Annotated in this window: 346 protein-coding genes, 3 tRNA genes, 20 pseudogenes and 1 riboswitch (2 of these 370 running past the window's edge); of the genes and pseudogenes, 201 read left to right on the top strand and 168 right to left on the bottom strand. The window is 70.8% G+C overall.

Features of this window, described 5'->3' with window-relative positions; all coding sequences use genetic code 11:
* The 3 genes from SSPS47_RS28975 to SSPS47_RS28985 form a co-directional block, all read left to right on the top strand.
* On the top strand, positions 1-892 hold the end of the coding sequence (locus SSPS47_RS28975) for a non-ribosomal peptide synthetase (protein ID WP_164253519.1). The gene continues 3,116 nt to the left of window position 1, outside the view; the window shows 892 of its 4,008 coding nt (coding positions 3,117-4,008); the start codon falls outside the window, past its left edge; its stop codon occupies positions 890-892.
* A complete protein-coding gene (locus SSPS47_RS28980; protein ID WP_164253520.1) occupies positions 889-1,104 on the top strand; it encodes an MbtH family protein in 216 nt (71 codons plus the stop codon). The genes SSPS47_RS28975 and SSPS47_RS28980 overlap by 4 nt, the downstream gene beginning before the upstream one ends.
* Before the next feature lie 111 nt (positions 1,105-1,215).
* Positions 1,216-2,457: a class I SAM-dependent methyltransferase gene (locus tag SSPS47_RS28985; protein WP_164253521.1), complete on the top strand. Its 1,242-nt coding sequence runs from the start codon at positions 1,216-1,218 to the stop codon at positions 2,455-2,457.
* Here SSPS47_RS28985 and SSPS47_RS28990 read toward each other — a convergent pair.
* Positions 2,375-3,793: a helix-turn-helix domain-containing protein gene (locus SSPS47_RS28990; protein WP_164253522.1), complete on the bottom strand. Its 1,419-nt coding sequence runs from the start codon at positions 3,791-3,793 to the stop codon at positions 2,375-2,377. The two genes, SSPS47_RS28985 and SSPS47_RS28990, sit on opposite strands and share 83 nt — an antisense overlap.
* 252 nt (positions 3,794-4,045) lie before the next feature.
* On the opposite strand from SSPS47_RS28990, the gene SSPS47_RS28995 reads away from it, so the two are divergent.
* Positions 4,046-5,284, top strand: a complete 1,239-nt coding sequence (locus SSPS47_RS28995; protein WP_164253523.1) for an MFS transporter — start codon at positions 4,046-4,048, stop codon at positions 5,282-5,284.
* 46 nt (positions 5,285-5,330) lie between these two features.
* On the opposite strand, the gene SSPS47_RS29000 is transcribed toward SSPS47_RS28995, so the two are convergent.
* From SSPS47_RS29000 to SSPS47_RS29010, 3 genes are all read right to left on the bottom strand, one after another.
* Complete coding sequence (locus SSPS47_RS29000; protein WP_164253524.1) at positions 5,331-6,614, bottom strand: Zn-dependent hydrolase; 1,284 nt, start codon at positions 6,612-6,614, stop codon at positions 5,331-5,333.
* A gap of 185 nt (positions 6,615-6,799) precedes the next feature.
* The gene (locus SSPS47_RS29005; RefSeq protein WP_203557751.1) at positions 6,800-7,735 is read right to left on the bottom strand and encodes a transposase family protein; all 936 of its coding nucleotides are present in this window, start codon (positions 7,733-7,735) and stop codon (positions 6,800-6,802) included.
* Between the two features lie 114 nt (positions 7,736-7,849).
* Positions 7,850-8,620 carry a transposase gene (locus tag SSPS47_RS29010; RefSeq protein ID WP_164253525.1) on the bottom strand — a complete coding sequence of 257 codons (771 nt, stop codon included), beginning with the start codon at positions 8,618-8,620 and terminating at the stop codon, positions 7,850-7,852.
* Positions 8,621-8,724: 104 nt separating this feature from the next.
* Between SSPS47_RS29010 and SSPS47_RS29015 the strand changes: the two genes are divergently transcribed.
* The 3 genes from SSPS47_RS29015 (at position 8,725) to SSPS47_RS29025 (ending at position 11,855) form a co-directional block, all read left to right on the top strand.
* A complete protein-coding gene (locus tag SSPS47_RS29015) occupies positions 8,725-9,660 on the top strand; it encodes a transposase family protein (protein WP_203557751.1) in 936 nt (311 codons plus the stop codon).
* 107 nt (positions 9,661-9,767) lie between these two features.
* Entirely contained in the window at positions 9,768-11,306 is a 1,539-nt protein-coding gene (locus tag SSPS47_RS29020) for a tryptophan halogenase family protein (protein WP_164253526.1), read from the top strand.
* 33 nt (positions 11,307-11,339) lie between these two features.
* Positions 11,340-11,855 carry a flavin reductase family protein gene (locus tag SSPS47_RS29025; RefSeq protein ID WP_164253527.1) on the top strand — a complete coding sequence of 172 codons (516 nt, stop codon included), beginning with the start codon at positions 11,340-11,342 and terminating at the stop codon, positions 11,853-11,855.
* Here the strand turns inward: SSPS47_RS29025 and SSPS47_RS29030 are convergent.
* The gene (locus tag SSPS47_RS29030; protein ID WP_164253528.1) at positions 11,850-13,997 is read right to left on the bottom strand and encodes a BTAD domain-containing putative transcriptional regulator; all 2,148 of its coding nucleotides are present in this window, start codon (positions 13,995-13,997) and stop codon (positions 11,850-11,852) included. The two genes, SSPS47_RS29025 and SSPS47_RS29030, sit on opposite strands and share 6 nt — an antisense overlap.
* Positions 13,998-14,614: 617 nt before the next feature.
* Between SSPS47_RS29030 and SSPS47_RS29035 the strand changes: the two genes are divergently transcribed.
* Positions 14,615-15,448 (top strand): hypothetical protein, encoded by an 834-nt coding sequence (locus SSPS47_RS29035; protein ID WP_164253529.1) that lies wholly within the window; start codon positions 14,615-14,617, stop codon positions 15,446-15,448.
* Positions 15,449-15,880: 432 nt separating this feature from the next.
* Here SSPS47_RS29035 and SSPS47_RS29040 read toward each other — a convergent pair whose 3' ends face one another.
* The 3 genes from SSPS47_RS29040 to SSPS47_RS36070 form a co-directional block, all read right to left on the bottom strand.
* Positions 15,881-16,336 (bottom strand): peptidoglycan-binding domain-containing protein, encoded by a 456-nt coding sequence (locus SSPS47_RS29040; protein ID WP_203557951.1) that lies wholly within the window; start codon positions 16,334-16,336, stop codon positions 15,881-15,883.
* A 399-nt stretch (positions 16,337-16,735) separates the two neighbouring features.
* Complete coding sequence (locus SSPS47_RS35685) at positions 16,736-16,846, bottom strand: DUF4158 domain-containing protein (protein ID WP_164253531.1); 111 nt, start codon at positions 16,844-16,846, stop codon at positions 16,736-16,738.
* Between the two features lie 202 nt (positions 16,847-17,048).
* Positions 17,049-17,183 carry a hypothetical protein gene (locus tag SSPS47_RS36070; RefSeq protein WP_275405177.1) on the bottom strand — a complete coding sequence of 45 codons (135 nt, stop codon included), beginning with the start codon at positions 17,181-17,183 and terminating at the stop codon, positions 17,049-17,051.
* A gap of 526 nt (positions 17,184-17,709) precedes the next feature.
* On the opposite strand from SSPS47_RS36070, the gene SSPS47_RS29050 reads away from it, so the two are divergent.
* The 5 genes from SSPS47_RS29050 to SSPS47_RS29070 all read left to right on the top strand — a co-directional run bounded on the left by SSPS47_RS29050 (position 17,710) and on the right by SSPS47_RS29070 (position 22,385).
* The gene (locus SSPS47_RS29050) at positions 17,710-17,931 is read left to right on the top strand and encodes a hypothetical protein (RefSeq protein ID WP_164253532.1); all 222 of its coding nucleotides are present in this window, start codon (positions 17,710-17,712) and stop codon (positions 17,929-17,931) included.
* A complete protein-coding gene (locus tag SSPS47_RS29055; protein ID WP_164253533.1) occupies positions 17,928-18,548 on the top strand; it encodes a helix-turn-helix transcriptional regulator in 621 nt (206 codons plus the stop codon). Before SSPS47_RS29050 ends, SSPS47_RS29055 begins: the two co-directional genes overlap by 4 nt.
* Before the next feature lie 127 nt (positions 18,549-18,675).
* Positions 18,676-20,211, top strand: a complete 1,536-nt coding sequence (gene istA / locus SSPS47_RS29060) for an IS21 family transposase (RefSeq protein ID WP_164253534.1) — start codon at positions 18,676-18,678, stop codon at positions 20,209-20,211.
* The gene (gene istB / locus SSPS47_RS29065) at positions 20,211-21,002 is read left to right on the top strand and encodes an IS21-like element helper ATPase IstB (RefSeq protein WP_164253535.1); all 792 of its coding nucleotides are present in this window, start codon (positions 20,211-20,213) and stop codon (positions 21,000-21,002) included. Before istA ends, istB begins: the two co-directional genes overlap by 1 nt.
* A gap of 672 nt (positions 21,003-21,674) precedes the next feature.
* Positions 21,675-22,385: a haloacid dehalogenase-like hydrolase gene (locus SSPS47_RS29070; protein WP_164253536.1), complete on the top strand. Its 711-nt coding sequence runs from the start codon at positions 21,675-21,677 to the stop codon at positions 22,383-22,385.
* A 53-nt stretch (positions 22,386-22,438) separates the two neighbouring features.
* Here SSPS47_RS29070 and SSPS47_RS29075 read toward each other — a convergent pair whose 3' ends face one another.
* From SSPS47_RS29075 to SSPS47_RS29085, 3 genes are all read right to left on the bottom strand, one after another.
* On the bottom strand, positions 22,439-22,990 hold the full coding sequence (locus SSPS47_RS29075; protein ID WP_164253537.1) for an N-acetyltransferase: 552 nt from the start codon (positions 22,988-22,990) through the stop codon (positions 22,439-22,441).
* A 10-nt stretch (positions 22,991-23,000) separates the two neighbouring features.
* Entirely contained in the window at positions 23,001-24,257 is a 1,257-nt protein-coding gene (locus SSPS47_RS29080) for a Tat pathway signal protein (protein ID WP_164253538.1), read from the bottom strand.
* A 115-nt stretch (positions 24,258-24,372) separates the two neighbouring features.
* Entirely contained in the window at positions 24,373-25,308 is a 936-nt protein-coding gene (locus SSPS47_RS29085; protein WP_203557751.1) for a transposase family protein, read from the bottom strand.
* Between the two features lie 428 nt (positions 25,309-25,736).
* Here SSPS47_RS29085 and SSPS47_RS29090 point away from each other — a divergent pair, with 428 nt between their 5' ends.
* The 7 genes from SSPS47_RS29090 to SSPS47_RS29120 all read left to right on the top strand — a co-directional run bounded on the left by SSPS47_RS29090 (position 25,737) and on the right by SSPS47_RS29120 (position 33,909).
* Positions 25,737-26,033 (top strand): helix-turn-helix domain-containing protein, encoded by a 297-nt coding sequence (locus SSPS47_RS29090; protein WP_164253539.1) that lies wholly within the window; start codon positions 25,737-25,739, stop codon positions 26,031-26,033.
* A gap of 25 nt (positions 26,034-26,058) precedes the next feature.
* Positions 26,059-27,360: a site-specific integrase gene (locus SSPS47_RS29095; protein WP_239065101.1), complete on the top strand. Its 1,302-nt coding sequence runs from the start codon at positions 26,059-26,061 to the stop codon at positions 27,358-27,360.
* A gap of 49 nt (positions 27,361-27,409) precedes the next feature.
* A complete protein-coding gene (locus tag SSPS47_RS29100; protein ID WP_164253540.1) occupies positions 27,410-29,221 on the top strand; it encodes a gamma-glutamyltransferase in 1,812 nt (603 codons plus the stop codon).
* 90 nt (positions 29,222-29,311) lie between these two features.
* A complete protein-coding gene (locus SSPS47_RS29105; RefSeq protein ID WP_164253541.1) occupies positions 29,312-30,178 on the top strand; it encodes an inositol monophosphatase family protein in 867 nt (288 codons plus the stop codon).
* A gap of 108 nt (positions 30,179-30,286) precedes the next feature.
* A complete protein-coding gene (locus SSPS47_RS29110; RefSeq protein ID WP_164253542.1) occupies positions 30,287-31,702 on the top strand; it encodes an NAD(P)/FAD-dependent oxidoreductase in 1,416 nt (471 codons plus the stop codon).
* Positions 31,703-31,889: 187 nt separating this feature from the next.
* A complete protein-coding gene (locus SSPS47_RS29115) occupies positions 31,890-33,374 on the top strand; it encodes an AlkA N-terminal domain-containing protein (RefSeq protein ID WP_164253543.1) in 1,485 nt (494 codons plus the stop codon).
* Between the two features lie 13 nt (positions 33,375-33,387).
* Positions 33,388-33,909, top strand: coding sequence for a methylated-DNA--[protein]-cysteine S-methyltransferase (locus tag SSPS47_RS29120; RefSeq protein WP_164253544.1), 522 nt, complete (start codon positions 33,388-33,390; stop codon positions 33,907-33,909).
* A 57-nt stretch (positions 33,910-33,966) separates the two neighbouring features.
* On the opposite strand, the gene SSPS47_RS29125 is transcribed toward SSPS47_RS29120, so the two are convergent.
* The 3 genes from SSPS47_RS29125 to SSPS47_RS29135 form a co-directional block, all read right to left on the bottom strand.
* Positions 33,967-34,692: a Sir2 family NAD-dependent protein deacetylase gene (locus tag SSPS47_RS29125; RefSeq protein ID WP_164253545.1), complete on the bottom strand. Its 726-nt coding sequence runs from the start codon at positions 34,690-34,692 to the stop codon at positions 33,967-33,969.
* A gap of 75 nt (positions 34,693-34,767) precedes the next feature.
* Positions 34,768-36,105, bottom strand: a complete 1,338-nt coding sequence (locus SSPS47_RS29130; RefSeq protein WP_239065102.1) for a hypothetical protein — start codon at positions 36,103-36,105, stop codon at positions 34,768-34,770.
* Between the two features lie 97 nt (positions 36,106-36,202).
* Entirely contained in the window at positions 36,203-36,703 is a 501-nt protein-coding gene (locus SSPS47_RS29135; RefSeq protein WP_164253546.1) for an NUDIX hydrolase, read from the bottom strand.
* 175 nt (positions 36,704-36,878) lie between these two features.
* Between SSPS47_RS29135 and SSPS47_RS29140 the strand changes: the two genes are divergently transcribed.
* Positions 36,879-38,033 (top strand): glycerate kinase, encoded by a 1,155-nt coding sequence (locus SSPS47_RS29140; protein WP_164253547.1) that lies wholly within the window; start codon positions 36,879-36,881, stop codon positions 38,031-38,033.
* 277 nt (positions 38,034-38,310) lie between these two features.
* Here the strand turns inward: SSPS47_RS29140 and SSPS47_RS29145 are convergent, their stop codons facing one another.
* Positions 38,311-39,510, bottom strand: a complete 1,200-nt coding sequence (locus SSPS47_RS29145) for a PucR family transcriptional regulator (protein ID WP_164253548.1) — start codon at positions 39,508-39,510, stop codon at positions 38,311-38,313.
* 253 nt (positions 39,511-39,763) lie between these two features.
* Here SSPS47_RS29145 and SSPS47_RS29150 point away from each other — a divergent pair, with 253 nt between their 5' ends.
* From SSPS47_RS29150 to SSPS47_RS29170, 5 genes are all read left to right on the top strand, one after another.
* On the top strand, positions 39,764-40,564 hold the full coding sequence (locus SSPS47_RS29150) for an ABC transporter ATP-binding protein (protein WP_147876463.1): 801 nt from the start codon (positions 39,764-39,766) through the stop codon (positions 40,562-40,564).
* Between the two features lie 122 nt (positions 40,565-40,686).
* Entirely contained in the window at positions 40,687-41,490 is an 804-nt protein-coding gene (locus tag SSPS47_RS29155) for an ABC transporter ATP-binding protein (protein WP_164255137.1), read from the top strand.
* Positions 41,487-42,377, top strand: coding sequence for a branched-chain amino acid ABC transporter permease (locus SSPS47_RS29160; protein ID WP_164253549.1), 891 nt, complete (start codon positions 41,487-41,489; stop codon positions 42,375-42,377). Before SSPS47_RS29155 ends, SSPS47_RS29160 begins: the two co-directional genes overlap by 4 nt.
* Before the next feature lie 34 nt (positions 42,378-42,411).
* On the top strand, positions 42,412-43,473 hold the full coding sequence (locus SSPS47_RS29165; protein ID WP_239065348.1) for a branched-chain amino acid ABC transporter permease: 1,062 nt from the start codon (positions 42,412-42,414) through the stop codon (positions 43,471-43,473).
* Positions 43,470-44,747, top strand: coding sequence for an ABC transporter substrate-binding protein (locus SSPS47_RS29170; RefSeq protein ID WP_164253551.1), 1,278 nt, complete (start codon positions 43,470-43,472; stop codon positions 44,745-44,747). Before SSPS47_RS29165 ends, SSPS47_RS29170 begins: the two co-directional genes overlap by 4 nt.
* Positions 44,748-44,819: 72 nt before the next feature.
* Here SSPS47_RS29170 and pssA read toward each other — a convergent pair whose 3' ends face one another.
* From pssA to SSPS47_RS29220, 10 genes are all read right to left on the bottom strand, one after another.
* Positions 44,820-45,674, bottom strand: coding sequence for a CDP-diacylglycerol--serine O-phosphatidyltransferase (gene pssA, locus SSPS47_RS29175; RefSeq protein ID WP_187280227.1), 855 nt, complete (start codon positions 45,672-45,674; stop codon positions 44,820-44,822).
* Positions 45,661-46,317, bottom strand: coding sequence for a phosphatidylserine decarboxylase (locus tag SSPS47_RS29180; protein ID WP_164253552.1), 657 nt, complete (start codon positions 46,315-46,317; stop codon positions 45,661-45,663). The genes pssA and SSPS47_RS29180 overlap by 14 nt, the downstream gene beginning before the upstream one ends.
* A 169-nt stretch (positions 46,318-46,486) precedes the next feature.
* On the bottom strand, positions 46,487-47,692 hold the full coding sequence (locus SSPS47_RS29185) for an acyl-CoA dehydrogenase family protein (RefSeq protein WP_164253553.1): 1,206 nt from the start codon (positions 47,690-47,692) through the stop codon (positions 46,487-46,489).
* A gap of 3 nt (positions 47,693-47,695) precedes the next feature.
* Entirely contained in the window at positions 47,696-48,208 is a 513-nt protein-coding gene (locus tag SSPS47_RS29190; protein WP_147876457.1) for a MaoC family dehydratase, read from the bottom strand.
* A gap of 3 nt (positions 48,209-48,211) precedes the next feature.
* On the bottom strand, positions 48,212-49,204 hold the full coding sequence (locus tag SSPS47_RS29195; RefSeq protein ID WP_164253554.1) for a CoA ester lyase: 993 nt from the start codon (positions 49,202-49,204) through the stop codon (positions 48,212-48,214).
* Positions 49,201-51,240, bottom strand: a complete 2,040-nt coding sequence (locus tag SSPS47_RS29200; protein WP_164253555.1) for a protein meaA — start codon at positions 51,238-51,240, stop codon at positions 49,201-49,203. The genes SSPS47_RS29195 and SSPS47_RS29200 overlap by 4 nt, the downstream gene beginning before the upstream one ends.
* A gap of 1 nt (position 51,241) precedes the next feature.
* Positions 51,242-52,579: a crotonyl-CoA carboxylase/reductase gene (ccrA, locus tag SSPS47_RS29205; RefSeq protein WP_164253556.1), complete on the bottom strand. Its 1,338-nt coding sequence runs from the start codon at positions 52,577-52,579 to the stop codon at positions 51,242-51,244.
* 363 nt (positions 52,580-52,942) lie between these two features.
* Positions 52,943-55,504 (bottom strand): hypothetical protein, encoded by a 2,562-nt coding sequence (locus SSPS47_RS29210; protein WP_164253557.1) that lies wholly within the window; start codon positions 55,502-55,504, stop codon positions 52,943-52,945.
* Positions 55,505-55,577: 73 nt separating this feature from the next.
* Positions 55,578-56,417, bottom strand: a complete 840-nt coding sequence (locus SSPS47_RS29215) for a TetR family transcriptional regulator (protein WP_164253558.1) — start codon at positions 56,415-56,417, stop codon at positions 55,578-55,580.
* A 166-nt stretch (positions 56,418-56,583) separates the two neighbouring features.
* Positions 56,584-58,374: a 3-hydroxyacyl-CoA dehydrogenase gene (locus SSPS47_RS29220; RefSeq protein WP_164253559.1), complete on the bottom strand. Its 1,791-nt coding sequence runs from the start codon at positions 58,372-58,374 to the stop codon at positions 56,584-56,586.
* 380 nt (positions 58,375-58,754) lie between these two features.
* Here SSPS47_RS29220 and SSPS47_RS29225 point away from each other — a divergent pair, with 380 nt between their 5' ends.
* Complete coding sequence (locus SSPS47_RS29225) at positions 58,755-59,438, top strand: adenylosuccinate lyase (RefSeq protein ID WP_239065103.1); 684 nt, start codon at positions 58,755-58,757, stop codon at positions 59,436-59,438.
* Between the two features lie 402 nt (positions 59,439-59,840).
* On the opposite strand, the gene SSPS47_RS29230 is transcribed toward SSPS47_RS29225, so the two are convergent.
* On the bottom strand, positions 59,841-60,872 hold the full coding sequence (locus SSPS47_RS29230; protein WP_164253560.1) for an Rv2578c family radical SAM protein: 1,032 nt from the start codon (positions 60,870-60,872) through the stop codon (positions 59,841-59,843).
* A gap of 130 nt (positions 60,873-61,002) precedes the next feature.
* Here SSPS47_RS29230 and SSPS47_RS29235 point away from each other — a divergent pair, with 130 nt between their 5' ends.
* The 8 genes from SSPS47_RS29235 to SSPS47_RS29270 all read left to right on the top strand — a co-directional run bounded on the left by SSPS47_RS29235 (position 61,003) and on the right by SSPS47_RS29270 (position 73,121).
* On the top strand, positions 61,003-61,461 hold the full coding sequence (locus tag SSPS47_RS29235; RefSeq protein ID WP_164255141.1) for an SRPBCC family protein: 459 nt from the start codon (positions 61,003-61,005) through the stop codon (positions 61,459-61,461).
* A gap of 269 nt (positions 61,462-61,730) precedes the next feature.
* On the top strand, positions 61,731-64,169 hold the full coding sequence (locus SSPS47_RS29240; protein ID WP_164253561.1) for an MFS transporter: 2,439 nt from the start codon (positions 61,731-61,733) through the stop codon (positions 64,167-64,169).
* Positions 64,170-64,339: 170 nt separating this feature from the next.
* A complete protein-coding gene (locus SSPS47_RS29245; RefSeq protein WP_164253562.1) occupies positions 64,340-66,808 on the top strand; it encodes a SpoIIE family protein phosphatase in 2,469 nt (822 codons plus the stop codon).
* Between the two features lie 50 nt (positions 66,809-66,858).
* A complete protein-coding gene (locus SSPS47_RS29250; protein WP_164253563.1) occupies positions 66,859-67,578 on the top strand; it encodes a class I SAM-dependent methyltransferase in 720 nt (239 codons plus the stop codon).
* A gap of 332 nt (positions 67,579-67,910) precedes the next feature.
* Positions 67,911-68,744: a M55 family metallopeptidase gene (locus SSPS47_RS29255; RefSeq protein ID WP_164253564.1), complete on the top strand. Its 834-nt coding sequence runs from the start codon at positions 67,911-67,913 to the stop codon at positions 68,742-68,744.
* Between the two features lie 82 nt (positions 68,745-68,826).
* Positions 68,827-70,134 carry a M20/M25/M40 family metallo-hydrolase gene (locus tag SSPS47_RS29260; RefSeq protein ID WP_203558118.1) on the top strand — a complete coding sequence of 436 codons (1,308 nt, stop codon included), beginning with the start codon at positions 68,827-68,829 and terminating at the stop codon, positions 70,132-70,134.
* 12 nt (positions 70,135-70,146) lie between these two features.
* Positions 70,147-72,159: a prolyl oligopeptidase family serine peptidase gene (locus SSPS47_RS29265; protein WP_164253565.1), complete on the top strand. Its 2,013-nt coding sequence runs from the start codon at positions 70,147-70,149 to the stop codon at positions 72,157-72,159.
* Positions 72,156-73,121 (top strand): LD-carboxypeptidase, encoded by a 966-nt coding sequence (locus tag SSPS47_RS29270; RefSeq protein WP_164253566.1) that lies wholly within the window; start codon positions 72,156-72,158, stop codon positions 73,119-73,121. Before SSPS47_RS29265 ends, SSPS47_RS29270 begins: the two co-directional genes overlap by 4 nt.
* A 379-nt stretch (positions 73,122-73,500) precedes the next feature.
* Here the strand turns inward: SSPS47_RS29270 and SSPS47_RS29275 are convergent, their stop codons facing one another.
* The gene (locus tag SSPS47_RS29275) at positions 73,501-73,848 is read right to left on the bottom strand and encodes a DUF6204 family protein (protein WP_164253567.1); all 348 of its coding nucleotides are present in this window, start codon (positions 73,846-73,848) and stop codon (positions 73,501-73,503) included.
* Between the two features lie 67 nt (positions 73,849-73,915).
* Between SSPS47_RS29275 and SSPS47_RS29280 the strand changes: the two genes are divergently transcribed.
* Together SSPS47_RS29280 and SSPS47_RS29285 are read left to right on the top strand one after the other, a co-directional pair.
* Complete coding sequence (locus SSPS47_RS29280; protein WP_164253568.1) at positions 73,916-74,812, top strand: arginase family protein; 897 nt, start codon at positions 73,916-73,918, stop codon at positions 74,810-74,812.
* Between the two features lie 107 nt (positions 74,813-74,919).
* Positions 74,920-76,905, top strand: a complete 1,986-nt coding sequence (locus tag SSPS47_RS29285) for a DUF5107 domain-containing protein (protein WP_164253569.1) — start codon at positions 74,920-74,922, stop codon at positions 76,903-76,905.
* 51 nt (positions 76,906-76,956) lie between these two features.
* On the opposite strand, the gene SSPS47_RS29290 is transcribed toward SSPS47_RS29285, so the two are convergent.
* The 5 genes from SSPS47_RS29290 to SSPS47_RS29310 all read right to left on the bottom strand — a co-directional run bounded on the left by SSPS47_RS29290 (position 76,957) and on the right by SSPS47_RS29310 (position 80,565).
* Entirely contained in the window at positions 76,957-77,316 is a 360-nt protein-coding gene (locus tag SSPS47_RS29290; RefSeq protein WP_164253570.1) for a VOC family protein, read from the bottom strand.
* A 58-nt stretch (positions 77,317-77,374) separates the two neighbouring features.
* Entirely contained in the window at positions 77,375-78,184 is an 810-nt protein-coding gene (locus SSPS47_RS29295; RefSeq protein ID WP_164253571.1) for a class I SAM-dependent methyltransferase, read from the bottom strand.
* Between the two features lie 100 nt (positions 78,185-78,284).
* On the bottom strand, positions 78,285-78,842 hold the full coding sequence (locus tag SSPS47_RS29300) for a GNAT family N-acetyltransferase (RefSeq protein ID WP_164253572.1): 558 nt from the start codon (positions 78,840-78,842) through the stop codon (positions 78,285-78,287).
* A 78-nt stretch (positions 78,843-78,920) separates the two neighbouring features.
* Positions 78,921-80,423 (bottom strand): bifunctional phosphatase PAP2/diacylglycerol kinase family protein, encoded by a 1,503-nt coding sequence (locus SSPS47_RS29305; protein WP_164253573.1) that lies wholly within the window; start codon positions 80,421-80,423, stop codon positions 78,921-78,923.
* On the bottom strand, positions 80,416-80,565 hold the full coding sequence (locus SSPS47_RS29310) for a hypothetical protein (RefSeq protein WP_164253574.1): 150 nt from the start codon (positions 80,563-80,565) through the stop codon (positions 80,416-80,418). Before SSPS47_RS29310 ends, SSPS47_RS29305 begins: the two co-directional genes overlap by 8 nt.
* Here SSPS47_RS29310 and SSPS47_RS29315 point away from each other — a divergent pair.
* Positions 80,564-81,151: a TIGR03086 family metal-binding protein gene (locus SSPS47_RS29315; protein ID WP_164253575.1), complete on the top strand. Its 588-nt coding sequence runs from the start codon at positions 80,564-80,566 to the stop codon at positions 81,149-81,151. The genes SSPS47_RS29310 and SSPS47_RS29315 overlap by 2 nt on opposite strands.
* Positions 81,152-81,205: 54 nt before the next feature.
* Positions 81,206-82,456, top strand: a complete 1,251-nt coding sequence (locus SSPS47_RS29320) for an aminotransferase class I/II-fold pyridoxal phosphate-dependent enzyme (protein ID WP_164253576.1) — start codon at positions 81,206-81,208, stop codon at positions 82,454-82,456.
* Between the two features lie 170 nt (positions 82,457-82,626).
* On the opposite strand, the gene SSPS47_RS29325 is transcribed toward SSPS47_RS29320, so the two are convergent.
* Complete coding sequence (locus SSPS47_RS29325; RefSeq protein WP_203558119.1) at positions 82,627-83,301, bottom strand: VTT domain-containing protein; 675 nt, start codon at positions 83,299-83,301, stop codon at positions 82,627-82,629.
* 11 nt (positions 83,302-83,312) lie between these two features.
* Complete coding sequence (locus tag SSPS47_RS29330) at positions 83,313-84,104, bottom strand: MBL fold metallo-hydrolase (RefSeq protein ID WP_164253578.1); 792 nt, start codon at positions 84,102-84,104, stop codon at positions 83,313-83,315.
* A 300-nt stretch (positions 84,105-84,404) separates the two neighbouring features.
* Between SSPS47_RS29330 and SSPS47_RS29335 the strand changes: the two genes are divergently transcribed.
* The 4 genes from SSPS47_RS29335 (at position 84,405) to SSPS47_RS29350 (ending at position 87,847) form a co-directional block, all read left to right on the top strand.
* Positions 84,405-84,809 carry a hypothetical protein gene (locus SSPS47_RS29335; RefSeq protein ID WP_147876432.1) on the top strand — a complete coding sequence of 135 codons (405 nt, stop codon included), beginning with the start codon at positions 84,405-84,407 and terminating at the stop codon, positions 84,807-84,809.
* 139 nt (positions 84,810-84,948) lie between these two features.
* A complete protein-coding gene (locus tag SSPS47_RS29340) occupies positions 84,949-87,075 on the top strand; it encodes a phage holin family protein (RefSeq protein WP_164253579.1) in 2,127 nt (708 codons plus the stop codon).
* Positions 87,076-87,230: 155 nt separating this feature from the next.
* On the top strand, positions 87,231-87,602 hold the full coding sequence (locus SSPS47_RS29345; protein ID WP_164253580.1) for a hypothetical protein: 372 nt from the start codon (positions 87,231-87,233) through the stop codon (positions 87,600-87,602).
* Positions 87,603-87,676: 74 nt separating this feature from the next.
* Positions 87,677-87,847, top strand: a complete 171-nt coding sequence (locus SSPS47_RS29350; RefSeq protein WP_164253581.1) for a hypothetical protein — start codon at positions 87,677-87,679, stop codon at positions 87,845-87,847.
* Positions 87,848-87,924: 77 nt separating this feature from the next.
* On the opposite strand, the gene SSPS47_RS29355 is transcribed toward SSPS47_RS29350, so the two are convergent.
* A complete protein-coding gene (locus SSPS47_RS29355) occupies positions 87,925-88,752 on the bottom strand; it encodes a helix-turn-helix transcriptional regulator (RefSeq protein WP_164253582.1) in 828 nt (275 codons plus the stop codon).
* Positions 88,753-88,954: 202 nt separating this feature from the next.
* On the opposite strand from SSPS47_RS29355, the gene SSPS47_RS29360 reads away from it, so the two are divergent.
* The 4 genes from SSPS47_RS29360 (at position 88,955) to SSPS47_RS29375 (ending at position 92,399) form a co-directional block, all read left to right on the top strand.
* Entirely contained in the window at positions 88,955-90,799 is a 1,845-nt protein-coding gene (locus SSPS47_RS29360; protein WP_164253583.1) for a transketolase, read from the top strand.
* Between the two features lie 78 nt (positions 90,800-90,877).
* Positions 90,878-91,411, top strand: coding sequence for a type 1 glutamine amidotransferase domain-containing protein (locus SSPS47_RS29365; RefSeq protein WP_164253584.1), 534 nt, complete (start codon positions 90,878-90,880; stop codon positions 91,409-91,411).
* A 124-nt stretch (positions 91,412-91,535) separates the two neighbouring features.
* Positions 91,536-91,808 carry a DUF5133 domain-containing protein gene (locus SSPS47_RS29370; protein ID WP_164253585.1) on the top strand — a complete coding sequence of 91 codons (273 nt, stop codon included), beginning with the start codon at positions 91,536-91,538 and terminating at the stop codon, positions 91,806-91,808.
* 45 nt (positions 91,809-91,853) lie between these two features.
* The gene (locus tag SSPS47_RS29375; RefSeq protein WP_147876425.1) at positions 91,854-92,399 is read left to right on the top strand and encodes a ferritin-like domain-containing protein; all 546 of its coding nucleotides are present in this window, start codon (positions 91,854-91,856) and stop codon (positions 92,397-92,399) included.
* 137 nt (positions 92,400-92,536) lie between these two features.
* Here the strand turns inward: SSPS47_RS29375 and SSPS47_RS29380 are convergent, their stop codons facing one another.
* Positions 92,537-93,157 (bottom strand): LAETG motif-containing sortase-dependent surface protein, encoded by a 621-nt coding sequence (locus SSPS47_RS29380; protein WP_147876424.1) that lies wholly within the window; start codon positions 93,155-93,157, stop codon positions 92,537-92,539.
* A gap of 272 nt (positions 93,158-93,429) precedes the next feature.
* Here SSPS47_RS29380 and SSPS47_RS29385 point away from each other — a divergent pair, with 272 nt between their 5' ends.
* From SSPS47_RS29385 to SSPS47_RS29410, 6 genes and pseudogenes are all read left to right on the top strand, one after another.
* Positions 93,430-94,887 carry a PQQ-dependent sugar dehydrogenase gene (locus SSPS47_RS29385; protein ID WP_164253586.1) on the top strand — a complete coding sequence of 486 codons (1,458 nt, stop codon included), beginning with the start codon at positions 93,430-93,432 and terminating at the stop codon, positions 94,885-94,887.
* Complete coding sequence (locus tag SSPS47_RS29390) at positions 94,877-95,830, top strand: LamG-like jellyroll fold domain-containing protein (protein WP_164253587.1); 954 nt, start codon at positions 94,877-94,879, stop codon at positions 95,828-95,830. The genes SSPS47_RS29385 and SSPS47_RS29390 overlap by 11 nt, the downstream gene beginning before the upstream one ends.
* 40 nt (positions 95,831-95,870) lie before the next feature.
* A complete protein-coding gene (locus tag SSPS47_RS29395) occupies positions 95,871-97,199 on the top strand; it encodes an NAD(P)/FAD-dependent oxidoreductase (protein WP_164253588.1) in 1,329 nt (442 codons plus the stop codon).
* Between the two features lie 4 nt (positions 97,200-97,203).
* Positions 97,204-97,506: a 4a-hydroxytetrahydrobiopterin dehydratase gene (locus SSPS47_RS29400; RefSeq protein WP_147876420.1), complete on the top strand. Its 303-nt coding sequence runs from the start codon at positions 97,204-97,206 to the stop codon at positions 97,504-97,506.
* A gap of 105 nt (positions 97,507-97,611) precedes the next feature.
* Positions 97,612-97,873: pseudogene (locus tag SSPS47_RS35690) on the top strand (cupin domain-containing protein); the annotation flags it as partial.
* 157 nt (positions 97,874-98,030) lie between these two features.
* Positions 98,031-98,801 (top strand): hypothetical protein, encoded by a 771-nt coding sequence (locus SSPS47_RS29410; protein WP_164253589.1) that lies wholly within the window; start codon positions 98,031-98,033, stop codon positions 98,799-98,801.
* Here SSPS47_RS29410 and SSPS47_RS29415 read toward each other — a convergent pair.
* From SSPS47_RS29415 to SSPS47_RS29425, 3 genes are all read right to left on the bottom strand, one after another.
* A complete protein-coding gene (locus SSPS47_RS29415) occupies positions 98,789-99,634 on the bottom strand; it encodes an aldo/keto reductase (protein ID WP_164253590.1) in 846 nt (281 codons plus the stop codon). The two genes, SSPS47_RS29410 and SSPS47_RS29415, sit on opposite strands and share 13 nt — an antisense overlap.
* A gap of 99 nt (positions 99,635-99,733) precedes the next feature.
* Positions 99,734-101,533, bottom strand: coding sequence for an AMP-dependent synthetase/ligase (locus SSPS47_RS29420; protein WP_164253591.1), 1,800 nt, complete (start codon positions 101,531-101,533; stop codon positions 99,734-99,736).
* Between the two features lie 334 nt (positions 101,534-101,867).
* Entirely contained in the window at positions 101,868-102,782 is a 915-nt protein-coding gene (locus SSPS47_RS29425) for a LysR substrate-binding domain-containing protein (RefSeq protein WP_203558120.1), read from the bottom strand.
* Between the two features lie 257 nt (positions 102,783-103,039).
* Here SSPS47_RS29425 and SSPS47_RS29430 point away from each other — a divergent pair.
* Positions 103,040-103,978 (top strand): annotated as a pseudogene (locus tag SSPS47_RS29430) (bile acid:sodium symporter family protein); the annotation flags it as partial.
* A gap of 510 nt (positions 103,979-104,488) precedes the next feature.
* Here SSPS47_RS29430 and fdhD read toward each other — a convergent pair.
* The 5 genes from fdhD to SSPS47_RS29455 all read right to left on the bottom strand — a co-directional run bounded on the left by fdhD (position 104,489) and on the right by SSPS47_RS29455 (position 111,446).
* Positions 104,489-105,328 carry a formate dehydrogenase accessory sulfurtransferase FdhD gene (fdhD, locus tag SSPS47_RS29435; RefSeq protein ID WP_164253594.1) on the bottom strand — a complete coding sequence of 280 codons (840 nt, stop codon included), beginning with the start codon at positions 105,326-105,328 and terminating at the stop codon, positions 104,489-104,491.
* A gap of 68 nt (positions 105,329-105,396) precedes the next feature.
* Positions 105,397-106,257 (bottom strand): 2Fe-2S iron-sulfur cluster-binding protein, encoded by an 861-nt coding sequence (locus SSPS47_RS29440; RefSeq protein WP_078074238.1) that lies wholly within the window; start codon positions 106,255-106,257, stop codon positions 105,397-105,399.
* Positions 106,254-108,317, bottom strand: coding sequence for an NAD(P)H-dependent oxidoreductase subunit E (locus SSPS47_RS29445; RefSeq protein WP_164253595.1), 2,064 nt, complete (start codon positions 108,315-108,317; stop codon positions 106,254-106,256). The genes SSPS47_RS29440 and SSPS47_RS29445 overlap by 4 nt, the downstream gene beginning before the upstream one ends.
* A gap of 6 nt (positions 108,318-108,323) precedes the next feature.
* The gene (locus tag SSPS47_RS29450) at positions 108,324-110,297 is read right to left on the bottom strand and encodes a molybdopterin-dependent oxidoreductase (protein WP_164253596.1); all 1,974 of its coding nucleotides are present in this window, start codon (positions 110,295-110,297) and stop codon (positions 108,324-108,326) included.
* Positions 110,298-110,474: 177 nt separating this feature from the next.
* Positions 110,475-111,446: a 2-dehydropantoate 2-reductase gene (locus SSPS47_RS29455; RefSeq protein ID WP_147876410.1), complete on the bottom strand. Its 972-nt coding sequence runs from the start codon at positions 111,444-111,446 to the stop codon at positions 110,475-110,477.
* A 187-nt stretch (positions 111,447-111,633) separates the two neighbouring features.
* Here SSPS47_RS29455 and SSPS47_RS29460 point away from each other — a divergent pair, with 187 nt between their 5' ends.
* From SSPS47_RS29460 to SSPS47_RS29550, 20 genes are all read left to right on the top strand, one after another.
* The gene (locus tag SSPS47_RS29460) at positions 111,634-113,037 is read left to right on the top strand and encodes an OFA family MFS transporter (protein WP_164253597.1); all 1,404 of its coding nucleotides are present in this window, start codon (positions 111,634-111,636) and stop codon (positions 113,035-113,037) included.
* Positions 113,034-113,180 carry a hypothetical protein gene (locus tag SSPS47_RS34950; RefSeq protein WP_187280225.1) on the top strand — a complete coding sequence of 49 codons (147 nt, stop codon included), beginning with the start codon at positions 113,034-113,036 and terminating at the stop codon, positions 113,178-113,180. The genes SSPS47_RS29460 and SSPS47_RS34950 overlap by 4 nt, the downstream gene beginning before the upstream one ends.
* A 137-nt stretch (positions 113,181-113,317) precedes the next feature.
* Positions 113,318-114,265 (top strand): beta-ketoacyl-ACP synthase III, encoded by a 948-nt coding sequence (locus tag SSPS47_RS29465; protein ID WP_164253598.1) that lies wholly within the window; start codon positions 113,318-113,320, stop codon positions 114,263-114,265.
* A gap of 78 nt (positions 114,266-114,343) precedes the next feature.
* Entirely contained in the window at positions 114,344-115,027 is a 684-nt protein-coding gene (locus SSPS47_RS29470) for a GntR family transcriptional regulator (RefSeq protein WP_078074232.1), read from the top strand.
* Between the two features lie 319 nt (positions 115,028-115,346).
* Positions 115,347-116,528 (top strand): ROK family transcriptional regulator, encoded by a 1,182-nt coding sequence (locus SSPS47_RS29475; RefSeq protein ID WP_147876407.1) that lies wholly within the window; start codon positions 115,347-115,349, stop codon positions 116,526-116,528.
* Between the two features lie 183 nt (positions 116,529-116,711).
* Positions 116,712-118,244 (top strand): sugar ABC transporter ATP-binding protein, encoded by a 1,533-nt coding sequence (locus SSPS47_RS29480; protein WP_164253599.1) that lies wholly within the window; start codon positions 116,712-116,714, stop codon positions 118,242-118,244.
* The gene (locus SSPS47_RS29485) at positions 118,241-119,314 is read left to right on the top strand and encodes an ABC transporter permease (RefSeq protein ID WP_164253600.1); all 1,074 of its coding nucleotides are present in this window, start codon (positions 118,241-118,243) and stop codon (positions 119,312-119,314) included. Before SSPS47_RS29480 ends, SSPS47_RS29485 begins: the two co-directional genes overlap by 4 nt.
* A gap of 93 nt (positions 119,315-119,407) precedes the next feature.
* The gene (locus SSPS47_RS29490) at positions 119,408-120,439 is read left to right on the top strand and encodes a substrate-binding domain-containing protein (RefSeq protein ID WP_147876404.1); all 1,032 of its coding nucleotides are present in this window, start codon (positions 119,408-119,410) and stop codon (positions 120,437-120,439) included.
* 52 nt (positions 120,440-120,491) lie between these two features.
* Positions 120,492-121,718, top strand: a complete 1,227-nt coding sequence (locus tag SSPS47_RS29495; RefSeq protein WP_164253601.1) for a Gfo/Idh/MocA family oxidoreductase — start codon at positions 120,492-120,494, stop codon at positions 121,716-121,718.
* A gap of 10 nt (positions 121,719-121,728) precedes the next feature.
* Positions 121,729-122,733 carry a sugar phosphate isomerase/epimerase family protein gene (locus SSPS47_RS29500; RefSeq protein WP_147876402.1) on the top strand — a complete coding sequence of 335 codons (1,005 nt, stop codon included), beginning with the start codon at positions 121,729-121,731 and terminating at the stop codon, positions 122,731-122,733.
* Positions 122,734-123,082: 349 nt separating this feature from the next.
* Positions 123,083-126,787, top strand: a complete 3,705-nt coding sequence (locus SSPS47_RS29505; RefSeq protein WP_164253602.1) for a ThuA domain-containing protein — start codon at positions 123,083-123,085, stop codon at positions 126,785-126,787.
* 274 nt (positions 126,788-127,061) lie between these two features.
* On the top strand, positions 127,062-130,739 hold the full coding sequence (locus SSPS47_RS29510) for a ThuA domain-containing protein (protein WP_164253603.1): 3,678 nt from the start codon (positions 127,062-127,064) through the stop codon (positions 130,737-130,739).
* Positions 130,740-130,869: 130 nt separating this feature from the next.
* Positions 130,870-131,997 carry an inositol-3-phosphate synthase gene (locus SSPS47_RS29515; protein WP_164253604.1) on the top strand — a complete coding sequence of 376 codons (1,128 nt, stop codon included), beginning with the start codon at positions 130,870-130,872 and terminating at the stop codon, positions 131,995-131,997.
* Positions 131,994-133,535 (top strand): UbiA family prenyltransferase, encoded by a 1,542-nt coding sequence (locus tag SSPS47_RS29520; RefSeq protein ID WP_239065104.1) that lies wholly within the window; start codon positions 131,994-131,996, stop codon positions 133,533-133,535. The genes SSPS47_RS29515 and SSPS47_RS29520 overlap by 4 nt, the downstream gene beginning before the upstream one ends.
* Positions 133,532-134,377: a sugar phosphate isomerase/epimerase family protein gene (locus tag SSPS47_RS29525; protein ID WP_164253605.1), complete on the top strand. Its 846-nt coding sequence runs from the start codon at positions 133,532-133,534 to the stop codon at positions 134,375-134,377. Before SSPS47_RS29520 ends, SSPS47_RS29525 begins: the two co-directional genes overlap by 4 nt.
* Positions 134,374-135,006: an EboA domain-containing protein gene (locus SSPS47_RS29530; protein ID WP_164253606.1), complete on the top strand. Its 633-nt coding sequence runs from the start codon at positions 134,374-134,376 to the stop codon at positions 135,004-135,006. The genes SSPS47_RS29525 and SSPS47_RS29530 overlap by 4 nt, the downstream gene beginning before the upstream one ends.
* On the top strand, positions 135,006-135,854 hold the full coding sequence (locus SSPS47_RS29535) for a TatD family hydrolase (protein ID WP_078074220.1): 849 nt from the start codon (positions 135,006-135,008) through the stop codon (positions 135,852-135,854). The genes SSPS47_RS29530 and SSPS47_RS29535 overlap by 1 nt, the downstream gene beginning before the upstream one ends.
* Before the next feature lie 4 nt (positions 135,855-135,858).
* Positions 135,859-137,028: a metabolite traffic protein EboE gene (gene eboE / locus SSPS47_RS29540; protein ID WP_147876396.1), complete on the top strand. Its 1,170-nt coding sequence runs from the start codon at positions 135,859-135,861 to the stop codon at positions 137,026-137,028.
* Entirely contained in the window at positions 137,025-138,446 is a 1,422-nt protein-coding gene (locus tag SSPS47_RS29545; RefSeq protein WP_164253607.1) for a nucleotide pyrophosphatase/phosphodiesterase family protein, read from the top strand. Before eboE ends, SSPS47_RS29545 begins: the two co-directional genes overlap by 4 nt.
* A 17-nt stretch (positions 138,447-138,463) precedes the next feature.
* Entirely contained in the window at positions 138,464-139,537 is a 1,074-nt protein-coding gene (locus tag SSPS47_RS29550; RefSeq protein WP_164253608.1) for a sugar phosphate isomerase/epimerase, read from the top strand.
* 78 nt (positions 139,538-139,615) lie between these two features.
* On the opposite strand, the gene SSPS47_RS29555 is transcribed toward SSPS47_RS29550, so the two are convergent.
* The 4 genes from SSPS47_RS29555 to SSPS47_RS29570 all read right to left on the bottom strand — a co-directional run bounded on the left by SSPS47_RS29555 (position 139,616) and on the right by SSPS47_RS29570 (position 146,356).
* On the bottom strand, positions 139,616-141,004 hold the full coding sequence (locus SSPS47_RS29555) for an OFA family MFS transporter (RefSeq protein ID WP_164253609.1): 1,389 nt from the start codon (positions 141,002-141,004) through the stop codon (positions 139,616-139,618).
* 239 nt (positions 141,005-141,243) lie between these two features.
* Positions 141,244-143,379 (bottom strand): acetate--CoA ligase family protein, encoded by a 2,136-nt coding sequence (locus SSPS47_RS29560; RefSeq protein ID WP_164255147.1) that lies wholly within the window; start codon positions 143,377-143,379, stop codon positions 141,244-141,246.
* 11 nt (positions 143,380-143,390) lie between these two features.
* Positions 143,391-144,662, bottom strand: coding sequence for a formyl-CoA transferase (gene frc, locus SSPS47_RS29565; protein WP_164253610.1), 1,272 nt, complete (start codon positions 144,660-144,662; stop codon positions 143,391-143,393).
* 11 nt (positions 144,663-144,673) lie between these two features.
* Complete coding sequence (locus SSPS47_RS29570) at positions 144,674-146,356, bottom strand: thiamine pyrophosphate-binding protein (RefSeq protein WP_164253611.1); 1,683 nt, start codon at positions 146,354-146,356, stop codon at positions 144,674-144,676.
* Between the two features lie 180 nt (positions 146,357-146,536).
* Here SSPS47_RS29570 and sucC point away from each other — a divergent pair, with 180 nt between their 5' ends.
* From sucC to SSPS47_RS29600, 6 genes are all read left to right on the top strand, one after another.
* The gene (sucC, locus tag SSPS47_RS29575; RefSeq protein WP_164253612.1) at positions 146,537-147,670 is read left to right on the top strand and encodes an ADP-forming succinate--CoA ligase subunit beta; all 1,134 of its coding nucleotides are present in this window, start codon (positions 146,537-146,539) and stop codon (positions 147,668-147,670) included.
* Positions 147,671-147,731: 61 nt separating this feature from the next.
* Positions 147,732-148,619 (top strand): succinate--CoA ligase subunit alpha, encoded by an 888-nt coding sequence (gene sucD, locus SSPS47_RS29580; protein WP_164253613.1) that lies wholly within the window; start codon positions 147,732-147,734, stop codon positions 148,617-148,619.
* 379 nt (positions 148,620-148,998) lie between these two features.
* Complete coding sequence (locus tag SSPS47_RS29585) at positions 148,999-150,540, top strand: aldehyde dehydrogenase family protein (RefSeq protein WP_164253614.1); 1,542 nt, start codon at positions 148,999-149,001, stop codon at positions 150,538-150,540.
* A gap of 153 nt (positions 150,541-150,693) precedes the next feature.
* Complete coding sequence (locus SSPS47_RS29590) at positions 150,694-151,134, top strand: helix-turn-helix transcriptional regulator (RefSeq protein WP_147876386.1); 441 nt, start codon at positions 150,694-150,696, stop codon at positions 151,132-151,134.
* A 10-nt stretch (positions 151,135-151,144) separates the two neighbouring features.
* Positions 151,145-151,555: a VOC family protein gene (locus tag SSPS47_RS29595; protein WP_147876385.1), complete on the top strand. Its 411-nt coding sequence runs from the start codon at positions 151,145-151,147 to the stop codon at positions 151,553-151,555.
* 140 nt (positions 151,556-151,695) lie between these two features.
* Positions 151,696-151,783 (top strand) — tRNA-Leu (locus tag SSPS47_RS29600).
* A gap of 219 nt (positions 151,784-152,002) precedes the next feature.
* Here the strand turns inward: SSPS47_RS29600 and SSPS47_RS35695 are convergent.
* The 10 genes and pseudogenes from SSPS47_RS35695 to SSPS47_RS29645 all read right to left on the bottom strand — a co-directional run bounded on the left by SSPS47_RS35695 (position 152,003) and on the right by SSPS47_RS29645 (position 166,074).
* Positions 152,003-152,224, bottom strand: coding sequence for a hypothetical protein (locus SSPS47_RS35695; protein WP_239065350.1), 222 nt, complete (start codon positions 152,222-152,224; stop codon positions 152,003-152,005).
* Positions 152,225-152,294: 70 nt separating this feature from the next.
* Positions 152,295-153,690: pseudogene (locus SSPS47_RS29605) on the bottom strand (discoidin domain-containing protein); the annotation flags it as partial.
* A 271-nt stretch (positions 153,691-153,961) separates the two neighbouring features.
* Entirely contained in the window at positions 153,962-156,256 is a 2,295-nt protein-coding gene (locus SSPS47_RS29610; protein WP_239065105.1) for a DEAD/DEAH box helicase, read from the bottom strand.
* 64 nt (positions 156,257-156,320) lie between these two features.
* Entirely contained in the window at positions 156,321-157,394 is a 1,074-nt protein-coding gene (locus SSPS47_RS36305) for a ricin-type beta-trefoil lectin domain protein (RefSeq protein ID WP_164255151.1), read from the bottom strand.
* Between the two features lie 299 nt (positions 157,395-157,693).
* Positions 157,694-158,989, bottom strand: a complete 1,296-nt coding sequence (locus SSPS47_RS29620) for a D-arabinono-1,4-lactone oxidase (protein ID WP_239065106.1) — start codon at positions 158,987-158,989, stop codon at positions 157,694-157,696.
* Between the two features lie 103 nt (positions 158,990-159,092).
* Positions 159,093-159,518: pseudogene (locus tag SSPS47_RS29625) on the bottom strand (membrane-associated oxidoreductase); the annotation flags it as partial.
* Positions 159,519-159,528: 10 nt separating this feature from the next.
* Complete coding sequence (locus tag SSPS47_RS29630) at positions 159,529-162,408, bottom strand: NHLP bacteriocin export ABC transporter permease/ATPase subunit (RefSeq protein WP_164255155.1); 2,880 nt, start codon at positions 162,406-162,408, stop codon at positions 159,529-159,531.
* Positions 162,409-162,505: 97 nt separating this feature from the next.
* Positions 162,506-164,626 carry an NHLP family bacteriocin export ABC transporter peptidase/permease/ATPase subunit gene (locus SSPS47_RS29635; protein WP_239065352.1) on the bottom strand — a complete coding sequence of 707 codons (2,121 nt, stop codon included), beginning with the start codon at positions 164,624-164,626 and terminating at the stop codon, positions 162,506-162,508.
* Between the two features lie 212 nt (positions 164,627-164,838).
* Complete coding sequence (locus SSPS47_RS29640; RefSeq protein ID WP_164253616.1) at positions 164,839-165,645, bottom strand: HlyD family efflux transporter periplasmic adaptor subunit; 807 nt, start codon at positions 165,643-165,645, stop codon at positions 164,839-164,841.
* 201 nt (positions 165,646-165,846) lie between these two features.
* Positions 165,847-166,074 carry a type A2 lantipeptide gene (locus tag SSPS47_RS29645; protein ID WP_147876380.1) on the bottom strand — a complete coding sequence of 76 codons (228 nt, stop codon included), beginning with the start codon at positions 166,072-166,074 and terminating at the stop codon, positions 165,847-165,849.
* Positions 166,075-166,106: 32 nt separating this feature from the next.
* Between SSPS47_RS29645 and SSPS47_RS29650 the strand changes: the two genes are divergently transcribed.
* The 5 genes from SSPS47_RS29650 (at position 166,107) to SSPS47_RS29665 (ending at position 172,072) form a co-directional block, all read left to right on the top strand.
* Positions 166,107-166,361, top strand: coding sequence for a hypothetical protein (locus SSPS47_RS29650; RefSeq protein WP_164253617.1), 255 nt, complete (start codon positions 166,107-166,109; stop codon positions 166,359-166,361).
* 667 nt (positions 166,362-167,028) lie between these two features.
* Positions 167,029-167,523, top strand: a complete 495-nt coding sequence (locus SSPS47_RS36310; RefSeq protein ID WP_343234908.1) for an antibiotic biosynthesis monooxygenase — start codon at positions 167,029-167,031, stop codon at positions 167,521-167,523.
* A 30-nt stretch (positions 167,524-167,553) separates the two neighbouring features.
* Positions 167,554-167,799, top strand: a complete 246-nt coding sequence (locus SSPS47_RS36315; protein ID WP_343234909.1) for a hypothetical protein — start codon at positions 167,554-167,556, stop codon at positions 167,797-167,799.
* Between the two features lie 116 nt (positions 167,800-167,915).
* Positions 167,916-169,235 (top strand): hypothetical protein, encoded by a 1,320-nt coding sequence (locus tag SSPS47_RS29660; RefSeq protein WP_164253618.1) that lies wholly within the window; start codon positions 167,916-167,918, stop codon positions 169,233-169,235.
* Between the two features lie 167 nt (positions 169,236-169,402).
* Positions 169,403-172,072 carry an AAA family ATPase gene (locus SSPS47_RS29665; RefSeq protein WP_164253619.1) on the top strand — a complete coding sequence of 890 codons (2,670 nt, stop codon included), beginning with the start codon at positions 169,403-169,405 and terminating at the stop codon, positions 172,070-172,072.
* 245 nt (positions 172,073-172,317) lie between these two features.
* On the opposite strand, the gene SSPS47_RS29670 is transcribed toward SSPS47_RS29665, so the two are convergent.
* A complete protein-coding gene (locus SSPS47_RS29670; protein WP_239065353.1) occupies positions 172,318-173,562 on the bottom strand; it encodes a serine hydrolase in 1,245 nt (414 codons plus the stop codon).
* 518 nt (positions 173,563-174,080) lie between these two features.
* Here SSPS47_RS29670 and SSPS47_RS29675 point away from each other — a divergent pair.
* The 8 genes and pseudogenes from SSPS47_RS29675 to SSPS47_RS29710 all read left to right on the top strand — a co-directional run bounded on the left by SSPS47_RS29675 (position 174,081) and on the right by SSPS47_RS29710 (position 181,336).
* Positions 174,081-175,871 carry a sensor histidine kinase gene (locus SSPS47_RS29675; protein ID WP_164253620.1) on the top strand — a complete coding sequence of 597 codons (1,791 nt, stop codon included), beginning with the start codon at positions 174,081-174,083 and terminating at the stop codon, positions 175,869-175,871.
* Entirely contained in the window at positions 175,868-176,275 is a 408-nt protein-coding gene (locus SSPS47_RS29680) for a roadblock/LC7 domain-containing protein (RefSeq protein WP_164253621.1), read from the top strand. The genes SSPS47_RS29675 and SSPS47_RS29680 overlap by 4 nt, the downstream gene beginning before the upstream one ends.
* Positions 176,272-176,643 carry a DUF742 domain-containing protein gene (locus SSPS47_RS29685; RefSeq protein ID WP_164253622.1) on the top strand — a complete coding sequence of 124 codons (372 nt, stop codon included), beginning with the start codon at positions 176,272-176,274 and terminating at the stop codon, positions 176,641-176,643. Before SSPS47_RS29680 ends, SSPS47_RS29685 begins: the two co-directional genes overlap by 4 nt.
* The gene (locus tag SSPS47_RS29690) at positions 176,624-177,235 is read left to right on the top strand and encodes an ATP/GTP-binding protein (RefSeq protein ID WP_164253623.1); all 612 of its coding nucleotides are present in this window, start codon (positions 176,624-176,626) and stop codon (positions 177,233-177,235) included. Before SSPS47_RS29685 ends, SSPS47_RS29690 begins: the two co-directional genes overlap by 20 nt.
* A gap of 74 nt (positions 177,236-177,309) precedes the next feature.
* Positions 177,310-178,152: pseudogene (locus SSPS47_RS29695) on the top strand (cytochrome P450); the annotation flags it as partial.
* A gap of 237 nt (positions 178,153-178,389) precedes the next feature.
* Entirely contained in the window at positions 178,390-179,508 is a 1,119-nt protein-coding gene (locus tag SSPS47_RS29700; protein WP_203557829.1) for a site-specific integrase, read from the top strand.
* Positions 179,508-179,843: a helix-turn-helix transcriptional regulator gene (locus tag SSPS47_RS29705; RefSeq protein ID WP_164251158.1), complete on the top strand. Its 336-nt coding sequence runs from the start codon at positions 179,508-179,510 to the stop codon at positions 179,841-179,843. The genes SSPS47_RS29700 and SSPS47_RS29705 overlap by 1 nt, the downstream gene beginning before the upstream one ends.
* Positions 179,844-180,034: 191 nt before the next feature.
* The gene (locus tag SSPS47_RS29710) at positions 180,035-181,336 is read left to right on the top strand and encodes a site-specific integrase (protein WP_239064878.1); all 1,302 of its coding nucleotides are present in this window, start codon (positions 180,035-180,037) and stop codon (positions 181,334-181,336) included.
* Between the two features lie 20 nt (positions 181,337-181,356).
* Here the strand turns inward: SSPS47_RS29710 and SSPS47_RS29715 are convergent, their stop codons facing one another.
* The gene (locus SSPS47_RS29715; protein WP_164254546.1) at positions 181,357-181,968 is read right to left on the bottom strand and encodes an amino acid transporter; all 612 of its coding nucleotides are present in this window, start codon (positions 181,966-181,968) and stop codon (positions 181,357-181,359) included.
* Between the two features lie 133 nt (positions 181,969-182,101).
* On the opposite strand from SSPS47_RS29715, the pseudogene SSPS47_RS29720 reads away from it, so the two are divergent.
* Positions 182,102-182,839: pseudogene (locus SSPS47_RS29720) on the top strand (cytochrome P450); the annotation flags it as partial.
* A gap of 58 nt (positions 182,840-182,897) precedes the next feature.
* On the opposite strand, the gene SSPS47_RS29725 reads toward SSPS47_RS29720, so the two are convergent.
* Both SSPS47_RS29725 and SSPS47_RS29730 read right to left on the bottom strand, forming a co-directional pair.
* Positions 182,898-183,980 carry a terpene synthase family protein gene (locus SSPS47_RS29725; protein ID WP_164253625.1) on the bottom strand — a complete coding sequence of 361 codons (1,083 nt, stop codon included), beginning with the start codon at positions 183,978-183,980 and terminating at the stop codon, positions 182,898-182,900.
* Between the two features lie 383 nt (positions 183,981-184,363).
* Positions 184,364-185,968, bottom strand: a complete 1,605-nt coding sequence (locus SSPS47_RS29730) for a CAP domain-containing protein (RefSeq protein WP_164253626.1) — start codon at positions 185,966-185,968, stop codon at positions 184,364-184,366.
* 304 nt (positions 185,969-186,272) lie between these two features.
* Here SSPS47_RS29730 and tdh point away from each other — a divergent pair, with 304 nt between their 5' ends.
* The 5 genes from tdh to SSPS47_RS29755 all read left to right on the top strand — a co-directional run bounded on the left by tdh (position 186,273) and on the right by SSPS47_RS29755 (position 191,972).
* A complete protein-coding gene (tdh, locus tag SSPS47_RS29735) occupies positions 186,273-187,304 on the top strand; it encodes an L-threonine 3-dehydrogenase (RefSeq protein ID WP_164253627.1) in 1,032 nt (343 codons plus the stop codon).
* A gap of 75 nt (positions 187,305-187,379) precedes the next feature.
* Complete coding sequence (locus tag SSPS47_RS29740) at positions 187,380-188,561, top strand: glycine C-acetyltransferase (protein ID WP_164253628.1); 1,182 nt, start codon at positions 187,380-187,382, stop codon at positions 188,559-188,561.
* Positions 188,562-188,651: 90 nt separating this feature from the next.
* Positions 188,652-189,566 (top strand): LysR family transcriptional regulator, encoded by a 915-nt coding sequence (locus SSPS47_RS29745; RefSeq protein WP_164253629.1) that lies wholly within the window; start codon positions 188,652-188,654, stop codon positions 189,564-189,566.
* Positions 189,567-189,892: 326 nt separating this feature from the next.
* Entirely contained in the window at positions 189,893-190,627 is a 735-nt protein-coding gene (locus tag SSPS47_RS29750; protein WP_239065107.1) for a D-Ala-D-Ala carboxypeptidase family metallohydrolase, read from the top strand.
* Positions 190,628-190,652: 25 nt separating this feature from the next.
* Entirely contained in the window at positions 190,653-191,972 is a 1,320-nt protein-coding gene (locus SSPS47_RS29755; RefSeq protein WP_164253630.1) for an ABC transporter substrate-binding protein, read from the top strand.
* 34 nt (positions 191,973-192,006) lie between these two features.
* On the opposite strand, the gene SSPS47_RS29760 is transcribed toward SSPS47_RS29755, so the two are convergent.
* A complete protein-coding gene (locus SSPS47_RS29760; RefSeq protein WP_164253631.1) occupies positions 192,007-193,125 on the bottom strand; it encodes a hypothetical protein in 1,119 nt (372 codons plus the stop codon).
* A 173-nt stretch (positions 193,126-193,298) separates the two neighbouring features.
* A complete protein-coding gene (gene xylB, locus SSPS47_RS29765; RefSeq protein WP_164253632.1) occupies positions 193,299-194,774 on the bottom strand; it encodes a xylulokinase in 1,476 nt (491 codons plus the stop codon).
* A 250-nt stretch (positions 194,775-195,024) separates the two neighbouring features.
* On the opposite strand from xylB, the gene xylA reads away from it, so the two are divergent.
* Positions 195,025-196,194, top strand: a complete 1,170-nt coding sequence (gene xylA / locus SSPS47_RS29770) for a xylose isomerase (protein WP_164253633.1) — start codon at positions 195,025-195,027, stop codon at positions 196,192-196,194.
* Between the two features lie 549 nt (positions 196,195-196,743).
* On the top strand, positions 196,744-197,214 hold the full coding sequence (locus tag SSPS47_RS29775) for a beta-propeller fold lactonase family protein (RefSeq protein ID WP_203557955.1): 471 nt from the start codon (positions 196,744-196,746) through the stop codon (positions 197,212-197,214).
* A 135-nt stretch (positions 197,215-197,349) separates the two neighbouring features.
* Here the strand turns inward: SSPS47_RS29775 and SSPS47_RS29780 are convergent, their stop codons facing one another.
* Positions 197,350-198,588, bottom strand: a complete 1,239-nt coding sequence (locus SSPS47_RS29780; RefSeq protein ID WP_164253635.1) for an ROK family protein — start codon at positions 198,586-198,588, stop codon at positions 197,350-197,352.
* 162 nt (positions 198,589-198,750) lie between these two features.
* Between SSPS47_RS29780 and SSPS47_RS29785 the strand changes: the two are divergent.
* From SSPS47_RS29785 to dgoD, 3 genes and pseudogenes are all read left to right on the top strand, one after another.
* A pseudogene (locus tag SSPS47_RS29785) lies at positions 198,751-200,254 on the top strand (glycoside hydrolase family 27 protein); the annotation flags it as partial.
* Between the two features lie 28 nt (positions 200,255-200,282).
* A pseudogene (locus SSPS47_RS29790) lies at positions 200,283-200,600 on the top strand (FCD domain-containing protein); the annotation flags it as partial.
* Entirely contained in the window at positions 200,597-201,742 is a 1,146-nt protein-coding gene (gene dgoD, locus SSPS47_RS29795) for a galactonate dehydratase (protein WP_164253636.1), read from the top strand. The pseudogene SSPS47_RS29790 and the gene dgoD, both read left to right, overlap by 4 nt.
* Before the next feature lie 226 nt (positions 201,743-201,968).
* Here dgoD and SSPS47_RS29800 read toward each other — a convergent pair whose 3' ends face one another.
* Positions 201,969-202,391, bottom strand: a complete 423-nt coding sequence (locus SSPS47_RS29800; RefSeq protein WP_239065108.1) for a hypothetical protein — start codon at positions 202,389-202,391, stop codon at positions 201,969-201,971.
* A complete protein-coding gene (locus SSPS47_RS29805; protein WP_164253637.1) occupies positions 202,391-202,852 on the bottom strand; it encodes an ATP-binding protein in 462 nt (153 codons plus the stop codon). The genes SSPS47_RS29800 and SSPS47_RS29805 overlap by 1 nt, the downstream gene beginning before the upstream one ends.
* 200 nt (positions 202,853-203,052) lie before the next feature.
* On the opposite strand from SSPS47_RS29805, the gene SSPS47_RS29810 reads away from it, so the two are divergent.
* The 4 genes from SSPS47_RS29810 (at position 203,053) to SSPS47_RS29825 (ending at position 205,798) form a co-directional block, all read left to right on the top strand.
* A complete protein-coding gene (locus SSPS47_RS29810; RefSeq protein WP_164253638.1) occupies positions 203,053-203,913 on the top strand; it encodes a helix-turn-helix transcriptional regulator in 861 nt (286 codons plus the stop codon).
* Positions 203,914-204,150 carry a DUF397 domain-containing protein gene (locus SSPS47_RS29815; protein ID WP_078074169.1) on the top strand — a complete coding sequence of 79 codons (237 nt, stop codon included), beginning with the start codon at positions 203,914-203,916 and terminating at the stop codon, positions 204,148-204,150. It begins immediately after the preceding gene.
* 183 nt (positions 204,151-204,333) lie between these two features.
* Positions 204,334-205,134 carry an SAM-dependent methyltransferase gene (locus SSPS47_RS29820; RefSeq protein ID WP_164253639.1) on the top strand — a complete coding sequence of 267 codons (801 nt, stop codon included), beginning with the start codon at positions 204,334-204,336 and terminating at the stop codon, positions 205,132-205,134.
* A gap of 205 nt (positions 205,135-205,339) precedes the next feature.
* A complete protein-coding gene (locus SSPS47_RS29825) occupies positions 205,340-205,798 on the top strand; it encodes a YchJ family metal-binding protein (protein ID WP_164253640.1) in 459 nt (152 codons plus the stop codon).
* Positions 205,799-205,812: 14 nt separating this feature from the next.
* On the opposite strand, the gene SSPS47_RS29830 is transcribed toward SSPS47_RS29825, so the two are convergent.
* Positions 205,813-206,877: an ATP-dependent DNA ligase gene (locus SSPS47_RS29830; protein WP_164253641.1), complete on the bottom strand. Its 1,065-nt coding sequence runs from the start codon at positions 206,875-206,877 to the stop codon at positions 205,813-205,815.
* A 75-nt stretch (positions 206,878-206,952) separates the two neighbouring features.
* On the opposite strand from SSPS47_RS29830, the gene ligD reads away from it, so the two are divergent.
* Positions 206,953-207,984, top strand: a complete 1,032-nt coding sequence (gene ligD / locus SSPS47_RS29835) for a non-homologous end-joining DNA ligase (protein ID WP_164253642.1) — start codon at positions 206,953-206,955, stop codon at positions 207,982-207,984.
* A 110-nt stretch (positions 207,985-208,094) separates the two neighbouring features.
* Here the strand turns inward: ligD and SSPS47_RS29840 are convergent, their stop codons facing one another.
* Both SSPS47_RS29840 and SSPS47_RS29845 read right to left on the bottom strand, forming a co-directional pair.
* Entirely contained in the window at positions 208,095-210,251 is a 2,157-nt protein-coding gene (locus SSPS47_RS29840; protein ID WP_164255162.1) for a family 16 glycoside hydrolase, read from the bottom strand.
* Positions 210,252-210,313: 62 nt separating this feature from the next.
* Positions 210,314-212,788, bottom strand: coding sequence for a ThuA domain-containing protein (locus SSPS47_RS29845; protein WP_164255164.1), 2,475 nt, complete (start codon positions 212,786-212,788; stop codon positions 210,314-210,316).
* A 203-nt stretch (positions 212,789-212,991) separates the two neighbouring features.
* Here SSPS47_RS29845 and SSPS47_RS29850 point away from each other — a divergent pair, with 203 nt between their 5' ends.
* The 3 genes from SSPS47_RS29850 to SSPS47_RS29860 all read left to right on the top strand — a co-directional run bounded on the left by SSPS47_RS29850 (position 212,992) and on the right by SSPS47_RS29860 (position 215,322).
* Positions 212,992-214,020: a multicopper oxidase domain-containing protein gene (locus SSPS47_RS29850; RefSeq protein WP_147876518.1), complete on the top strand. Its 1,029-nt coding sequence runs from the start codon at positions 212,992-212,994 to the stop codon at positions 214,018-214,020.
* 127 nt (positions 214,021-214,147) lie between these two features.
* A complete protein-coding gene (locus tag SSPS47_RS29855) occupies positions 214,148-214,945 on the top strand; it encodes a VOC family protein (RefSeq protein WP_164253643.1) in 798 nt (265 codons plus the stop codon).
* 80 nt (positions 214,946-215,025) lie between these two features.
* The gene (locus SSPS47_RS29860; RefSeq protein WP_275405178.1) at positions 215,026-215,322 is read left to right on the top strand and encodes a WhiB family transcriptional regulator; all 297 of its coding nucleotides are present in this window, start codon (positions 215,026-215,028) and stop codon (positions 215,320-215,322) included.
* 105 nt (positions 215,323-215,427) lie between these two features.
* Here the strand turns inward: SSPS47_RS29860 and SSPS47_RS29865 are convergent, their stop codons facing one another.
* The 8 genes and pseudogenes from SSPS47_RS29865 to SSPS47_RS29900 all read right to left on the bottom strand — a co-directional run.
* Positions 215,428-216,345 (bottom strand): chitosanase, encoded by a 918-nt coding sequence (locus SSPS47_RS29865; protein WP_239065109.1) that lies wholly within the window; start codon positions 216,343-216,345, stop codon positions 215,428-215,430.
* A 159-nt stretch (positions 216,346-216,504) separates the two neighbouring features.
* The gene (locus tag SSPS47_RS29870; protein WP_164253644.1) at positions 216,505-217,479 is read right to left on the bottom strand and encodes an acyl-ACP desaturase; all 975 of its coding nucleotides are present in this window, start codon (positions 217,477-217,479) and stop codon (positions 216,505-216,507) included.
* A gap of 114 nt (positions 217,480-217,593) precedes the next feature.
* Entirely contained in the window at positions 217,594-218,370 is a 777-nt protein-coding gene (gene ddaH / locus SSPS47_RS29875; RefSeq protein ID WP_164253645.1) for a dimethylargininase, read from the bottom strand.
* A gap of 141 nt (positions 218,371-218,511) precedes the next feature.
* The gene (locus tag SSPS47_RS29880; RefSeq protein WP_164253646.1) at positions 218,512-220,800 is read right to left on the bottom strand and encodes an excinuclease ABC subunit UvrA; all 2,289 of its coding nucleotides are present in this window, start codon (positions 220,798-220,800) and stop codon (positions 218,512-218,514) included.
* Positions 220,801-220,857: 57 nt separating this feature from the next.
* The gene (locus SSPS47_RS29885) at positions 220,858-222,492 is read right to left on the bottom strand and encodes an ATP-binding cassette domain-containing protein (RefSeq protein WP_203557956.1); all 1,635 of its coding nucleotides are present in this window, start codon (positions 222,490-222,492) and stop codon (positions 220,858-220,860) included.
* 264 nt (positions 222,493-222,756) lie between these two features.
* A complete protein-coding gene (locus SSPS47_RS29890) occupies positions 222,757-223,173 on the bottom strand; it encodes an SsgA family sporulation/cell division regulator (protein WP_147876340.1) in 417 nt (138 codons plus the stop codon).
* Positions 223,174-223,612: 439 nt separating this feature from the next.
* Positions 223,613-224,716 (bottom strand): annotated as a pseudogene (locus SSPS47_RS29895) (pectate lyase); the annotation flags it as partial.
* Between the two features lie 252 nt (positions 224,717-224,968).
* A pseudogene (locus SSPS47_RS29900) lies at positions 224,969-225,958 on the bottom strand (silent information regulator protein Sir2); the annotation flags it as partial.
* Between the two features lie 149 nt (positions 225,959-226,107).
* Between SSPS47_RS29900 and SSPS47_RS29905 the strand changes: the two are divergent.
* The gene (locus SSPS47_RS29905) at positions 226,108-226,803 is read left to right on the top strand and encodes an endonuclease V (protein ID WP_164253648.1); all 696 of its coding nucleotides are present in this window, start codon (positions 226,108-226,110) and stop codon (positions 226,801-226,803) included.
* A gap of 90 nt (positions 226,804-226,893) precedes the next feature.
* Here SSPS47_RS29905 and SSPS47_RS29910 read toward each other — a convergent pair whose 3' ends face one another.
* A complete protein-coding gene (locus SSPS47_RS29910) occupies positions 226,894-228,084 on the bottom strand; it encodes a saccharopine dehydrogenase NADP-binding domain-containing protein (protein WP_164253649.1) in 1,191 nt (396 codons plus the stop codon).
* A gap of 323 nt (positions 228,085-228,407) precedes the next feature.
* On the opposite strand from SSPS47_RS29910, the gene SSPS47_RS29915 reads away from it, so the two are divergent.
* From SSPS47_RS29915 to SSPS47_RS29925, 3 genes are read left to right on the top strand one after another with little or no spacing between them, the layout of a single operon-like run.
* Positions 228,408-229,580, top strand: coding sequence for a CaiB/BaiF CoA-transferase family protein (locus SSPS47_RS29915; RefSeq protein ID WP_203557957.1), 1,173 nt, complete (start codon positions 228,408-228,410; stop codon positions 229,578-229,580).
* The gene (locus SSPS47_RS29920; RefSeq protein WP_164253650.1) at positions 229,577-230,791 is read left to right on the top strand and encodes an acetyl-CoA C-acetyltransferase; all 1,215 of its coding nucleotides are present in this window, start codon (positions 229,577-229,579) and stop codon (positions 230,789-230,791) included. The genes SSPS47_RS29915 and SSPS47_RS29920 overlap by 4 nt, the downstream gene beginning before the upstream one ends.
* A 42-nt stretch (positions 230,792-230,833) precedes the next feature.
* Positions 230,834-233,011, top strand: a complete 2,178-nt coding sequence (locus SSPS47_RS29925; RefSeq protein WP_164253651.1) for a 3-hydroxyacyl-CoA dehydrogenase NAD-binding domain-containing protein — start codon at positions 230,834-230,836, stop codon at positions 233,009-233,011.
* 36 nt (positions 233,012-233,047) lie between these two features.
* Here the strand turns inward: SSPS47_RS29925 and SSPS47_RS29930 are convergent, their stop codons facing one another.
* The gene (locus SSPS47_RS29930; RefSeq protein ID WP_164253652.1) at positions 233,048-233,803 is read right to left on the bottom strand and encodes a MerR family transcriptional regulator; all 756 of its coding nucleotides are present in this window, start codon (positions 233,801-233,803) and stop codon (positions 233,048-233,050) included.
* A 245-nt stretch (positions 233,804-234,048) separates the two neighbouring features.
* Between SSPS47_RS29930 and SSPS47_RS29935 the strand changes: the two genes are divergently transcribed.
* Positions 234,049-234,909 (top strand): putative protein N(5)-glutamine methyltransferase, encoded by an 861-nt coding sequence (locus SSPS47_RS29935; protein WP_164253653.1) that lies wholly within the window; start codon positions 234,049-234,051, stop codon positions 234,907-234,909.
* On the opposite strand, the gene SSPS47_RS29940 is transcribed toward SSPS47_RS29935, so the two are convergent.
* The 4 genes from SSPS47_RS29940 to SSPS47_RS29955 form a co-directional block, all read right to left on the bottom strand.
* Complete coding sequence (locus tag SSPS47_RS29940) at positions 234,884-236,281, bottom strand: GH1 family beta-glucosidase (protein ID WP_164253654.1); 1,398 nt, start codon at positions 236,279-236,281, stop codon at positions 234,884-234,886. The two genes, SSPS47_RS29935 and SSPS47_RS29940, sit on opposite strands and share 26 nt — an antisense overlap.
* A 105-nt stretch (positions 236,282-236,386) precedes the next feature.
* A complete protein-coding gene (locus tag SSPS47_RS29945) occupies positions 236,387-237,292 on the bottom strand; it encodes a carbohydrate ABC transporter permease (RefSeq protein WP_164253655.1) in 906 nt (301 codons plus the stop codon).
* A complete protein-coding gene (locus SSPS47_RS29950; RefSeq protein ID WP_147876328.1) occupies positions 237,289-238,257 on the bottom strand; it encodes a sugar ABC transporter permease in 969 nt (322 codons plus the stop codon). Before SSPS47_RS29950 ends, SSPS47_RS29945 begins: the two co-directional genes overlap by 4 nt.
* A gap of 408 nt (positions 238,258-238,665) precedes the next feature.
* The gene (locus tag SSPS47_RS29955) at positions 238,666-239,988 is read right to left on the bottom strand and encodes an extracellular solute-binding protein (RefSeq protein WP_164253656.1); all 1,323 of its coding nucleotides are present in this window, start codon (positions 239,986-239,988) and stop codon (positions 238,666-238,668) included.
* Positions 239,989-240,235: 247 nt separating this feature from the next.
* Here SSPS47_RS29955 and SSPS47_RS29960 point away from each other — a divergent pair, with 247 nt between their 5' ends.
* The gene (locus SSPS47_RS29960; protein ID WP_164253657.1) at positions 240,236-242,497 is read left to right on the top strand and encodes a glycosyl hydrolase; all 2,262 of its coding nucleotides are present in this window, start codon (positions 240,236-240,238) and stop codon (positions 242,495-242,497) included.
* A 179-nt stretch (positions 242,498-242,676) separates the two neighbouring features.
* Here the strand turns inward: SSPS47_RS29960 and SSPS47_RS29965 are convergent, their stop codons facing one another.
* Positions 242,677-243,717, bottom strand: coding sequence for a LacI family DNA-binding transcriptional regulator (locus tag SSPS47_RS29965; protein ID WP_164253658.1), 1,041 nt, complete (start codon positions 243,715-243,717; stop codon positions 242,677-242,679).
* Positions 243,718-244,054: 337 nt separating this feature from the next.
* Between SSPS47_RS29965 and SSPS47_RS29970 the strand changes: the two genes are divergently transcribed.
* Both SSPS47_RS29970 and SSPS47_RS29975 read left to right on the top strand, forming a co-directional pair.
* On the top strand, positions 244,055-245,353 hold the full coding sequence (locus SSPS47_RS29970) for a M14 family metallocarboxypeptidase (RefSeq protein ID WP_164253659.1): 1,299 nt from the start codon (positions 244,055-244,057) through the stop codon (positions 245,351-245,353).
* Positions 245,354-245,541: 188 nt separating this feature from the next.
* Complete coding sequence (locus SSPS47_RS29975) at positions 245,542-247,233, top strand: BCCT family transporter (protein WP_239065354.1); 1,692 nt, start codon at positions 245,542-245,544, stop codon at positions 247,231-247,233.
* 43 nt (positions 247,234-247,276) lie between these two features.
* On the opposite strand, the gene SSPS47_RS29980 is transcribed toward SSPS47_RS29975, so the two are convergent.
* Entirely contained in the window at positions 247,277-248,227 is a 951-nt protein-coding gene (locus SSPS47_RS29980) for an FAD-dependent oxidoreductase (protein ID WP_164253661.1), read from the bottom strand.
* A gap of 154 nt (positions 248,228-248,381) precedes the next feature.
* Between SSPS47_RS29980 and SSPS47_RS29985 the strand changes: the two genes are divergently transcribed.
* Both SSPS47_RS29985 and SSPS47_RS29990 read left to right on the top strand, forming a co-directional pair.
* Positions 248,382-248,897 (top strand): TrmH family RNA methyltransferase, encoded by a 516-nt coding sequence (locus SSPS47_RS29985; RefSeq protein ID WP_164253662.1) that lies wholly within the window; start codon positions 248,382-248,384, stop codon positions 248,895-248,897.
* Positions 248,898-248,938: 41 nt separating this feature from the next.
* Positions 248,939-250,582, top strand: coding sequence for an ABC-F family ATP-binding cassette domain-containing protein (locus SSPS47_RS29990; protein WP_164253663.1), 1,644 nt, complete (start codon positions 248,939-248,941; stop codon positions 250,580-250,582).
* 355 nt (positions 250,583-250,937) lie between these two features.
* On the opposite strand, the gene SSPS47_RS29995 is transcribed toward SSPS47_RS29990, so the two are convergent.
* From SSPS47_RS29995 to SSPS47_RS30005, 4 genes are all read right to left on the bottom strand, one after another.
* A complete protein-coding gene (locus SSPS47_RS29995; RefSeq protein WP_164253664.1) occupies positions 250,938-253,346 on the bottom strand; it encodes a Tex family protein in 2,409 nt (802 codons plus the stop codon).
* 116 nt (positions 253,347-253,462) lie between these two features.
* Positions 253,463-253,594: an LPFR motif small protein gene (locus SSPS47_RS36075; RefSeq protein WP_275405179.1), complete on the bottom strand. Its 132-nt coding sequence runs from the start codon at positions 253,592-253,594 to the stop codon at positions 253,463-253,465.
* An 81-nt stretch (positions 253,595-253,675) separates the two neighbouring features.
* Complete coding sequence (locus SSPS47_RS30000; RefSeq protein ID WP_164253665.1) at positions 253,676-254,539, bottom strand: hypothetical protein; 864 nt, start codon at positions 254,537-254,539, stop codon at positions 253,676-253,678.
* A 133-nt stretch (positions 254,540-254,672) separates the two neighbouring features.
* On the bottom strand, positions 254,673-255,440 hold the full coding sequence (locus SSPS47_RS30005; protein WP_164253666.1) for an enoyl-CoA hydratase-related protein: 768 nt from the start codon (positions 255,438-255,440) through the stop codon (positions 254,673-254,675).
* Between the two features lie 235 nt (positions 255,441-255,675).
* On the opposite strand from SSPS47_RS30005, the gene SSPS47_RS30010 reads away from it, so the two are divergent.
* Positions 255,676-256,206, top strand: coding sequence for an ATP-binding protein (locus SSPS47_RS30010; protein WP_164255172.1), 531 nt, complete (start codon positions 255,676-255,678; stop codon positions 256,204-256,206).
* Here SSPS47_RS30010 and idi read toward each other — a convergent pair.
* The 4 genes and pseudogenes from idi to galE all read right to left on the bottom strand — a co-directional run bounded on the left by idi (position 256,181) and on the right by galE (position 259,977).
* Positions 256,181-256,774 carry an isopentenyl-diphosphate Delta-isomerase gene (gene idi, locus SSPS47_RS30015; RefSeq protein WP_164253667.1) on the bottom strand — a complete coding sequence of 198 codons (594 nt, stop codon included), beginning with the start codon at positions 256,772-256,774 and terminating at the stop codon, positions 256,181-256,183. The genes SSPS47_RS30010 and idi overlap by 26 nt on opposite strands.
* A gap of 144 nt (positions 256,775-256,918) precedes the next feature.
* Positions 256,919-257,674 (bottom strand): annotated as a pseudogene (locus SSPS47_RS30020) (class I SAM-dependent methyltransferase); the annotation flags it as partial.
* 230 nt (positions 257,675-257,904) lie between these two features.
* Positions 257,905-258,846, bottom strand: coding sequence for a cation diffusion facilitator family transporter (locus tag SSPS47_RS30025; RefSeq protein WP_164253669.1), 942 nt, complete (start codon positions 258,844-258,846; stop codon positions 257,905-257,907).
* A 147-nt stretch (positions 258,847-258,993) separates the two neighbouring features.
* Positions 258,994-259,977: a UDP-glucose 4-epimerase GalE gene (gene galE, locus SSPS47_RS30030; protein ID WP_147876315.1), complete on the bottom strand. Its 984-nt coding sequence runs from the start codon at positions 259,975-259,977 to the stop codon at positions 258,994-258,996.
* Between the two features lie 343 nt (positions 259,978-260,320).
* On the opposite strand from galE, the gene SSPS47_RS30035 reads away from it, so the two are divergent.
* From SSPS47_RS30035 to SSPS47_RS30065, 7 genes are all read left to right on the top strand, one after another.
* Positions 260,321-262,267 carry a DUF5941 domain-containing protein gene (locus SSPS47_RS30035; RefSeq protein WP_164255174.1) on the top strand — a complete coding sequence of 649 codons (1,947 nt, stop codon included), beginning with the start codon at positions 260,321-260,323 and terminating at the stop codon, positions 262,265-262,267.
* The gene (locus SSPS47_RS30040) at positions 262,264-263,001 is read left to right on the top strand and encodes a phosphocholine cytidylyltransferase family protein (protein ID WP_147876313.1); all 738 of its coding nucleotides are present in this window, start codon (positions 262,264-262,266) and stop codon (positions 262,999-263,001) included. The genes SSPS47_RS30035 and SSPS47_RS30040 overlap by 4 nt, the downstream gene beginning before the upstream one ends.
* Positions 262,989-264,050, top strand: a complete 1,062-nt coding sequence (locus SSPS47_RS30045; protein ID WP_164253670.1) for an iron-containing alcohol dehydrogenase family protein — start codon at positions 262,989-262,991, stop codon at positions 264,048-264,050. Before SSPS47_RS30040 ends, SSPS47_RS30045 begins: the two co-directional genes overlap by 13 nt.
* Positions 264,028-264,807 carry a CDP-alcohol phosphatidyltransferase family protein gene (locus SSPS47_RS30050; RefSeq protein ID WP_164253671.1) on the top strand — a complete coding sequence of 260 codons (780 nt, stop codon included), beginning with the start codon at positions 264,028-264,030 and terminating at the stop codon, positions 264,805-264,807. Before SSPS47_RS30045 ends, SSPS47_RS30050 begins: the two co-directional genes overlap by 23 nt.
* A 5-nt stretch (positions 264,808-264,812) precedes the next feature.
* Positions 264,813-265,685, top strand: a complete 873-nt coding sequence (locus SSPS47_RS30055) for a glycosyltransferase (protein ID WP_164255176.1) — start codon at positions 264,813-264,815, stop codon at positions 265,683-265,685.
* A 152-nt stretch (positions 265,686-265,837) separates the two neighbouring features.
* Positions 265,838-266,776, top strand: a complete 939-nt coding sequence (locus tag SSPS47_RS30060; RefSeq protein ID WP_147876310.1) for an ABC transporter permease — start codon at positions 265,838-265,840, stop codon at positions 266,774-266,776.
* The gene (locus tag SSPS47_RS30065) at positions 266,769-267,554 is read left to right on the top strand and encodes an ABC transporter ATP-binding protein (protein WP_147876309.1); all 786 of its coding nucleotides are present in this window, start codon (positions 266,769-266,771) and stop codon (positions 267,552-267,554) included. Before SSPS47_RS30060 ends, SSPS47_RS30065 begins: the two co-directional genes overlap by 8 nt.
* Positions 267,555-267,671: 117 nt before the next feature.
* On the opposite strand, the gene SSPS47_RS30070 is transcribed toward SSPS47_RS30065, so the two are convergent.
* Positions 267,672-269,891 (bottom strand): MMPL family transporter, encoded by a 2,220-nt coding sequence (locus tag SSPS47_RS30070; protein ID WP_164255178.1) that lies wholly within the window; start codon positions 269,889-269,891, stop codon positions 267,672-267,674.
* Between the two features lie 87 nt (positions 269,892-269,978).
* On the opposite strand from SSPS47_RS30070, the gene SSPS47_RS30075 reads away from it, so the two are divergent.
* The 11 genes from SSPS47_RS30075 to SSPS47_RS35710 all read left to right on the top strand — a co-directional run bounded on the left by SSPS47_RS30075 (position 269,979) and on the right by SSPS47_RS35710 (position 282,094).
* Positions 269,979-270,668, top strand: coding sequence for a TetR/AcrR family transcriptional regulator (locus SSPS47_RS30075; protein WP_164253672.1), 690 nt, complete (start codon positions 269,979-269,981; stop codon positions 270,666-270,668).
* Positions 270,669-271,114: 446 nt separating this feature from the next.
* A complete protein-coding gene (gene hpnC, locus SSPS47_RS30080; protein WP_164253673.1) occupies positions 271,115-272,035 on the top strand; it encodes a squalene synthase HpnC in 921 nt (306 codons plus the stop codon).
* Entirely contained in the window at positions 272,032-272,982 is a 951-nt protein-coding gene (gene hpnD, locus SSPS47_RS30085; RefSeq protein ID WP_164253674.1) for a presqualene diphosphate synthase HpnD, read from the top strand. The genes hpnC and hpnD overlap by 4 nt, the downstream gene beginning before the upstream one ends.
* Positions 272,983-273,103: 121 nt before the next feature.
* On the top strand, positions 273,104-274,492 hold the full coding sequence (hpnE, locus tag SSPS47_RS30090) for a hydroxysqualene dehydroxylase HpnE (RefSeq protein ID WP_164253675.1): 1,389 nt from the start codon (positions 273,104-273,106) through the stop codon (positions 274,490-274,492).
* A 62-nt stretch (positions 274,493-274,554) separates the two neighbouring features.
* Positions 274,555-275,649, top strand: a complete 1,095-nt coding sequence (locus tag SSPS47_RS30095) for a polyprenyl synthetase family protein (RefSeq protein WP_164253676.1) — start codon at positions 274,555-274,557, stop codon at positions 275,647-275,649.
* A 145-nt stretch (positions 275,650-275,794) separates the two neighbouring features.
* On the top strand, positions 275,795-277,882 hold the full coding sequence (gene shc / locus SSPS47_RS30100) for a squalene--hopene cyclase (RefSeq protein ID WP_164253677.1): 2,088 nt from the start codon (positions 275,795-275,797) through the stop codon (positions 277,880-277,882).
* A complete protein-coding gene (locus SSPS47_RS30105) occupies positions 277,882-278,577 on the top strand; it encodes a 1-hydroxy-2-methyl-2-butenyl 4-diphosphate reductase (RefSeq protein WP_164253678.1) in 696 nt (231 codons plus the stop codon). Before shc ends, SSPS47_RS30105 begins: the two co-directional genes overlap by 1 nt.
* A 5-nt stretch (positions 278,578-278,582) precedes the next feature.
* On the top strand, positions 278,583-279,602 hold the full coding sequence (gene hpnH, locus SSPS47_RS30110) for an adenosyl-hopene transferase HpnH (RefSeq protein WP_147876301.1): 1,020 nt from the start codon (positions 278,583-278,585) through the stop codon (positions 279,600-279,602).
* A gap of 106 nt (positions 279,603-279,708) precedes the next feature.
* Positions 279,709-281,169, top strand: a complete 1,461-nt coding sequence (locus tag SSPS47_RS30115; RefSeq protein ID WP_164253679.1) for an aspartate aminotransferase family protein — start codon at positions 279,709-279,711, stop codon at positions 281,167-281,169.
* Positions 281,170-281,230: 61 nt separating this feature from the next.
* Positions 281,231-281,857 (top strand): XRE family transcriptional regulator, encoded by a 627-nt coding sequence (locus SSPS47_RS30120; RefSeq protein ID WP_164253680.1) that lies wholly within the window; start codon positions 281,231-281,233, stop codon positions 281,855-281,857.
* Between the two features lie 39 nt (positions 281,858-281,896).
* Positions 281,897-282,094 carry a DUF6126 family protein gene (locus SSPS47_RS35710; protein ID WP_239065110.1) on the top strand — a complete coding sequence of 66 codons (198 nt, stop codon included), beginning with the start codon at positions 281,897-281,899 and terminating at the stop codon, positions 282,092-282,094.
* Positions 282,095-282,119: 25 nt separating this feature from the next.
* On the opposite strand, the gene SSPS47_RS30130 is transcribed toward SSPS47_RS35710, so the two are convergent.
* On the bottom strand, positions 282,120-282,923 hold the full coding sequence (locus SSPS47_RS30130; protein ID WP_164255180.1) for a tyrosine-protein phosphatase: 804 nt from the start codon (positions 282,921-282,923) through the stop codon (positions 282,120-282,122).
* A gap of 406 nt (positions 282,924-283,329) precedes the next feature.
* Positions 283,330-283,494, top strand: a riboswitch (cyclic di-AMP (ydaO/yuaA leader).
* A 4-nt stretch (positions 283,495-283,498) separates the two neighbouring features.
* On the opposite strand from SSPS47_RS30130, the gene SSPS47_RS30135 reads away from it, so the two are divergent.
* Both SSPS47_RS30135 and SSPS47_RS30140 read left to right on the top strand, forming a co-directional pair.
* Positions 283,499-284,425, top strand: coding sequence for a M23 family metallopeptidase (locus SSPS47_RS30135; RefSeq protein WP_164253681.1), 927 nt, complete (start codon positions 283,499-283,501; stop codon positions 284,423-284,425).
* 167 nt (positions 284,426-284,592) lie between these two features.
* Positions 284,593-285,420: an SGNH/GDSL hydrolase family protein gene (locus SSPS47_RS30140; RefSeq protein WP_164253682.1), complete on the top strand. Its 828-nt coding sequence runs from the start codon at positions 284,593-284,595 to the stop codon at positions 285,418-285,420.
* 21 nt (positions 285,421-285,441) lie between these two features.
* Here SSPS47_RS30140 and SSPS47_RS30145 read toward each other — a convergent pair whose 3' ends face one another.
* Genes SSPS47_RS30145 through SSPS47_RS30170 form a run of 6 tightly spaced genes read right to left on the bottom strand, consistent with a single transcriptional unit; the run spans position 285,442 to position 291,763 of the window.
* Entirely contained in the window at positions 285,442-286,287 is an 846-nt protein-coding gene (locus tag SSPS47_RS30145; RefSeq protein WP_164253683.1) for an STM4011 family radical SAM protein, read from the bottom strand.
* 7 nt (positions 286,288-286,294) lie between these two features.
* On the bottom strand, positions 286,295-287,683 hold the full coding sequence (locus SSPS47_RS30150; protein ID WP_164253684.1) for an STM4012 family radical SAM protein: 1,389 nt from the start codon (positions 287,681-287,683) through the stop codon (positions 286,295-286,297).
* A complete protein-coding gene (locus SSPS47_RS30155) occupies positions 287,683-288,492 on the bottom strand; it encodes an STM4013/SEN3800 family hydrolase (RefSeq protein WP_203558123.1) in 810 nt (269 codons plus the stop codon). Before SSPS47_RS30155 ends, SSPS47_RS30150 begins: the two co-directional genes overlap by 1 nt.
* A 43-nt stretch (positions 288,493-288,535) precedes the next feature.
* Entirely contained in the window at positions 288,536-289,855 is a 1,320-nt protein-coding gene (locus SSPS47_RS30160; protein ID WP_203557958.1) for an STM4014 family protein, read from the bottom strand.
* Positions 289,836-290,819 (bottom strand): STM4015 family protein, encoded by a 984-nt coding sequence (locus SSPS47_RS30165; protein WP_164253686.1) that lies wholly within the window; start codon positions 290,817-290,819, stop codon positions 289,836-289,838. Before SSPS47_RS30165 ends, SSPS47_RS30160 begins: the two co-directional genes overlap by 20 nt.
* On the bottom strand, positions 290,816-291,763 hold the full coding sequence (locus SSPS47_RS30170) for an STM4015 family protein (RefSeq protein ID WP_164253687.1): 948 nt from the start codon (positions 291,761-291,763) through the stop codon (positions 290,816-290,818). Before SSPS47_RS30170 ends, SSPS47_RS30165 begins: the two co-directional genes overlap by 4 nt.
* A gap of 168 nt (positions 291,764-291,931) precedes the next feature.
* On the opposite strand from SSPS47_RS30170, the gene SSPS47_RS30175 reads away from it, so the two are divergent.
* Positions 291,932-292,261 carry a hypothetical protein gene (locus tag SSPS47_RS30175; protein ID WP_164253688.1) on the top strand — a complete coding sequence of 110 codons (330 nt, stop codon included), beginning with the start codon at positions 291,932-291,934 and terminating at the stop codon, positions 292,259-292,261.
* A gap of 129 nt (positions 292,262-292,390) precedes the next feature.
* Positions 292,391-293,392, top strand: a complete 1,002-nt coding sequence (locus SSPS47_RS30180) for a DUF6745 domain-containing protein (protein ID WP_164253689.1) — start codon at positions 292,391-292,393, stop codon at positions 293,390-293,392.
* Here the strand turns inward: SSPS47_RS30180 and SSPS47_RS30185 are convergent.
* From SSPS47_RS30185 to SSPS47_RS30195, 3 genes are all read right to left on the bottom strand, one after another.
* Positions 293,379-294,272 (bottom strand): PfkB family carbohydrate kinase, encoded by an 894-nt coding sequence (locus tag SSPS47_RS30185; protein ID WP_164255182.1) that lies wholly within the window; start codon positions 294,270-294,272, stop codon positions 293,379-293,381. The genes SSPS47_RS30180 and SSPS47_RS30185 overlap by 14 nt on opposite strands.
* Positions 294,273-294,452: 180 nt before the next feature.
* Entirely contained in the window at positions 294,453-295,076 is a 624-nt protein-coding gene (locus SSPS47_RS30190; protein WP_164253690.1) for a TetR family transcriptional regulator C-terminal domain-containing protein, read from the bottom strand.
* A 72-nt stretch (positions 295,077-295,148) separates the two neighbouring features.
* The gene (locus tag SSPS47_RS30195; protein ID WP_164253691.1) at positions 295,149-296,330 is read right to left on the bottom strand and encodes a glutamate dehydrogenase; all 1,182 of its coding nucleotides are present in this window, start codon (positions 296,328-296,330) and stop codon (positions 295,149-295,151) included.
* 347 nt (positions 296,331-296,677) lie between these two features.
* Here SSPS47_RS30195 and SSPS47_RS30200 point away from each other — a divergent pair, with 347 nt between their 5' ends.
* Positions 296,678-297,973: an MBL fold metallo-hydrolase gene (locus SSPS47_RS30200; RefSeq protein WP_239065355.1), complete on the top strand. Its 1,296-nt coding sequence runs from the start codon at positions 296,678-296,680 to the stop codon at positions 297,971-297,973.
* 43 nt (positions 297,974-298,016) lie between these two features.
* Here SSPS47_RS30200 and SSPS47_RS30205 read toward each other — a convergent pair whose 3' ends face one another.
* Complete coding sequence (locus tag SSPS47_RS30205; RefSeq protein ID WP_164253692.1) at positions 298,017-298,808, bottom strand: DeoR/GlpR family DNA-binding transcription regulator; 792 nt, start codon at positions 298,806-298,808, stop codon at positions 298,017-298,019.
* Between the two features lie 146 nt (positions 298,809-298,954).
* Between SSPS47_RS30205 and SSPS47_RS30210 the strand changes: the two genes are divergently transcribed.
* The 6 genes from SSPS47_RS30210 (at position 298,955) to SSPS47_RS30235 (ending at position 304,086) form a co-directional block, all read left to right on the top strand.
* Positions 298,955-299,848, top strand: a complete 894-nt coding sequence (locus tag SSPS47_RS30210) for an SIS domain-containing protein (protein WP_164253693.1) — start codon at positions 298,955-298,957, stop codon at positions 299,846-299,848.
* A gap of 324 nt (positions 299,849-300,172) precedes the next feature.
* Positions 300,173-302,128: an ATP-binding protein gene (locus SSPS47_RS30215; protein WP_164253694.1), complete on the top strand. Its 1,956-nt coding sequence runs from the start codon at positions 300,173-300,175 to the stop codon at positions 302,126-302,128.
* A gap of 6 nt (positions 302,129-302,134) precedes the next feature.
* Positions 302,135-302,572: a roadblock/LC7 domain-containing protein gene (locus SSPS47_RS30220; RefSeq protein WP_164253695.1), complete on the top strand. Its 438-nt coding sequence runs from the start codon at positions 302,135-302,137 to the stop codon at positions 302,570-302,572.
* A gap of 2 nt (positions 302,573-302,574) precedes the next feature.
* Positions 302,575-302,946 (top strand): DUF742 domain-containing protein, encoded by a 372-nt coding sequence (locus SSPS47_RS30225; RefSeq protein ID WP_164253696.1) that lies wholly within the window; start codon positions 302,575-302,577, stop codon positions 302,944-302,946.
* Positions 302,924-303,550, top strand: coding sequence for an ATP/GTP-binding protein (locus SSPS47_RS30230; protein ID WP_164253697.1), 627 nt, complete (start codon positions 302,924-302,926; stop codon positions 303,548-303,550). The genes SSPS47_RS30225 and SSPS47_RS30230 overlap by 23 nt, the downstream gene beginning before the upstream one ends.
* A complete protein-coding gene (locus SSPS47_RS30235) occupies positions 303,547-304,086 on the top strand; it encodes a GAF domain-containing protein (protein ID WP_164253698.1) in 540 nt (179 codons plus the stop codon). The genes SSPS47_RS30230 and SSPS47_RS30235 overlap by 4 nt, the downstream gene beginning before the upstream one ends.
* Before the next feature lie 7 nt (positions 304,087-304,093).
* Here the strand turns inward: SSPS47_RS30235 and SSPS47_RS30240 are convergent, their stop codons facing one another.
* Together SSPS47_RS30240 and SSPS47_RS30245 are read right to left on the bottom strand one after the other, a co-directional pair.
* Entirely contained in the window at positions 304,094-305,254 is a 1,161-nt protein-coding gene (locus SSPS47_RS30240; protein ID WP_164253699.1) for an enolase C-terminal domain-like protein, read from the bottom strand.
* A 14-nt stretch (positions 305,255-305,268) separates the two neighbouring features.
* Entirely contained in the window at positions 305,269-306,327 is a 1,059-nt protein-coding gene (locus SSPS47_RS30245; protein ID WP_164255184.1) for a LacI family DNA-binding transcriptional regulator, read from the bottom strand.
* Positions 306,328-306,589: 262 nt separating this feature from the next.
* On the opposite strand from SSPS47_RS30245, the gene SSPS47_RS30250 reads away from it, so the two are divergent.
* The 4 genes from SSPS47_RS30250 to SSPS47_RS30265 all read left to right on the top strand — a co-directional run bounded on the left by SSPS47_RS30250 (position 306,590) and on the right by SSPS47_RS30265 (position 310,190).
* On the top strand, positions 306,590-307,438 hold the full coding sequence (locus SSPS47_RS30250; RefSeq protein WP_164255186.1) for an ABC transporter permease: 849 nt from the start codon (positions 306,590-306,592) through the stop codon (positions 307,436-307,438).
* Between the two features lie 89 nt (positions 307,439-307,527).
* The gene (locus SSPS47_RS30255) at positions 307,528-308,544 is read left to right on the top strand and encodes an ABC transporter substrate-binding protein (RefSeq protein WP_164253700.1); all 1,017 of its coding nucleotides are present in this window, start codon (positions 307,528-307,530) and stop codon (positions 308,542-308,544) included.
* Complete coding sequence (locus SSPS47_RS30260; RefSeq protein WP_164253701.1) at positions 308,541-309,410, top strand: ABC transporter ATP-binding protein; 870 nt, start codon at positions 308,541-308,543, stop codon at positions 309,408-309,410. Before SSPS47_RS30255 ends, SSPS47_RS30260 begins: the two co-directional genes overlap by 4 nt.
* 249 nt (positions 309,411-309,659) lie before the next feature.
* Complete coding sequence (locus SSPS47_RS30265; protein ID WP_164253702.1) at positions 309,660-310,190, top strand: GNAT family N-acetyltransferase; 531 nt, start codon at positions 309,660-309,662, stop codon at positions 310,188-310,190.
* A gap of 142 nt (positions 310,191-310,332) precedes the next feature.
* Here SSPS47_RS30265 and SSPS47_RS30270 read toward each other — a convergent pair whose 3' ends face one another.
* Together SSPS47_RS30270 and SSPS47_RS30275 are read right to left on the bottom strand one after the other, a co-directional pair.
* Entirely contained in the window at positions 310,333-311,211 is an 879-nt protein-coding gene (locus SSPS47_RS30270) for a sugar phosphate isomerase/epimerase (RefSeq protein WP_203557960.1), read from the bottom strand.
* Positions 311,212-311,279: 68 nt separating this feature from the next.
* Positions 311,280-314,750, bottom strand: a complete 3,471-nt coding sequence (locus tag SSPS47_RS30275) for a ThuA domain-containing protein (protein WP_164253703.1) — start codon at positions 314,748-314,750, stop codon at positions 311,280-311,282.
* 461 nt (positions 314,751-315,211) lie between these two features.
* On the opposite strand from SSPS47_RS30275, the gene SSPS47_RS30280 reads away from it, so the two are divergent.
* Together SSPS47_RS30280 and SSPS47_RS30290 are read left to right on the top strand one after the other, a co-directional pair.
* Positions 315,212-315,285 (top strand) — tRNA-Pro (locus tag SSPS47_RS30280).
* A 466-nt stretch (positions 315,286-315,751) separates the two neighbouring features.
* Positions 315,752-316,936 (top strand): zinc-dependent alcohol dehydrogenase, encoded by a 1,185-nt coding sequence (locus SSPS47_RS30290; protein ID WP_164253704.1) that lies wholly within the window; start codon positions 315,752-315,754, stop codon positions 316,934-316,936.
* Between the two features lie 151 nt (positions 316,937-317,087).
* Here SSPS47_RS30290 and SSPS47_RS30295 read toward each other — a convergent pair.
* Positions 317,088-317,243: pseudogene (locus SSPS47_RS30295) on the bottom strand (NAD(P)-dependent dehydrogenase); the annotation flags it as partial.
* Positions 317,244-317,674: 431 nt separating this feature from the next.
* Here SSPS47_RS30295 and SSPS47_RS30300 point away from each other — a divergent pair.
* The 5 genes from SSPS47_RS30300 to SSPS47_RS30320 all read left to right on the top strand — a co-directional run bounded on the left by SSPS47_RS30300 (position 317,675) and on the right by SSPS47_RS30320 (position 322,033).
* Positions 317,675-318,130, top strand: a complete 456-nt coding sequence (locus tag SSPS47_RS30300; RefSeq protein ID WP_164253705.1) for an SRPBCC family protein — start codon at positions 317,675-317,677, stop codon at positions 318,128-318,130.
* A gap of 75 nt (positions 318,131-318,205) precedes the next feature.
* Positions 318,206-319,867 (top strand): NAD(P)/FAD-dependent oxidoreductase, encoded by a 1,662-nt coding sequence (locus SSPS47_RS30305; RefSeq protein ID WP_164253706.1) that lies wholly within the window; start codon positions 318,206-318,208, stop codon positions 319,865-319,867.
* Positions 319,868-320,065: 198 nt separating this feature from the next.
* Positions 320,066-320,752 carry a HemK2/MTQ2 family protein methyltransferase gene (locus tag SSPS47_RS30310; protein WP_164253707.1) on the top strand — a complete coding sequence of 229 codons (687 nt, stop codon included), beginning with the start codon at positions 320,066-320,068 and terminating at the stop codon, positions 320,750-320,752.
* Entirely contained in the window at positions 320,733-321,014 is a 282-nt protein-coding gene (locus tag SSPS47_RS30315) for a CDGSH iron-sulfur domain-containing protein (RefSeq protein WP_203557961.1), read from the top strand. The genes SSPS47_RS30310 and SSPS47_RS30315 overlap by 20 nt, the downstream gene beginning before the upstream one ends.
* The gene (locus SSPS47_RS30320) at positions 321,011-322,033 is read left to right on the top strand and encodes an iron-containing redox enzyme family protein (RefSeq protein WP_239065112.1); all 1,023 of its coding nucleotides are present in this window, start codon (positions 321,011-321,013) and stop codon (positions 322,031-322,033) included. The genes SSPS47_RS30315 and SSPS47_RS30320 overlap by 4 nt, the downstream gene beginning before the upstream one ends.
* 795 nt (positions 322,034-322,828) lie before the next feature.
* Here SSPS47_RS30320 and SSPS47_RS30325 read toward each other — a convergent pair.
* The 6 genes and pseudogenes from SSPS47_RS30325 to SSPS47_RS30350 form a co-directional block, all read right to left on the bottom strand.
* Positions 322,829-323,698, bottom strand: a complete 870-nt coding sequence (locus SSPS47_RS30325; RefSeq protein ID WP_164253708.1) for an SDR family oxidoreductase — start codon at positions 323,696-323,698, stop codon at positions 322,829-322,831.
* Positions 323,699-323,747: 49 nt separating this feature from the next.
* Positions 323,748-323,927, bottom strand: a complete 180-nt coding sequence (locus tag SSPS47_RS30330) for a hypothetical protein (protein ID WP_164253709.1) — start codon at positions 323,925-323,927, stop codon at positions 323,748-323,750.
* Positions 323,924-325,012: pseudogene (locus SSPS47_RS30335) on the bottom strand (IS110 family transposase); the annotation flags it as partial. The pseudogene SSPS47_RS30335 and the gene SSPS47_RS30330, both read right to left, overlap by 4 nt.
* A 152-nt stretch (positions 325,013-325,164) precedes the next feature.
* Positions 325,165-326,196: a TerC family protein gene (locus SSPS47_RS30340; protein ID WP_147877776.1), complete on the bottom strand. Its 1,032-nt coding sequence runs from the start codon at positions 326,194-326,196 to the stop codon at positions 325,165-325,167.
* 144 nt (positions 326,197-326,340) lie between these two features.
* Positions 326,341-327,666, bottom strand: coding sequence for a geranylgeranyl reductase family protein (locus SSPS47_RS30345; RefSeq protein WP_239065113.1), 1,326 nt, complete (start codon positions 327,664-327,666; stop codon positions 326,341-326,343).
* A 184-nt stretch (positions 327,667-327,850) separates the two neighbouring features.
* Positions 327,851-328,888 (bottom strand): hypothetical protein, encoded by a 1,038-nt coding sequence (locus SSPS47_RS30350; RefSeq protein ID WP_164247439.1) that lies wholly within the window; start codon positions 328,886-328,888, stop codon positions 327,851-327,853.
* 47 nt (positions 328,889-328,935) lie between these two features.
* On the opposite strand from SSPS47_RS30350, the gene SSPS47_RS30355 reads away from it, so the two are divergent.
* From SSPS47_RS30355 to SSPS47_RS30370, 5 genes and pseudogenes are all read left to right on the top strand, one after another.
* Positions 328,936-329,127 carry a BBE domain-containing protein gene (locus SSPS47_RS30355; RefSeq protein WP_164253710.1) on the top strand — a complete coding sequence of 64 codons (192 nt, stop codon included), beginning with the start codon at positions 328,936-328,938 and terminating at the stop codon, positions 329,125-329,127.
* Positions 329,127-329,702: pseudogene (locus SSPS47_RS30360) on the top strand (class I SAM-dependent methyltransferase); the annotation flags it as partial. The gene SSPS47_RS30355 and the pseudogene SSPS47_RS30360, both read left to right, overlap by 1 nt.
* A 42-nt stretch (positions 329,703-329,744) precedes the next feature.
* Positions 329,745-330,184, top strand: a pseudogene (locus tag SSPS47_RS35715) (VOC family protein).
* Positions 330,185-330,301: 117 nt separating this feature from the next.
* Positions 330,302-331,183, top strand: a complete 882-nt coding sequence (locus SSPS47_RS30365) for a sigma-70 family RNA polymerase sigma factor (protein ID WP_164253711.1) — start codon at positions 330,302-330,304, stop codon at positions 331,181-331,183.
* A gap of 59 nt (positions 331,184-331,242) precedes the next feature.
* Entirely contained in the window at positions 331,243-331,851 is a 609-nt protein-coding gene (locus SSPS47_RS30370) for a TetR/AcrR family transcriptional regulator (protein WP_164253712.1), read from the top strand.
* Between the two features lie 24 nt (positions 331,852-331,875).
* Here SSPS47_RS30370 and SSPS47_RS30375 read toward each other — a convergent pair whose 3' ends face one another.
* From SSPS47_RS30375 to SSPS47_RS35725, 11 genes and pseudogenes are all read right to left on the bottom strand, one after another.
* A complete protein-coding gene (locus tag SSPS47_RS30375; RefSeq protein WP_164253713.1) occupies positions 331,876-332,457 on the bottom strand; it encodes a TMEM165/GDT1 family protein in 582 nt (193 codons plus the stop codon).
* Positions 332,458-332,792: 335 nt separating this feature from the next.
* Positions 332,793-333,794: a proline racemase family protein gene (locus SSPS47_RS30380; protein WP_164253714.1), complete on the bottom strand. Its 1,002-nt coding sequence runs from the start codon at positions 333,792-333,794 to the stop codon at positions 332,793-332,795.
* The gene (locus SSPS47_RS30385; RefSeq protein ID WP_164253715.1) at positions 333,794-334,744 is read right to left on the bottom strand and encodes a dihydrodipicolinate synthase family protein; all 951 of its coding nucleotides are present in this window, start codon (positions 334,742-334,744) and stop codon (positions 333,794-333,796) included. The genes SSPS47_RS30380 and SSPS47_RS30385 overlap by 1 nt, the downstream gene beginning before the upstream one ends.
* Complete coding sequence (locus tag SSPS47_RS30390; protein WP_164253716.1) at positions 334,741-336,288, bottom strand: NAD(P)/FAD-dependent oxidoreductase; 1,548 nt, start codon at positions 336,286-336,288, stop codon at positions 334,741-334,743. The genes SSPS47_RS30385 and SSPS47_RS30390 overlap by 4 nt, the downstream gene beginning before the upstream one ends.
* Positions 336,285-336,611 (bottom strand): (2Fe-2S)-binding protein, encoded by a 327-nt coding sequence (locus SSPS47_RS30395; RefSeq protein WP_164253717.1) that lies wholly within the window; start codon positions 336,609-336,611, stop codon positions 336,285-336,287. Before SSPS47_RS30395 ends, SSPS47_RS30390 begins: the two co-directional genes overlap by 4 nt.
* Positions 336,608-337,855, bottom strand: coding sequence for an FAD-binding oxidoreductase (locus tag SSPS47_RS30400; protein ID WP_164253718.1), 1,248 nt, complete (start codon positions 337,853-337,855; stop codon positions 336,608-336,610). Before SSPS47_RS30400 ends, SSPS47_RS30395 begins: the two co-directional genes overlap by 4 nt.
* 59 nt (positions 337,856-337,914) lie before the next feature.
* A complete protein-coding gene (locus tag SSPS47_RS30405; RefSeq protein WP_164253719.1) occupies positions 337,915-338,532 on the bottom strand; it encodes a cupin domain-containing protein in 618 nt (205 codons plus the stop codon).
* Positions 338,533-338,638: 106 nt separating this feature from the next.
* A complete protein-coding gene (locus SSPS47_RS30410; RefSeq protein ID WP_239065114.1) occupies positions 338,639-339,946 on the bottom strand; it encodes a DUF1266 domain-containing protein in 1,308 nt (435 codons plus the stop codon).
* Positions 339,947-340,054: 108 nt separating this feature from the next.
* Positions 340,055-340,360 (bottom strand): annotated as a pseudogene (locus SSPS47_RS30415) (SAM-dependent methyltransferase); the annotation flags it as partial.
* 7 nt (positions 340,361-340,367) lie between these two features.
* A pseudogene (locus SSPS47_RS35720) lies at positions 340,368-340,536 on the bottom strand (arsenical-resistance protein); the annotation flags it as partial.
* Positions 340,533-340,791: pseudogene (locus SSPS47_RS35725) on the bottom strand (hypothetical protein). The pseudogenes SSPS47_RS35725 and SSPS47_RS35720, both read right to left, overlap by 4 nt.
* A gap of 137 nt (positions 340,792-340,928) precedes the next feature.
* Here SSPS47_RS35725 and SSPS47_RS30425 point away from each other — a divergent pair.
* Together SSPS47_RS30425 and SSPS47_RS30430 are read left to right on the top strand one after the other, a co-directional pair.
* Entirely contained in the window at positions 340,929-341,369 is a 441-nt protein-coding gene (locus SSPS47_RS30425; RefSeq protein ID WP_164253720.1) for an ArsI/CadI family heavy metal resistance metalloenzyme, read from the top strand.
* A 71-nt stretch (positions 341,370-341,440) separates the two neighbouring features.
* Complete coding sequence (locus SSPS47_RS30430) at positions 341,441-341,707, top strand: hypothetical protein (protein WP_147877757.1); 267 nt, start codon at positions 341,441-341,443, stop codon at positions 341,705-341,707.
* Between the two features lie 55 nt (positions 341,708-341,762).
* Here SSPS47_RS30430 and SSPS47_RS30435 read toward each other — a convergent pair whose 3' ends face one another.
* Positions 341,763-342,743 carry an acetylxylan esterase gene (locus SSPS47_RS30435; RefSeq protein ID WP_164253721.1) on the bottom strand — a complete coding sequence of 327 codons (981 nt, stop codon included), beginning with the start codon at positions 342,741-342,743 and terminating at the stop codon, positions 341,763-341,765.
* A 96-nt stretch (positions 342,744-342,839) separates the two neighbouring features.
* On the opposite strand from SSPS47_RS30435, the gene SSPS47_RS30440 reads away from it, so the two are divergent.
* On the top strand, positions 342,840-343,412 hold the full coding sequence (locus tag SSPS47_RS30440) for a substrate-binding domain-containing protein (RefSeq protein ID WP_275405197.1): 573 nt from the start codon (positions 342,840-342,842) through the stop codon (positions 343,410-343,412).
* On the opposite strand, the gene SSPS47_RS30445 is transcribed toward SSPS47_RS30440, so the two are convergent.
* Positions 343,378-343,824 (bottom strand): hypothetical protein, encoded by a 447-nt coding sequence (locus SSPS47_RS30445; RefSeq protein ID WP_164253722.1) that lies wholly within the window; start codon positions 343,822-343,824, stop codon positions 343,378-343,380. The two genes, SSPS47_RS30440 and SSPS47_RS30445, sit on opposite strands and share 35 nt — an antisense overlap.
* A 335-nt stretch (positions 343,825-344,159) precedes the next feature.
* On the opposite strand from SSPS47_RS30445, the gene SSPS47_RS30450 reads away from it, so the two are divergent.
* Positions 344,160-344,873: a cupin gene (locus tag SSPS47_RS30450; RefSeq protein WP_164253723.1), complete on the top strand. Its 714-nt coding sequence runs from the start codon at positions 344,160-344,162 to the stop codon at positions 344,871-344,873.
* A 63-nt stretch (positions 344,874-344,936) separates the two neighbouring features.
* Here SSPS47_RS30450 and SSPS47_RS30455 read toward each other — a convergent pair whose 3' ends face one another.
* On the bottom strand, positions 344,937-347,303 hold the full coding sequence (locus SSPS47_RS30455; RefSeq protein WP_164253724.1) for a discoidin domain-containing protein: 2,367 nt from the start codon (positions 347,301-347,303) through the stop codon (positions 344,937-344,939).
* Between the two features lie 384 nt (positions 347,304-347,687).
* Between SSPS47_RS30455 and SSPS47_RS30460 the strand changes: the two genes are divergently transcribed.
* On the top strand, positions 347,688-350,951 hold the full coding sequence (locus tag SSPS47_RS30460) for a family 78 glycoside hydrolase catalytic domain (RefSeq protein ID WP_239065116.1): 3,264 nt from the start codon (positions 347,688-347,690) through the stop codon (positions 350,949-350,951).
* Positions 350,952-351,232: 281 nt separating this feature from the next.
* On the opposite strand, the gene SSPS47_RS30465 is transcribed toward SSPS47_RS30460, so the two are convergent.
* From SSPS47_RS30465 to SSPS47_RS30495, 7 genes are read right to left on the bottom strand one after another with little or no spacing between them, the layout of a single operon-like run.
* Complete coding sequence (locus SSPS47_RS30465; RefSeq protein WP_147877745.1) at positions 351,233-352,270, bottom strand: LacI family DNA-binding transcriptional regulator; 1,038 nt, start codon at positions 352,268-352,270, stop codon at positions 351,233-351,235.
* Positions 352,270-353,688 (bottom strand): L-fucose/L-arabinose isomerase family protein, encoded by a 1,419-nt coding sequence (locus SSPS47_RS30470; RefSeq protein ID WP_164253726.1) that lies wholly within the window; start codon positions 353,686-353,688, stop codon positions 352,270-352,272. Before SSPS47_RS30470 ends, SSPS47_RS30465 begins: the two co-directional genes overlap by 1 nt.
* Positions 353,689-353,738: 50 nt before the next feature.
* Positions 353,739-354,059 (bottom strand): L-rhamnose mutarotase, encoded by a 321-nt coding sequence (locus tag SSPS47_RS30475; protein ID WP_164253727.1) that lies wholly within the window; start codon positions 354,057-354,059, stop codon positions 353,739-353,741.
* Between the two features lie 7 nt (positions 354,060-354,066).
* A complete protein-coding gene (gene rhaS / locus SSPS47_RS30480) occupies positions 354,067-355,164 on the bottom strand; it encodes a rhamnose ABC transporter substrate-binding protein (protein WP_239065117.1) in 1,098 nt (365 codons plus the stop codon).
* A 35-nt stretch (positions 355,165-355,199) separates the two neighbouring features.
* Positions 355,200-356,207: an ABC transporter permease gene (locus tag SSPS47_RS30485; protein ID WP_147877742.1), complete on the bottom strand. Its 1,008-nt coding sequence runs from the start codon at positions 356,205-356,207 to the stop codon at positions 355,200-355,202.
* Complete coding sequence (locus SSPS47_RS30490; protein ID WP_164253728.1) at positions 356,204-357,244, bottom strand: ABC transporter permease; 1,041 nt, start codon at positions 357,242-357,244, stop codon at positions 356,204-356,206. The genes SSPS47_RS30485 and SSPS47_RS30490 overlap by 4 nt, the downstream gene beginning before the upstream one ends.
* Positions 357,241-358,869: a sugar ABC transporter ATP-binding protein gene (locus SSPS47_RS30495; RefSeq protein WP_164253729.1), complete on the bottom strand. Its 1,629-nt coding sequence runs from the start codon at positions 358,867-358,869 to the stop codon at positions 357,241-357,243. Before SSPS47_RS30495 ends, SSPS47_RS30490 begins: the two co-directional genes overlap by 4 nt.
* 253 nt (positions 358,870-359,122) lie before the next feature.
* Between SSPS47_RS30495 and rhaI the strand changes: the two genes are divergently transcribed.
* Entirely contained in the window at positions 359,123-360,292 is a 1,170-nt protein-coding gene (rhaI, locus tag SSPS47_RS30500; RefSeq protein WP_164253730.1) for an L-rhamnose isomerase, read from the top strand.
* A gap of 10 nt (positions 360,293-360,302) precedes the next feature.
* On the opposite strand, the gene SSPS47_RS30505 is transcribed toward rhaI, so the two are convergent.
* A complete protein-coding gene (locus tag SSPS47_RS30505) occupies positions 360,303-360,518 on the bottom strand; it encodes a trypco2 family protein (RefSeq protein WP_203557964.1) in 216 nt (71 codons plus the stop codon).
* Positions 360,467-362,449, bottom strand: a complete 1,983-nt coding sequence (locus SSPS47_RS30510; RefSeq protein ID WP_164253731.1) for an NACHT domain-containing protein — start codon at positions 362,447-362,449, stop codon at positions 360,467-360,469. The genes SSPS47_RS30505 and SSPS47_RS30510 overlap by 52 nt, the downstream gene beginning before the upstream one ends.
* A gap of 286 nt (positions 362,450-362,735) precedes the next feature.
* Between SSPS47_RS30510 and SSPS47_RS36080 the strand changes: the two genes are divergently transcribed.
* Positions 362,736-362,888 (top strand): hypothetical protein, encoded by a 153-nt coding sequence (locus tag SSPS47_RS36080; protein WP_164253732.1) that lies wholly within the window; start codon positions 362,736-362,738, stop codon positions 362,886-362,888.
* A 229-nt stretch (positions 362,889-363,117) separates the two neighbouring features.
* A complete protein-coding gene (locus SSPS47_RS30520; protein WP_164253733.1) occupies positions 363,118-363,897 on the top strand; it encodes a cobalt-precorrin-6A reductase in 780 nt (259 codons plus the stop codon).
* On the opposite strand, the gene cobF is transcribed toward SSPS47_RS30520, so the two are convergent.
* Positions 363,866-364,630, bottom strand: coding sequence for a precorrin-6A synthase (deacetylating) (cobF, locus tag SSPS47_RS30525; protein WP_164253734.1), 765 nt, complete (start codon positions 364,628-364,630; stop codon positions 363,866-363,868). The two genes, SSPS47_RS30520 and cobF, sit on opposite strands and share 32 nt — an antisense overlap.
* 107 nt (positions 364,631-364,737) lie before the next feature.
* Here cobF and SSPS47_RS30530 point away from each other — a divergent pair, with 107 nt between their 5' ends.
* The 3 genes from SSPS47_RS30530 to SSPS47_RS30540 are packed head-to-tail and all read left to right on the top strand — an operon-like array spanning position 364,738 to position 367,561.
* A complete protein-coding gene (locus SSPS47_RS30530; RefSeq protein ID WP_147877733.1) occupies positions 364,738-365,457 on the top strand; it encodes a (Fe-S)-binding protein in 720 nt (239 codons plus the stop codon).
* Positions 365,454-366,896, top strand: a complete 1,443-nt coding sequence (locus SSPS47_RS30535) for a LutB/LldF family L-lactate oxidation iron-sulfur protein (protein WP_164253735.1) — start codon at positions 365,454-365,456, stop codon at positions 366,894-366,896. The genes SSPS47_RS30530 and SSPS47_RS30535 overlap by 4 nt, the downstream gene beginning before the upstream one ends.
* On the top strand, positions 366,896-367,561 hold the full coding sequence (locus SSPS47_RS30540) for a lactate utilization protein C (protein ID WP_164253736.1): 666 nt from the start codon (positions 366,896-366,898) through the stop codon (positions 367,559-367,561). Before SSPS47_RS30535 ends, SSPS47_RS30540 begins: the two co-directional genes overlap by 1 nt.
* A 66-nt stretch (positions 367,562-367,627) precedes the next feature.
* Here the strand turns inward: SSPS47_RS30540 and SSPS47_RS30545 are convergent, their stop codons facing one another.
* A complete protein-coding gene (locus SSPS47_RS30545; RefSeq protein WP_147877730.1) occupies positions 367,628-368,113 on the bottom strand; it encodes a DUF309 domain-containing protein in 486 nt (161 codons plus the stop codon).
* Between the two features lie 101 nt (positions 368,114-368,214).
* On the opposite strand from SSPS47_RS30545, the gene SSPS47_RS30550 reads away from it, so the two are divergent.
* Positions 368,215-368,288: transfer RNA gene (locus tag SSPS47_RS30550), tRNA-Pro, on the top strand.
* 124 nt (positions 368,289-368,412) lie between these two features.
* Here SSPS47_RS30550 and SSPS47_RS30555 read toward each other — a convergent pair.
* From SSPS47_RS30555 to SSPS47_RS30570, 4 genes and pseudogenes are all read right to left on the bottom strand, one after another.
* A complete protein-coding gene (locus tag SSPS47_RS30555) occupies positions 368,413-368,742 on the bottom strand; it encodes an antibiotic biosynthesis monooxygenase (RefSeq protein ID WP_164253737.1) in 330 nt (109 codons plus the stop codon).
* Between the two features lie 676 nt (positions 368,743-369,418).
* Positions 369,419-369,640, bottom strand: a complete 222-nt coding sequence (locus SSPS47_RS30560) for a hypothetical protein (protein ID WP_147877719.1) — start codon at positions 369,638-369,640, stop codon at positions 369,419-369,421.
* Positions 369,641-369,828: 188 nt separating this feature from the next.
* Positions 369,829-370,581, bottom strand: a complete 753-nt coding sequence (locus SSPS47_RS30565) for an SDR family oxidoreductase (RefSeq protein WP_164253738.1) — start codon at positions 370,579-370,581, stop codon at positions 369,829-369,831.
* A 153-nt stretch (positions 370,582-370,734) separates the two neighbouring features.
* Positions 370,735-370,896: pseudogene (locus tag SSPS47_RS30570) on the bottom strand (ATP-binding protein); the annotation flags it as partial.
* Between the two features lies 1 nt (position 370,897).
* On the opposite strand from SSPS47_RS30570, the pseudogene SSPS47_RS30575 reads away from it, so the two are divergent.
* From SSPS47_RS30575 to SSPS47_RS30600, 6 genes and pseudogenes are all read left to right on the top strand, one after another.
* Positions 370,898-371,077, top strand: a pseudogene (locus tag SSPS47_RS30575) (ATP-binding protein); the annotation flags it as partial.
* On the top strand, positions 371,007-371,426 hold the full coding sequence (locus SSPS47_RS30580; RefSeq protein ID WP_239065118.1) for an oligopeptide/dipeptide ABC transporter ATP-binding protein: 420 nt from the start codon (positions 371,007-371,009) through the stop codon (positions 371,424-371,426). The pseudogene SSPS47_RS30575 and the gene SSPS47_RS30580, both read left to right, overlap by 71 nt.
* A complete protein-coding gene (locus tag SSPS47_RS30585; protein WP_239065119.1) occupies positions 371,423-372,559 on the top strand; it encodes an ABC transporter ATP-binding protein in 1,137 nt (378 codons plus the stop codon). The genes SSPS47_RS30580 and SSPS47_RS30585 overlap by 4 nt, the downstream gene beginning before the upstream one ends.
* Entirely contained in the window at positions 372,556-373,599 is a 1,044-nt protein-coding gene (locus SSPS47_RS30590; protein WP_239065120.1) for a LacI family DNA-binding transcriptional regulator, read from the top strand. The genes SSPS47_RS30585 and SSPS47_RS30590 overlap by 4 nt, the downstream gene beginning before the upstream one ends.
* A gap of 218 nt (positions 373,600-373,817) precedes the next feature.
* Entirely contained in the window at positions 373,818-375,419 is a 1,602-nt protein-coding gene (locus SSPS47_RS30595; RefSeq protein WP_203557965.1) for an FAD-dependent oxidoreductase, read from the top strand.
* A gap of 15 nt (positions 375,420-375,434) precedes the next feature.
* On the top strand, positions 375,435-377,606 hold the full coding sequence (locus SSPS47_RS30600; RefSeq protein ID WP_164253739.1) for a glycoside hydrolase family 3 N-terminal domain-containing protein: 2,172 nt from the start codon (positions 375,435-375,437) through the stop codon (positions 377,604-377,606).
* A gap of 278 nt (positions 377,607-377,884) precedes the next feature.
* Here SSPS47_RS30600 and SSPS47_RS34960 read toward each other — a convergent pair whose 3' ends face one another.
* Positions 377,885-378,082: a hypothetical protein gene (locus tag SSPS47_RS34960; RefSeq protein WP_203557966.1), complete on the bottom strand. Its 198-nt coding sequence runs from the start codon at positions 378,080-378,082 to the stop codon at positions 377,885-377,887.
* Between the two features lie 54 nt (positions 378,083-378,136).
* Complete coding sequence (locus SSPS47_RS34965; RefSeq protein ID WP_203557967.1) at positions 378,137-378,343, bottom strand: hypothetical protein; 207 nt, start codon at positions 378,341-378,343, stop codon at positions 378,137-378,139.
* A 47-nt stretch (positions 378,344-378,390) separates the two neighbouring features.
* Between SSPS47_RS34965 and SSPS47_RS30605 the strand changes: the two genes are divergently transcribed.
* Positions 378,391-379,491 carry a right-handed parallel beta-helix repeat-containing protein gene (locus SSPS47_RS30605; protein WP_203557968.1) on the top strand — a complete coding sequence of 367 codons (1,101 nt, stop codon included), beginning with the start codon at positions 378,391-378,393 and terminating at the stop codon, positions 379,489-379,491.
* Here the strand turns inward: SSPS47_RS30605 and SSPS47_RS36320 are convergent.
* The 3 genes from SSPS47_RS36320 to SSPS47_RS30620 are packed head-to-tail and all read right to left on the bottom strand — an operon-like array spanning position 379,376 to position 381,678.
* Entirely contained in the window at positions 379,376-379,921 is a 546-nt protein-coding gene (locus SSPS47_RS36320) for an SRPBCC family protein (protein WP_343234910.1), read from the bottom strand. The two genes, SSPS47_RS30605 and SSPS47_RS36320, sit on opposite strands and share 116 nt — an antisense overlap.
* Positions 379,922-379,951: 30 nt before the next feature.
* Positions 379,952-380,572, bottom strand: a complete 621-nt coding sequence (locus tag SSPS47_RS30615; protein ID WP_164253740.1) for a PAS domain-containing protein — start codon at positions 380,570-380,572, stop codon at positions 379,952-379,954.
* Positions 380,569-381,678 carry a threonine synthase gene (locus SSPS47_RS30620; protein WP_164253741.1) on the bottom strand — a complete coding sequence of 370 codons (1,110 nt, stop codon included), beginning with the start codon at positions 381,676-381,678 and terminating at the stop codon, positions 380,569-380,571. Before SSPS47_RS30620 ends, SSPS47_RS30615 begins: the two co-directional genes overlap by 4 nt.
* A 280-nt stretch (positions 381,679-381,958) precedes the next feature.
* Here SSPS47_RS30620 and SSPS47_RS30625 point away from each other — a divergent pair, with 280 nt between their 5' ends.
* Together SSPS47_RS30625 and SSPS47_RS30630 are read left to right on the top strand one after the other, a co-directional pair.
* Positions 381,959-382,705 carry a class I SAM-dependent methyltransferase gene (locus tag SSPS47_RS30625; protein ID WP_164253742.1) on the top strand — a complete coding sequence of 249 codons (747 nt, stop codon included), beginning with the start codon at positions 381,959-381,961 and terminating at the stop codon, positions 382,703-382,705.
* 750 nt (positions 382,706-383,455) lie between these two features.
* Positions 383,456-386,188: a LuxR family transcriptional regulator gene (locus SSPS47_RS30630; protein WP_239065121.1), complete on the top strand. Its 2,733-nt coding sequence runs from the start codon at positions 383,456-383,458 to the stop codon at positions 386,186-386,188.
* 49 nt (positions 386,189-386,237) lie between these two features.
* Here the strand turns inward: SSPS47_RS30630 and SSPS47_RS30635 are convergent, their stop codons facing one another.
* A complete protein-coding gene (locus tag SSPS47_RS30635) occupies positions 386,238-386,501 on the bottom strand; it encodes a hypothetical protein (RefSeq protein WP_147877704.1) in 264 nt (87 codons plus the stop codon).
* Between the two features lie 263 nt (positions 386,502-386,764).
* Here SSPS47_RS30635 and SSPS47_RS35735 point away from each other — a divergent pair, with 263 nt between their 5' ends.
* Together SSPS47_RS35735 and SSPS47_RS30640 are read left to right on the top strand one after the other, a co-directional pair.
* The gene (locus SSPS47_RS35735; RefSeq protein ID WP_239065122.1) at positions 386,765-387,859 is read left to right on the top strand and encodes an ABC transporter permease; all 1,095 of its coding nucleotides are present in this window, start codon (positions 386,765-386,767) and stop codon (positions 387,857-387,859) included.
* Positions 387,856-388,473 carry a TetR family transcriptional regulator gene (locus SSPS47_RS30640; RefSeq protein WP_239065123.1) on the top strand — a complete coding sequence of 206 codons (618 nt, stop codon included), beginning with the start codon at positions 387,856-387,858 and terminating at the stop codon, positions 388,471-388,473. Before SSPS47_RS35735 ends, SSPS47_RS30640 begins: the two co-directional genes overlap by 4 nt.
* Positions 388,474-388,502: 29 nt before the next feature.
* On the opposite strand, the gene SSPS47_RS30645 is transcribed toward SSPS47_RS30640, so the two are convergent.
* On the bottom strand, positions 388,503-390,254 hold the full coding sequence (locus tag SSPS47_RS30645) for a fatty acyl-AMP ligase (RefSeq protein WP_239065124.1): 1,752 nt from the start codon (positions 390,252-390,254) through the stop codon (positions 388,503-388,505).
* 328 nt (positions 390,255-390,582) lie between these two features.
* Between SSPS47_RS30645 and SSPS47_RS30650 the strand changes: the two genes are divergently transcribed.
* From SSPS47_RS30650 to SSPS47_RS30660, 3 genes are all read left to right on the top strand, one after another.
* A complete protein-coding gene (locus SSPS47_RS30650) occupies positions 390,583-398,052 on the top strand; it encodes a type I polyketide synthase (protein WP_275405181.1) in 7,470 nt (2,489 codons plus the stop codon).
* Between the two features lie 124 nt (positions 398,053-398,176).
* Complete coding sequence (locus SSPS47_RS30655) at positions 398,177-402,685, top strand: beta-ketoacyl synthase N-terminal-like domain-containing protein (protein ID WP_164253746.1); 4,509 nt, start codon at positions 398,177-398,179, stop codon at positions 402,683-402,685.
* A 40-nt stretch (positions 402,686-402,725) separates the two neighbouring features.
* Complete coding sequence (locus SSPS47_RS30660; RefSeq protein ID WP_164253747.1) at positions 402,726-403,493, top strand: alpha/beta fold hydrolase; 768 nt, start codon at positions 402,726-402,728, stop codon at positions 403,491-403,493.
* A gap of 61 nt (positions 403,494-403,554) precedes the next feature.
* Here SSPS47_RS30660 and SSPS47_RS30665 read toward each other — a convergent pair whose 3' ends face one another.
* The 7 genes from SSPS47_RS30665 to SSPS47_RS30695 form a co-directional block, all read right to left on the bottom strand.
* Positions 403,555-403,758 carry a ferredoxin gene (locus SSPS47_RS30665; protein WP_343234911.1) on the bottom strand — a complete coding sequence of 68 codons (204 nt, stop codon included), beginning with the start codon at positions 403,756-403,758 and terminating at the stop codon, positions 403,555-403,557.
* Positions 403,755-405,017, bottom strand: a complete 1,263-nt coding sequence (locus tag SSPS47_RS30670) for a cytochrome P450 (protein WP_164253748.1) — start codon at positions 405,015-405,017, stop codon at positions 403,755-403,757. Before SSPS47_RS30670 ends, SSPS47_RS30665 begins: the two co-directional genes overlap by 4 nt.
* 12 nt (positions 405,018-405,029) lie before the next feature.
* Entirely contained in the window at positions 405,030-406,592 is a 1,563-nt protein-coding gene (locus tag SSPS47_RS30675; RefSeq protein ID WP_164253749.1) for a long-chain-fatty-acid--CoA ligase, read from the bottom strand.
* The gene (locus SSPS47_RS30680) at positions 406,589-412,888 is read right to left on the bottom strand and encodes a type I polyketide synthase (protein WP_164253750.1); all 6,300 of its coding nucleotides are present in this window, start codon (positions 412,886-412,888) and stop codon (positions 406,589-406,591) included. The genes SSPS47_RS30675 and SSPS47_RS30680 overlap by 4 nt, the downstream gene beginning before the upstream one ends.
* A 73-nt stretch (positions 412,889-412,961) precedes the next feature.
* The gene (locus tag SSPS47_RS30685; RefSeq protein ID WP_164253751.1) at positions 412,962-413,504 is read right to left on the bottom strand and encodes an FcoT family thioesterase; all 543 of its coding nucleotides are present in this window, start codon (positions 413,502-413,504) and stop codon (positions 412,962-412,964) included.
* Between the two features lie 9 nt (positions 413,505-413,513).
* Positions 413,514-414,398: a TauD/TfdA family dioxygenase gene (locus SSPS47_RS30690; protein WP_203557969.1), complete on the bottom strand. Its 885-nt coding sequence runs from the start codon at positions 414,396-414,398 to the stop codon at positions 413,514-413,516.
* Between the two features lie 370 nt (positions 414,399-414,768).
* Positions 414,769-415,539, bottom strand: coding sequence for an AfsR/SARP family transcriptional regulator (locus SSPS47_RS30695; RefSeq protein ID WP_164253752.1), 771 nt, complete (start codon positions 415,537-415,539; stop codon positions 414,769-414,771).
* A gap of 510 nt (positions 415,540-416,049) precedes the next feature.
* Between SSPS47_RS30695 and SSPS47_RS30700 the strand changes: the two genes are divergently transcribed.
* The gene (locus tag SSPS47_RS30700) at positions 416,050-416,967 is read left to right on the top strand and encodes an ABC transporter ATP-binding protein (RefSeq protein WP_164253753.1); all 918 of its coding nucleotides are present in this window, start codon (positions 416,050-416,052) and stop codon (positions 416,965-416,967) included.
* Entirely contained in the window at positions 416,964-418,586 is a 1,623-nt protein-coding gene (locus SSPS47_RS30705) for an anibiotic ABC transporter (RefSeq protein WP_164253754.1), read from the top strand. Before SSPS47_RS30700 ends, SSPS47_RS30705 begins: the two co-directional genes overlap by 4 nt.
* Before the next feature lie 229 nt (positions 418,587-418,815).
* Here SSPS47_RS30705 and SSPS47_RS30710 read toward each other — a convergent pair whose 3' ends face one another.
* Positions 418,816-419,310: a MarR family transcriptional regulator gene (locus tag SSPS47_RS30710; RefSeq protein WP_239065125.1), complete on the bottom strand. Its 495-nt coding sequence runs from the start codon at positions 419,308-419,310 to the stop codon at positions 418,816-418,818.
* Positions 419,311-419,548: 238 nt separating this feature from the next.
* Between SSPS47_RS30710 and SSPS47_RS30715 the strand changes: the two genes are divergently transcribed.
* A complete protein-coding gene (locus SSPS47_RS30715; protein WP_164253756.1) occupies positions 419,549-434,611 on the top strand; it encodes a type I polyketide synthase in 15,063 nt (5,020 codons plus the stop codon).
* Between the two features lie 109 nt (positions 434,612-434,720).
* On the opposite strand, the gene SSPS47_RS30720 is transcribed toward SSPS47_RS30715, so the two are convergent.
* Both SSPS47_RS30720 and SSPS47_RS30725 read right to left on the bottom strand, forming a co-directional pair.
* Complete coding sequence (locus tag SSPS47_RS30720) at positions 434,721-435,341, bottom strand: hypothetical protein (RefSeq protein ID WP_147879045.1); 621 nt, start codon at positions 435,339-435,341, stop codon at positions 434,721-434,723.
* A 99-nt stretch (positions 435,342-435,440) separates the two neighbouring features.
* Positions 435,441-436,493 (bottom strand): 3-oxoacyl-ACP synthase III family protein, encoded by a 1,053-nt coding sequence (locus SSPS47_RS30725; RefSeq protein ID WP_164253757.1) that lies wholly within the window; start codon positions 436,491-436,493, stop codon positions 435,441-435,443.
* Positions 436,494-436,756: 263 nt separating this feature from the next.
* Between SSPS47_RS30725 and SSPS47_RS30730 the strand changes: the two genes are divergently transcribed.
* The 3 genes from SSPS47_RS30730 to SSPS47_RS30740 all read left to right on the top strand — a co-directional run bounded on the left by SSPS47_RS30730 (position 436,757) and on the right by SSPS47_RS30740 (position 444,326).
* Complete coding sequence (locus SSPS47_RS30730; RefSeq protein WP_164253758.1) at positions 436,757-437,941, top strand: cytochrome P450; 1,185 nt, start codon at positions 436,757-436,759, stop codon at positions 437,939-437,941.
* 204 nt (positions 437,942-438,145) lie between these two features.
* On the top strand, positions 438,146-442,807 hold the full coding sequence (locus SSPS47_RS30735) for a type I polyketide synthase (protein WP_164253759.1): 4,662 nt from the start codon (positions 438,146-438,148) through the stop codon (positions 442,805-442,807).
* Between the two features lie 43 nt (positions 442,808-442,850).
* The gene (locus tag SSPS47_RS30740; protein WP_164253760.1) at positions 442,851-444,326 is read left to right on the top strand and encodes an FAD-dependent monooxygenase; all 1,476 of its coding nucleotides are present in this window, start codon (positions 442,851-442,853) and stop codon (positions 444,324-444,326) included.
* 118 nt (positions 444,327-444,444) lie between these two features.
* Here the strand turns inward: SSPS47_RS30740 and SSPS47_RS30745 are convergent, their stop codons facing one another.
* Entirely contained in the window at positions 444,445-445,878 is a 1,434-nt protein-coding gene (locus SSPS47_RS30745) for an FAD-dependent monooxygenase (RefSeq protein ID WP_164253761.1), read from the bottom strand.
* Positions 445,875-446,900 carry a 3-oxoacyl-[acyl-carrier-protein] synthase III C-terminal domain-containing protein gene (locus SSPS47_RS30750; protein ID WP_147879039.1) on the bottom strand — a complete coding sequence of 342 codons (1,026 nt, stop codon included), beginning with the start codon at positions 446,898-446,900 and terminating at the stop codon, positions 445,875-445,877. The genes SSPS47_RS30745 and SSPS47_RS30750 overlap by 4 nt, the downstream gene beginning before the upstream one ends.
* 306 nt (positions 446,901-447,206) lie before the next feature.
* Between SSPS47_RS30750 and SSPS47_RS30755 the strand changes: the two genes are divergently transcribed.
* Complete coding sequence (locus tag SSPS47_RS30755) at positions 447,207-448,079, top strand: class I SAM-dependent methyltransferase (RefSeq protein ID WP_164253762.1); 873 nt, start codon at positions 447,207-447,209, stop codon at positions 448,077-448,079.
* 112 nt (positions 448,080-448,191) lie between these two features.
* Here SSPS47_RS30755 and SSPS47_RS30760 read toward each other — a convergent pair whose 3' ends face one another.
* The 3 genes in view from SSPS47_RS30760 to SSPS47_RS36085 are tightly spaced (each overlapping or abutting the next) and all read right to left on the bottom strand, a layout consistent with a single transcriptional unit that may run on beyond the window.
* Entirely contained in the window at positions 448,192-449,460 is a 1,269-nt protein-coding gene (locus tag SSPS47_RS30760; RefSeq protein ID WP_239065126.1) for an MFS transporter, read from the bottom strand.
* Positions 449,457-449,876, bottom strand: a complete 420-nt coding sequence (locus SSPS47_RS30765; protein ID WP_147879037.1) for a nuclear transport factor 2 family protein — start codon at positions 449,874-449,876, stop codon at positions 449,457-449,459. Before SSPS47_RS30765 ends, SSPS47_RS30760 begins: the two co-directional genes overlap by 4 nt.
* On the bottom strand, positions 449,869-461,373 hold the 3' portion of the coding sequence (locus tag SSPS47_RS36085; RefSeq protein WP_164253763.1) for a type I polyketide synthase. 6,600 nt of this gene lie beyond the right edge of the window; only the last 11,505 of its 18,105 coding nucleotides appear in the window; its start codon lies off the right edge, out of view; the stop codon is at positions 449,869-449,871. The genes SSPS47_RS30765 and SSPS47_RS36085 overlap by 8 nt, the downstream gene beginning before the upstream one ends.

Here is a 461,373-nt window from a genome sequence, read left to right on the forward strand (position 1 = left end):
ACCGCACGACGTGTACCAAGCGGTGGACGTCGCGGCACTGGCCGACCAGACCAGCCCGTCCGACAAAGCCGAAGGGGCCGCCTACCCGACGCTGCTGCCCATCAGGACGGACGGCACCGGACCTGCGCTGTTCTGCGTGCATCCGGCCAATGGTGTGGCGTGGGCGTACTTCGAGCTGGCGCGGGAGCTGCCGCCGGAGCAGCGCGTGTACGGCCTCCAGGCGCGTACCGACGAGCTTCCGGACTCCCTCGCGGACATGGCCGCCGACTATGTCCGCCAGATCCGTACGGTGCAGCCGGAAGGGCCGTACCGGCTTGCGGGGTGGTGCATCGGAGGGGTCATCGCGTTCGAGATCGCCCGCCAGCTCGAGCGCGCCGGCGAGCGGGTGGATCTGCTCTGCCTGATCGGGCCGCATCCCCTGGGGCTCCTGGACGCGATCGGCGATCTGCACGAGGAGCACACGTTCCGCAGGCTCGTCGAGGCGTTCACCGGTGAGGCCCCGCAGAACGCACCATCGCGGGCCGAGGTCATTGAGGTGCTGGAGCGGAACCCGTCGCTCCGGCAGAGTTTTCCCGAGTCCCATATTCCGGTCCTGGTCGACCTGTACGTGAACACGGACCGGCTGGAGTGGAACTACCGGCCGCGACAGGGGGAGTTCTCGGGGGACGTCCTGTTGTTCACGCCCGCCCAGGATCACGGCGGTGACACCGACCTCCTGGAGGACTCCTGGCGACCGTACCTGTCGGGTCGCCTCGTCAGTCACGTCGTCGACTGCGACACCGACAGTCTGCTCAGTGCCCCGCACACCGCGCGCGTCGGCGCCGTGCTCGGGGGTGAACTCAACCGTCCGGGCGGCCGTCCCGAACGCCAAGAAGAAGGAGTACGAGGATGACCAACCCGTTCGAAGACGAGGACGCCGAATACCTGGTCCTGGTCAACGAGGAGAACCAGCACTCCCTTTGGCCCGCCTTCGCGGCCGTGCCGGACGGCTGGCGTGTCGCCCACCCTGCGAGTTCCCGGGAGAGCTGCCTCGAGCACATCGAGCGGAACTGGACCGACATGCGGCCCAAGAGCCTGATCGACCGTATGGAGGCCCGTGCCTGAACCTGTCGCCACCTCCTGGGCGTCGCCGCCCAGGAGGTTCGCGGAGCGGCTCCACCGCGTACGCGCCGAATCGTCGGTACGCGCCTTATCGGCCTGGCACAGGAGACAGAAATGGCAGCTGGAGAAGCCAGGGAACATGAGGCTGAGGTCCTCGATTCCTTCTACGGCACCTTCCCCTACCCTTGGCGCCCCATGCGCCTGGACCGGCTCACCGACCCGGACCTGCACGCCGCGCTGGTCTGCCAGGACCTGGGTGACTACACGGCAACCCGGCTCCGGCCCGACGGCGACATCTGGGTGGCCGGCTGCGGAACCAACCAGGCTCTGATCACCGCCCTGCGGTTTCCGAACGCGCGGGTACTGGGCACCGATGCCTCCGCGGAGGTGCTCCGGGTGTGCGGCGAGAATGCTCGTCAGCTCGGTGTGACCAACCTTTCACTGCGGCAGGAAGGGCTGTCGCAGGCCGCTTACCACGCACAGTTCGACCTGGTCATCTGTACGGGCGTCATCCACCACAATCCCGACCCTCCGGCATGTCTGGCCCGGCTGGCCGAAGCGCTGCGGCCCGACGGCGTCCTGGAACTGATGGTCTACAACACCTTCCACCGTCAGGAGCCGATGGCGTTCCAAGGCGCGTTGCGCCTGCTGGGCAATGGCCGGGACACCCACGCGGCCCGTCTCGAGATGGCTCGCAGACTCGCCGACTCGATCCCACTCGGGAGCCTGCTGGCGCAGAGACTCGCCGCGTTTGACGGCCCGGTCGAGGCGTGGGCCGATATGTGGATCAATCCCTGTGAACACAGCTATACCGTGGACACGCTGTGGGATATGGCGTCGTCGTGCGGTCTGCATGTCGAGGCGCCCATCGCCGACACGTTCTCCGAGAGCGGCGAGGGGGGGCTGTGGCATCTGGACTTCGGCGACGCGGACTTGCAGGAGAGCTTCGATACCCTCGCCGACCGGGCCCGCTGGCAGGTCGTCAACCAACTCCTGCTGGATTGCTCGCCCATGCTCTGGTTCTACCTCACCCCGGAGTCCGGTCGCCGTGTGACCGAGGCCGAACGGAGTGAGGCGTTCCTGACCACGACCTTTGTTCGGACCGCCGCCACCCGGCAGGGGTTCATGGCCGTACCCGACGGGGGGTACCGGAAACTGGACCGGGTCAATCCGTTCCCCGTCGGGCGACCCTCCGAAGCGGTCAAGGACGTCTTCGAAGCGGTCGACGGAGTACGTACGATGGGGCATATCCTCGGCGCTCTCGGACGCGAGGTCAGCCCGGACTCGACACACCGGCTTCGAATGCAACTGGCCACGAGCCGGTTCCCCTTTCTTCGCACGGTCGAGAAGGCCTGAATCCGTTCGCGGCCGTCGCCGGGGTGAGGTCCTGGAGCGCACGGACGAGGTGGAGAATCTTGAACAGGGAGCGGCCGGGAGCGTCGACGCGCCGCAGCAGCCCATGCATGAGCATCGCGTAGACGTCCCTGGCCACCTCGGTGGGCGGCGCGCCGACGAGTGACGACAGGTCTTCGATCGACCAGGGCGCGTCAAGGCGGGCCACCACGCGCAGCATCTTCCTCTGCGGGGGAGTGAGCGACTCCCCCGCAGCGTTGAGGGACTCCAGTACGGCGCGGAACTCTCCGGTATTGGCCCCCGGGGTGAGGGCGAGCAGCATCTGGTCCTTCTCCGCCAGTTCGGCGAGCTGCTCGAGGCTCATCAGCGCGCTCCAGCGGGCCGCCAGCACGAGCGCGGCTGGCAGGCCGTCGAAGGCCCGGCAGAGGCGCGCCACCGCCGGCGCGGTGGACACGTTCAGTTCCAGCTCGGGCCGCACCTGGCGCAGGCAGGACATCATCAGCTGCACGGACGGGTTCTCGGTCAGCGCGGCCGGATCGTCGTCGAGCTCCTTGCCCGGCACCTGCAGCGGCAGCAACGTGAACGGTGGATCGGCCATAGCGGAGGCCGACGCCCAGCCGGTGCTCAGCACCTGGACGGTGGGTACGGTGCGCAGCAGGAGGAGCACCCGTGCCAGTGGCATCCACCGTTCGTTCTGGCCGTCGATGACGATCAGCGCACCCCGCCGGCCGATCAGCCCGCGCAGCCTGCCGACCCCGTGGTCGCCGTTGGCGAGCGACTCCTGGACCTGGGAATGGAGCAGCGCCGATGCCCCGGTCAGGTCGCCCACCGCGGTGCCGTGGCCGGGCTGCGCATCCGCCGACAGCCAGAAGACTGGGGTCCGGCCGTGGGCGTGCAGATGGCCCGCGACCTCCATGGCCATCGTGGTCTTGCCGACCCCGGCGATGCCGACGATGCGGACCAGGCGGTGCCGCTCATGGGTCAACAGCCTGACCACTCCCTCGAACTCGGCCTCCCGGCCGAGCATCGGGGTGACCGGGGCCGGCGGCGGGACGGTCGCGGACCTCATGATCGCCTGCAGCTCGCCGTCCGTCGGCCTGCCTCGTGCGGCGACCTCCAGCCGGACGCGCTGATCGGTGCCGAGCCTCAGCGCGTCGCCCAGCAGCCGGATGGTCTCGCGGCGAGGGTTGGCCGCGCGTCCGGACTCCAGGTCCCGAATCGCGCGCTCGCTCAGCCCGCTGAGATCCGCCAGCTGACGCTGCGTCAGTCCCGCGTCCCGCCGGTGCGCGTGCACCACGTCGCTGAGGCCCAGCACCGCTTCGTCACGATCGGCCATCATGGTCGTCTCCAAGTGGTTGCCAAGCCCGTCTCCGCAGCCGCCTGTGGCCGACGATGACATGCCTGTCCGGGCATTGTCCCGAGCACGATGAGCCATCTGGCTAGCGCCCTCTTAGCGAAGCCCTCAGCGTCGGGTACCTGCGGCGGGGACTGCGGCATCACCCCGGCAGGTTGGGGCGATCTCCTTGCCCGGCCTGTGGCTGCTCGGTTCTGATCGGGAGGACTCCACGTCCGCCGACGAGGGAAATGACGGATGCCGGCAATTCTGCGCCGCCGCAACTTCGTACTGCTCTGGCTGGCTGGCCTGATCTCCGAGACCGGCGACTGGCTGTTGATCACTGGCATGCCGATCTACGTGTACTACCTGACCGGCTCGCCGCTCATCACCTCCACGGTGTTCATCGTTGAGATGGTGCCGGTCGTGCTGCTCTCCTCGTTCGCCGGGGTGATGATCGACCGCTGGAACCGCGGCCGGGTGCTGCTGATCATTCCGCTGGCGCAGGCGGTGCTGCTGGGCCCGCTGCTGTTCGTGCACTCCTCCGCCGAACTGTGGGTGGTCTACCTGGTCGCGGCCGCGCAGGCGGTGCTGGGGCAGTTCGTCGAACCGGCCAGGACAGCGGTGCTGCCCGCCCTGGTCGAACCCGACCAACTCGGCACCGCTAACGGCCTGATGGGGGCGAGCTCCAATCTGGGGAGGCTGGTCGGCAGCTCGCTGGGCGGGCTGGCGCTGGTCGGCGGTTCGCTGGACACCATCGTGATCGCCGACGCGGCGACCTTCCTGCTCGCCGGAGGGCTGATCGCGGTCACCCGGTTCGGCACCGGGTCCGCGCCGGTCGAGCCGTCCCGCCCGGTCTCGGTCGTCCGGGCGTGGCGGGACGGGCTCTCGCTGATCGTCGGCCACCGGGGTATCTGCGGCACTTTCGTGAGCATGGCCCTCAGCTCCATGGCGCAGGGCCTGTTCCTCGTGCTGTTCATCGTCTTCGTGGACCGGCGGCTGCACGGAGGTTCGGCCGAGATGGGACTGCTCAGAGGCATTCAGGCGATCGGCGGGCTGGCCGGAGGGCTGCTGGTCGGTCTGGTGGGCGGGCGGCTGGGCGCCGACCGGGCCATCACGTTCGGCGCGCTCGGAGTCGGCGCCCTGTCGCTCGCCGTCTGGAACGGCCCGTACGCCACGACCGCGATCGCGCTCTACGTCGGGTTGTTCATCGCGATCGGCGTTCCGGGAATGTTCCACACGGCCGGCACCATGACCTACCTGCAGCTCCAGACACCGCCCGACAGTATGGGGCGGGTCGTGGGCGCGCTGCTGTCGGTGTACGGCGGCTTCCAGGTGCTGGGGATGCTCGCGGCGGGCGTGCTCGCGGACCGGCTGAGCGTCACGGTCATCCTCGAGTTCCAGGCGGGTCTCTACCTTCTCGCCGCGCTCGTCGCCCGCCTGACGGTGCGACTGGGCGACCAGGGACGGGGAGGAACCCGACCCCGGTGCTCGTGAGGCCGCTCCCGCCGTCTGGCAGGACCAAGTAGGACCTGCCGGGCGTTCAGCGGCTGTGGTCCCGGTCGTAGGCCAGGACGGTGTGCAGGAGCACGTTCGCGCCGTGGACGAGGTCCGTCGGAGCGGTCGCCTCGGCCGGCGCGTGGCTGATTCCGCCGATGCTCGGCACGAAGATCATGCCGATGGGCGCGGCCAGGCCGATGAGCTGGGCGTCGTGCCCCGCTCCGCTGGGCAGCGCGAGGTGCTCCAGCCCCAGTTCGGCGCAGGCCCCGGAGATCAGACCGGCCAGGTGGGGGGCGCAGTCCACCGGATCGACGACCTGGCTCACGGCCAGGTCGACCGTGACCCCGGATTCGGCGGCCACCTGCCCCGCGGTGTTCCGCAGTGAGTCCACCGCCTTGCACATAGCCGCGCCGGAGACGTCCCGGATGTCGGCGCGGAGCGTGACGCTCCCCGGCACCACGTTCCACGCGTTGGGTTCGACCACGCAGTGGCCGACCGTCGCGACGCGTACCGGCCCGGTCGGCTCGGCGAGACGCTGGACGGCGAGGATCAGCTGGGCCGCGGCGGCGAGCGCGTCCCTGCGGTCGAGCATCGGCGTCGTCCCCGCGTGGTTGGTCATGCCGGCGACGGTGATGTCGACGGAGGTGCGGCCGGTGATCGCCGTCACCAGACCGACCGGTACGCGTTCCCGCTCCAGCACCGGTCCCTGCTCGATGTGGAGCTCGAGGTAGGCGGCGATCGTCCCGGCCACCCAGGCGGCCTCCCGCACCCTTGCGGCGTCGCCGCCGACGGCGGCGAGACCGGTCGCGAGCACGCTTCCGGGCACCTGGTGGGCCGCGATCTGTGCCGGGTTCAGGACCCCCGCGAGCGCGGCGGACCCGCTCATGGCCGGAGTGCCCGGAGCGCCCTCCTCGTTCGCGAAGGCGACGGCGGCGATCGGCACCGCCGGCCGGATCCCCCGCTCGTGCAGGACCTGGAGCACCTCGACCACCGCGAGCACGCCGTACGCCCCGTCGAGTGCCCCGCCGTCGGGCACCGTGTCCAGGTGCGACCCGAGCACCAGCCAGTCCTTGCGGGGCGAGGGGCCGGGCAGGCGGCCGATGAGGTTGCCCGCCGTGTCGGTCTCGACCAGCAGGCCGGCCTCCGCCATCAGCCTGCTCGTGAAGTCCCGTGCCGCGCGGTCGGCGGCTCCAAAGGCCGGGCGGTCGACCCCGCCCGCGGGTGTCGCGCCGATCGCCCGGAGCCGGTCGAGGCGGCTCAGCAGCCGCTCACCCGCGATCCGCAGGTCGCAGAAGTTCATGGTGTTGGTGTTGGCGTTGGCCCTCATGTCTCGGCTCTCGGATCGGTCCGGCGCACGGCCGCCGGAGGCGCGGGACTTATCCGTCCCAGGCTGCCCACGCGCCTTAGCATGCGATTAGCGCAGGCGGGCAGCCGGGCGCGCGCGAGACCACGGCTAACGAGCTCGTGCATGGTTGGCGGTGAGACGTCGAGGACTTCGGTGGGGCCCGGGGGTCACATCTGCCGTGCCGATGTCAGGTCTGCGCCCTGCTGATGAGACAGCAGGCCGGCGATGGCCTGGACCGTGTCGCTCATGTGCTCGCGGCGGCCGAGGTGGCGTGCGAGTGCCCGCCAGTTCTTGAGATGTGCGATGCCGTGCTCGACCCGGATACGGCGTGAGGAGTGCGCCTTGCGCTGGCGCTCGTACATATCCTCGTACCAGTCCGGGGCGTTCTTCTTGAACTTGCGGTGCGGTGGCGTCACCACGCGTCCGCCGGTCTGTGCGCCGAGCCCCTGGTAGCCGGCATCGGCGAGGATCTCGACCGCAGGCCCACCGGCCAGGAGCTCCACCAGCCCCAACTGGCGTGCGTGGGTGATGTCCGCGCAACTCCCGGGCTTGGTCGGGCTGCACCACAGCATGCGTCCTTCGCCGTCCGTGACCACCATGGATTTGACGGCGTTCTGCTTGTTCTTGCCGGAGATGAACTTGTCCCGGTCCTTGCGTCCTTGGGCCGGCCGCCGGACCCGGATCTCGGTGCCGTCGATGATGCCGGTCTTCCCTGTCGCGCCGAGATGGTCGACGACTTCGGCCAGAGTCCGCAGCCGTACGTCGGGGCTGATGGTGCACCCTCGCTCGGCGAGCAGGGGCCGCACCTCGTTGATGGCCCGGGTGATGGTGGAGCGGTCCACGCCAAACCAGCAGGCCAGCACGTCGTGGGTAGTCCCGTGACGGAGATGGACGAGAGTGGCCAGCAGCCGGTCGACAAACACCAGCCGGTGCTTCGCGCCGGCGCCCATGGCCCGCTTGCGCGGCCGGGAGGCAAGCCTGGCCTGGTGGCGCTCGTGCCACAACGGCCCCACTTCGGCGACGAGTTCAGCGATCACATCGGCCGTCAGGCCCGTGATCCGCCGGTTGCTGATGACCAGTGCACGAGCCGAGTTCCCCACCACGCAACCATGATCAACGATCAAGGACTCGGCGTCTCACCGCCAACCATGCACGAGCTCGTAAGCGTTGTCCCGTAAATGATCTACGACGTGTTTGTTGACCTGCCTGCTTCTTCGTCAGCCGGCGAGGGTGAGGTTGTGCAGGCGGGCGATGCCGAGCATGGCGTGGTGGACGCCGTCGCCTTTGAGTCGGCAGTCGCGAAGGATCTTCCAGGTCTTCATCCGGGCGAAGGTGTGTTCGACGCGGGCACGGACCTTGCGGTGGGAGGTGTTGTGTTCCTCTTTCCAGGCGGGGAGTTCGGTCTGGCCGGGTTCGCGGCGGTGCGGGATTATCAGGCCGGTGCCCCTGTAGCCGCCGTCCGCGATCACCGTGGCGCGGCCGACGGCGTCCTTCGCGCCGGACAACTCCCATGCCTTGCAGTCGTTGCGGTTGCCCGGCAACGGCCGTCCGACCGCTACGACCAGCCGGGTATCGGCGTCGATGACGACCTGGTGGTTGGTCGAGTACCGATAGTTCTTCGACTGCTCTGCGACCGTGTGGTCGCGGGTGGGGACGAGGGTGCCGTCAACGATCAGCACGGCGTCACGGCGGAACCGTTTACGTGGCTGCAGTGTCAGTGCCGGGCCGAGGTGATTGACGATCCGGTCGGCCGCGGACTTGGACACCCCGAACAACGGCGCCAGTTGGCGCAGGGTCAGGTTGGTCCGCCAGTACGCGGCGACCAGCAGGACTCGGTCCTCCAGAGGCAGGCTCCACGGCCGGCCCTTGCGGACCGGATCGGTGCCTTCGCGCCGCAACGCTGTGATCAGCTTGCCGAACTGACGCGGGCTCAGCCCAGTGAACGGGGCTGTCCAGGACGGCTCCGACGCCGTGATCACACCAGACACGGCAAGATCATCTCACTCGTGACCGGCAGTTACGGGACAGCCCTTACGAGCTCGTGCATGGTTGGCGGTGAGACGCCGAGTCCTTGATCGTTGATCATGGTTGCGTGGTGGGGAACTCGGCTCGTGCACTGGTCATCAGCAACCGGCGGATCACGGGCCTGACGGCCGATGTGATCGCTGAACTCGTCGCCGAAGTGGGGCCGTTGTGGCACGAGCGCCACCAGGCCAGGCTTGCCTCCCGGCCGCGCAAGCGGGCCATGGGCGCCGGCGCGAAGCACCGGCTGGTGTTTGTCGACCGGCTGCTGGCCACTCTCGTCCATCTCCGTCACGGGACTACCCACGACGTGCTGGCCTGCTGGTTTGGCGTGGACCGCTCCACCATCACCCGGGCCATCAACGAGGTGCGGCCCCTGCTCGCCGAGCGAGGGTGCACCATCAGCCCCGACGTACGGCTGCGGACTCTGGCCGAAGTCGTCGACCATCTCGGCGCGACAGGGAAGACCGGCATCATCGACGGCACCGAGATCCGGGTCCGGCGGCCGGCCCAAGGACGCAAGGACCGGGACAAGTTCATCTCCGGCAAGAACAAGCAGAACGCCGTCAAATCCATGGTGGTCACGGACGGCGAAGGACGCATGCTGTGGTGCAGCCCGACCAAGCCCGGGAGTTGCGCGGACATCACCCACGCACGCCAGTTGGGGCTGGTGGAGCTCCTGGCCGGTGGGCCTGCGGTCGAGATCCTCGCCGATGCCGGCTACCAGGGGCTCGGCGCACAGACCGGCGGACGCGTGGTGACGCCACCGCACCGCAAGTTCAAGAAGAACGCCCCGGACTGGTACGAGGATATGTACGAGCGCCAGCGCAAGGCGCACTCCTCACGCCGTATCCGGGTCGAGCACGGCATCGCACATCTCAAGAACTGGCGGGCACTCGCACGCCACCTCGGCCGCCGCGAGCACATGAGCGACACGGTCCAGGCCATCGCCGGCCTGCTGTCTCATCAGCAGGGCGCAGACCTGACATCGGCACGGCAGATGTGACCCCCGGGCCCCACCGAAGTCCTCGACGTCTCACCGCCAACCATGCACGAGCTCGTTAGGCCCGTGCGGGACCGTGCAGGAAATCCGACGGACTCGAGGGAGCCGAAATGATCGACTCAGTGGTGATCGTGGGGGGCGGGACGGCCGGCTGGATGACCGCCACCTACCTCAAGGCCGCGTTCCAGGACCGGATCGACGTCACGGTGGTCGAGTCGGCGAACGTCGGCACGATCGGCGTGGGCGAGGCGACGTTCAGCACCGTCCGGCACTTCTTCGACTATCTCGGCCTGGATGAGCGGGAGTGGATGCCCCGCTGCTCGGCCAGCTACAAGCTCGCCATCCGCTTCGAGAACTGGCGGGAGCAGGGCCACCACTTCTACCACCCGTTCGAGCGGCTCAGGGTCGCCGAGGGCTTCAGCACGGCCGACTGGTGGCTGCAGCTCCAGGAAGAACTCGGCGAGTTCGACCGGAGCAGCTACATCACCCCGTGGCTCTGCGAGGCCCAGCGTTCCCCGCGCATGCTCGACGGCTCACTGTTCGCCGCCGGCCTCGACGGGTCCATGGGCAGGAGCACGCTGAGCGAGCAGCGCGCCCAGTTCCCCTACGCCTACCACTTCGACGCCGCCCTGATGGCCTCCTTCCTGGCCGAATACGGGCGCGCCCGAGGCGTGAAGCATGTGGTGGACGACGTGGTCGAAGTGAACCAGGACGAGCGCGGCTGGATCGAGAGCGTGACCACGCGCGAGAAGGGGACCGTCGCCGGAAGCCTGTTCGTCGACTGCACTGGCTTCCGTGGAATGTTGATCAACAAGACGCTGGGGGAGCGGTTCGAGTCGTTTCTGGACGTGCTGCCCAACAACCGCGCGGTGGCCCTGCGCGTGCCGCGTGACCCGGAGCGCGACGACATGCGCCCGTACACCACCGCGACGGCGATGGGCGCGGGCTGGATCTGGACCATTCCCCTGTACGGCCGCAACGGCACCGGCTACGTCTACTCCGACGAGTTCTGCACGCCCGAGGAGGCCGAACGCACGCTGCGGGAGTTCGCCGCGCCCGGCCAGGACGATCTCGAGGCCAACCACATCCGTATGCGCATCGGCCGCAACGAGCGGTCCTGGGTGAAGAACTGCGTCGCCGTCGGCCTGTCCAGCGCCTTCGTCGAGCCGCTGGAATCCACCGGGATCTTCTTCATCCAGCACGCGATCGAACAGCTCGTGAAGTACTTCCCGGACAAGAGCTGGAATCCCGCGCTCATCGCGGGCTACAACGACCGCATCGCTCATGCCATCGACGGAGTCAAGGAATTCCTGACCTTGCATTACCACGCCGCCGGCCGCTCGGACACGCCCTACTGGAAGGAGGCGAAGGTCCGAGCCCTCCCCGACGGGCTGGCCGAACGGCTCGCCACCTACGAATCGCGGCTGCTCGACGAGGAGACGATCTATCCGCACTACCACGGGTTCGAGGCGTACTCATGGAACACGATGCTGCTCGGCCTGGGCCGTGCGCCCGCGACCGCCCGCCCGGCGCTGGCCCACATGGACCAGGACGCCGGCCGGCGGGGCATCGCCGGGATTCGCAAGGACGCCGAGGCGCTCGTACGGAATCTGCCCAGCTGCCGCGAGTACCTGTCGACGATCAACTGAGGCCACGGTCTCCGGCCGGAGGAGAGGAGATCGATGGGAGCCCAGCCCGTGGACGCCGACGCCTACCGCCAGTTCATGAGTTCCTTCCCCACCGGAGTCGTGGTGGTCACCACCGTCGGCCCCGACGGGGCGCCGTGCGGCCTGACATGCTCCTCGATGACGAGCGTCAGCTTGGCTCCACCGGTCCTGTCGATCTGCCTGGGTGCGTGGAGCGGCACTCTCGCGGCGCTGCGCGCCCACGGCTGGTTCGCGGTGAATCTGCTGGACGCGGACGGTCGTTCGACGGCGGAACAGTTCGCCAAGCGCGGGGTCGACCATTTCCAGCAGGTGCGCTGGCAAGCCAGCGACGTCGGGGACACCCCGCGCCTCAGTGAGCACGTCATCGGCTTCGCCGCGTGCCGCGTGATGGCCATGCAGACCATCGGCGACCACACGGTGGTGTTCGGTGAGGTGGTCGCCTCCGATCACGCGGGACCGGGCCGACCGCTTCTCTACGGCCTCCGGCAGTTCACGGCCTGGCCCGTCTCCCTCCCCGTCGCGACTTCATAGGTTGCGGGTGGTGAACGTGATCGGCCACGGTGCCTGCACGCCGAACACGCCGAACAGCTGCCGGACGATGTCCCGGAGGTCCCGTGACTCCGGGCCGACGTCCTGTCGTTCGGCCTGTTCGGCGGCCGCGATCAGATTGGTGCGTTCCACGTCTAGCCAACGCAGGGCGTCGTCCTTCGCGGGGAAGACCGACGGCGTGTTCGGGAGCCCCCGCGGCCGGGTGGGTCCGTGCTGGCCAGGCTCGATCGCCTGTACGGCCATCCGGCAGGTCATCAGGTACCACGACAGGACTCGGCGTACCGCGTCCTGCCGGGCCGCCGTGCTGTCCTCCGTCCTGGCGCACTCGAGGGCGAAGGAACGCAGGAGCCGTTCATGCCGGTACCGGCCGTGCCCGTGAACACTGAGAAGGTGACAGTCCACGAGATATTCGAGGACCGGTTCCACCTGCGCGACCGGCATGCCGAGAAGGGCCGCCGCCGCGTTCGGTCCCAGGGCCGGTCCATCGAAGAGACTCAGCATGCGAAACGCCCTTCGCGGGCTCAGCGTGCCGTACACATGGGGCTGCAGACGCTCGTAAGCAGCCTGATACGTGGACCGGAGCGCCGTGCCGCCGATGCTGAACTCGTCGAGACCTCGGCTGGGGTTCGCCAGCTTTCGAGCGAACTTGGCGATCGACCAGTCCGGATGGGAGGTCACCCGCATGGCCGCGATCCGGATCGCCAACGGCAGCCCGCCGCAAGCCGTCAACAGATCGGCGACATCCGCGGCTTCATGTGCGAGGCGCTGGGGCCCGACCAGTTGTCCGAACAGCTCCAGCGATTCCTTCTCGCCCAGCAACCCCAACGTCAGTGTATGGACGGCATCGATTCCGATCAGACGGTCCCGGCTCGTCAGCAGCACCGCACAGCCGCTGGCGCCGGGCAGGAGATTTCTGACCTGGTCGGCGTTGTGTGCGTCGTCGAGCACAATGAGCATGTTCCTGCCTCTGAGCAGGCTCCGATAGCGGGTGGCTAGCTCGTTCTCGTCGAACTGGACGGGGGTGCCGTCCCCGTCCAGGTCCCGCAGGAAGCGGGCCAGCACCTTGATGGCTGGCACCGGGTTTCCGCTCGATCCATGCAGTTCCGCGTAGAGCTGTCCGTCGGGAAAGCAGGCGCTGACCAGATGGGCGGTGTGCACCGCGAGCGCCGTCTTGCCGACCCCGGGTGCTCCCACCACGGTCACCACCGGAATCTCCCCGGTTCGTCCACCGTCCAGCAGAACGCCACTCAGCCGTTCGGTCTGCGCCGTCAGCCCGGTCAGATGGTGCGGCTTCCTCGGCAGTTGCCAGACGGCGCGCCGTTGCATGGACTGCGCAGTCAATACCGGTCGGGCGGCTTCGCCGATCAGGATGCTGGGGTCACTCTCAAGGATCCGCTGGTGCAGATGCTGCAACTCCGGCCCGGGCTCGACACCGAGCGCTGACCGCAGTGCTGCGCGCACGCCCCGGAACGTCTCGAGGGCCTCGCCCTGCCGCCCGCTCTGATAGAGGGCCAGCATGCGCAGCCAGTGGAGCCGCTCACGGTACGGGTTCTCGGAGATGAATTCGGTCAGCGTCGACGTGACCCCGACGTACCGCCCGAGTCGGATCTCCGCTTCGATCCAGATCTCCAACGCGTCAAGACGGGCCTCCTGCAGACTGGGCATCGTTTCGAGCCACAGCATCTTGCACGGGATATCCACGAGAGGTTCGCCGCGCCAGAGGTCCAGGGCCTGCCGCGACCGGACCGAGGCGTGCTCCCATGCCTCCGCTTTCGCGGCACCGGTTGCCTTGTGGTGCAGCATCTCGAAGCGGTGGACGTCCAGTTCCTGGGGACCGAGTTCGATCCGGTACCCGGGTTCGACCGTGTGGATTCGCGACTCGCCGACGCTGCCGAACAACTTCCTCAGTCTGCTGATGTAGTTCTGCAACGTGACTCTCGCGGTGGTCGGCGGTACCTCGTCCCACAGTGCCGCGATGAGATCATCGGTGGCTACGACCTTATTGCCCCGCAGCAGCAGGACGGCGAGGACGGCTCTCTGCTTGGCGGCGGAGATCGGCAGTAATTGATGACCACTTGATACGGTCAAGGGACCCAGCAGCTGAATATCCAGGTTTCCGGTCACGGCATACCTTTCGAAGCCAGCTCACCGGCCTCGTTCCGTCTGGCACCGGCGATCTGCTCGAACTCTCCCGATGGGTCCATCCGGGAACCGGACACCGGACGTGCAGTGCGCTCCGTCGGGCGCCCGGCCATCCGCGCACGGGACGGACGGGTCTCTCCTTCGCGCTCGCTGGCCCACCGCCCCCGGCGGCGCAACCGACGATCAAGCAGGCGAAGAAAGCCGGGGACACAAGCAAGGAGCCGATTCCTCATTCGGTACACCCCCCCCGCCGACGAATACTGCCACTTCAGATGTTGAGCGCCGCTTGATCCCACTGCTGCCCGCCGAGGGGCTGCCTCCGGGATCGTAGACTCAACCCCAGCCGCTGACTTTGTCGTTGGTGCACAGAAGTTGGTCCGGCGTGCGCGACCCGGCCGGTGCGCGTTCCGTCGCCGCGCGGGATCACGTCCCTGGTCGGCCGCCTCCTGCGATTCCGTGAGCCCGGAGGCCGCACTGGACGGCAGCGCGAGGAGAGCTTCGCGAAGAAGACTCAGGCAGAGGCTCACGGTGTCAAAATGGAGGCCGATAAGGACCAGGGTGTCTACATCGACCCAAGCGCCGGATAGATCAGTCTGCGGGTGTACGCGGATGACTGGCTGGAGCGCCGTTCTGTCGGGGACGGGACGGTATCGAACTACCGGGGCTTCCTCGACAACCACCTCATACCGCACCTCGGCGCGAAGGCGCTCGTCTCGATATCGAAGCGGGACATCGAGCACTTCAAGGCGGCGATCCTCAAGGTGTTCGCGGAGAGCACGGTGCACGACCGTATGAAGATGGTGAAGCACATCTTCTGGTCGGCCAAAGAGGAGAAGCTGATCCAGGAGGACCCAACCAGGGGTGTCGACACCAAGCCGACCAATGTCGCTGTCGATGAGGACGAGATCCCCGTGCTGGATGAGGTCAACCTCATCCAGAAGCACATCTCGCCCCAGTACAAGCTGACGATCCCCCTCCAGGCGGGAGCCGGCCTGCGCATCAGCGAGGCGCTGGCGTTCCACACCGGCTGCCTGCGTGACGACTTCATCCGCGTTCGCTGGCAGGCCCGGCAGCACAAAGACCTGCTGAACAACCCCCACTTGCAAGTCTTCGACCACCCCCACGCCTTCCTCACCTGCAACTACGACCCGCGCAAGGCCCTGTGCAACCCGGACCGCACGACACCGGCCCCCTCCCGTACCCCCAGTCATGACCGCTGCCACAGGGCGTGCGCGAACATCGCGCGGACCGACCGGCACATGGATTTGGCACGGGCGGAATCCGATCTGCTCGCCGTAGAAATCAGTGACGACACCGTCCCGTTGCCGATCCGGCGGCGCCTCCAGCAGCGGCAGACCGCTCTTGTGTCGATCATCGCCGAGCACAAAACAACCAGCCGACCCACACCCCCACCACCGGTGAGCACCGCATGAGCATCCACCAGCCGTCAGCTCTTCCGGAAGAACTGGCTGCGGCGATCGGCGCCGTCCTCGCCGACATCTCCAGCTCCGCCGACGACAGAGCCGAAGTCCGACGCCATGATCCGCCTCCTGGCCGGAGCACCACTGCGCTCCGACGGAAAGCTGACCATCAGGTCCCTCGCCACCGAGGCCAACCTCTCCCACAACAAGCTCACCCACAAGCACACCGGCCTCAAGAACCTCTTCTACGCCTTGGTCACCTCGCAGGAAGGCCGTCCGGCCCTCACCGAACATTTGCGCGAGGAGAACGAAACGCTCCGCGCCGACCTGGCCCGGGTCAAAAAGGAGCGCGACCACTTCGAGACGCAGATGAAGCAATTTGCCCGCGTTGTTCAGGTCCTGGAAGCCGAGAACCACCTGCTTCGGCAGAGCGCCGACCAGCCCCTAGACGCAGGTGCCGGAGAACACATTGTCGACGGTCCGATACGCCGGGAAGCTCATGACGGCATAGGTATTGGGGCCGTACTCGCCGTCTGCCTTGATTCCGGCCCTCGTCTGAATAGTGCGTACCGCTGCCTTGGTGGCGTCCCCGTAGATGCCATCGGGCACAAGATTAGGGATGCTGTTGTGGCAATGGTTGATCGCCCCCTGAAGCGCTTTGACTCCGTCGCTGTCGGATCCTTTGGCCATCCAGCAGGAGTAGTTGGCGACCTCTCCGAGGTAGAACGCAGGCAGGTAGAGATACCGCCCGGGGATGTTTGCGGCGCGCGTCGAGACCATGGCGGTGTTGCACTGCTCGGTGGCGGCAGAGGCAGGGCTCGCGGTCAAACCAACCAGCAGCGTCGAGATCACGCCGGTGATGGCACTGATGGCGCCGACCTTGAAACGGTTTCTGTTCACGGTTCTCCAGTTCGTAGGTAACTGACAGGGGCGAGGCTCGACACCCACGCAGTCCTTAGTTGCGGTCAGCGGCGATGCCACAACGCTTGATGGTCGCGGGCCGTCCGCCGGCTCCCCCTTCGCTGGCCTCATCCACGGACTTTAGGATCATCGTGGGCTTCGGACTTTGTCATCCGTGCAGGGAACTTTGTCAGTCGTGCACCCGCCTCAAGCTGACGCGGCATCAGGCGAGGGTCGCCGTGCGGGTGAGGTCATGCGCGACCGCCATGGTCGGTGTCAGCCCCGTACGACGGGCACAGTAGCCTGGCCCGGTCGCTGAGTGTGCCGGTCGTTTGCCCCACAAGGAACAGCCCCCGCGCACACCGGAATACGGGCAAGGCGGCGGTCGAGACCGCTGGTTTACAGCCGCGGTACTCGTAGGCATCCCGGATCCCACGCGTGTTCGTACGCCGTCTTCGACCGCTCGGCGTACCGCTTCACCACCGACGGGTCCTCGATGCCGAGTTGCACCGCCAGGCCTCCTCAGAGACTCGGCAGCCGACAACACGCTCAGACTTGACACAGTAGCGTCGTACGAGACGCCAGACACCGGTCGCACGTGCTCCGGCGCTCTCGCCCACGCCCGGTACTCCGACGCATCCACGGCCCCGTCCCGGCTGTTGCTGTAGACCGACAGGCCCACCAAGTACGCCCGCTCGTCGTCCAGTTGGCGTCAGGACCAGAGCCGGGCGGTGAGCTCCTGGCCGTCCGGGAGGAGGACACGTACCGGGGCCGGCACGGAGGCGGCCTGGTCAAGGGGAGACGTCGTCATGACGACCACGGCGAGCAACCTCTGCGGCGAGGGCATGGCGGGCTGGCTCCGGCGGCGGGACTGCGCCGCTCCACGCGGAGCCTGGCGGGTGGTACGCAGGGCGCGGCGCGGGAGACGTGTGTCAGTGGGCTGGGCTACGGTCGGCGTGTCCTTATTGGACCGTGTCCCGCTCTCGCCTGGCCTCTTCGGTCGGCCAGGCGAGAGCGGTGTCGCCCGCCCCCTTGTTTCGGCACGGGGCAGGCCCTTCCGGATGGAAGGCCGACACCAGAGGTGCCTCTTCCATTGACGTATTTCGGGCGTGGGATTGCAAGGAAAACCGGGAACTTCACGCTGATGACGCACGGACCGTGCTGGGGTCGAACGGTCGTCCGCATACCCGGCACTGGTTCCGCACCGGGTGACGGGTCGTCATTGTTCCGTGAATGCATGATCACGTGGCGTAGCAACTGGGTCTCGCTGCATGCTGGTTGGCCCCCGGGCGGAGCGGCTTCGGCACCCGCTCTCCCGGGGAACCCGACGGGCTCCGGATGGACCGTCGGGCCACAGGCCGACAGGAGGTCCCATGGACCGTAAGCAGATATTGATCATCGCGGCGACGCTGACCGTGTTCGCCTGGAGCATCGTGATGGTCGCCATGGGGCAGGTCGCGGCGATCGCCGCGCTGGCCCCGGCTCTCGCCCTGACGGTGCAGCAGATCGCTCGCGCCGTACACCCGCTGACCGCACCGGCCTCCGGGCACCGCGTGACGTCCGTCCCCGACCATAAGGAGGACGGCTCGCCGTGACCACGCCCTCCGACCCGTCGGCAGCGCCGGAAGAGCGCGAGCCGTCCATCTCCCCGGCCTTCGGCATGCTGACGCCCCCGCCGGCGGGTTCTTCCCGCCGACGGGGGCGGCCCGGACGGCCGCTCGGCCAGATCACACCCGACTGCGGCAGCGCGCACCGCGCCTGGCTGGAGCCGCTGCGGGAGACGTACCTCGCGTCCGGGATGACCATGAGTCAGCTCGGCAGCCGTATCCCGCTGTCCAAATCGAAGGTCTCCGAGCTGATGAGCGGACGGATGTACCCGCGCTGGGAGATCCTCTACGCCTTCGCCGTCGTGCTCGGCCTGCCCGACGCACCCTTGTACCGGCTGTGGCGGCAGGCCGCGCTGGAGACCCAGAACAGGTCGAAGAACTGGGTCGACGGGTCCTCCGCGGGGGTGAAGGTAGCCACCACCTCGGCGTCGGCGCCGCCCATGGACCACGGCGCGTTCCGGTACCTCACCGAGGGCGGGTACCGCCTCTACACCAGCGTCTTCCTGCCCGACGAACGCCGCGAACTCGTCATCACCGACACCTTCGACCAGCTGTGGCTGTGCTGGCCCCGGGCCCTTTCGAGCCCGGACGCCCGCCGCTTCTGACGGCGGCCATGACAAGCTCCCCATAGGCGGCCATTTACCGCCCCACTGATGGCCACGGGATTCCCCGCGTACGGCCAGATTTCTCCCCGCTCGCCCCGACAGGTCCTGCTCGGCGAAGCTCGAGCGGGTGAAGAACAGCAGGGAGATCATGGAAATCCTTGAGGCATACGACCTCACGGGGAGTTACCGCGCGGCGGCCGAGCTGGCCGGGTGCGACCATCACACGGTGGCCCGTTATGTGAAGATGCGGGCCGCCGGGCAGAACCCCGGCCAGCACCGGCACCGGTCGCGGAAGATCGACGACTATCTGCCGAAGATCGAGGAACTGGTGGTCCGCTCGCAGGGCAAGGTCCGTGCGGACGTGGTCCACAAGCGGATCACCGCGATGGGCTTCACGGGCGGGGAACGCACCACCCGCCGCACCGTCGCCGAGGCGAAAGCCCAGTTCAGGGCCGGTCGCCGCCGTGTTTATCGGCCGTGGGTGACCGAGCCGGGACTCTGGCTTCAGTACGACTTCGGCGACGGCCCGGTGATCAACGGTCGCAAGACCACGCTGTTCTGCGCATGGGTGGCCTGGTCCCGTTTCCGCGTCGTGATCCCGATCTGGGACAAGACGCTGCCGACGGTCACCGCGGCCCTGGACGCCGCGTTCCGCAGGATCGGCGGAGTGCCGGCCTACGTCCTCACCGACAACGAGAAGACCGTGACCACCGACCATGTTGCCGGGATTGCCGTCCGCAACCCCGAGATCGTCGAGGTCGGCCGCCATTACGGCACGACGATACGGACCTGCGTGCCGGCGGACCCGGAAACCAAGGGCGGCTCGGAGTCCACGGTGAAGATCGCGAAGGCGGATCTGGTGCCCAGGGACGTGAATCTGCGCGAGCAGTACAAGTCCTTCGGTGATCTCGAAGCGGCCTGCCGCAGTTTCTGCGAGGAGGTCAACTCCCGTATTCACAGGGCGACTCGGAACAAGCCGGTCGATCGCCTCGCGGAAGAGCGACAGCGTCTTCACCCGCTGCCCAAGCGTCCGTTCACCGCCACTTTCGGAACCACCCGCCGGGTCACCTGGGAGTCGACGATCTCGGTCGAAGCGGTCCGCTACCCGGTCCCGCACGAGCTGATCGACGGCCGGGTCTGGGCCCGTTTCCACGGCGACGAGCTGATCGTCACCGCGGTCGACGAGGACGGCTCGGCCCGCGAGGTCGCCCGCCACTCGCGCGGCGAGCCTGGCTCGCCGGTGCTGGACGACGCCCACTATCCGCCGCGCGAGAACAAGGAAGGCGACCGCACCCCACGGGCCACCTCCGCCGAGGAGGCCGCGTTCCTGCTGCTCGGACCGGGTGCTGCGAGCTGGCTGATCGAGGCCGGGGCGACCGGGGTTCGCAGGGTCAAGGCGAAGATGGCCGAGGCCGTCGCGCTCTCAAAGCTCTACTCGGCAGCGGAAGTCGACCGCGCGCTCGGCACCGCCGCGGTCACCGCCCGCTTCGCGGACAAGGACCTGTTGTCGATCCTCGATTACCAGGCCGTCCACGGCCTGGCCGAGCCGGTTCGCCGCAGCGAGGACCACTCGCTGCAGCCCGGGACCTCCGCCTGGTCCGCCCTCGGCGCCGCCCCGAACACTTCTGATCTTTCCGAGTACGACGAAAGCGACCACGCCTGATGGCCACCCCGATCCGCACCGTTCTCGGCACGAACGGCGACCCGCTCGCCGAGGCCATCGAGCTCACCAAGAGGCTCAAACTCCCCCACATCCGCAGGTCGTTGACCGACATCATCCCCACCGCGAAGGCCCAACGCTGGGATCCAGCCGAGGTCGTCCGAGTCCTTCTCGCTGAGGAAGCCGCCGGCCGCGACCGCGCTAACCTGCACACCCGCCGCAAGCGGGCCGGGTTCCCCACCGGCAAGACCTTCGGCGACTGGCACGAAGGGAAGTCGTCCATACCCAGAGCCACCCAGGACGCCCTGAAGAGTCTGGAATGGGTCGGCCGCCGGGAGAATTTCTGCATCTGCGGGCCCTCGGGGACGGGAAAGTCGCACTTCACCGAGGCCCTCGGGCAGACCGCGGTCGAGGCCGGCCTGACCGTCGCCTGGTTCACCATCGAAGACCTCGGAGCCCTGGTCCGCCGCCACCGCGCGGACGACTCCATCGCCCGAGCCCTCTCGAAGATCGTCCGCTCTGACCTGATCATCGTCGACGACATCGGCCTGCTGCCCGTCTCGGAGGATGCCGCCGAGGGCTTCTATCGCCTGGTCGATGCCGCATATGAGCGTCGCTCGATCGCGGTTTCGAGCAACCTCCACCCGTCTGGATTCGACGAGATCATGCCCAAGACCTTGGCCACCGCGACCGTCGACCGGCTCCTCCACCATGCCCACGTCACGGTCACTCAGGGTGACTCATTCCGGTTCACCGAGGCCACCACCGGCAAGGGAGTGAAGCCTTTCAGCTGACCCACACCACCCGAGGGCGGGGAGATATCTGGCCGCCACCGGGGAATTTCCAGCGACCGTCAGTGGGGAGAACTACTGGCCGCCACTGGGGAGAACTACATGGCCGTTGACACCCGGGGCGGCGGTCTCAGCAGCGCGGACAGCTCGCCAAATCAGCAGAAACCGTGATGCGCCTTTCCTGCACGCCATGCTCCTCACACGCCAGGCTCGTGGCCACGCTCGCTTGAACGAGGGAGACCGGGCAATCGCAGCCCTCGACGAAGCGCAGCACCTTTGCGAGGAAGGCTCAGGCCAAGACGATCCCCCATGGCTGTACTGGATCAACGTGGGCGAAGTTCTTGGTCAACGGGGAAGCTGTTACCTTGACTTGGGCCGACCGGCTGAAGCTGCTGCAGCCTTCGCCGCAGCGCGAGGAGTCCTCAAACGCGATGAGACCCGCACCCACGCACAATTCCTCTCACGCGCAGCCATGGCCCAGATGCGGGCAGGTGATGCGGATGCTGGCTGTTCCACTGGTCAGGAGGTCCTCTCCCTGGTTGATGGGATCCACTCCGCCCGACTGGATGAGCACCTCCACCTCATGCTGCTGGAGGCCCGCCGGTTCGGTAGTACGGCATCCGCACGTTCGTTCCTGGAGCGCGGCAGGGAAATCATGAAGGAGCGTACCGAGTCATGATCCTGGTTTTGTGGGATATCGACCGCACACTGCTCTACGTTGGGGAAACTGACCGACTTGTCTACCGTGAAGTCTTCCAGCAAGTCGTTGGGCGCCCCCCGGCAGTACTTCCCGCACGAGGAACGGGCGTCACCATGCCCCTCGCTGTGCGAGAACTTCTTGCATCCAACGACGTGCCCAGCGAAGACATTGAACGTCTCACTGGCGACATCATTGAGCGGATGCCGGGACAATTGGCGAACCACCGTGAAGACCTGCTCACTCAAGGCCAACTCATGCCAGGGGCATTGGCAGCCCTTGTGGCTGTACGTCAGTCCGATCTTTTCATTCCATCTATCGTCACCGGAAACCTTCGGCGAAGCGCTGAGATCAAGCTCGACACTTTCGGATTGTCCAGCTATGTTGACAGCGGCGTGGGCGGATACGCCTCGGATAATTCACACAGGCCGGCGTTGGTGCGTATCGCACAGGAGAGGGCTGAGAAAGTATACGGAGAGCCATTCGATCGCAGTAATACGGTGATCGTAGGAGACTCTCTGCAAGATGTCATAACTGGTCGGGAAGGTGGCGCCCCAGTTATCGGCGTAGCCTCAGGTAAAACCCCGGCAGCAGAATTGACAAACTATGGAGCCGATCGAGTAATTCCAGATCTAACCGACGTGGTCGGACTGCTTCAATTGATCACAGATGTTGTCCGGAGTGAGTGATCGACCCTCCTTCCTTTTCGCTCGTATTCGGCCGCCTGGCCAGAGAATCTTAACTAGCCCAGACGGCGGACCATGGTGGCGTAGACCGGAGCATCAGGAAACGGTTGTTGATCACCGATGTTTTCGTACCCCCAATTCTCGTACAGAGCCTTCACCTTTGGATGAGTTGGTTCCACAAGCAGCGTCACTCGTTCCTCTGGGCGGCCGACCAAAAGCTCCTCATGGATTAGACGAGCGCTGCCGGTCTTACGCCATGGTGCGCGCACCAGGAGTTCGAAGAGCGCGAGCGTGCGTTGTCCTGTCTCGTACGTGACTTCCTCGGGAAGTGGTGTGAGCATTCCGGCCCACCACCGTGCTCGCTCCGGTAGGGGAGAGCCGTACGCGTATCCGACTGCTTGGTTGCCATCCCAGCCGATGACGGCTTCCCAGCCGGTCCGTGACACATGACTGTCGAGGCGTTCCTGGAACCGTTCCACGGAGAAGAAAGGATCGGACAGTCGGTCGGCATAAACCTCAGCGTACAAGTTAGTCAATGTCGGTCGTACGTTGTCGAAGTCCCCACTGTCGTAACGGCGTAGGGCGACGACGCCAGGCGCTGCTGTCACGAGAGTCCTTTCAGCTGGTGCGAGTGCGATCGTTCCAGGCGCGGGTGGCGCTTGCGCCGGGAGCGGCTTTGTTGAGGTGCTGGGTGAATGTACTAAGCAGGTGAGGGATGCGGCCGGTGGAGGTGTAACCGGGCGGCGGGATCACCTTGGCGGCGGTTGAGCATGCCTGGTCGAGATCTTTTTGTCCGAGTTGCGCGAAAGCGACGTGGAGGAGGTAGTAGGCCCGGTTGCGGTGCTGGTCTGGCCGCAGAGCCGCTAGACAGCGGTGGAAATGGAACTCGGCTTGCGCTGAGTCGCCCAGCCGCAGGTGTGTAACGCCGATTAGACCATCGAGTTCACCTCGGGTGTAGAAGTCCATCGACACTGGTCGTGCTGCGTCAGGATCAGCGCGGGCAAAAGCTTCGTTTGCATCAGTTATCGCACGTCGGGCGCGTGTGTGTTCGTTCAAGCCGGGTAGGGCAAGGGCCAGACGGGCGTGGCTGAGAGAGGCGTACAGCGGATCGATGCGGTGTGCCGAAGTAGCCATGGCAGCTTCCGCTGCGGCGGCTGCGTCTGCCCAATGCCCACGTTGCCCAGCGAGTGTTGAAGCGTAGCGCCAGATTTGGTGCTGTACCTGGCCGTCGTGGGAGAGGCCGGCGAGGGTGATTGCCTTCTCCATGTGCTGCTGTGCTCTGTCAAGGCGGCGAGAGTCGGTAGCCGCCCACATCGCGGTTGCTGTGAACGTCGCGGCCAGGGCGTAGAGGCGGCTCCGAATGCGGCTGGTGGCGGTGCCGGTTCGTTGAAGGTCCGTGGCGTACGCACTGAGCGTCACGGATCTTTCCTCCAGCTCGGGGCTGCCGCCGTTCTGATCGTCAAACAACCACAAGTCGTCCAGCCGGGCCCTGAGACGCTGCATATCGGCGCGGCCGACGGTCAGGCGGGTGGAAGAGGCTGTGGACAAGGCTGTGCCGGTGGTTGCGGCAATGAATGCACGGCGATGCACGGGGTCCTCCGACGTTCGTACTTCCAGCACGGGGGACTTGCCCCGGGGTACGAACCCTAAGTCCGTTGCTGACAGCCCGGTGATCATCTCCAATGCGGTGCGACTCGCAGACTTAGGCCACTTCACGCGTCCGGATTTCCAGCTACGGACCTGGGAGCCTTCCAGCCCGCCCGCCTTGCCGGTCAGCTCGCCGATCGCCTGATTGACCGCCTCCGCAAGGGTGTTGGAGCTCATCTCATGCTCACGCATCCAGGCGATGAGCGCTTCGTTCGGTGTGCTCGACACCACACCACCGTAGAAGGACGCGGTCCAGATCAAAGTAAATGAAAGGTCAAATCCCCCTAACGAGCTCGTGCATGGTTGGCGGTGAGACGTCGAGGACTTCGGTGGGGCCCGGGGGTCACATCTGCCGTGCCGATGTCAGGTCTGCGCCCTGCTGATGAGACAGCAGGCCGGCGATGGCCTGGACCGTGTCGCTCATGTGCTCGCGGCGGCCGAGGTGGCGTGCGAGTGCCCGCCAGTTCTTGAGATGTGCGATGCCGTGCTCGACCCGGATACGGCGTGAGGAGTGCGCCTTGCGCTGGCGCTCGTACATATCCTCGTACCAGTCCGGGGCGTTCTTCTTGAACTTGCGGTGCGGTGGCGTCACCACGCGTCCGCCGGTCTGTGCGCCGAGCCCCTGGTAGCCGGCATCGGCGAGGATCTCGACCGCAGGCCCACCGGCCAGGAGCTCCACCAGCCCCAACTGGCGTGCGTGGGTGATGTCCGCGCAACTCCCGGGCTTGGTCGGGCTGCACCACAGCATGCGTCCTTCGCCGTCCGTGACCACCATGGATTTGACGGCGTTCTGCTTGTTCTTGCCGGAGATGAACTTGTCCCGGTCCTTGCGTCCTTGGGCCGGCCGCCGGACCCGGATCTCGGTGCCGTCGATGATGCCGGTCTTCCCTGTCGCGCCGAGATGGTCGACGACTTCGGCCAGAGTCCGCAGCCGTACGTCGGGGCTGATGGTGCACCCTCGCTCGGCGAGCAGGGGCCGCACCTCGTTGATGGCCCGGGTGATGGTGGAGCGGTCCACGCCAAACCAGCAGGCCAGCACGTCGTGGGTAGTCCCGTGACGGAGATGGACGAGAGTGGCCAGCAGCCGGTCGACAAACACCAGCCGGTGCTTCGCGCCGGCGCCCATGGCCCGCTTGCGCGGCCGGGAGGCAAGCCTGGCCTGGTGGCGCTCGTGCCACAACGGCCCCACTTCGGCGACGAGTTCAGCGATCACATCGGCCGTCAGGCCCGTGATCCGCCGGTTGCTGATGACCAGTGCACGAGCCGAGTTCCCCACCACGCAACCATGATCAACGATCAAGGACTCGGCGTCTCACCGCCAACCATGCACGAGCTCGTTAGGCCGGTATGTTTCGGCTCTCCGTGACGCATGTATTGCGGCGTGGCTGAAGAACGGCGACCAGACAGCGGGGCACATCCTTGCGGTGGCCGAATGCGCCGGAATGAGCGCGCCGCGTCTCGCCGAACGCTTCGCGTACTGCCTTCGCAAGCCGACACGGGACGAAATCCCTTGGGATCGACTCGAAGCTTCCTTGACCCTTCCTGATCTGCCGAGCGAGCCGACTCCGACCGCAAGGCGTCCGTAGCGGCACTGCGAGTCGGGGCTTGTCCGCGATTCTTCCCTCCTTCACAACGGGCAACGGCTGGGCGGAGCACTGGATTCCGCCCAGCCGGGCTCCCCTCTCCCGCACCCACAGAGAACCTCCGATGCCTGCACGGCCCTTGCTCGCCCCCGCCGCTTCCTCCGCAGCCGTACGCGCGGCCTTCCTGACCGTGAAGGACGCCGCCGATTACCTCGGCCTCTCACCCCACACCCTTTACGTCTGGCGCCACCGCCGTCAGGGACCGCCGAGCTTCCGTATGGGCCCCCGCGGTCGCGTCATGTACCGGCGGGAAGCCCTCGACGCCTGGATCCGCGAACAGGAGCAGGCCGACTCCCGTTCCAACCTGGCCCTGAACCCGATGAGCGCAGATCCACAGCAACGCAGCCGCCCCAGCGCCTGACGTTCCGTTCGTCATTGAGCACCGTTTGTACCCTCGCGAAAAGGAGACTCCCCTGGCCGGCTACATCGAAGACCGCTGGATCAAGAAGAAGAAGGACCCGGTCACCGGGAAACGAGAGCGAACCGCCCGCTACGGCAAGGGCAAGCGATACAAGGTGGCTGGCATACCCGGAGTCCGGGACCGATCCTTTGACACCCTGGAGGACGCCAAGGCGTGGCTCCGGCGATCAAGTACCGACCAGGAGCGCGGCGAGTTCGTCGATCCACGGGACGGTTCCATAACGCTCGCTGAATACGTCGAGCGGTACTGGATGCCGGGTGTGCGTGGTGAAGCCAAGACGCGCAAGGGCATCGATGAGCGGATTCGGCTACACGTGATACCGCACCTGGGCGATGTATCGCTGAACAAGGTGTCTGCGGCCGAGCTTCGTGCCTACATAGTCAAGCTCGAATCCTCGTGCTCGCCGCAGTACGCCCGCAGCATCCTCTCGACGCTGTCGAGCGTCCTTGAGACAGCGCTTGATGACAAGCGTCTTGCTCGGAACCCGATGAGGTCCAAGTCGGTCCGATGGCCGAAGCTGCCCGATGAGCGTCGCGAGGCGTGGCCTGAGGCGCTAGCTCGGAGGGTGCGTGATGAGATCAGCCAGAGGCACCGTATAGCGGTAATTCTTGGGCTTGGGTGCGGTCTGCGTCAGGGTGAAGTCTTCGGCCTGAGCATGGAGGACGTCGACCACGCGCGCGGAGTCCTCCACGTCCGACGTCAGGTGCAAATAGTCAATGGCCGGAAGTACTTTACGCTTCCAAAGGGCGGCAAAACGCGCGTTGCAGACATGCCGCGTTCCGTGGCCGACGAACTGGTGAAGCATGCCAGGGCATACCCCGGCGACAAGGTCGAGCTTCCCTGGGGCGGTCCTGAATCGGACAGGGAGCGGAAGAAGTTCGGCCTCGTACTGACAACGAAGTACGGGAACGCGATCGCCGCCAACACGTGGAACACCGAGATCTGGAAGCCTGCCCTGGCCAGGGCAGGTGTCATCCCTCCGCGTGTCAAGGGGGCGAAACCTTGGCAGTGGCAAGCGGCACCGAAGGACGGGTTCCATGTGTTGAGGCACACGTACGCATCCCTCGTGCTGGAGGCAGGAGAGTCGGTCGTCACCCTCGCCAAGTGGTTGGGGCATTCATCGCCGACCATCACGCTCGATCACTACGCGCACTTCATGCCGGAGGCGGGGAAGAAGGGGCGCAGGGCGATCGATAGCCTGCTGGGGGAGCGGGCGGAGGAGAGTGCCGGTCCAAACTCCCCAGATTCTCCCCAGGCCCGATCCTGAGTGCAGATTCGACCGTCCGACGCGCGTAAACAGCGAGGTGAGAGCCCGTATGTTCACCACCCGCCCCACCCTCCAGGGCACCTTCGGCATGGTGTCCTCCACCCACTGGCTCGCCTCGCAGTCGGCGATGGCCGTCCTGGAGGACGGCGGCAACGCCTACGACGCCGCCGTGGCCGCCGGGTTCGTCCTGCACGTCGTGGAGCCTCACCTCAACGGGCCGGGCGGCGAGGTGCCGATCATCCTCGCCCCCGCCGACGGCGAGGTCCGGGTGCTCTGCGGCCAGGGACCCGCGCCCGCCGGGGCCACGGTCGGGCACTACCGCTCACTCGGTCTCGAACTCGTCCCCGGCACCGGACCGCTCGCCGCCGCCGTGCCCGGCGCCTTCGACGCGTGGATGGTGCTGCTGCGCGACCACGGCACCAAATCCCTCGCGCAGGTGCTGCGCTACGCCATCGGCTACGCCGAGGACGGCCACGCGCCCGTCGAGCGCGTCGGCCAGACCGTGGAGAGCGTCCGCGAGCTGTTCGAGACCGAGTGGACCTCGTCGGCCGACGTCTACCTGCCCGGCGGCCGGGCCCCCGCCCCCGGAGAGCTGTTGCGCAACCCCGCCCTGGCCGCGACCTGGCGACGGCTGACGGCCGAAGCCGAGGAGACGGGCGGCGAGGACCGCGTCGCGCAGATCGAGGCCGCGCGCTCGATCTGGCGCACGGGATTCATCGCCGACGCGCTGATACGCCAGTCCGACCGCCCCACCCTCGACACCAGCGGCTCCCGTCACACCGGCACCCTCACGGCCGCCGACCTGGCCGGCTGGTCCGCGACGTACGAGAGGCCGGCGACGTACGACTGGAACGGCTGGACCCTCTGCAAGGCCGCCGGCTGGAGCCAGGGCCCCGCCTTCCTCCAGCAACTCGCCCTCCTGCCGCCCGTGCCCGAGCTTCCGGCGTACGGCTCCGCGGAGTACGTCCACCTCCTCACGGAGGGCTGCAAGCTGGCCATGGCCGACCGCGAGGCCTGGTACGGCGACGCCGCCGAGGTACCGCTCGGCACACTGCTCTCGGAGCCGTACAACGCGGCACGCCGCGCCCTGGTCGGCGACAGGGCCTCCTACGAACTGCGCCCCGGCAGCCCCGACGGACGCACGCCCGTCCTCAGCGCCCACGCCGCCGCCGTCGCCGCCGGAGAGGCCGGCTTCGACGCCCTCGGCGTACCGGCGGCGGGCGCGGGCGAGCCGACCGTCGCCCAAAACGGCGCGACCCGCGGCGACACCTGCCACCTCGACGTCGTGGACCGCTGGGGCAACATGATCGCCGCGACACCGAGCGGCGGCTGGCTCCAGTCCAACCCCGTCGTGCCCGAACTCGGCTTCCCGCTCGGCACCCGCCTCCAGATGGCCTGGCTGGAGCCCGGACTGCCCAACTCCCTCACGCCGGGCCGCAGGCCGCGTACCACGCTCACACCGTCCGTCGCCCTGCGCGACGGCACCCCCGTCCTGGCCTTCGGCACCCCCGGCGGCGACCAGCAGGACCAGTGGCAGCTCCACTTCTTCCTGGCCGTCGCGCTGCGCCCGCGCGTACGCGGCGGACTCGACCTCCAGGGCGCGATCGACGCGCCCAACTGGCACAACGACAGCTTCCCCAGCTCCTTCTATCCGCGCGGGATGCGGCCGGGCAGTGTCACCGTGGAGGCCGCCACGGACGCGTCCGTCGTGGACGGACTGCGCGAGCGGGGCCACGACGTCACCGTCGGCGAACCCTGGTCCGAGGGGCGGCTCTGCGCGGTCGCCAGGGACCCGCGCACGGGAGTGCTACTCGCCGCGGCCAACCCGCGCGGTATGCAGGGGTACGCCGTGGGCCGGTGAATGCCGTGCGGTGGCCGGACGCCCGGCCGCCATCGAGCCGTCATCTCCGCTCCCACCTGCGTTGTCGCACCTCTGTGGTTCTCTTGAGGCATGATCGATGACTTCCTGAACGGTGACCTTTCCGCTGTCGAGGCGGCGATGCGCGCTGCCGCCGCCGCCGAGATCATGCCGCGCTACCGGCAGCTCGCCGCCCACGAGATCGTCGAGAAGTCCGGCCCCCACGACCTGGTGACCAGCGCCGACCGGGGTGCCGAGGAGCACCTGACCGCGGCCCTCACGGCGCTCCTGCCCGGCTCGGTGGTGGTGGGCGAGGAGGCGGTGCACGCCGACCCGGCCGTGTACGGGGCGCTGAGCGGCGAGGCGCCGGTGTGGATAGTCGACCCCGTCGACGGCACCCGCCAGTTCGTCCGGGGCGAGCCCGGTTTCTGCATGCTCGTCGCGCTCGCCCAGGGCGGCGAGGTGCTGGCCTCCTGGACGTACGCGCCCGCGACGGACGAGATGGCGACCGCCGTACGAGGCCGGGGCGCCCGGCTGGACGGTGTCCCGCTGAGCTGCGGCGCCCCCGCGCCCGACGCGGTGCTCGACGTCGCGACATCGCACCCGGACTACACGACGCCCGAGGAGAAGCGGGCGCTGCTGGGCGTCCGGAGCGCCGACGACATCGCCGCCCGGCCGTGCGGGTCTGCCGGGCTGGAGTATCTGGACATCGCGCGCGGCGCGCTCGACGCCGTCGCCTTCAGCTGGGAGCTGGCCTGGGACCACGCGGCGGGCCTGCTGCTGGTGACGGAGGCGGGCGGCGCGCAGACGACGCTCACGGGCGAGCCCTTCCGGATCACGGGAGGCAACGCGCTGCCGTTCACGGCGGCACGGGACGCGGTGACCGCGCGGCGGGTGCGGGAGCACCTGCTGGCGGGGGAACCGGCGGAGGCCGGGGCCGGGGCGGGTCCGGGCGACTGACGGAGCCGGTGGCTCGTGGACGGGCCGCATCCGTCGCCCCGCCGACGCCGTGTCGGGAGCCAGGAATATCCTGGTTCCTCTGCCATCGGCTGACGAAGGAGTCCGAAGGTGCCGTCGATGCTCGATGCCGTCGTCGTGGGGGCGGGCCCCAACGGGTTGACCGCCGCGGTCGAGCTGGCCCGGCGAGGATTCTCCGTCGCCGTGTTCGAGGCCTGTGACACCGTGGGCGGGGGAGCGAGGACCGAGGAGCTGACGCTGCCCGGCTTCCGTCACGACCCGTGTTCCGCCGTGCATCCGCTGGGCGTCGGATCGCCCGCGTTCAACGACATGCCCCTCGCGCGGTTCGGCCTGGAGTGGCTGCACCCCGAGCTGCCCATGGCCCACCCCTGGGACGACGGCACGGCCGCCGTGCTGTCCCGCTCCGTCGCCGAGACCGCCGCCTCCCTCGGCCCGCGCGACGCGGGAGCGTACCGCCGCCTCCTCGCCCCCTTCCTCGGCAAGTGGGACAGCTTCGCGCGGGACTTCATGGCACTGCCCCCCAGGGGCCTGCCGCACGACACCCTCACGCTCGCCCGCTTCGGGCTGGCCGGGATCCCGTCGTCGAACGTGCTGATGAGGCGCTTCAAGGACGAGAAGGCGAAGGGGCTGTTCGCCGGACTCGTCGCCCATGTCATCGCTCCGCTGAGCGGGATCGCGACCGGCGGGGTCGGGCTGATGTTCGCGCTCGCCGCGCACGAGAACGGCTGGCCGCTGCCGCGCGGCGGCTCCCAGTCCATCTCGGACGCGCTCGCCGCCTATCTGCGCGACCTCGGCGGCACGGTCCACACCGGATTCGAGGTCAAGCGGCTCGACGACCTGCCCCCCGCCCGTGCGTACGTCTTCGACACCACGCCGACCGCGCTCGCCCGTATCGCGGGCCTCGGCAGGGCGTACGACTCGTACAAGTACGGCCCAGCCGTGTTCAAGATCGACTACGCGCTGGACGGGCCCGTGCCCTGGACGGCGGAGGCCGCGCGCCGGGCCGGCACCGTCCAGGTGGGGCCCACGAAGGGGGAGATCAGCACCGCGCTGAATCTGGCGTACGGCGGCAGCGCTCCCGCCACACCGTTCCTGATCACCGCCCAGCCCAGCCTGGTGGACCCGTCCCGCGCCCCCGAGGGCAAGCATGTCTTCTGGGCGTACGGCCATGTGCCGCACGCCTGGGAGGGCGACCTGACCGACGCGATGGAGCGGCAGATCGAGCGCTTCGCGCCAGGCTTCCGGGACCGTGTCCTGGCCCGTGCGACCGCCGGCCCGCGAGAGCTGGCCGCCCGTAACGCCAATTACGTGGGCGGGGACATCGCGAGCGGCTCCGTCGCGGGTCTGCGGCTGCTGGTGCGTCCCAAGCTCTCCCTGTCGCCGTACAGCACCCCGCACCCGGCGGTCTTCATCTGCTCGTCCTCGACCCCGCCGGGGCCGGGCGTGCACGGCATGTCGGGCCAGAACGCGGCGAAGGCGGTGTGGCGCAGGCTCCGGGCGGGCTGAGTTTCAGGTCCGGGGGCACTGTCCCCGATCGCCGGACGGGCGGCGCATGCGGCCCGGCCGGCGATCGAGGACGAGCGCGGCACAAGCCGGGCGGCGCCATGACCCCTGGCAGATGACCTCTGGCAGCGTGAGGTTGATGTCGGATTCCCGCCAGCCCCGCCCACCCCGCGTGACCGATGCTTGACGCATGCACACCGACACCGAGCGCTGCCTGCGTGCCGTCCGGTCCAAGGACGCGCGATTCGACGGATGGTTCTTCACCGCCGTCCTGACCACCGGTATCTACTGCCGTCCCAGCTGCCCGGTCGTGCCCCCCAAGGCCGAGAACATGGTCTTCCACCCCAGCGCGGCCTCCTGCCAGCAGGCCGGATTCCGCGCCTGCAAGCGCTGCCGGCCCGACACCAGCCCCGGCTCGCCCGAGTGGAACGCCCGCGCCGACTCCGTCGCCCGCGCCATGCGGCTCATACATGACGGCATCGTCGACCGCGAAGGCGTCACCGGGCTCGCCGGGCGGCTCGGCTACTCGCAGCGGCAGATCGAGCGGCAACTGCTCGCCGAGCTCGGCGCCGGGCCGCTCGCCCTGGCGCGCGCCCAGCGGGCCCAGACCGCCCGGCTGCTCATCGAGACGACCGCGCTGCCGATGGCGGAGGTCGCCTTCGCCGCCGGCTTCTCCTCCGTCCGCGCCTTCAACGACACCGTCCGCGAGGTGTTCGCGCTCGCCCCCACCGAACTGCGCGCACGCGGCGCCCGGCGCCCGGACAACGCCGCCCCCGGACCCCGGACACCCGGCGTGATCAGCCTGCGGCTGCCCTTCCGCGCACCGCTGACCCCCGACAACCTCTTCGGTCACCTGGCGGCGACGGCGGTCCCGGGCGTCGAGGAGTGGCGGGACGGCGCGTACCGGCGCACGCTCCGCCTTCCGTACGGGCACGGCATCGTGGCCCTGACACCGCGCCCCGGCCACATCGCCTGCCGGCTCGCGCTGACCGACCCGCGCGATCTCACCGTCGCCATCAGCCGCTGCCGCCGCATGCTCGACCTGGACGCCGACCCGGTCGCCGTGGACGAGCAGTTGCGCACCGATCCGCTGCTGGCCCCGCTGGTCGACAAGGCGCCCGGTCGCCGGGTGCCGGGCACCGTCGACGCCGCCGAGTTCGCCGTACGCGCGGTGCTCGGCCAGCAGGTGTCGACCGCCGCCGCGCGCACGCACGCGGCCCGTCTCGTCACGGCGTACGGCACACCCGTGGACGACCCCGAGGGCGGGCTCACCCATCTCTTCCCCACGACGCAAGCGCTGGCGGCCCTGGACCCCGAATCCCTCGCGCTGCCGCGCAGCCGCCGCGCCACGCTCACGACCCTGGTCGCCGCGCTGGCCGACGGCACGCTCCCGCTGGGCACGGACAGCGACTGGGACGAGGCCAGGGCGCGGCTGCACGCGCTCCCCGGATTCGGTCCCTGGACCGTCGAGTTGATCGCGATGCGCGCGCTCGGCGACCCGGACGCCTTCCTGCCCGGCGACCTCGGTGTCCGGCGGTCCGCGCAGGCACTGGGGCTGCCGTCGACGCCCGCCGCGCTCACCGCACGCGCCGCCGCCTGGCGGCCCTGGCGCGCGTACGCCGTGCAGTACCTCTGGGCCACCGAGGACCACGCCATCAACGTCCTTCCCGCATAAAGGAGTTCACCGCATGACCAGATCACACACCGTGATCGACAGCCCGTACGGGCCGCTGACCCTGGTGGCGACCGAGGGGGTGCTGAGCGCCCTCTACATGACCGAGCAGCGCCACCGCCCGCCGCAGGAGACGTTCGGAGAGGTCGACGCACGCCCCTTCGGTGTCGTGATCGACCAGCTCGACCAGTACTTCGCCGGCGAGCGCACCGGGTTCGACGTGCCGCTGCGGCTGAACGGCACGCCGTTCCAGCGCAGCGTCTGGGAGCAACTGGTGGCGATCCCGTACGGCGAGACCCGGTCGTACGGCCAACTGGCCGACGCCCTGGGCAAGTCGGGGGCCTCACGCGCGGTCGGACTGGCCAACGGCAGGAACCCGGTGGGCATCATCGTGCCGTGCCACCGGGTGATCGGCTCGACGGGGAGTCTCACCGGATACGGCGGCGGACTGGACCGCAAACAGCGGCTGCTGGCCTTCGAGGGCGCGGCGCGGGTGGGTACGGGGCCGGGGGCGGACGGGGCGGGCACACTCTTCTGACCGAGGGCCCGTCCCCGCCCCGCTGCCGTATCCGCCCCGTCCCCGCCGCCGTTGCCCTCAGCCGGCGTGGAACCGCTTCAGCAGCGTGGGCAGCGCCGTGCCGATCGGCTCGCGAATGATCTCGTCGGCCCGGTCGTCGTACGGCGTCGGCTCGGCGTTCATCACGACGAGCCGTGCGCCGTGCTCGGCCGCGATCCCCGCCAGTGAGGCGGCGGGCTGCACCTGGAGGGTCGACCCCACGGCGATGAAGACGTCGCACGCCTTGGCGATCGACATGGCCTGCCCGAGGACGTGCGGGTCGAGCCGTTCGCCGAACATGACCGTCGCCGACTTCAGTACGGCGCCGCACACGGTGCACGGCGGATCGTCCTCGCCCGCCTCGACACGGGCCAGCGCCTCCTCCATGGAGGACCTTGCCCGGCACCCCGTGCAGACCACCGCCCTCGCCGTGCCGTGCAGTTCGAGCACCTTGCGGGCGGGGGTCCCGGCGAGCTGGTGAAGCCCGTCGACGTTCTGCGTGATCACCCGGACCGCGCCGTCGCCCACCCGGTCGAGCTCGGCGACGGCACGGTGGGCGACGTTCGGCTCGGCACGGAAGACCGGGCTGTCACGGCGCATCCGCCAGGAGCGTCGGCGGATCTCCGGGTCGTTCATGTACGAGTCGTACGTCACCAGCTTCTCGGCCGCGGGGTCACGCCGCCACACACCGTCCGGCCCCCGGTAGTCGGGAATGCCGGAGTCCGTGGAGATCCCGGCGCCGCTGAAAATCGCGACGAGAGTCATGCAGCGAGGGTATGCGGCGGAGCCGGGGACGGGCGACCCGATTGCTGCGACGGGCGGTGCCTTCTGTTCGTGCCTCTAACGGAGGTGGCCGAGGTGACCCGGGTGGGGCGCGTGGCCGGCGTAGTCGGAGGGGGCGGTCACGCTGTCGGAGGCGACGGCGGCGACCGGGGTGAAGGGGGTGGGCGTCCCGCCGGTCCAGTGGTTCATGACCGCCCTGCCCGTCTGCTTGGTGACGCCGTCCTCCACGACCGTGCCGGCCTCGGCGAGGTAGTAGCGCCCGTCGTCGAGCGACACGAGCCCGTACTGACCGGTCGACTCCCAGCCGTGGATGCCGGACGGCGGGTGGTGGAGCCCCCGCGCCAGGAGCGGCAGCAGCCGCCCCCGCTCCGGTACCGGCTGGCCGCTGACGGGGCCCGTGACCGGGTGCTGGGAGCCGTCGAGCACGAAGAGGGAGTAGCTGGGGAACTGCGTCTTGGTGCCCTTGTACGCGGCCATCAGCCAGTTGCCGGTGTGCGCGTCGTAGTCGAGGTTCTGGACGCCGTAGGTGGTGTTGCCGGTGTAGCTGAAGTACTTGCCGTCGGGCGATCCGGGGCCGCTGGTGTGCGGGTCGGCCTCGGTCAGCGGGCGCTCGAACTCCTTCCACCGCCGGATGTCGTACTGGAGCAGCACCTGGTTGTCGTTGTCCTGCCGGGTGGTGTTGGCGTAGACACCGTACGCGACCGTGAGCAGCTGCCTGCGCGCCTGGCCCCGCCCGTTGTCGCGCCGTTTGTCGTCGAAGGCGGGGCCGAACGCCACACCGTCGATGCCGCTGCATCCATAGCGGTGGTCGGCGGTCTTGGCGGTGTTGCCGTCGAAGACGCCGTCGCCGTCCATGTCGGCCGTGTAGTCGTCCACGACCTCCTGGAGATGGACGGTCGAGACGACATCGGTCGTCTGGGCGTCCATGTCCATCTCGGTGATGCGGTCACCGTCGAAGATCGCGATGTAGAAGGCCTCCGCCGCCTTGTACTCCAGGGAGCCGTAGACCCTGCCGTCCCTGGTGTTGAAGTCCAGGTCCCCGAGGTGCCCGGTGAAGCCGGTGACCGAGCCGACCGGCTTGCCCGCGAGGTCGGTCTTGACCAGGAGGTTGGTGAACGAGAAGTACATGAAGCCCTTGCGGCGGTCGACGGCCATGCCCTGGACATGGCCCGACTTCCAGGCGCCGCCGTCCACGGTCGCCGGGAGCGCGGGGGTCCTGGGCGCGCCCCGCCCGGAGCCGGTCCCCGCCGGCGCAGTGGGTGTCGCGTACGCCGTCTTCGCCGCTTCCGCCGCTTCCGCCGCTTCCGCCGTCCGCGCCGACGCGGTCACCGCGCCCGCCGCCACAACCGCCGTGGTGAGCACGGCTGTCAGCCAGCCGCGAATCTGCCGTCGCATGTTCCCTCCGGTGTCCTGGGCCTTGGGATTCTGGATCATGCAGGGCGCGCGTGCACGGCGAGCCAACGCGATGTGAACCGACGTCACCGCGAGAGGGTCACCCGACCCGCAGGCCGTTCTCCAACTCCACGGCTCCCGTGCCGGCTTCGAGCACGTCGAGCCCCGCCAGGATGCGGCCGCCGAGCGAGCCGATCATCAACTCGGGGATCCTGGCACGCTCCACGAGGCGCCAGGAGAGCAACTCCTCGTGCTGGAGCCGGATCTCACCGAGCCGCTCGTCATCCAGCACACCGCCGTCGTACAGATACGCGGCGATGGGCGGCCGGTCCGGTGCCTGACTCCAGTCCACCACCAACAGCCGCCCCAACTCGACGTCCAGCCCGATCTCTTCGAGCGTCTCGCGCCGCGCGGCCTGCCGGGGCGTCTCGCCCTCGTCCGACTCGATCGTCCCGCCGGGCAGCGCCCAGCCCGGCCGGTAGCCGGGCTCGACGATCAGCACCCGACCCTCCTTGTCCCGGCAGAGCGCGGCGGCACCGGCGAGCACACGGGGCAGCCCGGCGATGTAGGAGAGGTAGTCGGCATCGCGAGAGGTCGTCACGCGGAAAGCCTAGTTCAGAGGTCCCCTCACGGCCCCGTGACCGCACCCATGTCTATGGGCGGTTTGTCGGCCCTATCGGCGCTCCGGTGATGAGCGCCGCCCATGGGCAGGAGGCCGGGGGTCCGGATAGGGTCGGTGCGGCGCGACTGCCTGTTCGAAAGCAAAGGATGACAAGGTGACGGACGGAGCAGTAACCGAGGCCGCGCACGTGCTCGTCGCGGCGGACAAGTTCAAGGGCTCGCTCACGGCAGTGGAGGTCGCGGAGCGGGTGACGGCCGGGCTGCGCCGGGCCGCCCCCGACGTGACGGTCGAGGCACTGCCCGTCGCGGACGGCGGTGACGGCACCGTGGCCGCGGCGGTGGCGGCCGGGTTCGAACGGCGTGAGGTACGGGTCACCGGGCCGCTCGGCGACGAACTGACCGCGGCGTACGCGCTGCGCGACGGCACGGCCGTCGTGGAGATGGCCGAGGCATCGGGTCTCCAGCACCTCCCGAAGGGCGTTTTCGCACCGCTGACGGCCGGTACGTACGGCTCCGGCGAACTGCTGCGCGCCGCGCTCGACGCGGGCGCGCGCACCATCGTGTTCGGTGTCGGCGGCAGCGCCACGACGGACGGCGGCGCGGGCATGCTGGCCGCGCTCGGCGGACGCTTCCTGGACGCCGACGGGCAGCCGGTGGGACCGGGCGGCGGCGGGCTGCGTGATCTCGCGACGGTGGACCTGTCCGGGCTCGACCCCCGTATCGCCGCGACGGACATCGTCCTCGCCAGCGACGTCGACAACCCGCTGACCGGACCGAAAGGCGCCGCGGCGATCTACGGCCCGCAGAAAGGCGCGTCCCCCGAGGACGTCGACACGCTCGACGCGGCCCTCGCACACTACGCCCGCGTCCTGGAGAAGACCGCCGGGGCCGGGGTGGCCGAATCCGCGCTCTCACCCGGCGCCGGCGCCGCGGGCGGTATCGGCTACGGCGCCCTCGTCGGACTCGCCGCGAGTTTCCGGCCCGGCATCGAGGTCATGCTCGACGTGCTCGGCTTCGGCCCCGCGCTGGCCCGGGCCACGCTCGTCATCACCGGCGAGGGATCGCTGGACGAACAGACGCTGCACGGCAAGGCCCCGGCGGGCGTCGCGGCGGCGGCCCGCGCGCGGGGCATCGAGGTGATCGCGGTCTGTGGCCGACTGGCGCTGCCCGCGGAGGCCCTCGGCCGCGCGGGAATCCGCCGCGCGTACGCCCTGACGGACCTGGAGCCGGACCCGGCCCGCTGCATGGCGGAGGCGGGACCGCTGCTGGAGCGCATGTCGACGGGTATCGCGCGCGACTACCTGACCTGACGCGCGGGCCCGCCGCGGGCTGGGCCGTGTCCGGCGGATCTTCGGGGGCCCGGACGCCTGGCACGGCACCCCGCCGCGATTTCGGGGTCGGCCGGGTACGGCTGGTTCGTCCACCACGCCGGTCCTCAGTCTTGCGATGCACCGCGCCGGCCGCCGCGGGCCCCGCCCTGGGGGTGGACGGCGCTTCCTTCCGGGCCCGCCGCGGTCCTCGATCGCCGGGGGGCAGAACAAGCCCGTCCGGCGATCGAGGACACGACCGGCACCGGGCAGCCCTCCCTCACCCCGGCGTCAGCCGGAACGCGTCGAGCGCCAGGGTCATTTCGATCAGGTCCCGGGGGCGGGACAGGGAGCGCGACGTCAGTTGTTCCAGGCGGCGCAGGCGGTTGAAGACCGTGTTGCGGTGGCAGTACAGACGCGTCGCCGCGCGCCCCGCCGACCCCCCGTACTCCAGCCACGCGTCCAGCGTCTCCAGCAGGACCGCGCGGTCCGCCGGGTCCAGGTCCAGCAGCGGGCCGAACACGTCGGCGATCAGACGGGCCGCCAGTTCCGGCTGGCTGACCACCAGGGCCGTCGGAAGGCGTTCGTCCAGGCGGACGATCCGCTGCGCGTCCGGCGGGAGCGTACGCAGCGCCGTCTCGGCCAGTCGGCGCGCCTGGCCCAGGCCCGACAGGCTGTCCACGACCGGGCTGACACCGCCCGGCCCCTGGCAGGGCCGCACCAGCTCCGCCGTCAGCTCCGCGAGACCCGTCTCGCCGTCGAACGCGACGACCGCGATCTCGCAGTCCGTCCGCATCCGCCAGAAGAACCGCATCCCCTCCGCCACGGCCACCCGCCGGAACGGCTCCCGTCCGTCCCGCCGCTCCACCCGGACGACCACCACCGCGTAACGCCCCTGCTCGGGCAGGTCGAGACCGGCGGCGGCCCGCGCCGCGAGGCCGGGCGTCGAGCGGCCCTCCAGCAGCGCGTCGAGCAGCGCCTGCACCCGTTCGTCGCTGCGCCGTCGCATCGACTGCTCCGTACTGCGGTACGCCTCCGCGACCGCCGTCGCCTGCCGGTCGACGCCCGCCCACATCTGCGACGCCGTGTGCACGAGCATCGGTAAGTCGTCGGGATCCTCCTCGGTGACGATCCGCAGCAGTTCGTCCCACACCAGATAGCCCGCGTGCCGGTAGGCGTGCAGCAGCAGATCGAGCGCCAGACCCTGCTCCGCCCGCTGCCGCCCCAGCTGTTCCGCGTACGCCAGATCGCGGCGCGGCGCCGTACGCGGGGCCGCGATCGCCTCGATCCCGTACCGCATCGCCTCGTTGATCTGCCGCCAGTGCTCGTCACGCGGCACCGCCGCGTCGAACTGCTCGGAGTGGAGCGTGAGTTCGTCCATCAACTGGTCGGCCAGCGCCGGTACACGCTCCAGCAGCACCCGGGACGCGGTCACCAGGACCGACCACTCACGATCAGTGCGCGCTCTGCGGCCACCCATGACTGGTGAGAATGCCACCGGGAGGCGTGGTGCGACAGCCCTTGTGCGCGTGCACAATCCGGCCGCCGCACCGCTGGTCATCGGCAGCGATTCGGTCCCGCGCCGTGGACGGTGCCCCGGCCCGGTGCTGAGGTGTCCCTCCACGGCATGTCAGGACATCCGAATCAGGACATCCGAATCAGGACTGCCGAACCAGGACGGCCGAGTCCAGCGGCATCCGAAGAAACGCCCGGCAAAACGCAGAGGAGAATGCATGGCCGCGCTCGAAGTGCGTGCCCTGTCCGTCGGTTACGGTCCGGTACGCGCCCTGCACGAGGTGTCCCTCGACGTACCGTCCGGCGGGATCACCGCAGTGCTCGGAGGCAACGGCGCGGGCAAGTCCACGCTGCTGAGAGCCATTTCCCGCACCCTCGGCTTCCATCGGGGTACGGCGGGCGGCGGCACCGTCCACTTCGACGGCCGGCCCATCGGCCAACTGAGCGCCGCCGGTGTCGTCGCGGCCGGTGTCGTCCAAGTGCCCGAAGGGCGCCAGGTGTTCGCCCGTATGACGGTCGCCGACAACCTGCGGGCCGGCGCGCTCGGCGCGTCCGGCGGCCGCAAGCGGTACGCGGCGTCCCTCGCCGAGGTGCACGAACTGTTCCCCGTACTCGCGGACCGCGCGGGCCAGCGCGCCGGACTTCTCTCCGGCGGCGAACAGCAGATGCTCGCCCTCGGCCGGGGCCTGATGGCACGCCCCCGGCTGCTCCTCCTGGACGAACCGTCCCTCGGACTCGCCCCCCTCATGGCCGCCCGGATCGGCGAGACGATCCAGCAGATCAACGCCAGGGGCACGGCCGTCCTGCTGGTCGAGCAGAACGCGGCCATGGCGCTGCGGCTCGCGTCCCGCGCGTACGTCCTGGAGGTCGGCGAGGTCACGCTCGAAGGGGACGCGGCCGAACTGGCCTCCTCCGACGAGGTACGCCGCCGCTACCTCGGAGTCGTCGACGAGACGGCCGCCGAGGACGCGGGCCTGGCCCAGGACCGCGCGCCGGTGCTGCGGAGGTGGAGCGCGTGACGGACTCCGAGAAGAGGCCGGCCGCTCCGGCGGGCCGTACGTCGCCCGGACATCCCGAACGGACGGTCGGGCACGCCGCGGGCGGCACGGACGCCGACACGGCCCCGTACGGGGCCGGATCCGTGGAGAGCCCCGCCCTCACCGTCACCGACGTCACCGTCCGGTTCGCCGGACTCACCGCGCTCGACTCCGTCTCCTTCACGGTCGAACCCGGCAGCGTCCACGCCGTCATCGGCCCCAACGGCGCGGGCAAGTCCACCTGCTTCAACGTCCTGTCCGGCGTCTACCGCGCGACCTCCGGCAGCGTCCGCCTCGGCGCGGCCGAACTCACCGGGCTCCCCCCGCACCGTATCGCCGCGCTCGGCGTCGCCCGCACCTTCCAGAACCTCGCGCTCCCGCCGCACGCGACCGTCGCCGACAGCATGCTGCTCGGCCGCCACCGCCTCACCCGCGCCGGTTTCCTCGCCACCGGGCTCCGTCTGCCGTCCGCCGCCCGCGAGGCCCGCGAACACCGGGCCAGGGTCGGCGAGATCGCCGAGTTCGTGGGACTGGCCGGCGATCTGGACCGGCCGGCGGGATCCCTCCCGTACGGAAAACAGAAGCTCGTCGAGCTGGGCCGTGCCCTGTGCATGGAGCCCGCGGTGCTGCTCCTGGACGAACCCGTCGCCGGGATGACGGCCGACGAACGGCGCCGTACGGCGGCCGTCGTGGCCGGCGTACGCGACAGCCTCGGCATCTCGATCGTGCTGGTCGAACACGACATGGGGGTGGTGATGCGGCTCGCCGACGCCGTGACCGTACTCGACTTCGGACGGCGGATCGCCGGCGGTACGCCCGCCCAGGTGCAGAGCGATCCGGCCGTCGTCCGCGCCTACCTCGGCGAGAGCGCCGAGAACAGTGACACCAACGAGGAGGCCACGTCATGACCACCTTCGTCGAACTCCTCCTCGGCGGACTCTCCATGGGCTCCGTCTACGCCCTGATCGCCCTCGGCTTCGTCGTCATCTTCAAGGCCACCGAAGTGGTCAACTTCGCCCACGCCTCGCTCCTCCTCGCTGGCGGCTACGTCACCGCCGTGCTCCACGACGACATCGGCTTCTGGCCCGCACTCGCCGCCGGCATCGCGGGCGCCGCCGTCGTCGGGTCCGCCGTCGAGTACACCGTCATGCGCCGCTACCGGGGCGCCGACCACAGCGTCCTCGCCATCGTCACCATCGGCGTCGACATCCTCCTCACCACCGAACTCACCCGCCGCATCGGCACCGACGTCCTGGCGCTCGGCGACCCGTGGGGCGACGAACTCCTCACCATCGGCGACATCACCATCGCCCAGACCCGGGTCGCGGCGTTCGTCGCGGCGGCGCTGCTGATCACCGCGTTCCTGCTCGCCTTCCGCTACACGACCTGGGGCGTCGCGATGCGCGCGGCGGCGGAGAACCCGCAGACCGCCGCGCTCATGGGCGTACGCCTCGGCCGGGTCTCGCTCTCCGCCTGGGCGGTCGCGGGCTCGCTCGCCGCCGTCGCCGCCCTCTTCCTCACGGTCTTCCCGACCCCCGGCCTCGAACGCGCCACCTCCCTCGCCGCGCTCAAGGCCTTCCCGGCCGCGATTCTCGGCGGCCTCGACTCCACGACCGGGGCGCTCGCCGGGGGACTCATCGTCGGCGTCACCGAGTCCTTCGCCACCGGCTACCAGAGCGATCTGACCTTCCTCGGGCGCGGATTCGGCGACCTCGCGCCGTATCTCGTGATGGTCGCGGTGCTGCTGGTCCGGCCCGCCGGGCTCTTCGGTACGAAGGAGCTCGCCCGTGTCTGACACAAGGCAGGTCCCCGCCACGGCTCGCGCCCTCCTGCGCCACCCCCGCGCCTACGCCTGGCTCGCCGGCTCCCTCCTGCTCCTCGCCCTGCCCTTCTACCTCGACCGCTTCTGGCTCCAGGCCGGGCTCTTCGCGATGGCCGCCGCCATCGGCGCCATCGGCCTCAACCTCCTGACCGGCGCCACCGGACAGCTCTCCATGGGCCACTCCTTCTTCCTCGCCGTCGGCGCCTACGGCTACTGCGTCCTCGCGGGCGAGAGCGGCGAGGAGAACGGCCGGCAGCTCACCGGACTCGGTCTGCCGACCTGGCTCGCGGCCGTGCTCGCCGTACTCCTCGCGGGCGCGGCGGGCGGCCTGTTCAGCCCCATCGCCGGCCGGCTGCGCGGCGCCTATCTGGGCATCGCGACCCTGGCGCTGATCTTCATCGGGCAGCACGTCCTGTTCAACGCGGGAGGTCTGACCGGCGGGTTCAACGGCCGCGACGTCCCCGTGCTCTCCCTCTTCGGTTTCGCCTTCGACGACACCGAGGTCGTGATCGCCGCCGTCCCCTTCGGGGCGTCGGAGAAGCTCTGGTACGCGGGCCTGTTCGCCCTCCTGGTCGGCGGCCTCTTCGCACGCGGCGTGCTGCGCGGCAGGCCCGGCCGGGCCATGAACGCGATCCGCGACCACCGCATCGCCGCCGGGGTGATGGGCGTGCCGGTCGCCCGCTACCGGGGCGCCGTGTTCGTCCTGTCCTCCATGTACGCGGGGCTCGCCGGCGTACTGATCGCGCTGATCTTCCAGCGGACCGTGCCCGACTACTTCGGCATGATCCTCGCCCTCGAATATCTCGCCATGATCGTCATCGGCGGTCTGGGCACGGTCTCCGGCGCCGTCGTCGGCGCGGCCTTCGTCGCCCTGCTGCCGCAACTCCTCACCCACTACAGCGACTCGCTCCCGCTCGTCGCCGACCCGGGCTCGGGCGGCGTCACACCGGGCGAGGCGTCCCGCTATCTGTACGGCGCCGCGATCGTCGCGGTGGTCCTGTTCCTGCCCGGCGGACTCACCCGCCTGTCAGTTCCGACGGTTCGACGGCTCTCACGGGAGAAGACATGAAGCGACGCGCACGTCATACGAACGCACCGAGGGCCGGCGCGGCGCTGCTGGTCGTGCTGGCACTCGCGCTCGCCGGGTGCAGCGGCAAGGCCACCGAGGGCGACGGCAAGGACAAGGGTGCCGGGGGAGTGAGGACCGGGGAGGGCGTGAGCGACAAGACGATCTCGCTCGGTGTCCTCACCGACATGACCGGGGTCTACGCCTCGCTCGGCAAGAGCGTCACCCAGGCCCAGCAGCTGTGGGCGGACCAGACGAACAAGGCGGGCGGTATCTGCGGCCGTACGATCGAGCTGACCGTACGCGACCACGGCTACGACCCGCAGAAGGCCGTCGCCGCCTACACGGAGCTGGAGCCGGACGTGCTCGGCTTCGCGCAGTTCATCGGCTCGCCGTTCGTCGCCGCCGTCGAGAAGCGGATCGACGGCCAGGACAAGGGCCTGGTCCTGCCGCAGGCATGGTCGGCCAATCTGCTCGGCAGTCCTTACGTACGGGTCGTCGGCGCCACGTACGACATCGAGACCATCAACGCCATCGACTACCTCCTCAGCGAGAAGCGCATCACCAAGGGCGACAAGATCGGTCATGTCTACTTCGAGGGCGACTACGGCGAGAACGCGCTCGTCGGCTCCGAGTACGCGGCCGAGCAGGCGGGTCTCACGGTCGTCGAGCAGAAGATCAAGCCGACCGACAACGACATGTCCGCGCAGGTCGCCGCGCTCAAGAAGGCCGGTGTCAAGGCGATCGTGATCAGCGCCGGACCCCGCCAGGCGGCCTCACTGGTGGGTGTGGCCGCGGCGGGCGGATTCAATGTGCCGGTCGTCGGCAACAACTCGGCGTTCGCGCCGCAGCTGCTCGCCACGGCCGCCGGCCCGGCGCTGATGAAGGACTACTACATCGCCTCCTCCACCCTGCCCATCGGCTCGGACGAGGCGGCGCCGAAGAAGCTCGCCACCGAGTACGCGGCCGCCTACCCGGACGACGGCCTCGACAACGGCGTCGTGTCCGGCTACACGGCCGCGACGCTCTACGGCGAGCTGCTGAAGACCGCGTGCGAGAACAAGGACCTCACCAGGGCGGGCATCGACAAGGCGCTGCTCGGGCTCGACGCGTTCTCCACCGGTTTCGGGATCACGCACGACTTCTCCGACCCGGCGGCGCCCTCCACCCGGCAGTCCGTGATCATGAAGCCGGACTCGAAGGTGCCCGGCGGTCTGAAGGTCGTCCAGGAGGCGCAGGTGGCGGAGCCCGCGGAGTCGTTCACCTTCGGCGGGTAGCGGGTCGACCGGCACGGGGAGGGGCCCGGACGCTTCAAGCGTCCGGGCCCCTCCCCATGCCGTTGCCCGCCGTTACGGATGCTGCGCGGCCCGCGCCTCGCGGCGGTTGTCGCGGAAGGTGTTCACCCGTCGCGCCGTGGCGAAGAGCGGGATCACCGCGCCCGTCACCACCTGGAGCGCACAGCCGGTCTGGAGCAGTAGCTGTCCACCCGGCGCGTCGAACGCCCAGGCCGCCAGGAGCCCCATCGCGGCCACGATCCAGCTGAGCATCGCCACCGCGAGGACACCTCGTGGCTTCGGATACTCGACCCGGCTCACCATCAGCCACGCGACGCCGATGATGGCCAGGAGCGTGGGTACGAAGGGGAGCTCCAGGAGCACGATCGAGACGACCGTCAGCGCGCCGAAGGGGCTCGGCATGCCCTGGAACATGCCGTCCTTCAGCGTCACACAGGAGAATCTCGCGAGCCGCAGGACCACCGCCAGCAGCACCACGATCGCGGCCAGCGCCGACACCCGCTGATGCGCGTCGTCGGCGACCATGCCGTAGACGAGCACGAAGTACGCGGGCGCCAGACCGAAGCTGATCAGGTCGGAGAGGTTGTCCAGCTCCGCGCCCATCGGCGAGCTGCGCAGCTTGCGCGCCACGAGCCCGTCGAAGAGGTCGAAGACGGCGGCGCAGAGCATGAGGATCACGGCGGTGGCCGCGGAGTGCCGCGCCATGCCGGTCTCTTCGCTGCCCGTGAGGTGCGGGATCAGGATGCCGGTGGTGGTGAAGTAGACAGCCATGAAGCCGCAGGTCGCGTTGCCGAGAGTGAGGGTGTCGGCTATCGACAGCCGCATGGACAGCGGCATGTCTTCGGCTTCGTCCTCCTCCTCGGCCTCGGCGACCCAGCCGGCCGGTGTGTCGGGATCAATCACGGTCAATTCGAGTCACCCCTGCGGTCGTCGTCTGGCCGACCTCGACGGCTACCTCGACACCTTCCGGAAGGTAGATGTCGACGCGCGAGCCGAAACGGATCAGGCCGATGCGCTCGCCTTGCTCCAGTTTGGTCCCCTGCGGTACGTACGGCACGATCCGTCGGGCGACGGCGCCGGCGATCTGCACCATCTCGATGTCACCGAGCTCGGTGTCGAAGTGCCAGACGACGCGCTCGTTGTTCTCGCTCTCCTTGTTGAAAGCGGGAACGAAGCCGCCGGGGATGTGCTCCACGGACGTCACCGTGCCCGCGAGGGGGGCACGGTTCACATGCACGTTCAGCGGGCTCATGAAGATCGCGACGCGGGTGCGCCCGTCCTTCCACGGCATGATGCTCTGCACCACTCCGTCGGCCGGTGAGATGACCCGGCCCTGTGTGATCTCTCGCTCGGGGTCGCGGAAGAACCACAGCATGCCTGCCGCGAGAGCGGTGGCGGGCACAGCGACGGCGGCGGCACGCCTCGATCGGCGCGCACGGACCAGGCTGAGTGCTGCGGTGGCGACGGTCGGCAGAAGCCACGGCGATGCTCCGCGCGCGAGGCGTCCCTTGGGAATGAGGTCGCGTGGTGCGGAGGTTTGGCTGTGGGGCATGGATGACCTTCGTAGCGGATGGAGCCGCACGGGCAACGGGGGACGGCGGCTTTCCGTCGATGGTATCGGTTGCCGGGTGCAACTGGGCAATGCAGAAGCCGAGTCGACGGCCGGAAGACGATGACGCGGTGTGATGTTGTGGGCGGTCAAATGGGATCAAAGGCCGTGATCAGCCTTGGAATCGGTACTCCTCAAGCAATCGGCGGCCAATGATCATTTTCTGAATCTCGGCGGTACCCTCGCCGATCAGCAGCATCGGCGCCTCGCGGTAGAGGCGCTCGATCTCGTACTCCTTGGAGAAGCCGTAACCGCCGTGGATGCGGAAGGCGTCCTCGACGACTTCCTTGCAGTATTCGGAGGCGAGGTACTTCGCCATCCCCGCCTCCAGGTCGTTTCGTTCCCCGGAGTCCTTTTTGCGCGCCGCATTCACCATCATGGCATGGGCCGCTTCGACCTTGGTCGCCATTTCCGCCAGCTTGAACTGGATCGCCTGGTGCTGGGCGATCGGTTTGCCGAAAGTGTGGCGCTGCTGGGCGTACGAGACGCCGAGTTCAAAGGCACGCTGTGCGACGCCGCAGCCACGCGCGGCGACGTTCACGCGGCCCACTTCGACACCGTCCATCATTTGGTAAAACCCTCGTCCGGTGGTGCCGCCGAGGACCCTATTGGCCGGAATGCGCAGTCCGTCCATGATCAACTCGGTGGTGTCGACGCCCTTGTAGCCCATCTTGTCGATCTTGCCGGGGATGGTGAGACCGGGCCGCACCTCACCGAAGCCGGACTCCTTCTCGACCAGGAACGTGGTCATCGACCTGTGGGGGGCCGTGCCCTCGGGGTGGCCTTCGTCACTGCGGCACAGAACGGCGACGAGCGTGGACGTGCCGCCGTTCGTCAGCCACATCTTCTGGCCGTCCAGTACGTACTCGTCGCCGTCCCGCACACCCTTCGACGTGATCGCCGACACGTCGGAGCCGAGCCCCGGCTCGGACATCGAGAACGCGCCACGCACCTCGCCGGCCGCCATTCGCGGCAGGAAGGTGTCCTTCTGCTCCTCGGTCCCGTGCTGCTTGATCATGTACGCCACGATGAAATGCGTGTTGACGATGCCCGAGACGGACATCCAGCCGCGGGCGATCTCCTCCACGCAGAGCGCGTACGTGAGCAGGGACTCACCCAGACCCCCGTACTCCTCGGGGATCATCAGCCCGAACAGGCCGAGTTCCTTCAGTCCTTCGACGATCCGGGTCGGGTACTCGTCGCGGTGCTCCAGTTCGGTGGCCACCGGAAGGATCTCTTTGTCGACGAAGTCCCTTACCGTGGAGAGGATCTCCCGCTGAATGTCGGTCAGGTCCGCGGTCTGGGCGAGACGGCTCATGGGTCAGCTCTCCTGCGTCGTCGGCTCGGGGCGGCCGGGCTGTTCGCCGCCGCGCTTGTCGATGTAGGTCGCGGTCGGCACCATCACCTTGCGGCGGAACACACACACGACCGTGCCGTCCTGCTTGTAGCCCCTGGTCTCGACATATACGACTCCCCGGTCGTCCTTGGACCGTGACGGGGTCTTGTCCAGGACGGTCGTCTCGCCGTAAAGCGTGTCGCCGTGAAAGGTCGGCGCGATGTGCCGCAGCGACTCGACCTCCAGATTGGCGATGGCCTTTCCGGAGACGTCGGGCACCGACATACCGAGCAGCAGTGAGTAGATGTAATTGCCCACCACCACGTTCCTGCCGAAATCGGTGGTCTTCTCCGCGTAGTTGCTGTCGAGATGGAGCGGATGGTGGTTCATGGTGAGCAGACAGAACAGGTGGTCGTCGTACTCGGTGACGGTCTTTCCCGGCCAGTGCTTGTAGACGGCCCCGACCTCGAACTCCTCAAAGGTGCGTCCGAATCGCATCTCTCACGCCTCCGGGGCTTCGAACTTCGAGGTCCGCCGCAGACCCGCAGCCCGGCCCTTGCCGGAGACGACCAGCGCCATCTTGCGGCTCGCCTCGTCGATCATCTCGTCGCCGAGCATCGCCGACCCCTTCTTGCCGCCCGCCTCGGACGTCGCGTAGTCGTACGCGTCGAGGATCAGCTCCGCGTGGTCGTAGTCCTCCTGGGACGGCGAGAAGATCTCGTTCGCCGCGTCGATCTGGCCCGGGTGCAGAACCCACTTGCCGTCGAAGCCCAGCGCCGCGGCGCGGCCCGCGACCTCGCGGAACGCGTCCACGTCGCGGATCTGGAGGAACGGCCCGTCGATCGCCTGGAGATCGTGCGTACGCGCCGCCATCAGGATCCGCATCAGGATGTAGTGGTAGGCGTCCGCGCCGTAACCGGGCGGCTGCTGGCCGACCACCAGCGTCTTCATGTTGATCGACGCCATGAAGTCGGCGGGGCCGAACACGATGGTCTCCAGCCGCGGCGACGAGGCCGCGATCTCGTCCACGTTCACCAGGCCCCTGGCGTTCTCGATCTGCGCCTCGATACCGATCCTGCCGACCTCGAAGCCCATCGTCTTCTCGATCTGGGTGAGCAGCAGATCGAGCGTCACGACCTGCTGCGCGTCCTGGACCTTGGGCAGCATGAGGCAGTCCAGATTGTGGCCCGCGCCCTCCACGACCGTGATCACGTCGCGGTACGTCCAGTGCGTCGTCCAGTCGTTGACCCTCACGACCCTGGTCTTGCCCGTCCAGTCACCCTTGTTGAGCGCGTCCACCACGGTGTGCCGGGCGCCCTCCTTGGCGAGCGGCGCGCACGCGTCCTCCAGGTCGAGGAAGACCTGGTCCGCCGCCAGCCCCTGCGCCTTCTCCAGGAAGCGCGGGTTTGATCCGGGCACGGCCAGGCAGGAGCGCCGGGGACGGAGCCGGTCGGCGGGCGTGTCCGACGCGGCTGACTTGGGCGACGTGGTCATGCGGAGACCTCCAGGGGTTCGAGCTTGTTCGCGTGACGGATCTCGTCGACGATACGGCCGATGATCTCGGTGATCCCGAAGTCCTTCGGGGTGAAGACGGCGGCCACTCCGGCGGCCCGCAGCGCCTGGGCGTCGGCGCCCGGGATGATCCCGCCGACGACGACCGGGATGTCCCCGGCCCCCTCCTCCCGCAGCCTGCCGAGCACGTCCGGGACCAGCGCGGCGTGCGAACCGGAGAGGATCGACAGGCCCACGCAGTGCACGTCCTCGGCGACGGCGGCGCTCACGATCTGTTCGGGCGTCAGCCTGATGCCCTGGTAGACCACCTCGAACCCGGCGTCCCGCGCGCGTACGGCGATCTGCTCGGCCCCGTTGGAGTGCCCGTCCAGACCCGGCTTGCCCACCAGCAGCCGCAGCCGCCCCGAGCCCAGTTCGGCGGCCGTGCGGGACACCTTCTCCCGTACGGCGGCGAGCGGCGTCCCCGCCTCCGCGGCGACCGCGACCGGCGCCCCGCCCACCCCGGTCGGTGCCCGGAACTCGCCGAAGACCTCCCGCAGCGCCCAGGACCACTCACCGGTCGTCACACCGGCCCGCGCGCACTCCACGGTCGCCGCCATCAGATTGCCGGTGCCGGCCGCGGTCCGCTTCAGGGCGGCCAGCGACTCGTTCACCCGCGCGTCGTCCCGGCCCGCCCGCCACTCGTGCAGCGCGGCCACCACCCGTGCCTCGTTGGCCGGGTCGACCGTCATGATCGCGGTGTCCAGATCGGCGGTCAGCGGATTGGGCTCGGTCGCCTCGAAGCAGTTGACGCCGACGATCTTCTCCTCGCCCGACTCGATACGGGCCCGGCGCTCGGCGTGCGACGAGACCAGCCGCGACTTCAGATAGCCGGACTCGACGGCCGCCATCACGCCGCCCATCTCCTCGATGCGCGCCATCTCCGCCAGCGAGTCCTCGACGAGCAACGCGACCTTCGCCTCCACGACGTGCGACCCGGCGAAGATGTCCTCGTACTCCAAAAGATCGCTCTCCAGGGCGAGTACCTGCTGTATGCGCAGAGACCACTGCTGGTCCCAGGGCCGGGGGAGTCCCAACGCCTCGTTCCAGGCCGGGAGTTGCACGGCGCGGGCGCGGGCGTCCTTGGAGAGCGTGACGCCCAGCATCTCCAGCACGATGCGCTGGATGTTGTTCTCCGGCTGCGCCTCCGTCAGCCCCAGGGAGTTGACCTGGACGCCGTATCGGAAGCGTCGCTGCTTCTCGTCGCTCACGCCGTACCGCTCGCGGGTGATCCGGTCCCAGATGCGGCCGAAGGCCCGCATCTTGCACATCTCCTCGACGAAGCGGACCCCCGCGTTCACGAAGAACGAGATCCGGGCGACGACGTCACCGAACCGCTCGGCCGGCACCTGCCCGCTCTCGCGCACCGCGTCCAGCACGGCGACCGCCGTCGACATCGCGTACGCGATCTCCTGGACCGGGGTCGCCCCCGCCTCCTGGAGGTGATAGCTGCAGATGTTGATCGGGTTCCACCGGGGGATGTGCGCCACGGTGTACGTGATCATGTCGGTGGTCAGCCGCAGCGAGGGCACCGGCGGGAAGACGTGCGTCCCCCGCGACAGGTACTCCTTCACGATGTCGTTCTGTGTCGTCCCCTGGAGCAGGTCGCTGTCCGCGCCCTGCTCCTCGGCGACCACCTGGTAGAGCGCCAGCAGCCACATGGCGGTCGCGTTGATGGTCATCGAGGTGTTCATCCGGGCGAGCGGGATGTCCTTCAACAGCCGGCGCATGTCGCCCAGATGGGAGACGGGGACGCCGACCCGGCCCACCTCGCCGCGCGCCAGGACGTGGTCGGGGTCGTAACCCGTCTGTGTCGGCAGGTCGAAGGCGACGGAGAGCCCGGTCTGGCCCTTGGCCAGGTTGTTCCGGTACAGCTCGTTGGACGCCTCGGCGGTCGAATGGCCGGCGTACGTCCGCATGAGCCACGGCCGGTCCTTCGGGTGCCTGCCGCCGCCTGCTGCCCGTTCCGCTTCCGGCATGTCACACGTCCCGGAAGCGGTTGATGGCGTCGATGTGCTGTGCACGGGTCGCCGGGTCGCTTACCCCCAGCCCCTCGCGGGGTGCCAGCGCGAGGACTCCGACCTTGCCCTGGTGCCGGTTGCTGTGGACGTCGTACGCGGCCTGGCCGGTCTCCTCCAGGGCGTACACCCTCGACAGCGTCGGGTGGATCTTCCCCTTGCCGACCAGCCGGTTGGCCTCCCACGCCTCGCGATAGTTGGCGAAGTGCGAGCCCACGATCCGCTTCAGCGACATCCACAGATAGCGGTTGTCGTACTCGTGGGTGTATCCGGACGTCGACGCGCAGGTGACGATCGTGCCGCCCTTGCGCGTGACGTAGACACTGGCGCCGAAGGTCTCACGGCCCGGGTGCTCGAAGACGATGTCGACGTCCTCGCCGCCGGTGAGTTCACGGATGCGTTTGCCGAACCGCTTCCACTCGCGCGGGTTCTGGTGGTGCGGGTCCTCCCAGAACCGGTAGTCCTCGGCGGTGCGGTCGATGATCGCCTCGGCTCCCATGCGCCGGCAGATCTCGGCCTTGTGGTCGCTGGAGACCACACAGACGGGGTTGGCGCCGCCGGCGAGCGCGAACTGGGTGGCGTACGAGCCGAGTCCGCCGCTCGCCCCCCAGATCAGCACGTTGTCGCCCTGCTTCATCCCGGCACCGTTGCGCGACACCAACTGGCGGTACGCGGTGGAGTTGACCAGACCGGGGGCCGCCGCCTCCTCCCAGGTCAGATGCCTGGCCTTGGGCATCAGCTGGTTGGACTTGACGAGCGCGATCTCCGCCAGACCGCCGAAGTTGGTCTCGAAGCCCCAGATGCGCTGCTCGGGGTCGAGCATCGTGTCGTTGTGCCCGTCCGAACTCTCCAACTCGACGGAGAGACAGTGCGCGACGACCTCGTCGCCCGGCTGCCAGGTGTTCACTCCGGGGCCGGTGCGCAGCACGACCCCGGCGAGGTCGGAGCCGATGACGTGGTACGGCAGGTCATGGCGCCGGGACAGCTCGCTGAGCTTGCCGTAGCGCTCCAGGAAGCCGAAGGTCGACATCGGCTCGAAGATGGAGGTCCAGACGGAGTTGTAGTTGACCGAGCTGGCCATGACGGCCACCAGGGCCTCGCCGGGCCCGAGTTCGGGCACCGGCACGTCGTCGACGTGGAGCGACTTGCGCGGGTCCTTCTCGCGGGATTCGAGACCGGCGAACATCTCGGTCTCGTCCTTGTGCACGGTCACCGCCCGGTACGTCTCGGGCAGGGGCAGCGCGGCGAAGTCGGCGGACGTGCTGTCCGGCGACTGGATGGCGTCCAGGATGTCCTTCACGATGTGGCCTCCGGCGAAGCGTGTTGCGGGAACGCTGAACAGGTCCCTGAGGGATGGGACAACGGGTCGCGCTGTGCGCGTGGTGCGGTGGAGGTGTGCCGTCGGTTCGGCGCGTGGTGGTGCTCGGCGACGCCGGGTGGGCGCGTGGGATGCCTGTGACGCAGGCGTCCGGGCACACGGGCCGGGTGGCTCGCGGGGACAGCCGGAGTACGAGAGGTCTCGGTACGCCGGCTGCCCGGACATACACAACGTATGGCACGCCGTGTCATTGGACAAGGCACTGCGTGCCAACAATTTTTCTCAGTTGTCATCCGGTCAACACGCATGAGCGCCATGGGATCACGTGGGGTGAGGAGCGGCGACTCAGCGTGCGGTGTGGAGCCGGGACCGTACCCATTTGTACGGGCGCTTCATGAGAGGGCGCGGGCCCGACCAGATGAGCGCCATCTGAATCAACAGGAGACAGGCCGCCGTCACCGTCATGACCGCGGTCGCCTCCGGCTGGGACGTGGCGAGCGCGATGGCCCACAGGACGCCCATGGCGAGCATGGGGACGACCAATTGGGACGCGACGGCCAGCGAGTTGAGCTTTCCCGGCGCGATTCCGTGGTGCCAGTAACGCCGGGCCGCCCAGGCCCCGACAACCGTCAGCCCCAGATGGGCACCCCACAGTGCCGCCGGTCCGCTGCCGTCCACCGCCGCGCCGGCCACCAGGCACCCGGTGGCCCACAGAACACCCGCCGCCGGCCCGGCCAGTGTCCTGGCCCGGTCGCGGCGGGTCAGCGGCTGTGAGGGGAGCGGGGGCGGCGGCGGAACCCCGGGGGGCGCGTCCCGTGCCTCCCGGGCCTCGATGAGCGGCCGTATGAAGTCGAGGAGTTCCGAGGCCAGTGCCCTCTCGCCGCTCGCGAGGTGGAGCCTGACCAGCGCGAGCTGGCAGTTGGTCTCCTCCCCTCGCAACTGGTGCGCGCGCGCCAGCTCCAGGGCGTCACCCAGCAGGGGCGCCGCGGCACGGGGCGCGGATGCCAGCAGCTCCGTATCCGCGCGGGCCCGGACCGCCGTCACCGTGGCCCGCACATCTCCGGAGCGCACGGCGAACTCCTGCGCCGTGACACCGTGCGACCGGGCCGCGGCCCACTCCCCGCGATCGCCCGCGTCCTTCGCCAGCCGCCGGTGGGCCCGCGCCGCCCGGACCGGGTCGGTGGCCGACTCGGCGAGATCCGCGGCGTCCCGGTAGGCGCGCCGGGCCCGGTCGGGGTCATGGGCCTCGGTGAGGTGGTCGCCCAGCGCGATACGGGAGTCCACCTCCCGCCCGGTGTCCCCGTCCCACCGCCAATGGGAGACCGCCTTCCGCCGCCGCCTGATCGCGGCGGTGAGGTCGCCGTTCATCGCGGCCACGTCGGCGTTGACGTCGTGCCGGTCCCGCACCCGGACCGGATGGCGGACATTCACCAGGTTGGCGGCCTCGAAACACGTCATCTGATGCTCCCAGCAGGAGAGATCGCCGTAGCGCGACGCCATCTTGCCCAGCAGCTCGATCTGGCGCGCGAACTTCCTCTCCCGTTGGGCGGAGTCCACCAGATCCGTCAGCAGATGCAACGACTCCACCAGCTGCGCGCGCTTCGTCAGGAACTCCAGCAGCGGGTCCCCGATCGCCGCCACCCGCTCGTGGGCGTCCGCCGCGACGGCCATACCCACCGCCTTGGCCGCCGCCGCGGCGTGGTGTTCGAACCAGGGGCCGGGGTCCGCCGCGCCCGCCTCGTCGGCGTAGTGGTCCAGCAGCCGGCCCAGCGCCTCGGAACGGGCCCCGTCCGACTCGTCCGCGAGACGGGCCTGCGCGTACAGCCTGGTCAGGTCATGAAAGCGGTACTGCCCTGACGCGTCGCCCGGCAGCAGCAGATGGGCGTCGCGCAGCCGGTCCAGCGCCCGCCGCGTCCGGGCCGGGGACAGCCCGCTCAGCGCGGACGCCGACGCGGCGTCGAGGAGCGGGCCTGGGTGCAGCCCGAGCATCCGCAGGAGCCGGGCCGTCGGCTCGTCGAACTTGCGGTAGCTGAGATCGAAGGTGGCGTCCAGCCCCAGTTCGCCGAGCCGATCGCGTTGCGGACGCAGCGCGCTCAGCAGGGGGGCGGCATCGTGCTCCTCCCGGTCCAGGCGCGCCCGTACGACGCCGAGCGCGAGGGGCAGATGGCCGCACAGTGCGGCGAGTTCGTCCAGTTCCTCGTTCTCGCCGGGGTCGTGGGCCGCGCTCAGCAGGGCCCGCGAGTCCCGCGCGGTCAGGACGTGCAGCGGAAGTACGGCCATGTCCCGGGTCCCCGGCCGGGTGCGCGATGTGACCAGCAGTCGGTGCCGCGGGTCGGCCGGCAGCAGCGGCGTGAACTGGGTCTCGTCCGCGGCGTTGTCGAGCAGGACCAGTACCGCTCCGTACTGGTCGCCGTGCGTCTTCAGCTGGGACCGGAACATTGCTTCGAGACCGATACGGTGCGGCGGGAGTTCGCCGCCGGGGACCCCCAGCATGCGCAGAAAGGCGCTGAGCAGCTCCTCGGGCCCCGGCGGGCGGCCCGGCGGCAGGGTGCCCGCGTCCGCGTACAGCACTCCGCCCGGGAACCAGCCCCGCTCCAGGGCCTGATGGGCGGCGTCCAGCGCGAGCGACGTCTTGCCCACCCCGCCCTGGCCCGTGACCACGACACCGCGCGGACCGGTGGAGGAGGGGTCGGGGCGGTCGGGGCCGAGGAGGCCGAGCAGCGACCGGGTCGGTGCCTCGCGGCCCACCAGGGGGCCCGGCCGGGCAGGGAGCCCCGCGAGCGCCCGCCGGGGCGGGGCGGCGGCGTTCGCCCCGTACACGTTCACCAGGTCGGCGTGGCCCACCTGGAGGACGGTCTCCGCCGTGCCGCCGCTGAACTCGTTGCTGAACACCGGCTCCCCGGACACCAGCGTCCGCCCCCTCCCTCGGCTCCGGCATCGAACTGACTGCCTATCACGGAAGTCGCGGCGGGTGGTGGGGTCAGCGGTTTCCCAGTGCCTGCTTGATCGTGCGCATGACCTCGTCCAGCGGCGCGTCGGTACGGGCCACCGCCACCAGGACCTCGCCGCTCGTGCTCACCGTGGCGGCGGGACTCGCGCCGCCCCCCATGGTCCGGCCCGCGCCGATGCCCGAGCCGAAGGTGTCACGGACGATCGCGAAGGCGTGGTCGAGCTGGGTCTCCACATCGCCCTGGCCGTCGGCCCGCAGCCAGCGGCGCAGCACATGGTTGTGCGCGGTGACGACGGCGGACGCGGCCACCTCGGCCAGCAGCGGGTCGTCGTTGCCGTCGGGGTGCTCGTGCTCGTCGAAGTGGCCCAGCAGATAGCGGGTGAACAGCCGCTCGTAGCGCGCCACCGAGGCGATCTCGGCCTCGCGCAGCGTGGGCACCTCACGGGTGAGCTGGTAGCGCGCCACGGAGAGCGTCGGCGAAGCCGCGTACATCCGCATGACTTCCTTGATGCCCCGGCACACGGTGTCGAGGGGGTGCTCGTGCGCCGGCGCCGCGTTCAGGACCGCTTCCGCGCGGACGAGGGTGTCGTCGTGGTCCGGGAAGATCGCCTCTTCCTTGGAACGGAAGTGCCTGAAGAACGTCCGGCGCGCGACCCCGGCCGCCGCGGCGATCTCGTCGACGGTCGTCGCCTCGTACCCCTTGGTGGAGAACAGCTCCATCGCCGCCGCCGACAACTCCCGGCGCATCTTCAGCCGCTGCGCCGCCGCGCGGCCGCCCGCCGCGCTCTCCGGCGCGTCGGCAGCGGTGTGCGTACGGGCGGGCCGTCGGGCGGAGTCAGCGGGCTGAGCCATGACCCGAACGTACTGCATCCGCGCAGGAGGGCGCGCCCGTGGGGGCCGTGCCGGGGGCCCGTCCGACGTCCGGTTCGTCCTCGATCGCCGGACGGGCCGCGTGCTGTGTCCTCGATCGCCTCACGGGCTGGAGTTCAACCCGTGAGGCGAACGAGGACAGGGTGCGGTCCACGGGTCGCTCGCCCTACTTCCGCGCCGCGTACTCGCGGAAGCCGCGTCCCGTCTTGCGGCCCAGGCAACCCGCGGCCACCAGGTGTTCGAGCAATGGCGCCGGCGCCAGCCCGGGGTCGCGGAACTCCCGGTGCAGCACCTTCTCGATGGCCAGCGAGACATCGAGACCGACCACGTCCAGTAGCTCGAACGGCCCCATCGGATAGCCGCCGCCCAGCTTCATCGCGGCGTCGATGTCGTCCAGCGTGGCGTAGTGCTCCTGAACCATCTTCACCGCGTTGTTCAGATACGGGAACAGCAGCGCGTTCACGATGAAACCGGCCCGGTCACCGCAGTCCACCGGGTGCTTGCGGATCGTCGCGCACACCTCGCGGACCGTGGCGTGCGCCTCGTCGGACGTGAGGACGGTACGGACCACCTCGACCAGCTTCATCGCGGGGGCCGGGTTGAAGAAGTGCATGCCGATCACGTCGCGCGGACGTGTCGTGGCGCGGGCGCACGCGACGACAGGCAGCGACGACGTCGTGGTGGCCAGTACGGCGCCCGGCTTGCAGACCTTGTCGAGTGCCGCGAACAACTGCCGCTTGACCTCCAGGTCCTCGGCCACCGCCTCGACCGCGAGATCGACGTCGTCGAACGCGTCGAGCGAACCGGCCGGTGTGATCCGCGCCAGGGCGTCGTCGCGCGCCTCCCCGGTCAGCCGCCCCTTGTCGACGGAGCGGCCCAGGGACTTGGCGATCCGCGCCTTGGCCGCGTCCGCCTTCTCCTGGCTGCGGGCGGCGAGCACCACGACGTAACCCGCCTTGGCGAAGACCTCGGCGATCCCGCTCGCCATCGTTCCCGAGCCCGCGACACCGACCGACCGGACCGCCGGCCGCCCGCTCCCGCCGCCGCCCCCCACGTCCAGCGGGGTCAGCGCGTCGCGCACCACCGTGCCGCTGCCCGGCTCCTCGTACGTGTAGAAGCCGCGCCCCGACTTACGGCCGGTGAGCCCCGCCTCGCTGAGCTGCCGCAGGATCGGCGCCGGAGCGTGCAGCCGGTCGCGGGACGCCGCGTACATGGCCTCCAGGACCGTACGGGCGGTGTCGACGCCGATCAGGTCCAGCAGCGCGAGCGGGCCCATCGGCAGGCCGCAGCCGAGCCGCATCGCGGCGTCGATGTCCTCGCGCGAGGCGTACTTCGCCTCGTACATCGCGGCGGCCTGGTTCAGATAGCCGAAGAGCAGCCCGTCGGCGACGAAACCGGGCCGGTCGCCCACCGCGACGGGCTCCTTGCCCAGCTCACGAGCCAGCGCGGTGACGGCGGTGACGGCCGCCGGCGCGGTCAGCACCGACGACACGACCTCGACCAGCTTCATCGCGGGGGCCGGATTGAAGAAGTGCATGCCGAGCACGCGCTCCGGGTGCGCGGATTCGGCGGCGAGCCGGGTGACCGACAGCGCGTTGGTGCCGGTCGCCAGGATCGTGCCGGGGCCGACGATCCCGTCCAGCGCGCGGAAGACCTGCTGCTTGATCTCGTACGACTCGGGGACGACCTCGATGACGAGATCGGCGTCCGCGGCGGCCTGGAGGTCGGTGAACGTACGGAACCTGGCGAGCATCCCGCGCCGCTCCTCCTCGGTGACCCGCCCGCGCTCCACGGCACGGGCCGTGGACGCTTCGAGCGCGGCGACCGCGTGGGCGGTGGCGATCTCGTCGATGTCGATGCCGATGACCTCGCGGCCGGCGCGGGCGAGGACCTCGGAGATACCGGTCCCCATCGTGCCGAGGCCGACGACGGCGATGGTGGAGAGAGGGATGTCCATCACGGGACTCCAGGGGATGAGTGACGACTGAAGAGGGGGACGGGCGCGCTGCCGTTGCCGCTGCCGCGCGCGGGGTCCGCCGCACTGCTTGAGTGGGGCGCGCCGCGCGGGCGCTGTGGATGTAGGAGTGAGAGGTCGGCGGACCCTGTCCCGGAGTCGCGCCGTGCGTGTGCCGAACCGACGGGCACTCACGGTGGCTGCGTCACCAGGCCACCGGGAGCCGCGGGGGTTTCCCGCTCACTTGAGATTAACCGGCGGGTAACGAGCGCGCCAGCCCTGGGGAGATGTGCGGTGCGTCACCGGCGTAAACCGGCCGTTCGGGCACCGGGTGGTCACGCAGTGCATCCTGTCGGACACGGAGCGCGGATACCCTGCCCGGCATGAGCGAGCTGGAACGGCAGGCAGGGCCCTCGGATGCGGCGAGGGCGGGAGCGACCGAGGCGGTGGGGGTGATCGGGCCCCGTGCCCCGGTCACCGCCCGTGCGGAACGGGCCGTCAGCGACGAGGAATCGCGCGTACTCGCCGACCGGGTACGGGACGAGTCCGGCAACTCGGCCACGTACCGGCGACTGATGGCCACCGAGGACCACGAGGAACTGGCGGACGTGCTCGTCGCTCCCCAACACCCCCTGTGGGCGCGGGAGATCGCCGCCTTCCGGCTCGGCTGCGCGGGCGACCGGCGGGCGTTCGAGACGCTGGTGCTGCTCCTGAACCACCGCGACGCCCAGCGCTGCCTGTCCGCCTCCCGCGCGCTGGCCGTACTCGGCGACCCCCGTACACCGCGCGCCGCCGCCGCGCTCGCCACCAACGTGCTGCGCACCGCGTACGCGCTCCACCCGGTACGGCTGCTGGCCGAGTTGCGGGCGCCGGAGTCCGTACCCGCCCTGATCGCCACCCTGGAGCGGCTGCTCGCGCCGGACGAGCCCCACTGGCGGGTGGCGCTCGCGTGCGTGGAGGGCCTCGGGCGCCTGGGCGACCGCCGCGCGCTCCCCCTGCTCCGCAGCGCCCGCGCACACCCCCGGTTGTCGGCCGCCGCGTCGGAGGCGCTCAGGCGCCTGGGCTGATACGCCGCGGTGGCCCGCTCGGTGCCGGATCCGAATCCGGCCTTTTCCCGGAAGCGGCGGGCGGGCCCACGGATGCGGGTCCCCCCCGCGACGGGGTGTGTCCTCAATCGCCGGACGGGCTTGAAAAATCCGCCGACCGGGCTGGAAGGGGCCGCCGCGACGGGGTGTTGTCCTCAATCGCCGGACGGGCTTGAAGCGTCGGCCGGACGGGCTTGGAAGGGCCCGCCGGCGGGACGGAAGCGTCGGCCGGGGCGGCAACTTGAAGCCCGTCCGGCGATTGAGGACACGCGCGGGCCGCAGGCCGGGCGAACCGGGCCCGGCCGGCTACTCCGTCGCGACCGCCGCCGTCAGTCGCCCTGAACGGCCTCGATCACTGTCATCCCCGGATGATCGCACCAGGAACTACAACAGCGTCAGCTGCGTCGGCCCCGCCTCCGGGGCGGGCGTCTCCGGGACCGGCACGCGCCGTCGCGCCGCCCGCCCCGCCGGGCCGATCCCGAACTCGTCCGCCAGTTCGTGGACCTGGCGCGTGATGCGGCGCTGGTACCACTTCGGCGCGTACGCCCCCTCCGCGTACAGCCGCTCGTAGCGCGGCACCAGATGCGCGTGGTGCTCCCGCAGCCACCGCATGAACCACTCGCGCGCCCCCGGCCGCAGATGCAGTACCAGCGGGGTCACCGACGTCGCCCCGGACGCGGCTATCGCCCGCACCGTGGCCCGCAGTTGGTCCGCGCTGTCGCCGAGGAAGGGGATGACGGGGGCCATCAGGACCCCGCAGCCTATGCCGCTGTCCGTCAGGGCGCGGACGGCGTCGAGACGGCGCTGCGGTGAGGGTGTGCCCGGCTCGACCGTGCGCCACAGCTCCTGGTCGGTGAAGCCGACGGAGACGGACACGCCGACGTCCGTGACCTGCGCCGCCTCTCGCAGCAGCTCCAGATCACGCAGGATCAGCGTGCCCTTCGTCAGGATGGAGAAGGGGTTCGCGCGGTCGCGCAGCGCCGAGATGATGCCCGGCATCAGCCGGTAACGGCCCTCCGCCCGCTGGTAACAGTCGACGTTCGTCCCCATCGCGATGTGCGCGCCCTGCCACTGGCGGGAGGCGAGCTGCCTGCGCAGCAGCGCCGGCGCGTTGATCTTGACGACGATCTGCGAGTCGAAGCCGAGGCCGGTGTCGAGGTCCAGATAGCTGTGGGTCTTGCGGGCGAAGCAGTACACGCAGGCGTGTGAGCACCCCCGGTACGGATTGACCGTCCACTCGAACGGCATGCGCGACGCGCCCGGCACCCGGTTAACGATCGAACGGGCGCGGATCTCGTGGAACGTGATGCCGCGGAATTCGGGGGTGTCGAAGGTCCTGGTGGTCACCGCGTCCGTACCGAAGAGCGCGGCGTCGCGGGCCGACGTGGGGTTCTCGGCCAGATTGTCCCAGCGCATTTGCGCCTCCTCAGTTGTACTGACCACAGAATAGAACATGTGTTCCCATGATCGATGCAACCCCGGATTTGGGCGCGCCTCGCGGAGATGGTTGGCTGGCCGCCCGGAGAACCGAATGCTGGAGGAAGCCATGGCGCAGGTCGAAGCCACGACGGAGCGGATCATCGCGGCGGACGCGGAGACGGTGTTCGACGCGCTGGCGGACTACCAGGACGTCCGCCCGAAGGTGCTGCCCGCGCACTTCAGCGAGTACGAGGTCCGCGAGGGCGGCGACGGCGAGGGAACCCTCGTCCGCTGGAAGCTCCAGGCGACCAAGAAGCGCGTCCGTGACTGCCTCATCGAAGTCACCGAGCCCACGGACGGCCAGCTCGTGGAGAAGGACCGCAACTCCTCCATGGTGACCACCTGGGTCGTCACCCCGGCGGGCGAAGGCCGTTCGAAGACCGTCGTCACCACCGTCTGGGACGGCGCCGGCGGTATCGGCGGCTTCTTCGAGAGGACGTTCGCGCCCAAGGGCCTCGCCCGTATCCACGACGAGCTGCTCGCGAAGCTCGCGGCGGAGACGGAGAAGGCCACCGAGGCGTCCTGAACCGTCAAGTCCCCCCGGGCCGGGGCGTCCTGAACGTCGACGGACGACACCCCCGGCATCACTGATTCGAGTGGTTTCCCCCGCGACGCGTGACGTGCGCCCGCGCACCACGCGTCGCGGGAAAGCCGCTGATGAGCGCCCCCGCCCGCTCCTCACCACCTCCTGCCGCGGTGCGCCGTACTCCTTCCCGGTGAAGCGCCCGGCTTGCTCCCGCTCTGCGTGCAATGTGAAGAATTACGCCGCGCAGACGCGACGAAGGGGAGCAATTCGTGGGTGGGATCACGCTGGTGAAGGACGACGAGCAGGCCGCCGTGCCCGCTCCGGCCGCGACCGAACCGCCCCCACCCGCCACCGGCGCCGCCACCCCGGGCGGTGAACTCTCCCCGCGCCGCGTGCGGTTGGTCTTCACGGGGCTGATGCTCGCGCTGCTGCTCGCGGCGCTGGAGCAGATGATCGTGGCCACCGCCCTGCCGAAGATCGTCGGGGAGCTCCAGGGCCTGGACCGGATGCCCTGGGCCATCACCGCCTACTTGCTGACCTCCACGATCGGCCTGCCGATCTACGGCAAGCTCGGTGACCTCTTCGGCCGCAAGGGCGTCTTCCAGTTCGCCATCGTCGTGTTCGTCGTCGGATCGGCCCTGGCCGGCTGGTCCCGCACCATGAACGAGCTCATCGCCTTCCGCGCCCTCCAGGGCGTCGGCGCCGGCGGACTCATGATCGGCGTCCAGGCGATCATCGCCGACATCGTGCCGCCCCGTGAGCGCGGGCGCTACATGGGCCTCATCGGCGGCGCGTTCGGCCTCGCCTCGGTCGCCGGACCGCTGCTCGGCGGCTTCTTCACCGACCACGTCTCCTGGCGCTGGTGCTTCTACTTCAACGTGCCGTTCGGCCTCCTCACGCTCGCTGTCGTCACCGTCGTGCTCAGACTGCCCAAGCCCAGCGGCAGGGCGCGGCTCGACGTCATGGGCGCCGTGCTGCTCGCCGCCGCATCGACGTGCCTGGTCCTGCTGACCAGTTGGGGCGGTACGGAGTACGCGTGGGGCTCACGCGAGATCCTCGGCCTCGCCGCCGGCGCCGTCGTGACGGCCGTCCTGTTCGTGGTCGTCGAGCACTTCGCGCCCGAACCGATCATCCCGCTACGGCTGTTCCGCGACTCGATCTTCAACATCACCGGCCTCGTCGGCGCGGTCGTCGGCGTCGCGCTCTTCGGCGCCGCCAGCTATCTGCCGACCTTCCTCCAGATGGTCGACGGCGCCTCGGCCACCGAGTCCGGCCTGCTGATGCTGCCGATGATGGGCGGCATCGTCGCCGCCTCCGTCGTCTCCGGCCAGCTCATCAGCCGCACCGGCCACTACCGGATCTACCCGATCCTCGGCAGCGCCGTCTCCGCCGTCGGCATGTGGCTGCTGTCCCGGCTGGAGACCGACACCTCCCGGCTCGAATACAGCGTCTGGCAGGCCGTACTCGGCCTCGGCATCGGCCTCGTCATGCCGGTCCTGATCCTCGCCGTCCAGAACTCGGTGCGGCCCAGCGACCTCGGCACCGCCACCAGCGCCAACAACTACTTCCGGCAGATCGGCGGCAGCGTCGGCGCCGCCGTCTTCGGCACGCTCTTCGCCGACCGGCTCACCGACGCGCTCGTCGAACGCATCCCGTCCGGCGCCGGACTGCCCAGCGCGGAATCCATCACACCGCAGATGGTGCACGCGATGCCGCCCGAACTGCGGGACGGCTACATCCAGGCGTACGCGGACGCGATGCCGCGGATCTTCCTCTATCTCGTGCCGGTGCTTCTGCTCGGCCTGCTCATCGCCTGCTTCCTCAAGGAGAAACCGCTGGTGTCCCACAACGCCTCCGCCGCCGAGTCCACCGCCGTCCCGGGCGCCCGCACTCCCGGCCCCGCCGCCGCCCCCGCCTCCGCGAACGGCGTGGCCCCGCACGCGTACACGCCCGGTGTCCCCGTCTGCGGCACCGTCCAGCACCACGACGGCAGCACCGTCCCGCGCGCCGCGCTCACCCTCATCGACGTGCAGGGCACCCAGATCGGGCGCGGGGCCAGCGGCGAGGACGGGCGGTACGCGCTGAGCGTGCCGGGGGCCGGTTCGTACGTGATGATCGCCGCGGCCGGCGGACACCAGCCGCAGGCCGTCACCGTCACCGTCGGGGAGCGCCCGATCGAGCTCGACGTGGTCCTCGGCGGCGCCGGTCGCCTCGCCGGAACCGTACTGACCGCCGACGGCACACCCGTGCGCGACGCGGCCGTCACCCTCACCGACGTACGCGGGGACGTGGTCGCCTCCACCCGCAGCGGGCGCGAAGGCGGCTATGTGATCTCGGAGTTGGTGGCGGGGGAGTACACCCTTGCGGCCAGCGCGCCCGCCTTCCGGCCCGCCGCGCTCCTCGTCAGTGTCCAGGCCTCGCGCGAGACCCGGCAGGACATCGAACTGGCCGGCGGGGCGGTGCTGCGCGGCACCGTACGGGCCGGGGGCGGCCGTCCGGTCGAGGACGCGCGCGTCACCCTGCTCGACGCCGCGGGCAATGTCGTCGACACCCTCACGACGGGCGCGGACGGGACATTCCGCTTCGTCGATCTGTCGTCCGGCGAGTACACGGTCATCGCCGCGGGCTATCCGCCGGTGGCCACCGTCCTGCGGATGGCGGGCGGCGGACGCACCGAGAGAGACCTGCAGCTGGGCCACGCGGACTGACCGGACCGGCGAGTGGATCAAGAGGCCGGTCACTGACTGAATTTCAGTCAACCTTCCAGCGTACGCGGGCGCACGATCCAATAGTTCATTGCCCGGCGCATTCCGTGTGCGGAGCCGTACCGTGGGTGCACAGCCGCAGATCCCGGCGGCGGGGAAGGAGCCTTCCACCCATGCACAGTGGCACTCCGTCGCTCCGGTCACGGCGCGGGCGCGCCGCGACCGGCCGGATTCCGCTTGCCGTGGTCGTCGTGGACGCCGACGGCCTCGTGTCGCACTGGTCGAGCGGCGCACGGCGGCTTTTCGGCCATTCCAAAGAGGCCGCGGTCGGCCAGCCGGCCGGCGATCTGATGCCGGTCTCGGGTGCGCTCACCGAGGACCGCACGGGACGGGTCAACGGCCCGTACGACCTCTATGGCGCCGACGACGAACTGGGCCCGGAGCTGCACGGGCGCAGCTCCTACCCGACCGCCGGCCGGGCGAAGCTCTCCGACCCGGGACGCCCCCGGCTCGACGTGCTGTGGTGGGCCTACCCGCTGGCCGGGCCGGGCGCCGGCCGCCATCTCGTACTCGCCGCGGACGTCGACCAGTTCCGCGTCGGCGACGCCGACAGCGGCCGGATAGCTCCGAGCTTCTCGCACCACACCGAGTTCGCCGACTCCCAGTCGCTCGCCGGCCGGCTCCCGCACATCCTGCCGAACATGAGCGTCGCGGAGTCGGAGCGCATCGTCGCCCAGATTCTCGAACTCGGCTATCCCGTGCTGGAGTTCAGTCACCACGACCGGGTCCCCGTCACCCCCGACTGGGGTGTGCCGCGCCGGGTGGCGGGACGGCCGGCCGGGGCGCACGGTACGGCGGAGCCGGGGGCCGCGGGCGCCGGTACCTCGTACGGCCACCCCGCCGCCTTGCCGGTGCCCGCGCCCGACCCCGAACTCGACCTGGAGTACGCGGCGGTCCGCGAACGGCTGGAGTTCCTCAACGAGGTCAGCGGGCTGATCGGCTCATCCCTCGATCTCGCGCGCACCATCCGCGAGGTCACCAGCGTGGCCGTGCCCCGCTTCACCGACTTCGCGGGCACCCATCTGCGCGCCGCCGTCCTGGCGGGAGAGGGTTTCCCCACGGGGCGCCCCGACGTCACGACCATCTGGCACCGGGTCTGGGTCGAGCACAACGACGAACCGGGCCGCTGGGACGACACGGTGCCGGTCGGCGAGGCCATCGCCTTCCCCGAACACACCCCCTTCTTCCAGTGCATGGTCACCGGCGAACCGGTCCTCATCCCCCGGCTCAGCGAGGAGGACGGCGACCGGATCTCGGCGCAGTTCGAGAAGCGCGACCTGCGCCCGCTCATCAACAACCGCTCCATGCTGCTGGTGCCGCTCAAGGCGCGCGACGTGGTGCTCGGCTTCATGGTGCTGATGCGGCGTCAGGGGCGGCGGCCCTTCGACGACATGGACCGCACCACCGGCGCCGAACTGGCCGCCAGGGCCGGTCTCGTCCTCGACAACGCCCGGATGTACACGTATCAGGAGAACGTCGCCGACACCCTCCAGGACAGCATGCTGCCGCAGGTCGCCACGCGCATGGCGGGCTGCGACATCGCCACCCGCTATCTGCCCGGCGCGCGGCTCGGCCGGATCGGCGGCGACTGGTTCGACTCCGTCAAACTGCCCGGCTCACGCACCGCGCTCGTCGTGGGTGACGTCATGGGCCACGGCCTCAACTCGGCGGCGATGATGGGCCAGTTGCGGACGGCCGTCCAGACGATGGCGACGATGGAGATGCCGCCCGCCCAACTGCTTCGTAATCTGGACGACTTGGCGCAGCGGCTGGGTGAGAACTATCTGGCGACCTGTCTGTACGCGGTGTACGACCCCATCCGCTCCGAGCTGCAGATCGCCAACGCCGGACACATCCCGCCCGTCCTGGTCCGTGCCACCGACGGCCGCAGCGAACTGCTCGACCTGCCGACCGGTGCCCCCATCGGCGTCGGCGGCGTGCCCTTCGAGACCGCGACCGTACGGGTCGGCCCCGGCGACCGGCTGGTGCTGTGCACCGACGGCCTGGTCGAGGTGCGGGGCCAGGACATCGGCGCCGGTCTCGCGGCGCTCTGCGAGTCGGCCGCGCATCCGGCCGCCTCCATGGACGGCGCCTGCGACACGATCATCCGCGCGCTCAACACCCAGGGCGGACGCAAGGACGACGTGGCCCTGTTGATGGCCAGGCTGAACGGCATACCGGACGGTGACGTCGCCGAGTGGCAGCTCGCGCTCGACCCGCGCGAGGTGGCGCGGGCCCGGCGTCTGGTGCGCGGCAAGCTCTGCGACTGGGATCTGCCGGGCGCCGTGGAGAACGCGGAGCTGATGGTCGGCGAGCTGGTCACCAACGCCGTGCGGCACGCGCGCATCCGCCATGTCGAGCTGCGACTGGTCCGTACGGACGCCCTGCTCTGCGAGGTCACCGACGACGAACCGGCCCCCGCGAGCCTGCTGGGCGCGACGGCCGACGACGAGTTCGGGCGGGGTCTGCGGATCGTGAGCCGGCTGGCCCGCGGCTGGGGGAGCAGCAGTTCGGCGCAGGGCAAGACCGTGTGGTTCGAACAGTCCCTGGCGGGAGAAGGGGCGTCCCAAGCGCGGAAGTGACGCGCCGTCAGTTCGCATTTGCCGGGGCCGAGTTCGGGAGGTCGTCACAGATGGGCGTTGCGGAGCGCTACCGGGATTCATGGGAAGGCTACTGGCGCGAGACGTCCGACGCGCCGGGCGAGGCGATCTGGGACTCCGACCCCTCCCTGACCGCCGAACCGCACTGCGCCATACTGCTGCCGCACACCGACCCGTCGCTGCCCGTGGCCGACCTCGGCTGCGGCAACGGCACCCAGACCCGTTATCTCGCCACCCGTTTCCCCCGCGCCGTCGGCGTCGACCTCTCGCACGCGGCGATCGAGCACGCCCGGCGCGCCGACACCGAGAAAGTGGCCGAGTTCGAGCAGCTCAGCCTCGTCGACCACGAAGCGGTCCGGGCGCTGTCGGCGCGGCTCGGCGACACCCATGTCTATATGCGCGCCGTGATCCACCAGAGCGAACCGCGGGACCGGCCCGCCGTCGCCGCGTCGGTCGCCGCGCTGCTCGGTGAGCGCGGCAGGGCCTTCGTCGTGGAGCTGACCTCCGGGTCCAGGGCGCTGTTCCAGCGGGCGGCCGCGGATCCCGGCGGACCGCCCGCGAAGCTGCGGCGGGTCTTCGACCACGGACTGAGACCGGCCGGGGCCGCCGACGACGAAGTGCCGCGGCTGCTGGGCGAGGCGGGCCTGCGGATCATCGACAGCGGGGACACCACGCTGCCGCAGACGGAGTACCTGGCCGACGGCACCCGGATCGACCTGCCCGCCAGATGGTTCGTCCTGAGCGCTGCCTGACGGGCGTGGCGCTGGTCGGCGCGGCGGTGACGGGCCCGCGCCCGGTCACCAACACGCCGGCGGTCACCGGCGCGCCCGACAACCCGGGCGGCCGCCGCGTCCCTCGCCCTGTCGGCCCGGTTCTTCGGCGGAGCCGCGGCGGCGCCCGTCCGGCCGCCGGTGTACCACGCGTACGGGGACCTGGGGTTCGCCGCGGCGGGAGGCGCGCCCCCGGTGGCACCGGCCGTACTCGTCAGATCGGCGCGGAGCGCGTCCGGAACCGCTCGGACCGGTCCGCGACCTGTGTGAAAGATCCTTGGCCCCGGAATTCGGCGGCGGGTACCGTGGGCGAAATGAAGATCCTGATCAGCGCCGACATGGAAGGCGCCACCGGTGTGACCTGGCCGGCGGACGTCCTGCCGGGGACGCCGCAGTGGGAGCGCTGCCGCACCCTCTTCACCTCGGATGTGAACGCCGCCGTCCTCGGTTTCCTGGACGGCGGCGCCGACGACGTGCTGATCAACGAGGCGCACTGGTCCATGCGCAACCTGCTCCTCGAAGAGCTCGACGACCGGGCCCAGTTGCTCACCGGGCGGCACAAGACGCTGAGCATGGTCGAAGGCGTCCAGCACGGTGACGTCGACGCCATCGCCTTCATCGGCTACCACACGGGCGCGGGCACGGAGGGCGTCCTCGCGCACACGTACCTCGCCAACTCCGTCACCGGAGTCTGGCTGAACGGCGCGCGAGCGAGCGAGGGACTGCTCAACGCCCATGTCGTCGCCGAGTACGGCGTCCCCGTGGTCCTGGTCACCGGCGACGACCTGACCTGCCGGGACGCGGACGGCTACGCGCCCGGCGCCCGCAAGGTCGCGGTGAAGGACTACGTCTCCCGGTACGCGGCGGTCTGCCGCACCCCGGCGCGTACGGCGGCCGACATCCGCGCGGCGGCCCAGGAGGCGACCGCTCTGGCCGTACGGTACGAACCGGTCGACGGGGGCCCGTTCACCATCGAGCTGGAGTTCGACGCCGAGCATCTCGCCGGGGCCGCCACGGTCGTGCCCGGAGTGGTGGGCAGCGGCGAACGACGTGTCGCCTACACGACCGGGACGATGTACGACGGCATTCGCACCTTCAAGGCGGTCACCACGATCGTCTCGGCCGCGGTGGAGGAGCAGTATGGCTGACATGACGCCCGACAAGACGCCCGCCGGTTCGCCCGGCACGACGCCCGAGGACACTGGTCCCGACCGGGCCGACGCCATCGACATGGTGGCCCTGGACGAGGCGGTGTCCTTCACCTCCGAGCTCATCCGCATCGACACGACCAACCGGGGCAACGGCGACTGCTACGAGCGCCCCGCCGCCGAGTACGTCGCGGAGCGGCTGGCGGCGGCCGGACTGGAGCCCACGCTCCTCGAACGCACCCCCGGCCGCACCAACGTGGTCGCGCGCATCCCCGGCACCGACCCGGGCGCCGACGCGCTCCTGGTCCACGGCCATCTGGACGTGGTGCCCGCCGAGCCCGCCGACTGGTCCGTGCACCCCTTCTCCGGCGAGGTCAGGGACGGCGTCGTCTGGGGCCGCGGGGCCGTCGACATGAAGAACATGGACGCGATGGTCCTCTCGGTCGTCCGCGCCTGGGCCCGCTCCGGGGTCAGGCCGCGCCGCGACATCGTGCTCGCCTACACGGCCGACGAGGAGGCCAGCGCGATCGACGGCTCCGGCTTCCTCGCCGACCACCACCCGGAGCTGTTCGAGGGCTGTACGGAGGGCATCAGCGAGTCCGGGGCCTACACCTTCCACGCCGGACCCGGCATGGCGCTCTACCCCGTCGGGGCGGGCGAACGCGGCACCGGCTGGCTCAAACTCACCGCGCGCGGCAGGGCGGGCCACGGGTCGAAGGTGAACCGGGCCAACGCGGTCAGCAGGCTCGCCGCCGCCGTCGCCCGTATCGGCCAGCACGAGTGGCCGCTGAGGATCACCCCGACCGTCCGCGCCGCGCTGAAGGAAATCGCCGCGCTGCACGGCATCGACGCCGACGTCCACTGCGATCACTTCGACGCGGACGCCCTGCTCGCCAAGCTCGGCCCTGCCGCGGCCCTCGTCGAGGCGACCGTGCGCAACAGCGCCAACCCGACGGTCCTGGAGGCCGGTTACAAGGTCAACGTGATCCCCGGTCAGGCCGTCGCCTTCATCGACGGACGGATGCTGCCCGGCACCGAGGACGAATTCCGCGCCACCCTCGACCAGTTGACCGGCCCCGATGTCGACTGGGAGTTCCACCACCGCGAAGTCGCCCTCCAGGCACCGGTCGACTCCCCGACATTCGCCAGACTCCGCGCGGCCGTCGAGCGGTTCGACCCGGCCGGACACGTCGTGCCGTACTGCATGTCGGGCGGCACCGACGCCAAGCAGTTCTCCCGGCTCGGCATCACCGGCTACGGCTTCTCGCCGCTGAAGCTGCCCGTGGGCTTCGACTACCAGGCCCTCTTCCACGGCGTCGACGAACGCGTCCCGGTGGACGCCCTGCACTTCGGGGTCCGCGTTCTCGACCACTATCTCCAAACCGCGTAGAGGGAGTTGGGCATGGAGCAGCCGACGCCTTACGGCTCATGGCCGTCACCGATCGACGCGGCGCTCGCCGCCTCCCACGACGGGCGGCCCGAGTTCGTCGGCGCGGTCGGGGAGGAGGTGTGGTGGACCGAGCCGCGGCCGGCGGAGAACGGCCGGCGCGCACTCGTACGCGTCCGGTCCGACGGCCGCGAGGAATCTGTCCTGCCGCCCCCGTGGAACGTCCGCAGCAGGGTCATCGAGTACGGCGGCAGACCCTGGGACGGGACGGTCCGGGCTGACGGCTCCCCCCTCGTCGTCTTCGCGCACTTCCCCGACCAGCGCCTCTACGCGTACGAGCCGGACGGCGGCGGGTCTCCGCGCCCGCTCACTCCGGCCCCGCCGCCGGACGGCCGGGTAAGCGGCACACTGCGCTGGGCCGATCCCCAGATCCGCCCGGACAGCGGCGAAGTCTGGTGCGTACTGGAGGAGTTCACCGGGGAGGCGCCCACCGACGTGCGCCGGGTCGTCGCCGCCGTACCGCTGGACGGCTCCGCCGCCGACGACCGTTCGGCGGTGCGGGAGCTCTCCGACGACCGGCACCGCTTCGTCACCGGCCCCCGCGTCTCACCCGACGGCCGGCATGCCGCGTGGATCGCCTGGGACCACCCCCGAATGCCCTGGGACGGCACGGAGTTGCTGCTCGCCGACGTAACGGAGGCGGGCGTCTTCGAGCGGGTCCGCACCGTCGCCGGAGGCCCCCGCGAATCCGTCGCGCAGACCGACTGGGCCGTCGACGGCTCCCTGCTGTACGTCTCCGACCCCGGCGACTGGTGGCAGCTGCGGCGGCTGCGGCTTGACGCGTCACCGCTCGGCGTGGGCGCGCCGGCCCGGCTGAGCCCCGCCGTGGAGGAGGAGTTCGGCGGGCCGCTGTGGAAGATCGGCCTCCAGTGGTTCCGGCCGATGGAGGACGGCATGATCGCCGTCGTCCACGGCAAGGGCGCCACCGCCCTCGGCATACTCGACCCCGAGACCGGCCAACTCGCCGACGCCGCCGGGCCCTGGACCGAATGGGCCGCCACCCTCGCCGTCCGGGGCACCCGGGTGATCGGCGTCGGAGCCAGCCCGCGCAGCGCGTACGAGATCGTGGAACTGGACACGACGACCGGGCGGGCCCGGGTCATCGGCTCGGCACACGAGGACCCGGTCGACCCCGTCTACTACCCCGAGCCGCAGATCCGCACCTTCACCGGACCCGACGACCGCGAGATCCACGCCCACATCTACCCGCCGCACAGCCCCGACCACAGCTCACCCGGCGACGAACTCCCGCCGTACGTCGTGTGGGCGCACGGCGGGCCGACCAGCCACGCACCGCTCGTACTCGACCTGGAGATCGCCTACTTCACCTCACGCGGCATCGGCGTCGCCGAGGTCAACTACGGCGGCTCCACCGGCTACGGACGCGAGTACCGCGAACGGCTGCGCGAACAGTGGGGCGTCGTGGACGTCGAGGACTGCGCGGCCGTCGCCCGCGCCCTCGCCGGCGAAGGCACCGCCGACCCTGCGCGGCTCGCCGTACGGGGCGGCAGCGCGGGCGGCTGGACCAGCGCCGCGTCCCTCACCGGCACCGACGTCTACGCCTGCGGCACCGTCATCTATCCGATCCTCGACCTGTCCACCTGGGCCGAGGACGGGACCCACGACTTCGAGTCGCGTTATCTCGAATCGCTCGTCGGCCCCGTCGCCGAGGTCCCGGCCCGCTCCCGCGAACGCTCCCCGATCAACCACGTCGACCGGATCACCGCCCCGTTCCTGCTGCTCCAGGGCCTGGACGACGTGATCTGCCCGCCCGTCCAGTGCGAGCGCTTCCTCGAACGGCTGGCCGGGCGCGGCATCCCGCACGCGTACATCACCTTCGAGGGCGAGGGCCACGGCTTCCGCAGGACGGACACCATGGTCCGCGCGCTGGAGGCCGAACTGTCCCTGTACGCCCAGACCTTCGGGATCGACCGCCCCGACATCCCCGTCCTGGAGCTGAGGAAGTGACCCCCGAGCCCGGCCCGGCCGCCGCACCCCTGGCGCCCCTCGTACGCGCGCCCCGGCTGCGGCCCGGCGCGAAGGTCGCCGTGGTCGCGCCCAGCGGCCCGCTGCCCGCCGAACGGCTCGAAGCGGGCCTGGACATCCTGCGCGGCTGGGGCCTTGATCCCGTCGTGGCGCCCCATGTCCTGGACACGCACCGGGAGTTCGACTATCTCGCGGGGACGGACGAGGCACGCGCCCGTGACCTCCAGGACGCCTGGTGCGACCCGACGATCGAAGCCGTCCTGTGCGCACGGGGCGGCTACGGCGTCCAGCGCATGGTCGACCTGCTCGACTGGGACACCATGCGCGCCGCCGCCCCCAAGGCCTTCGTCGGCTACAGCGACATCACCGCGCTGCACGAGGCGTTCGCCGTACGGGCCGGCGTCTCCACGCTGCACGGCCCCATGGTCGCCGCGCTGACCATCCTCAAGGACCCCGCCACCCAGGAGTCCCTGCGCGCCACGCTCCTCGAACCCGAGACGGTCCGGGTCATCGGTCCGGGCACGGCACGCGGCCTCGTCCCCGGCCGGGCCCGCGGGATCACCCTCGGCGGCTGCGTCAGTCTCCTCGCCGCCGACCTCGGCACCCCGCACGCCCGCCGCCGCGCAGCGGGCGGGCTGCTGCTGATCGAGGACATCGAGGAGGAGCCGTACCGGCTGGACCGGATCCTCACCCAACTCCTGCGCTCCGGCTGGCTGGACGGGGTCGCCGGTGTCGCGCTCGGCTCCTGGGCGGGCTGCGGCCCGTACGACGACGTGCGGACCCTGATGCTCGACCGGCTCGGCGGCCTCGGCGTCCCGGTCGTCGAGGAACTCGGCTTCGGCCACGGCCCGACGAACCTGACCGTGCCACTGGGCGTCCCCGCCGTCCTGGAGGCGACGACCGACGGCGGCTCCCTCACGCTGGAGGTCCCGGCACTGACCTAGGTCCTGTCTTCACACCGGCGTCCGGCCTCTGGCTCACGGCTCCCGGCACGCACGCCGGCCGCGTTGTCGGACTCACCCGAGTACGCCCGGTACGGATGCGATCCTCCGTCTTGCGACCGCACGCACCGGACGCCTGAGCCCCGCCCTGCGGGCGGACGACGCCAGTTCGGAGACAGGACACAGCGCCCGCCCTCCGGCCCGCACGGGCCGGAGGCCGATGTCCGGCTGCCGGCACTGCGGCGTCCGCGCCCGTGCGTCGCGCGGGCTCCGGCCACGAGGGCCACTCGTCGGACTTCCTGCCCATCGACGGGGCCCGGCGCGCCCGCGAACTCCGGGCGATCACCGCGGACCCCAACCCCGACACCCCGCCGGGAGGACCTCAGCGGCCCTTGCGGTTGATCTTCATCGTGTCCATGTCCGTCACCGACGACCGCAGCTCCCCGAAGCCGACGCCCGCACCGCCGCCGAGGGCCCTCAGCGCCGTCTCCGCCCGGTCCTCGGCGAGCGCCGCCGCCATCTCCTCGCCGTCGTCGGCGTCGGACACCACCACGAAGCGGAACGAGAAGTGCCGCAGCCCCCGGTCGTAGGTCAGCGACCCCTCGGGCGTGAACCGCATCTGACCCAGACCGTGCTCCTCGACCTCGTCGAGCAACCGCGCCCGCGCCCCGTCCGCCAGGTTATGGAAAGTCCCGCGTACGATCACCCGATACGTGTGCTGCGTGGTCATGGACGTGCCGCCCTCTCACCGAGTAACCAGATTGAAGAACGAGCGTACGACGCCGAGGATGGATCGCATGCGGAATATCGTGGTGATCGACGTTCCCTCCAACCTCGGCCTCCGGCCACCCGCCCCCGGTACCGTGCCCGGCTGTTACAAGCTCGCCGGCGCCATGCGCGAGCAGCGGATCGTGCAGCGGCTCGGCGCCTTCGAGGGCGGGGTCGTCGTACCGCCGCGCTACGACCGGGGCGACTGGAAGGAGGGCGACGGGGTCTTCAACGCCGCCGCGATCGCCGCGTACACGCCCAGACTGGCCGACCGGATCGAGCGCCACGTACGGGCCGGCGACTTCCCGCTCGTCCTCGGGGGCGACTGCTCCATCCAGCTCGGCGCCTCCCTCGCGCTGCGCAGGATCGGGAGGTACGGCATCGCCGCGATCGACGGCTCCGCCGACTTCCGGCACACCGGCAACTCCCCGTCCGTCGGCGCGGCGGGCGGCGAGGAACTGGCCATCGCCACCGGGCGCGGCCAGAGCGACCTCAGCGACATCGAGGGGCTGCGCCCCTACATCCGCGACGAGGACGTGCGGCTCTTCGGCATCCGCGACCACGACGAGGACCGTGCGGAGCTGGCCCGGCTGAGGATCCCCACCGTGTCCGTCGGTGAATTCCGCCGGTGGGGCGTCGCCGACCTCGCGGGCGCCGTGCTCCAGACGCTCGAGACCCCCGTCACCGACGGCTTCTGGGTGCATCTCGATGCGGACGTCCTCGACCCCGAGGTGATGCCGGCCGTCGACGCTCCCGACCCCGGCGGACTGCTCCTTGACGAGCTGCGAACGCTGCTGACGATCCTGGTGCGCTCAGACCGCTGCGTCGGGCTCAACCTGACCATCTACGACCCCGACCTCGACCCCGAGGGCACCGCCGGAGCGCTCCTCGCGGACATCGTTGTGGCGGCCCTCACCCAAGACTGATCTCCAGGTCCTCTGTTCGGCGCGCACTCGACCGTGTTCCATGGTCATCGGGTGCGCGCCGGCCAACCGAGCCCCGGCGGCCCCAGCGAGCGAAGCGAGGTTTGCCTGTGGCCACGAGCGTGCGACGTGCCGTACTGACCCTGCCTGCCGCCCCTTTGGGGCCGGAGAACCCTCTGCCCGCGCTGCGGCCGCTCGACGAGACGCACTCCATAGACGAACGCGCCAAGCGGGACCTGCCCCGCGACATGGCACGGCAGATCGGTTACGAGCCGCTGCGCACCCTGCTGCCGGTCCGCGTCCTCGACGGCTACGGACGCGACCGCGAGCCCACCGACTTCGACACGATCGTCATCGAGAACGACCGGCTGCGGGCCACCGTCCTGCCGGGCCTCGGCGGCCGGATCCACTCCCTGCACCACAAGCCCACCGGACGCGAACTGCTCTACCGCAACCCGGTGTTCCAGCCGGCCGACTTCGCGCTCAACGGCGCCTGGTTCTCCGGCGGCATCGAGTGGAACATCGGCGCCACCGGCCACACCACGCTCTCCTGCGCGCCCGTGCACGCCGCGCTCGTCCCCGCGCCCGACGGCGGCGAGATGGTCCGGCTCTGGGAGTGGGAGCCCCTGCGGGGACTGCCGTTCCAGGTCGATCTCTGGCTGCCCGACGACTCCGACTTCCTGCACGTCGGCGTCCGCATACGCAACCCGCACCAGGGACCGGCGCCCGTCTACTGGTGGTCCAACATCGCCGTACCCGAGGACGAGCACACCCGCGTCCTCGCACCCGCCGATGAGGCGTGGCACTTCGGGTACGAACGGAGCCTGCGCCGGGTCCCGGTGCCCGAGTACGACGGCACCGACCGCACGTACCCGCTGCGGTCCGAATTCCCCGCGGACTACTTCTACGAGGTCCCCCTCGACTCCCGGAAGTGGATCACCTCGCTCGACGCGGACGGCCACGGACTCGTCCAGACCTCCACGGACACCCTGCGCGGGCGCAAGCTCTTCCTCTGGGGCGCCGGGCGCGGCGGGCGGCGCTGGCAGCGGTGGCTCACCGAACCGGGCACGCCCGGCTACGCCGAGATCCAGGCCGGGCTCGCCCGTACCCAGCTCGAACACGTCAAGCTCGAAGGCCACGACGACTTCAGCTGGCTGGAGTCGTACGGCCCGCTCGAAGCCGACCCCGCCGCGGTGCACGGCGCCGACTGGGACGCGGCCCGCGCGGAGGTCGCAGACCGTCTCGAACTCGCCCTGCCCCGCGCCGATGTCGACGCCGCGTACGAGGCGTGGCTGCCGTACGCGGACGAGGAGCCCGGCGAACGGCTCGCCACCGGCTCGGGCTGGGGCGCGCTCGAAGTCCTGCGCGGCGAGATGCGCGGCGGGTACCGACTGCATGGCACACCGTTCGACGAGTCCATGCTCGGCGAGCAACAGGCGCCGTGGGTGGAGCTGTTCACCCAGGGCACGCTCCCGAAGCCCGGTGAGATCGTGCCGCCGGGCCCGACCCTCGTCGCGCCGCACTGGCGCGACATGCTGGAGACGGCCCCCGCCGAGCCGCTGACGGAGTATCACCTCGGCGTCACCCAGTGGCACGCGGGAGACCTGGCCCAGGCGGTGCGGAGTTGGGAACGCGGCCTCAAACTCGCCCCGTCCCGCTGGCCGTTGCTCCGCTGCCTGGCCGTCGCCGATTGCGAGGGCGGCAATCCGGAACGGGCCGCCGACCAGTACGCGGAGGCCTTCGACGACCTCTGCCGCGAGCGCGTCGACGAGGGCGAGTCCTGGACCGCGGCCACGGCGTCCCTGGCGCGCGAGGCGATCGCCGCGTTGCTCGCCGTCGACCGCGCGCAGGAGGCGCGCCGCGTCTGGGACCGGCTCTCCGAGGAGACCCGCCGACGGGGCACGTTCCGGCTGATCGAGGCCCAACTGCTCCTCGCCGAGGGCGAGAAGGCCGCCGCCCGCGCCCTGTTCGACGCGGGCTTCGAGGTGGCGGACCTCCGGGAGGGCGCCGAGACACTGAACGAGGTGTGGTCGTCCCTGACGGACGACCCGCTGCCGGAGGCGTACGACTACCGGATGCGGCCCGCGGCGGACTGACGCCCGAGTCCTCGGACGGGCCGCACGCACGGCGGCCCGTCCGACGCCACGTCAGCCGCCTGTGACCGGGTTGCGGTCCGCGTACTCGAAGACCGAGCCGTCCGGGTGCAGGGCGATCAGGTTGCGGCCGGCCGGTGTGGGGACCGGGCCCGCGAGGACCTGGGCGCCGACGCCCGTGAGCGCGGTGTACGCCTCGTCGACGTCCTTGACGGCGATCGTGGCGGTGACCTTGCGCAGCACCTCGATCTCCTCGGCAGGACCGCTCATCAACAGGAAGCAACTGACGGCGGCGACGGAGACCCCGCCGCGCTCGAAACGGAGCGCGGGGCTACCGGTCAGTCGTTCGTAGAACGCGACCGAGGTCTCCAGGTCGTCGACGCAGATGCGCAGCGTGGTTCCCAGGATTTCCATACGGGTGAGGGTAGCGAAGCACCCTCACCCGCGACCATGATCTCGAAGGACCCGACCCTCAGACCCGGCACAGGACTTCGCCGTGCGGGACCATGAACCACGCGTCGGGGTCGGCGCCCCACGCGCGCCACGCCGCCGCGATGCCGGTGAGGCGCTCGTCGGTCGCGTGGCCGCCGCGCACCGCGAGCTCGGCGTAGACCGACGCCGTCGTCCGCTCCGCCCACAGGCCGCTCCACCACGCGCGTTCCTCCGGGGTGGCGAAGCACCATGCCGCCGCCGTGGACGTGATGTCGGTGAAGCCCGCGTGGCGGGCCCAGGAGCGGAGCCGGCGGCCCGCGTCCGGTTCGCCGCCGTTGGCGCGGGCGACCCGGCGGTACAGCTCCTGCCAGCCCTCCAGCTCCGGCGACACGGGGAACCAGGTGAACGCGCCGTAGTCGCTGTCGCGCGCCGCGACAACGCCTCCCGGCCTGCACACACGGCGCATCTCGCGCAGCGCCTGCACGGGGTCCCCGACGTGCTGGAGCACCTGGTGGGCGTGGACGACGTCGAAGGAGTCGTCCGGGAAGTCCAGCGCGTGGACGTCGGCGACCGCGAAGCGGACATTGGCCAGTTCGCGCGCCGCGACCGTCTCCGCGGCCCGCTCCAGCACGTCCGCCACCGCGTCCACCGCGGTCACGGTGCCGGGCGTCACCAGCTCCGCCAGATCGGCCGTGATGGTGCCGGGACCGCAGCCCACGTCCAACACCTCCAGTCCGGAACGGAGTTCGGGAAGCAGATACGCCGCCGAGTTCTCCGCCGTCCGCCAGCGGTGCGAGCGCAGGACCGACTCGTGGTGACCATGGGTGTAGACGGCGGTCTCTCGTGCCATGACCGGGCTCCCTCTCGTGAAGTGGTCCCGTCACGGTACGCCGCGATGTCGGAATATGAGACCCATGTCTCGCGATGTGGTCGGCCGGTCGGGCGGGGGCTCACTCACCGGCGGCGCGTCGCCAATCCTCGCGTGTGAGCGCGTACTCCACATCCCCCTGCTCCGAGCCGTCGATGACCTCCGGCCATTCCTCGAAGTACGTACGGAGATACCTCAGCCCGGCCTTCTCCAGCACCCGCCGGGACCCGGTGTTGACCGTCATCGTGTTCGCCGTGATCCGCTCCGTGCCCAGCTCGGTGAACGCCTTGTGTACGAGCGCGCGCGCCCCCTCCGTCGCGTACCCCCGGCCCCACACCGCCCGGTGGAGCCGGTAGCCGAGCTCCACCACCTCCCGGCCGGTGTCGTTGAGCGGGCGCAGTTCGAACCAGCCGAGCCACTCGCCGGTGGACGGCTCCTCCGCCGCCCAGAAGCCGCGGCCGAGCAGCCGGGGCAGGGCCTCGGACCGGAACGTCTCGGGCGCGGCTGGCACGCCGCCGTCGATGAAGCGCTTCACACCGGGGTCGTTGTCCAGGGCGAGGAGACGGTCGAGGTCGGCCTCGACGCAGTCGCGCAGGCGCAGCCGCGGGGTCTGGAGAAAGGGCGGGGTCTCGGAGTCCATGTCCCGGATCCTCGGCCGACACCCCCGGGCCGCGCCACGGATTTCGGCCGGGCGGGACTTCGCGGACAGGAACCGGAGTCACTGGAAGGCGCGCGGGCGGTAGACCGTCAGCCCCTCGTTCGCCTTGTCGATCGTCAACTCGGCCGGTGCCTCCGCCACTTCGCCGTCGAAGGCCAGCGGCGTACCCGGCGCGATCCCCTTGATCCGCACCCGCCGCATCCGCTCCGCCGCGTGCACCGGCGAGCGGCTCAGCGGACCGGCCGCCGCCGCGGCCAGCAGCCGCAGGCTCGGGAAGCTGCCGCCGTGCACGACGCGCACGTCCAGCAGACCGTCGGCCAGGTCGAGCCGGTGGCCGGGCGTGAACCCGAAACGCTGGTAGATGCCGTTCCCGGCGAACAGCATCCACAGGGACCGCTGCCGGCCCTCGAACTCCGCCTCCAGCTGATGCTGGCCGCGCAGCACCTTGACCGCCGCCAGCACCCCGGCGGGCCAGCCGCCGATCCGCGGCCCCCAGTGCTCCCGCACACGCACCAGCTCCGGATACACACCCAGGCTGAAGGTGTTGAGGAAATGCCCGCTGACCCCGTCGGGACCGGTGAACCGACCGAGGTCCACGCGGACCGCGTCACCCTCCGCCATCGCGCGGCACGTGTCGTGGAAGTCCTCGATCCCGAGGTCGTACGCGAAGTGGTTCAGCGTGCCGCCGGGGAACACCGCCAGCGGCAGCCCGTGCCGGGCGGCGACCACCGCGGCCCGGTTGACCGTGCCGTCACCGCCGACGATGCCCAGCGCGCGGCAGCGCTCCGCCGCCTTCTCCAGCTCCGTGTTCACCTGCTCGGGGTCGCACTCCACGAACTCCGCCAGCGGCAGCGCGTCGTGCAGCGCCCCCGCCGCGTCCGACGAGCCCGATGCCCGGTTGACGACGATCACCATGTCCTCGCCGCCCGGCATGACCGGTGCCTGCGCGTGGGGCCGGCCCGGCGACGGCAGCTGCGAGCGGGTCGGCACGATGCCCCGAACCGCGTACGCCGCGCCCACCCCGAGCGCGGCGCCCACCAGCACGTCGCTCGGGTAGTGCACGCCGGTGTAGACGCGGGACGCCGCGACGGAGAACGCGATCGGCGCCACCACCGCCCCCCAGCCCTTCGACTCCAGGGCGACCCCCGTGGCGAAGGCGGCGGCCGACGCCGCGTGCCCGGACGGGAAGGAGGTGGTGATCGGCTGCCGCTTCAGCTGCCTGATGACCGGTACGGCGTCCAGGACGGGCCGCCGGCGGCGTACCGACCGCTTGCCGACGGTGTTGATGGCCGCCGAAGCGACGGCCAGCGAGGCCACCCCGCGCAGGGCGGCGCGGCGGGAGCGCTGCCCGCGCCCGATGAGGGCGATTCCGGCGGCGGCGCCGAACCAGAGGAGACCGTGGTTGGCCGAGCGGCTGAGCCGGGGCAGCACAGGGCCGGCGCCCGGCCAGTGCCGGTCCGCCGCCGAGCTGAAGACCCGCTGGTCCCAGCCGGTGAGCAGGGCGGCGATCCGGCTCCGGGTGCCGGGATCGACCGGGGTGCGTCCCGCGTAGATGTCAGACATGGAACGCGGGTACCCCGTACGACGTGACGCCACGCAGTGACCTGGGCCGGTCGCGTCGGGCCGCCTCGTATCCGGCCGCGTGTTCGGTCGCGCGTTCGGCCGGCTCGCGTTCCGCCGGGCGGCCGGGGAGAGTGGGGGACATGGACGATCCACTGCTGGACCGGCACGGTGAGGCGCTCGACCTCTTCACGGACCGGGTGCACGCCGTCGACGCCGACCAGTGGCGGGAGGGGACGCCCTGTACCGAGTGGTCCGTGCGCGACCTGGTCAACCATCTGACGTCCGAGCAGCTCTGGGTGCCCCCGCTGGTGAGCGAGGGCCGGAGCATGGCCGAGGTGGGCGACGCCTTCGACGGCGACGTACTGGGAGAGGACCCGGTCGCCACATGGGACCGCGCCGCGGCGGCGGCGCGCGCCGCGTTCGCCGAGCGGGGAGCGCTGGAGCGCACCGTTCAGCTCTCGTACGGCGTGACCCCCGTCGCCGCCTACTGCTCGCAGATGGTGCTCGACGCCGTGGTCCACACCTGGGACCTGTCGCGTGGGATCGGTGTGAACGAGCGGCTGCCGCGTCCGCTGGTGGACTTCGCGCTGAAGGAGGTCGAGCCGTACGCGGGCAGCCTCTCGGGCAGCGGTCTGTTCGACGCCCCGCTGGAGCCACCGCCCGGCGCGGACGCGCAGACCCGCCTGCTGGCGATGCTGGGCCGCGAAACCGGCCCGTCCGCCGACTGAGCACAGCGGGCCCGACGGCCGGATCGTGGCCGGTGAGCGCGGGAGGAGACGGGCATGGCGACGGCGGGAACGGCGGGGACTCCTGGGCCGGTCCACGAGGGACGCGGTCCCGTACGGTACGGGCCACTGGCCCCGGACGTCGGCCTGCCGGCGCTGCCCGAACTCGTCGCCGTACTCGCGGACGCGGCGGACCGTACGTCGCCGGAGCCGCCCGGTGGCGGGCCCGTCCTGCGCGAGGCCGCCTGCGGCTACTGGTCGAGACGCGGCCTGCCCACGCACCCCCAGGAGGCCGCGGTGGCGGCGGGCCCGCAGCCGCTGCTCCTCGCGCTCCTCGCCGCCCACGGCGGCGACATCCTGATGCCCCGCCCTCACCCGGCCTCCTGGGCGCCGCAGGCCAGACTCCTGGGGCGGCCCGTCTTCCAGGTGCCGACACCCGCGGAGTGCGGCGGCGTACCCGATCCCTACGCCCTCCTGGAGACGGTGCGCCGGGTACGGGCCGAGGGCGGCACACCACGGCTCCTGCTGCTCTCGATCGCCGACGACCCGACCGGCACCGTCGCCCCGCCCGAGCTTCTCAGGGAGGCGTGCGAGGCCGCCGTCGGTGAGAGCATGCACATCATCAGCGACGAGACGTGGCGCGACACCCTGCACCGGCCGCACGAGAGCGTGCCGCTCAGCCCCGCCGAGATGTGGCCCGACGACGTCACGGTCTTCTTCGACCTGGCGGGCGCGTTCACCCCGGCGTCGTGGCCCGCCGCCGTCGCGCGCTTCCCCGCCACGTCCGGCGGCGCCGTGCGCAGGGCCAGGACGCTGGACCGTCTCACCGCGCTGGGCGCGCTCGTCGCGGGGCCGGTCGCCGCCGCCGCGGCCCACGCGCTGGACGAGCCGCCGGCCGTGACCGGGCGGGTCGCCGCCGCGACGGCGCTGCACGCGCGCGTGGCGGGCGCCGTGCACCACGCCGTGCTCACCGCCGGAGCGCTGACCAGACCGCCACAGGCGGGCCGCCACCTCTACGCGGACCTCGGGCCCGCGCGCCGGGGTCTCGCCGCACGCGGGGTCGGCGACTCCATGGAACTCGAAGAGTTCCTGGGCGAACGGCTGGGCATCCAGGTCCCCGGCGGCCACCGGTTCGGCGACGAACTGGGCGCGCTGCGGGTGCGGCTCGCCACCGGACCGCTGCTCGGGTCGACCCCGGAGGAGCGAACGGAGTCCCTCACCGCGGCGGACCCGCTGGAACTGCCGCACGTGGCCGAAGCACTGAGGGTCCTGACGACGGTTCTGGCAGAGGCGCTCGAACCGCGCTGAACGGGATTTCCACGACGGAACCGGGCCGGGACCGGGAGACGACACGCACCGCCGGAGAGCCCGCCGGGTGGTCGTCAACCGGCACGGTGCCGCATACCTCCGCCTCGCGGCCGCGGCCGACACGGACATCAGCCGCTGTGCGGCGGACGCTCCCGCGCACCCTGCGCCTGTCAGCCGTCCCGCTCCGCCGGACCGTCGGCGACCGGGCGACCGCCCGTCGTCGGGCCGCCCTTTCCGTCCGAGCCCTTGCCGCTTCCCCGCAGCCTTCGCCACAGCGCCGGGCCACCGCTGATCAGCACCGTCAGCGCCACCGCCGCCACCACACCCTCCCAGGGCTCCGCGAACAGCGACCCGCCGAGGATCCCGATCAGCTGGTACGTCGCCGCCCACGCCAGGCACGCCGGCAGCGCGCCCTTGGTGAACCGCGTCGTCGGCCACCGGCTGACCAGACACGCCAGCATCACCGGTATCCGCCCCGCCGGCACCAGCCGCGACAGCACCAGCACCGTCACGCCGTGCTCCCGCAGCTTGCGCTGTGCCTCCTCGAGCGTGTCGTCCGCGACCCGCCGCTCCAGCGCCGCCAGCCAGCGCGAGCCGTTCTTCGAGTTGACCCCGCGCCGTCCCAGCCAGTAGAGCGCGATGTCGCCGAGGAACGCCGCGAACGAGGCGACGACGAATATGTACAGCAGCGCGAGCGGCGCCGTCTGGTGGAAGGCGACCACGGCCGCCGAACTCACCACGGCGCCCGTCGGTACCACCGGCACCAGGGCGCCCAGCGCCACCAGCAGGAACAGCGACGGATAGGTCACCGCCTGCTGCGCAGACTCCGACGGCAACTGGCTCATGAGCTGGTCGATCACAGGGTGGCTCCCGGCCGCACACTCTCGCCGTGCTGAAGCCGGTGCACGGCGACTGAGGGCGCGCGCCGGGCCGCGAGGCGGACGAACTCATCGCCCGGCGAATGGAATTCGTGCGGTCTGACCCCGTCCAGGCCGATCGGCCAGAACGTGCCGTAGTGCACCGGCACCGCCGCGCCCGGAGCGAGGCGGCGCAGTGCCTCGGCCGCCCGGTCGGCGTTCAGATGACCGTGGCCCAGATGCGGCCCCCAGCCGCCCACCGGCAGCAACGCCACGTCGACCGTGCCCACGACGTCCGCCATCTCGTCGAAGAGGCCGGTGTCGCCCGCGAAGTACGTCCGGCGCTCACCGGTGATCACATAGCCGAGCGCGGGGGAGCGCTGCGGCCCCACCGGCAGCCGGCGCCCGTCGTGGTACGCGGGCACCGCCCGTACCCACAGCGGTCCGATCTCCACCTCGTCGCCCGCCCCGACCTCGGTGATCCGCAGACCGCCCGTCCGTCTGACGGCGTCCAGCCGCCGCAGTCCGGGAACCGCCCGCCGCGCGCCCCGCGGCACGATCAGCCGGGTGCCCGGCGCGAGCTTCGCCAGCGACGGCAGGTGCAGATGGTCGGAGTGCAGATGCGAGACCAGCACGGCGTCGGCCACGGCGGCCTCCGGCGGCGGCACGTCACCGCGCCGGCGGCGCAGATGCGCCAGCCGGCGTGCGAAGAGGGGGTCGGTCAGCACCCGGACCCCGGAGTCCTCGACGGTGCAGGTGGCATGACCCCACCAGGTGATGACATTTCCCAAAGCGGGACCTCAGCTCCGTCCGTATCAGGTCTTCAGCGTACGGCGGACGCACGGCGAAGCGGCGTCATACCGGGGTCGTACGGGCGGGGGACGGCTCGCGGCCCCCGACCCCGCGCCCCTGACCTGCGCGGCTGACCCCGCACGCCTGAGGGCGTGCGCCTGTGGCACATCCATGCGCCCACCCGTGCCCGGTACGCGCCTCCTTAAGCAGGCCCGATCGGAGTAGTGTCGTCGAACACCGGGGGACAGGGGGCGGCTTCGGGGGAGCGGTCGGGTGCAGCTGAGCGGGGGGCCGGATACATGGGCGATTTACGAGTGGCGGCGATAGCCAGCCTCACCCCGCTCGAAGAACTCGACCGCGAGCCGTTCCTGGTGGACATCCGCGGCCAGCAGGCGATGTGCGCACGCTGGGCCGCCGACAAGGGATACGTCGTCACACGGCAGTTGCTCCTCTACGGGATGCGCTCCGACCACCACGCGCTCTGGGTCGACGTCGAGGCCGGTCTGATCGACGCGTTCGTCGTCCCCAACGAGCGGGTGCTCGACCGGGCGTTGGCCTCCGTCCCGGCCTTCTACGCCGAGTGCGAGCGGCGCGGCGTCCCCGTGGAGACCGTGGGAACGGACGAACCTCTTTACGACGCCACGTCAAAGGCCAAGGTCCACCGCAGGCTCTCCATGCCCACCGCCGGGTACGACGGCTGCTGAACGCGCCCGCCCGCCGCTCGCTGCCACGTCCCTCGCCCGCCTGCGCCTCCTGAAGAAGACCGGCCCCGCCGCGCGCTGTGTCAGGCTGTGGAGCGAGCCCGTGAACGTGTGCGGGCCCTGGACGTGAGGTGAAGACGCGGTGTTCAAGGGGCGAGGGCGGACGGCCGGCAGGGCCCTGGTGCGAGTGGTCGTCGTATGGGCGGTCTCCACCCTGACCATGCTGGCGCTCGCCGGCATCCTGCCCGACTTCCAGCTCCAGGGCGCCGACGACAGCCTCACCAGGACCGCGCTCACCGCCGCCTGGGGAGCGGGCGCCTTCGGCCTGCTCAGCGCGCTCGTCTGGCCGTTCCTGGTCCGCGCCCTGCTGCTCGTCCCCGCCCTGCTGCTCGGGCTGCTGGTCTTCTTCCTCAACGGCTCCCTGCTGCTGGTCGCGCTCAAATCCACCCCCGACGGCGGGGGCGCCGCCGACCCCGAGAACGCGATCGTGGTCGCCGCCGTCATGTCCGCCGTCGCGTCGGCCACCTCCACCGCCCTCGCCGTACGCGACGACAACGCCTACCGCCGCAGGCTCTCGCGCCTCGCCGAACGCCGCCGGCGCCGCAGCGGCGAGGACAGCGCCCGCCGCGGCTACACGGCGTCGCCCGGCACCCTCTTCCTCCAACTCGACGGCGTCGGACACCAGGTGCTGCTCGACGCCGTCGCCGACGGCCACATGCCCACCGTCGCCGGCTGGCTCGGCGAGCGCCCCACCCACCGGCTCACCCCCTGGCGCACCGACTGGTCCAGCCAGACCGGCGCCAGCCAGCTCGGCATCCTGCACGGCAGCAACCACGACGTCCCCGCCTTCCGCTGGTACGAGAAGGAGAGCGGGCGGAGCATGGTCAGCAACCGGCCCGCGAGTGCCGCCGAACTCCAGCGCCGGGCCGTCGAGCACACCCGCGACGCCGGGCTCCTCACCCTCGACGGCGCCAGCCGCGGCAACCTCTTCAGCGGCGGCGCCGACCAGCTCGCGCTCGTCCTGTCGATGGCCGCGCGGCGCGGCAGGGCGACCCGCTCACGGGCCGGGTACTTCGCGTACTTCACCGACCCGGCCAACGCCGTCCGCACCGCCGTCTCCTTCGTCGCCGAGGTCTGCCGCGAGATAGGCCAGTCGACGCACGCGAGGATCCGCGGCGACCGGCCGCGGGTGAGCCGGGGCGGCCTCTACCCCTTCATCCGCGCCTTCGCGACCGTCGTCGAGCGGGACGTCGTGGTCGCGGCGGTGATAGGGGACATGCTGGCCGGCCGCGCCGCCGTCTACGCCGACCTCGTCGCGTACGACGAGGTCGCCCACCACTCGGGACCGCACAGCCGCGACGCCACCCGCGTCCTGGAGCGGCTGGACCGCTCGATCGCGCTGCTGGCCAAGGTCGCCGACCACGCGCCGCGCTCGTACCGGCTCGTGCTCCTCTCCGACCACGGCCAGAGCCCCGGTGAGACCTTCCTGGGCGGGTACGGGCTCACGCTCCGCGATCTCGTACGGGCCGGCTGCGGACTGCCCGTACCGCGCCGCGCGGTGCGCACCAAGAGCGGCGCCGAGGCGCGCGACGCCGCCCGTGACGCCGTACGGACGGCGCTCCACCGCCCCGTCGAGGAGGGCGAGGAGGGCGACGAGAAGCGGTCGGCGCGGGGCTCCGACCCGATCGTGCTCGCCTCCGGGAATCTGGGGCTGATCTCCTTCCCGGACGTCCCGGAGCGGATGAGCCGCGAACAGATCGACGAACGTCACCCCGCGCTGCTGCGGACCCTCGCCAACCATCCGGGCATCGGCTTCCTCCTCGTACGGAGCGAGGCGAACGGTTCCGTGGTGCTCGGCCCCGCCGGGGCGGAGATCCCGGTCGCCAAGCTGGACGACACGGGGCTGCTGGCCACGATGGGGCCGGGCGCCGCCGACGCGGTCCGGCGCACCGACACCTTCCCGCATGTCGCGGACATCATGGTCAACTCGATGTACGACCCGGCGACGGGCCGGGTGCACGCGTTCGAGGAGCAGATCGGCTCCCACGGAGGGCTCGGCGGCGAGCAGTCGAACGCCTTCCTGCTGTCGCCCCTGACCCTGCCCCCGCCCGTGCCCGGCGGCGGCGAGCTGGTGGGCGCGGAGCAGGTCCACACGGTGCTGAAGCGCTGGCTGTACGACGGTCTGGGACCGCAGGTCCCCCTCGGTCTGACGCCGTCCACGGCGGTCGTGCCCCGCGAGGAGACGGAGCCGAGCCCCGAGGGAACCTGAGCCAGGCGGGGGAGCACCGGGACCCGCTCCCGCGCCTGGGGGCGGCCCTGCCCGGGTCGGCGTAACCCGCGTCCGCCAGGAGAGCGTTTCTCGCCCCTCCGGCGCGCACGGCGGCGTCCACGGGCACAGGATGCACGATCAGGAGGTCGTGCCGAGTGAACAGCGCCCTGGAACCGCGCAGCCCCCGGCCCGCCACGGCGGGCCGTCCCCCCGCCCGCGCCGTTGTGCTGCTGCTGGTGCTGCTCGCCCTCCTCGGGATGTCGCTCGACCCGTGCGCGTCGGCCGCGCGCGGCGCGGAACCCCGGCCGGCCGCCTCGACGCCGCCCGAGCCCGCTGGAGAGGGACACCACGACACGGCGATGGCGGCGCAGCCCGCCTCGGCCAGGGCCGGCAGCCGGGCGGCGGGCCCACGCGCCGGGAGGGACCGCAGGCCGTCGCGGCCTCCGTACGGAGGTTCCGCCGCCGCCTCGTCGAGGACCGGGCCGGTCGCGGCGCCGCCCGTCCGCCGTGTGGTGCTGCGCTGCTGAGAGGTCCGGCACGCCCGCGTGCCCGTCGACCCCATCCAGCCGGTCAACCCCCATCGCACCGCGAGGACACAGCCATGCCCATCGACCCCTTCGCCGTACTCAACGCCCTGCTGCGCGCCGAGGCCGCGCGCTCCGCCGAGCACGGGACCGAGGCCCCGGCGCCCACACCCGCCGCGCCCCCGGCCGCCCCCGACGACCTGATCACCGAGCCGCGCCCGCACCGGGACGGACACGACAGGTCCTAGGGGGCGTCTTGTCGGCTCGCGGATCGGACGTCCCGGCATCGGACCCTCTCCGGTGCCGGGGGCCGGGCCCGGCGTGCTCAGCCCAAGGCGGACATGAGGTACTTCGCCGTCGCGGGATCGGCCGGCAGGAACGTCTCGATCGCCAGCTCGGCGACCGTCACGTCCATCGGTGTGTTGAACGTCGAGATGGACGACAGGAAGGTCAGCACCTGCCCCCCGTGCTCGATCCGCAGCGGCAGGGCGAACGTCCCCAGCGCGAACGCCGCCGCGTCCTGGGCGTCCTCGGCCCCCTCCGGCCCGTCGCCGACCCCCTCGGGCGGCGGATACGCGGCGACCTCCTCGTACAGCGCCCGCAGTTCCTCGGAGCGGGCCAGCGCGATCTGCCGCTCCATCTGGTGCAGCAGATGGAGCCGCCACTGCCGGAGATTGCGGATACGCGGCGCGGCCCCCTCCGGGTGCAGGATGGCCCGCATCGCGTTCACCGGCGGCACCAGCAGATGCTCGGGCACGCCCTCCATCAGCAGGGCGAGGCCCCGATTGGCCGCCACCAGCGTGTACGTTCCGTCCACGACGAGGGCCGGATACGGCTCGTACCCCCGCAGCAGCCGCTCCAGCCCCTCCCGCACCACCGCCATCGACGGGTCGTCCATCGCCGTCTCGGTGAACCGTGGCGCGTAACCGGCCGCCAGCAGCAGGGTGTTGCGCTCCCGCACCGGTACGTCCAGATGCTCCGAGAGCCGAAGGATCATCGCCTCGCTCGGCCGGGACCTGCCCGTCTCGACGAAGCTGATGTGACGGGCTGACGAGTCGGCGCGCAGGGCCAGCTCCAGCTGGCTGATCCGGCGCTGTTCACGCCAGCCCCTGAGGAGTGGACCGACCTCCGTACCCGACGCGCGAGATGTCATACCCGGACGGTAGCCGGGTCCGGGACGGAGCCGCCCCGGACCCGGTGTTCTGCGGGCTCCTCCCAGGTGGGGCAATCTGGTTGTCAAGGGGCGAAACCAGGAGTGACTCCCGTTTGCCGCCGCACTCCCCGGGCACCAGGGCAGCCGGGAAGCCACCGTCCGCCCGTCCGGCCGCACCCGGTCGTATCCGGTGAGGAGTGACATGCGTACCGAACTTCTGACAGAACTGGCGCAGCAGCTCAGGGTGGACTCGGTCCGGGTCGCCGACATGGCGGGTTCCGGTCATCCGACCTCGTCCATGTCCGCGGCCGACCTCGCCGCCGTACTGCTGGCCAATCACCTCACGTACGACTTCGACCGGCCCGACCACCCGGGGAACGACCGGCTGATCTTCTCCAAGGGGCACGCGTCACCCCTGCTGTACTCCATGTACCTCGCGGCCGGTGCCGTGGACGAGTCGGAGTTCCGCACCTACCGCAGGCAGGGCAGCAGGCTCGAAGGCCACCCCACGCCCCGGCTCCCCTGGGTGGACGTGGCGACCGGCTCGCTCGGGCAGGGCCTGCCGGTGGGCGTCGGAATGGCGCTCGCCGGGCAGCGGCTGGGCAAGGTCCCGTACCGGGTCTGGGTGCTCTGCGGAGACAGCGAGATGGCCGAGGGCTCGATCTGGGAGGCCGCCGAGCACGCCGGATACCAGCATCTCGACTCGCTGACGATGATCCTCGACGTGAACCGGCTCGGCCAGCGCGGTCCCACCCGCCACGAGCACGACCTCGGCGCCTACACCCGCAGGCTGCACGCCTTCGGCTGGCACACCATCGAGGTCGACGGCCATGACATCGACGCGATCGACGCGGCCTGCAACGAGGCCCGCTCGACGGTCGGGGAGCCGACGGCGATCATCGCCGCCACCAGGAAGGGCCGGGGAGTCGCCGCCGTCGAGGACAAGGAGGGCAAGCACGGCAAGCCCCTGCCGGACGCGGCGGGCGCCATCGAGGAGCTGGGCGGCCGGCGGAACCTGCGGGTCGAGGTGCGCAAGCCCGACGCGGCGGCCACCGACCCCCGCACCGAGGTCGGCCATCTGAACCTGCCGCGCTTCGACGTGGGTGACGAGATCGCCACCCGTGACGCCTACGGGCAGGCCCTGACCGCGCTCGGCTCCGCACGCGGCGACATCGTCGCGCTCGACGGCGAGGTCGGTGACTCGACCCGTACCGAGTTCTTCTCGAAGGAGCACCCCGAGCGGTACTTCGAGCTCTACATCGCCGAGCAGCAGCTGGTGGCCGCCGCCGTCGGCATGCAGGCGTGCGGGCAGATCCCGTACGCCTCCACCTTCGCGGCCTTCCTCACCCGCGCCCACGACTTCCTGCGGATGGCCACGGTCAGTCGTGCGTCGATCAGCGTCGTCGGCTCGCACGCCGGGGTCTCCATCGGCCAGGACGGGCCCTCCCAGATGGGCCTCGAAGACCTCGCCATGTTCCGTGTCCTGCACGGCACTACGGTGCTCCAGCCGTGCGACGCGAACCAGACGACCCGGCTCGTCGCCGCGATGGCCGAACTGGAGGGCGTCTGCTATCTGCGCACACTGCGCGGGAAGACACCGGTCGTCTACGGCCCCGACGAGCAGTTCCCCGTCGGCGGCAGCAAGGTGCTCCGCCACTCCATCGACGACCGGATGACGCTCGTCGGCTCCGGGATCACCGTCCATGAGTGCCTCAAGGCGGCCGATCTGCTGGCCGCCGAGAGCATCGCCGTGCGGGTCGTCGACATGTACTCGATCAAACCGGCCGACGAGGTCACCCTCCAGGCCGCCGCCGCCGACACCGGATGTCTGATCACGGTGGAGGACCACCACCCGCAGGGTGGCCTCGGCGACGCCGTCGCGGAGGTCTTCTCCGACGGCAGGCCGGCGCCCCGCCTGGTGCGGCTCGGTGTACGGAACATGCCGGGCTCCGCGACCCCGGCCGAGCAGCTGCGCGGTGCGGGCATCGACGCCGACTCGATCGCCGCCGCCGTGAAGCTGCTGACGGGGACCGCCGTGGTGCGCTGACGGCGGCGCACGCGAGCGCCGGCCCGACCGGGATCGCGCAAGAGAGTCGAACACAGAGCACAGAAGGAGTGAGTCCCCATGCGCGTCGCGTTTCTGATGGCCCCCGAGGGCATCGAGCAGGTCGAGCTGACCGAGCCCTGGCAGACGGTGGTCGACGCCGGTGGTGAGCCCGTCCTCGTCTCGACCCGGGCGGGCCGGGTGCAGGCCTTCAATCACCTGGACAAGGCCGACACCTTCCCGGTGGACGCGACGGTGGCCGACAGCACGGTCGACGGCTTCGACGGACTCGTCCTGCCCGGCGGCGTGGCCAACCCGGACGCCCTGCGGACGGACGATGGGGCGGTCGCCTTCGTCAGGGGATTCTTCGACGCGGGCAAGCCGGTGGCGGCGATCTGCCACGCCCCCTGGACGCTGGTCGAGGCGGACGTGGTGCGCGGCAGGACCCTGACCTCCTGGCCGAGTCTGCGGACGGACATCCGCAACGCGGGCGGTACCTGGGTGGACGAGCAGGTCCAGATCTGCACCGACGGGCCGAACACCCTCGTCACCAGCCGCAGGCCCGACGATCTGAAGGCGTTCGACTCGGTCTTCATCGACGTCTTCGACGCCTGAGGATTTGTTACACAACGCGCCCGTTTGCGTACGCCGTGCGATCGGCGCAATGTGGACGAGCCGGACAACGTCTGTCGGGCGTCCGCCCGGGCAGCCGGGCCGACCTCGGGATCGGGAGACGAGCATGCTTCTGCCGGACAAGGCCCGGCTCGCCCAGCTTCTGCGCCGCTACCGGATCTGGGAGCGGCTGGTCCTCCAGGAGCCGCACAACTCGGTGCGCAGGCGGCGGCTGGACGACGCCGCCTACACCCTGTGCGTGCTGATGGGACACCGCACCGCGCACGAGGCGATCCGGGCGGCGGAGTCGTATCTCGGCAGAGGCCATCGGGGAGTGCGGGCGCGTAAAGCGGCCCAGGCGCGCAGGGCGACCGAAATCTCCGGGGCCGGCGAATTCTGAGGCCCGGCGGACAGCGGCAGCCGGAAAGAAGGGGCGTGAACGGGCATGGCCGAATTCCTCACCGACATCCGGACGATTCGCGAACGCGCGCGCAAGGAGATCGAGAAAGGACCGGTGACGGATGCCTACGGGGCGGATCTCGGCCGCGTCATCCAGGTCCTGAACGAGGCGCTCGCCACCGAGATCGTCTGCACCCTGCGCTACAAGCGGCACTACTACACGGCGACGGGACTGTACGCGGAGCCGGTCGCCGCGGAATTCCTGGAGCACGCGGGGGAGGAGCAGCAGCACGCCGACAGGCTGGCCGAGCGGATCGTACAGCTCGGTGGTGAGCCCGACTTCAACCCGGACACACTGACCAAGCGCTCGCACGCGGAGTACGACGCGAGCCTGGACCTGATCGAGATGATCAAGGAGGACCTGGTCGCCGAGCGGGTCGCCATCGCGGCCTACACGGAGATCGCGCAGTGGCTCGGGGACGGTGACCCCACCACGCGCCGTATCTTCGAGGATCTCCTCGCGCAGGAGGAGGAGCACGCGGACGACCTGCGCGGACTGCTGGAGCGACTGCCGGCCGGTGCCAAGTCCTGACCGGGGGTGCGCCGCCGGCAACGACACCGCCGCCGGCCGACGGGCACTCAAGTGCCCGTCGGCCGACGGCGGTTCTGCGTCCGTCGGCGGTGGTTCGGCCTTCGGTCGGCAGTCGTCGGCGGTGGCCGCGCGGTGGGTCAGTTACCCACGGTGCGGCGCTTGCGCGCGGCCCACGTGATGCCCGCACCGGCGACGAGTATGACGGCCGCGGCGCCCGCGATCAGCGGGGTGGTGCTGGAGGAACCCGTCTCGGCGAGGTCGTCACCGGCGGGGCTCGGCTGCGACGACGGCACGGCGGCGCCGGTCGTCTTGCTCGGCTCCGGCTCCGGCTTCGGCTCCTCCGCGGGCGGCGTGGGCTCGTCCGGAGGCGTCGTCGACGGCTCGGGCTCGGGCTCGGTGCCTTCGCAGACCGGCGCGGTCTTGGTGTCGTTGAGCGAACCGTCGTTGCCCGAACCGTCCACCACCACGAGGTGGAGCTTCAGTTCCTTCGTGTGCTCGGGCAGTTCGATCTTCTTGTGGAACTCGCCACCGAACTTCTCGGTGGGCAGCAGCTCCTTGCCGTCGACGGTCAGGGTCACCGTGTTCTCGGCGTCGGCGGTGTAGTTGACGAGATCGACGCTCACCTCCGAGCAGGTCACGGCCCAGGCCGGGGTGTGCGCCACCGCCGGGCCGGCGAAGAGGCCGACGCCGAGCGCACTCGCCGCCGCGACCGTCACGAGCGCCCCGGGGCGTCGCCACGATCTGTTGAATACAGTCACTGAAATCCTCCGCGGGAACTGCGCCGGCCGGGATGGCGGCGCGCGCGCACAGTACCGCCATTCGGGACCCACTTCGCACGCACCCCTGCCGACTTGACCGTCCCATGGGGCTGTTGTGCCCGAAATCGATGCCCACGCCACTTTGCTCGCTCCCGGCCCCTTGCCGTGCCCTTGTCTCGTTTGTAACTTGGCGCAGATGCTTTGCGGGAAGCGCTTTCTGCGCGGTCCGGGATCATACGGACCGCGCCGTCCGAGCCGATGAGGTGAGCGGGATGCCCAAGCCCGGAACAACAGGCAGAAGCCGACTGGCCATCGCGGCGGGGGTGTTGCTGATGGCGCTTTTCGTGCCACCGGCCGTGGCGCGGGAGGACGGGCCGATCGCCGATCCGCTGCCCGATCCGACGCTCTCCGAAATTGGCCTGGTTCTTGACGAGTTCTCGACCCTCCCCAAGTCCGAACCGGTACCACCGCCGACCGACGACCGGCTGAAGCGCTGGGCGCGGATCAACTTCGTCGGTGAAGTCCCGGACGGCTCGGGCCGGTTGTACGTGCCCGACCTCAACGGCAAGCTGCATCTGCTGGACGACGCGGGCACCCCCACCGAGTATCTGGACGTCGGCGCGGCCTTCGGTCCCGACTTCTGGTCCCACCAGGGACTCGGCAGCGGCTTCGGATTCGTCGCGTTCCACCCGGAGTTCGGGGACAACGGCAAGTTCTACACCGTCCACACCGAGGCCAGGGACGCGCTCAAGAAGCGTCCCGACCTGCCCTCCGGCGGAGTCACGGTCGTCCACAGCGTGGTCACGGAGTGGACGGCCGACGACCCGGCCGCCGCGACCTTCGACGGCTCGCGCCGCGAGGTGATGCGGCTCGGTTTCCAGAGCACGATCCACGACATCCAGGAGATCGACTTCAACCCCAACGCCGGGCCCGGCGACGAGGATTACGGGCTGCTCTACATCGCGGCCGGCGACGGCGGAGCGGGCTGGCGCAGTTCCGTACCGCAGGATCTTTACGTACCGCAGGGCAAGATCCTGCGCATCGACCCGAGCGGCCACAACGGCCCCGGCGGCAAGTACGGCATCCCGCCGTCCAACCCCTTCACGCACCGGCAGTACGTGCTCGGCGAGATCTACGCGTACGGCTTCCGCGACCCGCACCGCTTCAGCTGGGACTCGGCGGGCGACGGACAGCTGTTCGTCGGGAACATCGGGGAGCACCGCATCGAGTCCGTCTACGACGTCAGGGCCGGTGACAACCTCGGCTGGAGCGACCGCGAGGGGCCCTTCGAGTACCGCAAGGAGGGCAACCCGACCTGCGGTGTCTACCAACTCCCCGACAACGACGAGCAGTACGGCTACACCTATCCGGTCGCGGCCTTCGACCACGTGCCGCCGCCGGCCACACCGTGCGCCGACAGCGGCAACGCGCTGATCGGTGGCTTCGTCTACCGGGGCGCGGAGATCCCGCAGTTGCGGGGCAAGTACGTGTACGGCGAGGGCGTCGGCGGCCGGATCCTCTACTCCGAGGTGGCCGACATGCGCCGCGGCGGGCCGCTCGCCGAAGTGCACCAGTTCAAGGTCGTCGACGCGGCGGGCGCGACGACCTCCATGGCGGAACTGGCGGGGGACGACCGGGTCGACCTCCGGTTCGGCACGGACCGCGCGGGTGAGCTGTACGTGCTCGCCAAGGCCAACGGAAAGATCTGGAAGGTGACCGATGCGCGCTGACCCAGCGGGGCGCGGCAGGCTCGCCCTCGCCGTCGCCCTCACCACGACACTCCTGGTCACGGGGTTCGCCCCGGCGGACGCACCCGCCGGCCGGAGCACGGGCGGACCCGCACACGTGCCTCGCCCGGTCGCCGCGTACGACTTCGAGCACCCCGTCCCCGGTGACCCGGCCCGCGAGCGGGACCGGGGCCGGTCGGGCACCACACTGGAACTCGTCAACGGCGGCGCCCAGTCCCGGGTGAGGGACGACGAGCGGCCCGGCCGGGTCCTGCGCACGCGACAGGTCTCGCCGGAGACCGCCGGGAGCGACGACTGGAAGGCGGGCGTGTACGGCCCGCAGGGGGTGCCGACCCTGCGCGCCTTCAGCGGCGCGCGGGAGACCACCGTCATGGGCTGGTTCAGGATGACCGCCGGCAATCCCGCGCCGAACTCCAACACCGCTGATCCGGGCGACCGTTACAACGCGATCGGCCTCGCCGGGATCCTCTCCGGCACCTCGCAGGGCCACGATGTGCGCGCCCTGCTCGAACTCATCACGGTGGAAGGGGAGATGAAGGTCGTCGCGCTCGGCCGCCGGGTGGACAACGGGAGTTCGCAGACGTTTGCCGCCGACGCCGACTGGCGGGAGATCCTGCCGCCCGACACGTGGGTGTCACTCGCGGCGACGTTCGACTTCGACACCGGCACGATGGCGCTGTACCGCGACGGCCGCCCGCTGCCCGGCCGGCATGTCGTGGCCGGTGACCCCTGGGCGGTGGAGGGGGCACCGGAGCCCGACGCCGCGTCGCCCACCGATCCGCGCGGAATCAAGATCGGCGGCAGTTATCCGCAGAACACCCAGGAGGGCAATCCCTGCGACTGCCGGATGGACGACCTGATGTTCTTCGACCGGGTGCTCACACCCGACGAGATCATGTCGCAGTACCGGCGCACGCGAGGATAATGGGACGGACGGGGCAGACAGCCACAGTTCGGAGTCGAACGTGAGCCGTGCAAACCGTCCGCGTGTCGTTGTCGTGGGAGCCGGATTCGCCGGGTTCGAGGCCGCCCGTACGCTCTGCCGGAGCGTACGGGACAAGGCCGAGGTCGTCCTGCTCAACCCGACCGACTACTTCCTCTACCTCCCGCTCCTGCCGCAGGTGGCCGCCGGGATCCTGGAGCCCCGCCGGGTGACCGTCTCCCTGCCGGGGGCGCTGCCCCGGGTACGGGTCGTACTCGGCGAGGCGGACCACGTCGACCTGACGGAACGGGTCGTTCGGTACTCCGGCCCCGAGGGCGAGACCGGCGAGCTGACCTACGACCGGCTCGTCCTCGCCGTCGGCAGCGTCAACAAACTGCTGCCGGTCCCCGGCGTCGCCGAGTACGCCCACGGCTTCCGGGGCCTGCCCGAGGCCCTCTACCTGCGCGACCACGTCACCCGCCAGATAGAACTCGCCGCCGCCGACGACAGCGCCGTGAGCAGGGCGCGCACCACCTTCGTCGTGGTCGGCGCGGGCTACACCGGCACCGAGGTCGCCGCCCACGGCAAGCTCTACACCGACGCCCTGGTCCGCAAACAGCCCGGCCGCGAGCGGCGGCCCGCCCCACGCTGGCTGCTCGTCGACATCGCGCCCAGGATCCTGCCCGAACTGGACCACAGGCTCTCCGAGACCGCCCACCGCGTACTGCGCGGGCGGGGCGTGGACATCCGCACCGGCACGTCCGTCACGGAGGCCACACCGAGGGGTGTCCAGCTCGACGACGGGGAGTTCGTGGAGACACGGACCCTCGTCTGGTGCGTCGGCGTGCGGCCCGACCCGCTGGTCAGCGAGGTCGGACTGCCCGTCGAACGCGGCAGGCTGCGGGTCGACCCGCGGCTGGGCGTCCCCGGTCACCCCGAGGTCTTCGCGTGCGGCGACGCCGCCGCCGTACCCGATCTGACCAGGCCGGGCCAGTGCACCCCGATGACCGCGCAGCACGCGTCCCGCCAGGGCAGGGTGGCGGGCCACAACGTGGCCGCGTCCCTCGGCCACGGGGAGACGCGCACGTACTCCCACCACGACCTCGGCTTCCTCGTCGATCTCGGCGGGGTCAAGGCCGCCGCCAACCCGCTCGGCGTGCCGCTCTCCGGCCCGCTCGCGGGAGCGGTCACCCGCGGCTACCATCTGGCGGCCATGCCGGGGAACCGGGTCCGCGTCGCGGCGGACTGGATACTGGACGCGGTACTGCCCCGGCAGGGCGTGCAACTCGGACTCGTACGCTCCTACACCGTGCCGCTCGACACCGCGTCCCCCGAACTGGCGAGGGTCCCCGGCGGACCTCGTAAGGAGTGACCCCATGGCGAAGGACTCCCTGACGTCCCAGGAGATCGAGGACCGGCTCAAGGCGCTGCCCGAGTGGTCCGTCGAGGACGGCAAGATCGCCCGGAGCTACCGGCTCGCCGACCACTTCGCGGCGGCGGCGATGGTCCTGCACGTCGCGCGGATCCAGGAGGAGCTGAACCACCACTCCGATCTCACCCTCGGCTACAACACCGTCGACCTGGCCGTGAACTCGCACGACGTCGGCGGGATCACGGACCGCGACTTCGACCTGGCCGCCCGGGTCGAGGAGATCGCGCCCACGCACGGCGCGAGCTGAGACACGGTCTCCGGCCGTTCACAAGGCGCCTCTGATCTGGCCGGTACGGACGCACTCGCCGGACTTCTCGACGGACCCCGGGCGCGAGGGGCCTTCCTGCCGCGCATGGTGATGGAACCGCCGTGGTCCGGACGGATCGAGGACCGCGCCCCGATCTGTCTGATGTGCGTCACACGCGGCGAGGCATGGCTCGTCCACGACTCGGGCACCGAGCCCGTCGTCCCGCGCCCCGGCGACATCCGGATCGTGCGGGGCCCGGAGGCGTACACCGTCACCGACGTCCCCGGCCGTACGCCGCACGCCCTGATCGGTCCCGGCGCCCGGCGGCACCTGCCACACCCTGCGCGGCGAACCGCTCGCCCAGTCCACGAAGCTCGGCGAGCGCGGCCTTCAAGCGGGTACGGGGCATCAGCCCGCAGGAACACCGCACGGGGAAACCGGAGTCGGCGACCGGGGGAAAGCCCTAGGGGCGTTCGGGTGCCGCCCCGAGTGACGTGACATCGGGCCGCCGGGAACGTTCGAGCATGAACCTGACGAACACCAAGCGCCCGGGTACCAGTGTGCTGTTCGCGGCGGCGCCCGCGCTCTTCCTCGGCGGCTGGCTGCTGATGCGGCCGATCGACGGCCGGTCCGAGCCGGGCGGCTGGTGGACGGCCGCCCACGCGGTGTGGCTGGCGGGGTTCGTCCTCTTCGCCGCGATGAGCCTGCGCTTCCGTGAGATCAGCGGGGCGCGGACCACGGGGCAGCGGATCGCGCTGGCCGCGAGCGTCGGGATCGTGCTGCTCAGCGCGCTGGCGAACATCGTCCAGCTCGCCATCGACCTCGTCGGCGGCTTCACCTCGGCGAACAGCGCCGAACTCAAGGACGCCTTCGCCGGGGTGAAGGACATTCCCGGCGCCGAGACGGTCGTCTACGGCATCGGTGCGCAGGTGATCTTCGTCGGCCTCGTCGTCTTCGCGGTCCTGGCCGCGGTGGTACGGCGCGGTACGCCCGCGTCGGCCGCGCTGGTGACCGCCGGGACGGTGGTGATGGCGGTCGGCATGGGCTTCGGCCGCAACCACTGGAGCGTGCCCGCGGGCATGATCTGCCTCCTCGTGGGGCTGACGCTGCTCGGGCGTGAGCTGGATGGGCACGGGGGGAGCGTGGCGCGCGGGTCGCGCCTGTCCTCGGTCGCCGGACGGACCGCGAACGCGGCCTGTCCGGCGACCGAGGTCGGACCGGCCGCCGGACGGACCGCGAAGAACCACCGGGTCCGTCCGGCGGCTGAGGACAACGCGGGTGCTCAGCCGTCGTAGGTGTCCGGGTCGAAGCCCAGGCGGGTGCCGGAGTCCAGCGCCGCGAGCGCCGCCAGGTCCTCCGCGTCCAGTTCGAAGCCGGACAGCTCGAAGTTCTCCTTGATCCGGGACGGCGTCACGGACTTCGGGATCACCACGTTGCCCAGCTGAAGGTGCCAGCGCAGCACGATCTGCGCCGCCGTCCGCCCGTGCTTGTGGGCGATCGCCAGCACCGTGGGGACTTCGAGCAGTCCCTTGCCGGAGCCGAGCGGCGACCACGCTTCCGTCACGATGCCGTGTTCCGCGTTGACCGCGCGGACCTCGTCCTGCTGGAACAGCGGGTGCAGCTCAACCTGGTTGACCGCGGGTACCACCGACGTCTCGTCCAGCAGCCGCCGCAGGTGCGCGGGCTGGAAGTTGGACACACCGATCGCCCTGGCCCGGCCGGTCGCGGCGATCTCCTCGAACGCGCGCCAGATCGTGAGGTAGTCGTCGCGCACGGCGCGCGGCCAGTGGATCAGATACAGGTCGACATGGTCGAGACCGAGCTTCGACAGGGACGTGTCGAACGCGCGCAGGACACCGTCCCGCGTCCAGGTCTCCTGCTTGCCGTTCCACAACTTGGTGGTGACGAAGAGGTCTTCGCGGGCGATCCCGCAGGCGCCGATCGCCTTGCCCGTGCCCTCTTCGTTCCCGTAGATCGCCGCTGTGTCGATGCTGCGGTAGCCGGCCTCCAGGGCCGTACCGACCGACCGTGTCGCCTCGTCGTCGGGGACCTGCCAGACACCGAACCCCAGTTGGGGCATTTCGACGCCGTTGTTGAGGGTGAGGGTGAGGGTGGGGACCTTACTCACGTGCGGTCGATCCTTACGTCGTCGGTTGCTTCTCAGGGGCCCCAACGAACAGGGGCGCGCCCGCATTCCCGCGTTCCCACTCGTCGGCCGTTCCACTCGTCAGCGGTAGAGCGCGTCCACCTCGATCGTGTACGCCGTCTCGATCGCCTTGCGCTTCAGCTTCAGCGACGGTGTCAGCAGCCCGTGCTCCTCGCTGAAGGGATGCGCCAGGATCCGGAACGTACGGATCGACTCGGCCTGTGACACGAGCGTGTTGGCCGCCACCACCGCGCGCCGGACCTCCAGCTCCAGATCCGGGTCGCGCACCAGGTCCACCGGCCGCAGCGGCGGCTTGCCCCGCATCGCGAGCCAGTGGTCCACGGCCTCCTGGTCGACGGTGACCAGCGCGGCGATGTACGGACGGTCGTTGCCGACCACGATGCACTGCGCGACCAGCGGGTGGGCCCGTACGCGTTCCTCCAGGCCGGCCGGCGACACGCTCTTGCCGCCCGACGTCACCAGGATCTCCTTCTTCCGCCCGGTGATGGTCAGATAGCCGTCCTCGTCGAGCGCTCCGAGGTCGCCCGTGGCGAGCCAGCCGTCCCGCAGGACGGCGTCGGTGGCCTTCGGGTCGTTCAGATAGCCGGCGAAGACGTGCTCGCCGTGCAGCCACACCTCGCCGTCCTTCGCGATGTGCACCGTCGTCCCCGGAATGGGCTGGCCGACCGTCCCGTACCGGGTCCGCTCCGGCGGGTTGGCCGTGGCCGCCGCGCTGGACTCCGTCAGGCCGTACCCCTCGAAGACCGTGACGCCGGCGCCCTCGAAGAACAGGCCGAGCTGCCGGTCCATGCCCGAGCCGCCCGACATCGCGTGCCGCACCCGGCCGCCCATCGCGGCGCGCACCTTGGAGTACACGGCCTTCTCGAAGAACTGGTGCTGGATCCGCAGCGCCGCCGACGGGCCCGGGCCGATCCCGAACGCCTTGTGCTCCATCGCCTCCGCGTGCTTGACCGCCACGTCAACGGCCTTGTCGAAGGCGCCCGTCCTCCCCTCGCGCTCCGCCTTGCGGCGTGCGGCGTGGAAGATCTTCTCGAAGATGTAGGGCACGGCGAGGATGAAGCTCGGCCGGAACGCGGCCAGATCCGGCAGCAGTTCGTTCGCCCGCATCACCGGCTGGTGGCCGAGCTTGACCCGGCCCCGGATCGCGGCGACCTCGACCATGCGGCCGAAGACGTGCGCGAGGGGCAGGAAGAGGAGTGTCGACGCCTCGTCACCGCGCTTGGAGTGGAAGACCGGCTCCCAGCGGGCGATCATCGTGTCCGTCTCGAACACGAAGTTCGCGTGCGTGATCACACAGCCCTTGGGGCGGCCGGTGGTGCCCGAGGTGTAGATGACGGTGGCCGTCGAGTCGGGTGTCACCGCGCGGCGGTGCCGGTGCACCACGTCGTCGTCGATGTCGGCGCCGGCGGCGTTCAGTTCGGCGACCGCGCCCGCGTCGAGCTGCCACAGCCGCTTGAGCCGGGGGAGCCGGTCGATCACCGAGCCGACGGTCATCGCGTGGTCCTCGTGCTCGACCACGCAGGCGGACACCTCGGCGTCGTACAGCATCCAGAAGACCTGCTCGGCGGATGACGTCGGATAGACCGGCACGGAGTGGGCGCCGACCGACCACAGCGCGAAGTCGAAGACCGTCCACTCGTACCGGGTGCGGCACATGATCGCGACACGGTCACCGAACCGGACGCCGTGTGCCAGCAATCCCTTCGCCAGGGCCAGCACCTCGTCGCGGAACTCGGCCGAACTCACGTCCCGCCAGATGTCGTCGGGGCCCTTGCGGCCGAGCGCGACACGGTCGGGATCGGCCAGGGCGTGATCGAATACGGCGTCCGCCAGCCCGCCCACATGGGGCGCAGACGCCATGGGTCGGACAGTGAACTCGCGCAATGACCTGCTCCTTGTGGCGCTCCGCACGGCGCCGTGACGGTACCCCAAGGGGAGGTTCGGCGGGAGGGAGCGGACGGAAGTGGTGTCTTGCCGTATCGCACCAGGTCAGAGGCGTGGAAGGGGTTCCGGGGAGAGTTGCCGGGCGAGCTTCTGACCGTAGAGTAAGTGCGCTTGGGGGGAATCTCCACCGAATCTGTACGGTGCGCTTACGGTCCCCTCCGGGCGGGGCGGACTTGGCCTGTACCAGCGCCTCGGCGTGGCGGGTTCTCGCCGGTCGCGGATGTGGTGCGTGAGCCGTGAGTGGCGCGCGTCAGCGCGCGCCGGCGGGGCGGTGCAGCCGGTCGCCGCCCGCCAGGATGGCGGCGGCGAGCGCCTCCGCCGGGCTCCGGTCGGCCCCTCCCGGGGCGCCCGCCCGCCGCCCGTGCCCGCGCCTTCCGTGCAGCAGCACGAAGTCCACATCGCCCAGCTCCGGCAGCCCCGCGCGGGCCGGCACCGGCACCAGACCCGGCGGGATCAGACCACGGGTGTGGGCCATCACGCCGAGCCCCGCGCGGGCCGCCGCGACCAGCCCGCTCAGGCTCGCGCTCGTACAGGCGATGCGCCACGCCCGGCCGTCCGCCTCCAGCACCTCCAGCGCGCGGGCGCGCGTGATGCCGGGCGCGGGGAACAGGATCAGCGGCACCGGACGCTCGGGGTCGATCCGCAGCCGCGGCGCCCCGATCCAGGTCAGCGTGGACTGCCACACCAGCTCGCCGTGCGTGTCGCCGCCCCGGCGCTTGGCCAGCACCAGATCCAGCTCGCCGGCCGCCAGCCGCTCGTGGAGCGTGCCGGAGAGTTCGACGGTCAGCTCCAGATCGACCTCGGGGTGGTCGGTGCGGAACGACTCCAGGATCTCGGGCAGCCGCGTCAGGACGAAGTCCTCGGACGCGCCGAAGCGGAGCCTGCCCCGCAGCCGGGTCCCGGAGAAGTACGCCGCCGCCCGCTCGTGGGCCGCGAGGATCGTACGGGCGAAGCCGAGCATGGCCTCGCCGTCCTCGGTCAGCTCCACGCTGTGCGTGTCCCGCGTGAAGAGCTGCCGGTCCCCGGCCGCCGCCTCCAGCCGCCGTACGTGCTGGCTGACCGTCGACTGCCGTACGTCCAGCCGCCGGGCGGCCTGCGTGAAGCTCAGGGTCTGTGCCACGGCCAGAAAGGTGCGGAGCTGGGCGGGGTCGTACATGCGGACCAGGGTAGCTCCCGTCATCGCGGAACGTGATGACAGTCAGAGCCGTATGCGGGATTCCCGATCAAGCTCGGAGCCTGGACGATGGAGAGCGCGCGATCCGTCCCGGAACCCGGACAAGATCCAGAGCACGGCAAGAACCAGTGGAGCACATGAACCGCCGCACACCGTCCCCCCGTCCGCGCCCCTTCCGCCGTCGCCGGGCCCCTTCCCCGTCCCCGGCCGCGCCGTCCCCCCGTTCGGGGTGGCGCAGGTTCGCGCGTCTGCCGGTCGACCCGTACATCCTCGCCCTCCTCGGCACGGTCGCCCTCGCGGCGCTGCTGCCCGCGTCAGGTACCACGGCGGACGTGGCCGGCGGGGCGACGACCGGCGCGGTCGCGCTTCTGTTCTTCCTGTACGGCGCCCGGCTCTCCACCCGTGAGGCGCTGGACGGTCTCAAGAGCTGGCGGCTCCATCTGACCGTCCTGGCCTGCACGTTCCTGGTGTTTCCGCTGCTGGGGCTGGCCGCGCGCGGGCTCGTGCCCTTCGCCCTGACACCGGAGCTCTACAGCGGGCTGCTCTTCCTGTGCCTGGTGCCCTCGACGATCCAGTCGTCCATCGCCTTCACCTCCATGGCACGCGGCAATGTGCCGGCGGCGATCTGCGCGGGGTCCTTCTCCAGCATCGCGGGCATCGTGGTGACACCGCTGCTCGCCGCCCTGCTGCTCGGCGGCGGCGCCAACGGGTTCTCGCCCGACTCACTGCTGCGGATCGTGGCGCAGCTGCTGCTGCCCTTCGTGGCGGGGCAGTTGCTGCGCCGCTGGGTCGGCGGATTCCTCACCCGGCACCGCACGCTGCTGGGCCGGGTGGACCGCGGATCGATCCTGCTGGTCGTCTACACGGCCTTCAGCCAGGGCATGGTGGCCGGTGTCTGGAACCGCGTGACTCCGGGGCGGCTCGGCGCGCTGTTCGCGGTCGAGGTAGTGCTGCTCGCGACGATGCTGACGGTCAGCTGGTACGGGGCGCGCCGACTGGGCTTCGACAGGGCGGACCGGGTGGCGATCCAGTTCGCCGGGTCGAAGAAGAGCCTCGCGGCCGGTCTGCCGATGGCGAGCGTGCTGTTCGGCGCGCAGGCCAGCCTCGCGGTGCTGCCGCTGATGCTGTTCCACATGCTGCAACTGGTGGTCTGCGCGATGATCGCGAAGCGCCGCTCACGCGACCCCCTGCCCGCCGAAACCCTGTCCGACGCCCCATCCACGGACCGGCCTACCCCCGTGCGGGCGTCGACACCGACTCAGAGCGCCCCGGAGGCGAACCGAGCTGAACGTGCGGGCCTGAACAGCGGGCGAAGACTGCGGCGAGTGAGCCGAAGGGGCGCGGCGGTGTCGAGAGGGAGAGCGCGCGGAGGCCCCGAGGGACGAGGGGGTGAGCACGGTCGACCGTCGATGTCGGCTTGAGGCGTCTTCGAGGTGAACCGAGCTGAACGTGCGGGCCTGAACAGCGGGCGAAGACTGCGGCGAGTGAGCCGAAGGGGCGCGGCGGTGTCGAGAGGGAGAGCGCGCGGAGGCCCCGAGGGACGAGGGGGTGAGCACGGTCGACCGTCGACACCGACTCAGAGCGCCCCGGAGGCGAACCGAGCCCAAAAACAAAAGGGGGAGGGACCCCGGCCGGCGCAGGGGGCGCTCCCCGCCGGCCGGGGCCTTGTCCCGTGTATCCCGTGCCGCGGCAGCGCGTCACACTTCGCTGTGGAGAGCGACGCGCTCGTCGCCGGCATACACGTTCATGGAGGGGCCGCGGAGGAAGCCGACCAGGGTCAGCCCGGCCTCCGCGGCGAGGTCGACGGCGAGTGACGACGGTGCGGAGACCGCCGCCAGGACCGGGATACCGGCCATCACCGCCTTCTGGGCGAGTTCGAAGGACGCTCTGCCCGACACGAGCAGGATCACCCGTGACAGGGGCAGCAGACCCTGCTGGAGTGCCCGGCCGACGAGTTTGTCGACCGCGTTGTGGCGGCCCACGTCCTCCCGGATGTCGAGGAGTTCTCCGTCCTCGGAGAACAGGGCCGCCGCGTGCAGACCCCCGGTCCGGTCGAAGACCCGCTGTGCCTCCCGCAACCGGTCGGGGAGGACGGAAAGCAGAGCCGGTTCGACGCGGACCGGGGGAGTGTCGGCGATCGGGAAGCGCGCCGTGGTGCGTACGGCGTCGAGGCTGGCCTTGCCGCACAGGCCGCACGAGGACGTGGTGTAGACGTTGCGTTCCAGCGTGATGTCCGGCACCGGGACACCGGGTGCGAGCTGGACGTCCACCACGTTGTACGTGTTCCTGCCGTCGTCCGTCGCTCCCGCGCAGTACACGATCGACCGGACGTCGTCGGCCGAGCCGAGTACGCCCTCGCTGACCAGGAATCCGGCGGCGAGCGCGAAGTCGTCGCCCGGGGTGCGCATGGTGATGGCGAGCGGCTTGCCGTTCAGCCGGATCTCCATCGGCTCCTCGGCGACCAGGGTGTCCGGGCGGGTGGTGACAGCCCCGTCCCTGATGCGGATGGTGCGGCGGCGCTCGGTGACGCGTCCCACGGTGATCCTCCCCTTCCTCGCTCGATCCGACTCCGCCGGTGCCGGTGCCGGTGCTCGTCCCGGTGCCGTTACCCGCGCTGTTGCGCGTGCTGGTAACCGAAGCGGCCCTTGATGCACAGGTTGCCGTGGGTCACCGGGTTGTCGTGCGGTGAGGTGACCTTGACGATCTCATTCTCCTGCACGTGCAGGGTGAGGTTGCAGCCGACGCCGCAGTACGCGCAGATCGTCGTGGTCTCCGTCTGCGCCGACTCGTCCCAGGTGCCCGCCTCGCGCATGTCGAACTCGGACTTGAAGCTGAGCGCGCCCGTCGGACAGACCTCGATGCAGTTGCCGCAGTAGACACACGCCGACTCGGGCAGCGCCACGGCGTGCTCGGTGGAGATACGGGCGTCGAAGCCGCGCCCGGCGACGGAGATGGCGAAGGTGTTCTGCCACTGGTCGCCGCACGCGTCCACACACTTGTAGCAGAGGATGCATTTGTCGAGGTCCCGGACGTAGAGATCGTTGTCGATCTTCGGCGTCTCGTTGACACGGGCCGCGTCGGGCCCGAACCGGTCGGGCTTGGCCTCGTACTCCTTGATCCACTCGGCCGCGCGGGGTGTCGTGGACAGGTCGGTCGACGACGCGAGCAGTTCCAGGACCACCTTGCGGCTGGTCCGGGCGCGCTCGGAGTCCGTGCTGACCTTCATCCCCGCCTCCGCCCGGCGTGAGCACGCGGGCGCCAGCGTACGGGCGCCCTCGACCTCCACGACGCAGACCCGGCACGCGTTCTTCGGCGTGAGCGTGTCGCCCTCGCAGAGCGTCGGGATGTCCTTGCCGGCGGCCCGGCAGGCGTCCAGGATCGTGGAGCCCTCGGGGACCCGGGTGGGCTCGCCGTCGAGTGTGAACTCCAGCAGACGGCGCGGCAGTTGAAGAGGAACAACGGTCACTTGAAAGCCCCCAGACGGTCGATGGCGGATTCGACGGCGTTCCACGCGGTCTGTCCGAGACCGCAGATGGAGGCGTCGCGCATGGTCTGACCGACTTCGCGCAGCAGCGCGACGTCGTCCGAGGCCGCGGCGCCCGTACGGTCCTTGATGCGGTGCAGCGCCTCCTCCTGGCGGACGGTGCCGACCCGGCAGGGCACGCACTGACCGCAGGACTCGTCGCGGAAGAACTCGGCGATGCGCAGCAGCGTCCTGGGCAGGCCGACGGTGTCGTCCATGACCAGGACCACGCCGGAGCCGAGGGTGGTGCCGGCGGCCCTGGTCCCCTCGAAGGTGAGCGGGATGTCCCGTTCGTCGGGCCGTACGAAACCGCCGGCCGCGCCGCCGAGCAGGATCGCCCTGATCTCGGTCGGTGTGCCCGCGAGATCGAGCAGTTCGCCGAGTGTGGCGCCGAACGGCAGCTCGTAGATGCCGGGCCGCTCGACGTTGCCCGAGACGCAGAAGAGTTTCGGCCCGGTGGAGTTCTCGGTGCCGATCGCCGCGTACGCCTCGGCGCCCGTCGTCAGGATGGGCAGCACGTTGATCAGTGTCTCGACGTTGTTGGCGGCCGTCGGCTTGCCGAACAGCCCCTTCTCCACCGGGAACGGCGGCTTGGAGCGCGGTTCGCCGCGGAAGCCCTCGATCGAGTTGAAGAGGGCCGTCTCCTCGCCGCAGATGTACGCGCCGGCGCCCCGGCGGATCTCGATGTCGAAGGCGTAACCCTGGCCGAGGACGTCGTCGCCCAGGAACCCGAGCAGCCGGGCCTGGGTGAGGGCGTTCTCCAGACGGTGCAGGGCGCGCGGGTACTCGCCGCGCAGATAGAGGTAGCCGACATGGGCGCCGGTGGCGTAACCGGCGATCGTCATGGCCTCGATCAGGGCGAACGGGTCGCCCTCCATGATCACCCGGTCCTTGAAGGTGCCGGGCTCCGATTCGTCGGCGTTGCAGACCAGATAGTGCGGCCGGTCGGGCTGGGACGCGGTGGCCTGCCATTTGCGCCCGGTGGGGAAGGCCGCGCCGCCCCGGCCGAGCAGTCCGGAGTCGGTGACCTCCCGGATCACCCCGGCCGGGCCGATGTCGAACGCCCGCCGCAGCGCGGCGTATCCGCCGTGCGACCGGTAGTCGTCGATGCTGAGCGGGTCGACGACCCCGACCCGTTGGAGCAGCAGCAGCCCCTCCTGCCCGGCCTGCGGCACCGCCAGGGCGGCCGACGGCTCCTCGGGGGCGTCCTCGGGAGCCGTGGCGGCGTCGACCAGCGTGTCGACCGTGGCGGGCGCGATGACGGCGAACGCCTGCCGCCGGGGGGCGGATTCGGCCGATGAGCCGTTGGCGTGCGCCCGCAGGGGCGTGACCACCGCCCCGTTCGGCGCGTCCGCCGTGCCGGGATCCGCCCGGACGGGGGTGACTCCGGCGTCGCCCGCCGTCCGGTCGGGCCCGGCCGGCTCGTTGGGACCGCCCGTCCGCGCCGGGGTACCGGCGTGCTTCAGCCGGGGGTCCCGCTGCGCGGGCACGGCGTCGGACGGGGTGCCCGCCTGCAACAGCAGCGCCGCCGGGGCCCGTTCGCACAGCCCGAGACAGGGGCTCGACTGCCATGTGACGCCGTCGGAGACCGAGCCCGCCGCCCCCATCCGTTCCTCCAGGTCCGCGCAGAGCTTCGCGGACCCGTTCCCCGCGCACGCCAGGTCGGTGCAGACGTGCAGCACCTTGGCGGGGCGGGGCTTGAGCGCGAACATCGCGTAGAACGTGGCCACGCCGTACGCCTCCGCCGGCGGCACCGTGAGCCGCCGGCACAGGTAGGCGAGCGCGCCCTCGCTGATCCAGCCCACGCGGTCGTTGACGGCGTGCAACCCCGGCAACAGCAGGTCGCGCCGCTCGCGTGCCTCGCGACCACCGCGGGCCCAGCGCAGATCCACGTCCGAGCGGTCCGCCGCGCCTTCCCACGCCGACGTCGCGGGACCGAGCAGCGAGTCGACCGCCGCGCGCTCCTCGTCCGTCGGTTCGCTGTCACCGAAGTGCAGGTCCACTGATTCTCAGCCCCTCACTGCTGTCGACGACATCTCTGTCACGTTGTCGGGCAACTTCTCGATCCGGATGGCCGAGGCCTTGAACTCGGCGGTGCCGGCGATCGGGCAGTTCGCCTCGATCGTCAGCTGGTTGGTGTCCACCTCGTCCGGGAAGTGCATGGTCATGAAGGCCAGTCCGGGACGCAGTCCGCGGTCGATCCACACCGGCGCCCGCACCGTGCCGCGTCGTGAGGAGATCTGGACCTCCTCGCCGACCTCGACCCCGTACATCCGCGCGTCCTCCGGGCACAGCTCCAGGTACTCGCCGCGGCGCAGCGGGGAGGCGAAACTCCCGCTCTGCACACCGGTGTTGTACGAGTCGAGCCGGCGCCCGGTGGTGAGCCTGATCGGGTACTGATCGTCCGTCAGGTCCACCGGCGGGTCGTGCTTCACGATGCCGAACGGGGCGAGCCTGCCGCGCTTGGCGGGGTCCGCGTCCCACAACCTGCCGTGCAGATAGGTGGGTTCGATCCGCTCGGTGTCGGGGCACGGCCACTGGATGCCCTGGTGCTCGGCCAGCCGGTCATACGTCATCCCGAAGTGGTCGGGGGACAGCGCGCGCAGCTCGTTCCAGACGGTCTCCGCGTCCGCGAACTTCCAGCTGTGCCCGAGGCGGCCCGCGATCTCGCAGATGATCCCGATGTCCTCGCGCGCCTCGCCCGGCGGGTCGAGCGCCTTGCGTACGCGCTGGACCCGGCGCTCGCTGTTGGTGGTGGTGCCGTCGGTCTCGCACCAGGCCGCGGTGGCGGGCAGGACCACGTCCGCCAGCTCGGCCGTCCTGGTGAGGAAGATGTCCTGCACCACGAGGAAGTCGAGCGCCTTCATCCTTGTCACGGCCTGCTCGCTGTCGGCCTCGGACTGCGCCGGGTTCTCACCGATGCAGTAGACGGCCCTGAGGTCGCCGGTCTCCATCGCCTCGAACATGTCGGTCAGGTTGAGGCCGTAGTGGGGCTGGACCACGGTGTCCCACGCGGTCTCGAACTTCTGCCGCACAGTCGGCTCCAGGATGTCCTGGAAGCCCGGCAGCCGGTTGGGGATGGCCCCCATGTCGCCGCCGCCCTGCACGTTGTTCTGGCCGCGCAGGGGCTGGACCCCGGAGCCGTACCGTCCGACGTGCCCGGTGAGCAGCGACAGGTTGATCAGCGCCCGGACGTTGTCCGTGCCGTTGTGGTGCTCGGTGATGCCGAGCGTCCAGCACAACTGGGCCCGCTCGGCGCGGGCGTAGGCGTGGGCGAGGTCGCGGATCGCCTCGGCGGGTACGCCCGTCACCTTCTCGGCCACGGTGAGGGTCCACGGCTCGACCTCGGCCGCGTACTCCTCGAAACCGGTGGTCGCCTGCTCGATGAACTGCTTGTTGTGCAGGCCCGCGTGGATGATCTCGCGGGCGACGGCGTGGGCGAGCGGGATGTCCGTGCCGACGTTGAGGCCCATCCAGCTCTCGGCCCATTCGGCCGTGCTGGTGCGGCGCGGGTCGACGGCGTACATCCGCGCGCCGTTCCTGATGCCGCGCAGGACGTGCTGGAAGAAGATCGGGTGCGCGAAGCGGGCGTTGGAGCCCCACATCACGATCAGATCGGTGTGCTCGACCTCCTCGTACGAGGAGGTGCCGCCGCCGGAACCGAAGGCCGCCGAGAGTCCGGCGACGCTCGGCGCGTGACAGGTCCGGTTGCAGGAGTCGACGTTGTTGGTGCCCATCACCACTCGCGCGAACTTCTGCGCGACGTAGTTCATCTCGTTCGTGGCACGGGCGCACGAGAACATGCCGAACGCGCCGCGTGCGGCGCCCAGTCCCTCGGCCGCCCGGTCAAGTGCCTCTTCCCAGGTCGCCCGCCGGAACGGGCCGCCCTTCTCGTCCCGCACCAGCGGGTATTCGAGCCTGGCATAGGTCTTCGGCGTGCGATCCCGCCTTCTTGCGCTGCTTTTCACGCTGCGCTCCCTCATGAGTCATGGCTTGTGGCCGCGCCATTGCATACAGTATCCCGATGGGCCGTGGGAAGTGGAAGCCTTGCGCATGGGTTTTGTGTGGGCCGGAAGTGCCAAGTCCCCCCGGCGGGCCGGTTCGTCCCCGGTCGCCGGACGGGCTCGATCGAGCCCGTCCGGCGACCGGGACTCCTGGATCTACGCGGCCGCGCCGCGGGCCAGCAGGTCGGAGATGGCGTCGACCGTGCGGAGCGTCGGCACCTCGATGTCGCACATGGCGGCCAGTTCGACGACCGCCGCGAGCAGCACGTCCAGCTCCATCGGCTTCCCCTTCTCCAGGTCCTGGAGGGTGGAGGTCCGGTGGTCGCCGACCCGTTCGGCGCCGGCCAGCCGGCGTTCGACGGAGATGTCGGGGTGGCAGCCGAGCGCCTCGGCGACCCGCAGCGTCTCCCTCATCATCAGTTCGATGACTTCCCGGGTGGTTCGGTGCAGACACATCTCCCGCATCGTGGCGCGGGTCAGCGCGCTGATCGGGTTGAAGGAGATGTTGCCGAGGAGTTTGATCCAGATCTCCTCGCGCAGTTCGGCCTCGACCGGACACTTGAGTCCGCCCGCCCGCATGGCCTCCCCGAACTCCTTGGTGCGTGGCGAGAGCGATCTGTCCGGCTCCCCGATGGAGAACCGGGTGCCTTCCAAGTGCCGTACGACGCCCGGCCCTTCCAGCTCCGTCGCCGCGTAGACGACACAGCCGATGGCGCGCTCCGGCGGCAGGACGGCGCTGACCGAGCCGCCGGGATCGACGCTCTCTATACGACGGCCGTCGTGCGGGCCGCCGTGCCGGTGGAAGTACCACCAGGGGATCCCGTTCTGGGCGGCGATGACCGCCGTGTGGTCCTGGAGCAGAGGCGCGATCAGCGGCCCGCACGCCGCGTACGAATTCGCCTTCAGGCCCAGGAACACATAGTCGACCGGCCCGATGTCGGCCGGCTGATCGGTGGCGTGCACCCGCGCGGTCCAATCGCCGCGCGGGCTGTACACCCGGACTCCGTGCTGCCTCATGGCCGCCAGATGCGGTCCACGGGCGATGAGATGGACTTCGGCGCCTGCGCGATCGAGCGCGGCACCGACATAGGCGCCGATCGCACCGGCACCGACGACTGCGACTTTCACCGTGGGGCTCTCCGTTCGCTTTGAGGGTGTTGAGAGAAGCGCGGAAAGGAGCACACTTTGCCGACGATATATTGTCTACAGTATGGAATAACTGCCGACAAGACTTCTGTCGTCGGCATACGGTCGACGTGAACAGCGGGTCAAAGATCTTCCCAAACGGTCGGGACGGTTCCTAGAGTTCGCGACCATGACCCCACCACTCGCCCCGGTCGGCTGGAGCCGCTGGCTGGTGCCCCCCGCAGCGCTCTCGGTGCACCTCTCGATCGGACAGGCCTACGCCTGGAGCGTGTTCAAGCCGCCCCTGGAATCCGCTCTCGGTCTCTCCGGAACCCAGAGCGCCCTCCCCTTCCAGCTGGGCATCGTGATGCTCGGACTGTCCGCCGCCTTCGGCGGCACCCTCGTCGAACGCAACGGCCCGCGCTGGGCGATGACCGTCGCACTCGTCTGCTTCTCGTCCGGCTTCCTGCTCTCCGCGCTCGGCGCCGCGACCGAGCAGTTCTGGCTGATCGTCTTCGGCTACGGCTTCGTCGGCGGCATCGGACTCGGCATCGGCTACATCTCGCCGGTCTCGACGCTGATCAAATGGTTCCCCGACCGGCCGGGCATGGCGACCGGCATCGCGATCATGGGCTTCGGCGGCGGCGCGCTCATCGCCTCGCCGTGGTCCGCGCAGATGCTGGAGTCGTTCGGCTCCACGAACGACGGCATCGCCAAGGCGTTCCTCGTACACGGCCTGGTCTACGCGGTGTTCATGCTGCTCGGTGTCCTGCTGATCCGCGTACCGCGCCCGGACGCGGCGCCGAAGGCGGCGGCGGCCCCCGCGTCGGCCCTGATCACCACCGCGCAGGTCTCCGCCAAGTCGGCCGTCCGCACACCGCAGTTCTGGCTGCTGTGGATCGTCCTCTGTATGAACGTCACCGCGGGCATCGGCATTCTTGAGAAGGCCGCCCCGATGATCACCGACTTCTTCGCCGACACCGACACGCCGGTCTCCGTCTCGGCCGCGGCCGGCTTCGTCGCGCTGCTCTCGGCGGCCAACATGGCGGGCCGTATCGGCTGGTCGTCCACCTCCGACCTGATCGGCCGGAAGAACACCTACCGCCTCTACCTGGGCGTCGGCGCCCTGATGTACCTGCTGATCGCGCAGTTCGGCGACGCGTCCAAACCGCTCTTCATCATCTGCGCGCTGGTCATCCTCTCGTTCTACGGAGGAGGCTTCGCCACCGTCCCCGCGTATCTCAAGGACCTGTTCGGCACCTACCAGGTGGGCGCGATCCACGGACGGCTGCTCACCGCGTGGTCGGCGGCCGGTGTCCTCGGCCCGCTCATCGTCAACCGGGTCGCCGACAGCCAGGAGGAGGCGGGCAAGAGCGGGCCCGGTCTGTACGGGCTCTCACTGACCATCATGATCGGGCTGCTCGTCGTCGGGTTCGTGGCCAACGAACTGGTCCGGCCCGTACACCCGCGCCACCACCGGCCCGCGGACTCCACCGCGTCCGCGACCGTCCCCGCGCCCGCGTCGGCGCCCGCGAACACCGCCGCCACGAAGCCGGAAGCACCGTCAGCAAGCACCGAAGGAGGCCCCCGATGACCACAGCACCGGAGAGCGGGAACGCGGTGCCCGGGTCCCGGCGGACCGCGCTGATCGTCTTCGCCTGGCTCTGGGTGGGCGTCCCCCTCGCGTACGGTCTGTATGAACTGGTCCGTAAGGCCACCCAGCTGTTCACCGGGTGATCCCTCCGGACGCCGCCGGATGATCCGGAGTCTCCAAGAGGAGGCGGGGAATCCTGTTGGGTCGCCTGCCCCCTTACTCGTGAGTCGCTGACGAGACTGGGGATCTCCTGACGTCGACCGAAGAGGGGGTCCCTGGCATGACCGGCACTCGTATCGCCGCGCTCGGGCACTATCAGCCCGCCAAGGTGCTCACCAACGACGACCTGGCGGGCATGGTCGACACCAGTGATGAGTGGATCAGGAGCCGTGTCGGCATCAAGACCCGGCACGTGGGCGGCCCCGACGAGCCCGTGGACGAGATGGCGGCGCACGCGGCGGCGAAGGCGCTCGCCGCCGCCGGTCTGACCCCCGCCGACATCGACCTGGTGCTGGTCGCCACGTCCACGGCGATCGACCGGTCGCCGAACATGGCGGCGCGCGTCGCCGCCCGGCTCTCCATGGGCTCACCGGCCGTGATGGACCTCAACGTGGTCTGCGCCGGCTTCACCCACGCGCTCGCCACGGCCGATCACGCCGTACGGGCGGGTGCGGCGACCCGCGCGCTGGTCATCGGCGCCGACAAGATGGCCGACATCGCCGACTGGACCGACCGCTCGACCTGCGTCCTCCTCGGTGACGGCGCCGGCGCGGCGGTCGTCGAGGCCGTCCGGCCGGGCGAGGAGGCGGCTATCGGCCCGGTGCTGTGGGGCTCGGTGCCCGAGATGGGCAACGCCGTACGGATCGAGGGAACCCCGCCGCGCTTCGCGCAGGAGGGCCAGTCCGTCTACCGGTGGGCCACCACCCAACTGCCGCCGATCGCCCGCAAGGTCTGTGAAAAGGCCGGTATCGCGCCCGAGGACCTGGCCGCCGTCGTACTGCACCAGGCGAACCTGCGCATCATCGAGCCCGTCGCCCAGAAGATCGGCGCGGTCAACGCGGTCATCGCCCGCGACGTCGTGGACTCCGGCAACACCTCGGCCGCGTCCATCCCGATGGCGCTGTCCAAGCTGGTGGAGCGCGGCGAGGTGGAATCCGGCGCTCCGGCGCTGCTTTTCGGCTTTGGCGGAAATCTCTCCTACGCCGGGCAGGTCATCCGCTGCCCCTGACCGCTACGGTTCTCGGTAGACTGTAGACGATAGCCAATCGTCGTGCCGTTGCCGTAGCCGGCCAGGATGGGGGACCGCATGTTGTCCGCAGGACTGCCACAGGGCTCCGTGCCCAAGCTCGAACGCCCCGGCCCGCTGCGCGAGCGCGTCTACGAGGCGCTGCTCGAACTGATCACCGTGCGCTCTCTGAGGCCCGGACAGCATCTGGTCGAGAGTGAACTCGCCGGTCATCTCGGGGTCTCCCGACAGCCGGTACGGGAGGCGCTCCAGCGCCTGAACACCGAGGGCTGGGTCGATCTCAGGCCCGCCCAGGGCGCGTTCGTCCACGAGCCGACCGAGGCGGAGGCGGACCAGCTGCTCTCGGTCCGTACGCTCCTGGAGGCCGAGGCCGCGAGGCTCGCCGCGGCGAACTCGGGCTCGGCGGGGATCGCGGCGCTGGAGGCGCTCTGCGCCAAGGGTGAGCAGTCGGTGGCCGACGACGACGTGGAGCTCACGGTCGCGACGAACGCGGCTTTCCACGCGAAGGTGATGGAACTGGCGGGCAACGTCGTCCTGGCGGAGCTGGCGGCCCAGGTGGACCGGCGGGTGCGCTGGTACTACGCGCCGGTGGCGCGGCAGCGCGGCAAGCAGTCCTGGATCGAGCACCGGGCCCTGATCGCGGCGATCTCCGCGCGGGACGAAGAGGCCGCGACGGCGGTCATGCGCTCCCACACGGAGCAGACGCGCACCACCTACCACCACCGCGGGGACGCCGCGGTCTGACCACTTCGCACGGGCGAGGGCGAGCCCGTACGATCAGTGACGAGGCGCCTCCGGCAGGACGCGGGGGCGCCTTCGTCATGCGCCGAGCGGGATGATCCACCAGCCTCCGAACCGCCCCCGGCGCCCTCGTCGAAGCCCCGTCCCCGCGGACGGTGAAACGTCTTTGTCCTGACTGTGGAGAAAGTTAGGAGCGATTCCTGCGCAACTTCTTCCCACTCGGGGAAAGCGCTGCTACGTTCCCCTCGAAAGCCTGTCGAAACGACAACCGACGTAGCGACGTAACACAGAGCCGAGAGGCGGGGAGGGGCGCGTGAGACGTATGACCGCACGACCCGCGAACGCTCATCAGGCGCGACTGCTCCGGCTCTTGCGTGACGGTGGTCCCAACTCCCGTGCCCAGCTCGGTGACCAGGTCGACCTCTCCCGCTCCAAGCTCGCCGTGGAAGTCGACCGGCTGCTGGAGACCGGGCTCGTCGTCGCCGACGGACTCGCCGCCTCGCGCGGTGGCCGCCGCTCCCACAACATCCGGCTCGCGCCCGCCCTCCGCTTCCTCGGGGTGGACATCGGCGCCACGTCCATAGACGTCGCCGTCACCAACGCCGAGCTCGAAGTCCTCGGCCACGTCAACCACCCGATGGACGTCCGCGAGGGCCCGGTCGCCGTCTTCGAGCAGGTGCTCGCGATGGCCGCCAAGCTCAAGGCCAGCGGACTCGCGGACGGCTACGACGGCGCCGGCATCGGCGTTCCGGGACCGGTCCGCTTCCCCGAGGGCGTGCCGGTCGCGCCGCCGATCATGCCCGGCTGGGACGGCTTCCCCGTGCGCGAGGCGCTCAGCCAGGACCTCGGCTGCCCCGTCATGGTCGACAACGACGTGAACCTGATGGCGATGGGGGAGCAGCACGCGGGCGTCGCACGCTCCGTGGGCGACTTCCTCTGCGTCAAGATCGGCACCGGTATCGGCTGCGGCATCGTCGTCGGCGGCGAGGTCTACCGCGGCACGACCGGCAGCGCGGGCGACATCGGCCACATCCGGGTCGAGCCCGACGGACGCGCCTGTGTCTGCGGCAACAGGGGTTGCCTGGAAGCCCACTTCAGCGGCGCCGCGCTGGCCAGGGACGCCGAGGACGCCGCCCGTACGGGCCGTTCCGCCGAACTCGCCTCGCGACTGGAGGCCGCCGGCCGGCTCACCGCCGCCGACGTCGCCGTGGCCGCCGCCGCCGGTGACCCCACCGCCCTCCACCTCATCCGCGAAGGCGGCAACCGGGTCGGCCAGGTCATCGCCGGGCTCGTCAGCTTCTTCAACCCGGGCCTCGTCGTGATCGGCGGCGGGGTGACCGGACTCGGCCACACCCTGCTGGCCAGCGTCCGCACCCAGGTCTACCGCCAGTCACTTCCGCTGGCCACCGGCAATCTCCCCATCGTTCTCGGGGAGTTGGGGCCGACCGCCGGAGTCACCGGCGCGGCCCGGCTCATCAGCGACCACCTCTTCTCCCCGGCCTGACACCGGCACCCCCGACGTCGGGCCGTACGGCACACGCTTCACCCGCACTACCGAAATAACAGCAAAAAAACCAACAAGAGCACCAACAAAGCATCACCGTTCACCGCACCACCCGCATCGCACCGCCCTGTTCCGCACGCCCGCACGCCCGCTCACCGGCCGCATCCGCCGAGGGGATACGCCATGGCACCAGCACCACCCGAAGGCAGCCTGCTCACCATGTCCGGCATCACCAAGCTGTTCCCGGGCGTCCGCGCCCTGGACGGCGTGGACCTGGAGGTCCAGGCAGGCGAAGTCCACTGTCTGCTCGGCCAGAACGGGGCCGGCAAATCCACACTCATCAAGGTGCTCGCCGGCGCGCACCAGCCCGACGACGGTGTCATCACCTGGCGCGGCGAAGAGGTCCAGCTGGGGTCACCCATCGCGGCGATGAAGCTCGGCATCGCGACCATCTACCAGGAACTCGACCTCGTCGAGGGCCTGTCGGTCGCCGAGAACATCTTCCTCGGCCACGAACCGACCACCGCCGGATTCATCGTCAAGGGCGGCGAGGCCAGGACCGCGGCCACCGCGCTGCTCGGGCGCCTCGGCCACCCCGAGATCCCGGCGGGCCGCCCCGTCGGTGAACTCTCCGCCGCGCACCAGCAGATCGTCTCCATGGCCCGCGCGCTCTCCCACGACGTACGCCTCATCGTGATGGACGAGCCGTCCGCGGCGCTCGACCCGGACGAGGTCGACAACCTCTTCCGTATCGTCGACACCCTCACCGCCGACGGGGTCGCCGTCATCTACATCTCCCACCGCCTGGAGGAGATCCGCCGGATCGGCGACCGCGTGACCGTCATCAAGGACGGCCGCACCGTCGCCGTGGGTCTGCCCGCGAAGGAGACCCCCACCAGCGAGGTCGTCTCGCTGATGACCGGCCGCGAGGTCGCGTACGTCTTCCCCGACCGCCCGTCGGTCGCCGACGCCCCGCACGGCGAGCCCGTGCTGCGGACCGAAGGACTCACCAGGGAAGGCGAGTTCGAACCCGTCGACCTCGAACTGCGCCCCGGCGAGATCGTCGGCCTCGCGGGTCTCGTCGGCTCCGGACGCTCCGAGATCCTGGAGACCGTCTTCGGCGCCCGCAAGCCCACCGGCGGCCGGGTACTGGTCGACGGCAAGGAGCTCAAGCCCGGCAGCGTCCGCGCCGCCGTACGCGCCGGACTCGGCCTCGCCCCCGAGGAGCGCAAGGCCCAGGCCCTGCTGCTCATCGAATCGGTCACCCGCAACGTGTCGGTGTCCTCGATGTCCCGCTTCTCGCGCGGCGGCTGGCTCGACAGCGCCGCCGAGCGCAAGGCGTCCAGGGCCGCGACCCAGGAACTCTCCCTGCGCCCCGACAACCCCGACGCGGTCATCCGCACCCTGTCGGGCGGCAACCAGCAGAAGGTCGTCCTGGCCCGCTGGCTGCTGCGCGGCTGCCGGGTGCTGCTCCTCGACGAACCCACCCGCGGTGTGGACGTCGGCGCCCGCGCCGAGCTCTACGCCGTGATCCGCCGGCTGGCCGACGACGGCCTCGCCGTACTTCTCGTCTCCAGCGAGGTCCCCGAGGTCCTTGGCCTCGCCGACCGGGTGCTGGTGCTCCGGGAGGGCCGTGTCGTCCATACGTCACCGGCCCAGGAGCTTGACGAGCACCGTGTACTCGACCTTGTGATGGAAGGGAGCCCGACGCCATGAACCAGCCTGCCTCTGAGGCGCAGCAGGGCGGGCCCGAGGCCGCACCCGCCGCCGACGCCGCAGCCGTGCCGCTGACCAAGCCCGCCGGAAAGACCCCGGGAGGTTCCGGGGGCCGGCCGCCGCTCGGACTGCGTCTGGATTTCCGTACGCTCTCGCTGCTCGGCGTGCTCGCCGCACTGATAGTCGTCGGCGGCATCACCAAGCCCGATCAGTTCCTGGACACCAGCAATCTCCAACTGGTGCTCACCCAGGCGTCGATCATCGGTGTCGTCACCGTCGGCATGACGTTCGTCATCACCAGCGGCGGCATCGACCTGTCGGTCGGCGCGATCGTGGCCCTGGCCTCCGTGTGGGCGACCACCCTGGCCACCCAGGAGTACGGCTTCGCCGGCATCCTGTTCACCGCGATCATCGTGGGTCTGGCCTGCGGTCTCGTCAACGGCGTACTGATCGCGTACGGCGGCATGGCGCCCTTCATCGCGACCCTCGCGATCATGGCGTCCGCCCGTGGTCTGGCCCTCCAGATCACCGACGGCAACACCCAGGTCGTCACGTTGAAGTCGGTCCTCGACCTCGGCTCCCGCGACTCCTACATCCTCGGTGTCCCGCCGCTCGTCATCATCTTCGCCGCGGTGACGGTCATCGGCTGGCTGCTGCTCAACCGCACCACCTTCGGCCGGCGCACCGTCGCGGTCGGCGGCAACGCCGAGGCGACCCGCCTCGCCGGCATCGACGTGCGCAGGCAGCGGCTCTACCTCTACCTGCTCTCCGGACTGTGCTGCGGTATCGCGGCCTTCATGCTGATCGTGCTGTCCGGCTCGGGTCAGAACACGAACGGAAACCTCTACGAACTCGACGCCATCGCGGCGGCGATCATCGGCGGCACGCTGCTCAGCGGCGGTCGCGGCACGATCGTCGGCTCCGTGCTCGGTGTCCTGATCTTCACCACCATCACCAACATCTTCGCTCTCAACAACCTGCAGAGCGACGTCCAGCAGATTGCCAAGGGCGCGATCATCGTCGCCGCCGTACTGGTCCAGCGCCGCACGGCGCGCAACGGTGAGGGCTGACCTCGTATCCCCGAGGCCCGATCTCGTACCGCTCTTCGAAGCACCACTTCCGACGCACCGCAGCATCCGCTCTTCCGAAGGGGACGAACCGTCATGCCAGAAACGAGCCGCAGAGGTCTTCTGTTCGGCACCGCCGCCATTTCGGCGGGTGCCCTCCTCACCGCCTGCACCAGCAATGAGAAGAAGGACGAGCCCGCAGCCAACGAGCAGCCGGTCGACGACAAGCCGGGCAAGGCCGTCACCATCGGCTTCGCCGGCCCCCAGGCCGACCACGGCTGGCTGGCCGCGATCAACGCGAACGCCAGGGCCCAGGCCAAGAAGTACTCGGACGTCACGCTCGACATCACCGAGGGCTCGAACGACACCGCCGCGCAGATCGGCCAGATCGACTCGCTGATCAACAAGAAGGTCGACGTCCTGGTGATCCTGCCGGCCGACGGCAAGGCCCTCACCCAGGCCGGTCTCAAGGCGATGCGCGCGGGCATCCCCGTCATCAACCTGGACCGGATCTTCGCCGACCCGCAGGCGTTCCGCTGCTACGTCGGCGGCGACAACTACGGCATGGGCGTCAACGCGGGCAAGTACATCGGCGAGAAGCTGAAGGACAAGCCCAACGCCACCGTCATCGAACTGTCGGGCCCCGACAGCCTGGAGCTGACCAAGCAGCGCACCCAGGGCTTCGACGACGCGCTCAAGAACTACCCCAACATCAAGAAGGTCGCCCGCCAGGCGGCCGACTTCACCGTCGAGTCCGGCCAGGCCAAGATGGCCCAGCTGCTCCAGGCGCAGTCCAAGTTCGACGCCCTGTGGAACCACGACGACGACCAGGGTGTCGGCGCGCTGCGCGCCATCGACCAGGCCGGCCGTGACGGGTTCCTGATGGTCGGCGGCGCCGGCGCCAAGTCGGCGATGGACGCCATCAAGGCCGACAACAGCGTCCTGAAGGCGACCGTGCTGTACCCGCCGATCATGGCTTCGACGGCCATCGACCTCGCCCGTGCGCTGGGCCAGGGCAAGGGCGTGAGCGGCATGGCCGGCCTGGAGATCCCGGCCCAGGTCACGCTGTTCTCGGCGGTCGTCGACAAGGACAACGTCGACGAGTACCTGCCTCAGGGATTCAGCTGACCGGCTCCGCCGGTCTGCCCCCACACGTGCGAGAGACGAGGAGTAATCCCTTATGACCAGCAGGGAAGCGTCGGAGAAGGAAGCCGGCGCACCGCCGCCACTCGGTATCGGCATGATCGGATACTCGTTCATGGGTGCCGCCCACTCCCAGGGCTGGCGCACGGCGGGACATGTCTTCGATCTGCCGATGCGGCCGCACCTCGCCGCCATCTGCGGGCGGGACGAGACGGCCGTCCGTACGGCAGCCGGAAAACTCGGCTGGGCCGCCGCGGAGACCGACTGGCGGGACCTCATCGCACGTGACGACGTGCAGCTGGTCGACATCTGTACGCCTGGGGACAGCCACGCGGAGATAGCGATCGCCGCGCTGGAGGCGGGCAAGCACGTCCTGTGCGAGAAGCCGCTCGCCAACTCGGTCGCCGAGGCCGAGGCCATGGTCCGGGCCGCCGAGGCGGCCAGGTCCCGCGGCCAGTTGGCCATGGTGGGCTTCAACTACCGGCGGGTGCCCGCCATCAGCTACGCCCGGAAGCTGATCGAGGAGGGACGGCTCGGCGCGCTGCGGCACGTACGGGTCACCTACCTCCAGGACTGGCTGGTGGACGCCGAGTTCCCCCTCACCTGGCGGCTCAAGCGTGAGCACGCGGGATCGGGGGCGCTCGGCGACCTGGGCGCGCACATCGTGGACCTCGCGCAGTTCCTGGCGGGGGAGCCGCTGGTGGGGGTCTCGGCGATGACCGAGACGTTCGTACGGGAGAGGCCGCTGCTGTCGGGGGCGTCGGCCGGACTCTCGGCGACCGCCGGCGCGGAGACGGGCCCGGTCACGGTGGACGACGCCGCCCTGTTCACGGGGCGGCTCGCCTCGGGGGCGCTGGCGTCCTTCGAGGCCACCCGGATGGCGGCGGGACGCAAGAACGCGCTGCGGCTGGAGATCAACGGCGAGCACGGTTCGCTCGCCTTCGATCTGGAGCGGCTCAACGAGCTGTCGTTCCACGACCAGTCGGAGCCCGCGGTCACCGCCGGCTTCCGGCGGATCCTCGTCACCGAGTCCGAGCACCCGTACCTCGACGCCTGGTGGCCGCCGGGCCACGGCCTCGGCTACGAGCACACCTTCGTGCACCAGGCCAAGGATCTGGTCGAGGCGATCGCCGCCGGAACCGATCCCGCGCCCTCCTTCGTCGACGGTCTCCAGGTGCAGCGGGTCCTCGCCGCGGTCGAGGAGAGCGCGGAGAAGAACGCCATCTACACACCCGTCCCGGCCCCGTCCGGAATCGAGTCCTAGGAAGGTCCGTATGCCACGCCCGTTCACGCTCTTCACCGGCCAGTGGGCCGATCTGCCCCTGGAAGAGGTCTGCCGGCTCGCCCGTGACTTCGGTTACGACGGTCTGGAACTGGCCTGCTGGGGCGACCACTTCGAGGTCGACAAGGCGCTCACCGATCCGGGCTATCTGGAGAGCCGTCACCAGCTGCTCGACAAGTACGGCCTCAAGTGCTGGGCGATCTCCAACCATCTCGTCGGCCAGGCGGTCTGCGACAGCATCATCGACGAGCGCCACCAGGGCATCCTGCCGGCCCGTATCTGGGGCGACGGGGAGGCCGAGGGCGTACGGCAGCGGGCCGCCGCGGAGATCAAGGACACCGCCAGGGCCGCCGCCGCGTTCGGGGTCAACACGGTGATCGGCTTCACCGGTTCGTCCATCTGGCATCTGCTGGCGATGTTCCCGCCGGTGCCGCCCGGCATGATCGAGCGGGGCTACGAGGACTTCGCCGAGCGGTGGAACCCGATCCTCGACGTCTTCGACACCGAGGGAGTGCGCTTCGCCCACGAGGTCCACCCGGGCGAGATCGCGTACGACTACTGGACGACGAAGCAGGCGCTCGAAGCGGTCGACCACCGGCCCGCGTTCGGGCTGAACTTCGACCCGAGCCACTTCGTCTGGCAGGACCTGGACCCGACCGGATTCCTCTACGACTTCCGGGACCGGATCTACCACGTCGACTGCAAGGAGGCGCGCAAGCGTCTCGACGGCCGTAACGGCAGGCTCGGTTCGCATCTGCCCTGGGGCGACCCGCGGCGCGGCTGGGACTTCGTCTCGGCCGGGCACGGCGACGTGCCGTGGGAGGACGTCTTCCGCATGCTGCGGTCGATCAACTACGAGGGCCCGATCTCGGTGGAGTGGGAGGACGCCGGTATGGACCGGCTCTCCGGCGCCCCCGAGGCGCTCGCCGATCTGAAGCGGTTCGACTTCGACCCGCCCACCGCGTCCTTCGACGCGGCCTTCGGCGGCGGCGAGTAGCCGACCCCCAAGTCACAGCCCAACACGAGCCCGGCGGTGGAAAGTTCACCGCCGGGCCGTCCGGCATGCCCGGAACGTTCTTTGTCCTGAGACGGGAAAAAGTCGAACTTCACCGCTGCGCAAGGGCTTTCCGTCTCGGACGAACAGCGTTACGGTCACTGAGATGCACAGGACATGTTGATCTCCGGTGCGACGGCGCGCTCCGGCGAGACAGCAGACCGAGAGCAACAGATGCGGGATCACGGGTGCTTGGACGAGCACTCCCCCCCATCCCCCCACCCGAGGTGAGCCCCCATGCTCCTTGTCGCCTCGGACCCGCAGGTACGACAGGCACTACCGGAGGACTCTCGTGCACAGTCAACGACGTCCCAGAGGCCGCTCCCTTCTCGCACTGCTGACCGGCGCCCTGCTCGCGGGGTCGACCCTCAGCGCCGTGCCGGCCAACGCCGCCGACCCCGGAAAACAGGCCGCCGCCCCCACGTTTCAGCAGGTGACCCTGGCCAAGGGCGCCGAAGAAGCCGGTGAGCCCATGACTTTGGCGGTGCTTCCCGACCGCCAGGTCCTGCACACCTCGCGCGACGGCACACTGCGTATCACCGACGAGGGCGGCACCACCAAGGTGTCCGGCACCCTCGATGTCTACAGCCACGACGAGGAAGGACTCCAAGGAGTCGGCGTCGACCCCGGCTTCGCCCAGAACCGGGCCATCTACCTCTACTACGCGCCCAAACTCGACACCCCCTCCGGCGACGCGCCCGAAACGGGTACCGCCGCCGACTTCGCCCCCTTCGACGGGGTCAACCGGCTCTCGCGCTTCACGCTGAACGAGGACGGCACCCTCGACGAGGCGAGCGAGAAGAAGGTCCTCGACGTGCCCGCCTCACGCGGCACCTGCTGCCACGTCGGCGGTGACATCGCCTTCGACGCGGACGGCAACCTCTACCTGTCGACGGGTGACGACACCAACCCCTTCGCCTCCGACGGCTACACGCCGATCGACGACCGCTCGAACCGCAACCCCGCGTTCGACGCCCGGCGTTCCTCCGGCAACACCAACGACCTGCGCGGCAAGGTCCTGCGGATCAAGGTCGCCGACGACGGCTCGTACACCGTGCCGGACGGCAACCTGTTCGCCCCCGGCACGGAGAAGACGAAGCCCGAGATCTACGCCATGGGCTTCCGCAACCCGTTCCGGATCTCCGTCGACAAGGAGACGGGCATCGTCTACGTGGGTGACTACGGTCCCGACGCGGGCGCGGCCGACCCGGACCGCGGTCCGGCCGGACAGGTCGAGTTCGCACGTGTCACCGAGGCGGGCAACTTCGGCTGGCCGTACTGCACGGGCGACAACGAGCCCTTCAAGGACTACGACTTCGGCACCGGCGAGTCCGGTGCGGCCTTCGACTGCGCGGCGCCCAAGAACGACTCGCCGCACAACACCGGCCTCACCGAACTGCCGCCGTCCCAGGCCGCCTGGATCCCCTACGACGGGAACAGCGTGCCGGAGTTCGGCGACGGCTCCGAGTCCCCGATGGGCGGTCCCGTCTACAACTACGACGCGGACCTCGACTCCCCGGTCAAGTTCCCCGAGGAGTACGACGGGAACTTCTTCGCCGGTGAGTTCGGCCGCAAGTGGATCAAGCGCATCGACCAGGGCGCCGACGGCACGGTCAATACGATCAACGACTTCCCGTGGTCCGGCACCCAGGTCATGGACCAGGAGTTCGGTCCCGACGGCGCGCTCTACGTCCTCGACTACGGCACCGGCTACTTCGGCGGCGACGAGAACTCGGCGCTCTACCGCATCGAGAACGCCACCGAGGGCTACTCGCCGGTCCCCGTCGCCAAGGCGGACAAGACGTCCGGCACCGGACCGCTGGAGGTGGCCTTCTCCTCGGAGGGCACCGAGGACGCGGACGGTGACGAGCTGACGTACGCCTGGGACTTCGGCGACGGCGGGACCTCCACCGAGCCGAACCCGACCCACACCTTCGAGGAGAACGGCACCTACGCGGCGACCGTCACCGCGAAGGACCCCGGAGGGCTCACCGGCACCGCTTCCGTCCAGGTCGTCGTCGGCAACACCGCACCCGAGGTGAAGCTCGAACTGCCCGCGCCGGGCACGCTGTTCAGCTTCGGTGACGAGCTGCCGTTCGAGGTCACCGTGACCGACCCCGAAGACGGAGAGGACATCGACTGCTCCAAGGTCACCGTCCGCTACATCCTCGGCCACGACAGCCACGGTCACCCGATCACCTCGAAGACCGGCTGCGAGGGCACCATCACGGCGCCCGCCGACGCCGAACACGATCCCAACGCCAATATCTTCGGAGTGATCGACGCCGAGTACACCGACGGCGGAGGCGGCGGCCAGGCCTCGCTCACCGGTCACGGCCAGTCCGAGATCCAGCCGAGGCACCGTCAGGCGGAGCACGCCAACGACTCGTCCGGCACCACCGTGACGGACCGTGAGGGAGCAGGCGGCGGCAAGACCGTCGGCGGTATCTCGAACGGCGACTGGATCTCCTTCGAGCCCTACCACCTGGCGGGGGCCGCCGAGCTCACCGCGCGCGTCTCCTCCGGCGGCGCCGGAGGCACCCTCGAAGTGCGGGCGGGCGCGGCCGACGGCGAGGTCCTCGGCTCGGCCGAGGTGCCCGTCACCGGCGGCTGGACCACGTTCGAGGACGTCGAGGTGGCCCTGACCGGAGCCCCGGCGGAGACGACCGATCTCGTCCTGACCTTCAAGGGCGGCGACGGCGACCTCTTCGAGGTGGACGACTTCGAGATCACCGGGGAGGCGCCCGCCGCGGCCGGCGAGCGTGTCCTGGTCTTCTCCAAGACGGCGGGCTTCCGCCACGACTCCATCGAGGCCGGCACCGAGGCCCTGAAGGAGCTGGGGGAGTCCACCGAGATCACGGTCGAGTCCACGGAGGACGCGGGCACGTTCACCGCGGACAATCTCGCGGACTACGACGCGGTGGCGTTCCTCTCCACCACCGGTGACGTGCTGAACGCCGAGCAGCAGACGGCGTTCGAGGAGTACGTGGCCGGGGGAGGCGGCTATCTGGGAATCCACGCCGCCGCCGACACCGAGTACGAGTGGGAGTTCTACGGCGGTCTGGTGGGGGCCTACTTCGACTCCCACCCGGCGATCCAGCCCGCCACCCTGAAGGTCGAGGACCACGAGCACCCGGCCACGGCCCATCTGGAGGACACCTGGGACCGTACGGACGAGTGGTACAACTACCGCACCAACCCCCGTGAGCAGGCCCGCGTACTCGCCTCGCTGGACGAGTCGAGCTACGAGGGCGGCAACATGTCGGGCGACCACCCGATCGCCTGGTGCCAGACCTACGAGGGTGGCCGGTCCTTCTACACCGGCGGCGGCCACACCAAGGAGTCGTACGCCGAACCGGCCTTCCGTGACCATCTGCTCGGCGGACTGAAGTACGCCACCGGCCAGGTCGAGGCAGACTGCACGCCGGCGGGCGGCACCGACCCGGACCCCGGGTACACGGACATCTTCGACGGCAGGACCCTGGACGGCTGGAAGCAGGCCGGACCGGGCCAGTTCGACATCGTCGACGGTGAACTGCGTTCCCAGGGTGGCATGGGCCTGCTCTGGTACGAGGCCAAGGAACTCTCCTCGTACTCGCTCAAGCTCGACTGGAAGATGGAGGGCGACGACAACTCCGGTGTCTTCGTGGGCTTCCCGGCCTCCGACGACGTCAACTCGGCCGTGATCAACGGCTACGAGGTCCAGATCGACGCCACCGACGCCGACGACCGCACCACGGGATCGGTGTACGGGTTCCAGGCCGCCGACATCGAGGCGAGGGACAAGGCCCTCAAGCCGCCGGGTGAGTGGAACAGCTACGAACTCAGGGTCGACGGGGAGCGCCTCCAGGTGTTCCTCAACGGGGTCGAGATCAACGACTTCACCAACACCGACCCCGTCCGCAGCCTGAAGGACGGCCACATCGGCCTTCAGAACCACGGCGCGGACGACCAGGTCTCCTTCCGGAACATCCAGCTCAAGGAGGGGCCTGCTTAGTAGGCGCGGTGAGGTGACCGGGATGTGCCCGGCGGTGGCCAGCAGCCACCGCCGGGCCGTCCGGTCTGCCATTTCTCCCTTTGTCCACAACGGGGAAAAAGTTGAACCCAATTGCTGCGCAAGGTCTTTCCGGCACGGACCAACCGGGCTAACGTCCAGCGAGATGTAGGGGGGCACGTTGCTCGCACCGGACGTGTTCCAGCATGTCGAGGGCGACGCTTCGGCGTCCCTCGGCACCCGCACGTACGAACAGCCCCACCCCCGGAGGACTTTCGTGCCCAGAAGACGTCATAGATCCAGATCCCTCCTCGCACTCGTGGCCGGCGCACTTATCGCCGGCACCATCTCCGCCGTCCCCGCCGCCGCGCACCCGGACGATCCCCACCCGACGGACGACAACTTCCAGCAGGTCGCCCTCGCCAAGGGAGCCGACGAGGTCGGCGAGCCGATGTCGCTCGCCGTCCTGCCGGACCGCCAGGTCCTGCACACCTCGCGCGACGGCACGCTCCGCATCACCGACGCGGCGGGCGACACCAAGGTCGCGGGCAAGCTCGACGTGTACACGCACGACGAGGAAGGCCTCCAAGGCGTCGGTATCGACCCCGACTTCGCCCAGAACCGCGCGGTCTACCTCTACTACTCCCCGGTGCTCGACACCCCCGCCGGTGACGCACCCGAGACGGGCACGGCTGCCGACTTCGCCCCCTTCGACGGGTACAACCGGCTCTCGCGCTTCACGCTGAAGGAGGACGGCACCCTCGACGAGGCCAGCGAGAAGAAGGTCCTCGACATCGAGACCAACCGCGGCCTGTGCTGTCACGTCGGCGGCGACATCGCCTTCGACGCGGACGGCAACCTCTACCTGTCGACGGGTGACGACACCAACCCCTTCGCCTCCGACGGCTACACGCCGATCGACGAACGCTCCAACCGCAACCCGGCCTTCGACGCCCGGCGCACCTCCGGCAACACCAACGACCTGCGCGGCAAGGTCCTGCGGATCAAGGTCGCCGACGACGGTTCGTACACCATCCCCGAGGGCAACCTCTTCGCCCCCGGCACCGCCAAGACGCGCCCCGAGATCTACGGCATGGGTTTCCGCAACCCCTTCCGGATCAACGTCGACCAGAAGACCGGCATCGTATACGTCGGTGAGTACGGCCCCGACGCGGGCGCCGCGTCCGAGAACCGCGGCCCCGCCGGCCAGGTCGAGTTCGCCCGCATGACGGAGGCCGGCAACTTCGGCTGGCCCTACTGCACCGGCGACAACGACGCCTACCGCGACTACGACTTCGCGACCGGCACCTCCGGCCCCGCGTTCGACTGCGCCGCGCCGAAGAACGACTCGCCGCACAACACGGGTCTCACCGACCTGCCGCCCTCCCAGGCCGCCTGGATCCCCTACAACGGGAACAGCGTGCCGGAGTTCGGGGACGGCTCCGAGTCCCCGATGGGCGGCCCGGTCTACAACTTCGACCCGGACCTGGAGTCCGCGGCGAAGTTCCCCGAGGAGTACGACGGGGACTTCTTCGCCGGCGAGTTCGGCCGCGAGTGGATCAAGCGCATCGAGAAGGACGCGGACGGCACCGTCAACAGCATCCACGACTTCCCGTGGACCGGCACCCAGGTCATGGACATGGAGTTCGGCCCCGACGGCGCGCTCTACGTCCTCGACTACGGCCGCGCCTGGTTCGGCGGCGACGAGAACTCGGCCGTCTACCGGATCGAGAACATAGCCGACGGCAGGGCCCCGGTAGCCGTGGCCACCTCCAACAAGACGTCGGGAACGGCTCCGCTGCGGGCGAACTTCTCCTCCGCGGGCACCGTGGACCCGGACGGCGACGAGATCACCTACGCCTGGGACTTCGGCGACGGGCAGACGTCCACCGAGCCCAACCCCAGCCACGTGTACAAGAAGAACGGCACCTACACCGCGACGCTGACCGCCACCGACCCCAAGGGCCACACCGGCAACTCGGCCGTCAAGGTCGTGGTCGGCAACACCGCGCCCAAGGTGAAGCTCACCGTGCCCGCCGACGGCGCCCTCTTCAAGTTCGGCGACAAGCTGCCCTTCAAGGTCACGGTCACCGATCCTGAAGACGGTCCGATCGACTGCTCCAAGGTCACCGTCAACTACATCCTGGGCCACGACAGCCACGGCCACCCGATCACCTCGGCCAAGGGCTGTGAAGGCACCATCACCGCACCGGCGGACGGCGAGCACGACCCCAACGCCGACATATTCGGAGTCATCGACGCCGAGTACACCGACGGCGGAGGCGGCGGCCAGGCCGCGCTGACCACGCACGACCAGGTCCAGCTCCAGCCCCGCCACCGCCAGGCCGAACACTTCTCCCACGCGTCGGGCATCCAGACGTACGACAAGGCGTCGGCCAACGGCGGCAAGACCGTCGGAGACATCAACAACGACGACTGGATCTCCTTCACGCCGTACAACCTGACCGGGTCCAAGACCCTCACCGCCCGGGTGTCCTCCGGCGGCGCGGGCGGATTCCTCGAGGTGCGTACGGGCTCCGCCACCGGCAAGCTCCTCGGCTCCGCGCCGATCCCGGTGACCGGCAGCTGGGACACCTTCCAGGACATCGACGTACCACTGCGCTCGGTGCCCAAGGCCACCACGGAGCTGTTCCTCGTCTTCAAGGGCGGTGAGGGCGCGCTCTACGACCTCGACGACTTCGAGATCAGCGACCAGGCCGCCGGCAAGACCGAGAAGCGGGTCCTCGTCTTCTCCAAGACCGCCGGGTTCCGGCACGACGCCATCCCGGACGGGATCGCGGCCCTCAAGGAACTGGGCAAGACCAGCAACATCACCATCGACTCCACCGAGACCGCGGCGCAGTTCACCACCAACAACCTCGCCCGGTACGACGCGGTGGTCTTCCTCTCCACCACCGGTGACGTCCTGGGCCCCGAGCAGCAGAAGGCCTTCGAGTACTACATCTCCACCGGCGGCGCCTACATGGGCGTGCACGCCGCGTCGGACACCGAGTACGACTGGGCCTACTACGGCAAGCTGGTCGGTGCCTACTTCTCCGGGCACCCGCAGATCCAGGAAGCCACCGTGCGGGTCGAGGACCACGACCACCCCTCCACCGGACACCTGGACGACGAGTGGCAGCGCACGGACGAGTGGTACAACTACCGTGACAACCCCCGCTCGAACGTGAAGGTCCTCGCCACCCTCGACGAGACCACCTACCAGGGCGGCACGATGAAGGGCGACCACCCGATCGCCTGGTGCCAGACGTTCGAAGGCGGCCGGTCCTTCTACACCGGTGGCGGCCACACCAAGGCGTCGTACGCCGAACCGGCGTTCCGTGAGCACCTGCTCGGCGGTCTGCGGTACGCGGCCGGCCAGGTCAAGGCCGACTGCAAGCCCAACACCGGCTACCGGGACATCTTCAACGGCAAGACCCTGGAAGGCTGGAAGCAGGCGGGCCCGGGCAAGTTCAACATCGGTGGCGGCGAGCTGCACACCGAGGGCGGCATGGGCATGCTCTGGTACCAGGCCAAGGAGCTCGGCTCGTACTCGCTGAAGATGGAGTGGAAGATGGACGGGGACGACAACTCCGGTGTCTTCATCGGCTTCCCGGCCTCCGACGACCCCTGGTCGGCCGTCAACAACGGCTACGAGATCCAGATCGACGCCACGGACGCGGCCGACCGCACCACCGGCGCGATCTACACCTTCAAGTCGGCCAACATCAAGGCCAGGGACCAGGTTCTGCGGCCTCCGGGCCAGTGGAACAACTACGAGATCAAGGTGCAGGGTGAGCGGGTCCAGGTCATCCTCAACGGAGTCAAGATCAACGACTTCACCAACAAGGACCCGGCACGCAGCCTGAAGGACGGCCACATCGGCATCCAGAACCACGGTGCCGACGATCAGGTCGCGTTCCGCAACATCCAACTGAAGGAACTGGCCTCCTAGTACCTCGGAGGACCACCCGGCCTCCTGGCGAACCCACCAGGAGGCCGGCCGCCAGCCGGCGGCGGGCGGGGAGGCGCCGTACCCCCCGCCCGCCGTCCACCAACACACCCACCCGGCAGGGAGGCAGCCCGTGACCACCAACGATTCGACTGCAGGACGTACCGGAGTCTGGTTCGTAGGAGCACGCGGCTCCGTCGCGACGACAGCCGTCGCCGGCTGCGCGGCGGTCACCGCGGGGCTCCATCCCGCGACCGGCATGGTCGCCGAGACCCCGCCCTTCGCGGGCGCGGGCCTCCCGGCACTGTCCTCGCTGGTCTTCGGCGGACACGACACCGCGAGCTGCCCCCTGCCGAAGCGGGCCGAGGCGCTCACCGCCGCGGGTGTCCTCCCGCACGGCCTGCCCAACACGATCGCCGCCGAACTCGAAGCGGCCGACGCGCAGATCCGCATCGGCGGACCGATGCCCGGCGACACCCGGGACGACGACGAACTGATAGCCGCGTTCGCCGACGACATCACCGCCTTCATCCGCCGCACCGGCGTCGTGCGCGCCGTCGTCGTCAACGTCTCCTCCACCGAGCCCGAGCCCGCCGCCGACGACCCGCGGCTGCCGGCCAGCTCCCTCTACGCCGCCGCCGCGCTCAGGGCGGGCTGCTCCTACGTGAACTTCACTCCGTCGACCGGGCTGCGGAGCGCGGCCCTCGCGGACGCCGTCGAGGCCGGCGGACTTCCCCACGCGGGCCGCGACGGCAAGACAGGCCAGACGCTGCTCCGTTCCGTGCTCGCCCCGATGTTCGTCCAGCGCGCCCTCGACGTCAGGGCCTGGTCGGGCACCAATCTGCTGGGCGGCGGGGACGGAGCGGCGCTGGCCGACCCGGCGGCCGCCGCCGCCAAGAACGCGGGCAAGGAGCGGGTCCTCGCCGACACGCTCGGCATCGCGCCCGAGGGCGAGGTGCACATCGATGACGTGCCCGCGCTCGGCGAGTGGAAGACCGCCTGGGACCACATCGCCTTCGACGGGTTCCTCGGCTCCCGCATGATCCTCCAGACCATCTGGCAGGGCTGCGACTCGGCGCTCGCCGCGCCGCTCGTCCTGGACCTGGCCCGGCTGGTCGCCCGCGCCCACGAGGCCGGGATGAGCGGGCCGCTGCCCGAGCTGGGCTTCTACTTCAAGGACCCGGACGGCGGACCCGCCGCGCTCGCCGAACAGTTCGACGCGCTCCTCTCCTTCGCCGAGCGCCTGAAGGAGAGCAAGTGAGCTTGCGCGCCTGGGCCGAACTCCTGCGGGTGTCCGCGCTGTTCACGGTCCCGGGCGACGCCCTGGCCGGCGCGGCGTCCGCCGGGGTCCGGCCCAACCGCGGTACCGCGCTCGCCGTCGGGGCGTCGCTGTGCCTGTACGAGGCGGGGATGGCGCTCAACGACTGGGCGGACCGTGACGAGGACGCCGTCGAGCGCCCGCACCGGCCGATCCCGTCGGGGCGCATCACCCCGAACGCCGCACTGGCGGCGGCGGGCGGCCTGACGGCCACCGGCCTGTTGCTGGCCTCCCGCGCGGGCCGCCCGGCCCTGGCTCTGAGCACGGCCCTCGCGGCCACCGTCTGGGCGTACGACCTCCGCCTCAAACACACGGCGGCGGGCCCGGTGGCCATGGGCGCGGCGAGAACACTGGACGTACTGCTGGGAGCGACGGCCACACGCGCGGCGTCGCCCCACGGCTCGAAGACCGGCCCGGTGGCGGGGGCCGCCACCTCGTCGCCCGCGCGGCGGGGTGTACTGGCGCGTCTGTCGGTGTGGGCCGGGCCCGGCCGGACTCCGCTGGACGGCCCGGCGAACGGGCTCACCGGCTCGGTCTCCCGCCCGCCGTCCGACGCCTCCGCGTCGACGGCCCGCTTCTCGTCGCCCGTGGCCCCCGGTGTGCTGTCGGGTCTGTCGGCGTGGGCGAGCGGCCCGGTGCCCGGGGCCGCGACCTCGTCGCCCGCGCGGCGGGGCGTACTGGCGCGTCTGTCGGCATGGGCGGGTGAGCCCACCGACGGGACCGGCCGCAGTGCGGTGCAGGGTCTGGCGAGCAGGCTCACCGGCTCGACCGTCCGTCCCGCGACCGAGGCCGGCGCGTCGACGGCCCGCCTCTCGCCGTCCGGCCGCTCGAAGGCCGGTTCGGGCCGGACCCCGGTCGTCCGGCGGCCGGACGGACCGGCCCCCCGCGGCCGTACGGCCGTCCGGGCCGGCGGCCCCGTCGAGCTCCTGGCCTCCAAGAGCGCCGTACCGGCGGCCGGTTCCGGTGTGTGGCAGGCGGCGACGGCGTCGCTCGACGCCGTCCTGGCAGCCGCGGCGACCGCCGCGGCCGTCACCGGCGCCGGCCCGGCGGCCGGACACCACGCCGTACCCCGAGCCGCACTCGTCCCCGCCGCACTCCTCGGCGCGCACACCGTCGCCGTCACCACCGTCTCGCGCCGGGAGGTGTACGGCGGTTCCGTCGGGGCGCCGCTGGCCGCGCTCGCCGTCACCGGGGTGCTCGGTGCCGTGGTCGGCCTGAGCCGTACCGACACCGGGCCACCGGGGCTCGTCACCCCCGCGCTCGCCGCGGCCTTCGTCGTCACCGCCGGGCAGGCGTTCCTGCACGCCGCGCTCAATCCGTCACCGCAGCTCACCCAGCGCGCGGTCGGCGGTGGCATCCGGGCGATGATCCCGTTCCAGGCCGCGCTCGCGGCGCGCGGCGGGGCCCCCGGGATCGGACTCGTCGTCATGGGCCTCGTGCCGCTGGCCAGGAAGCTCGCGAAGAGGGTGAGTGTGACATGACCATCCGCTACGGATACGGCACCAACGGGCTCACCGATCTGCGCCTGGACGACGCCCTCGCGCTGCTCGCCGACCTCGGTTACGACGGGGTCGGGCTGACCCTCGACCACATGCACCTCGACCCGCTCGCCCCCGAACTCGCCGCCCGCACGGGCAAGGTGGCCGCCCGGCTGACCGAACTCGGCCTGGGCGTCACCGTCGAGACGGGCGCACGCTACGTACTCGACCCGCGCCGCAAGCACGGGCCCACCCTGCTCGACGCCGACCCCGAGGCGCGCGCCGCCCGCACCGGACTGCTCGTCACCGCCGTCCGGGTGGCCGCCGACCTCGGCGCCCACGCCGTGCACTGCTTCAGCGGCATCACCCCCGGGGGCACCGACCCGGACACCGCCTGGAAGCGGCTGGAGGAGTCGATCACCCCGGTCATCGACGCCGCCGGGGCCGCCGGTGTCCCCGTCGCCATCGAGCCCGAACCCGGCCATCTCCTTGCCGACATCGCCGGCTTCCACCGCCTCAGAACGCTCCTCGGCGACCCCGAACCCCTCGGTCTGACGCTCGACATCGGCCACTGCCAGTGTCTGGAGCCCGCCCCGCCCGCCGACTGCGTCCGGGACGCCGGTCCCTGGCTGCGCCACGTACAGATCGAGGACATGCGGCGCGGCGTGCACGAGCACCTCCCGTTCGGGGACGGCGAGATCGACTTCCCGCCCGTGCTGGCCGCGCTCGACGCCACCGGCTACCAGGGCCTGACCGTCGTGGAGTTGCCGCGCCACTCGCACGCCGGCCCCGAAATGGCCCGCACCTCCCTGGACTTCCTGCGCTCGAAGGGAGCATCGGCATGAACCGCCAACCCACCGAGGGACCCGCCGGACCCGACGGATTCGACGGGCGGCTCGACGCGAAGGCCGTCACCTGGCTCGACCAGGCACTGGCCGAAGCGGCCGAGTGGGCGGAACCGGGCAGTGGGCCCGACAACGTTGCCGTCCCCCGCTGGGAACTCCGCTTCGCCGCCGCCGGCCGCCACTGCGGCCAGGAGAACGCCGACGCCGTACGCACCCTGCTGCTGCGCCGGGCCGCCGCCGACACCGGCACCCTCACCCGCATCTACCAGCGCGGCACCGCGGGCGAGCGCCGCGCCGTACTGCTGGCGCTGCCGCACCTCGTCCCCGGCCCCGAGGCCCTGCCGCTCGTCGAGGACGCCCTGCGCACCAACGACACCACGCTCGTCGAGGCGGCCGTCGGCCCGTACGCGGCCGACCACCTCGACCCGCACGCCTGGCGGCACGCCGTACTGAAGTGCCTTTTCACCGGCGTGCCCGTGGCCGCGGTCGCCGACGCGGCACGCCGCGCCGACGGCGACACCGAACTCGCCCGGATGCTCAACCACTTCGCGTCCGAGCGCACCGCGGCGGGCCGGTCGGTACCCGCCGACCTGCACCGCGTACTGAACATGACCGGCGAGGAGTCCTGATGCGCATCTTCGACCCCCACATCCACATGACCTCCCGCACCACGGACGACTACCAGGCCATGTACGCCTCCGGAGTCCGTGCGCTCGTCGAGCCGTCCTTCTGGCTCGGCCAGCCCCGCACCTCGCCCGCCAGTTTCTACGACTACTTCGACGCGCTGCTCGGCTGGGAGCCGTTCCGCGCCGCGCAGTACGGCATCGCGCACCACTGCACGCTCGCCCTCAACCCCAAAGAGGCGAACGACCCCCGCTGCACCCCCGTCCTGGAGGAGCTGCCGCGCTATCTCGTCAAGGACGGCGTCGTCGCCGTCGGCGAGATCGGCTACGACTCCATGACCCCCGCCGAGGACATCGCGCTCGCCACCCAGCTCCAGCTCGCCGCCGAGTACGCGCTGCCCGCGATGGTCCACACCCCGCACCGCGACAAGCTGACCGGACTGCGCCGCACCATCGACGTGGTACGCGAGTCGAATCTCGACCCCGAGCACGTCCTCCTCGACCACCTCAACGAGACCACCGTCAAGGACGCGGCGGACAGCGGCAGTTGGCTCGGCTTCTCCATCTACCCCGACACCAAGATGGACGAGGACCGGATGGTCTCCGTGCTCCGCTCCCACGGCACCGACCGCGTCCTGGTCAACTCCGCCGCCGACTGGGGCAAGAGCGACCCGCTCAAGACCCGCAAGGTCGGTGACGCGATGCTCGCCGCCGGTTTCTCCGACGACGACGTCGACAAGGTGCTGTGGCGCAACCCCGTCGCGTTCTACGGCCTCAGCGGCAGACTCCAGCTCGACGTCCCCGCGCCGGAGGCCCTGCACGAGGGCAACTCCATCCTCCGCGGCGGGGAGTGAGCCCATGCGCTTCCGCCACCCCGACGGGTCCACCGTCCACCTCTCGTACTGCACCAACGTCCACCCCGCCGAGAACCTCGAAGGCGTACTGGCCCAACTGCGCGACCACTGCGAGCCGGTACGCAGACGCCTCGGCCGCGACCGCCTCGGCATAGGTCTGTGGCTCGCCAAGGGCGCGGCCCGCTCCCTCATCAACGACCCCGCCCAACTGCGCGGGCTGAAGGGTGAGTTGGAGCGGCGCGGGCTGGAGGTCGTCACCCTCAACGGATTCCCCTACGAAGGCTTCGGCGCCGAAGAGGTCAAGTACCGCGTCTACAAGCCGGACTGGGCCGATCCCGAGCGGCTGGCCCACACCACCGATCTCGCCCGACTCCTCGCCTCGCTGCTGCCCGACGACGTCACCGAGGGCTCCGTATCCACTCTGCCCCTCGCCTGGCGCACCGCCTTCGACGACGCCGCGGCCCGCACCGCGCACGCCGCGCTCACCACCCTCGCCGAACGGCTCGACGCGCTGGAGGAGTTGACCGGCAAATCCATCCGGATCGCGCTGGAGCCCGAGCCCGGCTGCACCGTCGAGACCACCGCCGACGCGATCGGGCCGCTCACCGACGTCGCCAGCGCCCGCATCGGCATCTGCGTCGACACCTGCCACCTCGCCACCTCCTTCGAGGACCCGGCGACCGCGCTGGGCGCCCTCGCCGAGGCCGGTGTCACCATCCCCAAGGCCCAGCTCTCCGCCGCGCTGCACGCCGAACACCCCCACCTCCCCGAGGTACGCGACGCGCTCGCCGCCTTCGCCGAACCCCGCTTCCTGCACCAGACCCGCACCCGCACGGCGGCAGGCCTGCGCGGCACCGACGACCTCGAAGAGGCCCTGGCCGGTGAGGCGCTGCCCGACGGCGCCCCCTGGCGCTCGCACTTCCACGTCCCGCTGCACGCACCGCCCGCCCCGCCCCTGACCTCGACACTCCCCGTGCTCCAGGACACCCTCGCCCGGCTCGTCGGCGGCCCCGAACCGCTGACCCGCCACCTGGAGGTCGAGACGTACACCTGGCAGGCGCTCCCGCCCGAGCTGCGCCCCCGCTCACGCGGCCGGCTCGCCGAGGGCATCGCCGCCGAACTCACGCTGGCCCGCGACCTCCTGGTCGATCTGGGTCTCAAGGAGCTGCCATGACCGCCGACCCCACACCCGAGCCGTCCGCCGAGCCGGCCGCGACGGGCCCCACACCCCTGCTGGTCCTGGACGTGGTCGGACTCACGCCCCAGCTCCTCGCGCACATGCCGAATCTCAAGAAGCTGGCCGCCGCGGGCTCGCAGGGCCCGCTGACCACCGTGCTGCCCGCCGTCACGTGCAGCGCCCAGTCCACCTTTCTCACCGGCACCCTGCCGTCGGAGCACGGCATCGTCGGCAACGGCTGGTACTTCCGCGAACTGGGCGACGTGCTCCTGTGGCGCCAGCACAACGGACTGGTCTCCGGCGACAAGCTCTGGGACGCCGCCCGCCGCGCCCACCCCGGCTACACCGTCGCCAACATCTGCTGGTGGTACGCGATGGGCGCCGACACCGACTACACGGTCACACCCCGCCCGGTGTACTACGCCGACGGCCGCAAGGAACCCGACTGCTACACCCGGCCGCCGGCCCTGCACGACGAACTGCACGGCAAGCTCGGCACGTTCCCCCTCTTCCACTTCTGGGGCCCCGGCGCCGATCTCGTCTCCTCGCAGTGGATCATCGACGCCACCCGGCACATCATCGAGACCCGCCGCCCCGACCTGGCGCTGTGCTACCTGCCGCACCTGGACTACGACCTCCAGCGCTACGGCCCCGACGACCCCCGCTCCCACCGGGCGGCACGCGACCTCGACGCGGCGATGGGCCCGCTGCTGGACGACGCGCGCGCCGAAGGCCGTACCGTCGTCGCCCTGTCCGAGTACGGCATCACCAACGTCTCGCGGCCCGTCGACATCAACCGGGCCCTGCGCCGTGCCGGACTGCTGGAGGTCCACACCCAGGACGGCATGGAGTATCTGGACCCGATGGCGTCGCGCGCCTTCGCCGTCTCCGACCACCAGATCTCGCACATCTACGTGCGCCGCCCCGAGGACCTGGCGGCGACCCGCGAGGCGCTGAAGGACCTCAAGGGCATCGAGGAGATCCTCGACGAGCAGGGCAAGAAGAACTACGGCCTGGACCACCCGCGCTCCGGCGAACTGGTCGCCGTCGCCGAACCCGACGCCTGGTTCACGTACTACTACTGGCTCGACGACGCCAAGGCGCCCGACTTCGCGCAGCTCGTCGAGATCCACCGGAAGCCCGGCTACGACCCCGTCGAGCTGTTCATGGACCCCCTCGACCCGTACGTGAAGGTCAAGGCGGCGAAGGCCATCGCCCGCAAGAAGCTCGGCATGCGCTACCGGCTCGCCGTCGTCCCCCTGGACCCCTCACCGATCCGCGGCAGCCACGGACGCCTCCCGACGAGCGACGAAGAAGGTCCGCTCATCCTCTGCTCCACCCCCGAAGCCGTCACCGGCCGCACCGAGGCCACCGACGTGAAATCCCTGCTCCTCAATCTCGCAGGACTGCACTGATCTAAGGAGTTCCACGCATGAGCCGCAAGAAGTCAGTCGACCCGGAGCTCGCAGCCAAGCTCAGCCGCCGCAACATGCTGGGTGTGGCCGCGGGCACCGGCGCGGCCGCCATTCTCGGTCTCTCGGCCGCCACCCCGGCCGCCGCGGGCGACAGGGGACGCGGTCACGGCCATGGACACGGGCACGGGCACGGCAAGGGCGAACCCGTCCTCACTCCGGGCCACCTCGGCATCCAGCTCTACTCGCTGCGTGACAAGGTCAACTCGCTCGGCTTCGCCAAGGTCTTCGCGGAACTGGAGCGCTTCGGCTACGACGAGATCGAGTACGCGGGCTACAGCCAGGGCGCCGCCGGCGACATCACCATCCCCCAGCTCCGCAAGCTGGCCAGGAACCACGGTCTGCGCCCGATCGGCAGCCACGTCAACTACGCCGACGACAGCAACCCGAACGCCTACAGCTTCGCCCAGAACCTGGAGAAGGTGCTGGACGACGCCCAGGCGCTCGGCCTCGACCACATCGGCACCGCGTCGGGCCCCTGGCGCCACGGCGACACCGTCGACGCCTGGAAGCGGGCGGCCGAGGACTTCAACACCTACGGCGCCGCCGCCCGCAAGCGCGGCATGAAGTTCTACCAGCACAACCACGCCGAGGAGTTCTCCTTCGCCAGCGACCAGCCGGGCGTCCGCCTCTACGACGTCCTGCTCGCGGAGACCGACCCGAAGCTCGTCTATCTGGAGATGGACATCTACTGGGCGTTCGCCGCCGTGCACCGCTTCAGCCAGACCGGCGACGGCAAGCCCGCGCCCTTCGACCCGCTGAGTTACGTGCTCAAGCAGCCCAACCGCTACCCGCTCTTCCACGTCAAGGACGGCGTGAAGAACGAGGAGGCGCGCGACGGCTACGACATGGTCGACGTCGGTGACGGCGACATCGACTACAAGAGGTTCATCTCGGCCGTGAACAAGACCCACAACGGCCGCAGGGACCACCACTGGCAGGCCGAGCACGACAACCCGGTCGACTCGATCCTGTTCGCCGAGAAGTCGGCGGACCACCTCCACTCCCTGCGTGAGAAGCGCGGCCACCACTAGTCCAGTACGAACGGCGGCTCACCGTACGGCCGTTGGCCGTACGGTGAGCCGCCTCACGTGCGCTCTGCGGTGGTTCGCTCAGGCGTCCTCCCGCCCGATCGGGTTCGGATTCGCCTGGATCTTCTTGATGTCCGGCCTGCCTGGCGCCTTCAGGAAGACCGCGAGGCACGCCGAGAAGAGTCCGACACTGCCCGCGATGGCGAACGCGGCTCCGTAGCCCCAGCTGCTCACCACGACTCCACCCACACCGGCACCGACCAGGCCGGAGATGAGCTTGGAGCTGTAGACCATGCCGTAGTTCGACGCGTTGTTGTTCTCGCCGAAGTAGTCCGCCGTCATGGCCGCGAACAGCGGGAAGATCGCGCCACCGCCGAAGCCGGAGATCATCGAGCAGACCAGGAAGAGCGGCATGACGCCGATCGAACCGGAGAACCACACGCCGAACTGCGACAGGCCCAGCACCACACAGACGAAGATCAGAGTCTGGCGGCGTCCGTACTTGTCGGAAATCCAGCCGATGACGCCGCGCCCCGTACCGTTCACGATGGCCTTCAGCGACATGGCCGTGGCCACGATCCCGCCCGCGAAGCCCATCTCCTTGCCGAACGGCACCTGCATGGCGATACCGAAGATGTTGATGCCGGCCGTGCAGAGCAGGCAGAACCACATCATCCACAGAACGGGGACCCGCGCCGCTTCCTTCGGTGTGTACTGCCGGACGGCCGGCGGGTTCTTCTCAAGCGCGCGACGGATCCTCGGGTCGTCGGAGACCTTCAGCGGGTCCGCGCCCGCGGGCCACCAGAACTTCGGCGGGTCCTTGAAGAACCAGCCCGCCACCGCGACCATCACACAGCAGATGACGCCCACGAAGACGAGCACGCCCTGGTAGTTGCCGAGGTCCATGTACGTGCTGAACAGGAACACGAAGGGCACCGAGCCGTAGGCGAAACCGCCGTTGACGAGGCCGGTCTTGCCTCCCTTGCGCTCCGGATACCACTTGCCGACCATGTTGACGCAGGTCGCGTAGACGAGACCGGCGCCGATACCGCTGAACATACCGAAGCCCATGTACGCCACGATCACGTGCGGCGCGTAGGCCAGGGAGAGGTAGCCCAGCAGAGTGCCCAGTGCGCCGAGCATCATCGCGTAGCGGGCGGGCAGCCTGCCGCTCTCACGGAGCTGCCCCGCGGGGAAGGCCACGGCCGCCTGGAAGAAGATCCAGACACCCATCAGCCAGAAGATGTGCCCGCTGTTCCACGCGTGTGCCGTGTGGAGTGTGTCCTCGGCCGCGGTGAACGCGTACTCCGAGGAGCTGATGCCCATCATCCCGATCCACGGGAAGAGGACCATCGTCCACCGCGGCCGGCCCATGATCTGCCGGTCGGACTGCCCGATCCGGTAGATACGGCCGTTCCGGTCCGTCACCTCCTGGTAGGGGACAGATGCGGAGATGTCAGTTGTCGCCATTGTCGATCGAACCCCTTGCGTCGAAGAAGTCAGGCCAGCGCCCCCTGTCCGTTCTCTTCGTGCGGGGGGCCTGCGATGAGCGGAATCCACAGGCCCCCTGGGTCGCGCCGTCAGCTCATCCGGCGCCTCCCCACAGCTGCGCGGCGCTCACAGGAGCCCCGCCGCCCGCGCCCAGCGGCTGTGTCGCCCCGGGGGCAACCCCCGGACCCCCGGCCGTCGTCGTGGCTGCTGTCCGTTCCTCACAGGAGCCCCGCCGCCCGCGCCCAGCGATACTTCGCGCCGAGCACTTCGACCGGCTTCTCGGTGGTGTACGGATACGCCACCACGCCCCGTTCGTAGAGGTACTGGCACGCGGCCTCCACCTGCACGTCGCCGGCGAGCGACGCCACCACCGGCTTCTCGATACCGCGCTCCCTGAACTCGGCCACCACCCGCGCCGTCAACTCGGCGAAGACCATCGGCGGGGTGACGATCGTGTGCCAGTAGCCCAGGACGAGGGAGTGGATCCGGGGATCCTCCAACCCGAGCCGGATCGTGGCCTCGTAGGTCGACGGCGGTTCGCCGCCCGTGATGTCCACCGGGTTGCCCGCGGCCCCGAAGGGCGGGATGAAGGCGCGGAACGCCTCGTCCAGGTCCGGCGGGATCTCCATCAGCGACAGGCCGTTGTCGACGATCGCGTCCGACAGCAGCACACCCGATCCGCCGGCGCCCGTGATGATCACGACGTTGTCGCCCTTGGGGGTGGGGAGTACGGGCAGCCCGCGCGCGTACTCCAGCATGTCGCTCAGCCCCGGCGCCCTGATGACGCCGGACTGCCGCAGGATGTCCTCGTACACCGCGTCGTCGCCCGCCAGCGCCCCGGTGTGCGAGCCCGCCGCCTTGGCACCGGCCGCAGTACGGCCGGCCTTGAGGACCACCACGGGCTTCTTCGGTACGGTCGCGCGCGCCGCCTCGACGAAGGCGCGGCCGTCCTTGAGGTCCTCCAGATGCATCGCGATGCAGTCGGTGTTGTCGTCCTCACCGAACCAGGTCAGCAGATCGTCCTCGTCGAGGTCCGACTTGTTGCCGAGCCCGACGATGGCCGACACACCCGTCCTGGTGGTCCTCGCGAAGCCGAGGATCGCCATCCCGATACCGCCGGACTGCGAGGTCAGTGCCACGCCGCCCTTGACGTCGTACGGGGTGCAGAAGGTGGCGCAGAGGTCCTGCCAGGTGGAGTAGTAGCCGTAGATGTTCGGCCCGAGCAGCCGGATCCCGTTCTCCTCGGCGATCGTCACGATCTCCTGCTGGAGTTCGTGCTCGCCGGTCTCCGCGAAACCGGAGGGGATCAGCACCGCGTTGGGGATGTTCTTGCGTCCCACCTCTGCGAGCGCGGAGGCGACGAACTTCGCGGGAATCGCGAATATCGCCACGTCAGGCTCACCAGGAACATCCATCACGCTCTTGTACGCCTTACGGCCGAGTATGTCATCGGCTTTGGGGTTGACCGGATAGATCTCGCCCGCGAAACCTCCGTCGATGAGGTTGCGCATGACCGAATTGCCGATCTTGCCGTCCTCGTTGGAGGCACCGATCACCGCCACCGAACGCGGCTCCATGAGCCGGCGCATGGAGATCAGGATCTCCTCGCGCGAGTACCGGCGCCTTTCGACCGGCACCTCGTCGGTCAGCAGGATCCGTACGTCGGCCGCCATGACCCCGCTCGCCGAGGCGAAGACCGGGTTGAGGTCCACCTCCGCGATACCGGGGAAGTCGCCGGCCAGCTGCGAGACCCGGACGACGAGGTCGGCCAGCGCGTCACGGTCGATGCCCTCGGCGCCGCGTACCCCGCGCAGGATCTCGGCGGCCCGGATGCCGTCCAGCATGGACAGCGCGTCGTCCTTGGTGGCCGGCGCGAGCCGGAAGGTGACGTCCTTCAGCACCTCCACCAGGACCCCGCCGAGGCCGAAGGCCACGATCTTGCCGAAGGTGGGGTCGGTGACCGTACCGATCAGGATCTCGGTGCCCGCGGGCACCATCTGCTGTACCTGGACGCCGAGGATCCGCGCCTTCGGGTCGTACGCCCTCGCGTTGGACACGATCGTGGTGAACGCGGAGCGCACCTCGGCCGCCGACCTGACGCCGATCTGCACGCCGCCGGCGTCCGTCTTGTGCAGGATCTCCGGCGAGACGATCTTCATCGCCACCGGGAACCCGAGCCGCGCCGCCACGGCCACGGCGTCGTCGGCCGACTCCGCGAGCGCTTCACCCGGTGTCGGGATGCCGTAGGCGTCCGTGACCGCCTTGCCCTCGGGTGCGGTGAGGGAGGTACGTCCCTGAGCCAGGGCGGCCTCGATGATCGCTCCGACGGCATCCTTGTCGGGCTTGAACGCGATGCTGTCCGCCACTAGATGACTCCGTTCGTCTTCAACAGGCGCAGTTCCTCGTCGCCGAGACCGAGCTCGCCGACGTACACCTCCGCGTTGTGCTCACCGAGCAGCGGAGATGCCGTGATGTGGACAGGTGAGTCGGAGAGCTTCAGCGGGCTTCCGACGGTGGTGAAGGTCCCGCGCTGCGGGTGCGCGACCTCGACGACCATGTCGTTGGCCGCGAGCGACTCGTCCTCGATGATCTCCTTGGTGGAGAGGATCGGGCCGCACGGGATGTTGTGGGCGTTGAGCTTCTCCAGCACCTTCCACTTGGGGAGCGTCGAGGTCCACTCCTCGATGAGCTGGAACATCTTGCCCAGCTTGGTGAGGCGGGCCTCGGGAGTCGCCCAGTCTGGGTCCGCGGCCAGTTCGGGCCGGCCGATCAGCTCGCTGACGGGCTTCCAGCCGACCGGCTGCACGATCACGTACACATAGTCGTTGGGGCCGCCCGGCGCGCACTTGACCGCCCAGCCGGGCTGACCGCCGCCGCTGGCGTTGCCCGAGCGCGGGACCGCGTCGCCGAAGTCCTCGTTCGGGTACTCGGCCAGCGGGCCGTGCGCGAGACGCTGCTGGTCGCGGAGCTTGACCCGGCAGAGGTTGAGCACGGCGTGCTGCATCGCGACGTTCACGCGCTGCCCGCGCCCGGTGGCGGTCCGCTGGTAGAGCGCGGCCAGGATGGCGGCCACCGCGTGCATGCCGGTGCCGGAGTCGCCGATCTGCGAGCCCGTGGCCAGCGGCGGCCCGTCCTCGAAGCCGGTGGTCGACATCGAGCCGCCCATGGCCTGCGCGACGACCTCGTACGCCTTGAAGTTGGTGTACGGGCCTTCGCCGAAGCCCTTGATCGAGGCGTACACGATCTTCGGGTTGATCTCCTGGATCTTCTCCCAGGTGAATCCCATCCGGTCGACCGCGCCGGGGCCGAAGTTCTCGACCATCACATCCGAGCGGCGGATGAGTTCGGTGAGGATCTCCTTGCCGCGCTCGGTCTTGGTGTTGAGGGTGACACTGCGCTTGTTGCAGTTGAGCATCGTGAAGTACAGCGAGTCGACATCGGGGATGTCGCGCAGCTGCTTACGGGTGATGTCTCCCGTCGGTGCCTCCACCTTCACCACGTCCGCGCCGAGCCAGGCGAGGATCTGGGTGGCCGAGGGACCGGACTGCACATGCGTCATGTCGAGGACACGGACGCCGCTCAGTGCCTGGGGGGTGGTGTCGGGGGAGTTCTCCGGGGCTGCTGGAGCCTGGGTCATCATGGCCTCCCTTACTTGTACATGGTCTGGTTCATGGTTCCGGGGGCGTACGCGTCGGGGTCGACCCAGACGTTGATCAGCGAGGGCAGTCCGGACTCGCGGGCCCGCCGGAGCGCGGGCGCGATGTCGGCCGGGTCCCTGACCTCTTCGCCGTAACCGCCCAGCATCTGGGCGAACTTGTCGTAGTGGACGTCGCCGAGGGTGTTGCCGACCCGCTCGCGTTCGTCGCCGTACTTGGCCTTCTGGCCGTAACGGATCTGGTTCATCGACGAGTTGTTGCCGATGATGCCGACGAACGGCAGGTTGTAGCGCACCAGCGTCTCGAAGTCCCAGCCCGTCAGGGAGAAGGCTCCGTCGCCGAAGAGCGCCACGACCTCCTTGTCGGGCCGTGCCTTCTTCGCCGCGAGGACGAAGGGGACGCCGACGCCGAGCGTGCCGAGCGGGCCCGGGTCCATCCAGTGGCCCGGCGACTTGGGCTGTACGACCTGGCCGGAGAAGGTGACGATGTCGCCGCCGTCGCCGATGTAGATCGAGTCCTCGGTGAGGAAGTCGTTGATCTCGCTGACCAGGCGGTAGGGGTGGATCGGCGAGCTGTCCTTGCGCAGGTTCGGCAGCCGCTTCTCGACGGCGGTCTGCTCGGCGGCACGCAGCTCCTCCAGCCATGCCTTGCGCTTGACGGAGCCGCCGTTGATCCGGCCGCTCGCCGCCTCGGTGACCGACTTCAGGATCAGACCGGCGTCACCGACGATGCCGAGGTCGATGTCGCGGTTCTTGCCGACCGTCCGGTAGTCGAGGTCGATCTGGACCACCGTGGCGTCCGGCGAGAGCCGCTTGCCGTATCCCATCCGGAAGTCGAAGGGGGTGCCGACGATGATGATGAGGTCGGCGTTGGTGAAGGCGTAGCGCCGGGAGAGCTGGAAGTGGTGCGGGTCGCCGGGAGGCAGCGTGCCTCGCCCCGCGCCGTTCATGTAGGCGGGGACGTTCAGCGTCCGTACGAGCTCGATGGCGTCGTCCGTGGCCCGCGTCGTCCACACCTGACTGCCGAGCAGGATCGCCGGCTTCTCGGCGTGGACGAGCAGATCGGCGAGCTTCTCGATGGCCACGGGGTCACCGGCCGAACGGGTCGAGGCCCGGTACTGGCCGGCCTTGGGTACGCGTGCTTTGTCGGCCGGGACCTTCGCGTCGAGGACATCGCGCGGAATCTCCAGGAAGGACGGGCCGGGAGCGCCGTTGTAGCACTCACGGAAGGCCATGGAGACCATGTCGGCCGCGCGGGCCGTGTCGGGGACGGTCGCCGCGAATTTGGTGATCGGCGTCATCATGTCCACGTGCGGCAGGTCCTGGAGCGAACCCATCTTGTGCTGGGTGAGCGCGCCCTGGCCGCCGATGAGCAGCATGGGTGACTCGGCACGGAACGCGTTGGCGACACCGGTGACGGCATCGGTCGTGCCCGGTCCGGCGGTGACGACGGCGCAGCCGGGCTTGCCGGTGATGCGCGCGTAACCGTCGGCCGCGTGAGCGGCGACCTGCTCGTGGCGTACGTCGACGACTTCGATGCCCTCGTCGACGCAGCCGTCGTAGATGTCGATGATGTGGCCGCCGCAGAGGGTGTAGATGACCTCGACACCTTCTGCCTTGAGTGCCTTGGCGACCAGATGACCACCGGAGATGAGTTCCTGGCTGTCGTCGGGCATGAGGTTGTCCTGTCCCTTCGTAGGGGAGGTCGGGGGCTCTTGGGGGTGCTCCCGAGTGCTCCCGCGATGGATTGCATACAGTCGACGAATACTGTATGAAGATTGTTATCCCGCATCCGGTGGGTGGTGTCCAGGGGGCGTGCGGCACTTTCATTCCTTTCTGTTGCAGTGGGAGCCGGCATGGATCTGTACGAGCACCAAGCCAGGGACCTGTTCGCGGAGTACGGCATCGCCGTGCCGGAGGCCGAAACAGTCGAGTTCGCGAGGCAGGCCGCGCTCGCGGCGGAACGGCTCGGCGGCCGGGTCGTCGTCAAGGCACAGGTGAAGACCGGAGGCCGGGGCAAGGCCGGCGGGGTGAAGCTCGCGGCCGATCCGGCCGCGGCGGAGCTGACCGCTCGCCAGATCCTCGGGATGGACATCAAGGGCCACACCGTCGCCAAGGTGATGCTGGCCCAACCGGTCGACATCGAGACCGAGTTCTACGTCAGCTATGTGCTCGACCGCGCCGCGGGGACCTTCCTCGCGATCGCGTCCGCCGAGGGCGGCATGGACATCGAGGAGGTGGCCGCCACCCGCCCCGAGGCGGTGGCACGGATCCCCGTCGACCCGGCGGAGGGCGTCACCGCGGCCAAGGCCGCGGAGATCGCGGCGGCGGCGTCGCTGCCGGCCGGGACCGCCCCCGTACTCGAATCCCTCTGGCAGGTCCTGATCAGGGAGGACGCCCTGCTGGTCGAGGTCAACCCCCTCGTCAGGACCACGGACGGCCGCATCCTCGCCCTCGACGGGAAGGTGACCCTGGACGACAACGCCCGGTTCCGCCAGAGTCGTTGGGGCGACGAACAGCAGGACCCGGGCGCCGACCCGCTGGAGGCCGCGGCGGCGGCCAAGGGCCTCAACTACGTCAAGCTCGACGGCGAGGTCGGCATCATCGGCAACGGCGCGGGGCTCGTCATGTCGACCCTCGACGTCGTCGCCGGCTGCGGCGCCCGGCCCGCCAACTTCCTCGACATCGGGGGCGGCGCCTCGGCCCAGGTCATGGCCGACGGACTCTCCGTCATCCTGTCCGACCCCGACGTGAAGTCCGTGTTCGTCAACGTCTTCGGTGGGATCACCGCCTGCGACGCCGTCGCCGACGGCATCGTCCAGGCCCTGGAGACCGTCCGGTTGACCAAACCGCTCGTCGTACGCCTCGACGGCAACAACGCCGCCCGGGGCCGCGCCATCCTCGCCGACCGCGCGCATCCGCTCGTGGAGCAGGTCACGACCATGGACGGCGCCGCGCGCCAGTCCGCCGTACTCGTGAACGCCGGATAGCCACGGACAGCCACGGACAGCGACGGACAACGCGGACAACGGAGAAGAGGGAGAAGAGACCATGGCGATTTTCCTGACCAAGGAGAGCAAGGTCCTCGTCCAGGGCATGACCGGTGCCGAGGGCATGAAGCACACCCGCCGGATGCTGGAGGCGGGCACCGATGTCGTCGGCGGCGTCAACCCGCGCAAGGCCGGCAAGAGCGTCGACTTCGACGGCCGGGCGGTCCCCGTCTTCGGCTCCGTGGCCGACGGCATCGCGGCGACCGGCGCGGACGTCACCGTCGTCTTCGTGCCGCCGCCGTTCGCGAAGGCCGCGGTCGTGGAGGCCGTCGACGCGGGCATCGGCCTCGCCGTCGTGATCACCGAGGGCATCCCCGTCCATGACGCGGTCGTCTTCCAGGCGTACGCTGAGAAGAGCGAGACCCGGATCATCGGGCCCAACTGCCCCGGGCTCATCAGTCCCGGACAGTCGAACGCCGGAATCATCCCGGCCGACATCGCGACCAAGCCCGGCAGGATCGGGCTGGTCTCCAAGTCGGGCACGCTGACGTACCAGTTGATGTACGAGCTGCGCGAGATCGGCTTCTCTTCGGCGGTCGGCATCGGGGGCGACCCCGTCGTCGGTACGACGCACATCGACTGTCTCGCCGCCTTCGAGGCCGACCCGGACACCGAACTCATCGTCCTCATCGGCGAGATCGGCGGCGACGCGGAGGAGCGCGCGGCGGCGTACATCGCCGACCACGTGACCAAACCGGTCGTCGGCTACATCGCCGGCTTCACCGCGCCCGAGGGCAAGACGATGGGCCACGCCGGGGCGATCGTCTCGGGCTCGTCGGGCACCGCGGAGGCGAAGAAGAAGGCGCTCGAAGCGGCGGGCGTACGTGTCGGCTCGACGCCGTCGGAGACGGCGCGTCTGGTGCTCGACCGCGTCGCGGTCACGGCCTGACGCGACACCGGCCTGACGCGACACCGGCCTCCGGCCGCCGGCCGGGGTGATCTCGGTGGTCGGGCGGGACGAGGGGCGTCTCTCGTCCCCGCCCCCCCGGGGGCCGGGGACGGGAGCATCCCGTCCCCGGCCCCCCGGGGGAAGCCGTCGCGGCGACCACCCCAGGCCCGTCCGGCGACCACTCCCAACCCGTCCGGCGTTCGAGGACACGCGCCGGGCGGGCGGAATCCAGCCCGTCCGGCGTCCGAGGACGAAGCGGCCACCGGGCGGGCCCGGTGAAGACAACACGCACCACCACGCCGTACCCGGACGACACCCGTGCACGTCGTCCGGCAAACGCGCTCACGCGCCCCGCCCCCTTTCGAGCGGAGTACCCACCATGGCACCCACCCTCATCCCGAAGCCGGGCACAGCCTGGTCCGACGCCTGGCAGCACTCTCTCGCCGTCGCGCCCGAAGCCTTCCGGGACGACCACGTCCTCAACCTCTGGGGCGCCTCCTGGCAGTCCGGCGGCCGTACCCTCCCCGCCTACAGCCCGGTCGACGGCAGCCCGATCGCCGGGCCGCCCCGGCTCGACGCCGAGAGCGCCCAGCGTGCCGTCCGCGCCTCGCTCGACCAGCACCGGGCCTGGCGGCACGTCCCGCTGTCCGAGCGCCGCGCCCGCGTCTTGGCCACCCTCGACGCCCTGACCGAGCACCGCGAACTGCTCGCCCTTCTCCTCGTCTGGGAGATCGGCAAGCCCTGGCGCCTCGCCCAGGCCGACGTCGACCGCGCGATCGACGGCGTGCGCTGGTACGTGGACGGCGTCGAACCCATGCTGGAGGGGCGCGGCCCGCTGCCGGGCCCGGTCTCCAACATCGCCAGCTGGAACTACCCGATGTCCGTCCTCGTCCACGCCATGCTCGTCCAGGCGCTGGCCGGCAACGCGGTCATCGCGAAGGCGCCCACCGACGGCGGCGTCGCCTGTCTCACCCTGGCCTCCGCCCTCGCCGTCCGCGAGGGACTGCCGATCACGCTGGTCAGCGGCAGCGGCGGCGAGCTGTCCGAGGCTCTCGTCCGCTCCCCGGAGATCGGCTGCGTCTCCTTCGTAGGAGGCCGCGACACCGGCGCCCGGATCGCCACCACCGTCGCCGACCTCGGCAAGCGCCACATCCTCGAACAGGAGGGCCTCAACACCTGGGGTATCTGGAACCACACCGACTGGGACGCGCTCACCGCCGTCATCCCCAAGCTGTTCGACTACGGAAAGCAACGGTGCACCGCGTACCCGCGCTTCGTCGTCCAGCGCTCGCTGTTCGCGGACTTCCTCGGGGCCTATCTGCCCGCCGTACGCTCCATCCGGCTGGGTCACCCGCTGGCCGTCGAGCACCCCGACGACCCGCTGCCCGAACTGGACTTCGGCCCGCTCATCAACGCGGCCAAGGCCAAGGAACTGGGCGACCAGGTGGCCGAGGCCATCGACCGCGGCGCCGTCCCCCTCCACCACGGATCGCTCGACGACGGGCGCTTCCTGCCCGGTCAGGACACCTCCGCCTACTTCGCGCCGGTCACACTGCTGGGCCCGCCGCCGTCCTCGCCGCTGCACCACGCGGAGCCCTTCGGCCCGGTCGACACGATCGTCCTGGTCGACACCGAGGCGGAACTCCTCGCGGCCATGAACGCCTCCAACGGGGCGCTGGTCGCGACGCTGGCGACCGACGACCAGGAGACCTACGCGCGCCTCTCACCCCAGATCCGCGCGTTCAAGGTCGGCAACGGCCGACCGCGCTCGCGCGGCGACCGCGAGGAGCTGTTCGGCGGCTTCGGCTCCTCCTGGCGGGGCGCCTTCGTCGGCGGCGAACTGCTCGTCAAGGCGGTCACGAACGGACCGGACGGGGAGCGCCCGCCGGGCAACTTCCCGGAGTACCACCTGATGCCGTGACGGCGGACCCGGCACGGCCCTGAACCGGAATCGGCTGAGGCGTCCGGACCCCTCCTCAGCCGATTCCTCCGGGCCGCTGGGCCACCCGCCCGGCGGATCGGGCGTCCTCGCAGGTCAGCACGGCTGTCAGTGGGCCGGTGTAGCGTCGTGTCCATGAACTCGAACGATCTCGCCAACCTCGCGCACCTCCGGCGAGCCCGAGATCTGATCGACCGAGAGTACGCGCGCCCGCTCGACGTGCCCACGATGGCCCGCCACGCGCTGATGTCCCCCGCCCACTTCTCCCGGCAGTTCCGCGCGGCCTACGGCGAGACGCCGTACAGCTACCTCATGACCCGCCGTATCGAGCGGGCCATGGCGCTGCTGCGCGCGGGCACGAGCGTGACCGACGCGTGCATGGCGGTGGGCTGTACGTCGCTCGGCTCGTTCAGCTCGCGCTTCACCGAGATCCTGGGCGAGACGCCGAGCGCGTACGCCGCCCGCGAGCACGGCGCCGTCATGGCGATGCCCGAGTGCGTGGCGAGGGTGCGCACCCGGCCGACCAGGGAGGCACCGAGCAGGATTCGAGAAGCGGGCGGCAAGGCCGCGGCCTAGCGTTGACGGCATGACCATCGCACTCCAGTACTGCCACATCACCGTCAATGATCCCGACGAGGCGCTCGCCTTCTACCGCGACGCGCTCGGCTTCGAGATGCGCAACGACGTCTCCTCGGGCGACTTCCGCTGGGTCACCCTCGGCAGCCCGACCCAGCCCGGCCTTGAGCTGGTCCTCTCGGAACCGCACGCCGGCCGCTCCCAGGCCGACGGCGACGCCCTCCAGGAACTGCTCACCAAGGGCGTCCTGACCCAGCTCATCTTCCGCACCGACGACCTCGACGCGATCTTCGAGAAGCTGCGGGCGTCGGGCGCCGAGGTGCTCCAGGAGCCCATGGACCAGCCGTGGGGCCCCCGGGACTGCGCGTTCCGCGACCCCTCGGGCAACCTGGTGCGGATCTCCCAGGAACCGAAGGCGTAGCCGTGGCGAGCCGGGCCGCACGGACCGGCGAGACTCCGTCCGTGCGCCCCGGACCACGGGATATGCGGGTGAAGAGCACTCCCGAGCCCTGGTATCGTTCATTACGTCAGCCCGGCGGAAACGCCGAGGTTCGACCACTCGTCCGGGTGGCGGAATGGCAGACGCGCTAGCTTGAGGTGCTAGTGCCCTTTATCGGGCGTGGGGGTTCAAGTCCCCCCTCGGACACCATGGGTAGTTCAGGCAACTACGCAGGTCGGCTTCCCAGAACTCCCAGCACGGATTCGTCCGGGCCGGGAGTTCTTTTTTGTCGACGCTCAACGGGTGCGTACGGCACAGCTCCTGGTGGACGCGGTCGGTGCCGCGGAGCCGGCCACCCGCCGCCATCGGTAACGGAACAGGTGCGGATCGGGGACGACCCCGATCCGCACCTGTCGCCCTACGGCATGGTTACCTTCGGCCACCTCCCGTCACTTTGCCCGACGCCGGCGCCGCCGGGCCGCCCGTGATCACGAAGCCCGAGCCCGGCTGGGTGACGACATGGCCGTCCGCCGAGTTGGTGATGGTCGCGTTGGACAGTGTCGCGCTGCCGCGGGCGCCGCTCATGGCCAGGATGCCGGCGCCGTTGTTGGACTTGTCGATCTTGACGTTGTCGATCACCACGCCGGGCATGGTGCCGCCGCCCGTCTTGAACTGGATGCCGTCGTACGTCGAGTCGTAGATGTCGGTGTCCCTCCACCGCCACCCGGGTCACGGTGGTGGCGCCGGTCGCGGTGGTGCCGCGGTTCTGCACCGCCACGGTGAACTGGACCGAGGCCCCGACGGCGGGGTTCTGCGGTGTGGAGCCGATGCTCAGCACCTGGAGGTCCGGGCCGGGAGCGTGTCCCACGACCAGCGAACCGGCCGCGGTGAAGCTGTTGTTGTCGTTGTCCTGCTCGACGACGGTGTCGGTCGGGTCCACCACCGCCGTCACCTTGTAACTGCCCTCGGCGCGCCTGCCGGCCGCGACCTGGACGATCGTCGAGGCACCCGCGTTGAGGGCGGGCACGGAGGCGCTGCCCGCGACCGTCCCGCCGATGCTGACGTTGACGGTCGTCGGGCCGGCCGCGGCCGTGCCGACGTTGCGCACCGTCGCGCTCACCGTGGTCGCGTCGGTCTCCACCGGGGAGGTGGGGGACCACGAGAGCGCGGTGACGGTGAGGTCCGGGTTGGGCGCGGGCCGCCCGATGACCTGGAACTCGGCGACCTGGCAGCCCTGCGCACCGGTGTTGGAGAAGATCTGGAGCTGTACGTCGGCGACCCGGCCGGTGACCGGGATCCGTACCGAGTTCTGGTTGGTCGCCGGGTCGAAGCCGTACTCCGCGCGGGCCTTCAGCGAGGTGAAGCCGGTCGCGCCCTGGGCACGGCCGAGCACCTGGATGCTCTGGGTCCGGGCTCCCCACGCCGAGTCGGGGTTGAGCTTGACCACCACGGAGGTGATGTCCGCCTCGGCCCCGAGTTTGACCGTCAGGTTCGACGGGTGCCCGGTGGACTCCCAGTAGGTGTTGAGCTTGTCGTCGTTGGCGTTGGCCGCGACGAAGGTGTGGATCGTGGACGACGCCTCGATCGGCTTGCCGCGCGCCAGGTCGGTGCCGTCGTCACCGGGGTCGGGGTCGCCCGGATCGCCGGCCGCGGGGCCGTGGATCCCGAACTCGGAGATCTGCGCCGCCGGCCAGCCCGTGTTGCCGGTGATGTTCAGCCGTACGTGACGCACGGCGGTGGAGGGGAAGTCGATGGTGACGGTGTTGGCCGAGGACGGGGTGAACAGCCGTCGCTGAGAGGCGGAGAGGGTGCTGTAGCTGTTCCCGTCGGTGCTGCCCTGGACGCTGAGGGCCTGGGTACGGGCCTCCCAGGTGGTGGGGAGCTTGAGCACCACCTGGTCGACGGCGGCGCTCTCGCCGAGGTCGATCCGCAGCGTCTGCGGGAACGCGTTGTTCGGTCCCTCCCAGTACGAAGCCTGGTTGCCGTCGGTGACGTTGGAGGCCGGATGGTTCCCCTCGGACCCGCTCGCCGACACGCTCTTGCCGATCGACTGGTCGGGGCGCTCGGCCGCGCCGGCCGAGAGGGGGGGTGAGTCCGACGACGATCAGTCCGGCCATGACGATGCCGGTGATCAGCCGCCGGCCGAGCCGCGCGGGTCTGAGCCGCGCGGGCCGAGTGGGTCTGAACTGCTTCCGTCTCATATGGTCCTCTGTCCGGTTGGAACGAGGTGCGGGGGAGGCGATGCGATGAAGTTGCGAGATGAGACTTATAAATTTGAGTCACTTGCTTACTTTTTTGCGATTCACAGGGTGCAATCGTGCCCGCGGGTTGTCAACGGTTTTCGCACAGGTAACAAGTACGCGCCTGCCGCGGGTGGGCGGCGGTCCGTCAGACAGCGGGCGACGCGGGGCCCTGGGCGAGCGCCATCCGCTCCTGCTCCTCCGCGACGATCAGCCGCGCCAGCGACTGCTCCGAGATGTCGACCGCCTCGGGCGTGGACTCCGCGACCTCGCTGTGGCGGGCGTACGCGTCGAAGAGGCGCTTCTTGGTGCCGAGCAGCTGGAGCATGCGCTGGTCGACACTGTCCGCCGTCAGCAGCCGGTGGACCTGGACATGGCGGAGCTGGCCCATCCGGTGGGCACGTGCGACGGCCTGGGTCTCCAGCGTGGGCTTTACCTGCGGCTCGCACAGGATGACCACGGACGCCGCCTGCAAGTTGAGACCGGTCCCGCCCGACTGGATCTGGCTGAGCAGCACCGCGTGCCCGGGAGCGTCGGCGAAGCCGTCCACCAACTCCTGCCGCCGCGCCGCCGGCAGCCGGCCGGTGAGCGGACCGAAGACGGTGGGTGAGCCGGTTGCCGGGCCCGAGCCGGGCTTCGGGCCGAGTGTCTCCTCCGCCGCCGTCAGCACATCGCGGAAGAAGGAGAAGACGACGACCTTCAGCCCGTTCGACGCCGCGTCGGCGACGAGTTCACGCAGCCGCCGGAGCTTGGCCGACGTGGCGGGGTCGGCGTACGCGGCACGGCGCATCGCCATGAAGTTCCCCGCCTCGACGGCCTGTCGGTAGGCGGCCCGCGCGGCCGGGCTGAACTCCTCCCACTCGTCCACCTGTTGCAGCTCGGGCAGCTCCGTGAGGACGTCCTGCTGGTTACGGCGCAAATACGCGGGCGCGACGGCCTTGCGGAAACCCTCCGAGCCGATGGTCGCGTCGTGGAACCGGATGCCGGGAAGGAGCGCCGGCTGGAGATGGCGCACCAGGCTGCGGAACTCGCCGACCCGGTTCTCCATGGGTGTCCCGGTCAGGAACAGGACGTGATCGGTCTGCGCGGCCCACCTGTTGACGGTACGCGAGCGCCGGGTCCCGGGATTCTTGACGTAGTGCGCCTCGTCCACGACGAGCATGCCGAGCGTCGAACCGCCGGGGACGGGGAGGGTGCCGAGGACGTCGTACGTGGTGACCGCGACGTCCCCGTGCCGGGTCCACTGCGCGAGCGCGACGGCGCGGTCCTGACCGTGCACCCGGTACGCGCGCAGCGTGCTGCGGGACTCGATCTCCCGGATCCAGTTGATGACCACGCTGGCCGGACAGACCACCAGGAAGTGCGTCCGGCCCTCCGCCTTGAGGTGGGCGAGGGCGGCGACGGCCTGGATGGTCTTGCCCAGCCCCATCTCGTCGCCCAGGATCACCCGGCGCTGGGCCAGCGCGAACCGGGCTCCGAACGCCTGGTAACCGCGCAGCGACACCCGCCGATGGGTGTCGTCCAGCCGCTGCGCGCGGACCCGTTCGGAGATGTCGCCGGGCAGGAACCCCTCGGCGGCGTCCAGGTCCGGGGACAGCTCGGAGAGTTCGGCGAGCAGGACCAGATAGTCCGCGGGCCGCACCTGGAAGTCGAGCCACGCCTCGTCCGCCGGGGCGACGGGCCGCAGCAGATCCGTGGCCGCCTGCGCGAGGAGGAGCGGGACCTCGCTTTCGGCGGCGCCCGCGAGGAACGCGTCGACCGACTGGACGGCCCGATGGGCCTGTTGTCGGCGCCGCTTGCCGGTGAGCAGCATGCGCAGCCGGTCGCCGGCCGGGCGGGCGGGTGGCAGCAGCGGGGCGAGTTCGGCATCGATCCGCTTCGCGGTGGCCACCGCGCGGGGGATGTCGGGACCGGCGTTCACCATCCGGTTCAACGCGACCACCAGCGCCGTGGAGTGGGGATCGGCGTCGGCGGCGTCGTCCGCGTCCAGGCGGACGACGACATGTTCCGCCATCGCCTCCGCGAGCCGGCGCGCGGCGACGATCGCCTGTCCGGCGCTCTGCGTGCCGATGCCGGGGACGTGGCACAGCTCGTACGCCGAGGAGTCGAGCACCCTGCGTACGTTCGTGTACCCGGCCTGTTCGAGCGCGCCGAGCCGGAGCCTGCCCTCGGTGACATCGGCGAGCCGTGAGACGGGGACGCCCTCCAACTCCTGGCGGACCAGGGCGTCGCGCAGCGGAGTGATGGCCTTCAGGACCCCGTTCCGTACGTCGGCGTGGTCGCCGGCCACCCGGCGCGCGGCGGCGAGGAGGCGGTCGGCGCGGTCGAGTACGGCGCGGGCACCGCTGCCCAGCGGCACCTGCACCCGGACCGGCTTCGGCCCGGTCCCTGCCCCGTCGTCCATGACGCCTCTCGTGGTCCACCACATCCGGTCGAGCGACATGATTCCACGGGGGTACGACATCGCCGGGCGGCCGAATCCGGCGCGCCCGGCGAATCGTTGTGGATTACGCGGCCATGGTCCAGCGCTGGCCCGCGTCACCCGTGCAGGTGCGCAGCTCCAGCTTCGTACCGTTCGCCGTACCGCCCGCCGCGGGCGTCAGGCACTTGCCGGAGGCGACGCCGACGACGGAGCCGTCGGCGTTGACGCGCCACTGCTGATTGGCCGTGCCGCGGCAGTCCCAGATGATGACGGGCGTGCCGTCGGCCGTGGCGGCGCCGCGCGCGTCCAGGCAGCGGTCGCCGTACACGCGCAGTTCGTCGGTGGCCGTGCGGGCCCACCGCTGGTTCGTCCCGCGGTGGCAGTCGTGGACGATCGTCCGCGCGCCCGTCGTCGTCACGGCGCCCTCGACGTCGAGGCAGCGGCCCGATCCCGCGTTGACGAGTGCGCCCCGACCGGGCGCGTCGAGCGGTACGAGACTTGCGGGCACCGAGCGCAGCGCGTTGTACCAGACGGTCGCCATCTTGGCGTAGCCCGCGGCGTTGGGGTGGACGCCGTCGGCGAGGTCGGCGACCGTCAATGCCTTGTGCATGTCAACCAGGTGGACGTGCGGGCCCTTGCCGCTGACGATGCCGGGCAGCGCCGCGTTGAACGTCTTGACCCGGGCCTCCAGGTCGGGGCTCGACTCCGGGGTGATGGTCGCCACGAACAGCTCGATCCGCGGCTTCTGTTGGAGGATCCGGTCGATGAGGTCGGAGAGCCGGGCCGGGGCGTTCGCCAGGTCGTAGTTCTGGTTCACGTCGTTCGTACCGATCTGGAGCGTGATCGTGCGCGGGTCACTGGCGGCGAGCCAGCCGTCGATGTTCGAACGGAGCTGGTCGATGCGCCAGCCCGAGTGACCCTGGTGGTCGTGGTCGCCCAGCTCCGGCGGGCCGTTGAACTGCGAGCCGACGAAGTCGACCGTGTAGCCGCCGCCGGCGAGGTGCTGCCAGAGGTTGATCCGGTAGCCGCCGGGGATGTTGTGCCCGTGGGTGATCGAGTCGCCGAGAGGCATGATCCTGACCCCGCCGTTGGACTCGGCGGGTGCGGCCGGAGCGGCGGTCGCGGCGAACTGGGTGAGCGTCAGCAGGGCCGCCGTCATGGCGAACACCAGGAGACTGAGGAGAGCTTGCGCACGGCGTGAGGCGTTTCTTCGCAAGGCGGGGCCTTCCCTCTGGGCCGCCGGGGAATGGGGGGGGTGCGCGTGGTGCGTCCGGTGGTGCGTCCGCGCGTGGAGAGAGGTGCGGGGGGTGAGTGGCGGCCATGTTGTAGATACCACCGGTCGATCCCTTCGGCGAGGGATTGCGCAACGGTGTTGGCAAATTGGCGTCGTTCCGGCCAACGGCCGATGACCTTCCGGCCGGGAACGAACGTAAAGGGCCGGAGAGCGGACGGCCGCGATCAGTCCTCGAACAGCAGCCGGCGCAGAAAGTTGTTGATGAACTTGCCCGCCGGATCCAGGGAGCCGCGCAGCGCAAGGAAGTCCGTCATGTGCGCGTAGCGACCGCGCAGTTCCGCGGGCGCCGTCGTGAACACCTTGCCCCAGTGCGGCCGTGCGTCGAGACCCTCCAGCGCCGCCTCCAGACGCCTGATCACCGGCACCACGGCGGCGGTGTCCTTGATCCAGGTGAAGTGCAGTGCGACGGTGTCCCGCCCTTCGGCCGGGCTCAGCCACAGCCCGTCGGCCGCCACGGTGCGCACCTCACAGACCTGGAGCACCGGGGCCATCACCGTCCCCAGCGCGGCCACCGCCCGCAGCGCCGCGACGCCGTGGTGGCGGGGGACCAGATACTCGGACTGGAGCTCCGAACCGTTGCTGGGGGTGAACTCGGCGCGGAAATGCGGCAGTCGGGCGTGCCACGGCCCCGGCACCCCGTGCTGCTCGGTGCAGTGCGTCGCGGGCATCCCGGGCACGGGGTGCATGGCCTCGCCCGCCCGCGCGGCCCACGGGAAGTCCGGTTCCTGCGAGTCCGGAGCGGCACCGGCGAGCCGCTTCAGCCAGACCTGACCGAAGCGCGGGGCCCGCCAGTCGGTGAACAGGCTCACGCTGTACGCCGCCGAGGTGATCGCGTCGAAGTGCTCCTCCAGCACGGCGAGCGGCAGCCCGGTACGGACGGACTGCCGCATCTCGAAGGCCGGGACCAGGTCCAGGGTGAGTGAGGTGACCACGCCGAGGGCGCCGAGCGCCACGACACAGCCGGCGAAGCGCTCGCCGTCCTTCTCGCGGTCCAGCGTCAGCGAGTCACCGTCCGCCGTGAGCAGTTCCACGGCCCGTACGGCGGTCGCGAGCGACCCGGAGCCGTCACCGGAACCGTGCGTACCGGTGGCGACCGACCCGGCCACCGAGATGTGCGGCAGGGACGCCATGTTGTGCAGGGCGAGCCCCCGGGCGTGCACCTTCCGGGCGAGTTCGGCGTACCGTACGCCGCCCCCGACCCGGACCGTACCGGCCACCGTGTCGATGTCGACCGTCCGGGGCAGCCCGGCGAGCGAGACCAGGGCGCCGTCGGTGTCCGCGATGCGGTTGAAGGAGTGCCCGCTGCCCAGGGCCCGTACGCGGGGGCTGCCCGCGACGATCGCGCGCAGCGCGTCGAGCGTGCCCGGCCGGTGCACCCGGTCGGCCGAGAAGACGATGTTCCCGGCCCAGTTGGACCCCGCGCCGCCGGCCGCCGCCCCGCCGGCCACTGCCTCCGTCAACTGTCCGCCCTCTTCCGGTCCCGGCCCGCTCCGAGCTTGGAGTATGCGCCGATGGTGCGATGATCTCCAACAGTTCTCGGTCCCCGGCGCACGGCGTCCGCGCTCACGGCCGGCTGACCGCGCGTGTCACACCGGCGATGATCGTCGTGGCCAGGATCCACCCGGTGATGATCAGGACGTACGACAGCCCCTGGTGCCGGCCCCCCTCCGGGGTGAAGGCCCGCTCCTGGCGGAAGTCGATGATCGGCAGCAGCAGATCGAGACTGTAGAAGACCGGGCTGAAGTCGGGGGACTCGTCGGCCTTCAAAGCGCGCGGACGGCGCACGGCGTACGCGGCCGAGGCCACGGCCGGCAGCGACAGCATCCAGGTCACGGCGCGCATGGGCCGGAATCCGTAGCCGACCGTGACGTCCTGGACATGGCCCCACAGCCGCGCGTACCAGGCCAGTCCCCGGCGCTGCCGGCGCTGCTTCGCGAGCTGTACGGTGCGGGCCGCCGCGTCGTCGCCGATCCCGCGGTACGAGGCGGTGGCCGCTGACTCACGCGAGCTGACGGCGGACCAGTTCGTGCAGCCTGCCGCCCGCGTCCGCCAACAGGGCCGCCGGCGGGCCCTGTTCGACGATCCGGCCCGCTTCCATGACCAGCACACGGTCCGCGTCGAGCACCGTGGAGAGCCGGTGGGCGATGACCAGGCGGCCCGCGTTCAGGTTGCGGGTGCTCTCGATCACGATGCGCTGGGTCTCGTTGTCCAGCGCGCTGGTGGCCTCGTCCAGGAAGAGCAGCCGCGGGCGCCGGACCAGCGCCTGGGCGATCATCAGCCGCTGACGCTGGCCCCCGGAGATGGCGCCGCCTCCCGCGATCATGGTGTGCACCCCCATCGGCATCCGCTTGATGTCCTCCGCGAGCCCCGCCATCCCGACGGCCTCCCACACCTCCTCCTGCGAGAACGTCTCGGCGCCGCAGACGCAGTCCCAGATGGAGCCGGTGAGCGGCTGCGCGTTCTGCAGGACGACACCGCACTGGCGCCGCACGGCCGCGCGGTCGAGCGCGGCCAGGTCCTGGCCGTCGTAGAGCACGCTGCCGGTGACCGGCCGGTCGAAGCCGATCAGCAGCCGCAGCAGTGTCGACTTGCCGCAGCCGCTCGGGCCGACGACCGCCACGAACTCACCCGGTTCCATCCGCAGCGACACGTCGTCGAGCACCAGCGGCCCGTCGTCGGAGTAGCGGAAGGAGAGCTTGCGGGCCTCGATCGCACCGGTCAGTACTCCGGGCTGGGCCCCCGTGTCGCCGACCTCGGGCGCCTCGTCCAGGACCGGCTTGATCTGCTCGAACATGGGCAGCGCCGCGGCGACCGACACCAGCGCGCCGGTCAGCTGGGTGACGGAGGTCAGCAGCATGGTCACGGCGGTGTTGAACGTCAGGAACTCACCCGCCGACATCGTGCCCCGGGCCGGTCCGGCCAGCAGCATGAACATCGCGAGGGAGCAGAACGGCAGATAGACCGCGTCCAGCACCGTCGTCAGGTTCTTGATCCGGCCCGCCCGCTGCTGGAGTTCGCGCGAGCGGGCGAAACCGCGCGCCCACGCCGCGTACGCGAAGCCCTCGGCGGCGGCGACCCGCAGCTTCGGGAGCCCGCGCAAGGTCTGGAACGCCTGGTTGTTGAGCTTGTTGCCGAGTTCGACCAACTGCCGTTGCCAGCGCAGCTGCCACAGCCCCATCCCGAGGAACACGGCCGCGATGACGGCCAGCATCCCCATCGCCGCCAGCGCGAGCGGAACACTGTGCGCGAACAGCAGCACGAGGCTCATCGCACCGACCGCCGCCGACTGCACGATCACCGGGCCGACGCCCGACAGCACCCGGCGGATGCCGCTGACGCCCATCGCCGCGCTGGCCAGCTCACCGGTGGAGCGTTCGGCGAAGAACGCCGTCGGCAGCCGCAACAACCGGTCCCACACGGCGGGTTGCAGCGAGCTCTCGATACGGCCCTCCATCCGCAGGATGGTCAGGCTCTGCATCAGCATGAAGGAGGCCGACACGATGCCGGTGATCATGACGGCGAGTGACACCTGCACGATCGGACCGGTCTGCGCGCTCGGTACGTAGTCGCCCAGCACCCGCCCCGTGGCGATCGGCACCAGCGCGCCGAGCCCCACGGTGACGAGCGTGGTCAGCAGGAGGTTGCGCAGGTCGGTCCGGTTGCCGCGCAGCCCGAAGCGCAGCAACCGCCAAGGCGTCAGGGGCTCTTCGGGCAGCGGGCGGTAGAACATCACGGCGCGCGGCTCGAAGTCGTCGGCGTTCCGCTCGCCCACACGCAGCCGCGCCCCGGTGGCCGGGTTGACCGCCTCGTAACGGCCGCGCCGCCACAGCAGCGCCACCGGGGCGCCGGACTTGGCCCGGTGGCCGACCAACGGTCCGGAGTCGGTCCGCCACCAGTGGGCGTCGAGCCGGACGGCGCGGGTACGGACCCGGGAGGCGATCGCGATCCGCTCGACCGGTTCGACACGGTCGTCGAGCGGGGTACCCGCGCCACGGGAGTGGTCGGAGAGGGCGATACCGGAGGCCGCGGCGACCAGACGGCAGACGGCGAACGTGGCGTCGCGGGCGGCGTCGTCCGTCACCGCGTCGGCCGTGCCCCCGGCGCGGCCCGTGCCGCCGGTCCCTGCCCCCGGGCGGCCGATGGACGCCACCAGCGCCTCGTCCGCGCGTGCCCGGACCGCTTCCCCGGCCTTGATACCGGCGGCGGTGCGGTCCTCGTGCGCGCGCTCCTGCCGCTCGATCCAGTGGTCCACGGCCGACAGCAGCCGGTGCTGCTGATTGACCATCCGCTGCCACATGGCCCCGTCGACCAGCAGGTCACCCGCCGCGTCCGCGCTGTACGAGGCGCCGTACCGCACACTGCCGGGGGACACCGGCATCCACAGCACGTCGTCGTCGGACACGGCGCCGTCGGCGTGCGGGCGGGTGTCGAGCGGGGTCTGGAAGAGCGCGCCGAGCCCGCGGGCGGCGCCGAGGGCGAAGGCGTGCTCCAGGGGCGTCGGGACCGGGGGAGAGGGCGGCGAGGTGTGGTCGCTGCCGTACGGGTCGCCGTACGCGTCCCCGTACTGGGGCGAGTAAGGATCCGGGTACGCGGGCGCGTACAGCTCCCGCAACGCGATCCGCCGCAGCGCACAGTCCTGCGAAGGCCTGCTCAGCAAGGTGTGCCGGGGGCCCTCGACCGGACCGAGGAGCAGCGTTCCCGCTTCGAGGCGGCCGAGGAAGTGCCACTGGCCGCGCTGCGCGGCGTCGACGGCGAACAGGTCGAGCGCGCCCCAGACGACGAGCCACAGCACATGCGGGCCCTCCAGCGGCACGTTGCGCAGACCGGCGCAGTCGACCGGGGTACCGAGCGCGCCGAGGGCGTGGACGACCGGATCCATGCCGGGCGCCGGGCCCGCCGCCGTCCCACCGGTGGCTCCGGCCGTCGCGTCGCCCGCCGTCCCGGGGCCGGCCGGTGGTGGCTGCGTGGAGGCCACGTCAGTACTCCTTGACCAGTTGGGCGTACGGACCACCGGCGGCGACCAGGTCCTCGTGCCTGCCGCGCTCCACGACCGCGCCGTGGTCGAGCACCACGATCTCGTCGCTGTCGCGCACCGTGCTCAGCCGGTGCGCGATCACCACGCACGCGCAGCCGCGCCGCCGCAGGTTGTCGATGATCAGGCGCTCCGTCTCCGCGTCCAGCGCGCTCGTCACCTCGTCGAGGACCAGGATGCTCGGCCGCCTGACCAACGCGCGCGCGATCTCCAGCCGTTGGCGCTGGCCGCCGGAGAAGTTGCGGCCGTCCTGCTCGACCCTGCCGTGGATCCCGTCGGGGCGGCGCGCGATCACGTCGTCGTACAGCGCGGCGTCCCTGAGCGCGGTGACGACGGCGTCGTCCGATATCGAGGGGTCCCACAGCGCGACGTTGTCCCGGACCGTGCCCTCGAAGAGGAAGACGTCCTGGTCGACGAAGGACACCGAGGAGGCGAGCGCGCTGCGCGAGATGTCCTCCAGACGCCGGCCGTCGATGCGGATCGTCCCCTCCCACGGGCTGTAGAGACCCGAAATCAGCCTGGAAACGGTGGACTTGCCGCTCCCCGAACCGCCGACCAGCGCGACCTGCTGCCCCGGACCCACCGTCAGCGAGAAGCCGTTCAGCAGCGGCGCGTCCAGCGGGCTGTAGCCGAACACGACGCTCTCCAGCTCCACATGGCCCGTCAGCCGGCGGGTACCGGCGTCCGGCCGGCTGTGCGAGTAGAGCGGGTCGACGGGGAAGCTCTCGACGTCCTTCAGCCGGGCCACGTCCGCGGCGAAGTCCTGGATCCGGCCCGCCACCCCGTTCAGCCGGGTGATCGGCGCGGTGAACCGCACCACCAGCGCCTGGAACGCGACGAGCAGACCGATCGAGATGGCCCCCTCCACCGCCCGCAGCCCGCCGATCCACAGAATCAGCGCGCTGTTGAGCGTGGCGAGAGTCGGCGCCACCACCGCCAGCGCCGCGCTGGGCACACCGAGCTTCTGCTGCTCCTCCAGAGTCGTCGCGTGCTGCCCGGCCCACCGGCGGAAGTACCCGTTCTCGCCGCCGGTCGCCTTCATCGTCTCGATCAGCTGAAGGCCGGTGTACGAGGTGTTGGTCAGCCGCGCGCTGTCCGCCCGGAGTTTGCGTGTACCGGTGGAGCGCAGATGGATCACGATCCGCATCGCGATCACGTTGAGCAGCGCCATCAGTACGCCGACGACGGTGAGTTGGGGGTCGTAGGACCACAGCAGCGCGGCGTACAGGATCACCACGACCCCGTCCACACCGGCCGCCGCCAGGTCCCGCGCCAGTGTCTCGGCCACCGCGTCGTTGGACTGGAGCCGCTGGACGAGATCGGCGGGGCTTCGCTGGGCGAAGAACGTGACCGGCAACCGCAGCAGATGCCGCATGAACCGGGCGCCGCCGAGGGTGGAGGAGATGATGCGCCCGCGCAGCAGGTTCGCCTGCTGGAGCCCGGTCAGTACGGCGGTGAGCGCGAGCATCACGGCCATCGACGCGAACAGCGGTCCCAGCAGCGATGTCTGACCGCCGATCAGGAACATGTCGATGTACGTACGGCTCAGCGCGGGCACCGCCGCGCCCACCGCCACCAGCAGCAGGCTGGCGAGCAGCGCGGCCAGCAAGGTGGCGGCCGTGCCGCGCATCCGCGCGGGCATGGCGCTCATGACGCCGGGCCTACGGCCGCCCCGGCGGAAGTCGTCGGTGGGCTCGAAGACGAGGACCACACCCGTGAAGCTGGTGTCGAAGTCCTCGATCGGCACGAATCGCCGGCCCTTGTCGGGGTCGTTGATGTGCACGCCCCGGCCGGCCGGGCGGCGGCCCATGCCGTCGTAGACGACGTAGTGGTTGAACTCCCAGAACAGGATCGCGGGCGCGCGGACATCGGCCAGTGCCTCGGTCTCCATCTGCATGCCCTTGGCCTGGAGACCGTAACCGCGCGCCGCTTTGAGGACGTTGGAGGCGCGCGAGCCGTCGCGTGAGACACCGCACGCGATGCGCAGCTCCTCCAGGGGAACGTGGCGGCCGTAGTGGGCGAGCACCATGGCGAGGGAGGCCGCGCCGCACTCCAGGGCCTCCATCTGGAGGACGGTGGGGGTGCGGACGGTCCTGGGCCCCGGGGCTCCGGCGGCGGGCCGGCCGCGTTTGGCGGCTCGGCGCCCTCCGCCGCCGGTGCCCGTGCCCGTACGCGAGGCGTCGCCGGGTGTCTCGTCGGGCCGGTGCCCGCGGCGCCCTGCGGGCGGCAGCCGCTGCTGCTTGCGAGGGGCCGGGGGAAGCTGGTGCCGGCGCGGGCTCACGGGAGCAGCCAATCGATCGGGTGCTGTTCGGCCAGCGTTACGGAACCGGTGGCCAGGGTCATGGATTCGACGGCGTACGGCGGCCCGTCCTGCGACGACCAGGAGTAGCCGGACCTGGTGGCCGACGACTCGTCAAGCCGCACCAGTACGGCCACGGGTGGCCCTTCGCGCGAGAACTGCTCGCCCAACTGGGTGCTGCCGAGGAAGCCGGTGATGCGCCGGCTGGTCTCGGCGACGCGGCCCACGGCTTCCACCTTCCCGCGCAGCACGCCGTAGCGCTGCTTGGGCACCGACTGGACGGTGACGTCCACGGACGCGCCGACGGGCACCGTCGCGCCGCTCTCGGCGGGCGCGTACAGCATCACGCTCAGCGGGTCGTCATCCTTCTCGATCCGTTCCACCGCCGCGACATCGGCACCTGTGGTGATCACGGAGCCGACCGCGGCCACCAGGGTCGTCAGCCGGCCCGCCGCGATGGTGCGGACGACGGTGTCGCCCTCGGGAGTGCGGACCTTGACGAGGGGGGAGTCGGCGGGCACCCGCTCGCCCTCCTCCGCGAGCACGTCCGTGACCAGGCCGGCGACGGGGCTCTGGAGGACGTAACTGCCCTGCGCGTAAGTGAGGATGCCGGGGGCGCCGAGGGTGGACGACACGGTGCCCGTCACCGCCCAGACGGCCGCGGCGATCATGGCGACCACGGTGACGGCCAGCACGAGACAGCCCTGGGGCCGGGCGAGGCGCACCGGCAGATCGATCTCCTCGGGCGACTGGAGCCTGGAAAGGGCCTGTTGACGGAACTGCACGACGCTCTTCCCTGGTAGCTCTGGTAGCTCTGGTAGCTCTGGTAGCCCGGTGTTCCCGGCGCGCACGGTCGGACGGCTCCCGGCCGGACGGCGCACGGCCGTTCCCCACGTCCCACGTTCTGTGTCCCACGACCAGCGCCGCGCCGGCCGTGTGCCCGGTACCCGGGCGCACGGCCGACGCGGCTGAGCCGACGTCTCAACTCAGAGGCTGGAGACCACGCCGGTGGCGAGACCGGTCACGCCCGACGTGTCGATGCCGGTGGCACCCTCGACGGTGCCGACGACGCCGCCAACCGTGCTGGAGACCGGGACGATGGAGTCGACGGTGCCGGTGACGGTGCCGACGAGGCCCCCGACGAGACCGCCCGAGACGTTGTCGAGGTCGGCGTCGGAGATTTCCTGGGTCTCAACCTGGGGAGAGCGGTTCATAATGTGAGATTCCCTTCGCATGGCTATTCACAATGGCCACGACCGGCTTCGCCGTACTGGCCGCACCGGTCGTCGCAGCGGTCGTCGAGGCGCTGCTACGTATTTCCGAGTATCAGGATTCGGAAATCCGTCGAATGGCGCCGGGTGACTTCCCGCGGTGCGAAGGATCAAAGCACGCATGCCTGTCGAGTAGCCACTCGAAGGCCGAACGCACGGACCGGACAGTGGAGTTGCAGCGCGCCGAAGTGCCCGGCCGTCCATGGCTTGGTGGCATCTTCTTCACGTGATCGACAAACCCGAACTGGACATTCCCCCACCAAAGCGATTACCGGCGGGGTGTCGCAGGTACGTACCTGGCGGAGGGCCGTGCCCACCTGCGTATTCGGTGTGCAGATTCCCCGCAGAAGGCAACCGCCCGAAAGTCCGCCGCCGGCCGCGCCGATTGCCTCGTCGCGGTATTTCCGGGGAAACGGCGCGGCTTCCAGGAGAAGGCAACATAAACGCATAACGCCGTTGCGCCGGACGCGGGGGAAATGGCCGCCTTCCGTCCGGTCGCCGCCCCGTTCGACGCGTTCGGTGCGGTCTGTCGTCCGGTGTCCTGAATCGATGATTCCGCCGGGTCTGCGCCGGGCGGATCGTGAGCCTCGGGCGTGAGCGCGTACTCGACGCGCGGGCTGGGTGGCACGCGCCACCGCACCCGCGACGGTGCCGCGTTGTCCCTGTTCGCGGAGGTGCCGCGGCGGCCTCTTCTCCGTTTCGCCGTGATGTCGCGCACCGGCCGCCGGATCCGCGAAAAGCGGAGGAGCTCATTCTCCTCGGGGTGCGCCGGTACCACCGGCGATTACCCATCCGTGTCGCCGAGCGGATCCGGCGACACGGATGACAGGCACCCATAAGCGGGTGCCCCGGCACCCGGAAATATCTGTGTATTCTCCCTGCCGGAGGTGGGGACACATGATCCTCGAATACATTCGCTACCGAATTTCCGAGAACCGCGCGGCGGAATTCGAAGCCGCCTACGCCCGCGCGGCCGGCCCACTGGGCCGCTCGCCCTTCTGTCACGACTTCGAGCTCTCGCGCTGTGTCGAGGAGTCCGACCACTACATCCTCCGGATCCGCTGGGAGTCGCTCGACAAGCATCTGAAGGACTTCCGGTCCAGTGCGGAGTTCCGTGCCTTCTTCACCGGGATCCGCCCCTACGTCGACGCGATCGAAGAGATGCGGCACTGCACCCCGACCGAAGTCGCCGGAGTCGGCGCCGGTACACCGCGGCCACCGACCCTCTACGAATGGGCCGGTGGCGGCGATGCCTTCGACCGGCTTTCCAGCCGCTTCTACGAAATCGTCGCCACGGACGAATTGCTCGCGCCGATGTTTTCCGGCATGAGCGCGGACCATCCGCACCACGTGGCGCTCTGGGGCGGCGAGGTGTTCGGCGGCCCCGCCTAATACACGGCTCACCACGGCGGTTACGAGGCCATGCTCGCCCACCACATCGGCAAGGCCATCACCCCGCGGCAGCGCAGACGCTGGGTGGACCTCCTCGCCGACGCGGCGGACGACGTCGGCCTCCCCGCCGACCCGGAATTCCGCGCCGCCTTCACGGGCTACCTCGAATGGGGCACCCGTATCGCCCTGGAGAACTCCCGCCCCGACGCGGCCCCGGTACCCCGCGCCCCGGTCCCGCGCTGGGGCTGGGGAGAGGCGCCGCCGTACCGGCCGTGATCCCGTGACACCGGCCCCCGCCACCCCAACTGCCGCGCGGTAACCTCCTGATGACCGACCGGAGGAACCCCGAGGAGGACCGTGGAGCGGCGCCACGAGCGAGGGCGGCGGCAGCGATGACCGACACCGGCCCCACTCTCGAAACCGTCACCGGCGCACGCCAGACGCTCACCGTCGTCCTCCCGGTCCGGCTGCACCGCACACCCGATCCGCGCGCCGGGTGGGCCCAGGGTCCGTATCCCTTCACCCAAGGCGCCCGCCGCACCGACACCGCCACCCGGTCCGGATACTTCGCGCCGGCCTCCGCCCGCGTTCTCTACGGGACACCGGACCGCCCCTGCCGCTGGCACCGGGTGCTCGCGGTCACCCACGACGGCCTGCACCTCATCGGCCTGGAGATCCTGCGCACCGCCACCGCCACCGCCACCGCCACCGCCCGCGACCCCCGGCACGCCCTCGCCGTACTGCACTTCACCGTCGACGTACCACTACTCCCGGTGCTGCGGGCCATCGGCCACCGCCCCACCGCCGGACCCGACCCCCTCAGCGGCCCCCTCGACCCCGACACCCTTCTCGACGCGGTCGCCGAAGTACGCGACAGGACAGGTACGTTCGCCCTCGCCCGTCCCTACACCGTCGCCTTCCTGACCCCCGGGGCCCACCACACACCGGCACTGCGCCCGGACCCCGAAGCGATGCTGCCGCCCACCGCCGACCGGTGGCTCTGGCAGCTCGCCTCCCGCTCCGCCCCGGGCGACTTTCCCGTGGTACCCGAGAGCGCCCCGCACCACGAAGCCTCCACCGTGCGGATATCCGCCGACTGGAGCGCCCTCGTACTGCGCCACGGCGCCGCGTTCCTCGGACACCGGGCCGACGGCGGGGACGGCGACTTCTACGACTTCGGCGCCCTGCACGCCCGCACCGTCTACCTCGACGCGCTGCTCCTCGGGTCGCTCCAGCGCGACCACATCGACGAACTCACCGAAGAGCTCTCCGAGGTCTTCGACTCCGAACGCCTCACCCGCCGGGTGACCGCGCTGGAGAAGAACATCGCCCGCTTCCGCAGCACCTACTGGCGCCAGCACCTCACCGCACACGGTCCCGCCAACGGCCTGCTCCGCGCCTTCCAGCACCAGCACCGGCTCCCCGAGCGCGTCGCCGAGATCCTCGCCGAGGCCGCCGACTACAGCCGGCTGGTCCAGACCCTGGAGAGCCAGCAGATCAGCGGCGCGCTGGGCGTCCTCACCATCCTCGGACTCCCGCTCGGCACGGCGCTGAGTGTCCTTCAGGTCCTCGGCGACGAGTCCGTCCCCCATCTCCTCGTCGCCCTCGGCCTGTCGGTCGCCGCGACGGCCGCCGCGCTCACCACCCGCTACGGCCGGCTGGTCCTCTCCTCCCTCCGCGGTGGCACAACCGCCCCGGACAGGCGCCGCTGAACGCACCGGCCGCAGGCCGTCCCACCTCTGCACGCGATCGGTGCGAGTACACGAACGATCAGCATCGGCCGAAAACGTTCGAATCCGCGCTGATCCCTGCCCATCCGTAGGACGAGCGGACTAGTGTCGGGACCTGACCTGCACGTCCGTTCACCTCAAGGAGGGTGATGGTGCCCGCGTCGGAGCACCCGGTCGGCATCCCGCTCCTCGAACGCGAGCCGGAGATCGCCGCCGCCGCGCACGCCGTCGACGGGCTCTTCGGAGCGACACCGTCCGGCGGGCTCCTCGTCTACCGCGGCGCCGCCGGGCTCGGCAAGACCGCGCTGCTCTCCGAGGTCCGGCGCATGGCGGCCGGCCGCTGCACGGTGTGGTCGGCGCGCGGCGGCGAGACCGTGACATCCGTGCCCTTCCACGTCGTACGGCAGTTGCTCCAGCCGGCCCTGACGGGGCGTCAGCCCGACGGGTTACGGGAACTGCTCGGTGACGGGTACGACATCGTCGGCCCCGCCCTCGGAGTCGCACCGCCCGGCGAACGGCACGCCGATCCACAGGGCGTCAGGGACGGCTTCGAGACGCTCTTCCGCTCACTCGCCGAAGCACGGCCCCCACTCGTCCTGATCATCGACGACGCGCACTGGTCCGACCTCGAATCCCTCGCCTGGCTGGCCTCCTTCGCCCGGCGCACGGGCGGCCCGCCGATCCTGGTCGTCGTCGCGTACCGCGTCGAGGACGCGATCGGCGAGTGCGCCCACCTCCTGCGGGCCCTGGGCGAGAGCGCCAGACTCCTCGTGACCCTGAAGGCACTCACCTCGGAAGCCACCGCCAAGCTCGCCCGCGCCAGCCTCGGGGAGCACGCCGACGAACCGTTCTGCCGCGAGGTCTGGGAAGTCACCGGCGGCAACGCCTACGAAACCGTCGAACTGCTCGCCAAGGCGCGCGACCAGGCCCTGGACCCCGTCGCCGAGTCCGCCGACGCACTCAGCGCGCTCGGCGCCGCGACACGCGGCACCGGCCTCATCGCCAGGCTGGAGGAGCTGGGCACCACCACGACCCGCTTCGCCTGGGCCGCCGCCATCCTCGGCACCGACATCTCCCCCGAACTCGTCGTGTCCCTCGCCGGAATGGGGCCCGCGGAGGCCGCCGACTGCGCCGAGAGGCTCCGGCTGGCCCGCATCCTCGTCGGCACCGACCCGCTGGAATTCGTCCACCCCCTCATCGCCACCGCCGTCTACCGCGCCATCCCTCCGGCCACCAGGACAGCCTTCCACGGCCGGGCCGCCTGGCTCGTCACCCGCAGCGGCCGGGGCGCGGCCCTCGCCTCCCGGCACCTCCTGGAGGTCCACCCCGACAACGACGCCGAACTGGTCGAGCAGTTGCGCGAGGCAGCCGCCGAACACCTCGCGGTCGGCGCCCCCGACGCCGCCCGCCGATGCCTCGAACGCGCCCTGAAGGAACCACCGTTGCCCCGCGTGAGCGCCGAAGTGCTCTACGAACTGGGCTGCGCCACCCTCCTGTCGTCACCGGCCACCACCGTCGATCATCTGCGCGCGGCGATCGACACCCGGCTCCTCGACGACGCGCTGCGCGTCGACGCGGTCTTCCGGCTGTCCCAGGCCCTGACACACAACGACCAGACCCGGGAAGCCGCCCAGGTCGTCGCCGCCGAAGCCGCCCGCACCGCACCCGGGCCCGCCCAGATGCGCCTCAGGGCCGCGCACTTCCTCTGGGAGGGCGTCCAGGACGCCGAGGACGACGGCAGGGAACGCGCCCGCCGCCTCACCGGCACGGCGGCCGGTCTCAGCGGACGCGACAACACCGAACGCGTCCTGCTCATGCTGCGCGCCTTCGACGCCACGGCGCGCGGCGAGAGCGCTGAGGAGATCGTCCAGATCGGCGAACGCGCCCTGGTCGACGGGGTGCTCGCCCCCGGTACCGGCTGGACCGGCACGTCCTGGGGCTTCGAACCACCCGCCCTGCTCGCGCTGTCCTTCGCGTTCGCCGACCAACTCGACCGCGCGGAGAGCCTGTTCGACGAAGGCATGCGGGCCTTCGAGATCTCCGGCTGGAGCGGCGGCCATCTCGCCTTCGCCCATACGCTCGTCGGCTACGCCCACCGCAGACGCGGCCGCCTCGTCGACGCGGAGGCGTATCTGCGCGAGAGCCTGCGCCTGGCCGACCGGGTCGGCGACCGGCTGCCGATGCACTGGAACGGCATCTGCATGCTGGTGGACACCCTCCTCGCCCGGGGCCATGTCGAAGCGGCGCGCGAAGCGGCCGAGCGCTACGCCTTCGCACCGCCGTACGCCTCGTCCATCGCCATCCCCGACGCCCGCTCCGTACGTGGCCGGCTGTTGCTCGCCCTCGGCCGCACGGAGGAGGCGATCGCCGAACTCGAAAGCACGGGGCGGGCGTTGACGGCGCGTGGCAGGCACAACTTGGTGATGGCTCCCTGGGCGTGCGACCTCGCACGGGCGCTGGCCGACGTGGATCCGGACCGCGCGGCCGAACTCGCCGCGTACGCCCGCGACCGGGCCGAGCGTTTCGGTACGCACACCGCGATCGGTGTCGCGCTGTGCACCTCGGCCGCCCTGACCGAGGGGCCGGCCGCCGTCGAGCTGCTCGCCGAGGCGGTCACCCATCTCGAAGCGTCACCCTGTACGTACGAGCTGGCGGTCGCGCGGGTCGAGTACGGCATCGCCGCGCGCTCCGCCCCGGACCTCGGGCGGGGCCGGGTACTCGCCGAGGAGTGCGGCGCCGACGGACTCGCGGAGCGGGCACGGCTGGCGCTGGAGGGCACCAGCACGGCGGGCGGCGGCGCGGTTCACCGCCAGGACTGAGCCCGCCGCCGCGCCACCCCACCGTTCCCGGCGTCGGTCGTCCGGGCGGGGTCGGCACCGGTACGGCGCAGCGGCCCGGTCACGCCGGCGGGTGGCGCGCGCGAGCGGCGGCGCTGCCCCCCCGGCCCGGGCCCGCCGTCCGCCGCCGTACGGGGGCGCGACGACAGCCGGAACGTCGTGCTCCATGCGTCCGTCGGGCGTGCCGGCGCCGCCGCTCGCGTCCCCACCACCGTGACGACCCGCACTCATGGCGCCGGCGGCGTCGGGTAGGGCTCCGGCGCATCCCGGCGTCGGCGGGTGGCGCGCCGCACGACGAACAGCACCAGCGCGGCGAGGCACGCGGCCCCGATGAACACGATGGGCCAGACGTACCCGGACGGTGCGGACGGCCGGTCCGAGGGCTCGGCCCGCGCCGCGGCCGCGAGGCGGGGCGACCGCGCGGTGTCCGTAGCCGTAGCCGTAGCTGTGGCCGTGGCGGTGGCCGCGACGGCCTCCGGCCCCGCCGCCCGCCCCGCCCGCGCGATCAGTCCGCGCTTCTCCTCCTCGACCGCCTGGCGAGGCGGGTTCGGCGGCCGGGGCGGCTCCAGCGACCCCACGGGCGTCACGGCGGGCGCGGCCTTGAAGCCCCAGTCCAGCAGGGACCGGGCCTCCTCGTACACCGCGTGGGAGGCCCCGGACTGCGGATTCATCACCGTCGCCAGCAGCGTGCGGTCCCCTCGCCGGGCCGCCGCGACCAGTGTGTTCCCCGCGTTCGTGGTGTAGCCGTTCTTGACACCGATCAGCCCCGGATAGCGCCGCACACCATCGGCACCCGTCAGCAGCTTGTTCGTGTTCCGGATGCCGAAGGCCGTGCCGCGGTCGCCGGGGAACCGGGCGTCGACGGTCGAGCAGTGCCGCGCGAACGCCGGCGACTTCAGCCCCGCGCGGCCGAACACCGCGAGGTCGTACGCCGACGACACCTGCCCGGGCTCGTCGTAGCCGTCCGGCGAGACCACGCGGGTGTCGCGGGCGCCCAGCTCCTCCGCCTTGGCCTGCATCTGTCTGATGGTCGATTTCCAGCCGCCGTTCATCCCGGCGAGGACCCGCACGGCGTCGTTGCCCGAGCTGAGGAAGACACCCCGCCACAGATCGGCCACGTCGTACGTCTGCCCGGCGGTGATTCCCACCATGCTGCTGCCGGCGCCGATCCCCGCCAGATCGGCCCGGGTCACGCTGTGCCGGGTGCCCGAGGGGATCCGGGGCAGCGCGGTGACGGCGAACAGGGTCTTGAGCGTGCTGGCGGGCGGCAGCGCGCGGTGCGCGTTGTGGGCGGCGAGCACCGCGCCCGTGCGCGCGTCGGCGACGACCCAGGAGAGGGCGGAGACATCCTTGGGAGGCGCGGGCGCGCCCGATGTCGCGCGCACGTGGGTGCCGGGCCGGTACAGCAGGGAGGGGTCGGCCCGCGAGAGCGCGTCGGCGGTGGAGGCCGCGGCGCTCGCGGCGGTGGCCATGGGTACGGACGCCGCCGCCGGAACAACGGCCAGCAGACCGGCCAGACCGGTGGTCAGGGCCATGGAGCGGGCCAACGAGGGATGCGGGAGCCATCTGATGATCATTCAGTCACCGTAGAAACGGGCGCCGCCCCGCGCACGGCCGCCTGAGCCGACCGGAGGTATCCCCGTCCGACGCCGCCCCCGCCTCCTTCGGCGTGTCGGCGAGCCTTGCGGGCGTGGCCGACGGGGCGGGTCCGGCCGGTCGGTCCCCCCGCGCTCGCCAAGGGTACAAGGCGCCGCAATTCGAACAGGTGTCGTCACTGAGCGTGCCGTTCGCGCGGCGCTCCGTGCAAAACGCGCGAGTCTATGCCTGCCGGGCCGGTCCCCGCACGGGGTTGGTGAATATGCCGTTGAGCACTTTCGCCCGCACTAGGCTCTCGCGGAGCGCACCGAGTTGATACGGAATCAGGCGCTTGTTCCCATCTGCCGCAATAGTTTCGAATACCCGACCCTGAATCGATCGCCAGAGGGCTTACATGGTTCGTGTTGAAGCACCGATGAATGATCAAGCGTCACCAACCGTTCGCGCGCTTCTGCTCTCCGCCGCCCTGATGGCGACGGCGACGGCCGTCGTCGTGGTCCTCGTCGCCGACGCCGCCCGGATTCCGGTCGCGGCGTACGGCGCGGTCGTCACCGTCCTCGTCACCTGGGGGGCCGTGGAGATCGCCCGGCGGGGCCAGGCGACGCGCGCGTCGCATGTGCGGTACGGGCACCAAGTCGCCTTCCTGGAAAGGCGTATCGCCGAGCACGACAGCCAGAGCGTGCGCCTCGGCAAGGAACTGATGCCGCTCGCCATCCACCAGCTCCGCCGGGGGAACTCGCCCCAGGAGGTCATGAACGTCATCGTCGACGGCGACGAGCGCTACCGCGAACTCCCCGACTCGCAGCGCGCGTTGCTCCGCGCGATCCTCGACATCGTCGACGACGAGGAGGCCATGCGTGAGTCCGCGCAGCGCTCCTTCGTCAACATCGCCCGACGCGTCCAGTCCCTCGTGCACCAACAGGCCAGCGAACTGCGCGAGATGGAGGAGCACCACGGCCGCAATCCCGAGGTCTTCGACGACCTGCTGCGCATCGACCACGGCACCGCCCTCATCGGGCGGCTCGCCGACAGTGTCGCCGTACTCGGCAAGGCCCGTCCCGGACGCCAATGGCCCCGGCCCGTACCGCTGTTCAGCGTGCTGCGTGGTGCGATGTCCCGGATCCTGGAGTACCAGCGAGTCGATCTGCACTCGATCGCCAAGGTCGCCATCGTCGGTACGGCGGTCGAGCCGCTGATCCACGCGTGCGCCGAACTCCTCGACAACGCCACCCGTTACTCGCCCCCGCAGACGCGCGTCCACGTGACCGCCGTCGAGGTGCAGACCGGTATCGCGATCGAGATCGAGGACGGCGGCGTCAGCCTCAGCGAAGAGGCACGGACGCGGGCGGAGCGGATGCTCGCGCAGGCGCAGGCCGGTGTCGATCTCAACGATCTCGGTGAGAGCCCGCGGCTCGGCATGGCCGTCGTCGGCCGGCTCTGCCAGATGTACAACCTCCAGGTCTCGCTGAGGCAGTCCGCGTACGGAGGCGTGCGCGCCGTCCTCGTCGTACCGCGCGACGTGGTCACCACAGGGCCCGCGCCCGGTATCGCCCACGGCATCGGCGCGTCCGCGATGGGCACCGGCGGCACCGAGCTGCCCGAGATGCGCCGCCCGCGCACCGCGGACGCCGCGCCTGCCGCCGCCATCGGCCGCACGCCGGGCCGGGGGAGCGGGGCCCCGGCCTCGAACCCCGCGCCCGCCCCGGCCGCCGTTCCCGCGCCCCGCCCGGCCACCGGCCCGGTGCGGTCGGCGCCGGTCAGGGCCGCCATGGAGGACGACGTCCCCGTCGTCACCGAGTGGACGGCGAACGGCCTTCCGCAGCGCCGCAGCCGTGGCAGGGCCCCGCTGGGCTCGCACAACATCGTGCGGACACCGGCGCCGCAGCGTTCGAACGCGACCTCCGCCGGTACTCCGGGGACGACCGGCGCTCCGGGCGCGCCCGGCACCTCTAACGGCACCGGGGAAGCGGGGAAACCCGGCCCCGGCATCTGGCTCGAAGCATTCACCAAGGCGGTCAGCGGCGACCCGCACCCGCAGGGGCCGTCGACCGGCACCACGGGCACTACCGGCGTCACAGGCACGACAGGCGTCACAGATGCGACAGGCGCGGGCGACGCGCCGCCGGACCTGCCCGGCGAGCGCGGGGAATCAGACGACATGTGGGGCAAGGGGGACCTGAAGTGATCCAGCAGCGTGCCAACTTGGACTGGCTGCTCAAGGAGCTCGCGGACGGCGTTCCGCAGGTCCAGCAGATCGTCGTGCTCTCCGCCGACGGACTGCGGATCGCCAGACACGGTGGAGACCCCGACGTCGCCGACCGTCTCGCCGCCGCCTGCGCGGGACTTCAGAGCCTCGCCGCCGCCGTCGCCGCCGAAATCCCGATGAGCGACGGCCGGATGAGGCTCGTCGTCATCGAAGTGAGCGGCGGATTCTTCTACTTGATGGAAGCGGGTACCGGCGCCTACCTCGCCGTACTCGCCGACGAGACGGTGGACGCCGGACTCGTCGGCGCCCGGATGCGTGACATGGTCGTCCGGATCGGCGCCCATCTGACGAGTCCGCCGCGGCACGACGGGCAGACCGGATGACTCCTCCCCGACGAGAACGCAGGCTGCCCGGGGCGGACGTGGGGGACCCCGAACGGCTGTACGTGATCACGGGTGGCCCGGACGGCGCCGAGCGCGCCTCGCTCGACCTCGTCACCATGATCGTGGCTCGCGGGGCCCCCTCGCCGACGGTGCCGCCCGAACAGGCCGCCATCCTGCGGCTCTGCGGGGCGCCGCTGTCCGTGGCCGAGCTCTCGGCGTACCTCAGGCTGCCGTTCAGCGTGGTGACGGCGCTGCTGACCGACCTCCTCACGACCGATCTGGTCGAGTCCCGAGCGCCCGTCGCCCGCGCCGCACTCCCCGACAGGTCCCTTCTCGAAGCGGTGATGCATGGACTCCAGAAGCTCTGACACGATCACAGGACCCAGGAGCGGGGACGTACTTCCCACCACGGCGACATCCGCGGTGAAGGTCGTGATCGTGGGCGGATTCGGGGTCGGCAAGACCACCATGGTCGGGTCGGTGAGCGAGATCCGCCCGCTCACCACCGAGGAGACCATGACCCAGGCCGGCGTCGGCGTGGACGACAACTCCGGGGTCGAGAGCAAGACCGCCACCACCGTCGCCATGGACTTCGGCCGGATCAGCATCAGCGAGCAACTGGTGCTCTACCTCTTCGGCACCCCCGGCCAGGAACGCTTCTGGTTCCTCTGGAACGGGCTCTTCGAGGGGGCGCTCGGCGCCGTCGTCCTCGTCGACACCCGGCGCCTCGAAGTCAGCTTCGACGTGATCGGGCGGCTGGAGGAGCGCGGCGTGCCGTTCGTCGTCGCGGTCAACACCTTCCCCGACGCACCGAGCCATCCCGTCGAGGCGCTGCGCACCGCGCTCGACCTGCCGGACGAGGTGCCGATGGTCGACTGCGACGCGCGGCTGCGGTCGTCGAGCCGCGACGTCCTGCTGACCCTCATGCGCTATCTGCACTCGCTGGCGCTGCCGGCCTGAACCCCTCCCGGCCCGAACCCACTTGAGGCCCGGCCCCCTACCGGCCCGATCCCCCTCCCATCCCTGGAGTGACCGTGACAACGCCCTATTCGCACCGGCCGGGAACGGACGACCACGCCGCACCGCCGCCGGGCTGCCCGGCCCACGGACTGGTCGCCGACGCCTTCGGCGACCACCTGGCGCCCTCCGGGCTGCGACGGCTCTACGGCCCCGAGGCCGAGAGGGACCCCATGGGCCTGTACGAGAAGCTGCGCGCCGAGCACGGCTCGGTGGCACCGGTCCTGCTGCACGGTGACGTACCGGCCTGGCTGGTTCTCGGCCACAGCGAGAACCTGCACATGACGCGCACCCCGTCCCAGTTCTCGCGGGACTCCCGACGCTGGCGCGCGGTCAACGACGGCAGCGTGCCGCCCGACCACCCCCTCGCGCCCATCTTCACCTGGCAGCCCATCTGCGTCTTCGCGGACGGCGCCGACCACGAGCGGCTGCGGGGCGCCGTCACCGACTCGATCGGCCGGATCGACCACCGGGGCGTACGGCGTTTCATCAACCGCTACAGCAACCGGCTCGTCAACGACTTCTGCCAGGACGGCAGGGCCGACCTCGTCAGCCGTTTCGCCGAGCACCTGCCGATGATGGTGATGGCCCAGATCCTCGGCATGCCCGAGGAGTACAACGAACGGCTGGTCGAGTCGGCCCGCGACATGATCAAGGGCACCGAGACGGCCGTCGAGAGCAACGCGTATGTGATGGCGGCCCTGGACCGGCTGGTGGCGCGCCGCCGGGCGGCGCCCGACGAGGACTTCGCGAGCTGGCTCGTCGAGCACCCGGCCGGGCTCACGGACGCGGAGGTCGCCCAGCATCTGCGACTGGTGCTCATCGCGGCGTTCGAGACCACGGCCAACCTCATCGCCAATGTGCTAAGTGGCCGCAATTTCATCAGATGCAACACTGCGGTTGGGGTGCATATCAACAGCCGCCTTCCCCCTATGTCCTGGTCAGCACCCTGTGCGGGTTCGGTGTGGATGGCTCGCCGGGCCGCTTGAGATGCGGCGAATGCGAGCCGGCATGCCTTCTGAGCTGGGAACTTGTCAGGTGATTACATCTGATGAAAGATTCCTTCGTCTGATGTAGGCGGCGGAGGGTAGTCATTCGTGGGTGGGAACAGGCTCGCGCCGGGGGCTGTTGGGCTGCACCTGGTAGGTGACCTGCCGCTGCTGCGGCCGGACGAGCAGGTGTTCACGGCGATGCTGGACGGCTGGCGCAACCAGCAGCTCGCGCGGAACCTGGCGTTCTCCACGATCGAGGGCCGGGAGAAGGTGGTACGCGCCTTCGTCCGGCACGCGGACACGTTCCCCTGGGCCTGGTCGCCGCAGATGGTCGACGAGTGGCTGGGCGACCTGCGGTCGGTACGGCACCTGCGCCGTTCCACACTCCGCAACTACCAGGGATCGGTCCGGTCCTTCTGCTCCTTCATCACCGATCCCGCCTACGGATGGGCGGTGACCTGCGAGGAGCGTTTCGGCGCCCACCCGGTGCAGGTGGTGCACGAGTGGAACACCGCGGTGCACGTGGAGGAAGCCGAGGCAGACCCCAGTAAACGGGCCTTCACCCGGCAGGAGTTGCAGGCGTTCTTCGACCACGCCGACGACCAGGTCGGCAGGGTCCGCGGCCGGGGCCGCAAGGGCTGGCTGCCCGCATTCCGCGACGCGATGCTGTTCAAGACCGCGTACGCCTTCGGCCTGCGCCGCAACGAGACGCGGATGCTGGACTCGGTCGACTTCGGACGCAACCCCGAAGGTCCTGAGTTCGGCGAGTACGGCGTCCTCTACGTCCGCCACGGGAAGGCGAAGAAGGGCTCGCCGCCCAAACGCCGCAGTGTGCTGACCGTCTTCGACTGGTCGGCGGAGATCCTCCAGCAGTGGAACGAGGAGGTACGTCCGCTGTTTCCCACCGCCGGCTCCGGGGCTCTGTGGCCGTCGGAGCGATCGGCCCGGGTCGGCTTCTCCCAGATGAACACCCGGTTCACCACCTACCGGGACGCCCTCGGCCTGGACGACGGACTCGACTTCCACTCCTTCCGCAGGTCCTACGTCACCCACCTGATCGAGAAGGGCATGGACGCCCGGTTCGTCCAGGAACAGGTCGGGCACGAACACGCATCCACGACCGCGATCTACACATGCGTGTCCTCCGACTTCCGCACCCGCACCCTGCGCAGAGCGTTGGACGCGACGATGCAGGCCGCTCTGCGGCCGGCGAGGAGGGCTTGATGAAACGCCAGGTCAGCTACCAGTGGCGACTGCGCGAGGTGATGGCCACCCGCGGCATCTTCGCCGCCTCCGACCTCTCCCCGCTGCTCGCCGAACGCGGCATCGAGCTGTCCTCGGTCCAGGTCTGGCGCCTGGTCACCCAGACTCCCGAACGGCTCTCCCTGCCGGTCCTGGCCGCGCTCTGCGACATCCTCGACGTCACCCCCACCGACCTGATCGCCACCCGGGCCGAGAACGTCGCCCCGCGCCGCACCGCCGCCTCCGGCGGCGCCGACGTCGTGGACCTGGCCAACACCATCCGGCCCAAGCGCGCCCGGATCACCCCCGACTCGTGAGCCCGGCCTACGACAGCCGCGAGAAATACGAGCGGTGGCACATACGCACCTGCGCACGCTGCGGCCGCCGCGCAGCCAAGTCCGCGAACTGGTCAGACGGACCTATCTGCCGCACCTGCTATGAACGGGCCACGCGGGACCGAGGCCGCTGCCCCGGCTGCAAAACCGAGCGGCTGCTTCCCGGCCGCAACGTGGCGGGAACCGCGATCTGCCGGGATTGCGCAGGCATCAGCCGCGACTTCTTCTGCGACCGCTGCGGCTTCGAGGGCCTACTCCTGGGCGGACGGCTCTGCGAACGCTGCACCCTCTCCGACCAGCTCACCGCCCTCCTGGACGACGGCACCGGCTGCATCCACCCACAGTTGATCCCGCTGCACCAGCTTCTGGTGAGCCTGGACCGTCCGAAGAGTCGGCTTATCTGGCTCCGCAACCGGCAAGTCCCGGCACTCCTGCGAGACCTCGCCACCGGAACAGTGCCACTCACACACGACGCCATCCAGGCCCTGCCGAACTGGCGGACCGCCGCCTACCTGCGCGACCTGCTCATGGACAGCGGCGTCCTGCCTCACCTCGACCGGCGACTCCTTCTGTTCGAGCGGTGGCTCGCCCAGCGAATCGCCACCACCGCCGACACCGAACACGCCCGCATACTCCAGCACTTCGCCACCTGGCACCAGCTTCGCAAGCTCCGAGCCAAGGCGGCCAAGGGCCCGTTGGGCACGAGTACGACGCAGGAATGCCGCCAGCAGATCACCCAGGCTGGTGCCTTCCTGGTCTGGCTCGCCGCCCGGCACGTCGCGCTGAGCGCCTGCACCCAGACCGATCTCGATGCCTGGCACGCGGAGAAGTACGCCACCCGGCGACCTGCCCAGGCGTTCTTGCGATGGTGCATGGAGACCCGCCGGATGCCGCGGCTGATCATCCCGAACCACCCGACCACCAACCCCCACCCGATGGGCCAACACCAGCGCGTCACCGCCCTGCAACGGGTCCTCGCCGACGACAGCACCGCGCTGAGAGTCCGGGTCGCGGCCTGTCTGGTCCTGCTGTTCGCCCAACCCGTCAGCCGCATCGTTCGCATGACCACCGACGACGTTCTCCGCGACGGCCAGTGCGTCACACTCCGCCTTGGCGACCCGCCCACTCCAGCCCCTGAGCCGGTGGCCGACCTCCTGCTCGACTACCTCCAAGCGCTGCCCGCCAGCACCCCCGCCATCAACCAGAACTCGCCCTGGCTGTTCCCCGGTCGCCGAGCGAGCCAGCCCATGAACCCCGCCACCCTGCGCGACGCACTACGAAAACTCGGCATCCCTGTCGAGAAAGGCCGCACCTCGGCCATTCGCCAGCTCGTCCTCCAGGCCCCGGCGCCCGTCATCGCCCAGGCACTGGGCTACCACGACAAGAGCACCACCCGCATCGCCAACGACGCCGGAGCCCCCTGGAAGAACTACGCACCCGGCGACCACAACCGGCGATCTCCACGGCTCCGGTGAGGCACCGGCCGACCGTGAGATTACGCCTGCAGGCGCTTGATCCAAGGGTGAGGTCCGTACGTCTTGGAGATCGCATCGACGAGCCAGCTTCGCTGCTGATCCGTGAGCACGGGCAGCGCAGCGTCGAAGTCCTCTTCGTCCTTGGGCCGAGGTGTCTTGGCTTTGTAGTAGAGCTGCACGTCCAGGGCGAGAAAGGGAACACCGTCAGCCGAGGTCATCCCCAGCATGCTGATCGGCCTACGCACCCGGGGGTCACGCCGTGACACCCATTCCTGGCCGCAGGACTCGTCGATCATGATCTGGATACGCCAGGGATCGTCGGGCCCGGGCCGGCACCAGATGTCGTGAACTTCCAGCGACAAGACCTCGTCCAACGCCCACGGACGCAGGCTTCCCGGTGGATCGGCGGCCCACCATTGCCAGCCCGACAGAGCCTGCTGGGCCACGAGCTGATCACGCCGCAGCAACAGGACATCGATGTCCCCATGGCTCCGGATTCGGCGGCCCACCGCGAGCTCGATCGCGAAGCCCCCAGCCACCCACCAGCAGGACTCCAAGCCGGAGAACCTCGCGACAACCTCGCTCAGAGAGGCGGGATCCCACCTGCCAAACGGAGCCCGGAGACGTGTCATGCCGCTCATTCTCCCGTGGCTGCCCTTGAGCCGACGCACACCACTGTTGATCACGAGCAGTAACAGACACGAGAGCCGAAAGGCCGTCAGGTTCAGGAACACCGACTACTCGATAAACGACTCTTACCAGTCCCGCATGGTCCTCACCGACCCGCGGTTCCGTGCCCAGCTCAGCGGTGGTCATATGACGCTCCCCGAGGCGGTCGAGCAGACGCTCTGGGACGAGCCGCCGTTCACCACCATCTTCGGCCGGTGGGCGGTCGGCGACACGGAGCTGGGCGGGCAGCGGATCAAGGCGGGTGACGCGCTGGTCGTCGGGATCGCCGCGGCCAACGTCGACCCGGTGGTACGGCCGGACGTGAAGGCCTCCATGCAGGGCAACCGCGCCCATCTGGCCTTCAGCGGCGGGCCGCACGAATGCCCGGGTCAGGACATCGGGCGCGCGATCGCCGACACGGGGATCGACGCGCTGCTGCTACGACTGCCCGACCTTCAACTGGCCGTGCCGGAGGCGGACTTGCGCTGGTCGGCGTCGCTCATGTCACGGCACCTCCAGGAGCTGCCGGTGACGTTCGCCGCGCGTTCGCCGCAGGACGTCGCCGGACCGCCCTCGGCCACGCCGGGGCACGCGCCGCGCACCGAGTGGCAGGTGGAGTCGCCGCGGCCGGTGCCTGCGCAGGGCGCATCCGGCGCCTTCGCCGTACCGTCGCCGGCACGCCCCGCCGGGTCCCCGTCGGTCACCACGTCCGAGGCGCCGTCCGCCGCCCCGTCCGCTCCGCCGAATCCGGCCGGGGCGATCCCGGCGCAGCGCGGGCCCGGCGCGCCGGCGCGTGCGTGGCGGACCGTGGTGCGCTGGTGGCGGGGTTACTGAGCCGGGTCTCCGGCGGATGTGGGCGGCTGAGGCCTGGTGAGATGGGAGCGGCCGGAGGTCAGTCGCTGACGGCCAGCTGCTCCCACCACCAGGAGATCGTGGGGATCGGCAGCGGCTCCCGGCCGGCGTCGGAGGGGTCGGGCTTCCACCAGCCGCCCGGCTCCGCCGCCGGACCCGACGGCACCCAGTAGCGCGGACAGCCCGACGCCCAGTCGAGATGGCCCCGCACGAACTGCCCCAACCCCTCGATGTAGCCGCGCAGTTCGTCGCTCGCGTCCACGAGCACCTGCTCGCCGAGCCGGCCGTGCAGCACCATCACCCGGTCCCGCATCGCCACCGCGTGCCTCAGCGCCTCGCGCGGCTCGCAGCCCAGTTCCTGGCAGAGCACGTCGATCAGATTGAGATCGTCGCCCGCCCGCAGCAGTTCCTTGTTCCGGGAGTAGAGGTCGTTGTCCCAGCTGACCAGCGTCCAGGCCATCTCGGTGAGCGCCTGGACGCGCGGGTCGGCCAACTCCTCGTCCCGTACGGAGAATCCGCCGACAATCTCGATCATCGCCGTGGACGGCGCCATCCCTATGGCCCGCATCCACAGGGTGATGTAGTCGTTCAGTGACGGCAGTTCGGGGCTCCGGCGCCAGGACGCCTCCCACACGAGACCCGAGGTGTACACCCGCATGGCGTCCGTCCAGCGGCGCAGCTGCTGCGGGGACGCGTACCGCTCCAGCTCCGTCCGCAGGGCGCGCAGCGCGGCGGCGTGCGGGGAGTCGGCGCGGGAGTTGGCGGCCGGGGCCTCGACCGCGCGCAGGATGCGGGAGGTCTCCTGTGCCATCAGGTCGGCCGTGGCGTCCGTCTCGTCGCAGACACCGTCGTCGAGCGAGAAGAGCACGGCGTGGAACTTGGCCATCAGGGTGAGGGGTTCGAGTCTCCCGTACGGCATCGTCCAGGCGGTGAGTCCGCCGAAGTCACAGACGGCGAGGCGCTTGCGCTGCCGCTCGTCGGTGTCCAGATTCTGACGCAGCATCCAGTCCACGGTCAGGTCGTTGAGGACGTCGACGCCGGGATGTACGGCCGGTTCCACCGGGCAGTAGAACGGCACGGCCGGGAGCTGCTGGGACAGCACCTGTTCCTCGACGCACGTCATGACCGGCCTCCTGGGAAAGCTGTGGGCGCAGGGCGGGTTCGGTGAGAATCTGGTGCGGTGCGGTGTGAGGCGGCGGTTGTACGAGTGGAGCGTATATGCCCATGACGGTTCGTCAACAACAGGGCAACTGATCCGTTCGTGGCCGGATTTGAGCATGTGTGGAGTGGCCGGGACCATTCGGAGCGGCCGTCCGGCCGGGCCCCCACGTCAGGGCCGTACCGGCGTTACCGCCCGCCGAGGGGAGCGATCGGTTCCGGTGGCGCCCGCTCGACCGGATCGATCCTGACTGAGAACACACTGATCGTGATCCGTACGTCACGGTCAGGTGGCCGGGCGGGACGAAGTGCGTGGGCTCTGTGAGCCCCTCGCCACTCGCCCCGCCGTCAGCCGCGCGCGCCGAACGCCTGGGTCCACCACGGCCCGCCGGACCCCTCATGGACGCCGACACCGATCTCCTTGAAAGCGCAGTTCAGTATGTTGGCCCGGTGGCCGGGGCTCTTCATCCAGCCCTCCATCACCTGGGTGGCCGTCTGCTGGCCCCGCGCGATGTTCTCGCCGTAGGTGGACCAGTCGTAGCCCGCCGCCGTGATGCGGTCGCCGGGGTCCTTGCCGTCCGGACTGTTGTGGTCGAAGTAGCCCTTGGCCGCCATGTCCTCGGAGTGGTGCAGCGCGGCGGTGCCCAACTGTGAGTTGGCATTGACCGGGCCGCAACCGGCCTTGGAACGCTCGGAGTTGACGAGGGTGGTGACCTGGTCGGCGAGGCCGCCGCCACCGCCCGGCTTGGGGTCGTCCGCCGGCGGTGTCGGATCGGGCTTGGGGGCCGGACCGGCGGTGGAGGGACGCGGGGCGGGAGCCGACCTGCTCGGCTCGGCCGCCTTCTTGGACGGCGAACGGGTCGGTGAGGGCGACGGGCTCGCGCTGGTGCGCGAGGGGGAGGGGCTGGGGGACTTGGCGCTGGGGCTCGCCGCGGACTTGGGCTCCAGCGCCTCCGGTTCGACGGCGGTCGACGCGCGTGACTCGTCCTTGTCCCGGTCGCTCGCGACGAGCTGGGCGACGCCACCGGCGGTGAGCAGCGCGGCGACGGCCGCGGTCACGGTGACGGCGCGGCGCCGCTTCGCCCGCCGGTCGCGGCGCAGGGCGTCCCTGGCGCCGGTACGACTCCCGTCGCTCGAAACACTCCTCGAAACGCCGCTTGAAACGCTGTTCGGAGCGCCGCCGCCGAAGCCACCGCTCCGCGAGGCGGCGGTCGGAGCCCGGCGGTCGCCCACCGGCACCAGCGCGAGACCGGCCACCAGGGTGTCGGCGGGCGCCAGTTCGGCCGCGTACCCGGAGCAGACCGTGCAGTCGTACGTGTGCCGGGCCATGCGCTCGCGCCAGAGCGGGGACGGTACGCCGTCCCAGCCGCCGACGAGTTGTTCCAGCAGGACGCACGGCGGCTGCGCCGACAGCGCGCGGACGACCGCGCGAGCGGTGTCCAGCTCGTGCCGCATTCGCGCGATCCGCGCTTCCACCTGCTGGGAGTTGGCGGCCAGGGCGGCGGCGACCTCGGGCCGGGTGAGTTCACCGGCGGTCTCCAGCCACCACAGTGCCACGAGCGCGTGGTGTTCCCGGTCGACCCAGCGCGTGGCCTCGGCGACCTCCCGGTGCTGGCCGGAGAGCCCGAGACGGCTGATCATCAGATCGACGAAGTCGAAGTCGGGGCGGGGGAGGGTGAGGTCGTACACGTAGTCCGCGTGCTCACGGATCCGGGCGACCGCGGTGATGGCCAGGTGCGAGCGGAAGTCCGCCGGGCGGCGCAGCCCGTCGAGACCGGCGAGTGCGTGGCGCACCGTGTCGCGCGCCGTCGCGTCCACCTCCGGATGGCCGTGCAGGGCGTGGCCGACGAGCTGATGGACAAGCGGCAGCGACTCATGGCCGAGCCGGTCGAGCGCCGACCGGTCCCCGGCCTGCGCCTCCTTGACCACCGAGGTCTTGAACGGACTGCTCACGCTGTCTCACTCCCACTCGTTACTCGCGGTGGGCACCGATGGTAAGGGGAACGGCGGGCCCGCACCCCCTTGATGGCGCACGCGGCGCCGCACAAGTGGGCGAATTCATATCCGGCCACCCGTCCGGATCCTGACGGACTCCTGTTCGGCGTGAAGCTCAGCTGTCGCCCCGCTTAAGAAATCCTCGATGGACTGAACGGTCACGGCGGCGGCAGATTGGTGCCGACACCGATCGGTGCCGCTCGCGTCACGCACCCGCGTGCCTCCGCGTGTCCGCGCACCCGCACCGCCTGGAGCCGCCCCGATGAAGGCACTTGTGAAGCTGACGGCCGAGCCGGGGCTCCGGCTCACCGATGTGCCCGAGCCGGAGGCCGGCCCCGCGGACGTACTCATCAAGGTCCTGCGCACCGGCATCTGCGGCACCGATCTGCACATCCGCGCGTGGGACGGCTGGGCCCGGCAGGCGGTCGAGGCGCCGCGTGTCCTCGGCCACGAGTTCGTCGGCGAGGTCGCGTCCGTCGGCGCCGACGTCCAGGACATCGCCGTCGGCGATCTCGTGAGCGGCGAAGGGCATCTGGTCTGCGGCAAATGTCGTAACTGTCTGGCCGGGCGGAGGCATCTGTGCCGCAGCACGGTCGGACTCGGCGTCGGCCGTGACGGCGCTTTCGCCGAGTACGTCGCGCTGCCCGCGTCGAACGTATGGGTCCACCGCGCACCGGTGGACCTCGACATCGCGGCCATCTTCGACCCGTTCGGCAACGCCGTGCACACCGCGCTCACCTTCCCCCTGGTCGGCGAGGACGTGCTGATCACCGGCGCCGGCCCGATCGGCATCATGGCGGCGGCCGTCGCCCGGCACGCGGGCGCGCGCAACGTCGCCGTCACCGACGTCAGCCCCGAGCGCCTGGAGATCGCCCGCAAGGTCGGCGCCACGCTCGCGCTCGACGTCTCGGCCCCCGGCACCGGCATCGCCGAGGCACAGCGACGGCTCGGTCTCAAGGAAGGCTTCGACATCGGCCTGGAGATGTCCGGCCGCCCCGAGGCGATGCGCGACATGGTCGACAACATGACGCACGGCGGCCGGATCGCCATGCTGGGCCTGCCCGCCTCCGAGTTCGCGGTGGACTGGGCGAAGATCGTGACCTCGATGATCACGGTGAAGGGCATCTACGGCCGCGAGATGTACGAGACGTGGTACGCGATGACGGTGCTGCTCGAAGGCGGTCTCGACCTCGCGCCCGTCATCACCGGCAGCTACGGCTACGAGGACTTCGACACCGCCTTCGACGAGGCGGCCAAGGCCACCGGCGGAAAGATCATCCTCAACTGGGCCTGATCGCGCCGGGCCCGATCCTCGTGGGCCCGCCCAGCACCCCTCGCCCCGACACACTCTTCCCACCGGGAGCCCCGTATGTACGCGTCCGTCCGCGACGACCTCCGCGCCACCCTCGACGAGATCCGCGACGCCGGTCTCTTCAAGCCCGAGCGCGTGATCAACACCCCGCAGAACGCCTCCGTCTCCGTCGCCTCCGGTGACGTCCTCAACTTCTGCGCCAACAACTACCTCGGCCTCGCCGACCACCCCGACGTCGTCGCCGCGGCCAAGGACGCGCTCGACCGGTGGGGCTACGGCATGGCCTCCGTACGCTTCATCTGCGGCACCCAGGAGGTCCACAAGGAGCTGGAGCGGCGGCTCTCCTCGTTCCTCGGCCAGGAGGACACGATCCTCTACTCCTCCTGCTTCGACGCCAACGGCGGTGTCTTCGAGACCCTTCTCGGCCCCGAGGACGCGGTCATCTCCGACGCGCTCAACCACGCCAGCATCATCGACGGCGTCCGGCTGTCCAAGGCCCGCCGACTGCGCTACGCCAACCGTGACCTCGCCGAGCTCGAAGCGCGCCTCAAGGAGTCGCAGGACGCGCGCCGCCGTCTCGTCGTCACCGACGGCGTCTTCTCCATGGACGGCTACGTCGCGCCCCTCGCCGAGATCTGCGACCTCGCCGACCGCTACGACGCCATGGTGATGGTCGACGACTCGCACGCCGTCGGCTTCGTCGGCCCCGGCGGCCGGGGCACCCCCGAACTGCACGGCGTGATGGACCGCGTCGACATCATCACCGGCACGCTCGGCAAGGCACTCGGCGGCGCGTCCGGCGGCTACGTCGCCGCGCGCTGCGAGATCGTCGCCCTGCTGCGCCAGCGGTCGCGCCCGTACCTCTTCTCCAACTCCCTCGCCCCGGTCATCGCCGCGGCCTCGATCAAGGTTCTCGACCTGCTGGAGAGCGCCGACGGGCTCCGCGAGCGGCTGAAGGCGAACACGGCCCTCTTCCGTACGCAGATGACGGCGGCCGGATTCGAGATCCTGCCCGGTGACCACGCCATCGCCCCCGTCATGATCGGCGACGCCGCCGAGGCCGGGCGGATGGCGGAGCTGCTGCTGGAGCGCGGGGTCTACGTGATCGGCTTCTCGTACCCCGTCGTACCGATGGGCCAGGCGCGCATCCGGGTCCAGCTGTCGGCGGCGCATTCGACCGAGGACGTCCGGCGGGCGGTGGCGGCGTTCGTCGACGCGCGCGACGCACTCAAGGGCTGAGACCGCCGGGCCGGGGGAGCGCGAGGCCGAACGGCGCCGGGTCCGGCACGCGCCGGGCCCGAAACCGCCGTGGCCTGGCAGGATGGGCGCGTGATCGACCCCCGGCGCCTGCGCATCCTGCGAGCCGTGGCGGACCACCGCACGGTGACCGCCGCGGCCGCCGCGCTGTATCTGACCCCGTCCGCCGTCTCCCAGCAGCTCGCCGCACTGGAGCAGGAGACCGGCCACGCGCTGCTGACCCGCAGCGGCAGGGGCGTACGCCTGACGGCGGCCGGGGAGATCCTGCTCACACACGCCCACGAGGTCCTCGCGCAGCTGGAGCGGGCCGAGGCGGAGCTGGCGGCGTACGCGGGCGGGGCGGCCGGTGAGGTCACCGTCGCCGCGTTCGCCACGGGGATCGCCGAGGTGCTGGCCCCGGCCGTCGCGCACCTCGCCGACTCGGACCCGGGCATCCGCGTACGGGTACGGGACTCCGAGGGCGACGAGAGCCTGCCGCTGCTCCTCGACGGCCAGGCGGACGTGGCGCTGGCCGTCGAGTACCGGGGCGCGCCCACCGAGGACGACCCCCGCCTGTCGCGCGTGCCGCTGTACGCCGAGCCGTTCGACGCGGTTCTGCCCGAGGGGCACCCGCTGCGCCACGAGATCGAGGTGCCGCTCGCCGGGCTTTCGGACAGCGACTGGATCAGCCCGTACCCGGGCAACCCCTGCCACGAAGTGATGCGCCTCGCCTGCGAGTTGGCCGGTTTCGAACCACGCCTCGTGCACTCCTCGGACGACTTCCGCGCGGTGGTCGCCCTGGCCGGCGCGGGTGCGGGGGTGGCGCTCGTGCCGCGCTCGGCGCTGCGCGGGATGGAGCTGAAGGGCACGGTCGTACGCCCGGTGTCCGGCCCGCCCGCCACCCGCCGGGTCTTCGCGGCGGTCCGCAGGGGCGCGGAGCACCACCCGCTGATCCGCCCGGTCCTGGACGCGCTCACGGAGTCGGCGTCGGGCCTGACGACGGGCTGAGCACCCCGCCGCCGACCGCCGGACGCGCCTGCCACCCGTCCGGTCACCACTCCCCCTTCCCCCATGTACGGGGCCCGCTCCTTGTGGGGCGAACGACCGTCACACTCCGCGATCGAGCCGGATTACCGTGCTCGTCGTACGAGGCCGACACCGGTCGTCGGGGCGCGTGACCGACACCGGGCGGGGAGTCGCCATGACCAGGCGCGCCCCCGCTCTCGCCGCCCTGACCGGCGCCCGCGACGTGGAGGCGCGTCCGGTCCGGCCGCGCGGCCGGACCGGACGCGCCTCCGCTGTGCACGAACCGCCCCTACGACACAGGAGTCGCCATGTTCAGAAGCGCGCTGCACACATCGCTCGCACTCGTCATGATCTCGGCCGGCGCAATCGTCGGTGCGACGGTCACCGCCGGTCCCGCGCACGCCGCGTCCGACTGTGGCCAGCCGATCACCGGCCTGCCCTTGCAGCAGGGCAGCCAGGGCACCTCGGTGGAGCGCCTGCAGATCCGTGTCGCCGGGTTCGTGGACAGCGGCGAAGTGCTCTCGGCCGACGGGGTCTACGGCGGGCGCACCAAAGAGGCGGTCCGTAAGTTCCAGGCGCAGTACGGCCTTCAGGCCGACGGGATCGCCGGCAGCCGGACCGTCGACAAGATCTACGCGCTGCAGGACTCGGACTGCACGCCCATCCACTTCTCCTACGCCGAGTGGAACAAGTGCAACTCCACCTGGTCGGGCGGCGCGGTTTCGGCGTCCGCCGCCAAGGCCAACGCGCGCAGGAGCATGTGGAAGCTGGAGGCGCTGCGCCAGAAGCTCGGCGGCAACCCGATCCAGATCTCCAGCGGATTCCGCTCGAACAGCTGCAACGAGGCCGTGGGCGGTGTCAGCGGCAGCCGGCACACCTACGGGGACGCCGCGGACATGCCGGGCACACAGACCTGGCGCTGCAAGCTCCACAACGGCGCCAAGAGCTCCGGCTTCAGGGAGATTCTCGGCCAGGGCTTCACGGGACACAACGACCACACCCATGTGGGCATGACCGGCTCACGTCAGTGGCACGGTTGCTGAGAGAGGCGACGACCCGATCGTGTCCATGAGCAGACGAAGCTTCCTCGGCGCCGGCGCGTTCACCGTGCTCGGCGCCGGTGCGGCCGGGTGCGACTCGGGCGCCGGCGGCGACACCACGGCCACCGAGCCTCTCCTCGCCCTCGTTCCCGAGGACGGCACCACGCGGATCCACGCGGCGACGGTCAGCCGCTTCAACAAGTCGCCGGCCAAGGCGCGAGCAGAGGCGACCGCCGAGCTGCGCGACGCCCCGGCGTCGTCGTACGACCGCGTGCTTGACAGGGCACTGGACGGCGACCGCGGCCCGGACCTCCTCTTCACCTGGAGCGCGGGAGCCATCCGCGTCTCGGCCGAGGAGCACCGGCTGGTCGACCTCTACAACCTCACCGAGGACTACCCCGAGTTCGGCGAGAGGCTGCTGCCCGGTGTCCTGGAGGGCTGCGCCGTCAACCACCGCCCCTTCGGCATCCCCGTCCGCGGCACCCGGCCCGTCGTCCTGTTCTACCATCGCGCCCTGTTCGCGGATCTCGGCCTCCAACCGCCCGCCACCTGGTCGGATCTGAAGAAGGCCGGAGCCCGGCTGCGCGCCGCGAACGTCGTACCCGTCGCGCTGGCCGGATCCGATCCCGCCGCGGCGGCGAGGTGGCTGGAGTACCTGGTGGAGCGCATCGGCGGCCCCGGGGTCGCGGACCGTGTCCGGTCCGGGGACCACGGCGCGTGGAGCGACCGGACCGTGCTGCGGGCGGCGCAGGAGGTCATCTCCCTGCTCGACAGCGGTTCGTTCGGCGACGGCGTCGGCGGCGGCGAGGCCGCCACCGACAGCGAGGCCGCCGCCCTTCTCGCCGGGGGCCGGGCCGGGCTGCTCCTCGCGGAGTCCGCGCAGCACGCGGAGCTCGCCCGGAAGTTCCCCGTGTTCACCGACAAGCACCTGGGGTGGGTGCCGTTCCCGACGGTCGAGCGGGGCAGGGGGAAGCCGGAGAGTCTGCTGGGCACCCCGGCCGGTTATCTGACGGTGAGCGAGCGCACCGAGAACCGGCTGGCCGCCGTCGCCCTGCTGAAGGAGTTCACCGGTACGGAACACAGCGAGGCTCTGCTGCGGGCCGGCGACGTCCCCGCCACGACCACCGCGGCGAAGCTGCTCGACCACGCGCCGAATCCGGAGTTCACACGATTCCAGTACGAACTGGTACGGAAGGCCCCGAACTACACCGTCAGCTGGGAGAGAGCCGTACACCCGGCGTGGCGCGATCCCATGCTCACCGAGGTGGGCGACCTGTTCGCCGGGCGGTCCACGGCACGGGAGTTCAGCGAGGCGATGCGGCGCGTGGAACTGCCCGTGGCGCGGTGAGCGCGGCCGGTGGGACGTTCGGAACCGACAGGACTCAGGCGACCAGCCGCACGATCAGGACCACCACGATCACGATGACCGCCCCCGCCGCGATCAGTCGGCGTTTCAGCCGGTTCGAGAGGGTCGCGACGACCTCCAGGCTCCGGTCGCCCGGGAAGACGTGGAAGACCCGGTTCGGATCGCCGGTCAGCTCCACCCGGGCCAGCGGGCAGGTTTCGAGGGTCACCCGCCGGGACAGCTCCGCGTTCCGGTGGGCCAGGTGGTTGGCCACGGCGGCCCGGTGCGTGCCGTGGACACCGGAGGGCACCGCGCCGTCGGCGGGGACTTCCTGGCGCCGCCAGCGGGCGGCGGCCAGCCGCTCGCGGACCTTGTCGGGCCAGTCGGGCGCGGGCAGCGACAAGGAGGCCTTCTCGTGCGTGTACGCGACGGTGCCCTCCACCCAGTGGGTGAGGCTGCCCTTGCCGCCGCACACGTCGTGCGGGCCGACGCCCCGCCCCGAGCAGCGCGCGCACGTCTCCCGGCCCCGGCCCTCGCAGTGCGGGCACCGGACCCGGCCCCGCCCCGAGCAGCCGCGACAGGCGGCCTCGGAGGTACCGCACAGCGCGCAGGTGATCCGCGGGGCGCCGGGCGCCGTGGCGCGCGGACCGGTCGCGGCGGGGCGCGCCTTCACCGTACGCGTCCGGCGTCCGCCGCTCTTCTCGCACTCCGTGCAGGGGGCGACGTCCAGGCACAGACCGCACGCGGGCGGCTCGTTGCGGCAGGTGCAGTCGTGCCGGCCGCTGCCGCAGCAACTGGCGCACCGCATCGTGCCGTTGTCGCACGGGCAGGGCACGAGCCGGTGGGAGTGCGCACGGAGCAGGGTGACCCTGCCCGGCTCCTCGGGCGGCGTCAGCCGGTGGTCCGCGATGGCACCCTCGTAAAGAGGAAGCGCCGACAGATCCTTCGTACCGAAGGCGGTCCGCTGTGTCTCGCCGCGCCGCTCGGTGAAGCGGACGACCTCGCAGCGCACCAACTGCCTGCGCGTGACGTCCCGGAGCCGGCCCGCGTCGGCCACCGTTCCGCCGCCCCTGGTCGCGTACGGGGCGAGCGCCTTGAGAAGGTCCGCGTCGGGCAGCGCGGCGTACAGGGCGTCGTCGTTCGGTGCGTCGGACATGGGCGTGTCTCGTCCCTCCTCCGGCGCGCGGCGACGCCGCGCGGATCGCAGGTTAGGACTGTTGCCGACCCACCATCAAGAGGGCGGTGCGAGACACGGGCCGGCGGGGCGGATGGGTGCCCGGCACTTCCGTACGCCGGTTTCCCACCCGCCCCGCGGGCCCCGTGAGCGCCCTACGACAGCAGGTTCGGTGCCGCCCGGTCCAGCACCGAACCGACGCGTTCCCAGGTCTCCATGTCCCGTGTCACCGAGGGGAGTTCGGGGCCGTCGCCGGTCTTCCAGGTGGTGGCGATCGCGACCGGGTCCTCGCCGCTGGCGGCCGACGCCGCCAGCGCCGCCGCGCCCAGGGCGACCAGCTCGCCGCTCTCCGGCACGATCACCGGCCGCCCGGAGAGGCGCCGTACGGTCTCCACCCACGTACGGCCCTGGGCGCCGCCGCCCACCAGACGCAGCGGCCGGTTCGCCGCCTCGGGGTCCGCCGGGTCGAGGCCGCAGGCGCGCAGGACCTCGTCCAGCGCCCGCAGGACCGTGTACGCCGCGCCCTCGTAGGCCGCGCCGAGCAACTGCTGCGGCGTCGTGTCGTGCCGCAGGCCCGTCAGCAGGCCGGCGGAGGTCGGCAGATCGGGGGTGCGTTCGCCGTCGAGGTACGGCAGCAGCACCGCCTCGCCGCCGGGCGCCACGTCCTCGCGGTCCAGCCGCAGCAGTTCGGCGACCTTGTCGACGGCGAGCGTGCAGTTCAGGGTGCAGCCGAGCGGCAGGAACGTGCCGTCGGCCGCCGCGAACCCGGACAGCGCGGCCGAGGCCGGCCTGGTGCGGGTGGCGGCGAAGACGGTGCCCGACGTGCCGAGGCTCAGTACGGGGTGGTCCAGCAGCCCGGCGCCGCCGAGACCGAGGCCGACGGCCGCGCTCATGTTGTCGCCGGTCCCGGCGGCGACCGCGATACCGGCCGGCAGCCCCAGCAGCTCGGCGGCGGAGGCGGTGAGCGAGCCGACCCGGGCGGCTCCGGTCGGGGCGACGGCCGGCAGCATCGACTCGTCGAGGCCGACGAGCGCGAGCAGTTCGGGGTCGTACGAACCGGTCGCCGTGGAGTACCAGCAGGTGCCCGACGCGTCACCGGGGTCCGTGGCCGCCGTACCCGCGAGACGTTCGGTGAGGAAGTCGTGGGGGAGCCGGACGGCCGCCGCCGCGCCGGCGGAGGCGGGGTCGTTCTCGCGCAGCCACTGCCACTTCGCCGCCGTCATCGAGGCGACGGGCACGGTTCCGGTCCTGGCGGTCCACGCGTCGGGTCCGCCGAGCGCGTCCGTAAGAGCGGCGGCCTGCGGGGCGGAGCGGGTGTCGTTCCAAAGAAGGGCGGGCCGCAGCGGCTTCCCGGCCGCGTCGAGCACCACCAGGCCGTGCTGCTGGCCGGCGACCGCTATGCCCGTGACGGCGGAGGCCGGTACGCCGGACTCCTTCAGTCCCATGGCGACGGCCTCACGCAGCGCCTGCCACCACACCTCGGGGTCGGTCTCCCGCGCCCCGGCCTCGCCCGTCACCCGGTGCGGGGCGCGCCCGACGGCGAGCGGCCGTCCGGTCGCCGCGTCGGTGAACGCCGCTTTGGTCGACTGGGTGGAGCTGTCGACGCCGATGACCACCTGGCTGTGCGGCACGCTCGTACCTCTTCCTGATTCCGGGCTTGCGGCGGGATTTTGACCGCAGGCCAACAAATTACGTGATGTTGTCGTGCATCCGGCAGGTACTGGCGTCATTTCCTTGCCCAAGGGGGTGTTCGACGCCTCGAACAGGGTTGGGCGAACGCGGGGTCTTTTCCGTATCCACCCGGACGTGCATTATTAGTCATGTCAGGAAACAAAAAGGTCTGCACCTGCCGGACCTGAGGTATCGAAGGCGGCCAGAGAAATGACGGAACCTTTCACTCCCACCCCCGCGGACAAGTTCAGCTTCGGTCTGTGGACGGTCGGCTGGCAAGGCAGGGACCCGTTCGGTGACGCGACGCGCCCGGCGCTCGATCCCACCGAGTCCGTACAGCGCCTCGCCGAACTCGGCGCGTACGGCGTCACCTTCCACGACGACGACCTGATCCCCTTCGGCTCGTCCGACGCCGAACGTGAGGCGCACATCAAGCGCTTCCGGCAGGCGCTCGACACCACCGGGCTCGTCGTGCCGATGGTCACCACCAACCTCTTCACCCACCCCGTCTTCAAGGACGGCGGCTTCACGGCGAACGACCGCGACGTCCGCCGCTACGCGCTGCGCAAGACGCTGCGCAACCTCGACCTGGCAGCCGAGCTGGGCGCCAAGAAGTTCGTCGCCTGGGGCGGCCGGGAGGGCGCCGAGTCCGGCGGCGCGAAGGACGTGCGTCTGGCGCTGGACCGGATGAAGGAGGGCTTCGACCTGCTCGGCGAGTACGTCGTCTCGCAGGGGTACGACATCAAGTTCGCCATCGAGCCCAAGCCGAACGAGCCGCGCGGTGACATCCTGCTGCCGACCGTCGGCCACGCGCTCGCCTTCATCGAGCGCCTGGAGCGCCCCGAGCTGTACGGCGTCAACCCCGAGACCGGCCACGAGCAGATGGCCGGGCTGAACTTCCCGCACGCCATCGCGCAGGCCCTGTGGGCGGGCAAGCTCTTCCACATCGACCTCAACGGCCAGCACGGCACCCGCTACGACCAGGACCTGCGCTTCGGCGCCGGCGACCTGCGCGCCGCGTTCTGGCTGGTGGACCTGTTGGAGTCGGCGGGCTGGGACGGCTCGCGGCACTTCGACTTCAAGCCGCCGCGCACCGAGGACTTCGACGGGGTGTGGGCGTCCGCCGCCGGCTGCATGCGCAACTACCTGATACTCAAGGAGCGCGCCGCCTCGTTCCGCGCGGACCCCGAGGTCCAGGAGGCGCTGCGCGCCTCGCGCCTGGACGAGCTGGCGCAGCCGACCGCCGCCGACGGGGTGGCCGGTCTGCTGGCCGACCGGGGCGCGTACGAGGACTTCGACGTGGCGTCCGCGGCGAGCCGCGGCATGGCGTTCGAACACCTCGACCAGCTCGCCATGGACCACCTCCTGGGCGCCCGCTGATCCGGCACTGAAGACGACGATCCGGCACTGAAGACGACCGAGTCCTGACACGACCGCACACGCGGGGCGGCCCCACCGCCGGTCCGCCCCGCGTGTGCGCGTACGCAGCTCCGCCCTCCTTACGGAGGGTCCACGCCCGCGACTCCGGCAGGGCGTGTTCTTCGGCGGTCCCGCCCGTCCGCGACGCCCGGCACGCGCATGCCGCGAACTCCCGCCCGTCCCGCGACGCACCGCACCGCACCCCATGACACCGGCCACTCCGCGGCCGGGCCGTGGACGAGGGGCCGAAGGTGGGATTCGGATCGTCCATCCAGCCCCCAGACACGCGATCCCGGAGCCTTTGCGGGGATACCGGCACATGGCGTGGCCGCAGCCACGCCGGTTCGCTATCGAGTCACTTCAGGAGGCCTTCGTGTCAGATATCGCGGTACAGGGAACGCCGGAACGAAGAATCACCGGGCGACGCCACGGCGGTGAGCGCCCATGGGGCAGGGTCGCGCGGGCCTGGGCGGGACTGGCCCTGCTCACGGCCTGACCGTCCCACTCGCCGTGGCATCGCCCGCCGCCGCGCATGAGCACCCTGCGCACCAAAAGGCCGCCCACGCCTACGTCGCCAACGTCGAGGACGACACCGTCTCGGTGATCAGCACGAAGACGAACACCGTCACCGCCACCGTCCCCGTCGGCGACCTTCCCAACGGCGTGGCCGTCACCCCGAACGGTCAGCGTGTCTACGTCACCAACCTCAACAGCGGCACCGTGTCGGTGATCGACACCAGGACCAACACCGTCACGGCCACCATCACTGTCGGCACCTGGCCCCGGGGAGTGGCCTTCACCTCGAACGGTGACCGCGCCTACATCCCCAGCCAACTGGACAACACGGTGTCGGTGATCGACACCAGGACCAACACCGTCACCACCACCATCCCCGTCGGCGACGGGCCCACCGGTATCGCCATCACTCAGGGATGCGGGAGCCACCACCGTGGCTGTGCGGCAGGGGGAGCGGGGCGGTGAGGGTGACGTCGTCGGAGGGCGCTCCGACGGCGTCCGGGAGGGGAACCAGGTTTTCCTCGCCGTCCGCGTGACGTGCGGCCACCACCCCGGGGTGGGGCGCCCGGCGAAGGCTGCCGGACGCCCCACCCCACGTCGTCAGGCGCTCGTGCGGTCCGCGTAGGCCACCGGGTCCGCCAGTACCGCGCGGACCACCAGGGCCGCCGCGCCACGGGCCGCGTCCCCCGCCGAGGATGACGCGCGTAGCCGGCCGCTGTCGTGCGGCCACAGTCCCGAGACCACCCGGTCGGTCAACTCGCCGTCGGCGGGCGGCGACAGCCACGGCATCAGGCTCCGGTAGATCCCGCCGAGCACCACCGCGTCGGGGTCGAAGAGATTCACCGCGCCCGACAGGACCCGGCCCAGCATCCGGCCGGCCTCGCCGATGGCCGTGATCGCGCGCTTGTCGCCGGCCCTGGCCAGCGCCTCCAGCTCCGCGACGCCCGGCACCCCGGCGTTCTCGTCGAGCCCGGCGCCCCGCAGGAGCGCCGACTGGCCCGCGTACTGCTCCAGGCAGCCACGCGCACCGCACCGGCACAGCGGCCCGTCGGCGTCCACGACCACATGGCCGATCTCACCGGCGAACCCGTTCGCGCCGCGCAGCAGTTCACCGTCGAGCACCAGCGCGCCGCCGACGCCGATCTCGCCCGACAGGTAGAGGAAGCTGCGGATCCCGCCGAGGCCGCCGAACCAGAGCTCGGCGAGCGCCGCCAGATTGGCCTCGTTCTCCGATCGCACCGGCAGCGGCGGCGCGGAGGGCTGCGCCTCCGCCAGCGCCTGCGCGAACAGCTCCTCCGCGGGCACCCGGTTCCAGCCCAGGTTCGGCGCCTGGCGGACCGTACCGCCGGAGACCAGACCGGGCAGCGCGAGCTGCACCCCGACCGGCGACAGGTCCTGCTCGGTGGCCGAGTCGAGGGTGCGCGCGGCGATCCGCGCCCCGCGGGCCAGGACTTCGGCCGGCGCGGCGCCGCGGTTGTCGAGGTGTTCGGTGAGGCGTACGCGGTCGGTGCCCGACAGGTCGACCACGCACACCGAGACGTAGTCGATGTTGATCTCGACGCCGATGCCGGCCGGGCCGGAGCGCGTCACCTTCAGCACGGTGCCCGGCCGCCCCGCCTGGCCGCTGAACGTCTTGCCGGACTCGGAGAGGAATCCGCTGTCGAGCAACTGCTCGACCAGCGAGGACACCGCGGCCCGGGTCAGTCCGACCCGCGCCGCCACACCGGCCCTGGTCGCCTCACCCTCGTCCCGCACGGCGCGCAGCACCAGGCTCAGATTGTGCCGGCGCACCGTCTCTTTGTCGGCCTTGGGACCGAGCGATGTGTGGTTGTTCTTCATGGTGCCGTCGAGCCTATGTGATCGGAATCCGGACGGATGGCCGGTCCGCCGAGATCGATGGCCCTGCCAGTCACTTGTTTAGATTAATTAGCAATAATCGTTGGCAGGGTCGGGCCGCGCGGCGACAGTCTTCGTCGTGACCCCAACCTTCGGGAGACATCGGTGACTTCGCATCGGGTAACGGTGGCCGTCGTCGTCGCCGCGCTGTTCGCCGTGGCCGTGCCCTCCGCCCAGGCGGCCGGCGGCCGGGACGCGCCCCCGCCCCGGCCCGCCGGCCACGGGTCCGTCGACCAGGGCGCCCCCGCGTACTACGACAGCGGCCTCGCCCCCACGCCGTACATGGGCTGGAACACCTACTACGGTCTCGGCGCCCCCACCGAGCAGGAGGTCAGGTCGGTCGCCACCACCTCGTCAGCAGCGGGGTCAGGGACAGCGGCTACGACATCGTCTGGCTGGACGGCGGCTGGCAGACACGCCGCGTGACAGCGAGGGCAGGCTGGCCGCGCACCCCGGCCGCTTCCCCTCGGGCATCCCCGCCCTCGTCACCTATCTGCACCAGCGCGGGCTCAAGGCGGGCATCTACACCGACGCGGGCACCTACGACGGCGGCAAGAGTTGCGGACTCGGCAGCCGCGGCCACTACACCGAGGACGCGCGGCAGTTCGCCGACTGGAAGATCGACGCCATCAAGGTCGATTTCCTCTGCGGGATCACCGCGAGACTCGATCCCGGCCCCGCCTTCAAGGAGTTCAGCGACGCCGTCGCCAAGTCGGGCCGACCGATGCTGCTCAACCTCTGCAACCCGCTGACCGACGACTGGGGCCTGCCGCACACCCCCGAGCAGGACGCGCACAACGCGTACGTCTACGGACCGACGACCGGCGACTCCTGGCGCACCGGCACCGATGTCGCCTTCGGCACGCCCTCCGTCGGCCAGTGGGCCAACGTCCTGCGCAACATGGACGCCAACGCCTGGCACCCCGAGGCCCAGGGGCCGGGCCGCTACAACGACCCCGACTACCTCATCCCCATGCGGAAGCTGGCGGACGGCTCGTACGAGCTGACCGAGGAGGAGTCCACCACCCGGTTCGTCATGTGGGCCGTGATGGGCTCGCCGCTGGTCATGGGCTCCGACCCGCGCACGCTGCCGCAGCCGATGACCGACACGCTGCGCAACCCCGAGATCATCGCCGTCGACCAGGACCCGCTCGCCGTCCAGGGCGTACGCGTCGCCACCGACTCCACCGGCGACGTCTACAGCAAGACCCTCAAGGGTGCGGGGGAGCGGGCGGTCGTCCTCCTCAACCGCTCGGACAAGGCCGCGGCGCGGACCGTGACCTTCGCGGACGCCGGACTGACGGGCGACGTCGCCGTACGGGACCTGCGTGCCCGCGCCGACCGGGGCACGCACAGCGGCTCCTACACCGTCACCGTCCCCGCGCACGGCACCGCCTTCCTCAAGCTCGGCGGCCAAAACGGTGCGCCGGGGGCCTCGATCGGTACGCGCTCCACCGCCAGCCCCGCGCTGGTGCGTGAGGGAGACCGGCTGACGGCGTTCACCCGGGGCCCGGACGGTTCACTGCGGCAGCGCGGCGGACGCGACGGGCAGTGGTCGTCCCGCACGACCGACCTCGGCGGCCCGACCGACGGCCGGATCCTCGGCCGGACGCGGCTGTGGGGGAGGGGACGGCGGAGCCGCGCACGCGGTCGAGGCCGACCTCGCCTTCCACCGCGCGCTCCTCGCCGCCACACACAACGAGCTGCTGATGTGCATGGAGATGGTCATCGAGTCCGGTCCCGCCCACCGCGACCGGATCGTGCACTCCTCGCCGCACGGTGAGGATCCCGTGCCGAGCCACCGCGCCGTCCTGGACGCCGTACGCGCCCAGGACCCGGACGCCGCCCAGCAGGCCATGCGGGCGCTGCTCGACCAGGCGGTCCGCGACCTCGACAAGGTGCACGGGACGGCCGCCCCGGCCACCCCCGAGACGGAAGGCTCCGGGGCGAAGTGAAGATCGTATCCGTGGAGACGTTCCTCGTGCCGCCCCGCTGGCTGTTCTGCCGGATCGAGACGGACGACGGCACCGTCGGCTGGGGCGAACCCGTCGTCGAGGGCAGGGCGGAGGTCGTGCGGGCGGCGGTGGACGTACTCGCCGAGTACCTCGTCGGCCAGGACCCGCTGCGGATCCAGGACCACTGGCAGGTCATGACCAAGGGCGGCTTCTACCGGGGCGTCCCGGTGCTCTCCAGCGCCGTCGCCGGGGTCGACCAGGCGCTGTGGGACATCGCGGGCAAGACGTACGGCGCCCCCGTGCACGCCCTGCTCGGCGGCCCCGTCAGGGATCAGGTGCGGGTGTACGCGTGGGTCGGCGGCGACGAACCCGCCCGGCTCACCGACGAGGTCACCGCCCAGGTCGAGGCGGGCTTCACCGCGGTGAAGATGAACGCCGCCGGGCGTACGTCCCCGATCACCAGCCCCGCCGAGACCGCTGCCGTGGTCGAGCGGGTCGCGGCGGCGCGCGCCGTTCTCGGCCCGGACCGGGATGTCGCCGTCGACTTCCACGGCCGGTTCAGCGCCGCGGGCGCCCGCCGCGTACTGACCGAACTCGCCCCGCTGCACCCGCTGTTCGTGGAGGAGCCGCTGCTGCCCGAGCACGGGCATCTGCTGGCCGGGCTGATCGCGTCCAGTCCCGTGCCCGTCGCGACCGGTGAACGGCTCTACGGACGGGCCGAGTTCCTGCCCGCGCTCGCCGCCGGGATCGCCGTGGCCCAGCCCGACCTCTCGCACGCCGGGGGCATATCGGAGGTGCACCGCATCGCCTCGTTCGCCGACACCTACGGCGCGCAGCTCGCACCGCACTGCCCGCTCGGCCCGATCGCGCTGGCCGCCGGTCTGCAAATCGCCTTCTGCACACCGAACTTCCTCATCCAGGAGCAGAGCAGGGGCCTGCACTACAACAAGGACGCCGACCTGCTGTCGTACGTCCTGGACACCGAGCCGTTCCGCTTCGTCGACGGCCGCGCGCACCGCACCGATCTGCCGGGGCTCGGCGTCACGGTCGACGAGAACGCCGTACGCGCCGCCGACCGGACCGGGCACGCCTGGCGCAACCCGGTCTGGCGCCACGACGACGGCTCCTTCGCCGAATGGTGAGCCGACCGCCCGCCGGGCCCCTCGCTCCCGGCCCGGCGCTCGCCGTCACCACCGACCTCGCGCACGGCGGGCGCCGGACCGGACACGGGAACTGCTGGCGGCCGACGAGACGGTCTGGAACACGCTCTCCGTATGACGCGCCGCCCTTGGGGCGCGCTGCCCGAGACGGGACGCGCTCCTTCCACCAAGAGGCCGGGGGATCGCCGGCCTCTCTTGAGGAGGCCGTTCAGCCGCGCTGCCGTACCGGGATCTCTCCCTGACGCCGCGGCTCCCACATCGGCGTCGTCCCCGTGAGCTGACAGACCATGAGATAGAAGGGGATCGGCGGGGTGTACGGCGTGGGGGCGTCCGGCCAGTGGATCAGCCGGGGCTGCTGGGCCGGGACCCGGGTCCCTGAGACGTAACGCGCGGGCAGCGGCCAGTCCAGTTCGAGGTCGGAGCCGGCCGGGACGATCCACCACCACCACTCGGTGTCGGCGAAGACGCAGCCGGTACTGGGGAGCCGGCCCATCAGCCGGAACCCGTGCCTCGCCGGGACGCCCACCGCGTCACAGCCGAGCGAGGCGGGCAGGGTCGGCGGCAGCGGCAGTTGCGCGAAGCCGCTCCGCTCCTCACGCAGCCCGCGGGCGAACCGGCGCATCGCACCCATCAACACGGTTGCCCCACCTCGTGCGGCAGCTCCGCCCAGACGACACGCCCGGCGCCGTAACCGGAGGTGTCGTGCGTCCCCCAGCAGCTGCTCATGGCGTCCACGAGGAGCAGCCCGCGGCCGCCCTCGTCGTCGGACACACGGTGCAGCTGAGGACCCGTGGGGCCGAACCCCTGGTCCTCGACGGCGATGTGAAGGCGGCCGTTCTCTGCGCGCAATTCGCAGATGACATGGTCGCCGGGCGCGTGGACCACGGCGTTCGTGACCAGTTCCGAAACGATGAGGATCGCCGTTTCGAGCGTCTCGTCCGTGGTACCCCACCGGCCGAGCCGCGCCCGGGTGAGCCGTCTGGCACGACAGACCGACTCGGCGTGGGCGGGCAGTGCGAAACCGTAGCGGCGGACAACGTTGCCAGGACACACGGTCATCAGTGGGGGGGTGAGCGCGTTACCAGGTGCCACGACCGATTCCTAACGGTGGGGAAGCAGCACCGTGCGAAACCTCCGGGCGGAGCACGACAACTGCGTGAACTGGTTCACCGAACCACTCTCCACCCGTGCGAGACACTTGGCAAGTAGCACTGTGAAATTTCCAGAGTGCCGTGTTCTTACTGGCCAGGGCATGGCACACTGCTGGGAACCGTGCATGGGGAGGTTCCAAAGTGAGTGAACCGCGGTCTGCCCCGACCGTGGGACAGGTCGTACTCGGCAAACGCCTGATGGATCTGCGCGAGAGAGCCGGCCTGAAACGCGACGAAGCAGCAAAGCTTCTCCGGGTGGCGTCGGCCACTGTCCGCCGGATGGAGACCGCCGAGGTCACGCTCAAAGTCCCCTACGTGCAGGTGCTGCTCCGGGCCTACGGGGTCGGCGACGAGGAAGTGAACGCCTTCGTCGAGCTGACCGAGGAGGCCAACAAGCCGGGCTGGTGGCAGCGGTTCCACGACATCCTGCCGGACTGGTTCAGCATGTACGTCAGCCTGGAAGGCGCCGCCTCCCTGATCAGGGCGTACGAACCGCACTTCGTCCCGGGACTCCTCCAGACGGAGGGCTACGCCCTGTCGGTCATGCACGCCGGCGCCGTGGGGCAGGTCCAGCCGGACGCCATCGACCGGCACGTGGCACTGCGTATGCGACGCCAGTCCCTGCTCACGCGGTCGGACGCACCCAGATTGTGGGTGATCATGGATGAGACGGTACTTCGCCGTCCCGTCGGTACGCCCGAGATCATGCGCGAGCAGATCGACCGGCTCATCGACGCGTCCGAGATGTCCAATGTGACGCTGCAGATCGCGGAGTTCTCCACCGGGCACCACCCCGGCACGTACGGGCCGTTCGTGCTCTTCCGATTCGCCATGCCCGAACTGCCCGACATGATCTACAGCGAGTACCTGACCGGCGCCGTCTACCTCGACGCGCGTCCCGAGGTGGCGACCCACCTGGAGGTCATGGACCGCATGGCGGCTCAGGCTGCAACTGCACAACGCACGAAGGAGATCCTCAAGGATGTCCGCAAGGAGCTGTGAATGGATCCGATATACAACGGCATGCCCGCCACCGACCTCGGCGCCGAAGGCTGGCACAAGCCGTGGAGCGGCGGCAACGGCGGCAACTGCATCGAGGCCATGAAGCTGGCCGACGGCAGGGTGGCCGTGCGCCAGTCCAACGACCCTGACGGCCCCGCGCTGATCTACACCCACGGTGAGATCGCCGCGTTCATCCAAGGCGCCAAGTCCGGCCAGGCCGACTTCCTGCTGACCTGACCTGACCGACCGGACCGCACCGGTACGACCCCAACTGATCAGACGTGACTCGGTATGACGCGAACCGTTCGCCCGGATCGGCCGGATCCCGCCTGGTACGAGCCGATCAGGCCTGATCGGATCTGAACCCACCTGTTCCTTGCCACTGTTCTTGTCAGCGACGTTGAGACTCATGGAGTGCACATGACCGGGCATGACCCCATCGACACCAGCAGGCCGCACCCGGCCCGGATGTACGACTGGTTCCTCGGCGGCAAGGACAACTACCCCGTCGACGAGGAGATGGCACGCCAGCTCCTCGAACTCAACCCGCTCGGCCGCGAGATGGCCAAATGCAACCGGGCGTTCATGCACCGGGCCACCCGCTGGCTCGGCGACACCGCGGGCGTGCGCCAGTACCTCGACATCGGTACGGGCATCCCGACCGAGCCCAACCTGCACCAGATAGCGCAGGAGGTCGCCGCCGACTCGCGCGTCGTCTACACCGACAACGACCCCATCGTGCTGCGGCACGCCGAGGCGCTGCTGCGCAGCAGCCCCGAGGGACTGACCGAGTACATCCAGGCCGACGCCCGCGAACCCGACAGGATCGTCGAACAGGCAGGCAAGATCCTGGACTTCGACAAGCCGGTCGCCCTGTCGCTCATCGCCCTGCTCCACTTCGTCCCAAACGAGGACGGCGCGCACGAGCTGGTGCGCAAGCTGCTGGAGCCGCTGGCTTCCGGCAGCTACCTGGTGATCTCCCACGTCACGGGCGACTACGACCCGGAGGGCTCGGAGAAGGCCGCCGAACTCTACAAGGCGAAGGGCGTACCGCTCGCCCTGCGTTCGCGTGACGAGGTCGGGCACTTCTTCGACGGTCTGGAACTCGTCGACCCCGGGGTCTCCCTGGTGGCCGAGTGGCATCCGGAGCTGGGCGAGGTCGTCCCCGTACCGGGCGACGGACTGATTCCCGGTTTCGTGGGCGTGGCTCGCAAGCCCTGACGGCCCGCAAGTTCTGACCGTCCGCGAGTCCGGCACCCGGCATTCGCGGGACGACAGGACACAGGACTCACACGGTCCGGATCGGCGGGGGTCCGGACAGGCAAGCGCGTCGGCGCCGCCGCACTCTCCGGGGTGCGCGGCGCCGAGGCGTTTTCCGCACCCCTCCCCGTCCGTCCGCCCCTCCCCGGACGGGCACAATGTGCGGATGGCCCGACGCCCCACACGCCCCACGGGCACCTCATCGAGCGCACGCGCCGCAGCGACCTCACGCGGTTCCCGGGACACCTCGCCCTGTCTGTGCGGACTGCCCGCCTCCTACGGAGAGTGCTGCGACCGGTTCCACGCCGCGACCGCCGCCGCCCCCACCGCCGAGCGTCTGATGCGCGCCCGCTACAGCGCCTTCGCGGTGGGTAACGAGCCCTATCTGCTGACCACTTGGCATCCCGCCACCCGCCCGTCGCGGGTCGACCTCGACCCGGCGATGCGCTGGGCCGGCCTGGAGATCCTGGCCGCCACCGAGGGCAGCGCCTTCCACACCACGGGCACCGTCACCTTCCGCGCCCGCTACACCCGGCGCGGCGAGGAAGGCGCCCTCCACGAACGCAGCCGCTTCGAGCGGCACGACGGCGCCTGGGTCTATGTCGAGGGCACCCTCGTGGAGTAGCGGGGCCCGCCGGGTCAGCCCGACGCCAGCACCTCGGCCAGGTCGTAGCGCACCGGCTCCTCCAACTGCGCGTACGTGCACTCCCCGGGCGTACGGTCCGGGCGCCACCGGCGGAACTGCGCCGTGTGCCGGAAGCGGTCGCCCTCCATGTGGTCGTACGCCACCTCGCACACCCGATCCGGCCGCACCGCGATCCACGACAGGTCCTTCTTGCCCGTCCAGCGGCTCGGCGCGCCCGGCAGCCTGGCGCTCTCGTGGGCCGACTCCCGTGCCCACGCCGCCCACGGGTGCCCCTCGGTGGAATCCATCACCAGCGGAGCCAGCTCGTCCACCAGCTCGGCCCGGCGCTTCATCGAGAACGCGGCGCACACCCCCACGTGCTGGAGCGTCCCGGCCGTGTCGTGCAGGCCCAGCAGCAGGGAGCCGACGACCGGGCCGCTCTTGTGCAGGCGGTATCCGGCCACGACGACGTCCGCCGTCCGCTCATGCTTGATCTTGTACATGACGCGTACGTCGGGTCTGTACGGCAGATCCAGCGGCTTGGCCACCACCCCGTCCAGCCCGGCGCCCTCGTAGCGCCGGAACCACTCCTGGGCCAGCTCCGGGTCCGTGGTGGCCGGTGCCAGATGAACGGGGGCCGAGACACCCCCGAGGGCGTCGACGAGCGCGGCGCGGCGTCCGGACTGCGGGGTGGACAGCAGCGACCGGTCGTCCAGCGCCAGCAGGTCGAAGGCGACGAAACTCGCCGGGGTCCGCTCGGCGAGCGTCCGCACCCGCGAGTCAGCCGGGTGGATGCGCTCGCCGAGCCGGTCGAAGTCCAGCCGGCCCTCGTACGCGATCACGATCTCGCCGTCGATCACACACCGCTCGGGCAGCTCGCGCAGGAAGGCGGTGACCAGCTCGGGGAAGTAGCGGGTCAGCGGCTTGCCGTTCCTGCTGCCGATCACGACCTCGTCGCCGTCCCGGTGGATCAGCGCACGGAAGCCGTCCCACTTGGCCTCGTACTGCATACCGGGCGGGATTTTCGCCACGGACTTGGCCAGCATCGGTTTCATCGGAGGCATCACCGGCAGATCCATGCGTCCGATTGTGCGCGGGAGAAGGCCGGTCCGCCCGATGTGCGGGCCGGGGGAGCCCGGCCTACCGTGGCGCGTATGGCGAGCAAGGGCGCGGCGGTGGAGCTGGAAGTCGGCGGTCGGGCGGTGCGGCTGTCCAGCCCGGACAAGATCTACTTTCCCGATCGGGGCTTCACCAAGCTGGACGTCGCCCGGTACTACATCGCGGTGGGGGAGGGGATCACCCGCGCCCTGCGGGACCGGCCCACCACCCTCCAGCGCTACATCGAGGGCATCGGCGGCGAGTCCTTCTACCAGAAGCGGGCGCCCAAGAACCTGCCGGACTGGATCCCCACCGCCCGCATCGCCTTCCCCAGCGGACGCACCGCCGACGAGATCTGCCCCACCGAACCGGCCGCCGTGCTCTGGGCGGCGAACCTCGGCACACTGACCTTCCACCCCTGGCCCGTACGGCGCGGAGACACCGAGCACCCCGACGAGCTGCGCATCGACCTGGACCCGCAGCCGGGCACCGACTTCAAGGACGCCGTTGAGGCCGCGCACGAGCTGCACGGCCTCCTGGACGAGCAGGGCCTCCACGGCAGGCCCAAGACCTCCGGCGGACGCGGTCTGCACGTCTTCGTGCCGATCGAACCGCGCTGGACCTTCACCCAGGTACGGCGCGCCGCGATCGCCGTCGGCAGGGAGCTGGAGCGGCGCATGCCGGGCCGGGTCACCACGGCGTGGTGGAAGGAGGAGCGCGGCGAGCGGATCTTCGTGGACTACAACCAGACGGCGCGCGACCGCACCATCGCGTCGGCCTACTCGGTGCGCCCCAACCAGTACGCCACGGTCTCCGCGCCGCTGCGCTGGGACGAGCTGGACGACGTCGCCCCGCGCGACTTCGACATCATGACGATGCAGACGCGCTTCGCCGAGCTCGGCGATCCGCACGCGGACATGGACTCCGAGGCGTACAGCCTGGAGGGTCTGCTGGAGCTGGCGGCCCGGGACGAGCGGGACCACGGTCACGGCGATCTGCCGTACCCGCCGGACTACCCGAAGATGCCGGGCGAACCGAGGCGCGTCCAGCCGAGCCGCGCGCGACCCGACCCGCCGGACACGCCCTGAGTCTTCGACCGCCGGACAGGCCCGGACGGCGAAGTGCCCCCTCCCGTAAGGGAAGGGGCACCTCTTCGGCGGATCCTCCTAACGACGCGTCCCGCTGGGGACGCGCCGGGTCAGAGCTCCTTGATCCGGATGTCGCGGTACGAGATGACGTCCGTCGTGCCGTGCACCTGGAGCCCGACATAGCCGGACGAGTAACGCCGGCCGTCGGTACCCACGTCACCGGCGCGCGGCGGAGTGAACTCCTGGCCGCCGATGTTGTCGAACTCGTTGATCACCACACCGTTGCGCAGGATGGTGTAGTGCTGGTCGACCACCTTGATCTCGTAGTCGTTCCAGGTGCCCTTCGGAGTGACGGCCGCGCCGGCCAGACCCACGCGGTCGAAGCCGTAGATCGATCCCGTCTTGTACATGTCGCCGTCGGGGCGGTCCAGGATCTGGACCTCGTGCCCGTAGTTGATGGCGACCCACTCCGGCCGGCTCTCCAGCGGATGGCCGTTGACGTTCGGGAAGCGCACGAACACACCGCCGTTGGCGTTGCCCGTGCCCGGGGCGTCGTCACGGAACTGGAGCTTCAGCGAGAAGTCGTCGTACTTCCGCTCCGGGAACCACAGCATGCCCATGCCCTCGACGGTGGTGCTGCTCGTCATCGCACCGTCCGCGGTGAGCGCGAACTTGCCGCCGCCGACCTGAGCCCACTGGGAGAAGGTGTCGTCCGTGCCGTCGAAGAGCGTGCGGTAGCCGGTCGTCTGACCCGGCCGGCCGATCTTCGACTGCCTGGCGGCCTTCGTGATCTTCGTGAACTCGCGCTGGTCGATGACACCGGCCGTCCTGAGCTTGGTCAGCACCGTCTCGACGTGCTTGAGGAACAGGGCCTGCGAGGACCAGTCCTTCTCGTCCTCGATCAGCTCGTTGATCGTGCACCGGTTGGTGGTGAGACGGTTCGGCACACCGGTGTCGACGGCGCCGACGATGACCGTCAGACGTACGTCGAACTCGGGGCAGTTGGGGGCCGGAACGCCACCGCCCTTGGCGATGGTGAACGTGACCTCCTTGGCCGCCGAGGTGTTGCCCGCCTTGTCCGTCGCACGGTGCGCGAGCTTGTGGTAGCCCACCGCGTCGACGATCACCGCCTTGGTGTACGCGAGGTACGGACCGCCGTCGAGCGAGTACTCGATCTTCTCGACACCCGAGTCGTCGTCCGTCGCCTTGATGGTCGCCGTGGCACTCGTGATGAACGCCCCGTCGGAGTTCTTGTCACCGGTGACCGCCACCGTGGAGACCGGCGCGGTCGTGTCCTGCGCCGGAGGGGTGACCACGGTGAAGTCGACGGCCTTCTCGGCCGCGGCGTTGCCGGCCTTGTCGGTCGCGCGGTAACGGACCTTGTGCGTGCCCACCTCGTGGACCATCACCGGCGCCTCGTAGGCCTGCCAGGCCCCGTCGGCACCGATCGCGTATTCGATCTTGTTGACACCGGAACCGGCGTCCGACGCGGTCACGGTGACCGTGGCCATGTCGAGGTAGTCGCCGTTCGCGTCCTGTTCGCCGGTCACCGTCGCCGAGGTCTCCGGCGCGGTGGTGTCGTCGGTGGGCGGGGCGGCGACCTTGAACTCGGCGGTCTTCTCGGCGGCGACATTGCCCGCCTTGTCGGTGGCCCGGTATCTGATCGCGTGATCACCGACGGTGTTGACCACCACGGGTGTGGTGTAGAGCTGCCATTCGCCGTCGGCACCGATCGCGTATTCGATCTTGTCGACACCTGATCCGGCATCGGTGGCGGAGAGCGTCACCGACGCCTGGCCTATGTACGCGCCGGCCTCGTTCTGATCGCCGTCGAGCTTGACGGCGGTCTCGGGCGCGGTGGTGTCCTCACCACCGCCGCCCTCGGTGACCGTGAGGATGCCGGTCATCATGCCGTGTCCCGGTATCGTGCAGAAGTACCGGTAGGTGCCCGGGGTCAGGTTGACCTCGGCCGTCTGCTTGCCGCCCTGGGCGTCGTCCGGACTGGCCATCAGGTTGAGCGTCACGTCGTTGTTGTAGTCCGGGTTCGACGTGTCGAACGTGACCGTGTGCGGCATCGACGTGGTGTTGCCGGTGGCCTTGCTGTTCTCGAAGACGATCGTCGCGGGACCCGCGACGGCGGTCGTCGGAAACGTCAGGTACTCCGTGGTGGAGTTGCCCGCGGTCCAGTTCAGTACCTGGTCCGCCGCGGTCCGCCGGTTGTCGTCGCGTCCGTACGCCTGTGTGGAGGTCAGCCCCAGCACCAGCATCAACGAGCCCAGCAGGGCCGTCCACAGATGCAGAGGTCGTTTTCTCGGTGCGCCACCCTGTCTCACCGCGCCGCCTTCCTTGCCAGATCCACGGCGGCGGGAGTGGCCTCGCCGCCCTTGTACGTCACACGCCACAGTGCCGACTTCGCGTCCGAAGTAAAGAAGCCACGCCCGTAGTCGAGGACGTAGAGCGAGCCGTCCGGAGCGAACTTCCAGTCCATGAGGTTACGGATGCCGCTCTCACCGACCGGAATGATCTTCTTCAGGGACTCGGCGTGCACGGGCAGTCCGCCCTTGCCCGCGGTCCTGGGGTCGAGCTCGACCGCGTGCCGCGGCTGGGTCTGGTCGTAGAAGTCGCCCACGAACCACTTGCCGTCCCAGTACGAGGGCCAGCTGTCGGCCGTCGCGTTCTCGGCGTCGAACCGGTAGAGCGGACCGTTCATGGTCGCCTGACCGCCGCCCTTGAGCCACGGGAGGAGGTAGGTCGCTTCCTCCGCCTTGTAGCTCGGGATGCCGTTCGCGTCACGCGGGAAGTCCGGCGCGCCGCCCTGGGGCGAGTACCAGATGGTGTTGCCGGTGACCGGCGGGATGTTCACGAGACCGTCGTTGTTCGGGGACTCGTTCTTCGGCGCGTCGCAGTTGTACCAGCCCAGCGGCTTCGTCGGGTCCGGCAGGTTGCGGTCGCGGTAGGGCTGCTTGTTGCCCATGCAGTACGGCCAGCCCTGGTTGCCCGCCGTGGTGATGGCGGCGAAGGTGTCGTACTTCGCCGGGCCCCAGGTGGTGCTCGGGGCGCCCGCGTCGGGGCCGACCCAGCCCGCGTAGAGCGTGTCGGTCTTCTTGTCGACGGAGATGCGTGCCGGGTTGCGCACACCCATCACATAGATCTCGCCGCGGGTCTTGTCGCCGCCCTCGGCGGTCTCCTCACCCGTGAAGAGGTTGCCGTCGGGCAGGGTGTAGGTGCCGTCGTCCTCGGGGTGGATCCGCAGGATCTTCCCGTTGAGGTTGTTGGTGTTACCGGCCGTACGGCGCGCGTCCGCGAAGGAGACGCCCTTGTAGTTCGGCTGCGGGTTGTTGCCCGAGTAACCATCGCTGAACTGCGAGGAGTTGTTGTCCCCGGTCGCGATGTAGAGGTTGCCCTTGGAGTCCCAGGCCATGCCGCCACCGGAGTGACAGCAGCTGTTGATCTGCACCGGCCAGGCGAGCAGCGTCTTCTCGCTGGCGAGGTCGAGCTTGTTCGTCGCCAGGTCCAGCGTGAAGCGCGAGACGCGGCGCTCGGCCATCCGGGTGTCACGGTTGATCTCGGAGTGGGGCGTGTAGTGCAGATACACCCAGCCGTTGGTCATGAAGTCGGGGTCCAGCTCGATACCGAGCAGGCCCTCCTCGTTCTTGACCAGTTCGTCGCCGCCGCCCTTGTTGCCGAAGATGGTCAGGCCGCCAGCCTTCGTGACCTTCTTGGTCTCCGGGTCGTAGACGTGGATCTGGCCCTCGCCCTTGCCGATGTCCGGGTTCGCCCAGTCGGTCACGACCGGCTGGGTGTTGTCGCCGCCGCCGCGGCCGATGTAGAACACGCGGCCGTCGGGCGCGACGACGGTGCCGTGCGGCTCGCCGATCTGGTCCGACTCGCCCGGCTTGTTGGGCTGAGTGACGCGCTCCGCCGCGTAGTTGGCGTCGATCGTCGCCTTGCAGTCGGCGCGCGAGATGCGCGTGGTCCATTGGAGTGCGCCGCGCAGGTGGTCGCGGAAGTCGGCCTCGGCGTACGAGTCGACGGTGGCGCCCATGCCCGTGTAGAAGGACCGGCCGCCGTCGTAGTCACGGCACCAGGAGATCGGGTGGTCCGCGCCGTTGGCGCCCTCACCCGGCTTGTAGGTGCTCTCCCTGAGCCGGGCCACGGTGTGCACACTGCCGGACGGGTTCTTGTCCCAGTTGAACCACTTGTCGGAGCGCTTCCACTCCTTCGGCAGGTTCTTGGTCGCGGGGTGCTGGCGGTCGCCCACCTCGACGGTCGCGCGCTGGACGGAGTCCGGGCTGGCCGCGGGACGGGCACCGATCAGTCCGGTGAACCAGTCGGAGTACGGCTCGGTGCGCGCCGCGTCCCGGACGCCGAGGAAGCCTCCGCCGGCTTCGACGAAGGCTTCGAGTCCCGCTTCCTGCTCGGGATCCAGTACATCGCCGCCGCCCGTCAGGAAGACGACCGCGTTGTACTTGCCGAGCTTGGTGGCGTTGGTGAAGACCGAACCGTCACCGTTGGTCTCGGTCTTGAACCGCTGTGCGGTGGGGCCGGAGAGGCCGATCTTCTCGATGGCCTCGATCCCGGCGTTGACGATCGGGGATTCCTCGGTGGTCGAGCCGTAGAAGACGAGTACCTTCACGTCCTTGCCGCCCGGCGGCGAGGGAAGGGACAACGTTGTCGAAGGCGGCTCCGGGTACGGGCCCGCCATGGCGTTTCCGCCTAGCAGAGACGCGGCCATCGTCCCGGCCACCACGGCCGCGGCCATTGCGCGCCGGGATCTTGACCGGCGATGTGGTACGCGCTGCATGTGTTCACCCACCCATCTTTGGTCACAGCAACAGGCGTGAAGCTAGACCTCTTTGGGCGGTGAGCCAAGAGGTATCACCGGAATGGAACCAACTTTGTCCTGAGTGTGGATAAACGAAGATCCCCGAGCTACCGTGTGGCCGTCCCGGGGCTTCACTCTGTCCCGAAAGTCTCAGCACCGCATGTGGGGAGTTCGGCATGGCGATGGACAGAAGGAGTTTCAACCGGCGCCTGGTGGCCGGCGGCGCGGTCGCGGCAACTGGCGTGACATCGTTGTCCGTTGCCTCGGCAGCCCCCGCGCCGATGGCCGCCGCGGCGGGCCCGAAGCGGGCACCCGCCGGCGGCAAGGTGCACCATCTCACGATGGTGGCCGAGCGGTTGGGCACGGGAAAGATCGGCTACGGCTTCGAGAAGGGCAAGGCGACGGTCCCCGGCCCGCTGATCGACATCGTCGAGGGCGACACCGTCCACATCGAGTTCACCAACCTCACGGACGTCGACGCCAGCCTCCATGTGCACGGTGTCGACTACGACATCGCCAACGACGGCACCCGTATGAACAAGAGTCATGTGCCGCCGGGCGGCAAGCGCACGTACACCTGGCGCACCCACAAGCCCGGCAAGCGCGCGGACGGCACGTACCGCGAGGGCAGCGCGGGCTACTGGCACTACCACGACCACGTCGTCGGCACGGACCACGGCACGGGCGGGATTCGGCAGGGGCTCTACGGCGGACTGGTGGTCCGCCGGGAGGGTGACATCCTGCCGGACAAGCAGTTCACGATCGTCTTCAACGACATGCAGATCAACAATCTGCCGGGCGCCCAGAGCCCCAACTTCGAGGCCACCGTGGGTGACCGCCTCGAAGTCATCATGATCACGCACGGCGAGTTCTACCACACGTTCCACATCCACGGTCATCGCTGGGCCGACAACAGGACCGGCCTGCTCAGCGGCGCCGGTGACACCAGCCGGATCATCGACAACAAGATCACTGGACCGGCGGACTCCTTCGGGCTCCAGATCATCGCGGGCGAGGGGGTCGGAGCAGGCGCGTGGATGTACCACTGCCACGTACAGAGCCACTCCGACAACGGCATGGCGGGCCTGTTCCTGATCGCCAAGCCGGACGGCACGATCCCCGGGTACGAGCCGCACCACCCGACAGCGGCCAAGAAGGGTGCCAAGGACGCGAAGGGCGCGAGCGCCCAGGGCGGCCACGCGGGGCACTGACGGTCCCGCGCCGGGCGGTCCGCCCAGCGGACCACCCCCGGCGGGTCCCCTTCCGTACACATGCGAGGGGACCCGATCGGTAGCAGACTCGGGAGGGCAAGCGCGGGGGCCTCACGAAGGAGCGGCGATGCTCACCACCCGTTACGTGCAAGGCTCACCCAACTGGGCGGATCTCGCCACACCGGACATCGAGGGTGCGAAGACGTACTACGGAGGCGTTTTCGGCTGGAACCACGTGTCAGCGGGGCCCCGGTTCGGCGGCTACGGCATGTTCCAGCTGGACGGCAGGACCGTCGCCGGGGCCATGCAACGCCCGGCCGAGCAGGCCCCGCCGGCCTGGACGCTCTACTTCCAGACCGCCGACGCCACGGCCACCGCTTCGGCCGTGAAGGACAACGGCGGCACGGTCGTCAACGAGCCGATGGACGTCGAGGACCTCGGCCGGATGACGCTCTGCGCCGACCCCGCCGGGGCGTCCTTCGCCACCTGGCAGCCGGGGAAGAACACCGGCCTGGAGGCCGTCGACGCCCCGGGCAGCCTCTGCTGGGCCGAACTCTCCACCCCGGACACGACCGCCGCCACCGACTTCTACGGCGCCGCCTTCGGCTGGGAGACCACCACCATGCCGATGCCGGGAGGCGGGGGCGACTACATCATGGTCCACCCCGCGGGTAAGGGCGCGGACGGCATGGTCGCGGGGATCGTGCCCGCCGACGCCGTTCCCGGCTCCGCCGCGACGGGGCCGAACTGGCTCCTGTACTTCGGCACGAGCGATTGCGATGCTGCGGTGGCGGCCTCGGACCGGCTGGGCGGCACGACCGTACAGGAGCCCACGGACATCGAGGGCGTCGGCCGGTTCGCCGTGGTGAGCGACCCGTACGGCGCGCGTCTGGCGTTCATGCAGGGCGCCTCGCAGGACGCGTGAGCGGGTGAGGGCACCGCTCCGAGAGCTTGCCCATCAGGCCATTGATCGAATGTTTATCGGCACCAGGCAGCGTGTGTGCCATGCCGATCAATCCCATGAACTCCCTCACCAGCATCACCGGGCGCACGGGGCAGGAGCTCGCCTGGCAGGAGAGCGCCCTGTGCGCCCAGACCGGACCCGAGTTCTTCTTCCCGGCCCCCGGCTCGTCGACCCGCGAGGCCAAGCAGCTCTGCGGTGCCTGCGAGGGCCGGCTGGAGTGTCTGGAGTACGCCCTGGACAACGACGAGCGCTTCGGAGTGTGGGGCGGTCTGTCGGAGAAGGAGCGCGAGCGTCTGCGGCGCGCCGGTTCGGGCACTCGGACGGCCGAAGTCGCCTGAGGCGGCGAGCAGTTCACCCGGTCGGCCGGTCGGCCGGTCCGGTGGGCCCGGCCAGCCGATCAGGGAGCACCCGATCGGCTCCGGACAACCGCGTGTCAGGACCGGTCAGGAAGCGGGAAGCTGGAACGTTTCGCCGTACATCTTCCATCGCAGGGGCGGCGCGAGGTCCATGTGGCCGTCCTTGAGGAAGACCCGCTGCGCCGTGTCGATGCGCGAGGTGTCCCGCTGTGTCTCGGTGACCTTCGTCCTGATCACGTCCCGGCTCTGGTCGAGGAAGGCGTTGAGGTACTTCTTCTCGGAGCCGCCCTCGGCCGCCGTCTTCGCCTCCTTCATCGCCGCGTGCCGGATGCCGTAGAAGCCGCCCGCGTCGAGACCGGGACCGTGCAGTACCATCGCGTCGTAGTAGATGAACTGACCGAGCGTGCTCAGGCCGTCCATCTTCGCGAGCCGGACCGCCGGGTCGAAGTACAGCTGGTCCCGGATGCCGTCCTGGGCCTCGCGGAAGGCGGGATCCTCGGCCGCCGTCGCCCACGCCTCCGTGAACCCCGGGTCCAGCCCCTCGTGCGAGTCCGTGCCGTCCACCTCGCGCAGCGCGGGGAGGTACGAGGCCAGCGGGTTGTCCGGGTGGTGCTTCGTGTACGCCTCGACGAGCTGGAGCATGTCGTTGGTGCCCGAGCAGAATCCGATGATCCCGGCCGTGTAGCCGTTGCCGTCGTCCAGGTCCTCGATCGCGTCGTACTGGTCGCGCCAGTCCAGCGTGGAGTTCTCCGCGCTCGCCACGATCCGGGCGGCGATCTCCTTCTTGCCGGGGGCCGCGAGACCGGGCGGCATCTTCCTGATCCGCTCCTCCAGCTCCGCTTTCTCGTCCTCGCTCCCGGAGGCGAGGGGGTTGGGAGCGGCGCTCGTCGTGTTCTGCGGCGGATTGTCGGCCAGCACGGCGGAATCGTCGCCTCCGCCGAAGATGACGGAGACGACGACAACGATGGGTGCGCCTATGAGGAAGAGGCGGGTGACAGGCTTCACGCCGCAAAGCGTACGATGCCGGATTCGAACACCCGTGGGGAGCTGCCCCTCAGCGCCGACACACCCTGGTGGGACGCGTGATGAGGCCGTGGTGACCTCGGCGGGCCGGAGCCCCGGCGTCCGGGCGCGGGCGGTGACGCCCGGACGCGCCGGACCGGGTCAGCGCGCGGCGCGCGCGGCCATCCGCACCTTGCGGGCGGCGAGCTTCTCGTCGAACTTGGCCGCCTCCGAGTCGAGCCCGCCCATGTACAGACCGAGCTCCTCCTGCGCCTTGAGGCCCTCGGGGCCGAGCCCGTCGATGTCGAGCACCTTCAGATAGCGCAGCACCGGCTGGAGCACGTCGTCGTGGTGGATCCGCATGTTGTAGATCTCGCCGATCGCCATCTGCGCGGCGGCACGCTCGAAGCCGGGCATGCCGTGTCCCGGCATCCGGAACTGCACGACCACGTCACGTACGGCCTGCATCGTCAGGTCCGGTGCGATCTCGAAGGCCGCGCCGAGCAGGTTGCGGTAGAAGACCATGTGCAGGTTCTCGTCGGTGGCGATGCGCGCCAGCATCCGGTCGCAGACCGGGTCGCCCGACTGGTGGCCGGTGTTGCGGTGCGAGACGCGGGTCGCCAGCTCCTGGAAGGCGACGTACGCGACGGAGTGCAGCATCGAGTGGCGGTTGTCCGACTCGAAGCCCTCCGCCATGTGCGCCATCCGGAACTGCTCCAGCTTGTCCGGGTCGACGGCGCGCGAGGCGAGCAGGTAGTCGCGCATCACGATGCCGTGCCGGCCCTCCTCGGCGGTCCAGCGGTGCACCCAGGTGCCCCAGGCGCCGTCGCGGCCGAAGAGACTGGCGATCTCGTGGTGGTAGCTGGGGAGATTGTCCTCGGTCAGCAGGTTCACCACGAGGGCGACCTTGCCGATGTCGGTCACCTTGGACTGCTGCGGCTCCCAGGCCGTGCCGTCCTCGAAGAACCCGGGGAAGTTGCGCGCGTCGGACCAGGGCACGTACTCGTGCGGCATCCAGTCCTTGGCGACCTTGAGATGGCGGTTGAGTTCTTTCTCCACCACCTCTTCCAGCGCGTACAGCAAGCGGGCGTCGGTCCACGCCTCCGAACTGCCGGGATGGGGAGAGGTGAGTGTCACGGATGCTCCTGGGGACGGGAGTGGTACCTACGGGTTCGTAGGTTACGTGACCGTAGGTTAAGGGCGCGATAAGCGGGAGCCAAGCCCGGAGACGTGATGCCCGCCTACATGCGGTTATGGGCGCAGGTCACGCAGCCGAACGGAGAGGCAGGTCACGCACCCTTCGAGCTTCTCGAACTCGCTGATGTCGACCGGAACGGGCTCAAGACCGAGATCCGCGAACAACTCGGCGCTGCGCGGCGCGCTCGCCGCCATCAGCGGCTTCCCGCCGCCGAGCAGCACCACGTGCGACCCCGCCTCCTCGGGAACGGCCAGGAAACGCGGGAAGAGCGACGGGTCGTCGACCAGCGGCGCGTGGCCGATCACGGTGCCGTCCGGCAGTGCGGTCACCGCCGACTTCAGATGCAGCACCCTGCTCACCGGTACGGCGACGACCCGCGCGCCCAGCGGCTCGAACGCGGCGCGCACCTGCCGTACGCCCGCCTCGTTCGTCCGCCCGCCCTGCCCCACGTACACCGTGTCGCCGACCTTCAGGACATCGCCGCCGTCGAGCGTGCCCGGCTCCCGTACGCGCTCGACCGAGCAGCCGAGCGCGGTCAGCGCCTCCTCCACGGCCGCGGTCTGCGGCCGGCGCGACTCGGCGCCGGACCGCGCGATCAGCGCGACGTCACGGAAGACCACCACGGTGTCCTCGACGAACACCGCGTCCGGGCAGTCGTCCGCCGGCGCCGCCTCCGTCGTCTCCCAGCCGTGCGCCCGCAGCGCACGGGTGTACGACTCCCACTGCGCGAGGGCCAGTCCGGCGTCGACGGGAGTGCGCTCCAGATGGGTCACCAGGCCCTCGGTGAGACGGGGGCCCGGGCGTCGGATCAAGGCTTGCCTGCTGGACACGCGGACCTCCGGACGGGTCGTCGCCGCCCCGGCCGGGGCGGCGACGACCACGCTAGGGCGTGTCCGGAAAGTCCCGCCTGGACGGCGCTACTTTCCGGACACGCCCCGGGGGCAGGGGTTCGCGCTGCGGTGGGTTCGGCGTCAATCGCCGGACGGGTCCGACAGGCCAAGCTCCCGCCGCAGGTACCGCGCCGTGAACGACTTCGGGTGGCGAAGCAGTTCGCCCGGCGTGCCCTCGAAGACGATCTCGCCGCCGTGCTTCCCGCCGTCCGGGCCCAGATCGATCACCCAGTCGGCACGCTTGACCACATCCATGTTGTGCTCGACGCAGATCACCGAGTTCCCCGCGTCCACCAGCCGGTCGAGCAGCGCCAGCAGGGTGCCGACGTCCGCCATGTGCAGTCCGGTGGTCGGCTCGTCCAGGACGTACACGCTGCCGGTACGGTGCAGTTGGGTCGCCAGCTTGATGCGCTGCCGCTCCCCGCCCGACAGCGAACTGAGCGGCTGACCGAGCGTCAGATACGTCAGGCCCACGTCGTTCAGGGTCCGGAGCTTGCGCAGTAGCAGCTTGTCGCCCCCGAACTCCTCGAAGAACGGGATCGCCTGAGCGGCCGTCATGTCCAGGACGTCGACGATCGACCGGCCGCCCACCTTGTGCGCGAGTACGTCGTCGTTGAACCGCCGTCCCTCGCAGACCTGGCAGATCGTCGTCACCGGATCCATGAACGCCAGATCGGTGTAGATGATCCCGCGGCCGGCGCACTCGGCACAGGCGCCCGCCGAGTTGAAGCTGAAGAGGCCGGGCTGGACGCGGTTCACCTTCGCGTACACCTTGCGGACGGTGTCCATGACGCCGATGTACGACGCCGGGGTGGACCGTGACGAGGCCGTGATCGCGCCCTGGTCGATGACGATCGCGTCCGGGTGGGCGGCCGTGAAGACCCCGGAGACCAGCGTCGACTTGCCCGACCCCGCGACACCGGTCACCGCCGTCAGCACCCCGGCCGGGAACTGTACGTCGATGCCCTTCAGGTTGTGCAACGCGGCCCCGCGCACCGGCAGTTGACCGGTGGGGGAGCGGAAGTGCTCCTTCATGGGGGTACGGCTCACCAGATGCCGCCCGGTGAGCGTGTCGGCCTCCCGCAGCCGCTCCACCGTTCCCTCGAACACCACCTGCCCGCCGTCCGCGCCCGCCCGCGGCCCCATGTCGACGACATGGTCCGCGATCGCCACCACATCGGGGTCGTGCTCCACCACCAGCACCGTGTTGCCCCGGTCGCGCAGCCGCCGCAGCAGATCGTTCAGCCGCCCCACGTCACGCGGGTGCAGGCCCACGCTCGGCTCGTCGAAGATGAACGTCAGCCCCGTCAGCGAACTCCCCAGATGGCGGACCATCTTGAGCCGCTGTCCCTCGCCGCCGGACAGCGTCGTCGTCTCCCGGTCCAGGCTCAGGTAGCCGAGTCCGATCCCGACCAGCCGGTCCAGCCGTGCGCGCGCGGCGGCGGCGATCGGCGTCGCCACCGGATCGTCGATCCGTGCCAGCACCTCGGCCAGGTCGGCGACCTCCATCCGTGTGAAGTCCGCGATGGACAGTCCGTCGATACGGGTGGCCAGCGCCGCCTCGTTCAGCCGGGCCCCGCCGCACGCGTCGCACACCCGCTCCGAGGTGAAACGGCTCGCGGCCTCCTTGCGCTTCTCGGACATGCCGGCCGTGTCCCGCTTGAGGAACAGCCGGGTGAAACGGCCCACGATCCCCTCGAACCGTACGTCGGCCGACCCGGCCCGCATCTCCACCTTCACGGTGAAATCGCCGCCGTACAGCAGCATGTGACGTTCCTCGGCGGTGTACCGGTCGATCGGCTTGTCCGGGTCGAAGTGCCCCGATCCGGCGTACAGGTTCCACTCCCAGCCGCCCACCGTCAGCCCCGGCAGCAGCAGCGCGCCCTCGTTCAGGGACTTCGACCAGTCGACCGCGCGTTCGAGGTCGAGCCGCACCACCCGGCCCACGCCGTCGCACTCCGGGCACATGCCGGACGGGTCGTTGAAGGAGTACGCGGTGGCCGCCCCCGCGCTCGGCGTGCCGTACCGCGAGAACAGCACCCGGATCACCGAGTAGATGTCGGTCATCGTGCCGACGGTGGAGCGGACGTTGCCACCGACCGGTTTCTGGTCGATGACGATCGCCACCGACAGATCGTCGATCGCCTCGACGTGCGGCCGTTCGTACTTGGGGAGCCGGTTCCTGATGTACGTCGTGAAGGTCTCGTTGAGCTGTCGCCGGGACTCCACGGCGATGGTGTCGAAGACGATCGAGGACTTGCCGGAGCCGGAGACACCGGTGAAGACGGTGATCCGGTCCTTGGGGATGGTCAGCGAGACGTTCCTGAGGTTGTTCTCACGGGCGCCCACGATGGTGATGTTCTGTGGCATGCGCCCGAACCTAATCGGGAAACCAGACAGCTCCTGTCCGGTTTCCCGAAGAGATCCTCAGGCGGGCTGACCTGCCCGTACCTCCTCCGCCGTGGTGTCGCGCAGCTCGCCGTCGAGCAGCAGCCAGCGGGTGACGCCGATCGACTCCAGGAACGGCACGTCGTGGCTCGCCACGACCAGCGCGCCCCGGTAGGCCCCCAGGGCCGCCGTGAGCGCGCGCACGCTCGCCAGATCGAGACTGTTCGTCGGCTCGTCCAGCATCAGCAGCCGGGGCGCCGGCCGCGCGAGCAGCAGGGCGGCGAGCGAGGCGCGGAACCGTTCCCCGCCCGACAGGGTCCCGGCCGGCTGGTTCGCCCGCGCGCCCCGGAACAGGAAGCGGGCGAGCCGCGCCCGGATCTCGTTGTCGGTGGCGCCGGGCGCGAAACGCGCGACGTTCTCGACCACGCTCAGCGCGTCGTCCAGGACATCGAGCCGCTGCGGCAGGAAGCGCGTCGGCACCAGCGTCTCGGCCTCGCCGGAGACCGGGGCCAGCTCCCCGGCGACCGTCCGCAGCAGTGTCGTCTTGCCGGCGCCGTTACGTCCCACCAGCGCGATCCGCTCCGGGCCGTGGATCGCGACCTCGCCCGCCGCCCGCGCGCCGTACCGCAGCTCCAGCTCGCGCAGCCGCAGCACGCCGACACCGGCATGGACCTCCGTGGCGGGCAGCTCGATCCTGATCTCGTCGTCGTCGCGCACCGCCTCCACCGCCTCGCCGAGCCGCTCCCGCGCCTCCGCGAGCTTCGTGGTGTGCATGGCGCGGTGCTTGCCCGCCGACACCTGCGCCTGGCGCTTGCGCTGGGCCATGATGGCCTTCGGCTCGCGCTTGTTGTCCCACATCTTCTGTCCGTAGCGCTTGCGCCGCGCCAACTTGACCTGTGCGTCGGCGAGTTCGCGCTTCTGCCGCTGGACGTCGCCCTCGGCGGCCCGCACCATCCGCTCCGCGGCCTCCTGTTCGACGGCCAGGGCCTCCTCGTACGCGGAGAAGTTCCCGCCGTACCAGGTGATCTCGCCCTCCCGCAGATCGGCGATCCGGTCGGCCAGATCGAGCAGTTCGCGGTCGTGGCTGACCACGACCAGCAGGCCGGGCCAGGTGGCGACGGCGGCGTGCAGCCGCCGGCGCGCGTACAGGTCCAGATTGTTCGTCGGCTCGTCGAGCAGCAGCACCGAGGGCCGGGCCAGCAGCAGCGCCGCCAGCCGCAGCAGGACGCACTCGCCGCCGGACACCTCGCCGATGGTGCGGTCGAGACCGACATGCCCGAGCCCGAGCTGGTCGAGAGTGGCGCGCGCCCGCTCCTCGACGTCCCAGTCGTCGCCGACGGCGGCGAAGTTCTCCTCGCTCGCGTCGCCCGCCTCGACGGCGAGCAGCGCGGCGCGGGTGCCCGCGATACCGAGCGCCTGGTCGACGCGCAGAGCGGTGTCGAGGACGGCGTTCTGCGGGAGGTAACCGATCTCGCCCACCACGTCCGTCCGGCCGGCCGTCGGGGTGAGCGCACCGGCGATGAGCTTCAACAAGGTTGACTTACCCGACCCGTTGACTCCGACGAGGCCGGTTCTGCCGGGCCCCACGGCCAGTTGGAAGTCGTCGAACACGACGCTCCCGTCCGGCCAGCCGAAGGAGAGGGCGGAGCAGGTGATCTGGGGGGAACCGGACATACGGGTCTCCTGGCTGCTGCGAAAGGGATGCGGGGCAACGGTGGGAGACACCGGCGGAGGGCACCGGGGAAGGGACGGCTCGATCGCCGAGGTCGCACGCGGTGCGCGCGGGCAGGGAGCCGCGCGGCACGGTGTCTCAGGACCTCAGAAGAGCAACGTCCTACTCCGTTCGGTGACAACAGGAACGCTGAACACCGTACGAGGGCGCCGGGGAGGGGGCAACGCGTTTTTCCGGTGGATGGCGAGTGGGAACGGCGCAGTGGTTCAGCAGGCGTCGCGCAGCAACTCGGCGAGGTCGTGGTCCAGATCGAGATGCAGATGCTCGCGCCCGACCGGGACGACGCCCAGTGAGCGGTCGAGGAAGCGCCGTACCTCCGACGTGCGGACATGGACCATCGCGACGCCCTCGGGAGCGTGGAACTCCAGGACCGTACGGTCGTAGCCGAACGGCCGCACCCGTACGTCGCCGAGTCCGGCCGGCTCGTCCATCCCGACGGTCAGCAGCTCGCGGGAGAACGCCCAGGACACCTCCGTGCCCTCCAGCGTCGCCGTGGGAGGGAACGCCATCCGCACGGCGAACGGATCCTCGCCGTCGTAGCGCAGGGTGGCGGGAACGGTCTCCAGCTGCGGCGCCGAGGCGACCAGCCGGGCTTGCAGGGCCTGCTCGATGACGGTGGACAAGGCCAGCTCCCCTTCGCACGGCTCGGGCGGATGTGCGTCTTCCGCTACAGGGAAGGACGACGTGGCGCGCCGAAGAGTGCTCGGGAAACGGCGTGACCTACGTCACCGTTTTCGCTACTCGCGAGTCGGGCTCACCGCGGCGGCCCCGACCGTGCGGTACTCCGCGCCGGGCGATGACCGGCTTGATCCCACGTTTCCACAGCGGGCGGCGGTACTTGCTTTCCCCCGGGTGGAACGTCCTCCGGAACCTCGGGATCCCGGTCTCCAGGTCTCCACGATCAAGGGATAGGGCCGTACTCGCCAGTCGGCGAGTACGGCCCCGTGAACTCCCGTCCATCATCCGTCGGTTGCGCCCGCGTCAGGCGCTCCGGGCTACCGGATCCGCCCTCGGAGGCGGGGGTGGGATCGGCAGGTTGATCACGACCCGGTCCAGGGCCTAGCAGTTGCCGTCCGACACCCGGAGCCCCTTGTTGGCGCCTGCCGTCCGGGCCACGATGTCCGGCACGCAGCCGGCCTGATCGAGGCTGTAGGAGTAGGGGATGCTGATCGTGGTGTTGGACCTCAGGTCGGGCCCTGCGGGGTTGTTCTCGCTACTGGGGTCGGACCAGGTCACGTTGTCGAGGATGTTGCCGCTGACCTGCCAGTATCCGGCCGCGTCGGTGTAGAAGGTGCCCAGGACGTCCTTGGAGTTCCTGAAGTAGCCGTTGTCCACCTTGGCGCGGGCCCCGGCCCGGGAATTGATGCCGGACTCGTTGAGCTTCACGTAGTGGTTGTTGTAGATGTGGGCTATGCCGCCGCGCAGCAACGGCGTGCGGGAGTCGATGTTCTCGTACAGGTTGTGGTGGTACGTGATGAAGCCGTTGGAGAGTTCACTCTCACTGGACCCGACGAGGCCACCGCGGCCGGAGTGGCGCAGTGTGCTGTAGGACAGGGTCACGTACCGGGTGTTGTCCTTCATGTCGAAGAGGCCGTCGAACCCTTCCGACTCCCCGCCCGACGCCTCAAGGTTGACGTGGTCGACCCAGATGTTGCGGACGTCGCTCTCCATGCCGATGGCGTCACCGCCGTTGGACGTGGGCGAGCCGGACTTCTTGACGTTCCGGACCGTCACGTTCTGGATGATGATGTTGCTGGACTTGCGGATGTGGATGCCCAGTTGATCGAAGACGGCTCCACTTCCGACGCCGACGATCGTGACGTTGCTGATCTCTTTGAGCTCGATCACGCCGGCGGCCGTGTTGCAGCTGTCGCCCGAGACCTTGCTGGTGTTGCCGTGGTTGACGGTCCCCTCGACCTCGATGGTGATCGGCGTGCTGCTGCTTGCCCGGCCGCACAGGGCCGCGTGGATCGCGGTCCCCGTGGTGGCCCGCACCGTCCGGCCGCCCGCCCCACCGGTGGTCCCACCGTTCTGGGTCGCGTAGCCGGTGGCACTGCCGGTCGCCGCCGATGCCTCGGGCGTCGACAGAAACACACCGGCCGCGGCCACGAGGGCCATCGTGGCCAGCGCCGCATGGAGTCGCGGTGCGACTGCTCGTCGTGTCATTTTCGCCTCAACTTTCTTCTTGTGCGCGGGTGTTGTGGCTGGAGGCCAAGTCGCCGCCGCGGCCTCCGGCCGACCGGCCGTCGACATGGCCGACCGGCCCGAGCGCTCTTGTCGATGTGAGCCGGGGCCGTGGTCGCGCCACGGCCCGGAATAACCTGAGTCCTCGTGGTCGTCGGCGCCGCCGCCGAGACCGTGACACCGCTGCGCGTCACCGTCCGCCGTCGGCGGGATCCGCGCTGTGGGGAGGGCCGGTTACCGGTTGACCCGGTTTCCGCCGAAGGTCACCACGAGGCGGCCGTCCGTGGCGAAGTCCCAGTCCAGGGCGCCGGCGTACGCGGAACACCGCGATCCGTTCGAGCCGGTCCAGAACTGGTTCGATCCGTCGGCGTTGCCCACGGTCCTGTCGTTGGACCCGTCGCCGCCGCGGCACCAGACGTTGCCGCGGAACACCGAAGTACCGGCGTCGAAGGAGAAGTTGCGCTCGGCGTTGTCGATGCTGATGTTGTCCGAGAGTGTCATCGTGCCCGGGTTCCGGTTGTAGGTGAACCCGTGCTTGCCGTTGTCGTAGGCGATGCTGCGCCGGACCACGTGGTTGACCTTGATGTCCTCACCACCGAGCTTGTAGCCGTTACGGTCACCGCTGGCGTTCTGGGTGCCGTCGGAGAGGGTGCCGTTCTCGTAGGCGAGTGAGTCCTCGATGGTCACCGCGCCGATCGCTCCCGTATCCGACTTGGTGTAGAGGTCCCAGCCGTCGTCGATGTTGTTGTGGGACGCGGCGTGGCGGAAGACGTTGCCGGGGCCGGATGTGAGCTTGGCGGCGAATCCGTCGGCGTCCTCACCGTCGGAGTCGGCGTTGTCGTGCGACTCCGCGCTCAGGATCAGGTTGTTGGACGGCCACTGGTCGCGGGGCGTGTCGGAGGCCATACGCGAGAGCTGTTGCCCGGTGTCGTGGTTGAAGCGCGTCACCGTGCGCTCGATCACGTTGCCGCTGCCGCCGACGAAGATGCCGTTGTCGCCGGCGTGCTCGACGACGATTCCGCGGACGTGCCAGTACGACCCGTTGACCGCGAGCCCGCGGTTCGACGAACTCTCCGACTGGGCCGCGAAGTTCAGCACCGGCGTCTCGCCCCGATAGGCGGTCAGTTCGGTGCGGTCGCCCGAGGTGCGGTCGGTACCCTGCGCCATGGTGACCGTCTGTGAGTACCGGTACGTGCCGCCCCGCAGGTGAATCGTCCCGCCGGGAGCAAGGCACTTGACGTGGCCTCCTGGACTCCTGAGCCGTCCACCCGCCCAGATGCCGTCCACGAGTTTGAAGAACGGATGGTCGCGGGCAGGCCCCCTACGTCCTGGAGTCGCCCGCCGAATGTCCGAGCCTCTTAGGCTGACCCACCATGACGACCATCAGGACACCCGCCGACGAGGCCGACGCCCGGGCCGTTCAGGACGAGTTGCGGCGGCTCGTCGTGCTCGACGAGGCGGGGCCCGCGGCCGGCACCGGGCTGGTGACCGGGGTCGACGTCGCGTACGACGACGAGCGGGACATCGTCGCCGCCGCGGCCGTCGTCCTCGACGCGGCCACCCTCGACGTCGTGGACCGGGCGACCGCCGTCGGACGGGTCGCCTTCCCCTATGTGCCGGGGCTGCTCGCCTTCCGTGAGATCCCCACCGTCCTCGCCGCGCTCGACGCCCTCACGTCGGACCCGGGGCTGGTCGTCTGCGACGGCTACGGCCGCGCCCATCCGCGCCGGTTCGGCCTCGCCAGTCACCTCGGCGTGCTCACCGGGCTGCCGGTGATCGGCGTCGCCAAGAACCCCTTCACCTTCTCGTACGAGCAGCCCGCCGACCGGCGTGGCGAATTCTCGCCGCTCCTCGCCGACGACGGCGAGGAGGTGGGCCGGGCGCTGCGCACGCAGGACGGTGTGAAGCCCGTCTTCGTCTCGGTGGGGCACCGGACCGATCTCGACACCGCCTGCGCGCACACCCTGCGCCTCGCCCCGGACTTCCGTATCCCGGAGACGACCCGTCAGGCCGACACCCTCTGCCGCCAGGCCCTGCGCGACGCCGTGGAGGGCACGCGCGGAAATTGATCCGGCGCGCGGCGATGAGTTTTCCGCACCACCCCGGTCTGTCCTTCGTACGAGCGTGGCGGCCCGTGCCGGGGGGGCCGCCACGCGGTCTCAGCGCGAGTGCGCGACCCGGAAGGTCATCCCGGCCGACCGCAGCCGCTCCAGCAGCGCGTCACCCATCGCGGCGACCGTCGTGACCTGCCCCGACGTGGGGGGAAGGTCGTCGAAGGCCAGGCTCAGCGCCGCCTCGGCGAGTATCTTCGCGGTCTCGTCGTAACCCGGATCACCGCCCGAGACCTCCGTGAACACTCTGCGCCCACCGCCCTCGCCCACGAACCGCACCGTGAACCAACTGCTGCTCCTGCGTGCCTCGCTGGGCCCGGAACCCGGCTCGAAGCGGTTCATCAGGGCCCGCCGTACCGCGGGCACCTGTGCCAGCGCGGCGCCCGCCCCCGCGGCCACCGTGCCGCCCAGGGCGACCGGCAGCGACTTGACGGCGGCGAAGTGCCGGTAGCGGAAGTCGGGGCCGTAGCGCGGCACCGCCGCCGCCGAGCGCGCCACCACCCGCGCGTCGAGGGTGGGCAGCGGCAACGCCCAGACGCCGGTCTCCCTGCTGAAGTGCGGCGTGCCCAGCGGCCCGACGGCCCGGCGCCCCACCAGCCGGGGCTCGTGCAGCCGCCGCTGCCTCGCCGCCTCCATGGTCTGCCGCCCGCGGCTGAGCGCGTTCAGGGCCGAGGCGAGCGTCCCGCCGGAGAAGAACGCGTTGGTGCGGACGAAGCCGTCTATGCGCACCGGCACGTCCGCGGGCAGTTGCCGGACCGTGAAGTACGCGCCCAGATCGTGCGGTACGGAGTCGAACCCGCAGGCGTGCACCAGCCGCGCCCCGGTCTGCCGCGCCCGGTCCTCGTACGCCACGTACATCCGGTCGACGAACTCGGGCTCGCCGCAGAGATCCGCGTAGTCCGTCCCGGCCTCGGCGCAGGCGGCGACCAGGTTCTCCCCGTGCCAGACGTACGGGCCGACGGTCGTGGCGAGCACCCGGGTGGACTCGGCGAGCGCCCGCAGCGACGCCGGGTCCGCGGAGTCGGCCACCAGCAGCGGCAGGTCCGCGCAGCGCGGGGAGAGCCGGGCCAGCCCGGCCCGCAGTTTCTCCAGCTTGGCCCGGTCGCGGCCGGCGATCGCCCACCGGCAGTCGTCGGGCGCGGTGAGGGCGAGGTACTCGGCGGTGAGCGTCCCGACGAAGCCGGTCGCCCCGAAGAGCACCACGTGGTACGGGCGTTCTGCCCCGTTCTGCCTGTTCATCGAGTCTCCGCCGTTCGAGCCGCGCCGTCGCCGGTGCGGTGGTCGGTGCCGTTGTCCGTGCCGTTCCTTGCCCTGTCCGTGCGTTGTCGGGGGCCGAGGCTAGCGCCTGCGGTGGCGGACCGGCCGGGCGGGTGACCAGCATCGGACGTCATGGGTGTCGCGCGGGGCGGCGATCGCCCGGAAGTCTGCGACCATCGGGGAGGACAGGCGACCGAACAAGCGCTTGCTTGCCCAGTGTCCCTGCGGGGCTTGTGCGCCGTGGTGGGCGTTCCTAACATCATTGCTGTTACATCGTTGGTGTCACACCGCTGGGAGAGCTGACCATGACGGCGACAACGAACGGCCCGCTGGCCGGGGTGCGAGTGGTCGAGCTGGCCGGTATCGGGCCCGGCCCGTTCGCCGCCATGCAGCTGGCGGACCTCGGCGCCGACGTCGTGCGCGTCGACCGGCCGGGCGGCGCCGGGCTCGGGATCGACCCCCGGTACGACCTGATGAACCGCAACAAGCGCTCCGTGCTCCTCGACCTCAAGTCCGACGACGGACCCGCCCAGCTCCTCGACCTCGCCGAACGCGCCGACGTCCTCATCGAGGGCTACCGGCCCGGCGTCGCCGAACGCCTCGGCGTCGGCCCCCGGGAGTGCCTCGCCCGCAACCCCCGGCTGGTGTACGGCCGGATGACCGGCTGGGGCCAGGACGGCCCGCTCGCCCAGCGCGCCGGGCACGACATCGACTACATCGCCGTCGCGGGCACCCTCTCCATGTTCGGCGACGCCGACCGGCCGCCCACCGTCCCCGCCAACCTCGTCGGCGACTACGCGGGCGGCTCGCTCTACCTCGTCATCGGGATCCTCGCCGCCCTCCAGCACGCCCGCACACCCGGTGGCACCGGCCAGGTCGTGGACGCGGCCATCGTCGACGGCGCCGCGCATCTGACGACGATGATCCACGCCATGTCGGCGGCCGGCGGCTGGCAGGACCGGCGCGGGGCGAACCTGCTGGACGGCGGAGCGCCCTTCTACGGCAACTACGCGACGGCGGACGGCGAGTACATGGCCGTCGGCGCGCTGGAGCAGCGGTTCTACGACGAGTTCATCGACCTGCTCGGCATCAAGGACGACGTCCCCGCCCGCAAGGACTTCGCCCGCTGGGACGAGCTGACGGCCGCCGTCACCGCCCGGTTCAAGGAGAAGACCCGCGCCGAGTGGACGGCGGTCTTCGAGGAATCCGACGCCTGCGTGGCGCCCGTGCTTTCGCTGCGCGAGGCCCCCGCCCATCCGCACCTCGTGGCCCGCGGCACCTTCACCGACCACGCGGGCATCACCCAGCCCGCCCCCGCACCGCGCTTCTCGGCCACACCCACCTCCGTACGGAGCGCGCCCGCGCTGCCGGGGGCGGACACCGGGCGGATCGCCGACGACTGGGACGTCCCGAGCATCAAGAGCGGCGCCGCCGCGTCCAACAGCACCTCCAACGACCCCGAAAGGCCGCTGTCTTGAGTACCGAAGCGTATGTGTTCGACGCGATCCGCACCCCGCGCGGTCGCGGCAAGGCCAACGGTGCCCTGCACGGCACCAAGCCGATCGATCTCGTCGTCGGCCTGATCCACGAGATCCGCGGCCGGTTCCCCGGACTCGACCCGGCGGCGATCGACGACATCGTGCTCGGTGTCGTCAGCCCCCTCGGCGACCAGGGCTCCGACATCGCGCGCACCGCCGCCGTCGCCGCCGGACTTCCCGACACCGTCGCCGGCGTCCAGGAGAACCGCTTCTGTGCCTCCGGCCTCGAAGCCGTCAACCTGGCCGCCGCCAAGGTCCGTTCGGGCTGGGAGGACCTGATCCTGGCCGGTGGCGTCGAGTCGATGTCCCGCGTCCCGATGGGCTCCGACGGCGGCGCCTGGGCGATGGACCCGATGACCAACATCCGTACGGGCTTCGCCCCCCAGGGCATCGGCGCCGACCTGATCGCCACCATCGGCGGCTTCACCCGGCGCGACGTCGACGAGTTCGCCGCCCTGTCGCAGGAGCGCGCGGCGGCGGCCTGGAAGGACGGCCGGTTCGCCCGCTCCGTCGTCCCCGTCCGCGACGGCAGCGGGCTCACCGTCCTCGACCACGACGAGCACCTGCGGCCCGGCACCACGGCCGACACGCTCGCCTCGCTCAAGCCGTCGTTCGCGCAGATCGGCGAGCTCGGCGGATTCGACGCGGTGGCGCTCCAGAAGTACCACTGGGTCGAGAAGATCGACCACGTACACCACGCGGGCAACTCCTCCGGCATCGTCGACGGCGCCTCCCTCGTCGCCATCGGCTCCAAGGAGACCGGCGAGCGGTACGGCATGACGCCCCGCGCCCGTATCGTGTCGGCCGCCGTGTCCGGCTCCGAGCCCACGATCATGCTCACCGGCCCCGCGCCCGCCAGCCGCAAGGCACTCGCCAAGGCCGGACTTACCATCGGCGACATCGACCTCGTGGAGATCAACGAGGCGTTCGCCGCCGTCGTCCTGCGCTACGTCGCCGAGATGGGCCTCTCCCTGGACCAGGTCAATGTCAACGGCGGCGCCATCGCGCTCGGCCACCCGCTCGGCGCCACCGGCGCGATGATCCTCGGCACCCTCGTGGACGAACTGGAGCGCCAGGACAAGCGGTACGGCCTCGCCACGCTCTGCGTCGGCGGCGGCATGGGTGTCGCCACGATCGTCGAACGCGTCTGACCGTCCCTTCCGCCAAGCATCTCTTCGCTACGGAGCAGCAGCATGAGCGAGTCCACCACCATCCGCTGGGAGCAGGACGGGACAGGCGTCGTCACCCTCGTCCTCGACGACCCCGCCCAGTCGGCCAACACCATGAACCAGGGCTTCAGGACCTCGATCGCCGCGGTCGCGGCACGCGCCGAGGCCGAGAAGGACACCATCCGCGGCATCATCGTCACCTCCGCGAAGAAGACCTTCTTCGCCGGCGGCGACCTCAAGGACATGATCAGACTCGGTCCGGACGACGCCCGGCAGGCGTTCGACGCCGGACTGGCCGTCAAGCGCGCCCTGCGCACCATCGAGACGCTCGGCAAGCCCGTCGTCGCCGCCATCAACGGCGCGGCCCTGGGCGGCGGTTACGAGATCGCGCTCGCCTGCCACCACCGCGTCGCGCTCGACGCGCCCGGCTCCAAGATCGGCCTGCCCGAGGTCACCCTCGGCCTGCTGCCCGCGGGCGGCGGCGTCACCCGTACCGTACGGCTCCTCGGCATCTCCGACGCGCTGCTCAAGGTGCTGCTCCAGGGCACCCAGTACTCGCCGCGCCGCGCGCTGGACAGCGGTCTCGTCCACGAAGTCGCCGCCACCACCGAGGAGATGCTGGACCGGGCGCGCGCCTTCATCGACGCGCACCCCGAGTCGTGGCAGCCGTGGGACGTCAAGGGCTACAAGATCCCCGGCGGCACGCCGTCCACCCCGCGCTTCGCGGCCAACCTTCCCGCCTTCCCCGCCAACCTCCTGAAGCAGACCGGCGGTGCCCCCTACCCCGCTCCGCGCAACATCCTCGCCGCCGCCGTCGAGGGCTCACAGGTCGACTTCGAGACGGCGCAGACCATCGAGGCCAGGTACTTCACCGAACTGGTCACCGGGCAGACCGCGAAGAACATGATCCAGGCGTTCTTCTTCGACCTCCAGGCGGTCAACTCCGGCGCCAGCCGCCCCAAGGACATCGACAGGCGCACCGTGCGCAAGGTCGCCGTCCTCGGCGCCGGGATGATGGGCGCGGGCATCGCCTACTCCTGCGCCCGCGCCGGTATCGACGTCGTCCTCAAGGACGTCACGACCGAAGCGGCGGCCAAGGGCAAGGCGTACTCGCAGAAGCTGCTGGCCAAGACGGTCGCCCGGGGCCGTACGACCGAGGCCGACCGGGACGCGGTTCTGGCCCGGATCACTCCCACCGGCGAGGTGGCGGACCTCGCGGGCTGCGACGCCGTGATCGAGGCGGTCTTCGAGGACACCGCGCTCAAGCACCGCGTCTTCCAGGAGATCCAGGACGTGGTCGAGCCCGACGCGCTCCTTTGCTCCAACACCTCGACACTGCCCATCACCGCCCTCGCCGAAGGCACCGCACGGCCCGCCGACTTCATCGGTCTGCACTTCTTCTCGCCCGTCGACAAGATGCCGCTCGTCGAGATCATCAAGGGCGGCAAGACCGGCGACGAGGCGCTCGCCCGCGCCTTCGACCTCGTACGGCAGATCAGGAAGACACCGATCGTCGTCAACGACTCGCGCGGCTTCTTCACCTCACGCGTCATCGGCCGCTTCATCAACGAGGGCGTCGCGATGGTCGCCGAGGGCATCGAACCCGCCTCCGTCGAACAGGCGGCGGCGCAGGCCGGCTACCCGGCGAAGGTGCTCTCCCTGATGGACGAACTGACCCTCACCCTGCCGCGCCGGATCCGCGACGAGACCCGGCGCGCGGTCGTGGAGTCCGGCGGCACCTGGACCCCGCACCCGGCCGACGCGGTCATCGACCGCATGGTGGACGACTTCGGCCGCCCCGGACGCGCCGGCGGCGCGGGGTTCTACGACTACGCCGAGGACGGCAGCCGCACCGGCCTCTGGCCGGGCCTGCGCGAGCACTTCACCAAGCCCGACGCCGACGTGCCGTTCACCGACATGAAGGAGCGCATGCTCTTCTCGGAGGCGCTCGACTCCGTGCGCTGCCTGGACGAGAACGTCCTGACGACCGTCGCCGACGCCAACATCGGCTCCATCATGGGCATCGGATTCCCCGCCTGGACGGGCGGTGTCCTGCAGTACATCAACGGGTACGAGGGCGGGCTGCCCGGCTTCGTCGCACGGGCCCGTGAACTCGCCGCAACGTACGGGGAGCGCTTCTCGCCGCCCCCGTCGCTGGTGGCGAGGGCCGAGCGGGGAGAGACGTTCCACGACGCGCGGTAGCACCGCCGGGCCGGCCGCGTCCGGCGCGGGCCGTGTTCACCCGTCGGTGAACGCGGCCCGCAGCTCCTCCTTGAGCGAGCGCTGGAACGCGGTCACCAGCGCCTGCACGACCATCGGCTGCATGTGCGCCGACAGCGACCTCATCGCCGCCACCCGCTCCGGATCCGGCTCGCTCTCCTCGTACGGATTCCACACCTCGTCCCGGAAGAGGCGCGACAGCGCGTGCGCGGCCGAGCGGGTGTGCTCCAGCAGGACCGTACGGGCGGCGAGGATCGTCTCGTGCGCGATGGGCACCTCCAGCAGCTCCACCCCCAGGCGCAGCAGCCCCGGATCGAGCCGGTAGCGGCCGGGAGCGTCCGCACGGGCGAGGACGCCCATGGCAGTCAGCCGGTCGACGTCCTCATCGGCCAGAGGGCGTCCCGCGCGCTTCTCCAGCTCCGCCCGCGTCGCCTCCTCCGCCGAGTCCGGCGCCCATGTCGCCACCAGCGCCCGGTGTATGGCCAGATCGTGCGCGCTCAGATCCGGCGGCAACTGCTCCAGATAACGCTCGATCGCCGCGAGGGTCATGCCCTGGTGCTGAAGCTCCTCGATGAGCGCGAGCCGGGACAGGTGTTCGTGCCCGTAGTGCCCGACCCGGCGCGGTCCGATCACCGGGGGCGGCAGCAGACCGCGGGTGCCGTAGAAGCGGACGGTGCGCACGGTGACACCGGCGCGTGCGGCCAGCTCGTCGACGGTGAGCGTCGGCTCCTGGTCCGCTCCGGCCGCCCTCGCGGCTCCGGCCTCTGTGTCCATGCCGACAGTATTGCTGTCTCACCAGTACTGCGAAAGACAGGGCGAGGACCGCCGGCAGCCGCCTGCGAACCCGATGGTGCGGCCGGAGCCGGTGGGGTACTGTGACCCGACCGAAGCACAGTACGCACCGAGGAGGTGGGACCCATTACCGCAGTGTCAGGCCGGGTGCTCCCCTCTCACGGCCGCGCGGTCCGTCCGACAGGCTGAGACCGCCGGAGCGCCCGTAGGCGCCCCGAAAGGTTTCCATGTCGGCAACACCCTTCTCCTCCTCGCTTCCCTCCCTCTCCGCCGTCGTCAGCCGGCTCCGCGCCGCGGGCTGTGTCTTCGCCGAGGACGAGGCCCGGCTGCTGGTCTCCGCCGCCGACAGCCCGGCGGCCCTCACCGCGATGGTGAGCCGCCGCACCGCCGGACTGCCCGTGGAGCACGTCATCGGCTGGGCCGAGTTCTACGGCCTGCGGATCGCCGTCGACACCGGGGTCTTCGTCCCCCGCCGGCGCACCGAATTCCTCGTCCGGCAGGCGGCGGCCCTGATCCATCAGACCGCCGCCGGGCGGCCCGCCGTCGTCGTCGACCTGTGCTGCGGCTCGGGCGCACTCGGAGCCGCGCTGCTCGCCACCGCCCACCGACCCGTCGAGCTGTACGCGTGCGACATCGACCCGTCGGCCGTGGCCTGCGCCCGCCGCAACGTCGGTTCCGGCGGCACGGTCCTCGAAGGGGACCTCTTCGACGCGCTGCCGGACGGCCTTCGGAGCCGTATCGACATCCTCATCGCCAACGTGCCCTACGTACCGACCAGCGAGGTCGCACTCCTGCCGTCCGAGGCGCGGGAGCACGAACCGCTGGTCGCGCTCGACGGCGGCGCCGACGGGCTCGACGTGCTGCGCCGGGTGACCGCCGAGGCGCCCCACTGGCTGGCGCCCGGCGGCAATCTGCTGTTCGAGACGAGCGAGCGTCAGATCCCGGGCGCCGTCGGCACGGTCAGGGGCGACGGGCTCGCCCCACGGGTCGTGACCTCCGAGGAGTGGGAGGCCACCGTCGTCGTCGCCCAGCTGAGAGGCGCCCGGCTCGGGGCCGTGGCGCTCAGTCCAGACCCCCGCGGCCGATGACCCGCGCGTACCAGCGGGCGCTGTCCTTCGGCGTGCGCCGCTGGGTCGCGAAGTCGACGTGCACGGCACCGAACCGCTTGCCGTAGCCGTACGCCCACTCGAAGTTGTCCAGCAGCGACCAGAGGAAGTAGCCGCGTACGTCGGCGCCGTCCTCGATCGCCCTGTGGACGGCTTCGAGATGGGCGCGCAGATACGCGACGCGCTCGGGGTCGTGGACCGCGCCGGACGGGTCGGCGTAGTCGTCGTACGCCGCGCCGTTCTCGGTGACCATCAGCGGGACGTCCGGCAGTTCGTCGCGCAACCCGGTGAGCAGGTCGTACAGTCCGGTGGCGTCGACCGGCCAGTCCATCGCCGTACGCGGACCCGGAGCCGGGACGAAACGCACGTGCTCCTCGGCGCCGGGCCACGGCGACGGCGACTCGGACGTACCGCTCGCGACCACGGTGGGGGAGTAGTAGTTGATCCCCAGCGAGTCGACCGGCGCGGAGATCGTCGCCAGATCGCCGTCCTTCACGAAGGACCAGTCGGTCAGCTCGGCGGTGTCCTCGACGAGATCGCGCGGCAGCCGGCCGTGGAAGACGGGGTCGAGGAAGACACGGTTGCCGAGAGCGTCGATCCGGTGCACGGCGTCGAGATCCTCGGGGGAGTCCGTCAGCGGGCGTACGGCGTGCAGATTCAGCGTCAGCGAGACCTCCGCCTTCGCCGGCAGCACGTCACGCAGGACGCCGGTCGCGAGCCCGTGCGCCAGATTGAGATGGTGCGCGGCGCGCAACGCCGCCTCGGGGCGGGTGTGGCCCGGCGCGTGCACACCGGCCGCGTACCCCAGGAACGCCGCGCACCAGGGCTCGTTGAGCGTCGTCCAGGTCGGCACCCGGTCGCCGAGCGCACCGGCGACGAGCCCCGCGTACTCGGCGAACCGCTGCGCGGTCTCGCGGTGCGGCCAGCCGCCGGCGTCCTCCAACTCCTGCGGCAGGTCCCAGTGGTAGAGCGTGAGGACCGGCCGGATCCCCGCGAGAAGCAGCTCGTCCACCAGCCGCCGGTAGAAGTCGAGGCCGCGCTGTACGGCGGGCCCCCGGCCGGTCGGCTGGACGCGCGGCCAGGACACCGAGAAGCGGTAGTCCGTGACGCCCAACTCCCGCATCAGCGCGACGTCTTCGGCCATCCGGTGGTAGTGGTCGGCGGCGATGTCGCCGGTGTCGCCGTTGCGGACCTTGCCGGGCGTACGGCTGAAGGTGTCCCAGATGGACGGGGTCCGTCCGTCCTCGGACGCGGCCCCCTCGATCTGGTACGCGGCAGTGGCCGTCCCCCAGCGGAAGCCGGTGGGGAACCGTCGCTCCGTCGTGGTCTCGGGGCGGGCGTCGACAGCGGTCATGGAAGGAACTCCAGAGAAGTGGGACGGTGCGGTGGGGGGAAGGGGCGCGGGCGCCGGGGAGGGGCGTGGGAAGCCCGGGACGGAGGAGGTCTTCTGTTCGGCGGCTCAGCCCTTGACGGCGCCCTGCATGATGCCGCCGACGATCTGCCGGCCGAGCAGCCCGAAGACGAGCAGCACGGGAAGCGTGCCGAGCAGCGTCCCCGCCATGATCACCGACTGGTCGTGGACATAGCCGCCGCCGAGCTGGCGCAGCGCGACCTGGACCGTCGGCTCCTGCGAGGAGAGCGCGATGATCGGCCAGAAGAAGTCGTTCCACGCGGTCATGAAGGTCAGCATGCCGAGGACCGCCATGCCGGGCCGCGCGATGGGCACCACGATCGACCAGAAGATCCGCGCGGTGGACGCGCCGTCGACGCGTGCCGCCTCGATCAACTCGTCCGGCAGCGACTGCACGAGGTACTGCCGCATGAAGAACACCCCGAAGGCGGAGACGAGTCCGGGCAGGATCACGGCCTGGAGCTGGTTCACCCACTGGAGTTCGGCGATGAGCATGAACAGCGGGATCACGCCCAGCTGCGGCGGGATCATCATCGTGCCGATGGTCAGGGCCAGCAGTGCGCCCCGGCCCCGGAAACGGAGCTTGGCGAAGGCGAACCCGGCCAGCGTGCAGCACAGCACCGTACCGACGGTGATGGAGCCCGACACGATCAGCGAGTTGAGCAACGCCTTGCCGATGTCGGCCTCTTCGAGGACCGCCTCGAAGTTGCTGATCAGGTTGGGGCCCGGCAGCAGGGTGGGCGGTACCTTCGCCAGGTCGGCGTTGGAGCGGCTGGCCGCGACGATCGTCCAGTAGAACGGGAACGCCGAGATCAGCAGGGCGACGGTCAGGATGGCGTACGACAGCATGCCGCCGTGCATCGAGCGGGGAGGGCGCCTCTTGCGCCGCTCCGGCCGAGGGGGCGCCCCCTCGGTCCCGGTGGGCGGGGCCGGCGGTGCGGCGAGCGCGGTCATCGGCCGGCCTCCTTGCGTGAACGGCGGCGCACGATCAGGGCGTTGACCCCGACGAGCAGCACGATCAGGACGAACATGACCCAGGCGATCGCCGCCGCCCGGCCCAGATGGAAGAAGCCCCAGCCCTGCTCGTACATGTAGAGGCCGAGGGTCTGGTACTGGTGCGAGATACCGCCGGAGATGGACCCCTCGAACAGCAGGGGCTCACCGAAGAGCTGGGTCGCGCCGATGGTCGACACGATGGTGGTGAAGACGATCGTGGGGCGCAGGCCGGGCAGCGTGACATGGACGAACTGCCGCCAGCGGGACGCCCCGTCCATCTCCGCCGCCTCGTACAGCTCGCCCGGGATGGACTGCATGCCCGCCAGATAGATCAGCGCGTTGTAGCCGGTCCAGCGCCAGACGACGATGGAGGAGACGGCGATCTGCGAGGCGACCGTGCCCGTCTGCCAGTCGACGGGGCTCACCCCGACCAGCCCGAGCACATAGTTGATCAGGCCGAAGTCCCGGCCGAACAGCTGGGCGAAGACCAGGGTCGCGGCGGCGACGGAGGTGGCGTACGGCAGCAGGATCGCCGTCCGGATGAAAGTCCGGCCCCGGAGCTTGTAGTTGAGGAGATGGGCCAGTCCGAGCGCCATCGCGAGCTGGGGGACGGTGGACAGGACACCGATGGTGAACGTGTTGCGCAGCGAGGTCCAGAAGAACTCGTCGGTGAACAGCGCGGTGTAGTTGCCGAATCCGCGCCACTCCATGTCGCCGGGCGTCTGGAGCTCGACCCGGTACAGCGACACGAACGCCGTGTAGATCAGCGGGAAGAGACCGAAGGCGGCGAAGAGGGTGAAGAACGGGGCGATGTAGGCGTACGGGGAGAGTCGGCGCCAGGTGCGGCGTACGGCGGAGGACCCGTCGGTCGCGGGTCCGGGCACCGGCGGCGGCGCGGCCTTCGCGGTGGCGGTGAGGGTCACGGTACGGGGCCCTTCGGGGGGAGGGGGAGTGGATTCGGGTACTACGGAACCGGTGCGGGCGCCTCTGCGGCCCGTCCGGCGTCCGAGGAGGACCTGGTTGTGCGGCGGGGCCCGGCTTCGTCGGCGCGACCGGCCGCGCGCGGGCGGCTTCTTGCGACCGTCCGGCGCTTGAGGACGACCGGTGCGGCGGACGGCCGGGTTGGCGCGGCCGGTCGCCGATGGGGCGGCTTTTTCAGCCCGTCCGGCTCTTGAGGACGAACCGGCCCACCGGGCGGGCCCGGTGCCGCGTACCCACCCGTCGTCCGACGCGGGCCCGGTGTCGCCGACCCGCCCATCGCGCGGCGTGCCAGGCACGGCGGGGTACGGCGGGGCACGGCCCCAGAGCCGGGCCCCGCCCCGCCCGTGCCGTCAGCCGATCGTGTTCTCGACGCCCTTCTTGGCGTTCGACCACGCCTTGCCGGGCGCCGTGCCCTTGCGCTCCACCTCGCTCAGCGCGTTCGTGATCTGCTGCGCGACATTCGCGTCGTGCACACCGAGCACCTGCACCGGCGCCGCCTTGGCCGCCTCACCGAAGATCCGCCCGATCGGCGCACCCGAGAAGTACGGGTCCGTCGCGTCCGCGACCTGCTCGATCGCTCCCGTGGACGACGGGAAGTTGCCCTGCTTCTCGAAGAGCTTGGCCTGCTGCTCGGGGGCGGTGAGCCACTTGATCAGCTCGTACGCCTCCTCCTTGTGCTCGGCCGCGCGCGGCACCGAGAGGTACGAGCCGCCCCAGTTGCCCGCGCCGCCGGGCAGCTTGGCGATGTCCCACTTGCCCTGGCCGGCGTCGCCCGCCTGGCCCTTCACATAGCCGAGCATCCACGCGGGGCACGGGATGGTGGCGAAGGATCCGGCGGCGAACGCCTGGTTCCACTGCGGGGACCACTGGTCGAGCTTGGCGCTCAGACCGGACTCGGCGGCCTCGACGGAGGTGTCCCAGGCGGACTTGACCGCCGGGTTGTTCTCGTAGATCAGCTCGCCGGAGGCGTCGTAGTACCGCTCCTTCTCCTGGCCGATCATGATCGAGTAGAGGCTGCCGACGCTGTCGATCCAGGCGCTCTTGGCGGGTGCCTTCTCCATGTACTGCTCGCCCAGGTCGAGATAGCCGTCCCAGGTGGCCCACTTCTGCGCCAGCTCGTCGCGGTCGGTGGGCAGTCCGGCCTTCTTGAACAGGTCGGTGCGGTAACACATCGCCTCGGGCCCGACGTCCGTGCCAAGACCGAGGATCTTGCCGTCCTTCGTGGTCGCGGCGGACCACTTGGCCTCGGCGAACTCCTTCTCCAGCTTGTCCGCGCCGTACCGCTTCAGGTCCTCGAACTTGTCGGACTGCTGCTGGGTCACCGAGGCGATCCGGCCCACTTCGACGCCCTGCACGTCGGCGAGTCCGCCGCCGCCCGCGAGCCGGGTCTGGAGCGACTTCCAGTAGTCCGCCTCGTCCTCGGTGTCGCTCTGCTTGATCTTGACTCCGGGGTTGAGCTTCTCGTACTCCGCGTACAGGCCGGCTTCCTCGTAGCCGAACGCTCCGAAGAGGTCGACGGTCAGTGTGACCTTGCCGCCCGCCTCGTCCGAGGAGTCCGACGAACCTGATCCGCAGGCGGCGAGCAGGGCTCCGGCGAGTACGACCGCGCCGAGGGTCCGTCCGGTGGACCGGGCGCGTGCGGCGGACGTCCTGACGGTCCGGCAGATGGGCATGGGAAGCCTCCCTTGGCTTCGGGGTGAAGCGAGAGCGACACTTTGAGAGCGCTCTCAGAACGTGCGTCTGGAGCGTGCCCCCACGGCTGCCGCTCCGTCAAGACTCGAACGCATAACGGCGCCGGTCGACTGACAACCGCCTTCTCCGTCAGCTCTATTGACACTTAGGTTTCAGGAGTTTTACGTTCCTTGGCATCTGAGAGCGCTCTCGGACTCCCTTTCCCCCCATGACTTCGAGGTGCCGTCGATGCCCACCTCCCGCTCCAGACCGGCTTCCGTGCTGGTTCTGGTCACTGCCATGGCCGCCGTAGGACTGGGTCCTGCCGCCGGTCCCGCCTCGGCCGCGAACATCCCTGTCGGATCGGGCAGTTACTCCGACACCCGCCCCGCGGGCACGTCGGGGCCGACGAACAACGTCGGTGCCCCGGTCACGCCCAAACTGACCGAGGCGGCCAAGGACAGGCCCCTCCCGACCAACGACTGGTGGACCTCGCTCGCCTATCAGCGTTACGGCGACAACCCGTACTCCACCCCGATGTACGGCCACCCGCTCACCTACCAGGCCACCTCCGGCGGACTGGAGGTCGGCCATCCCACGACCGCCGCCATCGTGGGTGACGGCCGGCAGTACGAGTACGCGCACAAGGCCGATCTCACCCTGGGTCTGACCGGTCTCAACTCCCCGGACACCAAGGCCGACGACTGGTCGGACTGGACGGTCACGCCGTACTGGTCCGACGGCACCCGCACGCTGCGGACCACCATCGGCCACGGCATGCCCTACGTGTACGCGAAGGGCTCGGGCGGCGACGCGCGCATCACCACCGCGTCGGCACCCACCGTCTTCTCCGACGACGGCAACGTCCTCGGCATCACCGTCGCCGGACACCACTACGCGCTCTTCGCGCCGACCGGCAGCGACTGGTCGGTCTCGGGCTCCACCGTCACGGCCGGACTCGGCGACAAGGACTACTTCTCGCTCGCGCTGCTGCCGTCCGAGGACGCGCTGGCGACGTACGCCAAGTACGCCTACAGCTTCGTCACCGGCTCCACGACGAGCTGGAACAGCGAGGGCGGCGACGTCGAGGCGACGTACACCCTCACCACCGAGCCGCAGGAGGGCACGGAGAAGGGCACGATCCAGGCCCTCTACCGGCACCAGTGGCTCAACACGACCGACCAGCTCACCCCGTACACCTACGTGTCACCGCGCGGCACGATGAAGGTGCGCGAGGCGACGTCCTTCACCACCCGCCAGAAGGCGTCCGGTGTACTGCCCGCGCTGCCGGAGTCGAGCGGGGTCGACTCGGCCGCGCTCAAGGCGCAGCTGGACGAGGTGGTCAATGCCGGTGACCCGTTCTCCGGGGCGACCGACACCTACTGGACCGGCAAGGCGCTCGGCCGGCTCGCCCAACTGGCCCCGATCGCGGACCAGGTCGGCGAGACCGCGACCCGCGACAAGATCGTGGACCTGCTCAAGGGCCGTCTGGAGGAGTGGTTCACGGCGGGCGGTGCCAGTGAGTTCAGCTATGACAACGACTGGAAGACGCTGACCGGTTACCCGGCTTCGTACGGAAGCGACACCGAACTCAACGACCACCACTTCCACTACAGCTACTACGTGTACGCGGCGGCGATCGTCGCCCAGTACGACCAGGCGTGGGCCGCCGAGTCCGCCTGGGGCGGCATGGTCGAGACGCTGGTGCGCGACGCCGCCAACCCGAGCCGCACGGACAGCGACTTCCCGTTCCTGCGCGGCTTCGACGTGTACGCGGGCCACAGCTGGGCCTCCGGACACCAGGGCTTCGCCGCCGGCAACAACCAGGAGTCGTCGTCGGAGTCCATCAACCTCAGCGCGGGACTGGTCCTGTGGGGTTCGGCGACCGGCAACGACGAACTGCGTGAGCTGGGTTCGTACCTCCTGGCCACCGAGTCCGAGGCGATCGGGCAGTACTGGTTCGACGCGGACCAGGAGGTCTTCCCCGAGGACTTCCAGCGCGGCACGGTCGGCATGGTGTGGGGCAGTGGCGGCGCGTACTCCACCTGGTGGACCGCCAACCCTGAGGAGATCCACGGCATCAACGTCCTTCCCGTGACCGGCGGTTCGCTGCACCTGGGCCGTGAGAAGGAGGCCATCGGCCGCAACATCGCCGAGATGGAGCAGGAGAACGGCGGACCGGCCGTCGAATGGCGCGACATCCTCTGGGAGTTCGAGGCGATCGCCGACCCGGCGGGAGCGAAGGCCAAGTGGGACGCGGGCCAGGCGGCGCTGTCCCCGGAGGCGGGCGAGTCCAAGGCCCATGTCCACCACTGGATCGGCACCCTCGACGCGGTCGGCGCCCCCGACCCGGCGGTCACCGGGTCGATCCCGACCTCGGCCGTCTTCACCAAGGGCGGGGTGAGCACGTACGCGGCGCACAACTTCGCCTCGACGGAGCAGACCGTGACGTTCTCGGACGGCACGACGCTCACGGTGCCGGCGCGGTCGGCGGCGAGCACCACGGGTTAGGTCCTCTCCGGCGGATCTTCGGGGATCAGCCCGTCCCGGGCCCACGGAGATCCGCCGGACAGGGCATAGGGCGGACCACACCCAAGGTCCTCCGTCCTCGATCGCCGGACGGGCTCGTCTCCGGGCCCGGCCGGCGGTCAGGGGCCGCCCCACCCCCCACACGCGGCGGGTCCTCGGTCTCAGGCCGAGGCCCGCCGCACCAGCGTGGTCGGCGTGATCACTGACGCGGGCGCCCGCGTCTCCGCGCTGTCCTTGTCGAGTCCGCGCAGCAGCAGCCGCGCCATCAGCCGGCCCTGCCCCTCCACGTCCTGCCGGATCGTGGTCAGCGGCGGGTCGGTGTCCTTGGCGATGGACTCCATGTCGTCGAACCCGACCAGCGCCACCTCGCCGGGCACCGAGATACCGCGCTCGCGCAGTACCCGCAGCGCACCCGACGCCATCAGGTCGTTGGCCGCGAACACCGCGTCCAGGTCCGGGCGCCGCTCCAGCAGTTCGCGCATCGCCCGCGCGCCGCTGTCCGCCGTGAACTCGCCCTCGGTGATCAGGCTCGGGTCCGCGTCGAGCAGGACGTCGCGGTAGCCGTCGAGCCGGTCCGTGGACGAGGTCTGGTCGGGCGGGCCCGCGATGTGCGCGATCTGCTCGCGCCCGAGGTCGCGCAGATACTGCACGGCCGCCCGCGCGCCGCCGCGGTTGTCGGCGTCCACGTACGGCACGCCCTGATCGCTGGGCGCCGACGTCCAGCTCGGCCGGCCGCCGTACACCGTCGGCGTTCCCGACCGGCGGATGATGGCCGGCAGCGGATCGTCGATGTGCAGCGAGAAGGCGAGGGCGCCGTCGACATGGCCGCCCGCCAGATACCGGGCGATCCGCTCGAAGTCGCCGGGGCCTTCGAGCAGGAGCAGCACCAACTGGGTGTCGTGGGCGGTCAGTTCCTTGCTGATGCCGCGAATCTGCTGCGAGAAGAACGGGTCGGAGAAGATCCGGATCTCCGGCTCGGCGATGATCACGGCGACCGCGCCGGTCCGCCGGGTGACCAGGGTGCGGGCCGCGTGGTTCGGTACGTACCCCAGTTCCTCGACGGCCCTCAGCACCTTGTCGACCAGCGGCTGCCGCACCCCCGCACCGCCGTTGACGACCCGGGACGCGGTGGCCCGGGAGACGCCGGCCCGCGCCGCGACGGCTTCCAGCGTGGGCCGGGACCCAGGTGACTGCTCGGGCAAGGCGGGCGCTCCTCGTCGGTGGCCGTGCGGGTGGGCACAGCCCTGTTCTGGCCGGTGGACACGTGCGTGCTTGGGAGGGACCCGGCGGCGTTACGGGAGACCGTACGGGCCGCCGGACCGGTACAGGGTATCCGCTGCCCCCGAAGCCGAGAGAGCGCTCCCAGAGTGCCGCTCGCACGTCCCCGCAGGTGCGGCGGGCGTCCGTCGGCATACGACTGATCGCGGACAGCCCTCTGTCGCACCGTTGTTCACGGGAGTACGTTTCCGCCCCATGGAGATCCGTTCACGGGGCAAGCGTCCGCCGGACCACCCCGCCGAGCTTCGGAGACCGCAACTGATGACGTCCCGGATTCGCACCCTCGTCCTGTCGGTGGCCGCAGCCGCCCTCGTCGTCCCCCTCACCGCACTTCCCTCCTCCGCCCGCCCCGCCGCCCCTGCCGACACCCCGCCGCGCACCGGCTTCGAGGAGAGCGACGGCGCCGAGTGGACCTCCCTGGAGCGTGAGCAGGAATTCCTCGCCGCCGTCGAGCGCGGCGGCGAAAGGGTCGCGGTCAGCACCATCGGCACCACCAAGCAGGGCCGCCCGCTCAACCTCGTCGAGCTGGGCAACAAGCGCTCGGTGGCCAGCGTCCTGCTGATCTGCAGCCAGCACGGCGACGAGCCGTCGGGCCGCGAGGCGTGCCTCACCACCGTCCGCGACCTGGCCTATCCGAAGGACCGTGCGACGAAGCGGTTCCTGGACCGTACGAGCGTCCTGGTCGTCCCGACCGCCAACCCCGACGGCCGCGCCGCCGACACGCGTGGCAACTCCGACGGCGTCGACATCAACCGCGACCACATCGCGCTCAAGACGGCCGAGGGCCGCACCATGGCCGCCCTCACCCGCGACCGCGAGCCCGACATCATCTACGACCTGCACGAGTACGGGGCCACCCCGCCGTACTACGACAAGGACCTGTTCGACCTCTGGCCGCGCAACCTCAACACCTCCTCGCGGGTCCACAAGGAGGCGCAGACCCTGTCGGAGGCGTACGTCCGCCCGGCCGCCCGCGCCGGCGACCACTCCATCGGCACGTACGGCATCTGGACCGACCCCGTCACCGGCGACCCGATCAAGCAGACCGCGGGCGACGGCCAGGAGCGCATCCTGCGCAACGCCTCCGGCGTCAAGCACTCCGTCGGTCTGCTCATCGAGAGCCGGGTCGACCCGAGGTCCGAGGCCGAGGAGAACGATCCCGCGCTGAACCAGCGGCGCCGGGTCGACAGCCAACTCGACTCCCTGAAGGGCCTGTTCGGCTACACCGACGAGCGCCGCGTACAGATGGCCGCCGCCACCGCGCTGTCGCGCGCCGCCGGACTGCTCGACCGCGGCGCGGTCTACCTCTCAGGGGCCGACAACGAGCCCGCGACCCCCGAGGACACCGTCGAGAACCCACCCTGCGGCTACCGCCTGGACGCCGCCCAGTACGCGGACGTGAAGGACGAGCTGGCGTTGCACGGTGTGAAGGCCCTGCCCACGCGCGGTGACACCGCCTTCGTGCCGCTGCGCCAGTCCCAGCGCAAGCTGATCCCGCTCCTCCTCGACGGACGCGCCACCTACCACCTCACCGTTGGACAACCAGTGGCGACTTGTTGATAGAAAGAGAGGCAAGTCACATGTGTGAGTTCCGGTTCGGTGGATAGTCGTGGATCAGCCCGCGAAGATCCGCCGGACCGGGTGCAAGGCGTAACGGAGCGCCGACCCACTGCTCCGTGAAACCCCGAAAGGTGTTGCCCGTGTCGCAGGACGCTCAGAAACCGGGAGCCGAAGGAGGCCCGCCGTCGGTGACGACGGCCGGGCCCGGCCACCCCCAGGACTCCCAACGCCCCCAGACCGACCGGGTGGTGTTCGGTGTCACGGCCGTCCTCACGCTCGCCTTCGTGATCTGGGGCTCGGTGGCCACCGACTCCCTGGAGGACGCGTCGAGTTCGATGCTCTCCGGCCTGATCCACAACGGCGGCTGGGCGTTCGTCCTGGTGGCCTCGGGCTTCGTGATCTTCGCCCTCTGGCTGGCGGTCAGCCGCTACGGCAAGATCACGCTCGGTGAGGAGGGCGAGAAGCCCGAGTTCAGGACCGTCTCCTGGGTCGCCATGATGTTCAGCGCCGGCATGGGCATCGGTCTGATGTTCTTCGGCGTGAGCGAACCTCTCACCTTCTTCACCGACCCGCCCCCCGGCACCGACCCCGCCGACGCGGCGGCGGCCACCGAGACCGCCATGGCCACCACGCTCTTCCACTGGACCCTGCACCCCTGGGCCATCTACGCCGTGGTCGGGCTCGCCATCGCCTACAGCACCTTCCGGCGCAAGCGGCGCCAGACGATCAGCGCGGTCTTCGTGCCGCTCATCGGTGAGAAGAACGCGTACGGCACCCCCGGCCGCGTCATCGACATCCTCGCGATCTTCGCGACGCTCTTCGGCTCGGCGGCCTCGCTGGGCCTCGGCGCGCTCCAGATCGGCAGCGGCTTCACCGAGCTGAACTGGCGCGACAACGTCAGCACCGCGCTGCTCGTCACCATCATCGCCGTCCTGACCCTGGCGTTCGTGGGCTCGGCGGTCTCCGGTGTCGAGAAGGGCGTCCAGTGGCTCTCCAACACCAACATGGTGCTGGCGCTGTTCCTCGCCCTGTTCGTGTTCATCCTCGGTCCGACCGTCTTCATCCTCGACCTGCTGCCGACGTCGATCGCGTCCTACTTCGGCGATCTCGCCCAGCTCGCGGGCCGTACCGAGGCCAGCAGCGGCAAGGGCGTCGCCGAGTGGCTCGGCAGCTGGACGGTCTTCTACTGGGCCTGGTGGATCTCCTGGACGCCCTTCGTCGGCATGTTCATCGCCCGCATCAGCCGCGGCCGGACGATCCGTCAGTTCGTCGGCGGCGTCATTCTCGTACCGAGCACCGTGAGCCTGCTCTGGTTCGCCATCTTCGGCGGCTCGGGCATCAGGCTCCAGGACGACAAGGGCCAGCTCGCCAAGGAGGCGACGTCCGAGGGCCAGCTCTTCGCGCTGCTCCAGGACTTCCCGATCGCCACCGTCACCAGCATCCTGGTGATGATCCTCGTCGGCATCTTCTTCGTCTCCGGCGCCGACGCCGCGTCCATCGTGATGGGCACCCTCTCCCAGAAGGGGCACTTCGAGCCCAGCAAGTACGTGATCGTCTTCTGGGGTGTGCTGACCGGCGCCGTCGCCGCGGTGATGCTGCTCGTCGGGGACGGCAGCGGCGACGCGCTGCAAGGGCTCCAGAACCTGACCATCCTGGTGGCCGCGCCCTTCACGCTCGTCATGATCGGCATGTGCGTGGCGCTCATGCGCGACCTGCGCCGCGACCCGCTGATCCTCCGCGGCGAGCGGGGCGTCGAGGTCGTCGAGTCGGCGGTCATCGCCGGCCACGCGCAGTACGACGGCGACTTCGAGATCCGGATCGGCCCGACGCCCGACGACGAGCCGACCGGGAACACCCCGGAGAAGTCGGCGCCACGCTGACATTGCTCCCCAGCTGTACGGAGGCCGCCCGGCCCTCGCGGGTTCATCCCGCGAGCCGGGCGGCCTCCTCCGCACAGCCCCAGGCCACGGTGACGCCCGCGCCACCGTGGCCGTAGTTGTGCACCAGCCTCGCCCCGCCCGGCAGCCGGACCGCCTCGACGCGCACGCGGGGCCGCGCGGGACGCAGCCCCACCCGGTGCGCGAGGACCCGCGCGCCCCGCAGTTCCGGGCGCAGCGCGGCACACCGCTCGACAATCGCGGCCGCGGTGCCCGGATCGGGCAGCGGATCCCACACGTGCTCGTCGGCGGTCCCGCCGAGCACCAGACCGTACGGCTGCGGGAACAGATACGTCGAACCGGCGGTGTCCTCGCCGGCCGACACGAACCACTCGTCGATCCCGGGGTTCTCGACCACCACGAGCTGCCCGCGCACCGGAAACACCGACGCGTCGGGCACCAGCTCGCGGGCGCCGAGCCCCGAGCAGTTGAGCACGACGGGCGCCTCGGCCGCCGCCTCGTCGAAACCGCCGACGGTACGCCGCTCCACGCTCCCGCCGGCGGCGCGCAGCCGCTCCTCCAAGTACCGCAGATGCGCGGGCATGTCGATCAGGGGGAGCCGGGCGCGAAGCGCCCGGCCGCAGCCGTCGGGCAGCTCATCGGCACGCGCCTCCCGCGCCTCGGGCAGCTCGCTCGCCCAACTCCCCAGGCCCGCGAGGGGGGTGTCGGTCATCAGGCCCGCCATGACGCGTACGCCGGTCGCCGCCGGATCGCGCGCCAGCGCGACGTACTCGCGCAGCGACCGCAGGGACCACGGGCCGACCAGCTCGGCGGGGTCGATCCGGTACGGCCAGAACAGCGCGCCCGCCATCGCCGACGTGGTCCGCGCTGCGGGCTCCCGCGACCACACCCGCACCCGCCGCCCCCGCTCGGCGAGCACGACGGCGCTCGTCAGCCCGACAACCCCGCCACCGACGACGATCACCGTGTCACTCATGACCGGGACGGTAGCCGAGGCGGAATCCGGTGGACATCCCCGTACACCACGAGCGATCCTCGACCCAACCGACGATGGCCCCGGCGAGCCGCGAATCGCCGTACACCGTGAACCACACGACTTCAGAGCCCCGGAGGCCGACGGCCTCGCGCCGATGACCGCGATCCGCCCCCGAACCCCGGGCGAACTGCGCCGCAGCCGCCGCCCACGCGCTCACTCCTGCTGGGACCACCTCTACGCGGCGCCTCTGTGGCCCCTGCACGGAGCCAACCTCGGCACCCTCGCCCGTACCTGCGACGCCGTCGGCGCGTGCCTCGCCCTCCCGCGGTTCCCCTGGGTCCCGGAGGCACTGGCGCGCGGCAACACCCTGCGCAGACCCCCGTGCGTCCACTGGACCGGCGATCCGCTCGGCTGGCTCGCCCGGCAGCGTGAGCGGGGCACGTACGTCGTCGGGGTCGAACTCGCCGACGAGGCCGTGCGCCTGGCGGACCTGCCCGCCGCCCGGCGGCGCACCGTGATGGTGCTTGGCCACGAACAGCAGGGCATCCCGCCCGAAGCACTCGACCTGCTGGACACCTGCGTGGAGATCCCCATGATCGGCACCGGCGCCAGCCTCAACGTCGCCGTCGCCGGCAGCCTGGCCCTCTACAGACTGGCCGGCCTGCTGTGACCACGGTCCCCACTCTTCCAACCCCTAGAATCGACGGTCTGATGACTGCCACTCTCGTCGCCAAGAATCTCGCCGCAGGACACGGCGACCGCTCACTTTTCGCCGGGCTCGACCTCGTCGTCGCGCCCGGTGACGTGATCGGGCTCGTCGGGGTCAACGGAGCCGGGAAGTCGACCCTGCTCCGGCTGCTCGCCGGGCTCGACACGCCGGAGGACGGGGCGCTGAGCCTCTCCCCGCCCACCGCCACCGTGGGCCACCTCCCGCAGGAGCCCGAGCGCCACCCCGGCGAGTCCGTACGGGACTTCCTCGCCCGGCGCACGGGCGTCACCGACGCCCAGGCCACCCTCGACGCCGCCACCCAGGCGCTCGTCGACGGCGCGCCCGGCGCCGACGACGCGTATGCCGTGGGCCTGGAGCGCTGGCTGGGGCTCGGCGGCGCCGACCTCGACGAGCGCGCCGAGGAGGTCGCCGCGACCCTCGGTCTGACCGTCGGTCTCGACCAGCCGATGACCGCGCTCTCCGGCGGCGAGGCCGCCCGCGCCGGTCTCGCGTCCCTGCTGCTCTCCCGTTACGACGTCTTCCTCCTGGACGAGCCGACGAACGACCTCGACCTCGACGGGCTCGAACGTCTCGAATCCTTCGTGACGGGTCTGCGCGCGGGCACCGTCCTCGTCAGCCACGACCGCGAATTCCTCACCCGCACCGTCACCAAGGTCCTCGAACTCGACCTGGCGCAGCAGCAGGTCAACCTCTTCGGCGGCGGCTACACCGCGTATCTGGAGGAGCGCGAGCGGGCCCGGGAGCACGCCCGTGAGGAGTACGAGGAGTACGCCGACAAGCGCTCGGCCCTCCAGGGCCGGGCCCAGACGCAGCGCTCCTGGATGGACAAGGGCGTCAAGAACGCGCGTCGCAAGGCCACCGACAACGACAAGATCGGCCGCAAGTTCCGGTCCGAGTCCACGGAGAAGCAGGCCGCGAAGGCCCGCCAGACCCAGCGCCTGATTGAACGCCTGGACGCCGAGGCCGTGGACGAGCCCCGCAAGGAGTGGGAGCTCCAGATGGAGATCGCGTCGGCCCCGCGCTCGGGGTCGGTCGTCGCGACGCTCAACGGTGCCGAAGTCCGGCGCGGCGACTTCCACTTCGGGCCCGCCTCGCTCCGGATCGACTGGGCGGACCGGGTCGCGATCACCGGCGCGAACGGCGCGGGCAAGTCCACACTGCTGGCGCTCCTGCTGGGAAGGCTGTCACCCGACGCCGGAGCGGCCTCACTCGGCTCCGGTGTGGTGGTGGGCGAGGTCGACCAGGCCCGCGCGCTGTTCCACGGTACGGAGACCCTGCTGGAGGCGTTCTGCGCGGCCGTACCGGACACCGAACCGGCCGAAGTCCGCACCCTGCTCGCCAAGTTCGGCCTCAAAGCGGCGCACGTGCTGCGCCCGGCGACGACGCTCTCCCCGGGCGAACGCACCCGCGCGGCCCTCGCGCTGCTCCAGGGCCGGGGAGTGAACCTGCTGGTCCTGGACGAGCCGACGAACCATCTCGACCTGGCGGCGATCGAACAACTGGAGTCGGCGCTCGACTCCTACGAGGGCACACTGCTGCTGGTCACGCACGACCGCCGGATGCTGGGGTCCGTCCGGACGACACGGCGGATCGAGGTCGCGGCGGGCAAGGTGACCGAGATCTGAGGCCCAGCCGACGCGAGCCCCCGTAGGGCCAGGGGCGCCTCCCGTACCCCTCGGGGGCTACGGAGAGAGCGTCCGGGCGTCGCGCGCCGGGCGGGACACGGCCCGGGCCCCCGCTCGGCGATTCCGGCGGTCCCGTGTCCGTGGTCGTGGTCGCGTCGCCGTGTAGTCGCAGGGGGTGCCTGGCCCCCGGCGTGGTTGCGGGCGGCTTGGGTCGAGTCACCGGCGGGTGGGGGTTCGCTCGGCGATTCCGGCGGTCCCGAGCCCATGGCCCTGATCGCGTCGCCCCGGCCCCCGGCGTGTCCGCCGACGCCACGGGCGGGCTCCCACCGGCCGGTGGGAGCCCGCCCGGTCGCGCTCAGCCGCCGAGCCCCGCCCTCCGCAGCGCGTCGGCCATCGCGCTGTTCGCCGGTGCCGGCTTCGACTGCTGCTTCGACGGCGCCTGGCGCTTCGCGCCGCGGTCACCGCCCCGGTCACCACCGCCCGACCCGCGCTGCCTACCGCCACCGCCGCCACCGCCGCGACGCTGCTGCGGCGCCCGGTCGCCATCGCCGGAGGCCGCGCCACCGCTCTCCGTGTCGTCGTCCAGCCGCAGCGTCAGCGAGATCCGCTTCCGCGGGATGTCGACCTCCCGCACCTTCACCTTCACCACGTCGCCGGGCCTCACCACGTCCCGCGGGTCCTTCACGAACGTCTTCGACATCGCGGACACGTGCACCAGACCGTCCTGATGCACGCCGACGTCCACGAACGCCCCGAACGCCGCGACGTTCGTGACCACGCCCTCCAGCACCATCCCGGCGGTGAGATCGCCGATCTTCTCGACACCGTCCTTGAACGTCGCCGTCTTGAACGCCGGTCGCGGGTCCCGCCCGGGCTTCTCCAGCTCGCGCAGGATGTCCGTGACGGTCGGCAGCCCGAACGCGTCGCTCACGTAGTCGGCGGCGCGCAGCGAGCGCAGCGCCCCCGCGTTGCCCATCAGCGCCGCGACATCGCTGCCCGTCGTCTTCACCATGGCGCGGACCACCGGATACGCCTCCGGGTGGACGGACGACGCGTCCAGCGGATCCTCACCGTCCCGGATGCGCAGGAAGCCCGCGCACTGCTCGTACGCCTTCGGCCCCAGCCGCGCCACGTCCTTCAGCGCCCGCCGCGAGCGGAACGGCCCGTTGGAGTCGCGGTGGGAGACGATGCCGGCGGCGAGGCCGGCGCCGATACCGGACACCCGCGAGAGCAGCGGCGCCGAGGCGGTGTTGACGTCGACACCGACGCCGTTCACACAGTCCTCCACGACGGCGTCGAGCGAGCGCGAGAGCTTCACCTCGGACAGGTCGTGCTGGTACTGGCCGACACCGATGGACTTGGGGTCGATCTTGACCAGCTCGGCGAGCGGGTCCTGGAGGCGCCGGGCGATCGAGACGGCGCCGCGGATCGACACGTCGAGGTCGGGCAGCTCCTGGGAGGCGAACGCGGAGGCGGAGTACACGGAGGCGCCCGCCTCCGAGACCATCACCTTCGTGAGCTTCAACTCCGGGTGCTTCGCGATCAGTTCGCCCGCCAGCTTGTCCGTCTCGCGGGACGCCGTGCCGTTGCCGATGGCGATCAGCTCGACGGAGTGCTCGGCGCAGAGCCGCGCGAGCTTCGCCAGCGACTCGTCCCACCTGTTCGCGGGGACGTGCGGATGGATCGTGTCGATGCCGACGACCTTGCCGGTCGCGTCGACCACGGCGACCTTCACGCCCGTACGGAAGCCCGGATCGAGCCCGAGCGTGGCGCGGGTGCCCGCGGGCGCGGCCAGCAGCAGATCACGCAGGTTCGACGCGAAGACCCGTACCGCCTCGTCCTCGGCGGCCGTGCGCAGCCGAAGGCGCAGGTCGATACCGAGGTGCACGAGGATCCGGGTGCGCCAGGCCCAGCGCACCGTGTCGGCGAGCCACTTGTCGCCGGGCCGGCCACGATCGGCGACGCCGAAGCGACGGGCGATCATGTTCTCGTAACCGCTGGGGCCCGGCTGCTCGTCGGCGTCGGCGGCCTCCGGCTCCAGGCTGAGGTCCAGGACCTCTTCCTTCTCGCCCCGGAAGAGCGCGAGCATGCGGTGCGAGGGGAGCGCGGTGAAGGGCTCGCCGAAGTCGAAGTAGTCCGCGAACTTGGCGGCGGGCCCCTCGGTGGCGTTGCCCTTGCCCTCACGGACCTTCGCCGTGAGCCGGCCGCGCGTCCACATGCGCTCCCTCAGCTCACCGATGAGGTCGGCGTCCTCGGAGAAGCGCTCGGTGAGGATGGCACGGGCGCCGTCCAGCGCGGCGGCGGCGTCGGCGACGCCCTTGTCGGCGTCGACGAACGCGGCCGCGGCGGTCAGGGGCTCCACCGACGGATTGTCGAGCAGGCCGCCGGCGAGCGGTTCGAGACCGGCCTCGCGGGCGATCTGCGCCTTCGTACGCCGCTTGGGCTTGAACGGCAGATAGATGTCCTCGAGCCGCGATTTGGTGTCGGCGGCCCGGATCCGCGCCTCCAGAGCCTCGTCCAGCTTGCCCTGTTCCCGTACGGACTCCAGGATCGCCGTCCGGCGCTCTTCGAGTTCACGCAGGTAGCGCAGCCGCTCCTCGAGCGTGCGCAGTTGCGCGTCGTCGAGCATCTCGGTCGCTTCCTTGCGGTAGCGGGCGATGAACGGCACGGTCGATCCGCCGTCCAGCAGCTCGACGGCCGCCTTCACCTGCCGCTCGCGTACGCCGAGTTCCTCGGCGATCCTGCCTTCGATGGACGTCGTCACGTTCTCCCCGACTCGGCTCTCGTGCTGGCTGTGCTTGTGCCTGCATTGTGCCGGGTGGCCGGGTGCCGTGTCGCGCGCCCTCTCGATACGGGGACGTCGTGGCGTGGTGCGACGCGTCAGACGCGGCGGGCGCGGCCACCGCCGCGCGAGGCGCCGCCGAACAGCTTGGCGACGAGCCGGAACGGCAGCGTGACCACGGTGGCGACGGCTCCACCGACGGCGCGAAGTGCATCTGCGATGGCACGCATGAGAGAAACCTCCTGGTAGCTGTGCGGGTCTGCCTTGCCGACCCGCACTCTCCGGTTTGCCGCTCACCGTCCTCGCAAACGTCAGCCCTTCCCGATGAGATCGTCCGGGAAGGCGCCGGCGCCGGCCGCGGCCATGAGGAATCCGCGTGCCAGCTCGGTCAGCCGCTCCACCCCGTCGGCGCCCAGATGCTCGTACGGGGCGCTGTCGAGCCGGTCCGTGTGCTCCTCCAGTTCGGCGCGGAGCGCGGTCCCCGCCCCGGTCAGCTCGCCCGCCCCGTCCAGCAGCCCGCGCTCCCGCAGCCGGCCGGCCGCCGCGTCCCAGTCCGTACGGTGCCAGCCCCGGGTGCCGAGCACCCAGCGCGGCGACATGCCCTTGCCGGTCGCCGTGTGGCTGACGAGCGCTTCGACCGGGTCGAGCCCGGCGGACAGCAGCGCGGCGAGGTGGCTGTCGCCGCGGTGTTCGCGCAGCAGTGTCGCCGCGTGCCAGTAGGCCAGGTGCGGCTGCTCGGGCACCGGCAGGTCGGCGTGCGCGGCGTAGAGCGGGCGGGCGTGCCGGGTGCACGCCTCGGTGGCGCGCAGCGCGAGCCGGGCCGCCTCGGCCATCTCGTCCGACGCGACGGCCTCCTCACCGAGGACGCGCCGCAGGGTGGAGTCGACCGCGCGCAGCCGGGCGTCGAGCACGGTCTCGGGCGAGGCGACGCGCCAGACGGCGGGGACGTGCCGGGCGACGAGGTCGTAGCTGAAGTTGTAGAAGGCGGCGGCGATCACACCGGGTCCGACCGCGCCCATCGCGGCGCCGCGCCCGGCGAAGTACGCGGCCCTCGGGTCGTCGATGCCTACTCCGGCGAGCTCCTTGTCGAGGTCCGGGGAGAAGTAGACCGTCGAGTGGAGCGGATTGACGGAGTTGTGACAGCGGCGTCCGGCGCGCGGGGCGAGAGTCGTCATGCCCGGTACGTTACCGACTGGTCGGTACGCCGGGAACCCCGGGGCGCGAAACGGCTCCGCCGCACGACGGCCCCACGACTGAGCCCCGCGAGGGAGCCCCACGAGGGAGCCCCACGAGGGCGGAAGCCGGGGCTCAGTCCCGGACCGTCCACTCGAAGCGCGGCGTCCTGCGCTCCAGGAACGCAGCCACGCCCTCCGCGCGGTCCCCGCTGCCGCGCGCCTGCTCGTCCCAGTACGCGTCCCGGTCCTCGCGGCCCGTCGCGTACTCCTTCGCCGCCGCCTGCGTCAGCTGCGAACGGGCGGCCAGCACCCGGGTGAACTCGGCGACCCGCTTGGCCAGTTGGCCCGGTGCGAGCACCTCGTCCACCAGACCGGCCCGCAGCGCCCGCCCGGTCTCGATCAACTCCCCGGAGAACAGCAGATACTTGGCGGTCGACGGGCCGACCAGCGAGACCAGCCGCCGGGTGGACGACGAGCGGTAGACGACACCGAGCTTCGCCGGCGTGACCCCGAACCGCGCGCCCTCCTCCGCGAACCGCAGATCGCAGGCGACGGCCAACTGGGCGCCGCCACCCACGCAGTAGCCGCGTACGGCTGCCAGCGTCGGCTTGGGGAACGCGGCCAGCGCCTCCTCGGCCCGCACGCTGAGATCCTGTATCGCGTCACCGGGCTCGCGCAGCGTCCCGATGTCGGCGCCCGCGCTGAAGGAGTCACCGGCGCCGGTGAGCACCAGGGCCCGTACGGCGGGATCGGCCGCCATCCGGGCCAGCACATCGGGCAGCGCCCGCCACATGTCCGCCGTGAGCGCGTTGTGCTTGGCGGGATGGGTGATGGTCACGGTGGCGACCCCGTCGGCGACGGCGCTGACCAGGCGTGGCGTCGCGGTCTCGGTGCGCTCCATGCGCCGGATGCTATCGGGGCGCGACGACCCGTGATCCGGAAGGTCCGGAAAGAAGAGGGCGGGAAAGCGTCTTCGCCGGTCAGTCGTCAGGCACGGTCGAACGGACCTGGGCACAATTGGTCGATAGGCGCTGACTTCTGTTCAGTGAGGCTGTCGGTGCGGCCGTGTTCCCAAGACTCTGCATCCGAAGAACAGCGCGTCGGAGCGCTGCGGAACCGAGGGTGGGTGCGCGGTGGTGGAGAGCCCCGGGAGAGTCCCGGCCGGACCGCTTCCGTACGAGGGGGTCTGGCGGTTCACGGCCCCCTCGATCGAGATCTCCGTGCCGCAGGCGCGGCGCGCCGTACGCGACCTGCTGGAGCGTCAGGGCGCCCCCGTGTCCGAGGACCTCGTGCAGGGGCTGCTGCTGATCGTCTCGGAGCTGGTGACCAATGCCGTACGGCACGCGGCCCTGCTGTCGCCCGAGGTCGCGGTGGAGGTCGCCATCGCCGCCGACTGGATCCGGGTCTCCGTGGAGGACAACCACCCGTACCGGCCGAAGGCGCTGGAGCGGGACTACGGGCAGACCGGCGGGCGCGGTCTGCTGCTCGTCCGGGAGATCACCCTGGAGGCGGGCGGCACCTACGACGTCGAGCACACGGCGAGCGGCGGGAAGATCATCTGGGTGCTGCTCCCGCTGACGCCCGACGCCGCGGCGGTGCCGGCCCGTGAGGTCGGGGAAGCCCGTGAGGTCCGGGAGGGCGCTACCAGCCCCCGGCCGACCCCGTGAGCTCCCTGACCGCCGGGCGCGCCGCGTCCAGCACGGTCATGAACCAGGCGGAGAACGGAGCCGACCGGTGCCGCTCGGCCAGCTCGTCCGGTGTGACGAACGCCGTGTCACCGATCTCCGCCGGATCCGGCCGCAGCGCCCCCTGCGCGAGCCCCACGAAGAGGTGGTTGTACTCCTGCTCGACCAGCCCGGACTCCGGGTCCGGGTGGTTGTAGCGGACCGTCCCGGCCTCGGCGAGCAGCGTGGGCGAGATGCCGAGCTCTTCGTACGTACGGCGCGCGGCGGCCGCGAAGGGCGCCTCGCCCGGATACGGGTGCCCGCAGCAGGTGTTCGACCAGACGCCGGGGGAGTGGTACTTGCCGAGCGCGCGGCGCTGGATCAGCAGCCTGCCCTGCTCGTCGAAGAGGAACACGGAGAACGCCCGGTGCAGTTGGCCCGGCGCCTGATGTGCCGCGAGCTTCTCGGCCGTGCCGATGGTGTTGCCGTCCTCGTCGACCAGCTCCAGCATGATCGATTCTTGTACGCCGTTCGGCGAGCTGCTCGCCGCAGTGACAGGTGTGGTCGGCATAGCCATCCTTCGCTTCGGTCCTCGGCCCTCAAGTCTGCCGTACGAGAGCGCCTTGTCCCCACTTCCGCGAAACGGGCATGTCCGCCCCCGCGATGTGCTTCGCGGGGGCGGACACGGATGCCGTTACCCGGCCGGTGCCCGGTCCGGCCGCAGGACGTAGCCGGTGTACCCGTACTCCGTGCCGTGCTCGCGGCGCATCGCGATCTCCGCGCGCGTCAGGGCCAGCGCCCGCGCCATGCCGGGCGCCCGCGGGTCGGCGGAGTCGGCCCGCTCGCCGAGCGGCCCGTAGTACTCGTCCCAGTCGCTCTCCGGCTGCGGATACACCTCCAGCACGGTGTACCCGGCGGCGACGGCGGCGGCCGAGTTCTCCCCGGTCGTACGCAGCGGGTACTGCTCGTCCCAGAAGGCCCGCGCCTCGGCGCTCGGCTCGGCCGCCGTCCACTCGCACTCGGTGACGACCAGCGTGCCGCCGGGTGCCAGCAGCCGCCGCCAGCGGGCCAGGCCGTTGTCGAAGCCGATGGAGTAGATCGAGCTCTCCGCCCACAGCAGGTCGAACGACCCGTCCGGGTAGGGGAGTTCGGCCATGTCCGCCGGCTCCGTGCTGATCGATCCACCGAGCCCTCGGGCGTCGGCGGCGTGCCGCAGCTCGTCCAGGAACGGTTCGTGCAGATCGACGGCGGTCACGTGCGCGCCGGCCTCCGCGGCCAGCAGGAGCGACACCCTGCCGGGACCGCAGCCCAGGTCGAGCGCGCGCGGACGGGACGGCAGCGGCCCCGCGAAGGAGAGCAGCCGCCGGGTGGTGGCCTCGGAGCCCGGCCCCTGCCGGGGCAGACCGTGGTGCAGGGAGAAGAAGGCGTCGGCCGATCCGTCGTGCGCGTGCTGTGCGTCGTTGTCGGACAACGTGAGAACCCTCTGTGTGAAGGGGCTCCGGCCGACGCGGGACCGGTGTGGTGCGACCGGTCAGCCGGCAGCCCGGAAGCTGGGCAAGGACCGTGTGCCGCGCGAGGCGACCTCCATCGCGACGGTCATCAACCTCAGCTCCTCTCACCACTCCGGGAGACACCGGCAGTCTCCGGCCGGGACTCTAACAGGGCTCCGCGGGGCGCTCCCATCGGATTACCGCCCCGCCCTCAGTGGCAGAGATTCGCCTCGTGCTCGGCGTGCCCCACCGGCTCCAGCTGGAAGGTGCAGTGCTCCACGTCGAAGTGGCTGCCGAGACAGCCCTGGAGGTCGTGGAGCATCTTCTCGTGCCCGACGCTGTCCAGTACGGACTGGTCCACCACCACGTGCGCCGAGAGCACCGGCATCCCCGAGGTGATCGTCCAGGCGTGCAGGTCGTGCACGTCGGCCACCCCGGGCAGCGCCACCATGTGCGCCCTGACCTCGGCCATGTCCACGCCCTTGGGGGCCGCCTCCAGCAGCACGTTCAGCGTCTCGCGCAGCAGTTTCACCGTCCTCGGGACGATCATCAGACCGATCACCAGGGACGCGATCGGGTCGGCCGCCTGCCAGCCGGTGGTCAGGATGACCGTCGCCGAGATCAGGACGGCGACCGAGCCGAGTGTGTCGGCCAGCACCTCCAGATACGCCCCGCGCACATTGAGGCTCTCCTTCTGCCCGCGCATCAGCAGGGAGAGCGAGATCAGATTGGCGACCATGCCGACGGCCGCGAAGACGATCGTGAGCCCGCCCTTGCTGTCGGCGGGGGTGATGAAGCGCTCGACCGCCTCGAAGAGCAGGAACCCGCCGACACCCAGCAACAGCACACAGTTGGCGAGCGCGGCCAGGATCTCGGCGCGGGCGAGCCCGAACGTACGGTTGCTCGTCGACGGACGGCCGGCGAAGTGGACGGCGAGCAGTGCCAGGGCGAGACCGACCGCGTCCGTCGCCATGTGCGCGGCGTCGGCGATCAGCGCCAGGGAGTCGGACGCGATGCCGCCGATGATCTCCATGACCATCACCGACAGAGTGATCCCCAGCGCGATCCGCAGCCGTCCCTTGTAGGCGGCCGTGGCGGTCCCCGGCGGTGGCGCGCCGCCGTGCGTGTGCCCGTGATCGTGCCCAGCCCCCATGCGGATGCCTCCCGGATCGTTCGAGCCGATGCGGCCAGTGAACTACGGGTGGGGGGTATGGAGCAACACGGCACTGAACACCGTTGTCATTCCCTCTGACCTGCGGGAATGGTCGCAGGTCAGCGAAGTGCCAAGATCGTTAACGGGTCAGTGCGCGGTCGGCTCCGGATGGCGGAGCCGCCATCCCTCCCACGCCGATTCGACCATCTCGCGTACCCCGTGCCGCGCCGTCCAGCCCAGGTCCGCGGTGATCGAACCGACCGACGCGACGGCCTTCGCCGCGTCGCCCGGCCGGCGGGACTCGACCACCGGGGGGACCGTGTGACCGGTGACCTCGGCCACCAGATCCGCCAGCTCGCGCACCGACACGCCTTCGCCGCGCCCGATGTTGTACGTCAGGTCCCCGGGTGCATCCGGTTCGGCCAGCCGCCGGGCGACCGCCAGATGGGCGTCGGCGAGATCCGCGACATGGATGTAGTCCCGTACGCAGGTGCCGTCCGGCGTCGGATAGTCCGCGCCGAAGATCCGCATCGGCTCACCGCGCGAGACGCGGTCGAAGAACATCGGGATGATGTTGAACACCCCGGTGTCCGCCAGATCGGGCCGCGCCGCCCCCGCCACGTTGAAGTAGCGCAGGCACGCGGTGGACAGCGAGTGGGCCCGGCCCGTGGCGCGTACCAGCCACTCGCCCGTGAGTTTCGTCTCCCCGTACGGATTGATCGGCACCGCCGGGGTCTTCTCCGTGATCAGCTCCACGTCGGGCACGCCGTACACGGCCGCCGACGACGAGAACAGGAACCGCTCAACCCCGGCGTCGACCACGGCCTCCAGCAGCACCGTGAGGCCGTGCACGTTCTCCCGGTAGTAGGCGAGCGGCCGCTCGACCGACTCACCGACCTGCTTCTTGGCCGCGAGATGCACCACACCGGTCACCGCGTGGTCGGCCAGTGCCCGGTCCACGACCTCCCGGTCGAGCAACGAGCCGCGCACCAGGGGGATTTCGGCGGGCAGCCGGTCCGGGACTCCGGACGAGACGTCGTCGAGGACGACGACCCGCTCTCCCGCCCCGGTCATGGACAGCGCCACATGCGCCCCGATGTACCCCGCTCCACCTGTGATCAGCCAAGTCATGCCGTCACTTTAGAGCCTGCCGCCGGGCCGCCCCGGCTGTCGTACGGTTACCGGACGTTCACCCGCCGGTCGCGGCTTCGACGGTGCAGACCGTGTGGAGTCGGATATGTCTTACGGGACCCCCGCGGGTCCCTGACGGCCACGGTTTGTGAGGCGGGGCACCGATCGACAATGATGATCTCCCGGCGGGCCGGAATTGGCCCGGCTCGCGGCGTCCGGCGCGTGAACGGGCAGTGAACTCAGGCTTCCGTTCATCCGATAGCCTCTGCCGACGTGCCGTCGGCCCGGATTCCGGGCACAGCCGCCGCGCGTCCGCCCTGTCAGTGTCAAGGAGTGAATTCGTCTGTCGACCGCCATCCTCACCGGTACGCCGGTACCCGGATCGCCGCTCGAAGGCGATCTGCGGTCGCTGGGATTCGACGTGCGCACCGCGCCCGACGCGGCCACGGCGCTGAGCCTGCTCGCCTCGGCGCCCGCCGCCGACCGCGTCGCCCTCGTCGATCAGCGTTTCGTCGGTCATCTCCACGCTCTGCGGCTGGCGTTGACCGATCCCCGCTTCCCCGCGGCGGCCGTCACCGGCGCGCTGACGGCACGCCCAGAGGCACGCGCCGCGCTGTCCGCGGCGCTGACCACCGTGACGGACGGCACGGCCACCGGCCGTACGGACACGGCGCCCGACGCCCCCGCCGTACACACCGGAGGCGCCGGTGTCGTCACGGAGGCCGGGCAGCCCGTCACCCGCACCGCACCCGCGGTCTTCGAACTCCCGCTCGCCGACCGGGTCGCCGCCGCCATCGAGGCCGACGGCACCCCCGTACAGCGCCCCGAACTCGGCTCGCTCGTCGCCGCCGTCCCGGACACACCCGCCGACCGTGAACAGGCGCTCGCCGCCGTCGCGGCCGTCGACGACGAGGCCGTACGCCTGCGCTCGGCCGTCAAGGCGCGCGACGGCTTCTTCACGACCTTCTGCATCAGCCCCTACTCCCGCTACATCGCCCGCTGGTGCGCACGGCGCGGACTGACCCCCAACCAGGTCACCACCGCGTCCCTGTTCACCGCGCTGATCGCGGCGGGCTGCGCGGCCACCGGCACCCGCGGCGGCTATGTCGCGGCCGGACTGCTGCTGCTCTTCTCCTTCGTGCTGGACTGCACCGACGGACAGCTCGCCCGCTACTCGTTGCAGTACTCGACGATGGGCGCCTGGCTGGACGCGACCTTCGACCGCGCCAAGGAGTACGCGTACTACGCCGGACTCGCGATCGGCGCGGCCCGGGGCGGCGACGACGTATGGGCACTCGCGCTCGCCGCGATGGTGCTCCAGACCGTGCGGCACGTCGTCGACTTCTCCTTCAACGAGGCGAACCACGACTCCACCGCCGCGACCGGTGCCTCCGCCGGGGGCAAGGAGGGCACGGCCGTCGTCGGCACCCCCACCACCGCCCTCTCCAGCAGGCTCGACAGCGTCGGCTGGACCGTCTGGGTACGCAGGATGATCGTCCTGCCGATCGGCGAGCGCTGGGCGATGATCGCCGTCCTCACCGCCGTGACCACCCCCAGGATCGTCTTCTACGCGCTCCTCGCCGGCTGCGCCTTCGCCGCCTGCTACACCACCGCCGGCCGCGTCCTGCGCTCGGTCACCCGCAGGGCCGTCCGCACCGACCGGGCCGCGCAGGCGCTCGCCGACCTCGCCGACACGGGACCGCTCGCCGAACTGGTCGCCCGCGTGACGCGGCGCCCGGCCCGCGCGCTGCCCGGCGTACTGCCTCTCCTGATCGCCGTCGCGGGCGGCGCCGCCGCCGTCTCCATGGCCGCCTTCGGCCCGCTCGACAGCCCCGTGGTCGTCCTCGGCGCCCTGGTGTACGTCGTCACCTCGGGCATCGCCGTCGCCCGCCGCATGGGCGGCCCGCTCGACTGGCTCGTCCCGCCGGTCTTCCGGGCCACCGAGTACAGCACCGTTCTGATCTTCGCCGCCCGCGCCGACCTCCCCGGCGCCCTGCCCGCAGCGTTCGGGCTGGGCGCGGCGGTCGCCTACCATCACTACGACACGGTGTACCGCATCCGTGGCGGCGCCGGAGCCCCGCCCCGCGGGCTGGTCCGGGCACTCGGCGGACACGAGGGCCGAACGCTGCTCGTCGCCGTGATCGCCGCCTTCCCCACGGCCGAATCCGACCTTCCGCCGGCTCTGACGCTGCTCGCCGTCGTCGTCGCCGTGATCGCGCTCACGGAGTCCATCCGGTTCTGGGTTTCCTCCGGAGCCCCCGCCGTACACGACGAAGGAGAAACCGCATGATCGGCCTCGTACTGGCAGCCGGTGCCGGCAGGCGCCTGCGCCCCTACACCGACACGCTCCCCAAGGCCCTCGTGCCCGTGGACGGCGACACGACCGTCCTCGACCTGACACTCGGCAACTTCGCGGAGATCGGGCTCACCGAGGCCGCGATCGTCGTCGGCTACCGCAAGGAGGCCGTGTACGAGCGCAAGGAGGCACTGGAGGCGAAGTACGGCCTCAGCCTCACGCTCGTCGACAACGACAAGGCCGAGGAGTGGAACAACGCCTATTCCCTGTGGTGCGCCCGTGACGTCATCAAGCGCGGTGTGATCCTCGCCAACGGCGACACCGTCCACCCCGTCTCCGTCGAGCGCACGCTGCTCGCCGCCCGCGGCGAGGGCCGGAAGATCATCCTCGCGCTGGACGCGGTGAAGCCGCTCGCCGACGAGGAGATGAAGGTCATCACCGAGACGGACAAGGGTGTGCGGCACATCACGAAGCTGATGGACCCCGCCACCGCCACCGGCGAGTACATCGGCGTCACCCTCATCGAGCCCGAGGCCGCCGAGGAACTCGCCGACGCCCTGAAGACCACCTTCGAGCGCGACCCCGACCTCTACTACGAGGACGGCTACCAGGAACTCGTGAACAGAGGCTTCACCATCGACGTCGCCCCCATCGGCGACGTCCCCTGGGTGGAGATCGACAACCACGACGACCTCGCGAAGGGCCGTGTCATCGCGTGCCAGTACTGACCCGACTCATCCCGTCCCCGGTCGTCGTCGACATCACGCGCGGCGCCATGGACGATCTCGCCGGCCTCCTCGCCGACCAGCGGATCTCCGCGTCCGGCAAGCTCGCGATCGCCATCAGCGGAGGCTCGGGGCAGGGGCTGCGCGAGAAGCTCGCCCCCGTACTGCCCGACGCCGACTGGTTCCTGGTCGCCGACGGCACCATCGACTGCGCGGTCAAGCTCGCCGACGACATAAAGGGCAAGCGGTACGACGCGGTCGTCGGACTCGGCGGTGGCAAGATCATCGACGTCGCGAAGTACGCGGCGGCCCGCGTGGGCCTGCCGATGGTGGCCGTCGCCACCAACCTCTCGCACGACGGCATCTGCTCGCCGATCTCCACCCTGGACAACGACAACGGCCGTGGCTCGTACGGCGTCCCGACCCCCATCGCGATCGTCGTCGACCTCGATGTCGTCCGCGACGCCCCGGACCGCTTCGTACGCTCCGGCATCGGCGACGCGCTCTCCAACATCTCCGCCATCGCTGACTGGGAACTGTCCCACGAGATCAACGGCGAGCCCGTGGACGGTCTGGCCGCCGCCATGGGCCGTACCGCCGGTGAGGCCGTCCTGCGCCACCCCGGCACCGTCGGCGACGACGAGTTCCTGACCGTCCTGGCCGACGCGCTCGTCCTCACGGGTATCGCCATGTCGATCAGCGGCGACTCCCGACCGTCGTCCGGCGCCTGCCACGAGATCAGCCACGCCTTCGACCTGCTCTTCCCCAAGAGGGCGGCGAGCCACGGCGAGCAGGTCGGGATGGGCGCGGCCTTCGCGATGCATCTGCGCGGCGCGCACGCGCAGTCCCAGCTCATCGCCGAGGTACTGCGCCGACACGGGCTGCCGGTGCTGCCGGCCGAGATCGGTTTCAGCCTGGACGAATTCGTCCAGGCCGTGGATTACGCACCGCAGACCCGTCCGGGACGCTTCACGATCCTGGAGCACCTCAACCTGTCCCCGGACCAGATCAAGGACGCCTACGTCGACTATGCAAAAGCCATCGGTAGCTGAACTACGCCCGGTCGTGCACCCCCCGGGTGTCAAGGACCGGCGGAGCGGCGAGCACTGGGGGGGCCGGCTCTACATGCGCGAGGTCTCCCTGCGCATCGACCGGCACCTGGTGAACACGAGCGTCACGCCCAACCAGGTGACCTACGTGATGACCGCCGCGGCCGTCCTCGCCGCCCCCGCACTCCTGGTGCCCGGGATCGCGGGCGCGGTGCTCGGTGTGGTGATGGTCCAGCTCTATCTGCTGCTGGACTGCGTCGACGGGGAGATCGCCCGCTGGAAGAAGCAGTACTCGATGACCGGCGTCTACATGGACCGGGTCGCCGCGTACCTGTGCGACGCCGCCGTGCTGCTCGGCTTCGGACTGCGCGCCGCCGACCTGTGGGGCTCCGGGCGGATCGACTGGCTCTGGGCGTTCCTCGGCACCCTGGCCGCCCTCGGCGCCATCCTGATCAAGGCCGAGACCGACCTCGTCGGTGTCGCCCGCCACCAGCAGGGCCTGCCGCCGGTCAAGGAGACCGCGTCCGAGCCCCGCTCGTCCGGCATGGCGCTGGCCCGCCGGGCCGCCGGGGCGCTGAAGTTCCACCGCCTCATCCTCGGTATCGAGGCGTCGCTGCTGATCCTGGTCCTGGCGATCCTGGACACCGTCCGGGACGACCTGTTCTTCTCCCGGCTCGGCGTCGCCGTGCTGGCCGGTATCGCCGTCATGCAGACGCTGCTGCACCTCGTGTCGATCCTCGCCTCCAGCAGGCTGAGGTGAGTGACATGCGGCTCGGCGCGGTGATCATCACCATGGGCAACCGCCCGGACGACCTCCGGGCCCTCATCGACTCCGTCGCCAAGCAGGACGGCGACCCGATCGAGGTCGTCGTCGTCGGCAACGGCGCCCCGGTCGGTGACGTGCCCGACGGCGTACGGACCATCGAGCTGCCCGAGAACCTCGGCATCCCCGGTGGCCGCAACGTCGGCATCGAGGCCTTCGGCCCCTCCGGCGGCGACGTGGACGTCCTGCTCTTCCTCGACGACGACGGGCTGCTGCCCGGCACCGACACCGCCGAGCTGGTCCGCGCGGCGTTCGCGGCCGACCCGGTCCTCGGCATCGTCAGCTTCCGGATCGCCGACCCCGAGACCGGTCTCACACAGCGCCGCCACGTCCCCCGGCTGCGCGCCTCCGACCCGCTGCGCTCCTCCCGCGTGACGACCTTCCTGGGCGGCGCCAACGCCGTCCGTACGAAGGTCATCGCGGAGGTCGGCGCCCTGCCCGGCGACTTCTTCTACGCGCACGAGGAGACCGACCTCGCCTGGCGCGCGCTGGACGCGGGCTGGATGATCGACTACCGCTCCGACATGGTGCTCTTCCACCCCACGATGCCGCCGTCGCGGCACGCGGTCTACCACCGCATGGTGGCCCGCAACCGGGTCTGGCTCGCGCGCCGCAATCTGCCCGCCCCGGTCGTACCCGTCTATCTCGGCGTCTGGGTCCTGCTCACCCTCGCCCGCCGCCCGACCGTCCCCGCGCTGAAGGCATGGTTCGGCGGTTTCAGGGAAGGCTGGACGACTCCGTGCGGTCCCCGCAGGCCCATGAAGTGGCGTACGGTGTGGCGGCTGACCCGACTGGGCCGACCGCCTGTCATCTGACAGGCTCGGCTCTGAGAGCATCGGGGCTGGGTCTGTCGTACGGATCGGGCCGAGCCCGGCAAGATCCGAACGAGAGACCTTTACTTCCGGGTCCCGGCCGTCCACGCCTGTGCCCGACCGGCTGCGCATCTTGAACACGAAAGTTTCAACTTGTGAGTGAGACAACCCATGACGGCGCGATCGCCATGAGCGCCCCGCCGTCACCCGACGACGGTCTGTCCTCGACCGAACTGGCCGCCAAGTACGGCCTGTCGGTGAGCGGTGCCCGTCCGGGACTGGCCGAGTACATCCGCAAGCTGTGGGGCCGGCGCCACTTCATCTTCGCCTTCTCCCAGGCGAAGCTCACGGCCCAGTACAGCCAGGCGAAGCTCGGTCAGCTCTGGCAGGTGGCGACCCCACTGCTCAACGCCTTCGTCTACTTCCTGATCTTCGGCCTGATCCTGAACGCCGGGCGCGGCATGGAGATCAAGGTCTACATCCCGTTCCTGGTGACGGGCGTGTTCGTGTTCGCCTTCACACAGACGTCCGTGATGGCGGGCGTGAAGTCGATCTCGGGCAACCTCGGGCTGGTGCGCGCCCTGCACTTCCCCCGAGCCTCGCTCCCCATCTCATTCGCGCTCCAGCAGCTCCAGCAGCTGATGTTCTCGATGATCGTGCTGCTGACGGTGGTGGTCGCCTTCGGCAGCCTGCCGGGCCTGTCCTGGCTGCTGGTGCTGCCCGTCCTGGTGCTCCAGTTCTTCTTCAACACCGGTCTGGCGCTGATCATGGCGCGGCTGGGCAGCAAGACGCCCGACCTCGCCCAGCTCATGCCGTTCATCATGCGGACCTGGATGTACGCGTCGGGCGTGATGTTCTCCATCCCGCTGATGCTCGCCAACAAGCCGAACTGGCCGAGCTGGATCGTCGACGTACTCCAGTACAACCCCGCCGCCATCTACATGGACCTCATCCGCTTCGCGCTGATCGACGGCTACGGCTCCGAGAACCTGCCCCAGCACGTGTGGGCCTCGGGTCTCGCCTGGTCGCTGCTCGTCGGCATCGCGGGCTTTGTGTACTTCTGGAAGGCTGAGGAACGGTACGGCCGTGGCTGACCTCGACAAGCAGGGACGCGTCCCCACCGTCATCGCCGACGACGTGCACATCGTGTACCGCGTCAACGGCGGCGGCGGTGGCAAGGGCAGCGCGACCGCGGCGCTGAGCCGCATACTCAGGCGCGAGAAGGGCGAGTCGCGCGGAGTCCGCAAGGTCCACGCCGTCAGGGGGGTCACCTTCACCGCGTACCGCGGTGAGGCGATCGGTCTGATCGGCACCAACGGCTCCGGGAAGTCGACCCTGCTGCGCGCCATCGCGGGGCTGCTGCCCACGGAGCACGGAAAGGTGTACACCGACGGCCAGCCCTCGCTGCTCGGTGTCAACGCCGCGCTGATGAACGATCTCACCGGCGAGCGCAACGTCATCCTGGGCGGTCTGGCCATGGGGATGACGCGCGAGCAGGTACGGGAGCGCTACCAGTCCATCGTCGACTTCTCCGGCATCAACGAGAAGGGCGACTTCATCACCCTGCCGATGCGTACGTACTCCTCCGGTATGGCCGCCCGGCTCCGCTTCTCCATCGCGGCGGCCAAGGACCACGACGTCCTCATGATCGACGAGGCGCTGGCCACCGGTGACCGCAAGTTCCAGATCCGCTCCGAGGCGCGGATCCGCGAGCTGCGCAAGGAGGCGGGCACCGTCTTCCTGGTCAGCCACAGCAACAAGTCGATCAGGGACACCTGCGACCGCGTGCTGTGGCTGGAGAAGGGCGAACTCCTGATGGACGGCCCGACGGACGAGGTGCTCAAGGCGTACGAGAAGGAGACCGGCAAGTAGCCGGATCCCCGGGGCGGTTCGGGCACCGGACACGCGCCACGCGCCACCCGACCCGCACAACCGAAGCGGCCCCCGCCGGAATCGATCCGGCGGGGGCCGCTTCGGTTGTGCGGGCCCTCAGACGCCCGCCGGGGTACGGTCCGCTTCGGCGGGGACGGCCGCGGCCGGTCCCTCGGAGAGGCCCACCTTCCCGTGCAGCGCGCGCAGCGCGGCCGGCGCGTACCAGGCGCCGCGGCCCAGCAGCCGCATCGCGGCCGGTACGAGCACACCGCGTACCGCCACCGCGTCGATGACGATCGCCAGTCCGCTGCCGATGCCGAACATCTGGAGGAAGCTGATCTGGCTGGTCCCGAAGGCGAAGAAGCTCACGGCCAGCAGTCCGGCCGCCATGCTGACGATCCGTCCGGTGCGGGCCAGACCCTGGGTGACGGTCGTCGTCCGGTCCGCGCCCGCGTCGTGCAGCTCCTTCATCCGGCTGGTCACGAACACCTCGTAGTCCATGGACAGGCCGAAGGCCACGCAGAACAGCAGCACGGTCATCGAGGTGTCCATCGGCTGCGGGGTGAAGCCCAGCAGCGACGACAGATGGCCGTCCTGGAAGATCCACACCATCGCGCCGATCGCGGCCGACAGGCTGATCGCGTTGAGCAGCAGCGCGCGCAGCGGCTGGACGACGCTGCCGGTGAAGAGGAACAGCAGCACGAAGGTCGTCACGAGAACCAGCCCGATCGCCAGGGGCAGCCGGTCACCGATGGACTGCCGGGAGTCGACCAGCGTCGCGTCCGTGCCGCCCACCAGCATCTCGGTGCCCGCGGGCCGGTCCACGGCGCGGATGTCCGCCACCAGGTCCTGGGCCGCGCCGGACTTGGACGCGGTGCCGGTGACGACGGTGAGGCGCTGCGCGTCCGGCCGGGCGAGGCCGGCGTTCGCCGGGCCCGGCGGCTCGCTCCGTCCGCCGGTGTAGGTGCCGGTGGAGGCGTCGACGCGTACGACACCGTCGAGCCGGGACAGTTCGCCGGCGTACGCCGCCAGCGGCGCCGCCGCGACGGCCGAGGTGCTGACGATCTGGACGGCGCCCGCCTCGTCGGTGGGGAAGTCGTTCCGGACGGCCGTCGCGACCTGGCGTCCGGCCGCCTCCTCGGGCAGCACCCGCTCGTCGGGCGTCCCGAACGTGACCCCCAGCAGCGGGCCGGCGAGGAGCAGCAGCACGGCGAGCACGGGCAGCGCGGTGAGGGCGGGCCGGCGCATGACGAGTCCGGCGAGCCTTCCCCAGAAGGGCGCGTCGGAGCGGCGTACTGTCTTCGCCCACGGCAGCCGCCCCTTGTTGACCCGGTGGCCCAGCACGGCGAGCAGCGGCGGCACCACGAACAGGGCGGCGACGACCGCGATCAGGACCACGCCGATCCCCGCGTAGGCGAAGGACCGCAGGAAGAACGGCGGGAAGACGAGCAGCGCGGCGAGCGCGGCGGCGACGGTCGCGGCCGAGAACAGGATCGTGCGCCCCGCCGTCCGTACCGTGGTGCGCAGCGCCTCGGGGACCTCCTCGCCCGCGGTGAGCTGTTCGCGGAAGCGGCTCACCAGCAGGAGCGCGTAGTCGATGCCGAGGCCCAGACCGAGCGCGGTCGTGAGGTTGATCGCGAAGACCGACACCTCGGTCACGCTGCCGAGGACGGAGAGCAGCGCGAACGTGCCGACGATCGCGATCAGTCCGATGACCAGGGGCAGCATCGCGGCCACCAGGCTGCCGAAGGCGAGGACCAGCAGCAGGAGCGTGACGGGTACGGCGATCGCCTCGGCCACGGCCAGGTCGCCGGAGACCTGTGAGCTGACGTCGATGCTCACGGCACTCTCGCCGCCGGCCCGTACCTCGACCCCGTCGCGCTCTCCGGTGTAGTTGTCGATGAGCTGCTCGGCGCGCTCCCCGCGCTCGGTCTCGTCCCCCTTCACATGGAGGGCGATCAGGGCCTCGCCGCCGTTCTCGGAGATCAGCCGCGGGCTCCCGGTGTCCCAGTAGGAGACCACGTTGCTCACGGTGGCGTCGTTCTTGAGGCCGTCGGTGATGGAGCGGCCCCGCTCGTCGACGGCGGGGGTGCCCGGCCCCTGCCGGCCGCCGTCCTCCGAGCCGATCAGGAACAGCAGGTTGGTCTCGCCCCCGAACTTCTCGTCGATCCGGACGGCGGCGCGTGAGGACTGCGCGTCGGGGTCGTCGAATCCGCCGCCGAGCAGCTTGCCGAAGGCGCCCGCGCCGAGTACGCCCATGGCGACCACGGCGACGGTGGCCAGTACGAGTAGGAGCCGCGACCTCTTCAGGGCCAGCTCAGCGATCTTGGACAGCACGGGATCTCCCATCTCCGAATGTTAACGGCGTCAACACTGACTCTGGCAGGGGATGTTAATGCTGTCAACATCGGGCAGGATGAAGCCATGGAGACCAACCGGGCGAACCAGGGGGCCAAGGCCGGCTATCACCACGGCGACCTGCGCAACGCGCTGATCACCGCCGGAGTGGAGCTGGCGACCGACGGGGGACCGGCGAAGGTGGTCCTGCGCGAGGCGGCCCGCCGCGCCGGCGTCTCACCCACCGCCGCCTACCGGCACTTCGCCGGACAGGGTGATCTGCTCTTCGCGGTCAAGATCCACGCGCAGCAACTGCTCGCGGACGCCATGGAGCGGGTCGCGGAGGACCTGCCTCCGGGTGACCATCCCGGAGCCGCCGCCGAGCAGCGGCTGGCGGCGATCGGCCGGGGCTACGTGGGCTTCGCCCTGGAGCACCCCGGCCTCTTCCGAACCGCCTTCTCCCACTCGGCGCCGGGCACGGACGAGGACACCGGATGGGGCGGTGTGACACCGCCCGCCGACAACCCCCAGTACCGCTCGTACAACCTGCTCAGCCAGGCGCTGGACGAACTGGTCGCCACCGGCCGTATGCCCGCCGGGAACCGCCCCGGCGCCGAGGCCGCCGCCTGGTCGACGGCGCACGGCCTCGCGATGCTCCTTCTCGACGGCCCGATGGGCCGGCTGCCGGCCGCGGACCGCGACGCCGTGATCGGGCGCACGACCGACACGATCGTCGCCGGTCTCCTGGTCCCCCACGACGGCCCCGAGGGCCGGTGAGTGGATCATGGGTGGATCGTGTGCCGAGACCGTGTGAAGTCCCCTCCCGTCACCGCCCCCGACCGTCGCCCCGGCCGGTGACCGGCATCGCTCCGGTCCGCCAGCGGCCCCTAAAGGTCAAACTTCTGTCAAGTCCCGCACCGCCGCGGAAGGTTGAGGTCGACCCCGGCGCTCCCGTCGCGGGTGAGGTCCCCCCGCGCGGCCATGGGTGTTGTGCAACGTAAGCTGTACCGGTGCTGATTCGTGGCAAGAGCGGCGATACGTCCGTAAGCCCCGGCTGACCCGTCGAGGGTCCGCCAGATCGGCGGCATCCCCGTGGTCAGGCCGCGCGGCGTGTCCGAAATGGGATGTTTGGGTCGGCAGTGTAGAACGGGAGACGTGACGGCAATGACGGTTGATCTCCAGCTCCGCGAGGGTCGCGCCGTCCCCGCAGTAGGCGGTCCGCAGTGACGGGCACCCCCCAGAACCAGGTCGACAGCTCCGCGCGTGCCACCCTCGACAAGGCCTCCGGTGAGAACTTCCCGGTCGCCCCCTTCTTCCTGCCCCGCGCCTGGCGCGAGGACCTGATGGCCGTCTACGGCTACGCCCGCCTCGTCGACGACATCGGCGACGGGGACCTCGCACCCGGCGGCGCCGACGCCCGCCACCTCGGTCTCGACCCCGCCCGGACGGACGACAGGCTCGCCATGCTGGACGCCTTCGAAACCGACCTGCGCCGCGTGTTCGACCCGGCGGGCCCGGCCCCCGGCCACCCGCTGCTGCGCGGCATCGTCCCCACCGTCCGGCGCCACCGGCTCACCCCCGAGCCGTTCCTCGGCCTGATCGAGGCCAACCGCCGGGACCAGTCCGTACGGCGCTACGGCACCTACGACGACCTGCTCGCGTACTGCGAACTCTCCGCCAACCCCGTCGGCCGCCTCGTCCTCGCCATCACCGGCACCTCCAGCCCCGAACGCGTGCGCCGCTCCGACGCCGTCTGTACCGCGCTCCAGATCGTCGAGCACATCCAGGACGTCACCGAGGACCTGGCCGACGACCGGATCTATCTGCCCGCCGACGACATGAAGCGCTTCCATGTCACCGAGGCGGACCTCGCCGCGCCGACAGCGAGCGCCTCCGTACGGAGCCTGATCGCCTTCGAGGCCGAGCGCGCCGGCCAACTCCTGGACGAGGGAGGGCCGTTGGTCCACAGCGTCCGAGGCAGGCTCCGGCTGCTCCTCGCCGGATTCGTCGGCGGGGGGCGCGCCGCCCTCTCCTCGGTGGCCGCCGTGGGACACGATGTACTGCCCGGACCGCCCAAAGCCACCACACCACGTCTGCTGCGTGAAGTGGGAGCAGTCCTGCGGAAATCGCACAGAAAGGGGTGAGCCGGATCGTGGAGGAACAGCCCCCCGTGTCGGCGCCGGTACTGGCCGCGTACAGCTACTGCGAGGCCGTCACCGGGCAGCAGGCCCGAAATTTCGCCTACGGAATCCGGCTGCTGCCCGCCGAGAAGCGGCAGGCCATGTCGGCGCTCTACGCGTTCTCGCGGCGCGTCGACGACATCGGCGACGGCACCCTGGAGCCCGGCGCCAAGCAGTCGAGACTCGAGGACACCCGCGCCCTCCTCGCACGGATCGGACAGGGCCGTGTCGAGGAGGACGACACCGACCCCGTCGCCGTCGCTCTCTCCGACGCGACCCGCCGCCTCGCGCTCCCGCTCGGCGGGCTCGACGAACTGATCGACGGCGTCCTCATGGACGTCAAGGGCGAGACGTACGAGACGTGGGACGACCTCAAGATCTACTGCCGCTGCGTCGCCGGAGCCATCGGCAGACTCTCGCTCGGGGTGTTCGGCACCGACCCCGCCGCGACCGGCACCGAGCGCGCGCCCGAGTACGCCGACACCCTGGGCCTGGCCCTCCAGCTCACCAACATCCTGCGTGACGTACGCGAGGACGCCGCCAACGGCCGTACGTACCTGCCCGCCGACGACCTCGCCAAGTTCGGCTGCTCGGCCGGCTTCGACACCTCCGTCCCGCCCGCCGGCGCCGACTTCGCCGGGCTCGTCCACTTCGAGGTCAGACGGGCCCGCGCGCTCTTCGCCGAGGGCTACCGGCTGCTGCCCATGCTCGACCGGCGCAGCGGCGCCTGCGTCGCCGCCATGGCGGGCATCTACCGCCGGCTGCTCGACCGCATCGAACGCGACCCCGGGGCCGTCCTGCGCGGCCGGGTCTCACTGCCTGGACGCGAGAAGGCGTACGTCGCCGTGCGCGGCCTCTCCGGTCTCGACGCCAGGAACATCTCCCGGCAGAGCGTCAGGAGGCGCCCGTGACACTCCCGCAGGGCACCGGCACCCGCGCTTTGCCGCGCGCCGCCGTCGACACCAGGGCCGCGCGGTCAACCCTCCGGACACCGGACGCGTCCCTGACCGCGACAGTGACGGGGGAGAGCACATGACGACGACGGACAGCGCCGGCTCCCGCCACGCGGTCGTCGTCGGCGGGGGCATCGCCGGAGTCACGGCCGCACTCCAGCTCGCCGACGCCGGAGTGCGCGTGACGCTGGTGGAAGGCCGCCCCCGCCTCGGCGGTCTCGCCTTCTCCTTCACCCGCGGCGAGTTGACCGTCGACAACGGCCAGCATGTGTACCTGCGCTGCTGCACCGCCTACCGCTGGTTGCTCGACCGAGTCGACGGCGCCGCGCTCGCACCCGTCCAGGACCGGCTCGACATCCCCGTACTGGACGTGGGACACCCGGACCGGCCCCGCGTCGGACGGCTGCGCCGCGACGCCCTGCCCGTACCGCTGCACCTGGCCGGCGGGCTCGCCGCCTACCCGCACCTCTCGCTCGCCGAGAAGGTCTCCGTCGGCCGCGCCGCGCTCGCCCTCAAGGCGCTCGACCCCGCCGACCCGGCGCTCGACGGGATCGACTTCGCGACCTGGCTGCGACGGCACGGCCAGTCGGCGCGCGCCGTCGAGGCCCTGTGGAACCTCGTCTGCGTCGCCACCCTCAACGTCCGCGCCGAACAGGCCTCCATGGGCCTGGCCGCGATGGTCTTCAAGACCGGACTGCTCTCCGAGCGCGGCGCCGCCGACATCGGCTGGGCGCGCGTGCCGCTCGGCGAACTGCACGACACGCTCTCCCGCAAGGCACTCGACGCCGCGGGCGTACGCACCGAACTGCGCACCCGCGTCACGGCGGTGACCCGCACCGAGGACGGGCGCTGGAGCGTCGACGTACCGGGCGAGCGCATCGAGGCGGACACGGTGATCCTCGCCGTACCGCAGCGCGAGACGCACGCGCTGCTGCCCGACGGCGCGCTCGACCAGCCCGGCCGGCTCCTCGACATCGGCACGTCCCCGATCCTCAACGTCCATGTCGTCTACGACCGCCAGGTGCTGCGCCGCCCCTTCTTCGCCGCGATCGGCACCCCCGTGCAGTGGGTTTTCGACCGCACCGACGCCTCGGGGCTGAAAGAGGGGCAGTACGTGGCGCTGTCGCAGTCGGCCGTCGCGGACGAGATCGATCTGCCCGTCGCCGAACTGCGCGAGCGCTACCTGCCGGAGCTGAAACGTCTCCTCCCGGCCGCGAGGAGCGCCGAGGTGCGGGACTTCTTCGTAACACGGGAGCGGACGGCCACCTTCGCCCCGACCCCCGGCGTGGGGCGTCTGCGCCCCGCCACCCGCACCCGGGCGGCCGGGCTCTTCCTGGCGGGCGCGTGGACCGCGACCGGCTGGCCCGCGACCATGGAAGGCGCGGTCCGCAGCGGGTTCAGCGCGGCGGGCGAGGCCCTGTCCGAACTCGGCCGCACCCACCGGCACCCGCTGCGGGAGGCCGCGTGAGACAGGACGCCGCCACGACGGGCGCGCGAAGGACGAGTACGGCGACGGCGCGTACGGGACCCATGAGTACTGCGAATAGAGGAGAGACCGTGCCGACTGTGCCCCCGGCCGACCCGGCTGTCGACACCACGGACGTCTTCGCTCTGCTGGAGCGCGGCCGTGCCCTGTCAACCCCCGTGCTGCGGGCCGCCGTCGGCCGGCTCGCCCCGCCGATGGACACCGTCGCCGCCTACCACTTCGGCTGGATCGACGCCGAGGGCCGGCCCGCCGACGGCGACGGCGGCAAGGCCGTACGGCCCGCGCTCTCCCTGCTGTCCGCCGAGGCCGCGGGATCGGCGCCCGAGACGGGGGTCCCCGGCGCCGTCGCCGTGGAACTGGTGCACAACTTCTCGCTGCTGCACGACGACCTGATGGACGGCGACGAACAGCGCCGCCACCGCGACACCGTCTGGAAGGTGCACGGCCCCGCCCAGGCCATCCTCGTCGGTGACGCCCTCTTCGCCCTCGCCAACGAGGTCCTGTTGGAGATCGGCACCGTCGAGGCCGGCCGTGCCGCCCGCCGACTCACCACGGCCAGCCGCAAACTGATCGACGGACAGGCGCAGGACATCTCCTTCGAGCACCGCGAGCGGGTCACCGTCGAGGAGTGCCTGGAGATGGAGGGCAACAAGACGGGCGCGCTGATCGCCTGCGCCGTCTCCACCGGCGCCGTCCTCGGCGGGGCCGACGACCGGACGGCCGACATCCTGGACTCGTACGGCCACCACCTCGGCCTCGCCTTCCAGGCCGTCGACGACCTGCTCGGAATCTGGGGCGACCCCGGGGCCACCGGCAAGCAGACGTGGAGCGATCTGCGGCAGCGCAAGAAGTCCCTGCCGGTCGTCGCCGCGCTCGCCGCGGGAGGGCCGGCGTCGGAACGGCTCGCCGAACTCCTGGCCGCCGACGCCAAGAGCAGCGACTTCGACAGCTTCTCGGAGGAGGAGTTCGCGACCAGGGCCGCGCTCATCGACGAGGCGGGCGGCCGCGAGTGGACCTCCCAGGAGGCCCGCAGGCAGCACACCATCGCCATCGATGCCCTGAGCCGGGTCGACATGCCCGAACACATCCGGGCGCAGTTCACCGCGCTCGCGGACTTCGTCGTCGTACGGAAGAGATGATCACCATCGCCATGCGCATACCCACGCTCACCGGAGGCTGACGCACCACAAGCCTCCGTAGTCGCCGTCCGGCGGGTCGTGACCGATCCGCCGGACGACGGAGACCCCAGCACAGCAGAGGACCAACTGCACGTAAGGGGAAGCCATGACAGCGACGACCGACGGGAGCACCGGGGCCGTGGGACCCCGTGCTGCCGAGGCGAGCGAACCGTCCGACACCACTCCCGTCACGAACGACGTCGCAGAGGCCGCACGGTGTGCCACCGCACGATCCGTCGAGCATCTGCTCGGCCGTCAGGACGCCCAGGGCTGGTGGAAGGGCGACCTGGAGACCAATGTGACCATGGACGCCGAGGATCTGCTGCTCCGTCAGTTCCTCGGTGTCCAGGACGCGAGGACGACCGAGGCGGCCGGCCGGTTCATCAGGGGCGAGCAGCGGTCCGACGGGACCTGGGCCACCTTCTACGGCGGTCCCGGCGAACTCTCCACGACCATCGAGGGATACCTCGCGCTGCGCCTCGCCGGGGACAGACCCGACGACCCGCACATGGCGCGCGCCGCCGCCTGGATCAGGGAGCACGGCGGTATCGCCGAGAGCCGGGTCTTCACCCGGATCTGGCTCGCGCTCTTCGGCTGGTGGAAGTGGGACGACCTGCCCGAGGTACCACCCGAACTGATCTTCCTGCCCAAGTGGTTCCCGCTGAACATCTACTCGTTCGGCTGCTGGGCCCGGCAGACCATCGTGCCCCTCACCATCGTCTCGGCCCTGCGGCCCGTCCGCCCCGCGCCCTTCGCGCTGGACGAGCTGCACACCGACGTGAGCCGCCCGAACCCTGCCAAACCCCTTGCCGCCGCCACCAGTTGGGACGGCATCTTCCAGCGCATCGACAAGGCGCTGCACCTCTACCACAAGGTCGCTCCGCGCGTGGTACGCCGGACGGCGATGAACGCGGCGGCCCGCTGGATCGTCGAACGCCAGGAGAACGACGGCTGCTGGGGCGGCATCCAGCCCCCGGCCGTCTACTCGGTGATCGCCCTGCATCTGCTCGGCTACGACCTCCGGCACCCGGTCATGCGCGCCGGACTCGAATCGCTGGACCGGTTCGCGGTCTGGCGCGAGGACGGCTCGCGCATGATCGAGGCCTGCCAGTCCCCGGTCTGGGACACCTGCCTGGCCACGATCGCGCTGGCCGACGCCGGGCTGAGCCCCGACCACCCCGCGCTCGTCAAGGCGGCCGGGTGGATGCTGGACGAGCAGATCGTGCGCCCCGGTGACTGGGCCGTGCGCCGGCCGGGACTCGCCCCCGGCGGCTGGGCGTTCGAGTTCCACAACGACAACTACCCGGACATCGACGACACCGCCGAGGTCATCCTCGCGCTGCGCCGGGTCAGGCACCCCGACACCGCGCGCCTGGACACGGCCGTCGAGCGCGGCGCGCGCTGGACGCTCGGCATGCAGTCGAGGAACGGCGCCTGGGGCGCCTTCGACGCCGACAACGTCAGCCCGTTCCCCAACCGGCTGCCGTTCTGCGACTTCGGTGAGGTCATCGATCCGCCGTCGGCCGACGTCACCGCGCACGTCGTGGAGATGCTGGCGTACGAGGGCCTGGCCCAGCACCCCGACACCCGGCGCGGTATCCAGTGGCTGCTCACCGAACAGGAGGCCGACGGCTCCTGGTTCGGCCGCTGGGGCGTCAACTACGTGTACGGGACGGGCTCCGCCGTACCGGCACTCGTCGCGGCCGGGATCCCCGCCTCTCACCCCGCCATCCGCCGCGCCGTCGGCTGGCTCGGATCCGTACAGAACGACGACGGGGGCTGGGGCGAGGACCTGCGCTCGTACCGCGAGGAGAAGTGGATCGGGCACGGCTCGTCGACCGCCTCGCAGACCGCGTGGGCGCTGCTCGCGCTGCTCGCCGCCGGGCGGCGCGAGACGCCGGCCGTCGAACGGGGCGTGGCCTGGCTCGCGGCGGCCCAGCGGGAGGACGGCTCCTGGGACGAGCCGTACTTCACCGGCACCGGCTTCCCGTGGGACTTCTCCATCAACTACCACCTCTACCGGCAGGTGTTCCCGCTCACGGCGCTCGGCCGGTACGTCAACGGGGAGCCGAGTCCGGACCGTACGCCGGCCCGCGCCGAGCGGCTGGGCGCGGGCCGGACGGGGAGCGTCAAGGAGCGACGGCCGGACACCCGGTCGGCGGACAGCCGGGTGGACAGCCACAAGGGGGCCTGATGGACTCTCCCGCCGACGGAGCCGGCGGCCCGGCCGTCACCCCGCTGCTGATCGCCTGCGCGCTCGGCATCGAGCAGGTGGCCCTGCGCAGCGCGCTGCGGAAGGATCGGCCGGGCCGGGCCGACCGGAGCGGCCGGACACCCGACGCCGGGCCCGTCACCGTGCTCCGTACGGGCATGGGCCCCGAGAACGCCGAGCGTGCGATCGTGCGCGCGCTCGGCACGGACCGGAACAGGTCCGCGGCCGTCATCGCGTCCGGATTCTGCGCCGGACTGGCCCCCGGCATGAACCCGGGGGACCTGGTCGTCGCCGACGAGACCCGGGGCCCCCACGGCTCGACGCCCTGCACGGGAACGGCGCTGCTCGTGGAGGCGCTGTCCCGGACGCTGCCCGGACGTACGGTCCACACCGGCCCGCTCACCGGGTCCGACCATGTGGTGCGCGGCCTTGAGAGGGCCGGACTGCGCGCCACGGGAGCCGTCGCCGTGGACATGGAGTCCGCCGCCACACTGCTCGGCGCACTGGGCACCGGATCACGCCCGGTTGCCGCCGTACGGGTGGTCGTGGACGCCCCTGGGCACGAGCTAGTCCGAATTGGTACGGTTCGCGGTGGAATATCGGCTTTCCGTGTCCTTCGTGCCGTCATTCCGGCTTTTCTTGAATGGCACCGTTCTTTGCTGCTCCCCAGGAGGTGAGCTAGATGGCCATGCCGCTCCGTCAGACCATCAGGGTCGGGACGTACCTCGTCGAACAGAAACTCCGCAGGCGTGAGAAGTTCCCACTCATCGTCGAGCTCGAACCGCTCTTCGCCTGCAATCTCGCCTGTGAGGGCTGCGGCAAGATCCAGCACCCGGCCGGGGTCCTGAAGCAGCGCATGCCCGTGGCCCAAGCGGTGGGGGCGGTGCTCGAATCCGGGGCACCGATGGTCTCCATCGCCGGCGGCGAGCCGCTGATGCACCCTCAGATTGACGAGATCGTCCGGCAGTTGGTGGCGAAGAAGAAGTACGTCTTCCTCTGCACCAACGCGCTGCTGATGCGCAAGAAGATGGACAAGTTCACGCCGTCGCCGTACTTCGCGTTCGCCGTGCACATCGACGGCCTGCGCGACCGCCACGACGAGTCCGTCGCCAAGGAAGGGGTCTTCGACGAGGCCGTGGAGGCCATGAAGGAGGCCAAGAAGCGGGGCTTCCGGGTCACCACCAACTCCACCTTCTTCAACACCGACACCCCGCAGACCATCATCGAGGTTCTCAACTACCTCAACGACGACCTGAAGGTCGACGAGATGATGATCTCGCCCGCCTACGCCTACGAGAAGGCGCCCGACCAGGAGCACTTCCTGGGCGTCGACCAGACGCGGGAGCTGTTCAAGAAGGCGTTCGCCGGCGGTAACAGAGCCCGCTGGCGGCTGAACCACTCCCCGCTCTTCCTGGACTTCCTGGAGGGCAAGGCCGACTTCCCGTGCACGGCCTGGGCCATTCCCAACTACTCGCTCTTCGGCTGGCAGCGCCCCTGCTACCTGATGAGCGACGGGTACGTTCCGACGTACCGGGAACTGATCGAGGAGACCGACTGGGACAAGTACGGCCGGGGCAAGGACCCGCGCTGCGCCAACTGCATGGCGCACTGCGGCTACGAACCGACGGCCGTACTCGCCACCATGGGCTCCCTCAAGGAGTCGCTGCGAGCGGTTCGCGAGACGGTCTCCGGAAGCAAGTAGACCGGCGGCCCGTGACGTCATGGCCACCGGAAGGACGGCGGCGCCCGTCGCCGCCGTCCTTCCGGCGCCCCGACCGGCGAGCACAGCTCCGGGAGGAGAACACACGATGACGGAGTCCAGCGAGAGCGGCACGGGACGCGGCGGCGTCCCCCGGGCGGCGGGACAGCGGGAGCCGGGCACGCCGGGCAAGGGCTTCGACCTCACGAAGCTCCTCGCCGAACGCGGCGGCGAGCGCTACGAGTTGCACACCGCCCACCTCAACCACCAACTCCCGCGCATGCTGCGGACCATCGGCTTCGACAAGGTCTACGAACGCGCCGAGGGCGCCTACTTCTGGGACGCCGAGGGCAACGACTACCTCGACATGCTCGCCGGCTTCGGCGTCATGGGCATCGGCCGCCACCACCCCGTCGTACGCGAGGCCCTCCACGACGTCCTCGACGCCTCGCTCGCCGATCTCACCCGCTTCGACTGCCAGCCGCTGCCCGGCCTGCTCGCGGAGAAGCTGCTCGCGTACAGCCCCCACCTGGACCGGGTCTTCTTCGGCAACAGCGGAACCGAAGCCGTCGAGACCGCCCTGAAATTCGCCCGGTACGCCACCGGCAAACCCAGGATCCTCTACTGCTCCCACGCCTTCCACGGTCTCACCACCGGCTCGCTCTCGGTCAACGGCGAGGCCGGCTTCCGCGACGGCTTCGCACCGCTGCTCCCCGACACCGCGCTCGCACTCGGTGATCTCGACTCACTGGAAAGGGAGTTGAAGCGCGGCGACGTCGCGGGCTTCGTCGTCGAACCGATCCAGGGCAAGGGCGTGCGCGCGACGCCGTCCGGCTTCCTGCGCGCGGCACAGGAGTTGCTGCACCGGCACAAGGCGCTGCTCATCGCCGACGAGGTGCAGACCGGACTCGGCAGGACCGGGGACTTCTACGCCTACCAGCACGAGGAAGGCGTCGAGCCGGACCTGGTGTGCGTCGCGAAGGCGCTCTCCGGCGGCTACGTGCCCGTCGGCGCCACCCTCGGCAAAAACTGGATCTTCAGACGGGTCTACTCCTCCATGGACCGGGTGCTGGTCCACTCGGCCAGCTTCGGGTCCAACGCGCAGGCGATGGCCGCGGGGCTCGCCGTCCTGTCGGTGATCGAGGACGAGCGGATCGTCGCCAACGCCAGGACGACCGGCGATCTGCTCCGGTCGCGGCTGGCGGCGCTGGTCGACCGGTACGAGTTCCTGAGCGAGGTGCGCGGCCGGGGGCTGATGATCGGTATCGAGTTCGGGAGGCCGGCGTCGATCGGACTGCGCGGCCGCTGGACGATGCTCCAGGCGGCCCGGAAGGGTCTCTTCGCGCAGATGGTCGTGGTGCCGCTCCTCCAGAAGCACCGCATCCTCACCCAGGTCTCCGGGGACGAGCTGGAAGTGATCAAACTGATTCCGCCGCTGACCATCGGGGAGCGGGAGGTCGACCGCTTCGTGACGGCGTTCACGGCCGTCATGGACGACGCACACAAGGGCGGCGGGCTGATGTGGGACTTCGGCAGGACGCTCGTGAAGCAGGCGATCGCCAACCGTTGAGCGCGTTTGCCTCTGAGGCAAGAGATTTGCCTCAGAGGAACATTGCTGGCGCAATGGAGGCATGGACACCCCAGCCGCCACCAGTGGGCACGACCCCGAGACAGAGGCCCTGCCGGACGTCGCGCCACAGCTGCGCGAGCTGCGCCGCGGCCGTGGCCTCACCCTGGAGGCCGCCGCCGCACGGGCCGGGCTCTCCCCGGCCCATCTCTCCCGGCTGGAGACCGGGCGCCGCCAGCCCTCACTGCCGATGCTGCTCGGACTCGCGCGCGTCTACGGTACGACGGTCTCCGAGCTGCTGGGCGAGGAACCGCCCGAACGCGATCCCGTCATCCGCGCCGCACGCGCGGAACCGGTGGAGGCCGACGGCTGGATCTACCGCCAGGCCGGCAGCTCCTCCGGCCGCGCGATGCAGCCGCTGCGGGTGACGGTGCCCTACGGGGCGCAGGGCGACCTCGTCCGCGTCCACCCGGGGGAGGAGTGGATCCATCTCCTTCAGGGGCGGCTCCGGCTCGGCCTCGGCGACGCCGTCCATGTGCTCGACCCGGGCGACAGCGCCCACTTCGACTCGATGACACCGCACCGTCTCGCGGCGGTCGGCCCCGACGGCGCCGAGCTGCTGTTCGTGCACACCCTGCTGATCAGCCCGACCACCGAGCTGTGCCTGCCGGGCGGGGCCCACCGCCGCTGATCCGCCCTCGGTTCCGACCAGATGAGAGAGGCCACCACCGTGCCCGACAACCCCGTGGACCCCGCCGCCGCGCGCGAACCGGAGGCGACCGCCGAGACTCCCGTCAAGCCCGTCATGGACGAGGAGCGCAACTTCCCGCGCGGCCTCGCCATCCGGCTGTTCGCCTACCTCGTGGCCGGCCATGTCCTGGCCGGTTTCCTCTACCTGCTCTTCGAGGCGGGCGCGCAGGGGCGCTGAGGGCGTCCCGGGCGGCCCGGACGAGCTACCCCTCGTCGACCAGACGGCCGCGCAGCCGTTCGCGCGTCGCGTCCGTCAGGCCCAGGCCGTCCGTGAGATACCGGTCGATGCTGCCCCACGTCTCCTCCATCGTCGTGAAGGCCGTTTCGAGGTACTCGGCGCGCGCGTCGAAGAGCGGCGCCAGCAGCTCCATCACCTCCGGCGAAGTGCCGCCGGGCGTCGTGTCGCTGCGGCGTACCCGGTACCTGCGGTGCGGCTCGTTCGACTTCAGATAGTCCGCCTCGATCGCCTCCCGCTCCACCCCCACGGCGAGCAGCGACACGGCGATGGAGAGCCCGGCCCTGTCCTTGCCCGCCGCGCAGTGCATCAGGGCGGGCAGGCTCTCCTCGGCCAGGGCGTGCAGCACGCGCCGGTGCTCGGCGGTGCGGTCCAGAATGATCGAACGGTACGAAGCGGACATCCGGGCCACACCCTTGCCGTCGGCGAGGATCGACCTGAGCTGGTCCAGATCCCCGTCGCGGACCATCTTCCAGAACTCGGTCCCGTCGGCCGGGTCGGTGAGCGGAATGTTCACATTGCGTACGCCGATGAGCTCGACGTCCAGGCCGTCCAGCTTCTGATCGGCCGCGTTGCGGAAGTCGAAGACCGTATGCAGATCCAGTGACGTCAGGAACGCCGCGTCCTCGGCCGTGGCGTGCGCGAGGTGGCCGCTGCGGAAGAGCCGGCCGTACCGTACGCGCCGTCCGTCGGAGGTCGGCAGACCGCCCACGTCGCGGAAGTTGCGTACACCGGCCAGTTCGGGCTCGGTCGGCGGGACCGGCTGCGGCACCTCGTGCGTCACGTGAGCTCCTCCGCGTCTGCCGCCGGCGCTCGTCGCCGACGCTGTCGCGCTCCGACTTTACGACATCCCCTCCCGCTGAAATCGCTTCACGATTGCGGCTTCTGTCCATATTGGGCTATTGCGCACAACGTGCCCTGTTCGCGGGCGAGATGGGGGCATATCGTCCTCGGCTGGTGAGCCAGATCATATCCGTGACGGTGTGTGGCGGCGCCGGGAAGGGGAATTGGGGCGGCGCAGGGAATTCGAAGATCCGTAATCCACGCAGGGTGACCGCTCGCGGAGCCCGATATTCCCGGACGGATTGCCCGGGGAATACGACGGCTTGTACGGGTCGGTCCACCCGGCTTACGGTCACCGCAATCCGAGCGGATCGCCGAATCCTGCCGCCGTTCGGAATCCTCATCCACCCAGCAATCATCCACGTGTGGCAGGAGCGGGGGACCCAGGTAGTACGCCGGTCCGGACTTCCGGACGGCTCGGGGTGAAGTCGCGTCACGGCGCGGCCGGGCATCTCCAGCCCGAACCCGACAGCTCACCTCGTAGGCGCCGGAGAGGAATCCGCCATGCCCGGAAAGGGTAAGCACCGCCGTCCGAGGACCAACCCGATCACCCGCGGATTCGTCGCCGCCGGAACGGGTGGCGCCGCCATCGCAATTCCGCTCATCGGTGCCACCGGCGCGCACGCCGCCGAGCAGGCCGCCCCGTCCGTGGCGCCGGAGCGCACCGTGTCCGCCGCGCACGCCGCTCCCACCGCCCAGACGGCCAAGCAGGCCGCCACCGCCAAGACCGTGAAGACGTACTCGGTCAAGGCGGGCGACTACCTCGCCAAGGTCGCCGCGACGCAGAAGGTCAGCGGCGGCTGGCACAAGCTGTACAAGGACAACCGCGAGGCCGTCGGCGACGACCCGTCGCTGATCCACCCGGGTCTGAAGCTCACCATCGGCGCGAAGAGCAAGGCGTCCTCCGAGGGCAAGGCCGAGGCCACCCCGAAGAAGCCCGCCCCCGCGAAGCCCGCCCCGGCCGAGCCCGCCCCGAAGGCCGACACCACCTCGGCGAACGAGCCGGCGGCGCAGAGCAGCGGCTCCGGCTACACCGCGCCCGTCGACGGCGCGACCACCACCACCGCCTACCGCGCGGCGGGCGGCAGCTGGGCCAGCGGCTACCACACCGGTGTGGACTTCGCGGCTGCCTCGGGCACCACCGTCAAGGCGGTCGGCCCCGGTACCGTCGTCTCGGCCGGCTGGTCCGGGTCGTACGGCAACGAGGTCGTCATCCAGCACGACGACGGCCAGTACTCGCAGTACGCCCACCTGTCCTCGCTCGCCGTCTCGGCGGGCCAGACCGTCGCCGGCGGCGACCAGATCGGTCTCTCCGGTTCCACCGGCAACTCCACCGGCCCGCACCTGCACTTCGAGATCCGTACCGGCCCGAGTTACGGATCGGACGTCGACCCGCTGGCGTACCTGCGCGAGCACGGCGTTTCCATCTGACCGGTTCGACCTCACAGCAAATGGCCGTTGGCCGGCACCCCGGGTGCCGGCCAACGGCCATTCCCCTATTCCGGCTTGAACTAATTTTGACCGGTGGTGTTTCTCACCGGCGTCAACCCCTCCTTACGGTCGCGTAGGCCACATACGCGGGTGAAGGATGTTCCGCTGTGGCTGACGATTCGAGAAGAGAAACCAGAAGTCCCTTCGGGTCGTACGCCGCCATCGGTGACAGTTTCACCGAAGGCGTCGGCGATCCCGGTCCGGGCGGAGTCTTTGTCGGCTGGGCCGACCGGCTCGCCGTACTGCTCGCCGACCGGACACCCGACGGGGCGGCCGTCGACGACCCGGACCACGGGTCGTTCCGGTACGCCAATCTCGCCGTACGAGGACGGCTGCTCGACCAGATCGTGGCCGAGCAGATCCCGCGCGCCAAGCAACTCGCCCCGGACCTGGTGACGTTCTGCGCGGGCGGCAACGACATCATCCGGCCCGGCAGCGACCCCGACGACGTCGCCGAACGCTTCGAACGGGCGCTGGCGGACCTGACGAGCGTGGTCGGCACGGTCATGGTCCCGACCGGGTTCGACACCCGCGGCGTCCCGGTGCTGCGCCATCTGCGCGGCAAGATAGCCACGTTCACCGCGCACGTCCGCTCCATCGCCGACCGCTACGAATGCCCGGTCCTGGACCTGTGGTCCCTCCGGTCCGTCCAGGACCGCCGCGCCTGGGAGGGCGACCGGCTGCACCTGTCCCCGGAGGGCCACACCCGCGTGGCCCTGCGCGCGGCCCAGGTCCTCGGCCTCGACGTCCCGGCCGACCCCGACCAGCCGTGGCCGCCGCTGCCCCCGCGCGGCACGCTGGAGGTGCGCCGCGACGACATGCAGTGGGCGCGCGAATACCTCGTCCCCTGGATCGGCCGCCGCCTGCGCGGCGAGTCCTCCGGCGACCACACGGTCGCCAAGCGCCCGGACCTGCTGCCGCTGATGCGTCACTGACACCGCGTCACCAGCCACGCGTCACCGCGCGGCCGGTATCCGTTCCAGGACGCCGCCCGCGAACACGTCGTACAGCGGCAGTGTCTCCAGATGGACGTAGCCGATGTGGCAGTCGCAGGCCGCCAGCGGGCACGCCCGCGGTTTCAGGGCCGTGCGGTACGAGCCGTCGTAGAGGTTGCCCAGCTCCGCCGGGACGAAGTGGCAGCGACGGACCGTGCCTTCGCCGTCCACCGAGATCACCGATTCACCCGTCCGGCACGGGAGACCGGCCGAGCGGTGGGGGTGGCGGCTGTACGGGAACAGAGGATCGACCGACGTCCATTCGGCGGCCTCCGGGTCCGAATAGGTGCGGCCCTCCGCCGCGTTGACCCACAGATAGACATGTTCGGGGAGGTCGGCGCGGAGGCGGCGGGCCCGGTCGAGGTGGTCGGGGAAGCCCACGATGCCGACGCTGAAGCGGATGCCCGCGGCGCCCAGCTCACGGCACTTGGTGAGGAAGCGGTCGTACGGAGTCTGACCCGGGTGGTACGTGCACCACAGGGCCACCTTGGCCGGGTCCGCGGACTTCAGCCAGTCGGTGCGGCAGCTGAGGTTCGTCTGGATGGCGACCCGCGCGACGTGCGGGAGGTGGGAGAGGTCGGTGAGCGCGCGCCGGTACCAGGAGCGGGTGAGGCCCTCGCCCCACGGGGTGAACAGCACCGACAGCCGGTCGTCCGTCCGCTCCGCGGCCCAGGCCGTGAAGCGTTCCAGCGCGGCGCGGTCCGCGCGCAGTTGGTCCGGGCCGTCGCGGCGCTTGGCGAACGGGCAGTAGGGGCAGTCGTAGTCGCAGGACGCGAGGGGGCCGCGGTAGAGGATCGTCAGGTCCACGTCTGTCTCACTTCAGTTCGTACGACGCCATCGCCGCCCGGACGGCGGGGGAGAACAGCGCCGGACCCAGCGCGTCCGAGTGGGCCAGGCCCTCGGGCGAGAGCCGCAGCAGGCCGGGTCCGGCCTCCGCGTCGAGCCAGCCGAGCCCGGCGAAACGGTTCAGCTCGGCGGGGAAGTCCTCGTCGGGGCCGCTGCCGAACCGCTCGCGGTAGTCGGCCACCGCCATGCCCTCGGCCTGGAGCAGCGACTGGAGCAGATGACGCCGACGCGCCTCGTCCGCGTCGACCGCGCGCCCCACCTCGGCGCGGGAGAAGTCCTCGGTGGCCGTGTACGCGTCGATGATCGTGCGTATCTCGCGCATCCCGACCGCGTAGTCGAAGGAGTAGTGCAGCTCCGAGGTGTACGAGCGGGCGCCGCAGCCGAGGCCGATCATGCCGTCGGTCTGGCACGCGTAGTCGTCCGCACCTTCGCGCGGCGCGCCCGGCAGCCGGAACATCCGCATCGACACCTGCTCGTAGCCCTGGGCGAGGAGATGGTCCCGCCCCTGGCGGTACAGCTCCAGCCGCTGGGCGTCCCAGCCGGCCTCGCTCGGGTGGGCGCGCCTGCCGAGCGGGGTCAACGGCCGGGCGTACAGCGGGTAGAGATACAGCTCTTCGGGCCGCCAGGCGAGCGCCGCGTCGAGCGAGAGCCGCCAGGACCGGGGTGTCTGGCCGTCGATGCCGTAGATGAGGTCGATGTTGAGGACCGGGATCCGCGCGTCCCGGATCCGGCCGAGGGCCGCCTCGACGTCGGACCGCCGCTGCGGGCGCACCGCCGCCCTCGCCTCCTCCTCGACGAAGCTCTGCACGCCGATGCTCAGCCGCGTCGCCCCCCGGTCGGCCAGCACCGACAGCCGGTCGGCCGTCGCGGTCGACGGCGACGTCTCGACGGAGAGCGGACCGGCCCGCAGATCGGCGCCCATCCGCTTCTCGGCGATGTCGCACAGCCGCTCGAGCTCGCCGGCCGTGAGGAAGGTGGGCGTGCCGCCGCCGAAGGCCGCCGCCGCGAAGCGCACCGCGCCCGCGTCGCCGTTCGTGTCCCTGTCCGTGCCCGGAGCGGGGTCCGCGTGCAGGGCGTCGGCGACGGCCGTCGCCTGCCGGTCAAGCGCGTCCAGATAGCGGGTCGTCAGTTCGCCGGGCGCGCCGATCCGCGTGAAGAGATTGCAGAAGCCGCAGCGCACCTCGCAGAACGGGATGTGCAGATAGAGCGAGAGCGCGTCCTTGCGCTCACCCGCCCACAGCGCGCTCAGGGCCGGACGGTCGGCGAGCGGGCGGTACGCCGTCTTGTGCGGATACGCGTAGACGTAACTCTCGTACGGGCGCGGCGCGAGGATGGTGGTGCTGGTCGGGTCGGTCATCAAGGTGCCCCAGGTTCCAGGAAGAAATGGGCGTACGGCACGGTCCAGACGGACTCGTGGCCCAGGCGGTGGCCGCTCCACCCGTCGTCACCGTAGGCCGTGCCGTGGTCGGAACAGACGATCGTGAAGCAGCGGCGCCGGCTGCTCGCCGCGGCGAACAGCCGCCCGATGTGCCGGTCGACGTATTCGAGCGCGGCGGCGTGCGTCTCCCGCGAGTCCCCCGCCGCACGGGTGGCGCCGGGCAGATGGAACCAGTTCGGCTGGTGCAGCGAGGGCACATTGACGAAGAGGAACAGCCGCTGAGCGGCGGGCAGGTCCGCCACGACCTCCTCCGCCCGAGCCACCTGCGACTCGAACGACGTCGGCGACGCCACCCCGAACTCCGGCGCCCAGTGGCTCTCCTGGAACATCCCCGGCAGTACGGAACCGAGCGCGCCGCGCTTGTTGAAGAAACCGACACCCCCGATGCACACCGTGCGGTACCCGGCGCCCGCGAGACCGGACACCAGGTCGGGCGTGTCGAAGACGAACGTCCTGTCGGCCGTGGACTCGCTCCCCTCGAACCGCGCCGCGAAGAGCCGCGGATGCGGCCCCGGCGCCGCGGGCGTCGGCAGGAAACCGGCGAACATCGCCTGGTGCGAGGCGTAGGTGAAGCTGCCGGGAGCGTGCCGCTCCTCCCAGCGTCCACCCGGCAGATGACGCGCGAGATTCGGCAGCCGGCCCGCCTCGGCCAGCTCGGCCGCCACATCGAAACGCAGCGTGTCGAGCGTGACCAGCAGCAGGTCGTCATGGCCGACGACACGGCTCATGTCGGGGAGCTCGGCGGCGGCGAGGCCGGCGTCGATTCCGGTCTCAGATTCGGGCATGGTGCTCCCGCCCCGCGAGATCCGTGGCCCCGGCCCCGGAACTGGCCGCGGTCCCGGCATCAGCACCGGCGTCGGCGCGGCCGTCGGTACCGGTCCCGGTCCCGGCATTGGTCCCGGCATTGGTCCCGGCACCGGCGGCGGCGCGGCCGTCGGCCCGCGCGCCACGCCGGCGGTCGCCCGCCGGCAGAGCCGCGAGCTGCGCACCGTAGGTGTCCAGGCCCTCCGCGCCGCTCCCCGGCAGTCCGGTGAGACCCGGCAGCAGATCACCGAAGGCGTTGACCTCGCCGACGGCGAAGCGGCGCCAGCCGGTCGCGGGCAGCAGGTCCACCCCCACGCAGTGCGTGCCGGGGAAGCACGCGGCAGCCCGCTCGCAGATCTCCAGCGCGGCGGCCCAGCTCCGGCCGCCCCCGGCCGCTTCGGCCGCCTCCCGCGCCGCGTTCAGATCGCCGCGGGCCCCGCCGAGATGCAGATTGGTCATGGGCGACGAACTGGTCCGTACGACCGCGTGCGTCGCGCGGCCCGCGACAACCACCACCCGCAGATCGGCCGCCCGGCCGTGCTGCGTGGCCTTCGGCAGCCACCGCTCGACGTGCAGCCCGTCCGGGGCCAGCGCGTCGACGATCGCCGCCACCTCGTGCTCGGTGGTCAGGCGCCGCACCCGCAGCGAGTTGAACAGCCGCCCCGAGGCGTCGCGTTCGACCGATGTCGTCGCCCGCACCCGCCCGGGACCGGCGGTCTCGACCGCCAGCACCCCGGAAGCCGACGACCCGTGGGCGAGCTTGACGAACGCCCGGCGCATTCCGGGACCGTCCATCAGCGCGCGTACGTCGTCCCAGCCCCGCACGGCCGGGGCACGGGACCCCGAGGTCGGCGACGGGGGCACGGGCACGTCGGCCAGGTCCAGCACCCCGTGGCACAGCCGCTTGTCGAAGAGCACCGCCAGATCGTCGGGCTCGTCGAGGAGATCGGCCCCGGCCTCCCGTACAGCGCGGCCCAACTCCCGTACGGCGGAGGTGAACCGCTCGTACCAGACGGCCGTGCCCTCCACCCGGGTGGCGTCCTCCGTGCCCCGCAGCAGCCGCTCCACCGCCGCGTCCTCGCCCGGTGACTCGACCCGTACGACCTCACCCGGCCGGAACTCGGCACGCCCGCCCAGCACATCGAGCCAGGCCACCTCACGGGCCGGCGGCAGGCCCGCCGCCCGGACAGCGTCCTGGAACAGGCCGACACGCCGGTTGGCCGGGTTGCCGACGACCGCCAGGGCGGGCCCCGGGCGCGGCCCGGAGCTACTCGGAGACGGCGACATAACGCCACTCGTCGTCGTCGGTACCGTGGCTGTAGTCCATCGCCGACCCCAGCTCCAGCCGCACGCCGTGCGGCCCCAGAGCATCCTCGATCCGCCCGATCCAGGGCTTCGAGACGAAGTGATGCTTCAGGTCGAGCTTCTTGAGATGGGTGAGCGGCTGGCCGGCGAGGAGCGCCTCGGCCCCCTCGTCGGTGAGCGTGCCCATGGACAGGGCCAGCGAGTGGAGCCCGGCGACGACCGGCGCCGCGGCCACGGCGCCCGCGATCTCGTCCTGGATCTCGCTGTTCTGGAGCCCCAGATGGCGCAGCAGCGGGAACCGGCCGCCGTCGAGGAGCGGCGCCAGATCGGCGACGGTCGCGTTGCCGCCGTACTCGTCGACGCCCAGCCACAGCTCCAGATGCTCCAGCGCGGGCAGTTCGCTCGCGCCGACGGCCCGCACGACGGCCCCCGGCAGCCCGCCCGACTCGAAACGCAGGACCCGCAGCCGGTCGTGCTTCACCGGCCTCAGCCGCATGTCACCGTCCCTGTACGTGTCGCCGCAGCCCCGCACCCCGAACTCCTCCAGCAGCGGGAACGCCTCGATCGCCGGGGTGATGTCGTTGATCCGCAGCCACGACACCTCGCACTCCTCGCCGACCACGTCCGCCAGGAACAGCGCGCGCAGGGCGGGGAACCGCGCCGCGTCGGCGACGATCAGCTCCAGGACGGGCCTCAGCTCCGAGTACTCGCCGATCCACCAGGGGCCGATGACCAGCGCGCGCACACGCTCGGTGTCCACGACATCCGTGAACCGCCGCCACAGCCTGGCGAACGGCCACTCGTCGTCCCACGCGCAGTCCAGCCGCCATGCGACGGCGTCGGGCTCGGGCAGCGTCCCCGGCGCCGGGGTCTCGTCGTGCGCAAGCGTGAGGACGGGCAGCCCGTGGAACTCGTCGATGTGGTCGATCCCGTCCGGGCCCGTCATTCCGCCACCGCCGTGTAGCGCGACTCGTCGTCCCTCGCGGACTCGCGCTCGGAGAGGTCCACGACCACCCCGGCGGGCTCCAGCGTCTCGCGGAGCCGCTTCTCCATCGGCTCGCTCAGATAGTGGTGGTGCAGATCGAGCTTCTTCAGGTGCGTGAGCGGCTGCCCGCCGAGGAGCGCCTCCGCGCCCTCGTCCCCGAGGGTGCCCATCGACAGGTCGAGCGTCTCCAGGCGGGCCACGACCGGCGCTCCCGCCAGCGCCGCGGCTATCTCGTCCTGGATCTCGCTGTTCCGCAGGGCCAGCGACTTCAGCGCGGGCAGCCGGGCCCCGGTGAGGAACGGATCCAGGTCCGCCACGATCGTGTTCGCCCCGTACCAGGAAACCCCCAGCCAGATGTCCAGGCGTTCGAGCGACGGCAGTTCGGCCGCACCGATGTCACGCACCACCCCGGCGTCCAGACCGCCCGTCTCGACGGTCAGCGAGCGTAGCCCGTCGTGCTTGATGCCCGCCATGTCCAGCCCCTGGCCGCCGCGCACTCCGAACGAGTGGAGCTGCGGGAAGGCGTTGATCAGCGGGCCCATCGCCGCCTGGTTGATCCAGGAGATCTCGCACTCCTCGTAGGTGATGTCACCGACGAACAGCGCCCGCAGCGAGGGAAGCCGGTCGCTCGCCGCGATGAGGGCGGCTGTCAGCTCGTCCGGCGCGGTCTCGTACGCCTCGCTCCAGGCGCCCACGATCAGCGCGCGGACCCGGGTGGGGTCGACGGCGGCGAGGAAGCGGGCGAACGCCTCCTCCCACTCCTCCTCGCTGTCGTACGCGTCGACGCCGACACGCCAGGCCACCGACCCCGCGTCGGGGAGCTCCGCCTTCGGTTCGGCTTCGGCGTCGGGGAAGTCGAACGCGGGCAGGCCGTCCAACTCCTGCAGGTGGTTCGAAACGGTCATGGCGATTGCTCCAGACACCGGGCGTCGGCGTTGATCGGGTTGATGCTGGGAGAAGTTGTAACAGGCCCCACTGACAACTCCGTTCCGGGGCGGGGCCCGTTGTCGGACCCACCGTCTAGCGTCGTTCACAGGTCGGCGCACTCGGCGCCGCCGATCGAGGGGAGAGCCATGTACCGGCAGGGAGACGTGCTCATCGTGCCCGTCGCTGAGGAGAGCGTGCCGTCCGGCATCACCGAGGCGCGGAGCGAGCCGAGGGACGCGCGGGGCCGCCTCGTCCTGGCACTGGGCGAGGTCACGGGACACGCCCACGCGGTGACGGGCCCCGGCATGCTCGTCCGCGAGACCGGAGGTGAGTTCGGGCCGATGCTGCTCCATCTGCCCGAGGGCGGCCGGGTGGTGCACGAGGAGCACGCGATGATTTCGCTGCCCAAGGGGTGGTTCCGCGTGGTGCGCCAGCGCGAGTACCTGCCGGGCGCGGTGCGCGTGGTCGCCGACTGAGGACGGACGGGGGAACACGGCGAACAGCACGGCGCAAGCGCAGAGCAGTGCACGGCAGGGCAGAGCAGTGCACGGCAGGGCAGAGCAGTGCACGGGACGACAGTGACAACAGGGGACGGGGCTTCAGACATGCAGCAGCTGGAAAAGTGGCGGGGCGTAGCGGCGGCGACAGGGGCGGCCGTCCGGCCGGCGGCCGAGGCGGGGATACGGCTCGCCTACCGCACGGCAGGACTGGCCGAGCCGGAGCGGATCGTCTGGGCGGACTCACCGCTCGCCGGACTGACCACCGTCCGGTCCCTCACGGACCAGGGCAGATCGGTCCGTGACGAGGTGCGCACCAAGCCGTGGGCCGAGGAACGGCGGCGTATCCACGACGAGTTGGGCCCGGCCGGCTGGGCCGAGTGGTGGGGCGCCACCGGCGCCAGGCTGTGGGACACCACCCGCGCGCTCGCCGAGCGGATCCGCTCCGGCATCACCGACGCGCCCACGACGGACCCGGCGGATCTGCCCGGGACACGTCAGCTGCTGCTCGACGCGGTCCTCGGCCAGCACGACGCCGCGTGGCTCGCCGCGTTCGACGGCCGGGGCGAGCGCCTGGCGGGGCTCGCCGAGGTGGCGGCCCACGCCGGCTGGTGGTGGCCGTACGAGAAGGTGACGGTGGTCTGTGAACGCCCGGTGGAGCTGCACCGCGACGAGGCGGGACGGCTCGACCGCGGCGACGGCCCGGCCCTGGCGTACCCGGACGGCTTCGCCCTCTACGCGTGGCGCGGTATGCCGGTCCCGGCCGACTTCCTCGCCGAGCTCACCACGCTCGACCCCACACGGATCCGGACCGAGGAGAACGCGGAACTGCGCCGCGTGATGCTGGAGCACTACGGCTACGACCGTTATCTCGCCGAATCCGGCGCCGAGCCGATCGGCAAGGACGAGACCGGAATCCTGTGGCGGATAGCGCTCGACGACGACGAGGACGTCGTGATGGTCGAGGTCGTCAACTCCACCCCGGAACCCGACGGTACGAGCCGCACCTACTGGCTGCGGGTGCCGCCGAACACCCGCACCGCCAAGGAGGGCGTCGCCTGGACGTTCGGCCTCGACGCCCAGGCGTACGAACCGCTCAGGCAGACCTGACGGGACGGACCCCCGACAGCAGCGCCTCGGAGGTGATCAGTGACGAACTGCCCTCCACCGTGCACGCGTAGGCGCCCGCGACCGCGCCGAGGCGTGCGCAGTCGTCCAGGTCCCGCCCGGCCAACTGGCCGTAGAGAAAGCCGGAGGCGTACGCGTCGCCCGCGCCGTTGGAGTCCACCACCGGTGCGGGCGGGACGGTCGCCGGGATCGGCCGGGGCGTGCGGCTGCCCTCGCGGGTCAGCAGATACGACCCGCCGGCTCCCGCGGTGGCCACCACCGCCTGCGCCCTGCCCTCACGCAGGATCTCCCGCATCACCGGCGCTATGCGCTCACGCGCACCGGCGGCGCTGAGGAAGACGAGATCCGCGCGGTAGGCGAACTCCCGGTGATAGGCGTCCACCCCGTCCCAGTCGTGCAGGTCGGTCGAGACCGGGACCCCCTGCTCGACGATGTCGTCCAGCAGGAAACGGGTGAAGTTCGTCAGCGAGACATGGACGCGGCGGGCCCGCCGGAGGTGCGGCAGGTAGAACTCGCGCGGCATCCGCAGGTCTTCCGGATCGCGCCCGTCGTAGAAGGACATCCTGCGGCCCGTCTTCTCGACGAGATTGACCGCGCGGCGCGTGCCCGCGGGCGAGATCAGCCCTTCGAAGTCGACCCCGCCCTTCGCGAGGTGCTCGCGGACCTGACCACCCGTCCAGTCGTCACCGATGAAGTCGAGGAATTTGACGTTCAGTCCGAGGGCCTGACAGCCCAGGGCCACATTGCCGCCGGTCTGCCCCGGCCATTCACGGATCGGCCCGACACCGATCGCGTCGGCGAGCGGGACGGGAAGCGAGTCGACACGGACCACGGTGTCAACGCCGCTGCCGCCGACGACCAGCACGTCGAGGTCCGGCTCGGCTTCCGGACCGGCCCCCGACCCATCGTGCTCGACGTCCGGGTGTTCGGTCTGCTGCTGCGCCACAGTCTCCACCTTCGTTCCGGATTCCGGATGTCCGCCACAGTACGGCCGTGGTGGCTCCGGCGGGCGGGGCGGGTGTCCGTCATCCGGCGGGGCAGGTCACGACGGGCCGCCGGCGGTGAGGACCGCCCGGTCGACGCCCAGTTCACGTGCGAGCGCCTCGTCCGACCACTCCAGCAGGGTGGTGCGGGTCAGCGATCCCGCGTAGGACGTCATCTGCACCGCGAGGCCGTCCAGCAGCGCGGTCAGCCGCCAGGCCGTCGCCACCGGGTCCGCACAGCGGAACTCCCCGGCATCGACGCCCTCGGTGATGACGGCGGCGAGGGCCGACTTCCACTGCTGGTCGAGTTCGCTCGCCACCTCGTGCAGCGCGGGCTCGCGCGGCGCCGCCGCCCATCCCTCGATCCACAGCCGCCATCCCTTGGCCTCGCCGGTCGGCGTGTACCAGCGGGTCGCGGCGTGGAGCCTGCGCAGCACGCTGGTACGGCGGCCGAGCAACTCCCGCAACTGCGCCAGGTCTTCCTCCGCGGCGTACCGGAAGGCGGCGGCGAGAAGCTTCTCCTTCGTGGAGAAGTGGTACAGCACCAGGGCGTTGCTCACCCCGAGGACGGCGGCGACATCCGCGATGCGCACGGCCGCCACCCCCCGTGTCTGTATCTGCTCGATCGCGGCGCGCAGCAGGTCCTCGCGTCGCTCCTCCACACTCAGCCTTACTCTCGCCACAACTGAACCCTAACCCCAGCCGGTTGACAGAAACCGCGGGCCTGTACACCGGCCGCCGCCGGTACCGGCCGGTCAGCGGTAGTGGCCGAACCGCTCGGCGATCAGGGCCAGTCGGTCTGCGGCGATCGCGTGCGCCGCGGTCCTGGGGGTCGTCCCTCCGGCCTCCGCACGCGCCAGCGTCAGCTCCGTCAGCGCGCGCGTGGAGCGGCGCGTATGGGTGAAGGCCTCGTCCGCGTCGGCACCGATGTCGCCGAAGAGGGTCCACCACCACCAGGCGTTCGTGCCGGAGTTGACGACGACGTCCGGCAGCACCGTGATCCCACGAGCCGCCAGCAGCTCCTCCGCCTGGGCCAGGACGGGCATGTTCGCCGCCTCGACGATCCAACGGGCCGTGATCAGCGCCTGGTTGGTGGCGTCGATCGCGTACGAGACGGCAGCCGGCACCAGGATCTCGGCGTCCGCCGACAGCCAGGCGTCACCCGGCAGTTCCCGGTCGCCGGGCCGCAGCACCGCGCGGTCCACGGTCCCGAACGGGTCACGCGCGGCCAGCAGCGACTCGACGTCCAGGCCGTCCGGACAGGCGATGGTCCCCTTGACGTCCGCCACGGCCACGATCTTGAGCCCGGCCCGCGACAGGAACCGCGCGGTCGCCCCGCCCATCGTCCCCAGTCCCTGTACGGAGACCCGTGTCCCGTCGTGCGGCACCCCCGCCCGGTCGAGCGCGGTGAGCGCGGACTCGGCGACGCCACAGCCCCCGGCGAGTTCGTCGAGGCCGATGCCGTCGACGTCCACCGCGAAGGCGTCGGCGAGACGCCGGCGCGCCGCCCGCTCGTCGTCCAGGAGCGGATGGATCGCCTGAACGGTCGAGACGAGCCCCGCCTCGGCGGCGGCCCTGTCGATCAGGTCCTGGGTCAGTCCCAGGTCCTCGCCCGTGGTCCAGACGGTCTCGATGTACGGCCGGACGGCGCGCAGGTAGCGGACGAGGACGCCGTACGCCGCCGGGTCCCGTGGATCGCAGTCGATACCGCCCTTGGCCCCGCCGAGCGGGATGTAGCGCACCGACGGGTCGGCGTCGTAGTGCAGGGCCTCTTTCATGGTCATGCCGCGGGCGAGCCCGGTCACCTCGTCCAAAGAGCAGCCGGCGCGCATCCGGAGTCCGCCGCTGGAGACGCCGCGCACGAGCCGGTCGACGACCAGGTACCCCTTGCGGCCGGTCACGTCGTCGCTCCAGGTCAGCGATATCAGGGGGGACATTGGTGCCTCCAGGCACGACGGCAGACCATGGGGGAGCTGCAACTGAATGGATGGTCAGTGTCGGGAGCCCGGTGTGTGGCTGTCAAAGAGATCGCGGGCGCCGGGCGGGCCGGGGGTCGCTGCCGGGCGCTTGTCCGGCGGTGACCGGGTGGCCGGATTTCATCGGTCGGTGACCGCGCGGGGGAATCCACGAGATCGTCCGGACGTTGCATCAGCGTGCCCCGGACGGCACAACCGGCGTGGCACTCCGGTCCGATAAACCGCCCATAATGGGATGAACCGAACCTTCAGGAGATGCAGTGAACGGCGCCGGCTCCCCACCCTCACTCCGCTCCCGGCTGCGCTCGATGCGGTCCGAGGCCTTCGGGGCCGACTCGGCCGGCGAACGCCTGGAGCGGATCCACCGCTCCCCGAACTTCGCCGACGGTGTCTTCCAGAACCCGGAGGGCACCGCCAGAACCAGACCGTCCGGCTCCATGGTGGAGCTGTCGAAGGTCTACCTCCGTAAGGAGGCGCGGGTCCGCCGCGCGCCGGCCAGTCCCATCCCCGTCCACCGGGACACCCTCGCCGACCTCGCCGTACCGCCTGCCTCCGGGCTGCGGCTGACCTGGATGGGCCATTCCAGCGTCCTCGCCGAGATCGACGGCCGTCGCGTGCTCTTCGATCCGGTCTGGGGCGAGCGCTGCTCGCCCTTCTCCTTCGCCGGGCCGAAGCGGCTGCACCCCGTGCCCGTCTCCCTCGCCGCACTCGGGCCGGTCGATGTCGTCGTCATCTCGCACGACCACTACGACCACCTCGATCTGCCGACGATCAAGGGGTTCGCCTCCACGGACACCGTCTTCGCGGTGCCGCTGGGCGTCGGCGCCCATCTGGAGCACTGGGGCGTGCCCGCGGCGCGCCTGCGCGAGCTGGACTGGAACGAGACCGCCGAGGTGGCGGGCATCTCCTTCACCGCGACCCCCGCGCGGCACTTCTGCGGCCGCGGTCTGCGCAACCAGCAGCACACCCTCTGGGCGTCCTGGGCCGTCGCGGGGCCGGAGCACCGCATCTACCACAGCGGCGACACCGGTTACTTCTCCGGCTTCCGCGACATCGGTGCCGCGCACGGCCCCTTCGACGCCACGATGATCCAGATCGGCGCCTACAGCGAATACTGGCCGGACATCCACATGACCCCCGCCGAGGGGCTGCGCGCGCACCTCGACCTCCAGCGGGGCGAGCCGTCCGGCGTGATGCTCCCGATCCACTGGGGCACCTTCAACCTCGCCCCGCACCCGTGGGCCGAGCCCGGCGAGGGCACGGTCACCGCCGCGGCGGAGGCGGGCGTACGGATCGCCCTGCCGCGTCCGGGCGAGTCCTACGAGCCGACGCTGACCGACACCATCCCGGGCGCCCCGTGGTGGCGCTCGGTCGCCGTCCCGCCTGCAGGCGGCTGGCCGGAGGCGGTCCCGGCCGGGGAGAAGGCCTCGGTTTCGGCCACAGCCGCATCCGGGGCGGCATCCCCCACGACCGCCGCCTCCGCGTCGGGTTCGGACTCCGCCGCGCCGGGCCAGGCCACGGGGGCGAGCGGCCCGACCACCGGGACGGAGACCGGTCCCGCCACCGGCGCGGGGTCCGCGCCCTCCGCCCAGAGCGCGCCGTAACGCGGCTGGTGGCGTGCGCCTGACGAGGCGCACGCCACGGGCCTCAGACCTGGACGACCGTCACACCCCGCTCCTCGAACTGCTTCGCCTGTTCGGGGGCGCCGGTGTCCGTGATCAGTGTGCCGATGGCCTCCGTCGGACAGATCCGCGCGAAGGCAAGCGTGCCCAGCTTCGTACTGTCCGCCACCACCACGAGCCTGCGCGCACGTTCGGCGAGCAGCGCGTTGATGCTCGCCTCGTGTTCGCTGCGCGCGCTCGCCCCCGCCTCCGCGTCGACGGCGTCGGCGCCGATGAAGGCGATGTCCAGACTCACCTCGCCCAGGATGTGTCTGGCCAGCGGCCCCACGAGTTCGTACGACTGGGGCATGGCCACCCCGCCCGTGGTCACGATCTTGATGTGCGGGCGCACGGCCAGTTCATGGGCGATGTTGAGCGCGTTGGTCACGAGGGTGACGGCGGGCTCCCCACCCCTGTTCGAAGCGTCGGTCAGATCGCCCCGCGTGGCGACCGCGCGTGCGACCTCGGCCGTCGTCGTACCGCCGTTGAGCCCGATCACCATGCCCCGGTACACCAGCGCGGCGGCGGCGTGGCCGATGCGCTGCTTCTCCGCCGACCGCCCCACCGACTTGTAGCGGGGTGGCAGCCCGTACGAGACGGAGTGCGCGACCGCCCCGCCCCGGGTGCGGGTGAGCAACTGCTGCTCGGCGAGATGGTCGAGGTCCCTGCGTACGGTCGCCGCCGACACCGACAGCTCGGCGGCGACGTCGTCCACGTCCAACCGGCCCCGCTCGGCGAGAAGTTCGAGCAGGTTGTTGTGCCGTTCGTACCGGTTCACCGCATCTCCTTCGCCGCGCTTCGGATCATTCAAGCACCTTCGAGTGCCTCGGAGCCTCGGCGATCTCTGCTTGAAGGTGCTCGAAACCCTCCTCTAGCATGCATGAACAAGCATTTAGCCGGAGAGAACGAGAGTGGAGAGCCGACGTGACCTTTGTCCAGAAGGAACTGGCCAGCCAGCCCGCGAGCTGGAGCCGGGCGGCGGAGCTGGCCGAGGGCCTGCGCGGCTCGGGACAGCTCCCCGAGGCCGGTGAGCGCACGGCGGTCGTCGGCTGCGGCACCTCGTACTACATGGCCCAGGCGTACGCGGCGCTCAGGGAGGGGGCGGGACAGGGGGAGACCGACGCCTTCGCCGCGTCCGAATTCCCGGCCGGCCGCCGGTACGACCGCGTGGTGGCCCTGACCCGGTCCGGTACCACCACGGAGGTGCTTCAGCTGCTGGCTGCCGCACGCGGCGCATCCGCCCGGACGACCGCGATCACCGCCGACCCCCGGACGCCGATCCGCTCGGCCGCCGACGACCTGGTCGTGCTCGGCTTCGCCGACGAACAGTCCGTCGTGCAGACCCGGTTCGCCACGACCGCCCTCACCCTGCTCCGCGCCCACCTCGGCCTGCACACCGAATCGGTGGTCGCCGACGCGGAGCGCGCCGTGGCGGAGCCGCTGCCCGAAGGGATCACCGACTGCTCGCAGTTCACGTTCCTCGGGCAGGGCTGGACCGTCGGACTGGCCAACGAGGGTGCGCTCAAGATGCGGGAGGCGGCGCTCGCCTGGACGGAGTCCTACCCCGCGATGGAGTACCGGCACGGCCCCATCAGCATCACCACCGAGGGCACCGCGACCTGGCTGCTCGGCCCCGCGCCCGACGGCCTCGCCGAGCAGGTCGGCGCGACCGGCGGACGGTGGGTGGCCGGTGAACTCGACCCGCTGGCCGAGCTCGTACGGATCCAGCGCCTCGCCCTCGCGCTCGCCGACGCGCGAGGGCTCGACCCCGACCGGCCGCGCCATCTCACCCGTTCGGTGATTCTCGCCGACGGATAGCCCGGCAGGAGACACGGCCGAGCGGCCGTGGGGCGCCGGGCGGACGAGGGCCGGAGGCGTGGGCAACTGCTCCCACCCTCAGTGCGATTGCACTGTTTCGGACTGTTGTGCGATGACTCATACCAGAGCGGGATGCTCTGTGGGCAAGTTCGTCAACTGCCCGCCGAAACTGACTATTCGCCAACTACCGTGTGTGCTCGGTGATCAACGCTGGGCTTCTTCCGCATGTCCGCCCGTCGTTACGCCGGCGACCGCGCACCACACGGCCGCACCACACAGCCGCAGAACGCCGAAGGCCTGGGGCCCCACGTACCGAGGACGCTGATGTCTCAACTTCGCGCACCCGCCGCGCGACCCGACCGCCGAGAAGGCGGCCGGCACGGCCGACCGGGCACCCGTACGCCCTCGGCCAAGGCCTCGCCGGCCAGAGGCCCGGCCTTACCCGAGCCCCCCGCACCGGCGCCGCCCGAAGCCGGTATGCGCCCCCAACTCCTGCGCGCCGCCGTGGTGCCGACCGTCATAGCCACGCTCGGCGGCCTGCTCGCCGTGCTCGTCACCGTCCGCTCGGGCGGGATGGCGCCGACCCCCGAGATCTGGGCCGCCGTCGTCGGTACCGTGCTGACCGGCGTCCTCGCGGCAACGGCCGCCGCCGTCGGTGCCGACCGGATCGCCAGATCCGTGCACGACCGTTCCCACGCGCTGCGCCGGTCGAGCGCCGGCGCCCAGGCCGACCTGCGCGCGGTGGTGGAACAGCTGCGCCGCGGCGAGGGCCCGCCACCACGGCGACCGCTCCCCGCGAAACAACCCGTCGGCGACGAACTGGACCTGCTCGCACACGAACTGGAGCGCTCACAGGAGCAGGCGGTCGCGGCCGTCGTCCAGGCGTCCCGGCTGTCGAGCGGCGTCGGCAACGAACAGAAGGTCGAGGTCTTCGTCAACCTCGCCCGCCGTCTCCAGTCGCTGGTGCACCGGGAGATCCAGCTCCTGGACGAACTGGAGAACAAGGTCGAGGACCCGGACCTGCTGAAAGGTCTCTTCCAGGTCGACCATCTCGCCACCCGCATCCGCAGGCACGCCGAGAATCTCGCCGTACTCGGCGGGGCCATCTCGCGCCGCCAGTGGAGCCGGCCGGTCACACTGACCGAGGTGCTGCGCTCGGCCGTGGCGGAGGTCGAGCAGTATCCACGGGTCAAACTCGTGCCACCCGTCAACGGCACCCTGCGCGGGCACGCCGTCGCCGATGTCGTCCACCTGTTGGCCGAACTCGTCGAGAACGCCACCCTGTCCTCGGCGCCGCACACCCAAGTCCTGCTCCGCGCGCAGCAGGTCACCGCCGGACTGGCCATCGAGGTCGAGGACCGCGGGCTCGGCATGCCCGCCGACGAGCAGAAGCGCATGAACGCCCTGCTCGCCGACCCCGACCCCGACCAGGTCAATGTGGCCCATCTCCTCCAGGACGGACGCATCGGACTGTTCGTGGTCTCGGCCCTCGCCCGGCGGCACGGCATCGCCGTCCGGCTGCACGCCAACATCTACGGCGGGACCCAGGCCGTACTCGTGCTGCCGCAGGCGTTGCTGGGCGTCGACGGCGACGGATCGGGGCAGGCCGACGGCCAGGTCCCGGGGGTGCCCATGGCAGGGTCCCCGCCGGCGCCTCCGCCGGTGAACTCGAACGGGCATGCGCCCCCGCCCACGCCGGCGCCCGCACCACCGCCCGTACCCGCCCAGGTGTACGAGGCGCGGCTCGGCGCCGCAAGCCCGGCGAGCCCCGCGAAGGAGGCCCGGCAGCGCCCTTCGCACCGCCGGACCTCGGGTCGCCGACCGCTGCCCGTACGAGGTGAGCGTGCCACGCCCGACGAAACGCCGACCGGCCCCACCGCGCGGCCCCGGCCCCCCGAACCGGATCAACACCCGCGACGGGAAGAGTCGTTTCTGCCGGAAGGCTCGGTCCTGCCCCCGCCCGGACCCGAGTTCCTGCCGGTGACGGACGGCCCCTCCGTACCCGGCGCCGTGCGCGGCACCATGGACCGGCCCCAGCTGCCCAGGCGCCGCAGCCAGGAGCACCTCGTCCCCCAGTTGCGGGACGCGCCCGCCCCGCCCCGCGACGACGAACAGGCGCTCCACGACCCCGGTCTGATGGCCGCCTTCCAGCGCGGCATCGGCCTCGCCGAGGCCCAGCCCGCCAGGGACCACGTGCCCGGCCCCGGGCCCGCGCCCGCCCCCGCGACGGAACTGCCGGACCCGCCACGCGCAGTCCGGGACAACCCCTCCAAGGAGTAGATCACCATGGCGAGCGATGCGCCGACAGGCCACGTCTCCGACCTCGACTGGCCGCTCAGCGGCCTGGTCCAACGGGTGCCCCACACCCGCAGCGCGGTACTCCTCTCCTCCGACGGACTCGTCAGATCGGTCCACGGCCTCGACCCCGACAGCGCCGACCACATGGCCGCTCTCGCGTCCGGCCTCTACTCACTCGGCCGCAGCGCCGGCGCTCGCTTCGGGGACAGCAGCGAGGTGCGCCAGGTGGTGGTGGAACTGGACTCCACCCTGCTCTTCGTCTCGACGGCGGGTTCCGGCACCTGCCTGGCCGTACTCGCCGGACGCGAGGCGGACGCCGCCGTCCTCGGCTACGAGATGGCGATGCTGGTCAAGAGCGTCAGGCCGTATCTGGCGACGCCGGTCAGGCAGGCGGCCGGCACCGCATCGAGCGTCACGGGGCAGTGACCGTGACGGTCCCGGCGGACGGGCCGTGGCTGGACGACGCGGCGGGCCGGCTCATCCGCCCGTACACGGTCAGCGGCGGCCGGACCCGCCCGACGGCGGAGCTCGATCTGATGTCGCTGGTCATGGCCACGGGAGCCACGAGCCAGACGTATCTCGGACCCGAGCACAGCGAGGCGCTCACCCTCTGCCACGGGCCGACGTCCGTGGCGGAGATCGCCGGGTATCTGCGGCTGCCCGCCGTCGTCACCAAGATCCTGCTGTCCGACCTGATGGACAGCGGCGCGGTCACGGTCCGGCCACCCCACAACTTCGACAATCCCAGCGACTGTTCCCTTCTGGAGGCAGTACTCGATGGTCTACGACGACAGCTCTGACTCCTTCCCCACCCCGTTTCCCACCGCGCTCAAGGTCCTGGTGGCCGGTGGCTTCGGGGTGGGCAAGACGACATTCGTGGGAGCGGTCAGCGAGATCGCGCCGCTGAGCACCGAGGAACTGCTGACACAGGTCGGGGCCGAGACGGACGATCTGACGGGTGTCGAGCTGAAGACCTTTACCACGGTCGCCATGGACTTCGGCCGCATAACGCTCGACGAGCGGCACGTCCTCTATCTCTTCGGCACGCCCGGCCAGGAGCGCTTCTGGTTCATGTGGGACGAACTCTGCCGGGGCGCCCTCGGCGCGATCGTCCTGGCCGACACACGGCGGCTGGAGAACTCCTTCTCCGCCGTGGACTTCTTCGAGCAGCGCGGCATCGGCTTCATCGTCGCGGTCAACGAGTTCGACAGCAGCTTCCGATACGACCCGGAGGAGGTACGGGCGGCGATCGACCTCAGGCCGGACGTCCCCGTCGTGATATGCGACGCGCGCATCGCCAGTTCCGGGATCCGGACACTGGTCACGCTCGTCCAGCACCTGCTCACCGCCGCACCGGCCGCCGTCGCGAGCGGAGTCGGTCCGGACGACGGGATGCCGATATGAGGTACGACCCCATCGGGCGGCTGCTGCTCACCCCCGTCGACCGGGACGCGCCCGACCGGGTGCGGCGGCTGCGCCTGCTCGGCGTCGGCGAACGGCCCGAGCCGGTCTTCGACGGCTTCGCGCTGCATCTCGCCCAGCTCGCCGGGACGCCGTACGCGATGGTCAACTTCATAGCCGAGGAACGGCAGTTCTACGCGGGACTGCACGCTCCGGCACCCGGAACTGAACGCTCCAGGGACCGGGACCACGGCTACTGCCCCCATGTGGTGGTACGCCGCAAGGCCCTCGTGCTGGAGGACGTACGGGACTTTTCGAGGTTCGCGGGCAATGCCGTCGTCGACGAGACCGGCCTGCGCTCCTACCTGGGCGTGCCGCTCATCGACCGCACCGGTATCGCGCTCGGCACCGTCTGCGTCGCGGACACCCGGCCCCGGCACTGGGGGAGAGCCGGCCTGGAGACCGTCAAGTCGCTGGCGGCCGAGCTGTCCGAGCGGATACGCCGAAGAGAGGACGGCGGATCGACCCACCCGGGCTGACGGTCCGTCAGACGCGGTGTTCCAGAACGTCGACCGCCAACTCGCGTACCACCGACTCGTCCACCTCGACCCCGAGGCCCGGCCCCTCGGGCACCCGCGCGGTCCCGTTCTCCACGTGTACGGTCTCGCCCGCGTACGGCGAGCCGATGAACTGCCTGCCGTTGAGATCGACCGGCGTCGTGATGCCGTACGCCGCGAACAGGTGCAGCGAAGCGGCCAGCCCCAGGTCCGACTCGGTGAGCCCCGACCCCATCAGCTCGACCCCGCAGTCCTCGGCGAGCGAGCACAGCCGCCGGGAGAGCGTGAGGCCGCCGCTGCGCTGAACCTTGGCGATCGCGACATCGACCGCCCCGAGCCGGACGAACGTCGCCAGATCGCTCGGGTGCCGCAGGCTCTCGTCCAGTGCCACCGGCACCGCGGACAGGTCCCGCAGCCGCCGCAGACCCGCGATGTCGTTGGCGGGCAGGGGCTGTTCGAAGGCGGTGACCCCGAGCGCGTCGAGCCGGCGGGCCATCCGCAGCGCCGCGGGCACGGTGTACGCCTGATTGGCGTCGACCCACAGCGGCGCGTCCGGGGCGTGTTCGCGTACGGCGGCCACCACGGCCGCGTCGGTGTCCTCGTCGTGCAGACCGATCTTGACCTTGAAGGCGCGGTATCCCTCGGCCAGGCCCTCGGCGACGCTCTCGCCCACCTCGGCGGGTGACCGGCCCGAGACGATCCAGCCGAGGTCGATGCCCGAAGTCCGGCGCTGACCCCACAGCACGCCGAGCGGCACGCCCGCGGCCCGGCCCAGCAGATCGTGCAGCGCCACGTCCACGGCGCTCTTGGCGAGGGGAGCGCCGATGCTGAATCCCCGGTTGACCGCGCGGTCGAAGGCGGTGTCGACGGCGTCCAGATTCCAGACCGGCGTGCCGATGATCGCGGGTGCGAGGTAGCGGTCGACGGTCGTCACGATGGACTCGGCGGTCTCGTACGTCCAGGCGGGAATGGGCGTCGCCTCACCCCACCCGTACAGTCCGTCGGCGCCGACCCGGACCAGGATCCGGACGGAGGGAGTACCCGCGACGGCCACGGAGCCGCCCGCGATGCCGAAGGAGCGGTGCGTGGGCAGCTCGACGGCGAACGTCTCGACACGGTCGATCCTCATACCGCTGGGCTCTTCTCTCATCTCGGCACTCTCCCTCATCTCACGTCTCCCGCACGGCGCTTCTCCTCGCGCGGGACATCGGCCGGCGGCGGCGCGGTACTCGCCCGCAGCACCACCTCCCCGCCCACCCGGAGCACCCGCGAACGCTGCCCGTGCGGCTCACGCAGCGCCAGCGAGATGGCGTGCTGCCCCATCGCGGTCAGCGGCAGCGCGACGGTGGTGAGCGGGGGAGTCAACTCCCTCACGAGCGGGATGTCGTCGAAGCCCGCGAGCGAGATGTCGGCGGGCACGTCGATGCCCGCCTCCCGGAACGCGGCGAGCGCGCCCACCGCCATCACGTCGGTCACGCCGAAGACGCAGGTGGGGCGGGTCCCACGGGTGAGGAGTTCACGGGCGGCCGCGTAACCGCCGTCGCGGGTGAACGCGCCTTCCACGACGCATTCGGGCGCGAGAGTGATCCCCGCCTCGGCGAGCCCCTCGCGGAATCCGGCCAGCCTGTCGGCGACTGTGGTGAGGTTGGGCGGCCCGCTCAGCACGGCGAACCGCCGGTGCCCGAGCGCCAGCAGCGCGCGGGCGAGCGCCGCCGCACCCGCGCGGTTCTCGGGCAGGACGGCGTCGGCGCGCACACTGCGGTGCCGGCTGACGACGGCCACCCTGCCGCCCGCGCGGATGTACGGGTCTAGTTCGGCGCTCAACGCCCGCTCCCAGGTGCGGTCCTGGAAACCGGAGCCGATCAGCAGGATGGCGCGGGCGCGCTGCGCGCGGAGGACGGAGACGTACTCGATCTCCCTCGCCGGTTCGCGGAACGTGCTCGCCAGCATGACCAGGACGTCCTGTTCGGCGGCCGCGCGCATCACACCGTCGGCGATCGCGGCGAAGTACGGGTCGCCGACGTCGTGACAGATCAGTCCGACCGTGTTGCTCGACGAACTGGCGAGCGCCTGGGCGTGCGCGTTGGGGATGTAACCGAGCAAATCCGCCGCCGCCCTTACGCGGTCGCGCAGTTCGTCGCGGACGCGCGCCGTTCCGTTCAGGGCTCTGGACGCGGTCGCCAGGGAGACACCCGCACGGCGGGCCACGACGTCCAGCGTCACATGGGCACTTGCTTCCCGTTCACTCAAGACGGCCCCCGAGTCGCGGTGGCGGCAGGTCCCCTGACGGGGCCCCGAAACTTCCGGACGACCTATTGACCGTTCGGACAAGCAGTCATTAGCGTGGCGATCACCTTACCAGAAAGCGCTTTCTGAAAGCGCTTCTTCCGTTGGCCAGTACGGCAGCAGCCGGTACAGCAGAGGGTCGGACAGCGGTGCCCAACCGCTCCTGATTCCCGAGGAGTTGACTGTGAGCCAGAGCGTCATGCCGGGACCGACAAAAGAGATCGCGGGAGTCGCCACACGTAACAGGCCAGGAGCGGGGGAGCGGTTCGGCAAGGCCTTCGAGACCAGCTGGCGGCCCGTCGCGCTGCTGTTCGCGTGCTTCGTCGCGTGGTGGGCCGTCGCCGCCGCCGAGTTGGTCGAGCCGTATCTCGTCCCCTCGCCCGGGGCGACCCTGGACGTGCTGACGGGCAAGACGAGTTACATCTGGGAACACACGTGGGTGACCACCTACGAGACCCTGCTCGGCTTCGTCATCGCCGTCGTCGTCGGCGTGCTCGCCGCCGTCGTCATGGTCTACTCCTCGACCGTCGAGAAGACCCTCTACCCGATCCTCCTCTTCGCCCAGGTCGTACCGAAGATCGCCATCGCGCCGCTGTTCGTCGTCTGGCTCGGCTTCGGCATCACGCCGAAAGTTCTGATCGCGGTGCTCATCGCCTTCTTCCCGGTCGTGATCTCCATGGTCACGGGCCTCAAGGCGGTCGATCCCGAGATGCTCCAGCTCTCCGCGACGATGGGGGCCAAGCCGTGGCAGACCTTCACCAAGATCCGCTTCCCGGCCTCGCTGCCGCACCTGTTCTCGGGCCTCAAGGTCGCCGTGACGCTCGCGGTCACCGGAGCGGTCGTCGGTGAGTTCGTCGGTGCCAACGAGGGCCTGGGCTACGTGATCCTCCAGGCCAACGGAAACCTCGACACCCCGATGCTCTTCGCGGGCCTGCTCGTCATGTCACTGATCGGCGTCGTCCTGTTCGTCCTGGTCGAGATCGCCGAGAAGCTCTTCCTGCCCTGGCACGCCAGCCGCCGGGACACCAACGTCACGACCTCGTTCTGATGAGGCCGGCCGACAACGACGGGCCGACCGGTCCCGACCGTGCCACCGATCACGTCCGACCCCGACCTCTCCTCCGAGAAGGGCCAGCCATGCACTCCCGCAGACTCCTGATCGGCCTCGTGCCGCTTCTTCTGGTCGCCACCGCCTGCGGCGAGGACGGCGACAAGACCACCACCAGCGACTCCGGCAAGAAGCTCGACAAGGTCACGCTGACGCTCAACTGGTACCCGTACGGCGAACACGCGCCGTTCTACTACGGCGTCAAGGAGAAGATCTTCGAGAAGCACGGCATCGACCTGGAGATTCGCGCGGGCCAGGGATCCCAGAAGACCGTGCAGGCGACGGCCGCCGGGCAGACCGACTTCGGCTGGGCGGACACCCCCGCCGTGATCAGCGGCGTCGACCAGGGCGTCAACGTCAAGAGCCTCGGTGTGATGCTCCAGACGACGCCGTCGTCCGTGCAGTTCTTCGCCGACCAGAACGTCAAGACGCCCGCCGACATCAAGGGCAAGACGATCGCGGGCACGGCCGGTGACGCGCTCAGCAAGACGTTCCCGATCTTCCTGGAGAAGAACGGCCTCAAGCTGTCGGACGTCAAGATCCAGAACACCGACCCGGCGGGCAAGATCGCCGCGGTGATCTCCGGCAAGACGGACGCGCTGCTCGGTTACGCGAGCGACCAGGGCCCGACGATGGCGGACAAGGCCAAGAAGGACGTCGAGTACCTGCGCTTCTCGGAGAACGGGCTGAACTTCTACTCCAACGGCCTGATCGCCGGCCAGAAGATCCTCAAGTCGGACGCCGACCTGACGAAGCGCATGGCCACCGCGGTCAGCGAGGCGTGGGCCGCCGCCGAGAAGGCGCCGGAGCCCGCGGTCGCCGCGATGGAGGGCGCGTCTGAGCAGCTTCCGCCGAAGGCCGTACTGACCGAGCAGTTCGCGACGACGATAACGCTGCTGCACACCGAGTCGACCCAGGGCAAGGCCCCCGGTCTCAACACCGAGGCCGACTGGCAGGAGACCATCGACGTCTTCGCCGAGGCCGGTCTCGTCAAGAACCCGAAGGCGCCGGCGGATTACTGGGACAGCTCGGCACTGAAGGGATGACGATGCCCAGGGAAGCGGCTCTCCGGGAGCATGGCGTGAGCAATACCAGCCTGAGCAAGGACGACGGAACGAAGAACGGCGCGGGTGCCGACGGCACGGCGGCGGTCTCCCTGAACGACGTCGCCGTCCGGTTCCGTACGAAGGACCGCGACGTCACCGCCCTGCGGGACGTCTCGCTCGACGTCCCGATGGGTGAGTTCGTCGCGATCGTCGGCCCCTCGGGGTGCGGCAAGTCGACACTGCTCAAGCTGGTCGCCGGACTGCTGAAGGCGTCCAGCGGTGACGTACGGCTGCACGGCGAGCGGGTCGACGGGCCGCGGCCCGACATCGGTTACGTCTTCCAGCGGGCCGCCCTGCTGGAGTGGCGCAGCGCCCGGCGCAACATCCTGCTCCAGGCGGAGATGCGTCGGATGCCGAACGCGACGGCGCGCGAACGCGCGGACGAACTCATCGAGATGACCGGCCTCGGCGGCTTCGAGGACGCGTATCCGCATGAGCTGTCCGGCGGGATGCAGCAGCGGGTGGCCCTGTGCCGGGCGCTGCTGCACCAGCCGCCGGTGCTGCTGATGGACGAGCCGTTCGGCGCGCTGGACGCGCTGACGCGCGAGCAGATGAACATGGAGCTCAACCGCATCTGGCGGGAGACCGGCACGACCGTGCTGCTGGTCACCCACTCCATCTCGGAGGCGGTCTACCTGGCGAACCGCGTCGTCGTGATGAGCCCCAGGCCCGGCACGATCACGGAGATCATCGACGTGGGGCTGCCGCCGGAGCGGGACTACGTGGAGACCCTGGCCCGGCCGGAGTTCCGCGAGGCGACGACGCACATCAGGGAACTGCTGGGGGCGGCGTCGGCGCAGGACTGACCCCGGTTCCACGGACCGGGCGGTGGCGGCACGACCTGTCGAAGTGCCGCCACCGCCCGTGTACGCCGCGTCGCACGGTGCCCGTGCCCCGTACCGACCGGGGCCCGCTCACCCGGTGGGACCGCGTGGCGCACACCCGGCCGCCCCTCCCCGCCCGGTCACGCCGGCGGCGGGAGGGGCGGTTCGCTGTCCGCCCGGCCGCCCCGAAAACCGGGTGTCCGCAGGTCGGCCCTGTGATTGGCTGCGTCGGTGAGCCATGAATGCGTATCCGTCAGACGCCGTGACCCCGCCGACCTCGACGCGTGCGTCCGTGTACTGGCCGAGGTCCACGAGAGCGACGGCTACCCGGTCGACTGGCCCCAGGACCCGGCCGGTTGGCTGACGCCGCCGCAGTCCCCCGCCGAGCCGCCGGCCGTCTGGGTGGCGCTGCTCGACGGTGTCGTCGTCGGCCACATCCGCCTCTCCCCGGCCCGGCCCGACGACGCCGCGCCCGGCCTCTGGAGCGGCCGTACCGGCATCGGTCCGGAGGGGACGGCCGTGGTGAGCCGGCTGTTTGTCTCCCCCGGGGCCCGGGGCCACGGAATCGGCGCGCTCCTGCTGGCCGAGGCGGTCGGTTACGCCCGCGGGCGCGGGCTGCACCCCGTGCTGGACGTCGTGACGTCCGACCGGTCGGCGGCGGCGCTGTACGAACGCCAGGGATGGACGCTGATGGCCACGGCGGAGCAGCGGTGGGGGCCGGAGCGGACGGTCCAGGTGCACTGCTACACGGCGCCGTCGTGAGAGCACCGGCCGACCGCGGCGCGGGACCGACCCCGCCGACCGCCGAGGGCCCCGGCCCCGGCTCCGTAACGCACCACACCCCCCGACCGGCCGTGAGGCCCGTCGGAGGGCGTGACACACCATCAGAGGCGCTGCCCCGGCTTCAGTAGCGCAGCCTCGACAGATGGCGGTAGCTGTTGCGGGCCGTGGCGAACGGGTCCTGCGGCGAGTCGTGCTCGACCAGCCACTGCCGCACGCCGCCCCGGTGCGCGGTCTCGAACATCTCCGCGAAGTCCAGGACGCCCGAGCCGACATCCGCGAAGTCGCCGTTCGGAGCCATGTCCTTGACGTGCAGCGCCGGGAAGCGCGGGCCCTCCTCCACGAACAGTCGGCGCGGGTCCGCGCCGCCCTTCGCCGCCCAGTAGACGTCGAGTTCGAACCCCACGTACTCCGGGTCGGTCTCGTTCAGGAGGATGTCGTAGAGCACCTCTCCCTCGACCGTCCTGTGGTCCGCGTCGTGGTTGTGGAAGAGCACCGGGCCGAGACCCGACTCGCGTGCCACCCGGCCCGCCCTGTTCATCGCCGCCGCGGCCTCGCGGTAGCCCGCGGGGGTGTGCATCGCGGTCGGCAGGCTCGGTACGACGACCCACTCGCCGCCCAGCGTGTGGACGTCCGCGATGGCCTGCTGGAGGCCGGCGCCCGCCACCGTGGCGTAACCGACGTGCTCCAGAACGGCCTTGAGGCCGACGTCGTCCAACACCTGCCGGATCTGTGTGGCGTTGCGGCCGAACCGACCGCTGACACCGACCGTCGCGTAGCCGATGTCCGCCAGCTGCTCCAGCGTCCCCTCGAAGTCCGTCTCCAGGACGGACCTCATGGTGTAAAGATGCATGCCAATGCCGCCGCGCGGAATCCGCCGCCGGCACCGCGGGTCGTGGTGCCGGCCGGACTCCGCCGCGTGGGCGGTGCCTGTCGTCGACGCCAGTCCGACCGCGGCCAGCCCCGCCGCCGTCCCCAGGAACGCTCTTCGTGTGCCCTTCACGTGACCTCTTCTCTCGGCTCGTTCAACTCGCTCCGATGCGGCTCGCGTTGATCCGGTGTTCGGTGAACTCACTTGGCCTGGATCTCGACGGCGCCGGTCGTCGTGTCGCCCTTGTCGTCGGTGACCGTGAGATGCGCCGTGTAGGCGCCCGGCCTGGCGTACGTGTGGGTCGCGTTCGCGCCCTGCTCGCCCGTGGGCTTCGTGTTGTCACCGAAGTCCCAGCGGTAGGAGGCGACCGTCCGGCCCTCGGCGAGCTTCACCGTGCCGGTCAGCTTCGTGGCCAGCGGCGCCGGACCTTCCTGAGCCGATGTGGCGACGGTGACGCTCGTGCCCGGCGTGCGCTCCACCCCTCGTCCGTTGAAGTGCAGCCAGTCGAGGGACAGCACGTCCTGTCCGTCCGGCTTCCAGTCAGGGTTGCTGAAGACCGCGTACATCTTCACCGTGCCGCCGACCGGCCTGAGGTCGGTCGTCGGTGAGACGAAGTTGGTCCAGTTGCCGGTGTTCGGAATGGTCACCGAGCCCATCAGCGGGCCGGTCGGCGAACCGTTGCGGAACTCGACGGTGCCGCCGGTGCCGCCCGAGGACCCCCCGACGGTCACGGACCGGACGCCCGTGAGATTCACCGGGTCGTACGCGACCCAGTCACCGTGCTCGACCTCGATGACGCGCTTCCCGCCGGAGGCCTCGGCGCGGGCGCCCACCGTGACGCCACCGTTCTCGCCCCCGGTGGAGGTGAAGAACTCCCCTTCGCGGTAGGAGGACTTGAGATTCGACGTGGCGGTGCCCGTCAGCGCGGGAACGCCCTCTCCCTCGCCCCCGTCGTCCTTGTAACTGGCGGTGACGCGGTAGAAGAGGTCCTGGTCGGAGTGCTCGTCGCTCGTGGGCACGGTGAACTCGCCCGAGCAGCCCTGCTTGGACTCCGGCGCGTGCAGCGTGGTCCCGTGGCCGAGCCGCCCTTCGACCTCGACGCGTTCGCAGTCGATCTGTGCGCCCTTGCCGTCCTCGCGGTCGTTGACCTTCACGGTGAAGGGCACGGTGTCACCGAGGCTGAACATGCCACCGTCCGGGGCCTGTTGGATGGTGAGCACCGGCCGCGTGTTGCCCACGGTGATTTCCTGGGTGGCCTGCGCCGACAGTCCGTCGGCGGCGGTGACCGTCAGCCGCGCGGTGAAGACACCGTTGTCCACGTAGATGTGGGTCGGGTTGGCCTTCGTGGAGTCGACGGTGCCGTCCCCGTCGAAGTCCCAGGCGTAGGTGACCGGCTTGCCCCCCGGCAAGCCGGAGCCCTCACTGGAGAATTTCACGCTGCGGGGACCAGGACCTGTCTCGGAAGTGGTCGTGATCCTCGCCGTGGGCAACTGGCCGTCGCCCACGTAGTCGATGCGGTGGATGCCGGTGCCCTGGTTGATCACGCCCGTACGGCCGGCGCCCGACCCGATCCCGAAGTCGATCACGTACATGGAGCCGTCGGGCCCGAACTCGGACTCGAACAGCTGGTTCCACTTCATGTCGGTGAAGATCTTGTTGACCGACTGGATGTCTCCCGCCTTCGCCGGCGGGAGGCGCGGGTCGCTGAACGACTGGTCCTTCTGCTGGACGGAGAAGGTCTTGAACCAGTTCTGGCCCAGGTCGTAGGCGAACCACTTCGAGTCGAAGTACTCGGGGAACTTCGTCGGCGACGCGTTGTCGGGGTCGTAGTCGTAGACGGGACCGCTCATCGGCGCACCGCCCCCGCCGACCTCGGGGAACTGCGGCGAGCCCGAGTACAGGTACGGCACCGTCGCCGGCACCGCGGGCGGCAGCTCACGCAGACCGGTGTTGTTCGGCGACTCGTTGACCGGGTTGTCGCAGTCGAACTTCGGGCCCGAGACCTTGGTCGCGAAGTCGTAGTCGTTGAACGGGGTGTTGGCGCCGATGCAGTACGGCCAGCCGAGGTTCGCCGCCTTGGGAACGCGGTTGAACTCGACCGTGCCCTCCGGGCCGCGGTTCGGGTCCGCCGCGCGCGAGTCCGGCCCGTAGTCGCCGACCAGCAGCGCCCCGGTCTTCGGATCGGTGGTGATGCGGAAGACGTTGCGCAGCCCCATCGCGTAGATCTCGGGGCGGGTCTTCTCCGTACCGGGCGCGAAGAGGTTCCCCTCCGGAATGGAGTAGGTGCCGTCGTCCTCGGGGGTGATGCGCAGGACCTTGCCGCGCAGATCGTTGGTGTTGCCGGAGGTGCGCTGCGCGTCGAAGACGTGCCGGCCCGCGCGCTCGTCGATCGGCGTGAAGTTGTCCGAGACGAACGGGTCGGTGTTGTCACCGGTCCCGATGTACAGGTCGCCGTTCTTGTCGAACGCGAGCGAGCCCGCCATGTGCACGTTCGCGCGCTGCTCGTCGCGGTCGGTGGCGAACTCCAGCACGCGCTTCTCGGACGCCGGGTCGACGGTGTTCCCCGTCAGCGTGTACCGCGACAGGTTCAGCTGTTTCTTCTCCTTGTCGGAGTGCAGGAGATAGAGCCAGTTGTTCTCGGCGAAGTCCGGATCGAGGGTGAGTCCGATGAGCCCGTCGGACTGCTCCGTCATCTTGCGGCTGAACTCGAGGTCCAGCGCGGTGGTGGTCTCGCTCGTCGCCTGGTCGAGGACCTGGAGCTTTCCGGTGCGCTCGATGTAGATCACCCGGCGGTCGGGGGTCACGGCCAGCTCGTAGGGGTCGGAGAGGTCCGTCGCCAGCTGCGTACGTGTGAACGCCCCGGTCTTGCTCGCGGAGCAGTCGCCGGGCTTGTTGCCCGCGGCCCACTGGATGCCGCCGAGCAGGTGCTTGAGGAAGTTCTCCTCCTCGAAGGCGGAGGCGTCATGACCGCCGGCGGTGAACCAGGAGCGGCCGCCGTCGTAGTTCTGGCACCAGGACCACGGATGGTCGACGCCCTCGTCGAGCCCGGTGATGCCGTCGTTCACCTTGATCTGCGCGAGCGTGTGGACCTTGCCCGTCGGGTTGGTGCGCCAGTTGTACCACTCCTCCGAACGCTCCCAGAGCTCCGGAAGTCCCTTGGTGGAGGGGTGCGCCTGGTCGAGCACCTTCACGCGGCCGGTCTGGATGGCGGGGTGCTTGTCGAAGATCGCCCCGGTCAGCCCTTCGTACCAGGCCCAGTCACGCTCGCTGGCCGACGCGGCGTGCAGTCCCACCCAGCCGCCGCCCGCGCGGATGAACTTTTGGAGCGCGGCGCGCTGGGAGGTGTTCAGCAGATCGCCCGACTCCGGAGTGGAGTTGGTGTTGTTGAAGACGATCGCCTGGAAGCGCGCGAGGTTCGAGTCGGAGAAGACGGCGGCGTCGTCGGACGCCTCCACCTCGAAGCCGTTCTCCTCGCCTAGCTTCTTGATGCCCGCGATACCGGCCGGGATCGACTCGTGCTCGAAATTGGTGACCTTGGAGAAGACCAGGACACGGTACGGCGCGGCCTCCGCGGGAGGGGGCGAGGCGACCCCGAGTCCGAGCACGAGAGCGAGCAGTGCCAGGACGACGGTCAAGGGCGTAAGAGCCCTTCGCGATCGGCTTCTGTGCATGGGGGGTCGTTCTGGTGGACGGCTACTCACGGGCGCTCCCGGTGCAGGTGGCGGCTACGAATGGGTAGAAAGCGCTTTCTTAAGTACGTCGCATAGCGTAGGTTCCCTGCTTCCGGAGGGTCAATGGGTCGGAAGCGCCCACTGTGGTAGGGGAGTTGTGCGTGCGGGGGCGCCGCGCCGTGCGGTGGGCGATTTCCGATGCGGTGGGCCGAATGTGGCCGACGTGGCCGTACGGTCGGGAGGCGTTGCCCGGCGTCTTCCCGGTGGTGGGCGGTGAGCGGTGAGTGACGATCGGTGGGCAGCGTCGAGCGGTGAGCCGTACGGGCCGGAGCCGGGGAGGGGCGGCTCGGGAGAAGCCCCTGGCGGCGGGGGCCGGCTAAAGCGGTTCGTGACCACCGGTCGGAGTGCGGTATTGTTCTCATGCGCGTTCGGCCGGGGGAAACCCCAGGTCAGGCGGGCATCGGGACGTGGCGCAGCTTGGTAGCGCACTTGACTGGGGGTCAAGGGGTCGCAGGTTCAAATCCTGTCGTCCCGACTGGAGACAGTCGCAGTTCAGGGCCTGTTTCGGAGAAATCCGAAACAGGCTTGATCATTTTTGTGGACCGGGGGCCGGCGTCCTTGACCGGGTCAGGATCATGGCGATCGGACTCGGGGGTGAGAGCGGTGCGCGCGGCACGCTGAAGTGGGCCGAAAGCGCCGCCCCGGCCGCCGTGATCTCGCGTACATCCGGGTGCGGGTAGCGCTCGGTCGTGGTGTGTGAACCGTGGCCGGCGATCACCCTTCGTGGACTTCATCCTGAGCCGCAACGCCGAGGGCCTGCCAATCCCCGCGCCATGGTTGTTCTCACGCGGGCGCGATCACGGTGTGAGTGCGGTGTCCCCTTCTCTGTTTCGAGGGCTTTACGGGTGTTTCAGCCGGGAGGGGCGGGTATTCGACGCCGCCGACGGGGATGTCGAGGCACGGCGAACAGAACCGAGAACAGCACACCGAGGGAGCCGGAGATGCGCGCACTGACCTGGCAGGGCAAGCGGGACGTCCGGGTGGAGACCGTTCCCGATCCGCGGATCGAGGACACGACCGACATCATCGTGAGGATCACCTCCACCGGCATCTGTGGTTCGGACCTGCATCTGTACGAGGTCCTTGGGCCCTACCTCGATCCGGGAGACATCCTGGGCCATGAGCCGATGGGAATCGTGGAGGAGATCGGTCCCGAGGTGACCTCACTGGCACCCGGGGACCGGGTCGTCATCCCGTTCAACGTCTCGTGCGGGCACTGCTACATGTGCGACCAGGGGCTTCAGTCGCAGTGCGAGACCACCCAGGTGCGGGAGCACGGGATGGGTGCCTCGCTCTTCGGTTACACGAAGTTGTACGGTCAGGTGCCCGGCGGCCAGGCGGAGTTGTTGCGCGTACCGTTCGGCGACAGGCTGCCCGTCAAGGTGCCGCACGGCCCGCCGGACGACCGGTTCGTGTATCTGTCGGACGTGCTGCCGACCGCCTGGCAGGCCGTCGAGTACGCGGCGATCCCGCCCGGCGGTACGGTCACCGTCCTCGGGCTCGGGCCGATCGGCGCGATGGCCGCACGGATCGCCCAGCACCGCGGCGCGAGCCTGGTCGTGGGTGTCGACCTCGTACCTGAACGCCTGACCCGCGCCGCCGCGCACGGCGTGAAGTGTCTCGACCTGCGCAGGCACGGCAAGGACCTCGGCGACGCCATCCGTGACTTGACCGACGGGCGCGGCACCGACGCGGTGATCGACGCGGTGGGCATGGAGGCCCACGGCGCGCCCCTGGCCAAGGCCGCCCACTGGGCGGTGGGGCTCATGCCCGACGCCGTGGGCGAGCGTCTCATGGGCACCATGGGCGTCGACCGGCTCAGCGCCGTCCACGCGGCGATCGACATCGTTCGCAGGGGCGGCACGATCTCCTTGTCCGGCGTCTACGGCGGCGTGGCCGACCCGCTGCCGCTGCTGACCATGTTCGACAAGCAGATCCAGCTCCGGATGGGCCAGGCCAATGTCAGACGCTGGGTCGACGACATCCTGCCGCTGCTCACCGACGAGGACACGCTGGGTGTCGACACGTTCGCGACCCACCGGCTGCCGCTGGAAGAAGCCCCGCAGGCGTACAAGACGTTCCAGGACAAGCGCGACGGGATGATCAAGACGCTGCTCGTTCCCTGACGCGTGAGCGCGAGCGACGCGAAGTTGCTGCAGGTGCCGTGAGCCCGGCGTATCTCCCTCGGCGGGCGTACGCCGGGCTCAGTCGTCACAGGCTCGCAGAGCGTCAGGGGAGTGGTGTGCCGCCGGTGGCGTTGACGATCTCGGCGGTGATGTCCGTGAGGAGCCCGTGGCCCTTGTAGGACTCCTCGCCGTGGTCCGGCGGCGGGTCCATCGGACCGCTCCGGCCCGGATGCGACTGCTCCTGCTGAGGAAAGTCCGGCTGAGGGTACTTGGTCACCGGGTCCCTGGGCTCCTGTGTGTCGCTCATCGCACCTCCCCTGTCGGTGAAAAGGGGGCACTCATCTGTTCCCGGAAAGGCGCGGTCGTATCGGCTTCGTCTCGGGGAGAGTCCCGCGAGTGGCCGACGGAGGCGGCATCGGCCGGTGCCTACGTGGCTCAGGAGCGGCGCCGCCGGCGCCGGCGGCGACCTGGCTCACCAGGATGTACACGCCCGCACCGAGGGCGTCGCCGCAGATGAAGAAGTAGAGCGGCGACGTGGTCAGCACCCTCTTGGGCGGATCGGTGATCCCGGCGCTTCTGGGCTGGTAGGGCGGCTTTCACACGCCCCTGTGTACCCGACTCGGCAGCCGACAAGCGGCGGCTCCGCCGAACGCCTGGGACAGTGAGAGACATGCGGCCGAGCGCGCCGGGACCTGGCGGTCGGCCCACTCGGGGCCGTTGACCAGGGCTGGAGGGCCGATGGCCGTACGACATCGATTGATCGAGCGGCCCGTGGCGGACGTCTGGGCGGTGCTCGCGGACGGTTCGCGCTACGGCGACTGGGTGGTCGGTACATCTGACTCTCGCCCCCAGGAGGGGGCGTGGCCGGAGGTCGGCTCCGGCATCACGTACACGATCCGGCTGGGGCGATGCGCGGTGTCGGGCAGCACGGTTGTCCGGCGGTGCGAGGAGCCCGGTGTGCTGGAGCTGGAGGCCGACAGCGGCCGGCTCGGTACCGCGCGGATCGCCGTGGAGGTCCGCCCGTGGGGCGAGAACGCCCTGGTGATCATCGACGAGCACCCGCTGCGCGGACCGGGCGGCCTGCTCCACAACACGGCCGTGGACGCCCTGATCCAGCTCCGTCACCGCACCATGCTCGCCCGATTGGCGGACGTGGTGGAGCACTCTCCCGCCCACCCGCGCGCAGCCATCTGAACCGGACGCGCGGCCGTGTGCCCGCGCGGCCGTCCCGGCCCGGACACGGGCCCGACGAGAACCCCAGGAGGAGCCATGCCGGACGCGGTGGTCATCGGCGCCGGACCCAACGGTCTCGTCGCGGCGAATCTGCTCGCCGACGCCGGATGGAGCGTCGAGGTCCTTGAGGCGCAGCCGGAACCGGGCGGGGCCGTCCGCAGCGACCGGGGCGTCCATCCCGACTATGTGAGTGACCTGTTCAGCGCCTTCTATCCGCTCGCCGCCGCGTCACCGATTTTCGCGGACCTGGAGCTTCAGCGGGAGGGGTTCGACTGGGCGCGCGCACCCCGCGTCCTGGCGCATCCGCTCCCCGACGGGCGCTGCGCCGTCCTCGCACAAGGGGCGGCGGACACCGCCGCGAACCTCGACACGTTCGAGCTGGGCGACGGGGCGGCGTGGCTCGACCTCTGCGCGACCTGGAACCGCCTGGGCCCCGACATCATCCGTGCCCTCTTCACCCCCTTCCCTCCGGTACGGGCAGGGGTCCGCCTTGCCGCCCGGCTCCGGAACGCCGGCGGTCTGCGGCTGGCCCGGCGCCTGGTCCTGCCGGTCCGGCGTCTCGGGGAGGAGGAATTCCGCGGCGAGGGCGGCAGGCTGCTGCTCGCGGGCAACGCGCTGCACGCGGACCTCGGCCCCGAGGCGGCGGGCAGCGGCGGCTTCGGCTGGCTGATGTCCATGCTCGGGCAGACCTACGGATTTCCGGTGCCCGTCGGTGGGGCCGGTGCGCTCACAGCGTCCCTGGTGCGGCGTCTTGAGCGGCGTGGCGGGGTGGTCCGGTGCGGGGAGCGGGTGACCGAGGTCGTCGTACGGGGCGGCCGGGCCGTCGGCGTACGTACGCAGAGCGGCGAACCCGTACCGGCGTCCCGCGCCGTCCTCGCCGACGTGGGCGCGCCCGCGCTGTACGGCGAACTCGTCGACGAGGCCCATCTGCCCGGTCAGGTGCTGGACGATCTGCGCCGGTTCCAGTGGGACTTCGCGACCTTCAAGGTCGACTGGGCGCTGAACGGACCGGTGCCCTGGACGGCGCCGGAGGCAGCGACGGCGGGGACTGTCCATCTGGCCGACGGCGTCGACGGGCTCACCCGCTTCGCCGCTCAGCTCTCCATGGGGCAGGTACCCGACCGCCCCTTCCTCCTCTTCGGACAGATGACCACGGCCGACGCCACTCGCTCCCCGGCCGGCACCGAATCGGCCTGGGCGTACACACACGTCCCGCACCGCATCAAGGGCGACGCGGGCAAGGACGGCCTCACCGGGACGTGGGACCGGCGGGAACAGGAAGCCATGGCCGACCGCATCGAGAGCGAGGTCGAACGCTGGGCGCCGGGTTTCCGCTCGCGCATCAGGGCCCGCCGGCTCCTCGCGCCGCCCACCCTCCAGTCGATGGACGCCAACCTGCACGGCGGCGCCATCAACAGCGGCACCACGGCCATGCACCAGCAACTGGTGTTCCGCCCGGCGCCCGGCACCGGGCGGCCGGAGACCCCGGTCAAGGGACTGTACCTGGCCTCCGCTGCCGCCCACCCCGGCGGCGGCGTGCACGGGGCGCCGGGCGCGAACGCGGCCCGTGCCGCACTGTGTGGCCGGACCGATCGGTGTTTCCCACCGCCCGGCTTCCCGTGGGCCGTACGAGCCGGACAGAACGCCCCGGCGAGGCCGCGCGCTGAGGACCGGCCCGTCACGGAGCCGGACGTGTGATCTGCGACTGATGTGGGCCGCGCCGTGAGAAGCGCGACTTCGTGGGCACGGGAGGACAGTGACAGATATGACGTATGTGCTCCGTGGTGTGGTTGCTCCTGCATCCGGAAGAGATGAGCTCTTCCTCCCCACGACCCGTCCGACCGGCCGTCCCGGCGGCCCGAACCCGGCGGGACCGCAGAGCGACGAGGTGAGCCGATGCTCGGTCTGATCGGTACGTACGACAAGGGCGGCCGGGTGATGCTGCCGCGCGGCGTCTACGGGCCCCAGGAGGACACGCTGCTGCTGCGCGACGCGCTGGAACGGGAGACGGTCGGTACGGGGACGGCGGTCCTGGACGTGGGAACGGGGTCGGGCTTTCTCGCACTCGCCGCGGCGCGGCGGGGCGCGCGGGTGACCGCTGTCGACCGCACCCGCCGCGCGGTTCTCGCCACACGCCTGAACGCGGTGCTCGCCGGGCTGAGCGTCGAGGCCGTCCGTGGCGATCTTCTGGCCCCCGCCGTCGGCAGGCGGTTCCATCTCATCCTGAGCAATCCGCCGTACGTACCCGCGCCTGACGCCGGCCTGCCTGTCCGGGGCCCCGCCAGGGCGTGGGACGCGGGCCACGACGGACGCCTGCTCATCGACCGCCTGTGCGACGGAGCGGCCGGGTCGCTCCACCCTGGTGGGGCACTGCTCCTCGTTCACTCGGCGTTGTGCGGGGTATCCGACACCCTGGGCATGCTGGAGCGCGCGGGCTTGCCGGCCGAGGTGACGGATCGCTGCTCCGTGCCCTTCGGTCCCGTCCTTGACTCGCGGCGGCAGTGGCTGCTGGACCGCGGCCTGATCGCGCCCGGCGACAACAACGAAGAGCTGGTGATCATCCGTGCCGAACGCGCTGCGTGAGACACTCTGCCGCGTCACCCCGACACGGGACGGGCCTCTCCTGATAGAGGGGCCGGTGGAGGTGACCCTGGACAACGGGAGCACGGTGCGTTCGGACCGGTTCACCGTGGCCCTGTGCGCGTGCCGGCGCAGCAGGACCTATCCCTGGTGCGACACCAGCCACCGTCGCAGAGGCGGGGGCGCCGGGGCGCCCCGGGCCGGTTCGGGCCATGACCGCGATTCGAACGACGCGAGTGATGCCGCTGAGGGGGCCGACGAGTGAAGTCGGCGGAGCTGACCGAAGGGGAATCGGGCGGGCCCGTCCTGCCCACGGGCCGCGGCGCGTTGAGCGACCGGGTCCTCCGTGCGCTGCGGGGCCGTCCCGGCCGCGAGAATTGCGGGCCGTCGGGCGGCGCGGTTCACGAGGCCGATCCGTACGGCGAGGACCTGCACCTGGCGCTCTACCTCTGCTACGAACTGCACTACCGCGGGTTCCAGGGCGTAGACCCCGCCTGGGAGTGGGACCCGGCCCTGCTCGGACTGCGGGCAGGACTGGAACGGCGATTCCTGGACGCGCTGCGAACGGACACCGAAGACCGCCCCCACGGTGCCGACCGGGCGTTCGACGGCATCCTGGTCGAGCCGGTTCACGGCACGGGGCTCTCGCACTTCCTCCAGGACGAGGGCCGGTTGTGGCAGTTGCGCGAATATGCCGCCCAGCGTTCGCTCTACCACCTCAAGGAAGCCGATCCGCATGCCTGGGTGATCCCGCGCTTGCAAGGCAGGGCCAAGGCGGCCATGGTCGCGGTGGAGTTCGACGAGTACGGCGGCGGCCGGGCCGACCGAATGCACTCACGGCTCTTCGCGGACCTGATGACGGATCTCGGTCTCGACACGACGTACGGCCGCTACGTGGACGCCGCGACGGCGGAGACGCTGGCGAGCATCAACCTGATGTCGATGTTCGGCCTGCACCGCGCGCTGCGCGGCGCCCTGGTGGGGCACTTCGCCGCCGTAGAAGTCACCTCGTCGCCCGCTTCCCGCCGACTGGCGCGGGCGATGCGCCGGGCGGACGCGGGAGAAGCGGCCGTGCACTTCTACACCGAGCACGTGGAGGCCGACGCCGTCCACGAACAGGTGGTGCGCCGCGAGGTGGTCGGCGGGCTGCTGGAGGACGAGCCATGGCTGGAGGCGGACGTGGCCTTCGGTGTCGCGGCCACCGACCTGCTGGACACTCGCGTCGGGGAACGGACGCTCGCCGCCTGGCGCGCCGACCGCTCCAGTCTGCGCACACCGCTCTGACAGCGCGCGGACACCCCTCCGGGTCTGCCGGGGGAAAACGTGCCGCCTGGGGGAGCACGTGTCTGAGGACGCACGTTTGCCCGGGCGCCTGCGGGTATTCGGGGGACGGGCACGGCATGAGACCCCTCGCCCGCGGTCACGGTGTCACGGGCTGCTGTCCACCGCAGGATGGCCGAGCCCGGATCTGCCGACGAAGATCCGCCTTGTACGTCCTGAGAGAGCTGTGTCCGCCCGCACGAGCCCGACCGGGACCTGGACGGCGTGCGCACCCTCCGGGAGACCGTTCCGGAAGCGGGGGTGGTTCCGGTGGTGATCGCCCCGGCCAGGGGTGTGCTGGACGCGGGCGGGGACCCGATCACCGTCCAGCGGACATGTGCCACCACAAGGTGAAGTTCGACGCGCTGCTCGTGGCGGGCGCGCCGGGACGGGGCGTCCGACGCGAAAGCAGGAACCGGTGCGACGACCGGCGGAGACGCGAACGACCCCCGGCTGGTGCTGCTCCTGGCGGAGGAGTTCCGGTACGGGAAGGCCGTCGGCGGCCGGCAGCAAGATGCGGCACTGGAGCAGGCGGGCATCCCCGCCCTCGCACCCCCGCGTCGTGACCGGCGAGCGTGGCAGCGGCGTACTGGAGCAGGTCGTCGAACGCCTCGACGCGCACCGTGTGTGAGGACGGCTCCCGGCCGCCGACCGGGCGAAGGAGTTCGGCCCGATCCCCGGCCGAGCGATGCATGCGGTCCCACCGGTGAGTCCTGCGGTGGGACCGCGCGCATCGCGTGCGACCTCGCCGAAGGCACCTCATGAAGTACGGCGTGACCTCGCCGCTCGGCCACCGGCCCCGAGCAGGCCCGTCGCCGAGAACTCCGAGCGGGTCAGTTCCCTGCGCGCGATCCGGGAGACAAGGGTCGGCAGGCCGGCGCGTACCGCCTGTACGCCCCGAAGCCAGCCCGGCACGTACACGGAGGACGACCGACGCTCGACCGCGTCCACCAGACGCACCGCTACATGCTCGGCCGGGTAGACCTTCCGGGCGGGCGACGGCATGTGCGCGCGGAGTTCGCGGAGCACGGCCTGCTGCTCGGCGTCGCGGATCATGTCCGTGTCGGTCCAGTTCAGATAAGCGGTGCCCACCGCGACGCCCCGGGGGGCGAGTTCCGGGCGCAGGGCCTGGGAGAAGGACTCCACGCCCGCCTTCGACGCGCAGTAGGCGCTCATCATCGGCGCGGCGCCGATGGACGCCAACGAGGCGACCTGGAGGTAGTAACCGCGCGTGTGGAGCAACTGGGGCAGGAAAACCGCCGCGCTGATCGCGCTGCCCACCAGGTTGACCTCGACGACGCGCCGCCAGCTCACGAGATCGGTGCCGATGAACGGGCCGCCCTCGGCCACCCCCGCGTTCGCGACGACGACCGACGCGGCCCCCAGACGGTCGCGCACCTCATCGGCGACACGGGCCATCGCCTCATCGTCGGTGACGTCCACATGCCAGTGGTACGACTCCGTGGGCAGCTCGTGGGCCAACCGGGCGAGTGATTCCACCTCAAGGCCGATCAGAGCCACCGAGGCGCCCCGGTTGGCGAGCTGTCTGGCGACAGCTGCCCCCACACCGCGCGCGGCACCGGTCACCACAGCCGTACGGCCGCGCAGAACGTGCTTCCGATCGGTCACGAGGACTCCTTCGGGCGGGGCGGTGACGCAGGGGAACCCCGTGCGCCGGTCACTCCCGTTCCATGGTGGCAGGCGGTGCCGCGTGCTGCGTCCGGGCAACGGCGCCCCGGTCGCGACCGGGGCGCCGCTCGGGCATCTGGCGGAGCATGCCGCGAATTCTCTGGCGGGGTGCCTCTATGTCGTTCGTCAATCCCGCGCTGCCGGTTTCGGGGGTGTTGGTCTCTTTCATGCGGCGAGGGTGACGGTGGGTGTTCGGGGCTCGTAGAAGGTGCCGTCGCGGAGCATGGCGAACAGGACGCTGATGCGTTGGCGGGCGAGGCGGAGAAGGGCTTGGGTGTGGGTTTTGCCGCGGGCTCGTTGCTTGTCGTAGTAGGCGCGGGAGGCGGGATCGGCGTTCATGCAGGCGAAGGCGGACAGGAACATGGCCCGCTTCAGCTGCCGGTTTCCGCCTCGGGGGGCGTGTTCGCCATGGATCGAGGTTCCCGAGGACTTCGTCGCCGGGGCCAGGCCGGCGTAGGAGGCGAGGTGGGCGGCGGTGGGGAAGTTGGTGCCGTCGCCGATGGTGGTCAGCAGGACTGCTGCGGTCCTGACGCCGACGCCGGGCATCGAGGTCAGGACCTGGGAAAGAGGGTGGGCCTCCAGCAGGGTGCTGATCTGTGTTTCCAGGGCCCGGCGCTGTTCGTGGACGGCGGCGAGCGAGCGGGCCGGGGACGGGACCACGATGTCGAGGGTGCCGGTGCCGGGAACGGTGACGGTCTGTTCGTCCAGGGCGTCGAAGACGTCGTCGATCAGCCGGGCGGCCATGCGCGGGGCTTTGGGCCGGATGAGCTCGATGAGTCTGCGTCGGCCGGCTTTGCGCAGGGCGGCCGGGGACCCATAGCGCTCCAGGAGCCAGGTGACGGCCTGGTGATCGAGGCGGGGGCCCGAAACGCGTTCCAGGCTGGGGTGGAACTGGGTGAGCAGGCCGCGTATGCGGTTGCTGGTGCGGGTGGCCTCGGCGGCGAGGTCTTGGTCGAAGCCGGTCAGGACGGTGAGCTCGGCGGTGATCTCGTCGGCAAGTTCGAGCGAGCGCAGGGTGTGGGGCAGGGTGCGGGCGGCGTCCGCGATCACGGCCGCGTCCTTGGCGTCGGTCTTCGCCTCGCCGGGGTAGAGGTCGGCGATCCGGCGCATCGCGAGTCCTGGCAGGTAGGCGACCTTGCAGCCGGTGTCCCGGGCGACGGCCAGGGGCAGGGCGCCGATGGAGGCGGGCTGGTCCACGATCACCAGCACCGTGCCGAACTTCGCGGCCAGCTTCTCGAAGACGGCCCGCAGTTCTAGGGGTCGCGGACCGGCCGGGGACGACGGCGCACGGGACGATGCGTACGACGGCGCACGGGTGATGCGCAGGATGGCGCGTACGGCGACGGCCGGGCACGCGCCAGGCCCTGTCCGACGAGCGGACAGGGCCTGGTCGGTGATGCGCGGGCTCAGCCCTGGGCGTCCGTCTTCTCGGCCGCCTCCGGCTCGTCCGCCCCGGTCTTCGCCGCCTCCTGCTCGGCGGCTTCCCGCTCCGCGATCTTCTTCGAGGCCGCCAGGCTGGTGATCGTCGTGATGATCAGCACGCCGCAGATGACGCTCAGCGAGACGGGGAGGGAGATCTCCGGCACGTGCAGGCTCGTCGTCTCGTGGATGCCGTGCAGGACCAGCTTCACGCCGATGAAGGCGAGGATGACCGACAGCCCGTAACTGAGGTGGACCAGCTTCTTCAGCAGGCCGACGATCAGGAAGTACAGCTGCCTCAGGCCCATCAGCGCGAACGCGTTGGCCGTGAAGACGATGTACGGGTCCTGGGTGAGGCCGAAGATCGCGGGGATCGAGTCCACCGCGAAGAGCACGTCGGTGATGCCGATCGCCAGCATGACGATCAGCATCGGGGTGGCCAGCCGCTTGCCGTTCTCGCGGATGACCATCTTCGTGCCGTGCCACTTGTCGGTGGAGGGCAGCCGCCGTTCGACGGCCTTCATCAGGCGGCCCTCCTCCCAGTCCTCGTCGTCCTCGCCGGCCCGCGCCTCCTGGATGAGCTTCCAGGCGGTGTAGATGAGGAAGGCGCCGAAGATGTAGAAGACCCAGGCGAAGGAGTTGATCGCGGCAGCGCCCGCCGCGATGAAGACGGCGCGCAGCACCAGCGCGATCAGCACGCCGATCATCAGCACGCGCTGCTGGTAGATCGTGGGGACCGCGAACTTCGCCATGATCAGCACGAAGACGAAGAGATTGTCGACGCTGAGCGACTTCTCCGTGACGTAGCCCGCGAAGAACTCGCCGGACGCCTGTCCGCTGCCCCAGATCGCCAGGCCGGTGCCGAAGAGTACGGCGAGAACGATCCAGACGATCGTCCAGACGCCCGCTTCCTTGATCGAGACTTCGTGCGGCTTCCGGCCGCCAATGAAGAAGTCGGCCGTGATGAGTGCGCACAAGCCCACAATCGTGAGCACCCACATGGTCGTTGAGACGTCCAACCCCGGTCCCTCCCTATGTTCTGAAGGGCCAACGGTACAAGGATGGCCAAGAAATGGTAAAGAGAAGGTCTAAAATCCCTGGTCGTGGCGGTCCTCACACGTCTCGGCAAGCCCCCGCCACGGGGGCTGCCGATGCGCCCGGATTCATCGTTTCGGTGTCCCGCGGCCCAGGGCCGGCCGGGGCACGAGACGCAGCAGGCTGTGCAGGACGGCGTCGATCGCGTCGTGGCCCGGTTCGTCGGCGACCTCGGTCAGCAGCCGCGCGAGCGAACGGACCAGGACGGGGGAGGACATGACACGGCGGTGCAGGACGGGCCGGTAGCCGTACCGTCCGAGGACGAGGTCGGCGGCCCGGTTCCCCAGCCGGTAGTAGCGCCCCCAGAGGCGGTTGATCTCCTTCGGGTACTGCCGCAGCGCCTCCTCCCGCCCCGGCCCGCTCGGGCGCAGCAGGGCGAGGACGACGGCTTCGGCGGCGGCCTCGCCGGCCTCCATGGCCTGTGCGACACCCTCGCCGCTCCAGGGGCTGATCATGCCCGCGCTGTCGCCGACCAGCAGCAGACCGCGGCTGTACTGAGGCCGCCGGTTGAAGCCCATCGGCAGTGCCGCGCTCCGCAAGGGTGAATCGGCGTTCTCCTCACTCAGCCCCCACTCCTTCGGCAGGCGCGCGAGCCACTGATCCATGGTGGTCCGCAGATCGACCGCTCCGTGGCGGCGGTGGGGCAGGGACCCCAGGCCGACGTTGACCCGGCCATCACCCAGGGGGAAGATCCATCCGTATCCGGGCAGGTCACGGCCGGTGCGGGAACAGCGCAGATCGGCCCAGAGCTCAAGGTAGGGGTCGTGGGTACGGGAGGGGCTGCGGTAGTAGCGGCGGGCCGCGGTGGCGATCGGGCGGGTCGGGTCGCGGTCCAGGCCCATGGCGAGGGCCGTCCTGGCGGAGGCACCGTCGGCGGCGATGACGACCGGCGCGCGGTACGTCCTCGGCTGCTTGTCGGCGCCCGCGACGGCCGTCACGCCGATGATCCGTCCGGCGCGGTCCGTCAGGGGTCCGGTGGCTCTCACCTCCGCGCGCAGCCGTGCCCCGGCCTCGCAGGCGTGGCGGACCAGGATGTCGTCGAAGTCGTAACGGCTGCGGGTGAGTCCGAAGTCGGGGTGACCGCCGAGACGGGGCCAGTCGATGTGCACCTGCCGGCCCTCGCACATCCAGCGCATCCCCCGTGTGCGCGTCCAGCCGGGGGCGTCGATGTCGACGCCCATGCGTACGAGCTGCCGCACGCCGCGCGGTGTGAGGCCGTCGCCGCAGACCTTCTCCCGGGGGAACGTGCCCTTCTCCAGCAGCAGGACATCGACGCCCGCTCGTGCCAGATACATGGCGGCGGTCGCGCCGGCGGGCCCCGCGCCCACCACGATCACTCGCGCCTCTTCGTCACCGGTGACCGCGTCCGGCCGCCGCGGGTCTGTACTGGGCACGTACGCCTCCTGGAATCGTCGGCTGACCGTGTCCGCACCGTGCTGCGCGAGCTTCCGCGGCTTCGTCGCGGGTACAGCTGGTCACGTCCAATGGGACGGAGTTACCCAATTCGCAGTCCGCGCAGTCCCTCCGGTCACGGCGCGCGGTGGACTCCGTCGGCTTCCGGGCTTCGGAACGGAGCCGTCACGCGGCCTTCGTCGGGACGCGGTCCGGCTCGGTGGGTGACACGGATCGGCGCCCCTGCGGACCGTTGGCCGCAGGGGCGCCGATGTCACCGTCGGAGTCAGCCGGGGGTCTGGGCCCGGCGGCGGCGTACGACGAGGACGATGCCCGTACCCGCGACCACCGCCGCGGCGGCAGCGCCCGCGCGATCGGCAGCGTCGAGGAGGAGCCGGTGCTGGCCAGGTCGCCGCCGGCCGTGGCCGACTCGCTGCCGCCGGTCGATGAGGAGCCGGAACCGCCGGTCGACGAGGAGCCGCCGTCCGAGCCGCCGCTGCCACCGGTCGAGCCACTGGAGCCGCCGGTCGAGCCGCCGCCGGTGGATCCGCCCGATCCGGACGTCCCACCGCCCGTCACGTCCAGCGTGATGGTGGCCGTGTCGTTGGTCTTGTCGGGGTCGAACGGCCGCGCCTCACCGCTCAGCGCCACCGAACCCCTGGCGCCCGCCACCCGCTTGTCGATCTTCAGCTCGAAGGTGTAGGTCTCGCCCCCGCCCTCGTCGACCCACCGCTGGCTGGTGCCGCAGTCGTACGTCTTCCCCTTGGGCTCGCAGAACCCGTGGGGCTTGACGACCGACGTTCCGGCGGGCGGCGTGATGAGGACGCCGACGAGCGGGTCACCCTCCCTCGTCAGCACCCAGCCGGGACCGGCGTTGGTGAACTTCACCTTCAGGGTGACCGTTTCACCGACGCGCCCCGCCAACTCGTCGCCCGTCACCCGGTAGTCGGCCGTGTTGACGGAGGTGACCGTAACGTCGACGGCGCTCTCGGTGCCCTCGTCCCCGTCCTGACGCTCCACCAGCTTCACCGCGGGCGCGGTCCCGGCGACCGGCGGCGTGGCGTTCTCGTCCAGCTCCGGATCGGTGCCGCCGACGTACACACGCAGGTCGTCGTGGAGCGCGTGGTCCAGCGCTTTGATCGCGAGAGCCTTCTCGGGCGCGTAGACGACACCGGGCTCCACCTTCTGGTCGAACTCGCACACGACGTTCGACTTCTCGGTCATCTCGTCGTAGGACGGGGCCTGGTGGGCCTCGCAGTTGGACGGGATCGTTGTACCGCGCGCTCAGCCGCCGGCTGCGTACCGACGCCGCGTACGTCAACTTCCCCGACCCGGATCTGCGGGACTGGCAGCACGCCTACTACGGTGCCAACTACGAGCGCCTGGTGGCGGTCAAGCGACGGTACAACCCGGCGGGCCTGTTCCGGTACGCGCAGTCCGTCGGCAGCCCCGGGCGCCGCTGATGTCCGGACCGACCCCGCCCGACGACGCGGGCGCCGCGAACCCCTGGCAGCGGTTCGACGATCTGTACGCCGACCGGCCGCCGTGGGAGATCGGGCGCCCGCAGCAGGTGTTCCTCGATCTCGCGCGGTCCGGCGCCATCCGGGGGCGGGTGCTGGACGTCGGCTGCGGGACCGGGGAACAGGTGCTCATGTGCGCCGGCCTCGGCCTCGACGCCACCGGCGTGGACCTGGCGGCCACCGCGCTGCGGGCCGCCGAGGAGAAGGCACGCCGACGCGGCCTGTCCGCACGGTTCCTCCACCACGACGCGCGCGAGGTGGCCGGTCTGGGGGAGCGGTTCGACACGGTGCTGGACAGCGGGCTGTTCCACATGCTCGACCCCGACGACCGCGCCGCCTTCGCGAGCGGCCTGCGGGCGGTGCTGCGCCCCGGAGGCCGCTACTTCATGATCTGCTTCAGCGACCGGGAGCCCGTGACACCCGGCGCCAGTGGTCCGCACCGGCTGACCCGGGACGACATCACGGCCGCGTTCGCCGGAGCGCTGCGGATCGACTCGATCGAACCGGCCACGATCGAGATCATCTCGGACCCGGCGGGCATCCGCGCCTGGTCCGTCGCCATGACGGCGGACCGGGTGACGGCGGAGGACCGGGGGATTCTGGCCGGGGCCGCGTGGCGACCCGGCTGCCGGCCCAGGACCTGGACCGGGCGCGGCGTTTCTACTCCGAGCGGCTCGGTCTGGAGCCCGTCGACGAACGCCCCGGTGGCCTGCTGTACCGGTGCGGGGGCACGGAGTTCGTGCTGTTCCGGTCGACGGGGGCCTCGCCCGGCACGTTCACGCAGATGGCGTTGACGGTCGACGGCATCGAGAGCGTCGTGGCGGAGCTGAAGCGGCGCGGCGTGGTGTTCGAAGAGGTCGACGCACCCGGGTTCCGGACGAGGGACGGGATCGCCGAGATCGAGGGGAACTACCCGAGCAAGGGTGCCCGGGGCGAGCGCGGCGTCTGGTTCCGTGACAGCGAGGGGAACATGCTGGGCATCGGGGAACCGGTCGTCTGAGGCGTACGGCGGCGGTCGGGCCACCCGTGACCGCCGCTCGCTCGTGTCCACCGGTTACCTTCGCTCCTCCGGGTTCGTCATCAGTCATGACGGAACTCGCCTGAGGAAGGTGACAACATGAGCGGACCAGCCCCGGACGAAGCCCTGGCGGGAGCCTTCGAGGAGCAGCGCGGGCGCCTGGTGGCGGTGGCGTACCGGATGCTCGGATCGCGGGCGGACGCCGAGGACGCGGTCCAGGAGGCCTGGCTGAGGCTGGCACGCCAGGATCCGGCCTCGATCGACAACCTCGCCGGCTGGCTGACCACCGTGGTCGGCCGGGTCTGCATCGACGTGCTGCGCTCGCGGAAGGCCCGTCCCGAGGCGTCGTACGACGACCGGCTGCCCGAACTGGTGGTGACCGAGGACTTCGGCGCAGCGCCCGAGGACGACGCGCTGCTCGCGGAATCGGTCGGCCTGGCACTGCTGGTGGTGCTCGGCACCCTCCGCCCCACCGAGCGGCTGGCGTTCGTGCTGCACGACATGTTCGCGGTGCCGTTCGAGGAGATCGGCCAGATCATCGGCAGGTCCACGGACGCCACGAAGATGCTCGCCAGCCGGGCCCGCAGGAAGGTGCAGGACACACCGCGTCCGACTGGGGAACGCCACCAGCAGCGGGCGGTCATCGACGCCTTCCTCGCGGCGGCGCGCGGCGGTGACTTCGAAGGACTGCTGCGGCTGCTCGACCCGGACGTGACGTGGCGCTCCTACTCCGCGCGTGGCGTGGTCGTCAGGCTGGGCGCGGCCGAGGTGGTCGGCAGGGCCCAGCTCGGGGCGCGTGCCGCGGTGACCGCACGCCCCGCCCTTGTCAACGGCGAGTCCGGGATCGTGGCGTGGGGACCGAACGGCAAGCTGCTGGGCGTGATGGCGTGCACCGTGGCCGACGGCCGGATCGTCGAGATCCTCTCCGTGAGCGACCCGGCCCGCCTCGCGGCCATGGACCTGCCGGCGCATCCCGGATAGCGGTCGTCCCGGACGGGACCTTGCGGACCAACCGGTACAGAAGAGATACCCTGTCTCCCATGGAGCTCAACCGCACGGCGCCGATCGGTCGCCCCAGAGCCTTCGACGCAGACAAGGCCCTCGACAGAGCCATGCGCGTCTTCTGGGAGAAGGGCTATGAGGGCGCCAGCATCACCGATCTCACCGGCGCCATGGGCATCACCCGTACCAGCATGTACGCGGCCTTCGGCAACAAGGAGGCGCTGTTCCGCAAGGCGCTGGAGCTCTACGCCGCGGGCCCCGCGGCGTACGCGACCGAGGCGTTGCGGGAACCCACCGCCCTGAAGGTGGCCACGGCGTTCCTGCGCGGTTCCATCCGCACCACCACTTCGTCCGACGCCCCCGCCGGCTGTTTCGGCGTCCAGGGCTCTCTCGCCGCGGGCGACCCCGCTCGCTTCGCCCGTGACGCCCTCGTCGTCTGGCGCAACGAGGGCATGCGGAGCCTCCGCGACCGGTTCCAGCGGGCCGTCGCCGAGGGCGACCTCCCTCCCGACAGCGATCCCCTGCTGCTCGCCCGCTACGTCATGACCGTGGCGAACGGCATCGCCGTCCAGGCCGTCGGCGGCGCGACCCACGAGGATCTCGAACTGGTGGCCGACATGGCCCTGAGGAGCTGGCCGACCGTCTGAGGTCGCTGTCCGGGCAGCCCCGTGTCAGAGGGTGAACGCCTCGACGAGGGTCCAGACGGCGAGGCCCGCCATGCACGCCGCCCCGATGCGCTGCACGGTCTTGAGCGGTACGCGCTGTGCGATGAAGCGACCCACCAGCAGGGCGAGCGCGGAGACCGACATCAGCGCGAGGGCCGAGCCGATCGCGGTGGGCAGCCACCCGTTGGCGGCGGCCAGGTTGGCCGTCGTGATCTGGGTCAGGTCGCCCCATTCGCTGATGAAGACGGCCGTGAACGCGGTGGTGTACACGGGCCAGAAGCCGGTGACTGTCTTGCCGCCGCCCTCTTCCTCGTCGTCGCCCCCGCCGCGCAGCAGGACGAAGGCGCCGAACGCGAACAGCGCCGCCGATACGAGCTTGACGGCCATCGCCGGGAGCAGACTCAGCAGGCTTCCGGCGCCGACCGCGATGGCGACGTGCACGAGGAAGGCGGTGGACGTGCCGAACCACACGTACAGCGGTCGCATCCGGGTGCCCATGGCCAGCGAGGCGAACATCGTCTTGTCGGGGAGCTCCGCGAGGAAGACCAGCCCGAAAGCGGTGAGCACCGCCAGGGGGTCGAAGGTCATTCTCTTGACTTTCTGCCGGGGCCGGGCCGTAGCTCGTGCGGCACCCGGAGGGCGACGGGAAGAACCACTCGACCCGGCACGATGGTGCGGCCCACACAGCGGTGCGGGCCGGAATCATGCCTTGGTCGAAGGTCTCGTCCGCCCCCGCAGAGTATGCGGCGGCCCGGTGGCCGGGACGCCCGAGGACGTCCAGTGTGTCGACCAGCGGTTCTCGGGACTACTCCCCTTCGCTGCCGCCGATCGTAACAGGCGCCGTCGGACGGCCCGGAGACCGGATCGGAGGAAGGATTCCGAGGACTGATCGGAGACGGATCAGGGACTGATTCAGGGACGGATCAGAGGACGAAGCCGTTCGGGAACGGATCCGCCGGGTCCAGCAGATAGTTGGCCGTTCCGGTGATCCACGCGCGGCCCGAGAACTCCGGCACCACGGCCGGTACCCCCGTGACCTCGCTCGTGCCGACCAACCGCCCGGTGAACCGCGTCCCGATGAACGACTCGTTGACGAACTCCGTGTCCAGCGCCAGCTCCCCACGGGCATGGAGCTGCGCCATCCGGGCGCACGTACCGGTACCGCAGGGGGACCGGTCGAACCAACCCGGCCGGATCGCCATGGCGTTGCGGGAGTGCCGGGCGTCCGAGCCGGGCGCGAGGAACTGCACGTGCTTGCAGCCGCGGATCGCCGGGTCCGCCGGATGCACCGGCGGACTGTGCGCGTCGACGGCCTCCGAGATCGCGAGCCCCGCCGCGAGGATGTCGTCCTTGCGCGCCCGGTCGAAGGGCAGCCCGAGGGACGCCAGATCCACGATGGCGTAGAAGTTGCCCCCGTACGCCATGTCGTACCGGACCTCGCCCAGTCCCGGCACCGTCACCTTCGCGTCCAGCTCCAGCGCGAACGCGTCGACATTGCGCAGCGTGACCTGCTCGGCGACGCCGTCGCGCACCGTCACACGGGCCTCGACCAGGCCGGCCGGGGTGTCGAGACGTACGACGGTCTCGGGCTCGGTGACCGCTACCATCCCGGTCTCCACCAGTACGGTCGCCACCCCGATCGTCCCGTGCCCGCACATCGGCAGGAAGCCGCTGACCTCGATGTACAGGACGCCCCAGTCCGCGTCCGCGCGGGTCGGCGGTTGCAGGATCGCCCCGCTCATCGCCGGATGCCCACGAGGCTCGTCGACCAGGAACCGCCGCAGCGGGTCCAGGTGTTCCATCGCGTGGCGGCGGCGCTCGGCCATCGTGTCGCCGGGGACGGGCGCCACCCCCGCGGTGACCACGCGCGTCGGCATGCCCTCCGTGTGGGAGTCGACCGCGCTGACCGTCCGCACGCTGCGCATCAGTCCTGCCGCCCTTCCGTGGTGAGGAAGTCGATCGCCTGCCGCATCTCGGCGGTGATCTGCTCGCGGTGGGCGGGGATCAGCGGGCCGCGCGGCGGGCGGCAGGGGCCGCCGTAGCGGCCGACCATCTCCATGCCCAGCTTGATGGCCTGGACGAATTCGGTGCGTGAGTCCCAGCGGAACGCGGCGACCAGCGGCCGGTAGAGGGCGCGCGCCTCCTCCAGCCGCCCTTCCGTGGCGAGCCGGAAGAGGCGGGCGGACTCGGCGGGGAAGACGTTGGGGAAGCCGGCGAACCACCCGGTGGCCCCCATCAGCATGCTCTCCAGCGCCACGTCGTCGGCGCCGCTGATCACGTCGATGCCGGGGGCCCGCTCCTTGATCTCCAGCACGCGCCGTACGTCGCCGGAGAATTCCTTGACCGCCAGGACGTTGTCTATCCCGGCGATCTCCGCCAGCAGTCGGGGCGTCAGATCGACCTTGGTGTCCACGGGGTTGTTGTAGACCATGACCGGCAGGCCGACCGCGGCCACGGCCTCGAAGTGCGCCACCACCTCGGCGGGGTTGGCCCGGTACATGGTCGGGGGCAGACAGAGCACCCCGTCCGCGCCGTCCTCCGCCGCGGCCTCGGCCCATCGCACGGCCTGGTGCGAACCCGGTCCGTGCACGCCGACGACGACCTTGCCGCGACCGCGTACCGCCTCGACGGCGGTACGGGCCACGGTGCGGCGTTCGTCGTCGGTCAGCGACGAGTACTCGCCCAGCGAACCGTTGGGCCCGACCCCGTCGCAGCCGTTGTCGACGAGCCAGCGGCAGTGTTCCGCGTAGGCGTCGTAGTCGACGGCGAGGCCCGCCGGGGCCGACGGGTCCGGCCGGTAGGGGAGCGCGGTCGCGACGACGACGCCGGTCGGCGGGTTGGGGCGGTTGGGCCCGTCGGTGCTGGTGCTGCTCATGAAGTGCTCTCCTCCACAGGGGAGTCGGGATGCGCGGACGGGTCGGAGGAGCCCGGTGGGGGCTCGGGCGGACGGGCCAGCTCGCCGAGACTGATCGGCTCGGCGACGGGCCGGTGATGGGGGCCGGCGCCCGCGTCGGCGGTACGGCGCAGTTCGGCGACCGTGGGCCCGCAGATCCGGGCCTGGCAGGGGCCGAGGCCGGCCCGCGTCGCGAGCTTGGCCACCGCCGGTTCCGTACGGGTGGGGTCGACGGCCGACCGGCGCACCGCCGCGTAGGTCGTCTCCTCACAGCGGCAGATCACGGTGTCGGGACGCAGCCAGCCGGGCCAGGCCCGGCCGATGGGATGGGCGGCTGCCAGTCGCGCGGCGAACGCCCTGCCCCGGTCGCGGTTCGCGCGCAGCGTGGCCAGGGCGCGGGATTCCGGGGGGCCGCCCGCCGCGATCCAGCCGGCCACGGCGCCCTCGGCGCGCGAGGCCGGGGCACCGGCGAGGCCGGTGATCTCGCCCGCCGCGTACACACCGGGCCGGCTCGTCCGCTGGTCGTCGTCCACGTCCACGAAGACCTCGGACGGTGAACCGGCATGCGAACCGGCCGGTGTCCCGGCTGACGACGGGCGAAGGGCGCATCCGGCGGCGACCGGCAACTCCAGTCGCGGGGTGAACCCGTGACCGACACAGACGGCGTCCACGGCGAGGACGCGTTCGCTGCCCGGTACCACCGACCAGTCCGCGCGGACGCGGGCGGTGACGATCTCCTCGACCCGGCCGTCCCCACGCGCCTCGACGACCGCCCGGCCGAGCCGGTAGGGGACCCGGTGGCGCCCCAACGCCGCCGCGTACGACAGGAGTTCGCCGGACTTGCCGAGCTGCGGCCCCAGTTCCCACGGGCGGCGCAGCCAGCCGCCGGTCAGCGCTCCCGGCCTGCCCGCCTCCAGCACCTCCAGCACCCGGGACCCGGCCTCCAGCAGAGACGTCGCCACCGGCAGGAGGAACGGCCCCGTGCCCGCGACCACCACCCGGTCCCCGACGGCCACGCGCTCTCCCTTTGCCAGTGCCTGGGCCGCCCCCGCGGTGTAGACGCCGGGCAGGTCCCAGCCGGGGAACGGGAGCACCCGGTCGTGCGCTCCGGCGGCGAGCACCAGGGCGTCGGGCTCCAGCACATGGCGGCGCCGGGGCGTACCGCTCAGGACGTGCACCAGCGGCGGCCCTTCCCCCTTCGGACCGGCCGTGCCGGCCGGGTCGGCCGCGTCGCGGCGCTCCAGCGCCCATACGGAACTCTCCGCCCACCAGGCACAGCGCGGGTGCCCGAGCACCCGGCGGACGCGGCGGTCGAAGGAGCGGTAGCCGTGCTGGAGGACTGCGGGGTCGGTCGCCCCGTACGCCTCCGGCAGCATGCGGTGGTACTGGCCGCCGGGCCGTTCGGCCGTGTCGATCAGCGTCACTTCGGCGCCCGCCGCCAGCGCCGCGTCGGCGGCGGCGAGGCCGGCGGGCCCGGCTCCCACGACGACGACACGACGGCGGCCCGCCGCCGGTTCTCCCCTCATGAGCCCTGTCCGTCCCGCTCGCCGGTCGCCCGTGACTGCGTGGTCACCGCGTCACCGTCCCTGGCGCGACGGCGGCACGCCCGTACGTCACGCTCGTCGTTCACCGTCACCAGACAGTCGAAGCAGACACCGATGCCGCAGAACACACCGCGCGGTGCCCCGGAGAGGGCCCGGCGCCAGGACGTCCGGCCGGCGGCCAGCAGCACCCCGGCCAGCGTCTGGCCGACGACGCCGGTGTACGGATCACCGTCCACCGTGATGGTCAGCGGCCGGTCCCGGCGGCCGGCCGGGTCGGACCCGGCGGGTACGAGACGTGGGCTCATGGTCCCTCCCCGGCGGTGCCCGGAGCGTCGAGTGGGCCGCCGAGCACCGCGGGCCGGTCCACTCGGAACGGACTCGTGTCGATCGCCGTCGCACTGCCGGTCAGCAGCTCGCGCAGCAGCCGCCCGGTGCCGACGGACAGCCCGATCCCCGCGCCCTCGTGACCCGTCGCGTGCCAGAGTCCGGCCAGCCGAGGATCGGCGCCGATGACGGGCAGATGGTCCGGGACGTAGGGGCGGAAGCCCCCGTACGCACGCATGACGTGAACGCCCGCCAGGCGGGGGAAGAGCTTCAGGGCCTTGGCCGCGACCGCGGACAGCACCTCGGGGCGCAGGCGGTCGTCGAAGCCGACGCGCCGCCGCGACGACCCGAGCAGGATGCTCCCCGCCCGCGTCGACTCGACCACGGCCGAGGTCTGGAGATCCCCCGCGCCGCTGCCCACCGCGCCCACGTAGTCCGCGTCGTACACCTTGTGGAAGACCGTCGGCGGCAGGGGAGTGGTGACCAGCACCTCACCGCGGCGCGGGCGGATGTCCAGCGGAACGCCGAGCCGCCGTGCGACCTCGCCCGACCACGGCCCGGCCGCGTTGACGAACACGTCGGACTCCACCGGCCCGTCCGCCGTGCGCACGCCCGTCAGCCGGCCGCCGCGGGTGACGGCGCCGAGCACCTCGTGGCCGGTACGCAGACGTGCCCCGGCCCGCAGGGCGTCGGCGAGCAGGGCGGTGGCCGCGCCGGCCGGCTGGACCTGCGCGTCGTCGGGGTAGTACACGGCGGCGGTGCGACGCTCGGTGAGGAAGGGCTCGGCGGCGGTCAGGGCGTCGTCGTCCATGGTCTCGGCCCGTACTCCCGCCGCGCGCTGGGCCGCCGCGAAGGGGAGCAGCGCCTCGGCGCCCTCGGCCGTGGTCGCCACGACGATGCCGCCCTTGGGGTCCCACTCGACCGCGTCCGGGCTGTCCGGCTCGCTCGGGCGCTCCAACTCGTGCGACTTGTGCGGCGACGGGGTCCGTCCGGCGAGATCGGCCAGCACCTCGGGCCACAACCGGCGGGACAGCTGGGCGAGTTCCAGCTCGGGGCCGGGGCCCTTGTCGGAGACCAGCACGTTCCCCTCGCCGTGCGAGGTGGTCGCGGCGGCGGCCCCGGAACGGTCCAGTACGAGCACGTCGAAACCGGCGACGGCGAGTTCGCGGGCGCAGGCGGCGCCGATGATCCCGGCGCCCACAACGACCACTCGTGTTCGGTTCACCGGACCTCCGCGTTCTGCATAACGAACGAGGTTGAGGCTATGGCGACGCCCCTGAGGTGTCAACGACACCCTCGGGGCCGTGGCTGGTGCGGCGTTCCCGGCGCTTCGTGCGGGGCGGCGCCCCCCGACCGGTAGTGGAGCAGCAGTACCGATCGCACCGGCCCGTCGTGCGCCGCGTAACGGTGCGGGAGTGAGGCGTCGAAGGAGACGTAGTCGCCGGGGCCCAGTTCCACCTCGTGCCCGTCCACCTCGACCGAGAGGGTGCCGCTCTGCACGACGGTGTGCTCGGTCCCGGCGTGCCCGAGCGACGGCTGCCGCGCGCCACCGCGCACCTGCTGGTCGTACACCTCCATGATGACCCCGCCCGCCTCGATCCGCCGGAGCGGGCGCAGGTCGACGCCCTCGCCGCTCAGTACGTCCACCTCGGCCGCCCGCACCACGGTCATCGCCTCAGCGTGGCCGGTGTCCAGGAGGTCGGAGATGGGCACCTCCAAGGCGCGGGAGAGGCTGAAGACCGTCTCGATGGTCGGATTGCCGGTGGCCGACTCCAACTGCGAGAGGGTCGCCTTGCCGATCCTGGAGAGCCGGGACAGCTCGGAGAGCGACAGGCCGCGCCGGCCCCTCTCCCGGCGGAGATTGGCGGCCAGCGCGCTTCGGACCGGGCTGCTGGGGGACATCGGGCGATCTCCTTCGACCGTCAGGTCTGTTCACTCCGGTCCGTTCGCTTCGGTGGACGGCGAAGAGGCCGGTTCGTTCGATATCGCGAACGGTACTCGACCGTCGTCACCCCGCGTCGAACGGAACCGTCCGCCACGGACTGTCCGGTGTGGTCGCCAGCGCGAGATGGGCGTCGAGCACGGTCGTGTACCAGGGGCCGAACTCCTCCTCGTCGAAGTGGAGACACCGCCCCAGCACATAGCCGGCGGAGAACTCCTCCCACGAGCCGTACGCCGCGCGCGCGGCCACCGACGCGCGTTCGAGCGCCGTGTGCATCTCGGCCTCGGTGGCGTACCGGGCGCCCCGGCCCCAGCGGGCCATCTTGGAGCCGCGGCCGATGTCCCACGCGGCGACCGACCGGACGACGCCGTCGGGCGGCAGGAGCCCGTCGGCACGGAAGCGGGACTCGTAGCGGAGCAACTTGCCCACCAGGGCTCGGAGATGAGCCACGAAGTCGTCGAACTCGGCGTCGTCGGTGGACGTTCCGGTCCGGGCGGCCTGGTCGCGCAGTGTGGTCTCCACACAGTCGCGCCACTGTTCGGCGTCGACGCGGGGGCCCCGCGCGGCGATCAGCGCCGTACGCGCGCCGAGGACGAAGTCCCAGTACCACGGGCTGACTTCGCGTTCGAGCAGCCGCTCCTCGATCGCGAGCCAGTCCGCGCGGTCGTGGACGCCCCACGAGTCCGCGACGCGTTCCCGCTCACCCTGGTGGCCCATGCCGTGCCAGTGCGTGGTGTTCCACGCGTCGCCGTTCGTGAAGCACAGGTGCGCGCCGCAGGCGAGGCCGTGCAGCAGCGGGCCGGCCGGTGGGGCGCCGGTGCGCCGGGTCACCACACGGTCCATCAACTCGTCGCAGGAGAAAAGCTCGTGATGGAGGTCGAGCCAGACGTCCCGCTCCTCGTCGTCGGTGGGGAAGTACTGCTCGCAGGGTGTGGCCACGTTGACCGCGAGGATGTCCACCCCGGCGGGGAGTATGTGCGCGAGCGCGCCCAGGGTCGCGTACTCGTAGACGAGATACGGGTGCGGCCTCGGCAGCAGGCCCGCCGTGTAGACCTGGGCCACGGTGCGGCCGTCGGGGATCTCGTTGGTGAGCATCGGGTACGTGCCCTCGTGGGCGGCCAGTGCCTCGTCGAGCCTGACCGGGTAGTACACGCCCTCGATGGCGACGGCACGCAGATACGCGTACACGTTGCCGGTCCCGGCCAGCTTGTGGAGATGCTGCTCCAGGTCGGTGGGTGCCTGCCAGCGGCTGCCGTCCTGCGGGCCGGTGACGAACGGGAAGAACTCGTCGTGGACCTCGTCCTCGGCCGCCGTCTGCATGGGGTCCCCCTCCGTACCGTACCGATACCGGCCCTGCTCAGGCCGCAAGATCATCCACATACGGTACCGGTGACGGCGGACGCCTCCGTACAGCGTCCACACGGGCCGTCGGTGTCCTTCCGGTCGCCAACCCGCCTGCGGAAAGGGCGATATGACGTGCCGTCAGTGAGCGGGCTCCTCCCACACCGAGACGTGCCGGTCGCTCTCGCTCGTGAAGGGCTCGCCCTTCCAGCCCGCCCACCTCTCGCGCAGCCGCATCCCGGCGAGCAGGGCCATCGGGTCGAGTTCGGCCGGCCAGACGTACCGGAACGGCACCGACCAGTAGTCGCCGCGGCCGTCGACGACCTCGACGTAGTTGGAGCTCATCTCCTGCGCCGCGACGTCGTAGACGTCGAACGACCAGCGTGTCGGGCTCACATGGAACGGCACCACGTCCTGGCCCGCCGGGAGCTTTCGCAGCTCGGGCAGCATGGTCTGAGACGCCGGTGACGGTGACCTTCGCGAGCGCGTCCCCCGGACCGGGGACGAGGCGGCCGAGGCCGAGGCCCCCGGCCATCGCGAGCAGGGATCCACACGGCGAGGAAGCGGTCCAGGAACGACAGCCGCCCGGCCACCGGCCCGGTCGCGCCGGCTTCCGCGCTCACGAGGCGCTTTCGGCGGGTGCGGGTGCGGGTGCGGTCTCGGCCGGAGGCTGCCCGCCCGGCCGGGTCAGGATCGCGGCGAGCCGGTCGGTCATCTCCGGCAGTAGCCGGTAGTACACCCAGGTCCCGCGCCGCTCGGAGTCGATCCGCTCGCGAGGCGATCATCGACAGCAGCCGCAGCCTGACCGGGTCGCCCAGGGCCTTGAACACCCTTGCCAGTACGTCCGCCTGGCCGGCGTCCAGCGGCGCGGTCGGCAGGGCGGGGCAGCATTCGTCGGCGCCCTGGCCGAGGACGACGAGCTCTTGTTTCTACATGCTTCTATGTTGACGGATGTCGAAACAAGACGCAAGCTTGAATCGACAGTCATCGATACAAGAAGACCGGGAGGACAGTCATGCCCCGTGCCCAGCTCGCCCTCAACGTCGCCGACCTCGAAGGCTCGATCGCCTTCTACTCCAAGCTCTTCGGCGTCGAACCCGCCAAGCGCCGCCCCGGCTACGCGAACTTCGCGATCACCACCCCGCCGCTCAAGCTCGTGCTGATCGAGGGCGAGCCCGGTCAGGAGACCCGCCTCGACCACCTCGGCGTCGAGGTCGACACCACCGACGAAGTCACCGCCGCCACCACCCGCCTCAAGGACGCCGGGCTCGCCACCTTCGAGGAGAACGACACCTCCTGCTGCTACGCCGTCCAGGACAAGGTGTGGGTCCACGGCCCCGGCAAGGAGCCGTGGGAGGTGTACGTGGTGAAGGCCGACGCCGACCGGATGGGCAAGAGCGCCGCCGTAACCGATGCCCGCCCTGTCGCCGCCTCGGACGACGGCTGCTGCCGCTGACGGCCTGTCCGTGACCGATGCTCCGCCCGCCCGGGGCCCGGCTGTCAGTGGTGGCTGAGATGCTGGCGTTCATGGACGAACTGAAGCGGCGCCGGGTGTACGGCGCCGACCACGAGGACCCGGACCCCGGGCCGCGGGCCGGCCACAGCTACCGGGAGCTGTGCGCGGGTCCGCTCGACGGGCTGCTCCTGGACGTCACCGGCTGGACGGATCAGGAGCTGGCCGAGGGAGCGACACTGCCCACCGAGATAGGTGCGTACGGGCCGGGCGGGCGCACCCTCTACGGGCCGCGCGCCGACGATCCGGGACGCTGGGACTGGCAGGGCGACTCGCGCTGAATCGCGCCTTCGAGTGGCGCCTTCGCATCGCGCGCCTTCCGCCCGGCCGCCGTGCTCAGCTCCCGCCGAGCCCCTTCGGTGTCCGCGGGAAGCGCAGTTGCTCCAGGTCCTGGAAGTGGCCGCCGCCCTCGTGGCGGTTCCCCGGCCAGACCCGGATGTCCTTCGGCCCCGACCAGTGGTTGTACGCGGCGAACACCGTGGACGGTGGGCAGATGTCGTCCATCAGCGCAGCGGAGAACAGCGCCGGGGCGCTTGCGCGGGCCGCGATGTTGACCCCCTCGAAGTACGACAGCGTGCTGAACACCCGCTCGGCCGACTCCCGGTGGGTGCGCAGATACGTCCAGATCTCGCGGTACGCGTTGCCCTCCACCACCTGGAGCGCTCGCCGGTAGTGGCAGAGCGAGGGCTGGTTGACCAGCGCCGCGCTCACGTCGTAGCTCAGTGCCGACGCGGCCAGGGCGATGCCGCCGCCCTGGCCGCCGCCGGCGATGACGATCCGTGCCGGGTCGACCGACGGATGGGTTCGGGCGGCGTCGACGGCACGGACCGCGTCGGTGAAGACCCGGCGGTAGTAGTAGTGGGCCGGGTCCTCGATGCCCCGGGTGACCATGCCCGGTGACGACGCGCCGCCGCTGCCGTGCGGGTCGCCCGTCGCGCCGGGCTGGAGCGAGCCGCCCTGACCGCGGGTGTCCATCAGCAGATGCGCGTATCCGGCGGAGGGCCAGGTCAGCCACTCGTACGGGAAGCCGTTCCCGCCGCCGTACCCGAGGAAGCCCACCACACACGGCAGCGGCCCGGTGGCGGAGGCCGGGACCAGCAGCCAGCCGGCCACCGGGTCGCCGCCGAAGCCCGGGAAGCTCACGTCGAAGACGTTCACCTCGGTCAGGCAGGCGTCGTACGGGGTGAAGACGGGCGCCCGGTCATGGGTCCGCGCCTCGCCGAGCGTGTCGGCCCAGAAGGCGTCGAAGTCCGACGGCTCCTCCCGGTCGGGGAGGTAGCCGCGCAGTTCCTCCAGGGGTAGGTCCATCAGCGGCATGGCAGCGGTTTCTCTCTCGGTGGGTCGGGTGGGGGGTCAGGCGTCGGAGGTCTTGTCCGGCGCCGGGCGCACGGCACCGGCGCTCGCGCGTGTGTCATCGCGTTCGGTCGGTGGTCGGCGAAGGACACCGGTGACTGGGTGGACGTCGACGGTGCCCACGGCACCGCCGCCGCGGTGGACCACCTGGTGGCGGCCGGACACCGAAAGATCGCCTTCCTGGGCTGGCCGCGCGGTTCGGGCGTCGGTGACGACCGGGCCGGCGGCTGGCGCGAGGCCATGCGCCGGCACGACCTGCCCATACGCGATCTGCGGGTGTCGTCCTTGGACGACGTGGACGCCGCCCGCACCGCGGTCGCCCGCGTCGTGGGCCGCGCAACCGCCGTGGTGGCGGCGAGCGACACCCTCGCGCTCGGCTGCTACCGCGCCCTGCGGGACGCGGGGCTCAGCCCGGGGCGTGACGTGGCGGTCGTCGGCTTCGACGACTCGCCCGCCGCCGGTCTGCTCTCGCCGAGCCTCAGCAGCGTCCGCCAGCCGCTGGGCGAGGTCGGGCGGGCCTGCACCCGGATCCTCATGGCCCGTATCAAAGACCCGGATTCCGCACCGGAGCGCGTGCTGCTGGCGCCCGAACTGATCGTCAGGGAGAGCTCGTCGGCCGAGCCCCGGCCCTGAACCCCGTCCTGGTCCCGGCGTCCCCGCCTCCCCGGCCACCCGGCCCACCGAAGCCCCACAGCACGTCCAACGCGCCTTCCCGCACGGGTCGTCGCCGGATCTCCTCACGCACCACACGCACGATCACCCCGGCGCCCGCCTTGGCCGCCAGCGCCACCCGGAGCTGTGAGCGGAGCGGTGCGCGGGGGGCCGGTGGCGGTTGGGCCAGGCTCTCCGGACGTACGTAAGCCTGCACCAGGTCCACGTCGGCCCATCGGTCGAGACGTGTGTGCTGCTCCAGGTCATGGGCGAGATCGATGAGTTCCGCACGACGCAGTTCGAAGGCGGGCTCGGCAGCGAGGAGCCTCAGTTCCCCTGCCAGTTTCTTCTGCCGCGGGTCCGCCTGCGCCGTGTTGGGTGATACCTGTGCCAACCCTGTTTCCCCCTGAATCAGGTGTTCCCCGTGACCGTGCACCGCGAGTCGCGGCCCGGTCGCCCAACTCGCCGCGACCTTAGGGGGGACGCCTCCGGTATCGCGGTGGTTCCTCGCGTCGTGCTCCGGTCGTTGCGAAAGCGTGCCGCTCCGGGCCGAGTTGAGGATGCCACACGTTAGGTCGCCGCCATGCCACGTTCCCGTCGCCCCTGTCGTTGACAGGGGGACGGAGCGGATCTACGTTCTGGGTGGAAAGCGCTTACTCGGATACTCGGCTGGTTCCAGGGGGAGTGTTGACGACGTCCCGCACAGGCTCATCCACAAGCACGGACGCGGTGTCGGGGTTCGCCGGACTCCCCGGCGCGGTCGCGGTGTCGCACCTGACCGTGTACGACTGGGAGGCGGCCGACGGCCTCCGGGGCGGCACCCCGCACCTCCATCTGACCTGCTCGGAAGGGTATGTCGTGACCGCGGGTCGCGGCGCCGTGCAGACGCTCACGGCCGAGGGGTTCGAGAGCACACCGCTGGAGCCGGGAGCCCTGGTGTGGTTCACGCCGGGCACGATCCACCGGCTCGTGAACGAGGACGGACTGCGGATCGTCGTACTGATGCAGAACAACGGACTCCCCGAGGCCGGGGACGCCGTGCTGACCCTGCCGCCGGAACATCTGAGCGACCCGGAGACGTACGGGCGCCTCGTCCGTGTCCCCGACGGCACCGAGGCCGGACAGGCGGCTTTCGCCCGGCGCAGACGGGACCTGGCGGTCGAGGGGTTCGCGGCGCTGCGCGCGGCGTGGGACGCGGGCGACGAGAAGCCGTTGCTGGACTTCCACCGGGCGGCCGGTGCGCTGGTGGGGCCGAGGCTGGCGGACTGGCGGGCGCGCTGGGAGTCCGGTGCGGCCCGGGCCGCGCGGCAGACCGGTGCGCAGCTCGACCGGCTCACCGAGGGGGACGCCGCGCATCTCGCTAAGGCGCGGGTCCATGCCCGACTGCCGCACGCGCGGGGGAGGTTCGGGATGTGCGGGCGGCTCGACACCTACGCGGTGTGAGATGCGGGTGAGCGGATCGGGGTGGTGCGCCGGGTCCGGCCGGCGCACCACCCCCGTGCCGTATCAGTCGGCGTAGACCTCCAGTTCGGAGAGCTGCGCCGCCGGCCAGCCGGTGTTGGCGGTGACCGTGACGCGTACGTAGCGGGTCGGCGTCCCCGGCAGGTTGACGGTGGCGGTGTTGGCGTCCGACGGGTTGAAGGTGACGCCCGCCGAGGCCTTGAGCGAGGTGTAGGTCGAGTTGTCGGTGCTGCCCGAGACGCCGAGTGTCTGCGTTCGGGTCTGCCAGGCGGCGGCCGGCGGTAGCTTCAGCACCAGCCGGTCGACGTTCTTGGCGGCGCCGAGATCCACGGTGATGGATTGCGGGAAGGCGTTGTTGGTGCTCTCCCAGTAGGTGTTGGCGTTGCCGTCGACGGCGTTGCCCGGGCCGTACGTCTGCGCCTGGCCGGTCGCGGTGACCGGACGGCCCTCGGCGAGGTTGCCCTCGTCACCCGGCGGGTCGGTGGGCGGGTCCGTCGGGTCCCCGGGGTCGGACGGGCCGCCGGGCACACCGCCGTTGGTCCACTGCGGCGCCGGCCACACGCCGGTGCAGGCGGGCGGGTTGGAGTACCAGCCGGAGTTGCCGCTGCCGACCTGGGTGATCTGGAATCCGGCCCCCACACAGTTGTGGATCTTGTTGGACTGGGCGATGTTGGTGGCCTTGACGTTCTCGAACGTGGCCTTGCCCGGTGCCTGGATCTGGAGGGCGTAGGTACCCGCGCCGTCTATCCTGATGTTCTTGAAGTTCAGCCCGTTCGTCGCACCCTCGATCAGATGGATCGCGGCGTACGAGCTGTCGAGTATCTCGGTGTCGGTGATGTTGATCGTGGCGTTGTTGATCGGTTCGTTGAGCCCGCTGAACCACACCGCGCCGACGCCGAACTGCCAGTTGAAGTCGTTGTTCCCGGCCCGGATCAGAGTGTTGCGCGCGGCGGTGTGGGTGCCCGAGACCGCCGTGCCCTGACCGGAGTTGACCCCTGGGTAGCGGTTGGCGATGTGCAGGCCGCCGCCGTTGGTGATGGTGTCCGACATGACGTTGTCGGAGATGGTGATGTCCTTGCCGCCGTACGTGACGATGTTGTTCGCCAGGATCGGCAGGATCACCGTGTTGAAGGTGAACTTGTTGTTGACGTTCGGGATGTTCTCCGCCCACATCGCCAGACCGTCGTCACCGGTGTTGCGGACGAAGGTGTTGGTGACGGTGGAGTTCGTGACGCCGTAGTGGAAGTTCACGCCGTCGGCCGTCTGGTCCAGGATGCGGCTGTTCTTGATGGTGAGGTTGTTCATCGGACCGTCGACCCAGACACCGCACTTGGTGTGCTGCATCCAGATGTTGTCGATGACGGAGTTGGACAGCGCCCCGCCGATCGCGTTGACCTGGTCGTTGTCCACGCGTTCACGGATGTCGCCGATGATGGCGAAGTCCTTGAGGGTGACGTCGCTGCTGCCGCCCTGGTTCGCGTACTTGCCGTAGACGCCCACCGCCTTGCTGCGGTCGGTGGGGTGACGGCCCTTCAGGACGCTGTACCAGGGGCCGGCTCCGGCGAGCGTCACCTTGTCGACCACGATGTGGTCGCGGATCTCGAAGTCGCCCTGCGGGATGTAGACGGTTCTGTTCTGGGCCTGCCCGGCCGCCACCGCCGCCTGGAACGTGGCGGTCGAGTCGGCGGCGCCGGACGGGTCGGCGCCGAAGTCGGCCACGACGTCCAGCGCGCCGGCGGGCTTCGCCTTCGGCGCGTCCACCAGCTCGAAGTCGGCGAGGTCGAGGGTGAACGTCGGTGACTGCGCGGTCGAGGACACCTGGAGACGGACCTTGGTGCCGGTCGCCAGGGTCGAGCCGAACATGGTGCGCGTCTCGTCGTAGAAGTGGTGGGGGTTGGTGTCGCCCGGGTTGTTGTTGAACGGGTAACCGCCGTAGTACCAGCCGTACTTGGAGGTCACCGGCACGTTCTTGAGCTGATTGCCGTTGACACGCACGTCGATCCCGGCGTCCCGCCCGGTGCCCGCGGCGTTGTCGGGCAGCGAGTAGCGGAAGGTCATGGCGTTGGCGGGCTTGGTGAGGGTGAACTCCACGTACTCACCGACCGCGTCGAGCGTCACGGCCTGCCGTCCGGATGCCTCCGAGGGGTGCGATCCGTACAACCGGTTGGGGCCTATCAGGGTGCCGTTGGTGGCCGCGTACTCGGCCTCGTGCTCCACGAAGGGCACGGTGGCACCACGGCCGGGGATGCCGACGGGGGAGGGGGCGGGGACCCCGGCGGCGACGGCTGCCGGGGCGGCGGACATGACGACGACGGCGGCCGTCCCGGCCACCGCCGTCGCGAAGGCCAGGGAGGCGGAGAGTGAGGCGGACACACCGCGGCGGAGCAGGCGGCGTCTTGGGGGAGGTGTCACAGACATACGTCCTTGCGGCTCGTGGGGACTCTGCGGACGCGAAAAGGGTAGAAGTGGCTCCGCAGAAAGTCTATGAATATGCGCAAGAAATGAATGTTCAGCCAGAATTCCCATGTGCTGTGACGCAGCGAATTCCCGCTATACACCCGCAAGTTGGTCGCGGAGTCGATCTCCGGCAGGGTCAACGGCGTTGATCGTGCCCACACTTGGTGAGACCGGCGATCTCGCTCCGGACGCAAAACTCTCTCTGATGACAGCAAGAATTGATGTTGTCGCGGGCTCCCGCATCGGCCCCGTGCGCGCCTCTTGTGAGCCCTCCGTGGTCGGCTCTACGATTCTTGACACGGGACATGAAACGATTCAATCAAAGGGGCGGGCATGGGCATGGGCTGGACACGCAGAGGTCTCCTGGGCACCTCCGTGGTGGGCGCGGGCGCCGGGATCGTCTCGCTCGCCGCGGGCCCGGCGGCCTCGGCCGCCACACCCGCGAAGGGCACCGACCGCCCCGTCGGCGGCTTGCGCGTCGTCGCCCCGAAGGTGGAGTACGCGGAGCACGTCCTCGGCACCGACAACCCCGCCCCGCTGCTCTCCTGGGAGCTGACGGCCGACGGCCACGGCGCCCGGCAGAGCGCGTACCAGATCAGGGCCGCCACCGACCCGCGCGACCTCGCCAAGGGCCGCCAACTCCTCTGGGACACCGGCAAGGTGACCTCCGGGCGCACCGTCGCCGTCCCCTACGCCGGGCCCGCGCTGCCGCCCCGTACCCGCTGCCACTGGCAGGTGCGCGTCTGGGACGGCGACGGCGAGGTGTCGCGCTGGAGCACCGCCGGCTGGTGGGAGACCGCCCTCGGCGGTGAGAAGTGGGGCGCCCGCTGGATCGGCGCCGACGCCGCCGCAGCGCCTCCCGGCTTCGACGGCGCCTCCTGGATCTGGTCCGAGGGTGCGACCACCGGGGACGCCCCCGCCGGACCCGCGTGGTTCCGCGCAGGCCTCGATCTCCCCGCCGGAGCCGCCGTCGCACGCGCGACCGTCGTCGCCACCGCCGACGACGACTTCACGCTCCACCTCGACGGCGCGCAGGTGGCGCACGCCCCGCAGCAGCAGGACGGCTGGCGCACCGGCAGGACCGCGGACGTCACCGAGGCTGTCAGGGCGGCCGGGCAGCACGTCGTCCTCGCCGCCGTCGCCACCAACCGCGGCGGCGCATCGGTCAATCCGGGCGGATTCCTCGTCCGTCTCGTCGTGGAGACCACCGACGGGCAGACCCGCGATCTCGTCACCTCCGGCGACTGGCTGACCGCCAAGAGCGAACAACAGGGCTGGCAGCGAACGGACTTCGACGACAGCGGCTGGACGGCCGCCACCGTCCTGGCCCCGTACGGCGAAGGCCCCTGGGGCGACGGTGTCTCGATCTCGCGGCCCGAGGCCCCCGCGCCGCTGCTGCGCCGTGAGTTCGCCGTACGGAAGCCGGTCACCCGCGCCCGCCTCTACATCAGCGGACTCGCCTACTACGTCGCCGAGTTGAACGGCAGGCCCGTCGGGGAGCAGGTGCTCGACCCGGCCTTCACCGACTACGACGAGACCGTCATGTACGCCGTGCACGACGTGACGTCGCTCCTGCGCCGGGGTGACAACGCCATCGGCGTCACCCTCGGCCGAGGCTTCTACGCAATGACCACCCCCAACGTCTGGAACTGGCACCGGCCGCCGTGGCACGGCGAGCCCCGCCTGCTCTGCCGGCTGGAGGCCGAGCACCCGGACGGCTCCCGCACCACCGTCGTCTCCGACACCGACTGGCGCATGACCGAGGGGCCCACCCTCACCAACTCCCTCTACGCCGGGGAGACCTACGACGCGCGCCTGGCCCCCACCGGCTGGACACGACCGGGCTTCGACGACCGCGCGTGGCGCGCCCCCGGCGCCCAGCAGGCCCCGAAGGGCGCGCTGCGGGCCCAGCCGCACGACCCGATCGAGATCATCGACACCATCACCCCCACCGGGATCAGCGAACTGCGCCCCGGTGTCCACGTGGTCGACATGGGCCGCACCACCGCCGGCTGGACCCGGCTGACCGTCAAGGCGCCGGCGGGCACGACGATTTCACTCATACACGGCGAGAAGCTCAAGGACGACGGCAGCGTCCACGCCGAGACCGGACACGTCCCCGGCCGCTTCCAGCGCGACGAGTACATCTGCGCGGGCGGCGGGCAGCCCGAGGTGTGGGAGCCGTCGTTCTCGTACAAGGGCTTCCGCTACGTACAGATCGAGGGCCTGCCCGCCCGGCCCGAGCCGGCCGACGTGCTCGGCCGGACCGTCCACACCAAGGTCGACGAGGTCAGCGCGTTCTCCTGCTCCGAGCCCTTCTACGAGACGCTCGACAAGGCCATGCGCCGCACCCTTGTGAACAACCTGCACGGCATCCCGACCGACACCCCCATGTACGAGAAGAACGGCTGGACCGGCGACGCGCAGCTCGGCGCGCCCACCCTCGCGTACGGCTTCGGCGTCCACCGCTTCCTCGCCAAGTGGCTGGACGACCTGAAGGACAGTCAGAACGCGGACGGGCAACTGCCGGTGATCGTGCCGAGCGGCGGCTGGGGTTACGGCGACCTCGGTCCGTCACCCGAGTGGACCACCGTCTATCCCTTCCTGGTGCGCGAGATGTACCGGGTGTACGGCGACGACCGCGTCGCCCGGCAGCACTGGCCGGTGCTGACCCGGTATCTGGACTGGGAGTTGGACCGTCTCGTGGACGGCCTGGCCATCACGGCGCTCGGCGACTATCTGCCGCCCCGCTACGGCGGCAACCCGCCCGAGGACACCCGGCTGACGGCGAGCGCCTATCTGCACCGCGCGCTGGTGGACACCGCCGAGATGGGTGAACTGCTGGGCCACGACGAGGTGGCCGGGCGCTACCGCACGGCAGCCGCGGGGCTCAAGGACGCTCTGAACGCGGAGTTCCTGAACGACACCGGGCACTACAGCACGGCGAAGGATCCGGACTACCGGCAGACGTCCAACGCGATCCCGCTCGCCTTCGGCCTCGTCCCCGCCGGGGCCCGCGCGTCCGTCGTGGACAGCCTCGTCGCGGACATCAGGGAACGCGGCGACCACCTCAACACCGGGGCGCTGGGCACCAGCGTGCTGCTGCGCGTCCTGTCGGCGCACGGCCATCCGGACATCGCGCACGCCATCGCCACCCAGCGCACCTACCCGAGTTGGGGCTACTGGTTCGACAACGGCGCCGACACCATGTGGGAGATGTGGCAGCTCGACTCCCGCTCGCGCGACCACTACTTCCAGGGCACCGTCGCCCAGTGGCTGTACGAGAACGTCGCCGGTCTGCGCCCCGGCGACGACGGCTACCGCACCTTCACCGTCCGCCCGGACGCCCGCACCGGGGTCAGCTGGGCGCGCACCTCGATCCGTACGGTGCGCGGACCGGCCTCGGTCGCCTGGTCGAAGGTCGGCCGTGACCTGCGGCTGACGGTGAAGGTACCGGTCGGATCGAGCGCGGAGGTCCATGTGCCGGCCGACCGGAAGGACAAGGTCACGGCGCCGAAGGGCGCCACGTACGTCCGTACGGAGCCCGGCTTCCAGGTGTATCGCGCGGACCACGGCGCGTGGGACTTCGTGGCCCGCGGCTGACCGGGAGGGGACCGGTCGTCCTCGATCGCCGGACGGACGTCGCAGCCCGTGCGGCGATCGAGGACACGACACGGGGCCCGAGACGCACCCGGCGGCCCTAGGGTCTGTCGTTCGGATCTTGCCGGGCTCGCGGTCCCCGGCACGCACGCCCGCCGCGTTGTCGTCGGTCGGCACGGCTCCGCCATGCCTCCCTCCTCCGCCCTGCGATCGCACGCACCAGACCCCGCTCCCTGATCCGGCCTGATCCGAACGACAGGCCCTGGAAGCGTGGTGACGGAGCGTCAGCTCCGGTGCCCGCCGCCGGCACGCGGCATCGACGACTCCCGCACCACCAACTCCGGCTGAAGCACGATCCGCCTGTGCCGGTGGTCGGCCGCCGACTCCCCGGTCTCCTCGATCAGCAGCTCGGCCGCGAGCCGCCCCATCTGCGAGGCCGGCTGGCGCACCGACGTCAGCGGCACCGCGGCGGCCGACGCGAACTCGATGTCGTCGTACCCCACCAGCGCCATCTCGTCCGGGACGGCGATCCCCGCCCCGTACATCGACTGGAGCACCCCCAGGGCCAGCAGATCGTTCGCGCAGAACACCGCGCTCGGCCGGCTGTGCATCCCCAGCAGCCGCGCGCCCGAGTCGCGCCCCGCCGGGACGTCCAGCCGCTCCGCCTCCACCACCCGCAGCCGGTCGGCAGGCAGCCCGGCCTCCTCCAGCGCCAGCAGCGCGCCCGCCCGCCGGTCACGGCACTGCGAGAGATGTAGCGGCCCGCACACGTAAGCGATGTCGGTGTGCCCCTGGGCGAGGAGATGGCGCATCGCCAGCGCCCCGCCGGTGACATCGTCGACGGACACCGAACAGCCCTCGTCGCTCGACACCACCCGGTCCACGAAGACGAACGGGATGTCCTGGCGCCGGAAGCTCTCCAGATTGCGGCCGGTCTCGTCGGTCGGAGTGATCAGCACGCCACGCACCCGCTGCTCGCTGAAGAGCCCCAGATACTCGGCCTCCTCGCTGCTGCTCTGCGCGCTGTTGCAGAGCATCACCCCGAGCCCGGACCCCCGCGCCACCCGCTCGGCGCCGGTGGCGACGTCCACGAAGAACGGGTTGGCCATGTCGAGCACCAGCAGCGCGATGATGCGGCTGCGGCCCGCGCGCAGATGGCGGGCCGACTCGCTCCGTACATAGCCCAGCCGCTCGATGGTGGACAGCACTCTCGCCCGTGTCTCCTCGGCCACCGAGTCCGGCCGGTTGATCACGTTGGACACCGTGCCGACGGACACGCCCGCCACCCGGGCGACGTCCTTGATACCCACCGATTGCGCCATCAGTCAGTGACCTCCACCAGCTCCAGACCGCTCAGACCGCCCAATGCGCGCAGCTCCGGAATGATGTCGCCGGTGGCGAGCGCCCAGTGGTGCCCCACTCCGCTCGCACTCCACGCGTCGGTCCACTCGCCCGGATCGCGGCCGAAGTCGACACGCGAGGTGGTGTTGCCGATTTCCAGCAGCGGGCCATCGACCACTTTACCCACCGCGGCGACCAGCCTGTAGCGACCGTCCCTGGACTGGCCGAGTCCCACCAGCGTCACCGGCCCCCGCCGTACGTCGCACTCGACGGACACGCCCCAGCCACGCTTGCCGTGGTACACCCCGAGACCGCGCAGCACCGGGCGGCGCGCGCAGACGGTCGGGTTGGCCGGCCCGTCGTGGCCCATCTCGACCACGCCGTCCCGGAAATTCAGCGCCTGGAGTTCGGTGAAGGTGCCGCCCGCGCCCAGCCGGTCCGTGATCAGCATCGCGAGTGACGTGCGCAGCTCGTACTCCCCGCAGGCGGGGACGCCACGCGCCGTCAGCAGCGAGGAACCGAGGATCATGCCCGCGCCCAGGCGTTCGTGGATCTCGCCCTCCAGGCCCCGGTGGTAGTACGCCAGTGAGTCCAGCCCGAAGTCGTCCACCAGCCGGTCGAGACCGACCGCCACCCTGGCCGCCCACACCAGGTCCTCCTCGACCACGGAGTCCGCGATCTCGAACGCGGCACGCGTCTGCGCCAGCTTCGCCTCCACCGCCGCGTCGTCGGCCTTCATGGCGCGTACACGCAGATCGTCGAACTCCAGGACCTCCACATGGCCGCCGAGATTCGCCGGCACCATCGTCAGGTCGGTCGACACGTCGTACATGCCGGGATACAGATGGCCCATCAGACCGTGCCGGCCCGTACGCAGCATCCCGCGCACCCCGGCCGCCCTGATCCACCGGCCGATCCGCTCCCACGCCCGCTCGTCCTCCAGATACCCGGAGACCGAGCGGAAGGGCACCCCGACCCGTTCGAAGGCGTTCGCCATCTCCGGCAGGGGACAGGCGCCGCAGTACGCCAGCCACTCGCCGGTGCCGAACGTCGCGTGGTCCATCGCCTCGGTCGGCTGGAGATTGATGAGCAGCACCGGCGCGCCGCTGCGCTGGGCGACGGGCACCAGCATGGTCGCCGTCATATAGGTGGTGAGGAAGCCGACGATCAGATCGCAGTCGGCGGCGCGCAGCTTCTCGGCCGCCGCCGCCCCCTCCTCGGCGTCGGAGATGAATCCGACGTCCACGACCTCGGCGTCGGACTGCGCCAGACGGTCCGTCACCCGCCGCGCGTATCGTCTCAGTTGGGGAAGGAGGTCGGGGAACTGGGGCCAGTACGCGCCGAGTCCGCCGGAGACGAGGCCGATCCGGGTACGGCGAGGCGTGGTCGGTGCGTTCATGGGCGCTGCCCTCACTCTCTCCTGGCTGTGTCGTGCGGTGATCGCCTGCCTCAGTCGAGATGGAAGATCTCGGTGAGCGGCGCCATCGCGTCGTCCGGTCCCGCGCCGTTCAGCGATTCGAAGTACGGCGCCATCTGCGCCTGCCAGCGGGCGTTGACCTCCGTCGCCGCCATCGCGGCGCGGGCCGCTGCGAAGTCCTCGGTCTCCAGGTAGCCGACCAGCAGCCCGTCGTCGCGCAGGAAGAGCGAGTAGTCGCGCCAGCCGGCGGCGCCGAGCGCCGCGAGCATCTCGGGCCAGACGGCCCGGTGACGCTCGCGGTACTCGGCCAGCCGCTCCTGTCTGACCTTCAGTACGAAGCACACACGCTCCACGGGGACCTCAGAAGTCGAAGTTGCCGATGTTCTTCTCGTCGAAGACCGTCGGCGGGCCGAGGATGATCTCGCCGTCCTTGCCGACCGTGTACTCGCCCAGGTCGCCGGCCTTGAACTTCTCGCCCTCGGCCCCGGTGATCTGCCCGGACGCCAGGGCCGCCGCCGCGTACGTACCGAGGTAGCCCAGCTCCTTCGGGTTCCACAGCGAGAACTGTTCGAGCGTGCCGTTCTCGATGTACTTGCGCATCTGGTTGGGCGTACCGAGGCCGTTGAGGACGACCTTCCCCTTGTAGGAGGAGTCGCCGATGTAGCGCGCCGCGGCCGCGATACCGACCGTCGTCGGCGAGATGATGCCCTTCAGGTTCGGGTACGCCTTGAGCAGGCCCTGCGTCTCCTGGAACGACTTCTGGTCGTCGTCGTCCCCGTACGCGACCTTGACCAGTTTCATGTCCTTGTAGGCGGGCTTCGTCAGCTCGTCCTTCATGAACTTGATCCAGGTGTTCTGGTTCGTCGCGTTCTGCGTCGCCGACAGGATCGCGATCTCGCCCTTGTTGCCGAGCTGCTCGGCGATGTTGCGGACCTGGCTGCGGCCGATCTCCTCGGAGCTGGCCTGGTTGATGAAGAGCTGACGGCAGTCCTTCGCGGTGTCGGAGTCGTACGCGACGACCTTGATGTTCTGCTTCATGGCCTGCTTGAGCGGGCCGCACACCGCGTTGGGGTCGTTCGCCGCGATCAGGATCGCGTCCTGCTTCTGCTGGATGAGCGTGTTGATGTACGACACCTGCGAGGAGGCGTTCGCGGTGGACGGGCCGACCTCCTTGCCGGTGGAGCCGATGTCCGCGGCCGCAGCGATGCCCGCGTCGTCGACGATCTTCTCGTACGGATTGTTGATCTGCTTGGGCAGGAAGGCGATCTTCAGGCCCTTCTTGAGCGGGGCGTCCGGATTCGCCTTGGCGTCGGACGCCTTGGCCGGGCCGTCGTCCTTGACGGAGTCCTTGGTGGTGCCCGAGCAGCCGGTCACGGCGAGCGTCAGGGCACAGAGCGCGGCGGACGCGGCGACGGCGCGGCGCCGGGTGCGTGGCTGCGACAGCGTGGTGGGTGTCACGGTGGGTGCCTTTCGGGAGGGTCGGAACGGGGAGGTCAGATCGCTGCGGAGACAGGAACGGATTCCTCGGCCGCCTTGCGCCGGTGCCGGCGCTCCGCGAGCACGGCGAGGATCCGGGGCGTCAGAACGGACGCGACGAGCAGCAGGCCGGTGACGATCACCTGGATCTCGTTGGAGATGTCGTTGAGGGTCAGCAGATTCGTGAGGAGCCCGATCAGCAGCACACCGGCGACGGCGCCGCCGAGCGTGCCCTTGCCGCCGTCGAAGTCGACGCCGCCGAGCAGCACCGAGGCGATGACGACCAGTTCGAGACCCAGCCCGTTGTCGGCGCGCGCGCTGCCGTAGCGCAGGGTGTAGACGATCCCGGCGAACGACGCGACGAGACCCGACACCACGAACAGCACCAGCTTGAGGCGCTTGACGCGGATGCCCGCGAACCACGCGGCGTCCTCCTGGGCGCCGATCGCGAACAGCGAACGGCCGAAGCCCGTGCAGTGCAGGGCGATCGCCGTACCGACGGCGAGCACGGCGAACAGCGCGACCGGGTACGGGATGAACGTGCCGGGCACCGTCTGCGTGTAGGCCGCGTACCGGGCGTACGTCTCCGGGAAGTCGGCCACCGCCTCGTCGCCGAGGATGACGGACGCCAGCCCGCGGTAGAGCGTGAGCGTGCCGATGGTGACGGCCAGCGAGGGCAGCCCGACCCGGGTGACGAGCCAGCCGTTCAGCAACCCGCCGACCGCGCCCGCCAACAGGCAGAGGGGCACGATCAGTTCGAACGCGAAGCCCGCCTGCCAGAGCGAACCGGCGAGCGCGCTGGACAGCCCCAGCATCGAGGCGACGGAGAGATCGACCTGCCCGGCGACCACCAGCAGGGTCATCGGCAGCGCGATCAGCGCGATCTCCGAGACGTCACCGAGCGCGGCCGAGAGGTTGTCCGTGTTGGCGAACCCCTCCGTCGTGCCGCTGCCGGCGAGGAAGACCGCGACCAGCAGGATGCCGACGGCCGTGTCCCAGCGCAGATACTTCGTGAGTGCGGTCATCGCCGGCTCCTCTTCCTGAGCGCGCTGGTGGTACGCACCTGCAAGACGCGGTCGGTGGTGATGGCCGCGAGCAGCAGTACGCCGGTGATGGCCTGCTGCCAGAACGAGTCGACCTTGAGGACGACCAGTGCGCTGCCGATGGTGGTGAGCAGCAGCGCGCCGAGCGCCGCGCCCCATACGCTGCCCGTGCCGCCCGTGATGGCGACGCCGCCGACGACGACGGCGCTGACGACGGTCAGCTCCCAGCCGTTGGCCGCGTCCGCGACGACGGTGCCGAAGCGGGCCAGCCACAGGGCACCGGCGAACCCCGCGATCGCGCCGGAGAACGCGTACGCGGCCAGGATCCGGCGCCGTACGGGAATCCCCGCCAGCCGTGCGGCGTCCGGGCTCGACCCGATCGCGTACAGCTCACGACCGCTGCGGTACGTGCGCAGGAAGTAGCCGGTCGCGGCGAGTACGGCGGCCGAGATCAGCGGCAGATAGGGAATGCCGAGGACGCTGCCCGAGCCGAGGGCGAGCACCCCGTCGGGGACGTTGACGGCGTTGATCTGCTCGCCGTGCGCCCACGCGTGGTCGATGCCCTGGATGATGTAGAGCATGCCGAGCGTCACGACGAGCGCGGGCACCCGGCCGAAGCTGACGAGCGCGCCGCTGACGAGTCCGCAGACGGTGCCGAGCGCGATGCCCAGCAGGACGACCGTCGGCGCGCTGTGGTCGGTGCCGGAGACGAAGTGGCCGCAGGCGAAGGCGGTGAGACCCACGACGGAGCCGACCGACAGGTCGATGTTGCGGGTGATCACGACGACGGACTGACCGACGGCGAGCAGTACCAGGATCGAGGAGTTGAGCAGCAGGTCCTTGATGCCCTGGTCGTCGAGGAAGCCGGGGTTGGCGATCCAGGTGCCGAGGACGAGCAGCGCGAGTGCCCCGCCGATCGCGATCTCCCGGGCGCGGAAGACGGCGTCGACGAGCGACCGGACCGACCGGCCTTCCTCGGCCGCGGCCTCGGGGGCGGGCTTGTCGAGCGTGGTGGTCATGGGGTCGGCTCCTTTGCCGCCGTGCCTCCGGTCGCCGCGCTGTCGGAGGCCGTACGTTCCGTCGCCGCGCCGCCCGCGGGGCCGGTGGGCGCGTCGCCGGAGTCGGTCGGCGTGCCCGGCGTACGGCCGGTGGCCGCCGCCATCACGGTCTCCTCCGTCGCCCGCTCGCGGGGTATCTCGGCGGTGAGCCGTCCCTCGTGCATCACGAGGATCCGGTCGGCCATGCGCAGCACCTCGGGGAGATCGGACGAGACCATCAGGACGGCGAGTCCGTCCGCGGCCAGGGACGAGAGCAGCCGGTGGACCTCGGCCTTCGTACCGACGTCGATGCCGCGGGTGGGCTCGTCGACGATGAGCACGGCCGGATCGGTCGCCAGCCACTTCGCGAGGACGACCTTCTGCTGGTTGCCGCCGGACAGGACGGACACCGGATCGGTCAGCTTGCCGTACTTGAGCTGGAGCTTCACCGCCCAGTCGGCGGCGCGCCCGTGTTCGAGCGCCCGGCTGACCAGTCCGCGGCGGCGCACACCGCGCAGTCCGGTCAGACCGATGTTCCGCTCGATGGACATCTCCATGACCAGTCCGCGCAGCCGCCGGTCCTCGGGGACGAGCGCGAGCCCGGCGTCCATCGCGGCGGTCGGTGAACCGGCGGGCAGGACACGCCCGTCGACCCTCACCTCGCCCGCGTCCGCGCGGTCCACACCGAACACGGCCTGCGCGACCTCGCTGCGCCCCGCGCCCACCAGCCCGGCCAGGGCGACGATCTCACCCCGTCGTACCTCGAACGAGACGTCCCTGAAGACTCCTTCGCGGGTCAGCCGGCTCACGGACAGCGCCGTCGAACCGGGTTCGCCCGTCTGCTTGGGATACAGGTCGTCCAGATCGCGGCCGACCATCCGGCGCACGAGATCGTCCTCGGTGAGCCCGTCGAGCGGTTCGGAGGCGACGTGGCGGCCGTCGCGCAGTGTGGTGACGTGCGAGCAGAGGCCGAAGATCTCCTCCAGCCGGTGCGAGATGAACAGCACCGCGGCGCCCTCGGCCCGCAACGTCCGCACGACGGAGAACAGCCGGGCGGTCTCGCCGCCGGTGAGCGCGGCCGTGGGCTCGTCCATGATCAGGACGCGCGCGTCGAAGGAGAGCGCCTTCGCGACCTCCACGATCTGCTGGTCCGCGATGGACAGCCCGCGCGCGGGGCGCTGCGGGGCGAGTGCGACGCCCAGTCTGCTCATCAGTTCGGCCGTCGCGCGGTGTACGGCCCTGCGGTCGATGCGCCCGGCGGAGCGCCGGGGCTGGCGGCCCATGAAGATGTTCTCGGCGATGGAGAGATCGGGAAAGAGCGTCGGCTCCTGGTAAATGACGGCGATCCCGGCGTCCCGTGCGTCGGCGGGGCCGTGGAAGACGACGGGCGCGCCGGCGAGCACGATGTCTCCCTCGTCGGGGCGGTGGACTCCGGCGAGGGTCTTGATGAGGGTGGACTTGCCCGCACCGTTCTCGCCGGCGAGGGCGTGGATCTCACCGGGTCGCAGATCCAGCGAGACGTCGTGCAGGGCCCGTACGGCTCCGAAGGATTTGGAGACTCCCCTCAACGCCAGGACAGGGGCCGGGCCCTTGTCGGGCTTTTCCATGGCGGGCTCCTCGGCGGGGCTGGGTGTTCGGTGGTGTCGGCGACTCTCACTCATGAAAGGATTCAACTTTTCCGGAAGCTAGACGGGCGGAGCGGTTCGCGTCAATGGGCGTGCACCGGAAACCCTCGCCTTTTCCGTGTGAAGAGGCGGTGCCCCCGCTGTGGACGAGTCAGGGCCTTGACAGGCTGGTTGCCCCAGCTCATCATCGGCCTTGATGAATCGATTCATGGTCTGCCGAATGGAGCGTTGAGAGATGACGAGCCGATCCGACATCTCCGCCGTGCGGGCGGCCCTCGCGACCCAGGCCGTCGAGACGCCGTCCTGGGCGTACGGCAACAGCGGTACCCGGTTCAAGGTCTTCGCCCGGCCCGGCGTCCCCCGTACACCCGAGGAGAAACTGGACGACGCGGCCCGCGTACACGCCCACACCGGTGTCGCGCCCTCCGTCGCGCTCCACATCCCCTGGGACAGGGTCGACGACTACGACGCCCTCGCCGCGTACGCCCGCGAGCGCGGCGTGCGGCTCGGCACCGTCAACGCCAATGTGTTCCAGGACGACGACTACAAACTCGGCAGCGTCTGCCACCCGGACGCGGCGGTGCGCCGCAAGGCACTCGGGCACCTCATGGAGTGCGTCGACATCATGGACGCGACGGGATCACGGGACCTCAAGCTCTGGTTCTCCGACGGCACCAACTACCCCGGCCAGGACGACATCCGGGCCCGCCAGGACCGTCTCTCCGAGGCGCTGGCGGCCGTGTACGAACGGCTCGGCGACGACCAGCGGATGCTGCTGGAGTACAAACTCTTCGAGCCCGCCTTCTACGCCACCGACGTCCCCGACTGGGGAACGGCATACGCGCACTGTCTGCGCCTCGGCGAGAAGGCCCGGGTCGTCGTGGACACCGGTCACCACGCTCCCGGCACGAACATCGAGTTCATCGTCGCGATCCTGCTGAGGGAGGGGAAGCTCGGCGGCTTCGACTTCAACTCCCGCTTCTACGCCGACGACGACCTGATGGCCGGCGCGGCCGACCCGTTCCAGCTGTTCCGGATCATGTACGAGGTGATCCGGGGCGGCGGCTTCGCACCGGACATCGCCTTCATGCTCGACCAGTGCCACAACATCGAGGAGAAGGTCCCCGCCGTCATCCGCTCGGTGATGAACGTTCAGGAGGCCACGGCCAAGGCGCTGTTGGTGGACGCGGAGGCCCTGGCGGCCGCCCAGCGGGACGGCGACGTCCTGGCGGCGAACGCGGCCCTGATGGACGCCTACAACACGGACGTACGCCCCCTGGTCGCCGAGGTCCGCGCCGAACTGGGCGCGGACGCGGACCCGGTGGCGGCGTACCACGCGTCGGGCTACGGCAAGAGGATCGTGGCGGAGCGGGTGGGCGGGGAGCAGGCGGGGTGGGGCGCGTAGGCGCCCCGGCTCAACTGCCCGTACCGAAGGCGGAGACGTCCGCCTCGGGGCCGTCGTTGCCGATCTCCCAGTCTCCGCCGGTGCGGGCGTTCTTGGGCTTGAGCGTGAAGGCGACCTTGTGGGTGTGGGCGGTCCCGCGGCCGGCGTCGGCATCGGCGGAGACCACCCAGGCCTTCACGCCGCCCTTGACACGGGTGTCGTGCCGCAGCTCGACGGCGAACTCCATCTGGATCTCGCCGACATCGAACCGGAGTTCCTGACCAGTGCCGGTCGCCGCGGCGGCCGATGTCCTGCGCCTCGACAGCGGCCCGCGCCCCCAGATAGTCGAGAAACGTCCGATGAATGAAGTCCACCGTACGTGCGGTGGGCGCGCGCAGGACCCCGCTCCGGTGCAGCAGGAACCGGAAGACCCGTGGGGCGTCCTCGGGATTCGCCACCTGAGGCATGGCCGGCAGAAGTCGGGAGATCAGCCCGACCACGTCCCGCTGCTCCGCCTCCGCGATCTCGTTGCGGATCATCCAGTAGGCGATCTCCTGAAGGATTTTCTGCTGTGCTTCTTCGGAGAGCGTCAGACCCTCCGGCGCCCCGATCGCCCGTTCGTGGTCGCGCCGGACCAGCAGCATCGTCAGCGCCGCGCCGTACAGCTTCATCCTGCTGTCCGGAAGGAAGCCCCGCCGGTCGCGGTGCAGGGCACAGATCATCGCGCACATGAGGGGGTTGGTGGCGAGCCGCGCGAGGTCCTGTTTTCGGGGCAGCGCGGACATCAACTGTGCTTCGTAGAGATCGAGTTCGGCCCGCTCGGCGGCACGCGGGGTGATCGAACGCGCCGCGTTGTGCCAGCGCCGTACGAAGGCGGTGACGTCCCGCTGGTTCATCGGCAGCAAGGAACTCGGCGAAGTCCTTGCGGCTCAGCCACCCGTCGTCCACCGCCGTCGGCCGGGTGGTCACCACCACGGCCGTAAGCGGATAGGCGGCGAGTAGCTTGAGCAGCCACTCCTTCGTCCGGGTACGGTCCGCCTCCGGCATCTCGTCCACGCCGTCCACGAGAAGGAGTCCGCGCCCCTCCACGAGGACCGCGTCCATCCATCCGGCGGGCGGGCTCAGCGGATGCCCCGCCGCGCTGAGGAATTCCGCCGGCGTGGGCAGCGCCGCACCGCGCACCAGGGTGCGCAGCGGCAGGACGACGGGGACACGTCCACCGAGGTGGGCGAGTTGCCCACCGAAGGAATCCCGCGCGGCGTTCACGGCGAGCCACTGCACGAGCGTGGTCTTGCCGGAACCGGCCGCGCCGCGCAGAAGCACGCGCCGCCGGTCGCGCAGCGCGGTTTCGACCCGGCCGCGCTCGGGGGCCCCGCTCTCCCCGGCCTCTCCGTGGTCGTGGACGAGTTCGAGACTGAGATAGGCGGAGTCGAGCGGCCACTGCGCATGCTCGGACCGGCTGAAGTCAAGTCCGAAGATGCTGAGTTCGCCGAACGTCTCGGCGATGTAGGTCCGGTACCGGTCCTCGAACTCGGCCGAGTTGTCCGGCGTCTGGCGCAGCGCGGTGAAGCGCAGGGGCGCGGCAAGGCTGACCCGGTACGCGTTGGCGAAGGCGCTCACGTTGGACAGCTTGAGCAGGGACACCGCGTTGAGTCGGCTGTGCTGCCAGCCGGCCGAGTCCTTGGTGACGACGCCGATGAGGTGTCTGCCGGAGAAGACCGGCGCCCCGGACATCCCGGCCCATGGCGACTCGCCGTCCTCCCGTACGGCCGGGGGAGTGCCCGTCCCCTCGACGACGTACTCGCCGCGCATGCTTCCCGAACCCGGCTTGATCGTGCCGAGGAACTGTTCCATGTCCGGCTTCTGGCCCTCGTACCGCTGCACCCGGGGATATCCGAGGGCGTAGCAGTCCAGCAGTGGGGTGAGACCGTCGATGCGTCCGAACCGGTTGGGCGGGAACGCTTCACCGGGCCCGTGCGTCACCAGGCCCTCGTCCGCGCGCAGCAGTGCCGCGTCGCCCTCCTCCGCGTCGCCGGCCCACAGCGTCCGGCAGCGGATCCGCCCCCGTCCGCCCGGTACGACGACCGTCGTCTCCGCGTCCTCGCCCAGCAGATGCCGCGCGGTGAGGACCAGGCGCGTGGAGAGCAGATAGCCGCTGCCTTGTGCGACCCCGAACACGGCTGCGATGCGGTCCTTGATGACGCCCCCTGATCCTCCCGATCAACGACGGCGCGCGATCCGTCGCCGTTCCCCAAGGCCCATGCTATGACGGCCTGTTGAGGAAATGACCTGATCTGGGAGACTCTGCGGGTGATCCAATTCCGGTTCGGGCTGACACCCGTGAACGACATCCGGCCGTGGGGCGGCGACACGCTCTCCCCGAGGCTCTGGAACCGGTGTCGGATCCAGCGTCTGCCCGGAGTCCGAGGCGGCGGCCGGCTGGTACGGCCAACACGGCCTCGACATGGGGTACTCGCAGTCCGCGCCCCGCATCCCCTGGTGGCGGACCGTGGGCGGCGAATCCGGCGACGATCTCATGGCCGTCACCTGGACCTACGCCGAGGACGTGGACGACGGCCGGGTCACCCTCCCACCACCGACTTCCTCGCCGCCGTGACCAACCTCCACCGCGACCTCTTCGCCGCCACGGAAGCGCGCGTCACCACCCTGGAAGCCACCGGCCCCCACCCGGCGTCGAGATCGACCACTCGCGCCTCCGCCACGAACAGCAGGACCGGGCGACCCGGCTCCGCCGCGCCCTGGACCGCGCGTGCGACACCGGCCGGGCAGCCGTACGCGCCGGCGCCGCCCCCTCGTCCCCGTCCCGCTCCCGTAGCCTCGTCCCCATGCCCCACCTGCGCGTGCTCATCCTCGGCGGCACCGCCGAAGCCCGGCGCCTCGCCGGCGCGCTCGCCGCCGAAGCCCCCCACGTGCACGTCACCACCTCCCTCGCCGGGCGCGTCACCAACCCCGCCCGCCCCGCAGGGGACGTCCGCGTCGGCGGTTTCGGCGGGCCCGAGGCCCTCGCCGCGTGGCTGGTCGCGCACCGTATCGACGTCCTCGTGGACGCCACGCACCCCTTCGCCGCGACCATCAGCGCCCACGCCGCCCAGGCGGCAGCCGCCGCCGGTATCGACCACTTCGCGCTGCGCCGCCCCGGCTGGCCGACAGACCCGCGCGACCGCCGGCTCCCCGCCCGCTCCCTCGCGGACGCCGCCGCGCTGCTCCCGGCCCTCGGAGCGCGCCGTGTCTTCCTCACCACCGGCCGCCAGGGTCTCGCCGCCTTCGCGGGGCCCGAACTGGACGGGCTGCACTTCCTCGTACGTACCGTGGAACCGCCCGAGCCGCCCCTGCCCCGCAGCGCACAACTCCTGCTGGACCGCGGCCCGTACACCGTCGAGGGCGAGACCGCGCTCCTGCTGGCACACCGTGTCGACGTCCTGGTCACCAAGGACAGCGGCGGACCCGCCACCGCCGAGAAACTCACCGCCGCCCGCGAACTCGGCCTTGCCGTGGTCATGGTCGAACGGCCGCCCGCGCCCGAGGGCGTACCGGAAGTGCCCGACGTACGGACGGCCCTGGCCCGGCTCGGGCTCAGTCCCGCCGCAGCAGATACGTGTCCATGATCCAGCCCTTGCGGGCGCGGGCCTCCGCCCGTAGCTCCACGATCCGGTCCGCGACCTCGGACAGCCGCCCCGACACCAGGATCTCGTCCGCCGTCCCCACGTACGCGCCCCAGTGGATGACCGGGTTCTCCGCCAGGTAGTGGCGGAACGACTGGTGCCCGTCCAGCATCACCACCACGTCGTCCACCCCCTCGGGCCACGCCTCCGCCAGCCGCCGGCCCGTGGTGATCTGCACCGGGCGCGCCACCCGGTTCAGCCCCGTGCGGTGCTTGGCGAGCAGCGCCGAGACGCTGCTGATGCCGGGGATCACCTCGTGTTCGAAGCCGACCGTGCCGCGCGCCAGGATCTCGTCCAGGATGCCGAGCGTGGAGTCGTACAGCGCGGGATCGCCCCACACCAGGAACGCCCCGACCTGCTCCTCACCCAGCTCGTCGGTGATCATCCGCTCGTAGATGTCGGCGCGGCGGCCGCGCCAGTCGCCGACCGCGGGAGAGTAGTCGGCGCCGCCCGCCGTCCGGTCGCGGTCCGGGTCGCGCGCCTCGACCAGCCGGTACTCCCGGTCCTCGGCGATGTGCTCGGCGAGGATGCCGTGCCGTAGCCCGATCAGGTCCGCTTTCGCCTCGCCCTTGTCGAGGAGGAAGAACACGTCCACCCGGTTCAGCGCCTTGACCGCCTGGAGGGTCAGCTGGTCCGGGTCGCCCGCGCCGATGCCGATCACATAGATCTGTCTCACCGGGCCGAGTCTGCCTCATGACACGGGAAGCTCCACCGCCCGCGTAGATACATCGGATGACTGCGCGGGTCTTACGTTCGCCGCAGGTCACCGCATATGCTCCGGCCATGCGTGTCGCTCTCTTCGTCACCTGCGTCAACGACGCGGTGTATCCGTCCACCGGGATCGCGACCGTGCGGCTCCTCGAACGCCTCGGAGTGGAGGTCGATTTCCCCGAGGCGCAGACCTGTTGCGGCCAGCCCCAGTTCAACACCGGCTACCGCGCGCAGACCGAGCCGCTCGTGCGCCGCACGGCCGCCGCCTTCGAGGGTTACGAGTATGTCGTGACCCCTTCGGGATCCTGTGCCGCCATGGTCCGGCAGCACTATCCGAAGATCGGCGACGCCTCCGCCGCCGCCCTCGCCTCCCGCACCTACGAGCTGACCGAATTCCTCGTCGACGTCCTCCGGGTGACCGACGTCGGCGCCTACTTCCCGCACACCGTGACCTACCACCCGTCCTGCCACGGACTGCGCATGCTCGGGCTCGGGGACAGACCCCGCCGCCTCCTCGAAGCCGTCGACGGACTGGAGCTGCGCGAGCTGCCCGGCGCCGACGAATGCTGCGGATTCGGCGGCACGTTCGCCCTCAAGAACTCCGATGTATCGACCGCCATGGGCCAGGACAAGGTCAACAACGCCGTCTCCACCGGCGCCGACGTCCTGTGCGGAGCCGACAACTCGTGCCTGATGCACATCGGGGGCGTCCTGCGCCGGGAAGAGGCTCCGCTGCGCGCCCTGCATCTCGCCGACATCCTGGCGAGCACCCGAGAGGAGCCCCTCGTATGAGCGGGACGTTCGTCGGTATGCCGTCCTTCCCACGGGCGGCCAAGGAGGCCGTGCACAACAAGACGCTGCGCGACAATCTGCGCCACGCCACCCACACCATCCGCGACAAGCGCGCCAAGGCGGTGGCCGAACTCGCCGACTGGGCCGAGCTGCGCGAGGCCGGGAAGCAGATCAAGGACCACACGCTGCGCCATCTCGACCGCTACCTCGTCCAGTTGGAGAGCCGGGTCACCGAGGCGGGCGGCACCGTCCACTGGGCCGCCGACGCCGACGAGGCCAACCGGATCGTCGCCGATCTCGTCAAGGCCACCGGTGAGAGCGAGGTCGTCAAGGTCAAGTCGATGGCCACGCAGGAGATCGGGCTCAACGAGGCCCTGGAGGCCGAGGGCATCGCGGCGTACGAGACCGACCTCGCCGAACTCATCGTCCAGCTCGGCGACGACCGGCCGTCCCACATCCTCGTCCCCGCGATCCACCGCAACCGCGGCGAGATCCGCGACATCTTCCGCGAGAAGATGGCCGACTGGGGGCGCGCCGCACCCCACGGGCTCTCCGACACCCCGGCGGACCTCGCCGAGGCCGCACGGCTCCATCTCCGCGAGAAGTTCCTGCGCGCGAAGGTCGGCATCTCCGGCGCCAACTTCATGGTCGCCGAGACCGGCACCCTTGTCGTCTTCGAGTCCGAGGGCAACGGCCGGATGTGTCTGACCCTGCCCGAGACGCTGATCTCGGTGGTCGGCATCGAGAAAGTGGTGCCGACCTGGCGCGATCTTGAGGTGTTCCTCCAGACGCTGCCGCGCTCGTCGACGGCCGAGCGGATGAACCCGTACACCTCGACCTGGACGGGCACCGCCGACGGCGACGGGCCGCGGACCTTCCACCTCGTCCTCCTCGACAACGGCCGCACCGACACCCTCGCCGACGAGGTCGGCCGCCAGGCGCTGCGCTGTATCCGCTGCTCGGCGTGTCTCAACGTCTGCCCGGTGTACGAGCGGGCCGGCGGGCACGCGTACGGCTCCGTCTACCCGGGGCCGATCGGCGCGATCCTCAGCCCTCAACTCCGGGGCACCCAGAGCGAGATCGACGCCTCACTGCCGTACGCCTCGTCGCTCTGCGGCGCCTGCTACGAGGTGTGTCCGGTCGCGATCGACATCCCCGAGGTCCTGGTCCATCTGCGCGAGCGGGTCGCCGACCAGGGCGGCAAGGGCCACCGGGTCGAAAAGGCCGCGATGAAGGCGGCCGGTTGGGTGCTCGACCATCCCGGCGTGCTCGGGGCGGGGGAGCGGGTCGCGTCCAGGACCCGCAAGCTGCACCCGTCGAAGCTGCCCGGCGCGGGTGCGTGGACACGGAGCAGGGAGCTGCCGGAGATGCCGGCGGAGCCGTTCCGGGACTGGTGGAAGAAGAACCGGAAGCCGAAGTCGGACGGGAAGAAGCCGTAATGACCACCGACCCGTCCATCGATCCGTCCGGCACCCCTCGATCGGGCTCGCGCGAGCGCATCCTGGCCCGGATCCGCGCCGCCGTCGCCGACGCGCCCGACGCCCCCGAGGTCACGCGCGACTATCTCGACACGCACACCCCCGACTCCACCATGGTCGACCTGCTGGCCGAGAACCTCGCCGACTACCGCGCCGTCGTCCACCGCACCGACTCCGCCGGGCTCGCGGAACTGCTGAGGCAGCTGCTTGCCGAGCACGGCTCCCGTACGGTCCTGGTGCCGCCGGGCCTCCCACCGTCCTGGCTCGCCTCCGCCGATCCGACCCGGATCCCCGACCGGGAGGAGTCCACCGCCCAGGAGCTGGACGAGGTCGACAGCGTCGTCACCGGCTGCGCCGTGGCGATCGCGGAGACCGGCACGATCGTCCTGGACGGCGGCCCCGACCAGGGCCGACGCCGTATCTCACTCGTACCGGACCACCACATCTGCGTGGTCCGGGCGCCGGAGCAGGTCGTCGCCTCCGTACCGCAGGCGATGCCGCGACTCGATCCGACCCGGCCACTGACCTGGATCTCGGGTCCCTCGGCCACCAGCGACATCGAACTGGACCGCGTCGAGGGGGTGCACGGCCCCCGCACGCTGGAGGTCGTCCTCGTCGAGGACTGACCCGACCGGACGTACCTCGCCCCGGCAACGTCACGCGTCACGTTCCGGGGCTCCCTGTACGGGAGTTCACCCACCGCCCGTCGGCAGCGTCAGGCGCGGCGCCTCGGCGGCGGCGTCGACCGGGGCGTCCTCGATCCGTGCCGCCAGACCGCCGGCCCACGAGGTCAGCCCCGGGACATCGATCCCGTACGGCTCCCCGTACCCCGAAATCCGCTCGGCGCCGCGCAGCAGCAGCCGCGCCCCGCCCGTCAGATTGCCCCGCGCGGCATGCGTCAGCCCCACCGCGAGCTGCGCCATGCCTCGCCACAGCGCCTCCTCCTCGGCGGGGCCCGACTTCCACGCGTCCTCGAACACCTCGTGCGCGTGGAACGGCATTCCCGCGTCGAGCAGCCGCTGAGCCTCCCGCAACGTCTCGTCGGGCCCCCGCACCACCCCCTCGGGCTGACGCTCGACCCCGGGCTCCCCGTAAGGCAACGGCCGCCCCAGCCCATCCCTCGGCCGCGCGTTCCGCGCCCGCCCTTCGACGTCCCGATCCCGCCGCTTCTCCGTCATGCCCCGATTGTCTCCCCTCCCGCCTGCGGCCCGCTGACCACCCCGCGTGGGGTAAAGTTCTCAACTGTGGCCGCCGGGAGATCTTCCGGGCGGCGGAACAGCGGGACGTGGCGCAGCTTGGTAGCGCACTTGACTGGGGGTCAAGGGGTCGCAGGTTCAAATCCTGTCGTCCCGACTCGAGAGAGTCGCAAGTCCAGGGCCGGTTTCGGAGAGATCCGAGACCGGCCCTTGACCGTTGTCGTGGACCGGGTGGGGACCAGGACCACTGATGCCCGTGCCGGCCCACCGCTGAGTTCCGTCTACTCGTTCGTCGGCGACGCTTGCTGTGCGACCTCGAAGGACCAGAGTGTGGCCCCGCTCGCCGCCGGCCTGGGGCGTTCGCCGTTCTGTGCGTCACCGCTCTGGTGGGCTGTCTTCATGGGGCCCTCGGTCCAGGCCTGGAAGGACTCTTCGTCGCGCCACCGCGTGTAGACGAGGTAGTTGTCGGTGCCTTCGACGGGGCGGAGGAGTTCGAACCACTCGAACCCGTCCGAGTTCTCCACGGCATGGGCACGGGAGGCGAACCGCTTCTCCAGTGTCTCCCGCTGCTCGGCGGGCACGGTCAGTACGTTGATCTTGACTACGCTCATGGCCTCATCCTGCCGCACGGTGGTCGGCAGGATGAGGAGCGGCCCGTGCGTGACGCGGTTCCGCGGTGCGCCGCCCGGAGTGGATTTCGGGTCAATTCACCGCGCGGAGAAGGACGTTCGAGGTCGAATGCGGGTATGTCCTCAACGCCCGTCCACCGTCCGCGATCACGCCCCACACCACGGCCCGCTCCCCGGCCGCGCGGTGGGCGGGGAGCACATTCCGCCAGTCGGGCGGGGAACGCCGCCGCTCCTCAGGGAGGGCGCGCCGGATCGCGCGTGCCGACAGCAAGACCCGGCTCCCCGCGTCGCTCTCATGACCCCGGACCTCCTCAAACCGCCGCCGTGAGAGACGGCCCGTCCCGGCCGGCCATGGACGGCCGGCCGTCGGAGAAGTGGGGGGCGGGCCCGTACACGAGCGTGTCCCCGACAGCGGCAGCGCCGGCCCGTGGACGGACTACTGCCGCCAGACCGTCGAGAACCGCCCGGACCTGCGCCACATGCTGCGAGCGCATCCCGCTTGGTGGCCGCATCTGATGTCGGTACTGCCCGACCACCTGCTGCGAGCCGACGATCCGGTCCGTGTGCCTGCACCGAGCGGGGGACAGGGGGGGCGCTTGAGCGTTCGTTTCCCGCTGCTGCGGTCACCGTGCCGTGATGCCGCGCGGGGCGCTCGGGCTCAGTCGCCGATCAGTCCGTTCAGGGTCGGCACGCTCGCACCGAGACCGACGAGTCCTGCGAGGATCGCGCCGGCCGTGTCGCCGGTGCTGAGGTAGGTGAGGGTTCCGGCGATCGCCCCTACGAAGGCGGCCGTCTGGAGGACGATGGCCGTACGTACGGGCAGAAACGGCTTCGGGTCCCCGGGTCCGGGAACGGTGGGCGGGGTCGGGGCGGCGGTCACGAGAACCCCCTTGCGCGGAGCGGGTGTCGACAGCGTTCCAACGTCACGCAGGGACAGGCACGTGGCCTCGCGGACACAGGCTGGAACCGGCGGAACCCAGGGCTTTCGGCACCTCGATCGTAGCCGTCGGTCCCCGGTTTCCCTTGGATCGACACCTCGGCTCGTGGAAGCCCGGACCGGGAGCCGGGTCACTGGGACAGCAGTTGCTGGCCGCCGTCGATGTCGTACGTCGCGCCCGTCAGCGCCTCGTTGCGCATGATGTGCAGAGCGAGTGCGGCGACGTCCTGCGGGCCGACGACCCGTCGGATGGGGAGCGAGGCGCGGAGTTCCTCGCGCCGTGCTTCGAGCTGATCGCCCAGGAGCGAGGCCGACAGCGGTGTGTCGACGAATCCGGCAGCGATGAGGTTCACCCGGATCGGTGCCAGTTCGAGTGCCAGGCTCGCGGTGATGGCCGGGAGCGCCGCCGTCGGCGCCGAGGTGACGGTCATGCCCTTGGCGGGCCGGCGGGCGCCGGTGCCACCGATGAACAGCAGCGTCCCCGCGTCCCGGACCCTGCCTCGGCTGTATTTGGCTGTTCCGAGCGTCATCGCGAGGCGTTCGCCGAAATGCCGGCTGGTCTGCGCCAGGTCCATGTCGGCCAGGGGCGCGTACGACGGGCCGCCCGCTGTCGAAATGACGTGGTCGACCGTGCCGGGCAGGTCACTGAAGAATTGTCCGAGCCGGTCGGTGTCGGTGGCGTCGAGGGACGTGGTGCTGAGCGGCCGGACTTCGGCCGCCGCCCGCTCCAGCCGCTCCGGATCTCGCCCGACCATGCCGACCTGGCCGCCGGCCGCGCGGACCTGACGGGCCGTTTCGAGGCCGGTTCCCGAGCTCGCGCCGATCACCACGACGGTCTGGTCGGCCAGCTCCCGGTGCTGGTCCGGTTTGCTGTCCGTCGTCATCAGTGCCTCCCATGAGGTGGCGAACCGCCCGGTCGTGAAGGCCCGCCCCAGGGTTTCCGGCCTTCCGAAAGTGCCTCGCGCGGCTCTCCGCCACCACCTGGAACCGCGTTCACGCGGGGGCCGCACCCGCCGGTCCGCGGGCCCGGGGCGACGTCAGTTCTCCTCGCGCAGACCCCAGGGGGAGCCGTACGCGGTGAGGAGGTCGAGGAACGGGCGGGGCGGCAGGGCCTCGGGGCCGAGGACCCCGCTGCCGGTCCATACGTCGCCGGCCATCAGTTCGAGGGCGATGACCGGATTGATCGCGGTCTGCCAGACCCGTGATGTGGTCGCGGCCTGTCTGCCCGACCCGGCCACGCTCGGCGACCGTATGTCCGGCAAGACCTGCGCGGGCACCTTGGTCAAGGGCGTCAAGGACGGCGCCGTGCGTGAGGTGTACCTCTACCACGTGGTCGACAACCAGTGGTCGATGCGCGAGTACGGCTCCCAGGCCGTGGTACAGCGATCCGAAACACCCGTACACCAAGGGGCTGCGGGACTCCTTCCCGCCGCTGCGCTCCCCCTTGCGCACCCTGAACGGCATCCCCGGAACCCCTCCCGACCTGCGCCGTCCACCGGCCGGCTGCCCCTTCCACCCGCGGTGCGCACGGCGGACGGAAGGCTGCGACGAGCGGCTGCCGGCACTCCTGCCGGTGGGGCCCCGGCCCGGCCACGAGGCGGCGTGCCTGCTCAACGAGACCGGCGGCGGGACCGGCGGCCACCGGACCCATGACGAGACCGGCCGCGACACCGGCCACGAACAGAGCGACCACGACACCGACCACGAGACGGGAGGCGAGATCCGGTGAACGAGTCCCCACACGAGGGAGTGTCCGCCGCGCAGCGGCAGACGGCCCGTGCGCCCGAGGCGGTGGAGCGACCGGAGTACGTCCTGGAGGCGCGCGACGTCTCCAAGCACTTCACCGTCCGAGGTCCGCTCGGCCGTACCTCCGTCGTCCGCGCCGTCGAGGACGCGACCGTCTCCCTGAAACCGGGTCAGATTCTGGTACTGGTCGGGGAGAGCGGCAGCGGCAAGAGCACCCTCGCCCGGATGCTGGCCCGCTTCCACGAACCGACGCGGGGAGAGATCCTGCTGCGTGGTGAGCCCATCGGCGGCAGCCGGCGGGCCCAGCGCGCCTACCACTCCGAGGTCCAGCTGATCTTCCAGGACCCCTTCGGATCCCTGAACCCGCTGCACCGCGTCCGCTACAACCTCGACCGCGCGCTGCGCCTGCACCAGCCGCGACTCACCGCCGCCGGGCGCGAACAGCGCATGACGGAGCTGCTGGAGCGGGTCAGTCTCGCCCCGGCCGCGGAGATCGCGGCGAAGTTCCCGCACGAGCTCTCCGGCGGGCAGCGCCAGCGCGTGGTGATCGCCCGTGCGCTCGCCGTGGAGCCCAAGGTCCTGCTCGGCGACGAACCGATCTCCATGCTGGACGTGTCGATCCGGCTGGAGATGCTCAACCTGCTCCAGCGGCTGCGCACCGAGGACGGCCTGGCGCTGCTCTACATCACGCACGACATCGCCGGCGCCCGGTACCTCTGCGACGAGATCGCCGTGATGTACGCGGGTCAGATGGTGGAGTCCGGTCCGAAGGAGGAGGTGATCGCCGCGCCGCAGCACCCGTACACCAAACTGCTCATAGAGTCCTCGCCGGACCCCGAGCGCGGCGTGGGGGACCGCGACCAGCTCTTCGCCGGGGCCGACGAACTGGGCGAGCCGCCCAGTCTGATCGACCCGCCGACGGGTTGCCGGTTCCACCCCCGCTGCCCGTTCGCGATGCGGGAGTGCGCCGTCGAGGCCCCGCCGCGCACGGAGTTGGGCGGCGGACACTGGGCGAAGTGCTGGCTGCACGCCAAGGGCCGGGCCGGGGAACTCGCCGAGACCACACATGCCGCGGCGACCGCCGCCCGGCGGGAGACGCTCCAGGGGGCATCATGACAGCGCGACGGCGCGGCAAGGCACCCAGCCAGGCGGACGTGGCACGGCTGGCCGGGGTGTCCCAGTCGGCGGTGTCCCGCGTGATCAGCGGGAACGCGGCGACCGCGCGGATCCCCGAGGAGACCAGGCAGCGGGTCTTCGAGGCGGTGCGCGAGCTGGGGTACGTCGCCAACCCGGCGGCACGCGCGATGCGTAACCAGCGCAACGACCTGCTGGGCGTGCACACCTTCGAGCGCGTCTTCCCGCGCGCCAGCGAGGACTTCTACTTCGAGTTCCTGCTCGGAATCGAGGAGCGGGCCGAGGAGACCGGCTTCGACCTGGTGCTGTTCACCTCGACCGGGTCCGGTGGCGACGGCGAGCGCAAGATCTACCGAAACGGCACCAATCGCCTCAACCTGGCCGACGGCAGCATCCTGCTCGGCGTCTCCACCGACCGCGGCGAGCTGGCCCGGCTCTGGTACGAGGGGTATCCCTTCGTCCACATCGGCCGCCGCGAGGTGCCCGGCGCGGAGATCCCGCAGATCGTCCCCGACTACCGGTCGGCGAGCGGACAGATCGTCCAACGGCTCGCGGAGCACGGTCACCGGCGGCTCGGCTACGTGCGCGAGTGGATGGAGATGGAGCCGTACGAAGACCGCCGCGTCGGCTACGCGGAGACCGTCGTACGGCTCGGGCTGACCGACACCTCCCCGGGTGTTCTCGGCCGCGACGGCATCGAGGAGCCATGGCTGGACGAGGTGGCGCGTGGCGCGGTGACCGCGATCGTGGTGGAGAGCGTGAGACTCGCGGAGAGCCTGCGTGAGCGACTGGCCGCCCGTGGACGGAAGATCCCCGACGACGTGTCCGTCGCCGTGCTGGAGGCGGCGCCGGCCGATCTCTCCGGACAGTGGGACTCACTCGTGATTCCCCGCGTCGAGATCGGCCGCATGGCCGTCGACCGGCTCCAGGACATGCTCGCCGACCCCGAGCAGCGGACCGGGAGCTTGCTGGTGCCGTGTCCGCTCGTCCTCGGCACCACCATCGCGACCGTGAGCGAGTAGGGCCCCCGCCGGACAGCCCCGGCGGGTCCGGTCTCCCGTCGGCGCGGGACGCGTCGCGCGCGGTAAGCGGCGTCGTCCGCCGGTTCCGGCTGCCCCGAGACGGACGAACGACGGGGCCCCCGGCCCCGAACACCGCCCGAACGCGCACCACTTGAGCAGAACGTGCCCCTGTACCGACCACTCCCGCCGGTGGAACCGGCAGAAGGAGCCCCCGGGCCATGACAGAGATACGAACCGAGCTCCTCGTCGTCGGCGGCGGACTGGGTGGCGTGGCCGCAGCGCTCACCGCCGCCCGGCTCGGCCGGACGGTGGTGCTCACCGAGGCCACCGACTGGCTCGGCGGACAGCTCACCGCCCAGGCCGTGCCACCCGACGAGCATCCCTGGATCGAGGGCTCCGCCTGCCCGCCCGGCTACGCCGAACTGCGCCGGCGCGTAAGCGACTACTACCGCCGCAACTATCCCCTCGGACCGCGGGCCGCGCGGGACCCGCTGCTCGATCCCGGGCTCGGCGTCGTGAGCCGGATGTGCCACGAGCCGCGCGTGGCCGTCGCCGTCATCGAGGAGATGCTCGCGCCCTGGCGCTCCGCCGGTGCGATCACCGTCCTCACGGGTTACGCACCCGTCGCCGCGCACACCGACGGCGACCGCATCGCGGCGGTCACGCTCGCCGGCGGACACGACGGACGCGAAGTCACCGTCCACGCCTCCTACGTCGCCGACGCCACCGAGCTGGGCGACCTGCTGGAACTGGCCGGTGTGGAGCACGTCATCGGCGCCGAGGGCCGCGACGAGACCGGGGAACCGCACGCGCCCGAGACCGCCGATCCGCTCGACCAGCAGGCCGTGTCCTGGTGTTTCGCCCTCGACCACCGCCCCGGTGAGAACCATGTGATCGACCGCCCCGCCTCCTACGACCACTGGCGCACGACCGTGGCCCCGTTCTGGCCCGGCCCGCAGCTCTCCTTCACCGACATCGTCCCGATCACCCTCGAACAGCGCACCTGGGCGCTGATGGGGGCCGACCGGGAGGCCGGGGAGCACTTCGACCTGTGGCAGTTCCGCCGGGTCCTGGCGCGCGAGGCGTTCGCGCCCGGTGCCTTCGCCTCCGACGTCACCGTCGTCAACTGGCCGCAGATCGACTACTGGGAGGCGCCGCTGCTCGGTGTCGACGAGGCGGCCCGACAGGCGGCGCTCGCGGCGGGCCGGGAGCTGTCGCTGTCCTTCCTGCACTGGCTGCAGACCGAGGCGCCCCGCCCCGACGGCGGCACCGGCTGGCCGGGCCTGCGGCTGCGGCCCGATGTCACCGGCACCGCCGACGGCCTGGCCAAGGCGCCGTACATCCGCGAATCACGCCGTATCAAGGCCGAGTTGACCGTCGTCGAACAGCACGTGGGTGTCGAGGCCCGGCCGCCGGGAGCGGGAAGCGAGGTGTTTCCCGACAGCGTGGGACTCGGCAGCTACCGCATCGACCTGCACCCCAGCACCGGCGGCCGCACCTACATCGACATCGAGTCCTACCCCTTCCAGATCCCGCTGGGCGCCCTGATCCCGGTACGGGTCGACAACCTCCTGCCGGCCAACAAGAACATCGGCACCACACACATCACCAACGGGTGCTACCGGCTGCACCCGGTGGAGTGGGCCATCGGCGAGGCCGTGGGCGCCCTCGCGGGGTTCTGCCTCGAACGGGCCCTGCCGCCCCGCAAGGTGCGCTCGGACCAGACCCAACTGGCCGACTACCAGCGGCTGCTCAGCCAGTCCCTGGGCATCCGGCTGGCCTGGCCGGAGGAGATCCGCAGCCGGCCGCACCACTACTGACGAGAGGAACCCGCCATGAGTGGCCACGCCCACGAGTCCCGCGTCAAGGAACTCCTGGACCTGATGACCGTCGACGAGAAGCTCGGCCAGCTCCAGCAGCTCGCCTGGGCCTGGGACACCGGGCCGGGCGGCGGCGGCACCGAGTCGGCCGAGACCGCCGCCCGCGAGGGCCTGCTCGGCTCCGTACTCAACGCCGTCGGCGCCGAGTCGAGCAACGCGCTCCAGCGCATCGCCGTCGAGGAATCCCGGCTGGGCATCCCCCTGGTCTTCGGCCTGGACGTGATCCACGGCTTCCACACCACCTTCCCGATCCCGCTCGCCCAGGCCGCCGCGTTCGATCCGGCGGTGACCGAGAAGGACGCCGAGGTCTCCGCGCGCGAGGCCCGTTCCAACGGCATCCACTGGACGTTCTCCCCGATGATGGACGTCACCCGCGAGCCGCGGTGGGGCCGGATCGCCGAGAGCGCCGGTGAGGACCCGTATCTGACCACGTGCTACGCGGTGGCCAAGGTACGCGGCTACCAGGGCGCCGACCTGACCGCGTCCGACCGGATCGCCGCCTGCGCCAAGCACTTCGTGGCCTACGGCGGCGCGGAGGGCGGGCGCGACTACAACACCGTCGACGTTTCCGAGCAGCGGCTGCGCAATCTCTACCTGCCGCCGTTCCGGGCCGCCGTCGAGGCCGGTGCCGCCACCGTCATGGCGGGCTTCAACACCGTCAGCGGGGTCCCGGCACACGCCAACCCGCACACCCTGACCGGCATCCTCAAGGAGGCATGGGGCTTCGACGGGGTCGTCGTCAGCGACTGGACGGGTGTACAGGAGCTGATCGCGCACGGCGGCGCGGCGAACGAGGCCGAGGCGGCACGGCGGGCACTGACCGCCGGAGTGGACATGGAGATGGTGTCCACCACCTTCGTCGACCACGGCCGCGAACTGCTCGCCGCCGGGACCCTGAGCGCGGAGCGGCTGGACGACGCCGTGGCCAGGGTGCTGCGTCTCAAGCTGCGACTCGGCCTGTTCGAGCGCCCGTACGTCGACGAATCGGCGGCTCTCACCGGCCCGACCGCCGAGACGCGTGCGGCGGCCCGCGAGGTCGCAGGGCGCTGCATGGTCCTGCTGAAGAACGACGACGGCGTCCTGCCCCTCGACGCCGCTGCTCCGCGTTCGCTCGCCGTCGTCGGCCCGTTCGCCGACTCCGGTGATCTGCTGGGCACCTGGACCCTGCCCGGCGCGCCGGCATCGGCTCCCGTCCTGCGTGCTCTGCGCGAGGCACTGCCGTCCGCCTCCATCACCCATGCCGTCGGAGTGTCCCCGGAGGGGTTCGACACCACCGGCATCCCGGAGGCGGTGGCCGCGGCCGAGGCCGCCGACGCCGTCGTACTCGTGGTGGGCGAACCGCCCTCGCTCAGCGGCGAGGCGGCGGTACGTGGTGAACTCGGCCTGCCCGGCGCCCAGGAGCGGTTGATCGACGCGGTCACCGCGACCGGCAGGCCCTGCGTCGTGGTCCTCGTCGGCGGACGCCCGCTCACGATCGGCGCCTGGGCGCGGAGCGCGTCGGCGATCCTGATGGCCTGGCACCCGGGCATCGAGGCGGGGCCCGCCGTCGCGGACGTACTGACCGGGGCGGTCAACCCGGGCGGCAAACTGCCGGTGACCTTCCCCCGGGCCGTCGGCCACATCCCGCTCTACCACAACCACGAGCGGACCGGCCGCCCCTACGACCCGGCCGCACCCGAGGTGAAGTACGTGTCGAGGTATCTCGACATCCCCGACGGACCGGAGTTCGCCTTCGGCCACGGCCTGAGCTACACGACCTTCGTGCTGGGCGACCCGCTGCCGAGCCGGGAACGGATCGGGGCGGGGGAGCTGCGGGAGGGGGCGACCGTGGAGGTGACCGTCACGGTCCGCAACACCGGCGACCGCGAGGGTGAGGAGGTCGTCCAGCTCTACGTCCAGGATCCCGCCGCGACGATCGCCCAGCCCGTCCGCCGGCTGCGCGGCTTCCGCCGGGTCCGGCTGGCGGCGGGGGAGGAGCGGGAGGTCCGCTTCACCCTGGGGGCCGACGACTTCGGCTACTGGACCAACGACCCGGCGGGGACCTTCACCGTGGAGCCGGGCGAGATCCACATCCATACCGGCGCCAGTTCGCGGACACAGGCCCGGCGCACGCTCCTGATCACCTGACCGACGGGAACGGGCCGGCACCGGACGGACCGTCTCGGCCGGGACGCACGAAGCCGTCCGCCGAAGGGAGTGATGCGCCGAGGGGATTGCCCTCAACCGCGTCTATGGACCACGCCTCAACACGAGTCGTCATCTGCGGGGTCCGTGCGTCGTCGCGGGCCCGCAGTGGGGAGAAGCATGAAAGCAAGGACATGTGCGGCAGTGGTGGCCCAGGCAATGCTGGGTCTGCTGCTCGCGGGTGCCGCCACGGGCACCGCGAACGCCGCCGCCGCCACCTACTACGTGTCACCCAGCGGCAGTGACAGCAACAGCGGTCTCTCGCCGGACCAGGCCTGGAAGTCGACAGCGAAGGTCAACGGCTTCACGTTCCCGCAGGGCGGCGCGACCGTCTCGTTCCAGGGCGGGCGGACATTCACCGGCTGCCTGGCCATCAACGGGGACAAGGTGCCCGGGTCGTCGGCGACGACGCCGTTCAAGGTCACCTCCTACGGCACCGGGCAGGCCACCATCAAGTCCAACTGCACGGGGGACTACTCGGCCGCGGTCGCCGCCGACAACGTCAGCGGCTTCCAGTTGCACAACCTGAAGCTGGTCAACGGCGGTACGACCGCGGCCGGTGTGCTGCTGCACAACCAGAAGTCGACGACGGCGACCAAGAGCATGAAGGTCACCGGCTCCGACATCTCCGGCTTCGCCACACCCAGCGGCAGCAGCAGTACCTTCGGCGGCCAGATCATGGTGCTGGGGTACGCGGTGAACGCCAACAGCGGGGCCGCTGGACGACGTGCAGATCCTCAACAACAAACTGCACGGCGCCAGTGTGACCTCGAACGCCGGGCCGGGCATCTACGGCTGGGGCTCGGGGGTCAACATCACCAACGTCAGGGTCGAGGGCAACACCGTCTACAACCTCGGCATGGCGGCCCAGAGCACGGGAGCCGGGCTCACCGCGAACGGCTGGGACGGCGCGGTCATCCAGCGCAACCTGGTCCACGACATCGGTGCCAACGTGACCTCCTGCGGCGGCGCCAGCGGCATCATGACGTACACGTCGAACAACGTGAAGATCCGTCACAACGAGGTGTACAAGGTGCAGCCGGTCCCGGGCTACACGGCCGGGTGCGACTGGGACGGGATCGACCTCGACGGTGGCACCACGAACTCGGTGGTGGAGTACAACTACACGCACGACAACGCGGGCAGCGGTCTGCTCGCCTACACCTCGACCGCCGCCTCGCGGGTGTGGGGACCGAACACCTACCGCTACAACGTCTCGGAGAACGACGACTGGGCGAACGCCCAGGGCGGTCTGTTCGACGTCGTGCCCAACGCGCCGAAGAAGGCGCTGTCGATCTACGGCAACACCTTCTTCACCAACAAGGACCAGAGCGCGAACAAGAGGACGGGCGCCAGCGCCTGCTTCATGTTCGGCTACGCCGCCGGGACCTGGGCGAGCGGTTCGCAGATCAAGGACAACATCTGCTACATGGCCAACAAGGGCACCTACGGCAAGACCGGCCAGCTCTACTACAACCCGAACGGGCAGACCGGTATGACGCTGTCGAACAACCTGTACTACGGCACGAACACCGGCGGCTGGCGCTGGGGCGGCACGACCCACGCCGACTTCGCCGCGTGGAAGGCGGCCGGGCTGGAGTCCGGCTCGGTGTGGGGTGACCCCCTGTTCACCTCGCCCGGCGCCGGTGGCGTCTGCTCGTGGTCGCCGACCTCGGGCACGGGGCCGCAGCCCTGCCCGCAGGCGTACACCCTCAAGTCCGGTTCACCGGCGTCCAAGGCGGGCACGGCCGTGTCCGGCAACGGCGGCGTTGACTACTACGGGACGGCCATCCCGAGCACCCCGAACATCGGGGCCGACGCCGGATAGACCCCTGACCGCACTCGACCGGAGGCCGGCATCGGCCCGCGACGCCCACGGCGCCGAAGCCCGATGCCGGCCGCGACGGGTGCGCGTCGTCCGGCCCGGCGGAGGTGAACGAGACCCGGCTCCCGCCGGCCGGCAGCGGTTCGATGTCGTAGGTGCCGTGCGCCTGCCGCCGGCCCGCCGCGCTGATGTTCCGCTCGACGATCCGCCGGGGCGGCTCCGCCTCGACGACCTCGATGGTGACGTCGGCCTTCGTACCGCCCAGCGCGGCGGTGACGGTGGCTCCCGAACCGACGCCGCGACCGGGGCCGCTGTAGCGCCAGTTGGTCAGATAGTGGTCGGTGAATCGCTCGTGGTGGGCCATGACGTCGAGGAAGTCGTAGACCTGCTCGGCGGATTGCGGGACGTCGATCGATACGGTGACAGACCTCATGTGCCACCTGGTACGAACCCGGTCCGGCGGTCATTTCAGGTAGTTGTAGACGGTGGCGCGGGAGACGCCGAGGATGTCGGTGAGTGTACGAACCGCGTTCTTCACGTCGAGGAAGCCCTCGTCCCGCAGGAAGCGGACCATCTTCCGCTTCTCCGTGGGGTCCAGGGCAGGTGGCGTTCGGCCCCGCTCGGCCGCGAACTCCTCTGCCAGAGCGCGGAGTTCGGTGGTCGTACGGGCGCGGAGTGTCTCGGTGAAGGACTGCTCCCGCTCGTCGGTGCGGACCAGGTTGTGCAGGCTGCGGGCGACGGAGGTGAACAGGGAGACGTCGAGGTTGAGGCAGATCGCGGCGACGTAGACGCCCTCGCTGTTCCTGATACCGATGGATGTGCTCTTCGCCGGTCGGCCGTCGGGAAAGGTGTTGGGGTAGTTCTGGATGACGTCGGGGTAGTCGGGGTCCCGGATGCGGGCGATGCCGAGCTCGGTGGCCGGATCGCCGATGGAGCGGCCGGACTCGTTGTTCTCGATCGCGCGGATCGAGTGCTCCGGATTCCGCAGGTCGTGCAGGACGACCTCACACAGGCCGGGGAACATACGGCCGAGCGCGGTCACGATCGTCTCGGCCTCGCGGAGCAGGAGTTCGTCCTCGGTCACGTGACGATCCTCCCCATCGCCGAGGCGGCCTTGAGACCGGACCCGGTCAGCACGACGACCGCCGTCTCGCCGGGGCGGATCGCTCCCCGGGCGACGAAGGTGTCGATGGCGGCGGCGGCCGACGCGGAGGTCGGTTCCGCGTACAGTCCGGTCCCCGCCAGACGGCGGGTCGCCGCGACGATGTCCTCCTCCGGGATCGCGACGGTGTCCCCGCCCGATCGGCGGACGGCGTCGACGACCTCGGGCAGACGGATGGGCTCTCTGATCGCCGTGCCCTCGGCGACCGTTGGCCCGAAGTCCCCGGGCGCGCCGCCCTGGAAGGCCGCGTGGATGGGTGCGCACCGTTCGGGCTGGGCGACGAGCAGCCGGGGAAGCCGCTCGATGCGGCCGGCGGCGAGCAGTTCGCCGAACCCGAGGTCGCAGCCGAGGACGATACTGCCCGCCCCTGCCACCGTGACGACCACGTCCGGTGCCACGAAGCCCAGGTCCTCCCAGAGTTCGTAGGCGAGAGTCTTGGTGCCCTGGAGAAAGAAGGGGTGCCAGTTGTGGCTGGCGTAGGCGGTGGTCCGTGCCTCCCGCATCGCCTGCTCGGAGGTGGCGCTGCGGTCGCCCGGCACCAGTGCCACTTCGGCGCCGTACGCCCGCGCTTGCAGGACCTTCGCCGGGGACGTCCCCTCCGGGGCCAGGATTCGGGCACGGATGCCGGCGGCGGCGCAGTAGGCCGCGACCGAGGAGCCGCCGTTGCCGGAGCTGTCCTCGATCACCGACTCCACTCCGGCCTGAGCGAGCAGCGACACCATCACGCTGGTTCCGCGGTCCTTGAAGCTCCCGCTGGGATTGAACCATTCGAGCTTGAAGCGCACGTCCTGGTCCCCCCAACGCCCCTCGATCAGTGGGGTACAGCCCTCGCCGAGCGACACCGGCCGCGTGATGGTGCCGGGCAGCGCGGCGCGGTAGCGCCACAGCGAGCGGGTGGACCCGTCCACGTCCTCCGGCCCGATGCCCTGCCGTGGCCGGACGGTGAGGGGCGCTCCGTCGTCGCCCTGCCAACGCCGGGCGTCGAGTGGGTAGGTGCGGCCGGAGCGCGGGTCGAGATAGACGTCCATGGTCACTCCCCAGGGGTAGACGGTAAGTCTAACTCTGGACGGAACGTCCAGGGGGTGAGGTTTGGGCGGACCTGGAATTCCGCCCGTCGAGTGGCGCTGGGATGCCGCCGCGCCGGCCTCGGCGGGGGGCGTACCGGCCGCGCGCGTGCGACCCGGAGGCGGAGCCCGCCCGGCACGTCGCGGGCCCTTCGAGCGCCCGTCACGCCCTCTGCCCCGGCCTCTCTGACCTGGTCTTTCATGGTGTCGGACCGTACGGTCGTGGGACCGGGAAGGGGATGTGATGGACCGGAACATACGCACGGTCGACGATGTGCTGAAGCTGCTGGACGGCCTGTTCGCGCCGGAGGCCGACCGGTGGACGCGCGGGGCCTCCGACTGGTGGGACGCCTTCTACGACGACCGCTCGCGGGAGGTGCCGTTCTTCGCCGGGAAGCCGGACGAGAGTCTGGTCTCGTATCTCGACCGCGGTCTGGTCGCTCCGCCGGGCCGGGCGCTGGACCTGGGCTGCGGGCCGGGACGCAACGCCGTCCAACTGGCCGCCGCCGGCTTCGAGGTGGACGCGATCGATCTCTCGCCGGCCGCGGTCGCCTGGGGCGAGGAGCGCGCCCGGGAGGCCGGAGTCGACGTACGGTTCAGCCAGGGCGACGCCTTCGATCCCGACGGGCCCGGTGTGGAGGGGCCGTACGACCTCATTCACGACTCGGGCTGCTTCCACCATCTGCCGCCCCACCGCCGTATCAGCTATCTCGCCCTGGTCGAACGAGCCCTCGCGCCCGGCGGGCATCTCGCCCTCACCTGCTTCGCGTCCGGCGCGATGGGATCCGAGCTTCCCGACCGCGAGTTCTATCGGCGGTCCGGGCTGCACGGCGGTCTCGCCTACACACCGGACGCCCTGCGCGGGATCTTCACCGATCTGTCGGAGATCGAACTGCGCCGTATGCGCGACGAACCGCCCGGGTCCGGTCGCTTCGGCGAACCCTTCCTCTGGACGGCTCTCTTTCAAAAGCCGGGCGGGCGCGAGACATAGGCAGATATGCGGCGTATCGGGCACTGTTCGACGCGTGACGTCTGCGCCGCGGACGGGGGCGCGGGGGGCACGCGGTGCCGCCCGCCGGTGACGTTCATCTGCGCGTAATCGGAAGCCGAAGCCGGGCGCCGATAATGGAGTCGCAGGTGCGTGGCGCCCGGTATCGGGGCTGGGGCGGGGCGCGTTGACCTGGTGGCGGACCTTGGGGCCGCCGGACTGCTGTGAGCTGCGGCTCTGTCGGATCGGGAGGTATCCGGAGTCGGCTGTTCCGGGTGTGATGTGCCTTGTCTGTCACGGCCTGGTGTGAAAGGTCGGTGCTTAACAATTGCATCGGGAACGGACCGGAATGGGTAAAAGTTCCCGTGCGGGGGTGGTGTTGGGGGTGAGGGGGCGTGCGGAACGGGAGGCCTGTGCTCCGCAAAGGGGCCTTGGATGAGAGCGAGTCCAGTGGTTATGGTAGGTACCGGCCAGTGGTGAGGGAGGCGGGGGCGCGGCGTGCTGCCCCATTCGGTAATCATTTTATCGTTTTGACCCCAGATTGCCGTCAGCGAGGCAATTGAAACCGCTGCGGACCCTTGAGGTCGGTTCATTTGACTAAGCGATTGTGGCTGGTGGAGCATGTTTCCTGGGACAGGATTCGCTCTTTCGGCAGATTCTGACCAGAGTTCGCCCAACGGGTCCTGATGTCGCAGGTTCAGAAGTGTTCGGGGGAACAGGGGGATAGGCGTGATACTCGCCGAACGAGCACGTGTGCTTTCCGAACTTCAGGAATTGTTGCAGGATGCCCGAGCGGGTGACGGAAGCGTCGTATTGATCACGGGGCCCGTCGCAGTGGGGAAGACGGAATTAGCGCACTCACTGGCCGGCAGTGCGGAGAAGGAAAGTCAGCTGCTCGTGCTCCGTGCACAGGCGTCCGCCTCCGGGAAGAACCGGAATGCGGATCTGCTGGAGCAGCTGACGGAGAGTCTTCAGTCGACGAATTACTGGGCGGATGACGAACTCCCGCTCACCCGCCGTGGAGTCGACCGCACTCCGTCTCGTGTCGCGCACGAGATCGCCCGCTGTTCGAAGACGATTCCGCTGCTCATCGTGCTGGACGATCTTCAGCACAGCGATCCCGAGTCGCTCGACGCGATTCTCCATCTCATCCGGCTGTCGCGTACTTCCCGCATCATGCTCGTGCTGGTGGTGGCCGAGGGGTCCCAACTCCTCATTCCGCTCATTCACGCCGAGCTTCTGCGTGCGCCGCACTGCTGGCGCAAACGGCTGTCTCCGCTGTCTCCCTCGGGTGTGGCAGAGGTGGTGACCCGGGCTTTCGGCCCGGACGTGGCGGCGCGGACGGTGGACGACTACTACCGGTACAGCGGCGGGAACCCACTCGTGCTGCGCGCGCTCATCGAGGAGCAGGGCTCGACCTCGATCCTGCGCAGGGTGGACGGGGAGCCGGCGGCGGCAGAGGCCGTCGGCGAGCTGGAGGCGGGCCAGGTCTCGGCGTTGGCCGTCTTCACCTCGCTGCACCGTGGCGGTGCCGAGACCATGGCGGTGGCCCGTGGCATCGCCCTTCTCGGTGTCGCGGCGTCGGTGGAGTTGCTGGCGCTCGTCCTGAAGACGGACGTCGACCACGTCGCCGGGCGCGTCATGGCGCTGGAAGAGGCGGGACTGCTGAGTGAAGGTCGGTTCCGCCATCCGGGAGTCGCCGAAGCGGTGCTTTCCGACCCGGAATTCACCCAACTCCAAGTGCTGAGGTACGAAGCGGCGAGAGTACTGGAAGCGGAAGGGCACAGCCGGCAAGTTGTTGCCAGACAACTGGTTGCCTCCAGAGCTGTGACCGAGCCGTGGACGGTCGACGTTCTCCGTGAATCCGCCGTGGAGGCGGTCAGTCAGAACGACTGGTCCTTCGCTTCCAAATGTCTGGACCTGGCTCTGCAGGGACAGATGAGTGAAGCGGACAAGGGTCTGCTCATCACAGATCTGCTACAGGTGCAGTGGAAGCTCAATCCGGCCCGGTTGATCAAGTACTTGCCGGAGTGCTTCCAGCTTCAGCAGACCGGACACATCCCGGATCTGCGAGTCGTGGCCGTGCTCAAGCTGTTCCTCTGGCACGGTCATGTCGACGAGGCGGCCGAAATAGTCCTCGACATAGCACGCCGGGGTGAGGGGAGCGAAGTCCAGCAGCAGTTGTACGGGTTCCTGGAGTGGGCGCGCATGGGCCATCCGAGACTTTACAAACGCGTGCGGGAGGCCAATCATTCTCTTCTTCCGGCGCTCGCGGAATCAGCCGGATACGAACTCCCCCGCCCTGTCACCGCCCTGCGAACAGCGCTGTCCGACGAGAACCACCGTGAGGCCGCGGCAATCGCGGAGGAAATACTCGCGGCGGAGCCGGCGGACAGCGATTCGGCGACCTCCGCGCTCCAGGCCCTGCTCTACGCGGACGAGTTGTTGCTCGCGGAGAGCTGGTTCGAGCGGACGATGCGGGACATGGAGGCGTTCGACTCCATGGGCTCGCGTGCGATCCACTACTCGATCTGGGCGGAGACGGTGCGCAGGCGGGGAGACCTCCAGGCCGCGGAGCGGAACGCCGCGACCGCGCTCAGATACATGGCCCCGCGGGCCTGGGGCGTGGCGCTGGGGCTTCCGCTGGGAACGCTGGTCGCGGCCCACGCCGCCCGGGGGAGCCTGGAAAAGGCCCAGGAGTACCTCTCCTGGGTCGTGCCCCGCGGCATGTTCCTCACCGTCTTCGGCCTCAACTACCTGGAGGGGCGGGGACGTTACTACCTGGCGGCCGGTCAGTACGCCGCCGCGCAGCAGGATTTCCTGGAGTGCGGCGAGTTGATGAAGAGCTGGGACCTGGACATACCGTCGCTCGTCTCCTGGCGGGTGGGCGCGGCCGAGGCGGCCCTGGCGCAGGGCGACCGGCGCGAGGCCCGGCGCCTCATCGGCAGACAGCTGCACCATCCGAGGGCGCAGTCACCGCGTCTGCGCGGCATGGCGCTTCGGGTGTACGCCCCGCTGGTCGGGCGCCATCACAGGGTGGCGATGCTCAAGGAGGCGGCCGATCTGCTGTCCAACGGCATTGACCGCTACCAGCATTTCCTCGCCCTGACCGATCTGAGCCGGGCCCACCGGGGTGCCGGGGACGCGGCCGAGGCGCACATCACCAGCCAGCGGGCCTGGCGTGGCGCCGTACGCTGCGGAGCGGAACGGGTGGCCCGGACACTGCTGCCCGAGAGTGCGCGAACCGCCCCGGTGGAATCCGAGGAGCCACCCGCGGACAGCCAGGACGCGGTCCAGCTCAGCGAGGCCGAACTCCGTGTCGCCAAGCTCGCCGCGGCGGGCGAGACGAACCGGGAGATCTCCGTGAAGCTCTTCATCACGGTCAGTACGGTCGAGCAGCACCTCACCCGCGTCTACCGGAAACTGCAGGTCTCCGGCCGCGCGGACCTGCGCGACTGCCTTGCCGGCCGCCTGACTTGCGGCTGACCTACGGGTCGAAGGGCCGGCGGGCTCCAGTGGGAGACCGCCGGTCCGGTCAGACGTCGTAACCGAGACCGGCCCAGAGCTCCCGTTCGCCGGGGGACGCGGGCCGGGCCTCCAGCGTGTCCGGGTGTCCGGCGGGCGGCCCGTCGCACATCTGTGGAGCCGCGCCCTCCTCCGGGCCGGTCCCGGCCGGGGCCCGGTCCGGCTCCTCGTCCGCGGTCGGCACGGCCATGCCGCCCCACGCGCCGGGGCAGAAGCTGAGCCCGAAGATCGCGAACTGCTGAGCGGCCCAGCGGAGGAACGGGAGCATACCCATGTCTGGAGCCCTTTCGTCGGGCCCGCCGGTTCTCCTTCAGGCACTCGATGCGGTGCCATGTTCGGTCGTGGCTCTAAAGCGGGAATTAAGAGGACGCACCGCTTCCCGCCGGTGCCGCCGGGTCGGCAGACGCACCCGAACTCGGCCGGTGACAAAGGCAGTTCGGCGCTTGCCGACGGTGTGACGCACTGGCAGACTCCTCAACAACTGTTGAGCACATGCATCCCTTAACTGGAGTTTTCTTCATCACGAGGAGTCCTACGGTGCCGTCCCCGACAACCGCTCCCGACACCACCGCGCCGCCGCCCGTACCGGCCCCGGACACGGCCGCCACGCGCCGGATGCTGCTCGGGCCCATGGTCATCGGCCTGTTCCTCGTCCTCGCCTTCGCGGGGCTGATGATTCCGGCGCTCCAGGACCCGCAACCGCACGACGTGCCCATCGGTGTCGTCGGCCCGGCCGGCACCGGTGACAAGATCGACCAGCAACTCCAGGCGGGGAGCCCGGACGCGTTCGACGTCACCTCCTACCGCTCCGAGGGCGCCGCCCGGGACGCGCTGATGGACCATGAGATCTACGGCGCCCTGCTGTTCACCGCTCCGCAGGAGCCCCCCACGCTCCTGGTGGCAGGAGCGGCCGGTGACGCGCCCGTGCGCGTCGTGACCGCCGCCTACGAGGAACTCACCCGCCAGGCGGGCGCCACCGGAGAGATACAGGACGTGGCGCCCCTCCCCGAATCCGACTCACGGGGCGTCAGCGGCCTGCTCCTGAGCATCGCGCTGGTGATCGGAGCCCTCCTCTTCCAAGCGGTCCTCAGTCTGATGGCCGCGCGCCTCCCGGCCCGCAAGCGGTTCCTCGCCGGACTCGGCTACGCCGTGATCGCCGGAGGCGTCGGCGCGCTCCTCGCCGGACCCGTCATCGGTGCGTTCGACGGCAGCTTCCCGCAGCTCTTCGGAGTCGCCGTGCTCCTCTCGCTGGCCGTCATCGGTGTCGTTGCCGCCTGCCAGGGCCTGTTCGGTGTGCTCGGCGTGGCCGTGGGCGCGCTCGTGGTACTGCCGCTCGGTGTCTCCTCCTCGGGAGGCCCGGTGGACTACCACTTCCTTCCCGACTTCTACTCGACCATCTCCCAGTACATGCCGATGGGCAGTGCCATCACCTCGCTCCGGCGCATCTTCTACTTCGACGGCAACAACGTGATGACTCCGCTGCTGACGCTCGCCGTATGGGTGGCCGTCGCCTGGATCATCGCCCTCGTCGCGGAGCGCGTGCGGCCCTTCCGTCCGGCAGTGCTGGTGGTCCCCGTCTCGGAACTGCCTCCCGGTTACCTTCCCGACCGCCGGGCCGGGCGGGCGAGTTGACGAGCGCTTCCCACGGCGCGGAGCCGGGAGTCCCGCCCACCCGCCGGGAGCTGATCCTCCAGGCGGCCGTCGAACTCTTCGGCCGGCGGGGCTTCCGTGGCACCACGGTCCGTGCCATCGCCGAACAGGCGGGGGTGGACCCGGCCTTGGTGATGCACCACTTCGGCAGCAAGGAGAAGATCTTCTCGGTGGTGATCCGGGAGGCGATGCGCGCCGACGCGTTCCTCCCGGAGCCGGGCGAGGGCACCGACTCCGCTCCCGGGCGGAAGCTGCTGCGAGCCTTCCTCGTCCGCTGGGAGGCCTCGGCGGCCAAGCCGTCACCGCTCCTGGTCGTCTTCCGCTCGGCGATGGAACACCCCGAGGCGTCGCGCCTGTTCAGCGAAGTGGCCAGCGGGGAGTTCCTGCTCCCGCTGGCCACTCGGCTGCGCGCCCCCGACCCGCACCTCCAGGCCACGGTACTCGGGGTCCTGCTGGTCGGACTGGTGACCGGGCGCTACGTGGTCCGTGTCGAACCACTGGCGAGCCTGTCACTGGACGCCGTGGTGGATCTTTTCGGACCCCATGTCGACCGGATGATCGGCGACTGGATCACTCCGGAGACGGAGACCGCCTAGCCGGTGCCGGCACCGGCACCGGGCCGGCGTCAGGACTTGCGGCCCAGCGTGCCGTCCAGCAGCGACTCCACGACCTTCAGCCGCTGCAACTTGCCGCTCGGCGTCTTCGGGAGCGACCCGCGGGGCACGATCTCCACCCGGTCGGGACGCAGACCCGTCTCCTCGGAGACGCTCCGCACGACCGCTTCACGAAGGGCGTCGGCCTCGTCGCTGGCGTGGAGCTTGGACTCGACCACGATGGTCAGCGCCTCCGTGCCCAGCGCGGGGTCCGGGCAGCCCACGGCGGCGACCGCGCCCGGATGGGTCCCCGCGGCGTTGCTCGCCGCGGTCTCGAAGACGTACGGGTGGTAGTTGCGGCCCCCGATGATCACGACGTCCTTGACACGGCCGGTGACATAGAGCTGGCCGTCGTCGAGGAATCCCTGGTCGCCGGTGTGCAGCCAGCCGTCGCGCAGGACCTTGTCCGTCTCGTCCTTCTGCTGGTAGTAGCCGGACATCAGGGAGGGGCTGCGGAGCAGGATGTCGCCCTGCACCCGGTCGGCCACATCCGTACGGGACTCGTCCACGACCCGTACCTCCGTCCCCAGCACGGGTGTTCCCGACGAAGCCAGCTCCTGGCGGTCCGGGTCGTCCGGGCCGGCCTCCACCACCTTGCCGGTGTCGGCCAGCACGTCCCGGCGCACCGTCGTGGTGATCATGGGGTCCCCCGGCACGCACATGGTCGCCGCCAGCACGGTCTCGGCCATGCCGTAACACGGCATCATGGACGTCGCCCGGTAGCCGTAGGGGCTCAGCCGCTCCGCGAACCGGCGGAGCGTGGCCGCGTTGACAACCTCCGCGCCGTTGCCGGCGACCCGCCACGCGCTGAGGTCCAGGCCGGCCAGCTTCGCGTCGGGGATCTTCGTGGCGCACATCTGGTACGCGAAGTTCGGCGCCGAGGTGAAGGTCCCCCGGTAGCGGTGGAGCGCCCGCAGCCACCGTTCGGGCCGCAGCGCGAAGGACAGCGGGGGCATGGAGGCGACGGGGAGGCCGTGGAGGAACGGCGCGAGGTTGCAGCCGATCAGGCCCATGTCGTGATGCAGCGGCAGCCAGGTGACGATCAGCTCGCCCGAACGGAAGCAACGGTCCCCGATCGACGCGGCGTTGGACATGATGGCCCGGTGCGTCAGCGCCACCCCACGGCTGTTGCCGGTGGTCCCCGAGGTGAACTGGATCAGGGCCAGGTCGTCGGCGTCCGCCCGTACCGACGTCGGCACGTAACCACCCTCGAAGGGCGGCTCGATTATCTCGACGCCCGCTTCCTGGCACGGGCCCGCCACGGCGTCACGGAAGGACGGTGCGGAGATCACTGCGCGTGGCTCGGCCCTGCTGATCAGCAGCCGCAGCCGGTCCGACCAGCGCTGACGCCGCATCGTGGACAGCGGGGGCTCCGACACGAACGGGACGGCGCCGAGCAGGAAACAGCCGTGCAGCGCGGCGTAGGCGTCCGCGCTGGTGTCGAGACAGATACCCACCCGGTCACCGGGCCGCACGCCCGCCTCGGCGAGAGTGGTCGCCGCCGCGCCCGCGCGCTCGACGAGTTCGGCGGCGGTCAGCCGCACGGTCCGGCCCTCGGACTCCTCGATGTAGCACATCGGCTGGTCGGGGTAGAGCTCCGCACGCTCAAGCAGGGCGGCGCCGATGGTGGGGGCAGACGTCAGGGCGACGCGCTCCGCCGCCGCATCGGGCCGGTACTCCGCCCGGTCCTCGTGCACGTCCTCGATCGCTGCGACAGATGTCATGAGTTCATCCCTGTGATTGTGCCCGGTGACGTACTCCGCGCGCCGCAGGGTGACGCGGCCGTCCGGAGACAAGGAAGTAAATTCTGCTCTGTGCAGGCGCGTGAGGTTTTCCTCGCGCGGCTCGTGCACGGATTTACGCCGCTTATCTCGGGGTGACATGCGGCAAGCCTCAACCTTGCCCAAAGGGAGTGTCGCAGTCAAGAAGTTCAACAGCGCCGTGCGTCAGCTTTAGGGCTGTTTAAGAAAGACGCTAGGCGCTGGCCAGAAACTATGGCCAATAGTGTCGCCGCGTGCTGTTCGATCAGCTACCTCGAAGGGTACCCATACTGTGCTCGCTCTAGTCTTTCCCGGTCAGGGTTCGCAGCGTCGAGGTATGGGTGCGCAGCTCTTCGAGGCGTTCCCCGAGCTGGTCGTGCAGGCCGACGAGATCCTGGGATATTCCATCGAGACCCTCTGCCGGGAGAATCCGGACGGGAATCTGGAGAAGACCCAGTACACGCAGCCGACGTTGTACGTCGTCAATGCGCTGAGCTATTTCGAGCACCTGAATTCCTCCGGCGAGATCCCTGACTTCCTGGCCGGACACAGCCTCGGTGAGTACAACGCGCTTCTCGCTGCGGGCGTATTCGACTTTGCCACCGGATTGCGGGTGGTCCAGAAGCGCGGAGAGCTGATGTCGCGCGTGAACGACGGCGGAATGGCCGCCGTCGTGGGCCTCGACGCCGACCGGGTGGCCGAGGTTCTCGCCGGCCCCGGACTGGAATCGCTGTCCGTCGCCAACTACAACAACCCCGCCCAGATCGTGATCGCCGGCCCCCGAGACCGGATCGAGGCCGCCCGGTCGGCGTTCGAGGGGGCGGGAGCCGGGCTCTACACCGTCCTGCGGGTCGGTGGAGCCTTCCATTCCCCCCATATGGCCGGTGTTCAGGAGGAGTTCGCGGAGTTCCTGGGCGGGGTCGAACTGGCCGCCCCCACCGTACCCGTGCTCTCCAACGTGACCGCGCGACCGCACGGGCCCGACGTCACCGATCTGATGGTCAGTCAGCTCACCCGGCCCGTGCTGTGGACCGACAGCGTGCGCCACCTGATCGACCAGGGCGTCGAGGACATCCGGCAGATCGGACCGGGGCGCGCCCTCATCGGACTCGTACAGGCCACCCAGCGGGACGCGGCAGAGCGCCGCGCGCAGGAGCCGAGCACGGCGGAGGACCGGGCGGACACGACGCCCACCCCCGCGCAGCCCGCCACCACGCTGTCCGCCAACCCGACGCCCGACACGACCGCGACGGCGACGCCGACCGCCGAGACCGCCGGGGAACGGATCCGTACGCTGCGGCTGCGCCGTCCCGCACGGGACCGCGCCCAGGGTGGCACCGACCACACCGAGGAACAGCTCACCGCCCTGCTCCTCGCCGATCTGCGGACCATCGTCACCCGCGTGCTGACGGCCGACCCGGGAGCGCTGCGGGCGGAGACCGAACTCAGCGCCCTCGGCTTCGACTCCATCAAACTGATCGAGTTCGCCGACCAGCTCCGCGAGGAGTTCGGCGTCGACCTGACACCGTCGGTGTTCTTCGAGTACTTCACCATCGGCGCGTTCACCGCACATCTGCTCGCCGAGCACCGGGACACGGTCGTGGCCCGCTACCGGGACGGCGCCGCGGGCGGCGCGGAACAGACGCCCCCGGCGCCCGCCGAGGCCGCCGGGCGTGCCCGGTCCGGCGCCGTACCCGCGCCCCGTGACGGCGCCACCGCCGCGGCGGGCGGCGCACAGCCCGCCGCCGGTACCGGATCCGACGCCGTCGCCATCGTCGGGGTGAGCGCCGTCCTGCCCGGCTCCGCGGACCTCGACGAGTTCTGGCGGCACCTGGTCGACGGCACCGAACTGGTGACGGACACCCCGGCCGACCGGTGGCGGTCCTGGGCCGGACCGGAGCGCGCCCCCGGGGTGCGGGGCGCGCTCATCAAGGACTTCGACACCTTCGACTGCCGGTTCTTCGGAATCTCGCCCGGCGAGGCCGAACTGATGGACCCTCACCAGAGGATCTTCCTCCAGACCGTGTGGAAGGCGTTCGAGGACGCGGGACGGCGCCCCACCGAACTCGCCGGCACCCGCACCGGTCTGTTCGTGGGTCACGGCTCCATGGACTACGTGGAGGTCCTCGCGCACAGCGCGGCCGGTACCCAGTCCCACACCGCGACCGGGCTCGCGCACTCGATCCTCCCCAACCGGATCTCCCACCAGCTCGACCTGCGCGGACCGAGTGAGTCCGTCGACACCGCCTGCTCCTCCTCACTGGTCGCCCTGCACCGGGCCGTACGGAGCCTGCGCGAGGGAGAGTGCGACCTCGCCGTCGCCGGCGGCGCGAGCATCCTCATGAGCCCCACCCCCTTCGACTCCTTCCAGCAGGCCGGAATGCTCGCGCCGGACGGGCGCTGCAAGACCTTCGACCGAGCCGCGGACGGCTACGTACGCGGCGAGGGCGTCGTCGCCGTCGTACTCAAGCCACTCGACAAGGCCCTCGCGGACGGCGACCACGTCTACGCCGTCGTGCGCGGCAGCGCCGTGAACCACGGCGGGCGCAGCGCCTCACTCACCGCGCCCAGCCCGGACGCGCAGGCCGACCTCATCGCCACCGCGTGGCGCCGGTCGGGACTCGACCCCGCCACCGCCACCTACATCGAGACCCACGGCACCGGGACCAGCCTCGGCGACCCCATCGAGATCGAGGGCCTCAAGAAGGCGTTCGCCACGCTCCACCGGGACTGGGGCCACACCGAGCGGGCCGAACCGCACATCGGCCTGGGCTCGGTCAAGACCTCCATCGGTCACCTGGAAGCGGCGGCGGGCCTCGCGGGCGTCGTCAAGATGCTGCTGGCGCTGCGCCATGAACGGCTGCCCGCGCTCCGGCACTTCGGCGAACTCAACCCCTTCATCCGCATGGACGGCAGCCCGTTCAGGATCGTCGACCGCACCGAGGCCTGGCCGCGTCTGACGGACGGTGAAGGGGCGCCGGTCCCACGCCGCTGCGGGGTCAGCTCCTTCGGCTTCGGCGGCACCAACGCACACGTGGTGCTGGAGGAGTTCATCGCCGCACCGGCCCCGGACGAGGCCGCGGACCCGGCGGCCGGACCGTATCTGGTGCCCCTGTCCGCCCGTACCCCCGGCGCCCTGCGCGAGTACGCGGACGCGGTGGTGCGCTGGCTGGACGAGCACGCGCCCGAGAACGGGGCACCGGCCTTCGACCTCTCCGCGCTGGCCGACACCCTCCAGCTCGGCAGGGACGCCATGGACGAGCGCCTGGCCCTCGTGGTCGCCGACACCGACGACCTGTACGACGGGCTGGTCCGCTATCTGCGCGGCGAGGACGCCGACACCGCCTGGTACGCGGGTAACGCGGCCGGCGCCGGCGCGCTCTCCGGCGTCCTGCTGAGCGACGCGGAAGGGGCCGCCTATCTCCAGGCCCTCCTGGACCGCGGAGCGACGGACAAACTGGCCCGGCTCTGGGCCGCGGGCGCGGACCTCGACTGGCGGGAGCTGCGCGGCGACCGCCCCGTCCGCCGGACACCGCTGCCGACCTACCCCTTCGAACGGCGGCGGTGCTGGCCGCAGGACCTCGTACCCCGGCAGGCCGTGACGCCGGCCGGAGCTGTGCCCGTCCCCCACGCGGGCGTGCCCGCTCCGGTGCCCGCCGCCCCGGTGACGGACGAGCAAGTCGGCGCCCACCTCGCCGCCGTGTTCGCCGAGACCCTGAAGTGGCGCCCGGAGGAGGTCGACCCGGGGGTCGCCTTCGACGAGCTCGGACTCAACTCGCTGGTCATCGAGCAGCTCCGGCGTCGCCTGGTGGCCCACTACGGCCCCATCGACAGCACGACGTTCTACGTCTACAAGAACCTCGCCGACCTGACCAGGTACGTCGCGGGGAAGGCACGCGCCGAGGGGCTGACTCTGCCCGCCGTGGGAGGGCAGGGAACCGCCCTCGCTCCCGCCCCGGCTGCGGTGCCCGCGCCCGCCGTCGCTCCCGCCCCCGCTGCCGTACCCGCGCCCGCGCGCCCCGTCTCCACCCCCGTCTCCGCCGCCGCGGGCACCGGCGGCGGTGACATCGCCATCATCGGCATGAGCGGCCGCTATCCGAAGGCCTCGTCCCTGGCCGACTACTGGAGCAACCTGCTCGACGGACGCGACTGCGTCGGCGAGATCCCCATGGACCGGCCCGGCTACCGGCGCTACGCCGAGCTCGCACGCGAGCGCTACGGTGACAAGTGGTACCGATGGGGCGGATTCCTCGACGACGTCGACGCGTTCGATCCGCAGTTCTTCCAGATCTCGCCGCGCGAGGCACGGGCGCTCGACCCGCAGGAGCGACTGTTCCTGGAGACCGCCTGGGAGACGCTGGAGGACGCCGGCCACACCAGGAAGAGCCTGGCCGACCCGACGGCGGGCGACGCGCGGGGATCCGTCGGTGTCTTCGCCGGAGTGACGTTCAACAACTACCAGATGTTCGCGGCGAACGATCTGGAGCACGGGCAGTGGCAGCCCATCAGCTCGCAGACCTTCTCGATCGCCAACCGGGTGTCCTACCTGTTCAATCTGGGCGGCCCCAGCCTGACCGTGGACACCGCCTGCTCGTCGTCGCTGTACGCCATCCACCTGGCCGTCGCGAGCATCAGACGAGGCGAGTGCGAGACGGCGCTGGCAGGCGGCGTGAACCTCTCGCTCCACCCCAGCAAGTACATGATGCTCGCCGAAGCCGGTTTCCTGGCCGAGGACGGCCGCTGCCGGGCGTTCGGCGACGGCGGCACCGGCTACGTACCCGCCGAAGCCGTCGGCGCGGTGCTGCTCAAACCGCTGGAGCGCGCCCTGGCCGACGGAGACCAGGTGTACGCGGTCATCAAGGGCTCCGCGGTCAACAGCGACGGCCACACCTTCGGCTACAGCGTGCCGAACCCCGTCGCCCAGAGCGAGCTGATCACCGCCGCGCTGGCGGACGCCGGGGTCGGCGCGGAGACGATCAGCTACGTGGAAGCCCACGGCACCGGCACCAGCCTGGGCGACCCCATCGAGATACGCGGCCTCACCGACGCGTTCGCCGCTTCCACCGACGCCCGCCAGTTCTGCGCCATCGGGTCCGTCAAGTCCGGCATCGGGCACGCCGAAGCCGCGGCCGGCATCGCCCAGGTCACCAAGGTGGCACTCCAGATGCGGCACGGCGAACTGGTGCCCTCCCTGCTCCACTCGGCCACGACCAACAGCAACCTGGAACTGGACAGGACACCGTTCAAGGTCCAGCGGGAGCGGACCCCCTGGGAGCGGCCCCGCACCACCGGCCCGGCCGGGGACGAGCTGGTCCACCCCCGCCGCGCGGGCATCAGCTCCTTCGGCGCGGGCGGCGTCAACGTACACCTGGTGCTGGAAGAGGCGCCGGCCGTCGCCACCCCGCCGGCGCCCGCGCGTGACCTCGTCTTCCCCCTGTCCGCCCGCGAGCCCGAGACCCTGCGGGACCTGGCCGCACGGATGGCCGGCCATCTGCGGAGCCGGCCCGCCGGTGCGATCCGGGTGGCCGACGTCGCCCACACGCTCCAGAGCGGCCGTGAACCGATGGAGCACCGCGCGGCGTTCGTCGCCGACGACCTCCCCGGGATCCTGAAGGGGCTGGACGAGATCGCGGCGCCGACCGGCGGCCCCTCCTCGGTCAGCACGGGGCACCGCGAACCCCGTTCGACCCCGCCGCCCCTGGCCGACGGCGCGTCACCCAGCGAGGTGGCGTCCGCGTGGGTCGCGGGCGCGGCACCGGACTGGGCCGCGCACCTGCGGGGACTGTCGCCCCGCCGCGTCTCCCTGCCGACCTACCCCTTCGCCCGCCGCCGGTACTGGATGGCGGAAGCCGGACCGACCGCGCAGGCGCCCACGACGGCGCCCCCCGTTACCGCGCCCCCCGCTGTCGCGGCCGCCGCCGCCGACGTCCGGCCCGGCGACGCGGGCGAGACCCTGCTGAACCGGCTCGCCGGCCTCCCCGAAGGGGAACGCAATCCGGCGCTCGCCTCCTACCTCCAGACCGAACTCGGCCGTCTCCTCGAATTCCCCCCGGACGCCCCGCCGGACCGCCGGCGCGGCTTCTTCGACCTGGGCATGGATTCGGTGATGTCGGTGCGGCTCGGCAACACACTGGAGGAACTCCTGGGCATCGAGCTGTACACCAGCGTCACCTTCGACTACCCCTGCGTGGACGACCTCACCGGGTTCCTGCTGGAGCAGCTCGACCTCGACACGCCCGAGCCCGCCGCGCAGAGCGTCACACCCACCCGCGTCGGGACCGCGCCCGTCCAACGCACCGTCCACTACCGGGTGGACTGGGAGCCGGCGGCCGGGCCGCCGCGGAACGACGCGCGGCTCACGGGCTCCGTACTGGTCTTCGACCCGGACGGACGGCTCTCCGAACTGGCGCGGGAGCACGCCGGGGACGACGCGCGGATCGTCACCGTACGCACCGGCGACACCTTCGCCGGCTCGGCGGACTCCTACCGGATCCGGCGGGAGAACGACGAGGACTACGCGACGCTGCTCGCCGCCCTGGGAACCACACCCACCACCGTCATTCACGCCTGGCCGGGCCCCGAGGCCGGTCTCACCTCGGTGTTCCGCCTCACCCAGGCGCTGATGCGCGGCCGGGTCTCCCGCCCGCTGCGGCTGCTGCGCGTCGAGACGTTCAGCGGTGAGCACCCCGACGCGATGGCGGAGGCGTTCGGCGGATTCGCCCGCTCCGTCCGCCACGAGAACCCGAACCTCGTCTACCAGGCGCTGACCGTCGCCGTCACCGACGACCCGCCCGCGGACGTCCTGCGCGCCTGCGTCGGCGAACTGGCCTTCGACGACGCCGCGGAAGCCGAGGTACGGCACGACCGGGCCGGGCGCTGGACCCGCCGGCTGCGTGAACTGGCGCCCGCCACCGGGACCCCCAAGGTCGCCGTACGCGACGGCGGCACCTACGTCATCACCGGCGGCGGTGGCGGCCTCGGCCTCATCTTCGCCGAGCACCTGGCACAGCAGTCCCGGGTACGGCTCCTGCTGCTGGGCCGCTCCGAACTGGACGCCACCCGCCGGGAAGCACTCGACCGGATCCGTTCACTGGGATCCGAGGTGGTCTACGAGAGCGTGGACGTCAGTGACGCCGCCGAAGTCACCCGCGTACTGGACGAGACCCGGAGCCGCTGGGGCCGGCTGCACGGCGTCATCCACTCGGCCGGAGTCCTGCGCGACGCGCTGATACTGAACAAGAGCGCCGACGAGATCGGCACCGTCCTGTCCGCGAAGGTCGACGGCGCACGCGCCCTGGACGAGGCGACCCGCCTCGACGAACTCGACTTCTTCATGACGTTCTCGTCCCTGGCCGCACTCGCGGGCAACCCCGGCCAGGTGGACTACGCGTTCGCCAGCCGGTTCCTCAACGCCTTCAGCCGCGGCCGCGAGCGGCAGCGCGCACAGGGCGAGCGCTCCGGCGCCAGCATCACCGTCGTATGGCCCTTCTGGCGGGACGGCGGAATGCGCGTGGACGCCGAGACCGGCGGCTTCGTCCGCAGGCGGCTCGGACTGGAACACCTGCCGACGGACGCGGGCGTCGAAGCGTTCGACATCGCCCTGCGCACCGCCGAACCGGAGATCGGGGTGGTGCTCGCCGACCGCGAGAAGCTCGACCGGGTCCTGCGGATCGAACGCCCCGAGGAGAGCCCCGACGACATCTCCTCTTCCCGCACCACCGCCGTGGAACTGCTCGACACCTTGGAGGAACTGGGGCTCTGAGAGCCCCGCTGGATCGGGCCGTACCGGCGGGCGACCCCCGGACGCCCCCGGGCAAGTCCCGGACCCGCCGCCCGGACAGGGTCGGCACCGACGAGTACGGCTCCGACCGAGGAGGACACGAGCGATGACCGACGATGTGCTGCTGAGGCGTTCGCTGAACGCCATCCGAGTCCTCCGCGAGCAGATGCGGGAGCTGCGCTCGGCCGCCGAGGAACCGATCGCCCTGGTCGGTATGGGCTGCCGGTTCCCCGGCGGCGCCGACAGCCCCGAGCGGTTCTGGGAGCTGCTGCGCGACGGCAGGGACGCCATCACCGACGTACCGCCCGAGCGCTGGTCCGCCCACCGCTTCCACTCGCAGGCCCGCGACGAGCCCGGTACCGCCTACACCCGCAAGGGCGGCTTCCTCACCGAGGACGTACACGCCTTCGACGGGCCGTTCTTCGGCATCACGGACGCCGAGGCACGCGAGATGGACCCCCAGCAGCGCCTGCTCCTGGAGACGAGCTGGGAGGCGCTGGAGAGCGGCGGCCTGCTCTCCAACGGCCTCAGCGGTGAGCGGATCGGCGTCTTCGTCGGCGTCTCCGGCTCCGAGAGCTTCCTGCTGAACCGACCGCTCGACGACACCGGTCCCTACACCGCGACCGGTGTCGCACCCAGCATCACCGCCGGCCGGATCGCCTACGCCCTCGGGCTGCGGGGCCCCGCACTGGCCGTCGACACCGCCTGCTCCTCGTCCCTCGTGGCGATCCACCTCGCGGTCGAGAGCCTGCGCAGGGGCGAGTGCACGGCCGCCGTCGCGGGCGGCGCCAGCGCCATGATGTCGCCGGACGTCTTCGTCGCCCTCTGCCGTATGGAAGCCCTGGCCGCCGACGGACGCTGCAAGGTGTTCGACGCCGAGGCCGACGGCTACGTACGCTCCGAGGGGGCCGGCATGGTCGCCCTGATGCGGGCCTCCGACGCCGCCGCGGTGCGCGCTCCCGTCCTCGCCCTGATCGCGGGCTCCGCCGTCAACCACGACGGGCACACCGCCGGTCTCACCGTCCCCAACGGACGCGCCCAGCGCGAACTCATCACCGCGGCCCTCACCGCCGCCCGCACACGCCCCGACGAGGTCGACTACCTGGAGGCGCACGGCACGGGCACCCCGCTCGGCGACCCCATCGAGGTCCGCGCCGCCGCCGAGGTGTTCTGCGCCGACCGGGACCCCGCCACCCCCCTGCTCATCGGCGCGGTGAAATCCAACGTGGGCCATCTGGAGGCCGCCGCGGGAGTCGCCGGTCTGATCAAGACCGTACTGGCGCTGAAGCACGCACAGGTGCCGGGCAACCTGCACCTGAACCAGCTCAATCCGCAGCTGCGCGCGGACCGGCTGCCGGTGGACTTCTGCGACTCGGCCCGCCCCTGGCCCGCCTCCGCCGACCGCCCGCGCGTCGCGGGAGTCAGCGCCTTCGGATTCAACGGCACCAACGCGCACCTGGTGGTACGGGAGGCCCCCGCCGCCCGCACGCCACAGACGGGCACCGGCGACCGCCCCGCCCATCTGCTCGCACTCTCCGCCCGCGACCCGCGCGGACTGCGGGAGTCGGCGCTGCGGCTCGCCCACTGGCTCACCGAGCACCCGGAAGCCTCCGTGGCCGACGTCTGCCACACCGTCAGCGCCCGCCGTCCCGCCTTCCCGTACCGGACCGCCCTCGTCGTACGCTCGGCCGACGGCCTCGCGGACCGTCTGCGCGCCCTCGCAGACGAACCGGCCCGCCCGCCCGAGCGGACGACCGGCCCCGTCGCCTTCCTGCTCAACGCCACCGGGGACCGCGCGTGGCGGTCGGCGGACCGCCTGTACGCCTCGCACCCCGCGTTCCGCGACCACTTCGACCGGTGCGACGAACTGCTGCGGCCCGTCGTCGGTGAGCCGCTCGCCGCCGCGCTGGCCCAGGGCCCCTCCGGTTCACCGCTGTTCAGGGACGCCGTCGCCCTCGCCTACCAGATCGCGCTCGTGCGCGCGCTCGACGGCTGGCGGGTGTCGGCCGGCGCCGTCGCCGGCTCCGGACCGGGTGAACTCGCCGCCGCCTGCCTGGCGGGAGTCTTCGACGCCGGGACGGCGGGGCGACTGCTCGCCGCGCGGCACGAGGACGCGCCGGTACCGGCGCTCACCGAGGCACGCGGTCCGCGGCTGCGTCTGCTCCACGGCCCGCTCGCCGACGCGGTGAGCGCCGAGCGCGCGGCCGATGCCCTGTTCTGGGCCCGCGAGAGCGAGGGGACGACGACGCGCGCGCTGACGGAGGCGCTCGCCGGCCACGGGTACGGCACGCTGGTGTCCCTCGGCGACGCCGGCACCGACGACGAAGCCACACATCACGGGAACGCGCTCGCCCACTGGGCGGTCCCCGGCGACGACGTGTGGGAGGAACTGCTGACCGGCGCCGCCGACAGGTATCTGGCCGGAGCCGACGTGGACTGGTCCGATCTCGACCTCGGCCACGACCGGGCACGGCTCACCTTGCCCACCTACCCCTTCCAGCGGCGCTCCTACGGGCCCCTGGGCACGGCCGCACCCGCCCCCGCACGCGATTTCGGAAGCGCGCGGCCCATCGGGGAACTCGGCCTGCGCACGGTGCCCTCACCCCTCGACCAGCACCAGTTCGACACCGTCGTCAGCCGTGCCCTGCTGCCCGAACTCGCCGATACGGCGGGCGTACTGCACGTCGGCTACTACCAGGAGATGCTCGCCGCCGCGACCGCCACGGACGGCACGGGCGAAGGATTCCACGTACGGGACGTCAACTTCCACCAGGCGCTGCGGCTGTCCGGCCGTCAGGAGCGCACCGTGCAGCTCGTCGTGGAGCCCGCGGACGACAAGGGCTGGGCGGACTTCGCCTTCTACAGCCGTCCCACGGCGGGCACCGAATGGGACCGCCATGTGCGCGGCAGCGTACGGCCGGGCCCCGCCGACCGGACCGAGGAGGAGTCGGCGCCCCTGACCGGGCAGGGGCGGGAGCTGATACTCAGCCGCTGCACCGAGCGGGTCGGCGGCGAGGAGTTCTACAAGCTGATGCGGGACCGGGGCGTGGCCCTCGGCCCCTCCGTCGAATGGGTCGAGGAGGCATGGGCGGGCGACGGCGAGGTGCTCGCCAGGCTGCGGCCCGCGGGCGAGGCCGCCGTGCCCGCCGGCCGGCCCGGCCGCGCACTGCCTACCCACCCCGGAGTGCTGGACGCCTGCGTACAGCTCTACGCCCTGGCAGCCGGAGCGGCCCTCGCCGACGACGACCTGTTCATCACCGCCCGCCTGGGTGAGGCCGACGCCGTGAGCGCTGCGGTCACCGGGCCCCTCTGGTGCCATGTACGGCTGAGGTCGGCGGTGGGACAGCGGCTCGTCGGCGATCACGTGCTGTGCGACGACCGGGGCCGGATCGTCGCCTCGGGCCGGGACACCGAGGTCCAGGTCATCAGCCCGCAGGAGAGCCTCAGCCTGCTGGCCGCGACCGACGGCGAGCAGAGCGGCGACCACCCCGGCGAGATCCTCGCCCGCTACCGGGCCGCCGCTCCCGCCGACCGCCCCCGGGTACTGATGGACTTCCTCACCGAGACGGCCGCAGGCCTGCTGCGGCAGCCCGCCGACGAGATCCCGGCCGGCCGGCCGCTGGCCGAACTGGGCCTGGAGTCGCTGGCGGCCATGGAACTGCGCAAGCGGATCCGCACCGGCACCGGTGCCGATCTGCCCGTCGAACTCCTCGTCGACGGACCGTCGTTGGACGAACTCGCCCGGCACATCGCCTCGGAGATCGACACCGACGACGAGCCGGACACCACCTGCTCCGCACCACGCGACTACGACCTGGACAGCGCGCGCTGGCTCGGCACCGCCGTACGGGAGACCTCACGGCTCCGGCTGTTCTGCCTGCCCTACGGCGGTCGCGGCGCGTCCCTGTACCGTGACTGGCCGCACGAGCTCGACGGCGGCGTCGAGGTCTGCCCGGTCCAGCTGCCGGGCCGCGAGGAGCGCGCCGACGAACTGGGAATCGTCAACGTGGACGAGGCGGTCGAGAGCATCGCGCAAGTCCTCAAACCGTATCTGGACCGGCCCTTCGCCTTCTACGGCCACAGCATGGGCGGCCTCCTCGCCTACCGCATGGCGCACCGTCTCGGCGCGGAGCACGGCTCACTGCTGCGCCACCTGTTCGTCGGCGCGTTCAGCGCGCCCACCGGCGCCGTCAATCCGCTGGACGACCGCATCCTCGCCGTGATGCGGTCCCTCGGGTTCCCCGGCATGCCCGCGCAGCAGGACCTGCTGCGGCTGCGGCGCGAGCGGCCGGGGGAGTACGAGCAGGCCCTGCGCCGGGAGTTCGACGACCGGGTGGCGGCCAAGCTGGACGCGTCGACCAGCGGCTGCGGCTACGGAGACCTGCGGATCGTGCAGAGCTACCGGCACGATCCGGCGGAAGCCCCGCTGGCGACCGGGGTGACCGCCTTCCACGGAGCCGGCGATCCGGTGGTGCCGGAGGCCGACATGCGAGCCTGGGAAGGCCTGACCAGCGGCCCCTTCGAGCTGCGGGTGGTACCGGGCGACCACTTCTTCCTGCACGGTGACCAGAGCGGTCCCCGGCTGCTGGCAGCATTCTCCGAGACACTGCGCTGACGGCGCGCAGACCCACCGACGAGGTAAGGAAAGAACAGTCATGGCAGGAGCTACCGAGGCGACCAGCCCGTGGATCATACGGTTCCACCCGGTCCCGGAACCCCGCGTCAGGCTGGTGTGCTTCCCGCACGCCGGGGGATCGGCGTCGTACTACTTCCCGGTCTCGCGCGTGCTGTCGTCCGCGGCCGAGGTGCTGGTCCTCCAGTACCCCGGCCGGCAGGACCGCCGCGACACCCCGTTCATCGACAGCATCACGGAACTCGCGGACGCCGTCACGGCCGAGCTGCGCGGCGGACCGGACATCCCGACCGCGCTCTTCGGGCACAGCATGGGCGCCACGCTCGCCTTCGAGGTCGCGCGGCGACTGGAGCGGCACGGCGAGAAACCACTCGCGCTGTTCGCCTCCGGCCGGCGGGCCCCGGCCGAGGTGAAGGACGAGGGACTGCACAAGTCGACCGACGCCGAACTCATCGAACACGTGGCCCAATTGAGCGGAACGGGCGTGGAGGTGCTGCGCGACCCGGACATCGTGCGCATGATCCTGCCCGTCATGCGCAGCGACTACCGGGCGGCCGAGACCTACCGTTACCAGCCGGGCGAGAAGCTGACCTGCCCCGTCTACGCGCTGACCGGCGACAACGACCCGCAGGTCAGTACGGTGGAGGCGGACGCCTGGACCCACTACACCGACGGACCGTTCGAGAAGAAGGTCTTCGAGGGCGGCCACTTCTTCTTCACCACCGGGCCCGAGAAGCCACTGGCGTACGTCGCCGAGTGCCTCGCGGCACTGACGTCCGGCACCGCCTGACGTTCCCACAGCACGATCGGCGGTCCCGTCGGCGCGTACCGGCGCGGACGGGACCGCCGGTCTACGGCGTGTCGACAGAGATCACCTGGGCGGGGCAGTTGCCGATCGCGGCGTGCACCGCGTCGTACTGGTCATCGGCCGGATCGTCCCGCAGGACCACGACCACCCCGTCCCGCTCGTCCTGGTCGAAGACCTCCGGTGCGCTGAACACGCACATGCCGGACGCCACGCACCGCTCGGCGTCCACCCGCACCCGCAGTGTCATTTGTCCTCCCCGGCGGGCAGGACGGCGTCCCACTCCACGGGGAGCGCGGCCGGGCCGACCACCGGCGTACCCGTCTTGAACGCAATGTCGGCGAGGTCCGCCGCCAGGCGCAGTGACGGGATCCGCCGTGTCAGTGTCTCCAGCACCACGCTCATCTCCAGCCGCGCGGTCTGCTGTCCGACGCACTGGTGCGGCCCGTACCCGAACCCCAGATGCCCCTCGGCCCGCCGGCCGACGTCCAGCCGCTCCGGATCCTCGAAGACGGCCGGGTCACGGTCGGCGGTCTGCACGGCGAGTACGACGTAGTCGCCCTTGGCCAGCGGCTGTCCACCGATCTCCGTGTCCTCGGTGACTTCACGGGTCAGACCGGCGGCGCCCCCGAAGCAGCGGGCGAACTCCTCGACCGCGGCCGGCAGGAGCGACGGGTCGGCCCGCAACCGCTCCCACTCCCGGGACCCGCCGGACTCCCCGGAATCGACCAGCAGGGCCAGCAGGCCGTGGGTCAGCGTCGTCGCCGTCGTGTCGAAGCCGCTGATCAGCAACCCGGCGCTCATCATGACCAGTTCGGTGTCGGAGAACGGCTCCGCCGACGCGGCGCTGCGTCCGATCATCCGGCTGATCGCGTCGTCGCCGGGGTTCTTCCGCCGCTCCTGGACCAGCCCGTGCACGTACCGGAACAGCGGTTCCGTGCTCGCCCTGATGCCCTTCTCACTGGTCGCGGAGCCGAACATCGCCGCCGCCGCGTCGTGGAACAGCCCCCGGTCCGAGTACGGCACACCGAGCAGGCCGCCGATGGTGGCCGTGGTGACCGGGACCGCGAAGTCGCGGTAGAACTCGGCCGACCGGCCGGCCGCCGCCAGCGCGTCGATCCGCTCGTCGACGATCCGCCGTACGAGCGGGCGCAGTTCCAGCAGCCGCCTCGGCATACCGATCTCGGGTCCGAGATGGTGCCGGAAGCGCTGGTACGCCGGTCCGTCCATCCGGGTGAACTCGCCTTCGGCGACCGGGCGGTCGGGATTCATATGGGCCAGCACGTGAGCCGCCTGCCCGGGGCGGCTGCTGAACCGCTCCGAGTCCCCCAGCACCTCCCGGACGTCGGCGTACCGCGTGATCAGCCAGGCGGTGATGCCGGTCGGGCACTTGACCCGGATCACGGGGGTGGTCTCCCGCAGTCTCGTCATCTCGGGCGCCGGCCCGAAGGGGCATTCGTCCAGCCGGGGAGTGGGCAGCGCCGGGATTTCTTCGGTCGGTCGTGACATGGAGACTCTCTTCTAGAAGCGGTCGCGCAGCTCGCGGCGGAGGATCTTGCCCGCGGCGTTGCGCGGCAGCGAGTCCACGAAGGTGTAGGCCGTGGGGATCTTGTAGGGGGCCAGCAGTTCCCGCAGGAACAGCATCAGTTCACGGGCGGTGAGCCGCTCGCCCGCCCTCACCACGACACAGGCCCGTACGGCCTCGCCGCGCACCTGGTCGGGCGTGGCGACCACCGCCGCCTCGGCGACCGCCGGGTGCTTGCTGAGCGCGTTCTCCACCTCGGCCGGGTAGACGTTCTCGCCCGCGACGAGGATGACGTCCTTGATGCGGTCGTGGAGGTAGACATAGCCGTCCTCGTCGACATGGCCGGCGTCGCCGGTGTGCAACCACCCGTCGGCGAGGGCGAGTTCCGTCTCGTCGGGCCGCTGCCAGTAACCGGTCATGACGGCCGGGGTGTCGATGCGGATCTCCCCGACCCGGCCCGGCGGCAGCGGGTCCCCGGACCGGTCGACGGCCTGCACGGCGACCCCCGGGTAGGGGCGGCCGACCGCCTTGAGCCGCGGATTTCCCGGCACATGGTCGGCCGGGGGCAGACAGACCGCGGAGGCGCAGGTCTCGGTCAGACCGTAGATCTGCGCGAACTCGCAGCCCATCACGTCCAGGCACTGTTCGAGCAGCGGTTCGGGGATCGGCGCGCCACCGTAGACGACCTTCCGCAGACCCGCGAAGTGCCCGGGTCCCACCCCGGGTTCGGCCAGCAGGATGCGCAGCATGGAGGGCACCATCAGCGTGGTGGTGATCCCGCCTTCCGCGAGCAGGGCAAGAGTGCGCCGGGCGTCGAACCCCTGAGCCACGACATGCGTGGCCCCTGCCCGGAAACCCTGCATGAACCACCAGGGACCACCGATGTGGTGACCGGGCAGCACCTGGAGGAGGCGGTCCTCCTCCCGCCAGTCGATCCAGTCGAGCCCGTGTCTGGCCAGCAGGTCGTTCACCGCCCAGAAGGTGTGCTGGCCGAGCACCACACCCTTGGGCCTGCCCGTGGTGCCGCTGGTGTACATCTGGGCCAGCGGTCGCCTGGCGCCGGCGGGGGCGCCGGGCGGCGTGTCCGGCCGGTCGGTCTTCCAGTGGAGGAATCCGCCGGGCCGCGCGCCGTCGTCGTCGAGCGCCAGCACCGTACGCAGGCAGCCGAGCTCCAGGCCCTCGACCACCGGCAGTTTCTCCTCCTCGGTGACGAGGAGTTCGGTTCCCGAGTCGCGCAGCACGTGCTCGATCTCACCGGGTGTCAGCCGGGGGTCCACCGGGACCAGGACGGTGCCGCCGGCGGCGCACGCGAGCAGCAGGTCGTAGTAGTGCTCGGTGTCCTGGGCCAGATACCCCACCCGGCTGCCGGGGACGAGGCCCTCGGCCAGCAGCGCGTGCGCCGTCCGGTTCCCGCGGTGGTACAGCTCCTGGAACGTCACCTCCCGGTCCCCGCACCGCACGGCGACCCGGTCGGGGCGCGTCTCGGCGTGATGGGCCGCGGTGGCGGTGAGGGTGGGAAAGCGTCGCACGGCGGGACGCGCGGCGTGGGAGGCGTTCATCGCGTCTCCTCCGGTGTGGTCAGGCGCTGCTCGATGAACTCGGTGAGCAGTGCCACGGACGGGTGGTCGAAGACGCTCGACGTGGACAGGGGTACGCGGAACTGGAGTTCCAGCCGGTTCTTCAGCTCGACCGCGGCCAGGGAGTCCAGGCCCACCTCGAAGAACCGCGCGTCGGGCGGGACGTCGTCGGCGCCGTCGAAGTGCAGCAGGTCCGCGATGGCACCCCGCAGCACCTCGGAGACCGCCTCAAGCCGCTCACCGCGCGGCAGGGCCAGCAGGACCTGCGGATCGACATGGACCGTGACGTCCGCGGTGCGGCGTCCGACCCGGAGGTAGAGGGCGTTCGGCTGCGGCCGGGTCGCGGAGTACCGGTCCCAGTCGACCTCGGCGATGACGATCTGGGCCACGGGCCGGTCCAGGACACGGAACAGGGCGCGGATGCCGACGGTGGGCCCGAAGAACGAGAAGCCCTGGTCCTCCACGTTCGCGATGTGCCGCTGTTCCATTCCGCTGGCCAGCCCGACGTCGCCCCAGGCACCCCAGTTGACGCTCAGGGCGGGGAGCCCGGCGGTGCGGCGACGGCACATCAGCGTGTCCAGGAAGCTGTTCCCGGCCGCGTAGTTCGCCTGTCCCCGCGAACCCACGACCGAGGCCACGGACGAGTAGCCGACGAAGAACCGCAACGACGGGAAGTGCTCGGTGGCCCGGTGCAGCAGCCAACTGCCGTACACCTTGGACCGGAAGACGGTGTCGATGTTCTCCCACGTCTGGGCCGTGACCGGGGCGTCGGCGAGGACACCGGCCGCGTGGACGACGCCGCCCAGGGGCTGGGGGAGAGCGCCGAGGACCGCCGTGATCCGGCGGACGTCGTCCGGGTCCCCGATGTCCCCGGTGAGGGCGGTGATCCCGGTGCCGGGCCCGAGGCGCTCCCGGAGCGCGTCCAGTACCTCGGGCGCCGGGGCCCGCCGCCCCACGAGCGCCAGATGGCGTGCTCCCAGGTGGACGAGGCGCTCCGCGACGACGCCGCCGAGCGCGCCGAAACCACCGGTGACGAGATACGTCTCGTCCGGCCGGATTCCGGTGTCGGCCGTCTTCTCGGGGGCGGGTTCGCCGAATCCGATGACGACCTTGCCGATGTTGGCGCCCCTGCTGAGCACGCCAAAGGCTTCCTCGACCTCGTCGAGGGTGTACGCGGTGGTGGGGATGGCCGTCAGCTCCCGGCTGTTCACCATCTCCATCACGCCGCCGAGCACGTCACGGGCCAACTGCTGCGCCTGAGCGGGATCGTAGACACCGAAATCGACCGTGTGGTAGGTCACGTCCGGGCGCTTGCGGTGCATCTCCTGCGCGGTCCACGCACTCATCGTGCCGAGTTCGACGAACCGGCCGCCGTCGGCCAGCGCCCGGACGCTCTCCTCGATGAACTCCTGGGCGAGGCTGTTGAGGACGATGTCGACCCCCGCCCCGCCGGTCGCCGCGAGGATCTCGTCGGCGATCTCCGGGGTGCGCGAGTTCGCCAGACGGGTGACGCCCTGGGAGCGCAGCAGCGGCCACTTGTGCGGACTGGCCGTGGCGAAGATCTCCGCCCCCGCCAGCTTGGCCAGCTGGACCGCGGCCTGGCCGACACCGCCGGCGGCGGCGTGGATCAGGACCCGGTCACCGGGTTTGATCCCGGCGAGGTGGTGCAGTCCGTGGTGGGCGGTGAGGAACGCGGTGGGCAGGGCCGCCGCCTCGGCGAACGACAGATGCGCCGGTTTACGGGCCGCCATCGCGGACGCGCACGTCACCCGCTGCCTGAGACAGCCCGGATGGGCGAGGACGACCTCGTCACCCACGGAGAATTCCGCGTCCGGGCCGGCCGCGGTGACCACTCCGGCGCACTCCAGACCGAGCGGCAGCGCCGTGTCGTCCAGTCCGGCCGCCTTCGCGTGCTCCCGGTGCAGACCGAGCGCGTTGAGGACGTCCTTGAAGTTGAGACCCGCGGCGTGGACCCGTACCTGGATCTCGTCCCCCTCGGGGGCGGGCGCCTCCTGGAGCGGCACCGGGACGATGCCGTCGAGCCGGCCGTACTCCTTGACGACCAGTTCGACGTCCGTGCGCGGACCGCCCGTCTCCGCGTACACCCGTCGCACATGGCGCAGCCCGGAGCGGTAGGCGATCTGGTACTCGGCCGAGTCGGGGGCCGACCACTCGGCCAGGAGCGGGCTCAGGTCGCGCCCACCGCCGGGGAGGTCAACCAGCGTCACCCGGTACGCCGGGTACTCCGTCCACATGACCTGGCCGAAGCCCCACAGCGTCGCCGCGGCCGGGGGCGTACCGGTGTCCCACGCGCTGTCGCCGGGCACCCACTGACCGCTCTCGGTGATCAGCCAGAGACGCTGACCGCCGCCGAAGCGCGCCGCGTCCAGGCCGTCCCGCAGCGCCAGCAGGTCGCGGTAGTTGCGCTCGCACTCGGCCCGCAGTCCGGCCGCGTCCTGATCCCCGCCGTCGGGTACGGAGCCGGTACCGCGCCAGAACCAGCACACGTCGGTGGGCCGGTCCGCCAGCAGCGCCAGTGCCTGCGCCGCGTCGGCCGCGACCGTCAGCTCGGTGTTCTGCCCGGCCGCGGCCCCGGCGAGTTCATCGAGGCTCTCCCGTCCGGCGCCGACGAGCAGCACACGGCGCGGCTCGCGGTTCTCCGTACGCAGGGACCGCTTCACCCAGCGCACCTCGGAGTACATCCGCTCCCGGTCGGGAGCCGCGTTCGTCACCCGGCGCAGGGCCAGGCCCTCCAGTACGAAGACGGTGCGGTCCCCGTCCAGTATCAGCAGATCCGCGCGGGGCAGGTCGTCCGGATCCAGGACGGGGGCCCGGCGCAGCACGCTGCGCAGTTCGGCGCCCCGCGGCTTGCGCAGCAGCCGGCAGCGGCGGAAGCCGACCGGCATGGCGACCGCGTCACCCTCGCGCGAGAGCGCGGCAAGGGTCTGGAACGCACAGTCCAGTACGGCGGGGGGCAGCAGCTCGGCGGGGGCGGCGCGGACGCCGCGCAACCGGCCCACCACGAGGTCGTCGCCGTGGAGCCCGACATGTTCCAGGCCCCGGAACCCCGGGCCGTAGTCGACGCCCAACTCGGCGAATTCCGCGTATAGATCGTCGGCCCGGTGCTCGGCCCGCGGCGTGCCCGCGGCGTCGGACGCGCCGCGGAGTTCACGCTCCGTCGCCGCCAGCTCCTCGCCGCCCCCGCCATGCCCGTCCGTGGCGATGGTGGCGGTGACATGGAGCCTCTCCAGCGCGGGCCGGTCCCCGTCCCCGTCCCCGGCCCCGGCCAGACTGACGATGTCGACCCCGGCGGTGCCGTCCTCCCGCGTGGACAGCCGGGTACGGATCTCGACGGTCGCGCTCTCGTCGAGGAACAGTGCCTCATGGATCGTCACGCCGGTCAGTGGCAGACCGCTCTCGCCGTGGACGGCGTCCTGGAGGGCCAGCAGGATCTCCAGATAGCCGGCCCCCGGGAAGACGATCTTGCCCATCACCTTGTGGTCGGCCAGGTACGCGGGCTGCACGGCGCCCAGTCCGGCGGTGAACTCCCTCGTACCGGCGGCGCGTTGTCCGTCGGTGGTGATCTCCCGCCCCAGCAGGGGGTGCGTGTCGCCGCCGGTGCGCTGTGGCGCGGCGGCGGCCTCGGGGAGCCAGTGCCGCCGACGGTCGAACGCGTAGGTGGGCAGGGTGATCGTGCGGCGGGGCCGGCCGTGGTGGGCCGTCCAGTCGACCGGAGCGCCGCTGACGTAGAGCTGCGCGAGGGACTGCCGTACGACGGTGCCGTCGGTGTCCTCGGGGTGCAGGCTGCTCAGCCAGAGGTGTTCGTCGGCGGGCAGACACTGCTTGCCCATGCCGATCAGGTCGGTGGCGGGACCGATCTCGACGAAGGCGTGCCGCCCCCGGGCCGCGACGGCGCGCAGACCGTCGGCGAACATCACCGGTTCGAGGAGGTGACGGGCCCAGAAGCCGGCGGAGGCGAGTTCGCCGGGCGCGGCGACGGCACCCGTCAGATTGGACACCAGGGTGAACCGCGGCTCGTGGAAGGTGAGCCCGGCGACGACCTCGCGGAGCCGCTCGGCGGCCTCGGCCATCAGCGGGGAGTGCGAGGCGCAGGAGACCGCGAGCCGCTTCGTCCGGATCCCGCGTGCCGCGAGGACCTCCACGACCCGGGCGAGGGACTCCTCGCCGCCGGATATCACCATCTGGTTCGTGCCGTTGACGGCGGCGAGCGAGAGGTCGGGGCGTTCGGCCAGCAGTGGGGCGACCTCGTCGGTGGTGGCCTCGACGGCGGCCATGGCGCCCGGCGGCGACTCGTGCATCAGCTCACCACGCGCCGCCATCAGGGTGACGGCGTCCTCCAGGCCGAAGACTCCGGCGACGGTCGCGGCCACGATCTCGCCGATGCTGTGTCCCGCCACGACGGACGGGGTGATGCCCCATGACATCCACAGCTCCGCGACCGCGTACTCCAGCGAGAACAGCGCCGGCTGCATGTAGCGGATCTCGTGGATGAGTTCGGCGTCCTCGGCGTCACCGAGGATCATGTCCCGCAAGGATCTGCCCAGATGCGGGGAGAACAGCCGGTCGCAGGTGTCCAGCCGCTCCCGGAACACCTCGAACCGTTCGTACAGCGGGCGCCCCATGCCCACGTACTGCGAACCGCCGCCGGAGAAGAGGAAGGCGACCTTCGCGGTGTCCGGGTTCCTGCCGGTCCTGGCGGCGCGGGTCCGGCTCCGGTCGAGCAGCCGGGCGACATCCTCCTGGTCACGGACCACTCCCGCGACGCGCAGCGGGAAGTGCGCCCGGCCCGCGCCGACGGCGGCGCACAGCTCACCGACGTCCAGCTCCGGCCGGTCGGTGAGCAGTTCCTGATAGCGCTGGATCTGGCCCCGGAGCGCCGGAGCGGTCTTCGCCGACAGCGCGAAGACATGCGGGCCGGGCGGCAACTCGCCTCTCCCGTCCGTCCCGACGGGCGGCTCGGCCGGTGCCTCCTCCAGGACGACCGAGGCGATGGTGCCGGCGAAGCCGAAGGAGTTGACGACGCCGCGGCGGGTCGCCGCCTTCCAGGGCCGCAGCGTCGTCGGCACGGTCACCGGGGCGGTGTCCCACGGGATCTGCCGGGAGGGGGTGGTGAAGTTCAGATGCGGGAAGATGGTGGCTTCCCGCAGCTGGAGCGCGGTCTTGACGAGCCCGCCGATGCCGGCGGCGGCCTCCATGTGCCCGAGATTGGTCTTCAGCGAGGCGACGGTCACGGGGGAGTCGGGGGAGTGCGAGACGCCGAACACGGAGCTGATGGCGCCCATTTCGATGGGGTCGCCGAGCGAGGTGCCCGTTCCGTGCGCCTCGACGTAGGAGATGTCGGACGGAGTGAGCGCGGCGCTGTCGATCGCCCTGCGCATGACGCTCTCCTGGGCGGCTCCGTTGGGCACCATGAGCGCGCTGCTCTCACCGTCCTGGCCGACTGCGGAGCCCCGGACCACGGCGTAGACGCGGTCGCCGTCCCGCTGCGCGTCGGAGAGCCGTTTCAGGACGATCATCGCCCCGCCCTCGCTGCGGCAGTAGCCGTCGGCGGAGTCGTCGAAGGTCTTGCAGATCCCGTCGGGGGCGAGCATCTTCGACTGGGAGGCGATGATGTGCCCGCGCGGGCTGTGGATGGTGTTGACGCCGCCGGCCAGCGCGATGCCGCACTCGCCCGAGCGCAGTGCCCGCGCCGCGAGGTGGACGGCGACCAGTGACGCGGAGCAGGCGGTGTCCACGGTGATGCTGGGACCGCGCCACCCGAGGAAGTAGGAGATGCGGCCGGAGACGGCGCTGTGCGCCATGCCGGTGCCGATGTAGCCGTTGAGTTCCGCCACGGGCAGCGCCATCATCTCGGCGGCGTAGTCCATGTTGCTGACGGCCACGTAGACGGCGCCGTCACCGTGGCGCAGCCCGGTGGGGTCGATGCCCGCGTCCTCCAGGGCCTCCCAGGCGACCTCCAGCGCGAGCCGCTGCTGGGGATCGATGTAGTCGGCCTCCTTCGGCGAGACGTTGTAGAACTTCGAGTCGAAGTGGTCCGGCCTGTCGAGGAATCCGCCCTGCGCACACCGCATGGTGCCCTTGGCGTCGGGGTCGTCGGACGTCAGGCCCTCGGGGTCCCAGCGGTCGGTGGGGATCGGGCCCAGACCGGACCGACCGGCACGCAGGAACTCGGTGAGCCCGTCCGGTGTGTCGTTGGCGCCGGGCAGCCGCAGTCCGATACCGACAATGGCGACGGGCTCGTCGTACGTGGTGGGCAAGGCTCCTACTTCCGGTCGGCCGGTCGGCCGGGAGGGCCGGGTGGCTGAGTGGGCTGCTGACGGGAGTACGGGGTCACGCCGGGGCCGCGACGGGCGGGCGGGGGTTCTTCAGGGCGAGGCGCACCGTGCCGTGACAGGCCGTCTTCTCGTCCTCGCCGTACCGGCAGGTGGTGCTCAGGATCAGCAACTGGCCGTTCCCGCCGTCGCGTTGCACGACATCCACGATGTCGAGCTCACCCCAGAAGTGCCGGCCGCGCATGGCGCGGCGGAACGTGCTGCGGAAATCGACGATGAACATGTCGGGGAGCTGGCGCGTCCAGTAGTCCTCCATGGTCCAGTCCGCGAAGGCACGGATCAGCCGCTCCTTGACCGCTTTGGCCATGATGAAATAGATCATCTGGTTGAAGCAGAGATTGAACTCGACCGCGTTGAAGTGGCCGGTGTCGTCGATGTAGCAGGACTCCGGAATGTGGAACCGGCCGCGCACGCCGACCTGTCCACCCTGGTCCGCGGGGTCGCCCTTGGCCGTCACGACGGTCGACGTCAGATACCGGCAGTGGGGCTTGTACACCCGCAGCGCCCGCTCCAGCAGGTCCTCGTCATGGCCGAACTGCACGTCGCCCCCTCAGCCGATGCCGGGATAGAAGTTGTGCTCGTCGTGCACGGTCACCCGGAAGGAGACGGTCGGCTCCGGGTTCACCGTGTGCAGGGCCCGGTGGACCAGGCTGCGGTTGTCCCACAGGAGCATGTCGCCCTTCTGGAAGGTCTGGAGGTGGATGTTGTCGTGGGTGAACGTGGTGTCGGCCTGGCCGCACGCCTCGAACAGCTCTTCCAGCAGGCCCTGCCTGAGTCCGTTGCCCGCGGCGTCCTCCAGCCGGTAGGTGACGGCTTCGCTGATGTAGAGCACCTGCTCACCGGTGACCGGGTGGGTGAAGACGGTGGGGTGCGCGGCGGCCGGTGTGACCGACTCGATCTCGGCGAGGACTTCGGAGATCGGGCGGTAGACATCGGTGGGCCGGATCTTGAAATAGCGGCGCACACTGTTCAGACCACGGGTGTCCCGGATCTCGTCCTTCAGCTCGGCGGGCAGATTATCGTAGGCCCGTGCCATATCGATGAAGTATGTGCCGCGGTGCCGCTGGGGCACGACTTGCGGGTATATCAGCGTCAGTCCGAAAGGACGCGGCATGAACGAGTAGTCGTGGTGCCAGAATTTCCCGGTCTGCGGCACACCGACCTGAGCCCCGTCCTCCTTAACGTTCGAGGAGACGAATATTTCCTTGTGCTCGGGGTGGTGGTACATCGGCTGGTAGTAGGTCTCCACCTCACCGAGCCGCCTGCCGAATTCCACGAACTCGGCAGGCGAAAGGTGCTGGTTGCGGAGGACCACGATCCGGTCGGTGTAGATGAGTTGTTTCAGTGCGGTCAGATCCTCCGCCGCAGCGGTCATGGCATCGAATTCGTCCACGTGGACACCGATGCGGGAGTCTTTCTGCGGGATGGTGATCATGGGTAACCTGCTTGCCGGGTTCGGGATGTGAAATATGCCGGAAATCTAAAAGGCACCTGTGCGGGACGACAGCTTCAGTAACTCGATTAGGGGGTGTCCGCCGTCGAGATAGGGGGCGGAGAAGGGGCGTGGGCCGCTGGACGACGGTGACGGTCCGTACGACCGGCGGTGAACCGGTCCGGTAAGGGGGGCGCGTCGGCCGGAGAGTGCTTCGGCCGGCGGGTGCTTCGGCCGGACGGTGCTCGGGCCGGACCCCCGGTTTCCGGGCGATCCGGCCTGTGTCGAGCCGATCTCTACGGGCCTGCGGGCCCGTACGGCGCCGTGGAGCGACGCCGCGGACCCCGCGGCGTCCTCTCGGGGTTCGTGTCGGTCACGCCGCGGTGGCGATTTCGAGCCGCTCGTCGTTGACGAGGATCGCCCGCTGCATCTCCCGCAGCGCACGGCAGGGCTCCAGGCCCAGTTCCTCGTTGAGGATGTTCCGTGCGTGCTGGTAGACGCGCAGGGCGTCGGCCTGCCGCTCGGAGCGGCTGAGGGCGAGCATGAGCTGACGGTAGAAGGCTTCCCGCAGGGGGTGTTCGGCCGTCAGCGAGTACAGACGGCCCACCAGTTCGAGGTGACGGCCGAGACTGAGCTGGGCCTCCACGAGCAGCTCGGTGCACTCCAGGCGTGTCTCGTGGGTCCAGGCGGTGAAGCCCTCCAGGGCGGGTCCGCCGTGGAGTTCGCCCAGTACGGGCCCACGCCACAGGGCGAGCGCGCTCTCGAAGGAGGCCGAGGCGTCGGTGTACTGACTCGCCTTCATGGACTCGCGGCCCTGGTGCATCAGCGCCTGAAACTGATGGACGTCGATCTCGTCGTCGCCGAGGTTCAGGAAGTAGCCGGGAGGCTGCGTCAGGATGGGACTCTCGGCCCGGTCGGGCCGGGTCAGGAACTTCCGCAACTGCGAGATGTACACATGGATGCCGGCGGTGGCCCGGCGCGGCGGGTTGGTCCCCCAGATCTCGGTGATCGCCTCGTCTATCGACACGACCTGCTTCGCCCTGATGAGCAGCAGGGTGAGCAGGACCTGCATTTTCCTGGCGTTGATGAAGTAACTGCCGTTCTCGTCAGTCACCCGCAGTGGCCCAAGTATCTCGTACTTCATACGAGCCTCTTCCTGATTGATCGCTTCCTGAGATGACGGCCCCGGTCGAGTGCCATGGGCGACCGTGCCCACAGCACTCGACCGACTCCCCCGTCGTGTCTTCGCCCCAGGACAGTCGAGGCGGCACGCACCCGGCACTGTTCGGACAGTGAGGGGGTGCGGCGAGAAGGACACTAGGAGACCGGGTGGCGGGCTCATAACCCCTACCCCCGCCCCTAGTCGGGCCCAAGGCCCCCTTAAGGATCGTGACAGTTCGTCAGCCCTGTTACGCGTATGTTTCGGGGTCTCGATCCCGCGCCGCGCCGGGGGTCGGGGGGTGCCCGGCGCGGCGCGGGGGAGGGGTGCGGGGAAGGGCCGTGGAACGGGGTCAGGGACGGGGCCCGGGCGGGGCCGCCCCGCCGGTGCCCGGTGTCGGTGGCCCGGGGCGGGGTAACTCCGTTGATATGACTAGTGGTTGGCTGCGCTCACACATTTCACAAGTTCGCTGATGTTTGATATATGTTGAGAGTGATGAACTCCATTCATGTGTCGAACCTGGTGAAGACTTTTGGTCCGGTGCGAGCACTCGACGGGCTGGACCTGACAGTTGCCAGAGGGGAGGTGCACGGCCTCCTCGGCCCGAACGGCGCGGGCAAGTCCACGACGATCCGCATCCTGCTGGGTCTGCTGCGGGCCGACTCCGGCACCACCGAACTGCTTGAGGGCGACCCCTGGGCCGACGCGGTCGGACTGCACCGCAGACTCGCCTACGTGCCCGGAGACGTGAACCTCTGGCCGAACCTGTCGGGCGGCGAATCCATCGATCTGCTCGGCAAGTTGCGCGGAGGGATCGACAAGGGCCGCCGCGACGAGCTTCTGGAGCGGTTCAAGCTCGATCCGACGAAAAAGTTCCGCACCTATTCCAAGGGAAACCGCCAGAAGGTCGCCCTCGTCGCCGCGCTGGCCTCGGACGTCGAGCTGTTCATCTTCGACGAGCCCACCTCGGGTCTCGACCCGCTCATGGAGTCCGTCTTCCAGGAGAGCGTCCTGGAGATCAAGAACGCCGGAAAGACCGTCCTGCTGTCCAGCCACATCCTGGCCGAGGCCGAGGTCCTGTGCGACCGGGTGAGCATCATCCGCGACGGCCGGACCGTGGAATCGGGCACCATGAGCGAGCTGCGCCACCTCACCCGGATGACCATCTCCGTACAGACCGAGCGTGAACTCGACGGCCTGGACGGGCTGGCGGGCGTGCACGACCTCAAGAGCGACCACGACGGTGTGCACTTCGACGTCGACACCAGCCACCTGGACGCGGTGCTGCGCCACGTCACCCAGTACGGGGTCCGCTCGCTCACCAGCACGCCGCCCACCCTGGAAGAGCTCTTCCTGCGGCACTACGGCGACGAGCTGCCCGGTCAGAGGTCAGAGGTCGGAGCCAAGCTGTGAGCTTCACCGGAACGGGAAACCTGCTACGGCTCGCGCTGCGCCGCGACCGCGTCCAACTGCCGGTGTGGATCGTCGCCCTGACACTCGTCACGTCGTCGACGGTCTCCAGTGTGATCAGCCTGTACGCGAGCGAACAGGAACGTCTCAGCGCCCAGCAGGCCGCGGCCGAGAACGCCGTGGCCCTGGTCTTCAACGGCCTGGTCTCCGGCACCAGTGAAGGCGCCACCGCGATGACGCAGGCGCTGCTGCTCGTCCTGGTCGCCGCCGCACTGATGAGCTCGATGACCGTCGTACGGCACACCCGGCAGAACGAGGAGACCGGCCGGGCCGAGCTGATCGGCTCCTCCGCCGTCGGCCGGCACGCCGCCCTCACCGCCGCGCTCATCCTCGCCGTACTGGCCAACGTGGTACTGGCACTCGTCACCACCGTCACGCTGATCGGCAGCGGACTGTCCGCCGGCGGCTCCCTCGCCGCCGGCGCCGCGATCGGCGTGGTCGGCATCGCCTTCGCGGGTGTCGCCGCCGTCACCGCGCAGATCTGGGAGAGCTCACGCGCCGCGAACGGCGCCGCGGCCGCCTTCCTCGGACTCGCGTTCCTGCTGCGCGCCGTCGGCGACGCCGCCGGCTCACTCAGCGAGAACAGCACCCGGGTGTCGAGTTCCTGGCCGTCATGGCTCTCGCCCATCGGCTGGGGCCAGCAGATCCGGCCGTTCGACGACAACGCCTGGTGGGTGCTGATCCTGCCGGTCGCCGCCTTCGTGGGGCTGGTGGGCGCGGCCTTCGCGCTGACCAAGGTACGGGACGTGGGCATGGGCCTGCGGGCCGTCAAGCTCGGCCCGCCGAGCGCCGCACCGTCACTGCTCAGCCCGTTCGGCCTGGCCTGGCGGCTCCAGCGCGGCGCCCTGCTCGGCTGGGCGGTGGGTGTCGTGATCATGGGCTTCGCCTTCGGCGCCGTGGGCGACGAGATCAACGACCTCGTCGGCGAAAGCGAACGCACGGCCGAGATCGTCGAACAACTGGGTGGCGCCGGCTCGCTGGTGGACTCCTATCTGTCCGCGACCGTCGGACTGCTGGGCCTGGCCATCGGCGCGTACGCGGTGCAGCTGCTCAACCGGATGCGCTCCGAGGAGACCACGGGCGGCCTCGAATCCCTGCTCTCCACCTCGGTCAGCAGATACCGGTGGCTGACCAGCCAGATCGCCTGCGCGGTCATCGGCATCGTGGCCCTCACCCTGCTGAGCGGGCTCAGCGCCGGCCTCGGATACGGCATCGCCTCCGGCGACATCGGCGGCGGCCTCGTCGACCTCACCGCCGCCGCCCTGGCGCGGCTCCCCGCCGTACTGGTCCTGGCGGGTGTCACCGTCGCCGCCTTCGGAATGCTGCCGCGACTGTCGGTCGTACTGCCGTGGGGCGTCTTCGCGATCTGTCTGCTGATCGGTCAGGTCGGCGCCGCGCTGGACCTTCCGGAGGCGGTGCTGGACCTGTCGCCGTACAGCCATGTCCCGCAGATGCCCTCGGCGGACTTCGCCGCGGGGCCGGTGCTGGTGCTGCTGCTCATCGCGGCCGTGCTCATGGCCGGTGGCGCCGCGCTCTTCCGGCGGCGGAACCTGAGCATCTGACCGCCCGGGGCGAACCAGAGGGCCGAACCGTCGCCGACGGTTCGGCCCTTCGGCGCGGGACGGTGGAAAGAGGCGCCCCCGAAGACACAGAGAACCGCGGCACGAGACCCCGCGGCGCGGCAATCGCGGCGCGGGAGGTGGCGGGCCGGGAACAACACGGCCGACAGCCGGGGAGTCGCCCTCGCGACTCCGGCGATACACGGTCCCACCCCGGCGCACTCCGGGGACGCTACTTCTCCGTCACGCCGTGACGGGCACTGGACTCCTGCCAGCGGCGCAGCATGTCCGCGACCTCGGTCCTGACGAACTCCATGAATCTGCGCGTCTCGTCCAGCCGCCGCGCACCGGAGGAGTCCGGACCCAGCGCGTCGGACCCGGCGGCCAGCAGTTCCTCCATCTGGAGGAACGCCTCGTCCCGGCGGGCGAACATCTCGTACCAACCCTCGTCGTGCAGGCGGTAGTTGTCGCGGCGCTGACCGGGCTCGCGGTCCTTGGAGATGAGCCCCACCTGCTGGAGGTACTGCACCGACTGCGAGACGGCGGCCAGGCTCACCTGCAAGGTGTCCGCAAGCTCACGGGAGGTCAGCCGGCCCTTCTCGGAGATGAGAACCGCCACGAACACACGGGCGGCCATACGCGGGAAGGCGAACGCGGACAGGCTCAACGCGAAACGCTCGACGAACTGGGCGACCGCCGCGTCCTGGGCCGCCTCGGTATCGGGCATGGCCGGCATATTTCGTCCTCTCTTGTCGGTACCTCGTACCATAATCCACTATCTGCTAGAACTTCATGAATCCTTGAAAAGTATAGGTGATCCACTTTCGATTAGGATCACCACCTTCGTCGGCCAAAGGTCTTGGTAAGAGTGCCTTTAGCCGAGGTACCGAGCATCTAGCGGACAGCCGGGCAGTGTCAGTTCTCGCCTGCCTGGGCCACGTGGATGGTCGATGGGAGTGCCGACGATGTCGGTTGCCGGGCAGGAATCCCACCAGGACGCGGACCGGGACGGCAGCGCCTTCGCGGATCCCGCGGTGAACCGACGGCCCATCGCCGTCGTCGGCATGGCCTGCCGACTGCCCGGAGCGGGAGGACCGGACGACTTCTGGACCCTGCTGCGAGAGGGCCGGGACGCCGTCGGCCCGGCCCCCGAAGGCCGCTGGCCCGAGGGACCGCTCTCCCCCCAGGACCTCGTGGACGCCGGCCTGCTCAGCACCGCGCGGGCCGGATACCTGCCCCGCGTCGACGAGTTCGACCCCGCCTTCTTCGGTATCCCCCCGAAGGAAGCCGCCGCCGTCGACCCGCACCAGCGACTCGTCCTCGAACTCACCTGGGAAGCCCTCGAAGAGGCCGGTATCGTCCCCGCCACCCTCGACGGCGCCCCGATCGGTGTCTTCGTCGGCGCCATGGAGGACAGCTACGCGGCCGTCACCCGCGACCACGGCCCCGACGGCATCGGCAGGCACACCGCCACCGGACTCAACCGCGGAGTCATCGCCAACCGCGTCTCCTACACCCTGGGTCTGCGCGGCCCCAGCCTCACCGTCGACACCGCCCAGTCCTCCTCGCTGGTCGCCGTCCACCTCGCCTGCGAGAGCCTCCTGCGCGGCGAATCCGACGTCGCCCTGGCCGGCGGCGTGAACCTCGCCCTGGCCGGCGAGGGCTTCCTCACCGCCGCCCGCTTCGGCGCCCTCTCGCCGACCGGAGCCTGCCGCACCTTCGACGCCGGAGCCGACGGTTACGTCAGGGGCGAGGGAGGCGTCGTACTCGTCCTCAAGCCACTCGACCGCGCACTCGCCGACGGCGACACCGTGCACTGCCTCATCAGCTCCAGCGCGATGAACAACGACGGCAGCACCCAGGCACTCACCCAGCCCAGCCCCGACGCCCAGGAGCAGGTACTCAACGCCGCGTACCGGCGGGCGGGCCTCACAGCCGCGGAAGTGCAGTACGTGGAACTCCACGGCACCGGCACACGGCTCGGAGACCCCATCGAGGCGGCGGCCCTCGGCGCCTTCGCCGGATCCCTGCGCGGCTCCGAAGACCCCCTGCTGGTCGGCTCCGTCAAGACCAACGTCGGCCACCTCGAAGGCGCGGCCGGTATCACCGGCCTCCTCAAGACCATCCTCGCCGTACGCCACCGGCAGCTCCCCGCCAGCCTCCACTTCACCGAGGCCAACCCGCGGATCCCCCTCGATGAACTGCGCCTGCAGCTCGTACGGGAGACACGCTCCTGGCCCCACCCCGACCGGCAACTGACGGCCGGCGTCAGCTCCTTCGGCATGGGCGGCACCAACTGCCACGTGGTACTGCGGGAGTACGCCGCCGACACCACGGCGGCGACCACCGAGGACGTCGCACCGGCCGCGCAGAGCACCGCCGCACAGACCAACGGCGCAGAGACAACGGGCGCACGGAGCACAGGTGCGTCCACGACCGGCCCCCTGCCCTACGTCCTGTCGGCCCGCAGCGAACCCGCACTGCGGGACCAGGCCACCCGGCTGGCGGACTTCCTCGCCGAACAGCCCGCACACCGTCTCACCGACGTCGCGCACTCCCTCGCCGTACACCGGTCCGCCTTCGAACAACGCGCGGTCCTCTTCGCCCCCGACCGCGGAACACTCATCACCCACCTCACCGAACTGGCCGAGGGAAGGACCCCCGGAGGAGCCGCACGCGGCACCTCCCTCCGGGGCGGCACCGCCTTCCTCTTCGCCGGACAGGGCAGCCAGCGGCCGGGCATGGGACTCCAACTGGCCGACGCCTTCCCCGCGTTCCGCGCAGCCTTCGACTCCGTCTGCGCCGAGTTCGACCGGCACCTCGAAGTCCCGCTGCGCCGTGTCATCGCCGCTCCCGATGGCACCCCCGAAGCCGCCCTGCTCCACCGGACCGCCTACACCCAGCCCGCCCTCTTCGCCTACGAAACCGCCGCCTTCCGGCTCCTGGAGAGCTGGGGCGTACGGCCCGACTACCTCCTCGGCCACTCGATCGGCGAAATCGCCGCCGCCCACACCGCCGGTGTCCTGTCCCTCACCGACGCCTGCACGCTCGTCGCCGCCCGCGCACGGCTGATGCAGGAACTCCCCGCCGGCGGAGCCATGGTGGCGATCGAGGCCACCGAAGCGGAACTGGTCACCGAAGCGGAGGAGACGGGGGAGACCGGTCGCGTCGCCGTCGCGGCCGTCAACGGACCCAATGCCACCGTCATCGCCGGCGACGAGGAACCGGTACTGGCCGTCGCGGCCCGCTGGCACGCCAAGGGCCGCAGAACAAAACAACTCCGGGTCAGCCACGCCTTCCACTCCGCCCGCATGGACGGCATGCTCGACGCCTTCCGCGAGGTCGCCGAGTCGCTCACCTTCCACGCCCCGGACATCCCCGTCGTCTCCAACCTCACCGGACAGCTCGCGGACCCCGACGAACTCCGCACCGCCGACTACTGGGTGCGGCACGCGCGGCACACGGTGCGCTTCGCCGACGGCATGGAGCGACTGAGCGAACTCGACGTCACGACCTTCGTCGAACTCGGGCCCGACGCCACACTCACCACGATGGCGCGTGGCTGTGTCGACGACCCGGAGCCGGCCTTCGTACCCCTGAGCCGCCGGGACGGCCGCTCCGAGGCGGACGACGTGCTGGCCGCCGTCGCCACGGCGTACACGCACGGCGTCGCGGTCGACTGGAGCACCGCGCTCCTGCCCACGGGAGCGGCCAGGGTGCCGCTGCCCACCTATCCCTTCCAGCGGCGGAGCCACTGGCTGACACCCCGGCCGTCCGCGGGCTCCGTCGTACGCGAACTCTCCCCCGGGCGTGAACTCTCCGACGGGGCGGACCCGTTCGCGGAGGAGACCGGCGCGTCATCGCCGGACAGCCCCGCCCGCTCCAAGGCGGAATCCTGGCGAAACCGGCTCACCGGCCGGGACGCCCACGACGGCCGACGGCTCGTCCTCGACCTGATCCGCACCGAGGCCGCCGCGCTGCTGGGCCACGACTCCCCGGACGCCGTCGAGGAACGCCTGGCCTTCCGTGACCTCGGCTTCGACTCACTCGGCTCCGTCGAACTGCGCCACCGGCTGACGCTCGCCACCGGACTCGGCCTGCCCTCGTCCCTGCTGTTCGACCACCCCACCCCCCTACGACTGGCCGCCGCGCTCCGCGGTCAACTCGTCGGCGAATCAGCCGACTCGGCGCCGGTGACGGCGACCGGAGCCACCGACGAACCGCTCGCGATCGTGGGCATGGCCTGCCGGTACCCGGGCGGCAGCGACTCACCGGAGGCGCTGTGGCGACTGGTCGCCGAGGGCCACGACGTGATCGGACCGTTCCCCGGAGACCGGGGCTGGGATCTCGACGCCCTCTACCAGCCCGACCCCGAGAGCGCGCGGAACGGCACGTCGTACGTGCGTGAGGGCGGTTTCCTCCACGAGGCAGCCGAATTCGACGCCGCGCTCTTCGGTATCTCGCCCCGCGAGGCGCTGGCGATGGACCCGCAGCAGCGGCTGGTGCTGGAGACGGCGTGGGAAGCCTTCGAACGTGCCGGTGTCGACCCGCAGTCGTTGCGCGGCAGCAGGACAGGCGTGTTCGTGGGAGGCACCTTCCAGGAGTACGGGCCACGGCTGAGCGAGCAGGGCGACGGGGTGGCGGGACACCTGCTGACAGGCAGTGCGCCGAGTGTCGCGTCGGGCCGGGTGTCGTACGCGTTCGGGCTTGAGGGTCCGGCGGTGACGGTGGACACGGCGTGTTCGTCGTCGCTGGTGGCTTTGCATCTGGCGTGCCAGTCGCTGCGCAGTGGCGAGTCGTCGCTGGCGCTGGCCGGCGGTGTGACGGTGATGGCGAGTCCGAGCATGTTCGTGGAGTTCAGCCAACAGCGCGGTCTGGCGCCGGACGGCCGGTGCAAGCCGTTCGCGGCCGGTGCGGACGGCACCGGCTGGTCGGAGGGTGTGGGGCTGCTGCTGGTGGAGCGGTTGTCGGACGCCGTGCGCAACGGGCACGAGGTGCTCGCGGTGGTGAAGGGTTCGGCGGTCAACCAGGACGGCGCGTCGAACGGCCTTACCGCGCCCAACGGGCCTTCGCAGGAGCGGGTGATCCGTCAGGCGCTGGCGAACTCGGGTCTGTCGGCGGCGGATGTCCAGGCGGTGGAGGCGCACGGGACGGGTACGACGCTGGGTGACCCGATCGAGGCGCAGGCCATCCTTGCGACGTACGGGGAGGGGCGGCCGGAGGACGCTCCGCTGTGGCTGGGGTCGCTGAAGTCGAACATCGGTCACACGCAGGCGGCTGCCGGTGTGGGCGGTGTGATCAAGATGGTGATGGCGATGCGGGAGGGTGTGCTCCCGCGGACGCTGCACGTGGACGAGCCGACGCCGCACGTGGACTGGTCGGCGGGGGCGGTTGAGCTCCTGAGGGAGAACACCCCGTGGACGGTCGGGGAGGACCGGCCGAGGCGGGCCGGTGTGTCCTCGTTCGGGATCAGTGGCACGAACGCGCACGTGGTTCTTGAGCAGGCCCCGGCCGTCGAACCCGTCGATGCCGCAACGGACTTGGAAGAGACTGCGGGTGTGGTGGTGTGGCCGGTGTCGGGTCATACGGCTGATGCGTTGCGTGCCCAGGCCTTGCGGCTGCACGCGTGGCTGGAGGATCACCCCGACGCCGATCTTCCGGCGGTCGCGGATGCTCTTGCGGGGACGCGTGCGACGCTCGATCACCGTGCGGTCGTCTTCGGCACCGGACGCGGGCAGCTGCTGGACGCGCTGTCCGGTATCGCCGCAGGGACCCCGACCCCGCACGGGGTGACCGGGCGGTACCAGGCCGGGAAGCTCGCTGTGCTGTTCACCGGCCAGGGCTCCCAGTACCCCGGGATGGGACACGGCCTCTACACCACCCACCCCGCCTTCCGTGACGCCCTCGACGAGGCGTGCGCAGCCCTGGACCCGCACCTTCCGGTGCCGCTGCTCAGCGTGATGTTCGCCGGGCCCGGCACCCCGGAGGCGGACCTCCTGCACCACACCACCCACACCCAGCCCGCCCTCTTCGCCCTGGAGACAGCCCTCTACCGGCTCGTGGAGTCCTACGGGGTGCGCCCCGACGCGCTCGCCGGGCACTCCATCGGTGAACTCACCGCCGCCCACGCGGCGGGCGTGTTCACCCTCGCCGACGCCGCCGTTCTGGTCGCGACGCGTGCCCGGCTGATGGGGGAGCTGCCCGCCGGGCAGGGCACCATGCTCACCCTCCACACCACCCCCGACCACATCACCCCTCTTCTTGAGGGCACCACCCTGGAGATCGCCGCCCGCAACTCCCCCACCAACACCGTCGTCTCCGGCACCGTCTCCGACATCGAGACCCTCACCGCACGCGCGGCCGAGGCGGGGATCCGGACCCGTGCGCTGAACGTCAGCCACGCCTTCCACTCCGCCCACATGGACCCCGTCCTCGACACCTTCCGCACCACCCTCAGCACCCTCAACCCGCAGGCTCCCACACTGCCCGTCATCTCCAACCGCACCGGACAGCCCCTCACCCCCGAACAGGCCCTCTCACCCGACTACTGGACCGAACAGCTCCGCCACAGCGTCAACTACACCGACATCACCCACCATCTCGACACCACCGGCACCACCACCTACCTCGAACTCGGACCCGACACCACCCTCACCACCCTCACCACCCAGACCCTCCCCGACGCCACCGCCATCGGCACCCTCCACCCCAAACACCCCCACCACCACACCCTCCACACCGCACTCGCCACACTCCACACCCACCACACCCCCCTCACCTGGCCCACCACCACCCACCCCACCCACCACCACCCCACCCTCCCCACCTACGCCTTCCAACACCACCACTACTGGCTCAACGACACCCCAGCCATCCGGGACCTCACCTCCGCAGGGCTGGCCACCACCGACCACCCACTCCTCGGCGCAACCGTCGAGCAGGCCGAGAGCGGCGGCACGCTGCTCACCGGGCGATTCGCCCAGGCGGACCACTCGTGGATCGGCGATCACGTCATCCTCGGAGCGACCGTGCTCCCCGGAACCGCCCTCGTCGATGTGGTGATGCACGCGGCGGAGCACGTCGGGTGCGACACGATCGAGGAGTTGACGCTCGAAGCGCCCCTCGTGGTCACCGAGAAGGACGCGGTGCAGATTCAGGTCGCCGTCGGCGCTCCGGACGAGACCGGCGGGCGTTCGCTCGTCGTGTACTCGCGCCAGGCCCCCGCCCCGGTGGACGAGCCCTGGTCACGCCATGCGCGCGGCCGGCTGGTGGCCGAACCCGCCGCCGCCCCCGCTGACTTCGACTGGCTGCCCGCCGGGGCGCAGCCGCTGTCACTCACCGACGCCTACGACATGCTGGCTCTCCGGGGCTATGAGTACGGCCCGCAGTTCCGAGGGCTTACGGCGGCCTGGCGTTCGGGCGACGAGGTGTTCGCCGAGGTGCGGCTGCCGGACGGCGAACCCGACTCGGCCGACGCCCCGTTCGCCATTCACCCGGCTCTCTTCGACGCGGTCCTGCACGCGACCCTGCTCTTTGGCCTGGCTGCCGAATCGCCGGACGAGGCGCAGGACGGCCTTCGCCTGCCCTTCGCATGGTCGGGGGTGCGCGTCCATGCCGTCGGGGGCCCGGCGGTCCGGGCTCGTATCCGCCCCACCGGTGAGGACACGGTCTCCCTCACCATCACGGACGAGGCGGGCGGACCGGTCGCGTCCGTCGAGTCTCTGGCCTTCCGCCGTGCGTCGGCTGCCCAGCTCTCTTCCGCCCGGTCGAACGCCGACGTGGCCGCCCATTACGTCGTCGAGTGGAACGCTCTGGCGGGCCGCGTCTGGCAGCCGGCCCTGTCGCCGCATAGATGGGCCAGTGTCGGCGCGCCGACACTCGGTCTTCTGGATGACTCGGCCCTCTACGGGAACATGACCGAGCTCGGTGCGGCCGTCGCCGAAGGCGCGACCGTGCCCGACTTCGTATCGCTCACCGTTTCCTCGGAGGCCGCCGACGACCTGGCGGACACGGCGAATCGCACAACGCAGCACGTCCTGAGGGAACTTCAGGTCTTCGCGGCGGACGCCAGGCTGGCGGATGCGATGCTCGTCGTCGTGACGCGGGGCGCGGTGGCGGCGGGGGAGGGCGAACTGCCGGGGCTTTCGGCCGCGCCCGTATGGGGCCTGGTCCGCAGCGCGCAGGCCGAGAACCCGGGCCGCTATCTGCTGGTCGACCTCGATCCGGCAGCCGCTGAGGGCCTGCCCCCGCACCACCTCACCGCCGCTGTACAGAGCGCGGTGGCGGCCGACGAGCGGCAGATCGCCCTGCGGGGCGAGACGGCCCTCGTGCCACGCCTCGGCCGTCTCGACCTCTCCCCGGCGCAGCCGGAGAACCCCTGGGACGGCGCCGGTACGGTCCTGATCACCGGCGGTACCGGAGCGCTCGGCGCGGCGGTCGCACGTCATCTGGTCGTACGGCATGCCGTCCCGAGCCTGCTGCTGACCGGACGTCGGGGTGCGGAGGCCCCCGGTGCCGCCGAACTACGCGCGGAACTAAGGGCGTTGGGTGTCGAAGTCATCGTCGCCGCATGTGACACCACGGACGCCGACGCGCTGGCCGCGCTGCTCGGCGAGGTCCCCGACACCTATCCGCTGACGGGTGTCGTCCACGCGGCAGGTGTCCTGGACGACGGCCTCATCCACACCATGACACCGGACCAGCTCGAACGCGTACTGCGCCCGAAGGTGGACACCGCGACACACCTGCACCATCTGACCCGGGACCTGGACCTCTCGGTCTTCGTCACCTTCTCGTCGGTGTTCGGTGTGCTCGGCAACGCGGGGCAGGCCAACTACGCCGCTGCGAACTCCTTCCTGGACGCGCTGATGCAGCACCGCCGGGCCGCCGGGCTGCCGGGTACATCGCTGGCCTGGGGACTCTGGGACACCGAATCGGGAATCACCCGTCACTTGAACGCGGCCGACGTGGCGAGGATGGAACGCAACGGCGTACTGGCGCTGGCCCCCGAGGACGCCCTGCCGCTGCTCGACTCGGGCTGTGCCACCGGCAACGCCCTTGTAGTACCGACGCGTTGGAACCTCAACTCGTTGCGCGCCCAGGCCATGGCCGGCCAACTCCCGCCCGTACTGCGCTCGCTCGCGCCCTCGACCGGCCGCCCCGGCACCGCGTCGGGCCGCCCGGGGACACGTAGCCCTTCGGCGTCGCTCACCGTCCGGCTCACCGGCCTGAACAAGGCCGAGCAGGAGACCCTGATCCGCGACCTGCTCCGCACCGAGGTCGCCACCAGCCTCGGGCACGTGGCGCCCGAACAAGTCGACCTGGCCGACAGTTTCAAGGCCCTCGGGTTCGACTCGCTCACATCGGTCGATCTGCGCAACAGGCTCAGTTCGAGCACTGGTCTGCGGCTTCCTGCCACGCTGCTGTTCGACTACCCGACACCTGCCGCACTCGTCGAATACGTGTGGTCGTCCGCCACCGAGGCCGCCGCCGCCACGATCGCCGGGGAAACCGCCGTCGCGGTGACCACACCTCGGTCGGACGACGAGCCGATCGCGATCGTCGGCATGGCGTGCCGCTTCCCCGGCGGAGTGACCTCGCCGGAGGACCTGTGGCGCCTCGTCGCCGAACACACCGACGCCATAAGCGAGTTCCCGACCAACCGGAACTGGAATCTGGAGGAGCTCTACAGCCCGGACCCCGACCACTCAGGCACCTCGTACACCAGCGAGGGCGGCTTCCTGCACGACGCCGACGCCTTCGACGCCGCGTTCTTCGGTATCTCGCCACGCGAGGCGCTGGCGATGGACCCGCAGCAACGGCTGCTGCTGGAGACGGCGTGGGAGACGCTGGAACGCTCGGGCATCGACCCCACCTCGCTCAAGGGGAGCGCGACCGGTGTCTTCGTCGGTGCGATGTACCACGACTACGCCCACTGGGCCGAGCAGGCGCGGGAGAGCGCGGAAGGCTTCGCGCTCACGGGCACGTTCGGCAGCATCATGTCCGGTCGGATCGCTTACAACCTGGGGCTCCAGGGCCCCGCGCTGAGCATCGACACGGCGTGCTCGTCTTCGCTGGTCGCGCTGCATCTGGCGTGCGAGTCGCTGCGCAAGGGCGAGTCGTCTCTGGCGCTGGCCGGCGGAGTCGCGGTGATGTCGACGCCGAACACCTTCGTGGAGTTCAGCCGGCAGCGTGGTCTGGCGCCCGATGGCCGGTGCAAGCCGTTCGCGGCGAGTGCGGACGGTACGGGCTGGTCGGAGGGTGTGGGGCTGCTGCTGGTGGAGCGGCTGCCGGACGCCAAGCGGAACGGGCACGAGATCCTGGCGGTGGTGCGGGGGTCGGCGGTCAACCAGGACGGTGCGTCGAACGGTCTTACCGCGCCCAACGGACCTTCGCAGCAGCGCGTGATCCGTCAGGCACTCGCGAACGCGGGACTGTCGGTGGCGGACGTGGACGCGGTGGAGGCGCACGGAACGGGCACGACGCTCGGCGACCCGATCGAGGCCCAGGCGCTGCTGGACACCTACGGCAAGGACCGCTCGTCCGAACAGCCCCTTTGGCTCGGGTCGTTGAAGTCGAACATCGGGCACGCGCAGGCGGCTGCGGGTGTGGGCGGTGTGATCAAGATGGTGATGGCGATGCGGGAGGGCGTACTCCCGCAGACGCTGCACGTGGACGAGCCGACGCCGCATGTCGACTGGTCGGCGGGAGCCGTTGAACTCCTCAGGGAGAACACCCCCTGGACGGTCGGGGAGGACCGGCCGAGGCGGGCCGGTGTGTCCTCGTTCGGGATGAGCGGTACGAACGCGCACGTGATTCTGGAACAGGCCCCGGCGGCTGAAGTCACCGAGCCCGCAACGGAGTCCGACCCTGAGGACGGGGCGGGTGTGCTGGTGTGGCCGGTGTCCGGTCACACATCCGACGCGCTGGGTGCCCAGGCTTCCCGGCTGCACGCACACCTTGCCGCGCATCCGGAGGTCACGGCCGAGCAGGTCGCGCACGCCCTGACCACCACTCGTGCGGCGCTGACCCACCGGGGTGCGGTGGTCGCGACGGAGTACGCCGAGCTGATGGAGGGGCTGGCGGCCCTGGGCGAGGGCGCTCCCAGTGCGCATGTCGTGAGCGGTGTGACACGACCGCAGGGCAAGACGGTGTTCGTCTTCCCCGGCCAGGGAGCCCAGTGGCCGCTCATGACCGCCGACCTCCTGTCGACCGAGCCCGTCTACGCCCAGTCCATCGACGCGTGCGCGAAAGCCCTGGCCCCGTACGTCGACTGGTCGCTGCGGGATGTCCTGACCGATCCGGCCGGGGAACTGCTGGAGCGTGTCGACGTCGTCCAGCCCGCGTTGTTCGCGGTCATGGTCTCCCTCGCCCGGCTGTGGGAGCACCACGGGACCAGCGCGGACGCGGTCATCGGTCACTCGCAGGGTGAGATCGCCGCGGCCCACATCGCCGGGGCGCTGAGCCTGGAGGACGCGGCGAAGATCGTCGCCTTGCGGAGCAAGGCCCTGACCTCCCTGACCGGGCGCGGCACCATGGCCTCGGTCACCCTGCCGCACGAACAGGTCACCGAACAGATCGCCGGATACGACAGCCTCTCGGTCGCCGTCATCAACTCCCCCACCCACACCGTCATCTCCGGCACCACCGAGGACATCCACACCTACCTCGACCACTGCCAGACGAACAACATCCAGACCAGGCTTCTCCCGGTCGACTACGCCTCCCACAGCCCCCACGTCGAAGCCCTCGAAGAACACCTCCTCACAGTCCTCGCGGACATCACCCCGCAGGCCGCGAGCATCCCCTTCCACTCCACCACCCACCCCGCCCAGACTCCCACCGACACCACCACCCTCAACAACACCTACTGGTACGACAACCTCCGCCAACCCGTCCACTTCCACACCACCCTCACCCACCTCAACAACACCGGCCACACCACCTACATCGAAACAAGCCCCCACCCCACCCTCACCACCCCCATCAACCAAACCAACGAAGAAACCAACGACACGCCGCTGACCGTCACCGGAACCCTCCGACGCCACCAGCACGGACCCACCCAGTTCCGCCTCGCCCAGGCCACCCTCCACACCCACAACACACCCACCACCTGGCCCACCCCCACCACCCAACCCACCACCCTCCCCACCTATGCCTTCCAACACCAGCACTACTGGCTCAACACACCTACCGGCGGCGGCAGCGACCCCACCACCCTCGGACTCCAACACACCAACCACCCACTCCTCGGCGCGGCGATAGACGCGGCGACCGAAGACCGGACCACCACCTTCACCGGCACGCTCTCCCTCCGCACCCACCCCTGGCTCGCCGATCACAGCGTCACCGGCACCACCCTCGTACCCGCGGCGCTCTTTCTTGAGCTGGCTTTCCGGGCCGGTGACGAGGTCGGGTGCGACTCCGTCGAGGAGCTGATGCTCAAGGCGCCGCTGGTGCTGCACGGGTCGGAGACGGTTCGCCTCCAGGTGGTCGTGGAGAGGGCGGACGACGCCGGGCGCTGTTCGCTGACCGTGTTCTCCAGCTCCAAGGACGCCGACGAGTGGACGCGGCACGCGGAGGGAGTGCTCGGAACGTCGGCGGACTCCGTGACCGGAGCCGGGTTCGCCTGGCCGCCGGCCGGTGGCCAGGACGTCGAGCGGGTCCCGGCCGAGGAGTTCTACGCCGATCTGGCCGACCGTGGCTATGACTACGGGGACGCCTTCCGCGGAGTGCGGGAGCTGTGGCGGGAAGGCGAGGTGATCAGCGCCGAGGTCGTGCTGCCCGAGTCCGTACGCGCGGACGCCGAGCGGTTCGGTATGCATCCGGCGCTGCTGGACGCCGTTCTGCATACGGCGCTCGGGGGCGCCGGCGGCGGTGTTCTGGTGCCGTTCGTGCTCTCGGGTGTGACGCTCGGCCGGAGCGGAGCGTCGGTCGTGCGCGTACGTGTGACGCCGACCGGTGAGGACGCGGTGCGCGTCGATGTGGCGGACCCGGCAGGGCAGTTGGTACTGACAGTGGCTTCGCTGGTCCTGCGGCCTGCCGTGGGCCTGGAGGCCGCGCGGGCCGCCGCGACGGCGGATCTCCCGTACACCGTGGAGTGGACCCCGGGTCGTCTCGCCGCCACAGCCACCGCCACTACCTCCGCATCCGCATCCGCCACCGCCGAGGAGGCGACTCCCGCGTGTGCGGTGCTCGGTGACGACTCCTGGAGGCTGACGGCCGCGCTGGAAGGCATGGGTGTCCCGGTGGTGAGCGTGTCCGGCAACGGCGCCGGCGACGGCCCCGAGTTCGTCCTGCTCCCGGTCGGAGCCCCGGCCGGCGGTACGGCGGACGGGGTCCCCGCTGCCGTACGACAGGCGACGGGGGAGGTGCTCGCCGAGCTTCAGCGGTGGCTGTCGGAGGAGCAGGATCAGGCGCAGCAGCGGGCCGCCGGGGCGCGGCTGGTGGTCGTCACACACGATGCCGTCACCACCGGTACCGGCGAGGAGTCCGTCGATCTGTCCGCCGCCGCGGTGTGGGGCCTGGTCCGCAGCGCGGTCACCGAGAACCCCGACCGTTTCCTGCTCGCGGACCTCGACCGTCATGAGGACTCCCTCTCCACGCTCATCCCGGCGCTGCGCGCCGCCGTACGCCACGGTGAACCGCAGTTCGCCGTCCGGAAGGGCTCCACGCTGGTGCCCAGGCTCGCGCGGCCGACCGGGCCGGGCTCCGCTCTCGTACCGCCGTCGCACACCGGCTGGCGTCTGGAGACGACCAGTCCGGGCACGCTGGAGCAGCTCGCCTTCATCCCCACCTCCCATGCCGACGAGCCCTTGGCCGCCGGCGAGATCCGGGTCGCGATCCGCGCCGCCGGAATGAACTTCCGGGACGTGCTGATCTCACTCGGTATGTATCCGGGTGCGGCGATCATGGGCAGTGAAGGCGCGGGCGTCGTTCTGGAGGTCGGGCCGGGGGTCACGGACCTCGGCGTGGGCGACCAGGTGATGGGCCTCTTCCTGGGCGGTGCGTTCGGACCGGTCTCGGTGACGGACCGGCGGATGGTGGTCCGGATGCCGTCCGGCTGGTCGTACGAGGAAGCCGCGGCGATTCCAGTCGTCTTCCTGACCGCCTACTTCGGCCTGGTCGACCTGGCGGGGGTACGGCCGGGGGAGAAGCTGCTCGTCCACGCGGCGACGGGCGGTGTCGGCATGGCGGCCATCCAGCTCGCCCGCCACTGGGGGCTGGAAGTGTTCGGGACCGCGAGCCCGGCGAAGCGGGAACTGCTGCGTTCCCTGGGGGTGGACGCCGGGCACGCGGCGTCCTCGCGCGACCTGGACTTCGAGGAACGGTTCCGGGAGACGACGGACGGCAAGGGCGTGGACGTCGTACTCAACTCTCTGGCACGGGAGTTCGTCGACGCCTCGCTCGGGCTGCTGGCACCGGGCGGCAGGTTCCTGGAGATGGGCAAGACCGACATCCGGGGAGCGGACGAACTCGCCGAGCGGTGGCCCGGGATCCGATACGACGCCTACGACCTGCGCGAGGTCGACCCCGACCGGATCGCGGAAATGCTGGCGGATCTGCGTGAGCTGTTCGAGAGCGGTGCGCTGACCTCTCTGCCGGTCCAGCCGTGGGACGTGCGCGAGGCTCCCGAGGCGTTCCGCTTCATGAGCCAGGCCCGGCACACCGGCAAGATGGTCCTGACCGTGCCGCGCACGCTCGACCCGGACGGGACGGTACTGATCACCGGCGGTGTCGGGGTACTGGGCGGGCTGCTCGCCCGGCATCTGATCACCACTCATGGTGTGCGGCACCTGATGCTGACGAGCCGCCGGGGACCCGCGGCCGACGGCGCCGACGAACTGCGCGCGGAACTCACCGCGATGGGCGCCGAGGTGACGGTGGCGGCCTGTGACGCGGCGGACCGCGAGGCCCTTGCGGAGCTGCTGGCCGGCGTCCCGTCCGACCGGCCGCTGACAGCCGTCGTGCACGCGGCCGGCATTGTGGACGACGCGCTGCTCGGCGCGCTGGACACCGGCCGGCTGGACCGCGTCCTGCGGCCGAAGGTCGACGCGGCGCTCAATCTGCACGAGCTGACGCGGGACGCCGATCTGGCGGCCTTCGTCCTGTTCTCCTCGGCTGCCGGTGTCTTCGGTACCCCCGGCCAGGCGAACTACGCCGCCGCCAACGCCTTCCTCGACGCGCTCGCCGGGCGCCGCAGGGCGCAGGGTCTGCCCGCCACCTCTCTGGCCTGGGGCTACTGGGCACAGACCAGCGGCATGACCGCCCATATGGGGCAGGCGGACATCGCGCGCCTGTCCCGGCAGGGCATCGCGCCGCTCGCCGCCGACGCGGGGCTGGCGATGTTCGACGCCGCCCTGCGCACGCCCTACGCGCAACTCGTCCCCGTGGCACTCGACCTTCCGGCGCTGCGCGGCCAGGCGGAGAGCGGTGAACTACCCGCGCTGCTCAGTGGGTTGGTACGCGTCGCCGTACGCAGGGCCGCCGCGGCGGGTGAGACTGCGCGCGGTGACGGCCAGTCGCTCGCCGAGCGGCTGATGCCCCTGCCCGAGGCCCGCCGTCTGGAGGAACTGCTCGCCGTGGTGCGCGCAAACACCGCCGTCGTCCTCGGCCACGGCTCGGCGGACGGGCTGGAGGCCGACCGTACGTTCAAGGAGTTCGGCTTCGACTCGCTGACCGCCGTGGAGCTGCGCAACCGCCTGAACGCGGCCACCGGTCTGCGCCTGGCGGCCACACTGATCTTCGACTACCCCACGCCCCAGGCGCTCGCCGCACATCTGCGCGACGAATTGGGACTCGAAGGCGCCGGGGCCGAGCCGTCCGTCCTCGGAGAACTGAAGCGACTGGAAGCCGCCTTGGCCGTACGGCCGGACGCCGGGACCCGCGCCGAGGTGGAGACGCGGCTGCGGACACTGCTGCGGCGGCTGGACGAGGACGAGTCGTCGCAGCGCGAGTCGGGTCTGGACGACGCGACCGATGACGAGATGTTCGCCCTGATCGAGCAGGAACTCGGCCTGGAGTGAGTGCGGCGTTGCCGCTCCCACCGTGTGTGAGGAGCGGCAACGCCGGAGCGAGAACGACGGAGCCGCCGGGGAGATCCCCGGCGGCTCCGTCGTCCGTGCGCGTCCGGTGTCAGCGGCGCAGTTCGTACCGCGACTCGGCGGCCGTCATGGAGTTGATGACCCAGGACAGGGTGCCGCTCATGCCGGCCCAGGGGCCGTCCCAGCAGGCGACCTGGATGGTGGTGCGGCCCCCGGCGAGCTGGGCCTCCATCTCGGTGTAGCCGAAGGCGAACAGCTTGTTGCCCTGCACGGTGGACGTGACGAGCGAGACCGTGAAGTGGTGCCCGGTCTCCGGGTCCTTGCGGATGATCCGCAGCCGCCCGGTGTCCGCGCCGATCTCCTCGCGGTCGGAGTTGTAGATTTTCTCCGTCACCAGGACGAGGTCCCCGACGCTCGGCCCCTCGGGGCTCAGCGGGGTGTACTCGCGGTCGGCCACTTCCTGGATCACCTTCTCCAGCAGCACGAGTTCGCCGCGCTCGTCCGGCGCGTCCGGGGCAGAGATCTCCGCGAGCGGACGGGGTACGGCAGCCGCGACCGCCCGCGCGGTGGAGCGGGCCAGCACGGCGAGATCGGGCAGCCGGGTGTCGTCCGCCGAGTAGTCGGCGTCGATGATCTGGCGCCACGAGCCGACGAGCGCGTCGATGACGGGGTTGTAGGTCAGCGGGGTCGTCGGATCGATGGAAGTGGTCATGCGGGACGTTTCCTTCTGTCGGGCGGACGTACTCCTGGCAGGCTGCGCGGAGACGGGACGGGAGACCGGTGACGAGAGACGACAGGGGGCGGACGGTGCTCAGGCGGTGGCCGGCTGCTCCAGCGCGTACCCGGACCTGATCCATTTGCTGGCCTCGATGCTGATGCCCACCGCGCGGTCGCCGGGGTTGAGCCGGGGCAGCAGGAGTTCGAGCTGGAAGTACGGGATCGCGTTGCCGGTGTTGCCGATCTCCGTCACCCGGCTGATGGGTTCGGAACCGGGCAGGGCGAGATGGGAGAGCGTACGGTCGGTCATCCGCGCCGAGAGTTGCGGCGGCAGGATGTACCGCACCTGCTCGGCATCCCAACTCAGCTCGTGCAGAAGGTGTTTGAGGGCATCGGCCGCCATCGGCGCCGCCGTGGTCTCGATCGCCTTGAAGTCCTCCGACGCGGGTACGCCGTCCTCGCCGGAGACCGCACGGCCGAACCAGTAGACGGTCTGACCCGGCGCGCGGCCCGCGCCGACCAGCCGCGAGTGCGCATGTGTGAGGACCGGACGTCCCTCGGCGGGCGCGGTGCCGAGCACGGCCGCGCCGACCCCGTCCCCGAAGATCAGCCCGTTGACCTGTACCTCCAGCGGTACGCTCGCCGCGTCGACGTCCGGGCTGGTGTGTTTGGCGCTGGTGTCACCGCCGATGACGAGCGCAGTGCGGTACGCCCCGCCCCGCAGCAGATCCTGTGTGATCTCCAGGGCCTGGACGGCGCCGGTGCAACCGGACTGGAGCTGGTAGACGGGCACGCCCGCGATGCCGACGCGGCCGGCGATCCGGCTGACGGTGGAGGGGGCCAGATGGTCCGGCGTGGCCGTACTCATGACCACGACGTCGATGTCACCGGCGGCCACCCCGGCGTTCGCCAGCGCACCGCGCGCGGCGATCTCCCCGAGATCGGTGAGGCTGTGGCTGGTCTTGCCCGTGCCGAGGTCGACCGCCAGGTGCCGGCTGCGCGTCCCGATGAACTCGTCCACCCACTGGCGCCACACCGTCGGCATTCCGTAGTGCGCGGCGATGTCCTCGTTGGTGACCGGGGGACCGGGCAGCGCCGTGCCCACCCCGTGGACGAATACCTGGGCACCGTTGAGGGGGACACCCATTGCGAAGACCTCCCGGCTGACGTACCGCGGAAAAACGGAGAGAAAGGGGACGCCGAATACAGAGCGCGCCGAATATCATGTTGATCAGTCACGCTAAAGCCACGCTTGCACCCCGTTAACATCGGTGCTCCCCAAGCCTTTCGGGGCTGTCTGCCTGTTCGTTCCGCGACTTATGCTGCGAACGGTCCGGGCTTCGGCGACGGGGGAATTCGTCAACCGTCGCTCCCCACCGTCGCGTTGTAAATTCGGTACGGAGTGAGAAGATGGCAGAAGAAACCACCCCTGGCACACCGGGAGCCGAGTCGCCCGGTCCCGTCGCCGCTCTGATGGGCCAGCTCGCGATGGCGCGGGCCTTCAAAAGCGTCGTCTTCGACGACAACACGAAGACGTGGCAGGTGGTGCGCTACGACGAGGCCGTGCAAGTGCTCACCGACGCCTCGACGTTCTCCGCCCAGCTCGACCGCGTGATGCCCCTTGGCACCGTCAACCGCGGCAACCTCGGCTTCATGGACCCGCCGGAACACAACCAGGCCCGCGCACTCGTCGGCCAGGCGTTCACCCCGCGCACCGTCCAGGAACTCGGGGCCAGGATGGAGACCGTCACCGAGGAGCTCCTCACCGGCCTCGCGGGCCGCGGCGAGTTCGACCTCATCGCCGACTTCGCCTACACGCTGCCCGTCATCACGATCGCCGAACTCCTCGGTGTACCGGCCGAGGACCGTGCCCTGTTCCACAAGTGGGCCCAGGCGCGCGCCTCCACGACGAGCGCGGTCACCGACGTCCTGAAGGACGAGAAGGTCATGGGCGCCCTGCGCGAACAGACCGAGTACTTCAGCGAGCACGCCAGGGCCCGCCGCAAGAACCCCGGTGACGACCTCCTCAGCCAGCTCACCCAGGCCGAACTCGACGGCGACCGGTTGGACGAGGAGGAGATCGCCAACTTCGCCGGGCTGCTCCTGATGGCCGGACATGTCACGGCCACCTCGGTCATCGCCAGCGCCGTACTGGCCCTGGACGACCATCCCGACCAGGCCGCGGCGCTGCGGGCGGACCCCGCCCTGCTGCCCGGCGCTATCGAGGAGACCGTCCGCTACTACCCGCCGCTCAGCCAGGCCTTCCGGGTCACCACGCGAGAGGTGGAGCTGGGCGGGGAGACGATCCCCGAGGGGCAGATCGTCGTGGCGTGGATGCTCTCCGCCAACCACGACGAACGCCGGTTCACCGACCCCCAGAAGTTCGACATCCGCCGCGACCCCAACCCGCACATCGGGTTCAGCCGGGGCGTGCACTTCTGCCTGGGTGCCGCGCTCGCCCGGCTGGAGATCCGCATCGCGCTGGAGGGGCTGTACCGGCACTTCCCGAACCTCAAGGTCCTGCCCGGCACCGAGTGGCACGACAACCTGCGGCTCATCGGCCCCCGCTATCTGCCGGTCGGCACCGGCAGCTGACAGCCGAACGTACGCGCGATCCGCGTCCCGCCCCCGAAGGCCGGACGCGGATCACGCGTGCCCGCAAAGCGTGGCCCCGCACCGGTCGGCGCGGCATCACCCGGTCGCCGCTCCCCCCGAAACACGCCCTAGTGGGCCTTTAGGGGTGCTGATGAGCATGACTGCTCACGTACGACGTGCCGAGGAGCTGAGGAGACCAGCGGGATGGCCAACGAGGAAAAGCTCCTGGACTACCTCAAGTGGGTGACCGCCGACCTGCACGAGACACGCCGACGGCTCGCCGACGCCGAAGCCGGACGCCACGAGCCCGTCGCCATCATCGGAATGGGCTGCCGCCTCCCCGGAGGTGTCCGGTCCCCCGAGGACCTGTGGCGGCTTGTCTCCACCGGCGGCGACGCCGTCTCCCGCTTCCCCCGTGACCGGGGCTGGGACGTCGAAGGGCTCTACGACCCCGACCCCGAACGGCCCGGCCACACGTACGTGAAGGAGGGCGGATTCCTCTACGACGCCGCCCACTTCGACCCCGAGGCGTTCGACATGACCCCCCGGGAGGCCGCGGCCACCGACCCGCAGCACCGGCTGCTGCTGGAGACCGCCTGGGAGACCTTCGAGAACGCGGGCATCGACCCCCTGTCCCTGCGCGGCACCGACACCGGCACGTTCGCCGGCGTCATGTACAGCGACTACGCCACCCAGGTCGGCAAAGCGCTCGAAGGGTACGAGGGGCACATCAGCATCGGCAGTGCGCCGAGCATCGCCTCCGGCCGTGTCGCCTACTCCTTCGGGCTCGAAGGCCCTGCCGTCACCGTCGACACCGCCTGCTCCTCCTCCCTGGTCGCCCTCCACCTCGCCGCCCAGGCCCTGCGCAACGGGGAGTGCTCCCTCGCGCTGGCCGGCGGCGCCACCGTCATGTGCGGGCCCGGCATCTTCGTCGAGTTCAGCCGGCAGCGGGGACTGGCGCCCAACGGCCGGTGCAAGCCGTTCGCCGCCGCCGCCGACGGCACCGGCTGGGCCGAGGGCTCCGCGCTGCTCCTGGTGGAACGGCTCAGCGACGCCCGCCGCAACGGGCACCAGGTCCTCGCCGTGCTGCGCGGCTCGGCCGTCAACCAGGACGGCGCCTCCAACGGGCTCACCGCCCCGAACGGGCCCTCGCAGCAGCGCGTCATCCGACAGGCCCTCTCCCACGCCGGCCTGTCGTCGGCGGACGTGGACGTCGTCGAGGCACACGGCACCGGCACCACCCTCGGCGACCCCATCGAGGCCCAGGCCATCCTCGCCACCTACGGTCAGGGCCGCCCCGACGGACAGCCGCTGCGGCTCGGCTCGGTCAAATCCAACCTCGGCCACACCCAGGCCGCCGCCGGTGCGGCGGGCCTGATGAAGATGATCCTGTCGATGCGGCACGGCGTGCTGCCCCGCAGTCTCCACATCGACGCGCCCACCCCGCACGTCGACTGGTCGGCGGGGTCCGTGGAACTCCTCACCGAGAACACCCCCTGGCCGGGCGGCGGCGAGCAGCCGCGCCGCGCCGGGGTGTCCTCCTTCGGTATGAGCGGCACCAACGCGCACGTCGTCATCGAGGAGCCGCCCGCCCCCGCGGAGCCGCCCGCCGCGCCGGTGCGCCCGGCCGGCCCCGTGACGCTGCGGCTCTCCGGACACTCCTCCGCCGCCCTGCGCGCCCAGGCCGACCGCACCCACCGCCACCTGACGGACCATCCGGACCTCGAACTGCCGGACGTGGCGCACACGCTCGCGACGGCACGGGCCACACTCGACCACCGGGGCGCCGCCGTCGGCGAAACCCGCGACGACGTCCTCGCCGCGCTGCGAGGGCTGGCCGACGGGTCACCGGCCGCCGTGAGCGGACGCGCCGTCGCCGGACGCCTCGCCGTCATGTTCACCGGTCAGGGCTCACAACGTCCGGGCATGGGACGGGAGTTGTACGCCCGGTTCCCGGTCTTCGCCGCAGCGTTCGACACCGTCTGCGCCGCACTCGACCCGCACCTGGACCGGCCGCTGCGTGACCTCGTACTCGCCGAGCCGGGCACCGCGGCCGCCGACGAAGCGGCCGAACCCCTGGACCGTACGCAGTACACCCAACCCGCCCTCTTCGCCCTGGAAGTGGCGCTCTACCGGCTGGCCGAGTCCTTCGGCGTCCGCCCCGACCACCTGATCGGGCACTCGCTGGGCGAACTGACGGCCGTCCACGTCTCCGGCATGCTGGACCTCCCCGACGCCTGCGCCTTCGTCGCCGCCCGCGGGCGCCTCATGCAGGCACTGCCCGAGGGCGGTGCCATGGCGGCCCTCCAGGTCGCCGAGGACCAGATCCTGCCCATGATCAGCGGCCGGGCGCACCAGGTCGGCATCGCGTCCGTCAACAGCCCCGACTCCACGGTGATCTCGGGGGAGCGGAGCGCCGTCGAGGAGATCACCGCCTTCTGGGAGGTCTGGGGCCACAGCACCAAGCGGCTCCGGGTCAGCCACGCCTTCCACTCACCGCTGCTGGAACCGATGCTGTACGAGCTCACCGAGATCGTCTCCGGTCTGACGTTCCGGCCGGCGGCGATCCCCGTCGTCTCCAACCTCACCGGGAAGGTCCTCAGCACCGAGGAAGCCGCCTCCCCGCGCTACTGGGCCGATCACGTCCGGCACACCGTACGGTTCGCCGACTCCATCGCCCACCTCGCCCAGCAGGACGTCCGGTTCTACCTCGAACTCGGCCCCGACGGCACCCTCACCGGGCTCACCTACGACTGTCTGACCAGCGGGGCCGCACCGAGCCCGGACGCCGCCGTCCTCGCCGCCGCACTGAGGCCCGGCGAGCCCGAGGCCATGACCTTCACGACCGCGTTGGCCCGGCTGCACGCGAGCGGCGCCCCGATCGCTCCTGACACCGACGGCTCCGGCACCCCCGCCGACGAACACCGCCCCCCGGGCGGCGCCCTCGTACCACTGCCGACCTACGCCTTCCAGCGGCGCCGGCTGTGGGTCGACCCGCCGCCGGGGCCGAGGCCCCGGACGGTCTCCGCCGGCGACACCCCCTTCTGGGCGGCCGTCGAGAACGAAGACCTCGACCAGCTCGCCGCCACCGTGCACGCCGACGACGAGCAGCGGGCCGCACTCGCCGCCCTGCTCCCCGCCCTCACCGGCTGGCGGCGCGCCCAGGACGGCCGCTACCGGCTGCGCTGGGACCCGGTCCCCGACCCCGTGCCCGACGCGGGAGACCACTCTGCCCCCGGCAACTGGCTCGCCGTGCTCCCCCCGGCGCTCGCCACCGCCGACGCCGCCGACGTCCTCACCGGGATCACCGGTGCGCTCACCGCCCACGGGCACCGGGTCGTCGCCTTCGTCGCGGACCCGGACGGCGAACCCTCACCCGCCGAACTCCTGCGCGCACAGCTCGCCGCCGGCGCCCCGGACGGCACGCCCTTCACCGGCGTACTGTCCCTGCTCGCCCTGGACGAGCGCCCGCACCACGACCACCCGGCCGTCTCCGTCGGTACGGCCCTCACCGCCGCACTCGTACAGGGCGTGGCAGCCGCAGCGCGCCCCGTACCGGTCTGGGGTCTCACCCGCGGCGCCGTCGCCGTCGAGGCCTCGGACGGCACCCGCCCCGAACAGGCCCCGGTCTGGGCCGTGTTGCAGGCCGCCGCCGCCGAACTCCCCACCTGGTCCGGGGGCCTGATCGACCTGCCCGGCACACTCGACGACGACGCCGGACGCCGACTGGCCGCCTTCCTGCGCGGCAGCGCCGAGCAGCAGGTCGCCCTGCGTCCCGCCGGGCTCCTCGCCCGCAGGCTGAGCCCGCTGCCGACGGACGGGAGCGACGTCTGGCAGCCCGGCGGAACCGTCCTCGTCACCGGCACCGACACCCCGTACGGCGCGCACGCCGCCCGGTGGCTCGCCGCGCACGGCGCCGAACATCTCGTCCTCCTCGCGGCCGAGGCGCCAACAGGACTGGCGGAGACGGGAGTCGGACTCACCCTGTGGCCGTACGACCCCACCGACGGCGACACGGACACCGACCACGACGCTCTCGCCGCCCTGCTGGCGGACGCACCGGTCACCGCCGTGATCCACACCACCGGCGCCGCCCACACCGACCCCCGCACCGCCCTGGCCACCGCCCACCACCTCGACCGGCTCACCCGCGACCGGGACCTCGCCGCCTTCGTCGTCTTCTCCGACCTGTCCGGCACCCTCGGACTGCCCGGCACCGGCGCCCAGGCCCCGCTCCACGCCCGCCTCGAAGCACTCACCGACGCCCGGCGGGCCGCCGGACTCCCCGCCGCGACCCTCGCGTTCGGACCGCTCACCGAGGAGCCGCACCTCGCTTTGCTCGGCGTGCGCCCCCTCGCGCCGAAGCCCGCGATGGACGTGCTCGGCCGGATCCCCGCCCGGGGCGCGGCCACCACCGTCGTCGCCGACATCGACTGGGCACGGTTCACCGCCGAACCGAACAACGCCCCCCTGGCGCTGCTGCGGGAGATCCCCGGCGCCCGTACCCCCGCCGCGCACGACGGCACCGGCCCGGCCGGCGCCGACCGTGACGCGGAGGGCGAACGGCTGCGCGCCCGGCTCGCCGAAGCGTCCGACGACGAAGAGGCGCGGGCCGTCCTGCTCGACCTCGTACGCGACTGTGCCGCCGACATCCTCGGCCACCACTCCGCCGACCAGGTCGGACCCGAGGACAACCTCGCCGAGATCGGCTTCTCCTCCTTCTCCGCACTCCAGTTGTGCACACGGCTCAACGCCGCCACCCAACTGACCATGCCCACAGTCGTCGTCTACGACCATCCGACTCCGGCCGGTCTGGCCCTGCACATGCACGGCCGGCTCGCCGCGACCGCACATCCCGCACGCTGACCGCCCACCGCGGCACGTGGAAGAACCCGGAATGGAGATTCCTTTGACTGGCACCGTCGTCATAGCGGGAGCAGGCCCGGTCGGCCTGTTCCTCGCCAGCGAGCTGCGGCTGGCAGGGGTGGAAGCCGTCGTCCTCGAACGCTCACCGAAGGCGAACGAGCACACCGTCGGCGGCACCCTCCACGCCCGCACCGCCGACCTGTTCGACCAGCGCGGCATCATGGACACCCTGCGCGCCGGGAACCCCCCGCTGTGGCCGCGACTGCACTTCGCCAGCTACTGGCTGGACCTCGCGCCCCACATGGAGGACGAGTACTCCCTCCTCCTGCCGCAGCAGTACACCGAAGAGATGCTCGAAGCCCACGCCACCGAGCTCGGTGCCGACATCCGGCGCGGCCACACCTGCGTCAGCCTCACCCAGGACGCCGACGGCGTCACCGTCGGGGTACGCGCCGACAGCGGCGACTACGAGCTTCGCGGCGCCTACCTCGTCGGCTGCGACGGCGGTGACAGCACCGTCCGCGAACTGGCCGCGTTCCCCGTCCAGGAGAGCGGCCCGCGCTGGTACGGCCTGCTCGCCGACGTCGAGTCCATCGAGGGCGACTGGCACCCGGGCAACTACCCCGGAGGCCAGTTCGCGGTCATCCGGTCGCCGCACGAGGGCGGCCCCTCGCGCATCATGACGCTGGAGTTCAACGAAACGACCCAGCCGCCGCCGGCCGACCAGCCCGTCAGCGTCGAAGAGGTGATCGCCAGCACCGAACGGATCACCGGACGCACCCCCGTCGTCGGCGAAGTCCAGTGGCTCCACCGCTACACCAACACCACACGCGAGGCCGAGAACTACCGGCAGGGCCGCGTCTTCGTCGCCGGGGACGCCGCACACCTGCACGTCGCCTTCGCGGGCCACGGTCTCAGCACCGGCCTGCACGACGCCGCCAACCTCGGCTGGAAGCTCGCCGCGGTCCTCGACGGACGCGCCCCCGACAGCCTCCTCGACACCTACGACGAGGAACGGCGGCCGGTCGGCCACCGGGCCTGCGTCTTCACCCAGTCACAGATGGCGCTGCTCACCCAGGGCCAGCAACTCGACATCCTGCGGCAGCTCTTCACCGACCTGGTCAAGCTTCCCGAGGTCAACCACCACCTCATCACCACCGTGACCGACGTCCGCTACGCCCTCGACGGCGCCGAGAAGGAGGACACCCACCCCCTCCTCGGCCGGCCCGTGCCGAACCAGCTCGTGAAGGACGCGGACGGACAGGCCACCGCCGTCGCCGAAGCACTCCGCGCCGGCCGCGGCGTGCTGATCGACCTCACCGACGGCGCCGCCGCACTGCCCGACACCTCCGGCCGCCGGGGTCACCTCGACAGCGTGTCCCGGGGCCCGGCCGACGCCGTCGACGCCACGGCGCTGCTCGTACGCCCCGACGGCTTCGTCGCCTGGGCCGCGACAGCCGACACAGGAAACGACGGCCTGGAGCCCGCACTGCGCCGCTGGTTCGGCGACACCGCCTGACACGGCGGAAGACAACGAAGAGGTGCCCCGGGCGTCGGTCACGACACCCGGGGCACCCTCACGTTGCGCGACTCGCGGCCGTACGACTCACACGGTCGCCCACCGGCCCACCCGTCCGTCAGCGGACGGCGACCCGCGCCGGCCCACGCAGAAGAGCCAGCTCGGCCCCGCTCAACCGGGGCTGCGGCAGCGGCTTCGCACCCGACGCCGCCGCGGCACGTACCGCGTCGAGCACCCCGGCGTCCTCCAGACCCGCCAGCGGCTCCGACATCGACATCACCCCCGTCATCGCCACGTTCACCCCGGCATCCCGCGACGCGGCCGCCTGCAGCAGATCCGCGAACCGCGCCCGCGCCTCGGCCCGCGCCCCCAACTCCGCGTCGCGGGACACGATCCGGCACTCGGGGAACCGCACGTCCTGCGACGTCGCCCACAGCCACGGATCGTCCACCGCCGCGCTGATCGCCCCCACCGTCTCCCGCGCCCGCTGGGGACGCACCCCGTGCGCAGCGAGCTCGTTCCGCAGCGCCTCGGCGCCACGCGCCGCCGCCGTCATCCCGTGCCCGTACGCGGGGTTGAGCGCCGACAGCGCGTCCCCCAGCACCAGCAGCCCCGCCGGCCAGGACGGCATGCGCTCGTACCGCAGCCGCCGGTTACGCGTACTGCGCGTACTGCGCGGCTCCGTCAGCGGCTCGGCCGCGGCGACCATACGCGCCACCAGCGGATGACGCAGACTCCGCGCGAACGCCGCGAAACCCGGCGCGTCGGCGGGCGGACGCGCACCCCGGCTGCCGGACAGCGACACCATCCACCGATCACCCTCGATCGGCACCACCAGACCGTTGCGCGCCGGTTTCGCCACCCGGTGGTCCGCGTACAGACTCACCACCGGAAAGACACCCGCCGCGCCCTCGGGCGCCCGGAAGACCCGCGTGGTGTACGTCAGGCCGGAGTCCACCGTCTCCTCCTCGGCCGCCGGCAGACCGAACCCCGTCAGCCAGCCGCTCAGCCCCGAGCCACGCCCCGTCGCGTCCACCACGACATCGGCGGCCAGCAGCCGCTCCGCGCCCCCCTCGCCGTCCCGCGCCCGAACCCGTACACCGCTCACGGCTCCGGCGTCACCGGCCAGACCGGCGGCCACGGTGCCCTCAAGCACCGATACGTTCGGCAACGCGAGCACACAACCACGCAGCACCCACTCCAGCAACGCCCGACTGCACGTGAGCATGTACTGCGTCTCGGGGAACCGCTCGCACCAGCCGGCCGCCGACATCAGCAGCATGTCCCGCTGCACCCCGACCCGTCGCGCGCCCGCCGCCAGCAGCCGCTCGGTCGCGCCCGGCAACAGCCGCTCCACCGCCCGCGCCCCACCGGACCACAGCACATGCGCGTGCTCCGCCTGCGGCACACCCGTACGCGCCGCGGGCCCCTCGGCCGGGTACTCGTCCCTCTCCACGACGGTGACCGAACCCACGTACGGCGCGAGAGCCGCGGCGGCCAGCAGACCGGCGACACTGCCGCCCAGCACCACCGCGTGAGTCCCCCCGCTCACAGCACCTCCACGGCGATCCCGCCCCTGACCCACTCGGTGGCCTCGACCGTCAGACCCACGACACGCCCGCCACTGCCCAGACCGGCCAGCGCACGCTCCAGCTGGAACAGCAGAAGCCCGTTGCCGTTGTTGCCCGTCTCCTCGACACGGCTCGTCACACTCGACTCCGCCACACCCAGCAGCTCGCACACCCGCTCCGTGACACGCCCGGAGTGCTGCGGCGGAAGCACCGCGTCGACATCGGAGTCCTTCCACCCGACATCGTCCAGCAACTCCCGCCACGCCTCGGCCGCCAGCACCGGAACCTGCGTCTCCACAGCGCCCCGGTCGTCGGTCACGGCCGGCGCCCCCGTCCCGGCATGGGCACCGAACCACTCCACGGTCTGCGCCGGAGGAAGCCCGCCGACCAGCCGGGTGCGCACCCGCCGGACCACGGCGGCCCCCGGGCGCGGCTCCACGCTCAGCACCGCGCACCCGGCGCCGTCACCCGCCAGTGCCATCGAGACCAGCTCGGCGGGGGACAGATGCTTGATGTCGCCACTGGGATCGAAGTGCTTGACCCAGGTGTCGCCGCCCAGAACCAGCGCCGTACGGGCCGAACCGCCCGCCAGGCGCTGCACGGCGATCTCCATCGCCTGCACGACCCCCGCACACCCGGACTGCACCTGGTACGACGGCACGCCGTCGATGCCCAGCCGGTCCGCGACGATGTTGACCGTCGCGGGCATCAGCATGTCCGGCATGCTCGTGCCCATCACCAGCAGATCGACGTCCTGCGCGTCCAGCCCGGCCGCCGCCAGCGCCTCCCGCGCCGCGGCCTCCCCGAGATCCGCCAGGGTGTGGGTGATCTCGCCGGACTCCAGGTCCCTGGCCAGATGACGGGAGCGGATCCCCACACCCGTCTCGGCCCAGCGCGCCCAGCTGTCCCCGACACCGAGCCGGTGCGCCAGCGCCACGTTGTCGACCGGAGGACCGGGCAGGGCCGTCCTGACCGACAGGATGTGAATGTTCGGACTGTCCATCCCGTCTCCAATTCTCCCGCGCACACGTGCGGATGACATACCGGACGCCGATGCTGTCGCCGTCGGCTAAAGCCCCCCTAACTCACCGTTCCCCCACATGAGACGCACTCCGCGGCATTCAGATTCTCTTTAGCGGGTTGCTAGGCGGCTCTGTTGAGAATGAGGCCGTCCGTATTCCGCACAGTAGGGCCGTCAGCACGCGCCGCGGTGAGACAGCACGGCCATCGCCAACCCCTGCGGCCTGCTTGGTCAGGAGGAAAGCGAATTATGGCAAGACCGCAGGCATCGCTTCGCGAGGACGTCCGCATGTTGGGCAGCCTCGTCAAGTTCCGAATGGCCAGCGACTGGACCAAGAAGGTCCAGAGCATTTACGAGATGTACCCCCCTGGGCACCTCATGACCGAGGAGAGCACCTACTTCAACCAGGGGTACTGGGAGACCGGGAACGAGACGTACGACGCGGCCCAGGAAGCCCTCGCCGGCCTGCTGGCCGACACCGTGGGCATGCGCGAGGGCGACACCGTCCTCGACTGCGGATTCGGCTACGGAGACCAGGACTTCTACTGGCTCAAGAGCCGTAGGCCCCGGCAGATCTTCGGCATCAACATCACGCCGAAGCACGTCGAGTTCGCGAGCGACCGGGCGCGGCGCGAAGGCGTCACGGACCGGGTCAACTTCCAGCTCGCCTCCGCCACGGAGATCCCGTTCCCCGACAACACCTTCGACCGCGTCGTGTCGCTGGAGTCGGCCATGCACTACCAGCCGCGCAGCCAGTTCTTCAAGGAGGCCTACCGCGTCCTCAAGCCCGGCGGTGTCATCGCCACGGCCGACATCGTCCCCATGCCCGGCGCGGGACCGCGAGAGAACCTCAAGGCCCACGCACTCGGCTGGCTCAAGTGGACCGTCGACGACCGCAACTGGCACGACCGGGACGTCTACGCCGAGAAGCTGAGCCAGACGGGCTTCGAATCGGTCGGCGTCACGACCATCCAGCCCAAGGTGTGGGAGCCCTGGCGCGCCTACATCACCAAGAAGGTCGCCGACCCGGCGTTCAAGCCCACCGTGAGCAAGCTCTACTACCGTGTCCTGCAGAAGGCATGGGCGGACCCCGAGCTGCTCAAGCGGGAACTGGAGACCGTGGACTACATCATGGCGGCCGGCACCAAGCCCCTGACCTGACCGGGGGCATGACATGCAGTGGGGGCGGTCCACCAGGGACCGCCCCCACTGTCGTACGTATGTCAGGAGTACCGGCCCCGGCTGTCAGCACTACCGGGCCCGGCACACCGGCTCAGGACACCGCGCGGATCCGCAGCACCAGCGCGCTGCCGCCCAGCGTCAGCACCGCCGACAGAGCGAAGAGCGCGGGGTAGCCCGCCAGCGACACCACGGGCCCGGCGATGGCCGGGGCCAGCAGGTTCGGAGCCGTATTGGCCACGTTCACCAGCCCCAGGTCCTTCCCCCGGTCCGTCGCCGACGGCAGAACCTCCGTCACCAGCGCGGAGTGGACAGCCAGATACACACCGAAACCGGCACCGAGAATGGCCGCCGCCAGCACAGCCGCCGGCCAGGTCGGTGACACCGCCATCACCACCGAGGCCAGCGCCAGGACGGCGCCCGCGCCCAGCACGAACACCTTCCGGCGCCCGACCCTGTCCGACCAGTAACCACCGAGCACGATGGTGACGAGCAGGAAGAGCGTGGTGACCGCGGTGAGCTGGAGGACGGCCTCGTCGGCGTCCTTCACCTTCACCGAGTCCTGAAGGAAGTACAGCAGGTACAACGAGGCGGCGGCGCCGCTGAGCTGGGTGATGAAACGGCTCGCCCACGCCCAGCCGAAGTCCGGATGACGCCGCGGACTGATCCACATACCGCGCAGCAGCGACCCCAGCGGCGGGCGCGCCGCGAGCGGCAGCGGATCGTCCGGCGTCAGCAGGACGAACGGCAGCATCAGACCCACCACCACGAGCCCCAGCGCCACATAGCCCGGACGCCCGGGAACCACGGCCGACACCAGCCCGACACCGAGCACCGCGCCCAGCACCTGCGGCAGGTTCACCCACCCCGACACCAGTCCGCGCTGCCTCACCGGCACCCGGTCCGGCACCGCGGCCGTCAGCGTGGCCAGCATCATGTTCAGCCCCACCTGCACGAACACCCACGCCACCGCGACACCGGCGATCGTGTCCTGCCGCGACAGGGCCACCAGGGCCACGGCACCCAGCACCGCGCCACCGACCGTCCACGGCCGCCGCCGCCCCAGCCGGCCCGTCGTCCGGTCGGACAACGCACCCACCAGTGGAGTCGTCAGCAGCACCGCCAGTGCACCCGCACCCGTCACCCAGCCCAGCAGCGACTTCTTGTTCTCCGGTGAGATGTGCTGGATCTGATCCGGCAGCAGCACCTGGAGCGGAGCCATGAAGGCCATCCACACACCGAGATTCGCCAGGACCAGGAGCAGGGTCCACGGTCTGCTGACCGGCTCCGTCGGCTCGGCGAGAGCCGCGTAGGACGGCGCGGCCTCCTGCGGTTGCCGTACGGGGGTGCTGGGGGTGCTCACCGCACCCCCTGGGCTGCCGACGCGGCCGGCGTGACACTGGTGTCCGTACGACCCCAGAACAGCCGCATCTCCCGGATCAGCCCGTCGGCACCCACCCGCAGCAGGGCGATGAACGCGACGGTCAGCCGGCTCCCCGCCGGCAGCCGCGCGTCGTCCAGTTCGGCCGTGGCCGGCAGCAGCACGTGCTCGTCGTCCAAGGACGCCACCGGAACCCCGGGCGTTTCGAGTACGCGGGAGGCGACCGCGCGGGCCAAGTGCTCCCGGAGCGCTGTCAGGCCCGTCAGCGTGCCACTCCCGACCGGGTCCTCGTACCGGATCTCCGGCGAGAACAACGCCAGGGCGCCATCCACGTCACCGGCGTTCAGACGGTGGCAGTACTCCAGGGCCACCTTCTTGCGCTCCGCCTCATCAGGCATGCGAGTTCCTTCCCAGGTCCTTGTCGATAAAGTCGAACAGCTCGTCGCTGGAGGCCCCCTGGAGCCGGTCGGACGTCGTGTCCTCCCGTGCGGCGGCCTCCCGCTCGTTCCGGTCCGCGTTGAGCCTCGCCAGCACCGCGGTCAGCCGCAGGGCCACCCGGTCGAGGACCGAATCATCGGTCCCGGCGAGCAACGCCGCGTCCAGCCGGTCCAGTTCGGCGAGCGGGTTCTTCGGCACCGTCACCGCCACCGCTTCGCCGGACGCCGGGCCCCCGGCGAACAACTCCTCGTGGAGGTGGAGCGCCACGGCCTTCGGCGAGGGGTGGTCGAAGACCAGCGTGGCGGGCAGCCGCAGCCCCGTCGTCGCGGCCAGCCGGTTCCGCAGCTCGACCGCGGTGAGCGAATCGAAGCCCAGATCCTTGAACGCCTTGTCCGGCGACGCCGATGCCCCCGGACCATGACCGAGAACCGCGCTCACATGGGCGGAGACCAGCTTCACCAACTCCTCCCGCGCCTCGTGCACCTCCAGCCCGGACAGCCGGCCGAGCAGCCCGGTGGGTCCGCCCGGCGTGCTCCCGGCGGCCGCGCGCCGGACAGGCCGCACCAGTCCACGCATCAACGGGGGCACGCTGTCCGCATCGATGTGCGAGGGGGACAGCTCCGCGGGCAGCAGCATCGGGGGTTCCCCCGGGGCAGCCGCGATGTCGAACAGCGCCATACCCGTCTCACTCGTCATCGGCACCAGCCCGGACCGCCTCAGCTTGGCCACGTGACCGTCGTCCATGTGGGCGGTCATGCCGGTGGGTTGTGCCCAGTAGCCCCAGGCGAGTGAGGTGGTGGGTTGTCCGTTGTGGTGGCGGTGGTGGGCGAGGGCGTCGAGGAAGGTGTTGGCGGTGGCGTAGTTGGCTTGTCCGGTGGCGCCGAGGGTGGCGGCGGCGGAGGAGAAGAGGATGAACGCGTCGAGGTTGTGGTCGGCTGTGAGTTGGTGGAGGTTCCAGGCGGCGTCGACCTTGGGGGCGAGTACGGTGGTGAGCTGTTGGGGGGTGAGGTTGTCGATGGTGGCGTCGTCGAGGACGCCTGCGGTGTGGATGACGGCGGTGAGGGGGTGTTCGGCGGGGATGGTGTCCAGCAGTGCGGTGAGCTGTTGCCGGTCGGCGGCGTCGCACGCGGCGATACGGACGTCGGCCCCCAGCGCGGTCAGCTCCTTCAGCAGGGCCTGGGCCCTCTCCGTCTCCGGGCCGGTCCTGCTGGTCAGGAGGAGGTGGCGGGCGCTGTGGTGAGTGACGAGGTGGCGGGCGATGTGGGTGCCGAGGGTGCCGGTGCCGCCGGTGATGAGGGTGGTGCCGTGGGGGTTGGGGGTGAGGGTGTTGCCGGGTGTGGGGGTGTGGCGGGCGAGGCGGGGGACGAGTGTGTCCCCGTTGCGGAGGGCGAGTTTGGGTTCGCCGGCGGTAGTGGCGGCGTGGACGGCGCCGGGGAGGTGCTTGTTGCTGTCGGGGTGGTTGTCGGTGTCGATGAGGGTGATGCGGTGGGGGTGTTCGTTCTGGGCGCTGCGGATGAGGCCCCAGAGGGGTGCGTGGGTGAGGTCCGTTATGTTCTCGCCGGGGTGGGTGGTGACGGCGTGGTGGGTGAGGACGATGAGGTGGCGGTCGGTGTTGGCGGGGTCGGTGAGCCAGTCCTGGAGGTGCTGGAGGGTCTGGGCGGCGGCGTGGTGGACCTGCTGGGGGAGGGGCAGGTCGGGGTCGGCCGGATCGAGTTCGAGGTGGGTGATCGACTCGGGTGGGGCGGTGGCGGGTGTTCCGGCGGTGAGGATCGTCCAGGCTTGGTGGTCGCCGGCGTCTGTGCCGCCGTCACTCGCCAGGGCGGTCGCGGTCCACTCGACAGCGAACAGCCGGTTGTGGGTGCTGGTGCCGGCCGCCGCCAACTGCGCCGTATCGATGGCACGCATGGTGAGGGCCTGGATGCGCGCGACCAACGCGCCCTGGGGGTCGGTGAGTACGAGCGAGACAGAGGATGCGTCCGTCTGCGTGATACGTGCCCGCACCGAGGTCGCCCCGGTGGAGAACAGCTCTACGCCCGACCACGAGAACGGCAACTGGACACGCTGCTCGTCGGACGACCCGAGTGCGAGGGTGTGGAGTGCGGCGTCGAGGAGTGCGGGGTGGATGCCGTAGCCGGTGACGTCGGTGTCGGGGTCGAGTTCGATCTCGGCGTAGAGGTTGTCTCCGTCGCGCCAGGCCGCGGTGAGTCCTTGGAAGGCGGGGCCGTAGCCGTAGCCGTGGGTGGCGAGGTCGTCGTAGAGGCTGTCGGTGCTGAGCGCGGTGGCATCGGCGGGCGGCCAAGAAGCAGGCTCGGCAGGGTAGTTCGTCGCCCCGGCGTCTGCGAGCAGACCTGTGGCGTGGAGGGTCCAGGGTTCGTCGTCGGCTTGGCGGGAGTGGATGGTGACGGGGATGAGGTCCTGAGTGGCCGGGTCTTCGGGGCCGGTGGCTATGTGGAGTTGGACGGTTTCGTTTTCGGGGATGGTGAGGGGGGTTTGGAGGGTGAGTTCGGTGAGGTGGGGGTGGTTTGTGTGGTGTCCGGCGTGGAGTGCGAGGTCGATGTAGGCGGTGCCGGGGAGGAGGATTGTGCCGGTGACGGTGTGGTCGGCGAGCCAGGGGTGGGTGCGGAGTGAGAGTGTGCCGGTGAAGGTGGTGGTGTGGTTGTCGGGGTGTTGGATGGTGGCGGCGAGGAGTGGGTGGTTGGCGGGGGTGAGGCCGGCGGTGGTGAGGTTTGCTTGTGTGGGTGTGTCGTTTAGCCAGTAGTGCTGGTGTTGGAAGGCGTAGGTGGGGAGGGTGGTGGGTTGGGTGGTGGGGGTGGGCCAGGTGGTGGGTGTGTTGTGGGTGTGGAGGGTGGCYTGGGCGAGGCGGAACTGGGTGGGTCCGTRCTGGTGGCGTCGGAGGGTKCCGGTGACGGTCAGCGGTGTGTCGTTGCCGTTGTCCGTCTCGGGGTTTTCGTTTGTTTGGTTGATGGGGGTGGTGAGGGTGGGGTGGGGGCTTGTTTCGATGTAGGTGGTGTGGGAGGTGTTGTTGAGGTGGGTGAGGGTGGTGTGGAAGTGGACGGGTTGGCGGAGGTTGTCGTACCAGTAGGTGCTGTTGAGGGTGGTGGTGTCGGTGGGCCGGTCGATGGGATGGGTGGTGGAGTGGAAGGGGATGCTCGCGGCCTGCGGGGTGATGTCCGCGAGGACTGTGAGGAGGTGTTCTTCGAGGGCTTCGACGTGGGGGCTGTGGGAGGCGTAGTCGACCGGGAGAAGCCTGGTCTGGATGTTGTTCGTCTGGCAGTGGTCGAGGTAGGTGTGGATGTCCTCGGTGGTGCCGGAGATGACGGTGTGGGTGGGGGAGTTGATGACGGCGACCGAGAGGCTGTCGTATCCGGCGATCTGTTCGGTGACCTGTTCGTGCGGCAGGGTGACCGAGGCCATGGTGCCGCGGCCGGTCAGTGTGGTGAGGGCCTTGCTCCGCAAGGCGACGATCTTCGCCGCGTCCTCCAGGCTCAGCGCGCCGGCGATGTGGGCCGCGGCGATCTCGCCCTGGGAGTGACCGATGACCGCGTCCGCGCTGGTCCCGTGGTGTTCCCACAGCCGGGCGAGGGAGACCATGACCGCGAACAACGCGGGCTGGACGACGTCGACGCGCTCCAGCAGTTCCCCGGCCGGATCGGTCAGGACATCCCGCAGCGACCAGTCGACGTACGGGGCCAGGGCTTTCGCGCACGCGTCGATGGACTGGGCGTAGACGGGCTCGGTCGTCAGGAGGTCGGCGGTCATCAGGGGCCACTGGGCCCCCTGGCCGGGGAAGACGAACACCGTCTTGCCCTGCGGTCGCGTCACACCGCTGACTACATGCGCACTGGGAGCGCCCTCGCCCAGGGCCGCCAGCCCCTCCATCAGCTCGGCGTACTCCGTCGCGACAACCGCACCCCGGTGGGTCAGCGCCGCGCGAGTCGTGGTCAGAGCATGCGCGACCTGCTCGGCCGTGACCTCCGGATGCGCGGCAAGGTACGCGTGCAGCCGGGAAGCCTGGGCACCCAACGCGTCCGATGTGTGACCCGATACCGGCCACACCACCACACCGGAAGAGGACCCTGCCGGGTCATCCGTCTCCGTGGTCTCGACGGGTTCGGCCGCCGGGGCCTGTTCCAGGATCACGTGCGCGTTCGTACCGCTCATGCCGAACGAGGACACACCGGCCCGCCTCGGCCGGTCCTCCCCGACCGTCCACGGCGTGTTCTCCCTGAGGAGTTCAACGGCTCCCGCCGACCAGTCGACATGCGGCGTCGGCTCGTCCACGTGCAGCGTCTGCGGGAGTACGCCCTCCCGCATCGCCATCACCATCTTGATCACACCGCCCACACCGGCCGCGGCCTGCGTGTGCCCGATGTTCGACTTGAGCGATCCGAGCCACAGCGGAGCATCCTCCGGCCGGTCCTGGCCGTAGGTGGCGAGGATGGCCTGGGCCTCGATCGGGTCGCCCAGCGTCGTGCCCGTTCCGTGCGCCTCCACCGCCTGGACATCCGCCGCCGACAGACCCGAGTTCGCCAGCGCCTGAAGGATCACCCGTTCCTGCGAAGGCCCGTTCGGAGCAGTCAGACCGTTCGACGCACCGTCCTGGTTCATTGCCGAACCCTTCACCACCGCCAGGACTTGGTGCCCGTTGCGTACGGCGTCCGACAGCCGCTCCACCAGCAGCAGCCCCACACCCTCCGACCAGCCCGTGCCGTCCGCGCCGGCCGCGAAGGGCTTGCACCGGCCATCGGGGGCCAGACCACGCTGTCGGCTGAATACGACGAACGCGTTCGGGGTGGACATGATGGTGACGCCGCCGGCCAGCGCGAGGTCGCACTCGCCGTTCCGCAGCGACTGGGCGGCCATGTGCAGGGCGACCAGCGACGACGAACACGCCGTGTCCACCGTCACCGCCGGCCCCTCCAGGCCCAACGTGTAAGCGATACGCCCCGACGCGATGCTGGCCAGACTTCCTGATCCGAGGTAGCCCTCAAGGTCCTCGGGAATGCTGGACAGCCGGGAGAAGTAGTCCTGTGAGGTCAGTCCGGCGAAGACACCGGTCGCGCTTCCCTTGAGAGAGGTGGGGTCGATGCCCGCGCTCTCGAACGTCTCCCAGGCCGTCTCCAGGAGCAGTCGCTGCTGCGGGTCCGTCGCCAGGGCCTCGCGCGGACTGATCCGGAAGAGTTCGGCGTCGAACTGGGCCGCGCTGTGCAGGAATCCACCGCGCCGGGTGGTGGAGGTGCCGGCGTGATCGGGGTCCGGATCCAGCAGCCGTTCGATGTCCCAGCCGCGATCGGTCGGGAACTCGCCGATGCCGCTGCCGCCATCGGCAAGGAGCCGCCAGAGATCCTCCGGCGACGAGACGTCGCCGGGGAAGCGGCACGCCATGCCGACGATCACGATCGGCTCGTCGTCCTGGGAGGTGCCGTTGGACGTGGCGGGACGCGCCGTGCCCGCCGACTCGGTGCCCACGAGCTGAGTGAGCAGGTACTGGGTCAGAGCCTTGGGGCTCGGGTGGTCGAAGACGACTGTTGTCGGCAACTGCACGCCGGTGGCGGCGCCGAGCCGGTTGCGGAGCTCAACAGCTGTCAGTGAATCGACGCCCAGCTCCTTGAACGCACGGTCCGCGTCCACACCAGCCGCATGGCCGAGGACGGCTGCCACGTGCTGGGAGACCAGTGCGAGCAGTTGTTCCCGCTGTGCGGCCGGGGAGAGCCCGGCGAGACTCCCCGCGAGACCCGCGACCGCACCGGCGCCGGCCCCGGCGGCCACACGCCGGGTGGGGCGGCGGACCAGACCACGCAGGAGCGCGGGGGCGCTCTCCGGGCTGAGCCGCTTGGTGTCCAGGTCGATCGGCAGGAGCGAAGGCGCGCCGCTGGTCAGGGCGGTGGAGAAGAGGCGGAGCGCCGTCTCCGTACGCAGCGGCCTGACCCCGCCCCTCACCAGGCGCTCGGTGTCGGCATCGCTCATGTGGCCCGTCATGCCACTGGCCTCGGCCCAGTAGCCCCAGCCGAGCGATCCCGCCGGCAGACCCTGGTGCCGTCGGTGGACGGCGAGCGCGTCGAGGAAGGCGTTGGCGGACGCGTAGTTGGCCTGGCCCGGGGCACCCAGCCCGGCGGCGGCCGATGAGAAGAGCACGAAGGCGTCCAGGTCGGAACCCGCCGTCAGCTCGTGCAGATTCCATGCCGCGTCCACCTTCGGGCGCCGGACGAAGGCGAGTTGCTCCGGCGTGAGCCGTTCGACGGTCGCGTCGTCGAGAACGCCGGCGGCGTGGACGACGGCGCTGAGCGGGTGCTCGGCGGGAACGGTGTCCAGCAGCTCGGCCAGTTGATCCCGATCGGCCGCGTCACAGGACTCGACACGCACCTCGGCGCCGAGAGCCTCCAGCTCCGCCCGCAGCTCGGCGGCGCCGGCGGCGTCCGCACCGGAGCGGCTGGCGAGCAGAAGGTGCCTGGCTCCGTGCCCGGCGACCAGTTCCCTGGCGATGTGTCCGCCGAGTACGCCGGTGCCGCCGGTGATCAGCACCGTGCCCTCGGGAGAGATCCCGCTCGGGAGGGTGAGAACCACCTTCCCGATGTGCCGGGCCTGACTGAGGAACCGGATGGCCTGCTGGGCATCGTGGATGTCCCAGGCAGTGACGGGCAGCGGCTTGAGCGCCCCGCTCACGAACAGCTCGCGCAGTTCCTGGAGCATCTCCTGGATACGGTCGGGCCCCGCGTCCCCCAGGTCGAACGCCTGGTAGACGACATCGTGATCGTGTTCCGCCGAAACGGTGTCGGCGTCCCGGATGTCGGTCTTGCCGATCTCGATGAAGCGTCCGCCGTCACCGAGGAGGCGCAGGGAGGCATCGGTGAAGTCACCGGCCAGGGAGTTGAGGACGATGTCGACACCCGGTGCCCCTGCCGTGGCACGGAAGTGCTGCTCGAAGTCGAGCGTGCGGGAGGAAGCGACATGGGTGTCGGGAATGCCCCGGTCGCGGAGCACGTACTGCTTCGCCGGGCTCGCCGTGGTGAACACCTCGAGACCCCAGTGCTCGGCCAGCTCCAGCGTTGCCAGACCGACGCCACCCGTCGCGGCGTGCAGGAGCAGACGCTCACCCCGCTGCACCCCTGCCAGATCGGAGAGCCCGTAGTAGGCGGTGAGATAGACGATGGGGAGGGTGGCCGCCTCGGCGAAGCTCCAGCCGTCCGGCATGCGGGTGACCAGCCGGGCGTCGGTCATGGTGACCGGCCCGGTACCGGAGAGAAGACCCATCACCCGGTCGCCCACCGCGAGGTGGCTGACGTCCGGCGCGACCTCGATCACCACACCGGCGCCTTCTCCACCGAGTGACCGCACGTCCGCGACCATGCCGAGCGCCACGACGACGTCCCGGAAGTTCAGCCCCGCGGCGCGCAGGGCGATCCGGACCTGTCCTGGTGCGAGCGGCGCGACGGCCTCGGGGAAGTCCACCAGGCGTACGTCTTCGACGGTGCCTCCGCCCGTGACACCCAGACGCCAGGCGGGCGCGTCCGCGGGAGGCGAGAGCCGCTCGGGTGTGGGGAAGGGGGTGAGGCGGGGGGTGAGTATGTTGCCGTTGCGGAGGGCGACTTGGGGTTCGTCGGTGATGGTGGCGGTGTGGATGGCCTGGGTGAGGTGGTTGGTGCTGTCGGGGTGGTTGTCGGTGTCGATGAGGGTGATGCGGCGGGGGTGTTCGCTCTGGGCGCTGCGGATGAGGCCCCAGAGGGGCGCGTGGGTGAGGTCGGTGAGATGTTCACCGGGTTGGGCGGCCACGGCGTGGCGGGTGAGGACGACGAGGTGGGAGTTGGTGCGGGCGTCGTCGGTCAGCCAGTCCTGGAGGAGGGCGAGGGCCTGTTCGCTCGTGGCCTGTACTCGCTCGGGCAGCGGCAGTTCGGCGAAGTCGCCGAGCCGGGCATGGACCTCCACTTCCTGCGGGGCCTCATCGACACCGGCCAGCAGGAGCGCGTACGGCTGCGGATCCGCGTCGTTGGCGACGCCATTGGCAACGGCTTCGGTCCCGGCCTCGGACGGAACCGCCGGCGACCACGCGACGGTGAACAGCCGGTTCTCGTCGGCCGGCCCGGTGCTGACGGCGGCGAGCTGCGCAGGGTCGATCGCCCGGAGTGTCAGGGCTTCGACATGGACGACCGGTTGGCCGACCGGGTCGGCGATGCTGAGCGCCAACGTCCGCGCGTCCCCGCGCCCGATGTGGACGCGCAGTGCGGTGGCACCGGTCGCGTGCAGACTGACCCCGGACCAGGAGAAGGGCAGCGCGAGCTCGGCCTCTGCCCGTCCGTCCGTACCGCTGTCCGTACCGCTGTCCGCACCGAGGGTGTGGAGTGCGGCGTCGAGGAGTGCGGGGTGGATGCCGTAGCCGGTGACGTCGGTGTCGGGGTCGAGTTCGATCTCGGCGTAGAGGTTGTCGCCGTCGCGCCAGGCCGCGGTGAGGCCTCGGAAGGCGGGACCGTAGCCGTAACCCCGGGCGTCCATCGACTCGTAGAGGGTCTCCACGGACAGAGCCTTCGCACCGGCGGGCGGCCAGGCGGTGAGATCCGTACCCGCGGAATCGGCGGGAACGTCGGAGAGCACTCCTATCGCGTGGAGCGTCCACGCTTCGTCGGTGACCCGACGGGAGTGGATGCTGATGGGGGTGGTCTGTTGCTGGGTGTCTTCAGGGCCTGCGATTAGTTGAAGCTGAATGGTTTCGTTTTCGGGGATGGTGAGGGGGGTTTGGAGGGTGAGTTCGGTGAGGTGGGGGTGGTTTGTGTGGTGTCCGGCGTGGAGTGCGAGGTCGATGTAGGCGGTGCCGGGGAGGAGGATTGTGCCGGTGACGGTGTGGTCGGCGAGCCAGGGGTGGGTGCGGAGTGAGAGTGTGCCGGTGAAGGTGGTGGTGTGGTTGTCGGGGTGTTGGATGGTGGCGGCGAGGAGTGGGTGGTTGGCGGGGGTGAGGCCGGCGGTGGTGAGGTTTGCTTGTGTGGGTGTGTCGTTGAGCCAGTAGTGCTGGTGTTGGAAGGCGTAGGTGGGGAGGGTGGTGGGTTGGGTGGTGGGGGTGGGCCAGGTGGTGGGTGTGTTGTGGGTGTGGAGGGTGGCCTGGGCGAGGCGGAACTGGGTGGGTCCGTACTGGTGGCGTCGGAGGGTGCCGGTGACGGTCAGCGGCGTGTCGTTGCCGTTGCCCGTCTCGGGGTTTTCGTTTGTTTGGTTGATGGGGGTGGTGAGGGTGGGGTGGGGGCTTGTTTCGATGTAGGTGGTGTGGCCGGTGTTGTTGAGGTGGGTGAGGGTGGTGTGGAAGTGGACGGGCCTGCGGAGGTTGTCGTACCAGTAGGTGCTGTTGAGGGTGGTGGTGTCGGTGGGCCGGTCGATGGGATGGGTGGTGGAGTGGAAGGGGATGCTCGCCGCTTGCGGCACGATGTCCGCGAGAGCGGTCAGCAGTTCCGCTTCGAGGGCTTCGACGTGGGGGCTGTGGGAGGCGTAGTCGACCGGGAGAAGCCTGGTCTGGACGTTGTTCGCCTGGCAGTGGTCGAGGTAGGTGTGGATGTCCTCGGTGGTGCCGGAGATGACGGTGTGGGTGGGGGAGTTGATGACGGCGACCGACAGGCTGTCGTATCCGGCGATCTGTTCGGTGACCTGTTCGTGCGGCAGGGTGACCGAGGCCATGGTGCCGCGGCCGGTCAGTGTGGTGAGGGCCTTGCTCCGCAAGGCGACGATCTTCGCCGCGTCCTCCAGGCTCAGCGCGCCGGCGATGTGGGCCGCGGCGATCTCACCCTGCGAGTGACCGATGACCGCGTCCGCGCTGGTCCCGTGGTGCTCCCACAGCCGGGCGAGGGAGACCATGACCGCGAACAACGCGGGCTGGACGACGTCGACACGCTCCAGCAGTTCCCCGGCCGGATCGGTCAGGACATCCCGCAGCGACCAGTCGACGTACGGGGCCAGGGCTTTCGCGCACGCGTCGATGGACTGGGCGTAGACGGGCTCGGTCGTCAGGAGGTCGGCGGTCATCAGCGGCCACTGGGCACCCTGGCCGGGGAAGACGAACACCGTCTTGCCCTGCGGTCGCGTCACACCGCTCACGACATGCGCACTGGGAGCACCCTCGCCCAGGGCCGCCAGCCCCTCCATCAGCTCGGCGTACTCCGTCGCGACCACCGCACCCCGGTGGGTCAGCGCCGCGCGAGTCGTGGTCAGAGCATGCGCGACCTGCTCGGCCGTGACCTCCGGATGCGCGGCAAGGTACGCGTGCAGCCGGGAAGCCTGGGCACCCAACGCGTCCGATGTGTGACCGGACACCGGCCACACCAGCACACCGGAAGGGGACTCTGCCGGGTCATCCGTCTCCGTGGTCTCGACCGGTTCGGCCGCCGGGGCCTGTTCCAGGATCACGTGCGCGTTCGTGCCGCTCATGCCGAACGAGGACACACCGGCCCGCCTCGGCCGCTCGCCCTCGACCGACCAAGGGGTGTTCTCGGTCAGGAGCTCAACTGCCCCCGCCGACCAGTCCACATGCGGCGTAGGCTCGTCCACGTGCAGCGTCTGCGGGAGTACGCCCTCCCGCATCGCCATCACCATCTTGATGACGCCGCCGACACCGGCAGCCGCCTGCGTGTGGCCAAGGTTCGACTTCAGCGATCCGAGCCACAGCGGAGCATCCTCCGGGCGGTCCTGACCATAAGTAGTGAGGATGGCCTGGGCTTCGATGGGGTCGCCGAGGGCCGTGCCGGTGCCATGAGCCTCGACAGCGTCCACGTCCGCCGCCGACAGTCCCGCGTTCGCGAGTGCCTGACGGATCACGCGCTGCTGCGAAGGTCCGTTGGGCGCGGTAAGACCGTTCGACGCACCGTCCTGGTTGACCGCCGAACCCTTCACCACCGCGAGCACCTGGTGCCCGTTGCGCTTGGCGTCCGACAGCCGCTCCACCAGCAGCAGCCCCACACCCTCCGACCAGCCCGTGCCGTCCGCACTCGCCGCGAACGGCTTGCACCGGCCGTCCGGCGCCAGTCCGCCCTGGCGCGTGAACTCCGTGAAGCATCCGGGCGCCGCCATGACGGTCACACCGCCGGCCAGTGCCAGCGACGACTCGCCGTTCCGCAGTGACTGGCACGCCAGATGCAGCGCGACCAGCGACGACGAACACGCCGTGTCGATCGTGAGCGCCGGGCCCTCCAGGCCGAACGTGTAGGAGACACGGCCGGACGCGACGCTCAGCGCGCTCCCGATGCCGACCTGGCCCTCGAACCCCTTAGGGGTGTCGGTGAGCCGGGAGAGGTAGTCCTGCGAAATGACACCGGCGAAGACACCGGTGTCGCTCCCCTGGAGCGACATGGGGTTGATGCCGGCCCGCTCGAAGGCCTCCCACGACGTCTCCAACAGCAGTCGGTGCTGCGGGTCCGTCGCCACCGCCTCGCGCGGACTGATGCGGAAGAGTTCCGGGTCGAACTTGGCGGCATCGTAGAGGAAGCCACC

This window comes from Streptomyces sp. S4.7, assembly GCF_010384365.1.
GTDB lineage: Bacteria > Actinomycetota > Actinomycetes > Streptomycetales > Streptomycetaceae > Streptomyces.

What these genes read in the sequence shown, in the direction of transcription:
- SSPS47_RS28980 (WP_164253520.1), top strand. Translation starts at nt 889, where the DNA reads ATGACCAACCCGTTCGAAGACGAGGACGCCGAATACCTGGTCCTGGTC.
- SSPS47_RS28985 (WP_164253521.1), top strand. Translation starts at nt 1,216, where the DNA reads ATGGCAGCTGGAGAAGCCAGGGAACATGAGGCTGAGGTCCTCGATTCC.
- SSPS47_RS28990 (WP_164253522.1), bottom strand. Translation starts at nt 3,793, where the DNA reads ATGATGGCCGATCGTGACGAAGCGGTGCTGGGCCTCAGCGACGTGGTG.
- SSPS47_RS28995 (WP_164253523.1), top strand. Translation starts at nt 4,046, where the DNA reads ATGCCGGCAATTCTGCGCCGCCGCAACTTCGTACTGCTCTGGCTGGCT.
- SSPS47_RS29000 (WP_164253524.1), bottom strand. Translation starts at nt 6,614, where the DNA reads ATGAGGGCCAACGCCAACACCAACACCATGAACTTCTGCGACCTGCGG.
- SSPS47_RS29020 (WP_164253526.1), top strand. Translation starts at nt 9,768, where the DNA reads ATGATCGACTCAGTGGTGATCGTGGGGGGCGGGACGGCCGGCTGGATG.
- SSPS47_RS29025 (WP_164253527.1), top strand. Translation starts at nt 11,340, where the DNA reads ATGGGAGCCCAGCCCGTGGACGCCGACGCCTACCGCCAGTTCATGAGT.
- SSPS47_RS36070 (WP_275405177.1), bottom strand. Translation starts at nt 17,183, where the DNA reads ATGCCCTCGCCGCAGAGGTTGCTCGCCGTGGTCGTCATGACGACGTCT.
- SSPS47_RS29050 (WP_164253532.1), top strand. Translation starts at nt 17,710, where the DNA reads ATGGACCGTAAGCAGATATTGATCATCGCGGCGACGCTGACCGTGTTC.
- istB (WP_164253535.1), top strand. Translation starts at nt 20,211, where the DNA reads ATGGCCACCCCGATCCGCACCGTTCTCGGCACGAACGGCGACCCGCTC.
- SSPS47_RS29070 (WP_164253536.1), top strand. Translation starts at nt 21,675, where the DNA reads ATGATCCTGGTTTTGTGGGATATCGACCGCACACTGCTCTACGTTGGG.
- SSPS47_RS29090 (WP_164253539.1), top strand. Translation starts at nt 25,737, where the DNA reads ATGCCTGCACGGCCCTTGCTCGCCCCCGCCGCTTCCTCCGCAGCCGTA.
- SSPS47_RS29100 (WP_164253540.1), top strand. Translation starts at nt 27,410, where the DNA reads ATGTTCACCACCCGCCCCACCCTCCAGGGCACCTTCGGCATGGTGTCC.
- SSPS47_RS29105 (WP_164253541.1), top strand. Translation starts at nt 29,312, where the DNA reads ATGATCGATGACTTCCTGAACGGTGACCTTTCCGCTGTCGAGGCGGCG.
- SSPS47_RS29115 (WP_164253543.1), top strand. Translation starts at nt 31,890, where the DNA reads ATGCACACCGACACCGAGCGCTGCCTGCGTGCCGTCCGGTCCAAGGAC.
- SSPS47_RS29120 (WP_164253544.1), top strand. Translation starts at nt 33,388, where the DNA reads ATGACCAGATCACACACCGTGATCGACAGCCCGTACGGGCCGCTGACC.
- SSPS47_RS29125 (WP_164253545.1), bottom strand. Translation starts at nt 34,692, where the DNA reads ATGACTCTCGTCGCGATTTTCAGCGGCGCCGGGATCTCCACGGACTCC.
- SSPS47_RS29130 (WP_239065102.1), bottom strand. Translation starts at nt 36,105, where the DNA reads ATGCGACGGCAGATTCGCGGCTGGCTGACAGCCGTGCTCACCACGGCG.
- SSPS47_RS29145 (WP_164253548.1), bottom strand. Translation starts at nt 39,510, where the DNA reads ATGGGTGGCCGCAGAGCGCGCACTGATCGTGAGTGGTCGGTCCTGGTG.
- SSPS47_RS29150 (WP_147876463.1), top strand. Translation starts at nt 39,764, where the DNA reads ATGGCCGCGCTCGAAGTGCGTGCCCTGTCCGTCGGTTACGGTCCGGTA.
- SSPS47_RS29160 (WP_164253549.1), top strand. Translation starts at nt 41,487, where the DNA reads ATGACCACCTTCGTCGAACTCCTCCTCGGCGGACTCTCCATGGGCTCC.
- SSPS47_RS29170 (WP_164253551.1), top strand. Translation starts at nt 43,470, where the DNA reads ATGAAGCGACGCGCACGTCATACGAACGCACCGAGGGCCGGCGCGGCG.
- SSPS47_RS29180 (WP_164253552.1), bottom strand. Translation starts at nt 46,317, where the DNA reads ATGCCCCACAGCCAAACCTCCGCACCACGCGACCTCATTCCCAAGGGA.
- SSPS47_RS29185 (WP_164253553.1), bottom strand. Translation starts at nt 47,692, where the DNA reads ATGAGCCGTCTCGCCCAGACCGCGGACCTGACCGACATTCAGCGGGAG.
- SSPS47_RS29190 (WP_147876457.1), bottom strand. Translation starts at nt 48,208, where the DNA reads ATGCGATTCGGACGCACCTTTGAGGAGTTCGAGGTCGGGGCCGTCTAC.
- SSPS47_RS29195 (WP_164253554.1), bottom strand. Translation starts at nt 49,204, where the DNA reads ATGACCACGTCGCCCAAGTCAGCCGCGTCGGACACGCCCGCCGACCGG.
- SSPS47_RS29200 (WP_164253555.1), bottom strand. Translation starts at nt 51,240, where the DNA reads ATGCCGGAAGCGGAACGGGCAGCAGGCGGCGGCAGGCACCCGAAGGAC.
- SSPS47_RS29215 (WP_164253558.1), bottom strand. Translation starts at nt 56,417, where the DNA reads ATGCAGTACGTTCGGGTCATGGCTCAGCCCGCTGACTCCGCCCGACGG.
- SSPS47_RS29220 (WP_164253559.1), bottom strand. Translation starts at nt 58,374, where the DNA reads ATGGACATCCCTCTCTCCACCATCGCCGTCGTCGGCCTCGGCACGATG.
- SSPS47_RS29225 (WP_239065103.1), top strand. Translation starts at nt 58,755, where the DNA reads ATGAGCGAGCTGGAACGGCAGGCAGGGCCCTCGGATGCGGCGAGGGCG.
- SSPS47_RS29230 (WP_164253560.1), bottom strand. Translation starts at nt 60,872, where the DNA reads ATGCGCTGGGACAATCTGGCCGAGAACCCCACGTCGGCCCGCGACGCC.
- SSPS47_RS29235 (WP_164255141.1), top strand. Translation starts at nt 61,003, where the DNA reads ATGGCGCAGGTCGAAGCCACGACGGAGCGGATCATCGCGGCGGACGCG.
- SSPS47_RS29245 (WP_164253562.1), top strand. Translation starts at nt 64,340, where the DNA reads ATGCACAGTGGCACTCCGTCGCTCCGGTCACGGCGCGGGCGCGCCGCG.
- SSPS47_RS29250 (WP_164253563.1), top strand. Translation starts at nt 66,859, where the DNA reads ATGGGCGTTGCGGAGCGCTACCGGGATTCATGGGAAGGCTACTGGCGC.
- SSPS47_RS29255 (WP_164253564.1), top strand. Translation starts at nt 67,911, where the DNA reads ATGAAGATCCTGATCAGCGCCGACATGGAAGGCGCCACCGGTGTGACC.
- SSPS47_RS29260 (WP_203558118.1), top strand. Translation starts at nt 68,827, where the DNA reads ATGGTGGCCCTGGACGAGGCGGTGTCCTTCACCTCCGAGCTCATCCGC.
- SSPS47_RS29265 (WP_164253565.1), top strand. Translation starts at nt 70,147, where the DNA reads ATGGAGCAGCCGACGCCTTACGGCTCATGGCCGTCACCGATCGACGCG.
- SSPS47_RS29275 (WP_164253567.1), bottom strand. Translation starts at nt 73,848, where the DNA reads ATGACCACGCAGCACACGTATCGGGTGATCGTACGCGGGACTTTCCAT.
- SSPS47_RS29280 (WP_164253568.1), top strand. Translation starts at nt 73,916, where the DNA reads ATGCGGAATATCGTGGTGATCGACGTTCCCTCCAACCTCGGCCTCCGG.
- SSPS47_RS29290 (WP_164253570.1), bottom strand. Translation starts at nt 77,316, where the DNA reads ATGGAAATCCTGGGAACCACGCTGCGCATCTGCGTCGACGACCTGGAG.
- SSPS47_RS29295 (WP_164253571.1), bottom strand. Translation starts at nt 78,184, where the DNA reads ATGGCACGAGAGACCGCCGTCTACACCCATGGTCACCACGAGTCGGTC.
- SSPS47_RS29300 (WP_164253572.1), bottom strand. Translation starts at nt 78,842, where the DNA reads ATGGACTCCGAGACCCCGCCCTTTCTCCAGACCCCGCGGCTGCGCCTG.
- SSPS47_RS29305 (WP_164253573.1), bottom strand. Translation starts at nt 80,423, where the DNA reads ATGTCTGACATCTACGCGGGACGCACCCCGGTCGATCCCGGCACCCGG.
- SSPS47_RS29315 (WP_164253575.1), top strand. Translation starts at nt 80,564, where the DNA reads ATGGACGATCCACTGCTGGACCGGCACGGTGAGGCGCTCGACCTCTTC.
- SSPS47_RS29310 (WP_164253574.1), bottom strand. Translation starts at nt 80,565, where the DNA reads ATGTCCCCCACTCTCCCCGGCCGCCCGGCGGAACGCGAGCCGGCCGAA.
- SSPS47_RS29320 (WP_164253576.1), top strand. Translation starts at nt 81,206, where the DNA reads ATGGCGACGGCGGGAACGGCGGGGACTCCTGGGCCGGTCCACGAGGGA.
- SSPS47_RS29325 (WP_203558119.1), bottom strand. Translation starts at nt 83,301, where the DNA reads ATGAGCCAGTTGCCGTCGGAGTCTGCGCAGCAGGCGGTGACCTATCCG.
- SSPS47_RS29335 (WP_147876432.1), top strand. Translation starts at nt 84,405, where the DNA reads ATGGGCGATTTACGAGTGGCGGCGATAGCCAGCCTCACCCCGCTCGAA.
- SSPS47_RS29350 (WP_164253581.1), top strand. Translation starts at nt 87,677, where the DNA reads ATGCCCATCGACCCCTTCGCCGTACTCAACGCCCTGCTGCGCGCCGAG.
- SSPS47_RS29355 (WP_164253582.1), bottom strand. Translation starts at nt 88,752, where the DNA reads ATGACATCTCGCGCGTCGGGTACGGAGGTCGGTCCACTCCTCAGGGGC.
- SSPS47_RS29360 (WP_164253583.1), top strand. Translation starts at nt 88,955, where the DNA reads ATGCGTACCGAACTTCTGACAGAACTGGCGCAGCAGCTCAGGGTGGAC.
- SSPS47_RS29365 (WP_164253584.1), top strand. Translation starts at nt 90,878, where the DNA reads ATGCGCGTCGCGTTTCTGATGGCCCCCGAGGGCATCGAGCAGGTCGAG.
- SSPS47_RS29370 (WP_164253585.1), top strand. Translation starts at nt 91,536, where the DNA reads ATGCTTCTGCCGGACAAGGCCCGGCTCGCCCAGCTTCTGCGCCGCTAC.
- SSPS47_RS29375 (WP_147876425.1), top strand. Translation starts at nt 91,854, where the DNA reads ATGGCCGAATTCCTCACCGACATCCGGACGATTCGCGAACGCGCGCGC.
- SSPS47_RS29385 (WP_164253586.1), top strand. Translation starts at nt 93,430, where the DNA reads ATGCCCAAGCCCGGAACAACAGGCAGAAGCCGACTGGCCATCGCGGCG.
- SSPS47_RS29390 (WP_164253587.1), top strand. Translation starts at nt 94,877, where the DNA reads ATGCGCGCTGACCCAGCGGGGCGCGGCAGGCTCGCCCTCGCCGTCGCC.
- SSPS47_RS29400 (WP_147876420.1), top strand. Translation starts at nt 97,204, where the DNA reads ATGGCGAAGGACTCCCTGACGTCCCAGGAGATCGAGGACCGGCTCAAG.
- SSPS47_RS29410 (WP_164253589.1), top strand. Translation starts at nt 98,031, where the DNA reads ATGAACCTGACGAACACCAAGCGCCCGGGTACCAGTGTGCTGTTCGCG.
- SSPS47_RS29420 (WP_164253591.1), bottom strand. Translation starts at nt 101,533, where the DNA reads ATGGCGTCTGCGCCCCATGTGGGCGGGCTGGCGGACGCCGTATTCGAT.
- SSPS47_RS29450 (WP_164253596.1), bottom strand. Translation starts at nt 110,297, where the DNA reads ATGAGGGAGCGCAGCGTGAAAAGCAGCGCAAGAAGGCGGGATCGCACG.
- SSPS47_RS29460 (WP_164253597.1), top strand. Translation starts at nt 111,634, where the DNA reads ATGACCCCACCACTCGCCCCGGTCGGCTGGAGCCGCTGGCTGGTGCCC.
- SSPS47_RS34950 (WP_187280225.1), top strand. Translation starts at nt 113,034, where the DNA reads ATGACCACAGCACCGGAGAGCGGGAACGCGGTGCCCGGGTCCCGGCGG.
- SSPS47_RS29465 (WP_164253598.1), top strand. Translation starts at nt 113,318, where the DNA reads ATGACCGGCACTCGTATCGCCGCGCTCGGGCACTATCAGCCCGCCAAG.
- SSPS47_RS29470 (WP_078074232.1), top strand. Translation starts at nt 114,344, where the DNA reads ATGTTGTCCGCAGGACTGCCACAGGGCTCCGTGCCCAAGCTCGAACGC.
- SSPS47_RS29475 (WP_147876407.1), top strand. Translation starts at nt 115,347, where the DNA reads ATGACCGCACGACCCGCGAACGCTCATCAGGCGCGACTGCTCCGGCTC.
- SSPS47_RS29480 (WP_164253599.1), top strand. Translation starts at nt 116,712, where the DNA reads ATGGCACCAGCACCACCCGAAGGCAGCCTGCTCACCATGTCCGGCATC.
- SSPS47_RS29485 (WP_164253600.1), top strand. Translation starts at nt 118,241, where the DNA reads ATGAACCAGCCTGCCTCTGAGGCGCAGCAGGGCGGGCCCGAGGCCGCA.
- SSPS47_RS29490 (WP_147876404.1), top strand. Translation starts at nt 119,408, where the DNA reads ATGCCAGAAACGAGCCGCAGAGGTCTTCTGTTCGGCACCGCCGCCATT.
- SSPS47_RS29495 (WP_164253601.1), top strand. Translation starts at nt 120,492, where the DNA reads ATGACCAGCAGGGAAGCGTCGGAGAAGGAAGCCGGCGCACCGCCGCCA.
- SSPS47_RS29500 (WP_147876402.1), top strand. Translation starts at nt 121,729, where the DNA reads ATGCCACGCCCGTTCACGCTCTTCACCGGCCAGTGGGCCGATCTGCCC.
- SSPS47_RS29525 (WP_164253605.1), top strand. Translation starts at nt 133,532, where the DNA reads ATGACCATCCGCTACGGATACGGCACCAACGGGCTCACCGATCTGCGC.
- SSPS47_RS29530 (WP_164253606.1), top strand. Translation starts at nt 134,374, where the DNA reads ATGAACCGCCAACCCACCGAGGGACCCGCCGGACCCGACGGATTCGAC.
- SSPS47_RS29535 (WP_078074220.1), top strand. Translation starts at nt 135,006, where the DNA reads ATGCGCATCTTCGACCCCCACATCCACATGACCTCCCGCACCACGGAC.
- eboE (WP_147876396.1), top strand. Translation starts at nt 135,859, where the DNA reads ATGCGCTTCCGCCACCCCGACGGGTCCACCGTCCACCTCTCGTACTGC.
- SSPS47_RS29545 (WP_164253607.1), top strand. Translation starts at nt 137,025, where the DNA reads ATGACCGCCGACCCCACACCCGAGCCGTCCGCCGAGCCGGCCGCGACG.
- SSPS47_RS29550 (WP_164253608.1), top strand. Translation starts at nt 138,464, where the DNA reads ATGAGCCGCAAGAAGTCAGTCGACCCGGAGCTCGCAGCCAAGCTCAGC.
- SSPS47_RS29555 (WP_164253609.1), bottom strand. Translation starts at nt 141,004, where the DNA reads ATGGCGACAACTGACATCTCCGCATCTGTCCCCTACCAGGAGGTGACG.
- frc (WP_164253610.1), bottom strand. Translation starts at nt 144,662, where the DNA reads ATGACCCAGGCTCCAGCAGCCCCGGAGAACTCCCCCGACACCACCCCC.
- SSPS47_RS29570 (WP_164253611.1), bottom strand. Translation starts at nt 146,356, where the DNA reads ATGCCCGACGACAGCCAGGAACTCATCTCCGGTGGTCATCTGGTCGCC.
- sucC (WP_164253612.1), top strand. Translation starts at nt 146,537, where the DNA reads ATGGATCTGTACGAGCACCAAGCCAGGGACCTGTTCGCGGAGTACGGC.
- sucD (WP_164253613.1), top strand. Translation starts at nt 147,732, where the DNA reads ATGGCGATTTTCCTGACCAAGGAGAGCAAGGTCCTCGTCCAGGGCATG.
- SSPS47_RS29585 (WP_164253614.1), top strand. Translation starts at nt 148,999, where the DNA reads ATGGCACCCACCCTCATCCCGAAGCCGGGCACAGCCTGGTCCGACGCC.
- SSPS47_RS29590 (WP_147876386.1), top strand. Translation starts at nt 150,694, where the DNA reads ATGAACTCGAACGATCTCGCCAACCTCGCGCACCTCCGGCGAGCCCGA.
- SSPS47_RS29595 (WP_147876385.1), top strand. Translation starts at nt 151,145, where the DNA reads ATGACCATCGCACTCCAGTACTGCCACATCACCGTCAATGATCCCGAC.
- SSPS47_RS35695 (WP_239065350.1), bottom strand. Translation starts at nt 152,224, where the DNA reads ATGCCCGGCGTGGTGATCGACAACGTCAAGATCGACAAGTCCAACAAC.
- SSPS47_RS29610 (WP_239065105.1), bottom strand. Translation starts at nt 156,256, where the DNA reads ATGTCGCTCGACCGGATGTGGTGGACCACGAGAGGCGTCATGGACGAC.
- SSPS47_RS36305 (WP_164255151.1), bottom strand. Translation starts at nt 157,394, where the DNA reads ATGACGGCGGCCCTGCTGACGCTCACCCAGTTCGCCGCGACCGCCGCT.
- SSPS47_RS29630 (WP_164255155.1), bottom strand. Translation starts at nt 162,408, where the DNA reads ATGGATCCGGTCGTCCACGCCCTCGGCGCGCTCGGTACCCCGGTCGAC.
- SSPS47_RS29635 (WP_239065352.1), bottom strand. Translation starts at nt 164,626, where the DNA reads ATGGAGGCCCTGGAGTGCGGCGCGGCCTCCCTCGCCATGGTGCTCGCC.
- SSPS47_RS29645 (WP_147876380.1), bottom strand. Translation starts at nt 166,074, where the DNA reads ATGAACCGCTCTCCCCAGGTTGAGACCCAGGAAATCTCCGACGCCGAC.
- SSPS47_RS29650 (WP_164253617.1), top strand. Translation starts at nt 166,107, where the DNA reads ATGGCCACGACCGGCTTCGCCGTACTGGCCGCACCGGTCGTCGCAGCG.
- SSPS47_RS36310 (WP_343234908.1), top strand. Translation starts at nt 167,029, where the DNA reads ATGATCCTCGAATACATTCGCTACCGAATTTCCGAGAACCGCGCGGCG.
- SSPS47_RS36315 (WP_343234909.1), top strand. Translation starts at nt 167,554, where the DNA reads ATGCTCGCCCACCACATCGGCAAGGCCATCACCCCGCGGCAGCGCAGA.
- SSPS47_RS29660 (WP_164253618.1), top strand. Translation starts at nt 167,916, where the DNA reads ATGACCGACACCGGCCCCACTCTCGAAACCGTCACCGGCGCACGCCAG.
- SSPS47_RS29665 (WP_164253619.1), top strand. Translation starts at nt 169,403, where the DNA reads ATGGTGCCCGCGTCGGAGCACCCGGTCGGCATCCCGCTCCTCGAACGC.
- SSPS47_RS29670 (WP_239065353.1), bottom strand. Translation starts at nt 173,562, where the DNA reads ATGGCCACCGCCGCGAGCGCCGCGGCCTCCACCGCCGACGCGCTCTCG.
- SSPS47_RS29675 (WP_164253620.1), top strand. Translation starts at nt 174,081, where the DNA reads ATGGTTCGTGTTGAAGCACCGATGAATGATCAAGCGTCACCAACCGTT.
- SSPS47_RS29685 (WP_164253622.1), top strand. Translation starts at nt 176,272, where the DNA reads ATGACTCCTCCCCGACGAGAACGCAGGCTGCCCGGGGCGGACGTGGGG.
- SSPS47_RS29690 (WP_164253623.1), top strand. Translation starts at nt 176,624, where the DNA reads ATGGACTCCAGAAGCTCTGACACGATCACAGGACCCAGGAGCGGGGAC.
- SSPS47_RS29705 (WP_164251158.1), top strand. Translation starts at nt 179,508, where the DNA reads ATGAAACGCCAGGTCAGCTACCAGTGGCGACTGCGCGAGGTGATGGCC.
- SSPS47_RS29715 (WP_164254546.1), bottom strand. Translation starts at nt 181,968, where the DNA reads ATGACACGTCTCCGGGCTCCGTTTGGCAGGTGGGATCCCGCCTCTCTG.
- SSPS47_RS29725 (WP_164253625.1), bottom strand. Translation starts at nt 183,980, where the DNA reads ATGACGTGCGTCGAGGAACAGGTGCTGTCCCAGCAGCTCCCGGCCGTG.
- tdh (WP_164253627.1), top strand. Translation starts at nt 186,273, where the DNA reads ATGAAGGCACTTGTGAAGCTGACGGCCGAGCCGGGGCTCCGGCTCACC.
- SSPS47_RS29740 (WP_164253628.1), top strand. Translation starts at nt 187,380, where the DNA reads ATGTACGCGTCCGTCCGCGACGACCTCCGCGCCACCCTCGACGAGATC.
- SSPS47_RS29750 (WP_239065107.1), top strand. Translation starts at nt 189,893, where the DNA reads ATGTTCAGAAGCGCGCTGCACACATCGCTCGCACTCGTCATGATCTCG.
- SSPS47_RS29755 (WP_164253630.1), top strand. Translation starts at nt 190,653, where the DNA reads ATGAGCAGACGAAGCTTCCTCGGCGCCGGCGCGTTCACCGTGCTCGGC.
- SSPS47_RS29760 (WP_164253631.1), bottom strand. Translation starts at nt 193,125, where the DNA reads ATGTCCGACGCACCGAACGACGACGCCCTGTACGCCGCGCTGCCCGAC.
- xylA (WP_164253633.1), top strand. Translation starts at nt 195,025, where the DNA reads ATGACGGAACCTTTCACTCCCACCCCCGCGGACAAGTTCAGCTTCGGT.
- SSPS47_RS29780 (WP_164253635.1), bottom strand. Translation starts at nt 198,588, where the DNA reads ATGAAGAACAACCACACATCGCTCGGTCCCAAGGCCGACAAAGAGACG.
- SSPS47_RS29800 (WP_239065108.1), bottom strand. Translation starts at nt 202,391, where the DNA reads ATGGGTGCGATGCGCCGGTTCGCCCGCGGGCTGCGTGAGGAGCGGAGC.
- SSPS47_RS29815 (WP_078074169.1), top strand. Translation starts at nt 203,914, where the DNA reads ATGGATCCGATATACAACGGCATGCCCGCCACCGACCTCGGCGCCGAA.
- SSPS47_RS29820 (WP_164253639.1), top strand. Translation starts at nt 204,334, where the DNA reads ATGACCGGGCATGACCCCATCGACACCAGCAGGCCGCACCCGGCCCGG.
- SSPS47_RS29825 (WP_164253640.1), top strand. Translation starts at nt 205,340, where the DNA reads ATGGCCCGACGCCCCACACGCCCCACGGGCACCTCATCGAGCGCACGC.
- SSPS47_RS29830 (WP_164253641.1), bottom strand. Translation starts at nt 206,877, where the DNA reads ATGGATCTGCCGGTGATGCCTCCGATGAAACCGATGCTGGCCAAGTCC.
- ligD (WP_164253642.1), top strand. Translation starts at nt 206,953, where the DNA reads ATGGCGAGCAAGGGCGCGGCGGTGGAGCTGGAAGTCGGCGGTCGGGCG.
- SSPS47_RS29840 (WP_164255162.1), bottom strand. Translation starts at nt 210,251, where the DNA reads ATGCTGGTGCTGGGGCTGACCTCCACACAGGCGTACGGACGCGACGAC.
- SSPS47_RS29845 (WP_164255164.1), bottom strand. Translation starts at nt 212,788, where the DNA reads ATGCAGCGCGTACCACATCGCCGGTCAAGATCCCGGCGCGCAATGGCC.
- SSPS47_RS29850 (WP_147876518.1), top strand. Translation starts at nt 212,992, where the DNA reads ATGGACAGAAGGAGTTTCAACCGGCGCCTGGTGGCCGGCGGCGCGGTC.
- SSPS47_RS29855 (WP_164253643.1), top strand. Translation starts at nt 214,148, where the DNA reads ATGCTCACCACCCGTTACGTGCAAGGCTCACCCAACTGGGCGGATCTC.
- SSPS47_RS29860 (WP_275405178.1), top strand. Translation starts at nt 215,026, where the DNA reads ATGCCGATCAATCCCATGAACTCCCTCACCAGCATCACCGGGCGCACG.
- SSPS47_RS29880 (WP_164253646.1), bottom strand. Translation starts at nt 220,800, where the DNA reads ATGCCACAGAACATCACCATCGTGGGCGCCCGTGAGAACAACCTCAGG.
- SSPS47_RS29885 (WP_203557956.1), bottom strand. Translation starts at nt 222,492, where the DNA reads ATGTCCGGTTCCCCCCAGATCACCTGCTCCGCCCTCTCCTTCGGCTGG.
- SSPS47_RS29905 (WP_164253648.1), top strand. Translation starts at nt 226,108, where the DNA reads ATGACGACCATCAGGACACCCGCCGACGAGGCCGACGCCCGGGCCGTT.
- SSPS47_RS29910 (WP_164253649.1), bottom strand. Translation starts at nt 228,084, where the DNA reads ATGAACAGGCAGAACGGGGCAGAACGCCCGTACCACGTGGTGCTCTTC.
- SSPS47_RS29915 (WP_203557957.1), top strand. Translation starts at nt 228,408, where the DNA reads ATGACGGCGACAACGAACGGCCCGCTGGCCGGGGTGCGAGTGGTCGAG.
- SSPS47_RS29925 (WP_164253651.1), top strand. Translation starts at nt 230,834, where the DNA reads ATGAGCGAGTCCACCACCATCCGCTGGGAGCAGGACGGGACAGGCGTC.
- SSPS47_RS29930 (WP_164253652.1), bottom strand. Translation starts at nt 233,803, where the DNA reads ATGGACACAGAGGCCGGAGCCGCGAGGGCGGCCGGAGCGGACCAGGAG.
- SSPS47_RS29935 (WP_164253653.1), top strand. Translation starts at nt 234,049, where the DNA reads ATGTCGGCAACACCCTTCTCCTCCTCGCTTCCCTCCCTCTCCGCCGTC.
- SSPS47_RS29940 (WP_164253654.1), bottom strand. Translation starts at nt 236,281, where the DNA reads ATGACCGCTGTCGACGCCCGCCCCGAGACCACGACGGAGCGACGGTTC.
- SSPS47_RS29945 (WP_164253655.1), bottom strand. Translation starts at nt 237,292, where the DNA reads ATGACCGCGCTCGCCGCACCGCCGGCCCCGCCCACCGGGACCGAGGGG.
- SSPS47_RS29955 (WP_164253656.1), bottom strand. Translation starts at nt 239,988, where the DNA reads ATGCCCATCTGCCGGACCGTCAGGACGTCCGCCGCACGCGCCCGGTCC.
- SSPS47_RS29960 (WP_164253657.1), top strand. Translation starts at nt 240,236, where the DNA reads ATGCCCACCTCCCGCTCCAGACCGGCTTCCGTGCTGGTTCTGGTCACT.
- SSPS47_RS29970 (WP_164253659.1), top strand. Translation starts at nt 244,055, where the DNA reads ATGACGTCCCGGATTCGCACCCTCGTCCTGTCGGTGGCCGCAGCCGCC.
- SSPS47_RS29980 (WP_164253661.1), bottom strand. Translation starts at nt 248,227, where the DNA reads ATGAGTGACACGGTGATCGTCGTCGGTGGCGGGGTTGTCGGGCTGACG.
- SSPS47_RS29985 (WP_164253662.1), top strand. Translation starts at nt 248,382, where the DNA reads ATGACCGCGATCCGCCCCCGAACCCCGGGCGAACTGCGCCGCAGCCGC.
- SSPS47_RS29990 (WP_164253663.1), top strand. Translation starts at nt 248,939, where the DNA reads ATGACTGCCACTCTCGTCGCCAAGAATCTCGCCGCAGGACACGGCGAC.
- SSPS47_RS36075 (WP_275405179.1), bottom strand. Translation starts at nt 253,594, where the DNA reads ATGCGTGCCATCGCAGATGCACTTCGCGCCGTCGGTGGAGCCGTCGCC.
- SSPS47_RS30000 (WP_164253665.1), bottom strand. Translation starts at nt 254,539, where the DNA reads ATGACGACTCTCGCCCCGCGCGCCGGACGCCGCTGTCACAACTCCGTC.
- SSPS47_RS30005 (WP_164253666.1), bottom strand. Translation starts at nt 255,440, where the DNA reads ATGGAGCGCACCGAGACCGCGACGCCACGCCTGGTCAGCGCCGTCGCC.
- idi (WP_164253667.1), bottom strand. Translation starts at nt 256,774, where the DNA reads ATGCCGACCACACCTGTCACTGCGGCGAGCAGCTCGCCGAACGGCGTA.
- SSPS47_RS30025 (WP_164253669.1), bottom strand. Translation starts at nt 258,846, where the DNA reads ATGGGGGCTGGGCACGATCACGGGCACACGCACGGCGGCGCGCCACCG.
- galE (WP_147876315.1), bottom strand. Translation starts at nt 259,977, where the DNA reads ATGACTTGGCTGATCACAGGTGGAGCGGGGTACATCGGGGCGCATGTG.
- SSPS47_RS30040 (WP_147876313.1), top strand. Translation starts at nt 262,264, where the DNA reads ATGATCGGCCTCGTACTGGCAGCCGGTGCCGGCAGGCGCCTGCGCCCC.
- SSPS47_RS30050 (WP_164253671.1), top strand. Translation starts at nt 264,028, where the DNA reads ATGCAAAAGCCATCGGTAGCTGAACTACGCCCGGTCGTGCACCCCCCG.
- SSPS47_RS30055 (WP_164255176.1), top strand. Translation starts at nt 264,813, where the DNA reads ATGCGGCTCGGCGCGGTGATCATCACCATGGGCAACCGCCCGGACGAC.
- SSPS47_RS30075 (WP_164253672.1), top strand. Translation starts at nt 269,979, where the DNA reads ATGGAGACCAACCGGGCGAACCAGGGGGCCAAGGCCGGCTATCACCAC.
- hpnE (WP_164253675.1), top strand. Translation starts at nt 273,104, where the DNA reads ATGACGACGACGGACAGCGCCGGCTCCCGCCACGCGGTCGTCGTCGGC.
- SSPS47_RS30095 (WP_164253676.1), top strand. Translation starts at nt 274,555, where the DNA reads ATGAGTACTGCGAATAGAGGAGAGACCGTGCCGACTGTGCCCCCGGCC.
- shc (WP_164253677.1), top strand. Translation starts at nt 275,795, where the DNA reads ATGACAGCGACGACCGACGGGAGCACCGGGGCCGTGGGACCCCGTGCT.
- SSPS47_RS30105 (WP_164253678.1), top strand. Translation starts at nt 277,882, where the DNA reads ATGGACTCTCCCGCCGACGGAGCCGGCGGCCCGGCCGTCACCCCGCTG.
- hpnH (WP_147876301.1), top strand. Translation starts at nt 278,583, where the DNA reads ATGGCCATGCCGCTCCGTCAGACCATCAGGGTCGGGACGTACCTCGTC.
- SSPS47_RS30115 (WP_164253679.1), top strand. Translation starts at nt 279,709, where the DNA reads ATGACGGAGTCCAGCGAGAGCGGCACGGGACGCGGCGGCGTCCCCCGG.
- SSPS47_RS30120 (WP_164253680.1), top strand. Translation starts at nt 281,231, where the DNA reads ATGGACACCCCAGCCGCCACCAGTGGGCACGACCCCGAGACAGAGGCC.
- SSPS47_RS30135 (WP_164253681.1), top strand. Translation starts at nt 283,499, where the DNA reads ATGCCCGGAAAGGGTAAGCACCGCCGTCCGAGGACCAACCCGATCACC.
- SSPS47_RS30150 (WP_164253684.1), bottom strand. Translation starts at nt 287,683, where the DNA reads ATGACCGACCCGACCAGCACCACCATCCTCGCGCCGCGCCCGTACGAG.
- SSPS47_RS30155 (WP_203558123.1), bottom strand. Translation starts at nt 288,492, where the DNA reads ATGAGCCGTGTCGTCGGCCATGACGACCTGCTGCTGGTCACGCTCGAC.
- SSPS47_RS30160 (WP_203557958.1), bottom strand. Translation starts at nt 289,855, where the DNA reads ATGTCGCCGTCTCCGAGTAGCTCCGGGCCGCGCCCGGGGCCCGCCCTG.
- SSPS47_RS30165 (WP_164253686.1), bottom strand. Translation starts at nt 290,819, where the DNA reads ATGACGGGCCCGGACGGGATCGACCACATCGACGAGTTCCACGGGCTG.
- SSPS47_RS30170 (WP_164253687.1), bottom strand. Translation starts at nt 291,763, where the DNA reads ATGACCGTTTCGAACCACCTGCAGGAGTTGGACGGCCTGCCCGCGTTC.
- SSPS47_RS30175 (WP_164253688.1), top strand. Translation starts at nt 291,932, where the DNA reads ATGTACCGGCAGGGAGACGTGCTCATCGTGCCCGTCGCTGAGGAGAGC.
- SSPS47_RS30180 (WP_164253689.1), top strand. Translation starts at nt 292,391, where the DNA reads ATGCAGCAGCTGGAAAAGTGGCGGGGCGTAGCGGCGGCGACAGGGGCG.
- SSPS47_RS30195 (WP_164253691.1), bottom strand. Translation starts at nt 296,330, where the DNA reads ATGTCCCCCCTGATATCGCTGACCTGGAGCGACGACGTGACCGGCCGC.
- SSPS47_RS30200 (WP_239065355.1), top strand. Translation starts at nt 296,678, where the DNA reads ATGCGGTCCGAGGCCTTCGGGGCCGACTCGGCCGGCGAACGCCTGGAG.
- SSPS47_RS30215 (WP_164253694.1), top strand. Translation starts at nt 300,173, where the DNA reads ATGTCTCAACTTCGCGCACCCGCCGCGCGACCCGACCGCCGAGAAGGC.
- SSPS47_RS30220 (WP_164253695.1), top strand. Translation starts at nt 302,135, where the DNA reads ATGGCGAGCGATGCGCCGACAGGCCACGTCTCCGACCTCGACTGGCCG.
- SSPS47_RS30230 (WP_164253697.1), top strand. Translation starts at nt 302,924, where the DNA reads ATGGTCTACGACGACAGCTCTGACTCCTTCCCCACCCCGTTTCCCACC.
- SSPS47_RS30235 (WP_164253698.1), top strand. Translation starts at nt 303,547, where the DNA reads ATGAGGTACGACCCCATCGGGCGGCTGCTGCTCACCCCCGTCGACCGG.
- SSPS47_RS30240 (WP_164253699.1), bottom strand. Translation starts at nt 305,254, where the DNA reads ATGAGAGAAGAGCCCAGCGGTATGAGGATCGACCGTGTCGAGACGTTC.
- SSPS47_RS30250 (WP_164255186.1), top strand. Translation starts at nt 306,590, where the DNA reads ATGCCGGGACCGACAAAAGAGATCGCGGGAGTCGCCACACGTAACAGG.
- SSPS47_RS30255 (WP_164253700.1), top strand. Translation starts at nt 307,528, where the DNA reads ATGCACTCCCGCAGACTCCTGATCGGCCTCGTGCCGCTTCTTCTGGTC.
- SSPS47_RS30260 (WP_164253701.1), top strand. Translation starts at nt 308,541, where the DNA reads ATGACGATGCCCAGGGAAGCGGCTCTCCGGGAGCATGGCGTGAGCAAT.
- SSPS47_RS30275 (WP_164253703.1), bottom strand. Translation starts at nt 314,750, where the DNA reads ATGCACAGAAGCCGATCGCGAAGGGCTCTTACGCCCTTGACCGTCGTC.
- SSPS47_RS30290 (WP_164253704.1), top strand. Translation starts at nt 315,752, where the DNA reads ATGCGCGCACTGACCTGGCAGGGCAAGCGGGACGTCCGGGTGGAGACC.
- SSPS47_RS30300 (WP_164253705.1), top strand. Translation starts at nt 317,675, where the DNA reads ATGGCCGTACGACATCGATTGATCGAGCGGCCCGTGGCGGACGTCTGG.
- SSPS47_RS30305 (WP_164253706.1), top strand. Translation starts at nt 318,206, where the DNA reads ATGCCGGACGCGGTGGTCATCGGCGCCGGACCCAACGGTCTCGTCGCG.
- SSPS47_RS30310 (WP_164253707.1), top strand. Translation starts at nt 320,066, where the DNA reads ATGCTCGGTCTGATCGGTACGTACGACAAGGGCGGCCGGGTGATGCTG.
- SSPS47_RS30330 (WP_164253709.1), bottom strand. Translation starts at nt 323,927, where the DNA reads ATGAAAGAGACCAACACCCCCGAAACCGGCAGCGCGGGATTGACGAAC.
- SSPS47_RS30350 (WP_164247439.1), bottom strand. Translation starts at nt 328,888, where the DNA reads ATGACCGAGAAGTCGAACGTCGTGTGCGAGTTCGACCAGAAGGTGGAG.
- SSPS47_RS30365 (WP_164253711.1), top strand. Translation starts at nt 330,302, where the DNA reads ATGAGCGGACCAGCCCCGGACGAAGCCCTGGCGGGAGCCTTCGAGGAG.
- SSPS47_RS30370 (WP_164253712.1), top strand. Translation starts at nt 331,243, where the DNA reads ATGGAGCTCAACCGCACGGCGCCGATCGGTCGCCCCAGAGCCTTCGAC.
- SSPS47_RS30375 (WP_164253713.1), bottom strand. Translation starts at nt 332,457, where the DNA reads ATGACCTTCGACCCCCTGGCGGTGCTCACCGCTTTCGGGCTGGTCTTC.
- SSPS47_RS30380 (WP_164253714.1), bottom strand. Translation starts at nt 333,794, where the DNA reads ATGCGCAGCGTGCGGACGGTCAGCGCGGTCGACTCCCACACGGAGGGC.
- SSPS47_RS30385 (WP_164253715.1), bottom strand. Translation starts at nt 334,744, where the DNA reads ATGAGCAGCACCAGCACCGACGGGCCCAACCGCCCCAACCCGCCGACC.
- SSPS47_RS30390 (WP_164253716.1), bottom strand. Translation starts at nt 336,288, where the DNA reads ATGAGGGGAGAACCGGCGGCGGGCCGCCGTCGTGTCGTCGTCGTGGGA.
- SSPS47_RS30395 (WP_164253717.1), bottom strand. Translation starts at nt 336,611, where the DNA reads ATGAGCCCACGTCTCGTACCCGCCGGGTCCGACCCGGCCGGCCGCCGG.
- SSPS47_RS30405 (WP_164253719.1), bottom strand. Translation starts at nt 338,532, where the DNA reads ATGTCCCCCAGCAGCCCGGTCCGAAGCGCGCTGGCCGCCAATCTCCGC.
- SSPS47_RS30410 (WP_239065114.1), bottom strand. Translation starts at nt 339,946, where the DNA reads ATGATCTTGCGGCCTGAGCAGGGCCGGTATCGGTACGGTACGGAGGGG.
- SSPS47_RS30425 (WP_164253720.1), top strand. Translation starts at nt 340,929, where the DNA reads ATGCCCCGTGCCCAGCTCGCCCTCAACGTCGCCGACCTCGAAGGCTCG.
- SSPS47_RS30430 (WP_147877757.1), top strand. Translation starts at nt 341,441, where the DNA reads ATGGACGAACTGAAGCGGCGCCGGGTGTACGGCGCCGACCACGAGGAC.
- SSPS47_RS30435 (WP_164253721.1), bottom strand. Translation starts at nt 342,743, where the DNA reads ATGCCGCTGATGGACCTACCCCTGGAGGAACTGCGCGGCTACCTCCCC.
- SSPS47_RS30460 (WP_239065116.1), top strand. Translation starts at nt 347,688, where the DNA reads ATGGGCTGGACACGCAGAGGTCTCCTGGGCACCTCCGTGGTGGGCGCG.
- SSPS47_RS30465 (WP_147877745.1), bottom strand. Translation starts at nt 352,270, where the DNA reads ATGGCGCAATCGGTGGGTATCAAGGACGTCGCCCGGGTGGCGGGCGTG.
- SSPS47_RS30470 (WP_164253726.1), bottom strand. Translation starts at nt 353,688, where the DNA reads ATGAACGCACCGACCACGCCTCGCCGTACCCGGATCGGCCTCGTCTCC.
- SSPS47_RS30485 (WP_147877742.1), bottom strand. Translation starts at nt 356,207, where the DNA reads ATGACCGCACTCACGAAGTATCTGCGCTGGGACACGGCCGTCGGCATC.
- SSPS47_RS30490 (WP_164253728.1), bottom strand. Translation starts at nt 357,244, where the DNA reads ATGACCACCACGCTCGACAAGCCCGCCCCCGAGGCCGCGGCCGAGGAA.
- SSPS47_RS30495 (WP_164253729.1), bottom strand. Translation starts at nt 358,869, where the DNA reads ATGGAAAAGCCCGACAAGGGCCCGGCCCCTGTCCTGGCGTTGAGGGGA.
- rhaI (WP_164253730.1), top strand. Translation starts at nt 359,123, where the DNA reads ATGACGAGCCGATCCGACATCTCCGCCGTGCGGGCGGCCCTCGCGACC.
- SSPS47_RS30505 (WP_203557964.1), bottom strand. Translation starts at nt 360,518, where the DNA reads ATGGAGTTCGCCGTCGAGCTGCGGCACGACACCCGTGTCAAGGGCGGC.
- SSPS47_RS36080 (WP_164253732.1), top strand. Translation starts at nt 362,736, where the DNA reads ATGGGGTACTCGCAGTCCGCGCCCCGCATCCCCTGGTGGCGGACCGTG.
- SSPS47_RS30520 (WP_164253733.1), top strand. Translation starts at nt 363,118, where the DNA reads ATGCCCCACCTGCGCGTGCTCATCCTCGGCGGCACCGCCGAAGCCCGG.
- SSPS47_RS30530 (WP_147877733.1), top strand. Translation starts at nt 364,738, where the DNA reads ATGCGTGTCGCTCTCTTCGTCACCTGCGTCAACGACGCGGTGTATCCG.
- SSPS47_RS30535 (WP_164253735.1), top strand. Translation starts at nt 365,454, where the DNA reads ATGAGCGGGACGTTCGTCGGTATGCCGTCCTTCCCACGGGCGGCCAAG.
- SSPS47_RS30540 (WP_164253736.1), top strand. Translation starts at nt 366,896, where the DNA reads ATGACCACCGACCCGTCCATCGATCCGTCCGGCACCCCTCGATCGGGC.
- SSPS47_RS30545 (WP_147877730.1), bottom strand. Translation starts at nt 368,113, where the DNA reads ATGACGGAGAAGCGGCGGGATCGGGACGTCGAAGGGCGGGCGCGGAAC.
- SSPS47_RS30555 (WP_164253737.1), bottom strand. Translation starts at nt 368,742, where the DNA reads ATGAGCGTAGTCAAGATCAACGTACTGACCGTGCCCGCCGAGCAGCGG.
- SSPS47_RS30565 (WP_164253738.1), bottom strand. Translation starts at nt 370,581, where the DNA reads ATGACGACGGACAGCAAACCGGACCAGCACCGGGAGCTGGCCGACCAG.
- SSPS47_RS30590 (WP_239065120.1), top strand. Translation starts at nt 372,556, where the DNA reads ATGACAGCGCGACGGCGCGGCAAGGCACCCAGCCAGGCGGACGTGGCA.
- SSPS47_RS30595 (WP_203557965.1), top strand. Translation starts at nt 373,818, where the DNA reads ATGACAGAGATACGAACCGAGCTCCTCGTCGTCGGCGGCGGACTGGGT.
- SSPS47_RS30600 (WP_164253739.1), top strand. Translation starts at nt 375,435, where the DNA reads ATGAGTGGCCACGCCCACGAGTCCCGCGTCAAGGAACTCCTGGACCTG.
- SSPS47_RS34965 (WP_203557967.1), bottom strand. Translation starts at nt 378,343, where the DNA reads ATGATCTGGCCGCCGAAGGTACTGCTGCTGCCGCTGGGTGTGGCGAAG.
- SSPS47_RS36320 (WP_343234910.1), bottom strand. Translation starts at nt 379,921, where the DNA reads ATGAGGTCTGTCACCGTATCGATCGACGTCCCGCAATCCGCCGAGCAG.
- SSPS47_RS30620 (WP_164253741.1), bottom strand. Translation starts at nt 381,678, where the DNA reads ATGGACGTCTATCTCGACCCGCGCTCCGGCCGCACCTACCCACTCGAC.
- SSPS47_RS30625 (WP_164253742.1), top strand. Translation starts at nt 381,959, where the DNA reads ATGGACCGGAACATACGCACGGTCGACGATGTGCTGAAGCTGCTGGAC.
- SSPS47_RS30635 (WP_147877704.1), bottom strand. Translation starts at nt 386,501, where the DNA reads ATGGGTATGCTCCCGTTCCTCCGCTGGGCCGCTCAGCAGTTCGCGATC.
- SSPS47_RS30645 (WP_239065124.1), bottom strand. Translation starts at nt 390,254, where the DNA reads ATGACATCTGTCGCAGCGATCGAGGACGTGCACGAGGACCGGGCGGAG.
- SSPS47_RS30655 (WP_164253746.1), top strand. Translation starts at nt 398,177, where the DNA reads ATGACCGACGATGTGCTGCTGAGGCGTTCGCTGAACGCCATCCGAGTC.
- SSPS47_RS30660 (WP_164253747.1), top strand. Translation starts at nt 402,726, where the DNA reads ATGGCAGGAGCTACCGAGGCGACCAGCCCGTGGATCATACGGTTCCAC.
- SSPS47_RS30665 (WP_343234911.1), bottom strand. Translation starts at nt 403,758, where the DNA reads ATGACACTGCGGGTGCGGGTGGACGCCGAGCGGTGCGTGGCGTCCGGC.
- SSPS47_RS30670 (WP_164253748.1), bottom strand. Translation starts at nt 405,017, where the DNA reads ATGTCACGACCGACCGAAGAAATCCCGGCGCTGCCCACTCCCCGGCTG.
- SSPS47_RS30675 (WP_164253749.1), bottom strand. Translation starts at nt 406,592, where the DNA reads ATGAACGCCTCCCACGCCGCGCGTCCCGCCGTGCGACGCTTTCCCACC.
- SSPS47_RS30690 (WP_203557969.1), bottom strand. Translation starts at nt 414,398, where the DNA reads ATGATCACCATCCCGCAGAAAGACTCCCGCATCGGTGTCCACGTGGAC.
- SSPS47_RS30695 (WP_164253752.1), bottom strand. Translation starts at nt 415,539, where the DNA reads ATGAAGTACGAGATACTTGGGCCACTGCGGGTGACTGACGAGAACGGC.
- SSPS47_RS30700 (WP_164253753.1), top strand. Translation starts at nt 416,050, where the DNA reads ATGAACTCCATTCATGTGTCGAACCTGGTGAAGACTTTTGGTCCGGTG.
- SSPS47_RS30710 (WP_239065125.1), bottom strand. Translation starts at nt 419,310, where the DNA reads ATGCCCGATACCGAGGCGGCCCAGGACGCGGCGGTCGCCCAGTTCGTC.
- SSPS47_RS30715 (WP_164253756.1), top strand. Translation starts at nt 419,549, where the DNA reads ATGTCGGTTGCCGGGCAGGAATCCCACCAGGACGCGGACCGGGACGGC.
- SSPS47_RS30720 (WP_147879045.1), bottom strand. Translation starts at nt 435,341, where the DNA reads ATGACCACTTCCATCGATCCGACGACCCCGCTGACCTACAACCCCGTC.
- SSPS47_RS30725 (WP_164253757.1), bottom strand. Translation starts at nt 436,493, where the DNA reads ATGGGTGTCCCCCTCAACGGTGCCCAGGTATTCGTCCACGGGGTGGGC.
- SSPS47_RS30730 (WP_164253758.1), top strand. Translation starts at nt 436,757, where the DNA reads ATGGCAGAAGAAACCACCCCTGGCACACCGGGAGCCGAGTCGCCCGGT.
- SSPS47_RS30735 (WP_164253759.1), top strand. Translation starts at nt 438,146, where the DNA reads ATGGCCAACGAGGAAAAGCTCCTGGACTACCTCAAGTGGGTGACCGCC.
- SSPS47_RS30750 (WP_147879039.1), bottom strand. Translation starts at nt 446,900, where the DNA reads ATGGACAGTCCGAACATTCACATCCTGTCGGTCAGGACGGCCCTGCCC.
- SSPS47_RS30755 (WP_164253762.1), top strand. Translation starts at nt 447,207, where the DNA reads ATGTTGGGCAGCCTCGTCAAGTTCCGAATGGCCAGCGACTGGACCAAG.
- SSPS47_RS30765 (WP_147879037.1), bottom strand. Translation starts at nt 449,876, where the DNA reads ATGCCTGATGAGGCGGAGCGCAAGAAGGTGGCCCTGGAGTACTGCCAC.